413 protein-coding genes, 14 pseudogenes and 2 riboswitches are annotated in these 458407 nt (G+C 57.2%); of the genes and pseudogenes, 227 read left to right on the top strand and 200 right to left on the bottom strand.

The features are described from left to right. The first annotated feature begins 20 nt into the window (after window positions 1–20). Together cynS and ACQZ6D_RS19470 are read left to right on the top strand one after the other, a co-directional pair. On the top strand, window positions 21–491 hold the full coding sequence (gene cynS / locus ACQZ6D_RS19475) for a cyanase (protein ID WP_111800966.1): 471 nt from the start codon (window positions 21–23) through the stop codon (window positions 489–491). A gap of 351 nt (window positions 492–842) precedes the next feature. Beyond that, a complete protein-coding gene (locus tag ACQZ6D_RS19470) occupies window positions 843–1307 on the top strand; it encodes a DUF1348 family protein (RefSeq protein WP_112161839.1) in 465 nt (154 codons plus the stop codon). A 140-nt stretch (window positions 1308–1447) separates the two neighbouring features. On the opposite strand, the gene ACQZ6D_RS19465 is transcribed toward ACQZ6D_RS19470, so the two are convergent. Further along, the gene (locus ACQZ6D_RS19465) at window positions 1448–2446 is read right to left on the bottom strand and encodes a GlxA family transcriptional regulator (protein WP_051376988.1); all 999 of its coding nucleotides are present in this window, start codon (window positions 2444–2446) and stop codon (window positions 1448–1450) included. Between the two features lie 229 nt (window positions 2447–2675). Here ACQZ6D_RS19465 and ACQZ6D_RS19460 point away from each other — a divergent pair, with 229 nt between their 5' ends. Then, complete coding sequence (locus tag ACQZ6D_RS19460; RefSeq protein ID WP_448730222.1) at window positions 2676–3512, top strand: alpha/beta fold hydrolase; 837 nt, start codon at window positions 2676–2678, stop codon at window positions 3510–3512. A gap of 44 nt (window positions 3513–3556) precedes the next feature. After that, on the top strand, window positions 3557–4183 hold the full coding sequence (locus ACQZ6D_RS19455; protein ID WP_448730223.1) for a Dps family protein: 627 nt from the start codon (window positions 3557–3559) through the stop codon (window positions 4181–4183). A gap of 265 nt (window positions 4184–4448) precedes the next feature. On the opposite strand, the gene ACQZ6D_RS19450 is transcribed toward ACQZ6D_RS19455, so the two are convergent. From ACQZ6D_RS19450 to ACQZ6D_RS19430, 5 genes are all read right to left on the bottom strand, one after another. Further along, window positions 4449–5006 (bottom strand): pyridoxamine 5'-phosphate oxidase family protein, encoded by a 558-nt coding sequence (locus ACQZ6D_RS19450; protein WP_448730224.1) that lies wholly within the window; start codon window positions 5004–5006, stop codon window positions 4449–4451. Between the two features lie 358 nt (window positions 5007–5364). Continuing rightward, on the bottom strand, window positions 5365–6999 hold the full coding sequence (locus ACQZ6D_RS19445; RefSeq protein WP_448730225.1) for an acetolactate synthase large subunit: 1635 nt from the start codon (window positions 6997–6999) through the stop codon (window positions 5365–5367). A 63-nt stretch (window positions 7000–7062) separates the two neighbouring features. Continuing rightward, window positions 7063–7548: a GlcG/HbpS family heme-binding protein gene (locus ACQZ6D_RS19440; protein WP_448730226.1), complete on the bottom strand. Its 486-nt coding sequence runs from the start codon at window positions 7546–7548 to the stop codon at window positions 7063–7065. Window positions 7549–7731: 183 nt separating this feature from the next. Then, window positions 7732–8334 (bottom strand): TetR/AcrR family transcriptional regulator, encoded by a 603-nt coding sequence (locus ACQZ6D_RS19435; RefSeq protein ID WP_112361291.1) that lies wholly within the window; start codon window positions 8332–8334, stop codon window positions 7732–7734. A 2-nt stretch (window positions 8335–8336) separates the two neighbouring features. Continuing rightward, complete coding sequence (locus tag ACQZ6D_RS19430; protein ID WP_035201061.1) at window positions 8337–8801, bottom strand: nuclear transport factor 2 family protein; 465 nt, start codon at window positions 8799–8801, stop codon at window positions 8337–8339. Between the two features lie 705 nt (window positions 8802–9506). On the opposite strand from ACQZ6D_RS19430, the gene ACQZ6D_RS19425 reads away from it, so the two are divergent. Next, entirely contained in the window at window positions 9507–9929 is a 423-nt protein-coding gene (locus ACQZ6D_RS19425) for a VOC family protein (RefSeq protein ID WP_035201064.1), read from the top strand. A gap of 288 nt (window positions 9930–10217) precedes the next feature. On the opposite strand, the gene ACQZ6D_RS19420 is transcribed toward ACQZ6D_RS19425, so the two are convergent. Then, on the bottom strand, window positions 10218–11588 hold the full coding sequence (locus ACQZ6D_RS19420; RefSeq protein ID WP_153793632.1) for an aminotransferase-like domain-containing protein: 1371 nt from the start codon (window positions 11586–11588) through the stop codon (window positions 10218–10220). 260 nt (window positions 11589–11848) lie between these two features. On the opposite strand from ACQZ6D_RS19420, the gene ACQZ6D_RS19415 reads away from it, so the two are divergent. From ACQZ6D_RS19415 to ACQZ6D_RS19380, 8 genes are all read left to right on the top strand, one after another. Beyond that, on the top strand, window positions 11849–12331 hold the full coding sequence (locus tag ACQZ6D_RS19415) for an MSMEG_0572/Sll0783 family nitrogen starvation response protein (RefSeq protein ID WP_035201066.1): 483 nt from the start codon (window positions 11849–11851) through the stop codon (window positions 12329–12331). 68 nt (window positions 12332–12399) lie between these two features. Beyond that, window positions 12400–13389, top strand: coding sequence for a Nit6803 family nitrilase (locus ACQZ6D_RS19410; protein ID WP_448730227.1), 990 nt, complete (start codon window positions 12400–12402; stop codon window positions 13387–13389). Beyond that, window positions 13382–14500 carry an MSMEG_0568 family radical SAM protein gene (locus tag ACQZ6D_RS19405; protein ID WP_448730228.1) on the top strand — a complete coding sequence of 373 codons (1119 nt, stop codon included), beginning with the start codon at window positions 13382–13384 and terminating at the stop codon, window positions 14498–14500. Before ACQZ6D_RS19410 ends, ACQZ6D_RS19405 begins: the two co-directional genes overlap by 8 nt. Beyond that, window positions 14497–15036 carry an MSMEG_0567/Sll0786 family nitrogen starvation N-acetyltransferase gene (locus ACQZ6D_RS19400; protein WP_448730229.1) on the top strand — a complete coding sequence of 180 codons (540 nt, stop codon included), beginning with the start codon at window positions 14497–14499 and terminating at the stop codon, window positions 15034–15036. Before ACQZ6D_RS19405 ends, ACQZ6D_RS19400 begins: the two co-directional genes overlap by 4 nt. Beyond that, window positions 15036–16007: a sll0787 family AIR synthase-like protein gene (locus ACQZ6D_RS19395; protein WP_448730230.1), complete on the top strand. Its 972-nt coding sequence runs from the start codon at window positions 15036–15038 to the stop codon at window positions 16005–16007. Before ACQZ6D_RS19400 ends, ACQZ6D_RS19395 begins: the two co-directional genes overlap by 1 nt. Continuing rightward, window positions 16000–16278 carry an MSMEG_0570 family nitrogen starvation response protein gene (locus ACQZ6D_RS19390; protein WP_013637307.1) on the top strand — a complete coding sequence of 93 codons (279 nt, stop codon included), beginning with the start codon at window positions 16000–16002 and terminating at the stop codon, window positions 16276–16278. The genes ACQZ6D_RS19395 and ACQZ6D_RS19390 overlap by 8 nt, the downstream gene beginning before the upstream one ends. An 11-nt stretch (window positions 16279–16289) precedes the next feature. Then, on the top strand, window positions 16290–17546 hold the full coding sequence (locus tag ACQZ6D_RS19385; protein ID WP_448730231.1) for an MSMEG_0569 family flavin-dependent oxidoreductase: 1257 nt from the start codon (window positions 16290–16292) through the stop codon (window positions 17544–17546). Next, window positions 17543–18385, top strand: coding sequence for a Pnap_2097 family protein (locus tag ACQZ6D_RS19380; RefSeq protein WP_236742443.1), 843 nt, complete (start codon window positions 17543–17545; stop codon window positions 18383–18385). Before ACQZ6D_RS19385 ends, ACQZ6D_RS19380 begins: the two co-directional genes overlap by 4 nt. A gap of 137 nt (window positions 18386–18522) precedes the next feature. Here the strand turns inward: ACQZ6D_RS19380 and ACQZ6D_RS19375 are convergent, their stop codons facing one another. From ACQZ6D_RS19375 to ACQZ6D_RS19365, 3 genes are all read right to left on the bottom strand, one after another. Next, window positions 18523–18816: a type II toxin-antitoxin system RelE/ParE family toxin gene (locus ACQZ6D_RS19375; RefSeq protein ID WP_076843641.1), complete on the bottom strand. Its 294-nt coding sequence runs from the start codon at window positions 18814–18816 to the stop codon at window positions 18523–18525. Continuing rightward, window positions 18816–19070, bottom strand: a complete 255-nt coding sequence (locus ACQZ6D_RS19370; RefSeq protein WP_111790995.1) for a type II toxin-antitoxin system ParD family antitoxin — start codon at window positions 19068–19070, stop codon at window positions 18816–18818. The genes ACQZ6D_RS19375 and ACQZ6D_RS19370 overlap by 1 nt, the downstream gene beginning before the upstream one ends. A 195-nt stretch (window positions 19071–19265) precedes the next feature. After that, window positions 19266–20396 (bottom strand): Fic family protein, encoded by a 1131-nt coding sequence (locus tag ACQZ6D_RS19365; protein WP_309582994.1) that lies wholly within the window; start codon window positions 20394–20396, stop codon window positions 19266–19268. Between the two features lie 606 nt (window positions 20397–21002). On the opposite strand from ACQZ6D_RS19365, the pseudogene ACQZ6D_RS19360 reads away from it, so the two are divergent. Together ACQZ6D_RS19360 and ACQZ6D_RS19355 are read left to right on the top strand one after the other, a co-directional pair. Further along, window positions 21003–21297 (top strand): annotated as a pseudogene (locus tag ACQZ6D_RS19360) (type II toxin-antitoxin system RelE/ParE family toxin). Between the two features lie 4 nt (window positions 21298–21301). Then, window positions 21302–21616, top strand: a complete 315-nt coding sequence (locus ACQZ6D_RS19355) for an addiction module antidote protein (RefSeq protein ID WP_448730232.1) — start codon at window positions 21302–21304, stop codon at window positions 21614–21616. Between the two features lie 159 nt (window positions 21617–21775). Here ACQZ6D_RS19355 and ACQZ6D_RS19350 read toward each other — a convergent pair whose 3' ends face one another. Further along, the gene (locus tag ACQZ6D_RS19350; RefSeq protein WP_142851364.1) at window positions 21776–23029 is read right to left on the bottom strand and encodes a type II toxin-antitoxin system HipA family toxin; all 1254 of its coding nucleotides are present in this window, start codon (window positions 23027–23029) and stop codon (window positions 21776–21778) included. Then, window positions 23022–23333, bottom strand: a complete 312-nt coding sequence (locus ACQZ6D_RS19345) for a helix-turn-helix domain-containing protein (RefSeq protein ID WP_112753001.1) — start codon at window positions 23331–23333, stop codon at window positions 23022–23024. Before ACQZ6D_RS19345 ends, ACQZ6D_RS19350 begins: the two co-directional genes overlap by 8 nt. 246 nt (window positions 23334–23579) lie before the next feature. On the opposite strand from ACQZ6D_RS19345, the gene ACQZ6D_RS19340 reads away from it, so the two are divergent. Then, window positions 23580–23804, top strand: a complete 225-nt coding sequence (locus ACQZ6D_RS19340; RefSeq protein ID WP_206665943.1) for an NAD(P)-binding domain-containing protein — start codon at window positions 23580–23582, stop codon at window positions 23802–23804. Between the two features lie 91 nt (window positions 23805–23895). Then, window positions 23896–24225: an NAD(P)-binding domain-containing protein gene (locus ACQZ6D_RS19335; protein ID WP_206665944.1), complete on the top strand. Its 330-nt coding sequence runs from the start codon at window positions 23896–23898 to the stop codon at window positions 24223–24225. 387 nt (window positions 24226–24612) lie between these two features. Here the strand turns inward: ACQZ6D_RS19335 and ACQZ6D_RS19330 are convergent, their stop codons facing one another. The 3 genes from ACQZ6D_RS19330 to ACQZ6D_RS19320 all read right to left on the bottom strand — a co-directional run bounded on the left by ACQZ6D_RS19330 (window position 24613) and on the right by ACQZ6D_RS19320 (window position 26653). Next, window positions 24613–25428, bottom strand: a complete 816-nt coding sequence (locus tag ACQZ6D_RS19330; protein ID WP_025591179.1) for an oxidoreductase — start codon at window positions 25426–25428, stop codon at window positions 24613–24615. A 79-nt stretch (window positions 25429–25507) separates the two neighbouring features. Then, window positions 25508–26287, bottom strand: a complete 780-nt coding sequence (locus ACQZ6D_RS19325) for an SDR family NAD(P)-dependent oxidoreductase (protein ID WP_448730233.1) — start codon at window positions 26285–26287, stop codon at window positions 25508–25510. 69 nt (window positions 26288–26356) lie between these two features. Further along, window positions 26357–26653, bottom strand: coding sequence for a YciI family protein (locus ACQZ6D_RS19320; protein ID WP_153793624.1), 297 nt, complete (start codon window positions 26651–26653; stop codon window positions 26357–26359). A 127-nt stretch (window positions 26654–26780) separates the two neighbouring features. On the opposite strand from ACQZ6D_RS19320, the gene ACQZ6D_RS19315 reads away from it, so the two are divergent. After that, window positions 26781–27212 carry a winged helix-turn-helix transcriptional regulator gene (locus ACQZ6D_RS19315; protein ID WP_025591175.1) on the top strand — a complete coding sequence of 144 codons (432 nt, stop codon included), beginning with the start codon at window positions 26781–26783 and terminating at the stop codon, window positions 27210–27212. Between the two features lie 462 nt (window positions 27213–27674). On the opposite strand, the gene ACQZ6D_RS19310 is transcribed toward ACQZ6D_RS19315, so the two are convergent. Further along, window positions 27675–28574 carry a LysR family transcriptional regulator gene (locus tag ACQZ6D_RS19310; RefSeq protein ID WP_153793623.1) on the bottom strand — a complete coding sequence of 300 codons (900 nt, stop codon included), beginning with the start codon at window positions 28572–28574 and terminating at the stop codon, window positions 27675–27677. A gap of 190 nt (window positions 28575–28764) precedes the next feature. On the opposite strand from ACQZ6D_RS19310, the gene ACQZ6D_RS19305 reads away from it, so the two are divergent. From ACQZ6D_RS19305 to ACQZ6D_RS19295, 3 genes are all read left to right on the top strand, one after another. Beyond that, complete coding sequence (locus ACQZ6D_RS19305) at window positions 28765–30048, top strand: serine hydrolase domain-containing protein (RefSeq protein ID WP_127966511.1); 1284 nt, start codon at window positions 28765–28767, stop codon at window positions 30046–30048. Between the two features lie 33 nt (window positions 30049–30081). Beyond that, window positions 30082–30963: an NmrA family NAD(P)-binding protein gene (locus ACQZ6D_RS19300; protein WP_174041354.1), complete on the top strand. Its 882-nt coding sequence runs from the start codon at window positions 30082–30084 to the stop codon at window positions 30961–30963. A 74-nt stretch (window positions 30964–31037) separates the two neighbouring features. Further along, entirely contained in the window at window positions 31038–31868 is an 831-nt protein-coding gene (locus tag ACQZ6D_RS19295) for an aldo/keto reductase (protein WP_127966512.1), read from the top strand. A 205-nt stretch (window positions 31869–32073) separates the two neighbouring features. Here ACQZ6D_RS19295 and ACQZ6D_RS19290 read toward each other — a convergent pair whose 3' ends face one another. The 8 genes and pseudogenes from ACQZ6D_RS19290 to ACQZ6D_RS19255 all read right to left on the bottom strand — a co-directional run bounded on the left by ACQZ6D_RS19290 (window position 32074) and on the right by ACQZ6D_RS19255 (window position 37154). Then, window positions 32074–32367: a type II toxin-antitoxin system RelE/ParE family toxin gene (locus ACQZ6D_RS19290; protein WP_174041353.1), complete on the bottom strand. Its 294-nt coding sequence runs from the start codon at window positions 32365–32367 to the stop codon at window positions 32074–32076. Further along, a pseudogene (locus tag ACQZ6D_RS19285) lies at window positions 32367–32570 on the bottom strand (ribbon-helix-helix domain-containing protein); the annotation flags it as partial. The pseudogene ACQZ6D_RS19285 and the gene ACQZ6D_RS19290, both read right to left, overlap by 1 nt. Window positions 32571–32616: 46 nt before the next feature. Then, complete coding sequence (locus ACQZ6D_RS19280) at window positions 32617–33006, bottom strand: RidA family protein (protein ID WP_013637179.1); 390 nt, start codon at window positions 33004–33006, stop codon at window positions 32617–32619. Between the two features lie 241 nt (window positions 33007–33247). Beyond that, the gene (locus ACQZ6D_RS19275; protein WP_153793620.1) at window positions 33248–34006 is read right to left on the bottom strand and encodes an alpha/beta fold hydrolase; all 759 of its coding nucleotides are present in this window, start codon (window positions 34004–34006) and stop codon (window positions 33248–33250) included. A 107-nt stretch (window positions 34007–34113) separates the two neighbouring features. Further along, window positions 34114–34848 (bottom strand): L,D-transpeptidase, encoded by a 735-nt coding sequence (locus tag ACQZ6D_RS19270; protein ID WP_153793619.1) that lies wholly within the window; start codon window positions 34846–34848, stop codon window positions 34114–34116. After that, entirely contained in the window at window positions 34845–35375 is a 531-nt protein-coding gene (locus tag ACQZ6D_RS19265) for a VOC family protein (RefSeq protein WP_080850527.1), read from the bottom strand. The genes ACQZ6D_RS19270 and ACQZ6D_RS19265 overlap by 4 nt, the downstream gene beginning before the upstream one ends. Window positions 35376–35440: 65 nt before the next feature. Then, window positions 35441–36289 (bottom strand): alpha/beta fold hydrolase, encoded by an 849-nt coding sequence (locus ACQZ6D_RS19260; protein WP_153793618.1) that lies wholly within the window; start codon window positions 36287–36289, stop codon window positions 35441–35443. Window positions 36290–36329: 40 nt separating this feature from the next. After that, window positions 36330–37154, bottom strand: a complete 825-nt coding sequence (locus ACQZ6D_RS19255) for an oxidoreductase (protein ID WP_448730234.1) — start codon at window positions 37152–37154, stop codon at window positions 36330–36332. A 108-nt stretch (window positions 37155–37262) separates the two neighbouring features. On the opposite strand from ACQZ6D_RS19255, the gene ACQZ6D_RS19250 reads away from it, so the two are divergent. Beyond that, on the top strand, window positions 37263–38123 hold the full coding sequence (locus ACQZ6D_RS19250) for a LysR family transcriptional regulator (protein ID WP_448730235.1): 861 nt from the start codon (window positions 37263–37265) through the stop codon (window positions 38121–38123). A 70-nt stretch (window positions 38124–38193) separates the two neighbouring features. Here the strand turns inward: ACQZ6D_RS19250 and ACQZ6D_RS19245 are convergent, their stop codons facing one another. The 8 genes from ACQZ6D_RS19245 to ACQZ6D_RS19210 form a co-directional block, all read right to left on the bottom strand. Further along, window positions 38194–38505, bottom strand: a complete 312-nt coding sequence (locus ACQZ6D_RS19245; protein ID WP_410118134.1) for a chorismate mutase — start codon at window positions 38503–38505, stop codon at window positions 38194–38196. Between the two features lie 26 nt (window positions 38506–38531). Continuing rightward, a complete protein-coding gene (locus ACQZ6D_RS19240; RefSeq protein ID WP_448730236.1) occupies window positions 38532–39116 on the bottom strand; it encodes a DUF308 domain-containing protein in 585 nt (194 codons plus the stop codon). A gap of 51 nt (window positions 39117–39167) precedes the next feature. Beyond that, complete coding sequence (locus ACQZ6D_RS19235) at window positions 39168–39341, bottom strand: hypothetical protein (protein WP_236772260.1); 174 nt, start codon at window positions 39339–39341, stop codon at window positions 39168–39170. A gap of 189 nt (window positions 39342–39530) precedes the next feature. Beyond that, window positions 39531–40307, bottom strand: a complete 777-nt coding sequence (locus ACQZ6D_RS19230) for a molybdopterin-binding protein (protein WP_013637168.1) — start codon at window positions 40305–40307, stop codon at window positions 39531–39533. Continuing rightward, on the bottom strand, window positions 40304–41158 hold the full coding sequence (locus ACQZ6D_RS19225; protein ID WP_111791015.1) for a cytochrome b/b6 domain-containing protein: 855 nt from the start codon (window positions 41156–41158) through the stop codon (window positions 40304–40306). The genes ACQZ6D_RS19230 and ACQZ6D_RS19225 overlap by 4 nt, the downstream gene beginning before the upstream one ends. Window positions 41159–41266: 108 nt before the next feature. Next, entirely contained in the window at window positions 41267–41893 is a 627-nt protein-coding gene (locus ACQZ6D_RS19220; protein WP_019565595.1) for a hypothetical protein, read from the bottom strand. A 67-nt stretch (window positions 41894–41960) separates the two neighbouring features. Next, complete coding sequence (locus ACQZ6D_RS19215) at window positions 41961–42551, bottom strand: TetR/AcrR family transcriptional regulator (RefSeq protein WP_112154511.1); 591 nt, start codon at window positions 42549–42551, stop codon at window positions 41961–41963. Between the two features lie 55 nt (window positions 42552–42606). Beyond that, window positions 42607–43434 (bottom strand): oxidoreductase, encoded by an 828-nt coding sequence (locus ACQZ6D_RS19210; protein WP_448730237.1) that lies wholly within the window; start codon window positions 43432–43434, stop codon window positions 42607–42609. Between the two features lie 93 nt (window positions 43435–43527). On the opposite strand from ACQZ6D_RS19210, the gene ACQZ6D_RS19205 reads away from it, so the two are divergent. Next, window positions 43528–44439, top strand: coding sequence for an AraC family transcriptional regulator (locus ACQZ6D_RS19205; protein WP_174041345.1), 912 nt, complete (start codon window positions 43528–43530; stop codon window positions 44437–44439). Window positions 44440–44490: 51 nt separating this feature from the next. On the opposite strand, the gene ACQZ6D_RS19200 is transcribed toward ACQZ6D_RS19205, so the two are convergent. The 5 genes from ACQZ6D_RS19200 to ACQZ6D_RS19180 all read right to left on the bottom strand — a co-directional run bounded on the left by ACQZ6D_RS19200 (window position 44491) and on the right by ACQZ6D_RS19180 (window position 48866). Further along, entirely contained in the window at window positions 44491–45180 is a 690-nt protein-coding gene (locus ACQZ6D_RS19200; RefSeq protein ID WP_174046597.1) for an aspartate/glutamate racemase family protein, read from the bottom strand. A 269-nt stretch (window positions 45181–45449) separates the two neighbouring features. Further along, entirely contained in the window at window positions 45450–46205 is a 756-nt protein-coding gene (locus ACQZ6D_RS19195) for an SDR family oxidoreductase (RefSeq protein WP_127966517.1), read from the bottom strand. An 88-nt stretch (window positions 46206–46293) separates the two neighbouring features. Further along, window positions 46294–47712, bottom strand: coding sequence for an MFS transporter (locus ACQZ6D_RS19190; RefSeq protein WP_421612096.1), 1419 nt, complete (start codon window positions 47710–47712; stop codon window positions 46294–46296). Between the two features lie 80 nt (window positions 47713–47792). Next, entirely contained in the window at window positions 47793–48404 is a 612-nt protein-coding gene (locus tag ACQZ6D_RS19185) for a TetR/AcrR family transcriptional regulator (RefSeq protein WP_236775935.1), read from the bottom strand. A gap of 81 nt (window positions 48405–48485) precedes the next feature. Further along, entirely contained in the window at window positions 48486–48866 is a 381-nt protein-coding gene (locus ACQZ6D_RS19180; RefSeq protein WP_003519392.1) for a winged helix-turn-helix transcriptional regulator, read from the bottom strand. A gap of 46 nt (window positions 48867–48912) precedes the next feature. On the opposite strand from ACQZ6D_RS19180, the gene ACQZ6D_RS19175 reads away from it, so the two are divergent. After that, window positions 48913–49722, top strand: coding sequence for an SDR family NAD(P)-dependent oxidoreductase (locus tag ACQZ6D_RS19175; RefSeq protein ID WP_448730238.1), 810 nt, complete (start codon window positions 48913–48915; stop codon window positions 49720–49722). A 45-nt stretch (window positions 49723–49767) separates the two neighbouring features. On the opposite strand, the gene ACQZ6D_RS19170 is transcribed toward ACQZ6D_RS19175, so the two are convergent. Next, the gene (locus tag ACQZ6D_RS19170; RefSeq protein ID WP_448730239.1) at window positions 49768–50769 is read right to left on the bottom strand and encodes an alpha/beta hydrolase; all 1002 of its coding nucleotides are present in this window, start codon (window positions 50767–50769) and stop codon (window positions 49768–49770) included. A 235-nt stretch (window positions 50770–51004) separates the two neighbouring features. On the opposite strand from ACQZ6D_RS19170, the gene ACQZ6D_RS19165 reads away from it, so the two are divergent. Next, window positions 51005–51913 carry a nucleotidyltransferase and HEPN domain-containing protein gene (locus ACQZ6D_RS19165; RefSeq protein ID WP_111791026.1) on the top strand — a complete coding sequence of 303 codons (909 nt, stop codon included), beginning with the start codon at window positions 51005–51007 and terminating at the stop codon, window positions 51911–51913. Between the two features lie 209 nt (window positions 51914–52122). On the opposite strand, the pseudogene ACQZ6D_RS19160 reads toward ACQZ6D_RS19165, so the two are convergent. Next, a pseudogene (locus ACQZ6D_RS19160) lies at window positions 52123–52398 on the bottom strand (hypothetical protein); the annotation flags it as partial. Between the two features lie 196 nt (window positions 52399–52594). On the opposite strand from ACQZ6D_RS19160, the gene ACQZ6D_RS19155 reads away from it, so the two are divergent. From ACQZ6D_RS19155 to ACQZ6D_RS19140, 4 genes are all read left to right on the top strand, one after another. Beyond that, window positions 52595–53371, top strand: coding sequence for an alpha/beta fold hydrolase (locus ACQZ6D_RS19155; RefSeq protein WP_448730240.1), 777 nt, complete (start codon window positions 52595–52597; stop codon window positions 53369–53371). 161 nt (window positions 53372–53532) lie between these two features. Next, the gene (locus ACQZ6D_RS19150; RefSeq protein ID WP_448730241.1) at window positions 53533–54303 is read left to right on the top strand and encodes a GNAT family N-acetyltransferase; all 771 of its coding nucleotides are present in this window, start codon (window positions 53533–53535) and stop codon (window positions 54301–54303) included. A gap of 27 nt (window positions 54304–54330) precedes the next feature. After that, complete coding sequence (locus ACQZ6D_RS19145; protein ID WP_448730242.1) at window positions 54331–55239, top strand: helix-turn-helix domain-containing protein; 909 nt, start codon at window positions 54331–54333, stop codon at window positions 55237–55239. 428 nt (window positions 55240–55667) lie between these two features. Next, window positions 55668–56054, top strand: coding sequence for a hypothetical protein (locus ACQZ6D_RS19140; protein WP_448730243.1), 387 nt, complete (start codon window positions 55668–55670; stop codon window positions 56052–56054). A gap of 61 nt (window positions 56055–56115) precedes the next feature. Here the strand turns inward: ACQZ6D_RS19140 and ACQZ6D_RS19135 are convergent, their stop codons facing one another. The 3 genes from ACQZ6D_RS19135 to ACQZ6D_RS19125 form a co-directional block, all read right to left on the bottom strand. After that, on the bottom strand, window positions 56116–56946 hold the full coding sequence (locus ACQZ6D_RS19135; RefSeq protein ID WP_448730244.1) for an AraC family transcriptional regulator: 831 nt from the start codon (window positions 56944–56946) through the stop codon (window positions 56116–56118). A gap of 93 nt (window positions 56947–57039) precedes the next feature. Next, the gene (locus tag ACQZ6D_RS19130; RefSeq protein ID WP_448730245.1) at window positions 57040–57474 is read right to left on the bottom strand and encodes a RidA family protein; all 435 of its coding nucleotides are present in this window, start codon (window positions 57472–57474) and stop codon (window positions 57040–57042) included. A 15-nt stretch (window positions 57475–57489) separates the two neighbouring features. After that, a complete protein-coding gene (locus ACQZ6D_RS19125) occupies window positions 57490–58950 on the bottom strand; it encodes an FAD-dependent monooxygenase (RefSeq protein ID WP_448730246.1) in 1461 nt (486 codons plus the stop codon). Window positions 58951–59357: 407 nt separating this feature from the next. On the opposite strand from ACQZ6D_RS19125, the pseudogene ACQZ6D_RS19120 reads away from it, so the two are divergent. The 13 genes and pseudogenes from ACQZ6D_RS19120 to ACQZ6D_RS19060 form a co-directional block, all read left to right on the top strand. Continuing rightward, a pseudogene (locus tag ACQZ6D_RS19120) lies at window positions 59358–59516 on the top strand (hypothetical protein); the annotation flags it as partial. Window positions 59517–60342: 826 nt separating this feature from the next. Beyond that, on the top strand, window positions 60343–61596 hold the full coding sequence (locus tag ACQZ6D_RS19115) for an SIR2 family protein (RefSeq protein WP_448730247.1): 1254 nt from the start codon (window positions 60343–60345) through the stop codon (window positions 61594–61596). Then, window positions 61593–63296, top strand: coding sequence for an ATP-binding protein (locus ACQZ6D_RS19110; protein ID WP_413393691.1), 1704 nt, complete (start codon window positions 61593–61595; stop codon window positions 63294–63296). The genes ACQZ6D_RS19115 and ACQZ6D_RS19110 overlap by 4 nt, the downstream gene beginning before the upstream one ends. A gap of 240 nt (window positions 63297–63536) precedes the next feature. Then, the gene (locus tag ACQZ6D_RS19105) at window positions 63537–64457 is read left to right on the top strand and encodes a hypothetical protein (RefSeq protein ID WP_448730248.1); all 921 of its coding nucleotides are present in this window, start codon (window positions 63537–63539) and stop codon (window positions 64455–64457) included. Between the two features lie 292 nt (window positions 64458–64749). Continuing rightward, the gene (locus ACQZ6D_RS19100) at window positions 64750–64935 is read left to right on the top strand and encodes a hypothetical protein (RefSeq protein ID WP_413393687.1); all 186 of its coding nucleotides are present in this window, start codon (window positions 64750–64752) and stop codon (window positions 64933–64935) included. Beyond that, entirely contained in the window at window positions 64932–66965 is a 2034-nt protein-coding gene (locus tag ACQZ6D_RS19095; protein ID WP_448730249.1) for a hypothetical protein, read from the top strand. Before ACQZ6D_RS19100 ends, ACQZ6D_RS19095 begins: the two co-directional genes overlap by 4 nt. 90 nt (window positions 66966–67055) lie before the next feature. After that, window positions 67056–68078: a hypothetical protein gene (locus tag ACQZ6D_RS19090; RefSeq protein ID WP_413393683.1), complete on the top strand. Its 1023-nt coding sequence runs from the start codon at window positions 67056–67058 to the stop codon at window positions 68076–68078. Further along, window positions 68032–68880: a hypothetical protein gene (locus ACQZ6D_RS19085; protein WP_448730250.1), complete on the top strand. Its 849-nt coding sequence runs from the start codon at window positions 68032–68034 to the stop codon at window positions 68878–68880. The genes ACQZ6D_RS19090 and ACQZ6D_RS19085 overlap by 47 nt, the downstream gene beginning before the upstream one ends. A 124-nt stretch (window positions 68881–69004) precedes the next feature. Further along, a complete protein-coding gene (locus tag ACQZ6D_RS19080; RefSeq protein WP_448730251.1) occupies window positions 69005–69556 on the top strand; it encodes a hypothetical protein in 552 nt (183 codons plus the stop codon). Continuing rightward, window positions 69553–69987 carry a protein NO VEIN domain-containing protein gene (locus ACQZ6D_RS19075; RefSeq protein WP_142781915.1) on the top strand — a complete coding sequence of 145 codons (435 nt, stop codon included), beginning with the start codon at window positions 69553–69555 and terminating at the stop codon, window positions 69985–69987. The genes ACQZ6D_RS19080 and ACQZ6D_RS19075 overlap by 4 nt, the downstream gene beginning before the upstream one ends. A gap of 4 nt (window positions 69988–69991) precedes the next feature. After that, window positions 69992–70612, top strand: a complete 621-nt coding sequence (locus tag ACQZ6D_RS19070) for a hypothetical protein (protein WP_142843349.1) — start codon at window positions 69992–69994, stop codon at window positions 70610–70612. A gap of 253 nt (window positions 70613–70865) precedes the next feature. Continuing rightward, entirely contained in the window at window positions 70866–72323 is a 1458-nt protein-coding gene (locus tag ACQZ6D_RS19065; RefSeq protein ID WP_448730252.1) for a Shedu immune nuclease family protein, read from the top strand. A gap of 59 nt (window positions 72324–72382) precedes the next feature. Then, on the top strand, window positions 72383–77245 hold the full coding sequence (locus ACQZ6D_RS19060) for an ATP-binding protein (protein WP_448730253.1): 4863 nt from the start codon (window positions 72383–72385) through the stop codon (window positions 77243–77245). Between the two features lie 614 nt (window positions 77246–77859). Here the strand turns inward: ACQZ6D_RS19060 and ACQZ6D_RS19055 are convergent. Beyond that, window positions 77860–78987, bottom strand: a complete 1128-nt coding sequence (locus ACQZ6D_RS19055) for an RHE_PE00001 family protein (RefSeq protein WP_448730254.1) — start codon at window positions 78985–78987, stop codon at window positions 77860–77862. 190 nt (window positions 78988–79177) lie between these two features. On the opposite strand from ACQZ6D_RS19055, the gene ACQZ6D_RS19050 reads away from it, so the two are divergent. From ACQZ6D_RS19050 to ACQZ6D_RS19040, 3 genes and pseudogenes are all read left to right on the top strand, one after another. Continuing rightward, window positions 79178–80326, top strand: coding sequence for a site-specific integrase (locus ACQZ6D_RS19050; protein ID WP_448730255.1), 1149 nt, complete (start codon window positions 79178–79180; stop codon window positions 80324–80326). A 145-nt stretch (window positions 80327–80471) separates the two neighbouring features. Next, window positions 80472–80717: a type II toxin-antitoxin system Phd/YefM family antitoxin gene (locus ACQZ6D_RS19045; protein WP_112523365.1), complete on the top strand. Its 246-nt coding sequence runs from the start codon at window positions 80472–80474 to the stop codon at window positions 80715–80717. Continuing rightward, window positions 80714–81117: pseudogene (locus tag ACQZ6D_RS19040) on the top strand (PIN domain-containing protein). Before ACQZ6D_RS19045 ends, ACQZ6D_RS19040 begins: the two are co-directional and overlap by 4 nt. A 2309-nt stretch (window positions 81118–83426) precedes the next feature. Here ACQZ6D_RS19040 and ACQZ6D_RS19035 read toward each other — a convergent pair. Together ACQZ6D_RS19035 and ACQZ6D_RS19030 are read right to left on the bottom strand one after the other, a co-directional pair. Beyond that, window positions 83427–84245, bottom strand: coding sequence for a sugar phosphate isomerase/epimerase family protein (locus tag ACQZ6D_RS19035; protein WP_448730256.1), 819 nt, complete (start codon window positions 84243–84245; stop codon window positions 83427–83429). After that, window positions 84242–84976, bottom strand: a complete 735-nt coding sequence (locus ACQZ6D_RS19030; RefSeq protein ID WP_153793484.1) for a GntR family transcriptional regulator — start codon at window positions 84974–84976, stop codon at window positions 84242–84244. The genes ACQZ6D_RS19035 and ACQZ6D_RS19030 overlap by 4 nt, the downstream gene beginning before the upstream one ends. A gap of 248 nt (window positions 84977–85224) precedes the next feature. Here ACQZ6D_RS19030 and ACQZ6D_RS19025 point away from each other — a divergent pair, with 248 nt between their 5' ends. From ACQZ6D_RS19025 to ACQZ6D_RS18995, 7 genes and pseudogenes are all read left to right on the top strand, one after another. After that, window positions 85225–86118 (top strand): intradiol ring-cleavage dioxygenase, encoded by an 894-nt coding sequence (locus ACQZ6D_RS19025; RefSeq protein ID WP_153793485.1) that lies wholly within the window; start codon window positions 85225–85227, stop codon window positions 86116–86118. A gap of 19 nt (window positions 86119–86137) precedes the next feature. Beyond that, window positions 86138–86920 (top strand): 2-oxo-hept-4-ene-1,7-dioate hydratase, encoded by a 783-nt coding sequence (gene hpaH, locus ACQZ6D_RS19020; RefSeq protein ID WP_448730257.1) that lies wholly within the window; start codon window positions 86138–86140, stop codon window positions 86918–86920. A gap of 7 nt (window positions 86921–86927) precedes the next feature. Continuing rightward, window positions 86928–87698, top strand: a complete 771-nt coding sequence (hpaI, locus tag ACQZ6D_RS19015) for a 4-hydroxy-2-oxoheptanedioate aldolase (RefSeq protein ID WP_448730258.1) — start codon at window positions 86928–86930, stop codon at window positions 87696–87698. Between the two features lie 369 nt (window positions 87699–88067). Next, complete coding sequence (locus ACQZ6D_RS19010) at window positions 88068–88208, top strand: hypothetical protein (protein WP_003518781.1); 141 nt, start codon at window positions 88068–88070, stop codon at window positions 88206–88208. A gap of 454 nt (window positions 88209–88662) precedes the next feature. Beyond that, window positions 88663–89529: pseudogene (locus tag ACQZ6D_RS19005) on the top strand (Fic family protein); the annotation flags it as partial. Between the two features lie 58 nt (window positions 89530–89587). Further along, window positions 89588–89878 carry a zinc-binding dehydrogenase gene (locus ACQZ6D_RS19000; protein ID WP_448731733.1) on the top strand — a complete coding sequence of 97 codons (291 nt, stop codon included), beginning with the start codon at window positions 89588–89590 and terminating at the stop codon, window positions 89876–89878. Between the two features lie 31 nt (window positions 89879–89909). Further along, window positions 89910–90200, top strand: coding sequence for a DUF1330 domain-containing protein (locus tag ACQZ6D_RS18995; protein ID WP_448730259.1), 291 nt, complete (start codon window positions 89910–89912; stop codon window positions 90198–90200). 108 nt (window positions 90201–90308) lie between these two features. Here the strand turns inward: ACQZ6D_RS18995 and ACQZ6D_RS18990 are convergent, their stop codons facing one another. The 4 genes and pseudogenes from ACQZ6D_RS18990 to ACQZ6D_RS18975 form a co-directional block, all read right to left on the bottom strand. Further along, window positions 90309–90746 (bottom strand): lipocalin-like domain-containing protein, encoded by a 438-nt coding sequence (locus ACQZ6D_RS18990; RefSeq protein WP_003518772.1) that lies wholly within the window; start codon window positions 90744–90746, stop codon window positions 90309–90311. Between the two features lie 39 nt (window positions 90747–90785). After that, complete coding sequence (locus ACQZ6D_RS18985; protein WP_448730260.1) at window positions 90786–91247, bottom strand: cyclophilin-like fold protein; 462 nt, start codon at window positions 91245–91247, stop codon at window positions 90786–90788. A gap of 10 nt (window positions 91248–91257) precedes the next feature. Beyond that, a complete protein-coding gene (locus ACQZ6D_RS18980; RefSeq protein ID WP_448730261.1) occupies window positions 91258–92004 on the bottom strand; it encodes an SDR family oxidoreductase in 747 nt (248 codons plus the stop codon). A gap of 44 nt (window positions 92005–92048) precedes the next feature. Beyond that, a pseudogene (locus ACQZ6D_RS18975) lies at window positions 92049–92933 on the bottom strand (MFS transporter); the annotation flags it as partial. 94 nt (window positions 92934–93027) lie between these two features. Here ACQZ6D_RS18975 and ACQZ6D_RS18970 point away from each other — a divergent pair. Then, window positions 93028–93930, top strand: a complete 903-nt coding sequence (locus ACQZ6D_RS18970; protein WP_153793489.1) for a LysR family transcriptional regulator — start codon at window positions 93028–93030, stop codon at window positions 93928–93930. 79 nt (window positions 93931–94009) lie between these two features. Here the strand turns inward: ACQZ6D_RS18970 and ACQZ6D_RS18965 are convergent, their stop codons facing one another. Then, on the bottom strand, window positions 94010–94963 hold the full coding sequence (locus ACQZ6D_RS18965) for a LysR family transcriptional regulator (RefSeq protein ID WP_003518762.1): 954 nt from the start codon (window positions 94961–94963) through the stop codon (window positions 94010–94012). 93 nt (window positions 94964–95056) lie between these two features. Between ACQZ6D_RS18965 and ACQZ6D_RS18960 the strand changes: the two genes are divergently transcribed. Further along, window positions 95057–96016, top strand: coding sequence for an MBL fold metallo-hydrolase (locus tag ACQZ6D_RS18960; RefSeq protein ID WP_076845628.1), 960 nt, complete (start codon window positions 95057–95059; stop codon window positions 96014–96016). Window positions 96017–96214: 198 nt separating this feature from the next. Here the strand turns inward: ACQZ6D_RS18960 and ACQZ6D_RS18955 are convergent, their stop codons facing one another. Beyond that, the gene (locus ACQZ6D_RS18955) at window positions 96215–97114 is read right to left on the bottom strand and encodes a LysR family transcriptional regulator (RefSeq protein WP_003518758.1); all 900 of its coding nucleotides are present in this window, start codon (window positions 97112–97114) and stop codon (window positions 96215–96217) included. A gap of 140 nt (window positions 97115–97254) precedes the next feature. On the opposite strand from ACQZ6D_RS18955, the gene ACQZ6D_RS18950 reads away from it, so the two are divergent. From ACQZ6D_RS18950 to budC, 10 genes are all read left to right on the top strand, one after another. Beyond that, window positions 97255–97821: an invasion associated locus B family protein gene (locus ACQZ6D_RS18950; RefSeq protein ID WP_003518756.1), complete on the top strand. Its 567-nt coding sequence runs from the start codon at window positions 97255–97257 to the stop codon at window positions 97819–97821. Beyond that, the gene (locus ACQZ6D_RS18945; protein ID WP_003518754.1) at window positions 97818–98069 is read left to right on the top strand and encodes an Atu4866 domain-containing protein; all 252 of its coding nucleotides are present in this window, start codon (window positions 97818–97820) and stop codon (window positions 98067–98069) included. Before ACQZ6D_RS18950 ends, ACQZ6D_RS18945 begins: the two co-directional genes overlap by 4 nt. Before the next feature lie 406 nt (window positions 98070–98475). Further along, entirely contained in the window at window positions 98476–99396 is a 921-nt protein-coding gene (locus ACQZ6D_RS18940; RefSeq protein WP_112236311.1) for a helix-turn-helix domain-containing protein, read from the top strand. A 184-nt stretch (window positions 99397–99580) separates the two neighbouring features. Next, window positions 99581–100801 carry an adenylate/guanylate cyclase domain-containing protein gene (locus ACQZ6D_RS18935; RefSeq protein ID WP_448730262.1) on the top strand — a complete coding sequence of 407 codons (1221 nt, stop codon included), beginning with the start codon at window positions 99581–99583 and terminating at the stop codon, window positions 100799–100801. 431 nt (window positions 100802–101232) lie between these two features. Next, the gene (locus ACQZ6D_RS18930) at window positions 101233–101982 is read left to right on the top strand and encodes an SDR family oxidoreductase (RefSeq protein WP_003518748.1); all 750 of its coding nucleotides are present in this window, start codon (window positions 101233–101235) and stop codon (window positions 101980–101982) included. 57 nt (window positions 101983–102039) lie between these two features. Next, window positions 102040–102588, top strand: a complete 549-nt coding sequence (locus ACQZ6D_RS18925; protein ID WP_003518746.1) for a flavin reductase family protein — start codon at window positions 102040–102042, stop codon at window positions 102586–102588. Between the two features lie 52 nt (window positions 102589–102640). Then, entirely contained in the window at window positions 102641–102925 is a 285-nt protein-coding gene (locus tag ACQZ6D_RS18920) for a DUF1330 domain-containing protein (protein WP_003518744.1), read from the top strand. 100 nt (window positions 102926–103025) lie between these two features. Further along, on the top strand, window positions 103026–103328 hold the full coding sequence (locus ACQZ6D_RS18915; RefSeq protein ID WP_448730263.1) for a putative quinol monooxygenase: 303 nt from the start codon (window positions 103026–103028) through the stop codon (window positions 103326–103328). Between the two features lie 20 nt (window positions 103329–103348). Beyond that, window positions 103349–104188 carry an oxidoreductase gene (locus ACQZ6D_RS18910; protein ID WP_448730264.1) on the top strand — a complete coding sequence of 280 codons (840 nt, stop codon included), beginning with the start codon at window positions 103349–103351 and terminating at the stop codon, window positions 104186–104188. A 73-nt stretch (window positions 104189–104261) separates the two neighbouring features. After that, entirely contained in the window at window positions 104262–105032 is a 771-nt protein-coding gene (gene budC, locus ACQZ6D_RS18905; RefSeq protein WP_174007342.1) for a meso-2,3-butanediol dehydrogenase, read from the top strand. 55 nt (window positions 105033–105087) lie between these two features. Here budC and ACQZ6D_RS18900 read toward each other — a convergent pair whose 3' ends face one another. Further along, a complete protein-coding gene (locus ACQZ6D_RS18900; protein WP_003518735.1) occupies window positions 105088–105522 on the bottom strand; it encodes a DoxX family protein in 435 nt (144 codons plus the stop codon). A 305-nt stretch (window positions 105523–105827) separates the two neighbouring features. Continuing rightward, window positions 105828–106286: a DUF995 domain-containing protein gene (locus ACQZ6D_RS18895; protein WP_174007345.1), complete on the bottom strand. Its 459-nt coding sequence runs from the start codon at window positions 106284–106286 to the stop codon at window positions 105828–105830. A gap of 128 nt (window positions 106287–106414) precedes the next feature. On the opposite strand from ACQZ6D_RS18895, the gene ACQZ6D_RS18890 reads away from it, so the two are divergent. Continuing rightward, window positions 106415–107530 (top strand): helix-turn-helix transcriptional regulator, encoded by a 1116-nt coding sequence (locus ACQZ6D_RS18890; protein WP_174007347.1) that lies wholly within the window; start codon window positions 106415–106417, stop codon window positions 107528–107530. Window positions 107531–107690: 160 nt separating this feature from the next. Here the strand turns inward: ACQZ6D_RS18890 and ACQZ6D_RS18885 are convergent, their stop codons facing one another. From ACQZ6D_RS18885 to ACQZ6D_RS18860, 6 genes are all read right to left on the bottom strand, one after another. Further along, window positions 107691–108467 carry an SDR family oxidoreductase gene (locus tag ACQZ6D_RS18885; RefSeq protein WP_174007350.1) on the bottom strand — a complete coding sequence of 259 codons (777 nt, stop codon included), beginning with the start codon at window positions 108465–108467 and terminating at the stop codon, window positions 107691–107693. A gap of 11 nt (window positions 108468–108478) precedes the next feature. Next, entirely contained in the window at window positions 108479–108925 is a 447-nt protein-coding gene (locus tag ACQZ6D_RS18880) for an ester cyclase (RefSeq protein WP_174007352.1), read from the bottom strand. A gap of 25 nt (window positions 108926–108950) precedes the next feature. Beyond that, window positions 108951–109724 (bottom strand): SDR family NAD(P)-dependent oxidoreductase, encoded by a 774-nt coding sequence (locus tag ACQZ6D_RS18875; protein WP_003518723.1) that lies wholly within the window; start codon window positions 109722–109724, stop codon window positions 108951–108953. 73 nt (window positions 109725–109797) lie between these two features. Then, window positions 109798–110406 carry an NAD(P)H:quinone oxidoreductase gene (wrbA, locus tag ACQZ6D_RS18870; protein ID WP_448730265.1) on the bottom strand — a complete coding sequence of 203 codons (609 nt, stop codon included), beginning with the start codon at window positions 110404–110406 and terminating at the stop codon, window positions 109798–109800. Window positions 110407–110524: 118 nt separating this feature from the next. After that, a complete protein-coding gene (locus tag ACQZ6D_RS18865; RefSeq protein ID WP_003518719.1) occupies window positions 110525–111121 on the bottom strand; it encodes an NADPH-dependent F420 reductase in 597 nt (198 codons plus the stop codon). Window positions 111122–111143: 22 nt separating this feature from the next. After that, on the bottom strand, window positions 111144–112040 hold the full coding sequence (locus tag ACQZ6D_RS18860) for a pirin family protein (protein WP_003518717.1): 897 nt from the start codon (window positions 112038–112040) through the stop codon (window positions 111144–111146). A gap of 99 nt (window positions 112041–112139) precedes the next feature. Between ACQZ6D_RS18860 and ACQZ6D_RS18855 the strand changes: the two genes are divergently transcribed. Then, on the top strand, window positions 112140–113054 hold the full coding sequence (locus ACQZ6D_RS18855; protein ID WP_003518715.1) for a LysR family transcriptional regulator: 915 nt from the start codon (window positions 112140–112142) through the stop codon (window positions 113052–113054). Window positions 113055–113456: 402 nt separating this feature from the next. Further along, window positions 113457–114314: a DUF6929 family protein gene (locus ACQZ6D_RS18850; RefSeq protein WP_003518713.1), complete on the top strand. Its 858-nt coding sequence runs from the start codon at window positions 113457–113459 to the stop codon at window positions 114312–114314. Between the two features lie 44 nt (window positions 114315–114358). Here the strand turns inward: ACQZ6D_RS18850 and ACQZ6D_RS18845 are convergent, their stop codons facing one another. Then, window positions 114359–114883 carry a DUF6428 family protein gene (locus ACQZ6D_RS18845; protein ID WP_003518710.1) on the bottom strand — a complete coding sequence of 175 codons (525 nt, stop codon included), beginning with the start codon at window positions 114881–114883 and terminating at the stop codon, window positions 114359–114361. A gap of 41 nt (window positions 114884–114924) precedes the next feature. On the opposite strand from ACQZ6D_RS18845, the gene ACQZ6D_RS18840 reads away from it, so the two are divergent. From ACQZ6D_RS18840 to arsN2, 3 genes are read left to right on the top strand one after another with little or no spacing between them, the layout of a single operon-like run. Beyond that, window positions 114925–115278: an ArsR/SmtB family transcription factor gene (locus tag ACQZ6D_RS18840; RefSeq protein WP_003518708.1), complete on the top strand. Its 354-nt coding sequence runs from the start codon at window positions 114925–114927 to the stop codon at window positions 115276–115278. Continuing rightward, the gene (locus ACQZ6D_RS18835; RefSeq protein WP_003518705.1) at window positions 115275–115802 is read left to right on the top strand and encodes an arsenate reductase ArsC; all 528 of its coding nucleotides are present in this window, start codon (window positions 115275–115277) and stop codon (window positions 115800–115802) included. Before ACQZ6D_RS18840 ends, ACQZ6D_RS18835 begins: the two co-directional genes overlap by 4 nt. Beyond that, complete coding sequence (gene arsN2, locus ACQZ6D_RS18830) at window positions 115799–116242, top strand: arsenic resistance N-acetyltransferase ArsN2 (protein ID WP_003518703.1); 444 nt, start codon at window positions 115799–115801, stop codon at window positions 116240–116242. The genes ACQZ6D_RS18835 and arsN2 overlap by 4 nt, the downstream gene beginning before the upstream one ends. Window positions 116243–116576: 334 nt before the next feature. On the opposite strand, the gene fhuB (ACQZ6D_RS18825) is transcribed toward arsN2, so the two are convergent. From fhuB (ACQZ6D_RS18825) to ACQZ6D_RS18800, 6 genes are all read right to left on the bottom strand, one after another. Then, on the bottom strand, window positions 116577–118526 hold the full coding sequence (fhuB, locus tag ACQZ6D_RS18825) for a Fe(3+)-hydroxamate ABC transporter permease FhuB (protein WP_035252876.1): 1950 nt from the start codon (window positions 118524–118526) through the stop codon (window positions 116577–116579). Window positions 118527–118563: 37 nt separating this feature from the next. Further along, window positions 118564–119364, bottom strand: a complete 801-nt coding sequence (locus tag ACQZ6D_RS18820; protein WP_162696359.1) for an ABC transporter substrate-binding protein — start codon at window positions 119362–119364, stop codon at window positions 118564–118566. Between the two features lie 113 nt (window positions 119365–119477). Further along, entirely contained in the window at window positions 119478–121982 is a 2505-nt protein-coding gene (locus tag ACQZ6D_RS18815; protein WP_448730266.1) for a TonB-dependent siderophore receptor, read from the bottom strand. Window positions 121983–122089: 107 nt separating this feature from the next. Further along, window positions 122090–123049, bottom strand: a complete 960-nt coding sequence (locus tag ACQZ6D_RS18810) for a FecR family protein (protein ID WP_448731723.1) — start codon at window positions 123047–123049, stop codon at window positions 122090–122092. Between the two features lie 214 nt (window positions 123050–123263). Beyond that, entirely contained in the window at window positions 123264–123779 is a 516-nt protein-coding gene (locus ACQZ6D_RS18805) for an RNA polymerase sigma factor (RefSeq protein ID WP_003518695.1), read from the bottom strand. A 449-nt stretch (window positions 123780–124228) separates the two neighbouring features. After that, entirely contained in the window at window positions 124229–125158 is a 930-nt protein-coding gene (locus ACQZ6D_RS18800) for a LysR family transcriptional regulator (RefSeq protein WP_003518694.1), read from the bottom strand. A 160-nt stretch (window positions 125159–125318) separates the two neighbouring features. On the opposite strand from ACQZ6D_RS18800, the gene ACQZ6D_RS18795 reads away from it, so the two are divergent. Continuing rightward, entirely contained in the window at window positions 125319–127007 is a 1689-nt protein-coding gene (locus ACQZ6D_RS18795) for a GMC family oxidoreductase (protein ID WP_153793501.1), read from the top strand. Between the two features lie 26 nt (window positions 127008–127033). Then, a complete protein-coding gene (locus ACQZ6D_RS18790; protein WP_174073310.1) occupies window positions 127034–129547 on the top strand; it encodes a CoA transferase in 2514 nt (837 codons plus the stop codon). 640 nt (window positions 129548–130187) lie between these two features. Here the strand turns inward: ACQZ6D_RS18790 and repC are convergent. From repC to ACQZ6D_RS18770, 4 genes are all read right to left on the bottom strand, one after another. Continuing rightward, window positions 130188–131402: a plasmid replication protein RepC gene (gene repC, locus ACQZ6D_RS18785; protein WP_153793502.1), complete on the bottom strand. Its 1215-nt coding sequence runs from the start codon at window positions 131400–131402 to the stop codon at window positions 130188–130190. Between the two features lie 202 nt (window positions 131403–131604). After that, window positions 131605–132630 (bottom strand): plasmid partitioning protein RepB, encoded by a 1026-nt coding sequence (repB, locus tag ACQZ6D_RS18780; RefSeq protein WP_153793503.1) that lies wholly within the window; start codon window positions 132628–132630, stop codon window positions 131605–131607. Further along, window positions 132627–133910 carry a plasmid partitioning protein RepA gene (gene repA / locus ACQZ6D_RS18775; protein ID WP_003518687.1) on the bottom strand — a complete coding sequence of 428 codons (1284 nt, stop codon included), beginning with the start codon at window positions 133908–133910 and terminating at the stop codon, window positions 132627–132629. The genes repB and repA overlap by 4 nt, the downstream gene beginning before the upstream one ends. Before the next feature lie 419 nt (window positions 133911–134329). Then, window positions 134330–135397, bottom strand: a complete 1068-nt coding sequence (locus ACQZ6D_RS18770; protein ID WP_173998034.1) for a LacI family DNA-binding transcriptional regulator — start codon at window positions 135395–135397, stop codon at window positions 134330–134332. Between the two features lie 224 nt (window positions 135398–135621). Between ACQZ6D_RS18770 and ACQZ6D_RS18765 the strand changes: the two genes are divergently transcribed. From ACQZ6D_RS18765 to ACQZ6D_RS18720, 10 genes are all read left to right on the top strand, one after another. Then, window positions 135622–136455 (top strand): ABC transporter substrate-binding protein, encoded by an 834-nt coding sequence (locus ACQZ6D_RS18765; protein WP_065658948.1) that lies wholly within the window; start codon window positions 135622–135624, stop codon window positions 136453–136455. A gap of 60 nt (window positions 136456–136515) precedes the next feature. Continuing rightward, window positions 136516–138024 (top strand): amino acid ABC transporter permease/ATP-binding protein, encoded by a 1509-nt coding sequence (locus ACQZ6D_RS18760; protein ID WP_111800503.1) that lies wholly within the window; start codon window positions 136516–136518, stop codon window positions 138022–138024. Between the two features lie 19 nt (window positions 138025–138043). Next, a complete protein-coding gene (locus tag ACQZ6D_RS18755) occupies window positions 138044–139072 on the top strand; it encodes a Gfo/Idh/MocA family protein (RefSeq protein WP_448730268.1) in 1029 nt (342 codons plus the stop codon). Between the two features lie 22 nt (window positions 139073–139094). Further along, window positions 139095–140225, top strand: coding sequence for an NAD(P)/FAD-dependent oxidoreductase (locus ACQZ6D_RS18750; protein WP_174073312.1), 1131 nt, complete (start codon window positions 139095–139097; stop codon window positions 140223–140225). 205 nt (window positions 140226–140430) lie between these two features. Further along, the gene (locus tag ACQZ6D_RS18745; RefSeq protein ID WP_112361577.1) at window positions 140431–141081 is read left to right on the top strand and encodes a LysE family translocator; all 651 of its coding nucleotides are present in this window, start codon (window positions 140431–140433) and stop codon (window positions 141079–141081) included. Between the two features lie 1206 nt (window positions 141082–142287). Then, window positions 142288–143592 carry a TolC family outer membrane protein gene (locus ACQZ6D_RS18740; protein WP_448730269.1) on the top strand — a complete coding sequence of 435 codons (1305 nt, stop codon included), beginning with the start codon at window positions 142288–142290 and terminating at the stop codon, window positions 143590–143592. A 551-nt stretch (window positions 143593–144143) separates the two neighbouring features. Next, window positions 144144–146891 (top strand): BapA/Bap/LapF family large adhesin, encoded by a 2748-nt coding sequence (locus ACQZ6D_RS18735; RefSeq protein WP_448800658.1) that lies wholly within the window; start codon window positions 144144–144146, stop codon window positions 146889–146891. 58 nt (window positions 146892–146949) lie between these two features. Next, window positions 146950–149202, top strand: a complete 2253-nt coding sequence (locus ACQZ6D_RS18730) for a type I secretion system permease/ATPase (protein ID WP_174073319.1) — start codon at window positions 146950–146952, stop codon at window positions 149200–149202. Then, a complete protein-coding gene (locus ACQZ6D_RS18725) occupies window positions 149203–150405 on the top strand; it encodes an HlyD family efflux transporter periplasmic adaptor subunit (RefSeq protein ID WP_038497353.1) in 1203 nt (400 codons plus the stop codon). It abuts the gene before it with no gap. Window positions 150406–150628: 223 nt separating this feature from the next. Beyond that, window positions 150629–153565, top strand: a complete 2937-nt coding sequence (locus ACQZ6D_RS18720; protein ID WP_448730323.1) for a Mur ligase family protein — start codon at window positions 150629–150631, stop codon at window positions 153563–153565. Between the two features lie 29 nt (window positions 153566–153594). Here the strand turns inward: ACQZ6D_RS18720 and ACQZ6D_RS18715 are convergent, their stop codons facing one another. Next, the gene (locus ACQZ6D_RS18715) at window positions 153595–154641 is read right to left on the bottom strand and encodes an alpha/beta fold hydrolase (RefSeq protein WP_174073323.1); all 1047 of its coding nucleotides are present in this window, start codon (window positions 154639–154641) and stop codon (window positions 153595–153597) included. A gap of 649 nt (window positions 154642–155290) precedes the next feature. Here ACQZ6D_RS18715 and ACQZ6D_RS18710 point away from each other — a divergent pair. From ACQZ6D_RS18710 to ACQZ6D_RS18700, 3 genes are all read left to right on the top strand, one after another. Continuing rightward, on the top strand, window positions 155291–155500 hold the full coding sequence (locus ACQZ6D_RS18710) for a cold-shock protein (protein ID WP_003519318.1): 210 nt from the start codon (window positions 155291–155293) through the stop codon (window positions 155498–155500). A 362-nt stretch (window positions 155501–155862) separates the two neighbouring features. After that, entirely contained in the window at window positions 155863–156243 is a 381-nt protein-coding gene (locus tag ACQZ6D_RS18705; RefSeq protein ID WP_003519316.1) for a DUF6481 family protein, read from the top strand. A gap of 70 nt (window positions 156244–156313) precedes the next feature. Next, window positions 156314–156589, top strand: coding sequence for a hypothetical protein (locus ACQZ6D_RS18700; RefSeq protein ID WP_003519315.1), 276 nt, complete (start codon window positions 156314–156316; stop codon window positions 156587–156589). 514 nt (window positions 156590–157103) lie between these two features. Here ACQZ6D_RS18700 and ACQZ6D_RS18695 read toward each other — a convergent pair. The 3 genes from ACQZ6D_RS18695 to ACQZ6D_RS18685 form a co-directional block, all read right to left on the bottom strand. Then, window positions 157104–157805: a hypothetical protein gene (locus tag ACQZ6D_RS18695; RefSeq protein WP_448730324.1), complete on the bottom strand. Its 702-nt coding sequence runs from the start codon at window positions 157803–157805 to the stop codon at window positions 157104–157106. A gap of 228 nt (window positions 157806–158033) precedes the next feature. Continuing rightward, a complete protein-coding gene (locus ACQZ6D_RS18690; RefSeq protein WP_019567187.1) occupies window positions 158034–158789 on the bottom strand; it encodes an SDR family NAD(P)-dependent oxidoreductase in 756 nt (251 codons plus the stop codon). Between the two features lie 168 nt (window positions 158790–158957). After that, window positions 158958–159899 (bottom strand): LysR family transcriptional regulator, encoded by a 942-nt coding sequence (locus ACQZ6D_RS18685; RefSeq protein ID WP_080802211.1) that lies wholly within the window; start codon window positions 159897–159899, stop codon window positions 158958–158960. Window positions 159900–160535: 636 nt separating this feature from the next. On the opposite strand from ACQZ6D_RS18685, the gene msuE reads away from it, so the two are divergent. From msuE to ACQZ6D_RS18635, 10 genes are all read left to right on the top strand, one after another. Then, the gene (gene msuE, locus ACQZ6D_RS18680; RefSeq protein ID WP_448730325.1) at window positions 160536–161126 is read left to right on the top strand and encodes an FMN reductase; all 591 of its coding nucleotides are present in this window, start codon (window positions 160536–160538) and stop codon (window positions 161124–161126) included. 22 nt (window positions 161127–161148) lie between these two features. Next, the gene (gene sfnG / locus ACQZ6D_RS18675; RefSeq protein ID WP_019567191.1) at window positions 161149–162252 is read left to right on the top strand and encodes a dimethylsulfone monooxygenase SfnG; all 1104 of its coding nucleotides are present in this window, start codon (window positions 161149–161151) and stop codon (window positions 162250–162252) included. A gap of 106 nt (window positions 162253–162358) precedes the next feature. Continuing rightward, entirely contained in the window at window positions 162359–163276 is a 918-nt protein-coding gene (locus ACQZ6D_RS18670; RefSeq protein WP_112524637.1) for an ABC transporter ATP-binding protein, read from the top strand. Continuing rightward, window positions 163276–164172 (top strand): branched-chain amino acid ABC transporter permease, encoded by an 897-nt coding sequence (locus tag ACQZ6D_RS18665; RefSeq protein WP_065662859.1) that lies wholly within the window; start codon window positions 163276–163278, stop codon window positions 164170–164172. The genes ACQZ6D_RS18670 and ACQZ6D_RS18665 overlap by 1 nt, the downstream gene beginning before the upstream one ends. A gap of 1 nt (window position 164173) precedes the next feature. Then, window positions 164174–165214, top strand: coding sequence for a branched-chain amino acid ABC transporter permease (locus tag ACQZ6D_RS18660; protein ID WP_448730326.1), 1041 nt, complete (start codon window positions 164174–164176; stop codon window positions 165212–165214). Window positions 165215–165333: 119 nt separating this feature from the next. Then, a complete protein-coding gene (locus tag ACQZ6D_RS18655; RefSeq protein WP_448730327.1) occupies window positions 165334–166668 on the top strand; it encodes an ABC transporter substrate-binding protein in 1335 nt (444 codons plus the stop codon). Window positions 166669–166739: 71 nt separating this feature from the next. After that, on the top strand, window positions 166740–167516 hold the full coding sequence (locus ACQZ6D_RS18650; RefSeq protein ID WP_448730401.1) for an ABC transporter ATP-binding protein: 777 nt from the start codon (window positions 166740–166742) through the stop codon (window positions 167514–167516). Between the two features lie 26 nt (window positions 167517–167542). Further along, window positions 167543–168790, top strand: a complete 1248-nt coding sequence (locus ACQZ6D_RS18645; RefSeq protein ID WP_025591738.1) for an SfnB family sulfur acquisition oxidoreductase — start codon at window positions 167543–167545, stop codon at window positions 168788–168790. A 270-nt stretch (window positions 168791–169060) separates the two neighbouring features. Beyond that, on the top strand, window positions 169061–170509 hold the full coding sequence (locus ACQZ6D_RS18640) for an FAD/NAD(P)-binding protein (RefSeq protein ID WP_448730328.1): 1449 nt from the start codon (window positions 169061–169063) through the stop codon (window positions 170507–170509). A 188-nt stretch (window positions 170510–170697) separates the two neighbouring features. Further along, entirely contained in the window at window positions 170698–171072 is a 375-nt protein-coding gene (locus ACQZ6D_RS18635) for a VOC family protein (protein ID WP_448730329.1), read from the top strand. A gap of 99 nt (window positions 171073–171171) precedes the next feature. Here the strand turns inward: ACQZ6D_RS18635 and ACQZ6D_RS18630 are convergent, their stop codons facing one another. Beyond that, window positions 171172–172227 (bottom strand): aldo/keto reductase, encoded by a 1056-nt coding sequence (locus ACQZ6D_RS18630; protein WP_448730330.1) that lies wholly within the window; start codon window positions 172225–172227, stop codon window positions 171172–171174. 121 nt (window positions 172228–172348) lie between these two features. On the opposite strand from ACQZ6D_RS18630, the gene ACQZ6D_RS18625 reads away from it, so the two are divergent. The 9 genes from ACQZ6D_RS18625 to ACQZ6D_RS18585 all read left to right on the top strand — a co-directional run bounded on the left by ACQZ6D_RS18625 (window position 172349) and on the right by ACQZ6D_RS18585 (window position 180641). Then, window positions 172349–173254 (top strand): LysR family transcriptional regulator, encoded by a 906-nt coding sequence (locus ACQZ6D_RS18625; RefSeq protein ID WP_448730331.1) that lies wholly within the window; start codon window positions 172349–172351, stop codon window positions 173252–173254. Window positions 173255–173777: 523 nt separating this feature from the next. Continuing rightward, window positions 173778–174437 carry a TetR/AcrR family transcriptional regulator gene (locus ACQZ6D_RS18620; RefSeq protein WP_174066556.1) on the top strand — a complete coding sequence of 220 codons (660 nt, stop codon included), beginning with the start codon at window positions 173778–173780 and terminating at the stop codon, window positions 174435–174437. After that, window positions 174434–175198: an ABC transporter ATP-binding protein gene (locus ACQZ6D_RS18615; protein WP_025591729.1), complete on the top strand. Its 765-nt coding sequence runs from the start codon at window positions 174434–174436 to the stop codon at window positions 175196–175198. Before ACQZ6D_RS18620 ends, ACQZ6D_RS18615 begins: the two co-directional genes overlap by 4 nt. Window positions 175199–175200: 2 nt before the next feature. Then, window positions 175201–175902: an ABC transporter ATP-binding protein gene (locus tag ACQZ6D_RS18610; RefSeq protein WP_003519309.1), complete on the top strand. Its 702-nt coding sequence runs from the start codon at window positions 175201–175203 to the stop codon at window positions 175900–175902. 45 nt (window positions 175903–175947) lie between these two features. Then, the gene (locus ACQZ6D_RS18605) at window positions 175948–177153 is read left to right on the top strand and encodes an ABC transporter substrate-binding protein (RefSeq protein WP_448730332.1); all 1206 of its coding nucleotides are present in this window, start codon (window positions 175948–175950) and stop codon (window positions 177151–177153) included. Between the two features lie 7 nt (window positions 177154–177160). Next, window positions 177161–178024 carry a branched-chain amino acid ABC transporter permease gene (locus ACQZ6D_RS18600; protein ID WP_019567206.1) on the top strand — a complete coding sequence of 288 codons (864 nt, stop codon included), beginning with the start codon at window positions 177161–177163 and terminating at the stop codon, window positions 178022–178024. Continuing rightward, the gene (locus ACQZ6D_RS18595) at window positions 178024–178935 is read left to right on the top strand and encodes a branched-chain amino acid ABC transporter permease (RefSeq protein WP_448730333.1); all 912 of its coding nucleotides are present in this window, start codon (window positions 178024–178026) and stop codon (window positions 178933–178935) included. Before ACQZ6D_RS18600 ends, ACQZ6D_RS18595 begins: the two co-directional genes overlap by 1 nt. Beyond that, complete coding sequence (locus tag ACQZ6D_RS18590; protein ID WP_019567208.1) at window positions 178932–179396, top strand: GAF domain-containing protein; 465 nt, start codon at window positions 178932–178934, stop codon at window positions 179394–179396. Before ACQZ6D_RS18595 ends, ACQZ6D_RS18590 begins: the two co-directional genes overlap by 4 nt. A gap of 21 nt (window positions 179397–179417) precedes the next feature. Further along, entirely contained in the window at window positions 179418–180641 is a 1224-nt protein-coding gene (locus ACQZ6D_RS18585) for an amidohydrolase family protein (protein ID WP_448730334.1), read from the top strand. Window positions 180642–180928: 287 nt separating this feature from the next. Here the strand turns inward: ACQZ6D_RS18585 and ACQZ6D_RS18580 are convergent, their stop codons facing one another. Further along, window positions 180929–181423, bottom strand: a complete 495-nt coding sequence (locus tag ACQZ6D_RS18580; protein ID WP_236762750.1) for a nitroreductase family protein — start codon at window positions 181421–181423, stop codon at window positions 180929–180931. A 193-nt stretch (window positions 181424–181616) separates the two neighbouring features. On the opposite strand from ACQZ6D_RS18580, the gene ACQZ6D_RS18575 reads away from it, so the two are divergent. The 3 genes from ACQZ6D_RS18575 (at window position 181617) to ACQZ6D_RS18565 (ending at window position 186938) form a co-directional block, all read left to right on the top strand. Beyond that, on the top strand, window positions 181617–181934 hold the full coding sequence (locus ACQZ6D_RS18575) for a hypothetical protein (RefSeq protein WP_174004310.1): 318 nt from the start codon (window positions 181617–181619) through the stop codon (window positions 181932–181934). Between the two features lie 239 nt (window positions 181935–182173). Next, window positions 182174–185938: an anti-phage defense-associated sirtuin Dsr1 gene (gene dsr1, locus ACQZ6D_RS18570; RefSeq protein WP_448730335.1), complete on the top strand. Its 3765-nt coding sequence runs from the start codon at window positions 182174–182176 to the stop codon at window positions 185936–185938. A gap of 148 nt (window positions 185939–186086) precedes the next feature. Further along, a complete protein-coding gene (locus ACQZ6D_RS18565; protein WP_174004306.1) occupies window positions 186087–186938 on the top strand; it encodes a hypothetical protein in 852 nt (283 codons plus the stop codon). Between the two features lie 317 nt (window positions 186939–187255). On the opposite strand, the gene ACQZ6D_RS18560 is transcribed toward ACQZ6D_RS18565, so the two are convergent. Beyond that, window positions 187256–187816, bottom strand: a complete 561-nt coding sequence (locus ACQZ6D_RS18560) for a hypothetical protein (RefSeq protein WP_174004304.1) — start codon at window positions 187814–187816, stop codon at window positions 187256–187258. Between the two features lie 359 nt (window positions 187817–188175). Further along, window positions 188176–188406, bottom strand: coding sequence for a hypothetical protein (locus tag ACQZ6D_RS18555; protein ID WP_448730336.1), 231 nt, complete (start codon window positions 188404–188406; stop codon window positions 188176–188178). 121 nt (window positions 188407–188527) lie between these two features. Here ACQZ6D_RS18555 and ACQZ6D_RS18550 point away from each other — a divergent pair, with 121 nt between their 5' ends. The 3 genes from ACQZ6D_RS18550 to ACQZ6D_RS18540 all read left to right on the top strand — a co-directional run bounded on the left by ACQZ6D_RS18550 (window position 188528) and on the right by ACQZ6D_RS18540 (window position 191553). After that, window positions 188528–188827: a hypothetical protein gene (locus ACQZ6D_RS18550; protein ID WP_448730337.1), complete on the top strand. Its 300-nt coding sequence runs from the start codon at window positions 188528–188530 to the stop codon at window positions 188825–188827. 302 nt (window positions 188828–189129) lie between these two features. Further along, window positions 189130–190548, top strand: coding sequence for a DUF2235 domain-containing protein (locus tag ACQZ6D_RS18545; RefSeq protein ID WP_174004300.1), 1419 nt, complete (start codon window positions 189130–189132; stop codon window positions 190546–190548). 315 nt (window positions 190549–190863) lie between these two features. Continuing rightward, window positions 190864–191553, top strand: a complete 690-nt coding sequence (locus tag ACQZ6D_RS18540; protein WP_174004298.1) for an SH3 domain-containing protein — start codon at window positions 190864–190866, stop codon at window positions 191551–191553. A gap of 8 nt (window positions 191554–191561) precedes the next feature. On the opposite strand, the gene ACQZ6D_RS18535 is transcribed toward ACQZ6D_RS18540, so the two are convergent. After that, the gene (locus ACQZ6D_RS18535) at window positions 191562–192389 is read right to left on the bottom strand and encodes a hypothetical protein (protein ID WP_448730338.1); all 828 of its coding nucleotides are present in this window, start codon (window positions 192387–192389) and stop codon (window positions 191562–191564) included. 131 nt (window positions 192390–192520) lie between these two features. After that, a complete protein-coding gene (locus tag ACQZ6D_RS18530) occupies window positions 192521–199450 on the bottom strand; it encodes a hypothetical protein (protein WP_448730339.1) in 6930 nt (2309 codons plus the stop codon). A gap of 901 nt (window positions 199451–200351) precedes the next feature. On the opposite strand from ACQZ6D_RS18530, the gene ACQZ6D_RS18525 reads away from it, so the two are divergent. Both ACQZ6D_RS18525 and ACQZ6D_RS18520 read left to right on the top strand, forming a co-directional pair. Continuing rightward, window positions 200352–200774 (top strand): metallophosphoesterase family protein, encoded by a 423-nt coding sequence (locus tag ACQZ6D_RS18525; RefSeq protein ID WP_174004292.1) that lies wholly within the window; start codon window positions 200352–200354, stop codon window positions 200772–200774. A gap of 419 nt (window positions 200775–201193) precedes the next feature. Continuing rightward, window positions 201194–201666: pseudogene (locus ACQZ6D_RS18520) on the top strand (IS30 family transposase); the annotation flags it as partial. Window positions 201667–201706: 40 nt separating this feature from the next. Here ACQZ6D_RS18520 and ACQZ6D_RS18515 read toward each other — a convergent pair. Both ACQZ6D_RS18515 and ACQZ6D_RS18510 read right to left on the bottom strand, forming a co-directional pair. Then, window positions 201707–202099: a response regulator gene (locus ACQZ6D_RS18515; protein ID WP_019565920.1), complete on the bottom strand. Its 393-nt coding sequence runs from the start codon at window positions 202097–202099 to the stop codon at window positions 201707–201709. Window positions 202100–202169: 70 nt separating this feature from the next. Then, window positions 202170–203222 (bottom strand): sensor histidine kinase, encoded by a 1053-nt coding sequence (locus ACQZ6D_RS18510; RefSeq protein ID WP_112154693.1) that lies wholly within the window; start codon window positions 203220–203222, stop codon window positions 202170–202172. A 341-nt stretch (window positions 203223–203563) separates the two neighbouring features. On the opposite strand from ACQZ6D_RS18510, the gene ACQZ6D_RS18505 reads away from it, so the two are divergent. After that, window positions 203564–204040: a GNAT family N-acetyltransferase gene (locus ACQZ6D_RS18505; protein ID WP_026330884.1), complete on the top strand. Its 477-nt coding sequence runs from the start codon at window positions 203564–203566 to the stop codon at window positions 204038–204040. A gap of 306 nt (window positions 204041–204346) precedes the next feature. On the opposite strand, the gene ACQZ6D_RS18500 is transcribed toward ACQZ6D_RS18505, so the two are convergent. Beyond that, window positions 204347–205246: a LysR family transcriptional regulator gene (locus tag ACQZ6D_RS18500; RefSeq protein ID WP_003516887.1), complete on the bottom strand. Its 900-nt coding sequence runs from the start codon at window positions 205244–205246 to the stop codon at window positions 204347–204349. 154 nt (window positions 205247–205400) lie between these two features. Between ACQZ6D_RS18500 and argH the strand changes: the two genes are divergently transcribed. From argH to ACQZ6D_RS18460, 8 genes are all read left to right on the top strand, one after another. After that, complete coding sequence (gene argH / locus ACQZ6D_RS18495) at window positions 205401–206861, top strand: argininosuccinate lyase (RefSeq protein WP_448730340.1); 1461 nt, start codon at window positions 205401–205403, stop codon at window positions 206859–206861. Next, entirely contained in the window at window positions 206858–207730 is an 873-nt protein-coding gene (locus tag ACQZ6D_RS18490; protein ID WP_003516889.1) for an amino acid ABC transporter permease, read from the top strand. Before argH ends, ACQZ6D_RS18490 begins: the two co-directional genes overlap by 4 nt. 10 nt (window positions 207731–207740) lie before the next feature. Continuing rightward, a complete protein-coding gene (locus ACQZ6D_RS18485; RefSeq protein ID WP_333717642.1) occupies window positions 207741–208511 on the top strand; it encodes an amino acid ABC transporter ATP-binding protein in 771 nt (256 codons plus the stop codon). An 81-nt stretch (window positions 208512–208592) separates the two neighbouring features. After that, window positions 208593–209420, top strand: coding sequence for an ABC transporter substrate-binding protein (locus ACQZ6D_RS18480; protein WP_112154696.1), 828 nt, complete (start codon window positions 208593–208595; stop codon window positions 209418–209420). Window positions 209421–209523: 103 nt separating this feature from the next. After that, entirely contained in the window at window positions 209524–210915 is a 1392-nt protein-coding gene (locus ACQZ6D_RS18475) for an MmgE/PrpD family protein (protein ID WP_112154732.1), read from the top strand. Between the two features lie 11 nt (window positions 210916–210926). Then, window positions 210927–211799, top strand: coding sequence for a polysaccharide deacetylase family protein (locus tag ACQZ6D_RS18470; RefSeq protein ID WP_112154697.1), 873 nt, complete (start codon window positions 210927–210929; stop codon window positions 211797–211799). A 30-nt stretch (window positions 211800–211829) separates the two neighbouring features. After that, entirely contained in the window at window positions 211830–212888 is a 1059-nt protein-coding gene (gene speB / locus ACQZ6D_RS18465; protein ID WP_112154733.1) for an agmatinase, read from the top strand. Between the two features lie 536 nt (window positions 212889–213424). Next, window positions 213425–213670: a hypothetical protein gene (locus ACQZ6D_RS18460; protein WP_003516900.1), complete on the top strand. Its 246-nt coding sequence runs from the start codon at window positions 213425–213427 to the stop codon at window positions 213668–213670. Between the two features lie 303 nt (window positions 213671–213973). Here ACQZ6D_RS18460 and ACQZ6D_RS18455 read toward each other — a convergent pair whose 3' ends face one another. Continuing rightward, window positions 213974–215911, bottom strand: a complete 1938-nt coding sequence (locus ACQZ6D_RS18455; protein WP_112154698.1) for a hybrid sensor histidine kinase/response regulator — start codon at window positions 215909–215911, stop codon at window positions 213974–213976. A gap of 24 nt (window positions 215912–215935) precedes the next feature. Then, on the bottom strand, window positions 215936–216691 hold the full coding sequence (locus ACQZ6D_RS18450) for a helix-turn-helix domain-containing protein (protein WP_051093869.1): 756 nt from the start codon (window positions 216689–216691) through the stop codon (window positions 215936–215938). Between the two features lie 111 nt (window positions 216692–216802). Here ACQZ6D_RS18450 and ACQZ6D_RS18445 point away from each other — a divergent pair, with 111 nt between their 5' ends. After that, window positions 216803–217543 carry a response regulator gene (locus ACQZ6D_RS18445; RefSeq protein WP_019565908.1) on the top strand — a complete coding sequence of 247 codons (741 nt, stop codon included), beginning with the start codon at window positions 216803–216805 and terminating at the stop codon, window positions 217541–217543. Here ACQZ6D_RS18445 and ACQZ6D_RS18440 read toward each other — a convergent pair. Beyond that, the gene (locus ACQZ6D_RS18440) at window positions 217486–217929 is read right to left on the bottom strand and encodes a hypothetical protein (RefSeq protein ID WP_155846271.1); all 444 of its coding nucleotides are present in this window, start codon (window positions 217927–217929) and stop codon (window positions 217486–217488) included. The two genes, ACQZ6D_RS18445 and ACQZ6D_RS18440, sit on opposite strands and share 58 nt — an antisense overlap. Window positions 217930–218212: 283 nt before the next feature. Here ACQZ6D_RS18440 and ACQZ6D_RS18435 point away from each other — a divergent pair, with 283 nt between their 5' ends. The 3 genes from ACQZ6D_RS18435 (at window position 218213) to ACQZ6D_RS18425 (ending at window position 223777) form a co-directional block, all read left to right on the top strand. Beyond that, on the top strand, window positions 218213–219397 hold the full coding sequence (locus tag ACQZ6D_RS18435) for an acetate/propionate family kinase (RefSeq protein ID WP_112154701.1): 1185 nt from the start codon (window positions 218213–218215) through the stop codon (window positions 219395–219397). 47 nt (window positions 219398–219444) lie between these two features. After that, window positions 219445–221832 (top strand): phosphoketolase family protein, encoded by a 2388-nt coding sequence (locus ACQZ6D_RS18430; RefSeq protein WP_112154702.1) that lies wholly within the window; start codon window positions 219445–219447, stop codon window positions 221830–221832. A 172-nt stretch (window positions 221833–222004) separates the two neighbouring features. Further along, window positions 222005–223777 carry a heavy metal translocating P-type ATPase gene (locus ACQZ6D_RS18425; RefSeq protein WP_448730402.1) on the top strand — a complete coding sequence of 591 codons (1773 nt, stop codon included), beginning with the start codon at window positions 222005–222007 and terminating at the stop codon, window positions 223775–223777. A 42-nt stretch (window positions 223778–223819) separates the two neighbouring features. On the opposite strand, the gene ACQZ6D_RS18420 is transcribed toward ACQZ6D_RS18425, so the two are convergent. Continuing rightward, a complete protein-coding gene (locus ACQZ6D_RS18420) occupies window positions 223820–224650 on the bottom strand; it encodes a universal stress protein (protein WP_333717635.1) in 831 nt (276 codons plus the stop codon). A gap of 302 nt (window positions 224651–224952) precedes the next feature. Between ACQZ6D_RS18420 and ACQZ6D_RS18415 the strand changes: the two genes are divergently transcribed. Next, entirely contained in the window at window positions 224953–225480 is a 528-nt protein-coding gene (locus tag ACQZ6D_RS18415) for an Hsp20/alpha crystallin family protein (RefSeq protein WP_112154705.1), read from the top strand. 203 nt (window positions 225481–225683) lie between these two features. Here ACQZ6D_RS18415 and ACQZ6D_RS18410 read toward each other — a convergent pair whose 3' ends face one another. The 5 genes from ACQZ6D_RS18410 to ACQZ6D_RS18390 all read right to left on the bottom strand — a co-directional run bounded on the left by ACQZ6D_RS18410 (window position 225684) and on the right by ACQZ6D_RS18390 (window position 231022). Then, complete coding sequence (locus ACQZ6D_RS18410; protein ID WP_003516916.1) at window positions 225684–225950, bottom strand: GrlR family regulatory protein; 267 nt, start codon at window positions 225948–225950, stop codon at window positions 225684–225686. 280 nt (window positions 225951–226230) lie between these two features. Further along, window positions 226231–227049, bottom strand: a complete 819-nt coding sequence (locus tag ACQZ6D_RS18405; protein ID WP_003516917.1) for a universal stress protein — start codon at window positions 227047–227049, stop codon at window positions 226231–226233. Window positions 227050–227673: 624 nt separating this feature from the next. Beyond that, window positions 227674–227991 carry an ATPase inhibitor subunit zeta gene (locus tag ACQZ6D_RS18400; protein ID WP_019565897.1) on the bottom strand — a complete coding sequence of 106 codons (318 nt, stop codon included), beginning with the start codon at window positions 227989–227991 and terminating at the stop codon, window positions 227674–227676. Window positions 227992–228158: 167 nt separating this feature from the next. Beyond that, window positions 228159–228617 carry a pyridoxamine 5'-phosphate oxidase family protein gene (locus tag ACQZ6D_RS18395; protein ID WP_272870263.1) on the bottom strand — a complete coding sequence of 153 codons (459 nt, stop codon included), beginning with the start codon at window positions 228615–228617 and terminating at the stop codon, window positions 228159–228161. Window positions 228618–229168: 551 nt separating this feature from the next. Then, the gene (locus ACQZ6D_RS18390; RefSeq protein WP_112154706.1) at window positions 229169–231022 is read right to left on the bottom strand and encodes an ABC transporter ATP-binding protein; all 1854 of its coding nucleotides are present in this window, start codon (window positions 231020–231022) and stop codon (window positions 229169–229171) included. A gap of 571 nt (window positions 231023–231593) precedes the next feature. On the opposite strand from ACQZ6D_RS18390, the gene ACQZ6D_RS18385 reads away from it, so the two are divergent. The 3 genes from ACQZ6D_RS18385 to ACQZ6D_RS18375 all read left to right on the top strand — a co-directional run bounded on the left by ACQZ6D_RS18385 (window position 231594) and on the right by ACQZ6D_RS18375 (window position 234035). After that, window positions 231594–232487, top strand: a complete 894-nt coding sequence (locus ACQZ6D_RS18385; protein WP_111796266.1) for an AraC family transcriptional regulator — start codon at window positions 231594–231596, stop codon at window positions 232485–232487. 88 nt (window positions 232488–232575) lie between these two features. Continuing rightward, the gene (locus tag ACQZ6D_RS18380) at window positions 232576–233286 is read left to right on the top strand and encodes a YbhB/YbcL family Raf kinase inhibitor-like protein (protein WP_448731736.1); all 711 of its coding nucleotides are present in this window, start codon (window positions 232576–232578) and stop codon (window positions 233284–233286) included. 29 nt (window positions 233287–233315) lie between these two features. After that, a complete protein-coding gene (locus ACQZ6D_RS18375; protein WP_111796264.1) occupies window positions 233316–234035 on the top strand; it encodes a class I SAM-dependent methyltransferase in 720 nt (239 codons plus the stop codon). Between the two features lie 297 nt (window positions 234036–234332). On the opposite strand, the gene htpG is transcribed toward ACQZ6D_RS18375, so the two are convergent. From htpG to ACQZ6D_RS18360, 3 genes are all read right to left on the bottom strand, one after another. Further along, window positions 234333–236225: a molecular chaperone HtpG gene (gene htpG / locus ACQZ6D_RS18370; protein ID WP_111796286.1), complete on the bottom strand. Its 1893-nt coding sequence runs from the start codon at window positions 236223–236225 to the stop codon at window positions 234333–234335. A 622-nt stretch (window positions 236226–236847) separates the two neighbouring features. Beyond that, window positions 236848–236973, bottom strand: coding sequence for a hypothetical protein (locus ACQZ6D_RS18365; protein WP_272872342.1), 126 nt, complete (start codon window positions 236971–236973; stop codon window positions 236848–236850). Window positions 236974–237037: 64 nt separating this feature from the next. Continuing rightward, on the bottom strand, window positions 237038–239290 hold the full coding sequence (locus ACQZ6D_RS18360) for a TonB-dependent receptor (protein WP_112154709.1): 2253 nt from the start codon (window positions 239288–239290) through the stop codon (window positions 237038–237040). Window positions 239291–239451: 161 nt separating this feature from the next. Here ACQZ6D_RS18360 and rhrA point away from each other — a divergent pair, with 161 nt between their 5' ends. After that, on the top strand, window positions 239452–240411 hold the full coding sequence (gene rhrA / locus ACQZ6D_RS18355; RefSeq protein WP_313595930.1) for a rhizobactin biosynthesis transcriptional regulator RhrA: 960 nt from the start codon (window positions 239452–239454) through the stop codon (window positions 240409–240411). A gap of 54 nt (window positions 240412–240465) precedes the next feature. Here rhrA and ACQZ6D_RS18350 read toward each other — a convergent pair whose 3' ends face one another. Together ACQZ6D_RS18350 and ACQZ6D_RS18345 are read right to left on the bottom strand one after the other, a co-directional pair. Next, window positions 240466–241749: a RhtX/FptX family siderophore transporter gene (locus ACQZ6D_RS18350; protein WP_019565888.1), complete on the bottom strand. Its 1284-nt coding sequence runs from the start codon at window positions 241747–241749 to the stop codon at window positions 240466–240468. 342 nt (window positions 241750–242091) lie between these two features. Next, a complete protein-coding gene (locus ACQZ6D_RS18345) occupies window positions 242092–243030 on the bottom strand; it encodes an AraC family transcriptional regulator (RefSeq protein WP_013637579.1) in 939 nt (312 codons plus the stop codon). Window positions 243031–243165: 135 nt separating this feature from the next. On the opposite strand from ACQZ6D_RS18345, the gene ACQZ6D_RS18340 reads away from it, so the two are divergent. The 16 genes from ACQZ6D_RS18340 to eutC all read left to right on the top strand — a co-directional run bounded on the left by ACQZ6D_RS18340 (window position 243166) and on the right by eutC (window position 261614). Continuing rightward, entirely contained in the window at window positions 243166–244416 is a 1251-nt protein-coding gene (locus ACQZ6D_RS18340; protein WP_013637578.1) for an ABC transporter substrate-binding protein, read from the top strand. 68 nt (window positions 244417–244484) lie between these two features. Next, the gene (locus ACQZ6D_RS18335) at window positions 244485–245348 is read left to right on the top strand and encodes a carbohydrate ABC transporter permease (RefSeq protein ID WP_003516941.1); all 864 of its coding nucleotides are present in this window, start codon (window positions 244485–244487) and stop codon (window positions 245346–245348) included. Further along, window positions 245345–246163: a carbohydrate ABC transporter permease gene (locus tag ACQZ6D_RS18330; RefSeq protein ID WP_003516943.1), complete on the top strand. Its 819-nt coding sequence runs from the start codon at window positions 245345–245347 to the stop codon at window positions 246161–246163. The genes ACQZ6D_RS18335 and ACQZ6D_RS18330 overlap by 4 nt, the downstream gene beginning before the upstream one ends. A 7-nt stretch (window positions 246164–246170) precedes the next feature. Continuing rightward, window positions 246171–247217, top strand: coding sequence for an NAD(P)-dependent alcohol dehydrogenase (locus ACQZ6D_RS18325; RefSeq protein ID WP_003516944.1), 1047 nt, complete (start codon window positions 246171–246173; stop codon window positions 247215–247217). Then, a complete protein-coding gene (locus ACQZ6D_RS18320) occupies window positions 247217–248266 on the top strand; it encodes an ABC transporter ATP-binding protein (protein ID WP_448730342.1) in 1050 nt (349 codons plus the stop codon). The genes ACQZ6D_RS18325 and ACQZ6D_RS18320 overlap by 1 nt, the downstream gene beginning before the upstream one ends. 916 nt (window positions 248267–249182) lie before the next feature. After that, window positions 249183–250766 (top strand): ABC transporter substrate-binding protein, encoded by a 1584-nt coding sequence (locus ACQZ6D_RS18315; protein WP_448730343.1) that lies wholly within the window; start codon window positions 249183–249185, stop codon window positions 250764–250766. 71 nt (window positions 250767–250837) lie between these two features. After that, complete coding sequence (locus ACQZ6D_RS18310; RefSeq protein ID WP_003516948.1) at window positions 250838–251818, top strand: ABC transporter permease; 981 nt, start codon at window positions 250838–250840, stop codon at window positions 251816–251818. Continuing rightward, window positions 251818–252735, top strand: coding sequence for an ABC transporter permease (locus ACQZ6D_RS18305; RefSeq protein ID WP_003516951.1), 918 nt, complete (start codon window positions 251818–251820; stop codon window positions 252733–252735). Before ACQZ6D_RS18310 ends, ACQZ6D_RS18305 begins: the two co-directional genes overlap by 1 nt. Further along, window positions 252735–254570, top strand: a complete 1836-nt coding sequence (locus ACQZ6D_RS18300) for a dipeptide ABC transporter ATP-binding protein (protein ID WP_003516954.1) — start codon at window positions 252735–252737, stop codon at window positions 254568–254570. The genes ACQZ6D_RS18305 and ACQZ6D_RS18300 overlap by 1 nt, the downstream gene beginning before the upstream one ends. Before the next feature lie 58 nt (window positions 254571–254628). Further along, window positions 254629–255390 carry a DeoR/GlpR family DNA-binding transcription regulator gene (locus ACQZ6D_RS18295; protein ID WP_448730344.1) on the top strand — a complete coding sequence of 254 codons (762 nt, stop codon included), beginning with the start codon at window positions 254629–254631 and terminating at the stop codon, window positions 255388–255390. Then, window positions 255383–256672, top strand: a complete 1290-nt coding sequence (locus tag ACQZ6D_RS18290) for a Zn-dependent hydrolase (protein WP_003516956.1) — start codon at window positions 255383–255385, stop codon at window positions 256670–256672. The genes ACQZ6D_RS18295 and ACQZ6D_RS18290 overlap by 8 nt, the downstream gene beginning before the upstream one ends. Then, window positions 256669–257634: a phosphotransferase gene (locus tag ACQZ6D_RS18285; protein ID WP_448730345.1), complete on the top strand. Its 966-nt coding sequence runs from the start codon at window positions 256669–256671 to the stop codon at window positions 257632–257634. Before ACQZ6D_RS18290 ends, ACQZ6D_RS18285 begins: the two co-directional genes overlap by 4 nt. A gap of 47 nt (window positions 257635–257681) precedes the next feature. After that, window positions 257682–258617, top strand: coding sequence for a choline/ethanolamine kinase family protein (locus ACQZ6D_RS18280; RefSeq protein WP_003516958.1), 936 nt, complete (start codon window positions 257682–257684; stop codon window positions 258615–258617). Continuing rightward, window positions 258617–259405, top strand: a complete 789-nt coding sequence (gene hisN / locus ACQZ6D_RS18275; RefSeq protein ID WP_003516959.1) for a histidinol-phosphatase — start codon at window positions 258617–258619, stop codon at window positions 259403–259405. Before ACQZ6D_RS18280 ends, hisN begins: the two co-directional genes overlap by 1 nt. Window positions 259406–259414: 9 nt before the next feature. Next, entirely contained in the window at window positions 259415–260806 is a 1392-nt protein-coding gene (locus ACQZ6D_RS18270) for an ethanolamine ammonia-lyase subunit EutB (protein WP_003516960.1), read from the top strand. Window position 260807: 1 nt separating this feature from the next. Then, window positions 260808–261614, top strand: a complete 807-nt coding sequence (eutC, locus tag ACQZ6D_RS18265) for an ethanolamine ammonia-lyase subunit EutC (RefSeq protein ID WP_003516961.1) — start codon at window positions 260808–260810, stop codon at window positions 261612–261614. Between the two features lie 146 nt (window positions 261615–261760). On the opposite strand, the gene ACQZ6D_RS18260 is transcribed toward eutC, so the two are convergent. Beyond that, window positions 261761–262147, bottom strand: coding sequence for a limonene-1,2-epoxide hydrolase (locus ACQZ6D_RS18260; RefSeq protein ID WP_003516962.1), 387 nt, complete (start codon window positions 262145–262147; stop codon window positions 261761–261763). A 156-nt stretch (window positions 262148–262303) separates the two neighbouring features. On the opposite strand from ACQZ6D_RS18260, the gene ACQZ6D_RS18255 reads away from it, so the two are divergent. Beyond that, on the top strand, window positions 262304–263221 hold the full coding sequence (locus tag ACQZ6D_RS18255) for an AraC family transcriptional regulator (protein ID WP_003516963.1): 918 nt from the start codon (window positions 262304–262306) through the stop codon (window positions 263219–263221). Between the two features lie 698 nt (window positions 263222–263919). Then, window positions 263920–265725, top strand: a complete 1806-nt coding sequence (locus ACQZ6D_RS18250) for an adenylate cyclase (protein WP_035252438.1) — start codon at window positions 263920–263922, stop codon at window positions 265723–265725. Window positions 265726–265899: 174 nt separating this feature from the next. Here the strand turns inward: ACQZ6D_RS18250 and ACQZ6D_RS18245 are convergent, their stop codons facing one another. From ACQZ6D_RS18245 to ACQZ6D_RS18235, 3 genes are read right to left on the bottom strand one after another with little or no spacing between them, the layout of a single operon-like run. Continuing rightward, complete coding sequence (locus ACQZ6D_RS18245; RefSeq protein WP_035252440.1) at window positions 265900–266922, bottom strand: DUF2955 domain-containing protein; 1023 nt, start codon at window positions 266920–266922, stop codon at window positions 265900–265902. After that, window positions 266912–268018: an HlyD family secretion protein gene (locus ACQZ6D_RS18240; protein ID WP_035252442.1), complete on the bottom strand. Its 1107-nt coding sequence runs from the start codon at window positions 268016–268018 to the stop codon at window positions 266912–266914. Before ACQZ6D_RS18240 ends, ACQZ6D_RS18245 begins: the two co-directional genes overlap by 11 nt. A 39-nt stretch (window positions 268019–268057) precedes the next feature. After that, window positions 268058–268342 carry a hypothetical protein gene (locus tag ACQZ6D_RS18235; RefSeq protein WP_035200796.1) on the bottom strand — a complete coding sequence of 95 codons (285 nt, stop codon included), beginning with the start codon at window positions 268340–268342 and terminating at the stop codon, window positions 268058–268060. Between the two features lie 426 nt (window positions 268343–268768). On the opposite strand from ACQZ6D_RS18235, the gene ACQZ6D_RS18230 reads away from it, so the two are divergent. The 14 genes from ACQZ6D_RS18230 to ACQZ6D_RS18165 all read left to right on the top strand — a co-directional run bounded on the left by ACQZ6D_RS18230 (window position 268769) and on the right by ACQZ6D_RS18165 (window position 283358). Further along, window positions 268769–270028 carry an alpha/beta hydrolase gene (locus ACQZ6D_RS18230; protein ID WP_035252505.1) on the top strand — a complete coding sequence of 420 codons (1260 nt, stop codon included), beginning with the start codon at window positions 268769–268771 and terminating at the stop codon, window positions 270026–270028. Window positions 270029–270080: 52 nt separating this feature from the next. Continuing rightward, a complete protein-coding gene (locus ACQZ6D_RS18225) occupies window positions 270081–272246 on the top strand; it encodes a mechanosensitive ion channel family protein (protein ID WP_173995625.1) in 2166 nt (721 codons plus the stop codon). 52 nt (window positions 272247–272298) lie between these two features. Continuing rightward, window positions 272299–272730, top strand: a complete 432-nt coding sequence (locus tag ACQZ6D_RS18220) for a hypothetical protein (protein ID WP_080581022.1) — start codon at window positions 272299–272301, stop codon at window positions 272728–272730. 65 nt (window positions 272731–272795) lie between these two features. Continuing rightward, a complete protein-coding gene (locus ACQZ6D_RS18215) occupies window positions 272796–273443 on the top strand; it encodes a MarC family protein (protein WP_003516981.1) in 648 nt (215 codons plus the stop codon). A 37-nt stretch (window positions 273444–273480) separates the two neighbouring features. Then, window positions 273481–273960: a hypothetical protein gene (locus ACQZ6D_RS18210; RefSeq protein WP_236775382.1), complete on the top strand. Its 480-nt coding sequence runs from the start codon at window positions 273481–273483 to the stop codon at window positions 273958–273960. Window positions 273961–274329: 369 nt separating this feature from the next. Continuing rightward, window positions 274330–275481: a transporter substrate-binding domain-containing protein gene (locus ACQZ6D_RS18205; protein WP_003516985.1), complete on the top strand. Its 1152-nt coding sequence runs from the start codon at window positions 274330–274332 to the stop codon at window positions 275479–275481. 12 nt (window positions 275482–275493) lie between these two features. Continuing rightward, a complete protein-coding gene (locus ACQZ6D_RS18200) occupies window positions 275494–276102 on the top strand; it encodes an ANTAR domain-containing response regulator (RefSeq protein WP_003516987.1) in 609 nt (202 codons plus the stop codon). A gap of 249 nt (window positions 276103–276351) precedes the next feature. Beyond that, window positions 276352–277602 (top strand): transporter substrate-binding domain-containing protein, encoded by a 1251-nt coding sequence (locus tag ACQZ6D_RS18195; protein ID WP_003516989.1) that lies wholly within the window; start codon window positions 276352–276354, stop codon window positions 277600–277602. A 156-nt stretch (window positions 277603–277758) separates the two neighbouring features. Continuing rightward, complete coding sequence (urtB, locus tag ACQZ6D_RS18190; RefSeq protein ID WP_003516990.1) at window positions 277759–278652, top strand: urea ABC transporter permease subunit UrtB; 894 nt, start codon at window positions 277759–277761, stop codon at window positions 278650–278652. A gap of 1 nt (window position 278653) precedes the next feature. Then, window positions 278654–279793: an urea ABC transporter permease subunit UrtC gene (gene urtC, locus ACQZ6D_RS18185; protein WP_003516992.1), complete on the top strand. Its 1140-nt coding sequence runs from the start codon at window positions 278654–278656 to the stop codon at window positions 279791–279793. Window position 279794: 1 nt separating this feature from the next. Then, a complete protein-coding gene (gene urtD / locus ACQZ6D_RS18180) occupies window positions 279795–280544 on the top strand; it encodes an urea ABC transporter ATP-binding protein UrtD (RefSeq protein ID WP_003516994.1) in 750 nt (249 codons plus the stop codon). Beyond that, window positions 280544–281239 carry an urea ABC transporter ATP-binding subunit UrtE gene (urtE, locus tag ACQZ6D_RS18175; RefSeq protein WP_003516996.1) on the top strand — a complete coding sequence of 232 codons (696 nt, stop codon included), beginning with the start codon at window positions 280544–280546 and terminating at the stop codon, window positions 281237–281239. Before urtD ends, urtE begins: the two co-directional genes overlap by 1 nt. A gap of 24 nt (window positions 281240–281263) precedes the next feature. Continuing rightward, window positions 281264–283015 (top strand): nitrilase-related carbon-nitrogen hydrolase, encoded by a 1752-nt coding sequence (locus tag ACQZ6D_RS18170; RefSeq protein WP_333717626.1) that lies wholly within the window; start codon window positions 281264–281266, stop codon window positions 283013–283015. A 112-nt stretch (window positions 283016–283127) separates the two neighbouring features. After that, window positions 283128–283358 carry a hypothetical protein gene (locus ACQZ6D_RS18165; protein ID WP_233283723.1) on the top strand — a complete coding sequence of 77 codons (231 nt, stop codon included), beginning with the start codon at window positions 283128–283130 and terminating at the stop codon, window positions 283356–283358. Window positions 283359–283429: 71 nt separating this feature from the next. Here ACQZ6D_RS18165 and ACQZ6D_RS18160 read toward each other — a convergent pair whose 3' ends face one another. The 8 genes from ACQZ6D_RS18160 to ACQZ6D_RS18125 form a co-directional block, all read right to left on the bottom strand. Then, window positions 283430–285826, bottom strand: a complete 2397-nt coding sequence (locus ACQZ6D_RS18160) for an aldehyde dehydrogenase family protein (protein ID WP_162647859.1) — start codon at window positions 285824–285826, stop codon at window positions 283430–283432. Window positions 285827–285837: 11 nt separating this feature from the next. Continuing rightward, the gene (gene deoC, locus ACQZ6D_RS18155) at window positions 285838–286797 is read right to left on the bottom strand and encodes a deoxyribose-phosphate aldolase (RefSeq protein WP_026330875.1); all 960 of its coding nucleotides are present in this window, start codon (window positions 286795–286797) and stop codon (window positions 285838–285840) included. Window positions 286798–286816: 19 nt separating this feature from the next. Next, a complete protein-coding gene (gene rbsK, locus ACQZ6D_RS18150; protein WP_112236428.1) occupies window positions 286817–287755 on the bottom strand; it encodes a ribokinase in 939 nt (312 codons plus the stop codon). Between the two features lie 25 nt (window positions 287756–287780). Further along, window positions 287781–288863 (bottom strand): aldose 1-epimerase family protein, encoded by a 1083-nt coding sequence (locus ACQZ6D_RS18145; RefSeq protein WP_448730346.1) that lies wholly within the window; start codon window positions 288861–288863, stop codon window positions 287781–287783. Between the two features lie 4 nt (window positions 288864–288867). Then, entirely contained in the window at window positions 288868–289866 is a 999-nt protein-coding gene (locus tag ACQZ6D_RS18140; RefSeq protein ID WP_003517006.1) for an ABC transporter permease, read from the bottom strand. A gap of 14 nt (window positions 289867–289880) precedes the next feature. Further along, window positions 289881–290858, bottom strand: coding sequence for an ABC transporter permease (locus ACQZ6D_RS18135; RefSeq protein ID WP_003517007.1), 978 nt, complete (start codon window positions 290856–290858; stop codon window positions 289881–289883). Between the two features lie 13 nt (window positions 290859–290871). Next, window positions 290872–292371, bottom strand: a complete 1500-nt coding sequence (locus ACQZ6D_RS18130) for a sugar ABC transporter ATP-binding protein (RefSeq protein WP_333717624.1) — start codon at window positions 292369–292371, stop codon at window positions 290872–290874. A gap of 71 nt (window positions 292372–292442) precedes the next feature. Then, entirely contained in the window at window positions 292443–293489 is a 1047-nt protein-coding gene (locus ACQZ6D_RS18125; RefSeq protein WP_003517012.1) for an autoinducer 2 ABC transporter substrate-binding protein, read from the bottom strand. 337 nt (window positions 293490–293826) lie between these two features. Here ACQZ6D_RS18125 and ACQZ6D_RS18120 point away from each other — a divergent pair, with 337 nt between their 5' ends. The 3 genes from ACQZ6D_RS18120 to ACQZ6D_RS18110 all read left to right on the top strand — a co-directional run bounded on the left by ACQZ6D_RS18120 (window position 293827) and on the right by ACQZ6D_RS18110 (window position 295927). Then, a complete protein-coding gene (locus ACQZ6D_RS18120) occupies window positions 293827–294555 on the top strand; it encodes a DeoR/GlpR family DNA-binding transcription regulator (protein WP_333717623.1) in 729 nt (242 codons plus the stop codon). Window positions 294556–294849: 294 nt separating this feature from the next. Then, window positions 294850–295473 carry a hypothetical protein gene (locus ACQZ6D_RS18115; protein WP_448730403.1) on the top strand — a complete coding sequence of 208 codons (624 nt, stop codon included), beginning with the start codon at window positions 294850–294852 and terminating at the stop codon, window positions 295471–295473. A gap of 94 nt (window positions 295474–295567) precedes the next feature. After that, entirely contained in the window at window positions 295568–295927 is a 360-nt protein-coding gene (locus tag ACQZ6D_RS18110; protein WP_244420509.1) for a hypothetical protein, read from the top strand. A 394-nt stretch (window positions 295928–296321) separates the two neighbouring features. On the opposite strand, the gene ACQZ6D_RS18105 is transcribed toward ACQZ6D_RS18110, so the two are convergent. From ACQZ6D_RS18105 to ACQZ6D_RS18095, 3 genes are all read right to left on the bottom strand, one after another. Then, window positions 296322–296945: a pyridoxamine 5'-phosphate oxidase family protein gene (locus ACQZ6D_RS18105; RefSeq protein WP_003517021.1), complete on the bottom strand. Its 624-nt coding sequence runs from the start codon at window positions 296943–296945 to the stop codon at window positions 296322–296324. A gap of 318 nt (window positions 296946–297263) precedes the next feature. Then, on the bottom strand, window positions 297264–298643 hold the full coding sequence (locus tag ACQZ6D_RS18100) for an enoyl ACP reductase FabMG family protein (RefSeq protein WP_112154723.1): 1380 nt from the start codon (window positions 298641–298643) through the stop codon (window positions 297264–297266). A 349-nt stretch (window positions 298644–298992) separates the two neighbouring features. Then, the gene (locus ACQZ6D_RS18095; RefSeq protein WP_333717621.1) at window positions 298993–299892 is read right to left on the bottom strand and encodes a LysR family transcriptional regulator; all 900 of its coding nucleotides are present in this window, start codon (window positions 299890–299892) and stop codon (window positions 298993–298995) included. 98 nt (window positions 299893–299990) lie between these two features. Here ACQZ6D_RS18095 and ACQZ6D_RS18090 point away from each other — a divergent pair, with 98 nt between their 5' ends. From ACQZ6D_RS18090 to ACQZ6D_RS18060, 7 genes are all read left to right on the top strand, one after another. Beyond that, on the top strand, window positions 299991–301406 hold the full coding sequence (locus ACQZ6D_RS18090; protein ID WP_003517028.1) for an aldehyde dehydrogenase family protein: 1416 nt from the start codon (window positions 299991–299993) through the stop codon (window positions 301404–301406). A 195-nt stretch (window positions 301407–301601) separates the two neighbouring features. After that, entirely contained in the window at window positions 301602–302213 is a 612-nt protein-coding gene (locus ACQZ6D_RS18085) for a glutathione S-transferase family protein (RefSeq protein ID WP_333717620.1), read from the top strand. A gap of 54 nt (window positions 302214–302267) precedes the next feature. After that, the gene (locus tag ACQZ6D_RS18080) at window positions 302268–304328 is read left to right on the top strand and encodes a 2Fe-2S iron-sulfur cluster-binding protein (protein ID WP_333717619.1); all 2061 of its coding nucleotides are present in this window, start codon (window positions 302268–302270) and stop codon (window positions 304326–304328) included. A 123-nt stretch (window positions 304329–304451) separates the two neighbouring features. Next, window positions 304452–305000, top strand: a complete 549-nt coding sequence (locus ACQZ6D_RS18075) for a carboxymuconolactone decarboxylase family protein (protein ID WP_003517035.1) — start codon at window positions 304452–304454, stop codon at window positions 304998–305000. A 68-nt stretch (window positions 305001–305068) separates the two neighbouring features. Continuing rightward, window positions 305069–305533 carry a nuclear transport factor 2 family protein gene (locus ACQZ6D_RS18070; RefSeq protein WP_003517037.1) on the top strand — a complete coding sequence of 155 codons (465 nt, stop codon included), beginning with the start codon at window positions 305069–305071 and terminating at the stop codon, window positions 305531–305533. A gap of 61 nt (window positions 305534–305594) precedes the next feature. Beyond that, window positions 305595–305870, top strand: coding sequence for a hypothetical protein (locus tag ACQZ6D_RS18065; RefSeq protein WP_003517039.1), 276 nt, complete (start codon window positions 305595–305597; stop codon window positions 305868–305870). 77 nt (window positions 305871–305947) lie between these two features. Further along, window positions 305948–306838 (top strand): LysR family transcriptional regulator, encoded by an 891-nt coding sequence (locus tag ACQZ6D_RS18060; protein ID WP_003517041.1) that lies wholly within the window; start codon window positions 305948–305950, stop codon window positions 306836–306838. 19 nt (window positions 306839–306857) lie between these two features. Here the strand turns inward: ACQZ6D_RS18060 and ACQZ6D_RS18055 are convergent, their stop codons facing one another. Beyond that, window positions 306858–307844, bottom strand: coding sequence for an NADPH:quinone reductase (locus ACQZ6D_RS18055; RefSeq protein ID WP_013637530.1), 987 nt, complete (start codon window positions 307842–307844; stop codon window positions 306858–306860). A gap of 108 nt (window positions 307845–307952) precedes the next feature. Between ACQZ6D_RS18055 and ACQZ6D_RS18050 the strand changes: the two genes are divergently transcribed. After that, window positions 307953–308282, top strand: coding sequence for a winged helix-turn-helix transcriptional regulator (locus ACQZ6D_RS18050; protein ID WP_448730347.1), 330 nt, complete (start codon window positions 307953–307955; stop codon window positions 308280–308282). A 13-nt stretch (window positions 308283–308295) separates the two neighbouring features. Here ACQZ6D_RS18050 and ACQZ6D_RS18045 read toward each other — a convergent pair whose 3' ends face one another. Next, complete coding sequence (locus ACQZ6D_RS18045) at window positions 308296–309177, bottom strand: LysR family transcriptional regulator (RefSeq protein ID WP_003517049.1); 882 nt, start codon at window positions 309175–309177, stop codon at window positions 308296–308298. A 138-nt stretch (window positions 309178–309315) separates the two neighbouring features. Between ACQZ6D_RS18045 and ACQZ6D_RS18040 the strand changes: the two genes are divergently transcribed. The 4 genes from ACQZ6D_RS18040 to ACQZ6D_RS18025 all read left to right on the top strand — a co-directional run bounded on the left by ACQZ6D_RS18040 (window position 309316) and on the right by ACQZ6D_RS18025 (window position 314866). Then, entirely contained in the window at window positions 309316–309891 is a 576-nt protein-coding gene (locus ACQZ6D_RS18040) for an isochorismatase family protein (RefSeq protein ID WP_003517050.1), read from the top strand. 67 nt (window positions 309892–309958) lie between these two features. Beyond that, a complete protein-coding gene (locus ACQZ6D_RS18035) occupies window positions 309959–310690 on the top strand; it encodes a pirin family protein (RefSeq protein WP_448730348.1) in 732 nt (243 codons plus the stop codon). A gap of 590 nt (window positions 310691–311280) precedes the next feature. Further along, complete coding sequence (locus tag ACQZ6D_RS18030; RefSeq protein ID WP_111801289.1) at window positions 311281–312789, top strand: ATPase domain-containing protein; 1509 nt, start codon at window positions 311281–311283, stop codon at window positions 312787–312789. Then, window positions 312731–314866: an ATP-binding protein gene (locus ACQZ6D_RS18025; RefSeq protein ID WP_448730349.1), complete on the top strand. Its 2136-nt coding sequence runs from the start codon at window positions 312731–312733 to the stop codon at window positions 314864–314866. Before ACQZ6D_RS18030 ends, ACQZ6D_RS18025 begins: the two co-directional genes overlap by 59 nt. Window positions 314867–315199: 333 nt before the next feature. On the opposite strand, the gene ACQZ6D_RS18020 is transcribed toward ACQZ6D_RS18025, so the two are convergent. Then, a complete protein-coding gene (locus ACQZ6D_RS18020) occupies window positions 315200–316456 on the bottom strand; it encodes an MgtC/SapB family protein (protein WP_174038194.1) in 1257 nt (418 codons plus the stop codon). Window positions 316457–316794: 338 nt separating this feature from the next. Beyond that, window positions 316795–317679: a LysR family transcriptional regulator gene (locus ACQZ6D_RS18015; protein ID WP_003517057.1), complete on the bottom strand. Its 885-nt coding sequence runs from the start codon at window positions 317677–317679 to the stop codon at window positions 316795–316797. A 117-nt stretch (window positions 317680–317796) separates the two neighbouring features. Between ACQZ6D_RS18015 and ACQZ6D_RS18010 the strand changes: the two genes are divergently transcribed. The 4 genes from ACQZ6D_RS18010 to ACQZ6D_RS17995 all read left to right on the top strand — a co-directional run bounded on the left by ACQZ6D_RS18010 (window position 317797) and on the right by ACQZ6D_RS17995 (window position 320180). Then, a complete protein-coding gene (locus ACQZ6D_RS18010) occupies window positions 317797–318258 on the top strand; it encodes a VOC family protein (RefSeq protein ID WP_013637024.1) in 462 nt (153 codons plus the stop codon). 62 nt (window positions 318259–318320) lie between these two features. After that, window positions 318321–318986: an SDR family NAD(P)-dependent oxidoreductase gene (locus ACQZ6D_RS18005; protein WP_080802267.1), complete on the top strand. Its 666-nt coding sequence runs from the start codon at window positions 318321–318323 to the stop codon at window positions 318984–318986. Window position 318987: 1 nt separating this feature from the next. Continuing rightward, complete coding sequence (locus ACQZ6D_RS18000) at window positions 318988–319293, top strand: putative quinol monooxygenase (RefSeq protein ID WP_112496823.1); 306 nt, start codon at window positions 318988–318990, stop codon at window positions 319291–319293. A gap of 50 nt (window positions 319294–319343) precedes the next feature. Continuing rightward, a complete protein-coding gene (locus tag ACQZ6D_RS17995; RefSeq protein WP_448730350.1) occupies window positions 319344–320180 on the top strand; it encodes an oxidoreductase in 837 nt (278 codons plus the stop codon). Between the two features lie 41 nt (window positions 320181–320221). Here the strand turns inward: ACQZ6D_RS17995 and ACQZ6D_RS17990 are convergent, their stop codons facing one another. Further along, window positions 320222–320428, bottom strand: coding sequence for a hypothetical protein (locus tag ACQZ6D_RS17990; RefSeq protein ID WP_003517068.1), 207 nt, complete (start codon window positions 320426–320428; stop codon window positions 320222–320224). A 295-nt stretch (window positions 320429–320723) separates the two neighbouring features. On the opposite strand from ACQZ6D_RS17990, the gene ACQZ6D_RS17985 reads away from it, so the two are divergent. The 5 genes from ACQZ6D_RS17985 to ribB all read left to right on the top strand — a co-directional run bounded on the left by ACQZ6D_RS17985 (window position 320724) and on the right by ribB (window position 324310). Continuing rightward, window positions 320724–321128 carry an OsmC family protein gene (locus tag ACQZ6D_RS17985; RefSeq protein ID WP_065687622.1) on the top strand — a complete coding sequence of 135 codons (405 nt, stop codon included), beginning with the start codon at window positions 320724–320726 and terminating at the stop codon, window positions 321126–321128. Further along, on the top strand, window positions 321125–321820 hold the full coding sequence (locus tag ACQZ6D_RS17980; protein ID WP_003517072.1) for a VIT1/CCC1 transporter family protein: 696 nt from the start codon (window positions 321125–321127) through the stop codon (window positions 321818–321820). Before ACQZ6D_RS17985 ends, ACQZ6D_RS17980 begins: the two co-directional genes overlap by 4 nt. Before the next feature lie 89 nt (window positions 321821–321909). Further along, a complete protein-coding gene (locus tag ACQZ6D_RS17975) occupies window positions 321910–322299 on the top strand; it encodes a DUF302 domain-containing protein (RefSeq protein WP_003517074.1) in 390 nt (129 codons plus the stop codon). Between the two features lie 106 nt (window positions 322300–322405). Continuing rightward, window positions 322406–322732 carry a hypothetical protein gene (locus ACQZ6D_RS17970; protein WP_139104335.1) on the top strand — a complete coding sequence of 109 codons (327 nt, stop codon included), beginning with the start codon at window positions 322406–322408 and terminating at the stop codon, window positions 322730–322732. Window positions 322733–323399: 667 nt separating this feature from the next. After that, window positions 323400–323549: riboswitch (FMN riboswitch) on the top strand. 119 nt (window positions 323550–323668) lie between these two features. Continuing rightward, complete coding sequence (ribB, locus tag ACQZ6D_RS17965) at window positions 323669–324310, top strand: 3,4-dihydroxy-2-butanone-4-phosphate synthase (protein WP_013637525.1); 642 nt, start codon at window positions 323669–323671, stop codon at window positions 324308–324310. A gap of 121 nt (window positions 324311–324431) precedes the next feature. Here the strand turns inward: ribB and ACQZ6D_RS17960 are convergent, their stop codons facing one another. From ACQZ6D_RS17960 to ACQZ6D_RS17945, 4 genes are all read right to left on the bottom strand, one after another. Further along, window positions 324432–325220 carry an SDR family oxidoreductase gene (locus tag ACQZ6D_RS17960; RefSeq protein ID WP_003517081.1) on the bottom strand — a complete coding sequence of 263 codons (789 nt, stop codon included), beginning with the start codon at window positions 325218–325220 and terminating at the stop codon, window positions 324432–324434. Window positions 325221–325234: 14 nt separating this feature from the next. Beyond that, window positions 325235–326713, bottom strand: a complete 1479-nt coding sequence (locus ACQZ6D_RS17955) for a sugar ABC transporter ATP-binding protein (protein ID WP_448730351.1) — start codon at window positions 326711–326713, stop codon at window positions 325235–325237. Window positions 326714–326833: 120 nt separating this feature from the next. After that, a complete protein-coding gene (locus ACQZ6D_RS17950; protein WP_003517083.1) occupies window positions 326834–327763 on the bottom strand; it encodes a sugar ABC transporter substrate-binding protein in 930 nt (309 codons plus the stop codon). A 132-nt stretch (window positions 327764–327895) separates the two neighbouring features. Beyond that, complete coding sequence (locus ACQZ6D_RS17945; protein WP_111802428.1) at window positions 327896–328876, bottom strand: ABC transporter permease; 981 nt, start codon at window positions 328874–328876, stop codon at window positions 327896–327898. Window positions 328877–329313: 437 nt separating this feature from the next. Here ACQZ6D_RS17945 and ACQZ6D_RS17940 point away from each other — a divergent pair, with 437 nt between their 5' ends. The 5 genes from ACQZ6D_RS17940 (at window position 329314) to ACQZ6D_RS17920 (ending at window position 334453) form a co-directional block, all read left to right on the top strand. Then, window positions 329314–330123 carry a transketolase gene (locus ACQZ6D_RS17940; protein WP_065662773.1) on the top strand — a complete coding sequence of 270 codons (810 nt, stop codon included), beginning with the start codon at window positions 329314–329316 and terminating at the stop codon, window positions 330121–330123. Next, window positions 330123–331079, top strand: coding sequence for a transketolase family protein (locus ACQZ6D_RS17935; protein WP_448730352.1), 957 nt, complete (start codon window positions 330123–330125; stop codon window positions 331077–331079). Before ACQZ6D_RS17940 ends, ACQZ6D_RS17935 begins: the two co-directional genes overlap by 1 nt. Before the next feature lie 115 nt (window positions 331080–331194). Continuing rightward, entirely contained in the window at window positions 331195–332664 is a 1470-nt protein-coding gene (locus ACQZ6D_RS17930) for an FGGY family carbohydrate kinase (RefSeq protein WP_448730353.1), read from the top strand. A 20-nt stretch (window positions 332665–332684) separates the two neighbouring features. Then, on the top strand, window positions 332685–333644 hold the full coding sequence (locus ACQZ6D_RS17925; protein WP_013637520.1) for a sugar-binding transcriptional regulator: 960 nt from the start codon (window positions 332685–332687) through the stop codon (window positions 333642–333644). A 23-nt stretch (window positions 333645–333667) separates the two neighbouring features. After that, window positions 333668–334453: an SDR family oxidoreductase gene (locus ACQZ6D_RS17920; protein ID WP_448730354.1), complete on the top strand. Its 786-nt coding sequence runs from the start codon at window positions 333668–333670 to the stop codon at window positions 334451–334453. Here the strand turns inward: ACQZ6D_RS17920 and ACQZ6D_RS17915 are convergent. The 3 genes from ACQZ6D_RS17915 to ACQZ6D_RS17905 form a co-directional block, all read right to left on the bottom strand. Beyond that, entirely contained in the window at window positions 334443–334997 is a 555-nt protein-coding gene (locus ACQZ6D_RS17915) for a peroxiredoxin (RefSeq protein ID WP_448730355.1), read from the bottom strand. The genes ACQZ6D_RS17920 and ACQZ6D_RS17915 overlap by 11 nt on opposite strands. A gap of 550 nt (window positions 334998–335547) precedes the next feature. Then, entirely contained in the window at window positions 335548–336054 is a 507-nt protein-coding gene (locus ACQZ6D_RS17910; RefSeq protein WP_112391797.1) for a flavin reductase family protein, read from the bottom strand. A 59-nt stretch (window positions 336055–336113) separates the two neighbouring features. Beyond that, complete coding sequence (locus tag ACQZ6D_RS17905) at window positions 336114–337499, bottom strand: LLM class flavin-dependent oxidoreductase (RefSeq protein ID WP_065662768.1); 1386 nt, start codon at window positions 337497–337499, stop codon at window positions 336114–336116. Between the two features lie 86 nt (window positions 337500–337585). Between ACQZ6D_RS17905 and ACQZ6D_RS17900 the strand changes: the two genes are divergently transcribed. Next, window positions 337586–338683, top strand: coding sequence for a helix-turn-helix domain-containing protein (locus ACQZ6D_RS17900; RefSeq protein WP_272434434.1), 1098 nt, complete (start codon window positions 337586–337588; stop codon window positions 338681–338683). A gap of 351 nt (window positions 338684–339034) precedes the next feature. Here ACQZ6D_RS17900 and ACQZ6D_RS17895 read toward each other — a convergent pair whose 3' ends face one another. From ACQZ6D_RS17895 to ACQZ6D_RS17865, 7 genes and pseudogenes are all read right to left on the bottom strand, one after another. Then, on the bottom strand, window positions 339035–340063 hold the full coding sequence (locus ACQZ6D_RS17895; protein WP_173995371.1) for a methionine synthase: 1029 nt from the start codon (window positions 340061–340063) through the stop codon (window positions 339035–339037). Window positions 340064–340087: 24 nt separating this feature from the next. Next, complete coding sequence (locus ACQZ6D_RS17890; RefSeq protein WP_173995370.1) at window positions 340088–341065, bottom strand: DUF1852 domain-containing protein; 978 nt, start codon at window positions 341063–341065, stop codon at window positions 340088–340090. 103 nt (window positions 341066–341168) lie between these two features. After that, a riboswitch (cobalamin riboswitch) is annotated at window positions 341169–341381 on the bottom strand. A gap of 194 nt (window positions 341382–341575) precedes the next feature. Next, window positions 341576–341718 (bottom strand): annotated as a pseudogene (locus ACQZ6D_RS17885) (Fic family protein); the annotation flags it as partial. 449 nt (window positions 341719–342167) lie between these two features. Beyond that, complete coding sequence (locus tag ACQZ6D_RS17880; protein WP_448730356.1) at window positions 342168–343448, bottom strand: hypothetical protein; 1281 nt, start codon at window positions 343446–343448, stop codon at window positions 342168–342170. A gap of 92 nt (window positions 343449–343540) precedes the next feature. Beyond that, entirely contained in the window at window positions 343541–345508 is a 1968-nt protein-coding gene (locus ACQZ6D_RS17875; protein WP_448730357.1) for a glycosyltransferase family 2 protein, read from the bottom strand. 138 nt (window positions 345509–345646) lie between these two features. Then, a complete protein-coding gene (locus ACQZ6D_RS17870; RefSeq protein ID WP_448730358.1) occupies window positions 345647–347101 on the bottom strand; it encodes an HlyD family secretion protein in 1455 nt (484 codons plus the stop codon). A gap of 57 nt (window positions 347102–347158) precedes the next feature. After that, window positions 347159–347665, bottom strand: coding sequence for a hypothetical protein (locus ACQZ6D_RS17865; protein WP_127966286.1), 507 nt, complete (start codon window positions 347663–347665; stop codon window positions 347159–347161). 49 nt (window positions 347666–347714) lie between these two features. Here ACQZ6D_RS17865 and ACQZ6D_RS17860 point away from each other — a divergent pair, with 49 nt between their 5' ends. The 8 genes from ACQZ6D_RS17860 (at window position 347715) to ACQZ6D_RS17825 (ending at window position 358288) form a co-directional block, all read left to right on the top strand. Next, on the top strand, window positions 347715–348227 hold the full coding sequence (locus tag ACQZ6D_RS17860) for an RNA polymerase sigma factor (protein ID WP_003517117.1): 513 nt from the start codon (window positions 347715–347717) through the stop codon (window positions 348225–348227). Window positions 348228–348259: 32 nt separating this feature from the next. After that, a complete protein-coding gene (locus ACQZ6D_RS17855; RefSeq protein WP_025591610.1) occupies window positions 348260–349201 on the top strand; it encodes a FecR family protein in 942 nt (313 codons plus the stop codon). A gap of 134 nt (window positions 349202–349335) precedes the next feature. After that, entirely contained in the window at window positions 349336–351777 is a 2442-nt protein-coding gene (locus ACQZ6D_RS17850; protein WP_245482007.1) for a TonB-dependent siderophore receptor, read from the top strand. A gap of 67 nt (window positions 351778–351844) precedes the next feature. Continuing rightward, on the top strand, window positions 351845–352669 hold the full coding sequence (locus tag ACQZ6D_RS17845; RefSeq protein ID WP_127966285.1) for an ABC transporter substrate-binding protein: 825 nt from the start codon (window positions 351845–351847) through the stop codon (window positions 352667–352669). Beyond that, window positions 352666–354645 carry a Fe(3+)-hydroxamate ABC transporter permease FhuB gene (fhuB, locus tag ACQZ6D_RS17840; protein WP_448730359.1) on the top strand — a complete coding sequence of 660 codons (1980 nt, stop codon included), beginning with the start codon at window positions 352666–352668 and terminating at the stop codon, window positions 354643–354645. Before ACQZ6D_RS17845 ends, fhuB (ACQZ6D_RS17840) begins: the two co-directional genes overlap by 4 nt. A gap of 15 nt (window positions 354646–354660) precedes the next feature. After that, complete coding sequence (locus ACQZ6D_RS17835) at window positions 354661–355482, top strand: ATP-binding cassette domain-containing protein (protein ID WP_448742095.1); 822 nt, start codon at window positions 354661–354663, stop codon at window positions 355480–355482. Between the two features lie 522 nt (window positions 355483–356004). After that, complete coding sequence (gene ggt / locus ACQZ6D_RS17830; protein ID WP_173995369.1) at window positions 356005–357762, top strand: gamma-glutamyltransferase; 1758 nt, start codon at window positions 356005–356007, stop codon at window positions 357760–357762. A 295-nt stretch (window positions 357763–358057) separates the two neighbouring features. Next, window positions 358058–358288, top strand: a complete 231-nt coding sequence (locus ACQZ6D_RS17825; protein WP_003517125.1) for a BrnA antitoxin family protein — start codon at window positions 358058–358060, stop codon at window positions 358286–358288. A 282-nt stretch (window positions 358289–358570) separates the two neighbouring features. On the opposite strand, the gene ACQZ6D_RS17820 is transcribed toward ACQZ6D_RS17825, so the two are convergent. The 3 genes from ACQZ6D_RS17820 to ACQZ6D_RS17810 form a co-directional block, all read right to left on the bottom strand. Further along, window positions 358571–359470: a sugar phosphate isomerase/epimerase family protein gene (locus ACQZ6D_RS17820; protein ID WP_448730361.1), complete on the bottom strand. Its 900-nt coding sequence runs from the start codon at window positions 359468–359470 to the stop codon at window positions 358571–358573. Between the two features lie 133 nt (window positions 359471–359603). Continuing rightward, a complete protein-coding gene (locus ACQZ6D_RS17815) occupies window positions 359604–360776 on the bottom strand; it encodes a Gfo/Idh/MocA family protein (RefSeq protein ID WP_065687609.1) in 1173 nt (390 codons plus the stop codon). Next, window positions 360773–361720, bottom strand: coding sequence for a sugar phosphate isomerase/epimerase family protein (locus tag ACQZ6D_RS17810; protein ID WP_448730362.1), 948 nt, complete (start codon window positions 361718–361720; stop codon window positions 360773–360775). Before ACQZ6D_RS17810 ends, ACQZ6D_RS17815 begins: the two co-directional genes overlap by 4 nt. 133 nt (window positions 361721–361853) lie before the next feature. On the opposite strand from ACQZ6D_RS17810, the gene ACQZ6D_RS17805 reads away from it, so the two are divergent. After that, the gene (locus ACQZ6D_RS17805) at window positions 361854–362867 is read left to right on the top strand and encodes a LacI family DNA-binding transcriptional regulator (protein WP_035200861.1); all 1014 of its coding nucleotides are present in this window, start codon (window positions 361854–361856) and stop codon (window positions 362865–362867) included. 395 nt (window positions 362868–363262) lie between these two features. On the opposite strand, the gene ACQZ6D_RS17800 is transcribed toward ACQZ6D_RS17805, so the two are convergent. Then, window positions 363263–364279 (bottom strand): NADP-dependent oxidoreductase, encoded by a 1017-nt coding sequence (locus ACQZ6D_RS17800; RefSeq protein WP_448730363.1) that lies wholly within the window; start codon window positions 364277–364279, stop codon window positions 363263–363265. Window positions 364280–364370: 91 nt separating this feature from the next. Here ACQZ6D_RS17800 and ACQZ6D_RS17795 point away from each other — a divergent pair, with 91 nt between their 5' ends. Next, on the top strand, window positions 364371–365273 hold the full coding sequence (locus ACQZ6D_RS17795; RefSeq protein ID WP_127966276.1) for a LysR family transcriptional regulator: 903 nt from the start codon (window positions 364371–364373) through the stop codon (window positions 365271–365273). Window positions 365274–365389: 116 nt separating this feature from the next. Here the strand turns inward: ACQZ6D_RS17795 and ACQZ6D_RS17790 are convergent, their stop codons facing one another. After that, window positions 365390–366256: an aldo/keto reductase family oxidoreductase gene (locus ACQZ6D_RS17790; RefSeq protein ID WP_448730364.1), complete on the bottom strand. Its 867-nt coding sequence runs from the start codon at window positions 366254–366256 to the stop codon at window positions 365390–365392. Between the two features lie 117 nt (window positions 366257–366373). Between ACQZ6D_RS17790 and ACQZ6D_RS17785 the strand changes: the two genes are divergently transcribed. After that, complete coding sequence (locus tag ACQZ6D_RS17785) at window positions 366374–367303, top strand: LysR family transcriptional regulator (RefSeq protein WP_013637462.1); 930 nt, start codon at window positions 366374–366376, stop codon at window positions 367301–367303. 342 nt (window positions 367304–367645) lie between these two features. Here ACQZ6D_RS17785 and ACQZ6D_RS17780 read toward each other — a convergent pair whose 3' ends face one another. Next, window positions 367646–368017 carry a hypothetical protein gene (locus ACQZ6D_RS17780; protein WP_448730365.1) on the bottom strand — a complete coding sequence of 124 codons (372 nt, stop codon included), beginning with the start codon at window positions 368015–368017 and terminating at the stop codon, window positions 367646–367648. 71 nt (window positions 368018–368088) lie between these two features. Here ACQZ6D_RS17780 and ACQZ6D_RS17775 point away from each other — a divergent pair, with 71 nt between their 5' ends. Beyond that, complete coding sequence (locus ACQZ6D_RS17775; protein ID WP_164876651.1) at window positions 368089–368895, top strand: AraC family transcriptional regulator; 807 nt, start codon at window positions 368089–368091, stop codon at window positions 368893–368895. A 457-nt stretch (window positions 368896–369352) separates the two neighbouring features. On the opposite strand, the gene ACQZ6D_RS17770 is transcribed toward ACQZ6D_RS17775, so the two are convergent. From ACQZ6D_RS17770 to ACQZ6D_RS17730, 9 genes are all read right to left on the bottom strand, one after another. Next, the gene (locus ACQZ6D_RS17770) at window positions 369353–370114 is read right to left on the bottom strand and encodes an SDR family NAD(P)-dependent oxidoreductase (RefSeq protein ID WP_448730366.1); all 762 of its coding nucleotides are present in this window, start codon (window positions 370112–370114) and stop codon (window positions 369353–369355) included. Between the two features lie 3 nt (window positions 370115–370117). Then, window positions 370118–371800: an SMP-30/gluconolactonase/LRE family protein gene (locus tag ACQZ6D_RS17765; protein WP_112402642.1), complete on the bottom strand. Its 1683-nt coding sequence runs from the start codon at window positions 371798–371800 to the stop codon at window positions 370118–370120. After that, the gene (locus tag ACQZ6D_RS17760; RefSeq protein ID WP_448730367.1) at window positions 371797–372780 is read right to left on the bottom strand and encodes an NAD-dependent epimerase/dehydratase family protein; all 984 of its coding nucleotides are present in this window, start codon (window positions 372778–372780) and stop codon (window positions 371797–371799) included. Before ACQZ6D_RS17760 ends, ACQZ6D_RS17765 begins: the two co-directional genes overlap by 4 nt. Further along, complete coding sequence (locus tag ACQZ6D_RS17755; protein ID WP_112162132.1) at window positions 372777–373859, bottom strand: ABC transporter ATP-binding protein; 1083 nt, start codon at window positions 373857–373859, stop codon at window positions 372777–372779. The genes ACQZ6D_RS17760 and ACQZ6D_RS17755 overlap by 4 nt, the downstream gene beginning before the upstream one ends. Window positions 373860–373861: 2 nt before the next feature. Next, entirely contained in the window at window positions 373862–374692 is an 831-nt protein-coding gene (locus tag ACQZ6D_RS17750) for a carbohydrate ABC transporter permease (RefSeq protein ID WP_112401559.1), read from the bottom strand. A 10-nt stretch (window positions 374693–374702) separates the two neighbouring features. Then, the gene (locus ACQZ6D_RS17745) at window positions 374703–375629 is read right to left on the bottom strand and encodes a carbohydrate ABC transporter permease (RefSeq protein ID WP_013637453.1); all 927 of its coding nucleotides are present in this window, start codon (window positions 375627–375629) and stop codon (window positions 374703–374705) included. Between the two features lie 67 nt (window positions 375630–375696). Continuing rightward, window positions 375697–376968: an ABC transporter substrate-binding protein gene (locus tag ACQZ6D_RS17740; protein ID WP_113292197.1), complete on the bottom strand. Its 1272-nt coding sequence runs from the start codon at window positions 376966–376968 to the stop codon at window positions 375697–375699. Between the two features lie 24 nt (window positions 376969–376992). Beyond that, on the bottom strand, window positions 376993–378159 hold the full coding sequence (locus ACQZ6D_RS17735) for a mandelate racemase/muconate lactonizing enzyme family protein (protein ID WP_013637451.1): 1167 nt from the start codon (window positions 378157–378159) through the stop codon (window positions 376993–376995). After that, window positions 378156–379064, bottom strand: coding sequence for a dihydrodipicolinate synthase family protein (locus tag ACQZ6D_RS17730; protein WP_035200874.1), 909 nt, complete (start codon window positions 379062–379064; stop codon window positions 378156–378158). Before ACQZ6D_RS17730 ends, ACQZ6D_RS17735 begins: the two co-directional genes overlap by 4 nt. Window positions 379065–379179: 115 nt before the next feature. Between ACQZ6D_RS17730 and ACQZ6D_RS17725 the strand changes: the two genes are divergently transcribed. From ACQZ6D_RS17725 to ACQZ6D_RS17715, 3 genes and pseudogenes are all read left to right on the top strand, one after another. Continuing rightward, complete coding sequence (locus tag ACQZ6D_RS17725; RefSeq protein WP_448730368.1) at window positions 379180–380091, top strand: 2-dehydro-3-deoxygalactonokinase; 912 nt, start codon at window positions 379180–379182, stop codon at window positions 380089–380091. A gap of 66 nt (window positions 380092–380157) precedes the next feature. Next, the gene (locus tag ACQZ6D_RS17720; protein WP_127966267.1) at window positions 380158–380784 is read left to right on the top strand and encodes a GDSL-type esterase/lipase family protein; all 627 of its coding nucleotides are present in this window, start codon (window positions 380158–380160) and stop codon (window positions 380782–380784) included. A gap of 181 nt (window positions 380785–380965) precedes the next feature. Further along, a pseudogene (locus ACQZ6D_RS17715) lies at window positions 380966–381132 on the top strand (IS630 family transposase); the annotation flags it as partial. A 184-nt stretch (window positions 381133–381316) separates the two neighbouring features. On the opposite strand, the gene ACQZ6D_RS17710 reads toward ACQZ6D_RS17715, so the two are convergent. Beyond that, window positions 381317–381736, bottom strand: coding sequence for a DUF4112 domain-containing protein (locus ACQZ6D_RS17710; protein ID WP_013637447.1), 420 nt, complete (start codon window positions 381734–381736; stop codon window positions 381317–381319). Window positions 381737–382170: 434 nt separating this feature from the next. Between ACQZ6D_RS17710 and ACQZ6D_RS17705 the strand changes: the two genes are divergently transcribed. After that, a complete protein-coding gene (locus tag ACQZ6D_RS17705) occupies window positions 382171–384075 on the top strand; it encodes an AI-2E family transporter (RefSeq protein WP_247750020.1) in 1905 nt (634 codons plus the stop codon). Between the two features lie 269 nt (window positions 384076–384344). Here the strand turns inward: ACQZ6D_RS17705 and ACQZ6D_RS17700 are convergent, their stop codons facing one another. Genes ACQZ6D_RS17700 through ACQZ6D_RS17685 form a run of 4 tightly spaced genes read right to left on the bottom strand, consistent with a single transcriptional unit; the run spans window position 384345 to window position 389175 of the window. After that, window positions 384345–385157: an inositol monophosphatase family protein gene (locus ACQZ6D_RS17700; protein ID WP_174073276.1), complete on the bottom strand. Its 813-nt coding sequence runs from the start codon at window positions 385155–385157 to the stop codon at window positions 384345–384347. 1 nt (window position 385158) lies between these two features. After that, window positions 385159–386220 (bottom strand): ABC transporter ATP-binding protein, encoded by a 1062-nt coding sequence (locus ACQZ6D_RS17695; RefSeq protein WP_013637444.1) that lies wholly within the window; start codon window positions 386218–386220, stop codon window positions 385159–385161. Further along, a complete protein-coding gene (locus ACQZ6D_RS17690; RefSeq protein WP_013637443.1) occupies window positions 386213–388219 on the bottom strand; it encodes an ABC transporter permease in 2007 nt (668 codons plus the stop codon). The genes ACQZ6D_RS17695 and ACQZ6D_RS17690 overlap by 8 nt, the downstream gene beginning before the upstream one ends. Continuing rightward, entirely contained in the window at window positions 388216–389175 is a 960-nt protein-coding gene (locus ACQZ6D_RS17685; RefSeq protein ID WP_019565768.1) for an extracellular solute-binding protein, read from the bottom strand. The genes ACQZ6D_RS17690 and ACQZ6D_RS17685 overlap by 4 nt, the downstream gene beginning before the upstream one ends. 212 nt (window positions 389176–389387) lie before the next feature. On the opposite strand from ACQZ6D_RS17685, the gene ACQZ6D_RS17680 reads away from it, so the two are divergent. Genes ACQZ6D_RS17680 through ACQZ6D_RS17670 form a run of 3 tightly spaced genes read left to right on the top strand, consistent with a single transcriptional unit; the run spans window position 389388 to window position 392461 of the window. Next, window positions 389388–390638, top strand: a complete 1251-nt coding sequence (locus tag ACQZ6D_RS17680) for an ROK family protein (RefSeq protein ID WP_149916722.1) — start codon at window positions 389388–389390, stop codon at window positions 390636–390638. 31 nt (window positions 390639–390669) lie between these two features. Next, window positions 390670–391830, top strand: coding sequence for a Gfo/Idh/MocA family protein (locus ACQZ6D_RS17675; protein WP_448730369.1), 1161 nt, complete (start codon window positions 390670–390672; stop codon window positions 391828–391830). Then, on the top strand, window positions 391796–392461 hold the full coding sequence (locus ACQZ6D_RS17670; protein WP_448730370.1) for a GNAT family N-acetyltransferase: 666 nt from the start codon (window positions 391796–391798) through the stop codon (window positions 392459–392461). The genes ACQZ6D_RS17675 and ACQZ6D_RS17670 overlap by 35 nt, the downstream gene beginning before the upstream one ends. A 516-nt stretch (window positions 392462–392977) precedes the next feature. Here the strand turns inward: ACQZ6D_RS17670 and ACQZ6D_RS17665 are convergent. Then, window positions 392978–393185, bottom strand: a pseudogene (locus ACQZ6D_RS17665) (IS110 family transposase); the annotation flags it as partial. A 612-nt stretch (window positions 393186–393797) separates the two neighbouring features. On the opposite strand from ACQZ6D_RS17665, the gene nhaA reads away from it, so the two are divergent. The 3 genes from nhaA (at window position 393798) to mctR (ending at window position 397756) form a co-directional block, all read left to right on the top strand. Then, a complete protein-coding gene (gene nhaA, locus ACQZ6D_RS17660) occupies window positions 393798–395015 on the top strand; it encodes a Na+/H+ antiporter NhaA (RefSeq protein ID WP_448730371.1) in 1218 nt (405 codons plus the stop codon). 714 nt (window positions 395016–395729) lie between these two features. Further along, complete coding sequence (gene mctS / locus ACQZ6D_RS17655; RefSeq protein ID WP_019565761.1) at window positions 395730–397127, top strand: two-component system sensor histidine kinase MctS; 1398 nt, start codon at window positions 395730–395732, stop codon at window positions 397125–397127. Then, on the top strand, window positions 397124–397756 hold the full coding sequence (gene mctR / locus ACQZ6D_RS17650; protein WP_076844322.1) for a two-component system response regulator MctR: 633 nt from the start codon (window positions 397124–397126) through the stop codon (window positions 397754–397756). Before mctS ends, mctR begins: the two co-directional genes overlap by 4 nt. 63 nt (window positions 397757–397819) lie before the next feature. Here the strand turns inward: mctR and ACQZ6D_RS17645 are convergent, their stop codons facing one another. The 12 genes and pseudogenes from ACQZ6D_RS17645 to ACQZ6D_RS17590 all read right to left on the bottom strand — a co-directional run. Continuing rightward, window positions 397820–398932, bottom strand: a complete 1113-nt coding sequence (locus tag ACQZ6D_RS17645) for a TRAP transporter substrate-binding protein (protein ID WP_065703185.1) — start codon at window positions 398930–398932, stop codon at window positions 397820–397822. 60 nt (window positions 398933–398992) lie between these two features. Then, entirely contained in the window at window positions 398993–400498 is a 1506-nt protein-coding gene (locus ACQZ6D_RS17640) for a TRAP transporter large permease (protein WP_448730372.1), read from the bottom strand. Between the two features lie 17 nt (window positions 400499–400515). Beyond that, complete coding sequence (locus ACQZ6D_RS17635; protein ID WP_019565757.1) at window positions 400516–401064, bottom strand: TRAP transporter small permease subunit; 549 nt, start codon at window positions 401062–401064, stop codon at window positions 400516–400518. Window positions 401065–401769: 705 nt separating this feature from the next. Further along, the gene (locus ACQZ6D_RS17630; protein ID WP_051376977.1) at window positions 401770–402654 is read right to left on the bottom strand and encodes an ABC transporter ATP-binding protein; all 885 of its coding nucleotides are present in this window, start codon (window positions 402652–402654) and stop codon (window positions 401770–401772) included. Next, complete coding sequence (locus ACQZ6D_RS17625; protein ID WP_448730373.1) at window positions 402651–403712, bottom strand: FecCD family ABC transporter permease; 1062 nt, start codon at window positions 403710–403712, stop codon at window positions 402651–402653. The genes ACQZ6D_RS17630 and ACQZ6D_RS17625 overlap by 4 nt, the downstream gene beginning before the upstream one ends. After that, on the bottom strand, window positions 403709–404713 hold the full coding sequence (locus tag ACQZ6D_RS17620) for a FecCD family ABC transporter permease (RefSeq protein WP_448730374.1): 1005 nt from the start codon (window positions 404711–404713) through the stop codon (window positions 403709–403711). The genes ACQZ6D_RS17625 and ACQZ6D_RS17620 overlap by 4 nt, the downstream gene beginning before the upstream one ends. A gap of 35 nt (window positions 404714–404748) precedes the next feature. Then, window positions 404749–405294 (bottom strand): siderophore-interacting protein, encoded by a 546-nt coding sequence (locus ACQZ6D_RS17615; protein WP_448731735.1) that lies wholly within the window; start codon window positions 405292–405294, stop codon window positions 404749–404751. A gap of 149 nt (window positions 405295–405443) precedes the next feature. Beyond that, window positions 405444–406451, bottom strand: coding sequence for an iron-siderophore ABC transporter substrate-binding protein (locus ACQZ6D_RS17610; protein ID WP_065703173.1), 1008 nt, complete (start codon window positions 406449–406451; stop codon window positions 405444–405446). 10 nt (window positions 406452–406461) lie between these two features. Then, window positions 406462–408942, bottom strand: coding sequence for a TonB-dependent siderophore receptor (locus tag ACQZ6D_RS17605; protein WP_448730376.1), 2481 nt, complete (start codon window positions 408940–408942; stop codon window positions 406462–406464). Between the two features lie 164 nt (window positions 408943–409106). After that, on the bottom strand, window positions 409107–410060 hold the full coding sequence (locus ACQZ6D_RS17600; RefSeq protein ID WP_448730377.1) for a FecR family protein: 954 nt from the start codon (window positions 410058–410060) through the stop codon (window positions 409107–409109). 122 nt (window positions 410061–410182) lie between these two features. Beyond that, window positions 410183–410695, bottom strand: coding sequence for an RNA polymerase sigma factor (locus ACQZ6D_RS17595; protein ID WP_448730378.1), 513 nt, complete (start codon window positions 410693–410695; stop codon window positions 410183–410185). A 539-nt stretch (window positions 410696–411234) separates the two neighbouring features. Beyond that, a pseudogene (locus ACQZ6D_RS17590) lies at window positions 411235–411711 on the bottom strand (SDR family NAD(P)-dependent oxidoreductase); the annotation flags it as partial. 16 nt (window positions 411712–411727) lie between these two features. On the opposite strand from ACQZ6D_RS17590, the pseudogene ACQZ6D_RS17585 reads away from it, so the two are divergent. Continuing rightward, a pseudogene (locus ACQZ6D_RS17585) lies at window positions 411728–411985 on the top strand (DoxX family protein); the annotation flags it as partial. Window positions 411986–412355: 370 nt separating this feature from the next. On the opposite strand, the gene ACQZ6D_RS17580 reads toward ACQZ6D_RS17585, so the two are convergent. The 9 genes and pseudogenes from ACQZ6D_RS17580 to ACQZ6D_RS17540 all read right to left on the bottom strand — a co-directional run bounded on the left by ACQZ6D_RS17580 (window position 412356) and on the right by ACQZ6D_RS17540 (window position 421946). Next, window positions 412356–412853: a GNAT family N-acetyltransferase gene (locus ACQZ6D_RS17580; protein ID WP_448730379.1), complete on the bottom strand. Its 498-nt coding sequence runs from the start codon at window positions 412851–412853 to the stop codon at window positions 412356–412358. After that, window positions 412850–413146: a type II toxin-antitoxin system TacA family antitoxin gene (locus ACQZ6D_RS17575; RefSeq protein WP_035200890.1), complete on the bottom strand. Its 297-nt coding sequence runs from the start codon at window positions 413144–413146 to the stop codon at window positions 412850–412852. The genes ACQZ6D_RS17580 and ACQZ6D_RS17575 overlap by 4 nt, the downstream gene beginning before the upstream one ends. Window positions 413147–413328: 182 nt before the next feature. Beyond that, window positions 413329–413711 (bottom strand): annotated as a pseudogene (locus ACQZ6D_RS17570) (DDE-type integrase/transposase/recombinase); the annotation flags it as partial. 226 nt (window positions 413712–413937) lie between these two features. Continuing rightward, complete coding sequence (locus ACQZ6D_RS17565; RefSeq protein WP_448730405.1) at window positions 413938–414804, bottom strand: aldose epimerase family protein; 867 nt, start codon at window positions 414802–414804, stop codon at window positions 413938–413940. Then, window positions 414791–415978, bottom strand: coding sequence for a galactarate dehydratase (locus ACQZ6D_RS17560; RefSeq protein WP_448730380.1), 1188 nt, complete (start codon window positions 415976–415978; stop codon window positions 414791–414793). The genes ACQZ6D_RS17565 and ACQZ6D_RS17560 overlap by 14 nt, the downstream gene beginning before the upstream one ends. 44 nt (window positions 415979–416022) lie before the next feature. Then, the gene (locus ACQZ6D_RS17555) at window positions 416023–417747 is read right to left on the bottom strand and encodes an ABC transporter ATP-binding protein (RefSeq protein WP_019565751.1); all 1725 of its coding nucleotides are present in this window, start codon (window positions 417745–417747) and stop codon (window positions 416023–416025) included. A gap of 8 nt (window positions 417748–417755) precedes the next feature. Further along, window positions 417756–418880 carry an ABC transporter permease gene (locus tag ACQZ6D_RS17550; RefSeq protein ID WP_112153467.1) on the bottom strand — a complete coding sequence of 375 codons (1125 nt, stop codon included), beginning with the start codon at window positions 418878–418880 and terminating at the stop codon, window positions 417756–417758. A gap of 9 nt (window positions 418881–418889) precedes the next feature. Beyond that, window positions 418890–419876 carry an ABC transporter permease gene (locus tag ACQZ6D_RS17545; RefSeq protein ID WP_003517191.1) on the bottom strand — a complete coding sequence of 329 codons (987 nt, stop codon included), beginning with the start codon at window positions 419874–419876 and terminating at the stop codon, window positions 418890–418892. Between the two features lie 120 nt (window positions 419877–419996). Then, window positions 419997–421946 (bottom strand): ABC transporter substrate-binding protein, encoded by a 1950-nt coding sequence (locus tag ACQZ6D_RS17540; RefSeq protein WP_448730381.1) that lies wholly within the window; start codon window positions 421944–421946, stop codon window positions 419997–419999. A 298-nt stretch (window positions 421947–422244) separates the two neighbouring features. Between ACQZ6D_RS17540 and ACQZ6D_RS17535 the strand changes: the two genes are divergently transcribed. From ACQZ6D_RS17535 to ACQZ6D_RS17525, 3 genes are read left to right on the top strand one after another with little or no spacing between them, the layout of a single operon-like run. Further along, window positions 422245–422964 (top strand): FadR/GntR family transcriptional regulator, encoded by a 720-nt coding sequence (locus ACQZ6D_RS17535; RefSeq protein WP_003517195.1) that lies wholly within the window; start codon window positions 422245–422247, stop codon window positions 422962–422964. A 55-nt stretch (window positions 422965–423019) separates the two neighbouring features. After that, the gene (locus ACQZ6D_RS17530; protein WP_448730382.1) at window positions 423020–423901 is read left to right on the top strand and encodes an SMP-30/gluconolactonase/LRE family protein; all 882 of its coding nucleotides are present in this window, start codon (window positions 423020–423022) and stop codon (window positions 423899–423901) included. Window positions 423902–423933: 32 nt separating this feature from the next. Beyond that, complete coding sequence (locus ACQZ6D_RS17525) at window positions 423934–424830, top strand: dihydrodipicolinate synthase family protein (RefSeq protein WP_060643033.1); 897 nt, start codon at window positions 423934–423936, stop codon at window positions 424828–424830. 139 nt (window positions 424831–424969) lie between these two features. On the opposite strand, the gene ACQZ6D_RS17520 is transcribed toward ACQZ6D_RS17525, so the two are convergent. Continuing rightward, on the bottom strand, window positions 424970–425389 hold the full coding sequence (locus ACQZ6D_RS17520; RefSeq protein WP_060643034.1) for a type II toxin-antitoxin system VapC family toxin: 420 nt from the start codon (window positions 425387–425389) through the stop codon (window positions 424970–424972). Next, on the bottom strand, window positions 425386–425640 hold the full coding sequence (locus ACQZ6D_RS17515) for a FitA-like ribbon-helix-helix domain-containing protein (protein ID WP_038496682.1): 255 nt from the start codon (window positions 425638–425640) through the stop codon (window positions 425386–425388). The genes ACQZ6D_RS17520 and ACQZ6D_RS17515 overlap by 4 nt, the downstream gene beginning before the upstream one ends. A gap of 383 nt (window positions 425641–426023) precedes the next feature. Between ACQZ6D_RS17515 and ACQZ6D_RS17510 the strand changes: the two genes are divergently transcribed. After that, window positions 426024–426629: a J domain-containing protein gene (locus tag ACQZ6D_RS17510; RefSeq protein WP_035201472.1), complete on the top strand. Its 606-nt coding sequence runs from the start codon at window positions 426024–426026 to the stop codon at window positions 426627–426629. A 536-nt stretch (window positions 426630–427165) separates the two neighbouring features. On the opposite strand, the gene ACQZ6D_RS17505 is transcribed toward ACQZ6D_RS17510, so the two are convergent. Continuing rightward, the gene (locus ACQZ6D_RS17505; protein ID WP_448730383.1) at window positions 427166–428173 is read right to left on the bottom strand and encodes a sensor histidine kinase; all 1008 of its coding nucleotides are present in this window, start codon (window positions 428171–428173) and stop codon (window positions 427166–427168) included. A 156-nt stretch (window positions 428174–428329) separates the two neighbouring features. On the opposite strand from ACQZ6D_RS17505, the gene ACQZ6D_RS17500 reads away from it, so the two are divergent. Next, window positions 428330–431464 (top strand): response regulator, encoded by a 3135-nt coding sequence (locus ACQZ6D_RS17500; protein ID WP_448730406.1) that lies wholly within the window; start codon window positions 428330–428332, stop codon window positions 431462–431464. A 340-nt stretch (window positions 431465–431804) separates the two neighbouring features. Here ACQZ6D_RS17500 and ACQZ6D_RS17495 read toward each other — a convergent pair whose 3' ends face one another. From ACQZ6D_RS17495 to ACQZ6D_RS17470, 6 genes are all read right to left on the bottom strand, one after another. Next, the gene (locus ACQZ6D_RS17495) at window positions 431805–432011 is read right to left on the bottom strand and encodes a hypothetical protein (RefSeq protein ID WP_448730384.1); all 207 of its coding nucleotides are present in this window, start codon (window positions 432009–432011) and stop codon (window positions 431805–431807) included. A gap of 207 nt (window positions 432012–432218) precedes the next feature. Continuing rightward, complete coding sequence (locus ACQZ6D_RS17490) at window positions 432219–432755, bottom strand: NUDIX hydrolase (protein ID WP_448730385.1); 537 nt, start codon at window positions 432753–432755, stop codon at window positions 432219–432221. 497 nt (window positions 432756–433252) lie between these two features. After that, window positions 433253–434125, bottom strand: coding sequence for a hypothetical protein (locus tag ACQZ6D_RS17485; protein ID WP_448730386.1), 873 nt, complete (start codon window positions 434123–434125; stop codon window positions 433253–433255). A 64-nt stretch (window positions 434126–434189) separates the two neighbouring features. Further along, window positions 434190–435539: an NADP-specific glutamate dehydrogenase gene (gene gdhA, locus ACQZ6D_RS17480; RefSeq protein WP_174073271.1), complete on the bottom strand. Its 1350-nt coding sequence runs from the start codon at window positions 435537–435539 to the stop codon at window positions 434190–434192. 154 nt (window positions 435540–435693) lie between these two features. Then, the gene (locus ACQZ6D_RS17475; protein ID WP_448730387.1) at window positions 435694–436530 is read right to left on the bottom strand and encodes a DMT family transporter; all 837 of its coding nucleotides are present in this window, start codon (window positions 436528–436530) and stop codon (window positions 435694–435696) included. A gap of 181 nt (window positions 436531–436711) precedes the next feature. Then, window positions 436712–437137, bottom strand: coding sequence for a GreA/GreB family elongation factor (locus ACQZ6D_RS17470; protein WP_025591482.1), 426 nt, complete (start codon window positions 437135–437137; stop codon window positions 436712–436714). 517 nt (window positions 437138–437654) lie between these two features. On the opposite strand from ACQZ6D_RS17470, the gene rnk reads away from it, so the two are divergent. Further along, window positions 437655–438068, top strand: a complete 414-nt coding sequence (gene rnk, locus ACQZ6D_RS17465) for a nucleoside diphosphate kinase regulator (RefSeq protein ID WP_448730388.1) — start codon at window positions 437655–437657, stop codon at window positions 438066–438068. A gap of 414 nt (window positions 438069–438482) precedes the next feature. Here the strand turns inward: rnk and ACQZ6D_RS17460 are convergent, their stop codons facing one another. Beyond that, the gene (locus ACQZ6D_RS17460) at window positions 438483–439442 is read right to left on the bottom strand and encodes a helix-turn-helix domain-containing protein (protein WP_448730389.1); all 960 of its coding nucleotides are present in this window, start codon (window positions 439440–439442) and stop codon (window positions 438483–438485) included. 485 nt (window positions 439443–439927) lie between these two features. Here ACQZ6D_RS17460 and ACQZ6D_RS17455 point away from each other — a divergent pair, with 485 nt between their 5' ends. Continuing rightward, on the top strand, window positions 439928–440248 hold the full coding sequence (locus tag ACQZ6D_RS17455) for an ArsR/SmtB family transcription factor (protein WP_025591476.1): 321 nt from the start codon (window positions 439928–439930) through the stop codon (window positions 440246–440248). A gap of 342 nt (window positions 440249–440590) precedes the next feature. On the opposite strand, the gene virB11 is transcribed toward ACQZ6D_RS17455, so the two are convergent. Genes virB11 through ACQZ6D_RS17390 form a run of 13 tightly spaced genes read right to left on the bottom strand, consistent with a single transcriptional unit; the run spans window position 440591 to window position 450737 of the window. Continuing rightward, window positions 440591–441601, bottom strand: a complete 1011-nt coding sequence (gene virB11 / locus ACQZ6D_RS17450) for a P-type DNA transfer ATPase VirB11 (RefSeq protein ID WP_080802742.1) — start codon at window positions 441599–441601, stop codon at window positions 440591–440593. Between the two features lie 8 nt (window positions 441602–441609). Further along, complete coding sequence (gene virB10 / locus ACQZ6D_RS17445; protein ID WP_448730390.1) at window positions 441610–442782, bottom strand: type IV secretion system protein VirB10; 1173 nt, start codon at window positions 442780–442782, stop codon at window positions 441610–441612. A gap of 14 nt (window positions 442783–442796) precedes the next feature. Further along, window positions 442797–443651, bottom strand: a complete 855-nt coding sequence (virB9, locus tag ACQZ6D_RS17440; RefSeq protein ID WP_448730391.1) for a P-type conjugative transfer protein VirB9 — start codon at window positions 443649–443651, stop codon at window positions 442797–442799. Further along, the gene (locus tag ACQZ6D_RS17435; protein ID WP_003517248.1) at window positions 443648–444319 is read right to left on the bottom strand and encodes a VirB8 family type IV secretion system protein; all 672 of its coding nucleotides are present in this window, start codon (window positions 444317–444319) and stop codon (window positions 443648–443650) included. Before ACQZ6D_RS17435 ends, virB9 begins: the two co-directional genes overlap by 4 nt. Window positions 444320–444322: 3 nt before the next feature. After that, a complete protein-coding gene (locus tag ACQZ6D_RS17430) occupies window positions 444323–444589 on the bottom strand; it encodes a hypothetical protein (RefSeq protein WP_013637413.1) in 267 nt (88 codons plus the stop codon). A 35-nt stretch (window positions 444590–444624) separates the two neighbouring features. Continuing rightward, entirely contained in the window at window positions 444625–445560 is a 936-nt protein-coding gene (locus tag ACQZ6D_RS17425; protein WP_013637412.1) for a TrbL/VirB6 family protein, read from the bottom strand. Between the two features lie 4 nt (window positions 445561–445564). After that, window positions 445565–445798, bottom strand: coding sequence for an EexN family lipoprotein (locus ACQZ6D_RS17420; protein WP_003517253.1), 234 nt, complete (start codon window positions 445796–445798; stop codon window positions 445565–445567). Then, on the bottom strand, window positions 445795–446493 hold the full coding sequence (gene virB5, locus ACQZ6D_RS17415; RefSeq protein ID WP_448730392.1) for a P-type DNA transfer protein VirB5: 699 nt from the start codon (window positions 446491–446493) through the stop codon (window positions 445795–445797). Before virB5 ends, ACQZ6D_RS17420 begins: the two co-directional genes overlap by 4 nt. Beyond that, a complete protein-coding gene (locus ACQZ6D_RS17410) occupies window positions 446493–448874 on the bottom strand; it encodes a VirB4 family type IV secretion/conjugal transfer ATPase (protein WP_448730393.1) in 2382 nt (793 codons plus the stop codon). Before ACQZ6D_RS17410 ends, virB5 begins: the two co-directional genes overlap by 1 nt. After that, a complete protein-coding gene (locus ACQZ6D_RS17405) occupies window positions 448867–449208 on the bottom strand; it encodes a VirB3 family type IV secretion system protein (protein WP_013637408.1) in 342 nt (113 codons plus the stop codon). The genes ACQZ6D_RS17410 and ACQZ6D_RS17405 overlap by 8 nt, the downstream gene beginning before the upstream one ends. Window positions 449209–449210: 2 nt before the next feature. Continuing rightward, window positions 449211–449510, bottom strand: a complete 300-nt coding sequence (locus ACQZ6D_RS17400) for a TrbC/VirB2 family protein (RefSeq protein WP_065662722.1) — start codon at window positions 449508–449510, stop codon at window positions 449211–449213. Continuing rightward, on the bottom strand, window positions 449507–450196 hold the full coding sequence (locus ACQZ6D_RS17395) for a type IV secretion system protein VirB1 (protein WP_448730394.1): 690 nt from the start codon (window positions 450194–450196) through the stop codon (window positions 449507–449509). The genes ACQZ6D_RS17400 and ACQZ6D_RS17395 overlap by 4 nt, the downstream gene beginning before the upstream one ends. A 1-nt stretch (window position 450197) precedes the next feature. Then, window positions 450198–450737: a hypothetical protein gene (locus ACQZ6D_RS17390; RefSeq protein ID WP_448730395.1), complete on the bottom strand. Its 540-nt coding sequence runs from the start codon at window positions 450735–450737 to the stop codon at window positions 450198–450200. A 93-nt stretch (window positions 450738–450830) separates the two neighbouring features. Between ACQZ6D_RS17390 and ACQZ6D_RS17385 the strand changes: the two genes are divergently transcribed. The 4 genes from ACQZ6D_RS17385 to ACQZ6D_RS17370 all read left to right on the top strand — a co-directional run bounded on the left by ACQZ6D_RS17385 (window position 450831) and on the right by ACQZ6D_RS17370 (window position 453204). Then, the gene (locus tag ACQZ6D_RS17385) at window positions 450831–451193 is read left to right on the top strand and encodes a transcriptional regulator (RefSeq protein ID WP_448730396.1); all 363 of its coding nucleotides are present in this window, start codon (window positions 450831–450833) and stop codon (window positions 451191–451193) included. A gap of 357 nt (window positions 451194–451550) precedes the next feature. Beyond that, a complete protein-coding gene (locus tag ACQZ6D_RS17380; protein ID WP_019565720.1) occupies window positions 451551–451955 on the top strand; it encodes a host attachment family protein in 405 nt (134 codons plus the stop codon). 368 nt (window positions 451956–452323) lie between these two features. Then, complete coding sequence (locus ACQZ6D_RS17375) at window positions 452324–452635, top strand: hypothetical protein (RefSeq protein ID WP_448730397.1); 312 nt, start codon at window positions 452324–452326, stop codon at window positions 452633–452635. Window positions 452636–452814: 179 nt separating this feature from the next. Then, window positions 452815–453204 (top strand): hypothetical protein, encoded by a 390-nt coding sequence (locus tag ACQZ6D_RS17370; RefSeq protein ID WP_448730398.1) that lies wholly within the window; start codon window positions 452815–452817, stop codon window positions 453202–453204. Between the two features lie 174 nt (window positions 453205–453378). Here the strand turns inward: ACQZ6D_RS17370 and ACQZ6D_RS17365 are convergent, their stop codons facing one another. Beyond that, the gene (locus ACQZ6D_RS17365) at window positions 453379–454122 is read right to left on the bottom strand and encodes a class I SAM-dependent methyltransferase (RefSeq protein WP_060642222.1); all 744 of its coding nucleotides are present in this window, start codon (window positions 454120–454122) and stop codon (window positions 453379–453381) included. A gap of 157 nt (window positions 454123–454279) precedes the next feature. Between ACQZ6D_RS17365 and ACQZ6D_RS17360 the strand changes: the two genes are divergently transcribed. Next, the gene (locus ACQZ6D_RS17360) at window positions 454280–455650 is read left to right on the top strand and encodes a transposase (protein ID WP_448730399.1); all 1371 of its coding nucleotides are present in this window, start codon (window positions 454280–454282) and stop codon (window positions 455648–455650) included. A gap of 180 nt (window positions 455651–455830) precedes the next feature. Here ACQZ6D_RS17360 and ACQZ6D_RS17355 read toward each other — a convergent pair whose 3' ends face one another. The 3 genes from ACQZ6D_RS17355 to ACQZ6D_RS17345 all read right to left on the bottom strand — a co-directional run bounded on the left by ACQZ6D_RS17355 (window position 455831) and on the right by ACQZ6D_RS17345 (window position 457701). Continuing rightward, entirely contained in the window at window positions 455831–456577 is a 747-nt protein-coding gene (locus ACQZ6D_RS17355; RefSeq protein WP_448730400.1) for an SDR family oxidoreductase, read from the bottom strand. Between the two features lie 54 nt (window positions 456578–456631). Next, on the bottom strand, window positions 456632–457066 hold the full coding sequence (locus tag ACQZ6D_RS17350; protein WP_010974414.1) for a MarR family winged helix-turn-helix transcriptional regulator: 435 nt from the start codon (window positions 457064–457066) through the stop codon (window positions 456632–456634). A 122-nt stretch (window positions 457067–457188) separates the two neighbouring features. After that, the gene (locus tag ACQZ6D_RS17345) at window positions 457189–457701 is read right to left on the bottom strand and encodes a GNAT family N-acetyltransferase (protein WP_448730407.1); all 513 of its coding nucleotides are present in this window, start codon (window positions 457699–457701) and stop codon (window positions 457189–457191) included. Window positions 457702–458407 lie beyond the last annotated feature (706 nt).

Here is a 458407-nt window from a genome sequence, read left to right as displayed (position 1 = left end):
CAACCAAGGAGATAATACAAATGTTGCAGTCTCAAGCCACGCAGGCCGCTCGCCAAGACCTGACGGACGTCATCCTCGCATCGAAACTCAAGAAGGACCTGAGCTACGCCCAGATCACTGAAGGCACCGGTCTGTCGGAGGCCTTCGTCACCGCAGCCCTGCTCGGCCAGCATCCTCTCCCAGCGGACGCCGCCAAGGCCGTGGGCAAGACGCTCGATCTTGACGACGCCGCCGTTGCCCTGCTTCAGACGGTTCCGATCCGCGGCAGCATCGGGAATGGTTTGCCGACCGATCCGACCATCTACCGCTTCTACGAGATCGTGCAGGTCTATGGGACCACGCTGAAGGCTCTGGTCCATGAGAAATTCGGCGACGGCATTATCAGCGCCATCAACTTCAAGCTGAGCATCGAGAAGGTTGAAGATCCAGAAGGCGGCTCCCGAGCAGTCATTACGCTCGACGGCAAATACCTTCCTACAAAGCCGTTTTGACGATGCTGATAGCCACCGCAACGCCTTGCGCGCTCGGGCTACCTCTTTCCGGTCGCGGGGCCACGCCTCGCACCTGACACGGCCGCAACCACGGGCGCCGCCGTGAATTGCCCCCGGGTTGTGACCCGAGTTGATGTGCAGACAGCTCGGATCCTCTGGGGGCTTGCGGTATCAACCCGCTTGATTGCCTAAGGCACGCATTAGCGCACCCTGTCTGTACCAATCGGTGCAGCCCAATAGATTGATAGGTACATTCGCATGAAACGCCGCACCTTCATCACAGCCCTGCCCGCCGTTGCCCTCGTAGGTTCGGCACTTGCCGAAACCAGTCAAATCACGAAAGCTGCGACAGTGACACGCCCTCCGGTACCGCCCTTCACCCACGAAACCGCCATAGAAAAGGTCCGCCTGGCCGAGGACGGCTGGAACTCGCGGGATGCAGCGAAGGTCGCCTTGGCTTACTCGGTCGACACCCGCTGGCGTAACCGCGTCGAATTCGCTTCCAACCGGCAGGAAGCCCAGGCTTTCCTGGCCCGCAAATGGAATAAGGAACACGAATACCGGCTCATCAAGGAGCTTTGGGCCTTCACCGGCAACCGCATCGCCGTTCGTTATGCCTATGAATATTGCGACGACAGCGGTCAGTGGTTCCGGGCCTATGGCAACGAGAACTGGCTTTTTGCCGCAGACGGTCTGATGTCGCACCGCCACTCTAGCATCAACGAGATGCCGATCGCCGAGGCGGATCGTAAGTTCCATTGGGAGCTGGGCCGCCGTCCAGACGCCCATCCATCGCTGAGCGATCTCGGCCTCTAAATCGCTCTATCAATGACGTTTGACCCCGCCGGCGCAGTCCTCAGCGCTGGCGCGTTCATTTTTAAGATCGGGCGTCATTCCAGCCGGGTTTCGCTTGTCGTGACACTACAGTTTGAAATAGCCCCAGGTCTGGTGCTGCATCAATGTCGCGCATCGCCACGGTAAACATTTGGAGTTGCACCGGTCAATCGGCCGAATATTTTTCGGAATGCTGCGGGATCGGAGTATCCGACCGCCCAGGCAATGCTCTCGATGGAACCATTTGTCGTTTCCAGTAACTGTCGCGCTTTCATGATGCGAACGTTCTGCAGATATTCGGTCAGTTTCAGCCGTGTCGCTCGGAAAAAGCGGCGCTGAAGTGTCCGTTCTGAAAGACGCACGTTCTCCGCCAACTCACCGATCGATTTTTGCAGCTCAGGCGTTGCATGAAACTGGTGCTGAACCTGCAGGACCTCCTTATCGCCATGATCGAAACGGGGAAGAAAAGCCTTGTACTGGCTCTGACTGCGACGCGGCGGATCAACGACAAGAAAGCGTGCCGTCTCAAGCATCACGGCCTGCCCGAGCAGCTTTTCGACAAGGAGCAGACCAAGATCAGCCCAGGCCAGAATTCCGCCAGCGGTGATGACATCGCCATCATCGATGATCATATTATCGGGCGAGACGTCGATATTGGGAAACTGTTCAGCAAGCCTGTCTGCAAAAGCCCAGTGGGTCGTGGCACGTCGGCCGTCGATGAGCCCGGTCTCAGCAAGGACAAACGCCCCGGCACAAATCGAACAGACGGTAACACCGCGCGCATGCTGGGCCGCGAGCCATTGCGAAGCGGGGCTCATGCTCTGCATTTTCTCCGGCATGATGATACTTGGTGGCGCAATAACGTAGCTCAGCACGTGCGGGATTCCAGGGTGTGTATCCCATGTGCACGACACATCGCCGTCCGCCATCTTCCAATAGCTAACGCGGATATTGCGAAGGCTTGTCGGCACCTGCAGATCTGTCGACCAGACGCTCGCGACGCGGAACAGATCGGTCAATCCGTAGACGGCAGCCAATTGGCAGTCTGGGTAGACCAGCAACCCCACTTCAATGAAATCAGTCTCTTCGTGTTTTGCCACTTTTGCCTCGGATAAAGTCATTTCCGCCACGTGTTTCCGCCAGATAATGGCGCTACGTTCTCTTTGTCAAATACGGAATTCGCAAACACAGCGCGACAGGAGAAATACAATGGCATCCGACACAGATCGGTTTTTCGTGTCGAGACGCAGCGTACTAATCGGAAGCATCGCACTTGCCAGCGTGAGCATCCCGGCGCTCGCCTTCTCACAAACCTCTTCAACAAACAGTTCATCACAAGGAGATATCGACATGGGCTTCGTAACAACTAAAGACGGCACTGAAATCTTTTACAAGGACTGGGGCCCGAAGGATGCCCAGCCGATCGTGTTCCATCACGGCTGGCCCCTGTCGTCGGACGATTGGGACACGCAGATGCTGTTCTTCCACGCCAACGGTTACCGGGTCGTCGCTCACGACCGGCGTGGCCACGGTCGGTCTGCCCAGGTTTCCGAAGGGCATGATATGGACCACTATGCCGCCGACGCTTTCGCTGTCGTCGAAGCGCTGGATCTGAAAAATGCCGTGCATATCGGCCATTCCACCGGCGGTGGCGAAGTGGCACGCTATGTGGCGAAGTTTGGTCAGCCGGCCGGTCGTGTCGCCAAGGCGGTTCTCGTCTCGGCCGTCCCACCGCTGATGGTCAAGACCGCCGCCAACCCGGAAGGCCTGCCGATCGAGGTTTTCGACGGCTTCCGTTCAGCGCTTGCCGCCAACCGCGCGCAGTTCTTCCGTGACGTTCCAGCTGGCCCGTTCTACGGCTTCAACCGGGATGGCGCCAAGGTACAGGAAGGCGTGATCCAGAACTGGTGGCGCCAGGGCATGATGGGCGGCGCAAAGGCTCATTATGACGGCATCAAGGCCTTCTCCGAAACCGATCAGACGGAAGACCTGAAGGCGATCACCGTCCCGACGCTCGTCCTGCACGGCGAGGACGACCAGATCGTGCCGATTGCTGATGCCGCCAGGAAGTCGATTAAGCTTCTGAAGAACGGCCAGATCAAGACCTATCCCGGCTTCTCTCACGGTATGCTCACCGTCAACGCCGATGTCCTGAACGCCGATCTGCTGGCCTTTGTCAAGGGCTGACCCCGATACGGCGCGAATGATCCGCGCCGCGGCTGTCTCGGCCAATGAAACCGAAGGGCGGCGCTTTCGCCCCTCTTCGGCGACCGCAACCTGGCGAATCGCGCCGCACGCTCGAGCGATTCGCCAGCTCCGTCATAGTCAATTCATTTTCAGGAAAATCGGTCAAATCGCGTGCTGCCGCTGCGCTGAGAGGTCCGACAGGACTGGACAGCGACGCGGTCAGGGACATCTCCGCCGGCGCGCCCACCGTGCTGGCAGATATGTTCGCGCTCTATATCAAGACCAAGAATTTTCACTGGCATATGTCCGGATCGGATTTCCGCGATTACCATCTGCTGCTCGACGAGCACGGCGACGAACTGTTTGCGATGACCGATCCGCTCGCCGAATGGGTCCGCAAGGTTGGCGGCGACACGTTGCGGTCGATCGGCGACATCTCGCGCAAGCAACAGATCGCGGACAATGATGCCGACTGCGTGCATCCACATGGAATGCTCGCCGAACTGCGCGACGACAATGGCAGCCTTGTCGCAAGCATGCGCTCGCTGCATGACGTCTGCGATGAGTATGGCGACGGCGCGACCGCCAGTCTGATCGAGAACTGGATCGACAAAGCCGAGAAGCGTGTCTGGTTCCTGTTCGAGATTCTGCGCGACACTAACGGCCAATGATTTGACCGAGGGTGCCCTGAATTCCGCTCCCCGCCCCTTGGGATCGCGGCGGCGGCGGAGCAAACCCGCATCTAGCTAATCGCGAATTGGTAATGGCAACGACGCCAACTGCCATCAGGATTTGATGCGAACCCAGCGCGCGCAGGTCGATCGAGCGTCAAGGGAAACGGCGGATGGCCGATTGAAGCCAGACCCAGGTCGTCAGGGCAACCTTGGCGGCAATGGCGATCCCACCCAGCCGGAGCGGAAATTGTTCGCGGCCCGACTAGGCGTCGTCGAACATCCCCGTCGGTAGGCCATCCATGCTGAATGTGTTCTTTTCCCGACGATAGATTTCGATACCATCAGGGCCTTTTGCATCGGTCCATTGGTCAAGGCTTGGCCGCTCGGCCTTGTAGTCGAAAAGAGGGACGCCGAAGCCGCAAGAGGTTTGGACCAGGTCGATGTCCAGCAGAATGACCTGCCGGGCTCCTGAGGGCTCCGAACCGTTGTAGTGAGTGGTCAAGATATTTTCGTATTCGGGGCTGTCGCGGCGGATGGAGCGTCCGCGACCGTAAAGGCGCAAGATCATTGGCGGCCCTTCGACGGCACAAAACATGATCGTCAGCCGACCATCCGCGCGCAAATGCGCGGCGGTTTCGTTTCCACTCCCGGTCCTGTCCAGATAGACCACCGTATTTGCATCGACTACCCGCAGGCAGCCGGTCTCCCGCGGCGACACATTCACCCGGGAATGGCCGGTGGCCGAGGCGGTAAAGAAGATGTGCTGCCGACCGATAAAGTCCTGGAGACGAGCGTCGATGCTCTCGAATTGCTTTGCCACGGCCGATGCGTCCTTTTTGCTAACAAATATAGGAGATAGTCATTTAGTCGGCAGGAGATCATGCCTCCGCCGGTTCATCCAGAGTTCCTCATACAGCTCACAGAAGCGAGAGACCAGAGACGTTCCAAATGAAGGGGCCAACTTCAGGTGCAACATACGGCACCCCTTCGACGCTTACAGTCGTGGGTATATCGATGATGCGGCAGGCCCAGGTCCAAACAGAGCACCCGTCATCACGAAGAACGCGATGAGGGCCGACCGCGGCTATCGCAACCAGAAACACTGCGACGATCTTGCTACCAGTTTGCAGCAATGCTCGCGTCGTTACCGAGCGGGATCGATAGGATCACAGACCATCTCATACCACCGGCAGCCTCTGCGCTAACTCTCGGATCAGAACGCGCTCGTTCTCGGAGTAGTCGATTGGGACTTCGACAAGATGTACGCCGCCGCCCTTGAACGCATTATCCAAGGTCGTTTCCAGATCTTCGATGCGCTCGACGCGTGTGCCCTTTGCACCATAGGCCTCGGCGTATTTCACAAAATCGGGGTTGCCGAAGCTCATCCCGAAGTCGGTGAGCCTGTCGATCGCCTGCTTCCAGCGGATCATACCGTATGCATTGTCCTTGATCAGGAGGATGACAAGGTTGAGCCGCAGACGCACCGCGGTCTCGAGCTCTTGACTGTTCATCATGAAGCCGCCATCCCCACAGACAGCCATGACGCGCCGGGTCGGGTAAAGCATGGAGGCCATCATTGCGGAAGGTAAACCCGCCCCCATCGTCGCCAGGGCATTGTCGAGAAGCAGCGTATTCGCGACATGGGTCCGGTAATTGCGAGCGAACCAGATCTTGTACATGCCGTTGTCGAGCGCAAGGATCCCATCGGCTGGCATAACGGCGCGAACATCGTGGACTATCCGTTGCGGAGTGAAGCGAGCTTCAAGCTCTCGATCGGCAATGCGTGCGAGGACCCCTTGCCTGAGATAGATCAGCGCTTTTGCGTTCGGAAGCCTGCCTTCGAGGCGGTCCGCCAGGAGCTTGAGGGTGGGGCCGATATCCCCGATCACCTCAGCCTGCGGGAAATAGACCTGCTCGACAGTGGCGGGCTGGTAGCCGACATGAACGACCTTGGCTCCGTGGACGTTCATGATGAAGGGAGGCTTCTCGATCGTGTCGTGCCCGATCGTGATGATGAGATCAGCCCGTTCGATGGCCTCGTGGACGTAGTCCCGTTCGGAAAGAGCGGCGGTGCCCAGATAAAGCTCCATACCGCCGGGAACGGTTCCCTTGCCCATCTGTGTCGTAAAATATGGTATCCCTGTGCGGATCACAAAATTTGCAAGATCAGCCGTCGATCGCGGACGCGAGGCTGCCGCACCGAGCATGATCAAGGGCCGTTCTGCAGCGCCGATCATTGCCGCGGCCCGATCTATCGCCTCGCCGCTCGCAACTGGAAGATCGAAAGCGTGTGGAGGAACCATGATGATCTCTCCGCCATCTGCCGCGGCGATATCCTCGGGCAATTCGAGATGAACTGGACCGGGGCGCTCTTCCTGCGCCACCCGAAAGGCCTCACGAACCAGGGTTGGAACCATCCTGGGCGAGATGATCTGACGCGTGAGCTTTGTCAGCGGCTTCATACTAGCGACGACGTCGACGACCTGAAAACGTGCCTGCCGGGAAGACATGACGCCTTTTTGCCCCGTAATGAGGATCAACGGCATCCCACCAAGAAGGGCGTACGCCGCGCCGGTGGATAAGTTCAACGCGCCTGGCCCGAGCGTCGTAATACAGACGCCCGGCTTCCCTGTCAGCCGGCCATAGGTTGCCGCCATAAAGGCCGCCGCTTGCTCATGACGAGTGACGACCAACTGGATCGAGGATTTCCGCAGGGCTTCGACCACGAAAAGATTTTCCTCCCCGGGGATGCCAAAAATTTTTTCTACGCCCTCATTCTCAAGGGCCCTAACGAGCAGTTCAGCGCCAGTCATGGCCAATCTCCAAAACCACCGAGCCTTAGACGCGGCTTCAAGAAACACATTTTTGTGGGGGGCTCACTTGAGGACGCTTTTGACTTCCTCGATTGCGACGTAGGCGCAATCTTCGTCCAAGCCGCCATTCGGCGCGCCCGCAACGCCAAGTGCGCCAATCGTCTCCTCGCCGGCTTTGATAGGAACGCCCCCGGAGACAAAGTAGCCTGAAACATCTGTGAACGCTGCCTCATGCGCGCTGCCGATGAGGTTCTCGACCATCGCGCTTGTGGGGCTGTGCAACGATGCCGAGATGAGTGCCTTCTGCGCAGACGCGTTGATCGTGCGTGGATCGGCTTTCTCATAGCGTATCAGGGCGAGCAGGGCTCCAGATCGATCTGTCACCGCCGCCGACACATTGTAACCGTCTACCGCACACGCCGCGACGGCCATCTCAGCGATTTTGACCGCAAGCCTCGCTCTGAGGCCGGTCTCCTGCTCGGTGTCGTGGGCAAGCACAGAACTGGCGGCAAGCGCGCCTATGGCGGCGGCCAGTATGAAAGTCTTCATGTGAGATCTCTTCAGATATCGGCCGCCGAGCGGCCCCGTTGCGGCAAATTACGTCGCCGGAAAAACCAACTGGGTTATCGCGACGACGATGAATTCGCGAAATGCACTAACTACGCAGCCCGCCGGCTCGCCAAGGCGGCGAGCCCGCAGATGCAATGCCTCAGGTCAGGAAGCAGCGAGAGATCAAAGCGACCCGCTATCCGAAGCATTATCGACGAGCGTCTTTCCATCGGCTGCCAATCGAGCATGGAGTTGATCGATTGCGCGCTGGAAGACGGCGGGATCGTCGAGCGCCCGGGAGAGGACGATCGCGCCCTGGATAGAGAGAACGGCGTCTTCCGAGAGGATGCGCGCCCGCTCAGCGTCGCGGCCCTGCCGGACGAGCGCTGCCTGCAGAGCGTCCACCCAGGCGACGAAGTAACCTCGGATGGCTTGGGCGAATAGGTCTCGGGTGTTGGTAACAGCCAAAGCGCCGACGAGACAGACGCGCCTGCCCGACCTGAAGTATTTCGCGGTTTCATCGAGCATCGCCGTGATCGCGGCATCGGCATCGTCTCCGTCTCGCAGGGGAGAATAGACGGAATTTTCAAACCATTGCTCGATTTCGACGAGCACAGCCTGGACCATTTCCTCCTTCCCATTCGGGAAGAAGTGGTAGAGGCTGCCCTTGCCAAGACCGGTGGCCTTGCCGATCAAGGCAAGGCTCGCTCCTTCGTATCCATGCTCGCGAAAAACTTCGGCCAGGGAGGCGACGGCGTCGGATCTTTCAGCGACCATGCGGGCCATGATCAGAGGCCCAGATCACTGAGGCTAGCGTGGTCGTCCGGACGACGGCCGAGCGGCCAATGGAACAAGCGATCGCCTTCAGCAATCGGCATTTCGTTGATGCATGCGTGCCGGTGCGCCATCAAGCCGTCCTCTGCGAATTCCCAGTTCTCGTTACCATAGGCACGGAACCATTGACCATTATCATCGCGATATTCGTAGGCGTAGCGTACAGCGATGCGGTTGCCGGTGAAAGCCCAGAGCTCCTTGATAAGGCGGTATTCATGCTCCTTGTTCCACTTGCGTGTCAGAAATGCCTGGGCTTCTTCGCGGTTGGTGGCGAATTCAACGCGGTTCCGCCAGCGGGTGTCCAGTGTGTAGGCCAAAGCAACCTTGGCGGCGTCACGGCTGTTCCAGCCGTCTTCGGCCAAACGGACCTTTTCGATAGCAGTTTCGCGGGTGAAAGGGGGGAGAGGAGGACGTGACATGTTGATTTTCCTTTGCAAACCGTCTCTGTGTACTTATTGGTCAACTCTTGACTGATTGGTACAGTAGCTACGGCGATTTTGGGTGTCAACGATTTTTTTGAGGCGTTGCGAATTTTTTACGACGGACGTTTGTGGTCGCGAACCGACGGCGGCGGCGTTAAAGTGGCCAGACTAGTGCTGGCAAAGCGTTCGGCCGCGCGCTGGTATATTTCGGCATATCTCAGCAGCGCCTGGGCATCCGCCACTCAGAGACTACCAGGCGCGGTGGGCGATGGTTTTGGTGGCGAAAGGGGTGAAGACCCAGGAAGATACTGTTCGTGCAACCACCACATTTCTGCGGAAACAGCACCGCGCTCGGACACGAAAGAGTAGACATGGGAAGGTGAATGGCGACTGACCCCGCGTCGCTGCGGATTGTATCCAACCGGATAGCATCGCTCCATGATCTGACGAACCGCATCGCGCTTAAGCGCTTCGCTAGTCGCCGATATGGTCATGGTGCTCTTCGAACAGCTAAATTAGGAGAGAAAGCTTCTATAAATCCAGGTGCTATCCGGATTACTGATCAATGGGCCGAGGGCCCAAACGATGACCCGAGGCCGTGCCGAAGCGTCCAGACCACCACACTGGGAAGCTAAACCCACCCGGTCCGAAGCCCAGGTTCTAAGTACTCATGATAACGCTGCCAGCAAAAGGAGATTTTAGATGGGCGATGTCAGTCCAACGGTAAGCATAACAACCGGCGTAGATCACATCGGGCTAACCGTTATGAACTTGAGCGCTTCCCTCGCTTTCTTCACGAACTGCCTCGGCTGGAGGTTATTCGGCGAAAAGCCCGACTATCCAGCGGCATTCGTTACAGACGGCCACCTCAAAGTGACACTTTGGCAGATCAAAGATCAATCTCACAGCCAAGGTTTCGACCGTCACCAAAATGTCGGGCTTCATCATCTTGCACTGAAAGTGCGGACCCTCGAGGACCTTCATCTGCTCTACGACAAGACCAGAGAGTGGCCCGATGTTCGTATTGAATTTAGTCCAGAAGCTTCTGGCACCGGGCCAAAAATCCACTTCATGATCTACGAACCGGGAGGATGTCGGATGGAGTTTTCTTGGGATCCGCGGTGATCCAGAAATTTCTATGATCGGGTCTCGGCCGATCCGAGAAACCTGGCGACCTAATCTCGGTTGTCAACCAGGCCACGCATCTGGCACCTCGCAACAGCCACGCGGGCAAGCCGGTGCCGTGCGTGGTCGAACGGCTTGGAAGCGGAAGACGTTGCAGGACTCCCGGCATCACACGTTCGGCGGCCGAACGCCATCGCTACAGTTTTGGGACGTGACCATATGACCATTCAGACCGAAACGAACATTTTCCACCAATTGTTTCATATTGAAGGAGGCTGACGTGCACCGTCAGCCCATCCAGCCGGAGCCGGAAAGCGAATTCGCCATAAAAAGCAGCCCTGCGCGCAGTTGTTCGCGATTGATGACGCCGCCGAGGCATACCCGGACATGCTCGTCAGGTGTGCCGAGAACGGTAAATGCGTCCGACGGCATTAAGCCAATATGGCGCCCTGCCATGCGCCCCATCAGTTCCGCCCTGCTCGCCCCCGTTGGCAGCTTCAGCCAAATGTTGAAGGCCTCCGGCTCACCTTTGATGTCCAAGCCAGAAAGAGTATCAACCGCTATCTCGTGACGAACAGCGCTTTCCGCCCGGACAAACCGGCGGATCGCGTCGGCTGTCCCATCCTCGATCCACCGTGTCGCCAGCGCCATGCAAATTGGCGAAGGCATGACGGCGCTGGCTCGCATTGCCTGGGCAAGGGAATAGGCGGCTCTGGAGTTAGGGGAAACTGTATAAGCGAGGCGCAGGCCTGCGCCCAGGCATTTGGCCAGCCCCCCGATATGCCAGGTGAGGTCGGGAGCAAGCGTAGCAAAAGGTACGGGCGCCGTTGCGGGAATGAAGCCGTATGCATCATCCTCTATCAAAGGCAGTCTATGCCGAAGGATAACCTCGGCGATCTCCATGCGCCGCTCGCGCGGGATGGTCAGCGTCGTTGGATTATGGACCGTAGGATTGAGATACAACGCTTTCGGTTGATGTAAATGGATAGCCGCGTCAAGCGCATCGGCCAGAACGCCGGAAGCGTCCATCGCAATTCCGACGAGTTGCAATCCCATACGGGCTGCGATCGCCCGCAAACCGGGATACGTCACCGCCTCGCACAGGATGACATCGCCCGGTCTGGTCATCGTCGAAAGAAGCGCTGTCATCGTCGCGTGCGCTCCCGGGGTGATCGCTATCCGCTCGAGACTTGGCACCATTCCCCTTTTTGACAGCCATGAAGATGCCGCGGCCTTATCCTGCTCTCCGCCGGTCGTCGACTGGTAGCGGAGAAGGGAAATAAGGTTTGCTGAAACAGTCTGCAGCCCTTCCTGCATTCTCGCCACGAGATCCGGGTCCTGCGGCTCGGGAGGCATGTTCATCGACAGATCCTCGTCCCCTGCGCGGCGCGGATCGATACGATGCTCCTCTTTCGGGCGGCCGAGTGCAAAGGTACCTCTTCCGACGTGGCTCTCCACGAGACGTCTGGAATGCGCCTCGGCGTAGGCGCGGCTGACTGTCGTAAAGTCAATCTTGAGACGCTCGGCGAGCCTGCGTTGTGGCGGCAATCGATCACCAGCGGCGATATCTCCTCGTTTTATCGCCAGTTCGATCGCGTCCGCAATCTGAAGATAACGAGGCTTGCCGTCAGGACGAAGTTCAGGGAGCCACTTCAACATTTCACCATACCTCAAATATAGATTGTTTCACATTGTATGGATAACACGACGCGGATTCAAGTGTTGATTTGACAACGAATCCTTGATCATGAATTGAGCATAAAAGCTGATTTTCAAGCTATTATTTGAGCACAACGTATGTCCAATGTGCAGAATTACGTTTCATCAAAGAATTATTGTATGCATAATAAACTGACTATTGATTCATACAATTTCGTTCGTATCGTTTCTGCATCAACCCCGCATAAGGAGATGCAGACATGCCTGAAGTAACGCAGCCGCCGCACAAGGATGGTGACTTCTTTGTCGACTACGAGTCCAAGGTTTTCGAGGACGTTAAGGCCGACCCTGGTGAGAAGGCGCTCGTAACCTTCCACACGATGGCGTTCGAAGGCTCCATCGGGCTTGTGAACATTCTCAACGCCATTCGCCTGCAGCGGAAAGGCTACGAGACTTCGATCCTTCTTTACGGGCCGGGCGTCACACTGGGGATCCAGCGCGGCTTCCCCAAGCTCGGTGATGAAGCCTTTCCCGGTCATCTGAACTTCAACAAGAACCTTGAGCGCTTCATGAAGGAAGGCGGAAAGGTCTATGCGTGTCGTTTCGCTCTGCAGGCCCTTTATGGGCACGGCGAACCGGCTCTGATCCCAGGCATCATCCCGATCCTGCCTCAGGACGTCCTGGACTGCGTGCTTCTGCACAAAAAGGCCAACGCCCTGATCATCGACACATGGACCGTCTGATTTGACCTCAACACCCCGTTCGGCAGCGAACGGGGTGCGCCGTTCCAGGTTATTCAAAGGAGCCAGTCATGCCCAAAACAGTACGTGCCGCAGCAGTCCAGATCGCGCCCGACCTGACGTCACGCGCCGGCACCGTCGAGCGGGTCCTCAATGCAATCGCCGAAGCTGCTGACAAAGGCGCCGAGCTGATCGTATTTCCCGAGACCTTCGTGCCCTGGTATCCCTATTTCAGCTTCGTTCTGCCACCTGTCCGGCAAGGCCCTGAGCATCTTCGGCTTTATGAGGAAGCAGTCACGGTACCATCAGCAGAAACACGGGCCGTCGCGGACGCCGCGCGCAAACGCAGTGCGGTTATCGTCCTTGGCGTCAATGAGCGCGACCACGGCTCGCTCTATAACACTCAGCTGATCTTCGACGCGGATGGCAGCCTGAAACTCAAGCGTCGCAAGATCACGCCGACCTATCACGAACGGATGATCTGGGGCCAAGGCGACGGCGCCGGCTTGAAGGTTGTCGACACTGCCGTCGGTCGCGTGGGTGCCCTGGCATGCTGGGAGCATTACAATCCTCTGGCCCGCTATACTCTGATGGCCCAGCATGAGGAAATTCACGCTTCTCATTTCCCGGGCTCACTGGTCGGCCCGATATTCGGCGAGCAAATCGAAGTCACCATGCGCCACCACGCGTTGGAATCGGGCTGTTTCGTGGTCAATGCCACCGGCTGGCTGAGCGAGGAGCAGATCGCATCTATTCATCCGGACCCCGCCTTGCAAAAGGGGCTTCGCGATGGCTGCATGACCTGCATCATCACGCCGGAAGGACGCCATGTCGTACCGCCGCTGACCTCGGGCGAAGGCATCCTGATCGGCGATCTGGACATGCGGCTCATTACCAAGCGCAAGCGAATGATGGATTCGGTCGGACACTATGCTCGGCCTGAACTGCTGCACCTTGTCCATGACACGACGCCCGCACGCGCACGCGAGCAGGTCGGCCTTTCAGGCGATTTTCCCGATGCGGAGCAAGACAAGCTATTTGAGGAGGTTCAGGATGCGTGAGCTGCCATCGATAGATCCGGAACTCATCAACGACCTCCAGACACGAGGAATGCGTCTCGTCGATCCGCGTGCCGGCCACGAGAGCAGGCGCGGTGGCGCAGGTCCTTCCGACCATAAAGCGGTCAATTTCGGAGACACAACCGTGATGGTGCCGGTACATACCGCACCCGCATTTGACAGTCCCTATCTCGTGGAAGCGCCCGATGCCGAGGGCCGCGCGCGCATCACCAGGGAAGGATCAGAAGTCGCGCGAATTCGATTTCCCAATCGGCCGCGTTTTTACGAACTGATCACGGCAGACGGCATTCCGTACAACAAGATCGCAGTTCTTCATTCGCGCGACGTACTTGCCACGACCATTCTGCAGACCTGCATTCGTTATGAAAGCCGCAAGAAGACCTGTCAGTTCTGTTCGATCGGCCAAAGCCTTGCCGCCGGCCGGACTGTCGCGCACAAAACTCCCGCGCAACTGGCAGAGGTCGCAAAGGCTGCCGTCGAACTCGACGGCGTCAAGCACATGGTGATGACCACTGGCACACCTTCGGGCAAGGACCGCGGTGCTGCCGTTTTGGCAGAGAGTGCGCGCGCGGTTAAGGCCGTCGTCGACCTGCCGATTCAGGTGCAATGCGAGCCTCCGGAAGACGATGTCTGGCATGAGCGAATGAAGAACGCGGGTGCAGACGCATTGGGGATGCACCTTGAAGCGGTGACACCTGAAGTCCGCGATCGGATCATGCCGGGCAAGGCAAGCGTTCCGCTTGAAAAATACTTTTCCAGCTTTGAGGCCGCAGTCAGAGTGTTTGGGCGGGGTCAGGTCTCGACCTACATCCTCGCCGGTCTGGGCGATACGCGCGAAGCGATCCTAGATATGTCCGCGCGATTGGTCGCAATGGGCGTCTACCCATTTGTCGTCCCGTTCGTGCCTATCTCAGGCACACCGCTAGAAAGTCACCCCGCACCGAAATCCGATTTCATGGCCTCCATCCTGGCTCCCCTGTCGCAGATCATCATCGACGGCGGACTTAAGGCCTCGGATATCAAGGCCGGTTGCGGAAAATGCGGTGCGTGCTCGGCGCTCTCAACTTACGAGAAACTGAGGATCCCGGCATGAGCCTCATGGATCACTCCACCTTCATCTGCCCTGAATTCATCATCCGGGCAGCGTCGGAAACCTGGGAACTTCAAGGGGTATCTCGTCTTCGACACCAGGTGTTTGTAGAGGAACAGCGCATCTTCGTCGGCAGTGACCACGACGAAATCGACGCTCGTGCCATCCCCCTTGCGGCAATCGCCACGTTGGCGGCCGAGCCTGCGGACGTCGTGGGCACTGTCAGGATCCATGAGCCCGAACCCGGCATCTGGTGGGGATCGCGGCTCGCGGTCGCCCCTGCATACCGTAGAGTTGGTCGGCTGGGTGCGGAGCTGATCAGGCTTGCGGTAAGCACCGCCAACGGCATCGGATGCCTAGAATTTCACGCCCATGTCCAGCTTCAGAACGTACCTCTTTTTCGCCGGCTGCATTGGGAGCCGCAAGGAGAGATCGACCTGCATGGCGTGCGGCACATGCACATGCTGGCTTCACTCGACCATTATCCCCCGACATGTGACCCGGCCACCGGCTGGTCGACTAGAGCAAGGAGGTCGTGATGGATGTCCATGCATTGGCGGCAGCACTCGCAGCTCACCCGTCTATTCGCAGCAAACTTGACATAGCAGGCACGACGCGGGCGCTCTCATTGTCTGCTGGAGCACCAGGAATGCCCGGCGACGATGCCGCAGCAATCCGAGCCATGGACGGCACCTGGGATCTGCTGGCGGGCGAAGGTTTTATGCCGCAATTCGTGCAGGACGATCCGTGGTTTGCCGGCTGGTGCGGTGTAATGGTGAACCTTTCGGACATCGCAGCGATGGGAGGACGCCCGACCGCACTGCTCGACACCGTGTGGGCTCCGGATACAGCATCCGCCGAGCCCCTGCTTGCCGGCCTTCGCGACGCAGCGATGGCCTACGGCGTGCCGATCGTCGGCGGGCATACCAACCTCCGCAGCAAAGATCTCAATCTTGCCGTTTCCGTCACGGGACGTGCAAAGAGGCTGATTTCCAGCTTTGCGGCCGCCCCTGGAGATGTGCTTATCGCAGCCGTCGATCATCGCGGGCATTACCGGCCGACCTTCGACAACTGGTGCGCGGCCCTTGATGCACCTCATGAACGACTGCGTAGCGACTACGAGATCCTGCCGGAGCTCGCCGAGGCTGGTCTGGTGGATGCCGGAAAAGACATCAGCCAGGGCGGCATTGTCGGCACCGCGCTTATGTTAGCTGAATCCTCCCGCTGCGGATTTGACATCGAGCTTGCTGACATTTCGCTTCCGCGGGGTGTTGCAGTCGACCGCTGGCTGCGCACATTTCCGAGTTTTGGCTTCCTCCTTTCAGTTCGGCGGGAACGTGCAAACGAGGTCTGCTCAGTATTTGGTGCTCGGGACATCAGCGCAGCTGCCATCGGTCACGCAACGGACAGCTCCCGGATCGATCTGACGAGCGGTGGCGCCAGGGCAACGTTCTGGGACTACGCGGCAGCCCCCTATATCGCGCTTGCAAAGGAGATAGCCCATGCCTGAAGTACGCTTTACAATCCGATGGCCTGATGGGACGGAGGAGAGCTGCTACTCGCCCTCGACCGCCATAACGCACCATCTCGAAGCCGGATGCACCTATCCGCTGACTGAATTTGTCGAACGTGCCCGCACCGGGCTGAACGAGGCATCAGACCGCGTCGCGGCGAAATTCGGCTTCGCCTGCTCATCCGCACTCGACCAACTGGCAAAGATCGAAACGACAGCTGCCGCTCAGCCGGCTGACGCCAAGGTCACCTGCCTCTCGATGTCATGAAAGGGTTTGTTATGATCGACGATACTGTACCGCACGTTCCAGTTCTCATCATCGGAGGCGGCCAGGCTGGTCTTTCTGTCAGTTGGTATCTCATGCAGGAAGGGGTCGAGCATGTCGTTCTTGAGCGCCGTCAACGGTTCGAGAGTTGGCGCAACAATCGCTGGGACAGCTTCTGTCTGGTCACACCAAACTGGCAGTGCCGGCTGCCCGGCTGGCACTATAAGGGAGCGGATCCGAATGGCTTCATGCTCAGGCAAGAAATCGTAGACTATCTGGATGGCTTTGCAGAAAGCTTCAGCCCACCGATCCGCGAAGGGGTGGACGTCACGCATGTCTCGCCTCGCGACAGTGGTGGATACTGGATCGAGACTAGCTCTGGCAACTTGACTGCGGACCAGGTTGTGGTTGCGACAGGTGGGTACGACAATCCAATCGTGCCGTCCTACGCAGCAGATCTGGACGCCACTATCCTACAGATGCACTCGCGCGATTACCGGCGTCCGTCGCAATTACCAGATGGCGGAACCTTGATTGTCGGCACAGGGCAATCTGGCGTGCAGATCATGGACGACTTTCATCTGGAAGGTCGTCCAGTGCACCTGGCGGTAGGACCCGCTCCGCGCAGCCCGCGCAAATACCGCGGGCGCGACGCAACCGACTGGCTTTACGATGCCGGCACATATGCCGTCACGATCGATACCCATCCCGATCCCATCAAAGCCTTGACCCAGACCAACCATTACATGTCCGGGCGCGACGGCGGCAAGGAGATCGATCTGCGCAAATACGCCCTGGAGGGCGTTCGGCTATACGGATCGGTCGCAGGTGGCTCCGGCACAACGATGATGTTTCTGCCCGACCTCGAGAAGAACCTTGATGATGCTGACCGGAGCTACCTGGGTATACGCAAGCAGATCGATGCCTGGATCGCCACGCACGCAATTAATGCTCCAGAGGAGCCCCCATTTGAAAAGGTCTGGCGTCCCGTTCAAGAAATCACCGAAGTTGATTTGGCGGAGGCGGGCATAAAATCGATCATCTGGGCGATCGGTTTCCGTCCGGATTATTCGTGGCTGAAGGTCGACTGCCTCGATCAGCGAGGCAAGCCGGTGTTCCGTCGCGGTGTAACCGATGCACCTGGTCTGTATTTTATTGGTCTTGGCTGGCTGAACACATGGGGCTCCGGCCGATTTCTTGGCATCGACGAGGACAGCCGGTATCTCGCCGAACAAATAGTAGCACTCCAAAAGAACAGGCTGGCTGCATGAGCACTGTTCAGCTCGCCAGGCACGAGGGGTCGGAGCTCATCGAACGCCACGTGCTAGGAATGGCGGAAATGGGCTACAGCGGCATTTCGGAGCAATGGCTCAAGCGACGCGCCGGTGATTTGCACTGGCGGCTCATCGCGCTCGCCATGGGACAGCGGGATGCTGTTTTCATTTGCTCAGAGGGCCAGCCACTCTACGCGGCTTTTTGTGCGACCAGCTTGCAGTTCGTAAGACCTCATCTTCCACGATTGGGCGGGGAGATGACACTGGCTGCGGATCTCTACCGCGTCGGCCACGGGCGTCTGGCGTCACTTATCCGCGTCACCGCTGGCGGCGATATTGTAGGCCGCATGATTTTGGTCTCGACCTTTGTGGGACGTTCCGAACCGGAGATTAACCGATCTGTCGTCCGGCGGAGCCCGCGGGCGTTGGCGATGCCGCCCGAGGCGCCCCTCGCGGTTCGTCGCGTTGCCGAGATGGCCTCGGCCGCCACGCGAGACATTCGCAACAACCATTTTAAACTCTCCGGGATGTCACAAACACAGATGGTCCTGCCGTGCCCGGCGACAGACTTCAATGCCGCCAGACTTCTCTATTTCCCGAGCTACAGCGCTTTAGCTGACCGGGGATTGTTCCAAGCAGGAGAGATGCATACCGGGATGATCGCCTCGCGGAATGTAGTTTATCTGGGTAATGTAGAGCCGGGAGAATGGATGGAGATCAACTTCAAGAAGCTGCCTTCAGGGTATGAAGTCTTCCTGAACGGTCAAGACTGTCGACCTTTGGCGTTGATGCGCGTACGTTTCGACCGTGGGAACGACAGCTCTATAACCGCTTAACAACGCGACGCGGTCGACAAGAAATGTCGGCTTCAAATGCTGCTACGGCAACTCATGCGATATCGTCTCGCTTAGTCTAGCTCTTGATGAGATTCGCACTTACGACCAATATGTTATAAATTCGGCGAAGTGGTTGGTTAGAAAGAATCTCCCGCCCAATCTTCATGGCCGTGCCTTATGCGGATGACGAATACGCTCCCGTCTTCAATGATGCGGTACACGACAGGGTGAGCCTTGAAAGGATGGATCCTGACAGGAGGAGAAATCTCATGGCGTTCGCGTGCCATTCTTGGGTTGGTGGCGATAAGTTCGAGCAAGGCAAAAAGCTCATCGTGATATTGTCTGGCGACTAGTGCTCCGAAGATGCGGATGCCTTCTTCTGCAATGAAAATAATATCCTCTTCCGCTTGGACAGATAGGCTAAATGGCATTAAGCGCGTCCGCGGCTCATGTCAGCTCGAGAAGTGGCTAAAGCAAACAACTCTTCCGTTGAACGGCTACCAACTCCGCTTCTGATCCCGTCGTCGACAAATCGCTGCATCTCGGCAATCTTGTCCGTACGCGCTTGGTCTCTGCGGATCAGGTCCCGGACATAATCGCTCGCGTTCGAGTATCGACCAGTCTTGGTCTGTGCTTCAACCCAATCTTTCATGAGGTCTGGGAGAGATACATTCATCGTCGCCATTCAAGTCTCCCTAATGCCTCAACATACTTGCTGATGGCAAAGTTTGTCAAACTAATGATGAGGTCGCAATTACAGCTCTTGATGGGAACCGACCGCTGCACGCTTGATTCGGCTAAGCTGCTATTTGGCGTATCACTAATCCTCCTCTGGACGCTTCTCAGGCAGCAGTGAGGGGTCCGCCAGTACACGAAAAAGTCATACGTCCTCGGGATAGAGACGAGGGAAAAGGGTATCGAGCGCTTGGACTGGAAAGCGCAGCGACACAGGCCCCTTTTCAGTAACTGACGCAAGCAGGCCCTCATCCGTCAGCGCCTTTAGAACGCGCCGCGCCGATCGATCTGGCAGGCCAGTGATACGCGAAGCCTCTCCCCGCTCAAATTCTCCGCGCACAAGGGCTTCCTGAAGTAAGGGCGCGCACTCGTCAGGCAAAGTTTCCTGACGATAGACATAACGCTTGAGGCGTCCCCCTAGTGTTTTGAGGTCAAACAGGCTGTCCATGTATTCGAGCTGATCGAGACACACGCGCAGAAACCAACTGGTGAACAGTTCCAGTCCCTTGAGCGACAGGTTGCCCCGTCCATCGCGGTCGCCCTGACGTGGCTCGTCTGCCCAAGCCATATGCTGCTTATATTCGGCGCGTCCTTCAGGCCCCCCCGCCAAGCCTCGAGCCAAGCCGCGGGAAACTGACCAGAGACCATGAGCTCCCACTCCGGCCGCTTGTGCCATCGCATGACTCATCAAACGGCTAACTCGGCCGTTGCCGTCTGGAAACGGATGGATGTAGTTGAAACGGTGATGCGCGGTCGCCATCGCAAAAAGGCGGGCGCTACGGCTGCTCCCAACTGCCATCATCGCTTCTCCTGGAGCCGGCTGGAAGGCGAACCGCTGATGGAAGTAGGCCATGAAATCGGGCACGCGATCGCTCGCGGGAGGCAAATGTCTGCCGACCTCGACGTCCTGCTCCTCCCCTCGCCGCCATTCGCCGGGCGTCATAACAAAGCTGTGGTGGTTACCGACAATCGTCAGCATCTTTACTGTTGCGCCATCATAAAAGGCGCGGTGAAGATAGCGGATGAATTCTATCGATGCAGGATCAGGCAACATGCCTGCCGCCTCTCGCTCGTCGATCTCCTGCTGAACACGATAGTGGGCGACGGCTTCGATCTTGAGGTCGCGCCGATCGTCCTCGGGCTCAATTCCCTGCAGGGCCTGCTCGATCTCACGTGGCCGGGTGTTGTGGCCTTCGATCAGATTACTATAGTAGGTGTTCATGATCCTGACGGTGCGGGCCAGTTGGGCTGCGGTCAGGATGGAGGGCCCGGCCAAGTCGTTCGGCCCTAGCGACAATCTCAAGCGAAAGGTCCAGCAGTTCGCCGCTGGGATGCTCGATACGCGCCGGTTCGATGCGGGTAGATGCTTCTTAGACAGTCATTTTGGCCGATATCCAGTTTCCTTATATCATTTATATATATGGGATTTTTGTCGATTTACCATCACATTTGGCCGATCTTTTGGCCGATGTTGTCGCGAGTACTATAGCCCCGTCATCAAGACATGACCCACCCAATCACCAAAAAGAACTCGGGCAATGACACTCGGTTAGTCTTCCCTGGCAAATCTTTGCGAACTTCTGGCCTCTCCACTGCGATGTTCATATTAGTTTACCCGCCTTGATGAGATACGAACCGGCGACCCCGTCGCTTGGGTCACTTGTATTTGCATCAATTTGCGCTCGGAGTGCCCGGTCTTAGGCCACGCAAAGCGGGCAAAACGCTATGGACAGCCGCAACAGGAAAAACAGGCCATTCGGATTTGATGAAGATTGGACCCGCGGCAATCATATGGCTGACATTTGTGATAAAAAGATCAAAACATCCAGCCCCCAGAGCGCCACCGCCTTGAGTTTATGTCCCCTATGGGTTACATAAACTCATGTTCACGATTAGGCGCACTCGTGATTATGCGGACTGGATCAAAACGCTAAAAGACTTTCGTGCTCAAGCTCGAATTGCCGACCGCATTGACCGTCTCGCTGCGGGAAATCCTGGGGATGTAGCCAGTCGGCGAAGGCGTGAGCGAACTCCGCATTAATTATGGGCCTGGTTATCGTGTCTATTTTGTCCGGGACGGGTCGGTCGTTTATGTTCTTCTTTGCGGTGGCGACAAGGGTACCCAGGACAAAGACATTCGATTAGCTAAAAAACTAGCACAGCAATTGAAGGAGTAATCGCATGCCACTTGAGACATTTGAGTACGACTCCGCCGAATTCCTTGGGAGTGAGGAAGCGATCGCTGAATATCTTTTAGCTGCTAGCGAAGATGGAGACGCAAACCATATCGCTCGCGCTCTTGGTGTTGTCGCGCGCGCGCGCGGCATGTCGAATCTCTCTCGGAATACCGGACTTACGCGACCTGCTCTCTACCGAGCATTAAGTGGCGATGGCAACCCAGAGTTTGGGACGATTGCGAAGGTAGCTGACGCCCTTGGTTACAGGCTAAATCTTGTTTTGAAATCCAGCAGCGGTTCGAACGCCGCGGCGAAGTGAACGGCACATTCGAACGTTTTCTAAACGCTTTTTGGGCTCGAGACAGACCGAGGTAGCCGATTTCTCATGGTTTAAGCTCTTGAACGGATTCGAACCAGCGACCCTATCGGTTTTGGTGGGCTATGAAACTGCTAACGAGTTACGCAAAAACACCAATTGCTAATTCGCGCAGGTGCCGAGGATCGGCGACATCAGCTTGATGTGGGCATCAATCCGTTCCAACACTCTATCGGGTAGAACAGCTCGTTCAGGCAGAGACCACCAAGACTGGTTGACGCGCTCGACGGTCTCCGTAACAGCCTTCAGCACAGCAGCTTCAGGCAGTCGCGCACGATGCGCGAAGACTTTCCATCGCTGGGCGTTCATTGCCTTGAACGGCCTTTCACCGGCCAGCGACAGTGCCATGGCATCCGACGGAATGTAAGGGACTGTCGAGAGCACATCATAGACTGGGGCGAGTGCCGGCTTGTTGCCCTTCCCATAATAAATCAGCGACCAATTCTTGAGGTGCATGTCGCCATTTCCTGTCAGGACTGCCAAAGCCAGTCGTCGGACGAACTCGATGGCTGCCGCTGAAGAAACGGCGACCCCAATAGCCACAGCGATATCATGATATGAGGCCCCCTCATATTTTCGAGACGGATAGACGCCGAATACCTGTGCGAAATCTTCGATATGGATGCGTTCACCACCGGCAACGCGATCGAAACGTTTGACGAGGAGGACTTTGCCGTCGGACAGTGTCTCAAACTCCTCCGGGATACCCTCGAACTGCGATTGTTCCACGAGCTCGCGTTCCGGCACGTCCATACCAATCGCTTCGGCCAATGCAAGATTTGCAAATTCGTTTTCCGAGACACCGGGAAATGATGTCGATGGAAACTTGGCGATATATGAACCCTGCTCGTCGCCTAAGGGGATCGTCAGACCGCCGCCCTTGCCTGTGTTTTTGATGACGGAGAGTTTCATTTGCACGCCGGCGAGCGAAAACCGGGCCTTCGGTCTCGAGGGTGTCAAACCCTCATTACAAACAACGCTGCCTTCGCTCGGCACAATTCGGACAGCCCCCGGCAGATCGGATCCGAGTGTTGCAAGCAGGTCGAAATCATTTCCTGCTCGCACGCTGCCTGAATGGTGCTTCTCCATCGCCTCGCGCAGTTTATCCTCTGGAAGAAGGTTCGCAAAGAACGATGGCAAAGCCCTTACGACAGGCTTCGGGTCCTTCCGCAAACCCCCATGTGCCGCGCGAAATGACAAACTGAGCACTGGGAAACCACCCGTTTGTCGATAGCTCTCCTCAAAGCTGAACGCGTTGAAGTCTCCCGGCGTCCTCACGATCACGCCGACCTTCAGGTCATTCAGCAGCACGTCCAGTGAGGTGATAGATCTTGGATCAAGAGGCGCATCAGACATTGCCATCACCATCAGGACTGGCGACGAAAGCAGGAAGGTCATCTTCGGCGCCACCTGGCTGCAGTAAAGCTTCGACCGCCGGGACCATCGCTTGAGGGATGAGCATCAGTTCCAGACCAAGCGCACGACCAATGTTGACCAGAGTGGTCGTACGGGCAGCGCTGGCTCCAACCTCAATCTCGCGGTACCGCGGTCGCGAGATACCCGCCATATCCGCAACCTGCTCCTGGGTGAGGCCCAAAGTCTTGCGCGACGTCTTGAGCAGCCGCCCTATGTCCTGAAGAGCCTCCGGATCCGACTTCATATGATACCTTAACGATTCATCTTTCCCATTATGATATGTTTACGTATCTCACTACATCTGCTCATGTCAAACCAAATGCCGCTAATAGGGACCATATGAGACTAAAAGATCTTCTTACAGATCAATTTTGTTCCCTCTACTGAGACAATCTGGGCACCGAAACTGGAAGCACCCCGCAATACACCCTTCTTTAAATGTCCGCTCCTATCCGCCTGGCAACATGCCTGCCGAGCAGGAAGACAAGGCATGAGGATTGGCTTCATCGGGGCCGAGCAAATCAGTAAGGCACTGGCCCGGCTTGCAGTCGCGAACGGACATACCGCGACGCTCAGCAATTCGCGCGGACCAGAACCGCTGCGCGAGGCAGCGGCCGAAATTGGTTGTCAGGCCGCAGTTGTATCCGACGTGCCCTCGTCCAGCGATGTGATGGTTCTCACAGTGCCGTTCGCAGCTTGCACCGCAGTTCCTTGATGGCAAGATCGTCATCGATGCGAACAACTACTACCCGGATAGGGATGGAAGTATCGATGCGCTCGACCGGCGCGAGACGAAAACGTCGCAAATGATCGCAAACCATTTCCAAGCGGCGACGATCATCAAGGCGTTCAACGCCATTCTGGAGAACGACCTCCTCGATCCTGTTGCACTTCCAAACAGAGCTAAGTGTGCCTTGCCGATTGGGGGTGACGATGCCGCCAACAAGGTGATTGTGACCACCCTACAAGCGGAGTTCGGGTTCGATACTGTAGACGTCGGCCCCCTCGCTGATAGCTGGCGTTTTGAGCGGGCCAAGCCCGCTTACTGCATCCCGCTCGATAAGGACGGTGTCATTGCGGCACTCGCTGCGGAGGAACGGGATAAGGAACTCCCAGAGGGGTCGTGGAGGCGTTAGCCCAACAAGGGGCGGCTCAACGAAGGGGCCGCCACTTGAATTCGCGACCTTCGGAGTGAAAATGTTAGGTGCACTCATTGTCCGCTATGGGCGAAATTGGACTTTGCTCGAACTCGTTTCGCTTTAAGTAAGCGCGAAAGCGCTTGACCTCAACCCGCCGATTAGAGAAGCGCCGCATCGCGGAAGGCGGGACCGACTACCCCGGCGAAAACGCTCCATCAACTTCTGCTTATGCGGCTTCGCTCATAGCAACCCGGCCCAGTTCCGCCGATAGCCATGGATCAACCGACAGATCTCGCTGCCCACAACGCCCTCGGATATCCACTATCGTCGCTGAGTTGAAGACGTTTCCATCGTCAGGAGGCGTCTTCCCGAGTGCCACCGTCGTCAGGCAGGCAGCTTCATCTGCTTGCGCAGGCTCTTGTCGAACGCGCTTGCGGGTACGAAGCGTCGCAGGAAATGCAGTTGCCGCGCCGCCTTGGTGGCGGGGTAGCGCAACTTCGGCGACTTTACTGTCGCCGCCTTCACGACGGCTTCCGCGACAAGCTCCGGCGCATCGCCTGCCTTGATGGCACTGTTCCACACGGCTTCCGTTGTCTTGCGGCCCGCATCGTAGACGCTCGTCATGCGGTCGGGCTGTTTCGCGTTGTGGTCAAGCGCCGTGTTCGTAAAGGCAGGCTCGACCAGGAGGACCCTGATACCGAGCGATCTGACTTCGTGATCGAGAGACTCCGAGTAACCCTCGACGGCATGTTTCGTGGCGGTGTAAAGCGCGCTGAACGGACTGGGAATGAAGCCAACCACCGAACTGATGTTTATGATGCGCCCGCTACGCTGCCTGCGCATGATCGGTAGGACCTCGTTAGTCGTCCGGACGATCCCGAAGACGTTGAGATCGAAAATAGCCTGCGCCTGTTCAACGGATGATTCCTCGGCGCCACCGATGAGGGCCCCGCCCGCGTTGTTAACGAAGATGTCGATACGGCCCGTGCGGCTGACGACTTCGGCGACCATTGCAGCCACCGAAGCGCTGTCGGTCACGTCGCATTCAAGCATCGTGATCCCCGCGACCGTCCCCGTCCTCGCCTTCCGACTGGTTCCAAAGACCTGGTAGCCGGCCGACACCAGAGCCTTTGCCGTGGCAAGACCGATCCCGGATGCCGCGCCAGTGACGACGGCGACGCTACGATTGTTCGTGTTCATTTCAATTCCTTTCGTTCGCCCGATACAGGGCGGTGTTGATGGCGCGGGAGTTGCAAGTGGTCCCCGCGAGGTTGAAGTGTCATGAGTTGGAGCGGTATCGCGCGGCGGGTTCGGAGTTGCTAAAGCCTGCGGCCAAGACGCCACGCGCCTGCTCGAAGGCATCCCATGCGGCGACGTCGGGCACGGGCGGGATCGTCACCAGCTCCTTCCGGTCAAACCCGATCAGCGCCGCGTCGACGAGGTCTTCCGCTTCCATCAGGTTCTGGACACGGTTGATGTCGCCTCCTGCCCGCTCGAAGATTTCCGTACGTGTCGCAGCGGGCAGGACAGCCTGGACGTATACGCCCTTGGAAGAGACTTCTGCGGCTAGGCTCTGCGACATTGTCAGCACATAGGACTTGGTGGCGGCATAGATGCCGTGGGAATATTCGGGTAAAAGCGCCAGCACCGAGGCGATGTTGACGATCGACCCGCTGCCCCGCTCCACCATCCCCGCGATTACCGCGGAAGCCAGTAGCGTCGGAGCGACGACGTTGAGACGAAGCAGTGTTTCCATCGCCGCAGGATCGGCCGACGTGAATCCGCCGAGCAATCCTGCCCCGGCGTTGTTGACGAGAATGTCGATAGAAGGCTCTGCCTTCAGGCGTTCGGCGACCGTGCCGAGTTGCGTCAGGTCTGTAAGGTCGGCCGTGATGTTCTCGACGGCGATGCCATATGCCTGGCGAAGTTCGGCGGCCAGCGTTTCGAGGCGATCGGTCGCCCGGGCGACGAGAACGAGGTCGTGTCCCCGAGCGGCTAGCCGTCGTGCGTAGACGGCGCCGATACCGCTGGACGCTCCGGTAATGAGTGCGATGGTCATAGAGGTTCCTTCCGTCGGTCGCGTGACGGCCGATAATTGGTGGCATGAGGATACATGGGGTTTGCGGACTCAGCCGCGATGCTTGATGTGAAGCATGGGATAATGCTCGTAGTGGCCAGCGCCGTTTTGCACGATCGGGTCAAGCGAGGTCAGCGCCTCGATATTTTCGTCGTCTTCAATCTGATAAAGCGAGACGCCGTAACCGCCAGCGGGGTCCATGACAGGCCCGTGCGCCACGATTTTACCTTCCCCGAGAAGCCTGTCGAGATAAGTGCCGTGCTGGCCCATCCAGGTCTTTTCGCCGGTCGTCATCGTGGCGAGGAAATCCGGGCGCGGGGGTATGTATTTGCAGAGATAGAACTTCATCGTCGTCTTCCTGATGGGGATTGGGCACCGGCTGTTTTCGACGGCCAACAGAAATTTACGCTGGAATGTCGAAGGATAAAGGGTTACTATCATTTTAAGAGTAAGTCACTACCAAAATGAGATCCACATGAAAAATCTTTCGGACCAGCCATGCCTCATTGCCCGGAGCCTTGCTCTCGTAGGCGATGCATGGAGCATGCTGATCATGCGCGACGCCCACGCCGGGTCCACGCGGTTCGACGAGTTTCGCAAAAACCTCGGAATTGCGCCGACACCGCTGGCGACACGTTTGGCTGCCATGACGGAAGAAGGACTTCTCGAAAAGCGCCGCTACTCGGAACGCCCACCTCGCGACGAGTATGTCCTCACCGATGCAGGGCGGGACTTTCTCCCGGTCCTTTTCGCGCTCGCGGCGTGGGGCGGAAAGCATCGCGGCGGTGGCGAGTTCACCCGCTTCTTCGATGAAGGCTTGGGCACGGAAATCGAGCCGGTGATGATCGATAGAACCACGGGCGAACCCATCGGGACGCGTCCCATCAAGATAGTGATGCCTGGCTGACGTCGATCTATGGCGATCTTTTCACTTGGTGCTTCCGCATGTCACCGCTTGCTTGAGCGCACGGCGGCCCTCACAAGCACGTCGGTCGAGAGCAGTATCGTGGACACGAGGACTGCGACCGACAGAAGCCCTGCCACTCTCTCCGAATAGCGCACCGTCTCGGTGTCGACCGACGTCGCTGTTGAGTAAAAAAGATGGTCGTCCGGTAAACTGTCGTGCGACAGGATGTGAACCCGTGCACCCGCCGGAAACGGAAATTATTTCCGCGTAGTGGCCATTTCCGGTTCCGATGCCTTGAACGGAATCGAACCGTAAGCACTGTTCGTTGGGAGCAGCATTGCGGCACGATGCCAACTGGTGCGCGGATTTGACCCGTCATCGGGGACTGATCTACTCCCCTTCGGCTCTTACGGCCGGTACGCAACACCAATCATGCGACGCGTGGCAAGAATGCACCCCGCGCTATGTCACCGCGATTCGTTGAACAAAATCCAGAAAAGCCCGCACCTTGGCCGGCGGCATGTGGCGTGACGGATGATAGGCGTAAAGTGGAAACCGCTCGCCCGACCATTCCGTCAGGATCGTCGTGAGCGCCCCGCTCTCAAGCCACTCGTCGAGGCCGATGGCAAAACTCTGGAATATGCCTTGCCCTGCGAGACAGGCCGCGACCGCAGCGGAGGGATCGTCCATGACCAACCGCCCGGCCACCTTGATCTCGATGGCGCCGTTATCCCCCTGGAATTCCCAGGTGAACGGTCGCCCGGTCTGCGGGTCGCGAAAGAGAATACAATCGTGGCGCATCAGGTCGTGGGGCGTGACTGGAACTCCGTGACGTTCGAGATAGCCTGGGGCGGCACAGGTCAGCACCGGTACGTCCAGCAGTTTGCGCGCGATCAGCGAGGATTCGTCCGGCGGGCCAAAACGCACGGCGACATCAGCGCCGCTCATCATCTCTTCGCGGTAGTTGCTGGTCGTCAGATCGAGAGTCAGGGCGGGATAGAGCGCTAGAAACTCACCGATCCTCGGCGCCAGCACCATGCGCGCGAACCAGGGATCGATCGAAACCCTGATCCGCCCGCCGACGAACGCCGCCGAACCGGCTGCTTCGGAGGCCGCCTCCTCCAGCCCGGCCAGCAACGGCATTATCCTGGCATGGAAGCGGGCGCCCTCTTCCGTCAGCGTAACCTTACGCGGGCTGCGGTCGAACAACCTGACGCCGACGCGTTGCTCGAGTCGCGCTACCGCACGACTGACCCCCGATGGCGTGAGGCCGAGAACATCCGCGGCCCGCACGAAATTGCCCGCCTCCATCACCGCCCCGAAAACACCGACCCCGGTCAGCAGCCGCGTGTCGAAACTCATGCACCTCTCCGCCGCAAGGTCGGTCTTCGCCGACCGTCTTCTCATGATGATTGGAAGTCATCTTATCCTTGATTTTAATGCGCGTGAATCATCTTTCTTCATCCCGTAAATAGTTACCTAGCGCCCGGGCGGCGCCAGCGGCATGCCGGAACCGTGGAAATCTCCGGCCTTGCAGAGAAGGACTTCATGCATGAATGCGATCTCACGCAGAAACCTGTTGGCGCGCGGCGGCCTCTTTCTGGCAGCCGGCACCGCCGCTGCAAATACGCCGGCTCATGCGCTGGCAGCCAAACCGCAAGCGCGGTCCGGAAATTTCAAAACGATCGACATGGCGATGGAGCAGGCCGTTCGGGACGGAACAGTGGCAGGGATCGTTGCCTCAGCCGCGGGACCGGACGGCATGATCTACGAAGGGACCTTCGGAAAGGCCAATACAGTGACCGGAGCGACAATGCGCGCCGATACGGTGTTCTGGCTGTTGTCGATGACGAAGGCCTTCACCGCCACGGCCTGCATGCAAATCATCGAGCAGGGTAAGATTGATCCCGAGGACGATGCGGCGAAACATTTGCCGGAACTCGCCAATCCCATGGTGTTGGAGGGTTTCGACGGCGATGGCCAGCCGCGCCTACGCCCGGCCAAGCGGGCCATCAAGGTGCGGCACCTGCTCACCCACACCTCCGGCTATACCTATTCGATCTGGAGCGATGCGCTGACCCGCTATCAGCAGGTTACAGGAATGCCGGACATAGCGACCTGCAAAAACGGTGCTTTCCTGGCACCGCTTGAGTTCGATCCTGGCGATCGCTGGCAATACGGCATCAGCATGGATTGGATCGGAAAGCTGGTGGAGGCGGTCAGCGACCAGTCGCTGGAGGTCTATTTCCGCGAAAACATCTTCGATCCGCTCGGCATGACCGATTCAGGCTTCCTGATCGGCAGCAAGCAGAAGGCCAGGGTCGCCACCTTCCACAACAGGAACGCGGACGGCGGACTGACGCCCGCGCCCTTCGAGATGCCACAACGGCCGGAATTCTTCATGGGCGGCGGCGGCGCCTTCAGCACGCCACGCGACTACATGGCCTTCCTGCGGATGCTGTTGAACGGCGGCTCCCATAAGGGCGTGCGCGTGCTGAAGCCGGAAACGGTCGCGTCGATGATGCGAAACCAAATCGGCGACCTCGACGTGCGCGCCATGACGACGGCCCAACCCGCCTATTCGCAGAGCTTCGACCAGTTTCCCGGTGAACCCCACAAATGGGGATACTCGTTCGACATCAATACGCTGCCCGGTCCGAACGGTCGGTCGGTCGGCAGCATTTCCTGGGCTGGCCTGCTCAACTGCTATTTCTGGCTCGACCCGGCCCGGCAGGTGACCGGCGCCATCTTCACCCAGCTTCTCCCATTCTACGACGAAAAGGTCGTGCAGCTCTACGGCACATTCGAGCGCGGTCTCTACGACGGCCTCGCCTGATCCATTCCCAACCTCAAAACCAGGAGACATATCATGTATGCGATTACAGGAATTACCGGCAAGGTCGGCGGCGCGCTGGCGAGCGCCCTGATCGAAGCCGGAGAACCGGTCCGCGCGGTGCTGCGCGATCCCGCCAAGGCGGAAATCTGGTGCAAGCGCGGTTGCGAAATCGCCTTTGCCGACATGGGCGACGCAACAAAGCTCGCCAATGCGTTCAAGGGCGCCAAGGGCGTCTTCATCCTACCGCCGCCGGACTTCGATCCGGCGCCCGGCTATCCGGAAGCGGCAAAGCAGAATGAGGCGCTGACGACCGCTCTCCTTGCTGCCCGCCCGGAAAGGGTCGTCTGCCTCTCGACCATCGGCGCCGACGCGGAAGTCGACAATCTGTTGAGCCAGCGGACGATGCTGGAAAAAGCCCTCGGCGACCTCGATCTTCACGTCACCTTCCTGCGGCCTGGCTGGTTCATGGAAAATGCGGTCTGGGACGTGGTCGCGGCGCGCGACGAAGGCGTGCTCCACAGCTTCCTCCAGCCTGCCGACAAGACCTTCGCCATGGTGTCGACGCAGGATATCGGCCGGCTTGCTGCAGATCTTATCCGCGAGCAATGGATCGGCAAGCGGGTGGTGGAACTGGAAGGCCCGGCAAGGGTCTCCCCCAACGATCTCGCCAATGCCTTCGCGATAGTGCTCGGGCATCCGGTACGGGTGGAGATCGTCCCGCGGGAACGCTGGGACGGCCTATTCCGTGCCCAGGGTACGCGTCACCCGCAGCCGCGCATGCGTATGCTCGACGGTTTCAACGAAGGCTGGATCGACTTCAAAGCCGCCGGCGGAAACCGTGTCAGGGGCAAGACGTCGCTTGCGCAGGTGATCGAAGCGCTGGTCCGGCAAGCAGCGGCGAGCGAGACCGCGTGAACGCGCCGGGAGAACGGGCGGTGGACGGCTTCTGCCTCTGCCGTCGCGTCCCTCGCAACTCGAAAGGTTTGTTCATGGAAACGATTGAGACTCACGGTGTCGCTATCCCCCGGTTAGGACTGGGGACTTTCAGGATGCCGGGCGATGCCGCCCGACCGGTGATCGAAAGTGCGCTTGAACTCGGCTTTCGCCACATCGATACCGCCGCCATGTACGACAATGAAGCCTCCGTCGGCGCGGCGCTCACGGCCTCCGGCATAAACCGCGCTGACCTCTTCGTCACCACCAAGGTCTGGCACGACAAGCTCTCCCCCGATGCCCTGCGACGGTCCTTCGACACGAGCCTCGGCAAGCTTCGCCTCGACCATATCGATCTCTTCCTCGTGCATTGGCCATCAGCGAAGATGAACATGAGCGCAACGCTCAACGCGATCACCAAACTGAAGGAGGAAGGACTGGCGCGCGCCATCGGCGTCTGCAACTTCAACCTGCCCATGATCCGTTATGCGATCGAGGAAATCGGCGCCCCCATCGCCGTTCATCAAGTGGAATATCATCCGTTCCTGTCGCAGACGCCGATGCTGGATTACCTTCGCCGCAGGGGTATTCCGATGACCGCCTATGCGCCGCTTGCGCAAGGCCGGGCGGCAAAGGATCCCGTTCTCGCTAGGATCGGTGAGAAGCACAGCGCCACCGCAGCCCAGATCGCCATAGCCTGGCTTCTGGATCAGGAAAACGTCATCGCTATCCCCAAAGCCGCTCGCTCCTCCAGCCAGCGAGCCAATCTCGATGCGCTCAACATTCACCTCGACGAGGAGGACCGCGCGGCTATCGCGGCTCTGCCGAAGGACGTACGCTACGTTGATCCACCTTTTGCTCCAGACTGGGAGGCTGCAACGCTCTGAAATGGGGGGGCCTTAATCTCGGGCTACGCTCAGGATACCTCTCGATCTAGCCGAGCAACGTGCGCTGGTTGGAGCCAGGGCTATTGGCAGGAACGACCGAAATGGGGCGCGCATAGCTGCCTAAGCCTTCGCAGCTTGTAATGCTGTCGCCTTGATGAGATTCGCACTTACGACCAATATGTTATAAATTCGGCGAAGTGGTTGGTTAGAAAGAATCTCCCGCCCAATCTTCATGGCCGTGCCGTATGCGGATGACGAATACGCTCCCGTCTTCAATGATGCGGTACACGACAAGGTGAGCCTTGAAAGGATGGATCCTGACAGGAGGAAAAATCTCATGGCGTTCGCGTGCCATTCTTGGGTTGGTGGCAATGAGCTCGAGCAAGGCAAAAAGCTCATCGTGATATTGTCTGGCGACCAGTGCTCCGAAGATGCGGATGCCTTCTTCTGCAATGGAAATAATATCCTCTTCCGCTTGGACAGATAGGCTGAATGGCATTAAGCGCGTCCGCGGCTGATGGCAGCTCGAGAAGTGGCTAAAGCAAACAACTCTTCCGTTGAACGGCTCCCAACTCCGCTTCTGATCCCGTCGTCGACAAATCGCTGCATCTCGGCAATCTTATCCGTACGCGCTTGGTCTCTGCGGATCAGGTCCCGGACATAATCGCTCGCATTCGAGTATCGACCAGTCTTTGCTTGTGCTTATATGCTCAGCGTGGAGGGGTTCGTTCGCGACAAATAGGTTCCATCATCGCTTTACGGCAACACATTTCACCTCAGCGAGGAGCCCCTGGTGCGCGAGCTCAGAGACACCTATCCGGGTCCACGCATAGGTTCCCTTCGGAAACACCTCGTTTTTGACAGTCCGGAACACGTCCATGTGCTTGGACATTTCGACGTGATAGCTTGTCATTTCCACGATGTCATCGAACGTGCATTGAGCGGCTTCGAGGACAATTCGTAAATTGTCCCACATAGCTCTGAATTGCTCTGAAGGATCGCGAATAATATTGAGATCCTTGGTCCGCCCAACTTGGCCGACGACGTAGATTGTGTCTCCGACTTTAACCGCGGGAGCATAGCCGGCTCGGCTGACGATCTCCTGCATCTCGTCGGGTATAATGATCTCTCGATCCATAGTGGTCCTCGCAATCTTTGCTGGTTGCTAGCGGCACTGATACAAGCGTCGCGAAGTTTTAAGCACCGTTGGATGAAAAAGTACAAACGCCAGCGATGTCGGACAGTCCTTGACTTCGCCCGCCGGCACGGCTCTTTCCCGGGCGCCGGTACGTGTCTCAAAAATGCTGCATCACGTCCCGGACGTGACGCAGCTAGCAAGTTGATCGAGACACGCGCCTTTTGCATAATGCATGCCGCCGCTATTTGGCAGCTTTGGCTGCTTCCTCGATAACCTTTGCGACTGCAGCCGCCTGAGAGATGTAGATAGCGTGGCTGCCCTCTACCTCTGTCACCGTTGAACCGGCACGCTTGTACATCCAGCGCTCCAGGTCGGGGTTTATCGTCATATCGTCCTTCGCTACAATTGCGTAGCTGGGCTTCTCGTGCCAAGCTGCGGCCGCAACCGGTGTATCGGTGGCGACGACGGCGACAGGCATTTGCGACCGGGCCATGAACTCGGCTTGATCCTTGGGCAGATCTGCCCCGAAATCCGCAGCGAACTTTGACCGGTCTATAAGAAGGAACCCATCCTTCGACGGCTTAATATCCTTGGTGGGTGACGGCATAGACTGGAGCAATTGTGCTGTGCTTTCACCTTTTTCAGGTTGGAGCGCTGCGACATAAACAAGTGCCTTGACCTTAGGATCATCACCTGCTGCCGTGATGATCGTGCCTCCGTAGCTGTGACCGACGAGAACGACATCTCCGTCCTGCTGATCGACCACGCGCATCGTGGCTGCAATGTCCTGGTCGAGGCTTGTCAGTGGCTGCTGGACAATGCTGACATTGTAGCCGTCGCGGGTCAGGATGTCATAAACGCCGCGCCAGCCCGAACCATCCACGAGCGCGCCATGGACAAGGACGATGTTGCGCGCGTCCGCTAAGGCTGGGGCTGTTACGGCTACGGAAGACAAAAGCGCGGCAACGAGGCAAACGGCCACTTTACTGAAGTTCGACATGGTCGGTAGTTCCTTGAGTTTTGTGCGTGGATTAACTGAGGCTTTGAAATCGCCTGAAGGACATGTCTCTCCTCTATCCAGGGAGAGACGGTGGTGATAGCTTGCGCTTACTGCTTGACGACAATTGGCGCCTTGATCGGCACACGCTCATAGAGGTCGATAATGTCCTGGTTGAGCAGGCGCACACAGCCTGACGAAACGGCCTTGCCAATCGAGCGCCATTGCGGATTGCCGTGCAGACGATAGAGCGTGTCCCGGCCGCCGGCGAAGATGTAGAGCGCTCGCGCACCGAGCGGATTTTTCAGGCCCGGCTCCATGCCACCATTCTCGATCGAATACTTCGCCAGTTCCGGCTGACGCGCGACCATCTCGTTCGGCGGCTTCCAGCGGGGCCATTTCTGACGCCACTTAATGACGCCGTTGCCCTGCCAGGCAAAGCCCTCGCGGCCGATGCCAACACCATAGCGCATCGCGGTCCCACCCGGCTGGACGAGATAGAGGAAGCGGGAGGGGGTGTCGACGACGATGGTGCCGGGCGCCTCGCCAGTTGGGTCGAGGACCTGCTGGCGATAGTAGCGCGAATCAATCTGTTTGTAGGGAACCGCCGGGATCAGAAAGCCGCCATCCTCGATAGGACCGTACATGACAGCCAATTCGGCATCTGTCGGTACAGCTGCGATGTGGACAGGGCCGATCGGATCCGGGAGCGGCGTCGACTGTCGCCCCACCATCCAACCGGTGCCAGCGGTGGAGGCGCACCCCGCCAGAGCGGAGGCCGCAGCCATCGCCGAAAGCGACAGGAGGCTGCGGCGGGATAACGTGGTATCGAAGCTCACGCTCATTTCTCGTCCTGCCACCTGCGCAGATCCGTTTGGTCATGATAGGCCATGCGATCGGGCGTTGTGATAAACTCAATCATCGTGCCCCACGGCGTGCGGCAATAGCAGACCTTGTTTCCGTCCCCTTTTTCGGTTGCGTACGGAATAGCGCGTGGCGCCGTAAGGGGGGTTCCGCCGGCCTTCTCAAAGCGCTCTACCGATGCGTCGATGTCGTCGGTATAGACACCAAAATGCGTAATGCCGAAGTCGCTCGGTGTAACCGGTTGCGCTTGCTTGGGACCGTGCATTTCGAAGAGCTCGATGTCAGGCCCGGTACCGATCTTGACCATCGCCTGCGCACGCACGACCGTTCCGGGGTAAGCACCAGTGGCCCGCTCGAACTCGGGTCCCTGCCTGGCCGGATCCTGCGGCCCGAACGATTGGTAGATCACCTGGCCGCCAAAAGCTTCCACCAGGAACGATTTTGCTGCCTCGATATCGGGCACTGTGATGCCGATGTGATTGACGCCGCGAATTTGAGGTGCAGTCATGACAGTTTTCCTTTCTCGTTGAATCGATGAACGCGATCGGGCTCAATGTGCCCGGATCGCAGAGTTCACTTGGCCTTGAGGAAATCGATGAGAGCAGCGGCCACTTCACCCGGGCGCTCGTCCGCCACATAGTGACTACAGCGGGCAATCGAGCCGCCCGTAACATCTGTGGCGAACTCATTGAGCATCGGGACCATATGAGCACCGAAACGCTGCTCCCCGCCGAGACCTAAAACCGGAATCCGGAGCGGTCGCTTCTTGTATTCCAGCGCGGCCGCATGGTCGGCGGTCAGTGTGCGGTACCATTCCATGCCACCGCGCGTGCGGCCAGGGAGGGCCATTGCTTTCGCGTAGATCTCGATGTCTTCTGGATTGAAGGTGCTGTGATCGTAAAACCGCTCCGCCATGAAGGCCGAAACATAATCATATTCGCGGCCATAAATCAGGCGTTCCGGCAGATCTCGATGAGCATGGAACGCGAAGTGCCAGATCTTTGCCGTCGTCGCCTCCCACTGGCTCCAGCCAGGAAGCGGAACATCGAGGACAGCAAGGTGAGTAACCGAATCTCGATAGATAGCGGCCTGCGGCAATGCGACCATTCCGCCAATGTCATGGCCACACACGGCATAGCGATTATGCCCAAGGGCGAGCATTACTTCGTGCGCGTCGCGCGCCATCGTCGCCTTGTCATAGCCGTCAAGCGGGCAGTCGGAAAAACCCGCACCGCGCAGATCTATCGCCACCACGCTAAAATGTTCGACCAGCAGCGGCATGACGTGGTGCCATTCCCACCAGGTTTCCGGCCAACCGTGAAGCAGGAGGATCGGCGGGCCGGAGCCTCCCGTTACGGCATTGATCTTGATGCCATTGACCGGCACCAGCTGCTGGGCAAACCCTTCCAATGTTGGGATCATAACTCTTTCCCGTCGATGTTGATGTTAAAGAACGATCAGCTCAGGGCTGATCGAAATCGGTCGCGATCGAGATGTCGCGCCAGGTTTCGACATCACGGCGAAACGAAGCCAACTTCCGCTCAGCGATCGAATGCGCTACCGGGCCGAGCGGCAGATGAAGCGGAGCCTCATCCGCATCGACCGCCTTCAGGATCGCTGCAACCGCCTTGTCGGGATCGCCTGCCTGGTTGCCGTTATTGGTTTCGCGATAATGCCTGCGCGAACTTGCGGCGTATTCCGGCATCTCTTTGGCCGCCATCGTGATCGAACGTCCAAGGAAGTCGGTCCGAAATGGCCCAGGCTCGACGATCAGCACTCGGATGCCGAACGGCTTCAGCTCGCCGGAGAGTGCTTCGGAAACCCCTTCAACCGCAAACTTGGCTGCATTGTAATATGCTGCGCCGCCACTGCCCGCGATCCCTGCGCCAGAAGACATGTTGACGATCACTCCGCCCGAACGTCGCAGTGCAGGCAAGGCTGCCCTGGTGGTTTCGATAAGACCGAAAACGTTCACCTCGAACATCGGTCGATATTCTTCGGGCGTGCCCTCCTCGAGCGCCCCAAACAGTCCGTAGCCGGCATTGTTCACCAGCACGTCAAAACCCCCAAATGTCTCGACGGCCTTTGCGACCGCGGTATTGGCCGCCGTCGCATCTGTCACGTCGAGCGGCAAGGTGATCATTCGGCCGTCGAATGGCCGAGCCATTTCTTCGATCGAGTTGACGTTTCGGGCAGTAGCGACAACCTGATCGCCCCGCTGTGCTGCAGCGATCGCGAGCCGTTGTCCAAAGCCGCTCGAGCAGCCTGTGATGAACCAAGTTCTCATGACGTTTCTCCGCTTGTTTTCGAAATTTGACTTGAATCTATATGTTTAGATTTGTACTTGAAGTGACAGTTTTGTATTTTCAATGTTCATTTTTGTAAGGGCTTGGCCGTGGAATGGAGTGACGTAAAAATCTTCCTTGCGGTTGCGCGATCCGGAACGCTCGGCGGCGCTGCACGTGCTATTCACACAAGCCATCCCACCGTAGGCAGACGGCTGCGTGCCCTTGAGGAGGCGATCGGCCACACGCTCTTCCAGCGGACCGCGGACGGTCTCGTGCTGACCGAGGAGGGCCATGGGATCATCGCCCTGGCCGAGCAGATGGAAGAAGGCGCGCTTGCCATGGAGCGCCGGCTCGCCGGGCAGGAGCAAAATCTCAAAGGCAATCTGCGCATCTCATCAGCAGACTGGTTCGGGGCTTATGTCCTGCCTCCCATTTTGGCAGATTTCTCGAAAGCCTACCCCAATGTAGACGTCGAAATCCTGACCGGCACTCGCCTGTTCAACCTCGCCCAAAGGGAGGCCGACGTCGCCTTTCGCATCGTTCCGTTCGGCACTGCAGATGTCATTCAACGGCGGCTCTTCAGGCTCGAATACGACGTCTACATCGCCGAGGAGTCGCCTGACCCTAAATATGGCGACGGGACAGGTTTCCGGCTGATCACCCACGATACTTCGACAGGGCAATTCCCCGACATAGCCTGGCTCACCGAGAGTTTCCCGAACGCGAGACCCGTGCTGCGATCAAACAACCGAAACGTCCAGGCACGAATGTGCAAGCAGGGCGTTGGGATCGCCGTCCTGCCCCGCGTCGTGGGCAATCAGATCCTGGGTATCCGCAGACTGGAACTACCTAAGCCGCCGCCGGCGCGAGACATCTGGATGGGATATCACCGGGACCTGCGACGTCTTCAGCGTCTTCGGGCGTTTATCGCGACCGTCTCGGACCACCTCACAAAAACCGCTGCATGATAAGCCGCCCAAAGAAGATCGATTTTCCACTCCGATCCACGGCTGCGGTAGCACAGGCGCGACAGACAACTTACTTCTTGGCCGCAATCTCCCTATGCCGCTCCACCACAGCACCCACGATCATTGTCATCAGCCGTTCGACAAAGTGCCCACTGAGGCCAACATCACTAGCAATGCTCATCAGTCGATCCAATTGGCGTCGCTCTCGCTCATTATCGATTGCCGGCAACGCCTGCTTAGCCTTCAAGTGGCCGACTTGCTCGGTACAGCGAAAGCGTTCGGCCAGGATATAGAGGAGAGCTGAATCCAGGTTGTCGATGGTCCTCCGATAGGAAGCAAGTTGCCCTGCCGCATCATCTGTCATCATTTGAATATCTTCCAAGCGGTTTCATTGGCGCGAGGTAGCGCTTACGAGATGGGTTGCGTACTGCGGCGCGACAGGGCGATCGACAGCCAAATTGCCGAAACCAGAAAGTAGAATGCCCCGACGGCAGCGTAGCCCGCAACCGTTGAGATAGAAGGTTCCTGCGGCATTTGCGCTTGAAAGATGAAGAGTGCGCCGACCAAAGAGGATTGGCCACCGCTCAAAATCATCGCCCACTGACCTCCACTCGTTCTCCAACGCCGCACGGCAGTTCCAAGCTGCAACAGCCCCGAAAAAATCGCCCATAGACCGAAAGCGCCGAGAACCCAGTTCATGTTCATTGTCAACGCCAGGATCACGGCTATCGTCATAACCGAGCTCGCTGCGACGTTGATCGCTTGGCTCCGGTTGGCGGCAAGACCACCGCTCCTTGCGGCATCGATAACGTTCGCGATTGCATCCCAAGCGGGATAGATGATCAGCAGTGCGGCAGCCACCGCAAAGGAATGCCGTCCGGCAGTCAACGCAGCCGCGACCCACAGCACTGAGAAGGCCGCTCTGGTAAAGTAATACTGCTTGAGCCACTGGTCGTTGCCGCGCGGGGCACGGGAGGTCTGGTTGTTCGACATTGTTTTCTTCCACTTTGTGAACTGTTTGATTGATGGTTCGCGCTAGGGTCGTCAGATGAAGACGACATACTTGCCGAAGAGGGTGTTCTCGTCCCATTCAGTACGGCCGATCCGATGGCCTTCGCCGGAGAGTTTCCCGGCTGACCTCTCGGAACTATCGAGGTCATGCGAGCCGCGTTGAGAGGAAACCTTTGCCCCGCCGCAGTAGGAACCCTTGATGCGCATATTTTCTCGAAGGCATCGCTGATCGCCTCTTGGCGCCTCGCCGCCCATCGGCCGTCAGGATCCGAGAGGATCGAACTGGTTTGGTTGATTTCGACCTGTCGTGAAGGTGCAATTGCTGAAATCGGCATCACTTTCTGGACTTTGCGTCGGCTCATGGATTGTTTTCCTGTGGTTCGCCATTTGTTGGCCTTAGATGCCGGCGTACCATTCGTAGCCGCGATCTTCCCAATAGCCGCCGTTCCCGCCCCACAGGCCGGCGAAGCTGTCGACCAGTTCGATGCGCATGATGTACTTGGCCTGTTTGTACCCCAGTTGCCGCTCGACCCTGAGACGCAAGGGCGCGCCGTGACCGACGCTAAGGTCCTCGCCGTTCATCTCGTAGGCGAGGATGGTTTGCGGATGAACCGCGTCGATGAGATCGATGCTCTCGTAATAGCGGCCGCTTCCGTCGAGCGTCTTTTCGAGCTCGTCGGCACAATGCAGGACGACATATCGCGCCGTCGGCTTGACGCCGGTAAGGCGCAACAGATGGGCGAGCGGAACGCCTCTCCACTTGGCGATGGCGCTCCAGCCTTCGACGCAGTCATGGCGGGTGATCTGGGTGCGGGAAGGAAGCGCCTTCAGATCTATGAGCGAAATCTCTCGAGGCCGATCAACAAGACCGTCGATCTTCAGTCGCCAGTTTGTGAAGTGACCTTCCAACAGTTCCGCATATTCATCGCTGTCGGGAGCACTCGTTCCATTGACACGGAAGGAGGGGGAAATGTCCTTTTCGTCAAACTCGCGCGCCAGTGAATCGCGCCCCTGAAGCAGTCTCTGGGCTTTCATGGTCAGATGCTCAGCTGAGCGAAGGACGTTTGCGACGTCTGCGTTCTGGTCCAAGAGGTCGCAACCCGAGAGAGTAAGGGCGCTGGCCCCGAGCGTGCCGCCGATGAGAAAGCGGCGTCGGGTGAAAAGCTTGCTCATGATTTCTGGCCTTTCTCCTGGATCGCATAGCGTCCGGTGATCATCGAGCGGATGTTGTTCCAAGTCCCGGAAAGGACCACCATTGCCACGTGCACGATGACGAAGATGACAAGCGCCGACGCTGTGATGAAATGGATCGTGCGCGCGGACTGGCGTCCGCCGAAAATATCGACAAGGGACGGCAGAGCGGCATCGACGCCGGGCGACATTGTCAAACCTGTCAGCACCATCAGCGGCAGCAGAACGACAATGACCGCCAGATAGGTGAGCTTTTGAAGCGCGTTGTAGTGTTTGGCCTCCTCCCCTTCCGGAAAGCGGAGCCGAGCGTGGTCGAGGATTTCGCGGCCGAGGTGGCGCGGCGAGATCTCATGGGGCTTTGGCGCGAGATCTTTGCGGAAATGTCCGCTCAGCACGCTGAAGCAGAGATAGACAATGCCGTTGATCACAAACAGCCAGGCGAAGAAGAAATGCCAGCGACGTCCGGCCGCAAGATCCTGGAATGAAGGGATGGTTGCCCAGGAGGGAAAAGCGCGTGAGACTTGTTCGCCGTCAGCCTGAGAAACGCCAAGCACGCCCGTCGTGGGGATCTCCAGCCCGGCAATACGAACGAAACCGCGCGGCTGACCACCGCCATCATCTGAGCCGATTGTCAGGATGGCGGGATCGCCGTTCGCGCCATAATGACCCCAATAAAGCTCCGGGTGGGCATTGAAGATCTGAAGCCCGCTCAAAAGAAGGAAGCCCAGGCAAAGCACGTTCAGCCAGTGCGTAAGCCGAGTCACAACGGAGTGGCGGCGGATAAAGATCGTCCGAGGGTATTGAACATTGTCATTGGAAGCGTCTGCGCTCATCTCAGCGTCTTTCATCTGTGCATTAGCGGCTGCACACCAAGCAGCGTCGATCTGTAGTCACGGGCCGAAGCAGTAAGGCGGCTGCTCCGGCCAGTGACGGCGTGGTCTTCACATGGGTGGAACCACGCCATTCTTGCCGACGACCACCTGATGGGCGATGGGGCCTGTTGCAGTCTTTTCGGCGGTGATGAAGACAACGGCGCCAGGAACGAGATCATCCTTGGTGGCCGCGGCGATGGTCACGACCGGTGTCCCATCCGGAATGGCGATCTTCTTTTCCTTGCCATGATAGGTCACGGTGACAGTCCGGCCATCGACGCCTTTAACGGCATCCGCGACCGTCGCATTGGTCATGCTGCTGTCGGGCTTCAGATCCCAACCGTAGCTCCCCTCGCCTGTGCCTTTCATTGCCGGCGGAAAAATGAGGACCTCAAGCGCACCATCGCCGCCGTCGGCCTTTGGCAATGATGCGATCCCCACAAAATCGCCCGGCTTGATGTCGGTGACCTTTGCGTTGGCAACGCTGGCGACTTTCCAGTCGTTGGCAAGGGCGACGTCGACGGTCTCGCCTTCGCGGGTCTTCACCTTGAGCGTTGACGCCTGGTAGTCGACGATGCTGCCGCGGACATGGATCGGCGCGGCTTTCTTATCTTCGGCAGACGCGGGTGCCGAAAGGACAGTTACAGAAAGGATGCTGGTCAGCCCGAGGGCCAAGGCTGGGAAAGTATTTCTCATTTTTATCTTCCTACTAGTTGGTAGTTTCGATGGACGCGATTGACCCGAGTAGCCTTGCCACGCAGGATTAGTGAGAAACCGTCGGCGTGAGACGATTGAGGGCAGGTTCGAGTATCATTGAGAACACTTCCGGCTTCCCATTGGCTCTCGCCGAAAGCATTGCCCCGTAGACGGTTGCCAGAAATGTTTCGGCTTCGACATGCGGCAGACTGGTAAGGGTCAGTTCGCCCTGCTTGGAACCTCGCTCCATGACCGATGCCAGCCACGAGGAGATGAAGCGAAAAAAGTTCGTCACCTCGGTTGCGACTTCCGTGGGGAGGGATGGCAGTTCACTGGCAAGCATAGCACAGACACAGTAGGGTCTGCTGGCATCCTCAATGCATGCAGCCCAGTGGTTTGCATAAGCCTTGAGGATGTCCAGAGCATTCGGAACCTTCTGCTCAAGGACTGCCACGCTTGCCTGGCCATCCTCCCGATAACGCTTGACCAGCTCACGCACCAGATCGACCTTGCTGGGAAAATGATGATGAATGCTTGCTTTGCGGATACCGACAATCTCCGAGATATCGGCGTAGCTGAAGCCATTGTAGCCGCCGCTTATCAGAAGGTGTCGGGTGGACGCCAGAATGTCGTCCGAGGTGGTCGAAAGATTGCTCATGCAGCCTGTCTACCTTCTAGTAGGCAGATCGTCAACAGCAAATTTTGGGTTTGCGTTAGCCGTCCGTGGAGACAGTCACGCCCTTCCAAGCTCCGATTTCCTGGGTCAGGCGTTCGATCCGCGCCGTTACATGTTTAAGCGCATCGCTGCCAAGGAGAAGTTGCGGCGGGGGATTGTCAGATTCGATGAGGGTCAGCACCGCGTCGGCGAGCTTTTGCGGATTTCCGAGCTGCTTGCCGCTCACGGCCTGACGCGCCTCGCGGATCGGATCAAACAGGGTATCATAGTCAGCAATGGAACGCTCTGTACGGACCATGGAACGGCCTGCCCAGTCCGTCCGAAACGAGCCGGGGCAAAGGGTTGTTACGTGCACACCGAACGGCGCCATTTCCGACCGCATGACCTCTGAAATACCCTGCAACGCGAACTTGCTGCCGCAGTAATAGGCGATGCCGGGCATGGTGATCATGCCGCCCATCGACGTGACGTTGACGATAAAGCCGCTTCGGCGCTCACGGAACCTTGGGAGAAACGCCTTGGCGACTGCAACGGCGCCAAACACGTTCACGTCGAACTGGCGGCGCATCTCCTCGATCGGCGATTCCTCAAGCACACCCTCGTGCCCATATCCGGCGTTGTTGATCAGCACATCGACTGGGCCATGCTCTTCCTCCGCTTGCTGCACCGCGACCGGAATACGATCAAAATCGGTGACGTCGCAAAGGACCGGGTGAAGCGCTGGGAGGTCCTTTAACAACACGTCACGTGATGATTCGGGGCGGATGGTCCCTATGACGGTGTGACCGGCTTCGATTGCGGCAGTGGCGATGGCCAGCCCAAAGCCCGAGTTAGCCCCTGTTATGAAAAACGTTTTGCTCGACATTTCTGAAACTCCTTGATTACCCGTCGATGTGACAGATAATCTGGAGACAACGCGGGTTCGATTGCGAATGCTCTTAGATTTTTGCCAATTCCTATGAACTGTAAAATGCCGCCCTCTACACATGACCAGTCTGCCGCCTTGGCCGGACAACTCGCTCCTCGTCTTGGCTACAACCAGACCGGGCTCGGTAATGTCCGTATCCTACGCACGGAAGCAGTGCTGAATGACATTCCGGTTCTTTATAAGCCGGGCGCCGTGTTCGTATTGCAGGGGAGCAAACACGGAATTCTGGACGGGGAAATCTACCTCTACGACGAGCACCACTATCTTGCCGTTTCGGTGCCCGTTCCCTTTAGGATGACATCTACAGCCAGTGCACGGCGGCCACTGCTCGCGGTCTATTTAGAGTTCGATATGCAGATGGCGGCCGAGATCGCCACGCAGCTCGAAAAACTCGCCGGTCCTGCAAGCGTCAAGCCAAAAGGGCTCTTCTCGAGCAGGATGGACAGCAGTATCGAAGACGTCCTGCTGCGCTTGCTGACGGTGCTCGGCAGTCCGGTTGAAGTCGCCGTCCTTGGAGACTCCATCCTGCGTGAGCTGCATTACCGGGTCATGTCAGGCCCGCAAGGCGGCGCAGTGATCGCCGCCCTGCAGCGGAAAGGGACGTCGGGAAAACTGGTCGAGAGCCTGGCATGGCTGCGCAAAAACTACGGCTCTGAAATCACCGTCGCGGACCTGGCCAGAGGAGTGGGCATGAGCGTTCCTTCCTACCATGTCCATTTCAAGGAGCTGACAGGCTCAAGTCCCATGCAATATGTGAAGGCGATGCGGCTCCATGAAGCGAGACTGATGATCGCCCGCCAGACTGGAACAATTGCAGAGGTGGCGGCGTCAGTGGGCTATGTCAGCCCGGCGCAATTCAGCCGCGACTTCAGACGGCATTTCGGGCGTACCGCATCGGAAGAAGCGAAGTGGGTCCGGCATCACCTGGGCGAACAGGTTTGACCATTGCCCCTCATCGTTCTCACAATCGATCGACCGTCAGAACACAACACGTCATTGTAAAGCAGCTTGAAGGGCGGCTTTGCAATGAATGAGGGTCGTGTCGAAGACGGGAACACCTACGTTATCCTGGTTTAACAGCATACCCACCTCGGTACAGCCAAGGATAAGACAGTCGCAGCCTTTGTCGACCAGACGCTGCGCAATCCGTTCATAGGTCAAGCGGCTCTCCTCGCGAACGATGTCGCGGCACAGCTCTTCATAGATAATGCGATGGGTTTCAGCTCGATCATCAGCTTCAGGGATCGTTGGCGACAGCCCCTGAGCGATGAGGCGGTCGGTGTAGAAGGTCTGCTCCATGGTGAAGGCGGTTGCCATCAAACCCGGTCTCCGGAAACCGCGGTCGAGGATAGCGGTTGCAGTTGCGTCCGCGATGTGCACAAACGGGATCGACACCCCGCCCACGATCTTGTCCGCCACCTTGTGCATGGTGTTTGTCGCCAGGATGAGGAGGTCGGCACCTCCGCGCTGCAGCGCGATAGCATGTTCATTGAGGATGCGGCCCGCCGCTTCCCAATCGGAGGATGCCTGCAATTTTTCGATTTCGTCGAAGTCGACAGACCGTATGAGAAGCTCGGGAGAATGAAGTCCTCCCAGGCTCTCGCGGGTAAGCCTGCAGAGTTCTCGGTAATAAATCTGGGTTGACGTCGCGGACATTCCGCCAAGTATGCCGATGGTCTTCAAATGTTTCTCCATGTTCATACGTTAGGTCTGTTACCGCTCAACGGGCGCTTGAGCAGAAACCAGGCCACCCATATTTGCTACCTTGGTACGATTGCAACTCAGGAAAACCACCACCAACGGAGTGGAGAAATTCCTGGATGATGGCCGCCGCCCGCTTCGCCAAATTTACGCGCACAGTGCAGCGGAGGGAACTCCGCAGCCCATGCGCGCCCAAATTCCGCGTTATCACCTGCAGGACAGAGCAGCGAGGCCCCGCCTCGTATCAATGCTCAGGCACTGATGCCGCCATCGACCAGAATGCCTGAGCCGGTGATGTAGGCTGCACCGGGCCCCGCGAGAAAGGCGACGGCCTCAGCGACTTCTCTGGTTTTACCATATCGAGCAATCGACAGGTTTGGCAGAATGGCGGCTGCAAGCGCGCCATCGGCAGGGTTCATGTCAGTATCAATCGGACCTGGTCGAACCAGATTGACGGTAATTTCCCGAGAGCCCAGCTCACGTGCGAGACCGCGCGTGAAGCTTTCCAGCGCAGACTTGGTCGCGGCATAGACCGCGATCCCCGCGAACGGGACAGCCAGACCCGCATTGCTGCCGGTACTGATGATGCGACCTCCGTTGGGGATGTATTTCAGCGCTGCCTGGGTGATCAGAAAGACGCCGCGAACATTGACGTTCAGCTGAAGATCAATCTCCTCAAGTGGCTGCGTGGAGAAATCACTTGCGAAAAGGACACCGGCATTATTGACGAGAATATCAAGGCCGCCGAGCTCAGCGACAGTTTGTTCGACGGTAGCCATCGCGGCTGCTATGTTCGCGGCATCGGCATGGATGGCGATCGCATTTCGACCCATGGCGCGGATCTTGGCAACGAGAGCTTCCGCTTTCTCGACCGACTTCTCATAGGTGATCGCAACGTCGGCACCATCCTCGGCCAGTTTTAGCGCAATTGCCGCACCGATACCGCGTGCCGCACCGGTGACCAGCGCGCGCTTGCCGGAAAGAGGTAGTGTGGAGATGTTGTTCATGGAGAGTACCTCTGAATGTCTCTGTTTTGCTCTGGAATTTCACGCCGTTTCCGCGCGATCGGCTGATGATGGGCTGCTATGGGGCCGCTCATCGACGCAACGGTTGTGTCGATGTCAGGCTGACGGAAAGCCATCCCGCGACGAGAAGACAAATGGCAATTGCAACGGCTGCAACGCTGTATGCTCGGCCAATGGATTGAACGTCTGTGGCCGACCCCAGGATCGAGAAGAACAATCCGCCAACGATTGCGGCTGCCAACGCACCGCCAATCTGAAACATCGAATTGACCAGACCAGAGGCCAATCCTGACTGCGTCCGGTCCACCCTTTGCACGATGCTCTTCACCAGGTTTGGAAGGGCGATCCCCTGCCCCGCACCGATAAGAAAAAGCGCAGCAAAAAGGAATTGCGGAAGGCCATTCGAAATCAAGGCCGCCGTTCCAAACAACCCTGCAGCTTGCAGCACCATGCCGGCGCCTGCGGAAAATCTTCCGAAGACGCGGAGGATGCGCTCACTTGCAAAAGGACCAAGGACGAAGCCGACGGCCGCAGGAAGGATCGCCAGCCCGGCCTCGAAAGGCGTCAGACCAAGGCCACCCTGCTGATAGACCGAGAATATCAGCCAGAAGGCCGCAAGCGAGTAGAAGAACAATGCAGCCAGTAGCCCGCGCATTAGTCCACGGTTTTGCAGCAGGCTAGGTGCAAGAATCGGATCTCTCCCCGTCGACTCCAGGTGTTTCTCATGCCGCCAGAACAGGAGGAAAAACGGGAGGGACGTTGCAAGCATCAGGATTAGCCAGATCGGCCACCCCTGCTCCCGCCCCTCGATCAGCGGCGCAATCAGCGCAGATAGCGCAATCGCGATCAACAATGCTCCGCCAAGATCCAGTTTGCTTGGGCGCTCAGATCGGGTTTCCCGCAACATGATGAAGGCCGACGGCGCAGCGACCGCGATAACCGGCAGGTTGATGAGGAAGATGGCTCTCCATCCAAGTCCAAGGATATCAAGCGCAATCAACGCACCACCGAGAAACAGACCAACCATCGATGCCACCCCGAATGTCAGGGCATAAAAGCTGAGAGCTTTTGATTTTTCGTGGTCTGGGAAAATCGCATTGATGGAAGCCAAGGCTTGCGGTGCCATGATTGCCGCTGCAAACCCCTGAAGGATACGGCCGGCGACCAACGCGGCTGGAGACCAGGCAAACCCGCATAAGGCAGATGCGGCTGCAAACCCGACCATTCCAGCCAGAAAGACATTTCGTCGACCATAGAGATCTCCAAGCCTGCCCCCAGTGATCAGCATCACAGCATAGGTGGTGGCGTAACCGGAGATAATCAGTTGCATCGTTGACGCAGAGGCCCTGAAATCCTCCCGGATCGAGGGCAGCGCCACATTGACGATGAAGAAGTCGAGCGGTGGCAAAAAGGCGCCGGTCAAAAGGATAACCAGTGCCATCCATCGACGTGGATCGAGTTTGTCATCGGGATTGCTGGTGTCTCTCATAAGTGTCTCCACATCGACCAAAAAATCGATCGACGGTTTGCAATGTTAAGTATTTGGAACTATTTGGTTCCAAATTTGGTTCAGCCAAGTGCCTTCAGTGCCAGTTCGACCATGGCCCTCGTCTCAGCGCGATCCGCTCCTGCCTTGGCGAGGACCCGCATGCCCTGAATCTGACACACGAGGAACCTGGCGAGCGTTCGTTCATCCAGCCCTGGATCGATTTCGCCCAAGGCCTGGGCCCTTATGATCGCCGCCGCATAAAGATCTTGCAACCGTCTGAACAGCCGGGAAATACGTGGTGCGACCTCTTTATCCTCTGGCAGCATTTCGACAGCTGCAAAGACGACAAAGCATCCACGCAGACCTTCCGTTCCCGATGCTTGATCCACTTGTTGAGAAAAAGCGTCTCGAATTGCGGCTTTGGGCGACGGATTGGAATGCAGCGTTTCACCGACCGAGCGAACGGCGTCCTCGATGTAAGCGTCGAGGGCACGCAGATAGACGCCTCGCTTGTCGACGAAAGCCTTATAAAAGCTGCCCCTGGAAAGCTCCATGCCCTCAAGCAGGTCGGGAAGTGATGCATCGTGATATCCACGATCCCAAAATACCTGCATTGCTTTTCGAACTGCTTCATCGAGTTCAAATTCTCGAGGGCGACCAACGGACGCGGATATTTGAGTGCGCTTGACCATGGAGTCAATATGGAACCATTCAGTCCATAATACAAGCGATATTTTCGGAATGTTGCGCCAAGCGTTCGGCACCCAATTTAGTTATAGACGCCGATCGACGGGATAATCCCGAGAGAATTCCCTGACCGCCATCAAAATCGGCATAAGCCCGTGGCCTGCTGAACTCAGCGAGTATTCGACTCGAGGTGGCTGCTCTTGAAAGTCGTGTCGGCTTATGAGGCCGTCATTTTCCAGTTCCCTGAGATGTTGCGTTAGCATCTTCTGGGATATCCCGGGTATGTCTCTCATGAACTGCGATGCCCGCAATGATGGTTCGGCGAACAATCGGAAAAGGATCGGCAGTTTCCAACGTCCTGTGATCATCCGAAGCACCCTACTGACATGAGAGACAGATCCGTCGGCTCCGAGGCATGTCGCCCTGTCCTCGACAGGCACTTTAAAGTGCGTAATTGCCTGTTTCATCAACGAACCTCATATCTGCAGGAGACGATAACACGGATGGAATATCATGGACTTACAACTCCAAAACAAGGTTGCACTGGTCACGGGAAGCAGTAAGGGGATTGGCGAGGGCGTGGCCAGAGGCCTCGCAAAGGAAGGGGCAACCGTTCTTGTCCACGGTCGCGACAGAATGAAAACAGAGGAGGTCGCCCATGATATCATATCCTCTGGAGGTCATGCTTTCGCGGTATTCGGCGATCTGACAGTGCCGGATCAGGTTGATCGTCTGGTTCGTGATTCAAAGGCTGCAGCAGGCTCGATCGACATCCTGTTCAACAATGCCGGCGGATCTGCCCCGGCGGAGGATTGGACCTCGACAAGCTCTGAAACGTGGGCCGCTGTCTATGACAGGAACGTGCTCGCATCTGTGAGGATCATCTCGCTCGTTCTGCCCGCAATGAAAGCGTCGCGGTGGGGTCGGATCATAAACATCTCAAGCCTGGCGGCCCTGATGCCGCCTGCAAGTCGACCGGACTACTCTGCCGCCAAAGCAGCCATGATCGCGATGACGGCGTCGCTCGCAAAAGACGTTGCTGCATACGGCATCACCGCAAACACCGTTTCGCCTGGAACGGTGCATAGCATCAGTTTGGATACCGCATTCCGTAAGAAAGCCATTGAGAGGGGGATGGCCATCGACGCCCCCTGGAATGACATAGAGAGAGAAATCCTGCCAATGTTTGCTCAGGTGCCCCTTGGAAGGGTCGGAACCCTCGAGGAGATTGCGGATGCGATTGCGTTTCTCTCGAGCCCCCGTGCCGGCTATATCACAGGAGCAAACCTCCGACTTGACGGAGGAATGTGGCCAGGGATGTAGCAGGACAACAGAGGGGCGGCGCCAAACCTGTGTGGGTTTCCGGCCTTAGTTCCAGTTTGCCATGACGAACCGGTGGATCTCCGCTTCGAGTTCCTGGTCTTCCGGTGTCCCACCCATGAAGCCACCATGGGGCATGGCTTCAAAGACGTGCAATTCTGTTTCCACGCCAGCTTTTCGCAAGGCTCGATGCATCCTCACCGTGTTCGATAGGAACAGGTCACGCGTGCCGGTCTGCAAAAATGTCGGCGGAAGGCCCGCCAAATCGCCGAAGAGCGGCGATAAATAGGGATTGGAAAGATCAGCACCACGAGCGTAGAGCAGGTTGTTTGATCTGAGCGGGCGCGGCAGAACGAGATCAATTATCTGGTTTGTTTGGAAACTGTCGCCCGATTCGGTGAGGTCAACCTGTGGCGAGAGCAAGACTAATCTGCCGGGCATTGGCATGCCTTCATCTTTCGCCCGCAGCAGCATGGCGGTCGCCAGATTGCCGCCTGCCGATCGACCCAAGATGACCACCTTGTCGGGGGAATGACCAGTCAAGACATGGCGATACGTGGCCAAGCAGTCATCAAGAGCGGCCGGACATGGATGCTCAGGCGGCATCCGGTAATCGACGCCGTAGCATCGAACGACATGCTGGTGCGCCTGGCGACGCGCACTGACGCGGCAGGCCTCACCGCCTCCAAACACCAATGCGCCACCATGCAGGTCGATCAGTGCGCCACGAGCATCAAATTGCCCGTGCGGCGTCGCGACATGGATCGTTGCTTGTTCGACTACGATTGTCTCGACTGTGGACTGCAAACTCCCGGCAAGATCTTTTGCCGCGGCGGCGTAATGCGCATCTACTGCGGCTTTTATATTCATCCAGCCGGAAAAGTCCTCCGGAGAGGGCATTTCATACTGCGCATTGATCGCACTGCCGTCCTTGTCGACCAGGCGCGACAGTGACGCTTGCGCTTCAACGCTAATGGAGTGTGGGGGGTGAATTGTCCGTGAAGGGATGGCTGCGCTGCGTGTGAAATCGCTCATTTCTTGCTCTGTCATTGGTCGAATATCGACATGTCTGTGTTTCGGCATGGAATATTGACGGTTCTGGCGGGGTGGGATGCGGACGAAACTTGGACCACCAGGAGGTAGTTCATGTATTCTTATTCCGACAGACCTCGATCCTAAACCTAAAAATGGCGTCCTAGCCCCTCAACCCCTACAACAATGTGGAGTAGCAATAGCCAGCCGATCACGGTTAGGATATCCGTTCAGAAGAATCGATGGTGAGGCCATGAAATCGGATATCGGACATCTTCCGCAGACGAAGCAGCGCGAACTGGAAAGGGTCGTCCGGATCATCCACGAAGAGTTCGCCGGCATTGTGGAGCGCTCGAAGTCCGAAGCTAAGAAAGACGGGCGGATTTATAAAATCATCCTGTTCGGTTCTTACGCTCGTGGCACCTGGGTGGACGAGCCGCACACGTCTAAAGGCTATCGATCGGATTTCGACATCCTCGTCATCGTCAGCAACAAGGAACTGGCCGAATCCAAATACTGGGACAAGCCCATCGACCGGCTGATGTGGGATAAGGAGATCGAGACACCTGTCGGTCTTATCGCGCATGGCGCCCGCGAGATCAGTAACTTTTTGAATGATGGCCAGGCCTTTTTCGTCGATATCGCTCGCGAGGGTATTGTTCTCTACGAATTCGATGACAGGCCATTGGCTGAGCCAAAGCCGCTCAGCCCTGAAAATGCGCTCAGAGTGGCCGAAGAGCATTTTAGTATCCAGCTTAACAGCGCCAAATTCTTTCGTGAGCTCGCGCTATATTCGATCACCCACAATCAAGCTAATCACGCCGCATTCAATTTCCATCAGGCGGTCGAAACGGCCTACAACTGCTATCTCCTGACACTGACCAACTATTCGCCTGCGTCTCACAACCTTAAATTCCTGCGCGGGCTTTCGGAGGATCGGGATCGCCGCCTTGTCGACATATGGCCGAGGGACCATCAGCGGTTTACCGCATGGTACAACATTCTCAATGAGGCCTACGTCAAAGCGCGCTATTCGAAGCGTTTCGAAATTTCCGAAGAGGCACTCGCCTGGCTTCAGGAGCGAACCGCAGAACTTCACGACCTTATCGAGGCGCTCTGCCGCGAGCACATAAACAAACTGCAGCAGGTAGCGAAGTCCTGACGGCGGTGATGCAACGGCTGCCGGGACCGCTCAACCGCCTGGTTTTGGCCGGTTTCGCTCTTGAAGGGATCTGAACCACCGACCACCTTATTTCTAAGCCAAAGGCCTAGATAGGACATGACCTGAGCTTCAGGTTGAAAAGAGGTTACAGCGCACTTTCTCTCTAATTTCACACACACGAAAACATCATGAATGGTAGCGCGCAGCAATCATGGCCGCGATCCACATTCCCGCTTAGCTGTAGCCGATGTCGCCCAGTACGCGAGTAGCTCTCTGGCGACGGCCGGGGAGGAGGCCGGGTTCTGGCCAGGAATCAGTTCCCGATCGGTCACTATATGTGCCGAGAAAGACACGTCTACCTGACTGAATTGGGCGCCTGCCTAAGTGAGTGCATCCTGCGGATAGAACTTCATCTCGCTGCCACCCAGCCGTCCCTTGGCCATTTCCTCTTCCTGATTACTGAAGACGGTGAATCTGTAGCCTGCATCATCGCCCCGTTACGCAGCCGCCATTCTCCTGCAAACACCCATCGGGGCGACCACTGAATGCGCCGGCCGCACTGCAAGATCGTTCAATAGCGGAACGATTGCCCCTTTTAGCCTTGGCAATGCAAGGAGCATGCGGCGCATCGAAAGTCGGTGCGGCCCGTGGCGCCTGCTAAGTAACAGTTAATAGGAGCACATGATGTCGATGAAATTGGCCATAGCTGCTGCCGTTACCGCGTTAGCGGTCGGCGTTAGCATTGTCCCTACACCAACCCACGCTGCAGAAGGTACGAAGATGAAAACAGTTGTTCTTGTTCATGGGGGCTTCGTGGACGGCTCCGGGTGGGAAGGCGTATACGAAATTCTGAGAAAGGACGGCTATCCTGTCACAATCGTTCAAAACCCGACGATCTCCTTGGACGACGACGTTGCTGTGACCAAGCGTGCCATTGCAGCGGCCCCCAGTGACGTCATTCTTGTCGGCCATTCATATGGTGGCGTGGTGGTATCCGAAGCCGGTACCGACCCTAAAGTCGCGGGCGTGGTATACATAGCAGCCTTCGCGCCTGACGCCGGGGAGTCTGTCTCAAGCTTGATCGCAAATCCGCCCGCAGGCGCACCTGTCCCTCCCATCCTGCCACCTATTGATGGCTTCTTGTTATTGGACAAGTCGAAATTCAAAGACGCATTTGCCGCTGACGTGCGTCCCGACCTGGCGACATTTATGGCGGATTCTCAGGTTCCTTGGGGAATTGCCGCTCTCGAGGGGAAAGTTTCTCAACCCGCTTGGAAGGTCAAACCAAGCTGGTATCTCGTCGCCACTGACGACAAGATGATACCACCACCTGCACAAAGAACGATGGCAGAACGCGCTGGTGCGAAGACCGTTGAGGTGCCTGGCAGTCATGCGGTCTACGTTTCAAATCCGACTGCCGTGGCAAAGCTGATCGAGCAAGCGGCAACCAGTCACTGAATGCTGCTTGAGCATTAAACAGACTCATCCGCCTGATAACGCCCCATCAGGCGGATGATCTTTAAGCGTCCTCATCGCTACTGATGTCTTCGCTACTTTCAACGCTTTGCGCGCCCGCCACACGGCAAGCGAGCGCTATTTAATGTTTTTTGGAGAGGCTCATGCCATTTGACAAGACCGATATAACCCCGACGGAGCTTCAGTCGGCCTTGGCGAACTGCAGGCAATACTGGCTCAACTATGGTTACGAACGGAATGAAGATGAAGGTGTCACGCTCTACCGAAGTGGCGTCCCCCATCCGCAACTGAACGGAGTGATACGTGTTGCAGGGGACGACATTTCGCGAAAGGTCGATTATGCTCGACAGGTTCTGAAGGACCTGCCTTCGGTCTGGTGGCTTGGTCCCGACTCGCACCGCGAAGCCATTCCAACTGTGACCGCTATGGGAGGACTTATTCGTGGCAAGGTTCCTGTGATGGTCGCCAGACCTTCAGACCTCGCCTCAGCCCCCTTGCCTGCCGGCATTTCGATCGAGGTCATTGAGGATGATCGAGAACTGCTCACATGGGTAGAATGCTTTGCCCCGTCGATGGGTGTTTCTGAAGGATCCCTCGCTCAATTGCAAAGAGTAGAAATGGAAAGGCCGGACAAGCAAGGCGAATACACGCGGTTTGCGGCCAAGTTGAACGGGATGATTGTCGGAACCTCTGCGCTATTCGCCTCGCACGGAGTTGCGGGTATTTATGTCTGCACAACGGATGTTGCCTACCGCTGTAACGGTATCGGCGCCGCCCTCACCCACCATGCCGCGCTGGAGGGATGGAAAAAGGGACTGAAACTCGCTAGCCTCCAAGCAAGCAAAATGGGTGAACCGGTCTATCGAAGGCTCGGTTTCAGAACCGTAGCAGAGTATGACCTGGTCATGTTTTGACGTCTTCAGGAGGGCGGCAGGGCTACTATGACACTCAACGTTAAGCTAATTGAGGTTGCAAAAATCCCCATTGGCGTGCAGCCTCGATCACAGATGAAGCTCGCTGTTCGGAGTCTGGCACGATCCAGACTTATTGCTGCCGAAATTACTTATGGATTGAGAGAATCTGAATACAACCCAACTTTCCCGCGGTGGGAGGACGCCTATAGTATAGGGGTCCATCTGCTGGACCAGCAAAGCGAAGTCTTCTTGGATGATCGCCATTATTCTATTCCCACCCACCGAGGACAATGCCAATTTCTCTATGTCGCTGACGTCTCCCATAGCGATTTCATCACGCCCCGACATAGCCAAGAAGTGATAGTGCAGCGTTCGTTCCTAAACGAGATCGCTGATGACCTGCAGGTACCTCACGTCATCGATCTCGCGGCAAGCCGATACCATGTGGTAGACGATCCAATTCTCCGCTGGCTTGCCCTGAGAATCCATCCATTTTTCGATGCGCCTTCATCGATCGATGCCCTATATGCCGACCACTACATGTGGAGCCTGGGCATTTACCTCTGCGCTCGCTATGGCGGCCTTGTTACTCGCCGGCCTGTCACTGGTGGCCTGAGCGCATGGCAAGAGCGACTTGCAAAAGATGTAATTGAGACCTGTTTGGTCGACGGCATTGGGCTCGCAGAGCTTGCCGGCCTATGTGGTCTTCAAACAAGCCAGTTTTCGCATGCGTTTAAGCGGTCGACGGGCTTCGCGCCCTACCAGTGGCTGACAATGCGGCGCGTCGCGCTTGCTCGCCAACTCTTGCGTAACCGTGCAAGCTCGCTTGTGGAGGTCGCTTTAGCTTGTGGATTTGCCGATCAGGCACATCTGACACGGGTGTTTTCAAGGGGTATGGGAATCACCCCGGGGGCGTGGAGGGCCGTTCACTGCTGATTGGCCGATAACTCGAGCCAGCGCGTCGTCATCCTGTCGGCCGACGCGCTGGAGCAGTCGAGGTCCCGGCCCGTTCAGCAAGATTCCAACGACTACAACTGCGCAGCGTGGCCGGGGTTTGGCGCGGCCGACGGGAAAGGAGCTTCCCGAAGCAGCTGGTATTTATTCTCGTTTTTTCGTCAAATGATGAACGCGCTCACCACCACGGCTCCAAAGGGGTAATAGGCCGCCTTTGAATAACTGCATACTGCGCTAGAGCGCAAACAACCTGTCGCGCTGCAGGATCATTCAATCGAGCACTCCGGTCGTCAGATACCAATTGGGCTCCCTCTCAGTGAGCACGCGATTCGAACATACGGTCGCTCGGCACGCCAGGGCAGATGACAAGTTTAACCCGCAACAACCGCTCACCGTAAAGGGGGAAATCCTTGCCTACCATTCCATCAGATGCTCTCAGGAATCTTGTGTCGAACCCGACCGGCAAGAATTCGCCGGCCTCAAAGGGCAGTGCCTCGTCATCCTTTGACGACTTGATGAGCTCGACGCTCGACCAGATGTCGGCGCAGGCTCAAAGCAACTTTTCTCATAATATTATTGAGGGAAACGATACGAACCGGGACGGCTACGTCACGCGGGAAGAGTATACAAAGAACTTGATGGCTGGGCCGACGCCCAAGACATTCAACGAGGCACTCCAGATTTGGAATACGTTCAGCGGCGGTGCAGAGCGCGTGAGCGAGCAGGATTTGAACGGCAATTCCGCCGGAAAAATTGTCGCCAGCGTGGGGGTTATTGACCGCTCCAAGTTTCGCTGAAAAGTCAACACTGGACGTCGCAGCCTCTGTCTGCGACGTCGCTCGCAAAGCGCTTCACGACTTAGCCGGTGAGATAACGCGACCGCAGTTCGGGCGAACTCACCCCAAAGCGACCCTCCCCGAAATACCGCGCCGGACTTGCTCCCGTATGGCGGCGAAACATGGTGATAAAGCTACTCGCACTTTCATAGCCAAGGTCGAGGGCTATAACGGTGACGGCATCGCCGCCGGCCAGCCGCTGGAGCGCGAGGCCCACATGCAGTTGTTGCCGCCATCGACTGAACGACATGCCTGTCTCTCGCTGGAACAGGCGGGTAAGGGTTCGCTTACTAGCCCCTATACGCGCGCCCCATTCCTCGATCGTGAGGCGTGTCGCCGGGTCTGCCAGCATCGCGTCTGTTAGCCTCCGCAGCCGCCGGTCTGCGGGCATTGGCAATCGCAGCGGCTCTAGCGGGGCATCGCGAAGCTCGTCAAGAAGAACCCCGGACAGCCGAGCACGCCTTCCCTCTTCCGCCCCCAGGAGATCAGCATCTGATGTGAAGCAGAGAATGACCTCGCGCAGCAGCGGGCGAATAAACAATATCCCGCAATCCTCGCCGAGAAAGTCTGTAAGGTCGGGCTCTATATAGAGATTGGCCATGACAATCCTGCCACTGGAATGCGCCAGATGAAGCACACCCGCAGGCAGCCAGATGGCGCATTGCGGCGGCACGGTCCAAATTCCGCCGGCGGCTTCAACCGTCAGAGCACCGCAGATCACATAGAGGAGTTGCGCCTTGCGGTGACTGTGAGGTTCGGTTTCGCCAACGGCCGTGAGTTCGATTGTTAGGCCTATGACTGACCTCGAAACGATGTCGGGATCATCGATCTCGGGTGTGATGATGATGCTCATCGGCTCTGTTTCTCCGTGGTCCGCCATGGATTCTAAACAGGGCACGTCGCCTTGCAAGAACATGTCTCTGCTCTGCCGTGCCGGCTCGGATGGTTATACCGAGATACGAAGCGCATCAAAATCCGTAGGCAGAGAAACGATGGCATCGATCTCCACCAACCAGTCTGCATGGCCAAGCCTCTCCACGCCGAGGAAAATACTGGCGCAGACGGGCCAACTCTGCCCAAAGACGGCATGCCCGGCCTCGAATATCGGGGCGACCAGCTCGTCGTGGTGGCGGACGACATGCAGCCCCATCCGCACGACATGTTCCGTGCCGACACTCAGCGCATCAAGCGCGCTCTTCAGATTGCGGAAGCATTGCTCCGCCTGCAGACGATGATCACCTTCACCGACGAGCCGGCCTTCAGCATTGATAGCAACTTGTCCGGCGATGAATGCGAGGGGACCTGCCGGTGCGATGGAGATCTGAGCGTAGAGCGGCGCCGCGGGCGCTGGCATCGAGGCTGGATTGAGGTGCCATAACATAACTGACTACCCTTCTCACGTTAAGGTGCTGAGCGCAGTTTGCGCGACGTAACCGTCCGGCCTTACCAGGAGCGCACCGATGTTCCCGAGAGTGTCCGCATGGTCGGTGGGAATGCCCCTTGCCTCGACAACCGAGCGCGGATGCAGCCAGTCGGGCCTCTCGGCTTTGGTGCCTTCGGAAATGGTCAGATCCAGCCATTGACCCTTCGAGAGGAGGCCGAAAAGGGTGGCATCTGTGCCGTCGGACAGCCTCAATGGCGTGTCGCGGATACGGCCGCCGACCAGAGTCGACCTCCCAGCGCCAAAACCGGGCAGCGGATCGGGGTAATGCACTGCAAAACCCGACACCTGATTGGCAAAGTATGCATTGATCGCCGGCACTTTCAACATGTCATTGAAGACGCCCCGAAGCGCTCTCCCCCGCGCCGAAAAGGCGGTGATAAGGTGACTTTGCGCCATCGTGGTGTCACGAAGATAGATGCCGACCGGCAGGCGTTCGGATTCATATGTGTCGAGCAGTTCCACGGGCGCGGTTCCCTTTGCGACCGCTGCCAGCTTCCAGCCAAGATTCATCGCATCCTGGATGCCGACATTCATGCCCTGCCCGCCAGCGGGCAGATGAATGTGAGCCGCATCGCCTGCCAGGAATATGTTTCCGCGACGGTAGGTTTTTGCCAACCGCGTCTCATTGTCGAAGCGCGACAACCACAACGGGGAATGGCCGCCAAAGTCAGAGCCAAGAATGCGCGCAGTGGCTTGGCGCAATTCTTCGAGTGTCACCGCATCTTGCCGTGTGCGCCCGCGGTCTTCCGCCTCGTTGACGACAATCCGGTAGTGCACCCCGTCCCCAAGAGGCGCCACCAGCACACAACCGTGCTCATTGAATGCCGATATCAGAGGCGTTTCCGGCGGAGACGCCAGAACCACATCGCCCAGGAACCAGACCCCGTTCCCGGAATGGCCCTCGAATTCAATTCCAGTCTCCGAACGAACCAGGCTCCTGGCCCCGTCTGCACCCACGACGTAACGGCCACTGAGTTCAAATGGTCTGTCGTTGGTGCCGAAGACAGTGACGCCATCACTTTCGGAGACGATCCGCTCCGCCATGGCGCCGCGAAGGATCTCGACGCCGAGTTCCAATGCGAACTCTTCTATCAAAGCCTCCGTCGTCTCCTGGGGAATGAACAGCGTGTAAGGGAAACGGCTGTCGAAAATGTCGAAGTCCAGTCGAGTATCGAGAACCGCATAGTGGCCTGACCTGACCGGCTTTCCGACCGCCAGGAATCGCTCCTCTATCCCCCGAAGTGACAGGACTTCCAGCGTCCGACCATGAATGGTCAGGGCTCGCGATTGATTGATCCGCTGCGTGCGTCGCTCGATGACAATGACCCGCAATCCAGCCAGTCTGAGTTCACAGGAGAGCCATAGCCCGACAGGTCCTCCCCCGACAATGATGCAATCGTAGACGTCCTTCATTTTCGGCTCCTTCTCTCCGTGGCGGGGTTGCTCCCGCAGTCACAAACAGTCAGTAGCCGCTTGGCCGATGCGCCGCTCCCGCAGTCATGCCAACAAGTTTGGCAAAAGGGCCATTTTCGAGTTTCGATTTCGGCTGACATTCGATCGGCTGAAAGCCTGGCGGGGAACCCTTATTCTGAGCTGCTCTGGGTTTGCCGGCGGTTTGTTGAGATGACGATCCGATCAGCCACATCGGTAATTCGTAGGTAGGAGCGGCAGCGATTTTCGCGCCGATTGTCGACTTTCCGGATCCGGAAGCACCCATATCTACAAGACTCAAATAATATGCTCCTCCTCGAACTCGGGACCATCGCCTCCCGAAATCCAGTCAGTAGTAAGTCATGCGGAAAGGCTGTACTGCGGCTCCCATGCGCGACGGCCGCGCCGACAGCCTGCAGACGAGTTCGCTGGATCTCGACATGCTGCGTGACCTCAAGCGCGTCAACGCCCACATCGTCTCTGTGGCGCATCCGATCATGGATGAGCGCGGCCTCTTGATCGAAAGCAGGCTTCGCGATGCCAGATGACAAGGCAAACCGATCTGCGCGGCGCGGCGAAGCTGGTGAGCTGGCCCCAGATCGTATCGAGCTCCTGCCGCGCAGAAGCGTAGGCGGAAATACGCTGGTCGATCGTCGCGACAAGATCCTTGCTATCGTTGTCCATGGAGGTCAGCGCCGGCGTGATTGCAGCTGCAATTTCTTCTGCGAAATTCATACACTTGGCGCTCGCCACAAGCGTCTCCAAGTTCGGGTTCACCCAAGCGATTTGCTGATGCATGCGGTCGTAGTTGTCCGTATCTACCTTGCCGGTGAAATCTCAGACGGCGAGTTATCACGTACTGGGTGTGGACCCATACCCGGCAAGTAGGCGTAGCGGGGAATGATCTATTTGGAAGTAACCGACGACGTCCCATAGCCCAAGTCCTTTGCAAAGCCTTGAAACAGCATGCCCTTAAGCCCGATGGACAACCCTCCCTCTGCGTTACCTGGCTTGAGAGCTAAAAGCATGAGCCGCCTTGAATGGAATCGAACCCACGACCTGCGGTCCAGGTCACTGTTCGGCGTATCAACCCCCAAATCTCAGCCGGTACGGTCGCGACGACGCGGTGGACGATTATACTATATGGCAACCGAGCGCATCCGCTCTGAGCATACGCTGTTTCGGCATGACTTTGTTCTCTTAACCTGCGTACCGATCATAGAAAAATATCAACGTCTCTCGACCGGGAAATCCCGCAAAACTATCAGCACATGCTTACACGATGTATTTTGACGTGTAGTCTGCGGCAATGCTCTGATGACGGGATAGCGCGTGTCGTATGGGAGGGGACATTCATTGGGATACTGGGACGTCTTGCTGGCATCTGCCGATAACATGCGCCTGTTCAATCCAGTCAAGGGCTGGGTTCAGTTCGCCGATCAAGTCGACGGCGATGGCAAGACTATCAGCTTCGGCGCGAACCGCGATATTGATCTCGCTTTGAGCGTGGCGATGAACGCCTCGAACCTGATGGTCCTGACCGGGGCCGGCGCATCATTCTGTGCAAAAAATCCCGCACAGGGCGCACCTACTGCGCCCGGCATGAGTGACCTCTGGACCGCCGTCGAAGCCGCCGCCACGAAGGAGACCTTCCAGGAAGTCATCGATCTCATTCCCAAGGCCAAAGCGACCGACACCAACATCGAAAAACTGCTGACTCAATGCAAAATCTACGTCGAGCTCTTCAACAATGAGAGCAGTAAGAAAATTCAGACCTTCATTGAAACCGCCGAAAAGGCGATCTCCAAGCGCGTCAGCTTCGTCAGCAACGATACGGACATCAAGGCGCACGGCGCGATCATCCGCAAGATCGCACGACGCGGTGTCCGTAAACCGCGCGCAAAGTTTTTCACGACCAATTACGATCTGTGCTTTGAATACGCGGCACGGGCGCAGCGTTTCACCATCATTGATGGCTTTTCCCATGCGATGCCGCAAATCTACGATCGCGGCCATTTCTCGCACGACATCGTCCGCCGCGAGAATGCCAAGGAGGGGCCTGATTATATCGAGAACGTCTTCCATCTCTACAAACTACACGGCTCTATCGACTGGAAGCGTCGCGGTGCCGACATTGTGCGGGCAGAGGGTTCTGAGCCGCCGCTACTGATCTTTCCGCGCGACAGCAAATACCAGGAAGCGTTCGAGCCGCCTTATCTCGACATGATGGGCGCGTTTCAAAGCTCGCTGCGCGAACCCGATACCGCCCTCATTGTCTCCGGCTTCGGCTTCAATGATGACCACCTGAGCAAGCCAGTGATGGCCGCGCTGGAGGCCAATATGAGCCTCAAGCTGATCGTGTGTGATGTGGCCTTTCTCAGAGACGATGTCTTGGAGAAAGGCGATCATACGATCGCCGTGGAAAGCCCGGTGCGCGAGCATGTCAGCGGCTATTTCGAAAGGTTCAAACACCTGGCGCGGATTGGCGACCAGCGTATCACGCTGCTCAGCGGCCGCTTTGAGGACTTGGCCCTCGCCATACCCGATCTCGTCGCCCAGACAGAACGCGAACGCCATCTTGACCGTATGCAAGTCGCGCGGGGCTTCGGCGATGGGGTACAGTCGTGATCAAACACAGCCTTGTTGATCCGGATCGCTACGTCGGCACGATTTCTGTCGTGACGGCGTCAACGGTGCAAGTGAACTTGCCTTACGCCACCGCCCGGCCGGAGCGCCGTGCCCTTGCGCGCGGCGCAGTCGGCGACTTCGTGTTCGTGGACTGCGAGCTGGTCAAGCTCCTTGGAAGATTGGTCGAAGTCAAACTACCCGACGCAGAGCGACTGACTGTCGAGCCGACTCTGGGCACGCAGCCCGAACCTCACCCGGTCGGCAGGGTGCAACTGCTGGCCTCGGTAGATCAGCGACAGAACAAACTCATGCGCGGCATCCGCCACCATCCTCGCGTCGGCGATGCTGTCTACCTGGCTGATCCATCCATGTTCGGCGAACTGATGGCAAATTCACTGGTGGCGAGCGGCGCGAGCGCCCTCGACATCGGCACGCTCGATGCGGGCAGCGGCGTGCATTTGCGCCTGCCGCCTGAAAAGCTCTTCGGCCGCCACTGCGGCGTATTCGGCGCGACGGGCGGCGGCAAGAGCTGGACCTTAGCCACCATCCTCCAGCAGATCAAAGCCGCTGGCGGTAAATGTATTCTCTTCGATCCCACCGGTGAATTTGCAGAGATCCCCGCCATATCGGCGCACTATGCCTTCGACAACGAAGAAGCCGGCAGCCAGCAGGTCCATTTCCCCTACCAGTTCATGACGGAAGACGACCTGTTCGCCCTGTTTCGCCCATCGGGACAAAGCCAGGGGCCTAAACTCCGCGAAGCGATCAAGAGTCTGAAGCTTGTCAAGAAAAGTGGGGGACAGCTTGAAGGCGTGGCGATCTATGAAAAGAAGCTGCTCACGAAAAGGCAAAAGGACCGCCGCCCGTTTCTGAAAGCTTTGGAACTTCACAGCGACGTCATTCACAGCCCGCTTTGCCAGTTCGACATCGAAAATCTTCCCGATCAGGTGCAGCAGGAATGCGTTCAGCCGACGAATTGGGACAACCCGAGCCACTGGGGTAACGTCCATGAACAAGCAGTAGGCTACTGCGAAAGCCTGATCGCGCGCATGCGCACGTTGATCCATTCCCCTGAGCTTGAATGCCTATTCGGCAAGGGCGGACAGTCCTTGGTCGCGGTTCTGGAATCGTTTTTCGCCTCAGAAGACCGGGATATACTCCGCATTTCATTTAAAAACGTCCGGTTCGAGCACAACTCGCGCGAAATCCTTATGAATGTCATCGGGCGCTTTCTCTTGGCCCGCGCCCGGCAGAACACCTTTCGCGACAAGCCGATGATCACGCTGCTGGATGAGGCCCATCAATTCCTGGGGCGAACCATTGGCGACGAATATGCCAGCGTGAAACTTGAAGCGTTTGGGCTTATCGCCAAAGAAGGGCGCAAATACGGACTGACCACGATCCTTGCCACACAGCGCCCCCGCGATATTCCGGCCGATGTTCTCAGCCAACTTGGCACACTGGTTGTGCATCGCCTGACCAACGAAGAAGATCGCAGTGCGGTCGAGAAAGCCTGCGGCGATCTTGATCGCAACGCCGCTCTGTTTATCCCGACTCTCGCGCCTGGCGAAGCCATAATCGTCGGGCCAGACCTTCCCGCGCCGGTGCCTGTTTTGATTCACGAGCCCCCGTCGCCGCCCGATTCCAAAGGCCCAAAATACACGTCGTATTGGGCCAGTCGTCAGCCCAGGGCGGACTAAGAGCGATGGGGTGAAAGCATGCTTACAAATCTCAATCACCCAAAGAAGATGCGGAAGACCGCGCTGCTGTCCAGGAAGCGAATCATCTCAACACGCCCAATCGGCCTGGGCGAAATGCCGCAGAGCGAACATTTACCAATGAGATCAAAAAGCAAAGTGATGCTACCTAAGGCCGATAATCTTCCATTGCACGCAACCGTCCTTCATGTAGATTAACTATACTGAATATTGGGGGAAGTCTTGCCGTCAACAACAATTATTTGGAATCCCGACGACTGGGAGATATTTGCGCTTGGCCTCCTGAATTGTCGGCATGGCGTCTTAAACGTTCACAAGGTGCCCGCCAAAGATCAGGGCGACCTTGGTATCGACTATTACTGCAACAAAGATAGCGTCGCATATCAGTGTTACGCGGTAGAAGAGCCGATCGGAGTCGCTGAACGCGCGAAGAAGCAAAAAGATAAGATCACCAGGGATCTGGGTAAGCTCCAAAAAAACAACGTTATTGTATCGAAACTCTTCCTCGGCGCGCCGATAAAGAGATGGGTCTTGCTCAGCCCATTACACGATAGCAAGGACGTCAACATACACTGCGCGAACAAGACGACAGAGCTCCGATCGAAAGCACTGCCTTATCTCGACACTGACTTTGAGGTCCTTATTCATGATCAAGCATTTTTCGGCGCTGACGCCCTAACGCTGAATGCGGCGCAACTATCGTTGATCAAACTCAGCATTCCGAATCCGACAAATCCGCAGATTAGCTCTTGGGAGAAGGAGGAGGGGTCACAAGATTTGCTGTCAACGGCTCGCACGAAGCTCGCGAAGCGTACAACTCCTCAAAAGCTTGAAGATGCGGTTGCGGACGCTACTCGTTATCATCTGCAGGGCGCGGCGCTTATGAGTGCGCTTCGTTCTCAGGCACCAGAGTTACATGACAATCTTGCCACGGTGATTGCAAGCCGGAGGCGCCATTTAGAGTTTGCCGGCCCCACTGCGGTTTCGGCCAGTGGCATCCTGAACGACGAGATTATGAACCTGAAGGAAGCAATCAAGGGTGCGGCGCCAAACCTATCGCCCGAGAACGTCGATCAGCTAGTGTTTGGAACCGTCTCAGAATGGATAATGCGATGCCCATTGGATTTCCCAGATGTCCCGTGAAAGCCCTTTCTTAGACATCCTTAATACATCCAAGTTCACGTTCACCGTCCGCCCAGAGCCTGTCGCCGGCGACTTGCGGATGGCTTGGGGGATGGCGATACTACTCCTAAGTGTATTTTACAGTCGAGGGAAAAAGGCGAGTTTTCAGAAACTCCAATTTCTCGCTCATAATGTGCGACTCGAGGAGGGTCGAGAGGAGGCACTAGGATTGATCGCGGGACGGTATCGACCACTCGACGTATCCGTAAGGGTCGAGCCTTGGCTAAACCGCGCGGTAGCGCTGAGCCATTCGATGGGCCTCGTTAGCGTTAATAAAGGATCGGTGGTTGTTCTGACGGACGAAGGTCGCAAAGCAGCTGAGGCAGTCGCCAAAGATAGCGGCGTGCTTGACGCCGAGAAAGCCTTCCTTTCCGAGGTGGCGCCGAAACTAACTGATGGATTTATGAAAACGGTCTGGCGTCCGGAGAACCTTGTATGACTTTTAAACTGAGACGCCTCAAGCTTCGTGCGCTCACAGAGCGGGGCTGGTACGGAGTTGAACTCGGTTTCACCGACGGGCTAAATGTTCTTTGGGCCGACAACACCATGGGTAAATCAACCTGCCTTCAAGGGATGATTTACGTTCTTGGTTTGGAACGAATGCTGAGCCCTCGCCGAGAGATCCCTCTTCCACACGCGATGACAAGCCATCTTGTGACAGATAGTGGCGAGAGCGTGCGGGTCGTTGAATCTGACGTGATGCTTGAACTGGAAAACTCAGTCGGCACAATAGTGACGGTCCATCGCCCGGTCGTCTCAAAACTCGACGACCGCCTGATAACAGTAAATTTCGGCCCTGGTCTGTCTGAACCTGAAGGCCAGTATCGGACCCAGCAGTTCTTCGTACGAGACCCGGGTGCTGCTCAACGTGAGGACGGTTTTCATCATTTCCTCGAGAATTTTCTTGGCTGGGAGCTTCCCGTCGTTCGAGGCTACGAGAAAGAAGACATCAAGCTCTATCTCGAAACCGTGTTCCCGCTGTTCTGGGTGGAGCAAAAGTCTGGGTGGTCCTCCATCCCCGCAGCCATCCCGACATATTTCCGCATTCGAGAAGTCCACAAACGAGCAGTGGAGTTCATCGCGGGGCTTGAGGCCTATGAGATCGAGCGCAAACGTGAACAGCTAAATCAACGCATCACCGTTCTTACCAGCAGATGGGAAACAAATTGGCATGACCTCAGCCAGCTGCTGAACAGATCTGCGTCACGCATTGAGGCACTTGGTTCGAAGCCAATCGTTGATTTGAATGCGATCGCGAAAGCCTTCGTGTCAGTGGCAACACAAGGTGGCTGGACGCCACTTGATGAGCATCTTCGATCGCTGAAGTCCGGACTCGACACTATTTCCCAAGCCGAAGTGCCGGTCGTGTCCGACAATGTCCCCGCCATAGAAGCCAAACTCGCCGAGGTGATCGCCCACGCGGAGAGCCTCAATGTCCAGCGCCTTTCATTAAACGGCGTGAGGCAGGTAAAATTAGCAGACGTTGACGCCCTGACACGGCGAATCCAGACTCTGCGAGAAGATCTTCAAAAAAACCAGGATGTTCAAAAGCTACAGCGCTTTTCAGGCGTTCAATGGTCACTTAGCCCTGACCGGTGCCCCACCTGCGAACAAGGCTTGCAGGACACTCTACTATCGCAAAATGCGCTAGCATCGATCATGCCAATCGAAGATAATATCTCATACATCAAATCTGAAATTAGAATGTTTGAAGACATACTTCGGCGCGAAGAAGAGGAAAATCGAGAGCGTGAAGGATTACTCTCACAACTAAATCGAGATCTCAGCGAAGCATACACGGCAATAAGAACACTAAGAGCTGATTTAGTAGCGCCGGCGACGAGCGTTTCGGCTTCAGCGATTGAAGAGCGACTTCTGATTGAACGGAAGATTCGAGATTTTTCCGAACTGCGGTCTTTCTTTGACGATGCGGTGAGCAGTTTCAGCGCCCTGTCTGAGCAGTATACGACGCTTCTTCAACAGAGAAGCGCGCTTCCTGACGACGAGCTGTCCGACAGCGATAAGGCAAAGCTCAACCGTCTGTCTGAATTGCTACGTGCACAGGCGCGGCAGTTTGGATTTAAAACCTTTCAACCCGACGATCTTGCTATCTCCCAGGATACGTATCGTCCCGAGGTTGAGGGTTTTGAGATCGGTTTTGAGACATCCGCAAGCGACGCAATAAGATTGAAATGGGCGTATCAGCTTGGGCTGCTCGAACTCGCCGCTTCTTACAGCACGAACCATCCAGGTGTTTTGGTCTTCGACGAACCGCGTCAACAATCATCTTCGAAGGTCAGCTTCGAGCAGCTTTTGCGACGAGCAGCGACATCGAAGGCTCGTGGACAACAAGTGATTTTCTCCACGAGTGAGGATTTGTCGATCCTAGAACCGATAATAGGCGAGATTGACTGCACCAAGATCATTCTTAGAGGGCACGTCCTACAACCAATTTCGACAGGTGATTGACGCGAACCTGCCGTGACGCCAGCAGGAGCCGAAGATGAACAACTTCTCTGTCGAGCTAGGTCGACGAGCGGCAGACGAGATTGACCTAGGATGACAGCTCTCAGCTTTTATGCGGCTCTCCTTGACCAGATGGATCTGGCCCTCGAACATCTCGACAAGGGCGGCGTTCATGATGCCCGGTTTGCGTTGATGCTGACCGACAATGCGGTAGAGCTAGCAATCCATAGGCTCGCTACAGAAAAGCACGCTCACCTCAAGAGCTGGCACCATTTAGAGGAGGCGTACCCCCATAAGCTGGAGTTGGCCGAGGCTGTCGGACAGTCCTTCGACGCGAAGCTAAAGTTTGCACGTATCGAGAAGATGGTCACAGAGGAGCAGGCGCGGACAGTTGCAATAATGCATGAGTTCCGAAACGAGCTGTACCATGTCGGCCTCCAGCACGAAGCCATCCTGCCAGCCATTGCTAATTTCTACTTCTCGGTAGCCTGCGACATTCTGAAAGCGTTTCCCGGGCGTGGTCTTTACTACGGCAATAAGATGGTAATCCCGGAACGCGCGAAGAAGTATTTCAACAGCAGCAGACTCAATCCGGCCGAACTAGGTGACTTCGAGAAGGCGTGCGCAACGCTGAAGGATCGGTGCCATTTTGATAGAGGCAAGACGATCGGTGCGCTCGCGGACCATATGGATCTTATCATCACTGAGAACAATGTTTACCTCGATGTCATCTCAACTGGCGTGTTTCCCAAGGGGAAGGGGATCACGCGAGATCAGGCGACAATCAATTGCCAGACATGGCGGCTGGCCTTCTCGCCTGTGGGTCACAAGTTCGCAAGCGAGAATGGCTTTTCCGGCAGATCTATCCATGACCTTGTTGATTGGCTCGCCGCCAACTACCGCCTGACGATCAAGAAGGATCCCGTTCCAGGATGGAAGCGGCGGGTTCAGCGCTTGCGCTCTAAGGCCAACACACATCTGGCCGTCGCCACCTATGTCGACTTCCTGAGAGACACCTTGCAATTCCGCGAGGATCTCGCGGAGAGTTGCGCAGCCGCCGAGGCTGAGATTGACCGTCAAATTGACGAAATCCGCGCTCGCCGTCGAAAGGATTGATCCTCCTATGTTGAGATTCACGGATCCGCAGGAGCCAACGATCGCTGATCGATGTATCCGCCCACTTTGTTTCGCCGCTCCTGGTGACGAATATTACGGTCTGGATGGGTTCGAGCTCACTCTGCAGGATGGGACGGTCGCTCGCCGTTTTCAGTTCGGTCTTCAGGGCACCGCTGTTCTCTTCCAGTACCGAGGACGACATTTTGCCGTCTTCACGCGCCACCAGATAGCAACAATCTCGGGCGAAACAGTAACGGCTTTCAAGGACCGCATGGACTATCTGGTGGTGCTGATGGACGATGGCACCGACAGCACCAGCATTCCGTTCAAAACATACCTTTTCTCGCCTGAGGCCAACGAGGACGAAAGTGACTATGTGATCGGTATGGTGGAATACGAAATGCTACCAGCATACTCGCGAGAGCAGTTCTTCCCCGTCGAACTTCGCCTCACTGGTCGCGCTGGTGATTTAGCTTTAGCTTCAGGCTTGCCAAGCCATCTCCAGCGAATAGTCATGGAGAACGGCGGTATGCGGATCCATCCAATCTGCAAGTCGGGAGACCTCGCTTCCCGCAATATCTTCGGCGTGCTGCGATATCCTGAGGACGCGCAGCCTTTGGACGGCATGAGTGGTGGAGCTGTCTTTGTCACACGACTAGCGAGTGATGGTCATTCCTTCGAGATCTTCTTGGACGGCATCATCCAGCGGGGCGGAGGCGGCTACGTCCGCTATCTCGGTCTTGAGACCATTCTAAACCGGATAGATGGCCATCTCGCAGAGCGAAATTCGAGGTTCCGATAGAGGAGGCTTATAGGACATCAGGCCTCTGAAAAACCAGTATGTCCGATTTTTAGAGAAGGCGATATATGTTGGCCATGAGCGGAATTCCTAGCATTTTTAGGGACAATTCGCCGTCGGGGGGAACATGGGGACAATCACAGCGAAGATCCTCCGGTCATTTGGGCTGCGCCGCAGCGCCAATGAGGCGGAGGCCGCGGGCCAGGAGCGTGGGCTGCTGGCGGCAGATCGGCGAAAGCCGGAGAACAAACGACCACGCAAAGTTACATACCTGGAGATCATGGACGATCTCGCGACCGGGGACCCGGGAAGTTTCCTCGATCGGAAGATCCAGTCTCTCATGGCCTTCGATATGTGGCCGCCGCAGTCGATGACTGAGACCTTCGACAAGGTTCGAGAGAGCGGTCAGGACAATGCTTGGACGACATCCGTGCCGGGTATATCGAAACTCATCATGGTCTCGTATCCGCAAATCTATCGCACGATTAGCATCCAGTTCGGCCCAGCCCGGGCGACATTTGCTCTCGATGGCGTTCGCTACAGGGTACAGGGAAAGACACCAGCCATGGCGCTCATGGCCGTCCATCTGACGGCGAACCGGATCCGCCACCCGGCCGCCGATGGAACGACCGGACTTGGGCCGCTAGTTGAAGTTCTTGGGGAATGCGAAGAGCGATGACGCTGGAAAAACTGTCATCTCCACAATCCGGTACGCTGGGCGAGCTGCTAACCGTGGCAAAGCTCAACACACTCGGACTGGCCGCCTATATGAGTCCGGAAGGCGCACCTGGTCACGATGTCATCGTTGTCGTCGATGGACAGCCGAAATCGATCGAGGTGAAGACGCGACAGTTTCTGCGGCGGCCTACCGAGATCACGCGTTGGCCTGTAGAGATGAACAAGAAGGGCGACGCAGACTTCTTCATCTTCATCGAACTCGATCTGCGGACGATCGCACCGACATTCTACGTCCTGACGAACGAGCAGGCTCGCGCGGTCCATAGGAACTATGAGGGCGGGGGGAATTGCTATCCGCCAGAGGTTCGAAAGCAGATCCGGCCCAACGACTTCTCTGTGTTGGGGTCAGGTGTCGCGGTTCTCGAAAGCTAGGCGGATGAGCGACACGACACAGAGCCGTAGCCTCCAGATCAGCCCGAAGTACACAGTCGCGTTCTGGCGCGGCCTCGAACTGGATCCCGACAATCCGAAACAGGGGGAATGGCTAAAGGCAGTCGATGTACTGAGGGATCGCATACAGGGCCGCTTCATCAAGCCAGCACAGACCCTGATCGATGTCGATAAAGCTAACAAGCCGCAGACATATGGCTTTGCGATCCTCGCCTTGGATTGCCTCGTTCTCGAGACAATTCAGGGTTTCCGTGAGGGGGTGACCAACCACACACGTCAAAGCGGTCGGCTGTTCAGAGAGTTCCTGAGTAACTGGCAGCCATTTATCGATTGTCTCGGCGCTGGCATGGTGGCGACGAAGAAGGCTGACGAGTTCTATAGCCAAGGGCGATGCGCACTCCATCATAGCGGGGCGACCGAAAAGATGACGGTCGGGGTCAGCGGCCCAATAATGCGCTTCGATAATGGTCAGATCACTGTGAACCGCACACTGTTCCACACAGAGTTGGAAGCGGAGTTTGATCGATATTTGGCAACCTTGGCCGACCCGCACTCTGTAGATCTTCGAAAGAAATTTCTCCTGAAAATGAACACCATATGTGGATGATGATAGCAACGACGGCATCCAGTCGGTTTCACCTGCTAACGCGCTGATTATTTCGTCGCGAGCCTTATGGATCTTCAATTGTTTCAAGATAGGACGCGCCTATCGAACAGGGTGGCTTGCTCTGATCTCAGCAGGCGCAACCACCGTGAAGAGGGACGGCGCGGTTCGCCTGCAAGTGCCACCTTTTCCGTCCGCCCCGATTGCAGGTTGTACTCGTTACACCTATGTTTTCCCAATATTTATAGGATAGCGTATGGCAACCTTCGGCCCCCAGTTCGGTGATGACGACAAAGGTACTCTTTTCCTGCAGAGAAAGGGGCCCGGCTTCGTCGAGGTGTTCTTCACACCATCCGATCGGCGAATCGCGATCGCTGACCTCACCGAAATCAATACGACGCAGGTGCTCATACGCTTCGATGCGGGCAAGCACACAACCACGCTGTTCCCGATCAACACCATGCCGGAATCTGAAGATTTCCTGATGCCGAAATATGATCCTATCGTGTCGATTGAGATCATTGAAGACGAAGATTTCTTTCAGGATTTCAACGAATTTCGTACCATCGAGGATGTTCAGGCTTTCCTCGCCGAGGGCATGCCGAAGGGGTTTGTAAAAGACCCGAATTTCGGTCTCGGCCTCGAGCGCAAGCTTTCGTTTGTCGTGAATGCTATCAGGCAAGTCGAAGGCGTGACAAACCTGCGTGTCACCGACAAGCGCGAGCTGGACGTCGGCGTGACGGATGATGGTACGACATACGAGATCGGCTATACGCTCTTCGACGAGTTACGCCTGAATGCAAACAGGTTCGAGAAGAAGGCACAGGTTTTGACGCGGCGGAAGAAGCTACAGGCTGCGTATACCAATCTCCTGACGCGCCTGGACAGTGAAAAGTTCCCAGTAAGGGTCTTTGACCGCGCCCCCGATGACATCGCCGACGTGATTGGCGACACGATCACGGATACCAAGCTCTCGGATAACGACCGGGCAGCCCTGGTCAATATGGCCTCGGCGTCCGTCCGCACTTCGATGAAGTCGCAGCGCGGCGGCCTGCTGAAGCTGCACGACGAGATTGAACTCGCCTCGCTCGATGAACTGATTGCACGTATCGAGGAGCGGTTCGCTGAACGAACGACCGAACTGCAATGGCAAAAACTCCTCGAGGCCAACCCCTTCATTCTCGATATGGCGTTCAATGTGCCGGTTTTGCTCGTGCAGGGCCAAGCGCATGTGGGAGGCCGGATCCTGAATGGCTCTGGCGAAAAGATTGCCGATTTCCTGCTCACCAACAAGCTGACCGACAGTATAGCGGTGCTCGAGATCAAGACTCCTGGGGCAGAGCTCATCGGCAAAAGGGAATATCGGGGGGGCGTATACACCGCGTCGACAGAGTTAGTTGGCGCCGTGGCGCAGGTGATTGACCAGATCGACAAGTTGCGTAGCGACATCTATCGGCTTCAATCGCAGAACCGCGCGGTCCCGCTCGAAACCTATGGCGTCAGGGGAATGATTCTAGCGGGTATCATCCCCGAAGGTCCACGAAAGCGTGCGTTCGAGCTGTATCGTGCAAGTCTCGCTGGCGTAGCCATCATTACATTCGATGAGCTGCTCTCAAAGCTCAAGTCGCTTCGCGATCTACTTGGCGGAAAGGCCGAGATTGCCCCCAAAACTACACCGAGCCACGCACGCCAATTCGAGGACCTGCTTGGATGACTGCTCGCAAAGCCGCTCGAACGTCAAAGCCTGCTGGTGGACGCGCGACCGAGGGAGGCATGGATTTTCAGGCCGAGGTCGGTACATGGCTCGCCGCGCATATCCTGGCCCGTATTCCGGTCGGCGGACGCTTTGGACTTGCGAACGCGGCACTTCCAGTCAGCCTGCGTTTGGAGACTGGAGAAGGCCTCGATGACATCGAGCTTGGACAGGATGACGATGCCCGGATCGACTTTCAGAGCAAGACCAGCGCTGGCCTGACGCAGGGTGCCGAAAGCCCACTTGGCAAAACCATCGCACAACTTGTCAGGACCATGGTCGAAGCGCGAACAACAGGTGTTGCCGTCGATGTCGAGCGTTATCGGGCCATCCTTGCGGTAAGCACCACCGCGCCCCGTACGCTCGATAAGCTCGAGAAAGGCTGCCGGGCTTTCGATACCGGAGGCACCTGGACAACGGTGAAGTCGCAGCGCAGCCGGGTTGAAGCCGACGCACTGGAACTCTTCGAGACCCACGCACGCGCCGCCTGTGTGGATCTTGTCGTCGACCCTCCGAGCGACGACGAGCTTGTCACGATGGCCCGTCTGTTCAAAGTCGTCCGTTTCTCGATGGACGCGGGCGAAGATAACTGGCGCGAGGCCTCCCGCGTGCTCGGATCACGCGTCTACGGCTCGGAGGCTGCAGGCGACGCGCCCTTGCGAGATCTCAAAACCATTGTCCGGAACCTCATTGGCAGCGGTGCGCCAGCGGATCGCGAAGGGCTGTTGCGAGCACTCCGCGCGCTGCATCACAACGATATAGGTGCTCCCGGCTATGACGCCGATTTCGCTCGCCTCTCCGCCGTTACCGATGCAGAGCTTACCCGGCTGACTGGCCATACGCGCTTGCCGATCGAGGGCGGGATACCAATTCCCCGTCAAAGTGACAGCCCCATGGCGTCAGCCATCGCGACCGGTTCGCTCATTGTGATCGGCGAGCCGGGCGCAGGAAAAACCGGAGCCCTGGTAGCGCTGGCACAAGCACGCCGCGCCGCCGGCGAGAGGGTCATCTTTCTCTCGGTCGATCGCTTCCCAGGCGTTGCCACTGCTGCCGATCTCCAATCCGAGCTTCAGCTCGCTCGACCGCTAGCCGAGGTACTGGCAGCAGCGCCAGGCGCAGGTCGAAAACTGATCATCATCGACGCGCTCGATGCAGCGCGCGGCGGCCCTGCCGAAGCCGTGTTCGCGCAGTTAATTGAAACAATGGCTACAAAGGACAAGTCCTGGACGATCGCGGCGTCTATCCGCACGTTCGATCTCAGAAATGGCCGGCGTTTTCGCGACGCACTCCCCGGGTCCCCGCCCGACCCGGAATACGCCGATCCGACGCTACGAAATGTTCGCCATTTCAACGTGCCGCGCCTGAGCAATCCAGATCTCCGTCAGGCTGGCGCGGACGCGAGCGCACTTGGCACCTTGCTTGATGCGGCACCTGAACGGCTGCGCGATCTCCTACGAAACATCTTCAACCTCTCGCTCGCTGCACAACTGCTTTCTGATGGCGTTGATCCGGACAGTATTCGAACAGTCTCGACCCAATCGGATCTGATCGACGCTTATGAGGATCGACGGCTGCCGGGCACGCCGCTGCATCGCGCCGCTGGCGCGACGGTTGATGTGATGGTTCGCCGCAGCCGCCTCGCGGTCCGAAAGGTGCTCATTGCAAATGATAGTGTCGATGAAGTGATTGCTTCGGGTGTGCTTGCTGAAACGGGGGACCTCGTCAGCTTTTCGCATCACGTTCTCTTCGATCATGTCGCCGGACGGTTCTTTTTGGAATGGGACGATCCCCCGCTCCTGATCGCGCAGCTGAAAGGCGGTAGTGCGATCGCCCTGATGCTCGCGCCAGCTTTGCGTTTTGCCGTCGAGCGGCTTTGGCGTAGCGATAGCGAGGGAAAGCGTGCTGTTTGGCGGCTGATTGCTGACATCTACGCTACCGCCAACGTCAATCCTGTATTGGCGAATGTCGCCTTGCGGACGGCGCTAGAGGGTGTGAACTCGCCGTCTGACATTGCGGGCCTGATTTCGTTGATCCAAGCCCGTGCCGCCGATGGTGCGATGGCGACGCTGTTGTCACGGCTCGCGCGCTTCGTTGGGCTTCTGGTCGATACCTCGGGAGGTGTTGCGCGCCAGACGGCGACTGCGTGGGCAGAGGTCGCTGACACCGCGATCACGACAGGCGTTCGCGAAATGTCCGATCCGACGCGGCTCCTGCTCCAGATATTGTTCGAAAAAGCCGATCTGTCTGATGTGCCGCTTCTCAACCTATTCGGCCGTACTTCGCGAGCTCTCTTGACCCTCGCGTGGACGGCTGAGCCGCCGATGCAACAAACGGCGATAAATGCGATCCGGTTCGTGGGCAAAAGTTTTGCTGCCGAGCCTGCGGCATCCCGGGCGCTGCTGGATCGTATCCTGCGCGATCCACACTTTTCGGCGTACGCCGACAAGGAAGCGAGCTGGCTGACGGAACAGATCTTGCCGATTGCCCGATCAGATACCGACTTCGCCGTCGAAATTTACCGAGTGCTTTACTCGCGCGAAATCAGCGATGACAGTGTCTCGCATTTTGGCGGTCAGCCCAGCCGGATCATGCCGCTTTCTTCAAATCGCAGACAGGACTATCTCCACTGTCGATATCATCTGGGCAAGGACGCGCGGCAGCTGCTTGACCTATCGGCATATGCAGGCACGCGCGCTGCGATCGAGGTGGCATTGGGTGAAATTGATCGTGATCTTCAGATTGGCGATCGACGGCGCCGTGTATTCGTCGCCGGGCGCGAGCCGTTCGATCTCATTGGCAATGATTTTGCGCAACTCGCGTGGGATCAATCTAACGGACGGGGTAGCGGCACGGAGGATAATGTTCTTGGCCATTTTGTCGGCTTTTTGCGAGGTTGCCCGACGGCTGCATTTGTCGAGTGCATCGAGGCAGCCGCAATTGGATATTCAAGTCCTGCCGTGTGGGCGCGGCTGCTAGGCGTCGGGGCGGAGCGGGTCGCTGAGCTCGCAGGAGAGCTGTGGCCATATGCGAGCAATCTTACGATCCTCACCCATCAGGTTACAGTCAGGGACGCCGTTCGCTTTGTGGCCGCCGCCTATCCTCACCGTTCGATCGAGGGCCGCGCGGATTTCGAAGCAGAGGTTCTTCGCCCAGATCTGTTCAGCGACGAATATGAACAGCGTTGGTGGCGACGGGTCTTGAGCCGTTTCGTATCTTCCGTCGATGAGGCGTCGATAGCAACAGATGCGATGCGTGCGTTCCGCGCCGAACTGGCAAACGCGGACGAGCTTGCCGGAAATCCGCCTCTTCGGACTATGACGGTCACCTCAGGGCCTGCGCGCGGAATGATGCGCCAAATCCTCGCCGAAGAAGGCGTCGATGTCGAAGACGGCATGAACGCGCAAATGATCGACCAGTCGGAAGCGCTTGCGGAGAGGGTGAGGCAAACTCCCCCTCAAAGCAACGCGACTGCTTTGTCGGCTTTGTGGCTGGAGACAGAAGCGACCATTTTTCTGTTCGACGCGAACGCCGCTTCCCTCCATGCAAGCGTCGAACAGCCTGTCTGGGGCAATATTAGCAATGCGATCGAAATGATCGCCGGTAGCGAAGCGTATGTCCCCGAAAACGAGGGTATGCCTTCGCTCGCTTTATTGCTTGGCGTTCTGGATCGCCTTTGGGCAAGCCGGTTCCCGGAGCCGAAAGACGGTGAAGACAACGTACGCAGCTATGGCAATTGGGCAGTTCGTGTATATGCGGCCGAGGCCTATGTGCACCTTGCAAATAGGTTCGGAGAGGATCGGCCCGAAATAATCGACATGATTGAAGCGGTTCTGGCGGACCCGGTACCAGTGGTGCGGGTGCAAGCGGCCGAAAACCTGCAGGTACTAAGTCGTGTCGCGCCGCAAAAAATGTGGGAGCTGGCCGAGCGCATCGTGCGCAATGAACCAAATGTCGATGTACTTACCTTCCACGTCGCTCACGTCCTGTCACGTTTGATCTGGAGCGACGTCGACCGCGCGGAAGGGCTGATAGAGATCGTCGAACAGCGCCGGCACAGCTTCGTTCGGAGAGAGAATTCCGGCCGCGATGAACTTTCCGAAGTTCTGGGTGGACTCGTAGCTCAGCTCTGGGCTGGACAGAGCCGAGAGAAAGCGCTGCAGTGGCTAATTGAATGGCTGAAGGATCTGGTCACGAACCAGGACCTGCTAATAGCGTTCATCTCGCCGCTTCGCGAGGCGTTCATCGCGCGCTATAAGTCAGACCAAGACAATGACCAGCCGCTTTCGGATCGCGCGCAGCGTGGGTCAATGCTTATCCTTGAAGTCTGCTCAGCTGCCGCGACAGAAAGCTATGCTGTTTTGATCGCCGACGACAGGGAGGGTGCCGCGCGAGACGCGGCGATTGCCCGATACCGGGCGGCAGAGCAGATCATCCACCATCTCATGAACCAACTCTACTTCGGTTCAGGGGCATATCAGGAGAGCAGCAACCCAAGTCAAGGGCTTGACACCTCTGAGGCCATGAGCAAGTTCCTCGCCGACTATCGCCCGATGCTGGCACTGCTGTCGAAGTCTCACGAGCCGGCAACGCATCATCATCTCATCGAGCTTTACGAATATTTGATCCCTGGTGATCCCGCAGGTGTCTTCAAGGCGCTCCACGGGATCCTTTTGGGCGCCGGCATGCGAGAGGGATATCACCACGAAAGCCTCGCGCTCAAATTGATCGTCGGTATCGTCACGCGCTACCTTGCGGATTATCGTTCCCTTTTTGAAGATGGAGTATGCCGCACCGAACTGCTTGAGATCCTCAAGCTGTTTTCCGACGTCGGCTGGCCCGACGCGATGAAGCTGCTCTACGACTTGCCGGAGCTGTTACGCTGAGGTTGTCAGGGACCGAAATCATATAACAGGAGGGGGACAATAGGGGCAGATATCAGTGACAGCGAACTTCGGCGCGTCTGGAACCAGAAGACAATCCCTGTAGTTCTGAGACGCGGCGGCAAAGGCCAGCGGATACGGGCACGCCTCCCTTACTCCCAGCACAATCGGCTTTGGCTGCAACCCGGGCAAAAGCTGCAGCCTGCCTGGATCGAGCCTCTGCAATGCTGGGAACTGCCAAAAGCTTGGTTCAACGACTTCGTGACACGGGCGCTGGAGAAATACAGGCAGCTTTATGTGATCCAGCCCTATCGCGAGCAGGAGAAATGTTCTCCTTCCTGCATGAATGCCCAGCACCATGAATGCCAATGTTCGTGCATGGGCGCCAACCACGGCGCCAGCAACGATGGGAGTTGGTTTGAAGTCTCGGAAGCGTTCGCGAGCCGCTGGGGAGATCAACATCTGGCTTGCAGACTTATGACCCGCAAACGCGCGGACCCGGTCTAACCACGGTGGAAGGGTCACTTAATTGATGCAGGATTTCTCTGATCGGCGCGCATCCACAAAGCGACGCTATCTGGATCGCGCGGCGGTCCCGATCCAAATAGTGACAGGTGCTACAGGATCCCCCACGCCCGAAACCTCCCCCTCCCCGTCATCTCTCTGAGGCCGAGCTCCAAAACGATCCGCCGCGCTGCCTGCGGTGTCACCTCCAGCGCTTTGGCCACCATCCCGGCCGACACCAATGGTTTGGCCATTACCAGCTCGACCAGCTCCGGCAATATTGAGGACGTCCGCCGTCCCTCCAACTTTCGCTCCATGAGCGTGCGCGCCAGCGTCAGCCGGTCATGCTCTTTCAAACCGATCTCGGCGGCCGCCAAAAGCCCTTGTGCGATGGCGAGCAGCCGGGTTTCCCGATCGCGATGCCGGCGCCGATCGACGGAGACGGTTTTGAGACCAACATTGATCGCCGCGAGATGGGCGCCGGTGGTGATGCCGGCTTCACGAAGGATGGAAGCGCAAAATAGCCGGCCGAGCCAGGGCGCATGCTGCAAGACGGACAGCTCGTTCCAGGCATCGAGGACAACGATCGCCTGCAGCGCTGCCGGCAGATCTTCGGCCTGGCGCCACACGCCGCGCCACTCGTCGAGCCGTCCGTCTTCGTCCCAGTCGAGGTCATAGACGAGAGGGTCTCGTTCGCGGGCATCAGCACGGCCGGGCCGCTTCGCCTGCTCGATTGCCGCTTCCGATCGAGCCAGCAAGGCATCGATGGCTGCGTAGTCGACGCCGGGGAGATTCTCGCCCGCATCCACGTCCCCCTCCCCTTCCGGATCGATGGCGACCGCGGGACGAATAATGCGGGCAGGCTCCACTACCTCAGCGCCGATGTCCGACGTTTGTCGCAAGGTTCGGATACCCTCTGCGGACAAGGCCCAATGAGGTGACTGCCCGGCAATGCGCCGACGGGTGCGCAAAACGTCGCGGGCGATGGTGAGTTCGTGGGTCGGGGTGCGAATATCGCGGGTGGCGTCATGGAGGACGAGGTCTTCGAGATGGACGAGTTCGCCGTCGATCCACAGCGAGGCGCACGCATCGGCGAAGTGGGTGCGCGCAATCCAGCCGGCGCCGACCGGCGAACGGGCGATGCGCTCGTCCAGACGCGTCAGCGCGACACCGGCGTCGAAAGCCGGCCGGATCAAGGCTGTCATGCTGATTTTTGCGAGATCGTAAGCCATTGAAATCATGGTAAATGATTTCTTATACGAACTCTATATGAATATTACGGTTCCCCACATGGTATGATTGTGCATTGGGGTGCTAACCATCGATAAGTACCAATTATCGATGGTAGTTGATTTCGCGGCGCAAATCGAGGAAAATCGGGGCAGATCACGGTGCCAGCGGCCGCCGAAACCCGCGATTCTGGAGCCTATCGTGCCTAAACCTAAGACATCACACACGTCTGTCGAGCGGCGCGCCGAGGAGCTCGATACCATCGCGTCCGTGTTGCCGCTCGAACGCCGCGACGAGCTTGCCGAGCTGTTGACCGATGATGACATCGAAACGCTGCGGCATCTCGTTAATCAGGGCATGGGCGACAATACGCTAAGGGCCCTGACGTCTGATCTTGCCTACCTGGAGGCCTGGGGTCTCGCTGCCACCGGACAATCCCTGCCCTGGCCGGCGCCCGAGGCGTTGCTGCTCAAATTCGTGGCCCATCATCTGTGGGATCCGGAAAAGCGCGCAAGTGAGCCCAACCACGGCATGCCCGATGATGTCGACAAAAATCTAAGGCGTCAGGGTTTCCTGAAATCCGTCGGCCCGCACGCGCCTGACACGGTGCGGCGCCGGCTGGCCAGCTGGTCGACATTGAGTAAGTGGCGCGGCCTTTCGGGTGCCTTCGCCTCCCCTGCTCTTAAGTCAGCCATTCGTCTGGCCGTGCGCGCCGTTCCGCGAACCCGTGCGCGCAAGAGCGCAAAGGCCGTCACTGGCGACGTTCTGGCGAAGCTGCTGGCGACGTGCGAGTCAGACAGCCTGCGCGATCTCCGCGACAAGGCAATCCTGATGGTCGCCTTTGCTTCCGGCGGCCGTCGACGCAGCGAGATCGCCAGGCTACGCGTCGAGCAGCTGACAGTCGAGCCACCGATCGAAGTGAACGACGGCCCTCCCCTCCCCTCACTTGCCATCCATCTTGGTCGAACCAAAACGACGACAGGCGAGCAGGACGATGTCGTCTATCTCACAGGCCGACCTGTCGAGGCGCTGAACGCCTGGCTGGCGGCCGCAAAGATCGAAAAGGGCAGCGTGTTTCGGGGAATTGGGCGATGGGGCACCGTCTCGCGGCGTGCGCTCGATCCGCAGTCGGTCAATGCGATCCTCAAGCAGCGGGCACAGATGGCCGGGTTGGACAGTGGGGAGTTTTCGGCGCACGGGTTACGATCGGGATATTTGACGGAGGCCGCCAATCGCGGAATTCCCCTTCTCGAGGCGATGGAGCAGTCCAGACACCGGTCGATGCAACAGGCTTCCAGCTACTATAACAACGCTACACGGCGAAGCGGGCGTGCGGCACGCATTCTGTAATGGCGCTCATGCGTAGCATCAGACGTCCCGGCTAGTTGGGACTGGTTGCACAGTCAATCGGTCTCGTTGACGACCTAGGCAAGGTCGGAAAGCCTGCTTCTCTAACGTTCTCCACAAGCTGGCATGACCTCCTGTGCCTAAGTCGATGATCGATACGTGCAGAAGCAAGGCAGGCTTCACCAGAGACGATCAAAGAGAGAGCGCCCAGTTGGCGCCTCAGACGATTACCCGTAAAAGAAAACCGAGCGTGGTTGTTGTTTCTGCAGAAGAGTGTCTGAAGAAAACTACTCGCACGGGATCGCTTGCGGAATTTCTGTTGGCATCGCCCCTATGCGGCGCCGAATTGGATAGTGAGATGCAACACGACGAGCGCCGTGGCCTGTCCTTGTGAGACTTCTGCTCGATACGAATGTTCTGTCGGAAGTTACAAAGCCTCGCCCTGATGAAGGGTGTCTGATGTGCCGTCAAGGGCTGGACGTGGATCGAACCTTAATCAGCATCGTCTCTATTGCTGAAATTCGCCGCGGTGTCGCGCCGATGGATAGCGGCTGGCGCCTTGGAGGAACGGCTCACGCATGATCTGCCTCAACGCTAACGAAAACAGGATTATTCCGGTGGCAGGTCATGCCGCCGTCGCCTGGGCCTATCTGATGGCGCTTGCCAAGCGAAATGGTCGCCGGCTCGGCTCGATGGTTGCTACAGCCGTCACTCACCCATTGACCCTTGCGACGCGCAACATCAAGGATTTAGAAGCCTTCGGAATAAAAATCAGTGATCAGTGGGTGGACTGATCTGGCCGTTGCTTTTCGATTGAAAGGGCTGGACTGAACGCTCTCCCACGAAATGCTCAGGAATCACGCCGTAATCTTCTTATTGCTCACTGCACGCCCTTGGTCTGGCTGCATGATGTCATCCATCACGTGATTGAGGACTCGCCGATTGTGAAAGACAAGGACGCCTCGTTCCTTGGGTTGGCCCACGATGTGCGCCGAGCATATGAGCGGCAGCGTCAATTTATTCAGCCGCCTAAACATTTTTGAAGAAATCGGCGTCCGATACGGCGTTCGGATCCTCTGGCCTGTGCTTTGGCTGCAGCATAGGCTGTTGAGGCGATCTCTCGCGTTTCTCGACGATAGAGCTAAGAGCCAAGCTACCACTTATGCGTTGGAGGCCGTCATCGATGATGCATTGCGCGAGGATTTGGTACGCAGGCAGGTATACCATCGATCTATGGCAGCGCCTTAATCCAGCACAGCCTGCAGTATTTGAGATGATCGACCGCCCAAGGGGATATTTTGTTCATGGAAGAAAGCGCAACGGAAGGCCGGCTTGCGCTGCTCATTTCTTGTTTCGATCAGATCTGTGACCGCCTCTACCCAATTCCATTTAAGAACTGCGAAAAACCTGATATCTCCAGGAAAATTCGCCGCCTGGAAAAAATCAGGAGCGGGATCCTACAAACAGTCTCTACCCTCGTGACCGCCCTCCTCCGCCGACAGGCAGAGATCTCTCTGCTGTCCCTCCAGATAGGCAGGCTTTCTGAAGTTCTCCCCATTCCAATTTTAGTAGGCATTTCCGCTGCAGATGCCCCGCTACCAAGGGGAATATTTCGAGAGCACATAACGGGCGCAGCGAGGATTCGATCGCTCTACTGGTTCTGGTAGTCAAATTCCTCACTTGCCATGTGCTTGGGATATTCTGATGAGCTGCCTTGGCTGGCCGATAGGCCTTTCAAACGACACAGACCGTCGAAGGGCGCTGTCCATTTTCAGTCCCTCGGCAATCCGATCGATACGTTCGCTAAACAAGTGTGTTTTTTCGACTGTTCTTTTGCGCCGTCGTGTAGTTGGCGCGAGAGCTGATTGTTGAGCGAACCCAAGTTGCTTTCATGGCGGCAAAGGCTGCATCATCCTGACAAAATGCAGCCTTTTCAAGAGAAGCCAGGAGGCAATCAATGCGGTGTAGACGGCTCCGGAAAAGGCTAGACTTCGTCGGACGTTTTCCTCGGCTAGACCCCGGTGCCCGGACTTTAACAATTTTGCCCGGGTCAAAACTGATTTAATACCCTGCCAGGCTCGTTCCCTGGGGCCATGACGGGCGACAAGGGTTTTCATGCGCCCTTAACCGCAAAGCCGGCTCGAAGCCGCAGCCAGAAGGACTGACCCGACAAGAGGCGACTTTTTGTCCGCTGATATCGGTGGACGGGCAGAATTGATCCGCACGGTACAAGCAGCGAAGGCGTTAGCGCATCATCGATGGTTTTGCGACAGTTGACGTCCCATGCCCAATCGGAAAACCTTGTCAGCTGACAAGGTTTTGGAGACGCGGCTCTGGCTACGGATCAGCTCATCTCTTGAGGAAGCCCAGACACCAGATCATCAGTTGTCGCGACCGCTAAAGTTCGCCCAACTACCAGCGTCAGCGGTTTACGACGCTCGCTATCGAAAACCTTGTCAGCTGACAAGGTTTGCAGTCCTCTATCAACTTCAACGGTCAACAGTCATACCGAGGCCGGGGCACGGGGCAGGGGGCAGGGGGCAGGGGGCAGGGGGCAGGGGGCAGTTGATCTCATGCAAAACCGTCACCGCAACCCAGACGACCTACACCAAGCGACAATATCCAATTGAGCAGGGCAGGGACGTGGGCAACCGGCATTCCTGATGCATTTACATCCGCGCCCGTAAGGTGCCGCAACAGACGGATCTGATTATGCTGTGACAGAATGTGCACTTCAGTGTGAGGATAACCTCTGCTGCTCGATCCCTCGACCCAAGGCCACCAACAGCGCGCGTAGGAACGAAAACTTTGAAATCTGACCGCCGAGGTAAAATGGACATGAATACGGGGAGGGGGCGAACAGACTGCGACCACCATATTCTTCCAGGCCACTAACCTGATTCCGTAATTCGTTTAGCCTCCCGCCCAATGGCCGCCAAGTTCGATTGCCCAAACCCTGAACCAAAACAAAGACTGGTGAACTGTCGTGGCGATCGGACGGCTAGCCATAGGGCGCCTGTGGCGCGCAACAGAAACTTTCGTGCCGCACAGGCCCACTAACGGCGCCGCTGAGCGGGGCAGGGGGAGCCCGACAAAGGCTTCTTTAAAACTGTTCGGCTACGCGCTGAAGAATTTTCCGGGACTTCATATTGAGCGTTGTCAGATGAACCAGCGGATCGATGTCGCCAACCAATGGAACCTCTACCGATATCGTGGCATGGCCAGCAACTTTGTTTAGCAATTGGCTCAATCCCAATATGCCATCACCTGGCGCCAACCGTCCTGCCCTGGCCTCGGTCATCATGTTTTCTGGACGCTTGGGTGCCGGCCCCACTACGTCACAGAGCTGCACATGCCGTACGATATCAGTTTTGATCTCGTCAATGTTTCCGCCATTTCGAAAAAAGTGAATGGCGTCGACCAAGACACCTGCATTGTCTTGGCCGGACGCCGTGACCAGCGCACCAGCCTTGCTGTAGGTGTTGATAGTGCGCCAACCCATGTTCTCAACGTCGACAGCCAGCCCATATCGTCCGGCAAGCTGGCAGAACTCCGTCAAATTGCCGATTAGCCGTTGCAAGTCGCCATCGTCGCCGCATGCGGACAGGCGCTTGGCTCCAATATCGGCGGCGGCGGCAACGATGTGTTCGACGAGGGCAGCGTTAAAATCCGGGCCGATAATGAAAAACTCGATATCAAAAACGTTGATGCCTTCGCTGTCGAGTAGAGTTCGAAACTCCATTGCATCCCTGCTGCCCTGCGGCAGCTCGTAAAAGGGTGCCCCAGGGAAAGCGGGATGCAGCCGAAGTCCTACGGAATTGAAGCCTGCAACTGCAGCATGCCTGACGAACTGCTGGGGCGGCAGTCGGATCGCAGAGAAATGGGCGATGCCGACGGGCGACTCTTTCACCGCATCGGTCATCGCACAACTCCGGTACTAGCCAAATGATCAAGCAGGTTAGCGCCGGTGCGATGGATGTGCTGACGAAGCTTGTCAATCGCGTAATCGCTGTCTCTCGCCACAGCGCCCTGAGCGATTTCACTATGCTCCTGGCTGACATTTCGATCGCCTGAAGTCTGGGTCAGGAATTTTCTGCGATATCGATCATTTAGATTGAGTAGGGTCCTGCAGAAATGCAGGAGAAGCGGCTTTCCGCAGCCCGAAATAAGGGTTAGATGGAAGTCGCGATGCGCCATCTCCCAATATTCGAGAGTTTCCGGCTTGTTCGCATCGCGGTCGGCACGGTTGAGCTTGTGAAGCGCGCGCATGACATTGCTTTCCCACTCCGCGTCACCGAGCCTAATCGACTCTTTCAACGCGAAAACCTCCAACTCCTCGCGAAGACTCGTGATCTCTTCCAGATTTGCCAGTGATACTGGCGCGACCCGGTAGCCGCGATTGTCTTCAAACTCTACCAGCCCGTCGGAAATCAAGCGCGCAAGCCCTTCGCGCAAGGGGCTGAGGCTCACATTGAATGACTGTCGCGCCTTGTCGAGATTGATCTTGCTGCCAGCCTCCAGCCCTCCGGAAATAATTGCTTCGCGCAGCCGGAATGCCAGTTGGCTTCCAATCGTATTCTTGCCGTCATCGGCAAAGTCACCATTTCCAGCTTGCTCGCTGGGTGCGTCGGGTGAGGCACTCTGTCGCTTCATAAAACCTCCCACGCGAATGTCGCGCTTGGTTGATGGGCGATATTATAAACGATTATTCTTGTCAACGAATTTGGAGTTCTCCACCATAGTATGACAGGACAATTGAGCATATCGAGAGAGAAAAGCATCGATATCAGCTATTTATCTCACAATTTTGGAATTTCACAAAATCCTGACGCTGGAGGCGTTGATGAGCGCTTGACAGATAATCGATTATTTACGTATCACTCGAGCGTTGGGAGGTAACGATGGTGATTAAATCTGAAAGGGACTTAACGCCCGCCGTGATTGCGGCCATGGGCCAGACCTCTGATCCAAGGATGCGGGACATCCTGATGGCTCTGGTGAAACATCTCCATGCTTTCGTTCGCGAAGTGAGGCTGACCGAGGTGGAATTCCGGGAAGCGACTGCGGTTCTCAACGAGATCGGCCAAATGCAAACCGATAGTCATAACGAATTTGTCCTCATGTCCGGCTCACTTGGCGTTTCGTCCCTTGTCTGCCTGCTCAATAACGGTGACAAGGGACAAACAGAGACTTCACAGTCGCTTCTTGGACCATTTTGGCGCCTGAATTCTCCAAGAGTTGAAAACGGCGGCACGATCATCCGGTCCTACACGCCCGGTACGCCGCTTTTCGTCCATGCTCGTGTAATCGATCGCGAAGGCAATCCGATATCTGGTGCCGAAGTCGACGTCTGGCACGCATCCCCTGTCGGTCTTTATGAGAACCAGGACCCAGATCAGGCGGAGATGAACTTGCGCGGCAAATTCACGACGGACGGGGAGGGACGTTTCTGGTTCCAGACAGTGAAGATGGTTGGTTATCCCATCCCCGTCGATGGCGTTGTCGGACGCATGCTCAAGGCTCAGGGCCGTCATCCTTATCGACCAGCACATTTGCACGCGCTGATCTTCAAGCGGGGCTACAAGACGCTGATTTCGCAGGTTTTCGATCCGAGCGATCCGAATATCGAATCCGACGTTCAGTTTGGCGTGACTGCGGCACTCACCGGCGATTTCATTCGCCACGACGAACCGCATCCAACCAACGGAGACATTCAGGCGCCGTGGTTCTCGCTCGACTACACTTATGTCATGGAAGCAGGCGAGGCTCTCTTGCCGCGCCCGCCAATCAAATAACGTTATTTGGAGCCGGATAATGATTACCGAGGAACAACGCCTGTCAGCAGCCAGGGCCATCCTGGAGGCCGAAACAACGCGGACTCCCATTGTCCAACCCAGCAAAACTTATCCCGAGCTCGAAATTGAGGATGCGTATCGCATTCAGGCGCTTTGGGCCGAGTTGCGTGTGTCGCGCGGCGCGCGGATTGTCGGTCACAAAATAGGTCTGACGTCTCGCGCCATGCAAATGGCATCCAAGATGACCGAGCCGGATTATGGGGTGATCTTGGATGATGCGCTCTACAATGATGGCGCGCAGATTAATGCGGATTTGTTCATCAAGCCGCGCCTGGAAGTCGAGTTGGCGTTCGTAATGGGTGAAGACCTGGAAGGAGCGGGCACCCGTATCTATAACGTCATGCGCGCGACGGAGTTCATTCTGCCTGCGCTCGAGATCATCGATTACAGAACCGAAGTTCCGCGTGCGATTACCGACACAATCGCCGACAATGCAGCCTTCGGAGCAATCGTGGTGGGTGGGCGGGTGATCCGCCCGTTTGATATCGACATACGCTGGGTCGGAGCAACTCTGTCGAAAAACGGCATTATCGAAGAGTCCGGGGTTTCAGCCGCGATCATGGGTCATCCGGCCGCCGGCGTTGCATGGCTGGTCAACAAACTTCATGCCGTCGGCGGCGGCTTGAAAAAAGGTCAGATCGTCCTTGCGGGCTCATTTACGAGACCGGTCGACATCATAAAGGGCGATGTCATTCAGGCTGATTATGGGCCAGTTGGCTCGATCGGCGTCTCTTTTACGTGAGGTTGAGATGGATCTTCCAGTCAATAAATTTAAAGCAACCCTGCAGGCCGGGCAAAGCCAGATAGGACTTTGGTGCGGGCTTCCAGGGAGCTACGCTGCCGAAATCGTGGCGCCAGCCGGGTTCGATTGGCTGTTGTTTGATACCGAACATTCCCCCAGCGACGTGCTGACCGTGCTGCCACAATTGCAGGCGATCGCCGCTTACGATGTCGCCCCGGTGGTGCGCCCAGCTGTCAACGATCCAGTGCTGATCAAGCGATTCCTGGATATTGGTGTACAATCTCTTCTAATCCCCTTTGTTCAAAATGCAGACGAAGCGAAAGCCGCGGTGGAAGCAACCCGCTATCCACCGAAAGGAATTCGAGGCGTTTCGGCCCTTACGCGTGCCACACGTTTCGGCAGGGTAAAGAATTATACCCAGCAGGCGGAGGGGGAGATTTGTGTTCTCGTTCAAGTCGAAACGCGGGAGGCTATTGCTCATATCGAGGCCATGGCATCGGTCGAAGGGGTGGACGGGATATTTATCGGCCCGGCGGATCTCGCAGCCAGTTTCGGCTATCCGGGACAACCAGGCCACCCGGAAGTGGTCGAGGCGATTGAAAATACGATCGCATTACTCAAACGGCTCGGAAAGCCGGCGGGAATACTCACGCCTGACGAGAAATTCGCGGCACGTTGCATGGAATTGGGAACGCTGTTCACTGCCGTCGGTGTCGATGTCGCATTGCTGGCGCGCGGATCAGAAGCACTGGCGGCTAGGTTCTCGAAACAGTTGTAGACATGCGAGCTTCCGGGCACGTCGTCACCGAACTTGCGCCTATGGGCGTGAACCGATTGGCATGTGAGAGCGATGCGGCCATCCGATCCAAACGCGTGCCAACTCGCATTCGAGGCCGAGACCGGTCCGACCGTATCGGTGTCAACAGTGTTTCCATCCGGCCTGATAGCCAGCATGCACCGGCGCGCGGCGGCGTGTCGCTCCTGATTGAGGAGCCCTGTATCACTTTAGCAGCCGGCACAAGGAGGCGAGGCTGCGTCAAAAAGACCATGCCTGTCGACCTTGTAATTGAGTTCTTAAAGGAGCATTTCGGGTGTGTCCTATGCAAAAGCATAGACAATTCCAAGCAACAGACTGGAAGTACTCGAAATGGCTGACCTGGAATGGGTAGACTTTTTCCCAATAGTTTTCTTGCCGTTCAAAATTATCGTACTGGGCATCGGCATGTACTACGCCATCAAGTGGCATCACGATCAGGCTAAGAAAGATAACGAGGCGAAAGGAAACTGAGCGCCGACAGGTGTCAACTTGCGTCAATCCACATTCGTTTGGAAGCAGAATGGACCTTCTTCAAACCCGCCTCGACGAAACGTAGGGGGCGATTTGCGTAGCAGGAGATCGAGCATAGACCTCGCCTCACGCACCTGGCCCAATAGATTATCCGCAAGCCCTTATCCATGCACTTATTTGACCAGCCCCGCCCGTAACACGGTTGGGGCTGAACTAATTTCTCTCGACCGGGCGTCTCGGACGGTAAAGTCGAGGCACAGTTTGAGAAACGTAGCGGGTAAGCGCGGCTTAAAGCAGTGGCACGCAAGTCGTGAAGCTTACTTGCTCAGCGTTTGCGCGATAAGATCGAGACGCCATCTTCGCACTTATTGAATCGGATAATCCGTCAGCTGCCATCATGGTGGACGAACGGATCGTTTTTGCAGCTCTTCGCTTGAGCGCCCGTTAACAAAATATGTTAGGGCAAGTGGTTAGCTGTCGATCGCTGAACTGGCGAAACACTGATTGGCCAAACTACAGGTGCGACACCGCAAGCCTGGTACCGCTGGAGCAGAAATTCCTGCAATCAGCTGGAGAGGTTATCGGTGCTGTCCGGCATTTCAACGAGGACGACAGCAACCAACTTCGCATTGAGTTGCTGAGCGACGAAGCGGTCAAGACCTCAGAGATTGAGGGGGAATTTCTGGACCGCGTGAGTGTCCAGTCGTCACTCCGCCGACAGTTCGGGCTAAACACTGATGATAGACAGATCCGCCCCCAAGAGCGGGGGATCGCCGAGATGATGGCAGATGTCTATCGAAGTTGGCATGGGCCGCTGCGTCATGAGGGACTGTTCCACTGGCATTCAATGCTGATGGCGGGAAACCAATATATTGAAACGGTTGGGGCTTACCGCACGCATGAAGACGCCATGCAGATCGTGTCAGGTCCATTGGACAAGCCCACCATCCACTTCGAGGCTCCCCCGTCGCGCCGGGTTGCCGCTGAGATGGAGACCTTCATCACATGGTTCAATCAATCAGGGCCAGATGGCCAATGCTCGCTTCAAGCTTTGACGCGTGCCGCAGTAGGCCATCTTTACTTTGAAACCATACATCCGTTTGAGGATGGCAACGGCCGAATTGGACGCGCGCTCGCGGAGAAATCCCTAGCGCAAAACATAGGGCAGCCAAGCCTCATTTCACTCGCCTTCACAATCGAGAAACACCGGAAGGCCTATTACTCAGAGCTTGAGCGGCATCAGCGCACGCTCGATATCACCGACTGGGTCATTTTCTTTTCAGAAACTATCCTGGATGCTCAACGGGCGACGCTTGAGCGCAAAGCACGGTAGACGGTTCTGAGAGCTACCGCTGCGGCATTGATGGCAGGAATGCGCAATCATTGCCCAGTCCGTTCGCTCCATTCGCGAAGGTGGCCAAGTCTCCATCGTGGGCGCGCTCGGCTTCGAAGGTAAAGCGATCGACGTCATGAAGTTGTTCTTCAGCCAGGCGACCTACAAGGTTATCAGTGTCGGCAATCGCAGCGACCTCGAGGAGATGAACCGTGCCGTTGCCGCCCATCAGATCAGTCCGGTGATCGACAACGTCTTTGCGTTCGAGGAAGCCCACTCGGCCTACGAGCGCCTCGCCAGCCAAAATGTCTTCGGCAAGGTCGTCATTCGCAACTGATCGTGGCGCGAACTCTCAAGGAGATTTTAGTATGACCGCCTATGCAATTTTCATTCGGGAACGCAGTCGGAACGCCGCTGAACTGCAGACCTATTCGGAACTGGTGACACCACTGCTCGGTGAATCGGGAGCGACCGTGCTCGCCGGCTACGGTGCTCTCGATCCACTCGAAGGCGCTGCTCCCGAAGGTGTCGTCATGGCCAGCTTCCCGAGCATGGAGGTAGCTCGCGCCTTTTACGACAACCCCGAATACCAGGCGGCCGTGAAGCACAGGTACCTGGGCGCAGACTATCGCTCCTTCATCATCGACGAGATCAGCTAGGCCTGCAAGGTTACGGGACCTCAATATGAATTGCCCGCCCCATCAGGGCGGGCAATTCAGTCGATTAGACACGGTGGTTCTTGAGGAAGGTCTGCAGGGCTCGAGCTTTCAGAAGCGATCGTAGCTGACGCGCCAACCTTCCGCAGCATCGACCGGCGAAATAACCAGCTTGTCGCCTGTGACCTCGAACTTGCGCTCAAGTCTCTGACCGATCAGGTCGCGGACAAGAGAGGACTGCACGGTGATTGCGAATATGTTCTTGGCATCGTCGATCTCAACTGGGCCGTAATAGGCCTCGTATGCTTTCGTGGTGTACGGCGTGTCCGCGGCATTCGCATCGGGATTCATCGCCTGCACCGACAAGGTGCCCCCTTGGGTGAACACGAGCTGGCCTGAATATGGAATGGCCTGAAGATTGCCAGCAGCGCCGACCTCCAGTGCGGTCATGCGCCAGGCGCCGATGACCGGAGACTTTGCATCGCTGGCAAACGCCGGGGAGGTGAACGCCAGCGTCAGTGCTGCAGCCGAGATCTTGAAACGATTCATCGAAATGTCCTTTGTTGGTGGCAGGAGGTAGAGGATCTGTCAAATCCGTTCGATACGAACGGGATACTCGCCGCGTACCAGCAGCGCGTCAAAACTGTTGTCAAAACGGCCGAGACGGATCAGCCCCTCCCAGCGATAGTCCGCATAGAAAAGAGCGAGGTTGCCCCAGGGCTTGAAGTAGCAGAGATCGCCGGGCCTCTCGTTGGTGAAGCGGCCGCTCGCTTCCTCGGTAAGTTTGCGAGGCAGGCGAACGATCTTCTCGTTGCCTCCGAAGTCCTCGATCCTCAGATCGAGCGGAAGCATCAACGCAAGGTCGCGCGCCGAGGGGTTGTCGTAAAGCGTCGCTGTCAGCACCAAGTCATTGAACGTCAACCTGATGCGTACGTCGCTTGGCTCCCGTTTGTTTGGGTCACGTCCTTGCTGTGCAATGGCGCCACGTGGAATTGCCGCGGCAGCCAGCGCGGTGCCCAGAACTTGTCGCCGACTGATCGGACGAAACATGGCAGTTCCGTCAGACCGGCTGCGCGGTGGGCCGGAAGAGGATTTCGTTGATATCGACGTCATCAGGCTCGCTGATGGCGAACGCGACGCTCCGGGCGAATGTACCTGGTCCGATGGCGATCTTGTTGACGAAATCTCTGGTGCCCGTCTGGATATCCTTTTCACTGATATGATCGAGGAGTTCAGTACTGACCGCGCCGGGCGATATGATCGTTGTCCGGATGTTGTAGGGTTTCACCTCCTTCCGCAGCCCCTCGGACAAGGCGCGGACGGCGTGCTTTGTGGCGCAATAGACGGTCGCACTTGGATCGACGACATGTCCGTATACCGAGGACACGTTGATGATGTGTCCGGACTTCTGGGCCTTCATGTGAGGAAGGGCCGCGGCAATGCCGTAGAGCACGCCCTTAATGTTGACGTCGACCATGCGGTCCCATTCGTCGATCTTGAGACGCTCCAGCGGAGCGAGGGGCATGAGGCCGGCGTTGTTCAGCATGACGTCGATGCGACCGAACCGTTCGACAGCGGTATCGACGAGGTTCTTGACTTGATCCCGGTCGGTCACGTCAGTCTCTACAGCGAGTACCTTGCCGCCGTTCTCCATCAACTCCACAGCCAAAGACGCGATACGGTCGATGCGGCGCGCGCCGATGACCACGGTCGCGCCGCGCTCGGCGAGATGGCGTGCCGTGGCCTCGCCAAGACCGCTGCTGGCCCCGGTGATGGCGACGACCTTGTCTTCGATTCCATGTGACATAATGGTCTCCAGTCTTTGAGTGTGAGAAGTCAATTGCGAGGACGGGCGATGACGGCAAGGATAACGGGCATGCCAACAAGAGCGGCACCGAGATGTCGACGCAGCACAAAGCCGTTCGCGAACAAACCAGCCAGTCCGCCCGCACCGAGACCCAGCAGCAAGATGGATAATGTGTTGATATCGAGCCGGGTCACATGTTCCAGAAACGGTCGCAGGTAGATCGATAGCGAATTCATGCCGATGAACGTCGCCGCCGTCGCAGCCATGCCGATCGCAAAGGTGCGATTGCGCAATAATCCGAACATCGCGCCGACGGATACAGTTTTGGCAGATGGCACGTTCGGAAGGACGGCCATTTGCCATACCAGCACCGCGAGGCCGATAGGGACAGTGACGAGGAAGGTGTTGCGCCACCCAATGAGGCTGCCGAGAAAACTGCCCAACGGGGCGGCAGCCACGATCGCCATTGCCGTGCCGCCCTGAAGAAGCGCAATTGCCCGCGGAAGATCGGGCCCTGATGCGAGACGCGCGAGAATGGCGGTCGATAGCGACCAAAAACCGCCGATCGCGATACCAACCATGGCTCGCCCGATCAGGAAGATGAGGTAGCCTGGGGCGAGGGCAACAGTGAGGCTGGAGAGCGTCAGGATGGACGTGTAGAAAAGTACGACCGTTTTCCGGTCCAGTTGGCCGAGAAGCCTGTTTCCGAACAAGCTGGTCACGACCGCAAAGAAGCCCGAGACGGCGATCGCCAATCCTGCCTGACCCTCTGTTATTGACAGGTCCCGCGCAATCGGCGTCAAAAGGCTGACCGGCATGAACTCCAGGCCGACCAATAGGAACGTCAGAAGGGACAGGCAAGTAACGGCGCTCCAGGGCGTTGTCTGCTGCTTGTCATCAAGGCTGTCATCTACGGTCAGTTCGGTCATCTCGTGCTCGCTCTCGTTGCGAGTTTAGGTAACGGTATTGAAGTCGTGCCACTAGGCGGTATAAACCTCATGTCGTGGTGAAAGAGATTCAACAATGCGCCGAGATGAATTTACCGAGATGCGGGCATTCCTTGAGGTGGCGAAAGAACGCAGCTTTACGCGCGCGGCGGTGAAGCTTGGGGTGACGCGCTCCGCGCTCAGTCACACAATCCGGACGCTGGAGGCGCGGCTTGGTGTACGTCTCCTCGCACGCACGACCCGGGATGTTGCACCGACGGCAATCGGCCAACGTTTGATGCAGAGTGTCGAGCATCATTTCGAAGGGATCAGTGCCGAGATCGACGCGCTGAAGGCGCTTGGCGACAAGCCCTCCGGCCATGTCCGGATTGTTTGCCCCGATGATGCCATCGAACTGGTGTTCCGGGATAGGCTGAAGCCGTTCCTGCACGAATACCCTGACATTCAGGTTGAACTGATCGTCGACAATGGCTTCACCAACATCATCGAACGGCAGTTCGACGCGGGCGTGCGGCTGGGCGAGGCAATCGCGCGAGACATGATCGCTGTTCGTATCGGTCCTGATGTCAACTATTCCGTCGTCGGGTCGCCTGAATACTTCGAGCGATATCCGGCGCCGGAAAGCCCACAAGATCTTACCGAGCACAATTGCGTCAACCTGCGTCTTCCCACTTCAGGTGGGCTTTACGCCTGGGAATTTCGGGAAAATGGTCGCGAATTCAGTGTTCGCGTCGATGGTCAACTGGTTTACAGCAACATTAGCTCGGCAATCGATGCTGCCCTCGACGGGATGGGCCTTGCTTACGCGCCGACAGATCTCGTTAAAGGGTATATTGACAAGGGCCAACTGCGGGAGGCAATCAAAGCGTGGCGCCCGACGTTTCAGGGCTATCACCTGTATTACCCCAACAGACGCAATCACTCTCCCGCATTTTCAGCATTCGTTGATGCGTTCAGGTTCCGCTTTGGAGGGGCCTAGCGAAATTCTGAATTAGTAGGCCAGCGGTTCAATTCCCATCAAGGCGAGGACTTCAGACACATGCTGATCGCCACGCCCGTCACGCCCCAATATCCGCGACGTTGCTCCCATTTGTTCTTAGCATCGCTTCACGGATCTGCTGCCGCAACCACGCGCAACCGAGATCGCTGTCCATCTGAAGCGGCCACACCATGGATACGGGTGGAAAAGACAGCGCGAGCGGCACAGGGCTTACATCAAGTCCCAGCAGCGGTCCGTAACGAAGTGCAATGCGTGACGATACGGTTGCAATCACGGCAGATGAACGCGCCGTCGCCAATATCGACATGAAATCCGGAGCCGCCGCCACTACGTCCAGTTCTGCCCCCGCATGCTCCAGAGCATCCTTGACGCAGCCATGCAGACTGTCAGTCTGCGAAATCACGGCGTGCTGTGCCGCCATATAGGCATCAAGGCTTACGGGGCTGGAGAGCTTCACCAGTTGCGGATTGAAACAGCACAATACGCTGGACTGATAAAGCGGCTCGCAATGGTGTCGTGAATCCGGGAGATAGCTGCATCCCACAGACAGGTCGACGACGCCTGAATCCAGCATCGCCTCGATCTCCAGTGCATCGCCGCCGCGAGCCAGAATACGAATGCCCGGTGCGATATCGCGCAACCGAGCGGTCAGGTCAGGCAGCAACAATAGTTCCACCTCGCTGGACAGCCCCAGCCTGAATGTACGTCGCTCGGTGGCCGGATCGAATGCTTCTGCCATCAACACGGCGGCCTGTGCCTGTCGCAGAGCCTGCCGCACCGGGCCGGATAAATTCAGCGCCCGTGCCGTCGGCTTCATCACCTGCCCGACACGGATGAACAGCTCATCCTGAAACAGCGTGCGCAAGGTCGAGATGTTGTGGCTCATGGCAGGCTGCTGAATCTTCAAGCGCTGCGCTGCCCGGGTCACGCTCATCTCCTCCATCATCGCATCGAAGGCGACGAGAAGATTGAGGTCGAAGGAACGAAGATTGAAATGATCGATGACCTGCATGAACTATATCGATTTGATTGCTGACGCGAGCATCCTTAGCTGATGGGCAGGAACTTGCAAGCCGTTCCGCACCACAACGTAAGGAGCAAACCCATGCCATCTCGTCGTTCCATTCTCAAAAGCGCTCTGACTGGCTTAGTCGCAGCGCCCTTTGTCGCGCCATCAATCGTCTTCGCCAAGGCGCCTTTTGCCGCTGTTCAGGCACCGGGTTTCTACCGGCTGAAGATCGGCTCCGTAGAGGTCACAGCCCTGTCGGACGGCACAGTTGCCCTGCCGCTCGCCAAGCTCTACACCAACACTAGCGAAGAACACGCGCAGGGCGCTCTGAATGATGCTTTTCTGCCGGAAATCGTACCAACTTCCGTCAACGCATTCCTGGTCAACACCGGCGAAAGACTGGTGCTGATCGACGCAGGCACCGGTACCTATTTGGGCCCATCGCTCGGCAAGCTCGTGTCCAACATCGAGGCTTCCGGATACAAGGTAGGTGACATTGACGATGTCATCCTCACCCATATTCATACCGATCATTCCGGTGGGTTGATGAGCGAAGGCAAACGCACTTTCCCTAACGCCACATTACGGGTCAATGAGCGGGAGGCGAAATTCTGGCTGAGCCCGGAAAACGCCAAAGCGGCGACCGGCATCGTCAAGCAACATTTTGGCGAGGCAGACCAGTGCGTGACGCCTTACGTGCGAGCTGGAAAATTTGAAACCTTCGGAGATAACCAAGCACCCGTCCCGGGTCTGGGCTCGATTCTTTATGCGGGACATACGCCCGGTCACAGCGCCATCACGCTGGAAAGCGAAGGCCAGAAGATCGTCTTCTGGGGCGACATCACACATGGCGATATCCTGCAGTTCGATGAGCCCGGCATCGCCATAGAATTCGATATCGATCAGAAAGCCGCCGTTGCTGCCCGCGACCTTGCATTCAAACAGGCGGTGGACGGTAAATATCTGGTGGCGGGCGCCCATATTGCGTTTCCCGGGGTCGGCCACGTGCGTACAGATAGCACCAATTATGACTGGCTCCCGGTCAACTATTCCTAGGATTAGGATTGACCGTCCGGTTAAGCGATGGCCTGACGAGGCTCGAAATAGCCTCGTCTTCCGCAGCGCCAAAGGTTGTTCTCTACAAGTCCGACCGGCCCGTATCCACCGTACGTGGTTCAGGTCGAGCGGACGGGAAAGCAGAACCATCTATGGGTGCGAGACACGGCGCACCCAGCCAGTTTTCGCCGCGGAAAGCTAGGGCTGTGTCGATCTATGTGCGCGGACATGCTCTATGAGCGCACGCAGCTTGGGCGCCATATTGCGGCGATTGGGAAAATAAAGGAAGAACCCGGGAAAGGGGGGCAAATAGGCGTTCAACGCCGTGATCAACTCGCCGCGATCGATGTATCGGCGGAACGTCTCCTCCAATGCGAACGTAATACCGCCGCCTGCGAGCGCGGTACGAACCATCAGATGCAGATCGTTGGTGGTGATTTGCGGCTCGACCCCAACGTCGAAAGGTATGCCATCTTCCTCGAACTCCCATCGATACGGCGCAGCACTTGGAGACGGACGCCAGCCGATACAGCGATGATGTACGAGGTCCCGGGGGTGGCGGGGCGTTCCATGAACATCGAAATATCCCGGAGTCGCGACTACCACTTCTCTCTCTTCTTTTGTGAGTGGCACTGCAACCATATCCTGCTCTATCACATCACCTAACCGAACCCCCGCATCGTAGCCGGCTGCTACGATGTCGAAGACGTCGTCGGTCACCGTGACATCGATCGTGACGCCGGGATGTGCTTGCGCGAAGGACGCGATCAGCGGCCCTGACAGAAATTGTTCCGCAATCGACGTAACCGCGATCCGCAGCAAGCCGCTAGGCCTTGCGTCGCCCGCGACATCCTCGAATGCCGATTTCACATCGGCCATTGGCTGAGACAGCTTTTCACGGAAGCGATTGCCCGCCTCTGTCAGCCGCACACTGCGCGTCGTGCGGCTGACAAGCGCGATGCCGCAAATATCCTCGAGCCGTCTGATCGCCTGGCTAACCGCCGAGCGTGTCACGCCAAGGCGATCTGCGGCCGCCCTGAAATTCCCCTCCTCGGCGACGGCCAGAAACATCGGCACCAAGTTTAGATCGATTGTCATTGTCGCATCCTGCTAACCAAAACAGTTAGCGACGAGGGTATACAAGCGACAATCGAATTTGTCTACCTTTTGGCCATAGCCGACCGGTCAAACCGGCAGCTGACAAACAAGCACAACCGATCATCGAAGGAGAGATTCCAATGACAAACAACAAGATCACACTCGCAGCAGCTCTGGCACTTGGGATCTGCGCCGGACCCGTCGCTGCACAGGACAGCTCCTGCCCTCGGGAAGGCGCCGACGCTCCGCTTGCGCTTCATGTCGATTGGATCATGAAGGGTTGGGAACGCCATGAAGGCGACGGCAAATTCGTATTCGCAGAGAAGCTGAACCGGTATTACAACCTGGAAGACACTAAAGGGGTTTTCTACGACAATTTCGCCCCAGGCAGCACACAGCTCTTTGACAACTCGGCGCGCTATGGCGCCAACTGGGAGGAGTTGCAGAACGCTGCCCGATCTGTTCGCCACGGCCTCACCGGCGGTCATGATGCGATCGTCGGCGACACGGTCGCTTCGACGACGCTTGGTTTCGTCGGCCGCATCGATCGTCTCGACGGCAAGGTGATCGCTTTTGATGGGCGCTCGCAGCTAGGGTGGGAATGCACCGCTGGCAAATGGAAAATCCGCCATGAACTGAACTACGCTTGGGTCGTTGAGCCCGAAACCATTCAGTCTTTCCTGGGCAAGACGGAGGCGGCACAATGACGACCGCAACGCCTTTGCACCCTTATGTCGGCATGTGGGAGACCGCAGACCGCCGCATCCGCCACCAGTTGCTCCCGAATGGCCGCTACGACGAGGCGCGTGGCCGACGCGAAAGTGCATATCAAGGACGATACGAGGTGTCCGGGGATCACATCGAGTACTGGGACGATACCGGTTTTACGGCCGACGGCGACTTTGTCGATGATGTCCTGTACCATGCCGGCATGGTTCTCTATCGCAGGACGTAAACGAGACGCGATCACGACGGCACATGTCCATTGCCGGCGTGATGCGTTTTTCGCTCCGTTAGATCATCGCCGCGATCGTAGTCCGCGATGTTTGCTCAAGCGAAACATGTTCGTCGATGAAGCAGTCACGTTCGTCGTTAACGGGGGTTTTTTTGCCTCAAAGTGTCGGATGAGACAATCTTTATATTCCTGTCTGCCGAAACCAAATGCTGCATTGTATCATTGGAGGGGATGGTTGTGTGCGACATGTGAGCCGACAAAAGTCCCGTTGAAGTCTTTGGCAACCTTAAACAGCTAGCCCCGTTTTTAGGGAGGGACCGCATTGGAAACCGTAGAACAATCCCATCAAACCGATATGCGCTCTGCCCCGGCCGTGACTGGAAAACCCACTTATCGAGGGGCACTCATGCCCGAAATGGGAAAGGTTATTGCTAGGCCCGAGCGGACGTCCCCGCTCGGGCTTGAGCAGTATATAGCCGGTCGCACGCTCGTCAGTGGCGATAGTCCCGCGTGGAGCGACATATTCGTGAAGGTCTATTCTCGTCTCAACAAGCAGGAGCCCTTTCTTGTTCCCGCTGTTGCCGAACCCCTGATCGTCTGGGTGATTTCAGGAGAAGCGGTGGTTGAGGAACGTGATCTTGACGGGGACTGGGTCGCCAATACGGTTACGGTAGGTGATTTTTTCCTGACCCGCTCTCCCACACCCTATGAGATGCGCTGGCGCGCGATCGGTGATGCACCTTTCCAGGTAATGCATCTTTATCTTTCCGTACCGCTGTTCGAGCGTGTTGCCTACGATGTGCTGGGTTGCGTGGCTCCACCGGTACTACGCGACGTTTCCGGCGGCAAGGACAAGCAACTGTCTCACCTCCTCGCGCTGGTTCATCAGGAACTGACGGCAGAAGGAATGGGAAGCCAGCTGTTCATCCAGGGCCTTACGCAGAGCCTCGCTGTTCATCTGATCCGGAACTATGCATCTGGTGAAGTTGCCGAGGACAGGCAGAACGCGCTTCCCGGGTTCAAGCTTCGACGTGCGGTCGCGCATCTGGAAGAGCATCTGGCCGAACCGTTCCATCTGGCCCAACTCGCCGAGACAGTGGGCATGAGCGAATTTCATTTCAGCCGCCTGTTCAAGAAAGCCACCGGCCTTTCACCGTCGCGCTACTTCATTCGCCAGCGCGTGGAAAAGGCCCGGCTGCTTCTGCAGGAGACGGATACCAGCATTATCGAAATCGGCATGTCCGTCGGCTATTCCAGCCCTAGCCATTTCGCTCAGGTGTTCCGTCGAGAAACCGGCCTGCCGCCAAGTCACTACCGGCGAGGATAAAGTTCGGCCAGCCCGAGCAAAATCGCGATAGCGTTCGCGGTTCGAATGATCGGATCCGGAAAAGCAAAATACGGGATGAACGACGGCTTTGGTCGATTGGGGCGGCCGAAAGCCAAAGCCCCTTGTTTTCGTTAACTTTAGTGCGCACAGTGAGGCACAACGGCTCGCGAAAGTTTCCAGAGGCATGACTGACGAAGACATAGAGAGGATTTCCGCCTGGGTAGCTCACCAAGGGCTTCGAGGAGCAAGCGAGTCCGTGTTGCTTGGTGGCTTTTGTGCAGCATGTCGCGACGCCGGTTTACCACTTGACCGCAGTCTTGCTCTTATTGACACGCTTCACCCGGTCCACGAGGGGCGCGCCTTTCGATGGGATAGTCAGCAAGTGGTGGAAACAGAATTCGAGTACGGTCCCAGTAGTTCCGGAGACGCGTTGGAAAATTGGAAACGCTCAGCTTTCTATTATCTGTGGGCAGGAGAGGATTCTGAAATCCGACGTCGTATCGGACTAGGCGATCCGGCCGACTTCGCAACGCTGGATGATATGCGTCGTTCTGGTCACACTGACTTCGTTGCCTTTATCCATAGGTTTGAAAAACAGGGAACCATCGGCGAGATGGACTGCTTTTTCTCGCACTTCGCCACACGTGATTCCGCCGGCTTTTCTGATCTCGATCTTCAGAACCTTCGCAAGCTTCTGCCGGTTCTGGCTTTGGCAATCAAAAGCACTGCGCTTGCGCGGATTGCGAGGACGATTGCCGAGGTCTATCTCGGGCACGACGCGGCACGGAAAGTCTTTGAAGGTAAAATCAACCGTGGTTCGGCAGAACGCATAGCCGCAGCCCTGTGGTTCTCGGACCTAGCAAATTATACAAGAATTTCTGCTACAGTAGCGCCTGAAGAGATCATTCCTCTCCTGAATGATTACAGCGACGCGGTGATCTCGGCCGTCCATGAGGCTGGCGGGACGGTGCTGAAATTAATCGGTGATGGCGTCCTGGCAATTTTCAGAGGGGATCGACAAATCGATGCCTGTGACGCCGCGTTGAAAGCCGAAAAGCTTCTTCGCCTGCGGCTTGAAACCCTTAATAGCAGGAGAACATCGGAAGGCCGCCCCACTACGGAAGTCTGTCTCGGACTACACATCGGTGATGTTTTTTACGGGAATATCGGAAGCGAGGATCGACTCGATTTCACCGTGATAGGTCCCGCCGTAAACGAGGTAAGCCGCATCGTCTCGATGTGTCGGTCATTGGATGTAAACCTGCTTACTTCTTCCAACTTTGCAGACTGTATACAGGGGCGTGATCGTCAGCGTCTCTCATGCGTAGGCCGGTTCGCACTCAAGGGCGTAGAAGGCGCGCAAATGCTTTACACGCTTGATAATCCCCATCACGCCGTCGGCTGAAAGAGAGTTTCCGCTCCATTGAGCGCCGTTGGCACGCTGGCATCAGCATTATCAGCTCCGGACGCGTGGCCTCACCTGTAGTGTGTCTCGTCTCCCTAAACATGCCTAAATTTCGGGAAACGGATGATGGGGCTCCCTCCAGATATTTTGATCGGCTCAGCAAACGCAATAGCGCGCGTGGCTGCGGCCACATTCTTGTTTACGTCGAAATCGACGAAGACTTTCAGTTGGTCCAGCTAGCCCGTTGCGAAAATGGCCTGCCGCCCCAGTCACTATCGCCGAGGCTGGTTTTTAACATCTTACGTTTCGAGCAAGATCGCGACAGGTCGAGCAAGAGCCCGTGAGAAGGGCGCCGACGATCGGCTTAAATTTCTCCTTGTCAAAACGAAACGCCCACCGCGGTGGTGGGCTTCAGACAAGGAGTGAAGACAATGACCAACCTCAACGGAAAGATCGCACTGGTCACCGGCGCATCGAGTGGAATTGGCGCTGCGACCGCTGCAAAGCTTGCTGAAGCCGGTGCCAAGGTCGGTATCGCTGCTCGGCGCACCGACAAGCTCGAAGATCTCAAGAAACAGATCGAAGCCAAGGGTGGCGAAGCCCTTGTCATCGAGATGGACGTGGTTGACACGACCTCGATCGATGCGGGCGTGAAGAAGCTGATCGATGCCTATGGTTCGATCGACATCCTCGTCAACAATGCCGGTCTTATGCCGCTTTCCGATATCGATCAGTTCAAGGTTGACGAGTGGCAACGGATGGTGGACGTGAACGTCAAGGGCCTGCTCAACACTACGGCCGCCGTTTTGCCACAGATGATCAAGCAGCATTCGGGCCATGTCTTCAACATGTCCTCAATCGCTGGTCGCAAGGTCTTCAAGGGTCTGTCGGTCTACTGCGCCACGAAACATGCGGTAACGGCTTTCTCGGATGGCCTGCGTATGGAAGTCGGCCAGAAACACGGCATCCGCGTGACCTGCATCCAGCCGGGCGCCGTTGCCACCGAGCTCTACGACCACATCACCGATCCGGGCTACCGCAAGCAGATGGACGAGCTGGCGAGCCAGATGACCTTCCTCCAGGGCGAGGATATCGGCGACACCATCGTCTTCGCCGCCCAAGCCCCGGCTCATGTGGACGTCGCCGAGCTGTTCGTTCTGCCAGTAGAACAGGGTTGGTAACAGACCGGCCCTGAAGGGTCCCTGCCTAGATGCAGGGACCTCTCAAGGGAGACTGTCATGAAGGAATTACCCGCATCTCAAGCATATCGCGTTCTGGAACCTGGCCCGATCGTCATGGTCTCAACGAGCGATAACGGCAAGCCCAATGTGATGACAATGGGCTTCCATATGATGATCCAGCATGACCCGCCGCTGATCGGTTGTGTGATCGGGCCCTGGGATCACAGCTATCAGGCTATCCGAAAAACCGGAGAATGTGTCATCGCTGTGCCCGGTCTCGATCTTGCTGAAACCCTTGTCGACGTCGGCAACTGTTCAGGCGATCGGGTGGATAAATTCCAGAGGTATGGTCTCAAAACGCGACCTGCCAAGGACGTATCAGCCCCGCTCCTCTCAGACTGCCTGGCCAACATAGAATGCCGGGTCGTCGATACCAGGCTCTCGGATCCTTACAACCTCTTCATCCTCGAGGCGACGAGGATATGGATCAACGAGACCCGAAAAGAGCGTCGAATGATGCATCACCGCGGCGACGGCACGTTCACCGTCGACGGCGGCACACTCGATCTTCGAGATCGGATGGTCAAATGGCGCCATCTCCCGTGAGAGGCGCCGGGCCCAAAATACACCAGCAACCCATTACGAAAGGAAGAAAACCATGACTGCTTATCTCGTCGTCGATCTCGACATCCACGACATGAAGTCTATCGAAGATTACAGGTCTAAGGCATTGCCGCTCGTCGCCAAAGCCGGCGGCAAGCTCATCGCAATCGACGAAACACCACTGGAGCTGGAGGGCTGGACCGCCACCAACATGCTTATCATCGAATTTCCGGACAAGGATGCGATCCGCCAGCTCTTCGCATCCCCCGAATACGCGCCCTTGGCTGCACAGCGGCAGGCTGCCGCCGCATCGCGCATCATCGCGATCAACGGCGTCTGAAAAGAGCAGGATCACGACAGCTCCCGCAAAGACGCGGCAAATCTTTTCCAGGCATGCCGTCACTGTGCGGGTGCTGCCCTAACCGAGAAGGAGACCTGAAATGGCTGACCTCACCAATGTGGCCTACTTCACTGCTAAGCCGGGCCGCTCAGGAGATCTAGGTGACGAACTGCTTCAGCTCGTCGCTCCGTCCCGAAACGAGGAAGGCTGCCTCCGTTACGAGATCCACCAGTCCAATGACGTTCCCGACGTGTGGATGGTGCTCGAAGACTGGCGGCACGCCTCCGACTTCAAACTGCATATGAGCACACCTTACGTCGAGGCCTTCATGGCGAAGGTCCCGGACCTGTGCGTCGAAGACGTGGAAATCTGCGGCTACCAGCAACGGTCCCGGCTGGCCTGAAACAGAAAGGAGTATATGAAATGAGCACGCAAAACCCTAAAGTCTGGCTCGTAACCGGATGCTCTACAGGCTTCGGTCGCTACATCGCAGAACACCTGCTGGAAGCCGGTGAAAAGGTCGTGGTGACGGCTCGCAAGACTTACAAAATCGCGGATCTTGAGCAGAAGGGCGATGCCCTGATCCTCCCGCTCGACGTCATCGATCGGGATCAGTGCCAAAAGGTTGTTGACGCTGCAGAAGCGCACTTCGGACGCATCGACGTTCTGATCAATAACGCCGGGATCGGTTTCTTCGGTGCTATTGAAGAAACCGCCGAAGCCGACGCCCGCCGCCTGTTTGATGTCAATTTCTTTGGTGTCGCCAATACGATCCATTCTGTGCTTCCGCATATGCGAGCCCGCCGCGGTGGTACGATCGTCAATCTGACATCAATCGGCGGCCTGGTCGGCTACACAGGCGTGGGCTACTACTGCGCCACCAAATTTGCCGTGGAAGGCCTGTCGGATACGCTCCGAAAAGAAGTCGCCCCACTCGGGATCAACGTCTTGACCGTCGAGCCAAGCGCGTTCCGGACGGAGTGGGCAGGATCGTCGAACGAGGTCTCCGCGTCCATTGAAGATTATGAGGCGACAGCGGGCGAGGCACGTCGTGCTTACCACGCATCGGTCGGAAAGCAGGCCGGTGACCCCGCGCGCGCAGCAAAGGCGATCCGGGAAGCCGTGCTGGCTGACCAGCCTCCGCACCATCTTCCGCTCGGCAATGATGCCGTGGACGCAGCACTGAAGAAGGCTGACGATCTCAAGGCAAACGTCCTCGCCTGGGAAGCTTTGTCTCGTTCCGCCGACTTCCCGACAAACTGAACCAATCCAGACAGACCCAAACACGAAACCAACACTGCCACGGCCTTCGCCACGGAGAATGGAGGAGTGTGTCATGTCGAAGCGATTTGATGGAAAGGTAGCAATCGTGACGGGCGGTGGTTCCGGTATCGGCGCCGCCATTGCCAACCGGCTTCTTGAAGAAGGAGCGTCCGTGATGATCTCCGGCAGGACGGAGAAGCGGTTGTCGGAACGTGCCTCCAAGATGCCGGCCGGCCGCAGTGGCACCTTTGTCGCGAATGTTTCTTCACGGCCGGACTGCGACGCCCTTGTTGCCGCGACCGTGGAGCGCTTCGGCAGGATCGACACTGTCGTCAATGCCGCCGGCATGAATCTCGTCGGCACCATCGAAGAGACGAGCGATCAGGATTGGGACGAGTGCATTGCCTCTGACCTCTCCGGTGTCTTCTACATGAGCCGTGCAGCGGTCCCGCATCTGAAGGAGACCAAGGGTTCGATCGTCAACATCGGCTCCGTCTCATCCCTTGGTGGCGGCTGGAGCCATGCGGCCTATAATGCTGCAAAGGGTGGGGTTGCGAACCTAACCCGCTCAGCCGCCTGTGACCTCGGCAAGTTCGGTGTCAGAGCCAATACAGTGGCGCCCGGACTTACTGTTACGGGGATGGTGGATGCCATCATGGATGACGACGCGCTTCTCGATAAGGCGTGGGACCGGATCCCGTTGCGACGGGCAGGCCAACCTGAAGAGATTGCCTCGGCGGTTGCTTTTCTTGCCAGTGATGAAGCGGCCTGGATCACCGGAATTGTCCCGCCGGTCGATGGGGGCCAGACCTGCACCGATGGCGGCCCGGAATGGGGCAAGTAAAAACACGAGAAGCCCGGACCATCGTCTGGGCTTTTCTTTTGATCGGGTGCTTCGCTTAGCGGCGGGCGTCGAGGCTGAAACGGCCCGCGCCGAACGCCACGACCTGGAGCAGGCCGCCGGCCATTGCGATGTTCTTGAAGAAGTGGATGAACTGGTTCAGGTCGCTGAGGTTGTTGTGGAACGTCAGTGCCGTGGCAACGCTAAACAGGGCAAGGATCAGAGCGACGATGCGAGTCTGGAAACCGAGGATCAGGGCAATGCTGCCCAGGAGCTCAGTCACGACCGCTGCACCGTAGGACAGCGACGGGAAGGGCAGGCCGACCATATTGATATAGCCGATCGTCCCAGCTGGATCAGAGATCTTACTGATACCGGACAGAAGGAAGATTGCCGCCAGCAGGACACGGCCGGTGAGAGGCGTGACGCCGTTGATGAGGGCCGAATGGGAGAGAGTTTCAACGCGCTGGGCGATTGCTTCGGAATAAGACATGGACGTTCTCCTTAAGTTTGGGGCGTAGCCACGGTGGCTGCGTCGTGAGGAGAAATTGCCATCATCCAAGCGAACGAAAAAGCTGGATAATATCGCACTCTATCGTCGAAAAAATCGAACGCTTCCCCGTGTCGCCAACTTATGCCAGAGGAGGTGCACGGCGACCTTTCATAGCCAGTTATCGCGATTTCGGCACGATCCGTGAAGTATCTTACGAGGAACGACGCTCGTAGGTCACGAACGCCTTCTTTACTTCGACGCTCCGGCCTTCACGAGTGCTGATGCACCATAACGCTGCTATAGCTTTATTGTGATGCCACAAGCTTTCGAAATTTGTCAGTTACCTTATCACCCTTTGACAACTTGTTTTTCTCTCCGGTGTAGAAGCCGTTTCGCTTGTCTTTTTCCCCGTTCCAGAACGTCCAGTGTTTATCGCCCTGCTTATACCACGCCCAGCAATCCCGCGCCTTTTTGGAGCCTCCGTCCTTGACGCCCTTCACTGTGAAATCAGCGCAGACCTGATTGTCGCTGACCGACCATTTCCCTTCCCCGACAAAGTTTCCGTTCTTGCCTACAAGAAAGTAAGCCCCGTCCGGTGAAAAGTAAGCATTGCTGCGTGACCAGTTAGATGAAAACCCCGAGTACAGATCCGTGACCTCTTGCGGCGTCAGCTTAACCGCGTCCTTCGGCAGCTTGTCTGCAAAGGACGCACCAAACGAGCTGCATAGAATAGTAATTGTCACAGCGATTTTTCGAATTATCATTTAATTTCCTCCTGTCAGAAATGAGGGAATTGTAGCGATAGCGAAGCAATTCCGAACAGTCCCAATTGGGAGGGGGTTGAGTGGCAAAGACAATCGTTCGTTTTCCTTTTTGATAAACTGGAGACAAGATGTTGCCAAAGGACAGAACTCGGAATGCATCAGAGCAAGTGTCATCAGCTATATTTGTTGCAGCAACAGGCCGCGGTTCTTGGCGGGATGTCTGCTCATCGTTTACAGAGGCCTTCCCGGGATCCTACGCGGCTTTACTCAACCAGGATTTTACCACGCCTGAAGTTAGTTTTGCCGTGGCGGACGGTCTCGACCAAAGGCATCTCGAATCGTTCCTTACGCACTACTCTTACGTCAATCCATGGCGGCGGTTCTGGCAATATGCCAAGAACGGAGCGATCCTCGTCGCAGAAAGAGATGACCCAGCTCGCCGTTATCATGATAGTGAGTTCTATAACGACTGGATGAGGGCAGTCGGGGATTTCGACGCCGCCGTTGGCCTGCGCCTCCAGGCGAGCGACGATCAAGTTATTTACCTGCCAGTCCATTTTTCCGAGAGGCTGTCGGGCGAATATTCGTCAACGCTTGAGTTGGTGATGGAGAGTGCTCGGAGCTCGCTAATCAACGCGATGCAAATTGCTGACTACTTGAAAGAAATAACCAGCAAGACCGCGGCGAGGTCGGCGTTGGTGAGCCGGGAAAGGTCAATTGCTTTCATTATCGATGATCGTATGAGGCTAATTGAAGCCAATCACCTAGCTGTTGCCGCCTTCTCCCATGACTTTCCAGTCGGTTGTCGGCACCATAACGTTTACTTCGCTAGTTCGCCGTTCACGACCGCTTTTGTATACTCCCTCAGAAGCCGACAGGCACAGTTCACTGCCAAGAAGCTGTTGCAAGCTAAAGAGTCGCAATGGATTGTGATGGTAAATCAAATTCCTGCGACGTTTGAAACAGGGCTGATGCCAAGCCGTGATCAATTCCTAGTCCAAATTCACCAATTGACGCCGCATAACGAACACCCAGATGAGGAAATCCTGATCAAGGCCTATGGCCTGACGCTTTCTGAACTGCGTCTATGCAGATCGTTGTCGGCAGGCCTTATGCTGGCAGAGGCGGCCGCGGCTAATCGCATCTCGTATGAAACCAGCCGCCAAAAATTAAAGTCCATCTTTCAAAAAACCGGGCTCTCAAGTCAGGCAGATCTGAAGTCTCTGTTGCGCGTGCTCGTTTAAGCGAGATGACGAACCGCTTCTGTCCTGGACCCGATCTCGGCAGCGCCTCTCGTTCAGAGATAGATGCGTTTTCCGCACACGGTTTAGACGACAAAGATATTCTTCAAACATAGAAAACCCGCGCTTTTAAGGGCGCGGGTCCGACTGGAGGGTCAAGAAATCATATAACGGAGAGCAGCCCTCCATCCACGAGGAGCGCAGTGCCCGACACATAGCTCGACAGGTCCGAGCCAAGGAAGGCGACAGCATCTCCGACTTCTGCCGGTTTGCCAAGCCGGCGAAGCGGCGTCCTCTGGCGAAAGCCCTCGGAGGCCTGTGCGATGCCGGGGCTGGTGCGAAGAAGCTCTGTGTCGATGGTGCCGGGTGCGACTGCATTGACGCGGATACCGTCGGGGCCAAGAGCATCGGCCAATGATTTGGCCATCAGCACAACACCGCCTTTGCTCGTCGAATAAGCAACCGTGATGCCGGCGCCAGAGATCCCGCCCATGCTTGCCATGAGGACAATGCTGCCCTGCTTGTTGAGCGCCTTCATCTGGCGCGCAGCTGCCTGCGCGCCAAACAGCGGGCCATCGAGATTGACAGACATCAGGCGGCGGTAATCGTCTTCCGGAACCTCCGCCCCGTCTGTCTTCAGCGTAATGCCTGCATTTGCGACCATGACATCGACGCCGCCGAGTTCCGCTGCCGCCGCAACGAGGGCGTCGTTGTCAACCTTGCGGCTGACGTCTGCTTTCACGAAAACGGATTTGGCCCCAAGTTTTCTGATCTCGGAGGCAGTCGGTTCACCGCCTTCGCGCGGTGCTTCCACCACGTCCGAGACGATAACTGCTTTGGCGCCATGTTCGGCAGCCCGGATGGCGATTGCACGCCCAATGCCGCTCGATGCGCCGGTTACGATCACGACCTTGCCTTCGAGAATGTTACTGTTGCTCATTGTGGTGATCCTTAATGTTCCGGCACTTTGGGGGCCGAGGAGGGCAGGGCGTCGAGTTGCTGCAGAAGATAATAGAGGTTGGCGACACCCCAGTGTTCTACGATCTGGTCGTTGCGAATGCGCATGGCATCGACAGTTTCGAACTTGATCTGGCGGCCCGTTGGCGCGATCCCAAGAACGACGCCCCGGTGGGTGCCGTGATAGGTCTTGAAAGTCGTCACGATGTCGCCGTCGACCGCTTGCCAGTGAATTTCCGCGCGGAAGTCCGGGAAGGCTTCGCGCAGCGCGTGATAAAGGCGACGCGCTCCTTGCTTATCTGGCGTGCCGCCTGGCTGCGGTGTGTGGTCCAGAAAATCGTCGGCGAAAAGCTCGTCGAAAAGCTCGAAGTTGCCGCCGGACTGCACCTCGAGCGTGTTGCGGCGGACGATTGCTTTCAATGCTTCAGGTTGGTCTGACATGGGATTTTCCTTTCGAGGTTCGCTGTCAGAGTTCAAAACCACCGATGGTCATGCCGCCGTCGACGGTCAGCATGTGTCCGGTGACATAGGAGGCGGCGTCGGAGGCAAGCCAGATTGCCGCGGCCGCGATTTCCTCCGGCTTGCCGCCGCGTTTGGCAGGAATGGCGTTCTGGGCGAGTGCCGCAAAAGCCGGGTTCTGCCGGCTGTTTGCCGCGACCATGGGCGTTTCAGTCCAGCCAGGCGCGATCGCGTTGACGCGGATGCCGTGCGCTGCATTCTCCATCGCGACGACCCGGGTCAGGCCCTGCACCCCGTGCTTGGAAGCAGCATAGGCACTCATGCCTCCCGGTCCCGTCAAAGCGGCGACGGAAGCCGTGTTCACGATAGATCCACCACCATTGCGCTTAATCAGAGGGATCTGGTATTTCATCCCGAGAAAGACGCTCTGCAGATTGACTGCGATGACCTGCTGAAAGTCTTCCAATCGGTAATCTTCAATCCGCTTTGCAGGGCCGGTTATCCCGGCATTGTTGAAGGCTGCGTCGAGCCGACCGGATGCGGCATCGATCTGTTCGATCCATCCGACGAGCTGGAGCTCGCTCGCGACATCGAGCTCGGTTGTGAACGCCCGGCCATCTTCGGCTCGAATGAGCTCTGCCGTTTGGGCGAGACCCTCGGCATCGCGATCAGCCAGATGCACTGTCGCGCCGTCGCGAGCGAGCCCAAGTGCTATTGCCCGACCGATCCCAGAGCCTGCGCCGGTGACCGCGACGACCTTGTTTAAGAAAAGCGAGGACATGACTTCTCCTTGCCAGCCGATCGCAATCGGCTGGTCTGGTTGGAGCTGGATTTTAAGATTGAGTTAGGCGGGTTTAGTTGCGCGCAGCGACAAGAGCGGCCGCAGTGCGGGCGACGATCTCGCCCTGATGCAAGGCACCGGCGAGATCGATCTGCGAAGGCTGGCGCGACCCGTCGCCACCGGCAACTGTCGTTGCCCCATAAGGGGCGCCGCCAACAATTTCTTCACTGCTCATCTGGCCCTGATGGCTATAGGGCAGGCCGACGATGATCATGCCAAAGTGCATGAGGTTGGTGATGATCGAGAACAGGGTGGTTTCCTGACCGCCGTGCTGTGTGCCGGTCGATGCGAACGCAGCGCCCACCTTGCCGTTCAGAGCGCCACGAGCCCACAGGCCACCGGCCTGATCGAGGAACGCCGCCATCTGCGACGACATGCGGCCGAAACGCGTGCCGCTACCGACGATAATCGCATCATAATCCGCCAGTTCGGCGACTGTCGCAATCGGGGCTTCCTGGTTGATTTTGAAATGAGCCTTTTCGGCGATTTCGAGCGGAACAGTTTCCGGGACACGCTTGATTGTTACTTCGGCGCCGGCGCGTCGCGCGCCTTCTGCGATCGAGCCTGCCATCGTCTCGATGTGGCCGTAGGACGAGTAGTAGAGGACGAGTACCTTGGTCATTCGCTTTGCTCCGTTGGGATGGCTGAATTGGATGGAGACAACATCTGCTTTTTCATCATTCAATAGAATCTGTATAATTTGGCGCATTACGTTCGATTTTATCGATCGATTTGGCCTCTCAGTCCTTCAGCAGGTTGAGCGCGACCAGCGCCTGCCCAAAATGTTGAATTGAACCGGAGGCTTTGAAAGTGCCAAGGTCAGACGGCGCAAAGCCCAGACGAGCGATCAGGTCTGCTACCTTCTTGCTGGCCTCTGGAAAATTACCCGACAGAAAGAGAACGCGCTTTCCGCCCGCTTTTACCGGATTGGCAGCCAATACGGCGGCCGGGAGAGTGTTGAACGCTTTCACGAGCTGAGCGCCAGGGAAGAGATCGGAGACGATTTCCGAAGACAGCCGGTCACCAAGGTCACGTGGTTTGAAAGCAGGAAAGTCAATAGCGTTCGTCGCGTCGACGATGGTACGGCCATCCCAAGCTGCATTTTTGCTGGCGACTTCCGGTACAGCGTCATAAGGCACGGCCAGAATAACAACGTCGGATTGAAGAGCCTGATCGAGTTCGACAGCCTTCACCGTGCTGCCGAACTTTTCGGTAAAAGATTGAAGCGAGCCCGGACCGCGTGTGTTGGCGATAACGGCTTCAACTCCTGCAGCGTGGAAGCGCTCAGCAAGTGCCGAGCCGATCGCACCAGAACCGATGATTGCATAGGTCGTCATAGTAGTTCTCCTTGATTGGGTTTCAGTTGAAGTTGTCTGGTAGGGGAGTAAATTCGTCGTCGCCCGGCACGCCGGGAAATTGCCGTTCGCGCCACAGGTTTGCCGCATGGCGAATACGCTCCTGGTCCGTGGCCACGAAATTCCAGCGGATGAACCGCTTTTCAGGAAGCGGCTCGCCTCCGAAGGCGAGAAACCGGGCTGGCTCGTTCGCCTTCACCACGATCTCCGCGCCGGGCTTGAACACGATAAGACAATCCGGGCCGTAGGTTCCGTCCTGCCCGATGATCTCGATCGTACCGCTGACGACGAAGATCGCTCGCTCGATATGCTCACCGTCGATCCTGTAGCGTGCTCCAGCCTGAAGCTGGATTTCTGCAGAAAAGAGGTCAGAGAAGGTACTGGCAGGTGAGCGCCGTCCGTGCAGGGTGCCGGCGAGAAGCTTCATATCGATGCCCTCACCATTGATCGTCGGCAGTTCATGGGCGCCGAGGTGCTGAAAGAGCGGTGCAGTCTCTTCCGATTGTTTGGGAAGAGCGATCCAGCTCTGCAGGCCTGTGAGTTTTCCTCCTTCTTTGCGGATATGGTCGGGCGTCCGCTCAGAATGGACAATGCCAGAGCCCGCGACCATCAGATTGACTTCCCCGGGGCTGATCGACTGGACGTAGCTTTCGCTGTCACGATGCAGCAGCTCACCTTCGAGAAGGTAAGTGAGTGTTGAAAGGCCGATATGTGGGTGAGGGCGGGTATCAATTCCCTCACCAGCACCGAACCGCACGGGTCCGAAACTGTCGAGGAATATGAATGGCCCGACCATTTGGCGCATGGCCGCAGGCAGCGCCCGGCGAACGGAGAAGCCTCCGAGATCACGGGTCGAGGGCAGGATAACCTGCTCGATGTCAGCGTTCGACAAATAGGACATTGTCAGCTCCGGCGGTTGAATTCGATGGATTGAAGGTAGGCCCACTGGACGTTTCGGAAAACTCAGATAATTTCGGCGAAAACGTTCGAGGAATTAGAAATGTCAGACCCCGGCCAACCGACCCTGGATCAGCTCAAAGTGTTCATTACAGTTGTAGAGACAGGCAGCTTCGCGGCTGCTTCCAGGAAGCTCAACCGTGCTACTTCTGTGATCAGCTACACAATCGCCAACCTGGAAGCGCAGTTGGGGGTCACGCTCTTCGATCGGCTTTCGACGAAGAAGCCGCAGCTAACTTTGGAAGGAAGAACGGTCCTTGCCGAGGCCAAGAGCGTGGCCCATGGCATAGACAATCTTCGGGCCAAGGTAAAAAGTATGCTTCGTGGTGTAGAGCCGGAGGTGCACCTGGCACTTGACGTCATGCTACCGGCGGCACGCGTGATGGATGCGCTGAAGGCGTTTCGGAAGGAATTCCCGAGCGTTTCCCTTCGGCTTTATGTCGAAGCTTTGGGTGCCGTCACCCAGATTGTTCTCAACCGTACGGCAGCGATCGGCATCAGTGGCCCCCTCGATGTTGAGATTGCGGGCCTCGAGCGCATCGGTGTGGGCTTTGTCAAACTCATCCCCGTCGCTTCACCGGATCATCCCTTAGCTGGGGGATCTCATCCACCGGGCGCGGCCCGAGGACATATCCAGTTGGTCCTGACCGACAGATCGCCTCTTACCCAAGGACACGAGTTCGCTGTTGTCGGGAACCATACTTGGCGGCTCGCTGACCTTGGCGCCAAGCACATGCTGCTAAAAGAAGGCATTGGTTGGGGCAACATGCCCGAACCTATGGTAAGAGACGATATTGAGGCAGGGCGTCTGGTGCAGCTTGATCTTCCGGACTGCAAGGGCGGTCCTTACCGCCTTCAGGCTGTTTATAGAACGGACACACCTCCAGGACCGGCCGGCCGCTTTCTGATCGACCATTTCCAGAGCCAAGATATTGATGATCCGATAGCGGCTGGTTAGACTTTGGGAAACACGCGAGCGAACAGTTTTGGCGTGTCGATGCACTTACAGATTTCCGCCCGCATCGCCCGGGGACGCAATGTTGCCGTCGACGAGATGGTCGTTTCCGCTTGGCTGTCGTATGTCAACCCGCGACCGCGAGATAATGCGCAAACTTTTCATGGTCGCGACCCGCCGGGCTGCCACAGTGAGGACGGTCCACAGCGCGCAGCGAAACTACCGATGTTGTCAGGCGCTTAGCTGATCCGTCTCATGGGTCGACGGTACGCAACCCTTCAAGGCGTAGACAATTTCGCGTCTCAGCCGGTAGAACCCCGACGTTCACGGTGATAGCAAGGATCGATGATTGTTACGACCGAACTTCGAGAACTCGACGTCTCTCCAGGGAGATGTGACACGCAGTTGTCTTATATCAGCGCCGGAAGCGGTCTGGTCTGCGTCGGGTCACACTTCTATGTCGTCGGGGATGACGAACATCACCTCGGGGTGTTTTCCACGCGTGACAACGGACCGGGTCAACTGGTCCGCCTGTTTTCGGGCGACCTGCCTATCATCAAGGCCGATCGAAAGCGCCAAAAGCCGGACCTGGAGGCGATCGTGTTCATTCCAGCTTTCGAGAGCTTTTCGGATGGCGCTTTACTGGCACTGGGGTCGGCATCGCGTCCAAACCGCGGCCGCGGTGTTCTCCTTGGCCTTGATCCACAAGGTGCGCTGAGCGGTTCACCGGAGCAAATCGATATGGGGCCGCTGCTTGGTCCGCTTCATCAGGCGTTCGCTGATCTCAATATCGAGGGAGCAGCCGTGGTTGGCGATCAGCTGTTGCTATTTCAGCGAGGCAACAAGAAACATATCGAAAACGCGATTATCCACTATCCGCTGCTACCTGTTCTCGAGGTTTTGAGAGGTCCGTATAACGCTGCCATTGCGCCATCCTCCATCACGAGGGTGGATCTTGGTATGATCGAGGGCGTTCCACTCTGCTTCACGGATGCGGCGGCTCTGCCCAGTGGCGACGTTGTGTTTTGTGCCGTGGCGGAAGATACTGCCGACGCATATGTTGACGGCCATTGCGTAGGGGCCGCGGTCGGGATCGCTAACAAAGATGGGCGGTTGCTCTCGCTGCACCAGCTTGAACAGCCATACAAGGTGGAAGGCGTCAGCGCTCAGACGAAGAATGAGACGCTGGAACTGCTTCTCGTTACCGATGCGGACGACGCCGCAATACCGGCAAAGCTCCTGTCGGCATCCTTTCTCCTGTAGCGCTGCGGACCTGTCATTATACGGACGCAAGGTGTGCTGCGACTTTATCCGCAGCAGGTGTTTTGGGCGGCGCTCGCTCCGCAACATGCCTGTGTTGTCTTCCGGGTCTCCTGTTCTAGCCAACGATCGCGCGGTTTGCAGCTTGCCGGACGCGGCGCAAGTTCAACATGCAGTGCGCCATCCCGAAGCCTTGGCATCGATGCGCAGTAGAGCTGCATTGGCCGGGTCCCATCGCTTACCTCAAAGGTCAGTTTCGCTGATCCATCCAGTTGCACATGCTCGGAGACTTTGCGGATGATTGCCGCGAACTTGGCCGCTGGCATATGTGTGCGGTCGCCTTCCTCAATGTCCCACAGCTGCACGAAGATTTCCGACCAGACTTCCGGGTTGGCGCCGCAGTCAAGTGCGGCGAACTGGCCCACTTTCACCTCGGTCACATGGTAGCCGGGTTTCACCGGCCGGCCGTCGTAGGAAAAGACCAGCTGCACATCGCCAGCAGCGTCGATGGTGCCCAGCAGCCGGCCCAGGCTGATGTCCAGTTCCAAAAGGGACTTGTCGATTGCATTCATTTCGGCTACTCACAATTCAATAATTCAAGGATTGTAGAAATATGAAAGAACGTCAAGCCCTCTTCTCATTTGCAGCGCTGTCGCAGGAAACCCGGCTGCATATCGTGCGCATGCTCGTGGTCGCAGGACCTGATGGCATGGCCGCCGGCGCCGTTGCCGAGAAGGCTGAGGTTTCACCATCAAACGTCTCGTTTCACCTGAAAGAGCTGGAGCGCGCTGGTCTGATCAATCAGAAGCGCGAGGCCCGTTCGATGATCTACACCGCCAACTATGACGGCCTCGGTGCCCTGGTCCGCTTCCTGATGGAAGACTGCTGCGCCGGCCATCCCGAAATCTGCGCACCAGCGGCAGAGGTCGCCGCCTGCTGCGCACCAGCCATGGAGAAGCTGCAATGACCGATCGTATTTACAACGTCCTGTTCCTCTGCACCGGGAATTCCGCCCGCTCGATCCTGGCGGAATCCATTCTCAATGGCGAGGGCAGGGGCCGGTTCAAAGCCTATTCCGCCGGTAGTCAACCAAAGGGTGAGGTTCACCCGCTGGCGCTCGATACGCTGCGCGGCCTCGGCTACGAAAGCAGTGGCTTCAGTTCCAAAAGCTGGGACGTCTTTGCCGAACCCGGCGCGCCGCACATGGATTTCATCTTCACGGTCTGCGACAACGCCGCCGGCGAGGCTTGTCCGGTCTGGATCGGCCACCCGATGACCGCCCATTGGGGGGTCGAGGATCCGGCCGCGGTCGAAGGCTCGCTCATCGAAAAGGGCCAAGCGTTCTCCCGGGCCGCCCGGTTCCTCAAGAACCGCATCACCGCGTTTTTGAGCCTGCCCCTTTCGTCGATCGACAAGCTGGCTCTGGAAACCCAGCTGCGCACCATCGGTGCGATGGAAGGTTCAACCAACCGCCGGAGCGATGTCGCGTGAGCTGGCGGCTGGATCTGCAGCCGGTCGCCGGAACCAATGGCGACCTTTTGGCGGCCCTGCAAGCTGCCAGTCTGCCGACCGACGATCTCACGGAAAGCGGACGCAGCTTCTTCCGGCTGAGCGATCACGGCCGCAAGGTAGGTTTCGGCGGTCTTGAGATTTATGGTCAGCACGCCCTCCTGCGCTCGGTGGTCGTGGTTCCGGAACATCGCGGGCGCGGCTACGGCGTAGCCGTAACCAATCTCGTGCTTGACCAAGCGATGGGTCATGGCGTCCGCACCGTCTATCTTCTGACGGACTCGGCGACATCTTTTTTCGAGCACCTCGGGTTCGCCCAGATTGATCGCGCGGCTGCACCCGCCGCCATTCTGCAGACCCGCCAGGCAGCAAGCCTATGTCCGGCATCTGCCACACTGCTTGCCAAGACAATAATAGGGTGAAGTCGATGTCTACGTTTGAACGCTACCTGACCGTCTGGGTGTTCCTGGATCGTTGTCATCACGATGAGCGTCGGCGGGACAGGATTGGTATTTCTCTAGGAGACGTCGAGCCTTGTCCGTCACCGGTGATTTACGCCGCTTGACAGCGAAGCAACCCGTTCGGGCCATTGGCCCCACCTTCCAAATTCGCGAGAAAGTATTGCGCCGCCGCAAAAGAGATGAAGAGTCTACCGCCCGATCGACTTCACGTAGCAGGGCAAAGTCTGACCAGTATGACCGGGTCATCGGTTCAGACTGGTTCAGGGCGAGAGCTCATTCGGTGACACGCCAACCGCTATTGCGATTTGTGCCACATCAGCCAGAAAAAGTAGGGTGTACCGACGAGTGCAGCCAGCGTGCCAGCGGGTATCTCATACGGAAACAGGAGATTTCGGCCAAGCCAGTCAGCTGAAACCATGACGATTGCTCCGAGAATCGCCGAGATAATGAGTTGAGAAAGTATGGTTCTGCCGCCGGTCATCCTGGCGAGATGAGGTGCTATCAAACCGACGAAACTCAAAGGCCCCATGGTCAGTACTGCTGTTCCGGTAAGCAGCGATGCAATGAGCAGCAGCGCTAGGCGACTTGCACCAACATTGACCCCGATCTGGCGCGCCGTCACGTCTCCCAACGGCAATATCTCAAGCCAGCGCAGGGTAAGAGGGAGGATCGCTGTCACGCCAAGGGCGACGCTTGCAAGGGCGAGGATGTCGAAAATCGTGACCGAATAGGTTGAGCCGGCAAGCCATGACAGCAGGCTGGCAACTCGCGGATCAAATCGCACCGTGATGGCTGACAATAGCGCGCCGAACACTGTCGCAAGGGCTACGCCAGTCAGCAACATCCGTTCCGGGGACGCCGATGCATTTCTGGCGAGCGCGAAGCTCAGGGCCAGGGTCAGGAAGGCTCCGCCGCTGGCTGCAGACACTTTCAGCGCATGGCCCGAAGCTGGATCAAACAGAAATAACAAGGCTACTCCCAGACCAGCGCCAGAACTTATCCCGAGAATTTCCGGACTGGCCATCGCGTTTCCGGTGACCCTCTGGATGATAGCGCCCGCCACAGCGAGCATCGCTCCTGCAATTGCGGAGGCAGCGACACGAGGCCAGCGCCATTCAAAAGCGGCATTTCCATCGGAAAAACCCTGCCAGAACCAGCCTTCAAGGCTCTGCGCGGATAAAAGCGACGCCCATATTATAATGACCAGCAGGACGGCCCATAACGCGAATGCGATGCACGGAGCCTTGGTGACGTTGCGCCTTGCAAGGGAGACGCCAGCGTCGCCAAGGCTCGCGCCACGGAGGCGCGGCAGCATCCAGAGCAGGAGGGCGCCGCCGAATATGGCCGTCAAGACACCGGTCGGCAGTTCGTTGTCTGACAGTGGATTGATCTGCGTGATCTGATCGGCGAGCCAGAGAAGAATGCTCCCCAGGAGGGGCGTCGCGACCACCCGTTGCCTGAATGTCCTGGCACCTGCGAGCCGTGCGATTGTCGGCGCCGCTATGCCAACAAACCCGATCACGCCCACCGCAGCGATGGTGACGGAAGCCAGCACGACCGCAAGCAGCAATCCGGTTAACCGAACCGTGACCACCGGTACGCCCAGACTGCGGCCGCCATGCTCTTCCAGTGCAAGCAATTCCAGCGGACGGATCATCAGAACGGCCAGTAAAGCGCATATCAGCAGCACAGGTGCCACGTAGGCTGACGCGTCCCAACCGAGATTGAGCAGCGAGCCGGTATTCCAGAGAAAGACGCTCCGCAGTTCTTCGTGGAAGAACAGCGCCAGCACGGAATTGATCCCGCCACAGAACAGGCCGACGACAAGGCCCGCCAGGATCAGCCGCAGCGGTGAGGCGAGGTTGCGCGATGCCAGCGCAAGCGTCAGGCACATAGCCGCAGCCGCGCCTGCGCATGCAACCGGCACAGGCGGCAGGGCCAACGAAGGAGCGAGCAAGGCCGAAGCTTTCAGGGCGAGTGCCGCTCCCGCCGACACACCGGTTGTCGACGGCTCGGCCAGTGGATTGCGCAGGACTTGCTGGAAAATCAGGCCGGAGAGCGACAAGGATGCGCCGGCCAGCAGGCTTGCGGCTATGCGCGGAAGGGTGATGAAATGCACGATCATCTGGCCAGGAATTTCGAAATCCGGCGCTAGTAGCGCTTGCCACCATGCTGACAGAGGAATGTCCAGCCAAATGTGATAGAGGCTCAGAAGGGCGGCCAAGGCTCCGGGAATACATAACAATGGAAAGGAAAAGATAAAGCGCCGTTTGCGTCGCGTTTCAGTTTGCGGAGAGATGATGTCGTCCCTCCAATGCCTGCGTGAGGAGCCGGGCAATTCTATCCGCTTCGGGAAGTCCGCCGAACAGCCAGCTGCGGGGTAGGACGACGAGTTGCCGGCGTCGAACGAAGCCGAAACTGTTCCAGAGCGGGTTGTTGCTTAACGGGGCAGGCACCGGGCCGAAATGGATGATGATCGTGTCGTCCAGCGCGCCGAGATCTCGCATTGTCACCGGCAGCCAACCCCAGGTGTCGCCGCTCTCCTGTACAGCATTTCTCAGCCCCAGATGCTCTTGGACATCGTGTACGAGGCTGGCAGTACCAAGCGTCCAGAAGTCGCGCGGCGTCGCTGCCCATAGCTCCATCACTCTTTTGCCTTCGAATGGTCTTAGACGGGAGCGGCAGGCATTCATGTGATCTTCGAAGCTGGCCATATAATCTGCCGCGCGCTGCGTGACATCGGCGATCTCCGCGATTTGCAAGAATGATTGCCGTGCACGATCGAGAGGCGCACGTGTGCCGGTATAGATAGATAGCTCCGTCAAGGACGTGATCCGCGCGAGCTGTTCGATATCGGTTGGCCACTCCTGCGAATGAATGATCCGCTGAGGTTGGACCCTAGCCAGAAGCTCAAGGTTTGGTTGGTGCAATGTACCAATGTCGAAAACCGAGGCTGGAAGGCGGGGCTCCTCGACATACTGTTCATAGCGCCAGCGCTCCGCCATGCCGAACGTCTCGACGCCAAGGGCCACAAGCGACTGCGCGTGGGCGAAATCCAGCACGACAAGGGGATGGGAGGGCATTGCTCGCGCAGTGCTCCCTCGAAAGCCGGGCATGAGGCTCAAACCGGTAGTGATACCGGCTTGCAGCACATGTCGGCGTGTCGGTCGAAGGACGGTTGGCCCCACTCTCATGTTTAGAAATCCACAGTCGCCGACAGTTTGAAAGTGCGGGGCGTGCCCGTCGTTGCCCACCCGCCGTCTACCCCGGCCCAGTAGTTTTTGTCGAACACGTTCTCCACCGACGCGCGCAAGACGAGCGGATTGCCAAATGACTTCGTCTTATACTGAGCGCCGATATCGAACCTGGTCCAACCTGACAGTTTCTGGGTGTTAGCCTGATCGATGAATTGGGAACTGGTCGATATCATTCGGCCGGACAGCGTCAGGCCTTCCGCGAACTGCGGATCCCACTCGATGCCCAGATTGGATTGCCAGCGGGGCACGCCGATAGCGGTATTTCCGTCATAGAAGCCATCATCCGTCTTGGTCAGCGTGCCTTGCGTATAGGCAATGCCGCCCAGCAGGCGCAGATTTTCTGTGGCCTCGCCGAAGACGTTGAGCTCGACGCCGCGGTTCCGTTGCTCTCCATTGACGGTGAACACCGAGTTGCCGAAGGCATCGGTGGTGATGCTGCTGCCCGGCTTGGCAATCTGAAAGACACTGGCGGTCGCGGTGAACGTCCCGAAATCATATTTGACCCCGGCTTCGAATTGCTGCGTCAGGATGGGAGGGAAGATCTGGCCCGCGTTCGATGTCCCGGCCCAGGCCGTCGGTCCCTGCTGGAGACCCTCGATATAGTTGGCATAGATGGAAAGGTTGTCTACGGGCTTCACGACCAGGCCGAATGCTGGTGTCAGCGCGTGCCTGTCATATGCCTGAGACGTACTGCCATCCGGATTGAACACATCGACACCGATCTGCTGGTAGCGCACGCCTGCGGTCAACAGCACATGATCATCCAGGAATGATATGGTGTCGGCAAGCGTCACGGCCGGAGCGTTGACGTTCCAGTATCTCGGCGGACTATCGCTGAAACCCGCGGTCGAGGGGCGGGCGACGGTCGGCGCGTTGTATATGTTCGTATCGAATGCCGCGAAGCGGTAATAATTGCTTTGCTGATTGAGCGCCTGAAAAAGATAGGAACCGTTCAGGTTGAACTTGTGGCTGATCGGGCCGGTGTCGAATTCGCCTCTGATCCCGGTCTGAGCAGAGGCTGAATGTCCGTGGATCGGGCTGTAATATGCTGTCGCCGTAGCATTGCCCAAGGCGTCGTTGACGAAGATGTCGGTGGAGAGAGATTCCTGAGAATAGCCCCGGTAGCCAGCGCCGCCATAGATGGTCCATGACGGATTCAGGTCATATTCGAATTTTCCAAGCACATAGGTACTCCTGGTGTTGGAATATTCCCAACCCTGATAGATCTGCTTGCTCAGATCAGTTGCAGCAGGATTGCGTATGTCGGAAGTAAATCCGAAGCCGGCAGCGCCGGTCGGTACATCCGTTTGCTGATCGACATAGCCAGCGTCGAGACTGGCCCTGAAGTCATCGCCACGATAGTCCAGTGCGATGGTGCCGACGCCGAGCTGAGCGGATTGCCCGTCGATTGCAGTATTGCCGCCTCGAAAGATGCCGTTGACCCGGACACCCCATTCCTCGTTTTCGCCGAACCGTCGACCGAAATCGAGGTGGGTTCCGAACTGGCTGTCCGACGCGTAACTTGTCGTAACGCGTGTAACGGGCTCATCGGTGGCCCTTTTCGGGACGACGTTTATCGATCCTCCAAGAGATCCATACTGGGAATATCCGTTGAGAAGGGCATTCGGCCCCTTGAGGATTTCGACGCTTTCCATGGTTTCGACTGGAATGATGCGGTCGGGTGCAATGCCGCCGTAGCCGTCGATCAGGACGCTATATGTGCCAACTGAAAAGCCGCGAATGTAAAAACTGTCACCGACACCTGCGGACGATCCCATGCCACTTGTATAGACCCGGACGGAGGGATCATTGGCCACCACATCGGCGATGGTAACAGCCTGCTGATCCTGGATCGTCTTCGACGTGTAGCTGGCCACATTAAAGGGTGCATCCATGATGCTCGTATTGCCCAACATGCCGAGCTTTGCACCCGATGCGACCTGGCCGCCTGCATAGCTGGGCGGGGCTTCCCAAGAATCGATACCCTCGCCAGCGACGGTAATTGTTTGCAGGACGGTTGAGCCGTCAGTCGTGATCGCGCTGCCGGTCACCGGCGCCGTTACCAGGGCAGCCGTCGATGGGCCGGAGATCCGGGCGCCGACGCCGGTACCGGTCAACATAACTTGCAGTGCTTGGGCTGGTGTCATGGAGCCCTTGACTGACGATGATTGCTTTCCGGCAACCGCTTGTGACGCAAAGCCGACTTCCCAGCCGCTTGCGCGGATGAATGCATTGATCGCCGACGAAAGGGGCTGTGACGGGATATTGAAGCTGACGGATTGCCCGGTGATCTGCTGCTGCGCTTTGGCGACCGTGGGAAGCATGACACTTACACCACCAAGAACACTCGATGTGACAAGCAGGGCTGTCAGATGGCGCCTGCCGCAAAGCGGCCCGTTCCTGCCAGTTTCATCCCTTGCTTTAGCCCGCGCAATCAGCCCCATGGTCGTCCCTCTTAATCCTGATCCAAGGGCCGACACGCATTATGCTTTTTCGGCCCATACACACCTGACAATCGGGCTGGGTAAATCTCACAAAAAAAGTTGATTATTCAATGAAGGATTATTATCCCGCCTGGAAGCCGTGTCACAGTCGCGCCAGCAGCGGTGGCCAGAGAGTGGATGACCCGCTCGGGATTATCGAGGCGGTAGCTACCATTAACCCTCACGCTTGAGAGTCTGGCATTCGCCACCAGTATTGACTGGCCGTAATATCTTTCCACTTCATCCAGAACCTGACCGAACGGTTGGTCCGTGAAGACGAGCCGTCCCTGAAGCCATGCAAGAGAGGTCGAGGTGTCTGACTTCCTGACAACAGACAGATTATTGAAGGAGGCAGTGATGCTTTCCCCCGGTTCGAGCGATGCCATATCTTTGCGGTTCTGGAGAAGCGAAACATCGATATGGCCCCTTTCCAACACCACTGTGTCTTCCGCATTGTCGGTGCGGACTGAAAACGCCGTGCCTTTGACTTCCACTTCCGAGAAACTGGCCGCCACCGTAAACGGCCGGGCTGCGTCATGGACCACATCGAAATATGCTTCGCCCCTAAGAAGGGTCACCGAACGCTTCGCCCCTTGGAAATTCACTGACACAGCCGATGCGGTGTTCAGGATCATCCGTGATCCGTCGGGCAGCGAGACCTCTTCATGCGGACCTGTGGGCGTCGCATAGTCAGCCCGCCAGCGCAGCATGACGTCCGGATATTGCTGAATGCCTATGGCCAGAAGCACCGCCGCCGCTGCCGCCATCGCGATCCTGGGCAACAGTCTTCGCCTTGGTCCGGTTTGGCGAAGATCAATGGCCTCGCGCAAAGCAATTGCGTGTTCGGATCGGGCTGCGATCTCGTTGGCCACCATGTCCATTTCGGGAAGTCCCCATGTGCCGACGGCGAGATCGAAGGCTCGCGAATGCGAAGGATCAGCCCGCAGCCAGTCGTCTAACCTAGCGCGAAGGTTGGCATCGTCGGGCGAGGCTTGCAGCGTGAATAGCCAGTTCAGTGCAGCGTCCATTGCTGGATCCGGATGCACGAATTGCTGCTCTTCATTCTCGCGCCTATGCGTGTCGCGTTCCACTCAGCCCATCCCTATCCGGCAGTCGCCAGATCGGGCCGCCTTATTCCTGAGACACTTCACAAACCGGAATCTCCCAAAAATCCTCTTCGCCGGAGGCGATCTGGCAGCGCTACCCGTTCCCATTGGTAAGCAGCCGGGTAATGAGACGAATTCAGCCACGGTCGATTTTTTCCAGGGCGTCGAGGCAATGGGCATGGGCGAGCTTCAGATCATTGAAAACCGTATTGGGTGACACGCCGAGGTGTTCGGCGATCCGCGGATACGACCATTTCTCAATGCGGCTCAGCATCCAGACAGTCTGTGCACGCTGCGGTAGTTTCGCAATCGCTTCAGTGAGGAGTTCCAGCCGTTGGCGATGAATCAAATCGGCTTCCTGAGACGGCAATGGCGAAGCGATATTCTCGACATCGGTGTCGTACAGGTCGTTGCGTTCCACGCTGCCGCGCATGTCCTGGTGCCGCTTGTGGTTGATAGCGAGGTTGCGGGCCGTTTGATAGAGGAACGCCTCGATGTGCTCGATCGGGCCGTTTTCGATCGCCTTTCTGGCGCGGACATATGTCTCCTGCGCTACATCCTCTGCCGTTTGTGGATCGCGAACGATCCGCATGACGCTCCAGATGAGCGATCTGCGTTTGCTCAGAAAGATGTCGGTCAGCCTTGCAGTCACTTCACTGGCCCGTGAACACGAGCCAACGGCAAGATGTCCGCAACTGCAACCACGTAGCCCGGAGAATACGTCGGCGCATCTATTTTGGATGTCTTGCGGCGGTCGTTTCCCAAAGAAGCGCGTCCATTCGGTTGCGGATTAACAATGCTGACAAAAGATCGAATTTGTATAACAGACGAGATTTTAGATGAAACTGCAAGGAATTAGAACGAATACGCCGTACGGACGCCTAATTCTCACGCTGGAACAGATACTATTAAATCCGGGACATATCCGACAGCCTTCTGCGGCCAGATGGCGCCTCTCTGCGGTGCGATGCCGCTGATCTTCAACCATTTCATTGCAGAAGCTAAATTGTGACTTTGGCGATCGCCGCTTTGGATTTCTCTGTCACCGGAAATGTGGGATGGCGGTTCGATTCCCATCAAGAGCTTCACCGCTAAGTCGGTTTACTGAACCCAAACTCGTTTGACTGCGTCAAATGCAGCGACGATCGACGGATCGCTGATACGCGCTTCCAGGCAGAGGAAACTTAAGGTCGTCGAGAGCTTCACATTATCAGCGATGACCAGTCCATGAGACTGCTGTTCATGCAGGGCAATCGATTCCCGACAAAGGCTCAGCCCTATCCCTGTGCGTGTCATGGCAATCATTGACGCTTCCTGGTCCACCTGGGCGACAATCTGTTGGCGAACGCCAAGATTGGTGAACAGCCGTGCCAGCATCCGGTTATGGACCGATGCGGGTGGCGTGCCGATCCAGGGGAGGGAGGCAAGCTGTAACCAGTTGGCCCCTCGAACAAAGCTGGCGAGCGATGGCGGAGCGACAACGCAATAGGTCAATTGCGCAAGTGCGCGAGAGTGGAAAAGCGACGCGGTACTCCCTCCAGTAACATCGGTCGGCGGGTCATAGTCCCTTGGATCACCAAGATAGAAACCGGCGTCGAGTTCGTTTCGCTTCAGCCTCTCCGGCACATCGCCGCTCATGCCATGACGCAGCGTTGTCTCGATACCTGGCCCGTTTTCGATAAGTGCTTTCAGAAACGCCCCTAATCGTGTGAACTCCGGATCGATGATCGTACCGATCCGCAATTTTCCCCGGACGCCGGTCGATAAACGCCCGGCTGTCTGGCCAAACTCCGTCAGCGCCGCCAGCACTTGCTCGGCCTTTGCCGCCAACAGTGCACCTTCCTGTGTCAACTCCAAACCTGTCGAGGTCCGCCGGAACAGGGTTAGCCCGGTGTCAGCGGCCAAGCGTTTCAACTGAAGCGTCACCGCAGGCTGCGTGACGTGCAGGTGCTCGGCGGCGCGGGTGACGTTCCCTTCTCGCCCCACGGTAACAAACGCTCGCAATGTTCTCAGATCGATACCTTCCAGCATATTAATTTCACTTATAATGCTTGGTTGAATTTGTCATTGGATTTCACGAGCGAATGTTGGCTATGCCTGCATATAAAGCAGGGAGGAAGCATGGCATGCCACTGCAAAGTGTCCAGTCTTATAACTGTGTGGTGTTCCACCGCGATTGGAGGGTAACCCAATGAGGAATGGTGGTTCCGGCAATTTCCACGACGTTTTTGACTACATTATCGTCGGTGGTGGCTCTGCAGGCTGCCTGCTTGCCAATCGCCTCAGTCGTGACCCGTCAAAACGTGTCCTGTTGCTGGAAGCCGGCCGCAAGGACGACTACCCATGGATACATATCCCGGTCGGGTATCTTTATTGTATCGGCAACCCACGCACAGACTGGCTGTACAAAACCGAGCCGGACGCCGGACTGAACGGTCGTTCGCTACGCTATCCTCGCGGTAAGACGCTTGGTGGCTGCTCGTCGATCAACGGCATGATCTATATGCGTGGTCAGGCACGCGATTTTGACGGGTGGGCAACGGCAACCGGCGACGATGCCTGGTCCTGGCAAAATTGCCTGCCCGATTTCAAGGCGCATGAGGACCACTACCGGCTGGACCATGGCGCAGACCCGAAGACTGGTGGCAACAGCAGATTTTCCGACATGCATGGCCATGGCGGCGAATGGCGCATCGAGAAGCAGCGGCTGAAATGGGATATCCTAGAATCCTTTGCAGAAGCCGCGGTGGAAGCGGGCATTCCGCGTTCGGACGATTTCAACAGTGGCGACAATGAAGGCGTCGGCTATTTCGAGGTGAACCAGCGCTCGGGCTGGCGCTGGAACACGTCCAAGGCTTTCCTGCGCCCAGCGAAAAACCGCGCAAACCTGACGATCTGGACGCAATCTCATGTCGAGCGTTTGATCCTTGCGAACGAGGCATCTGGTCGCAAGCGTTGCATCGGTGTTATTGTTGAGCGTCAAGGGCAGCGCGCCGAGGTTGGGGCACGGGGAGAAGTCGTTCTGTCGGCCGGCGCCATCGGCTCACCACAAATCCTGCAATTATCTGGCATCGGTCCAGCGGGATTGCTGAAGCGTTTCGGTATTGAGGTCAAGCACGACCTGCCAGGTGTCGGAGAAAATCTTCAGGACCATCTGCAGATCCGTGCCGTCTTCAAGGTCGGTAATACGAAAACGCTGAATACGCTCGCCAACAGCGTCTTTGGTAAAGCGATGATAGGGCTCGAATATGCGTTGAAACGCAGTGGTCCGATGAGCATGTCGCCCTCGCAGCTGGGCGCCTTTACCCGTTCGGACGAACGCCAGGCCCACGCCAATCTGGAGTATCACGTCCAGCCGCTCAGCCTCGACGCCTTCGGCGAACCGTTGCACACTGTCCCCGCTTTCACAGCCAGCGTTTGCAACCTCAATCCATCGAGCGTGGGCAGCGTTCGTATTCGCTCCAATAAGGCGTCGGACGCGCCGGCGATTGCGCCGAACTATCTCAGCACGGACGAAGACCGCAGGATTGCTGCCGAAAGTCTGCGGCAAGTGCGCAAAATCGTGTCGCAGCCAGCATTGGCGAAATATAGGCCGGAGGAGTGGAAACCGGGCCCGCAGTTCCAAAGCGATGAGGAGCTGGCGCGGCTTGCGGGCGATATTGCCAATACCATCTTCCATCCGGTCGGTACGACGAAAATGGGCGGGGATGACGATCCTATGGCGGTTGTCGATAGTCGCCTCAAAGTTCGCGGAATCGCGGGACTGCGGGTCGTCGATGCGGGCATCATGCCGAAGATCACCAGTGGTAACACCAATGCGCCGACGCTGATGATCGCCGAAAAGGCAGCCGGCTGGATTGTTGCTGACGCACACGCGTAGAAAACTATTGGGGGAGGTTAAAAGAGATGACATTCATCGCACGTTCCACGCTTCCGCTCTCCGGCGTTCGAGTGGTTGATTTCGGGCAATATATTGCCGGCCCGGCAGTGGCCATGATCCTCGGCGATCTGGGTGCTACCGTCGTGCATATCGATCCCCCCAGCGGGCCGCTCTGGGACAATCCCGCCAACGCCATCCTCAACCGCAACAAGCTGATCGTCGCACTCGACCTCAAAACGGAGAAGGGTTTGCTTGAGGCGAAAGCGCTGGTGGCCGAGGCTGATATTGTGATCGAGAACTTCCGCCCTGGTGTGCTTGCCCGGCTCGGGATCGATTTTTCGACTTTGCGTAAATCGCGGCCTGAGCTGATCACCCTGTCTATCCCAGGTTTCGCCTCCGACGATGAACTCCGCCGGGACTGGCGAGCCTTCGAGACAGTGATCGCAGCCTCGTCGGGCGTCTTTACGGATATGGGCTTAAACCGCGTTCTTATGGGTATCAACCCGTCTTTCTCGCCGCTTCCACTCTCTTCCGCATATGGTACGATGCTTGCGGCCTCCGCGACGGTGTTGGCGCTTCAGGCGCGTGAGCGCACCGGCCACGGCGATCATATTGAGGTGCCGCTGGCAAGCGCCGTCATGGAGGGCCTGTCCTACAATTCCATTCTGATTGACGACTATCCGTTGCGTTATAAAACCCAGCGCGAGCGGGAAATCGAGCGCCGGCGCGGCGAGGACCTGCAAATGGACATGTCTTTTGACGACCTCCAGGAGTTTCTCGATCCCTTCTATCGCAGCTATAGGTGCGCCGACGGGCGGATGTTCTACGTGGTCTGCCCCAGCCACAAGAACCATGCCAAACGCTGCCTGCAAGCGCTTGGCATTTACGACGAGCTCGTTGCTGAAGGACTGCGCGAGGAGGAAGACACCTATCTTCCAGTTTCGCAGTGGTCTTCGGACGTTTCGCTCGGTGTCTATCCGCTCCCAAAATTCTGGGCTGACAAAATCGCGGCTCGCATGAAGGATGTTTTCCTGACCAAAACGGCTTCCGAATGGGAACGTGTCTTCGGAGAAGGGCTGTTTCCGGGTGCGCCGCAACGCTGGCTGAAGGAATGGATCGCCGACGATCATGCCAAGGCTGCCGGCCTCATGATCGAAGTGGACGATCCGATCTTCGGCCGCATGACCCAGCCGGGGCCTATGGCCTGGCTGCAGGAGAGCGCCGAATCTATGTTAACGCCAAGCCCGAGACGTTGGGGAACGGGCAAGGAGGCGCTAGCACTGCTCGCCGGCATGGAGCACGCTTCCTTGCCGGTTGTAGCGAATGAGGCCCCCGGCGGCTGGCTGGACGGCGTCAAGGTTCTCGATCTGTGCAATGTGATCGCCGGTCCGCATTCGGTCGCCTATCTTGCCCGCTTCGGTGCGGAGGTCGTCAAGATCGATCCGGCCAAGCCGCTCTATGACTGCTGGAACACCGTGATCTTCGGCATGTCCCACATGCGCGGGAAACAGTCCGTGCTGCTGAACATTGGTTCGCCCGATGGCCGCATCGTGTTCGAAGAACTGGTGCGCTCAGTCGATGTCGTTGTCTGGAACGCCACCGACCGTCAGGTCAAGGCGATGGGGCTCGATGCCGAAAGCCTGAAAGCGCTCAACCCCCAAGCGATCTTCTGCCAGCTCGATTGCTTCGGCGGCGTGCGCACCGGTCCGCGTACCGACTATCTCGGCTATGACGACCTCGTGCAGTCGGCAACCGGCATCATGTTACGGTTCGGCGGCTCCATGGACACGCCGGAGGAACACGCCCATGTCGGTACCATTGACGTAATGTGCGGTTTCGGCGCTGCGCTCGGCATTGCAGCGGCTTTGTATCAGAAATCCAGAACCGGGGTCATCGGCCGTCCGCGGACCTCGCTGTCAGCGCTTACCGGTCTCGCCCAGATACCCTTCTGCTATGACTATGCCAACCGAGGTCCCTTCGATGAGCCTTCCGGTCGCGAGACCAAGGGATATAACGCCCTGTCGCAGCTCTACGAAACGGCGTCGGGGGATCATATTCTCCTCTGTGCTTCGGAAGTTGATTTGCCACGCTTCGGCAGGGCGGAGGGGCTTGAGGCAATTGTCGAGATGGCTGCATCCGATCGCGAGGCCTATCTGGCGAAAGCCTTCATGACGGCACCTGCTGAAACCTGGCAACAGCGCCTGAAAAAAGCCGATATCGGCGTATCTCTCTGCGAGAACATCGAGGAGATCCGCAGCCGCAGCGCCCGCATTGCCGACGGCACGCCGGGGATCGACCGGGGCAGTTATTCATTCTCGGTTTTTCCAGACCATCCGAGCGGGCACACCGTCACTCAGCTCGACCCCTTCGCCATCCGTCCGGCAGTCGGCAAGGTCACGGCTATAACGCCAGCGGAGAAGTACGGCGCCTCCACGCGCGCCGTTCTCCGCGACCTGAACTACACCGATAACGAGATCGATCGGTTGATTGCATCCGGCACGATCAGCGAGAGTTGGAGCGCAGAGTATCTGCCGACTTAGCAGGACACGGCAGCTTCGTGTTCTGAGGAGGATACCGAAGCCGCTCACGGCCCGTCCAAGTGCGCGATGGCATTAACGGGTTAGATATTCAACATGGCACCTTGGGAGGAAGTGCCATGAAAGAACTTTTTGCCTCGACATGACTTATACAAGCACTTTCGAGGCTGCCGGGGTGAAAGTGATCAATCCCTAGTCCATAACCACAATCTTCATCTGGGTACCGTATGATCATACCGCACCGTGATCTGCTTATCGTAGTGCGACCCGACATAGCTTCGCTCATCCTTGTCCACGGGGCTAGTGAGATTGAAATACCAATAGTCGCGTTATTTGACCGTCACAGTCACGAACTACGATTCCAAACGGAAGTCCGCCGCAAGTTAGGCACCCAACGTCCGCCGCATCAGCTCCGTGAACAACGTCCTGTAGCTGATGTCAGTCTCACTCGGCCTTTTAACCTGGCTGCAATCCAACAAGAGTTCAGCTGTCGTTGGGTCGTAAACATTGAGGCGGAAGGAACTGATATGGAAGGCCGGAAAATGTAGGGAAAGCCCCCAAACCTGGATGTGGATTCCTCAAATGCTCCAGTCTCCAGATGGAAACACCGGCGCAACGGGAACCCTCATCCATGACGTCAACGTCACCCCGTTGCCTTCACCGAATGACCGGCCGCCCGCAATAGCGCCATCAGCACCGGCCCCAGCGAAAACTCACCTCGCTTGGCCCGATTGGTTAGGTCTCTGAGATACCCGCCGGCCGAATTGATGTGGCCGCCCCGCTCGAGAATGCAGGCGATCGTCACTGCCGCGTTCTCCGGACCCATCACCTCACAGGCCTCTTGATATGCGGACGGGCTCACCCCGAGCATCGATCTGACCACCACAGCGGCCGTCATGAGTTCTCGCCAGTTTCTGATCTGGCCTTCAGGACCGTAGTTTAAAATCTCGGGGCAGGCGCGCAAGACGAGACCAATCGGAAAAGCCTTAATCGGCACATGTTCGGCCTGCTTATTCTGGCTCGGCTTCGCCTCCTGCTCTTTTTCAGAGCTAGGTTCAAGTTCATTAAGGAGGTTGGTATTTGAATTCTGTATGTGACGCTCATTTTGAGCATCATTGCTGGTCATTTCTGACGAAAAATCATCGGAATTCAACTGGTTGATGATGTTCTGCCGCAAATTATCCATCTCGATGCCCAAATCTCTCAGTTCGTCGAGCGTCGGGTTTCGAGGAATTCGCCTGACAGCGGCCAGATATTGCTCTTCCAGCTCGTCCCAATCGCCTGCAGCTCCCTCTTCGACGGCCGCCGTAATCAGCTTGCGGATATCCCGCCGGCAGATCGTTAGGTTCTCCTTTGCCCTGCGGAACGCGATCCGATCGGCAGCCACCTGCTGGGCAAGGCATGCCAGTTCCTCGGCGCGCATCAGAAGCGGCGATATGTCAAAACCGAAGGCGTGCTCGATCGAGCCTTCACCATCCTTTCGGGCGTAGCGTTTGCCGTTTGCACTATCCTTGCGGATGATCAGTCCTGCATCGACAAGCAGGGCAAGATGACGCCGCAGGGTAGCGCCCGCAATGCCATGCGCACGAATTGACAGCTGGATGTTCGACGGGAAAACGATAAGCTGTGCGTCCTGGCGCAGCTCATTTTCAGGATAGAAACTCAAAAGCGCATCGAGCACTGCAAGGCTGCGATCCTGCAGACCAAGCACCTCTCGCGCCTCCGATGCGTCGCGGAAGACTTTCCATTTGTCTGCCGACTTGCCTTCCTTGATCCTGGTCGTGGCAATCTGCTGCTTCACAAGCGCAAGCGTTACCGACCGCCGCCCAAACGGCGTCGTCACTTGTCCACCTTCCATGTCCCTCGCCTCTTCAAAAAGGCAAAAGAATTACGCTCACCAAAACGGTGCCAAAGACTCTTGACTAGGATTCATGGAAATGCGATTCTCTAGCTCTCACACGACGAGAAGGGCTTCCATGACGGCAACGTTTCGGGGGCCTTTTTCTTTTGCGCGTTTTCCTTACTTAAAATGGTTCCGAAGTCTGTTTCTCGGCTTCAGTTCAAATCTTTGATCTTTCACGCGTGAACCGCTCAACCAGTGACGGCAGCTGCGCTTCGATGAAACGCAGGAATTCTGCTCCGGCCGGTGTATCCGCCGAAATACGGATATCCTTGTTCGTGCGAGAAAAGCTGCCAAGTGGTTCGCCTGCGGCGCCGGCAATCATCTTGCCGGCCTTCGACGGTGCGGCAGGTTTCAGGGCGTTAAAGGCGGCCAGAAACTTTTGATCGGATCCAAGCCGTCTTTGCGTAGCGGCCGAAAGCACCCTGCGCAGTTCATCATGCAGGTCAGGCTGTTCGGAGAAAGCCTTTGCAAACTCCACCCACCTTGGACGACCGACCTTGGCTGCCCGACCAATTGTCTCGACGATATCGAGCGGAAGTGCGCGATAAACCGCTCGCATTCGTGCAAGCTCGGGATCGTCGATAGACAATGCCGCCTTGATATCACGAGGCTTCACATCGGCATCATCCATACGGCGGGCAAACAGGGTGCGCTCGATCCAGGTCAGATCCTGGCGATCGGCATTTTCAATACCCTGCGCAATGACAAGCTCGACGTCGGAAATCTCGACTTCGATCGCCTTGACCGCAATTCCAAGATCGCGCGCTGCCTGGAGCCGGCGATGGCCGTAGATAACCTGATAGCGATCGGGCGATGCTGGTGACTTGCGGACCTGGATCGGAACCTTCTGACCCTCGGACTTTATCGAGTTCCTGAAAGACTCGAAATCCGATGCGTCGTCATCTGGAAGACGATCGGGAAAGGGAGAGGGATCGACCTTTGACGGGTCGAGCTCTCTGATCGCACCACCACCCGATTCAACAAGCGCCTTGAGGCGGTCGCGTTCCGATTTGATGTCGTCGATCGCCCTGTGCGCCGCACCGATCACGCCGGCACCGACACGGGCAGTTGGTGCAGGTTGCTGCGGGGAGACAGGAGCATCGGTCGCCAGCCGGTTTTCAAGTTCCGCCGACAGCAGGCCAAAATTTGCAACGATGGATTTACGCGATGACTTGTTGGTCATGTGCGTCCCCAGCTGGTGTTGATGAGTTTCACGACCGCTTCGTTGACGGCATCAACCGCCTCGCGTGCGCGTTTATGCGTGTCACGGCCAATCTGGCCCATTTCGAGTTCGTAGATCGAGCGCTTTGCAAGTCCTGCTGCCTCGACAGCAGTGCTTTCAATCAGCGTCGGAAGAAGCACATCCGTTCCGAAGAGATGGCGCATCAACGCAACGACCTGAGACTGTGGTGCGTCGTTGGGATCATGGCGGGTAATGAGATAGCGGATGAAATCCTGATCAAGCTGCGCTCCGCTCTCATTGAGCACGCTTATCAGGTCCCCCATCATCAGGAGAAACTGGCTCATGGATGCGACATCGAGCATCGCCGGGTGTACCGTGATAATCATGCTGGTCGCAGCATAAATCGCACTCAGCGTCAGAAACCCGAGAGACGGCGGAGTATCGAGAATGACGACGTCATAGTCCTGATCAACCTCGGCAAGAGCAAGCTTCAACCGTTCGAAGAAGATCGCTCCCGAGCCCGATTTCTGCGCCAGAACCCGCGGCGTTTCATGCTCATATTCCATCACTTCGAGGTTGCCGGGTATCAGATCGATCCCGTCGAAATAGGTCTTGCGGATGATATCGCGGATTGGCCGGCGCTCGGCGTCGTCGTAGCGAAGAGCAGCGTAGATCGTTTCGTTGGCACCAACGTCAAACTCAGGTTGCGCGCCGAACAGTGCAGAAAGTGATGCCTGCGGATCGAGATCAAGAGCAAGGACGCGGTAGCCCTGCAGGGCGAGATAATGCGCAAGATGGACGCAGGTCGTGGTCTTGGCACTGCCGCCCTTAAAGTTGGCGATCGCAACGACCTGGAGATGCTCGCCCTCGCGTCGGCGAGGAGAAAATCTCAGCGCTTCAGAAGGCTTCTGGGCGGCAAAGAGCTCGCGCAATTCATTGATCTGAGCAAGCGTATAGACACGATGGTTATTTTCCAGCCGGCCAGGGATCGGTCCACGGCCTTCGCTCGACATGAGTTTCAGCGTAGAATCGGGTATTGAGGTCAGCTTGGAGACTTCGTTGGTGAGGAACGGCCGCAGGCTTTTCTCCGACTTCGGAGGATACATGCGGGTGCGAAGGTCCTGCAACTGCTGAGACAGAAGACCCGCATGGCGCATGATCTTGGCGCCCGCGTCTTCCTTCTGACCGCTCGTCATTTCTGCGTGTTTTGCTATCGCCATATTTTCCTCTTGGCGGGCATTCGCCGGTTTGCCGACCATCGTCCGCCAAAGGTACAACATGATTCTGTTTCGCCGTCCAGTTATTTACGGTTAACCGGATATTGACGTCCGTGGTTGACAGGGGAATAGAGGCGGCCATTTTATAAATTACAATCAGATACTTATAGAATATTTCGGCCATCCTGACCCTGCGGGGCAACTGCATTTTTGCTCGGCAATCAAGGTCATCAGCGTCGGTCGAAACGAGATTTTCACTGCAAAAAATCTACCCCATGGCGAATCGAACGACATTCGATCTCAAGAGGCAACCACTCGGCCATACTAAAAGGGGCCGGCTGCGAGCCGATCTACCGGTTTTTGTCTGACCGAGGACCAGCGCCGTTTTTACGTTGGCGATAATAGTGACAGCGGATCGATCGGCGAGGGGCCGTCACAAAAGACGGAGGGATCAAAGCAGCTTTTCAACACCGTCTACCGAGTCAAAGTGCTTCCCGCATGGAGGCACGTTCAACGATTTCGGTTTTCAGAACGACCTTGCGGACCGTCTGACCTTTGCCATTTAGCCGGTCGACCAGCAACCTGGCCGCCGTCGCACCGAGATCGTAGACGGGTTGGCGCACGACGGTCACGGGAGGCGTTGTTACAGACGTCCAATCCGCATCATGGAACGATACCAGCGACAGGTCGTCCGGGATGCTAAGCCCCAGTTGACGGTGAACCTTGAACACCTCCAGGCCGATTATACTGTCCGATGCAATGATTGCCGTCGGACGCTGCGCCGACTGGAGCATTTCGGTAACGATGCGATGCGTCTCTTGCTGCGTGACGGCACCGACCCGTACCCAGCTTTCCATGTTGGTCAGACCAGCCTCACTGCACGCACCAAGATACCCTTCGATGCGTCGCCTGACCGAACCGGTACTGATGTCGTCTGCACTGCGGAACCGCTGATCCGGCGTGTCGCAGGCGGTTAAATAGGCGATGCGGCGGTGGCCGAGCGCAATCAGCCGGCGTGTAATATTCTCGGCAGCATGCCGGTCGTCGGCAATAACGGTGTCGACATCGAGCGTGTCGCTTCCACGATCGAGCAACGCGAGCGGCAGCCCCGAGCGAATAACCTCATGCAGATGCTCGACATCGTTTTCCTTGGCCGGCGAGACGATGAGACCGTCGACACGCTTGGCAAGCAGAGTGCGGATGGCCGCTCTTTCCGCAACGACGTCTTCACCCGAGTTAGTGAGGATGACGGTGAAGCCTGCCTGCCGGGCAATATCCGTGATGCCTCGCACGGCAAGGCTAAAAAAGGGGTTTTCAATATCTCCCACCACGACGCCGATGGTGCCTGAACGACCTGTCGTCATGCTGCGAGCAAGCTCATTGGGGCGATAATCGAGGGACTGAGCCGCTGCCAGGACCGCCTCTCTCACCCGGTCGCTGACGGTTCCGTAGCCACCCAGTACGCGTGCAGCCGTTGCCTTTGAGACGCCGGCTTGGCGTGCGACGTCAGCGACTGTCACGGAAGGAGTTTTAGGTGGGATCTTGTCCATAAGCGGTAGCCTTACAAGAGAACTTGACGACTGGCAAATGCGAAGATAACAATTGCCAATATCCAAAGAGACCGGTCTCTTTCTAATTGAGACCGGTCTCAAACATAAAAAGACTTCCGACATGCGAACTGCGTGGGCCGGGTAGGTGACATCATACGCCGACCGGGTGGGACCCGTGCGCCTTGAATTTATCGCAGACAACGACACCAGAGGAGAAGAAAACAATGCAATTTACCCAAGCCTTAACATCCGCCTTCGCAAAAATTCGCTCGACCACGGCCGCGATCACACTCAGTGTCCTTGCAGGCGCGGCGACGCCCGCACTTGCCGACAATCCGCTTGGCCTCATCGATCCCGCCACCATCAGTGTCGGCACGATGGGCGATGCCAAGCCTTATGCCTTCACCACCGCCGACGGCAACTTTACCGGTTTCGACATAGAGTTGTTCCTCAACGTAGCCGAACGTCTTGGGTTCAAGAAGGAACAGGTGGTGTTCACCGGCCAGGAATTCTCGGCCCTGATGCCCTCTGTCGCCAACGGCCGCTTCGATGTTGCGGCCGCTGCGATCGGCACGACTGCCAAGCGCAAGGAGACCATTGATTTCTCTGATGGTTATCTTGCAGGTTTCTTGAGCGTCCTCACTTCGGAGCCAGGCATCACCGATGCAGCGGGTCTCAAAGGCAAGCGTCTCGGTGTGGTGCAGGGTACACTTCAGGAAATCTATGCCGAGAAGAATTTTGCCGGCACCGATCTCGTGAAGTTCCCGGATAACAATTCTGCCGTTTCCGCACTCAACAACGGGACGGTCGATGCACATTTCCTCGATTTCGAGGCTGCAAAGGACTATTCCGCCCGTTATCCGGCGCTAAAAGTCGCAGTCAACATTCCGAGCTTCGACGCGCCCGCCGGCTTCGTCATCCGCAAGGGTAACGATGCATTGCGCGAGGCGCTTAACAAGGGCCTGAAAGAGGCCATGCAGGACGGCACCTGGAAAAAGCTGCACGAAAAATGGTTCCCCGGCACGCCGATGCCGCAGGCATATCTTCCCAAGCAGTGATGCCACCTTCCGGTCCGGCCTTTACCGGTCGGACCGGCCTTTCTTTCAAGGGATATCCTGATGAACTGGCTTGAAAACCTGCGCCGTAGCTTCCTCGACTGGAATGCCATGGCCGAAGTGCTGCCGACCATGATCACCGTTGGTCTCAAGAATACGCTGATCCTGGCTGCGACCTCGACTGTGCTTGGCGTGGCCATCGGCATGATGCTCGCGATCATGGGCATTTCCCGCTCGCCCTGGCTGCGCATTCCCGCTCGTCTTTATACCGATATTTTCCGTGGCCTGCCGGCCATCGTCACAATTCTCCTCATTGGCCAGGGTTTTGCCCGCATTGGCCGCGAGCTCTTCGGTCCATCGCCTTATCCGCTCGGTATTCTGGCACTCAGCCTGATTGCCGGTGCCTATATCGGCGAGATTTTCCGCTCTGGTATCCAGAGCGTCGACCGTGGGCAGATGGAGGCCTGCCGGGCATTGTCGATGAGCTATGGCCAGGGCATGCGCCTTATCGTCGTGCCGCAAGGCGTGCGCCGCGTTCTGCCGGCCCTCGTCAACCAGTTCATCGGCAACGTCAAGGATTCGAGCCTGGTCTATTTCCTCGGGCTTCTGGCCTCAGAGCGTGAGATCTTTCGCGTGGGACAGGACCAGGCGGTGGTGACCGGCAATCTTTCACCGCTCCTGCTGGCAGGCGTATTTTATCTCGTCGTTACCGTGCCGCTTACCCATGTCGTCAATGCGATCGACAATCGTCTGCGGGTTGGCAAGCAGCGCCCCTCCGTCATCACCAGCGGAATGGAGGAAGTCAGTGAACTCGACAGTGCAGCTCGCGCGACTGGCGTCTCGTTCAAGGGCGGCAGCCTTGATGTGCGCCGTCTCGGTATGGCCTATGGCGATCTTGATGTGCTGAGGGGTGTCGATCTTTTAGTCAAGCCAGGCAGCGTCACCTGCATCATCGGCCCGTCCGGATCCGGAAAATCGACTTTGCTGCGTGGGCTCAACCGTCTGGTCGAGCCGAAGAGCGGCGATATTCTTATCGATGGCGAGAGCATTCTCGCAATGAAGCCGGAAACGCTGCGCCGCCGGGTCGGCATGGTATTCCAGCATTTCAACCTCTTTCCCGACCACACGGCGCTGGAAAACGTCATGCTGTCGCTTACGAAGATCAAGGGCCTGCCCGCAGCCGAGGCCGAGCGCATCGCCAAGGCAAGGCTTGCCGATGTCGGCCTTGCGAGCCGCCAGCACCACCGTCCGGGCGGTCTTTCCGGCGGGCAGCAGCAGCGCGTTGCCATTGCCCGTGCGCTTGCCATGGAACCGGAGGTTATCCTCTTCGACGAGGTGACGAGTGCGCTCGATCCGGAATTGGTCAAGGGCGTGCTCAACCTCATGGCCGAGCTCGGCACGCGTGGCATGACCATGGTCGTCGTTACGCACGAAATGGGATTTGCCCGCCGGGTGGCCGATCAGGTCGTCTTCATGGACGAGGGGCGCGTCGTTGAAGCCGGCACGCCAGAGGCAATATTCGACAACCCGCAAAGCCCGCGTCTCCAGCGCTTCCTTGCGGAAGTGCTCTGAGCGCCGGGAGGAGAAACCAATGACACAAACGATACGATGGGGTGTGCTCGGTTGCGCAGGCATTGCTGCCAAGGCGGTCATTCCCGCCATCCAGTCCAGCCGCCTGGGGCGCGTTGCGGCAGTCGCCTCGCGCGATGCCGCGAAGGCGAAGGAGATGGCGGCCCGCTTCGGCATCGCCAAGTCCTATGGCAGCTACGAGGAACTGCTTGCCGATCCGGAAATAGACGCAATCTACAACCCTTTGCCCAATCATCTGCACGTGCCACTGACGATAAAGGCACTGGCGCAGGGCAAACCCGTACTCTGCGAGAAACCGATCGCGCTTGATGCCGAGCAGGCGAGGGACCTGGCAGCGGCACAAAAGGCGGCGGGCCTGCCGGTCGCGGAAGCCTTCATGGTGCGCCACCATCCGCAATGGAAAAAGGCGCGCGCGTTGATTGCCGAGGGGCGCCTCGGCGAGGTGAGGGCCATCCAGACGATCTTTTCCTATTATCTCGACGACCCCGGGAATGTACGCAACCAGGCTGATATTGGCGGCGGCGGTCTGTTCGACGTTGGTTGTTACGCCATCAACACGGCGCGGCTCCTGTTCGACGCGGAACCGGTACGGGCGATCGCCCTCATGGAGCGCGATCCCGTCTTCGGCACGGACCGGCTGACGAGCGGGCTGCTGGCGTTTCCAGAGGGAAGGCAGCTTGCCTTCACCTGTTCCACACAACTCTCCCTCACGCAGAAGGTCACGGTGCTTGGAACGCGCGGGCGTCTGGAAATCCCCATTCCCTTCAATGCACCGGCTGATGAGCCGACCATCCTTGTCTTTGATGATGGTCGCGATCTTGCCGGCGGCGGCCGCGAGGAGATCGCGATCGGGCCTGTCGACCAGTATCGCGAACAGGCCGATGCATTCGCCGAGGCTGTCCTCTCCGGCGGACCACTCGAGACGGGGCTTGGCGACGCAATCGCGAATATGACGGCGATTGACGCGCTGTTCCGCTCCGCAGCCAGCGGTCGCTGGGAGATCCCCGATGCCTTACCCCCATCCGTATGACAATTGATTGAAAGCCAATTCCATGACCGACAACACCATCTCTTCGGCCATCATCATCGGCGCCGGTATCTTCGGCGTTTCCACTGGCGTACAGCTTGCGCGGCGCGGCATTAAGGTGACGATCCTCAATGACGGGCCGCCGGCCAATGGTGCCTCCGGCCGCTCGCTGTCCTGGCTGAACTCGGCACGCATGCGCTCTGAGCCCTATCATCGGCTGCGCATGGCCAGCATCGACCGGTATCGCACACTCGCGGCGCAGAATCCCGGCGCAGAATGGCTTCGCTTTGATGGCGGGTTGACCTGGGACGCGGATGACGAGCGCAACGAGATCGACGCGGCCTATCGCCACGAAGTTTCGCTTGCCTATGATGCGCAGCGCCTTTCAGCAGCCGAAGTCGCCCGCGTTGTGCCCGGTGTCGACGCCGGCGCAATCACTCCACAGGGCGCAATCTACAATCCCGGCGAAGGCTGGGTCGATTTGCCGACGCTGATTGGTGTGCTGCTTGAGGAGTTTTTCGCACTCGGTGGCGTTCTGGTAACGGACCAAGGTGCTGCACGGGTCGTGATCGAGGGTGGTCGTGTCGTTGGCGCGCAAACTGCAAATGCTGTTCTCCATCGAGCGGACGCCGTCGTGCTTGCCACCGGTCCGGCCGTCCCGAAGATGGCTGCGGAAAGCGGACAGACCATTGCCGACGGGACACCGATCGCCCTTCTGGTGCAGACGAGGCCGCTCGCCCATCCCCTGCGCGCTGTTCTCAATACACCGCGCGTCGCCGTTCGCCCGGCGCCGGGCCGCACATTCTCACTGGATGCCGACTGGGCGGCCGATGAGGGTGTGACAGTGCGCGCAGACGGCAGCTATGATATCGACGACAGCGTGGTTTCAGAGCTTTTGGTTGAGGCTGCGCGGGTGATGGAAGGCAATCCGAAACTCGAGGTGGCTTCCATCGGCGTTGGTGGCAAACCGATCCCCGGCGATGGCGAGCCGGTGATTGGAGCCATCAAGAGTATTTCCGGTTACTACGTGGCCTTCAGCCACAGCGGTGCTACACTCGGCCTCATCGTGGGCGAGCTGCTCGCGTTCGAGGTTGCGACAGGCACCGAACATCCCATGCTCGCAACCTTCCGACCTGGCCGCCTCTCCCTGAATTGAGCAATGTCAGGCAGATATCGCCAAAATGAGCCGGCCGCAGCGGCCGGTTTTTCTACGATACTGAGACTGAGACGTCCGTTCCGATGCCTGACATCTGGATGCCGTTCTTGTCGACTCGAACATCAAAGGCAAAAAAGAGGATGACCTCGTGTCTGAGGCCGCCGCATGCTATTGGTAGCGCAATAAAAAACGGGCCAAAATAACTATGGATTTGGCAATTCCCAGCGCAACAAATCTCAGCCTGTTCGTCAGCGCGACGCTGGTGCTGCTTCTTGTGCCGGGACCGGCAGTTCTTTACATCTTCGCGCGCTCGGTCGAGCAGGGTCGCTCTGCGGGGCTCGTTTCAATCCTTGGCATCCATACGGCCACGCTTGTGCATGTCGCCGCCGCCGCTGTCGGGTTGTCGGCGCTCCTGGCATCATCGGCGCTCGCCTTCAGCGTCGTAAAGTATGCCGGCGCGGCCTATCTGATCTGGCTTGGCCTCAAAAAGCTTTTTGGCCCCTCGGATATTCCCGGCGTCGAGGGCGATTTACCCGCACGGAGCCGCATGCGCCTCTTTCGTGAGGGCTTTATCGTTAATCTCCTCAATCCGAAGACCGCACTATTCTTTCTGGCTTTCTTGCCACAGTTCGTTGAGGTCAATCGCGGCCATGTGGCTATGCAGATCGCTTTTCTCGGGCTTGTTTACACAGCGATCGGCGTTCTGACGGACAGCTCTTACGCACTTGCCGCCGGCACGGCCGGCAAGTGGCTGAAGCGCAGTCCCGCGTACCTGAAGGCTGAACGCTGGGTCAGTGGTTTCGTGTATATCGGTCTTGGCTTGACGGCCGCTTTTGCTGGCAATCAGAAGAAATAGACCATCCTGCGAGTCCATGTCGAACTGCGACCGTCAGTGCACTTCACGCTATCTGTGGCGCGCTTAGGTATATTTCCGTTCATGGCAATTTTGGACCTCGTCGTGGGAACAAGTTTTGCGACTTTAAGGAGGTTTTGCTACGGCTGCGGATGGAATCTATCACACGCTCCGTTGGGCCTTCTAATCGAAGGCGATCAAGTCACAGGATGAGTTTGAGTTAGGCAAATAGAATCTCTGCTTTTTTCCTGTGACGCCTCAACGTAACATAAGATTCAGTTTGACGATACCGCGTGCCATTGCGCGAGCACCCTCGAGGATGCAGCTTCGTAACTTGCGTGCCGGGGCGTTCAGACGGCATGGTCGCAAGAAATCGCCCCAATACTTTGCGGACAACCCGCCATCCAATTTCAACGTGGGGGACCCAGAGGACGCTCTCTGCAGACCGACACGAGGCCAACATAGCCTAGAAACTAGCGTTACTCCCACACTCGATGACCTATCATGCGAACGCACGCAAATCGAATGCCAGTACAAAGCGGTCGAGACCACGATCGCTCTCCGCCCTCGAAATTGGTCCAACTGATCAATCCTGACTTCAGGATGGGAAATCATGCTGGCAAAATCGGACTCATCGGTATCAGGTCAGGGTCGCAGATTGGATCGCTGTGTCGTGATGCGCCTTCATGTAGCTTCACATCCGTAGCGGGCTACGACGTCGGTCAAACCGGTAATTGCATCAACAACCTATCTTGCGACGCCAAATATTAGTAGCGCGCACCTGCATGTGCAATTGGAATAAACATTAAATTTAGTCGCAGGTTTGCATCACTATTGCGCCCCCCAAAGCAGATGATCAGGTAACAGCAGCATAGAGAACTGGTTGAACAATCGCCCCTGGATCATGCCTTAAGCGATATACATGGTTATTATTCACTTGACCTGATTAACCAATCGTTAACCATGTTTGCCTAGTTCTGTCTCCAAAGCCGGTTTTATATCGGTAAATCAAAGCCATGGTCTCGTTCCTCGTACTGGCAGGTTGCTCATTCTTCCCGTCAGAAGGTGGAACGTTAAATGCGATTTAGTTGGCTTCCAGCGTTTGTTTGCGTCATCGCCGCGGGTATATTGACAACTGGCTGTGCAAATCGCTCCAGCGCCAACATCCGACAAGCGGGCCCCGGGAATCCTGAAGCCTCCGGGAAAGACATGCACTTTGGTAACGCGGATCTTCCGGGCGTGATCGGGACGATATCGGAACCCGTCAGGCCGGCGAAACGCGAACGAACCGAACACAAGGGCCCCTTGTCAATCGAAACTGCTGTGAGAAAGGCAGTCGATTGGCATCCCGCTGTCACGGAAACCATAGGTCGGCTTCGTCAGCAGACCGAGTCGGTCAATGAAGCTCGTGCCGGTTATCTTCCCAATATGAGTTGGGGACTCGACTCTTCCTATAGCACCAATAGATCGGATCGCTACAGTCCAGATTTGAACTTCAATGTCTCGCAGATGCTTTATGATTTCGGTAAAGTGGACAACCGGGTCAAAATCGCCACTGCGGGAATTGCGGGCCGGAAGTCGCAGGTTATGATGGCTGTGGACGATCTGGCGCGCGAAACGGCGTATTCAGTGATCGAAATACAGCGCAATCGCTCATTGGGAAGTGTTGCGCGTGACCAGATAAAGGATGTGAAAGCGATCTTGGACCTGGTGAAGTCGCGCACCGACAAGGGCGCAAGCACGCGTTCAGATCTGCTGCAAGCCGAAGCGCGTGTTCAGGCCGCCGAAGCCACATTGTTGGAGATCGAGGGGCAATTATCGCGCTGGGAAGCGATCCTCGCGAATTTAAGCGGTATCGACGGACCCGTCGATGTATCGGACACACTGCCGGCATGGCTGTCTAAGTCCTGCAGTTCCACAAATCCGGACTGGTCGCGCGTGCCGGCAGTCATGCAGGCAGCGGCAGATCGCGAAGCGGCGGCCGCGCAGATTGCTCTTGCGAAAGCCGAAGGGTTGCCGACACTGTCGCTCGACGCTGGAATTGGTGTCGACGTGACGGAACTCAGCTCATTTGATCCCGACTACAGTGTCGGGCTAAAGGTTACGGGCAGCCTCTACAATGGCGGTGCGACGAGCGCTAGACGCAACATGGCCGTCCAGGCGCTTGGAGCATCACAGGCTGCAGAAGCGCGCGCGTTGGTTGATATCTTGAGGAACCTGACGGAAGCCAGTAGTCAGATTTCAAGTAAAGAAAGTCTGCGCCGCTCGCTCTCGACGCGTCAGTCAACGATGCGACAGACGCGTGATCTCTATCGAACACAATATGTTGAACTCGGCACGCGAACACTGCTTGATCTGCTCAACGCCGACCAGGAACTCCATGCCGCCAGGTTCGATATCAGCAACATCAAGTATGACCTGCACAGGTTGAACATCGACTGCACGTTCAATAGTGGACGAATGCGGGAAGCCTTCTCGCTGGAAGGCCAAACCGTCCAGGGCATTTCCCTTTAGCGGACGGTAGCAACGGCCGGCCCTTAAGCAACATATATTTGATTTTAATCAATTTTTTAAACGCAAAGTTTCTCTCCTGGTTCGCGCCTAGGCTTGATTAAACAGTATCACGGGGAAGGTCGGATCGCCGCAAGATACGACCATAACGGGTGTTGACCAAAAATAGAATTGGTCTCACACGTGATTGCCGACCGATGATAATGCAAGCCATCCCGAAGAGAAATCGACCATGACTTCGCACTGTTGCCACCCTCATATATAAGAGGGGAAAACATATATTAGATCTCGGAATTACCGTTACAAAAGAATTTCCTAATGCTCTTCCCGGTTGTTTTTTTCTTGCAGAGTCCATTTTTTATGCAATTATGAGGGTGGGAGAGGCGATCGGAAGACTATTTCCGACGTTTAGATAAACCGATCCGTTGATTTTGGGGCTGCTTGCTTCTCAGCGGTCGTCGCTTGCGAAAATCCAGTTTCTTACATGTTGCCTGATGTCACGGGCGGCAGGAATTTCTGTCGCCGATGTTACCGCGTTGCAGGAGGAAAGTTTCATGGTTGCGATCGTTACCGACAAGGCCGCCGGTGGTTCTCAGACCGTGTCGCTCGATAAACTTGATATCGAAAAACCGAGCATCGTGCGGATTCGCGCGGATAAAAATGAGGTCTCCGACTTCGTGCGCGACGGTGACGATCTCCTTCTTCGGATGCGTTCCGGCGAGACCATCCGCATCGGGCACTTTTTCCGCGAGATGGATGGTGAGCACAGCGAGCTGGTGCTGGAGGATGAAAATGGCAACCTCTGGCTGGGTGAGCATAGCGACGGCTTGGCTGACTTTCGTTTTTCACAAATAGAGGGCGTAGATCAACTGGTTGGCGCCGCTACAAGTGACGGCTCCGTCCTCGGTCTTGTCGCTCTGGGCCTGCTGGCTGGCGGGGGAGCCCTCGCTCTTGGAGGATCGTCCAGCGATGACGGTGATGCTGACGCTGACGCGGATGCGGATGCGGATGCTGACGCGGATGCGGATGCCGATGCTGACGCCGACGCGGATGCGGATGCCGACGCTGACGCCGATGCGGATGCGGATGCGGATGCCGACGCGGATGCGGATGCGGATGCGGATGCGGATGCCGACGCGGATGCAGATGCGGACGCCGACGCGGACGCAGATGCCGATGCGGACGCGGATGCGGATGCCGACGCGGATGCGGATGCGGATGCGGATGCCGACGCTGACGCCGATGCGGATGCCGACGCGGATGCCGATGCGGATGCTGATGCCGATGCGGATGCCGACGCGGACGCAGATGCCGATGCGGACGCCGACGCGGATGCGGATGCGGATGCCGACGCGGATGCGGATGCGGATGCGGATGCCGACGCGGACGCAGATGCCGATGCGGACGCCGATGCGGATGCGGATGCGGATGCTGACGCAGATCTCGAGCCCACGGACGACGTGGCCTCAGCTGAAGTGAATCTCTTGCCGACAGTGACGGAAAATGTTCCGCTTGGAAGCGACACCTACCTCGCTGTCGTCAGCCTTGCAGGTCTCGATCTTCAGCTATTTGCAGATACAGTCGAATTTGACGTGGAGACCGGTCACAAACAGGATCTCAATTTCGATTTCAGTGGAATACTCGGGGCTGGCGTTCTCGGCGACTATAGTCTTGTCGTGCAAAAGTGGGACGCCGCAACGCAGCAATGGACAAGCATTGACGGTGGAGGACCTGCCACGATCCTATCACTGTCACTTTTTGGCGGAACAAGCGGCACCGTACCGGGACTTGATCCGGGAGAGTACCGCGCATTCATGGGATTTACGGGCCTGCTCGGCGTAGGAGTTGGTGGCACATTAACCCTTGATGGCACCGACTATAATTTTACTGAAGTTGGAGGTTATGAAGCTGTCGAGGTGAGCGGCAACGTCATCGATAATGATGACGTACCGGCCGGAACAACAGTTCAAAGCGTCGACAGCCAGACTGTTGATCAGGATGGGACTACTGTACAAGGCGATTTCGGCGAGCTTCTGATCCTAGCCGATGGCACCTATACCTACACGCCGTTCGCGAATGGAGCGGGAATCGGCAAGGTCGACAGGTTCGAATACACGGTAGTGGATGCAGACGGCAATATTGGCGCTGCCACCCTTTATGTCCAGATTGGCAGCGACAATGTGACTATGACCTGGAGTGACACCGACCCGAGCCTTCCAGCGACGTTCGAATTTGCCGCGACGGGCGATAGCGCAAACGCTTCGGTCGTTTGGGACAATGTCACGGACGACAATTTCTATACCACCACCGGTTCCACATTGCTCTCAGGGGGCCTGGGGCAGACGAGCACCTATATCAGCAGCAGCTTCGTCATTACTGATAGTATGGAGGTCTCTGGCAGCATTAGCGTTTCCGTCTTGCTTGCTGCGCTGTCGAATGGGGCGCTCCATCTCGAACGAGAAACGACACCAGGCAGCTGGCAGCAGGTGGCAACCGATTCCTTCAATATCATTGTTGGAGGTCTCGGCACCGTGGCATCGATCGACCTCTCTGAACTTGATCTGGCTGCCGGCACGTACCGTGTCCGCTCCACTTTGAGTGGCACGTTGGTAAACGTCTCGGCGACCATAACGACTGATATCGATGTGACATATACGGACCAATATGAAGTCGGGACTGCGACCGGTGATAGCGGCAACCTGCTTGCCAATGACGATCTGGGCTCCACTTTCACGAAGTTCCAAATATTTGACGGAACGAGCTTCGTTGATGTGACGGATGCCAGAACGATCGATGGCGAATATGGTACACTGACCATCAATGCGGATGGCAGCTACAGCTACGCGCTGAACCCGGATCTCGCGCATTTCAATACGCCGCAAACCGACACGTTTGAATATCAGCTGATCCATCCTTCAGGAGTGGCTGAGCAATCCTCGCTGGTCGTGACCGTGGATCCCGCCGGCGCGGGCGTGCCGGATCAGGCCATGATGTTCGTAGCCGAAGACATATCCGGTCTTGATACCATCGACGTTACGGCAAGCGACGACCCGCCCGCATCAAATTCGGACAATGACGACCGGCTCTCTCAACTGATTGAGGACGATACGGAGGAACTGACGGTACCGCTCGATGATCTGGCTGCCCTCAGCGAACCTGAGGACGGTGACGCCGATCTGAGTTCAACAGAAGAGCGGACGGATATATTCGAGATGCCCGAGCCGGTGGAACTGCCTGTCGATCCATTCGGGCACCTGGTGGCCGAGGATGAACTGAACCCCACGCACTCGACTGTAGTCTGAACGATCCAAGGCCGGCATGGGGGCATCAATGCCCTCATGTCGTCACAAAGGAATATCCATGCCCCTTTCCGACATGACGACGGAACAATGGCCTGATCCTAATGCTGCCGGCACTGATTTTGCGAGCTGGAGCGAGGCCCTCCAATATGTGGCACGTCATTATGGTGTGCCGTTCTCGCCCGGCGGGGCACAACAACTCGCCGAAGGACTTCAGGCGATCGAGACATATGATTGGCTTGCGCGCCTGGCAAGCAAAATGGGCCTGCAGATAAAACAGGCAGCCCCGACACCGCGCCTACTCAGCAGCTGGCGATTACCGGTTATCGTAAAGCTCAAGGACGGTGCCGTGGGCGTCGTAACGGGTCTTTCTGCGAGGAAGGACGCGTCCATCGTGCTGAGCGGAGAAGGCAGCGTTGCAACGGTCTTGCCGCTAGACGTTCTGCTGTCGCAGACCGAATTCATCATTCTGGCGCGGCCGCAACGCGGAACCGTCGATGAGCGGGTCGACGGTTACATTGCCCCTTACCGGGAACATTGGTTCCGTTCGATCGCATTTCGCGACTTCGGCTCCTATGGTCATGTCATGCTGGCATCACTTGTTGCCAACATTCTGGCGCTGGCCGGCGTGATGTTCTCAATGCAGGTTTATGACCGGGTGGTGCCGGCCAAGTCCTTCAACACGCTTTATGTCTTGTTCATCGGTGTGCTGATGGCCGTGTTCTTCGACTTTATCATGCGCCGTCTGCGCACCCGCATCATCGATATCATCGGCAAGCGCACAGACATGCGAATCTCCGATCTCGTTTTCGGTCATGCGCTACGGGTAAAGAACCAGGAACGGCCTACCTCAACTGGCACATTCATTGCCCAGTTGCGCGACCTGGAACAGGTGCGCGAACTTTTGACCTCCACCACAGTGTCAGCAATTGCCGACCTTCCATTCTTCATCCTGTTCCTCTTCATCTTCTGGCTGATTGGCGGGCCGATTGTGATCATCCCGGTTGCGGCACTGTTGCTTCTAGTCTTACCGGGCCTGTTGGCACAGCGCAGGCTGCGTGCTGCCGCCAATGAGGCAATGCGGGAATCTTCACTGCGCAATGCCATGCTTGTCGAAGCCGTTCAGGGCATAGAGGACATCAAAACACTACAGGCTGAGGATCACTTTCAGCAGCGCTGGAACCATTACAATGCCGTGTCTGCTGACGGACAGCTTCGCCTGCGCGCCATTACCAATGGTCTTGCCGCGTGGAGCCATACAGTGCAAACTGGAACATTCGCCGCCGTGGTCTTCGTCGGCGCGCCGATTGTCATGGAAGGCAACATGACCACGGGCTCCCTCGTTGCCTGCTCCATTTTAGGCTCCCGCATGATGGCGCCCATGGCGCAACTGACACAAATCCTCGGTCGATTTCAGCAGGCTAAAGTCGGGTTGAAAAGCATCGATGCCATTCTGCGCATGCCTTCGGATCATCCCGACAACGAGACACGAGTAAGTGTCTCCACCCTGCGCGGCGCCTACAGGATCAAGGGTGCTGCTTTTCACTACGGTAAGGGTACAGGCCGGCCGGCGCTTGCCATCGGTGACCTGACAATTGCCGCTGGTGAAAAAGTTGCCGTTCTGGGCAAAAACGGCGCGGGCAAATCGACCCTTCTCCTTGCTATGGCGGGCATGGTTGAACCGGCAGCCGGTGAATTGCTGATCGATGACCTTGCACTTTCACAGATCGACCCTTCCGATGTCCGTCGCAATGTAGGGCTGTTGACGCAGGATATGCGCCTGTTTCACGGCACGATCCGTGAAAACGTCACCCTAGGCGCATTGCACGCACCCGAACCATTGCTTCTTGAGGCACTTTCGATGACGGGAGCGGATGATTTCGTGCGAAAGTTCCCGCGTGGTCTCGACCACCCGATCCTTGAAGGTGGAAGAGGCCTCTCAGGCGGACAGAAGCAGGCATTGCTATTGGCACGCCTTCTCATTCGTGACCCATCCGTCGTCCTGCTTGATGAGCCCACCGCAGCAATGGATGAAGCGACCGAGCGTGAGTTCATAAAACGCTTGCGATCCTGGAGTGCGGAGCGAACGGTCGTCGTCGCAACGCACCGCATGCGCGTTCTTGAACTTGTTCAGCGCATCGTCGTTGTAGAGAGCGGGCAAATTGTTCTCGATGGTAGCAAGGAGGAGGTTCTCAACACCCTACGTGGTGTCAAAAAAACTGTGGCGCCGAACGGCGTGCGCCGAAAAATGTCGGAAGCGAAGCCCGCAGCGGCGGCCAACAGCTTTCCATTCAAGACGACACAGGAGGTGTAAATGGCGGCATTCAGCGAACGCGATTTCTCCAGGCGCGGCGGTTGGGCATTCGGCGACGATGACGGTCGAAACCTCACCCGGTCCACACGCGTCGTGCAACTTTTCGTCACTCTTCTGGTGGCTATGCTCGTCTGGGCCTATTTCGCAACGCTCGATGAGGTCTCAACCGGCGATGGCCGTGTCATCCCCACCAGCCGCGAACAGGTCATACAATCACTGGAGGGGGGTATTGTCGCAACGCTTCATGTGCGCGAGGACCAGGTGGTCGAGCCCGGCCAGATTCTCGCGCAGCTTGATCCCACAAGAAGCGAATCCGATGTTGAGGAAAGTGCCGCAAAATATCGTGCCACGCTCGCTGCCGCGGCGCGGCTTGAAGCTGAAGTCAATGGCACGCCACTGACTTTCCCCGCGGCGCTGAACGCTTATCCTGGACTGACTGGATCGGAGACTGAACTTTACACGGCGCGACGGCACGCGCTGGAGGAGTCGCTGCGCTGGATCGAGGAATCCCTTTCGCTTGTCGCAAGTGAACTGAAACTCAACGAAGAACTGAGGTCCATCGGGGCGGCCAGCAATGTCGAGGTCATCCGGCTACGAAGGCAGATCGTTGAACTCGAACTCAAGAAGGTCGAGATCAAGTCTGAATATCTCGTGAAGGCGCGCGAGGAACTGACGAAGGCGAATGCGGAGGTGAATTCGCTCTCCCCGGTGGTGACTGGCCGGGCGGATAGTCTTGCTCGCCTGACACACCGTTCACCGGTACGCGGCATCGTCAAGAACATAGAGGTGTCGACAATCGGCGGTGTTGTCCCGCCCAACGGCAAGCTCATGGACATCATCCCGCTGGGTGATGAGCTTCTCATCGAGGCACGCATATCGCCACGCGACATCGCCTATATCCATCCGGGCCAGCGCGCGAGCGTCAAGATCAGCGCTTACGACTACGCCGTCTATGGCAGTCTCGACGGCAAAGTCACGACAATTTCGCCCGACACGATACAGGATGAAGTCGACCGGGAGATTTACTACTATCGCGTATTCATCAAGACCGAGAAGGACGCGCTGGTCAACGCCGCCGGTCGTGAGTTTCCGATAGTGCCGGGCATGGTCGCGAACGTCGATATTCATACGGGTGAAAAGACCGTACTGGAATATCTCGTCAAGCCTTTCAACAAGGCCCGGGAGGCATTGCGTGAACGTTGAGGCAAGAGTGGACCTGGCAAGGAAACCACGGGACATAAAACAGCGGCTTTCGAGTATTCGGACCTTTCTGCGCGGCCGGGTCCGCCCACTGGCACAGCCGCTGCCATCCGTGACGTTGTTCTTTTCGGTATCCGATGGTGACAAGCGCGCCCGTGTCATTAATGCGTCAGGGCCATCGCTTGAGTCGGCATGGCAGCAGGGAGTAACCAGTCTGTTCGCCGCCATGGCCTCCGAAAACATTGAGGGGCGTTGGCTCCGTGTCGATTGGGTAGAGATTGCCGAACAGACGACATGGCCTCAGCTGCGCGCACTGCTCGGCAAAGTGAAGCGTAACTATTTTCGCTTTGGCATCGCGCTGGATCCGGCATTCCGCCATGCCTTCACGGAACAGGAGCTGAACGCAAATGCGATGCTCTATGGCGGCAACACCATCACCAATGCCGTGCTGAACGAGAAGAATTTCAGCATTTATGCTCGCGCTCGCTATGAAGATCTGCCAGCTCTCAGCTTTTTGCAAGACAAAGCGATCTTTCTCTTTTCGACAAAAGGTGTCTTCTGCGATGAAGCCGATAGGCTCCACGCAATTGAGGGAATGGGCATTGAAGCCGGACGCCGGACAATCGACAGGCTGGACGGCGGGGTGGTACTGTCACTTATTCGTGACTCCTCTAGGTATCTTGCACGACAGGTCGAAGCAGACGGATTCTTTGTCTACGGTTACCATGCCTGTTTCGACCGACGCATAGAGGCCTATAACGCCTTGCGGCACGCGAGCACGACCTATGCCATGATCGAGGCCTGGGAAGTCACCCATGACGCGCAGCTGAAAAATGCAATCGAACGCGCGCTCGTCGCTCTCGAGGCCAGGCTGATCAAGCCCACCGTCCTTCCCGATGGCACGCAAGCTGCGTTCCTCGTTGAGGCCGACGGTGAAATCAAGCTTGGCGGCAACGCCGTTGCGCTACTCGCCCTGACGAAATACATGGCCGCCACCGGTAAAACAGAATGGAGGGGACTTGCAGACCAGCTCGCTCTCGGCATCCGCCACATGCAGAATCCGCAGACCGGCGCCTTCGTGCATGTCCTTCATTTTCCCGGTCTTGCCATCAAACAGAAATATCGCACCATCTATTACGAAGGCGAGGCAGCCTTCGGTCTCATACGACTCTACGACCTGACCGGCGATGAGAGGTGGCTAGAAACCGTTGAGCGGGCATTCAATCACTTCATCGCCCGCGATCACTGGAAACATCACGATCACTGGCTCGGCTATTGCGTCAATGAACTGACGCGTCACAGGCCCGAGGAGCGCTACTTCCGTTTTGCCATCCGCAACATCGCTGACTATCTCGATTTCGTGGAGAACCGGATCACCACCTTCCCGACATTGCTCGAATTGATGATGGCCGCACGCCAGACGCTGTCGCGGATTGCTGCCGAACCCAAATTGCACGGCCTACTGAGTGACATCGATTTGGTGCATTTCGAAAGGGCGCTTGAGAAACGCGCCCGCCATCTGCTTAACGGCCATTTCTGGCCGGAAATGGCGATGTATTATCGCAAGCCCGACCGTATCGCCGGCTCATTCTTCATCCGTCACCATGCGTTCCGGGTGCGGATAGACGATGTCGAGCACTACCTTTCCGGCCTCGTTGCTTATCGCAGCTATCTTAGAGAGCGGGCAGCTTTCCGCGAACTTGTACGCCAACATGCCGCATCTGACAGGCTCCGTGTCGCCAGATTATCGAAGTCAAAGGTCATTCCTGGTGGCAGGCAGTGGAATGCGGCGCATATCGCTGCCGCGACGGGCGGCACCTGGGTTCGTCAACCGCCCCACGGCTGGACTGCAAAGGGTCTTTGCACCTACGCACCTGCGATGCAACCTGCAGACATGGTCGTCTTGCGTGGCAATGAGGACGCAACAGGCGTGCCGGTGAATGTACTGATCAATCGGGCAAAACCGGCAGGTTTCATGACAACAGAACCGGATCTTGCCAGTGGCCAGCAGGGGCCGGTGCTGAAGGTTGCGGACAATATGCAAGCCGTTCTGGCGATGGGCGACTATGCGCGCAGCCGGATGACTGGCAGTGTGTTGGCCGTGACCGGTAGTGCCGGTAAGACGACAGTTGTCGCCATGCTTGCCCACGCGCTTTCGGCTTGGGGCAATGTCGCCAAAAGCAACCATAATGCGAACCTGCCCGCCGGCGTGGCGTGGAACCTTGCTTCCATCCCGTGGGAGACTCCACATGTGGTGCTGGAACTCGCCATCGGCAAAATGGCCATAAGTGCCCGTATGGCGCGTCCGAAAGTCGCTATTTTTACCAATGTTCTACCTGCCCACCTAGGCGAAAAAAGCACGGTTACCGACATCGCACGGACCAAAAGCGCAATATTTCTGGGCATGGAGCCGGGCGACACGGCTGTCCTCAACCGCGATATGCTTGAATGGGACACGGTGCATGATGCGGCTTCTCGGCGAAAGCTTGACATTGTCACCTACGGCACCTCGGAGGAATGCATGTGCCAGCTGCTGCGCTATGACGCGGCAAGCCGGCACGCTCATGCGCGGATCAGGAACCGGGAGGTCAGCTTCTTGATCGGCGCGGCCGGATCTCACATGGCGCTGAATGGCCTGGCCGTTCTCGCAGCGATCTCCGTACTCGGTCACCCACTCGAACCAGCGATCGCCCAACTGGAAAGTTTCGCGGCTCTGCCGGGACGCGGTGAAGAAATTCACCTCTTGCTTGACGGACGCCGGCTCACCGTGATCGATGATGCCTATAACGCCAATCCGGGTTCGATGCGCGCTGCTCTGGCCCGCCTGGGTGATCACATAGGTGGGCGGCGGATTGCTGTTTTGGGAGAGATGGCGGAACTTGGCCCCGGCGGGGCCGCCTACCATACCGAGCTCGCAGCCTTTATAGAGGACCGGTCGATCGATGAGGTGTATGCTACGGGTGACCTTTATAGCGACTTCTGGAAAGCGCTTTCGCCGTCCTCGCGTGGTCTCTATGCCGAATCTCGTCAGGCACTGAAGGAAATTCTTCGTGAGCGTCTGGTAGACGGGGACACTGTTCTTTTCAAGGGCTCGCACAGCACAGGAATGCACGAACTGGTAGAATGGTTGAAGAATAACGCCGACCGCAGCACCCTCACATAGGCCAGTTTGCACGCGGCCAAAGCGAACCGCTATTTGAATTGTTCAAGTTCCATTTCATGCACGGCACGACGGATTTCGACCGGGGACTTGCCTTGAGCGATCAGGGCAGCAGCGAGGCGACCGTGATATGCCAGAATATGGCGTTGGCGGTCCGTCGCCTGAACGTAGACGTGGTGTGGCTCAAAGCCTGCGGCGCGCAGGCGCCTGACATAAAAGAGCTGACTGAAAAATGGTACGGTACGATCTTCCGGATCGGACAGAATATAGATCTCTGGCCGATGATCGGCCGGAATACGGTCGATTTCATCAACGGGATCGTAAAATTCTGATGAATTGTAAAGCAGTTTGCCAGGAACCCGCCGCCGCCGCTCCCAGAAGGCGGATACCTGCTTTACCGAAACCAGACCGGAGGTGATAACGGCGGCCGAGATGTCCCTGCGCCGGTTCAAGAGGGCGGCAACAATCTGTCCGCCTGCGGAATGACCCGCAAGGATGAAAGTTGATACCTTATGCCTTTCTCTGATCAGGTCGAGCGCGCGATCCATCAGCGCAATTTCGCGCAGATGGCGACGTTTGTTATGGTCGCCAGAAGAACCATATATGCCCGGGCGGGCAATGAAGATTGCGGGATAGCCGGCTTGTAGCGCCCAATCCGCCATTTCTGCTGCTATCGTGGCAGGTGACTGGCGCAGATAGGAATCTGATATGAAACGCACGCCTTTGGAATTGCGCAACATCACGTCGCCACCGAAATAAACCAGGGCCGTCTGATTTTGGCCATCTACCAGCGCCTGCGGATAATACCGAATGCAATCGCCCTTGCCGTCGACTTCGATCCACAGACCGTGAGGGACGGCGGAGCATGATCTTGCCGATGCGTAAGACCCGTTCAGAGCCTCAAAGGGGCTGAAGTTCTCGTCGTTCTTGAAAATGGTCAGTTCACGCGGCTTGGGGAGTTCGAAAGGACCAAGTCTTGGTGCATCGGCCAGCGCGGATTGCGATGCCCCGGGAATAGCGAGCGCGAGCAAAACCCAACGCGCGATCCACCAGGAAAGCCTGGGCTCTTGCCTGTTCATGGTTTCACTCCGTACGTCGTCGCGTTCGTATTATTAGGAACAGTCACCAATGTTAGAGCTCCGCCAGCAATCCTTGCATCATTTTGCCAAAAACATGCCGATACGTCACCTCCTTGATTACCGCGCACGCCGAGGCGCGATCAACGATCTGGATCGAGACAAGCTACCCTGCTTCATCTTCACAATGCTCACCATCGCGTGATGTCGATCGCGGCCCAGCAAAAGAAATTCCAACCGCACGAAGCGCCGTAAAATGCCATGCCTACTCGACCCAGCTTGGAGCGCGGATTCCGTGGAAGTCGGCGTGTGGATGACATTGATTGCCGACGCCATTTGAGGTTGCGCAGCCTAACGTTCTTCTCGAGGTGGGATAAGCTGTCTATAAATCCGGAGTAATTCGAAGCACCAGCCTCATGCAACGCTCAGGAAGTACAACCCTAAGGCGAATACACAAAATATGAAAACTAATCGTTGACGCGACGATTTCGGTACATTATACATAAATCATCGATCTTTTGCTTGCCGAGCTTTGTCTACCGCGCGATTGGCACCGCGCTTTAAGCGAACTTCCATTTCAAAAATAGTCGGTTTCCTCGCTGCGCAGCATCAGCTTCGCGGTCCTACACTCTATGCTTTGAAAGGGTTCAACATGACCACTGGCACAGTAAAATGGTTTAATTCCACCAAAGGCTTCGGCTTCATCCAGCCCGACAATGGCGGCGCTGATGCGTTCGTTCATATCTCCGCTGTCGAGCGCGCCGGAATGCGCGAGCTCGTTGAAGGCCAGAAGATCGGCTTCGAACTCGAGCGCGACAACAAGTCGGGCAAGATGTCTGCTACCAATCTGCAGGCCGCATAAATCAAGATTTGCTTCCCTTTGACCACGGATGTACTGGCACTGTCGGAAGCTGCTTCATTAAGGTCAGGCGTTTTGCCTGGCCTTTTTCGTTTCGGTTTCAAGCCGAACCAATTGAGATTGCAAGAGCAGAAAAACAAAGTGGATCCGGCTCGCAGACGACGATCTGCCTCACCGGCATCCAGATGTAATTTTCTGTCAAAAGCAACCTTGCGGTAGTGTCGGAATACGGCGCTCACGCCCCGTAGACCGAATGGCTGCCAGCGGCACGTCTCGCCAAGAAGGCAGGGCACTGCTCCATCAATCCGGTCATAAAACGCGCCAAAAACGCGATGATCTCTCTTCCACTCATTATCAGGATATCCATGAAGAACGCCCGAAACAATGACGTCGCCGACCGTCGCGCCGCATCTACCGAAGCCAAAGCTGCTCTGCTCAATGCGTACCGCGCGGCAAAGACCGCTTTAGAACCTTCCAGGCTGGCAAGACAGGCAGAACGAGCAGCCATTGCCACAGCTCGAGAAGAGCGACGTCTTCAACGCGAGCGCACGAAGCTTGAGGAACAGCAACGTATCGAGACCGACGCTTTGGAGCGCCAGGCAGCGATTGAGGCGGTCGCAGTCGCAGAAATCGAAGCGCGGGAGAGTGCCGAAAAGGCACGTATAGCCCGGGTCATTGAAGATGAGACGATGCGAAAGGCTGAACGCGACCGGCGCTACGCTAACCGCAAGGCAAGACAAGCCTAACCTTGCCCTTGCACGCCGACCCCACAACATGACGGCGTCATGCTGGTGACACTCTAACGAAAGCAGCCCCATGGCACCGGATAATAACGAGCTCCAGGCAATCAACACGTCGTGGCAAATCGCTATCCAGGAAATCCTGCGCATGGTCATTCGCGACATGTACCATGACGGTGGAGAAGCGAATTTCAAGGCCCATATAAAACGTATTGAAGAAGCTGCGGTCGACAGCATCCACTCCGATCTTCGACTTCGAGGAACCGACGAGTGGACTGAAGTGCTTGTAAAGGAACGGGCGAGCAACTTCGTGACGACATTGCTGACGTCCTTCACTTACGACCGTGCCTGACCCCGGACATCGGTTTCAATGAGGAACCGAGCCGATTTCCAAGGAGAAGTGCGCCACCTCCGAGTACGATTTTCTGATCAGGGTTTAGTTGAGGGATTGGCTTTTTCTCCTTTCTCTGTGCCATGGTGGCCGAGCTGGCCTTAAAGCTGGAACTGACGTGCCCGGTATTCCACATCAGTGGATCGAGCTCTCGGCTCCGTGAGAGCTAACAGTTTATTCAATCACGGTCTTTTCGATCATTTTGCCCATGCGAATCTGAGCGCGACTGGTGGCCGGCCCTCGCAACTCGCCGCACTATCAGCGAGCATTGAGGCAACGCAGCGAGCCACTTTCCTCGACCAGCAGACCAAGTGGAAAGACGTTGGCGTCGATTGACGCGTAAACGACCTGTTCAAGGCTGTCTGGCGGGGCGCGTGGACAAATCGCTGACAGCACACGGACCTACCGGGTGTTTTAAAAGCAATAATTGTCCCACGGTCGCGGCATGACGGTTATCTGCTAACCGCATTAGCCGCTATGCGACTAAGAACGCGGTTACTTCATCGGCCAAGCCAGCGAGAAAAGTGTGTCGATCTGGATGAGGTTCCGGGACATTTGGTGGCAATTCGTCCATGTATGTGAAATGGCCGGCATCGGGATCAACTTGGAGCGCCACAGATGCCTGGGCGGCTAGTGCATCCATGAGAAAACGAGACTGGGCCGGGGGCGTGATTGTGTCCTTGGCTCCCACCCAGATTTTCATCGGCATCTTGATACGGTCAACCGCACCTGGTCGGCGGAAGAAGTCCGTTGGCGGAGCCAAGACTGCCAGTCGCTCGAGGCGTGGCGTAGAGCCTGTAATCAGTTGCTGCCCATCAAGGGTTTCTCCCTCGGCACCTTGAAGGGCGAGCATGGCCGTCGCTCCAATGGAATGCCCGATACCCACGATGGGGAGATTGCTGGAGGTGCAATCGTCTATAGATGCTTCGAGCCTGCGGATGCGCATGTCCAACTCGGCCTTGGTCGGGGCGATTGAGGTCAGCATTTCAAAGTGTGGTGCGATGACCGTGTAATTCCCGTTCGCCAAGGTCTGCAGCAAATGACGGTGGCGTGACGGATTACCGCCACGACCGACTGCGAACAAAGCAATCCACTTTGGGTTCTTGGCCTCAACCCGAGTAATGGTAAAAGATTCCAACTCATTGGATACGATGTCGATATTGGATTCAATTTCCATATTTTCTCTCAATCATCAGAATAAGTTTATCATCGTCTTCCGCGATAAACGAAGCCAACGTATCTCATTCATTGAAGTCCTGACCAGTCAGCGATTCAACGTTGCTTTTTGGAGGCCGTTTGAACCAGAGCGACTTCATCGAAACAGATTGGTGCATTCTGATGGGTCTGTGAACGCTGGTGCCCCAGGAGAAAAAAGAGCGGGCGCGGCCCGCTCCCGTCCAAGGATTTAGACCTGGGCTTGGCCACCATCGGCAAACAGTTCGGCGCCGTTTACGAAGCTCGCATCGTCGGAGGCGAGGAAGAGGGTCGCCTTGGCGATTTCGTCGGGCTCACCGACGCGACCGAGCGGAATACGGGAAGCTAGGTAGTCGATCAGACCCTGCTGCTGCTCCTTGTCATCACCAGCAAGCTCCACAAGTCCGGGCGTGCGCGTTGCTCCGGGGGAAACGACGTTCACGCGTATGCCAGTGCCCTTGAGATCGAGAGCCCAAGAGCGGGCGAGGTTGCGGACGGCCGCTTTGGAGGCTGAGTAGACCGAGAATGCGGCCGTGCCTTCTGTGCCGGCGGTCGAACCCGTTAGAACGATCGACGAACCCTGACCCATCAGTGGCAGAGCCTTTTGAACAGTAAAGATGACCGCCTTCACATTGCGGGCGAACGTGTTGTCAACCTGCTCTTCGGTGATTTCGCCGAGGGGAAGCATGCTGCCGCCGCCGGCGTTGACGACCAGGACATCAAGGCGTCCCTGTTGCGACTTCACCTGGGCGAAGACGTCGTCGAGTTCGTCGTTCTTTGCCGAGTCCGCCTGTATGCCGACGGCGCCGTGGCCGATCGCTGCGACGGCCTTATCCAGAGCGTCCTTGCGGCGACCTGTAATGTAAACCCGGGCTCCTTCGGTTGCGAAAAGCCTGGCGGTCGACAGGCCAATGCCGCTCGTTGCACCGGTCACGATTGCAATCTTATTTGCTAGTCTCTTGGTCATTTTATTCTCCTAAGGCTGGGCGCGCGAAAGGGTCAGTCCGAATTCGCGGCCTGTTGACGGTCTAAAGCTATGCGGGAGGTGGCGCCGGCCTTGGGCCTGTCGTCGCCGTCCGATGTGCAGAACGTAATTCCTCAGCCCTGCAGGGAGAAGCCAGTTCGTATGGAGACATTATCCATCTGTATGGACAGTATCCATCGCCGCGCCGCGCCTTGCGTCGACGCCTTCAAACACTTTCGCCGCCCAGTCCGAGAATGCCCGCAGCCGCGGGTTTGAAAATCTGTCAGCGGGATAGACCAGGTGCAAAACATGGTTTTCAGGCTTCCAGTCAGGAAGCAGTTCGATCAGCAAACCCTTGTCGATATTAGGTCTTGCCAGGAATCCGAAACTTTGGCCGATACCCAACCCGGCTAGCAACGCATTCAAATGCGCCGTGCTTTCGTTGAGGGAAATGCCGCTTGACATCGGCATATACTCGGTCTGCTCGTTGCCGCGCTGGAAGCGCAGCGGGAACCGTTTACCGGATGACGCCGAAAAATAGCTGACGACACGATGCGCCTGAATGTCGTCTGGATGCATCGGCAGTTCTTTTCCGGCGAGATAAACTGGCGCTGCGCAGAGCACATAGTCGAGTTCGCATAGCTTCCTCGCCCTGAGGGATGAATCGCCAAGTGAACCACCACGAATGACGCAATCGATCCCTTCGCCAATAAGGTCGACAGATCGATCACTGACGCCGAGAAGCAGGTCTATCTGCGGATACTGGCGCTGGAAGTCCCAAAGGGACGGGATGAGGATCCGGTTCGCCAGGACAGAACCAATATCAATCCGAAGCCTTCCTTTGGGCGCGCTGCGGGCGCCAGCGACGGTGCCGTCCATGTCGTCCAGATCTGCAAGCAGGCGAAGGGCGCGCTGGTGATAGGCAATACCTTCCGTGGTCATTGTCACCGACCGGGTGGTCCGCTCAACGAGTTTTGTCCCGAGATGTGCTTCAAGATCCTGCACGAGCTTGCTAACTGACGACCGTGGGAGATTCATTGTGTCCGCAGCCTTGGTAAAAGATCCGGCTTCGGCGACGCGAACGAATGTTCGTATGGCGAGTATCTGGTCCATGCAACGCCCTGCAGATTAGGTCTACGATAACCGACTATATCGGAACCGCGACCAAGACCATTTAATTTCTTGCTCTCAATCGGTCGCGTGCCTCCAACAAGACCTCGAATGCTGATTGTCGCTAAAACGCAGTCGACGCCATACATGCCGGAGGTTTGGCTTCTCTGTGCAGAGAGATCCGGTAAATGGTCCGTTTTCCGCCGGTTTATGGCGGCGACCCGCAAAATGCCATGCCGGAAAGACCGCACGCAGTCGATGACACCTATCCTTCGCACATGCGCTGACTTGGGCGCTACCGAAGTGTGCATTTTATCGACGTAGATCGCTCGTCAGTCATTCATCAATCGATGCGGGGCGGTTCGATGGCTGGCATGCCATTAATACAGTGAAATGAGCCACACCCTCATATTCAATTCTGGTGAGGGAGAACGCGACTGTTTTTGTATGTCGGTCACGACAAACGAGCGACGTGGCGCCTAAACGCTTCGCTGCTCACTGGCACTGCCTGCTTAGTCCTTTGCGTCAGAGGGCGAATGCACAAGATTGGTTTCCTCAAAATGCCCTCACTTTGGAATTTGCATCTTTGATTATCTATGAAAACTATAGAAATTAAAGGTAACAAGAGTGAGGCGAACAATGAACGTACTTGGAATAAGCGGCAGCGTTAAACAACCGTCACGCACGGCACGCATTGTCTCGGACATCCTGAAGTCGATCGAGAGACGGGCAAGCGTCTCTGTGGACACGGTCGATCTGGCTGTGGCGGCACCGATCCTGTTCAGGGCTCTTCGCGCAGATCAACTGGATGAGGCCGGCCGCAGGATTATTGATGCTGTGGAAGGTGCCGACGTACTTGTCGTCGGTTCGCCTGTCTACCGCGCATCCTACACCGGCGCGTTAAAGCATCTCTTCGATCTCGTCGATTTCCGTGCGCTTCAAGGCAAGCGTGTGATCCTTGCGGCAACGGGCGGTACAGCACTGCATGGCCTCATGCTGGAGCATCAGTTCAGGCCGCTGTTCGGCTTCTTTGGCGCCGTTACAGTGCCAACAACGGTCTACGCCGTCGAGGCGGATTTCACCGGATACACGCTCTCGAACCCCGTGGTTGAGGCGCGCGTCGAGCGTGCCGTTGCCGAATTGATCGATCTACTGCCAGCCAGAAACCTTGTCGCCGACGATCACCGTTCGGCCCTTCGTCTCGTTTCACACGACGCGGTCGCGAACTGACATCAGAAAAGAGGAGATTTCCATGACTGAACACCACGCCGAGCCCGTGAAATTTGCCTATTGGGTGCCGAATGTGTCCGGCGGCCTCGTCATCTCGAACATCGAGCAGCGCACCAGCTGGACAATTGACTACAACCGCAAGCTCGCGCAGATCGCCGAAGCGAGCGGCTTCGATTACGCGCTGAGCCAGATCCGCTTCACCGCCGGCTACGGTGCCGAATTCCAACATGAATCCGTGTCGTTCAGTCACGCCCTGCTGGAATCGACGACGACGCTGAAGGTCATCGCCGCCATTCTGCCTGGTCCGTGGAACCCCGCGCTTGCCGCCAAACAGATTGCCACGATCAATCACCTCACCAACGGTCGCGTTGCCGTTAACATCGTCAGCGGCTGGTTCCGCGGCGAGTTTCACGCCATCGGCGAGCCTTGGCTCGATCACGACGAACGCTACCGCCGTTCGGAAGAATTCATCCGGGCTCTGCGCGGCATCTGGACGGAAGACAATTTCACCTTCCGCGGCGATTTCTACCGCTTCAACAACTACTCCCTCAAGCCGAAGCCGATTGATCCGCAGCCGGAAATCTTCCAGGGCGGTTCGTCGCGTGCGGCTCGCGATATGGCGGCCCGCGTATCCGACTGGTACTTCACCAACGGCAACACGCCGGAGGAAATCGCCAAGCAGGTGAATGACATTCGCGTCAAGGCCAAAGAAAACAACCATGCGGTCAAAGTCGGCGTGAATGCCTTCGCCATCGTGCGCGAGACCGAGGAAGAGGCGAGAGCCGTGCTTGCCGAGATCATCGAAAAGGCCAATCCGGAAGCGGTCAATGCCTTCGGCCATGAGGTAAAAAATGCCGGCAAGTCTTCTCCCGAAGGCGAGGGCAACTGGGCGAAGTCGAGCTTCGAAGACCTCGTTCAGTATAATGACGGCTTCCGCTCAAACCTGATCGGCACGCCGCGGCAGGTTGCCGAACGCGTGGTGAACCTCAAACGCGCCGGGGCTGACCTTATCCTGCTGGGCTTCCTGCATTTTCAGGAAGAAGTCGAGTATTTCGGCAAGCATGTCATCCCGCTCGTGCGCGAACTGGAACAGGCGGAAATCAGCGCAGCAATCGCTGCGGAGTAATGTCGCAAATCGGACGGCAGCGGCCTTCGGCCGCCGCCTGGACCACGGGCGGGACCGCCTTCGTGATTGGAAACCTGTGCCCATTGGGCGGAGCATGGACTGAACGATGTCAGCATCGAGTTTTCTGGTTGCAAGTCTTGGCGCGGAGGTGGCGATCCCAACGGACATTCGCCAACACATTGCCTTGCCCAGCGAGCATGCCGGGCAAGAACGCCACGCGCTGGACGCCGCCAAAGAACTCGTGCTGGAGCTTCGCGGTATTGACCTCTCCTTTGGAGGCGTCGTCGCTCTGGAGAATATCGACCTGGCCGTGCGGCAGGGCGAAATCCTGGGTATTATCGGGCCCAACGGCGCCGGCAAGAGTTCGCTGATCAATGTTATCTCAGGCGTCTACCGCCCGGATCGTGGCCATGTAGCGATTAATGGCAAAGCCTATCGTCCAGTGCCGACTGAGAAGCTCGCCAGTCTCGGCGTGGCGCGGACGTTCCAGAACCTCGCCTTGTTCAAGGGTCTCAGTGTTCTCGATAATGTCGCCACGGGGCGGGCTTACGCCGAGCGGGCAAATTTCCTGAGCCAGATAGCCGGTCTGCCGAGCGCTCGTCGCGAGCAGGCCGATGCCCGCGAGCGGGCAGGGCGGATCATCGATTTTCTGCATCTGACGCCCCATGTTGACCGGCTTGCCGGCACGCTGCCCTATGGATTGCAGAAGCGGGTGGAACTGGCGCGTGCGCTTGCCGCCGAGCCACGCATTCTGCTGCTTGACGAGCCCATGGCTGGCATGACGGCGACGGAGAAGAACGAACTTGCCGATTATGTGCGTCTCGCGCGTGACGAATATGCGGTCACCGTCGTTCTGATCGAGCATGACATTGGCGTGGTGATGGGTCTTTCCGACCGCATCGCGGTGCTCGACTACGGGCGCAAGATCGCCGATGGCACACCTGCGGAAATTGCCAGCGATCAACGTGTCATCGATGCCTATCTCGGCGCTGCGCCGGAAAACGAAGACGGGGAGGGTATCTGATGGCTGCGTTTGATTGGTTGTTCTTTACCGAGGTCCTGGTCGGCGGGTTGCTCTCCGGGGTCATGTATTCCCTCGTCGCCATCGGGTTCGTGCTGATCTACAAGACATCGGGTGTCCTAAACTTTTCGCAGGGCGCGCTTCTCCTGTTCGCGGCGCTGACCTTTGTCAGCCTTGTCGAGCGTGGCGTGCCTTTTGTGGCTGCCTTTGCCATTACCTTTGCCATCATGGTCGTCATCGGTGTTGCGATCGAGCGTACGGTGCTTCGGCCGCTCACCAACAAGCCACCGATCACGCTGTTCATGGCGACGCTTGGCCTCTCCTACATCATCGAGGGAGCGGCCCAACTCCTCTGGGGTACGCAGGTTCATGGGCTTGATCTCGGTATCGAGGACATTCCCTTTGATGTTGGTGGCGTTTTCATCAGCCAGTTCGACATCTTTGCCGCAGTCGTCGCGGCTGGCATGGTGGCGGCTCTCTCGGCCTTCTTCCGCTACACCCGCATCGGCCTCGGCTTCCGCGCCGTCGCGGATGACCAGTTCGCGGCGCTTGCCGTCGGTCTCAAGCTGCCCTGGATATGGGCGAGCGTTTGGGCGGCGGCAGGCCTCGTTGCCCTGGTCGCCGGGCTGCTCTGGGGTGCGCGGCTCGGGGTGCAGTTCTCGCTGTCGCTGGTAGTGCTGAAGGCTCTGCCGGTGCTCGTTCTCGGCGGCTTCGATTCCATTCTAGGCGCGATCATCGGTGGTCTGATTGTCGGCGCGTCGGAAAAGCTCGCCGAGGTCTATATCGGTGAGTACTTCGGCGGCGGCATCGAGGGGTGGTTCGCCTATGTCGTGGCCCTTGCCTTCCTGCTGATCCGCCCGTCCGGGCTCTTCGGTCAAAAGCTTGTGGAAAGGGTCTAATATGTCCGCCGTTACAGCCGATCTTTCATCGTCGTTCTCCCTGCCGCGCCATGCCGGCACGGTGGCATTGCTCGCCGTTGCTTATCTCGTCGTGCCGTTCGTCGGCACCAGTTACCTCTTCGAGGCAATCCTGCTGCCGTTTCTTGCGCTCAGCCTTGCCGGGGTTGGTCTCAACCTTTTGACTGGCTATGCGGGTCAGGTCTCGCTTGGTTCGGCCGCATTCATGGCCGTCGGTGCCTTCGCGGCATACAATTTCAATCTGCGTATCGATGCGCTGCCGCTTATTGTTTCGATTGTACTTGCCGGTCTTTCCGCCGCAGCTATCGGCATAGTTTTTGGCCTGCCGAGCCTGCGACTGCGCGGTTTCTACCTCGCCGTTTCGACTCTTGCGGCGCAGTTCTTCGTGCAATGGGCGTTAACGAAATTCAGCTGGTTCTCGAACGAATCCGCATCCGGCGTGATCGATGCGCCAGCGCTATCGCTGGCCGGGATTTCTTTCGAAGGGCCGATCGGGCGTTATCTCTTCGCGCTGACCATTGTCGCCGTCCTCACGTTCCTCGCCTACCGCCTGGTATCGTCGCAGACCGGCCGCAACTTCATTGCCGTGCGCGACAACGAGACCGCCGCACGCATCATCGGCATTCCGGTGCTGCGCACCAAGCTGCTCGCCTTTGCAATCTCGTCCTTCATCGTCGGGGTTGCCGGGGTAATCTGGGCTTTTGCCTATCTTCGCACGGTGGAGCCGGCCGGTTTCAATCTCGACCGCTCGTTCCAAATACTCTTCATCGTCATAATCGGCGGGCTTGCCTCGATCCGGGGTGCCTTCTTCGGCGCGGCTTTGATCGTCGTCTTTCCGCTCGTCCTCTCACGGCTTGGCTCTTTGCTATTGGGCGATGTCTTTAATTCCGGAGTGCTCGATATGACGCAGCGCATCGTTCTCGGCGCCTTGATCATTCTGTTTCTGATCCTGGAACCTGACGGCCTCGTATCATTGTGGGATCGCTTGAAGTTACGCATTACGGCTGCCGTCAGGCGGGCGTGAACCCCTCGAAGCCGGCCCTGACAGGCAAAGGCTTCCAACAAGAAAAGCTTATCAGCAATGAATTCCTGAAACCAACACGGATGGCCGAGCGCCAGCCGACAGACGGAGTGTGTCCAGATATGACCTTCTACACGAAAATCAAAGCAGCAGCCTTTGCTGCCGGCATCAGCCTCGCCGCCATCGCCTCCCCGGCCATGGCCGATGAACAGTACTTCCCCCTGCAAAGCTACCGCGTCGGGCCTTATGCAGCCGGCGGCACGGGTTTTTTCGGCGGATTCATCGATTATCTCAATCTCGTCAACATCAGGGACGGCGGTATCAACGGCGTCAAGCTGACATGGTCCGAAGCCGAAACCCAGTACGAAGTTGAGCGAGGGGTCGAAGCTTATGAACGCCTGAAGAGCAATCCCGGCGTTGCGGCCTGGAACCCGCTGTCGGTCGGCATAGCCTATGCCATGATCGACCGCATCACCCAAGACAAGGTACCGCTCATTACCATCAACCACGGCCGCACGGATTCGACTGACGGCCGTGTTTTTCCCTATGTCTTCCCGCTGCTGCTCAATCCCTACAGCGAAACCTCCGGCATCGTGAACTACATTGCATCCAAGGAAGGCGGGGTTGGAGGACTGAAGGGCAAGAAGATCGTCGTGCTCTACCACGGCTCTCCCTATGGCAAGGAAACGATCCCGATCTATGACCTGCTGGCCAAGAAGTATGGCTTCGACCTCCAGCAGATCGAAGTCCCGCATCCGGGCAACGAGCAGCAGTCGCAGTGGCTGACGATCCGCCGTGCCAAGCCGGATTATGTCGTGCTGCGCGGCTGGGGCGTCATGAACCCGGTGGCGTTGAAGACGGCGGCGAAGACCGGTTTCCCGGTGGATCGCATCATCGGCAATGTCTGGTCCAACTCGGAAGAGGACGTTATTCCCGCCGGCGACGCTGCCAAAGGCTATACCGCCATCACCACCCAGGCATCCGGTGCCGAATATCCGGTGGTCAAGGAAATCGTGAAAACCGTCTATGACGCCGGCAAGGGCAACCTTGATGACAAGAGCCGCATCGGCTCCGTCTATCACAATCTCGGTATCGTCAACGGTATTCTTAATGTCGAGGCGGTGCGGATCGCCCAGGAGAAATTCGGCAAGCGCACCCTGACCGGCGACGAAGTTCGCTGGGGCTTCGAGCATCTGCAGCTTGATCCAGCCCGTGTCGAGGCATTGGGCGCCAAGGATCTCTTCCACTCGATCAATGTCACTTGGGATAACCATGAGGGTAACGGCTACGTGACGTTCCAGCAGTGGGACGGCAAGAAGTGGAACGTGGTTTCCGATTGGATCGCACCGGACTGGGCCCTGCTGCGCCCGATCATCGAGAAGTCGTCCGAGGCCTATGCGGCTGAAAAGGGCATCAAGCTTCGCACGTCGGAAGATGCGAATTCCGTGACGAACTGATGTTCGCGTGGTCGGGCAAGGGTCTCCCCGTGTCCGGCCACAACATCCCGAAAAGCGCCAAGGAGATCGTGATGACCGAGGGGAACAGGCTGCTTGCCGTGGAGGGGCTCCACGCAACCTACAATCATGCCATCACCGCATTGCATGGGGTCACTTTTTCGCTCGGACGGGGGGAGATCCTTGCCGTTCTCGGTGCGAACGGCGCTGGCAAGACGACGACGCTGAAGGCGGTTTCCAACCTCCTTCCGGCCGAACGGGGGCAGGTGCTCGCCGGTCATGCTCTGTTTGACGGTCGTGATGTCACGCGCGAAACCCCGGCAAGCCTTGTCCGTCTCGGTCTCGTGCAGGTGCTCGAAGGTCGCCATTGCTTCAAGACACTGACGGTCGAGGAAAACCTGGTCTCCGGCGGCCTTGGCCGATCCGCCACGCGCACTGAAATCGCGACCGACCTTGAAAAAATTTACACGCATTTCCCAAGACTTAAGGAAAAGCGCCGGGTGCTTTCCGGCCTCACTTCGGGCGGCGAGCAGCAGATGACGGCCATCGGCCGGGCACTGATGTCGCGGCCGCGGCTGCTTGTCCTCGACGAACCGTCAATGGGGCTGGCGCCTCTCATCGTGCAGGATATTTTCCGCACGCTGAAGCGCCTTAATCGCGAAGAAGGTCTTTCGATCCTGGTCGCTGAACAAAACTCGGCAGTCGCGCTGACCTATGCCGACCGGGCCATCGTTCTGGAAAACGGCGTGAGCGTGCTGTCAGGCACGGCCGCCGAACTCAAGGCGCGCGATGACGTGAAAGCCTTCTATCTGGGCCAGAAGCCAGCCGCGCTCGTCACGCATATTCACTGAAAATCAAAGGAAAGAGGAGACATGGCATGACCATTTCCAACGTGAAGACGAAAGATGCGGCTCAAGGCGTTCCCGCCGTGCCGCGGCCGAGTGAGCCGGCACACATCATCAAGAGCGATGCCGAAGCAATCGAAGTCGCGAAGAAACTCGCCGCCGAAATTGCCCCCGGCGCAGCCATTCGCGATCGCGATCGCATCTGGCCGGTAAAGGAACTCGATGCCTTCTCGCAAAGCGGGCTCTGGTCGATCAACGTGCCGAAGAAGTTCGGCGGTCCTGAAGTCTCCTATGCGACGCTCGCCAAGGTGATCGAGATCGTCTCCGCAGCCGATTCCTCGATTGGCCAGATCGCGCAGAACCATCTCGGCGTCGTTGCCGCGATCCGGACGGTGTCTGATGAGGCTCAGCAGACGCTGCTTTTCGCAGAAGTGCTGCGCGGCACACGCTTCGGCAATGCCTTCTCCGAATTCGGTTCCAAGCGGGCGGCGGACTTCGAAACGAAGTTCGTCGATGCGGGCGACCATGTGATCGTCAACGGCCAGAAATTCTACTCCTCCGGCGCACTTCTCGCCCATCTCGTGCCCATCGTTGCGCTCGATGATGAAGGCCGCGCCTGGTATGCAATTGCCGAGCGGGATGCACCCGGATTGACCGTCATCGACGACTGGTCATCCTTCGGGCAGCGCACGACGCTGTCCGGTACGGTGATCCTGAACAATGTCAAAGTGCCGAAAACCCATCTGGTTCCCGGCTACAAGGGTTATGCGGAACCCACCGCGGATGGTGCGATTTTCCAGATTATCCAGGTCGCGGTGGATACGGGTATAGCGCAGGCGGCAATCGATGAAACCATCTCCTTCGTGCGCACCAAGAGCCGCGCATGGGTGGATAGCGGCGTAGATCATGCCTGGGATGACCCCTACACGATCCAGGCTGTCGGCGATCTGACGCTGCGACTGCATGCGGCCCAGGCGCTGCTTGAAAAAGCCGGTTATGCCATCGATCGCGCCATCCAGAGCCCGAATGCTGACACGGTCGCCGAAGCACAGATCGTGACGGCCGAGGCGAAAATTCTCTCGACAGAGATTGCCATTACGGCGACCAACAAGCTGTTCGAACTTGCAGGCACCCGCTCCACGCTTGCAGAGCATCACCTCGATCGCCATTGGCGCAATGCCCGTACCCACACGCTGCACGATCCGGTCCGGTGGAAATATTCCATCCTCGGCAAGTACTTCCTCAATGGCGAGAAGCCGCCACTTCACGCCTGGAGCTGAGTAAACTCTGGAGCCCGGGGCGCGCAAGGCGCCCCGGTTGGCAATTGATCTTGCTACATCCGCCAGCAGTAATGAGATATAGTGACGTGATGAGACGGTGCCCCTCAAGCGCGTTTCCAATCAAGCGCCCCGTAACGAGGAGCTTTGCTGGAAACTTCGGGAACATAGAATAGTGGTGACGATGAGCCTTATGCGCAGGAAGCGGAAAACGCTTTTTAGGGCCTTCCAATCGTGCAGGGCACAGATCTCCTTGGGGAGAACGTAGAGGCAATGAACTCTCTTGTTCCCATAGCTTCTGCCCGCCTGACCGTGGCAGTTGTCGGCGGTGGCTTCACCGGCGCGGCAATGGCAATGCATCTGGTAGCGGGTATCGGATATCCGACTGATACATCCGTTGTCGTCATCGAACCTCGATCGGAGTTGGGCCGCGGCTTGGCCTATAGCGCAACCGATCCGGCGCATCGGGTCAACGTTCCCGCTGCAAGAATGACGTTGTTTCCGGATATTCCCGATGATTTCGAGCGTTATGTTGGCGGTATTCCGACCCGAGACGATGCCGAGCTCATAGGACACGATGGCTTGCCTTATCCCAAGCGGTCTGTCTTCGGCGAATACGTCTCGGCACGGATTCAACCGTTTTTGGATGACGGCCGTATCAGACAGTGGCGGACCAAAGCGATCTCGGTGTCACAAAAAGGAAACCGCTATGAGATTGCGGGGGCTGACGGTACAGCGCTCATTGCGGATATAGTCGTGCTGGCCGTCAGCCATCCACCACCTTCTTTGCCTCGGGTGCTTCAGCCCTTCAAAGATGATCCCAAGCTGATTGCGGATGTCACCGTGACCGATGCGATCGACGCCGTCGAGACTGGAGATCGTGTTCTCATCGTCGGAAATGGCTTGACCTCCGCCGATGTGGTTGCCTCGCTCAAGAGACGGGGCCATGTCGGCCAGATAACGTCTTTCTCTCGCAGGGGCTTGCGGTCTCGCGGCCATGGCCCCGTCGGGCAGGAGCCTTTCGGCGATTTCCTGTCTGAACCGTTCACCTCTGCAAGCAAGTTGCTCCATAAGGTTCGCCAAACGCTGCGAGAAGCAGAGGAACGGGGAATGACGTGGCATAGCGTCGTGGATGCGCTGAGGGCGCAGGGGAGGGACATATGGGGAAATCTGCCTGTCATTGAGAGACGGCGCGTTGCCCGACACTTGCGGCCGGTCTGGGATGTGCATCGCTTTCGCATCGCGCCGCAAGTCGAGGCTGCTGTGGAGCAGGCGATCGCGAGCGGCCAAATGGATGTCCGGGCTGCCTCGCTTTCTTCCGTGACACGGATAGACGCCGGCTACAGGGTGACGTTGCGACCCCAGCGCGCCAAGTCTCTCGAAACGCTTGATGTCGATGCGATCGTCGTCACCACGGGCCCGGCGCATGGCGGCATTCTTCAAAGCCAAGCCATGCTTCGAGAACTTGAGCAGGCGGGCCTGTTGCAACCCTGCCCGACCGGGCTTGGCATCTTGGTTGATGCCAAGTCTAATCCCGTATCGGCTTCAGGCGAGAGCACGACTTCACTCTTTATTGCCGGGCCGCTTGCACGCGGCACTTTCGGAGAACTGATGGGGCTGCCGCAGGTTACAGAGCATGCAATCTTCGTCGCGCAGCGTATTCGCGACCTGATCGATGAATGTGGGATTTCGCATCGCACGGGCCAGACGGTGGAAGGCTGACGGCCCGCTGTTTCTTGAATACATTTCCTCCACTCTTTTGAGAAAGCCTTGGGACGATAATTCCATCAAATTCGCCATGCTTTGCGAGGCCCTCAGGACGGTGTACGGTGAAAGCATACAAACGAGCTCCTGGCTCTGGGGGAGCTCGCCCCCTGCTGCCAGCGCGCTGCCTTACGGGAGATGAGACCATGTTCACGCACATCATGATCGGAAGTAATGATCTGGAGCGGTCAAGAAACTTCTACGACGCCACGTTCGCTGCATTGGGCGGCAGGCCCGGCGAGATGGATGCGAGAGGCAGACTGATTTATGTCCACGAAGGCGGACGGCTGATGATCACGAAACCGATCGACGGCAAGGCGGCGACCGTTGCCAATGGCGGGACAATCGGAATCGCCGCCCTGAGCCGCGAGCATGTTCTGGCGTGGCACGACGCCGGTGTTATGCACGGCGGCACATCGATCGAGAGCCCGCCGAATGAGCGCGCGAACGGGGCCTTCGTCGCTTATGTTCGTGATCCGGACGGACATAAACTGAGCGCACGGTCTCAGCCGACAAAGTAACGCAGCGCCAATAGCGCTGGTATTCTCACCGCTGTTGTGGGTTGGTCTTTCTGCATAACTTTTGCAGCCGTATCCACCACATTAATCGCAACATTACGCTCAACATTCACGCATCTTGGAACCTACCATCGGCGGATTAAGACGGGCAAAGCCTTCCTGACGATGATAGGGGAAATGCGGATATGGCGGCGTCAAGACGCTCGCATTGTCCAGGAGAACAATCTGATCATCGGTGAGATGCCAACCGACCGCTCCGAGGTTCTGCCGGAGCTGCTCTTCGTTTCGCGCTCCCATGATAATGGAAGACACCGTGGGCCGGCCTGTAAGCCAGTTGAGCGCCACCTGCGCAACTGTTTTGTCGAGTTGTCTTGCAACGTCTTCAAGGGCATCAACGACGCGGTAGAGATGCTCCTCATCGACCGGAGGACCAAAGCTTGCGGTTTCGTGAAGACGACTGCTCTCCGGCAGGGGAGCGCCGCGCCTAATCTTTCCCGTGAGCCGCCCCCAGCCAAGCGGACTCCAGACTAGTGCTCCAAGGCCTTGATCCATACCCAGTGGCATCAGATCCCACTCATAGTCTCGGCCGAGAAGGGAATAGTAAACCTGATTGGCAATGTAGCGAGGCCATCCGTACGCGTCGGCAACCGCCAGCGACTTCATGATTTCCCATCCCGAAAAGTTCGAAATGCCGACGTAGCGGACCTTTCCCGCCCGAACGAGCGTATCAAGCGTCGACAAGACTTCTTCGACGGGTGTCCGGGCGTCGTAGGCATGAAGTTGCAGAATGTCTATATAGTCCGTCCGAAGCCGGCGTAGTGCGTCTTCGACCGATCTGATCAAGCGAAACCTGGAGGAACCCGCATCGTTCGGCCCTTCTCCCATAGGCAGGCTGGTCTTCGTCGATATCAGCACGGTCTCGCGACGACCTTCCAGCGCTGCACCCAGCACCTCCTCCGATGCACCGTTCGAGTAGACATCTGCGGTATCGAACAGATTAACGCCTGCTTCAACGCAGATATCGATAAGTCGCCTTGCCTCGGAGACATCGGTCGTGCCCCAAGCACTGAAAAGGGGACCTGCCCCTCCAAACGTGCCTGCACCAAAGCTCAGGACCGAGACTTTGAGGCCTGATCGGCCAAGAGAACGATATTCCATCTGGTCTTCCTTTCTTGAGAAATGGAAGCGACTTGCGCCACCTGATGGGGAAGAGATAGGAGATCCGGCTTTCGTGATATAGATTGCGGGCGGGAACAACATTTGTGAAATCAGGGACCAGATGGCTCGAGCGGAAGTCAATCGATCTGGAGAAATGGAAGTCTTCGTGCAGGTTGTCGAGCGTGGTGGCTTCTCGTCAGCTGCTCGCTGCGTCGGAATGACACCGTCGGCGGTGAGCAAACTGGTCGCGAGACTGGAGGCGCGGCTGGGTACCCGTCTCATCAATCGCTCGACGCGCGTGTTCAAGTTGACTTCGGAAGGCTGCGTCTTTTTCGAGCGCGCCACGCGTATCCTGGCAGACATCGAAGATGCCGAGCGGATCGCCAGTGCGGGTGAGGTGCCCAGTGGCCGCCTCCGCCTGAGCACCAGCGCCTCCTATGCCACCCATGTCCTCGCCGGCATACTCCCGGAATTCCTGGAGCGATATTCTGCGATTACCGTCGATATCGTGCAAAGCGACCTTGTCGTCGATCTGCTTGAGGAGCGAATGGACGTTGCGGTTCGAGCAGGCCCGCTTAAAAGTTCGAGCCTCATCGCGCGTAGGCTTGGCGATACTGCAATGACAATCGTCGCTGCTCCCTCCTATGTCGACCGGCGTGGCCTGCCCCGGACTATCGAGGAACTTGAAAAGCATGACAGGCTGGGCCTTGGTTACACCCGCTCGATGGATGGCTGGCCGTTAATATCGGCAGGCGCGACGATTTTTGCCCCAGTCGTCGCCCGTGTCCAGGCCAATGACGGCGAGGCGCTGCGACAGCTGGTACTCGCTGGAAATGGAATTGCCCGTCTCGCCAACTTCACGATACGCGATGATTTGAAGGCCGGCCGGCTGGTGCCGTTGCTCGACGAGTATAATCCTGGGGAACGGGAGGAGTTTCATGCCATTCATATCGGGCAGGGTGGTCCGCTGCCTTCAAGAGTGCGAGCTCTTCTCGATTTCCTGGCCAAGCAAGGCAAAGTTACATAGCAGAGAAAACCGCCAATCGGGGAGGATACCCTCGCCCGAACTCGAGTCGACGTCTCGCGTTACGTTTCAAGCACCGGCATGTTTGTCCCGCGCCATTGAGCTAAAATGAACTTGATCTGCTCGTAGAGCGCAAAAAATCAGATCTAAAGCGCGTCAAATCCAAAGGAAAAATCCTGGCCGTCCCGCTCCCTTATGCGGCAAAAGCCGAAGGTCTTTTCATGTAAACGAGCAGTCGTGACAAGACATAACTCCTTGCGATCCTGCGTGAAATAGAAGGCCTCGTCCCTGCCAACGAGGCAGTCTGTATTGCGGTGTCAAAACGGACTGACGCTGACGCTACGCGGATTTCAGCCCCACCAGGACCCGACGATCTGTCGCCAATTCCCAATGCCTCCAAATAAGAAATCGCGCACTTTAAAACAGGCTTGATTGTTTGTAAGTTTAGTGCAGATTTGAGTTGTGCCCGGAATGCGGCAGCAAAAACAAATGCACAAAAAGTAGTCGGAACGACACGAGGGAACTGATGGTAACTGGGAAGGAGCTGCAGCAGCCGGCTCGGCGTAAACGCACACAAAGTGAGCGGTCTGAGGATACGCGCAAGGCCATTTTCGATGCGACGATTAATCTCCTGTACAAAACGGGTTTCAACAAGACGTCCACTCCCGAAATTGCCCGCAGGGCAGGTGTGTCTCGCGGCGCGCTGACCCATCATTTTAGCAGCAAGGAAGACCTTGTCATCGGCGCTGTGGCCGATGACCTGACCAGCGTCAATCGGCGGCTGGCAGACTTTGCTGACGCGTTCGGGTCCGGTAGCGGCTCGACCGACGAGATCGTCGATTATCTCTGGAAGACGATGTTCGACCGACTGTTCTATGTCACGCTCGAATACCTTCCGGAAGCGCGCCACAATACCGGTTTTCGCAACGGACTCATTCCGGTCGTGCAGGAGTTCCATGACAGGCTGGACGATATCTGGACGGCGCTTGCGACTTATCGCAACGTCGATCCGGCCAGCGTACGCATCGTTATGAACGCAACCATGTGCCTGATCCGGGGCATGATTGCCCAGACGGTGCTGCGACCGGCAGACCCGACCTATTACGAAAACCTTCTGACGTTCTGGAAACAACAGGTGAGGGCTTATTTTGCAACGCTTGCCGATGATGCGGAGCGCCAGACATGAAGCCTCTTCTTCAGGTAAAAAATCTCGAGCGCGCTTTTTACGGAGTGCGGGTTCTGAACGGCGTCGACATCGAGGTGATCGACGGGTCGATTACCGGGCTGATCGGGCCGAATGGCGCCGGGAAATCGACGTTTTTTAATTGCATTTCCGGTCTCTACATGCCTGACAGCGGCTCCGTGACCTTTGCGGGCGTCGACATAACCCGCCTCAGCCCGCAGGAAAGAGTATCGACGGGCCTGGTGCGCACTTTTCAGCTTGCCCGTGGTTTTCCCAAACTCAGCGTTTTCCAGCACCTGATGCTTTATGGTCAGGATCATCCGGGCGAAGGCCTGTTTGCCAGCATCACCGGCAGCGCGGCCGGCAAGCGGCGCGAGGAGCAGCTTGCCGAGGAAGCCATCTCGATTGCCCGCCGGTTGCGCCTCACCCACGTTCTGGACAATCCGGTCACTGCCCTTTCGGGCGGGCAGAAAAAACTGGTGGAAATAGGCCGTGCGCTGATGGCGAAGCCGCGGCTCGTGCTGCTTGACGAGCCGATGGCGGGCGTCAACCCGACGTTGACGGCGGAGATTGCCGATCACTTGCGCAGCCTCAATGCCGAGGGTGTCACAATCTGCCTCATCGAACATGACATGAAGCTGATTGGCAGCCTTTGCGACCCGGTCATCGTCATGGCGGAAGGGCGCAAATTGACCGAGGGCAGTTTCGATACCGTCGTCGCCGACGAGCGGGTTCAGGAAGCATATCTGGGCGGAAGGCATTGACGATGTTGAAGGCAGAAGGCCTGGTGGCCGGTTACGGGGCCGCCGAGGAAATTCTCAAAGGCGCATCGGTCGAGGTGCATGCGGGCGAGATCGTTACAATCATCGGCCCCAACGGCGCGGGGAAATCAACCCTGCTAAAGGCGATCGCCGGGCTGGTTCCGCTGAAAGGCGGCAGCGTGGTGATGAATGGTGCGGATTTGACCAGAAAAGATGCGTTGGGCAGATCGAAAGCCGGCCTCGCCTTTGTGATGCAGGAAAAAAACGTTTTTGGTACGATGTCGGTAGCGGAAAATCTCGAGATCGCCAGCTTCGGTAATCCTTCCGGCATGTCGCAAAGGCGCGAGAGCGTCTATGGTCGTTATCCCATCCTTGCTGACAAGCGCAAAGCGCTTGCGCGTACACTGTCCGGTGGCCAGCGGCAATTGCTGGCAATGGGAATGGGCCTGATGACCGAGCCGAAGCTTTTGCTGCTGGACGAGCCGACGGCCGGGCTTTCCCCGAAGGCGGCTGAAGAGCTGTTTCAGGCTATCATCGAACTGAACCAGTCCGGGCTGCCCGTGCTGATGGTCGAGCAGCACGCTCTTGAGGCGCTCGAAATATCCACACGCGGCTACGTCATCGTCACCGGTCGCAACGCCGCCACCGGCGGCGGCCCGGAACTCGCCGCCGACCCCGAAATCCGTCGCCTGTTTCTGGGTGGCTGACATCGAATTGCCTGACATTCATTATTAAAAAAAAGGGAACAACGCATGAGCAGCTTTAAAATCAATCGTCGTGGTTTCATGGGCAGCGTCGCTGGTCTGGCCGCAACCGGCCTGTTGCCGCAGGGCGTTCTGGCGCAGACAGGCCCGATCCGGCTTGGCGCGCTGACGCCGTTGACCGGTTCCGGCGGTCCATACGGCCCGGTCATGGTCAAGGCCATCCAGGCTGTTGCCGCCGAGGTCAACAATGCAGGCGGTGTGCTCGGTCGTCAGATCGAAATCATTTCCGAAGACGACCAGACCAACCCCGAGGCGGGGGTGCGCGCCGCCCGCAAACTGGTGGATGTCGACAAGGTTTCGGCGATCCTCGGCACATGGGCATCCTCCGTCACCACAGCCGTTGCGCCGATCTGCTGGGAATCCGGTACATTGCTTGCCACCGTATCGGGTGCCGACGCCATCACCGCGCTGCCGCACCAGGGTTACATCATCCGCACCCAGCCGACGACCATTCTTCAGGGCCGCAAATTCGGCGAATTCGCCGTCGAACAGGGCGTGAAGAAGCTATTCTTCTTCTCGCCACAGACGCCGTTTGCCGAAAGCCAGTTTACCAACATAACCGCCGCCGTGACAGCAGCGGGCGGTGAAACCAAATCGATGATCTATGACGACAAGAAGCCCTCCTATCGCAGTGAGGTCGACGAGATGCTCGTCTATGAGCCTGACGTCATCGTGCTTGGCGGTTACGCAGCCGATACGACCGTTCTGCTGAAGGACATCTACCGCTCCGGCTACGAAGGCAAAAAAATCGCCTTCGCCTATTCGGTGAACCAGAAGCTGATCGACAGTGTCCCGGCGGAAATAGTGGAAGGCATCTACACAATTGCGCCTTCACCCGCGCAGTCGTCCACCGCTTACAAGCGGCTTGTGTCGCTGATCGGCGTCGAAAATCCCGATCCCTACACAACGCAGGTCTATGACCAGACCAATCTCGTCATCATGGCGATGGCTAAGGCTGGTGCAGCGGACGGAAAATCCATTCGCGACGCCATCCGTTCGGTCTCCCAGGGCAAGGACGGCGAAATCGTGGATAACGCGCTCGATGGCCTAAAGCTGATCGCCGCCGGCAAGGCCGTCAATTACGAGGGCGCCTCCGGCCCCTGTGACTTTACCGACACCGGCGACATTTCCGACAGCCAGTTCCGCTACGAACAGGTGGAAGACGGCAAGCTCAAGCTGCTGAAAATCGCGTGAGGCATTGATGACAACCCTCGCTCAGGCGATACTCAACGGGATGATGACGGGAATGCTCATCGCTATTCCCGCCCTTGGCCTCACGGCGATCTTTGCCGTGCTGCGTTATGTCAACTTTGCCATAGGGGCCTACGCCACGGTTGGCGCTTTTGCAGCCTGGTATGTCAATACCAGGCTGGGGCTAGGTGTGTTCCCATCGGCGCTCGTCGCCTTCGTGGCGGGCGGGATCGTCGGTCTCGTGGCAGAGCAGACGGCGCTCGCAAGGCTTCGGCCATCGGGCGCACTGGCCGTGGCCATCGCCTCAATTGCCGTCAATCTCATTCTCGAAAATGTCATCCGCTTCATTTTCGGCAATGATCTTCAGGGCTTCGATCTGCCTGTCGCACGCGACTGGCGTTTTTCCGGCCTGCGCCTCGGCCCGCAGCAGCTGCAGACGGCGGCGATCGCCATTGCCATCATGGCGGCGGTGTTTCTCTTCCTGCGGTTCACACGCTTCGGCAAAGCCATGCGGGCAGTGGCAGATAATCCCGATCTCGGCAGATTGCTGGGCATGGATCCCTCGCGCATCGCCATGATCACCGTTGCTCTCGGTGCAGGGCTGGCGGGCGTTGGCGGTGTGCTGCTCGGCCTCGATACGGCCATCGATCCGATGACCGGCTCGCGCCTGCTCTTGTCCATCTTCGCCGCCGCCGTGCTGGGCGGGCTCGGCTCGATCCCCGGCGCCGTCGTCGGCGCGGTGATGATCGGCATCGGCGAGGAACTGGCCGTTCTCGTGCTGCCCGCCACCTATCGTTCCGCCGTCGGTTTCGCGACAATCCTGCTTATCCTGTCGCTGCGGCCTGCGGGAATACTGGGTGAAAGGAACACCTGATGCTGTCGTATCTGCTTTTCACGCTCACGCTCGGCGGCATTTACGGTCTGCTGGCGCTCAGCCTCAATCTCATCTGGGGTGGCGTGGGCATGGTCAATCTGGGGCTTGCCGGCTTTTTCGCCGTGGGTGCCTATGTTTCGGCACTGGTGGCGATAGCGGGGGTTCCGCTACCGCTGGCAATGCTGCTCGCCTGCGTCATCGGCGCGCTGGCAGGCGTCATCGCCACCTTTGCAACCATTCGCCTGCGCGGCGACTACCTCGCCATCGTCACGCTCGGCTTTGCGGAAGTGGTGCGCATGGTCGCGCTGAACGAACGCTGGCTTACCCGCGGTTCCGACGGCATTTCCGGCATTCCGGCACCCTTCCGGGCCGAACTCGGCATAGACGGTTTCAACCTGTTCTATCTTGCGCTCGTCAGCGTCATCGTTCTCATCGTCTTCCTCGCCATGCGACGCATCGATGGATCGCCCTTCGGGCGTGTTCTCAAAGCTATTCGCGAGGACCAGGAACTGGCGACATTCGCGGGCAAATATGTTACCCGCTTCAAGATCCAGACCTTCGCGCTTTCCGCGGCGATCGCCGGACTTGCGGGCGCACTCTACGGACATTTCCAGACTTATATCTCGCCCGACCACTTCCAGCCGCTGATTACCATTTACATCTTTCTGGCTGTCACCGCAGGCGGTGTCGGCCGGCCGCTCGGCGCGCTGGCCGGCGCTTACCTCGTCGTATTCTTCCTTGAGGCGACACGCTTCCTTGGAGAAATCTTTCCCGGCCTCCAGCCTGGACAAGTCGCCGCGGTGCGCGAAATTCTCGTCGGACTGGCGCTTCTGGGCGTGCTGCATCTTCGCCCGCAGGGTCTTTTGCCCGAACGTATCGCCCCCGCACCCAAAACGGAGACATCACCTTGACCAATCTTCTCGCGGCTCTTTCAAGCCCCGGACAGCCGCAAACGCTGTATAGGGCGCTGGAAAAACACCTCTCGGAAACCATCGGCTTTGGCCTCTTCACTCTCCTCTACCGGGACGGTCAGGAGGTCGCCCGTGTTTATTCGACCAACGAAGAGGCTTACCCCGTCTTCGGCCGCAAACAGATGGGGCCAACGCCTTGGGGTGAAAAGGTAATAGATCGCCAAGAGGCATTTCTGGGTCCCGACAGAGAAGCCATCATCTGGGCCTTTTACGATCACGACCTGATTTTCAGCCTCGGACTTGGCGCGGTCATCAATATTCCCGTCGTTTACGATGGCGAGACAATCGGCACCATGAACCTGCTCGACAAAAGCGGCGCTTACACGCAGGAGCATCTGCGCCAGGCGCAGGCCGTGGCGCCGCTTCTCATCCCCGCCTATCTGGAAGCGCGTCGTCGCTGATACTTTCCCAGGAATGAACCTATGACTGCTATTATTTTCGAAAATGCCCGCATCGTCGATGGCACCGCCGACCGCCCGTCCGAACCCGTTCAGGTTCTAGTTGAGGGCGGTTCCATCCGCGAGGTGGAAAAGAACATTGCCTCTGCCTCGGCGCAGCGCATCGACCTTTCAGGCAAGACGCTGATGCCAGGCCTGATCGATGCTCACGTTCACGTCGTTGCCTCAACCGCCGATCTCGGCCAGAATGGTATGCTGCCAGATGCGCTGGTGACGGTGCGCGCCTTCAAAATCATGGGCGAGATGCTGGCGCGAGGGTTTACTACCGTTCGCGATGTTGGCGGTGCAACCTCCGGTCTCGTGGCCGCAACCCTTGAGGCCGCGTGGCCCACACCACGCCTGAACATTTCCGGCAAGGCGCTGGCCCAGACGGGCGGCCACTGTGATTATCGCGGTCCCTATAATGACGACCAGACGCGCACACGCGGCTTTGCGCTCGGTGCGTTGGGCCGCATCTGTGACGGCGTGCCGGACGTGCGAAAAGCGGCGCGCGAAGAACTGAAGAGCGGCGCGAACTTCATCAAGATCATGGCCAATGGCGGCGTATCTTCGCCCACGGATCCCATTCATTTCCTCGGTTTTTCCCGTGAAGAAATCCTTGCCGTCGTTGAGGAAGCTGAAAATGCCGGAACCTATGTTTCGGCCCATCTTTATACTGACCAGGCCATTCGCCGCGCAGTGGAATGCGGTGTTCACTCGCTCGAACATTGCAACCTCATCGGCAGCGAAACGGCAAAATTCGCCGCCGAAAAAGGTGCTTTCGCCGTCCCGACGCTTGTTACCTATGACAAATTGTCCAGCGAAGGCGCCGCCATGGGGCTGCCTGCCGCCTCCATCGCAAAGGTAGATGACGTGCGTCTGGCAGGCATGGAATCGCTGACCATCATGCGTGAGGCCGGGCTGCAAATGGCCTATGGCAGCGATCTGCTTGGCGGCATGCATGTTTATCAGTCGGAAGAATTCGTTATTCGCGGGCGTGTCCTGCCAGCAGTAGAGGTTATCGCATCGGCAACGCATATCGCAGCCCGTCTGTTGCGCATGGAAGGCAGAATCGGCGCAGTTTCGCCGGGGGCTTATGCCGACCTGATTGTGGTCGACGGCAACCCTCTCGAGGATCTCACATTGCTGACCCATCAGGGCGCATATATGCCAATGATCATGAAGGCTGGTGTCTTCATCAAGCGCTGATTGCCTGTTGCCGACTTCAGCTGACATTCTGTACGCCCGACCAAGGCCGGGCGTCTAACAGTCCGGGGTCTTGCGCGCCCGATAAGCCGCGAGGGCTTCGCGTCATTCTGCCGGGCGCTTGCGAGCTCGGCTCGCGATTGCCGCTACGAAATGCGCACTGGCTTCGTCGTCCAGAACCATAACCGCACCTAAGACACGCGCAAAAATCGGCAGGCCGCGTCTTCGACCGCGACGGCTAACAAGGGATCGTGGGGGCGACACCCAGTCGGAAGCAATCTCGTCGAACATTATTTGATGCCGAACCCCAGGCGACGCAATGTCTGGCTCAGTTCCGCGCGACCCTTCAGGGCATCGGTGTCCTTGACGCGCTGGGCAATGGGCGCTGTCCAGCCGTTTTGTGGCAGGCCCTGTTTTTCCTGAAACGTCTTAAGCACCGCGTCATAGGAATCGAGATCATCCCGTGCGGCCTCCGAATAGGTTTCATGAAACAGGATGGAAGATTGTGGCAGGCGCGGTTTGACGTCAGTCTTCACGTTCGGGTCGGGATAGCCTACGGTAAGGCCAAAGACAGCAACCGTCTCGGCGGGCAGGTTCAGTTCGCGGGATACGTCTTCCGGTCTGTTGCGAATACCGCCAACGTAGCAGGAACCAAGACCGAGTGAATCGATAGCGGCAACAGCGTTCTGCGCAGCCAGTGCCGCATCGATGGCACCGATTAGGAAGCTTTCCAGATAATCCAGCCCTTCTGCGTTGTTGCCATGGTTTGAAGCGACCGTTCTCAAAGGCCTTCTGACGACGACAGATGCAGTAAATTGGTTGGAGGGGAATTGTGGTCTGGCGACCGTGCAATCGTATCTTCCTGGCAACAGTCCGACCGTTCAGCAGTTCGTAGCGTTCGTCCATGAATACTATGGGCATCATCATGCGCTACTAAGAAACGCTGTCGTTAAGGTGGTCGTTGGACAGCATTGCTTCGTGCACGCAGGCATCAGGCCGGGTGTTCCCCTCGACGTGCAGAATTCGTTTGATCTGCGATGGATACGCAATGAATTTCTCGATCACACCGGTCAATTTGAAAAGATCATCGTACATGGTCACACACCGACCGAGACTGATCTACCGGAAATTTACCCCAACCGGATCGCGGTCGACACGGGTGCATATGGAACCGGCAGGCTGACGGCGGTGGTCATCGAGACAGACGAAGCGCCGCGCTTTATCTGCGCGACCGAAAGATCGGCAGGTTACATTGATGTCGCGCAAGCGATTCCGTTGTCCATGCAGTTTAGATAAATGAACGGCGGCCGTCGATAACCAGACAAACGTTCCCAGGCGTTCCGCCATAAGCCCCTCTTCTGACTGAACCCGCCGCAGTCATATTCGTGCATACTAGAGCTTCGATTGGCGGGATTGTTCTGTAAGCGCGGCCACAACGTGAAAAGCTCAACCTCAATTAGCCTGCGCAAATCTTACAACAAGTGGCAGCCCTAAATAGCTGTGAAAAATGTTAATACATCATGGATGGCGCTTGAGTGTTACTGTGTTACTTTAAAAAAATCGGCCATTATCCAGGAGAATATCAGGTGCAGTTCATAGCAAGTGGCCCGAATATTCCGGAAGAACTTCTCCAATCACACGAAGATGGTCAGGTCGTCTTCTTTTGCGGAGCGGGGATATCATATCCAGCCGATCTGCCGGGTTTTGGTGGGCTTGTGGATCGACTATACGTCGAATTGGGCGAGGTTCCATCTTCCGTTGAACAGTCTGCGCTGACTAACAAATCCTTCGACACGGCGATTGGTCTTTTAGAAAGCCGCCTGGTGGGACACCGTCAGCGCGTTCGAACTGCCATCGCTCAAATTTTGACGCCCAATCTTGCAAAGCGAAATGCGCTAGCGACCCACGAGGCGCTACTATCCTTGAGTAAAACTGGTGATGATCGCATCAGGCTCATCACGACAAACTTTGACCGCCTCTTCATTGAGGCGATGAAGCAATTGAAAGTTGAGTATCCATCATATTGCGCTCCGCTTCTTCCTGTGCCCAAGAAACAGAAGTGGGATGGTCTCGTTTATCTCCATGGCCTTCTGACGGAACCTCCAACTGCCAGCGACCTGGAGCGTTTGGTTGTTTCCAGTGGTGATTTCGGTCTGGCTTATTTGACCGAGCGCTGGGCTTCGCGGTTCGTAAGTGAGCTGTTTCGTGGCTACACTTTATGTTTTGTCGGATACAGTATCGATGATCCTGTGCTCCGTTATATGATGGACGCACTAGCCGCTGACCGTCTGCTCGGAGAAAAATCACCTGACGCTTATGCGTTCGGTGGGCATGCTCGGGGCAAGGAAGCCGACGTCGCCGACGAATGGATAGCCAAAAACGTTCGGCCAATTCTGTACAACAGTAGCAACGAACATTCATTGCTTCATCGGACACTGAGAGCTTGGGCTGATAGCTACCGAGACGGGGTGCGAGGCAAGGAAGGAATTATTTCTAGACATGGGCGTTCGCGGCCACAAGGCAGCACACGGCAGGACAATTTTGTCGGACGGATGCTTTGGGCTCTTAGTGATAGGACGGGTCTGCCCGCAAAAGCATTCGCTGATCTTACACCGGCAGCTCCGTTCGAATGGCTGGAGGAGTTCGAGAAAGCCACGTTCAATCATAGGGACTTGGTGCGGTTCCAGGTCGCGCCTACAGTCGAGGAAGACAAAAAGCTAAGGTTCAGCCTGATTGAACGCCCTTCACCATATAATCGAGCGCCTTGGATGCGGCTTGTACGTCGGCGCGGGTTCTGGGACAGCTCCGACGATGTGATGCGGAATATAGCTCGCTGGTTCGCCAAGCACGCAGATGACCCGCGATCTCTGATATGGCTTTCGAAGCAAGGCGGCGCGATCTCAGATCATCTCCGGTATCTTATCGGAGAAGCATTAGAAAATGGCGTGGTCACATCTCCAAGCATGAAGGCCTACTGGAAAGTGGCGCTTGCGGGAAGGCTCTACCAGCCAAACGATCCTTCCGACCTCTACGCTTGGAGCGAGGAACTGAAAAGGGAGGGGCGACTTACCCCACTTCTCCGCTCAAGGTTGAGGGAACACCTGACCATCCTTTTGAAAATCTCGGAAGGGTACGGGCCATCCGACGAGGAGGACGGCGTTCAGGGCGACGGCAGCATAGACTGGGAGCTTATTTTTCCCGGAGCCCACACCGCATATGCCTTGCGCGATTTGTTCAAGAGTCAGGCTTGGAAAGCCGCGCTGCCATTGCTCCTTACTGATGCGACAAACCTGCTGCTCGACGCGATGGATATAGCCGTTTTGGTGGATGGCGGGAAAGGGGAGAGAGACCGAACCCATTTCCAGCACCCTTCTATCGCGGAACACCCGCAAAACCGAGCCTTCAGAGACTGGACGGCGCTTATTGATTTTGTGCGTGACGCGTGGCTTGCCAACGTTGCGAACTTTCCCGCCCGCGCTGTTCGAGAGTTTGATCGATGGGGCGAGTTCGAACACGTCATATTCCGACGACTACGATTTTTCGCGTTGGCAACCCATCTCGACCTATTCGGACCGCAGCAGGCTGTTGACGCTCTACTTGCCGATAACGGAAGGTGGCTCTGGTCGATAGAAACTCAACGAGAGGCACTGCAGCTCGTTGCTGCAATTGCTCCTGTTCTTGACCAACAGCAAGCCGATTATTTCAGCGCATCCGTTCTCAATCACCCCCAGCAGCCGTGGGATCAGGGCGATGAGGATCGGAGGGAACGGCGAAATGACCGGGAAACTTGGCGGATACTGGCCTTGTATCAGCAGTCGGGAGGGCGAATTAATGCCCAGACGCAAGCAAGACTCGAATCAATTCGGGGAAGATACCCCCAGTGGGAAGAGGTCCGTGATAGGGATCAGTTCCCGGTCTATATGGAAGCTGGAAACTTTGAGCAGGCCTTTGAAGCAGCGCCAGCAAGTCGTAGAGAGCTGAAAGAATGGCTCAAAAATCATCGTGAAGCTGCCGATTTTCACGATAGCGATGACTTCTTGGAGCGATGCCGCCGAGACTTTCCAAGAACGTCACTCGCCCTTTTAGAGCTTGCACACGGAGGTGATTGGGTCACGGCGCGTTGGCGACAGGCATTGCAAGCTTGGTCGAGCGATGACCTTGCGGCTCGTTCGTGGCGATGCGTAGGCCCTAGAATTGTCGATGCCCCGGACAATGTCCTGTCAGACATTAATCGGGGTCTTAGCAACTGGCTTCAGGCCTGCGGGAAATTCGCGGCCATGCATCGCACTGCGTTCCTACGGTTGGCCGGACGTCTTCTCGACCATAATAGGGATATTCAGGAAGCCCCTGGCGCTTCGCCTCTTCTGGATGCTTTGAATAATCCCATCGGCGAGTTGACTGAAGGCCTGATCAAACTCTGGTATTCCCAGGACTTGGATGATGGGCAGGGACTCGACGAAGATATTGCGCCTTTGTTGACGACACTGTGCAATGTGGGAATTGCGGCGTTCGCAAATGGGCGGCTGTTCCTATGTTCAAATGCCATTTCGCTCTATCGAGTGGATGAGGAGTGGACGAAGGAGAACTTGCTGCCGCTCTTCGACTGGAATTCGTCTGAGTACGAAGCGAAAATCGCCTGGTCAGGCTTCCTTTGGTCTCCCAGGCTATTTTGGCCACTGATGCGAAGACTGAAGAATGAGTTCTTAGAGACGGCCAAACACTATGGTGAGCTTGGGGAGCTTTCGGATCAGTATGCGGGGCTGCTCACTTTCTCAGCTCTCGACTCCGTGGAAGGTTTCCTGAAATCCGAGTTTTCTCTCGCGACTAGCAGACTTCCTGAAGCCGGGCTTGCTCAAGCACTGCAGACCGTGACCGATGGCCTGGACAGTTCGGGTGGAAAAATCGAGGAGTATTGGGAAAACCGCGCTAAGCCCTATTTTAGGTATGTCTGGCCTAAGTCGCAGGCCCTGTTGACACCAGGGATTGCTGCAGCTTTTGCTCGGTTGGTTGTCTCAACGGGCGACAAGTTTCCTGAAGCACTGGAAACTCTCAAGGACTGGCTTCAAAGAACGGAACAAGCAGATTACGCGCTTCATCTCCTCAATGAAAATGGTCTCGCTACACGCTTCCCTGCTGAAGCGCTAAAGTTTCTTGACCTGGTCGTCAGCCGAGAAGTCATTTGGTCACTCGGCTCCCTCGATAAATGCCTCAAGAAAATACGAGCTGCGATGCCGGACCTTGAACGTGATCCTCGGTTCGTTGCCTTAAGCCAATTGCTGCAACAACATGGACGAGCCTGACAAGTAAGCGGGAATGCCAAGCTGCGGATTGTTCGATGATTAATTGCGCCTCGTTGTTTTAATAATATTGGTGCTCCTCTAGGAAGTATAAGGAACTACATGACTATGCCAAATGGTCGACATTTAAATTTTTTGTAAAGGAAAAAGGGTGACCGCAGAATATAGAGAGCGGGTTGTGGCGTTCGTAGATATCTTGGGGTTTAGCGCCTTGGTCCGCGAGGCGGACCGCAATCCGGAATTGCGCCAAAGAATTGCTCATGCTCTCCGCCAAGTCAGCGTGCTCCGGGGTCCCATGGAGGGTGATAGCAGCTTCCGGGCTCAAAATTTTTCGGACTGCATTATCCTGACCGCAGACAAGACAGCTAGCGGCTTATGGCGACTGTTGTTTGCCATCCACGAACTGACTTGGTATTTACTTGATATTGGTGTTCTGGTTCGCGGCGGTGTGACAATAGGGCAGGCCCACCACGACGAAGAGATCGTGTATGGCGTCGGTGTTCTGAGCGCGTACGAACTCGAAAGTAAAGTCGCCGACTTCCCACGGGTCATTTTGGACGACAGCGTCGTTCGAGCTTGCGACGAGTTCGCTGCAATCGATGAGATCGCCGAAGTATATCGAAAAGCTAGAATCGCTCGTGCTTCAGACGGCCTTCACTACCTAGATTTCTTTCTTGAAGTCTCGCTCTTCAATCGGGCCGATCCACAAAATCTTGCCGTGCGCTCGCACCATTTGTACGTCGATGGGATAAAAATCCGTGACCAGCTTCAGACGATGCTGGACAAGTCGACTTCGAACCCCAAAGTCAACAGGAAGATCAAATGGATCGCGGAGGTTTGGAACGAGCGCGTTGCGCGGCCGCGCGGCGACAATCAAGAGCCACTTATTGGCCGGATCAAGATAACTCCGGAGTCTCGCCTAAATCGAATACGCCGAGTCTGTAGAAATGTAGTTGGGGCCGTCTTATCGAGGTTGACCGCTTACTTCCCTTATCGTCGGTAGGGACTGGCTACGATACTGCAGTAGGAACCATTGCCTCCGCTGAATCCGCTGCAAAGACCGGGGACGCCTCTAAAGTTGGCCAAGCTTTATCTGTGCATTGGGGTCAGCCGGAGAATGGGCCTCTGATGTTGCGAAGGAAATCTAGGTCGGTCGATACAACATGGCCCATGTTGCGGATCGTGGGGACGGTCCTTTAGGCCTGGAAAAGCCGGAAGCTATGAAAACGGAAAGGTTGTCGCTTTAGGGTGCAAGGGATTTGCGCCTGAAACCTCCTCTCTCTGATCGCCGCTTGTTTGGACACGCGTCCATTTCTCGCTTTACCGTTTCCCTTTGCGGGCTAGATGCAGCTGGGCATCCTTCTCAAGCTTCCTTTCCCAACTTTTCAGCCCGAGGGCATCGGCATCGGGCAGACCGCCCATTATCTTAAGGACTGCAGCCGTTACCTGACGGCCAAAAAGCTTCGTGCAGCGGAGCGGGTCTCCCCGGTCGTCACGGAAATCGACTCCCAGTATGAGGAGCGTGGAGACAGCCTCGTCGTCAGCGCTGTATTCTGTGACAAATTGATCCTCGTATTCTTTCGCACCGACCTGAATACTGCACCATTCCGCCGTTCCCTCGATCAGGTTCTCGAAGTTTGAGGGATACTTGAAGCGAGTGTCGTCTCTGGTTATGCCAAAGAGGTTGCTGGAAAGTCGATCAAAATATTCCTCAAGCTCAGGGACTACTTCGCCGTTCCTGGGCGGGTTCAATAATAGCTTGCTTTCAAATTCCGCTATACCACGGAGTTTTCGTATCACTAGGATATAGGCACCCCTCTGGGCAATCAGAGCATCGAGTTCCGACATTCTGCGCTTCCACTCTGCGTAGCTGCTGGCCATTTATGATTTCTCCAGGAAACGGTATGATTATACACGGGAAGCGATACACCTCGAACCGAGCACTACTCACGTCCACAGCAAACTTCCGACATCATCCGCGAATTGCAAATGCAGTCTGCTCGCTAGCCAGTGAGTGTGAACGCCCTCTTGGGAGCATACCAATCCTTGGCGATCACCGCGTGAAGACGATATTTTAGTTGCGGGCGATCAGGATTCATCGACGCCACGACTTTGTAAAACTCAGAGCAACAGACGGTGAGGAGAAGGAAGAAAAATTCCCAGACATGATGCACGAGTGGTGGAAGTGGTAATCCGTGGACCTTTGCATCAATCCCAGGCGCTGCCACCGTTGGTGGTCTTCAATCATAACGCCAATGGTCGTAGTACCGCACGGCGGTATCTTGAGCGGTCCGCAGCGCTGCGGGATTCTGCCAGACTGTCAGGCCAACAATAATAAGAGCCGCCACTAGGGCTAAGCTGATTAATCTACGCACGACGAACATCATCAGCCAGCTCGCGATGACCACGCCGACGCCCATCACCAGCATGGAATAGAAGTCTTCAGGGATACAGGTCTCAAGGGTTTCCATACGTGCTTATAGAGGGAGTGTTTTGGCCGAAGAAAGGCGGTTCGGTGCAAATCACTGAACGTAGGCTCAGGCTGAGCGCAATGATCATATTGCGGCTCGGTGAGCGTCCGGTGAACTGTTTTTGCTGATCGGGAAAATCAGGCGATGTTCTGGCATTAGAACCAGCATTAGTGCTGACATTAATACCAGAGCAAAGAGGTTTCATGGCCCGTATGGAGATCATGTCCGGCTGGTTTACGTCAGCGATGGCACTGAAGATGGCACGAAGGGTCTGACCGAGAACGGCATCAAAGAACTTCAAAGCCTACTTGCCGACATCAGGACGTGGGACGGCGGTATCCGCGAGTTCCTCATCGACACACAGTGCGATCCTGAAATAATCGACCGCATCATGGCCGATGAGATGAAGCGCGGCCTTTAGATTCCATCTCTCGAAACCCGAAAAATGCTTTCGCCGGACGCTCACGCGGCTCGGGTGATGACAAACTAAATTTCTCTGCGGCGCATTAGCTAGAATCCTGTTGTTGATGCTCGCGCTTTCGCCGTCAGCTTGTCACGTCGGCCTTCCTGACAATGACTGTTAATAGGTGAACCACCGCATGCTAATACATGTGGCTTAGGATTACCTAAAATAGCTGGGGATAGTTTTTTGTTTCGGCAAAATAATACTTATATAGTGACTGAAATTCTTCAAAATGATTTGAATTCATTGGGGCGATTTACATGCCGAAGAATATTCTCATATTTTCAGACGGTACGGGACAAGCTGGCGGCCTCCTTCCGGACGAGCGCCGTAGCAACGTTTATAAGTTGTTTCGCGCAACCAGATGCGGTCCCGAGTCTGCCATTAATCCCGACGACCAAGTTGCTTTCTACGACGCGGGGTTGGGATCAGCTTCAGACGGCGTTGACATTAAAATCGGACCAATTCGGAAAATTTATAATGTTCTCTCACAAGCTACTGGCCTTGGGATAACCAAGAATATTGTCGACTGTTACACGGCCATTCTACAGTCCTGGGAGCCTGGGGACAGGATATTTTTGTTTGGGTTCAGCCGTGGTGCCTACACCGCACGATGCGTTGGTGGCGTGTTAGGTCTATGCGGTGTTCCAACCACTATGGAGGATGGTATCACTCCATTTTACCGCGATCCAAAAACTGCCCGTCAGGTTGCGAACGAAGCGGTAAAGACCATCTATCAACATGGTGCCGGTAAGGGCAATAAGTTGCTGGATACCCAGCGGAAAGAACTGGCTGTTCGCTTTCGGGAGAAATATCGATCTGCTGATGAAAACGATCAGGCCAACACTGTACCGTACTTCGTCGGAGTATGGGATACCGTGGGCGCATTGGGAATTAATGCCGTCCAGCAGATGCTTATTATCCTCGCGGCCGCAATTGGAATTGCAGCAGTAGCTACAGCAGTATGGGCACTCATGCCTTGGGAGATTGGGCTAAGTATTTGGCTCATCTCCAGCGTGGTTTTCACAGGGGCCGTCATAGGAGCGTGGTACTTGGCGACCCACTTGAAATGGGCGCGAGGACTGAGCGATCCATGGTGGAAAACTGTCCACCTGACGGGCTGGCGGATGAAATTCTACGACACTTTTCTCAATCCAAGGGTCGAGCATGCAAAACATGCGCTTTCAATAGACGAGAATCGAGCAAAATTTGCTCGTGTACCGTGGACCTATCAATCTTCAAATGCTGCGAACAAAGAAGATGGTTGGTTCGAACAGGTTTGGTTCGCAGGCGTGCACTCTGATATCGGCGGTAGCTATCTCGAAACGGAATCTCGTCTGTCAGACATAGCGCTCTCGTGGATGGTGAATAGAGCGGCAAATGTTCCACATCCCATTGTTACCGATGAAAGATGGCTCCATCTTTATCCGTCCAGCGCGGGCGTCCAGCATGACGAGATCAAATCTGGATGGCTGCCGTGGAAGGCGTGCGTCCGCGCAGTTCCTACGGATGCACCAATACATCCGAGCGTCATTGACCGAATTAAACTGGATGGCGTTGTCCACTACGATGAAACAAAGGCATATCGGCCCGCAGGGTTACGCGATCATGTCGCTGTGAAGCAATATTACTCAGGTGGGGTGCCGATAGAGCAGGGTGGTACCGTAGCAAAGATATGAGATCGGTTCGGGGACGCTCTCACGTCACAAGAATGCTGTATGCCCGGTTTGCCTTTGGACGGCTCGATAACGTTGGAGACTTCATATAAGTCGCAGACCCAACCAGCAGGTTTGGCCGATTGAACATGCGATGAGTTTGTGTCACGACACTGAGGTGGACGACGAACACAGGATGAGAGGAAACTCTTACAATTCGGCTGATTACTCAACTAGGTTGAAGAAGTTTTTACCAGTAACTGCGGGAAACTCTTTCCGCCTGCATCTCAGACTTGTATGTTCTTTCCGTCTGCGCCAAAGTCCTGATGGGGGACTGGGATGCGGAAACGGTACTGGATCATTGGGGTAATTCTCATCTACGCTGCAGTCAATCAGATGGGCAGCAAGTCTAATGTGAATCAGGACGGTGTCACCACGCGTCCTACTGTGCCATCCCAGTCGGGCAACGTAGAGCCGTCCAAACCAGTTCCCAGCTCTCGCGAACCGCAGCCCAATCCGCCAAGCCTGCGAAAATTGGAGCGAGAGAAATCTGCTCAAGATTTTCCAATCCGTTTTGTTACCGGCAATCGTGTAGCCTTCCGTGCAGCCCCGTCCAAGAATGGGAACATCATTGATCGCCTGGATAGTGGGCGGAGAGTTCTTTTGATTGATCAGTTTGGTGAGTGGTCTCATATTCGAGACGAACTCACCCAACGCGAAGGCTGGATGTCTTCAAGGCTTCTCGGTGACAAACAAAAAACGGATGAAGACAAACCTTCCGATAAAGTGTCGAAGACAAAAGAACGGGAAAAATCGATCCCCACGATTCCCGATTCTGTGATCATCCAGCGCATTATTGCTGAATCACTAGCAAGTTATCCCAGTTCGTGTGCCTGTCCTTACAACACAGACCGGGGAGGGCGGCGCTGTGGCAAGCGAAGCGCCTATTCGAAACCGGGTGGTTATTCGCCAGTGTGTTTTCCTCAAGACGTAACGAGCACCATGATAGAAGCGTTTCGGCGACAATAGTTTTCAGGCTATTTCCATTTAGCCGCCCACTCTCTCAGTGCAGCTTTCGCCTTTTCAGGCCATTCTTTGACGGGCGGGCTAACAACAATTTTCTTACCGGACGGCTTCCAGGCGAGGAAAACCTGCTTTTCCTGGATCGAGGCGACGAGCAATGCCTCCTCTTCGTTGCATAAGTGCCGGGTACATGCTGAACCTACGAAATAATCACCGCTGAAAGAACCCGAGCCAACTCCCATAATGATGTCTGAATAGGTTTCCTTTTCCGGACCTAAGAGCCTATTGATTTGCGCCGCAACTTCGGCGAACTCCAAAATATCTCTAGGGTGAGTAATCGTCTTCTCACGAAGCTCTGCCCAGCCTTTAGATACGTTGGCAACGAAAGCCTGTTCTTCAGGTTTTGAGAAGCCGCTTATTGGTGTCCACACCCACGTTTCACCCGGCGAATTTGGCAATGCTGTTGTGGAGAACGATAACTTGTCGGCCGAGACTTGCATTTTCACCGGGCGGCAGCTGTCCACTGGGCCATCGACTTTTGGATTTGCGTTTGTCGGGAATGATATGACGAAAGGAGACGAGTCACACGCGTTCCCACCAGCAGACGATGATCCAACAATCGCCGGTGTTCCTGAAATCAGCTGAATGTCTTCGATGCTGAGAATCTCGTTTTTAAGAACTTCACGACCATCGATGGTCAGGACCTGTTCAAAATCACGTTTGAGAATGGTCACGTGATGCCCGAACATTTTCATTTCGAAGGTAGCGGCTCCGGCGACGCTGATCTGGGCCGCAACTAGGAACGTGACAGTCAAAACAAACAAACGAACGAGCTTTCCCAAGCTTGCCTCCAAATAATTCCCTGTCGCTCTTTATGCAATCATCGAGTGAAGAATACAATCATCTGGAACGGCGAGTGTACCGAAGCATAAGATCGGTACAACACTGTCGAAATCTCCATTAGCGCGTAAATTCAGGCGAAACGGAAATCGTCAGCTCCGAGTTGAGCCCATGCTACGTTCTGGATCAGAATGGAATTTTCTGCATCGTAAGAAATTTTCGTGTCCGCGCCGACTTGGCTCGTCTTGGCGACAAGGTCCTGCCAGTTTGCAAACAAACCATACTCAAACTCGATGATGTCCTTGCCTTTGGTAAAGTCCTGGATCGTATCGTGACCAAAACCCAAATTGAAAATAAACGTGTCGCTACCAGCGCCGCCATTGAGCACGTCGTTCCCGTCGGACCCATTAAGGACGTCATTTCCGTCCTGCCCGCTTAGGAAGTCGTTCCCCGCACCGCCAATGAGAAAATCATTCCCCTGTCCGGCGTAAATCGTATCGTTGCCAGTACCGCCCAGCAAAATATCGTCAAGCAATCCACCGATTATGATGTCATTACCAGCACCGCCGTCGATATATCCTGCGGCATTTGGATTTCCGGTAATCGTGTCGTTCCCACTATTAGATATTAACGCCTCGAAGTTTCCAGTAGCGAGCGATATATTCACATCGCCTGTGGAAGTCACGATGCCAGTGTCATAGCCGGACCCGCCGTCGATGGCTTGGGGTAGCGATGTTCCGCCGGATTTTCCATAGCTCGCAGCGTCGAAATAAATTGTGTCGTCACCTGCGCCTCCATGAAGGATATCGCTTTCTCCTGCCCGCCCATCAATAATGTCATTACCGTTGCCTCCGATGAGGTAATCGACGGCTTGCCTCATATTCGACCCGACAAGCGAGACGGAGCGATCACCGAGTGCCGTTACCCAATTGCCAGCAACGCCGCTGCTAACGCGTTGCCCGCCATCGAAGCCAACATAGCCGTCAGTTTCAAGCATCAGGGCAGGGGAACCGCGGACGTAAGTTCGAGCATCGTTCACCGAAATCGCATCATAGGTACCCCAAGGGCCGATAGCAGGAATGGGTCCGTTCAGGAAAACATGAGTTGTAACAGTATAAACCCAGATTTCATCCCAAGTCCCGAATATCATCACCGGTATCTTGTTAGCGTCGAGATACGTCTTTTGCGTCTTATCCGCTGCGACGTAACTGAAGCTATACCTATTATCAAGGCGAACGTCTTCCTGGTGGCGTGAATCTATACTACGATTACCCGAGATGTCAGCCTGCGTCCGCAGAACACGGTTGTCGGTGCCGTTAATTGAAACCTCTGTATTAATCCCGGCGATGACGATATTAGACATGCCGTTTATCGTCGCAGAGCCACCTTTAGCGAGTAATACAGTGCTATTATTCGACCATATTTTATTCGCCTGACCACTTATTGATATAGTCGAGTTGCTAAGGCTTGGGCTTGCATAGTCGTATTGCGAACCATCTCCATTGAACAACGTAAGCGCGTGGAAAAGCTGGTTTGACAAAGCAACGGAGTTGTTGTCGCCGTCTATTTTAATTTGTATTCCATTTTCGCTACTATTTAACGTGAATTTAGATTCTCCGTTAGCGCTTAGCCAAGAAAATTCTTCAAACAGCTGAGCGATGTCCTCGCCGAATCCAAATGATTCTTTAGTGGTTGAACCGTCGGCCAAAACAGACGAGAACTCGCTGGTAAAACCGTCGGGCTTCGACTCATATCGAATAGTATTAGATGAAATAACTTCTGCTGTATTCAAGTATTTAAAAGTATCTAAGCCTCTGGATTTTCCATCCTTACCCAGCGTGGTCGTTATTGAAGATAGCGGTTGATTGAATTGCATATCGACATAGTTGATTTTGCCCGTCGTAGAGCCATCAATGGAGATTATATGCGTTTCCACATTACTCAGGCCGTCTGGTGAACTATTGTTCGTCGTAATTTTTGTTACGTTCCCGTCGGCCCTCACATTTTTCTGCCAACTTTGTAGAAGGGAACCGTCACTCAGGAATGTCTGATATATTGTCTTGGAAGCACCGCTGACGTCATGGGTGGTGGTCTCGACATGGTCAAAATATCCCAGTCCTGCAGAATCACGCTGCAAGACAGATGATCTTCCATCGGCGGACGTCGTAGTGATTGTCTTTTCCCGGACAGAACCGTCACTGTTGGTTTCTACAAGTGTCCTGACAACACTTCCATCCGCTCGGACAACTGAGACGTCGCGCTGAATGCGATCAGTAACGCCGTCTCCATTGATATCCATATAGTCGGTAATGGTTTGGCCACCCCTGCTGGTGACCGATGTTTGGCGGTCTGTTAGAATCCCCAGGTGGTTGAAATTTTCGACCGTGACGGTCTTTGTTCCATCAACCGCAATTCTGGTTTCGGCAGTCTGGCTGACCGTATTCGTCAGCAAATTATGGTGCATCACCTCCACTACGCGCCCATCGGCGCTCGTGTGCGTGATGGTCTTGAAACTCAGGTCTTCACGAATTTCCAGTTTGGAACCATCAGCGTTTTCGAGCGCGTATGTTTTTCCCTGAGCATTTGTTGTCGCGTTCGAATTAACTGTTGCGGTTGTTTTCGTAAGACCATCCGCGCTGGTAGAAACTACTGTATCAAACCAGGGGTTATCTTTGATTGTCTGAGTAATGCTGCCGTCACTGTTAAAGACAGTTACGTCAGTTGCACTCTCCTCGAATGTGCCGTCACCATCCTTGTCCCACCGCTTGGCAATAGACAGACCGTCATCGCTTTTCGACTCTTCATATCGAGCTTCAAGTGAACCGTCCGACTTGAAGTACGAAGTCACCTCGGTGCGTGTTCCATCGGCACCAACGGTCAGTGTTTCGGTTTTGCTCTGATCGAAAATTCCGTCGCCGTTATTGTCCCAATTATACGTTGTTGTCGCGGTATCGACGCTCGTCGTCACAACGGTCCGGTCCGCGAGTGCACCACTCGCTGTGAAATTGCTGACAGTCTGTGTCCGACTACCATTGGAATTCAGTACAGTCACGTCGCTTTGTGTTTGATCGGCCGAACCGTTCCCGTCTGTATCCCACTGTTTGGTTATTGAGAGGCCGTCGTCACTTGTCGTGGTGATGAGGCGGCGCTCAAGGCCTCCGCCTGCGTTGAAATCAGACATGGTCACCACGGTGTTTCCGGCTGCATCGAGAACGGATGTCTCTATCTGATCAATGTGGCCGTCGCCATTTTTATCAGTGGTGACAGTCGTTGTCCGCTCGTCCGGACTGACCTTTGTGACAACCCGTTCCTGCAAGACACCAAGACCGTCGAGAACCGAAACCGTCTCGGTGCTTTCGCCACTGGCGCTCAAAACCGATGTTTTCGTTTGGGTGAGGTCAAAGCCGCCGGTTCCATTTGTGTCCCATTGTGTTGTCTCCACTTGGGCATCTACCGACGTCGTAACCACGACCTTTTCACGGAGGCTGCCATCACCATTGAAGCTGGAGCGCGTTTCGGTCTGACTACCATCCTGGTTGGAAACAACTGATAGAGTTTCGGTCAGGTCAATAGTTCCATCACCGTCCGTGTCCCGCTCAAGTGTCATTGAGCGACCATCGGAACCCGTGGTGTTGACGGCCTTATCTCGCAAGCTACCGTCACTGTTGTAGTCTCTCACCGTTGTTACGACATCGCCGTTGGCTGCGGTGTGAGTCACGCTTCGCTGATCTGTAATTGTATCGCCATCAAGATCGTACACGACGGTCTCATTGCCATTGGCACTGGTGGTTTTGACGGTCTTTTCCTTCAAAGAGCCGTTACGATGAAACTCCGTGATGGTATGCGTCTGGCTGCCGTCAGCATTGTAGACTGTGACTTCAGTCCAAGTGTTGTCGATCCTTCCCGCTCCCGTTTTATCAACGGTGGCGGTCTGCGAGAGTTCGTTGCCATTGGTGGTCGTGACGCTCTGTTGCTTGACCGTGCCGTCGCCATTCCAGTGCGTTATCGTCTGGGTCTTGCCACCGTCATTTTTCAGAACAGTTGTGTCGGTAATTTTTTCATCAACAACACCATCGCCGTTGCGATCATATTCCACGACACGAACGAGCCCATTTCCGTTGACAGTCGTGACCAATCGGGAACTTGTCGAGCCATTCGGGTGGAATTCAGTTACGGTGGTCGTTTTACCGCCATCGCCATTCAGGACGACACTTGTGGTCTGTTTTTGTTCGTAAACGCCGTCTCCATTAGCGTCCCTCTGAACAACGGTATTCAGATTATCATCTGAGCGCGTGGTGATCGTACGGTCTTTTAGTGACCCGTCAGGATTATAACCGGACACGGTTTCAATAAAGCTGCCGTCGCTCGCGGTCACTCGCTCGATCTGGCGATCAAGGTGGCCATCGCCGTTTGCATCAAATCGGGATATTGAACCCAACCGGTCAGCACTGAGCGTCGAAATAACCGTCGCGCGCACGGAGCCATCAGCATGATATTCGATCAGAGTCTGTGTTTGACTGCCGTCAGGGTTAAGGACGGTAGTCTCGTTCGTCGAGCGACTGATTGTCCCGGAACCGGCGTTGTGCCATTGGGTATTTTTCTCTAGCCCGTCTGCACCAGCCGTAACGATCATTTTGTCGAGCAAAACGCCAGAGGCGCTGTATTGGCTCGTCGTGACTGTGGAACTCCCATCGGAATTCGTGGCCGTCTGGCGTATTTGCGTCCGATCCGTCGTTCCGGCAGAATTACCAGCATAAAGAATCGTCGTTGTCAGACCATCTGCGCTCGTGATGGTCGTTGTTCTGCTTTGGAGCGAGCCGTCAGGATTGAATAGGCTAGCCACGTTCTGCGATTCCCCGGTCGCCAGAACAGAAACCGATTCCACGAAGTCCGGGTCGCCATCTCCATCGGTGTCGAAAGTATCCGATCTCGTTTTGCCATCGGCGCTCCAGTTTGAAATCGATGTGGCCCGAAGGCTGGCATCGGCATTCGATTCCACAATTGTTTTCGTTCGCCCACCGTCTGCGTTCACCACGGTGATTTCTTCCGTGACGAGATCGAAAACGCCGTTTCCGTCAAAATCAGCTTTGACGGTCTTGCTCAAGCCGTCCGCGCTCAAAGTAGTGACAAGACCACTGCGCAACGACCCATCGCCATTGAAATTATTTTGGGTTGTTATCGAGCTTCCATCAGCTGCGACAACTATTCCAGAATTCTGCCTGCTCTCTACGACGCCATTCCCGTCCTTGTCTGTCAGTATTTCTTTCGAGCGGCCGTCAGCACTTGTCGTCGTCACCACACGTTGGGTGACGGTTCCATTACTTGATTGGGTGAGGACTTCTTCCGTCCCGCTTCCACTACCGTTGACGGTGACAGAGCGATTTTCGATGACGTCGAAAATGCCATCCCCGTTCAAATCGGATTTTACGCTCGAAGCGGTTCCGATGGCATTTGAGAAGACGGAAATGGCCTCCTTTTCGGAGCCGTTCTGGTTGAGATATTTTATCGTGGTGGTGGTGCTGTTGTCTGAACCGATAATACGTGTCTCAACCTGATCTGTGGTGCCGTTACCATCCAGATCGCGCGTAATCGTTATGTTTTTCTTGTCGGCGCTTGTCGACGTAATCTCCCTACTCAGCAAGTGCCCACTTGGCGAGTAGTTGGAAATCGTTTGCGTGCGATCTCCAGCGCTGTTTATCGTCGTGACCTCTGTTTGGCGGGTATCGAGAACGCCATCCCCACCAATGTCATACTCTAAGGATTTTGTGAGCCCATCAGCGCTCGTGACCAGTGTCGACTTGTAAGCAACACTCCCGTCGGGATGGAAGGCGGACGTTAAAATCGATGTCGAACCGTCGGGGTTGACGACAGTCTCCCTGTCGACGATGTAGCCCTGCCCATCATAAACAAACTGGACATCGGCCATAGTACCGGTCGTACCGTCGGTCCGGGTGTATCCTCCCTGACCCAGCACGACTGAACCATCTCCCAAAACCGTGCGATTATTGTCGGTCGACAGGTCAATGGACGCGATGCCGAGTTGGTCAAGGGTCTGGAGTTGCTGCGTGCCGTCGGGATTCGAAACAAGTATCTTGAACTCGGACCAGCGTGCGTCGCCCGCATCAAGCTTGCCGTTTCTATTCGTATCGAAGACGTTGGCCAGCGCCTCGGTGTTTGATTTTGCCGTTGGGTCCCAGGACGTAAAGATAAAGGCTTCCGGGGAATTCACGTCTCCGGACCCCTGTTGGTCAAGCACCAGCACGCCGTTGCCGCTTCCTGCCCAGGCGGTTTTATGCTGTAGCGCGTCCCCCTCCATATTCAGATACGTATTCGACGAACCAACCGCGGTTATATTAATGCCGCTGCCTGTCAGATCGAGAACGACAGGGTCAAACCAGGATTCCACCACATGCACTTGCCCCGCAGCGGGCGGCTCGGCATCGATGATGATCGGCTCTAAAACAGTTGTGTTTTCGTCAGAATATCCCTCTTGAGATGAGGAAGCAGGCTTCGGTTCCGAGTCACCACTTTCATCGTCCCACATTGATTTAATCGACTGGAAAAAGTCTCCAACAGAGTATCGTCCAGCGGCGTCCGTAACGGCACTTCGCAAATCTGAGGCAAAGTTTGCCGTAAACTCATAAAGATCATCAGACGCGTTCGGGTAGTGCTGATTGACGGTATCGTAGAGAGCTTCAGCTGCCGCAGAACCGACATATCCGGCCACGACAACGGCGGCGACCCCTGTGAGCGTCGGGGCTGCTATAATGCCCACAACGGCGCTGGCAAATAGCCCGCCGGCAATATTCGCCGCACCGCTTAGATCGCGATCGGTGGCTCCCGTCGCAACGGAAACAACTACATCTTCAATAGCTCTGAAAGAAAGCGCCAGCTTTCCAGCCGCCGTGCCTTTAATGCCTCCCTTCAGGGCATTGTCTAACAACCCACTGGATATCCCTACATAGGCAGAGTAGCCGCTGGCTACCGCGTCTGGGGCACTGTGAAATGGCTTGGTGAGATTATCAAATGTTCGTCGTGTAAAATCATCAAAAAAAGTTGCCATATCACCACCCCCTACTTAGAAAAATCCATATCTGTGACGAAGAATTACAAACGCACCAAATCCTGTGATGAGGAACAGTGCTACGTTGAAGAGAAGAAAAGAAAAATATTTGAACGGTTTCTCTGCAGCTCTATATGAGCCGATCCCGGTTTTTATTTCCCCGGAAAAAGTGGATTTCACTAAGTAAGGCACGTAATAAAAGAAACAAAAATACAAACAGGCAGATAATAAAGCGTCCAAAAAAAATCGTTCGCTTAGGAGATATTCCTTGATAGTCAAGAACACTTTGTCCTCCTAGTGATATATTATCGCCGACACTACTATCATCAGTAACCAGCAGAACCTCTGACCCGCCCGTCCCAGTATTATTTCAACCAACTGAGAACGGGGCACCAAAAATCTTAAACCCGGTTTTCGTACAGGTTTCAATAGAAAGTTGTATTTTTTACTCATGTTTGTGATGTCGGCATCGTCCGCAAATCGGTTACGGCTACATTTCATAGGGGCTTTGCTATTTACGGATATATGCCCTTGTTTTCGCTTCACCCTGCTCGTGATGATTGACCGGCTACCACGGGAGGTTCCAAGGTCCAAAGTTGACGGCGTTGATCTGAGTATCCTCCAGCTTCTGACGATAGATGCGACGCAGAAGGAAGTCGGTGTCAGATTGGAATTATCGCCTCGAACAATCGAGCACCGGATCGACCGAAGCAGGGTTGGGGCGAAAAGCCTACAACACATGTCGTTCTCTGGATCGCGAGTAGGCTGAAGTATATCTGCTGAGATAAAGATCAGGCGGTTCGTTAGTTCTTTTCAACGGTGATAACGTTGCCTTGATCATGTCACTTGTACGACATAACGATCTTATTGCGGAGATTGGGGACGTACCCTGAGCGCGTTCATGAACGGCTTATATACCGACAATCTGATCACATATTGGCTGACGCAGATGGGTGGCATGGCGACGATTGACAGCTATCTGCCGAACCGGCCAGGCAAACTGGATGATATCCAAGATGCCCTTGTTGAGCAGTTCAGTCATCACCAGGAACTGCTGAACGGGGCAGCCGATAAAATCATCAACGACAACCTTTGCTTCGTCCAGGCTGGTATTCGGCCTGGGGTTCCACTTGACCAACAAGACCCCCGTGACCTGAGATGGATCAGAGAAGGTTTTCTGGACCACGATTTGCCGTTTGAACGACTGGTCGTACACGGTCACACGCCAACTGAAAACAGCTTTCCAGATGTCTTAGGTAGGCGTTGTCGATGGCTGGGGTTCGTCACCGTCGAGGTTCGTCTGTATCCGACCAACCCAAAATGACATTGCTTCTACGCAACTGTTTGAGTTGGGCCACGCCAGGCTCCGTTTTGGGCCAAAAGCCCGCTGTTTGGGCCATACCTGGTTCCGTTTTTACAAAAGAACATCGCCTTTTCGATAAATCAAGTTCCATAATATATGTTATGCGATTATCGTATGTAGCGGGGTACATTCTATTTTGAAGTGCGACTTACGAATGATGCCAATGGGTTGTCACTCGTAAGGAAAGCGCAATGGACCGTACCTACTCGCATATTGATCTGGATGAACGACGCAAGATCACCCGCTGTACTGGCAATCAGCGCCCGGTATGTTCAGAGGCTGATTGGTCGTATTGAGGCTACCGGCGCTGCCTCGATCAGACACAAGGCAATTGGTCGCCCGTCGAACAGTAAAATCGCGACCGGCGTCCGTGATTACGCCGCCCCGACGCGGTTGCCGATCGCAAGCAGTTCGGGCATTGGGAATGCGACCTGATCCAGTTCCGAAAGAAGTTTGGGAAAGCCAATGTGACATCACTCGTTGAACGTGCCAGCCGCTTTGCGATCTTTCTGCGCAACAACGATCGGCAGTCTCGACCGGTCATGAACGGCCTTGTGCAAGCACTTCAGGCCCTGCCCCACCTCGCCCGTCGTTACATCACGTTCAACCGTGGTACGAAGTTTACCGACTGGCCTTACCTCCAGGCGAGCATAGGACCCAAACCTGATTCTGCGATCCACAATCGCCATGGCATAAAGGCACGGTCGAAAATTCCAACAGACGAGCCCGTAAATGGCTTTCGAGAGAGGTCGATCCGCTCTCCGTCAGCGATGCCGACGTTATCGATATCTGCAATCGGCTGAAGACCACACCACGCAAGCGCTTGGGATTCCTACCTGGAACCCGCACTTGATGGGACGCGGACCGCACGGCCAGATGTCGGTCGCCGAAACTCAACCGGCATCGTTGGCCGGCGGCACTTGCGAAAGCAGGCGGGCCATTGCGTCCGTGATTGAATGATCATCATAAGGCTTTGAAAAGAAACGGCTGCCCACCGGTAGACTGCTCTCCTCAAGGATTGCCGCGCCGGATGCGACTATCAGTTTCACAGGTGGCCATCGATCCCTGATATAGTGGGACAACTTGATACCGTCCATTGTCCCGGGCATCTGAACGTCGGTAAACACCAGATCGATGTCATTTCTCGACTCAAGGATGCGAATTGCCTCGTCGGCATTGCAAGCTTCCAAAGCTTCGTAGCCTGCGGCAAGAACCAGATCGGCTGCCCCCATTCGAATGATCGTGTTGTCTTCGACAATCAGGACGACCGCTTTACCATTTTTCATCGCTCACTCTGTGAATAGGAGTTGGAAGCTTCGACAGCTTCGGTAATGTCGCGCGTCTGAACCCTCGGGCTTATACGGCTGCTGACAGATCAATTCGTGAACCCGCATTTTCCCGGTGCCGTATTGTGACGACCGTGCCCGGATCGGCATCGCTTAGAAGGATTTCGCCCGTCAAATTCTTAACGAGCGCCTCCACTATGCCTGTTCCCAGTCCGGCCTTAGGTGCGCCACTTCCCGCCGGCATGCCGATGCCGTTATCGGAAATGGTCAGGGTCCAGTCTTTGTCTGAGGCACGATAGTCAATAAGGATCAGGCCGGTTCGCTCATCGGGAAAGGCGTGTTTAAGGGCGTTGATGACCAATTCCGTGACGATAAGGCCCAAGCTCACGGAAACGTCCGCCTCAACCGCGCTGTCATCTACGATCACCTGTATCGAAAGCCTATCAGGATCGGCGATCATAGACGCTCCGAGGCTTTGGCAAAGCTGGGTCAGATAGGCGCGGACTTGTACATCGCCGCTTTGGGCTGTGGCAAGCTGCCTTTGCACCGATGCGATCGACATGACCCGCAGATGGGCGTTGTGGAGATGCCCTCGTACCTCCTCCGACTGTACCCGACGCGCGCTCTGCATCAAAACACTTGCTATGATCTGGAGACTATTGGCGACCCTGTGCTGCACCTCCTGCAGCAGGATCGCTTTGTCGCGAACCAGATCGTCCTTCAATCGTGCCTCGGCGCGCGCCTCGGTGACGTCGGTTACGGACAACAGAAGGCGGATATGATCGATGTCGCCGTCATCAAGCGTCCGGGCATTGACCACCAGTTGGCGCGTCGCGTGATCTGGCCGCCTGAGTTCGATCTCGTAGGCTTCAATCTTGGCGCTTCCGGAAACCGTTGCTCGAAGCAGCGACGTGAGCTTGGGCATCGCCCATTCACCGTCTCCAATATCCCGGAGGGTTCTGCCTGAAATTGTAACAGGATCTATCGCGAACGTCCTGCAAAATGACGCGCTCGCTGCAATGACCGTCAGGTCATCGGTCAGGAAGAGCAAAGGTTCGTTGGAATATAACACGAGGGCAAGTGTGCTTGCCGCTTCGAAATGCACTGAAGGGATGTTCGGCATGGAGAGGCCCTCAAGGGCCGGAGACTCGCGAAGCAAGTCATGACTCGGCAAAACAGCCGAGAGGCCGCAAAGGCCAAATCGACAAACCAATTATAGCATGACTGATGGGCAATCCCGTCATACTAAATATGGCAACACAAATGATTTTGTCCTCAATGAAATGCCTCATGCTCTTTTCCGGACGAGGTTGAGTGATCCGGCCCGATAGGGAACGGTTTCGCATAGGTCTTCCTGCCGTCTTGAAAAGCTTAACTAGAGCGCTTGCAACGGTTTGATCGCTCGAATTCCGATGAATGCGCACCTGGTCCTCAATGATCGACAAACGAGATTTTCAAGGAACGATGATGACATACACTATCCAAATGCTGGATCATCACCCCGACTTGCTGCGGAGCGCTGCAGATTTGATGCAGGAAATGCAGGCTTATTATAAAGTGCCCTGCCCATCCTGCGATGAAGTTCTCCAAGGGTTGGTGGAAAGACCGGACGCTGCTGAAATCATTGTCGCGATCGACCAGGGGTGCGTGGTCGGATTTGCTGCATTCAGCGCCATCTATCCTGGCCCATACCTGCAACCAGGCCTCTTCCTCAAAGAGCTTTATGTCCGCAGCGCCTATCGTGGGCGCGGCATCGGGCGGGAACTCATTGCGCAGCTTGCACAGCTGGCACTGGAGCGCCGGCTGTCAAGAATAGACTGGACCGCAGATGCAAATGATCAGCACCTGCTGGGCTTCTATGACAACATTGGCGGAGAGCGAAAACCGGACAAGATTTTTTATCGGCTCGATGGTGATGCCCTGAAGCGTATCGCCTCCTGAGGTGGCGATGATCCCGAAAAGGTCAGGGCCTATAAACTAGGCGAAAGTCCCGAATGACCGTATCTATCCTACTGCGCAAGATCGGAGGTTGGCCCAAACAGACGCCTGAAGCCGTCCCGACCCGAGTTTGGTCCTCCGTATGAAACCTTCCAGAAGATTCTTGGAATACCTGGACGCCAGATGAGCTGCACGCTCGCCTTGGATACTGGAAATCAGAGTGGTATGTCGTGGGTGGCACACGCCTTTTTTAGCGCCATCTGCATCGCCGCCACAGTCATCTTCTGGCTCGGCAAACGAGTCCTGAGCCTAATCTTTCGTTAGACCGGCCTCTTCGTACAGCCATTGTTCAAAAAGACGCATCGATTGGCTTGTGGGAATGTTGCCCGGCTTGGTGAACCAGTATCCATGGTCACTCCGGAAGCCAAACCCGCCGGGGTTGACAAGGCGGCCGGCAACAAGTTCATCGGCAATGAGGCCATGCGGGATAAGCGCCATCCCCTGCCCTGCCAGTGCCGCGCGGATAACCATTGTATAATAGCCGAAACGCATCGTGTGGCGAACCTCCAGCCCGTGCAATCCATTCGCCTGCACGAAGAATGGCCAATGGAACGGGGTCTGTGGATGCTCCAGCATGACACCGCGCGCCGCGGCTTCGATGGTCCCGGGATTGCCAAGCTTTTCCCAGTAGGATGCGGCGCTGACCAGGCGAATGTCATTGCCGAAAAGATATGTACCGTCCTCATCTGGAGCTGGACTCACTAGGAAGCGCACGCTTCCATCTGGAATCTCGGTCTGTGTTTTTGACACGAAGGTCGTAAACTGCACTTCGATTTCAGGATGGGCCTCAGTAAATTGAACAAAGCGCGGTAAGAGCCAGCGGTCGCCGAAGATCGGCGGCACCTGAAGACGAAGAACACGCGGCCCTGGTTTGAGGCGAGCGACCTTTAGAGCCGCATCTTCCATTGCCTTGATCGCGGTGCGGGCATGCTCGATGTAAATGGCGCCCAACTCGGTTGGAACCATGCCGTTCGGCGTGCGCTGGAAAGCCGGACCACCGATGAGTTCTTCCAATCCGATCAATTGCTTGCTGACTGCGCTTTGCGAGAGCGCGAGTGGCTCTGCGGCCGCACTTGTCGAGCCGCGTTCGGCCACGGCCAGCAGAACCTGTAGCGCCGTCATGGAGGGAAATTGCTTGCGGCCAGACATACGCGCACCTCGCCCTTTCAGTCGATTTCAGACTAATCCTCTGCGCTAAATCTGACTAGTCGTTTTTGTCATAGGCAAGCGAATTAACTTCGCTTGCCTTAATTCCTGGCAAATAGGAGCATTGCCTCAATATTAAACAAAAAAGGGAACTATCATGTCCGAGCCGACCCAGCTCTGGGGTGGACGCTTTAAGTCCGGCCCCTCGGAAGCACTTGCCAATCTTTCCCGCTCGCACCCCTCTTACTTCCGGCTTTACCGCGAGGACCTTGCCGGTTCGCGTGCCCATGCATCCGAATTGAAGCGCGCAGGCGTGCTGGATGAGGCAGAGTTCGCCACGATCCGTGAAACGCTCGACCATATCGAGACCGATGTTGCAACAGGGAGCGAAAAACCTATCGCTGCCGATGAAGACATTCACACCTTCCTCGAACGCCTGCTGATGCAGCGTCTCGGCGTGCTGGGGGGCAAGCTGCGCGCCGGGCGCTCGCGCAACGACCAGACCTCCAACAATACCCGCCTGTATCTTCGCCGCATGGCGCGGGAGCTGTCCCGCGGCATTGTCGAAATCGAACTGGCGCTGGTCTCGCAGGCCGCACGGCACACGGAAACGGTGATGCCCGGTTTTACGCATCTGCAGCCTGCCCAACCCGTCGTGCTCGGCCATCATCTCATGGCGCATGCACAGAGCCTGCTTCGCGACCTGGAGCGCTTCGAGGATTTCGACCGGCGTTTCGACCGTTCGCCGCTGGGTGCCGCCGCACTGGCTGGTTCGGGCATCGCCTGCCGCCCCGATCTGTCGGCGATCGAGCTTGGTTATACTGCAGCCTGTGAGAATTCCATCGACGCGGTTTCAGCACGCGATCATGTGGCCGAATTCCTGTTCATCTGCTCGCTGGTGGCCATCAGCCTGTCACGCCTTGCGGAGGAAATCTGCATCTGGAGTTCCAAGCAGTTCAGCTGGGCCAGGCTGCATGATTCCTACTCAACCGGCTCCTCCATCATGCCGCAGAAAAAGAACCCGGATATCGCCGAACTGACCCGCGGCATGAGCGGCACGCTCATCGGCAACATCGCCGGTTTCCTGGCAACAATGAAGGCAATGCCGCTTGCCTACAATCGTGACCTCGCAGAAGACAAGCGCGCACTCTTTGAAAGCATCGACATTCTCGAACTCATCCTGCCTGCTTTCGCAGGCATGGTAGAAACGATGGAATTCGATGTGGTCAAGCTGCGCGACGAAGCGCCCAAGGGATTTACCCTGGCAACAGAGGTTGCGGACTGGCTTGTGTCGCAAAACGTTCCGTTCGCGCAGGCGCATGACATCACCGGCGCTGTGGTCCGCTATTGCGAAGAGCAAGGCCACGACCTTGGCAGTCTGAGCGAGGAAGACCTGCCCAGAATCGACGCGCGCCTCGCACCCGCTGTCCTCAAGGCGATCACATTGGAAGGCGCGCTTGCCAGCCGCACCGGCTTTGGGTCGACAGCGCCGGTCAGGGTCCGCGAGCAGATCGAACGCTTCACCGTTGCGCTGGAAGCAAGAAAGACATTCGCTGCCAGCACGCTGAATATTTCCGGCCACGATGCGGCCTCAAGACGCGAACGAGGTGCACGATGAGCATGTCCGACACCCATCCCGCACCCCACGACCAGAAATACGAGATCGCCCACCTGACGCTCGTTCCCAAACGCCATACAGGGCGCATGGTCGCGGCAGCACTCGTTCTTCTTGCTCTCGCAGCGCTTGTCCGTGCCTTTAGTGTTGGCCAGATCGAGTGGAGCTATGTTCGTGACTTCATCTTTGCACCGGCGATCCTGCAGGGGCTGCAGAGCACGCTGATCATGACCGTGGCCGCCATGACGCTCGGCATCGTGCTTGGTGTGATTATCGCCCTGATGCGCGTATCGGGAAATCCGGTACTCTCCTCAATCGCAGTTGGCTATGTCTGGATCTTCCGGGGCGCGCCAGCGCTGCTGCAACTGATGATCTGGTTCAACCTAGCGCTGATTTTCCCGACCATGGGTATTCCGGGCCTGTTCGAGGTCCGCACGGTTGACATCATGACACCGTTCGTTGCGGCCATGCTGGGCCTTGGTATCTCCCAAGGCGCCTATACGTCCGAAGTTGTGCGCAGCGGCCTCCTGTCTGTGGATAGCGGACAATATGAAGCAGCCCGCTCCATCGGCATGACTCAGATGATGATGTTGCGCCGCATCGTGCTTCCGCAGGCCATGCGCGTCATGGTTCCGCCGATAGGAAACGAGGTGATCGGCATGGTCAAGCTTACCTCGCTTGCAAGCGTCATCCAGTATTCGGAAATCCTGCACAATGCGCAGATCATCTACTTCGCCAACACCCGGGTGCTGGAATTGTTGCTGGTTGCCAGCTTCTGGTATCTCGCCGTCGTCTCCGTCCTGTCGGTGATCCAGCACTATATCGAGCAGTATTTCGGCCGCGGCAGCAAAGCCGTCAGCGCATCGATGTGAGGGGGATGAGATGAGCAAGGAAATCGTTGTAAAGGCCGTTGACGTCACCAAGCTTTATGGGACTTTCACGGCGCTTGACAAGGTCAGTCTGGAAATCGCCAAGGGAGAGGTCTGCTGCGTCATCGGCCCTTCCGGGTCGGGAAAGAGCACCTTTCTGCGTTGCATCAATCAGCTCGAAAAAATGAACGCCGGCGCAATCTGGGTCAATGATGAACTGGTCGGCTATCGCCGCGAAGGCAACAACCTGCACGAAATAAGCGATGTGGAAATGTCACGGCAGCGCCGCCGCGTCGGAATGGTATTCCAGCGCTTCAACCTGTTTCCGCACAAAACCGCGCTGGAAAACGTCATGGAAGGTCCGGTCCAGGTTCTGCGTGAGCCGGTAGCCGATGTCCGCAAGCGCGCACAAGATCTGCTCGTCCGCGTGGGATTGGGCGACAAGGCCGGACATTATCCCTCGCAATTGTCCGGCGGTCAGCAGCAGCGCGTGGCAATTGCCCGCGCGATGTGCATGCGCCCCGAACTGATCCTGTTCGACGAACCGACGTCCGCGCTTGACCCGGAACTCGTCTCGGAAGTCCTGGATGTGATGAAGGATCTCGCCGCAAGCGGCATGACCATGATCGTGGTGACGCACGAACTTGGCTTTGCCCGCAACGTTGCAAACACCGTCGCTTTCATGGAGGCGGGCAAAATGGTCGAGGTCGGTCCTGCTTCTGAAGTTCTCGGTACGCCGAAAAGCCCTCGTACGACGGAGTTTATCAGGGCTGTTCACAGCTGAAATCGATCGGGCCCGTCAGTCAGGCAGGCCCGCGCTACACGCCTAAGCCAACCCAGTCAGCTTATAAAAAGGGGAATTCACATGAAAACAGCTCTTATCACCGTCGCCGTCCTAGTCGCCTCTACGGTGGTGCATGCCGAAGGCTTGCCGGACCGCATCAAGTCTGCGGGCAAGGTTGTCGTCGCAAACCAGCCCAACTATCCGCCGATGGAATACAAGGACCCGGCGACCAACACGCTGGTGGGGATCGATATCGATCTTGGCGTGGCGCTTGCCAAGCAGCTTGGCACCACAGTCGAATGGGCTGATATCGGCTTCGAACAGATGATCTCGTCACTCCAGACAGGCCGCGTTGACCTCATTCACAGCGGCATGAGCGATCTTCCGAAGCGTCGCGATACGCTCGACTTCGTCGATTACATGAAATCCGGTGCTCAGTTCTACACCTCAGCGGCGCGCAAGGAGGAGTTCAAGACCCCGGCCGACTTCTGCGGCAAGACCGTGGGCATGAGCCGCCGGACGTCCTTCCCGGATGAAACTGCAAAATGGAGCGTGGCAAATTGCGAGGCCAAGGGGCTTGCCGCCATCAAGGTGGTCGGCACGGAGGGCTCGGCGGATGCGCGCGCTCAGCTGAAGCAGGGCCGCCTGGATGGTGCGGTTCAGGGCTCGGAAACCCTGCCCTACCTGCTGACACTGGAAAAGGACACCTATGCCATCGTCGGCGAGCCCATCACCACCGTTTACCAGGGTATCGCTTTCTCCAAGAAGGACACTGCATTGCGCGATGCCTATGCAGGCGCCCTCAAGGCGCTCATGATCTCAGGCGAGTACAAGGCGATCTTCGCAAAGCACGGACTGGAAGGCACGTTGCTGGACGGCATCTACATCAACGGTGAATCTGCCAAATAAACGGCAGAACGTCGGTTACAAATTCACCCGGTCGCGTTCGTTTCGCGGCCGGAAGTTCTCCCGTGTTGATCTTGCGGGCCTTCCCTTGTTCCAGAGTTTCACTATGACCCGTCCTGTCGCCAACACGCCAATTGACAAGCTCGCGCAATTCGTCTCAGCGCTTGACCACGATGCCATCCCCGCCAGTGTGGTTGCAAAGGTGAAGGTTCACATCGCCGACACCCTGGCGGCCGCCATCGCCGGTGCCCGCTCTGGCGAATTTGCAATCACGCACCAGGCGATGCACCCGAAGGGCGCGACGCGACTTTGGGGGACAGGCCTATCCGGCTCGCCGCGAGATGCAGCGCTGATAAATGGTGTCGCGGCCCATGCCTTCGAACTGGATGATGCGGGCGGCTGCGATCATTCGGGCGCGGTGATCATGCCCGCCGTCTTTTCGGCACTGCATGAGGTGGCTCGGCCCGTGGACGGCAAGCGGATGATCGCCGCCGTTGTCGCCGGCTATGATGCGGGACGCCGCATCCTTGAAGCGACCGGCGGCTATGATGCCCACAATGGACTTGGTTGGCATTCCACCGGTACCTGTGGCACCGTTGCTGCTGCTGCCGCCGTCTCAAACCTGCTCGGACTCGATGCGTCGGCTACTCGAGACGCTATGACCCTGGCGACAAGTTTCTCCTCTGGTCTTTGGGCCTTTATTCATGACGGTTCGCAGGCAAAGAAGCTGCATGCCGGTCGGGCGGCGGAAGGCGGCCTGGTCGCAGCCTTGCTCGCCGCCAAAGGCTTTGCTGGACCCTCACGGGTGTTTGATGAGGTATGGGGTGGCTTCTTCACCTCGTTCAACAGGTCTGCCTGCGAGCCTGACCTCTTGTCGGAAGGGCTCGGCGATGTCTGGAAGATCAACCGGGCGGTGCTAAAACCCTACGCGTCCTGCCGAGGCGCGCATTCCGCCGTCGATGCGCTCGACGACCTACTCGCCGAAACCGATCGCGCGCCCGAAGTGATCGCCCGGATCGGCCTTCGCATGAGCGGCATGCTGGCGAATATGTGTGGCGCAAAGGTCGCGGGTGCCATGGCGCCGACCCAGATGAGCCTGCCTTACGCGCTTGCCGCCCGATGCGCCTTCGGCACTGCGGGCCTTCAGGCCTATACTGAGGAGCGACGCAAGCATCTGGAGGTGCAGGCGATGATGGACCGCATCGACATTTACGTTGATCCATCGATGGATGCCATGGCAGAGCCTGTGGTGACACTGACCTTCCGTGATGGCCTTGTTGTCGAGCGGATGGTACCGCGCGCCACCGGCTCTGCCGAGCGACCAATGCCCGCTTCCGCCGTTGCAGCGAAATTCCGAGAACTGACTGCCATGAGCCTGCCCAAAGACCGAGTGGAGCCTCTCTGGCAGATGCTCGGCAAGCTTGAGCAGATAAACGATTGTACGGAGATCGAGGCACAGATGTCCGGGCATGCCGAAACACGTCCCACCTTCCGCTGAAAGGCAGGTCCATGACCTTCGATATGACACCACGTCCCCTCAACCCGGCTGCGAAGGCACCGGAAATGACTTGGCCGAACGGCGCAAGGAGCGCGCTGTTCATCGGTTTTGATGTCGATGCCGAGACCGCCTGGATCGGCAATAATCCATCCAATGTCGATCGCATGGTCACCACCTCGCATGGTGGTTATGATGCCCGCGTCGGCATAGCCCGGATCCTTGGACTGATGGACGAGCTTGGTCTGAAGGCCACTTTCTTCACACCCGGCTGGACAGCGCTTGCGCATCGGGCCGAATGCGAGGCCATGGTGGCAGCCGGCCACGAGATCGGTCATCACGGATATCTGCACACGCTGCCCGATCGCACCAGGCTCGATGACGCCATGGAGGAAATCGACCGCGGCTTCGAGGCATTGCAGTCGGCGCTCGGGGTTCGTCCTGTCGGCTACCGCGCCCCATCTGGCGAAAATTTTCCCGAGCTCCTTGCCTACCTGAAAAAGTCAGGCATCCGCTATTCCAGTTCCTTCCGGGACGACATTTTGCCCTACCGTCACGCGGCAAGCGGTGGCGTTCCAGGCCCGGTCGAAATCCCTGTCAACTATGCGTTCGACGACTGGAATTTCGGCATGACCAGTCGAACCAGTCCGCGCGCGATCTTCGGGCGCGACACGATCCTGCCGCTCTGGATTGACGAGTTCGAGGCAACCCATGCCTGGGGCGGGGTGACCACGCTCGTTCTTCATCCGCAAGTATCCGGCCGACCGATGCGCTGGCACCTGCTGCGCGACTTTCTGAAGCATGTGATTGCCAAAGGCGATGTGTGGATCGCGACCGGCCGCGAAATCACCCACCATTTCGAGGCCCAGGAAGCGGCCCGTCTGTAAATTCCACTGATCAAAAAAGGATATATGCCCATGGCTTTCGATGAAGATGCACTCATGCGCCTGCGCGCGCGTTATGGCGAAGGCCACGGCGGAACCATTCACGATCCCGAGTTCCGCGCCGTAGCCGACCGTATTTTTTCGGCAAGCGGTACACGCGCCGCGCCCTATAGCGGCATACCAACGTTGCTCGACGCCGCCTATCGGGCGATCGATCCCGTTCAGCCCGATGTTGATGATCTCGACGTCGCCTTGATCGGGGTACCGATGGACCTTGGCGTCACCAATCGGCCGGGTTCGCGCTTTGGGCCACGCGCCTTGCGATCAATCGAACGGGTCGGGCCTTACAATCATGTCCTCAAAACCGCGCCACTGTTCGAGATGAAGGTGGCTGATATCGGTGATGTGCCGTTTCGCAGCCGCTACCGACTTGAGATGAGCCATGAGGATATCGAGGCTTATTTCACAAGGGTCGTACAGGCAGGCGTCATCCCGCTCTCGGTTGGCGGCGACCATTCGATCACTCATCCGATCCTGAAGGCCGTCGGCCGGGACCGTCCCGTTGGCATGATTCACATTGATGCGCATTGCGACACCGGCGGTGCCTATGATCTTACCAAATTCCACCACGGCGGCCCATTCCGCAACGCGGTTCTCGACGGCGTGCTCGATCCCACCCGCGTGGTGCAGATCGGCATTCGCGGTGCGGCGGATTATCTCTGGGAATTTTCCTACGAGAGCGGCATGACCGTGATCCATGCTGAAGATCTTGGCAGGATGGGCATTGACGCCATCATCGAAAAGGCGCGCGCAGTGGTTGGCGATGGCCCGACCTATTTGTCCTTCGATATCGATAGCCTCGATCCGGCCTTCGCGCCGGGCACTGGGACGCCAGAAATCGGGGGGCTCACCAGCCGGCAGGCGCTCGACATACTTCACGGACTGAAGGGCGTGAATTTCGTTGGTGGCGATGTCGTTGAGGTCGCTCCACAATATGACACAACCACCAATACCGCCCATATCGGCGCCCAAATGCTCTTTGAGATCCTTAGTTTGATCCGCCTCAGCCCGGCGATTGCCTCAGGCAAATGAAACTGCACCTAGGCGGTCTGCCAACCAACGCCTGAGAAAGCTTAAACGCCTTGAACCGTCGACCTGGACATTATCGGAGCCACAACGCGACACGAGGAGCAAGCCGCAGGACAAGATATTCCCGTGTGTATCACTGGGAATAGCTAGGAGCGTACGGTGGCCAGCTCACAGACGCGAAGTTCAAAAATACAGAGCCCGCTCGCGCGAGCGCGGGCTCTCCCGTTTCGACGTAGGTGGCCAGGATGCAGATAGTGACCTCATCAGGCTGCTAGCATGACGCGTGGCGGAAAATAGCTTTAATCGGCCAGACGTGGCGGTGAATAGATCGCATCCTCGTAATTTCGTGAGGGGTGGATGCCAAATACCTGCGCGACATCCTCGATGCAGAAGAGGCGGAACCCAATGGGCGGAGACGGTTTGCGAATGAGAGCCATACCACATGCTCTTCTCTCATGTCAGCCATTGATCCGCATCAATGTGTTCCTTTGATCAATTTCACTACTTTAGAAACATCTTGAAAAATGGGATAGCTTTTTATGTCCAGAGCCTTCGACAAGCTCATCAAAAAGCTCGAAAAGCTAGAGGCACAAATGAGTATTGTGTGCGATCTGGAGATCCCTTCAGAAGCTCGACAGAAAATATTAAGTGACCTGCTCGAGCAGCACCGCTTGATTGGAAATGAGCTCATGGAAAATGGCTTTCGAGAAAAGCTGGACGGTAGCGAAGAACTTACTGCACGGATCTTTGGCAACGGCTCAGCCCTATCCAAGGGTGATCAGTGACCCTTACCGAAGCCGCACCGCCGGTGCTCTGCGCATCCCCGCTGGTCGGAATGACGTCTACGGCCGTCAAGGTTGTGCACTCGATTTCGCTGCCATTACTGCCAATGTGCTTCGGCGCCTGGCTCTCGCTTGCGACTGGACCCGTCCGCTTCTGGGCTACCTTGCTGCTGGCCACGGCTGGTACGAGCATATAGGGTGGTTTGCCAATCTTGCCGATTTCTTGCCTTGATCAGACCAATACGCGCCGCACCGTCCAACCTTGGAAACGAATGAAGCGGCTTAACGCTTCGGTCCCCCGCCTTTTCAGAACCGATCCTCATCCTGCTCCAGGAGTTCGCGCAGGCTCACTGCCAGTTCGCGGGCAGTGTAGGGTTTTTTAAGCCAGCTTCCCTTCGCGGCCAAATGTCGCCCGGCAATGGCCGGCTCCGCATAACCCGACGTAAACAAGACCTTGATGTCCGGCCGCAAAGCACGGGCAAGTTCCGCAAGCTCGTCGCCCGCCATGCCACCTGGCATCACGATGTCTGAAAAAAGAAGTGCAATATCGGAATGATGCTCAAGCAGCTCGAGCGCCTCAACACCGTTGGCCGCTTCCACAACGCTGTAGCCCAGAGCGGCGAGCCTCATGACCGCGACGCGTCGGACGCGAGCATCGTCCTCCACAACGAGAATCCTCTCTCTGTCCCCGGATTCAATTGTGGCTGGGAAGTCCGTGATATCGTTCTCCGGCGGATTGGCGGTATCCAGAGCTGCTGGAAGAAAGATCCGGACAGTCGTCCCCTGCCCCGCCTCGCTGTAAATCTGAACGTTGCCACCCGACTGTTTGGCGAAGCCATAAACCATGCTCAATCCCAAACCTGTGCCGGCTCCAACTTCCTTGGTGGTAAAAAAAGGTTCGAATGCCTTCTGTTTAACCTCCGGCGTCATACCCGCTCCCGTATCTGTGACGGATATCTGCACGTAGTTGCCAGGTTTTATACTTGGGTACATCTCTGCATAGTCTATATCAATTTTGACGCGCGCAACCTCTAATATCAGCATTCCACCCTTTGGCATGGCATCGCGCGCATTGATAGCGAGGTTTAAAAGAGCGCTCTGCAGCTGCGAACTGTCCACCAGAGCCTCGGTCTCTGAACCCGCTATAATCGTTTTGAATTCGATCGCCTCACCAAGTGTTCTCCGCATCAAATCGGAAAACGCGCCTATGAGTTCGGCAATGTCAGACTGTCGCGGGTTGAGCGGCTGCCGACGGCCAAAGGCCAGAAGCTGGCTCGTCAGTCTTGCACCGTCTTCAGCAGCACCCTGCGCTTCCCGAAGGAAATGCCGGATAGTTTTGTCGGTGAGCCTGCTTTCAGCCATTTCGAGGTTACCGCTTATGACGGTGAGAAGGTTGTTAAAGTCATGTGCCAGGCCGCCCGTCAGTTGACCGACCGCTTCCATTTTTTGCGCCTGGCGCAATTCCTCCTCGATTTTCTGTCGGCTGGTCAGATCGCGTATAAAGCCCGTAAAAATACGATCGCCGTTGGCGATTGCCTCCCCCACTGAAAGCTCCATGGGAAAACGTGAGCCATCCTTTCTTTGTCCGGTCACTACACGTCCATAGCCGATGACGCGTCTTTCCCCGGTCGACAAATAGCGTGCGATATATCCGTCATGCGCTGCCCGGTCAGGGTCCGGCATCAGCATCCTGACATTGTGGCCGACAACCTCATTTGTATCATAGCCGAAGAGCCGCTCAGCCGCAGCGCTGAAGGACGAAATGATACCTCCTTCGTCGATGACAACCATCGCGTCGGGAACAGTTTCCAAAATGGAAAGAAGGTGCGCCTCGCGCCGGGCCAGTTCGTCCTGCATTCTTTTCAAATCCGTCACATCATTGTTGGTCTGCACAATGACCGGTGGCTGCTCGCCACCAAACTCTACGAATACCCATCTCGTCGCGATCAGGAGCTTGTGACCGTCCTTATGGTAATGAACGACTTCGCCACTCCATGATCCCTGGTGGGAAACGCGTTGCCGCAGTTCAGGCAGCGGCAAAGGGAACTGGGTGGAAAGAAGATCGTGGACGATCTTTCCAATCGCCTCCATTCTATTCCATCCGTAAAGATGCTCGCAGCCTGTGGTCCAGCCCGTGATCTTTCCGTCCATTCCATGAACTACGATGCTGGCACCATCCAGCAGGGTGATAACGGACTGAAGCTGCAGCTTTCCTCCCTCTTCCGGTCGCAAAATTTCAGGCATCGTTATCTCGTTGAGCGACGCTTGCTAGTGGCGGTGCCGTCCACCATGAACGACCAGTTTCTGCCGCACGTCGGAATAATCATCACCGTCACCGGCTAATTGTGCAAGGAGAAGCGGCTTGTCGATCATGATTGTTTGACGCGCGCCAGCATTTTCAATCCGAAGGACGCCCCTGTTGATAAGCTTCGTGAAGGTGCGTGAAACGGTTTCGATCGTAAGCCCGAGATAATCGGCAACATCCTGACGACACATGGGGAGTTCGATCGTTTTTTCCCACTCTCCCCGCCGCGCTTTACGTTCCAGAAACGTCATAAGAAACGTGCACAGTCTTTCTTCAGCACTTTTGCATGACAGCAGCACCATCTGTTGTTGGGCGACAGCCATTTCGTCTGAAACCAGCGCAAACATTTCCAGTCGCAGGATTTGATTGTTGCCGACGGCTTTTTCGAAATGCCTGCAGGTAACCCTGCGCAGCGTTGCAGAGGACACTGCTTCCGCGCTGTAGATGTAACGGTTTCGGATAGATATGCCGAGAATATTGCCGGCAAAGAGAAAACCGGTGATGATACGGCGACCATCTGCTATAATTTTGAATATTCGCAATACGCCGTCCGTGACTTCGAACACATGTTCGGCTTCGTCCCCTTCAATGAATAGCGACCGTCCGGCCGCCAGATGCTCTACAGGCTGATTGCGAAAAATATCCCGCAGGCAATGCACCTCATCTGCTGGTGTCAAAATCTGACGGGTAAGAGTGCGATATTCGCCTGTACTGTACATGATGACCTCCATCTCTTTGCGATGGAGTTAAACCAAGTAAAATAACTGGTTGATGCCGCAAGGATGACAAACAGTGTTAATCTGTGACAAATTGTAACGCGAGATCAGAGCATGGCACAGAAGAACGGCCATTTGCTTGTTGTCGATGATGATGCGCGGGTGCGCCAACTGCTTACGCGTTTTTTCGACGGAGAAGGATATCACGTCAGCGCAGCGGCTGACGGTGTCCAGATGAGGGCACATCTGAAACACAACGAAATCGATGCTATCCTCCTTGACCTCAATCTCCCGGGTGCTCAGGATGGTCTTGATCTCGCTCGAGAAGTCCGGCTGAATTCGGATGTGCCAATCATCATGCTCTCCGGCCGAGACGACGTGGTGGACCGCATCGTCGGTATTGAGATCGGCGCTGACGACTATATTGCCAAACCGTTCCATCTTCGCGAAGTGCATGCGAGGCTGAAGTCAATCCTGCGGCGCCGTCTGCCGCGCGGTTCGCCGCGCCGCAATGAAATTTTTTACTTCGATGGCTGGACGCTTGACGTGCCCTGCCGAAATCTCCTGTCGCGGGAAGGAACACAAATTGACCTGACGACAGGTGAATTTGACATGCTTGTCACCTTTGCCAAGAATCCTGGGCGTGTTCTGACCCGCGATTTTCTGTTGGAGGAGACGCGAGCACGCCGTCGGGAAGCATTCGACCGGTCCATCGACGCGCAGGTCGCGCGTCTGCGCCGGAAAATAGAAACAAACAGTAAGCATCCAAGCATCATCAAGTCTGTTCGCGGCGTCGGTTACGTCTTTTCCGCGTCGATGGAAGAGGCACCCTCATCGGCAGTACGAAGATCATAAATCAAGCCGTCACCCGAACCTGGTCGTTTGGATGGGTCGCTGACGAGCGACCAGCCTTTAGGTCCGGCAGGCCAGAAATGAATGCGCTGACATTTCAGCTCTCTGGCTTTTTCCTTGACCTCATCAAACAGCAGCCGCGAAACACCTTGTTCGTCAAACAGGCTGAAGGAAGCAAAGACCGGAACCTCCATTTGTGGGGATTGCCGGCGATCGGTGACAAATACAAAGCAGACGCCGCGTATCACTCCCGCCCTGTCGGTTACAGTGAGCCAATTGCGCCGTTTCTGATCAGTGTCGGTTTCAGCCTGCCATTCCTGAAACGAAACCGACGAGAAGAGATGCTGGATAACGGCATAAGCGCGAGCGACGTTGGAAAGGGTGAGCAAACCGACCTCGTAGTCTCCTGGCATTTCTGATCTCCCAAGTAATCGTTCGGATCTTCCGGTACCGGGGATTTTTCACATTGATGGTGATCAACAGCCTTCGACGCATGCATGCATTTACTGGAACAACCACTTGGCGGAACCACCGTGGATTGCGCTATGTCAAGGCAAAGTGTGTGCGATCACCGATAGATTGGAATGGCTGAAGGATAACCGAGGAAGGCGCCTCGCCATTTTGACAATGCAATGGCTGGCAGAGCTGGCGATATGCCCACGGAGAGTCCGCATGAATGACCCCCTCCTTCTTACCTTCAATACCGGCTCCTCAACAGTGAAGATCGGTATTTTCAAACTGGAGCAGCAAACACCGAAACGTATCGGCAAGGCAGTGGTTGATATTTCCGATCGACCATTGACGCTCGATCTGGCGAAAGGACCGGCGCGTCTTAATCTACCCTTGAAAACCGGCGCTGATGACGATCTTGCCGCGCTGATGAAGGAGGTGTTTTGCACGCTGGCAGCCCACTTCGATCTCGACAATGTGGTGGCCGCCGGTCACCGTATCGTGCACGGCGGCAACCTTTTCGACGGTCCGGCCCGGATCAACGATCAAACCATGGAACGGATGCGATCACTCGTGGACATGGCGCCGCTGCATCAGCCGCAGGCGTTGCGACTGGTTCGGGCAGTGACGCACCTGCGACCGAAACTCTTGCAGACGGCCTCCTTCGACACGACTTTTCATTCAACGCAGACCGACCTTGTACGACGCTTCGCCATTCCCCGCGCCTTTCACGACCAGGGCATAAAGCGCTACGGCTTTCACGGGCTTTCCTTCCGTTACGTGGCGCGAGCTCTGACCGAAAGGGCGCCCGAGATCGCCGACGGAAAGGTAATAATCGCCCATCTCGGGAGCGGCGCAAGTCTTTGCGCCATCGAGCGCGGCAAAAGCTGTGATACGAGTATGGGCTTTTCCACCCTCGACGGCATTCCCATGGCGAAGCGTCCCGGTGCAATCGATCCAGGGGTGCTGCTTCATTTAATTGGGCCGCTGGGGAAAACGCGAGCAGAACTCGAAGATATACTTTACCACAGGTCCGGTCTTCTCGGCGTTTCGGGCCTTAGCGGCGACACCCGTGAGCTTCTCAAGGACAATAGTAGGCAAGCTCGCGAAGCGATCGAGCTTTTCATACTCAGGGTCGCCGGCGAGATCGGTCGTCTGACTTCAACACTTGGCGGGCTGAACGGGCTGGTCTTCACCGCCGGCATTGGCGAGAACCAGCCGGATATCCGCGCCGGGATCGCAAGCCGGCTGCTCTGGCTGGGCGCCGAGCTTGACGAGCACGCCAATCGGCGCAACGCGCTGGCGATCAGCACTCAGGCAAGCCGCATTGCCATCCATGTCATCCCCACAGACGAAGAGCAGATGATTGCCGAGGAGTGCCTCTCCATTTTCTCACCGGGCGGATGACGTCCTCCGCACGTCGCAAACTGAACTGAATTTCAAGGAGCAGTACCATGCAGCCCGAAAATGTTTCGATGACAACTTGCGAGATCACCTCTCAGGAACTCGCGCTTGTGGATCGCTACTGGCGCGCCGCCAATTACCTCTCAATCGGCCAGATATACCTGCTCGACAATCCGCTTCTGCGCGAACCGCTGCGGGCAGAGCACATCAAGCCGCGCCTGCTCGGCCACTGGGGCACGACGCCTGGTCTAAATTTCATTTACACCCATCTCAACCGTGTCATCCGCAACCGCGATCTCGATATGATCTATGTCTGCGGTCCCGGTCATGGGGGCCCTGGCATGGTGGCAAGCACCTATCTCGAAGGAAGCTACAGCGAAATCTACCCGCAGATTTCCGAGGACGCTGCGGGCATGAGGAAACTTTTCAGGCAGTTCTCGTTTCCAGGCGGCATACCAAGCCATGCCGCTCCGGAAACACCCGGCTCCATTCACGAGGGCGGCGAGCTCGGTTATGCTCTGGTGCATGCCTATGGCGCCGCCTTTGACAATCCGGAGCTGATCGTCACCTGTGTTGTGGGTGATGGAGAGGCCGAGACCGGAGCGCTCGCGGCAAGCTGGCATTCCAGCAAATTCCTGAACCCCTCGCGCGACGGGGCGGTGCTGCCCATTCTGCATCTTAACGGCTACAAGATCGCCAGTCCAACCCTGCTCGCCCGCATGAGCGATACGGAACTCGACCATCTCTTCCGGGGTTACGGCTATGAGCCATTCTTTGTCGAAGGACATGAACCGGAAAAGATGCACCGGCAAATGGCGGCCGCTCTCGATCAGGCCATCGACCGCATCCGCGCCATTCAGGCTGATGCCCGTGGCGGGGGAATGGATGGCCTGCCGCGCTGGCCGATGATCTTATTGCGCAGTCCCAAGGGCTGGACAGGACCCAAGGAAGTAGACGGCAAGAAGGTCGAAGACTTCTGGCGTGCCCATCAGGTGCCGGTCGCCAATTGCCGCGAGAATGAAGGCCACCGCAGGATCCTCGAAGATTGGATGCGCAGTTACCATCCCGATGATCTTTTCGACGCGAACGGCCGGCTGAAAGAGGAGCTGCGCGCCCTTTCTCCGGTGGGCACACGGCGCATGGGTGCCAATCCGCATGCAAATGGTGGCATTTTGCGCAAGGAGCTTCGCGTACCGGATATCCGCGATTATGCGATCCCGGTGGAAAAACGTGGCGCGCTTATGATCCAGACGACAGAAATCCTCGGCAGATATCTGCGCGATATTCTCAAGCTTAACCGTACTGACGCCAACTTCCGCATCTTCGGACCGGATGAAACGGAATCGAACCGCCTCGGAGCGGTCTTCGACGCCACAAGCCGGGTCTGGATGCAGGAAATCAAGCCTTACGATGTCCACCTGTCACGCGACGGACGGGTGATGGAGGTGCTTTCCGAACATCTGTGCCAGGGCTGGCTGGAAGGTTATCTCCTCACCGGCCGGCATGGCTTCTTTTCCTGTTACGAAGCCTTTATCCACATTGTCGATTCAATGTTCAACCAGCATGCCAAGTGGCTGAAGGTCGCTCGTGAACTGCCTTGGCGCAAGCCGGTCTCCTCTCTAAACTATCTGCTCACCTCGCATGTCTGGCGGCAGGACCACAATGGCTTTTCCCATCAGGACCCTGGCTTCATCGACCTCGTCGCCAACAAGAAAGCCGATATCGTCCGCATCTATTTGCCGCCGGACGCCAACACCCTGCTCTGGGTCGGCGACCATTGTCTGAGGACATGGAACCGCATCAACGTCATCGTAGCCGGCAAGCAACCGGAACCACAATGGCTGACCATGGATGAGGCGGTGAAGCATTGCGAGGCCGGTATCGGCATATGGGACTGGGCTGGCAATGAGGATGGCGTCATAGCACCCGACGTCGTGATGGCCTGCGCCGGCGACGTGCCGACGATGGAAACGCTGGCCGCCGTGACCCTGCTACGACAGGCGATACCCGAACTGAAGATCCGCGTCGTCAATGTCGTTGACCTGATGACGCTTCAATCGCAGGAACAACACCCGCACGGGCTGTCGGATGAGGAATTTGACCGCCTTTTCACCACAGATCGGCCGGTCATCTTCGCCTATCACGGCTATCCATATCTGATCCATCGGCTCACGTACAAGCGTACCAACCACCAAAATATCCATGTCCGCGGTTTCATCGAAGAGGGGACAACCACGACGCCCTTCGATATGACGGTTCTGAACGAACTCGACCGGTTCCACCTCGCCCTTTCGGCAATCGATCGTGTGCCAGGCCTCAGGAATAAGGCTGCAGGCGTTGTGGGAATGCTCGAGGCAAAACTTGCGGAACATACACGTTACGTCCGGGAATATGGCGAAGACATGCCAGAAATCCGCAACTGGACCTGGCAAGGGTGAGGTTGCGGGCAAGACAACGCCGCCCGCGCGACAGTCGGTATCATAGACAATTCCGTGACATCCATCGTGGAGGGCCATAATGCGCAATCACTCCCTTGCCGATATATTGAAGCGACTACGTCCAGCGCTAGTCGTCACCTCGCTCGGGGGACTTGCAACTGCCCTCATCGGGATGCTTGGTGGTTTCAATGTTGTCTACGATACCGCGCTGATAGCTACGACCATTCTTGTGATCCTTGCGCTTACGGGACAGATTTTCGTCAGCCTTCGGCGAAAGGAATTCGGACTCGATACGATCGCGCTGTTATCAATGAGCTCGGCATTGATTTTCGGCGAACATCTGGCTGCCGCCGTCGTCGCCCTGATGTATTCCGGCGGTCAATATCTGGAAAGCATCGCCGAAGGTCGCGCGCGACGAGACATGACAGCGCTTCTGCAGCGGGCACCCCGATTGGCAACGCGGCGCCGGGGCGAAAATCTGGAAGAAACCACCATCGAGGCGGTCGAAACCGGCGATCGGCTTGTGGTGCGAAGGGGCGACATTGTGCCTGCTGACGGTGCGCTTGCAGAAGACGCCGTTCTGGACGAGGCGGCACTCACCGGCGAAGCCTTACCCGTCAACAGAAAACGCGGACAGCCTGTCATGAGCGGGTCTGCCAATGCTGGCAACCTCTTCGAAATGATTGTCACCAAACCGGCAAGCGAGAGCACCTACGCTGGAATCATCCGGCTGGTCGAGGCTGCTCACAACAGCAAGGCACATATGTCGCGTCTGGCCGACCGCTACGCCCTTGCCTTTCTCCTGACGACGCTTTCGATAGCGGGACTTGCATGGCTGCTGAGTGGTGATCCGGTCCGTGCGGTCGCCGTGCTCGTCGTCGCAACCCCCTGCCCTCTCATCCTGGCCGTTCCTATGGCGTGGACTGCAGGTATGTCGCGTGCAGCGAGTGCTGGGCTCATCGTAAAAGGGGCCGATATTCTTGAAAAGCTCGGGCAAGTAAGAACACTCGTTCTCGACAAGACCGGAACTCTTACCGACGGTCAGCCCCATCTTGCAGTCATCAATGCATTGGCGGATGAAAATCATCTGCTCCGGCTGATTGCCTCTCTCGACCAGGGCTCCAACCATGTGGCCGCGCGCGCCGTGGTTGCGGCCGCCCTTGACCGCGGCCTTGCTTTGACGCCGCCCACGCACGTCTCGGAAAAACCGGGCGAAGGGATTTCAGGAACGATAGGAGGCACGCAAGTTGCCATAGGTGGTCTGAACTATATAGCTTCGAAGGTAGCCGACGTGCCAACTCTCGGGCAGGCAGAAGTGATGACCGCCGCGATTGCTGTTGATGGAAAATTTGCCGGCACACTGCTTTTTAGCGACGCGCTTCGCGAGGGTGCTGGAGAAGCCCTGGCCGAACTGAAACGGCTCGGGCTTAACCGCATCATTCTAGCGACCGGCGATCGCGCCGATGTGGCGCGCCGCATTGCCGAGGGATTACCCCTCGATGAAATCAGGGCCGAACTTACGCCACTGCAAAAGATCGAACTGGTGCAAAAGGAAGTCCGTCAAGCGCCTACCATGATGGTTGGCGACGGGGTGAACGACGCGCCGGCACTTGCTGCGGCGGATATCGGACTGGCCATGGGCCTGCATGGATCGGCAGCAGCAGTTGAAGCAGCGGATGCGGTTCTGCTTGCCGAACGGCTGGAACGCATCGGCGACGGCGTACGAATCGCAAGAGACTGCCGGCGGATAGCGATGCAGAGCGTCGTGGCCGGAATCGGGCTATCCGTAGCCGCCATGACCGTTGCATCGTTCGGGTATCTCAGACCAGTCGAGGGCGCAATTGTCCAGGAAGTGATTGACGTCGCGGTCGTCCTTAATGCGTTGCGCGCCCTTCGAATAAGAAGATGGTTAATCCGAGCAAAGGCGCCCATAGTCGCGGTATAGTATTACACGCAAGCGTAATTCTCTCCGGCAGATCCGATAGCGCTATCGGGCGAAAAAGACCGGCAACTGGCATTCGTCCAATATCGATGCCGTGACGCCCCCGAAAATCCGCTCCCGCAGTCGCGAATGGCCATAGGCCCCCATGACGATAATGTCGCTACCGATCTCCCGTGCGCGCTGCTGGATAACGGCTTCGGTACTTCTTTCAGCACTCGCCAGTTGTTCGACGATGGTCTTAACGTTGTGGCGAGAAAGAAAGGTAGCGATATCTGCACCCGGTTCTCCGCCATTGAAGAGATAGGACCCGTCCGGGTCAACCAGAACGATATGAACCGCATCCGCACGCACCAGCATAGGCAAAGCCTCCTTGGCCGCGCGTGCTGCCTCGGGCCGGGAATTCCAGGCCAGCAGCACTCTTTTGGGCTTCAGGCTTGTTCTGCCTTGAGTTGCCATAAACATCAGCGGGCTGCGAGCATCGAATATCGTTGCAGCCATTACCGTTTTACGAAGGTCGATATCTTTACGTATACCATTACCGGCGACGACGATATCGGCACACATGGCCCGCATGCAGAGATTGTTTTCAATGATAAAACGGTCTTCATAAAGTTGATCTACGTCGTAGGTGACGCCATTTATGTTGCAAAGGTTCTCCGCCTCCTTCCTGATTTTCATCAGTTCATCAATTTCGTTTTGCCGCTCCTCTAGCCAGACCGTCGTAACGGGATAGTCGGCGGTAATGGGCGAGAGCGCCGCGCCGAGGACGAGAATGGAGAGATGGCTGTCTAGTTCGCGAGCAAGGTCGATCGCCTGACTGATATCTGCCGCGGCATCATGTGCACCGATGACAGCAAGTATGGTTTTCACGGACATGGACATGGCTCCTTCCTATTGATGATCAATTCGATGAGTAGAGTGTGCATAAAGGATTGCAGACCCGCGATGATCTTCGTCAATCGCAATGGAGAAACTCCAAATCCCGTACCGATCATTGCAAGGTGCCCTGCCGACGCGATCAACGGCTTGAACTCGGTGAAGAGTGGCATTGATCCTGTCAATGCGGGCCTGATTGCGCGGTGTTTAATCGGGATACTCAATGAAGTGCGGTACGCGGTTGAAATGACGTCAAGTTGCCGTTTCAAGCGTCATCTTTCTTCAATTACAGGAGAAATATCATGACTTTGGCCCAAACCAAACTTCCGGTGAGCTCCAATGAAACGCCGGTCAAATCGATGGGAAATTTCTGGTCCCCGATTGATACCCTTCGCTCCGAGATCGATCGGCTTTTTGACGGCTTCGCTCCCTCATCGTGGCATGCACCTGATCACTCCTCTTTCGGCGGCACCTCTTCCGGCCTGAATGGATGGAGCACCTCACTGGCGGTCGATCTGGTCGAGAAAGATGATACCTACGAGGTTATTGCTGAATGCCCCGGCCTTGATGCGAAAAACATAGAGGTCGAGCTTTCAAACGGTCTTCTGACTATCCGGGGTGAAAAGCGGGAGGAAAAAGAAGACAAACAAAAAGAATATCATGTTTCCGAACGCCGTTACGGCTCCTTCCAGCGCAGCTTCTCCTTGCCGGTTAACGTCGATGCCGACAAGGTAGCGGCCACGTTCGAAAACGGCCTCCTCAAGGCGAGGCTTCCAAAAAGCGCTGAAGCAAAGAAGAACCAGAGGAAGATCGAGATCAAGGCAGCTTGACCTTCGATTTGATCGGGGCGGTGAAAAGTGTAAGCGGTATTGGCCATCCCGCTCTAACTCTATTAGTGGGGCACGACCGATAAATTCAGAATGAGGAATCCTGAAACCGTAATGCACCATCGCATCAGCGCAGGCTTCCGATGAGCGCTCTTTGCATCACAACTACCCGAAGAATAGTGATACGCTCCCCTTTTTCTCAATCTCTAATCTTCGAAAAAGCGATCAATCCGAAAGCCATTGAAAATGGCAATCGAAAATAACCCCTCAAGATATACTCTGCCATTCGCTCCCAAGACATAGGTCATCCCGGGAACCATGGTGCGCGTCTTGACTTTGACATCCGCGACAAGCTTGCTGTCTTCAGTATGGTAATTGCCGACGTAATAGGAGCCTTGTTCCCCTCCAAGTAGTTTCCCGTCTCTCAGGACGACTACTCCACCGCCTTCGCCAACTGAGACAGTGAATTTCACGCTTTATAGCCCGTTTTTCATGCCTCGCTCTCCATTTACACTAAAGGTTGATAATGGATGCGCGCAAAAGTCTAGCAGGGCTCTACAGGAAATCCTATAAAGCCCGAAGCAACGTGCTCACCGTCCAAGCGATCAAGCCGGGATAGTCGGCGAAGTTTTACATGGAAGCCCGGCCCGGCCCTTGAAAAACGAAAGCATTCATCATTCTTCTCCTCTTGATCAAAAGTCGCGCGAGGCGGTTATCTTCACGCAAAGGCACCCAGCCTCCTCTTTCAAGTTATTATTTCGCCAGAAGGAGCGGTCGCCTGGTCTTTTCGATCATAGTGCGCGTGACGCCGCCGAAAATACGTTCGCGCAGCCGGGAGTGGCCGTATGCGCCCATGACGATGAGACTTGACTGCAAGCGCTCCGCATAGGTTTCGATCGTCTCGGCTATCGTCCGGCCTTCGCTCTTTATGCTTTCAATCGAAGCATTAATCTGCTGATGAGATAGATACGATCGCAATCCTGGCGCCAGCTCCCGATCGTCGTCAGGATCGACGACAATGATCTCGACAGACCGCGCCCTTTTCAAAAAGGGAACGCTCGCCCTAACGGCCGCAGCTGTTTCCGGCGCATCAGACCAGGCAATCAGAACGGAGTTCTTGTCCCAAGAAAGGCTGCGCAAGGGATCGACCAAAATCGGTACACCGGCGTGAAAAAGAGCTCCGTCAAGGATGGCATCACGCACGCCAGGATCGTTTAGAATATCCGGGCCGATCGCAACAGCGTCGGCGAATTGCGCTCGATACCCGACAACATTGTCCAGATTGAATATTTCGGTATAGGCTTCCTCAATATCAAACGAAGAAATCTTGCCTTTCAGATAATTTTCGAGAGCAAATACTTGCCGTGCCAGCCTGTCTTGGTCGGCCTGCCGCTCGTCTAACCACGCTGCTGACACGCTCTCCATATGGGCACCGACGGGTGGTGGTGAAGCAATGCCGATCAACAGCACGGAAAGATGGCTTTCCATCGCATCGGCCAAATTGAAATCCATGTTTGACTCGGGCGAGGCAGGCTCACCTGTCGTGATCTGCAATAGCGTAGCGAAGCTCATTTTGTTCCTCCTGAACTTTCACTTCAGGATGAAGCAGTTGCGGTAAGATAGCCTTGATCCTCGTCAATGGGCCATTCGATGAAATTCCGGTGGGAAAGGGTAACCTGTGAGCGACACCGCTAGCCAGCACGCGAAAATTCTGCCGTGCGCGCAGTCCTGCGGTGCAGGTGTGGCCTAGTGCAAGTCACCCCGTACATTTTGGAAACGGTGCGACATGGAAAAGAAGCGCCGAAGCGCACACGGGTTAAAAAGTCACGCAATCATTCGCGACAAAATAAACGCCTGACGCCGCCAAAGCTGGACTTCCTGCAGCCTAAAACCCTGTTCAGGCATCGACGTATCACTACAGCATTACCTGCCGATCGGATACACCACGCAAGGCTTGCACTCGATCGACAGCCGCTTCTTTTTTATCTTTCCATTTGATCTCATGCCTGAGATTATCCAGCCCTTCTCGACGTGGACTTCCGCCGCATTGTGAGAAATATCTGTGTTCCAGTTGATCGTGATGAACTTAAGCTTGGCAGGCTCATCATCAGCCGTCAGCTTCGCACTGACCCTCGTTTCGGCAAAGGCCGCTAAGTATCAGCGGTCGCTGTCTCAATATGGAATGGTCTAGTTCGTCTATTGGTTCACTGAGCCTTCAACGTCCCTTACCGCATCGGCAAAGCATTTTTGCATTTTGTGCCGTATCAAATTACGTGTATCCGAAAGCCCGAGGATCGCCAGATCGCTTTCCAGTTTTTTCAAGACACCCTCGTCGCCCCGTGCAAAATCAGCTTCAATAATGTCCTCAAGACAACGCGCAATATCGCGACCGAGCAGCGTGGCCACCCAACTCGCCAGCATTTTGTCACGCCTGGCGCGAATTCTGAACGGTTTCTCAGCCATCAGGACATATTGCCTCTCTGCAGCTCTCTCGCGTTCATCGTAGATCGTCATGGTACGCTTCTCCCCAAATCGCGGCCTTCGGGATCACCCGGATCTGGCCGATTGCGTAGAAAGTGCGGCAGAAATCTCGACCCGTCGGCGCCCAAAGCAACAAACGCCCCATGTACACGCCGACAAAACTGCTGCGGACAGGTCAGTGCACAAGAGTCCAGCGTCGCCTATTGCGACAAAACACGCTCCGGCTGGCCCTCTCTCGCCTCTCTACCACTCAAAGTCACGATATCCAGTGCAAAAAAGACGTGTGGAGAGGTCCCTCGACGAGGTTCAGATCGAGGTTTCAGGGCGCCGGGTTCCCACCAGTCAAAGTGTTCCGCAAGCAGCTCCCAAGCATGTAAGCGTTCCCGAACGGGAGGGTCTTCGTCTGGCAACTCCCGAAAAGAGGAGTCGATTATGACGCTCGCCCATTGATGCGCACCTTCCGGAGTGTCGATCTGCAAACAGGCACGCGGGTTTGACCGAAGGAATTCAAGTTTCTTTCCCGGCATTGTAAACGCGTAAAGGCTGTTTCCCGAATATGCGTAATATATTGGAACAACATAAGGGATATTATCCCTCGCGCACGCCATTCGCGCCAGCCTCTGGACTGCGATGACGGCGAGACACTCGTTGTGCGTCATTTCTCGGACCAGCATCGCTTACCTCCCGTACTCATAAATGGAGCTTGCATCTGGAGATGTACAAACGTCGCTCCGCCACGCGGGAAATCCCGCGTCCGAAGTACTTTTTCCGTTTCTACATTTTCATCTCGGTGCAGCGTATCCATTAGTAAATAGAAATATCAGCCATCCGCCATTGACCTTTATCAATCGCAGAACCTTATGACGACGCAGAGCCCGTAAATCAGCACGGAACATTGACCCCTTTTTCTATCCGAGTTTCGCCTCCTGTGGGCGATGAGGTTTGATCGCCGAGCGCTGGACGGGTTCCATAGTTGTGCCAGGTGCGTGCTGGCCACCCCAATCCAGCAGGATCAATTTGCGATATCGATTTGAGTTGTCCTTTGGCCACGATTGACCGGAGGAAGAACGCGCCACGCTCAGGTTAAACAGGGAGCCGAGTCTGCTGCCCTTTGGAGAAGCAACACTATTCACCGTGAAGCAGACCATCTGTTCAGCAAACAATTCCGAAATGCGTCGCGAATAACTGGGGTTTTATCGCAAACGCGGGTTCAGTTGATGTCGTCAGGAATAAATCCACCCGTCTGACGCTGCCACAGCCGCGCGAAAAGACCATTGGTTTCAATTAACTCCCCCGGCGGGCCTTCCTCTATTATGCGGCCGTTTTCGAGCACGACGATGCGGTCCATGCTGGAGATGGTCGATAGGCGGTGGGCAATGGCGATAACCGTCTTGCCTTGCATCACAAGATCAAGTTTCTCCTGAATCGCGGCTTCGGATTCACTGTCGAGGGCCGAAGTTGCTTCATCGAGGATCAGGATCGGAGCGTTTTTCAGGAGAACGCGGGCGATCGCGACACGCTGGCGTTGGCCGCCGGACAGTTTGATGCCGCGGTCACCGACGTAGGCGTCGTAGCCCTTGCGGCCATCGCTATCGGAGAGTTCTGTTATGAAGGTGTCGGCAGCAGCCATTCTGGCGACATCTTCCACCTCCTGCGCGCTCGCCTCCGGTCGCCCATAGCGGATATTATCGCCGACCGAACGATGCAGCAGCGACACATCCTGGGCTATAACGCCAATCACGCGGCGCAGACTTGATTGGGTGACCGAGCGAATATCCTTGTCGTCGATCAGGATCGCGCCGTCCTGGATATCGTAGAAGCGCAGCAGGAGATTGGCGAGTGTGGTCTTGCCAGCCCCCGATAGCCCGACGAGTCCAACCTTTTCACCGGGACGGATCGTCAGCGAGAGATCATCGATAACCGGCTTGCCAGTCTTGTAGGCGAAACGGACGTTCTCGAAACGGATTTCGCCATGGCGAATGGTAAGATCCGCTGCGTCTGGACGATCGGTGATGCTGGGCGGTGTCGTCATGACGGGCATGGCGTCCTTGATCGTACCGACTGCCTGGAAGATCTGTTGGCCCATCTGTAGGAACGTGAAGGTGTGAGCAGACAGCCGGCTGAGGACGTAAACGGCAGCCGTGAATTCGCCGATCGTGACGAAACCATCGACAAGCCCGGTAAATCCGATCGAGAGTATCGCCAGCCAGTGCATCATGTTGAGGGCAACGACAATGACCTCCGAGGTGCGGTAGATCCGCTGTTCACTTTGTTGGGCATTGATGGCCTTGGCAATAATGCCGCGGATAGCGCCCGCCTCGCTGTCTTCGGCGGCAAACTGCTTCACCATCTGCATATTGCCGTAGAGATCGGTGATCGCGCCAGAAATCAGGCTGCGCCGCTTGGCAGAACGGCGCGAGCGCTCGGTAAAAACAGGTGCCAGCCTGACAGCGAGCAGAACGTTAAGCGTGATCCAGACGATGGTCGGCAAGGCGAGCTGCCAGGAGAGAGCGCTCAAGAGAATGACCGACCCAGCCATTTGCATCACGAAGCGCGGGATGGACTGGAAGGCCGATATGATCTGCTGCTGCACGGCCGAGGCCACCTGCTGGAGACGTGAGGCGACCTGACCGGCATAGAGATCATGGAAAAAGGCCAGATCCTGCCGCTCCACCGCCTTGTGGCCCTGCCACTGAATGGCGGCAGGCATACCAATGCCAAGCGTATGCGAGTTCAGCGTGTTGACGAAAAAGGAGCCAATCGGGATTGCGGGAAAGAGCATCAGGCCAAGCAAGGTGAGAAGCAACCATTCATTGTGCAGGAAGGCGCTTGCGCCCTGTTGCGTCACGCCATCAACGATGACCGATAGTCCCCAAATAATCGCCAGATTCATGGCCTCGATTGCCATTGTGGAAAGGGCGAGCACGAGCAGGATGCCGCGGAACATCCGGATGAAGTGCAGGAGAACAGCCACCGGGCCCTTCGCGGGCAAAGGCTGATAGGGGATATCGAGGGGTTGGATCAGCGTTTCAAAGGGTCGATAGATCGTATCGGAAATCGACATCAGGGCTCGAACTCCAATTGAGGAAAGATCAGAGGGTCTCGGCATATTTTAGCATTTCTGCGACGGCATCAATTGTGACCTCGTTCCCTAAGCCGACGCCCGGCACGAGCCAACGCCACGAATCCAACACATCTCGGCCAGCAACTCCATCATTTCGAAACATAAGTGACCGCTTTGGGATGCACCTCTGCCGGAACGAATGGGCAAACCGACGGTCCAAAACGGAAGTTATTTTCGCCTTGGGGCGGGACCGGCCTGTCTGATTTATGGCGGCGAGAGTGAAATAGCTGCCGTCAAACGCGGTGAACACTTTGACTGCTTCTGAACGTAATTCCAACCGTTCAGGCGTCCAGCACTCTGCGTTCAGGCGCGCGATGAGAACCTCTACGACCAAGATAACGGCGCTTTGCCGGCTTGCAATATCCGACCATCTCAGACGTTGTAGCCCTCCAAAAGATCGCCAATGGCAGACAGTACCTTTCCGTTTTCAGCGCCCTTCGGCGGCGTATCGACAGCGACTTGATTTCAACATAGCAATGACGCCTGATCCAATTTCGAGATAGCTTGTTCAATGCGTGACAGCGACAAAACACTACGGCGGCGTCTCGTTGATGCCCTTCGCCCGCTGGCCGAGCGCGACACGCGCTTTATGCTCGAAAACGAAGATCCACCGTTCATCTCGGCCTTCGTCGCCCGTCACAGGGAAACCATTTCCGAGCTCAGCATGCCCGCAGCCGGCCTCGTCATCGTCATCGAAGGCCGCAAAGAAGTGCTGTGGGGCGCGGAACGCAAAATCTACCACGCCGGCGACGCCTTCGTGCTGCCGGCCGGTGCGGAGGTTGATGTTGTCAATGAACCAGATGCCGACACTGGCGTCTATCGCGCCCTCTTCGTCCGCTTCTCTCGCACCCTGGTCATTGAGGCGGCACGCCTTTGGCCGCAACTCACCAAGCGCGACATACCCCTCGGCTCGCCCATCACGATCAGTCCAACGCTCTGCTCGGCAATCATCCATAGTGGCGAGGCGCTGGCGGGTGCGCTCGACCTTTCCCGGCGCGTCGTAGATCACCGTGTTCTCGAGGTTCTGCTTATCCTGGCCGAACAGGGTGCGCTGCCATTGATGCCCAAATATGTCGACCGCTCAGTCACAGAGGCAGTGCGCCTCCTGATCCGCCACCGGCTCGATCACGCGTGGTCAACCGCCGCGGTCGCCGCTTCCCTGTCGATGTCAGAGGCCACCCTGCGGCGGCGACTACGGGACGAAAACCACTCACTACGCGCGCTGCTGCTCACCGAAAGAATGCATGCCGCTTACCTCATACTCTCGGATCGGGATGCCGATGTCGCCGACGCAATAGCCGCTACCGGCTACGCATCGCGTTCACACTTCTCGCGGCACTTCCAGGATGCCTTCGGACAGGCTCCTTCGACCGTTCGCAGGGCACGTAAAAAACCATTAGCCTGACCGCTTCAGGCTCATTGCTGATCAGATCGGGCCCACCCGCATTGGCATCGTTCCCTATGCTCGACTGAAATCAACCAGGCGAGACGAGATGAACAGGAATAAAAGAAGCATATGCGCTGCCATTGTGGCCGCCACATTTTCGGCGACAGCGCCCATGGCCGCGGACTCCACGCTGTCCGTAAAGATCGAAGGGCTTGACGGTTCTGGCCGGTTTTCAAATTCCGCCGCCTTCTGCCCGCCCGGAAAAGGGGCGAAGGACGTGAGCCCGGGGGTCTCATGGTCGGCAGGCCCAGAGGGCACCAGATCTTATGTGTTACTGATGACCGATCCGGACGTACCACTCGATTTTAGCCTCATCAATAAACCTGGCACCACGATTCCAGACGACGCGCCGCGGATCAACGTTTTCCACTGGGTTTTGGCCGATATTCCCGCCGGCATCATATCCATCGGCGAAGGTACGGAAAGCGATGGTCTCGTGCTGGGCGGCAAGCCGGTCGGATTGACACCACACGGACTGCGCGGCGCCAATGTCTATACGAGTTTTCTGGCCAAAACTGATGGCATGGCAGGCACCTATGGTGGTTACGACGGCCCCTGCCCGCCCATAAACGATCAGCGCGTTCACCGCTACATCCTTGAAGTGGCCGCGCTCGACGTTGCGACACTGGGCCTTGCCGGGCCGTTCACTGGCGAAGACGTGGAAAAAGCCATGGCTGGCCACATCCTTGCAAGCGGCGAGGCGACAGCGACATATTCATTGAACCCGAGCCTGATCCACGCCGCCACGGCGAAGTAGATTACAATCCCGAAAGGTTCAGACACACCATGTCACCAATAAATGTTTCGTCCTTACCCGTCTTCAATCGGGATGCATCCGGCTACGACGCCCTTCGGCGCGGCCTTATTCCCTGTTTCGATACGTTTTACGGGACAGCACTCGACTTGATCGACGACTGGCGGGACGCCGAGAAACTGCGTGTACTCGATCTTGGCGCTGGCACTGGCCTTTTCACGGCAATGCTGCTGGCCCGCCACCCCGATGCCCAGATCCACCTCGTCGATGCCTCCGAAAAGATGCTCGAGCAGGCCCGGCAACGCTTCGATGGCAATCCGGCCATTACCTATGCCGTGGCCGACATGTCAGATACCGAACTCGGCGGTCCGTGGGATCTCATCATCTCAGCGCTGGCGATCCATCATCTGGAAGACGCCGCGAAAAAGCATCTCTTCGGTGAAATTCGGAGCGCCTTGTCGGAGGGTGGTCTGTTCGTCAACGCCGAGCAGGTCCTCGGCCATGATTGCGAGGTAGAGGCCCGTTACGCCCGTATCTGGCTGCAACAGGTCAGGAGGCTGGGCGTACCCGAAGAGGAAATCACCAAAGCGCTCGAGCGGATGTCCCACGATCGTTGCTCCCCTATAGAGAACCAGTTGCAATGGATGCACGATACGGGATTTTCCGAGGTGGACTGCAGCTTCAAAGCATGGCGTTTCGCGGTGCTCAGTGGTCGGCGTCAGGGCGAGCCGCAAGCCACTACGAGCTTTTGAGATAGCAGCAAGACCTGGCATCAGCGGTTTATGAGATCTGCAGGGGTTCTATAACGGGCCCTTGGCAGTTTACAGTTCCAATGATGACTTATGGTGGGTTCTGCAGTGCAGTTGCATCTTCCAGAGGGTAAAGCGGCACTGAAGGGGCTGTGCCGGGCGCAATTGGCGCTGTCATGATGCATCATCTGAGAAAACGCAGTCACACTCATTGATAACCTGCGCACCATCGGCAACCACCAATCGTCCTCTTCGGCCGAGTGTTGGCAAGGCAGGCAAAGGCCGCCTTGCCAAGGCTTGTCACTTACCGGATCTCATCGCAAGGGCAAATAACCTGGCCTGCCGATCGGCGAACGCGCGCGGGTTGGCTGGTTTGTCCCCGTCAAGGATGCGGGCTTCGTCAAGCAAAAGCCACGCAGCATCCTCGCGAAACGCCTGATCGTCCATTGAAGCAATGTTTTTCACAAGTTCGCTATGCCCATTGATCTCCAAGATCGGCTTCGACGTTGTTTGCAACCGCCCGGCGCCTTTCAGGAGTTTTTCGAGTTGGCGGTCGGGGCCATAATCCGACGCCACAAGGCAGACCGCACTTTCGGTCAACCGATCAGAAATACGCACGTCAGCGACCTCCTCACCAAGGGCGCTTCGCGCGAAATCGATGAAGGCTCCAACCTCGGGAGAAGCTTGCCGGCCAGCCTCATCAGCGTCCCCCTCCCCGGCAACAGTGTTCAGATCGGCAAGACCTTGGGTGACAGATTTAAATGGCTTGCCTTCAAAATCTGGCACATTGGTCGGCCAAAAGTTATCGACGCCATCTGTAAGCAGGAGGACTTCGATCCCTTTGGCCCGGAAACCCTCAAGGTGCGGCGACGATTTCAGCTGATCCAAAGTGGAGCCGCTAATATAATAGATCGCCGATTGTCCTTCCCTCATCGTGGCCAGGTAGTCAGCCAGGCTGCGTGTCGCCTCGCCCGATACGGTGCTGCGGAAGCGTGCCAGCTTCAGCAACTGTGAGCGCCGTTCGAAGTCCTCGTAGATGCCTTCCTTGAGAATAGCCCCGAACATATCCCAGAACTTGGCAAACGTCTCGCCGTCGTGCTCGGCCATCTTCTCCAGCGCGGAAAGGATCCGGCTCGTCACGCCCTTTTTGATGGCCGCGAGGACCGGACTTTCCTGGATCATCTCGCGGGAGATGTTGAGCGGCAGATCCGAAGTATCAACGATGCCACGGACGAAGCGCAGATAGCGCGGTAGCAGTTCGGCATCATCGGTTATGAAAACGCGCTTCACATAGAGCTTCATCCGACCATGTCGGTCCGGATCAAACACATCGAATGGCTGAGAACCGGGTATGAAGGCAAGAGTCGTATATTCGTGTCGGCCCTCAGCGCGGAAATGGACGTTACTCAGCGGCTCGTCGTACTGGCCTGAAACGCTCCGATAGAAATCGACATAATCCTGCTTGGATATTTCATTCTTCTGCTTGATCCATAGCGCTGCACCATCGGATACCTGTGAGGGCTCGGCACCCTCCTTCTCGACCAGACGGATAGGTACGGGGACGTGGCCGGACTGGTTTCGAATGATCTCCTCCACCGTCCATTTGCTCGTATATTTCTTTGCATCTTCCAAGAGATGTAACACGACGCGAGTACCGCGTGTCGGTGCTTGTCCCGGATCGACCGCAACAATGTCATAGCTTCCTTTGCCGTCGGATGACCATTTCCAGGCCTCGTCCTTGCCGGCGCGGCGCGAGATTACTTCGACCCGGTGAGCGACCATGAACGATGAATAGAAGCCGACGCCGAACTGGCCGATCAGTTGCGCTTTCTCTCCAGCTTTGGCCGCCTCAAGCCGATCCATGAATGCTTTTGTCCCCGAGCGCGCGATCGTACCGAGCGCGTCGATCATCTCGTCGCGGTCCATGCCAATGCCGCTGTCTTCGACAACGAGTGTCTGCGCCTCTTCATTGAGCGTCACGAGAATTCCAGGCTGGATCCCATCGGCCGAGAGTTGCGGCTTGGAAATCGACTCATACCGCAGCTTTTCGCAGGCATCCGCCGCGTTCGAGATCAATTCGCGCAGGAATACATCTTTGTCCGAGTAGACCGAATGCACCATCATGTGCAGAAGTCGGCTGACATCGGCTTCGAATACGTGTTGCTCGGGCTGGCGCTCTTGTACGGTCGTCATTGATACCTCCATTGCACATAAATCGCCGGTCAAATGGTTTTTCCAGAGTCATATTTCAAGCGCTATCTAGCGCTTGCGCCAGCGTTCCTGGATCGTCTTTCGACTAGATTGTTTCCGATTTTCTGTTTCCGTGAGCCTTTGAGATTGCGCCAACAACCTCCTCGCAAATAGTGCTGCGAAAAAGATGACATTCTGTAGCTTTTACCGGTAAGTCAGCAGAGATATAATCGTTACCTACCGAAACTCCGGCGCAATGATGACTGGACACTCACGCGGTCCATAAATCCCCCCCTCAACTTCTGAGGTCTTGCCCGCTTCATCGCCCAGCAACTCGATACAACGTTGTTTGCTGTTGTCCTCGTTGAAATGGCGAACAGCACCGACAACCTCGCCGTCCCGGAGAACGGGCGTCTGCCCCATCCTGTCGGTCCACATTGCAGATGGGGTAAAGTTGGGCCGCAAATTCGTTTTTAAGCCCTGCCCGGCCATTGTCCGACAGGGTCAGAAATCGAAGCGCGGGAGATGTGCATGACAGACATTCAAACACGGCGGCTTCCAGACACTCGATGCCTGACGCATCGCCGACATGTCACCAACCTCGATCTTTCCACCACTGTGAGCCTTAGAAATATCGAAACTGCCGCTTCTCCTTCAGCGCCCGCGCCCAGAACGCGCGCGCCCTCCCGATAAGCCCGACTGTTTCGCAGCCATGGAGATTGAAGGCACCATAGCCGGTCGGACCGGTCATTGCGCTGACCTGGCGGCATGTGGCGGGAGTAAATATCCCCGCCACATGCCGCCCTGATGATCCATCAGAAAACTTTCGTCAATGAAACGGCGAACGTGCGTCCGCGTCCCTTGTAGTCGAACACGGCTTCATTGGCCAAAGCCCCATAAAGCGCGTTGGCGCGCGCGCCCCATATGGTTGTGTAATCCTTGTCGAACAAGTTCATCACGCCGAAGCGAAGCGTTGTGTCCTGCGCTTCGAAGCGATAGGCACCGGTTAGATCGAACAGGGTGTAACCATCAATCTTCCGGCTGTCGTCGTCGCTGAGATTGAAGGCATGCTGCCCGGCCAGCTTGATGTTGAAGTTATCTTTCGTCCAGCCAATATAACTGCCGAGCTTGGAAACACTGGCGGTACCGATGCTTTCCTTCTCCCAGTTACCGTCAGACTTGATTTCCGACTTCACCCAGTGACCGGATGCGCCAACATCAAACCCGTAATCCAGTGTCGCGCTGGCGCTGGCCTCCAGACCATAGACACGTCGCTCACGATCAACGACATCAACAGCCAGGGTCGTGCGGTTCAACTCGATGGATCGGTTGGAGAGCGAGTAATATGCCGCGGTCTGGAAGCTGAAGCTATCGTCATTGAAACGATAACCGACTTCAAAAGAGTTGGTCTTGATCGCCTGGAGTGCGGAGTTGGCAACATTGACGCTGTCCAGGAGGACGTAACGGCCCCCGACAAGCCTATAGCTACCGATCCCGTAGTATTTTGCCGGGTCAGGAAGCTCGAAACCCTGGCCGAAATTGGCATAGATTTGCTGCGCATCGGTCAGCTCATAGGTCGCGCCGGCGTTAAACAGAGCCGCATCGTAGCTGACTTCCCCGCCGGGAATGGGATCCACAGAGGAGCCGACCCGGTTGAGAACGGCGACCTGCTGTGCCGCGCCGGCGAAGCTCGATACGTCGGTGGTGACATATTGATAACGCACACCACCATTGACCGTCAGCCGGTCCGTCGCCTCATAAGATCCCTGGATGAAACCGGCCAGGGTCGAGACATCGATGTCGGGATAAAGCCCGGTAATGCCGCGTGTCCTGAAGTCCATCGCACCGGTCGTCGCCACTGTCAGGAAATCGAAGACGTTCTGTTTGGAACTCAGCGAATCCCGGTCGGCGTCGATGCCATATGTCACCTTAAGCCCGTCCAGCGGCTCCGAGATCATCGCTGCCTTCAGGCTATAGTAATCGGTATCCTGCGAGCTGCCACCGAAATAGACGAAGGGCGAGAAAATCGCACTACCGGGAAACGGGTGGAACCGGATTTCTTCCCGCCGGAAACTGCCCTGCAGAAGCAGTGCCTGCCCCAGGAAATCATTGTCGGTGTAAGTCGCGTTTACCATGGTACGGCGCGTGCGGGGGTCGAAATCCGATCGGTATCCGTCCCGCGTTTCAACCAGGTTGGAATTGCGGATCCCGGCAAGGCCTGCGCCAAGATAAAGCCCGAACGGCGAATCCTGGGCGCTGTCATAAAACTGGCCGGACACCTCAAGGCGCCTGTCGTCATCGATCTGCAAACCGACAGTACCCATGAAATCGATGCGCTTGTTGAATGCTGTGGAAGTCTGGGTAATATCCGGGGTGAGCATCGTGCCGGAGCCATCGTAAAAGGCTCCCGTCTGGTTGCCGGCAATGGAGAAACGTGCATCCCAGTTTTCGCTGTTATAGGTCACGGCACCTGCCCCGTTGCGGTCAAGGTCACGGGTACGGCCAAAGCCACTGCCAAGGCCCGCCGTCACTTCACCGCGCAAACCGTCCGGCGCATCTTTACCCTTCTTCGTGATGATGTTGATGACACCACCTGTGGCATTGCCGCCGTAGATTGCCGTCGCGCCAGACAGAACCTCGACACGCTCGACATTGAAGGGATCGATTGAATCGAACTGGCGGCTCAGGGACCGCGCCGAGTTCATCGAAACGCCGTCGATGAGAATGAGGGCCGTGCGTCCCCGCAGGTTCTGGCCATAGGCTGTGCGCGCACCTTCGCTGGCGGGGTCGAAACTTGGAACTCTCTCAGCAAGAATCTGCTGAAGCGACTTGCCTGAACGGGCTTCGGCCTCGATGGCCTGTGCTTCGACGACATAAATCGTTCGCGCCGTCCGCGAGATTTGCTGGGGTATGCGGTTGCCACTTACAACGATCGGCTCCAGCACCGTAGAACCATTGTCTGATTGCGCGTTCTGAGACGTATCCTGCGCCTGAACGGCGTTGTTGCCGCCCCCGATTGCGACGACGATAGCCACAAGACTAACGCCGACATTCCACTTTCCGATCATGTCGCCCCCAATGCGCAAAAAATATCTTCCAAGTCGTCCCTCGGAAAATACAAGACTGTTTTGATCATGTTTTATGCGCTATGAAGCCGCCGGGCTTGGATGGGAACGAACCCGATTTGGATAGATGCGAACATCAACAGCAAAGACAGGTTTTATTTTTCATGGAAGTTGTCCGCCCCCTGAAACTTGGAACCCTCTCGCTACCTGATCCAGAAAGCAGACTGGTCTGCCGCACAATCCTTCTGGACATGTTGGGAGAAGCAACAATCACCGTTGAAGACGGTGATCTGGCGGGTGTCACCGGCCTTGTCTGGAAACACGAAAACCTTTCTCTCGCAACCGTTTACCTGCCCAAAACACCCTTGCGGCTGACAGCTCATGGGATCGGCAGGCCCGATATCGCGATGTTGCGTGCAACTGACGGAACCTTGATTGTCCATCATCGCAAGCACACTTTCGAACTGGAACCCCGTGATGTCATCATCCTTCCCACGGATATGGCATCGGAAATTATTTTGCCGGAAGGCGGGCGCCTCGACTGCGCCCATCTTCCCCATGCCGCCCTCACCCTTGCACGAAAGTCGATCGACCGGATCTTGTTGCGGCCCTTTTCAGCAGAATGCCTGCCATTGCAGTTGTTGACCCACTATGCAGGATATCTTCTTCAACAGGACCATCAGGACAAAGAGCATGCCACCATGATGGTGGCGCACTTCTACTCCCTGCTTCCCGTTCTCGCCCGATATGGGAACGAGGTTCCGCCTTCGGCAGTTCCGCAAAACCGCATTGAAGCGATCAAGGCGATGGTTGAGGAAAATCTTGCCGACGGTGCGTTTTCGATAGCTGATGTGGCACGCACCGAAGGCATCACACCGCGCGCGATCCAGAAACTTTTCAGTCGGACAGGCACGACCTTTTCGCGCTACGTGCTGGAGCGGCGGCTGGTGCTCGCCAAGAGCCTGATTCTTGCCGAGAACACCGCAACTCCGATCAGCCAGATCGTCTACAGCGTCGGTTTCAACGACCTGTCATATTTCAATCGCACCTTCCGCAGTCGCTACGGAATACGCCCGACAGACCTGCGCCGCATGACGGCGCCTGACGAGGCAAAAAACCTGTGAGGAATTAAGCAGTCTCGTGACACCGCTGGAAAGCGTCACTCCGGCCGCTTGTCATCATCGCCGTAGCGACGCGCCTGAACCGCGTCCGATCCTTCCAAGGAACCAGACGGAAAGTCCCATTCCGACAAGCGAAAGAACTGTTGCCGTCGAAAACAGCGCGGAATAACCCATCCGGTCGGCAACAAGGCCGGCTGCGGATGCACCAACCATGTAGACGACCAGTTCGGCACAGGTGAGAATGGTAAAATCCGTTCCTGGCTGATCGTCCGAAGAGTTCTTCATGAAGAATGAATAGATGGCTACCAGCTCCATGTAGCGGATCAGCGTCTGGAATGCCGAGGCCGACATCGCCACCCACATGCCGGGCCAGACGCCGGACGCATTCAGCGTGAAGGCGAGGAAACACAAGCTTCTGAGGCCACCCAGCAGGATAAGCGTTGTCGTCAGGCCAACCTTGCGGATAATGGAAGCAGCGATACCCACGCCGATCAGGCCCGCAGTTGCCGCCGCTCCGCCAGAGAGGTAACCGATCCAGTCAGCCGGGACCTTGCTGTCAACCAGATAGGTGCCTTCCATCCCGCGCACGAGACCTTCGCTCGCCCGGTATGTCAGCGCAAATCCGAGGATCAGCCAGGCACTCGGACGGCGGAAGAAACCAGCAAGGCTTGCGCGCTTTTTTTCTTTGCCAACCGTGGGCGCTTCCGGCTGCATCGCCAGGGCTGCAAGAAGGGGCAGCAACGACAGCGCGGCTACCAGCAGTATCATCGTGCGCCATCCAGCGACATGAAACACCACCAGTGCCGCCGTCCCGCCAACGATTACGCCCAGCGCTACGGCACCCGCCTGCACGGCATTACCCAGCGAGCGCGTCTTGTCGGTCAGGCATCTTACGGCGTAGCCGTCGGTTGCAATATCCTGGATTGAGGAGACAAGCGTGATCGATATGCAGATTGCAAAAAGGACCGTGGCATCGCTCGGATCCACCAGCGTCATGGAAGCGATACCGGCGCTGACGAGAAGCTGGGTCGGCACAACCCAGCCGCGGCGATGGCCAAGCTTGGGTAACGGAGACCATCGATCCACCAACGGTGCGACCGCAAATTTCAGGATGAGCGGCAGCATCAGCAACGAAAACAGCCCGATAGACGTGCGCGATGCCCCACTCTCGCGCATGATCGGCGGCAGGGCCACCAAAAGCAGATACGTCGGTATCCCCTGAGCGAGGTAAAGACCGCCCAGCACATACATCAACCGCCGCTCGAACGTCGAAGTCGAAGTCGAAACGGTGTCGCCAGGAATCGCGTCGTCGATTTGGGCCATTGCAAGAACCGAATTCATGAGCCCGGAACACCACAGACCCAGGTAAGGTTTTCAGCGCTTCAAACGCCGGTCTGTCCCGGAGCGTAAACAGGAGTATTTTTTAATCGTCTTTATCTCACCGGCAAGCAAATGCTTGGATATGGGCGAACCCGAATAGGACAATTGCGAACAGCCGCCCGATGCGACAGAGCTGAAGCAACAAATGCAGCGGCCGACTGCCACCCCCCTCGCAAGACTGGTTCAGGGATATGGAGATGCCAGTTTTGTTGTGAGCGAAGAGGCCGACATATCGAAGCGGCGGTGATACGACAAAAACCGATTGCAGCCCGAGGGATCGATGATATCTCGGCGCGACCACCATTAAATGGACTTAACCGGCACTCCTCCAATGACAGACTTGGCTCTTATGCGCGCGGCCTTTCGGTAGGCCCGGGGCGTGAGTCCCATCTCCATCCGGAAATAGCGATTGAAGTTCGACAGGTTGTTGAAGCCCGCCTCGAAACAGATATCGGTGATCGATATTTCGGTCTCCGCGAGAAGGGTTCTTGCTCGCCAGACGCGGACGGATCGGCTGTAGTCAGAAAAGTTCATGCCGGTTAGGCGCCGAAAGGCACGCGAGAAGGCGGACGGCTCGAAACCAACCATCGCAGCCACTTCATGCATCTGCGCACCAGGATCCGATTGCAGGATCTGGATTGCCTGGTCGATCCGGCGGTGCCTGCGGTCCGACACCTGGTTATAGACCGCTATGAAGTGTTCGCTGGCGAGCAACCTCTTTTCGGTGGCCGCTTCGATTGCCTCCAGTATCTCTAAAAACAGCCCGAGCCCACCACGGTGTCCCACCGCGTGAAGCTCGAGAATCTTCGCTCCAATCAAGAGCGCGTCGGCGCCCAGAACCTCGATCCCCCGTTGGGCCAGAGGCTTCAGCCGGTGGAGCACTTCAAACTCAGGGCATACTGCGCGAATACCGATCAGGGCATCCGCGTCGAATTGCAGGACCATGTCTCGGCCTGGCAAAGCCGGTGCACCGGGTGTGATCCAGTTGTGCGGCAGATTTGTCCCGGTGAGCACCAGATGCCCAGGCCGAAACGGGCCGATATAGTCCCCCACATAAGCAAATCCTGAAGCGTCAGGGATGAAGTGAATCTCCCATTCGGGATGATAGTTCCAGATGCAGATCGGATTGGGATAGTCGTCCCTCCGGATCAGATAGGAAGCGCCTCCGGGTAAGACGATCTGCTCGCGCGTGGCGGTGAAAGTCTCAGAGACTGTTTGAGGAAAGTCTGATGCAATAGGCATTCAATTGCTCATGTTACAGCGCACAAATGTCAATATAATACCAGTTCTGTGACGGAGGCAAACTAGTACGCGCCCGTCGCTTGCGTAAATGTGGGCTGGTCGATGGCAAGGGAGTTGCCATTCAGGGAGGACATCATGACACTCAACGCTCTCCGCGCCGGTTGCGCGGTTATCGCCATATTTGCAGCATCCAGCGCTTTTGCCGCCGCACAATGCACCAGCGACGTGCGTGTCCTGGCGCAGCCGCGCGACGGACTGACCCTTCTCGAAAAATATGTCGATGAGTTCGAAGAGCTCTCCGGCGCAGGCTTCGAGATCAGTTATCTCAACGAGAACGATCGCCGCGCGAAGTCGCAGGCCGACGCCTCGACGGTCGGAAGCTTCAACGTGTATTATGTTGATGAAGCCAATCTGGCGCTTTTTGCCTCGTCTGGCTGGATCGTCCCGCTTGATGGCTTTTATCCATCCGAATACGACTACAAAGACTTTGACGCCGGTATGCGCGCAGCTGCGACCTATGACGGCAAAGAATGGTTTGCACCGGTGCAGGGTGGCGGCGACCTGATGGTCTACCGTACCGACCTCCTGGAAAAGGCAGGCATCGCGCCGCCGAAGACCTGGGACGAATATTTCGCAGCCGTGCAGAAGCTGCATGATCCGGCCAACGGCGTCTACGGCACTGCGCTTCGCGGACAGCGCGGTTCAGGCGCCAACGTCTGGCGCTGGATGCCGTTCTTCAAAGCAAACGGCGGCGAGTGGTTCAAGGACGGCAAGCCGGCCTTCAATTCGGATGCCGCGGTAAAGGCGACAGAGACCTATCTCGAGCTCTTCAAATATTCGGCGCCGGGCACTCAGACCGGCTCTTGGGACGAGTCCACCGGCGCCTTCCGCTCCGGCAAGGTGGCGATCATCATCGAATCCGCACCCCTTGGCGGCATGTCCGTCGACAAGGCACAGAGCCAGGTTGCAGACAAGGTTGCGTTCTCCGTTCCGCCGTCGCCGCTGCCGGGGGCCGGTTACGCCCATGGTTTTGCAATCGCGTCCAAGGCCAACAAGACAGATGAGGAAAAGGCCTGCGCTGGTCTCTTTGTTGCCTGGGCAACATCCAAGGAACAGGAAGCCCGCCGCCTCGCCGCCGGCCAGCCGGGCGAGTTGACGCGCACAAGCACCTATCAGAGCCCGGAATACGCCAAGACCTTTGGCCAGAACCTTGCCGACGCCATGGCGGCGACCGGTCAAAAGACCACAGTCACCTTCTGGCAGGATCCGCGCTGGCAGGAATTGGGCAACCAGTGGGGCATCATGCTGGAAGAGCTGATCACCGGTAGCCGCACTGACATCAAGGCGACGCTGAACGACCTAGAAGCCTTCGCAGCCAAACTCTGACGCCTCCCAAGCCGTCTGACGGGCGCGTCTGATGACGCGCCCCCCTTTTCCCAATCCGAGGATCTGCCATGCGCCGAGGCCGCTCGCTGCCTTACGTCTTTCTTGGGCCCAGTTTGGGTATCCTGATCATTCTGGCGCTCGTGCCGACGATCTACGCTATCAATATATCCCTGCAGAACCGGACCCTTTCGGCACCCGATGCAGACTATGTCTGGTTAGCCAATTATCTGGCGCTGTTTTCGGATGCCCGTTTCCTGAACGCGCTCTGGGTATCTTTCAAGTGGGAGGTTATCAGCGTCTCGTTGACCATGGTGACGGGGGTTGCGCTCGGGATTGCCATGTTCGAGGCAGCGAGCCCCCGTATGCGCAACGTCCTCTGCGTGCTCTTCATCATTCCCGTTCTCCTGCCACGCGTGTGCGCCGCTTTTGTGTGGAAGTTCGCCTTTCATCCGCTCTACGGCGCGCTGACCTGGCCGGTCAGGGAGCTCACCGGCATCACGCCCGACATTCTGTCGACGCCGCTCGGCGCCCTCCTTGCTGTTGCTTTCGTCGATGTCTGGCAATGGGGCTTGTTCTTTTCAGTGATCATCTTGAAGCTTCTCGAATCCCTGCCGCCTCAGCCGCTGGAAGCCGCACGCATAGATCGGGCGACCCGCTTCGAAATCCATCGTTTCGTGACCCTGCCGATGCTGAAAGCACCCTTGATCAGTCTGCTGCTGGTCAAGGCGATCGAGAGTCTTCGCTCCTTCGACCTCGTTTACGTCATGACGCGCGGCGGTCCCGGCATCTCAACCGAGACGCTTGACATGTATGCCTATTCCCAAGGCTTCATAGAAGCCGGCAAGATCTCCTATGCGTCCTCCATGGCCGTCATCATGATGGTCCTGACCATCGTCACCTTTACCTTTACCTGGAAGAGGCTGAACCGATGAAGATATCCACCTTTCTGCTCAGGCTTTTGTTGGTTCTTGCCGCTGCACTTGTCGTGCTGCCACTCCTATGGACCCTGCTAAACGCCTTCAAGACCAATGCCGATCTGCTGGTGTCAACGCCAAAGCTTATCTTCCAGCCTGTCTTCGACAATATGAGTTATGTGCTCAATCGCCGCTCGGTGGCGCGCGCACTTACCAATTCGTTGATCATCTGCTCGAGTGCGGTCGTGCTTGGCGCCGTACTCGGTGTACCGGCGGCCTATGTGATCGCCCGGTTCAAGAACAGGATCACGGCGGAGGCGCAGTTCTTCGTTCTGTCGCTGCGCTTTCTGCCGCCCGTCGCGATCGCTATTCCCATGCTGGTCATCTGGCTCGGTCTTGATCTCTATGACACCCGGCTGTCGCTGATCGTGACCTATCTCATTGTGACAGCCTCGATCACCATCTGGCTTTCCGTGCCGGCTTTCGAGCGTGTCAGCCTTCACGTTGAAGAAGCTGCCCGGGTGGATGGGCTTGGCCCATATGCGACCTTCTTCCGCATCGCCCTGCCGATTGCCCGTTTCCAGGTCTTCGGCGCCATTGCCTTCTCCTTCGTCCTTGTCTGGAACGAGTTCCTGCTTGCCATGATGCTCACGACCTCGAAGGCAAAGACCCTGCCGATCATCGCGTCCGAGATGTCACAGCTCGGCATGAATGTGCCCTGGGGAATTCTGAACGCCGCCGTCGTCCTGTTGTCGCTGCCACCGCTGATCCTGCTCGGAGTGCTTGCCGGTGGCCTCAACGCCGCATTTTCCAAGAAAACTGACCAAGGTTGACTGACCCATGAAAGCACTTGTCCTCGAACATGTCGGCGAACTTTCCCTGCGCGATATCGAAATTCCTCAAGAGTTGGGGCCGGATGACGTTCGCATTCGTATCCATACTGTTGGCGTCTGCGGCAGCGACGTGCACTATTACACCCATGGTCGCATCGGTGACTTCGTCGTGAACGCGCCCATGGTTCTCGGCCACGAGGCGGCTGGAACCGTCACCGAGACCGGCGCCAATGTCACCCATCTGAAGCCCGGCGACCGCGTCTGCATGGAACCGGGCATCCCCGATCCGAAATCGCGTGCGTCGCGGCTCGGCCTCTACAATGTTGATCCTGCGGTGACATTCTGGGCAACGCCGCCAGTGCACGGCGTCTTGTGCCCGGAGACAGTCCATCCGGCAAGTTTCACCTACAAGCTGCCTGACAATGTCTCCTTCGCCGAAGGCGCGATGGTTGAACCATTTGCCGTGGGCATGCAGGCGGCGGCGCGGGCGAAGATCACGCCCGGCGATACGGCGGTTGTTACAGGCTGCGGAACCATCGGCATCATGGTGGCACTGGCCGCCCTTGCCGGCGGCTGCTCGCGAGTGCTGATCTCGGACATTTCCGCAACAAAGCTTAAACTGGCCGAAAGTTATGGCGGCATCACTGGTATCAACCTCAAGGAGGTGGATCTCATTGAGACCGTCAACGAGGCGACAGAAGGCTGGGGAGCCGATATCGTCTTTGAATGCTCCGGCGCACCGGCCGCGGTCCGTGATCTCTTCAAGGTCGTGCGCCCGGGCGGAACAGTCGTTATCGTCGGTCTGCCGCCCGAACCCGTCGCGGTAGACCTTGCGGCGGCCTGCTTCCGCGAATGCCGTATTGAAACGGTTTTCCGCTACGCCAACGTGTTTGACCGTGCACTGGCGCTGATCGCCGCAGGCAAGGTCGACCTGAAGCCATTGGTTTCCGGCACCTATGCCTTTGATCAATCGATCAAGGCCTTCGAAAGGGCGGCCGAAGGCCGGCCAGAGGACGTAAAGCTGCAGATCGTCGTGGACGGGGAGACGAAGTGATGGCCACTGTTGAGTGCCGGGGGATCAGGAAAGTCTATGGTTCGCTTGAGGTCATGCGGGATTTTGACCTGAAGATCGACAACCACGAATTCGTCGTCTTTCTCGGCCCGTCAGGCTGCGGAAAATCCACCATGCTGCGGATGATTGCCGGGCTTGAAGAGATTTCAGGCGGGGATCTGCTCATCGGTGGCGAGCGGATGAACGATCGCGATCCGGGTGACCGGGGCATCGCGATGGTGTTCCAGAACTACGCGCTTTACCCCCATATGAGCGTGCGGGACAATATCACTTTCGGTCTCGAGAGGGCCGGAATAGGAAAAGCCGCGATCGATCAGCGCCTGGCGCCTGTGGTCGACGCGCTCGGTCTTGGCGTCTATCTTGCGCGCAAGCCGACGGAACTGTCCGGCGGACAGCAGCAGCGTGTGGCCATCGCCCGCGCCATGATCAAGACCCCGGAGGTCTTCCTGTTTGACGAACCGCTTTCAAACCTTGATGCCAAGCTGCGCGGCAGCCTGCGGGTCGAGATCGCGCGCCTCCACCGCGACCTGAAAACGACAAGCATATATGTCACTCACGACCAACTCGAAGCCATGACGCTTGCCGACCGTATTGTCCTGATGAAGGACGGCCGTATTGAGCAGATGGGCACGCCCGAAGAAATTTATCAGGCGCCTCGGACAGTGTTTGCTGCCGGCTTCATAGGCACACCGAACATGAATTTTCTTCAGTTGCAGATGACGCGGGAGTGGCTGGGCGACAATCTTGTCAGGTTTACAGCTCCGGCAGGCCTCCGTTCCGGTGAGGTTACCGTTGGAATTCGGCCCGGATCATTTCGCATAAACCAGGATGCTCAAGCCTTTCGCGGCACCGTCGAGCGGAACGAGTTCCACGGTGAGACACGTCTGATCTGCCTGAAAAACGACCGCCACGAGATCAATATTTCTGTTCCAGCAGACATAAGACCCGCCATCGGCGAGGTGCTTGGTGTTGAAGTGGCATCGTCCGACCTACACGTGTTTGATCCCGGCACGGGACTGAGGTTGATTTAACCCACTCAGGTGGGACCTTCAATCACGTCGCGCAGGGCAACTGGACGCCTGCAATCTAACTGGCTTCCGGCAGGTGGCCGGTGATCTGAGCCGCAAAACGACCTTCGATCCTGGTAGGGTCGGTTACCCTGAAGAGACGGGCAACGCCAGGCATTCTCGGACGAGCAGTTCATCGGGATATTGAAAGAGCAGGATAGCGGCTGATATCAGCCGTAAACACGCAATATGCAGGCTGCTATTTATGACCGAACCGTTGCCATACCGAGCGGCCTTACCAGTGAGGTCGGCAAGCATGGCCTAAACCTCTCGGGCGGTGAAAGACAGCCAATTGCCATGGCAAGAACCTTCTTCTGGTCCTGCTCTTATTTTCCTTACTGAGGCCAGGCCAGCGTGAAACGACGGAATCGACAGCCCCCGCCGGCGACGTCACTATAACCGCGATCACCCATCGTAGAGCATTAATCACTATGAAGGATGAAGTGATCAACTGAGGCGGCAGAGAGATGAGACCGCAGCAAAAATGCGGGCGGGCATGCACGAAATGGATCGGCGGATGTACTGCCCGCTGTTGATGTATTCACGCCATCAAAAGAGCAAACGAAATATTCAGTTGAACTCTCGTGAGAGTTTTAATCCGGCGGCGCTTGCAATCATCGTCGCTGTCCGTTTCGGACACAATTTGACAACGGATCAGCATCCCCCGATTCAACGGCAGAAATGACCCCGTAATTTTAGCGATCCGGCTGGTCGCTTAAATCTTTCTCATTCGACCAATAAATGGTCAGATCCCACAAATTGCATCAAACCGAAAGCGCGATTCTCGCAGGAAATCGAGATTGGCACGCTGTTTGCTTGTGACTGATTTGACCGTTTTGACTGATTTGACGGTTTATTCAAAATAGAAAAGGGGAACTCGATGGGTTCAGAATTCAGTCGTCGTCGCTTCCTGCAAGGATCCGCGGGCGCAGCCGTCGTCGCTGGCTACATGCAGATCAATCCTGACTTCTTCATCTCGCCGGCCTTCGCACAGGCCGGCAAGAGCATGACGTTCCTGTCGGCCGAAAACATCACCGGCAACTGGGACCCGACCGCTCATACGACACTTTCTCAGAAGAATATCGAAGGTTTCGTCATGGGCTTTCTTACCCGCACGCCGATGAAACTCGACGATCCCGGCGCGGTCGTCTACGAACTGGCCACCGACATCAAGCTGCTTGACCCGCACCGGCTACAGATCAAGCTGCGCGAAGGCATCGTCTTCCATGATGGCAAGCCGTTCAAGGCGGAAGACGTCAAGGCAACCTTCGAATACGGCTCCAGGGCAGATCGTCCGGCGCAGTGGTATCCCGGCCCGACCGAGACGCTGACGATCGAAACACCTGACGATTACACCGTCATCGTCGACACATCCAAGGGCGGCTATCCGGCCCATCTCTTCATCTTTCTTGCATCCTTCCTGCCGATCATGTCGGCCAAGGATGTCGCCGGCGGCCCCGGCGGCCCGCTCTCCCAGCGGCTCAACGGCACCGGTCCTTTCAAATTCGTCGAACAGCGCGGCAACGACACCGTGATGCAAGCCTATGACGGCTACTTCAAGGGCAAGCCAGCCATTCCCGGCATCAACTTCACCTTCACCGGCGACTCCACCACCCGTATGTTGTCGCTGATGAACGGCCAGGCTTCGATCGTTGAACGTCTGGAGCCTGAACAGGTTGACACGATCAAGGACAATCCGGCGATTTTCATCAACAAGGTCGTTTCGGTCGAGAACAAGTATCTGTGGTTCCGCTGCTCGAAACCGCCTTTCGACGATCCGCGTATCCGTCTTGCCGCCTGCCATTCGATCGATCGCGACATGATCATGGAACTGATGGGCTCGGCCGGCCATGCCTCGTCTAATTTCGTCTCGCCGGTCAAATTCGGCTATGTCGATCTGGCGAACTACCCGAAATTCGACCCCGAGAAGGCCCAGGCCCTGCTCGCCGAAGCCGGTTTCCCAAACGGCAAGGGCCTGCCGCCACTTGAATACATCACGTCCGTCGGCTTCTATCCGAAGACCAAGGAATATGGCGAGATGCTGACCGCCATGCTGCAGGAGCAGGGATTTAACGTCAGCCTGACCGTGCTTGAACCTGCGGCCTGGAACGAGCAACTGTACCATCGCCCCGGCGGCGGCCCGGGCCATATGGTCGATTGCGGCTGGTCGACAGCGTCTCCGGAACCGGATCTGGTCCTGCGCACCCATTTCCATTCCACCTCGCACCGCATCTGCGGCATCGAGGACAAGGAGATCGATGCCAGCCTCGACAAGGAACGTTCGGCACCGACGCTGGAAGAGCGCAAGAAGATCCTTCAGGAAGAGACCATGCCTCTCATCACCGCCAAGATGCCGGCACTCTCGCTGTTCACATCCGTGATGATCCACGCAATGCAGAAGGACTTTGAGGGCATGTACATCTATCCCGACGGGTCGATCGACGCGGCCAAACCTGCTGCCTGACCGTGATCAGCCACACGCCGCGATCAGGCGGCGTGTGGACTTGCCCGTGACTTTTCGAGCGGAGTGACTGAATGTTTGCCGTGAACTTCCTGATGCGACGCCTCATGCAGGGCGCCATCATCATATTCCTTGTGTCCTTGCTGATCTTTACCCTCTTGCGGGTGGTGCCGGGTGACCCGGTACGCCTTATGGCGGGCGGCATGGCGCCCGAAGCACTGATCGAAAAGATCGCAACCGACATGGGCCTTCGCGATCCCATACTGGTGCAATTCGGTCGCTACATGGGCGGTGTGGTTCGTGGCGATCTTGGCCAGTCCTTCGTGCGCCCGGCAAACGGCGCCTCGACCGGTGGCGCGACATTCAACGACTCAACTCGCGGCGAACGAGCAAAGGTCTTCGACCTGATTTTCGATGCACTTCCAATGACGCTTCAACTGGCGGCCGTGACACTGGTGATTGCACTGATCTTCTCGGCAATCATCGGCATTGCGGGCGGGCTTTCGATCGGCAGATGGCCAGACAAGCTTGCCTTCTACATTTCATCGATATTCATCTCGCTGCCGAATTTCTGGCTCGGCATCGTTCTGGCATTGCTTTTCTCGGTGAAGCTCGGATGGCTTCCTGCCATTGGCTATCAGGGTTTTGCCTACACAATCCTGCCGGCAATCGTGCTGGCGGTCGAATTGTCTCCGGTGCTGATCCGCACGCTGGTCAGTTCCGTATCCAGCCAGATGATGGAGCCCTATGTGGCAGTCGGACGCGTACGTGGCCTGAGCCGTTCGCGGATCATCTCCAACCATGCCCTGCGCAACGCCTCGGTGCCGCTTCTCAACCTGCTCGGTGTGCAATTCTCCAGCCTGCTCGGCGGGGTCATCATCGTCGAATATATCTTCGATTATCCCGGGCTCGGCCTTCTGACCATCAACGCCGTGCTGCAGCGCGACTTTCCGTTGATCCAGGGTATCGCGATCGTCACGAGCGCCATTTTTGTACTGATCAACATTGTCGTCGATCTCGTCGCAACAACCATCGATCCGAGGCTTGAATACTGATGTCCATCACATCCGCACTCGACACCCCGATCATTTCTAAAATGGCAAGCCGCTCGATTGCGCGCCGCATATTCGATCGCGCCGCATCGACGCCAGGTTTTCGCATTGGCCTTGCGATCTTCCTGCTGCTTGCGATTGCCGCTGCACTTTATCCGGAAATCAGTGGCGTCGACCCGACCAAGATGGATGTGAAGGCCCGCCTTCTGCCGCCACTTTTCTTCGGCGACAACTGGAGCTGGGGCCACCCGCTTGGCACCGATCAGATTGGCCGCGACATGCTGGTGAGGTCGCTTGTCGGCCTGCGTTACTCCTTCCTGATCGGGATTGCATCGGTTGCAGTGACACTCATCATCGGCTGTGCCCTCGGCACGATCGCCGGTTACTTCGGCGGTCGTATCGACATGCTGATCATGCGTCTGACCGATGCGCAGCTGTCTATCCCGATGATCATTCTGGCGATCGCCGTTCTTGGCGTGTCGCGCCCGACAATTCCGGCCATCGTCCTGGTGCTTGGTCTCTCAAGCTGGCCGGTCTATGCGCGCATCATGCGCAGCATTGTGATGACGGAAAGGCAGCGGGAATATGTGCGCGCTGCCAAACTTGGGGGCTCGACCGATTTCCGCATTATCGTCAGCCTGCTTCTGCCGCTGCTCCTGCCGCCGGTGATCTTCACCTCGGTGCTTGATGTAGCGCGCATGATGATCTTTGAATCGACACTCGGCTTCCTCGGTCTGGGTGTCCAGCCGCCGACCCCGACCTTCGGCAATATTATTGCCGATGGCCGAAAGTATCTTCTGAACGCCTGGTGGATCGCAACCATGCCCGGCATTTTCCTCGGCCTCACTTTAACCAGCATCAATCTCATAGGCGCTTCGCTGGAACGGGCCCGCAACACCATTCACGGAGGGTCCGAGTGATGATCAAGCCGCTTCTTGAGCTGCAAAACCTCACCGTTAATGCCGGTCGCTCGGACAAGGCGAAGATTATTCTGGACAATATCTCCTTCAGCCTCGCGCCGCGAGAGATCGTCGGTGTGGTCGGGGCCAGCGGAGCCGGCAAGACGGTGCTGTCCAAGGCAGTCGTCAACTGGCTGGAACCGCCGCTTTCCGTGCGTTCCGGCAGCGTCCTCTTCGAAGGCAAGGATATTTACGGCATCTCCGAGAACGAGATGCGTACCCTGCGCCGCCGGGTCGCCTATGTCGGCGCCAATCCGATGGGTGCACTCGATCCGACACTGCCGGTCGGCGTCCAGATCGTCGAGAAGCTGCGTGCGGTCGTTCCAGGAACCTCGCGGAAAGAGGCGGAAAAGCGCACGATCGAGCTTCTGGAGGCCGTCCGCATTCCCTCGGCCCGCAGCCGTTTCAGCGACTACCCTTCGCAGTTTTCCGGCGGCATGATGCAGCGCGCACTGATCGTTGATGCGTTGGTGACGAACCCGGCGCTGCTGATTGCAGATAACGTCACCCAGCCGCTCGACGTTACCGTCGCAGCCCAGGTCATCCGTCTGCTGAAGGAACTGACAGATGGTTTCAATACCGCTGTGCTGTTCGTCTCCTCCTCCCTTCCCGTTGCCCGCGAAGCCTGCAACCGGATTTTGGTGATGGAGAAAGGTCGCATCGTCGAGGAACAGGAAACCGAAAGGCTGATCGCCGCCCCTGCATATGCCTATACGAAGGAGCTTGTCGAACAGACGCCGAAGATCTGGATCGAAAAGACCGAGATGCCGCGTCTCAACGACAAACGCGACGTTGTCTTGAGCCTGCGCGATGCCTCACAGGTCTACAGGGTAAAGAAGAAGACCGGCTTCGGTGGCTTCAACCATGTGCGTGCGGTTCGCAACGTCACCTTCGATGTCCGGCGCGGCGACAGTTTCGCGATCGTCGGTGAATCCGGTTGTGGCAAGTCGACGCTGATGCGGCTTCTAAGCAGGCTGGAACTGCCGAGCTCCGGCCAGGTTCTGTGCGGTGCCGACGATATCGCCATGCTCGGTGGCAAAGACCTTCTGACCTTCCGCAAGAAGCTGCAAATGGTACTTCAGGATCCGTTCGGTTCCCTGCCGCCACGCACATCGGTCGGGAAGATGCTGGAGGGCCCGCTTCGCACGCACGGATGGAAGGACAGTGCCAAAATTCGTGAGCGGGTGCTCAAGGTCATGGGCGAAGTCGGCCTCTCCGCCGATCTCTACGAGGAATTGCCGATCGGCCTGAGTGCCGGCCAGCGCCAGCGCATCAACGTTGCCCGTGCGCTGGTTCTGGAGCCTGAAATACTGATCATGGACGAAACGCTTTCTGCCCTGGACCAGACAGAACAGTTCAAGCTTCTCGATCTTTTCCAGAAGCTGCAGAAGGAATACGACCTCACTTACATCTTCATCTCGCACGACCTTGCGATGGTCCGCAAGGTCTGCAACCGTGTGGCGGTAATGTATCTCGGCGAGGTCTTCGAACTGGCTGATAACGAGCGGTTGTTCTTCGATCCCGGACATCCGTACACAATGGCGTTGCTCAGCGCGATGCCGACACTTGAAGAACGCCGCTACAAGGCGGAAGACTGCCTTCTTGAAGGTGAACCGCCAAGCCCGATCGATATTCCTCCAGGTTGCAGCTTCAAGTCGCGCTGTCCGCGTGCGATGGAGAGATGCGGCAGCCTGCAGCCCGCGCTTACCGCGCGTGGCAGCCAGGATTTCGCCGCCTGTCATCTCATCCAGCCATTGGCTCTCGATGACGCAACCCGTCAAATGGCTTTAGCCTGACCATGGTTGCGGCGCCACAGACGGGGCCGCAACGATCACTAGAATCCAGGGTGCATTCATGAGTTTCACCGAACATCGCCTCAAGCTTATCCTCGACATGCTGAAGCAAACCCAGCGCGTCAATGTGAGGGAGCTTGCCGATTATCTGCAGGTCAGCCAGGAGTCGATCCGGCGCGACCTCAAGGAACTTGAGATGCGCGGTTATGCCCGCCGCGTCTATGGCGGCGCGATCCTTGACCAGCAGGAAAGCGATCAGCCGTTTACCGACCGACTGCGTGTCAGCTCACGCGAGAAAGCCAAGATCGGCGAGGCCGCAGCGTCGCTGGTCGAGGACGGCATGAAGGTGTTCATCGATACCGGCACCACAACGATTGCCTGCCTGAAACATATCGAGACGCGCAGGGACTTGACCGTTGTCAGCAATTCGCTGGCGGTCGCAGCCCACTTCTTCAATCTGCCGCAGGCAAGTGTGCGCGTTCTTGGCGGTCGCATGCGCCCAGATTATCAGGCGACATACGGCCATGAGACCGTGGCCGCGCTGAAGGAGCATTTCTTCGATCTCGCGATCATCGCCATCAGCGCCATTCACGCCGAACGCGGGTTCATGGATTTCGGCGAGGACGAGGCGATCCTGCGCCGCGTCGCCAAGGCCCAGGCAAAACGTTCGATCATTGTTGCCGACAGTTCCAAGTTTGGTCGCCTCGGCTCCATCCACACATTCGGCCTCAGCGAAATCGACGCGGTGGTGACCAGCGGCGTCATCGCGCGGGAATTTTCAGATCAATTCAATCAATCCAAAGTGGAAATCATACATGCCTGACGTCTCCTCCTCCCCTGTCCCGATCAATGCCGAGCGGCTCCAGATGCTGATGGAGACCCTCTCCACTTTTGGCGGCGGCCCCGATGGCTCGATGACCCGCCTGACGCTTTCCAGGGAAGACGGAATGGCGCGCGACTGGCTGGGGCACTGGTTTGCCGAAAACGGCTTCGAGCAGGCCGTGGACTCGATCGGCAACCAGTTCGGCAAGATGACCTTGGCGGGCGCAAATGCGCCCGTCGTCATGGTCGGCTCCCATATCGACAGCCAGCCGAACGGCGGCCGGTTCGACGGAGCGCTTGGCGTCGTAGCCGCCTGCGAGGCGGTTTTGTCCGTCAGCGAACGTCTCAAGGCGGAAGGCAGGTTGTCCGCCTGCAACTTCCAGATCGTCAACTGGACCAATGAGGAAGGCGCCCGTTTCCAGCCGAGCCTGCTCGGCAGCAGCGTGTTTACCGGCGCAATTGACCTGGAATGGGCGCTGGAACGGGCCGACGGCGACGGCATTACGGTGCGCCAGTCGCTGGACGAGATCGGTTATGCTGGCAAGGAAAAGGTGGAAATTCCCGACGCATTGATCGAGCTGCATATAGAAGGTGACACGACGCTCAGCCGCGCCGGGGAGCGGTTCGGTATCTTCACGCGGTTCTGGGGCGCGACAAAATATCGCCTCGCCTTCCATGGACGCCAGGCACATACCGGCGCAACCCCGATGGCAGATCGCAAGGATGCGCTGCTTGCTGCTGCCTATCTGATCGCCGATCTCAAGCAGATATCGACCGAACACGGGCTGGACCTGCATACGTCGGTTGGCCGCCTGGAAGTCTTCCCCAATTCACCCAATGTCGTGCCGGCCGAAGCCGTGCTGTTCATCGAGCTGCGGTCGGGATCGCCAGACGTTCTGACGGAGGCGGAACGCAAGATGAAGATCAAGATCGAGGAAGCGGCGATGAAAGCCGGCGTCACCTCGGAGGTCCGCTCCATCGACCGCCGCAAGGCGGGAAGGTTCGCACCGGGCCTGGTGACGCTTGCGCAAAGTGCTGCGGCGCATCTCGGCCAGAGCGCCCGTCACCTCGATACGATCGGCGGCCATGATGCCGTTGCCGTCTCCGATGTCTGCCCGGCGGTGGTTCTGGCGGTTCAGAGCCGTGACGGCGTCATCCACCACCCGACCGAGTATACCTCGCCTGAAGACCAGGCCCTTGGCACGCAGATAGTGGCGGACATGCTTTACAAGATCGCCTGCGAAGGTTTGAAAGTTGTCGAACTCAGCGAGGCTGCCGAATGAAGAGATCGGGCTCTCCTCAATCACCGATGGAAGCCCGCGCGGAGAAGGCGCTTTCAGTCTTTTCCGCAGTGATTGGCGACACCCCTTCCTATGCGCCGGCGACGGCAGCTGTCGCATCGCCGTCCTATCATGCCGTCGAATCCTGCGGTTTCGTGGTCGCGCCGACAGACGGGGAGGCACGTTATTTCCTGCGTCTCGGTGCCGATGAGGTAACCGATCTCGTGGATGCCGAGACCGCACATGCTGCGGCACAACGTTTTCACAGCCTTGGTCTTTCGCCAGAGCCGATTGGTTACGATGCCGGGACGGCCAGCATGCTGTTTGCCCGACTTGGCGACGGCTGGCGAGCGGCAAGGATCGACGATCTGATGCAGCCGAAAACTGTTGCCCGCCTGATCGAGATGCAGACGACGATCGCAGGGAGTGTTTCCACTGGCCGAACATGGTCAGTCTTCGACGGCATCGATCAGCTCTGGGCGATCGTGAGTGCCGATGCCACCAGCCTGCCCGGCGATGTCGAATGGATGCTCTCCTGGATGACGCCGATCCGCGAGGCAGTTTCAGCGGCCGGCATGGACCTGAAACCGGCCCATGGTGATCCGCAGGCTTCGAATGTCATGCTGGGCCCAGACGGGAAAATGCAGCTCGTGGACTTCGACATGGCCGCCGACATCGACCCCTACTACCAGCTCGGCGTTCAGATGAACGAACTCTACCAGTTCGAAAGCCAGATGAGGCCCTTGCTGGAAATGCACGATGGAGGTTTCAGCGAAAGAAACTTCAACCGCTGCCGTGTCTATGCGGCGGCAGACGACCTCTACTGGGCGTTGCGCAGCCTCGTACTGGAGCTTCGTTCGCCTCCGCGGGGTGTCGAATTCCTGAAATATGCCTGCTGGCGGTTCCTGCGTTGCCGAATGCTGCTCGGCCAGCCGGATTTCGAGGCCAGGCTGAGAGCGCTCTAGGCATACGAGAACGATAACGGGCTAGAAACAATACCGGGAACAAGCCTATGAATGAACTGGGAATGGCACGATCCGATGCCGAACGGGCAGTTGAGGCTGCAATCATCCAGGTACCACCTTGGGAAGGACGGAGGCTGCGCTACAGTCCGGTTTCCGGCGGAATAAGCAACACCAATTTCCGCATCGAGGTCGAAGGCGAAGAGCGTGGGTATTTTCTAAAGATTCCCGGCCGCGGCACCGAGATGTTCATCGATCGCAAGGCCGCCGCTGCCGCCAGCAAGCAGGCGGAAGTGATCGGAATCGGCCCGAAGACATTCGACTATCTCGATCACCTCGACATCGAAATCGCCGAGTTCATCGACGGTCGCCGCGCCTCGACACATAGGGATTTTGCAGACCCGGCGATCCGCAACGAAGCGGTGCGCGTCTATCGGCAGTTTCACGATGCCCCTGCCCTGCCCCTGACAAAAACCGTCTTCGACATGATCGAGGAACATTTCGACCAAGTGCGCCAGCTTGACGGCCACTGGCCGCTCGACCACGACTGGCTCTTGCGCAACTACAGACAGGCGCGCGCCGCGCTTGAGGCATCCGGGCTCGATCTGGTTCCCTGTTTCAACGACCCGATGCCGGGCAATTTCCTGATCGGTGAAGACAAGTCGATCAAGCTGATCGATTTCGAATATGCGTCGAACAATGAGAGGCTCTACGATCTCGCGATCTGGAGTGGCGAGATGTTCTATTCCGAGGCGACCGACTGCGAGATAATCGAGGAGTATTTCGGTCGTTACGACAAGGCGCATCACGCTCGCTTCATCGTCCACAAGGCACTCGCCGACATCAAGTGGAGCACCTGGGCGATGGTACAAAACCGGATATCGACCCTCGATTTCGACTTTTACAAGTACGGAATCTGGAAGCATATGCGCGCCCGCTCGATTATCCACGATCCCCGTTGGCCCCTGTTCCTGAAAGCCCTTTGATGCCCGTCACCGATATCAGCCCGCAAGAAGCTGCGACCTATATCACCTTCGCCGCGGAACTTGCCGACGCCGCGCGTCCGCTGGCGCTCTCCTATTTCCGGACCCCGCTCGACGTTATCTCAAAACTCGACGATAGCCCGGTGACAATCGCCGACCGGGCGATCGAAAAACATCTCCGCGAGATGATCGAGGCGCGCTTTCCCGATCACGGCATCCATGGTGAGGAGTTCGGCGTAAAGGAAGGTAACGCCTTTACATGGGTGCTGGACCCGATCGACGGCACCAAGAGCTTCATCACCGGTTTCCCGCTGTTTGGTACGCTTGTCTCACTGACATTTCAGGAAAAGCCATTCTGTGGTCTGATCGATATTCCAGCCACCGGCGAACGCTGGCAGGGCCGGCCGGGAGAGACACTCTTTGCTGGCAAGCCGGCCCACGCCAGCGGCTGCGAAAACCTCTCCAGCGCCCGTTTTTATACGACTTCGCCGGACATGTTCGTGGACAGCGAAGCTGAAAGCTTCGAGCGTCTCTCCCGCAAAGCCAGGCTGCGGCGTTTCGGTGGAGACTGCTACATCTATGGTCTGATCGCTTCCGGCCATTGCGACATCGCTCTCGAGACGGGACTTCAACCTTACGACTACATGGCTCTCGTGCCCGTTGTGACGGGTGCCGGCGGATGCATTACGGACTGGCGGGGCAATGCGCTTTCGATCCATTCCGACGGACGGGTTCTGGCGTCGGCCACCCCGAGACTTCATGACGAAGCCCTGGCCCTCCTCAACCGGTGACGTGAACAAATGCCCTATACGACGACAATCGAGCAGACTGTCTTCCGCTTTGATGATCTGAAAATGCTGCTGGCGAAAGCAACCCCGGAGCGCTCCGGCGACCAGCTGGCCGGCATTGCGGCGCAAGGCCCGGTCGAGCGCTTGGCAGCCCAGATGGCGCTGGCCGATCTCCCCTTGAAGGCATTTCTCGGCGAGGAGCTCATTTCGTCGGAGGCTGACGAGGTTTCCCGACTGATCGCGCAACGGCACGATCCGGCAGCCTTTTCCGCAGTTTCCTCGCTTACTGTCGGTGAATTGCGCGAATGGCTGCTCAAGCCCGAGACGTCGCATGAGCGGCTGGAGGCGGTGACCTTTGGACTGACGCCGGAAATGGTCGCGGCCGTGTCGAAGATCATGCGCCTGCAGGACATGATAGCTGTTTCTGCCAAGCGACGTGTCGTGACGCGATTCCGAAACACGATCGGGCTCGCCGGGCGGCTTTCCACCCGCAACCAGCCCAACCACCCGACCGATGACAGCCGCGGCATCATAGCGTCTGCCATCGACGGGCTGCTGATGGGGTCGGGAGATGCCGTGATTGGCGTCAATCCCGCGACCGATACGACGGATGACTATATCCGCATCGTTTCCTTGCTCGACGAATTGCGGGAAAAGCTTGCGATCCCGACACAGACCTGTTGCCTTGGCCATGTAACGACGGCGATCCAGGCAATCGAACGGGGTGCGCCGGTCGATCTCGTCTTCCAGTCGGTGGCGGGATCGGAAAAGGCCAATCGCGGCTTCGGCATCGATCTGGCGCTTCTGAAGGAGGCACATGAGGCGGGGCGGTCGCTTGGTCGTGGCATGCCGGGCGCAAACGTCATGTATTTCGAGACTGGGCAGGGCGCGGCGCTTTCGGCCGATGCGCATTTCGGCGTCGACCAGCAGACGATGGAGGCACGTGCCTATGCCGTGGCGCGCGAGTTCGATCCACTGCTCGTCAATACGGTCGTCGGTTTCATCGGGCCGGAATACTTGTTCAACGGCAAGCAGATCATCCGTGCCGGCATCGAGGATCATTTCTGCGGCAAGCTCCTTGGCCTGCCGATGGGCGTCGACGTCTGCTACACCAACCATGCCGATGCTGATCAGGAAGATATGGATACGCTGTTGACGCTCCTCTGCGCAGCCAATGTCAATTTCGTCATCACCGTTCCCGGCGCCGACGATATCATGCTGAACTACCAGTCGCTATCGCATCACGATGCCGTCTATTGCCGCGAGACGCTGAAACGGCCACCCGCACCAGAGTTCGAGAAATGGCTTTTCGAAATCGGCCTGACCGATCCAGATGGCGCGCTGGTCGGCGAGCCTGTCGCGCTTTCCAATTATGTCCGCAACAGCGCATTGATCGGAGCCTGACATGGAAGAGGTGAGAGAACCCACTGCTGCCGGAAAAAACCTCACTATCAAGGATATGACCGATGCGCGTGTTTCGCTCGGCCGTCATGGCGCGGGTCTTCCGACACGCGCTCAACTTGCCTTCCTCCTCGACCACGCGCGGGCACGCGAAGCGGTCTGGACGAGCGTCGACCGGCCCTCGCTGGCAGACAGGCTCGATCGTCTCGGCCTTCCGGCTGTCAATGTCGATAGCATGGCAAGTGACCGAAGCACCTATGTGCGGCGGCCGGATCTTGGCCGGCGGCTTGCGGCGGAATCCGAAAAACGGCTGAAACATGAGAGAACGATCAATGGCTATGATGTCGCAATTATCGTCGCGGATGGCCTGTCGTCCCACGCGATCGATCTCAATGCCGTGCCGTTGATCGAGGCGCTTGTTCCGAAGCTCGCTATCCTGAACCTGACCGCTGCACCAATTGTGCTGGCGAGCCAGGCGCGCGTCGCGCTCGGCGATCCTGCCGGTGAGGCATTAGGTGCAAAACTGACGATCGTGCTTGTCGGCGAACGTCCGGGACTTTCAGCTGCCGACAGCCTCGGTGCTTACATCACTTACGGTCCCAAGTCGGGAAACCTGGATTCCAGCCGAAATTGTGTCTCCAATATCAGGGATGGTGGTCTGCCGGTCTGCGAAGCTGCCGAGATCATTGCGACGCTGACCAGGGATATGATGAGGACCCGCGTCAGTGGCGTGGCGCTCAAGGCTGCCATGGTGGAGTTTCTCGAAAGACATGACAATTCGCTTCCAGCTAAAGACCTACTGACAATTTGAAGTCTTCGCGGTGCGAAGCCTTCGGGACGTGGCCCATCTGCTTTGGAAGGATTGCGGCCTGTCGTCGAAAGTCCAGTCGACTGCCTTGTGTTGAGTGCGGAGACAATAGTCCCTGCACTCAACATCATCGTTCGCAAGCTGCCGTGCTAGCCGGCAGAGAACTTCTGGACGGCGGTTACGTCGAAATAGTCCCGCCATTCGACAATCTTGTCGCCTTCGAGCTCGAAAATTCCCATGATCATCACGCGCCCGATTTCACTGCCGTCGGCGCGCTCGAACCGGTCAAGCCTTTCGGTGAGAACGCGGGATCCATCGGCGGCAATCGCGAGCATATCGATATGGACTGTCGATATTCCCAGCGATTTCTCCAGTCCGTCGATCATCGCAATGGCCTCGTCGGCGCCCGTCGTGACTGACACGCCTTCATTGACCCAGCGCGTGGCGGGTGTGAACCAGCGGCGCACGGCTGGCCTTCCGCCGTCTTCAACGAACGTGGCGCAAAAAGCCGAAACGGTTTCGATTGGGGTGGGCATGGCAGTTTCTCCTGGGCCATCAGAAGCCCCGTTGGCCTCTGTCTTGCCGCGATAGTAGGAGTTCGACCCCAATGCCACGATGCCGAAACTTCCGGCACTCTTGCCTGATCTTCCGGAATACTTGATAGAACTGGGCAATCGACTTAGGGTGACTCCATGAGCGAACTCGACAAAATACGCGCCATCGCCATGCGCCATGCTGGCCGTCCCAGTCTTAAATTGCCGCGACTGTTTGCGTATACTCTCGACCATACGACCGAGGTCGATCCGCTGATCTACGATCCTGCGGCGTCCCTGGTGATCCAGGGTACGCAGCGCATGTTTATCGGCGACAAGATGTTTGAATACGGACCCGGCCAAAGCATGATCGTCGCAGCCGAGATTGCCGCCTTGGGCCAAGTTTGCGAAGCGTCGCCAGACAGACCGTTTGTCGCAATCGGTTTATATCTGGACCCGCCTATGCTGTCCGACCTCGTCCTTGAGATGGCGGCGATGCCGGAGTTGCCGATGGAATCGGGATACGGCGTCAGCACCGCGAGTGCGTCGCTTCTCGGTGCTTGGGGGAGATTGGTAGAACTGCTCGATCGCCCATCCGAAATCCCGGTCATGGCTCAGTCTCTGGAGCATGAGCTGATGTTTCGGCTGCTGATGGGGCCGCATGGCGGCCTGCTGCGTCAGATTGCCGGGGCTGACTCGCGTCTGATGCACATCCGAAAGGCAATGGCCTGGATACGCGACCACTACGCCGAACGTCTCGATTTCAAGGCGGTCGCGGCACTTGCCGGCATGAGTGTATCCGTCTTTTACGATCGCTTCAAAGCCGTCGCCGCCGTCAGCCCGCTTCAGTATCAGAAATATATCCGGCTCCACGAGGCCCGCCGACGCATGATCGCGAACCAGGCAGGTGCAGCCGAAGTTGCGTTCGCCGTCGGCTATGAGAGCGCCTCGCAGTTCAGCCGTGAGTACAAGCGCCTCTTCGGAGCGCCCCCGGGTCAAGACACCAAGCGAGCAAAGGCTGGCCTGGGGGGTATCAATCCGCCAAAAGCACCCGGTGCGCGGCCAGAGGTTGCTTGAACCGCTGACCGTAGTCCTGACTGACCGCTGCGACGACACTCGCTCGTAGAGTCAAAGCCTCGCGCCATCGCGTGACGCGCGGGAGACCCTGAGATATCGTCTGCGTTATGGCTGGGTCGATGAAACCGAAGTACCGGAAAAGAGGCGCGAACACCGCATCGACCATCTCGAAGATCGCGATGCCAGCGGCATGAGCCGCGCAAGCCTGCATCGCCATTTTCTGGCGATAACAGCGTTCAGTCCTAGTCAGTACCACAAGCATCTCAGATTGCAGGAGGCCCGACTAGCAGCCGGCCATAGCGCCTCGCAATTCACGACTGGAATGCAGGCGCTTTGCCCAGTTGCCAGAGTCAACTCTGTTACAGTCGAAACTACGGCGTTGCCGTCCACGGAAAGCGGACGTATCAGTCGGCATAGATGATGGAAATGTAGCACCACCGGGAACATGCTGTTGGGACGCCAAGAACATGGCAACCAGCTCGCTCTCGATCTTAAATGCCTGATCGGGTGCAATCGTCGGGCACCGCAACTAACGAAACGTTTGCTCAAGGCGTTAGCCTTATGTGCATATAAAGACAAAAACAGCGGGCTTTCACAGGCGACGGCTCGATGGAACAATGGACGAGCCCATATCTCGGGTGTAAGCTCACAACACACTACACGCATGCGATGAATCTCGAGGGGGACGGGAGGCGGCTATGCAGACGACGGTGTCCACGGCTTCAACTGCAGCACGAGACCCTCCGGGAATAGAGGAAGTCCGGTCGCAACTCGAACGCATCGTCGCGAGCGCGGAGTTTCCCGGCTTGGGGCGAAGTGCCGCATTTCTGCGATATGTTGTCGAGGAAGCCATCGCCGGGCGGGCCGCCCGCATCAAGGGTTACTCCATCGCAATTGAGGTATTCGGCCGCAATGAAAGCTTCACGCAGGACGATCCGGTCGTGCGGATCGAGGCCGCGCGTCTAAGGCGTTCGCTAGAACGTTATTATCTGGTGGAAGGTCACAAGGACCCGGTCAGGATCGACATACCGAAGGGCGGATATGCCCCGGTGTTCTCATTGAATACTGCGGTCGTTTCCAAGAAGGTCGATAATGGGTCCGTTCCGGCATCACAGCTATCGCCGATGGTCCGATGGTGGAGCGTGAGGCGGCTTTCACTTACTTGCCTTGCCCTGCTTACGGCTGCGTCTGCCTATCAATTCTCAAGTCACTCAAGATTGGCGCCAACAGAAGAGTTAGCCGAAAGCACGGCTCCCGACAGACCCGCCCTAATTGTGGCTCCTTTCGCCAATTTGGGCGATGGACCAAACGCCCAGTTATACAGCCTCGGGCTTACGGAGGAGCTTCTGACTGCCCTGCCCCGCTTCAAGGAGATCAAGGTCTTTGGTCGCGAGACGTCCAAAGCGCTGCCGTCGGACGTCGATGTATCCAAAGTTAGGGAAGAGCTTGGGGCCCGTTATCTTCTGACCGGGGGTGTGCGAACTGCTGGAAACAGCCTGCGCGTGACAGCCCGTCTTCTGGACACCGACGATGGCGAAATAGTCTGGTCCCGGGATTATGACAACGATCTCGGATCGAAAGACCTGTTTTCCATACAGGCGGACGTGGCCAGAAGAGTCGCCACCGCCATTGCGCAGCCATATGGTGTGATGGCACAGGCCGACACCGCAAATCCTCCACCGCAGGATCTTGGTGCATACGAATGCAGCCTGCGCTTTTACGCATATCGTAGCGAGCTCAGCCCCGAAGAGCATGCACACGTTCGCGAATGCCTGGAAACATCCGTTGCGCGGTATCCGACCTTTTCCACTGCCTGGGCGATGCTATCAATCATCTATCTCGATGAAGACCGCTTCAAATTCAATAGGGGCCAAGGTCCAGAAACACCATTGCAGCGGGCGCTTCGCGCGGCGCGGCGGTCGACCCAGCTTGATGCGAGCAACACGCGAGGGCTTCAGGCATTGATGATGGCCCTGTTTTTCAACCGGGAGCTTACCGAGGCGATGCGAGTAGGCGAATTGGCCCTCGCTACCAACCCCAACGACACCGAGTTGATGGGCGAGTTCGGCACCAGACTAGCCCTTGGCGGCCAGTGGCAACGGGGAGCCAACCTGCTTGATCAGGCTATCGCACTCAATCCAGGCGGCAGCGGCTATTATAACGGCACACGCGCTCTTGCAGCCTACATGCTCCACGACAATTCAACCGCCGTCCGCGAGATCACCAAGGCTGATATGCAAAAATTTCCGCTGTTTCATGCGGTTGCGGCGGTCATATACGCAGATGCCGGAATGATGGATCAAGCCCGGCACGAGGCAGAGATTTTCGTTCGAATGCGCCCGGACTTCCTGCCAAACGTCGTTGAAGAACTGGCGATGCGGAACGTACAGCCAGGTGATCGTGACCGACTGGTAGAGGGACTTCGCAAAGCCGGAATGCTGCCTCCCAAGGTTAAAGAACCCGCTGCGATAACCATCAGTGCTTCGGATTTGCAGCCGCGCTAGCGCAGAGGCTTAATACGCTGAAAATCGAAATGCCGCCCGCTGCGACGTACCAAACGGGCAGGTAGGAAAGGTGACGCCAATATCTCTTTCCTTCAGGCCTTTTTCGAACGCCCACATCTTACGCGGATACTTCCAGATCCACGCACCGCTGTAGAAATCAGACGAGCTGCGTTTTCATGGGTTTATCCTTCTCAGGTGCGGCCTTCTGGGCCACAGAATGGTGGCGAGCAACAGAGTGTAGGTCAAAGCTAACGCGATATAGACAATGCGGGTGGCGAAGCTTTCCGCAGCACTGCCAGGCAGGGGCGACACACCGAGCCCGAACAGGATAAGGAAAATCGTCAGTGCACCGGCAAACATCGGCGCCTCCCTGGTACGAGCTGCTGCCCGACCTCCCAGAAACAGGGCAACGACAAGGACAATCAGAAAGATCGAGAACAGGTTGGGGCGAAGCGTGAGGATCGCATAAGCTAAAGATGCGAGGACGCCGCCGAATAGATTGACCATTATAAGCCCAACAGCTGCCCGCGTGCTTGCGGAGACGTCGAGCTGGCCGAGTAAGGATGCAACGGTGATCGGAATGACCGCCGCGGCCGTCAGATTGTCGCTCGTCAGGCAGATCACGACAGATGCCAGCAGGATCAGCGTATTGGCCAATGCTCTCAGCAGAGCCGGCGGCTGGTCGAAGGATGGCGCGGCACTTCCGTCCAGAACTACCGGTTCGGGAAAGATCGCATGGGCGAGCCACATCAAAAGCGTGCCCGACAACACGCCACCAACAAGAATCGAGAGGATGGAATTGGCCAACTCATCGTTCAAAATACCGAGCAGCGGAACGATGATCGCGACCACCAACACCAGAAAGACCGCAGGCCCGCCCTTTCCCGACGCCTGTAAGGCAAAACACAGGAAATAGGTTAGCCCCAGAAGCAGGAGAAAGGGAACAGGACGATTGCCGAGGCTGCTGGTCAAGATCATCATCGCCATTCCCGCGACCAGAATGACGAGCGCCGCGCCAAGTGTCTTGGCAAGCGGCATCGGTCGAGAGCTTCCCAGCAGAAATTGCGCGGCGAAAAGCGGCCCGAGGAACGGAACAAAGGCCCCCCAATACACCGCCAGCACAAAGCCGATCGAAACCGCAAGAGCGACCCGCAATCCTTTTCGTTTCTGCTGGGCGGCGGTGCTGTCAGTTGACATAGGTGAGCACCGACATGATACGGATCCAGAGTGATCCCCAAGCATTGGTGACCGGATTGTTACCGGTATAGATGATGACGGTCGCCTGCGAACCGTAGCGCACGCCGCCCTTGGGTCTTTGAGCTTCATCGATATTGAGACGGACCGGAAACCGCTGCGCTTCCTTGACCCAGCCGCTGTCACTGCGCATGGTTGGCAACCCGGTGCTCGGATCCGTGCTCCCTTGCGAGACACCGAAGCCGACGCTTTCTACCGTGGCAGGGAACAGTCGGCCTGGAAGGGCATCAAAAAGGATTTCCGCCCTGTTGCCGACGACGACATTTTCGAGGCTGTTCTCCTTGAACGCGGCATTGATCCAGATGGTGCCCACATCGATAAAGGTCATGGCCGGTTGGCCGGCTGGCAAGACCTTGCCACTGGTGAGCTGAAGGTTTGTCACGACCCCGGACGAAGGCGCCCGCACTGTGGTATGCATCAGGTCCAGCCTGGCCTTCTCCAATCCCGCAAGAGCTGCGCGCAGTTGCGGATTGTCGTTTCCGGAAGGGCCGAGCTGCTCGCGGGCCTTGGTGAGATCAGCCTGCGCACCGGAAACCGAGGCCTCTGCCTGATCGAAGGCAGATTTGGCGGCGTCGAAACGGGCTTTTGAAAACACGCCGTTTTTGAGGAGTTCGGAGGCCCTGGCATATTGGTCGCGAAGGTTGTCCCTGTCGGCACGGATCTGGACAAGCTTTGCTTGGGCGGCATCCACCGCAGCGGTCGATGCGCCGATTGACTGGCCGACACTGGCCAGACCGGCCTCCGCCTCGTTCACGGCGAGTTGGTAGCGCTGGGGATCAATTCGGAACAGGATCTGGTCGGCCTCCACCCGCGTATTGTCGTTAACGCCCACTTCCACGACGCGACCTGTGACTTCAGGCGCTATACCAACGACATACGCCTGGACCTGCGCTTGAGATGTGGATGGTGTCCGCCGCTCCATGAAGATTGACAGCACGAACAGGACCAGCGCCAGACAAACGACAGCGAAAGCGATCCTCCGCAGGGGATTGCGGGGTGGCGGGGTAGTTACAGGCTCGTGTGATATCTCGGAAGCCACGATCTCGTTCCTTCGAAGTTAACTGCCCATCCGGCGGAATTACACCGGGCGCGGACCAGGTGAGCGATGAAGAGAGACAACGGTGGCTCGGGCGAGAGCATCTTCAATCTCTCTGCCAAGGGCCGCCAACAATTCCCTGTATTCGGCCACACGGTCATCTCGGACTGGATCGGAAGAAGCCGCCTCCCATCTTGCCAACTCCGTCTGGGCTTCGGCAAAATCCTGGCAGATTTCACAGAATATGACGTCCCGCGACGCAAGCTCGTTGATGGCCTGAACTCTTGTGGGAAACCGCAGCCTGACCGCAGCCACACCTTCATCCATTGTCCTCTCCCACCGTCACAGCGTCACGGCGACGCCGAATGTCTCGATGGCATATTCTTTGATGAAGCGCGGCTCGTGCAGTATGTTACCGTAATATACGCTGGTGCGGTCAGCTTACCGGGGTCGGATTGCAGCACCGTCAAGGCCTCGCATGTTTTACCACGCTAGCGAGCGGGCGAGAAAGACGACGGTTACGGGGCCGCGTGTGATTGTCTCTGGCAACTTCCACACTTTCACGCATTCAGATGACGGCATCGTCCGCCGGATGCCCGTAACATACCCGATGTTACGGGAAAACAGCCCGTCATTCGCATAGGTTTTTTGTGCGCCGACGTGGCGAGGACAAAGCTGTGACAAATGGCGGCGGGCGATCTGGTGAACGGCAACGATACAAGGGACCTCCGTAACGGACGCTTTCCATATCGAATGGGAAGGCTCCCTTTTTGTGTGATGTTCGCAGCTCTCGTTGGTTGCGGCGGCCACGCGAAAAACGTTCTTGTCCCTGTTGCCGATAGCGCCCCCACATCCACCAAGGTGGACATGCTGATCACAACAACGCGTAGTCGCTCCGCGAACAAAGGCGAGATGTTTACGGGTGAACGCGCAAGGGATGCGGCCTTCGCGGAGATCACCGTGTCCATCCCTCCGGGAAATGTCCGCAAGATTGGTAATGTTGCCTGGCCGAAAAGGATTCCTCCCAATCCAGCCACTGATTTTGCGACGTTAAAGGCACAGGAAATCAGCCGCGACGATGCCCGGAAATGGCTGAGCGCTTCCGTCAGAAAGAGCCGTGACGGCAGCGTGCTGGTCTTCATTCACGGCTTCAACAATCGATTTGAAGACTCGGTCTATCGCTTTGCCCAAATCGTCCAGGATTCCGGCGTAGCGAGCGCTCCCGTACTGGTCACCTGGCCGTCGCGCGGAAGCCTACTTGCGTACGGCTACGACCGCGAGAGCACCAACTATACGCGCAATGCCCTGGAGTTGCTTTTTCAATATCTGGCCAGGGATAAGCAGGTGAAGGAAGTTTCGATCCTTGCTCATTCCATGGGTAACTGGCTGGCGCTCGAGGCGCTTCGTCAAATGGCCATTCGCAATGGAAGCCTTCCGGCCAAGTTCAAGAATGTGATGCTCGCATCTCCCGACGTCGACGTCGACGTCTTCCGGCAACAGATCGCCGACATGGGCAAAAAGCATCCGAAATTCACTTTATTTGTCTCCCGGGATGATCGGGCATTGGCCGTGTCCCGCCGAGTGTGGGGCAACGTCGCGAGGCTTGGCGCTATCGACCCTGAGCAGCCTCCCTACAAGAGTGAATTGGCCGAAAGCCAGATCTCGGTAATCGACCTCACCATGATCAAAGCCGGGGACAGCCTCAACCACGGGAAGTTCGCGGAGTCGCCAGAGATCGTCCGGCTGATTGGAGCCCGGATTTCTGATGGACAGACTTTGACGGACAGCAAGATTGGCCTTGGAGATACGATCCTTGCAGCAACAACCGGCACGGCAGCGGCAGTGGGCAGTACCGCAGGGCTGATCCTTGCCGCTCCGGTTGCCGTCGTCGATGCCAACACCAGAGACAATTATGCCGGGGGCGTTCAGTCCCTTCTTGGTTCAGGTGGCACGACACGGAAATCATCGCACTGCAACACACCGAACACTTCGACTGAAGCATGTCATCGCTAGCGGGTCGAGCGTCCTTCGGAAGGGCGCCGAGGTACCACAACAGGGACAGACAATGGTAATGCGCCTGAAATTTTTGCTGATGAAAATATCTCGCACGTCTATTGCGGCGATGCTCATCCTTTTCGTTGGCATCTCAGCCGTAGCAGCGCAAATGCCTGACGCGCCCGCTCCGGCGGAACAACCACCCAATGTCCAGCACTTCATCACCCTAATGTCGGATCCCGATGTTCAGAAATGGTTGCAGCACGTTGCTCGTGGAGCGAATCCTGAAGCGCCGCCTTCGACCAGCGCAGAGGCGGGTCCCTCGTTTGCCGCATCGACAATGCGTTTCCGCGCCCATGCCGCCGCAATGGTCGACGCTGCACATTCTTTTCCGTCCGAAGCAATGCGTGGCGCCGCTTTACTTGAGCAGGACATCAAGACGATTGGCGGGACCCGGCCCATCGTGCTGGTGGTCGCGTTTGTTGTCGCAGGACTTGCCGCTCAATGGGCATTTTGGTGGATCAGTGCTGGCTGGCGGTCATGGATGGCGGAAGCCTCGTTCACGACCGTTTGGCACAGGATTATTGCCATAACCGCCCGGCTGCTCTGGGCGGCTTTTTACGTGCTGTCGTTCGGGCTGGGCAGCATCGGTTTCTTCCTGCTTTTTGAGTGGCCACCGATCGTTAGGGAAATCGTCGTCGGCTTCCTGTTCGCTGTCGTCATTTACCGCCTCGCCAGCGCAGTACTGGATGTGTTTTTGGCGCCACGCTCGAACGAGAAAGGCCATTTCCGCGTGGTTCCGATCTCTGACGAGACGGCAGGTCACTGGGCAAAACGACTGAGCTATCTCGTGGGTTGGTACGCCTTTGGCTGGGTGACCATTCGGCTTCTCGGTACGCTTGGCCTATCGATCCCGGCGCGGCAGCTCGCGGCCTACTTCCTGGGTTTCATTCTTCTCGGCATTGCTATCGAGGCCATATGGCGACGCCCGCCTCATTCCTCCACGTTACAGGGCAGCCGGATTGGATTGAATGGTCGCAACTGGCTTTGGACTGCCTATTTAACCGGTATCTGGTTGCTCTGGGTGGCGGGCGCGACGACGCTTTTCTGGATTATGGTCGTCTGCGCCGCATTGCCAGGCGCGATCGTTCTTACCAAAGCATCTATAAACAACATTCTGCGCCGCTCCGGCGCTGAAGAGGATGGTCATAAACGTGTCACAGTGGTTTCGGTTGTCGTCGAGCGTGGGATAAGGGCAGCCCTGATCGTTGCAGCCATCCTCTTCCTCGCCGATGTCATGGACGTTCGACTGACCGAGATGACGATGCAGGATTCACCCGCGCTACGGCTCTTACGTGGAGTGCTAAGCGCCGGCATCATTCTCCTCGTCGTCGATCTGGCATGGAATGTCGTTAAAGTGCTGATCGATCGGAAAATGGGAGACACGGAAGCCGCGCTTGAGATTGGAAGCGAGCGGGAGCGGCGGCGTACCCGTTTGAGAACTCTTCTACCGATCCTGCGCAACTTCGTCATGATCCTTTTTGCAGCGATTGCGATCATGATGGCCCTGTCTTCACTCGGAATCGAGATCGGACCATTGATCGCCGGTGCTGGCGTCGTAGGCGTCGCCATTGGCTTTGGTGCGCAGACCGTCGTCAAGGACATCATCAGCGGCATGTTCTATCTACTCGACGATGCATTCCGGATTGGTGAATACATTCAGAGCGGCAGTTACAAAGGAACCGTCGAGGCGTTCAGTCTCCGCTCGGTCAAGCTTAGGCACCACAGGGGCCCGATATTCATCGTCCCATTCAGTGAACTGGGTGCCGTCCAGAACATGAGCCGCGACTGGTCAGTGGTCAAATTCCTGCTGTCCGTGTCCTACGAATCCGACGTCGCCCAGGTCAAGGCAATCACCAAAGCCGTGGGCAAAGCCCTGTACGATGACCCCGAATTCCAGCCGTTCATTATTGAGAACCTCAAAATGAAAGGCGTCGAAGAGATCACAGACATTGGAATAAAATTGAGCTTTGGGATGACGTTGAAACCTACCCAACTGCAATCGGCCATCCGTCGCAGAGCTTATGCAATGCTGCGGGAAGCATTCAACGCCCAAGGCATCAAGATCGCCGTTCCGACCGTGCAAGTCGCAGGCGGAAAGGAAGAGGGTCTTGCTGCCGCTGCCCAACAGGCGCTGGCAAAACACAACGCCGTGACCGTGCCCGGGCCAGCTTGATCACGAAGTGAACCAGGCGAAACGCCATCAAAGATCACAAGGAGGATATGAAATGAAAACCTCAAAAATCGTATCACACCTAATCAGCCTGATCGCCGTGCTGATGCTGATCAGCATACCGGTTCTTTTACCCTCGACCGCTGAAGCCCGTCGTGGGGCTGCAGCCTGCGGCCCCCGAGGCTGCGGTGTGGCGGCGTGCGGACCGCGCGGTTGCGCTGCTGCCGGACGTCGTCATGCACCCGCATATCGCCCTGCCCATCGGCCTGCGGCCCCGGCCTACCGGCCAGCGCGGCGCGGCGTTGTCGTTGTTGCTCCCCGCCGCTACTGGCGGCCGGGCGCCGCGATAGCTGCAGGCGCAGCCATTGGCGTCGTCACCGGTGCAGCAGCTGTCGCACTGGCTGGTACACCGCCGCAGCCCGGCCAGTGCTGGTATTACACGTCTCCGGCCAAAACGACCGGCTTCTGGGACGTTTGCCCGCACTGAAACTGCTTGGCTGGGACAATCATGCTGCTCGCGCACGCGCAGATCATCAACGAAGGGGATCTTCCATGGACTTCAACACCATCGACGCCACGCTTGTCGGAAAGCTTCTTCTTTTGCTTTTGATTGGCATGGGTCCAAAAATTGCCCTCGTGCCGTTTCTTGAGAAAACCCATAGTTTCGACACCGCGACCAAAGTGCGCATCGGCCGCCAGATGGTACTGACAGCACTCGTCACAGCACTGATCCTCTTTGCGACCGGCGCGCTTCTGATGCGACTTCTCCACATAACCGGCGGCGCCGTCGCTGTGGCAGGTGGCATCATCCTTGCGCTCATAGCGATCAAGATGGCATCCGGACCGACGGAAAAGCCGCATGACGAGCTTGCCGATCCGATCGATCCGGACAAACTCGCAGTGTTCCCGCTTGCGGTTCCCTATTTGCTCAACCCCGTCGGCATAACCGTCATAATCCTGGCGTCTGGCGAAGTTGTCTCAGTCGCCAGCGCGGTAGTTGTCGCTGTTCTGATCCTGATTGTCGCTGCTTTCGACTATGTCGTTTTTACCAATACCGACAAGCTGTCCAAACACATGAAGCCAGCGAGCATGGTCGTCTCAGAGGTCGTGTTCGGGATTTTGCTGACCGCTGTCGCAGTCCAGCTGATTGTCAGTGGGCTAGGGCGTCTAGGGATCATTGCGCCGGCGGTGGGCCATTGACCCATAGGGCGCAGCCTCTCCAGGCGGCTCGAAGGGAATGCGCATGATGACTGATCGAAGGAAAAATGCTCTCGCTTACGGATCACTCATCGTGCTCCAGTCCCTGGCGGTCGCATTCCTGCTCCGGGTTATCTTCCCGATCTTTTACGCCGTCGTCACCCATCTTGGCGAACGCCAACAAGTGCCCGTGTCGACATTGCTCACAATCCTTGCGGTTGCGCTGCTTTTACAGGCAAGCTACTGGGCAAGAATGCGTTGGGTCGAGGTCCGCGCACCGTTCCACTCCATATTCGTATCTCACCTCTTATCGTTTGCCGCACGCCTGGCCTTCCTGTTCGGAGGCGTCTTGTTCTCAACGATCTTCTTTCGACACTTGCCGGAATCCAACACGCTGCCTCCGCTTGGTCACACGGTTCTGCAGGGGGCTTTGATCCTGTTGGTACTGTTCAGTTTTTTTTGCTACTCCGTCGAACTTGAACGCCTTGCGAAGGCGATCGAAGATCCAGCTGAGACATAAATTGCCTCCGGTTACAGCTCAGCAATGTGGTGTTGGCCGCCGCTGTCGAAGCCGACTTGGCGGTGGAACCGATGTCCATATCGCGTTCCATCCAGGCTACCGAATAGCGCCGCGCGGATGAAGGGTAGTTACACATCGCTCGGTGGAGCAAAGAGGGTGTGTGCGTATTCTCGATACTCAGGCGAACACGCGGAAGAATTTTGATCCCATGATTTTAGATTTGCGAGTGTTTTCAGCTCTCCTCTATGTTGCCACGGGACACGGAAACTGACATCATCGTTTTGCAGGCTTCAACGGGCCGCTGATATTCCATGAGCAGGGTAGCTCTCGACCGGAAACGGGCGGGAGCTTTTTTATTTTTTGGTGGGGATGATGCATTCAGAAAGCTGGCGGGTCGGTGTGTTGTTCTCTGAGACGGGTGTGACCGGAGCCGTCGAAAAAACCCAGAGGTTCGCGACCTTGCTGGCGATCGACGAAATCAATGCGGCTGGCGGCGTCCTCGGCCGGATGATTGAGCCTGTCGCCTATGACCCTAAATCGACGCCCAATCTATATAAGGAACTTGCGGTCAAGCTTTGCGACGAGGATCGGGTCCGGGTCGTTTTCGGTTGCCATATGTCTAGCACCCGCAAAGCCGTACTGCCCGTCATCGAAGCTCGAGATGCCCTGCTATTCTATCCGACACTGTATGAGGGGTTTGAATACTCTCGGCACTGCATCTACACCGGGGCCGCACCCAACCAAAACTCCGTGCAGCTGGTCGACTTCCTCACCAAGCATTATGGAAAGCGGGTTTTCCTTGTGGGTTCGAACTACGTCTACCCTTACGAATCCAACCGGACGATCAGCGATCTCTTTCTTCAGCTGGGCGGTCAGGTGCTGGACGAAATATATGTTCCTCTCAACTTAAAGCCCGAAGATGTCGCCAAAATCATCCGGCATATTCGCGCGGCACGGCCGGATGTCATCTATTCGACAATCGTCGGCGACGGTATCATTCCGTTCTACACGGCGTTCAAAGAGGCGGGTTTTGATTCAGCGACGATGCCAATCGCCAGTCAGTCGACAAGCGAGGCCGACGTGATCCGGATGCGGCCGGAAGTGGCCGAGGGGCATATCACCGCGGCCCCGTTTTTCGCCTCCCTGGATACGCCTCGCGCGCGTGCCTTCGTCTTGGCTTATCAACAGCGATACGGCCAGCAGATGCTGCCTACCGCGCCGGCCGAAGCGGCCTATTTCCAGGTCTATCTCTATGCGGGAGCTTTGCAGCGGGCCGGTGGCGACGGGCTGGAGCAGCTTCTTCCAGCCCTTTACGAGGTCGAGTACGACGCTCCGCAGGGCGCTGTGAAGATAGACCGGCTGACGAACCACACCCATCTGTGGCCAAGGGTTGCAAAGGTAAATTCGCAAGGCAGCTATGACATCGTCCATGACCCGTCGCTGCGCGTGGCGCCAGATCCGTTCATGCGAGAATATCGCCCGGACCTGACGCAGCCGTTCCCACATCGTGTTCAGGTCTGAGAAGGAGCGACGATGTCTTTCGCCCTTCTTAGAGATTTGCGGGACCTCAAGGTTCTGGTGATTCATCCCCGGACATCCGAAGGAGAGTTTCTCGTCGATCACCTGCGCCGTATCGGTTGTACGGTCAGTTGCCTCTGGCCGGTCCCTGCCGAGTTGCCACACGGCACGGATGTCGTCTTTCTTGCCATGGAAGACGAGGCGCGACCGGAAATCGAACGCCTGCTGAAGTGCCTCCCCAATCCCGCTCCGACCATGCTCGCCATCGTCGGTTACGAAAATCCCTCCACATTGCAGATCGTTCTGGAAAGCGGCGCGCTTGCCATTGTCGAGAGACCGATCAAACCGTTCGGCCTGCTGACAAATCTCGCCATAGCGCGCAGTCTCTGGCTTGAGCGCCAAAGGCTCGTCAAGGAAGCCCGTAAATATAAGCGCAAGGTCTTGGGAGACCAGAAGCTTGCCCGGGCAAAGGCCATTCTTATGGCCAATCGCGGCACGAGCGAGAATGAGGCGTATCGTGAAATGCGCGAGCAAGCGATGGCTCGGCGCGTCCCAATCGATGAAATCGCCAATTCGATTATCAACGCCGAACAGCTCTTGCGCCCTTCCCAAAAACATGATTAGTTTTTGACGTGTTCCAGATGAACACCTCCGGCACATCCCTTCGTTTCGCGAAGCCATGTGCCGCTGTTGCACGCGGCGCAGCCGTGATGCGATGATGGCAAGGGTGCCCGCAGGCTGTGAAAAGCCTCGCGGGTTTTTTGTTATCTGCTGACAGTGAAGTCGGCCTTCCAGTATTTTTTCGGCATGAAAGCCTCGCCGTAGAGCCGGGCAGTGCCGTCGCGTGCGCCAATCAAAAAAAGGGGAACCAAGATGGTGTTCAACAGACGTGACTTTCTGAAAACCGCAGCCACAGCTTCCGCCGCACTCGCCTTGCCGGCGCTGGGCGGCCGGGCATTTGCAGCCGATGCTATCAAGGTCGGTGCGCTCTACTCCCAGACGGGCGGGCTTTCTGTCGCCGAGAAGCTTCTCGCCAACGGTGTCATGATGGCCGTGGCCGAAATCAACGCAGCCGGCGGCGTTCTTGGCCGCCAAGTGGAAGTCGTCGTCGAAGACGGCGCTTCCGATCCGAAGACCTTCAGCGAAAAAGCATCGAAACTGATCCTCAAGGACAAGATTTCCACCATCTTCGGCTGCCACACCTCTGCCAGCCGCAAGGCCGTGCTGCCGATCTTCGAACGGCGCGGCGCGATGCTGTTCTACCAGACGCACTATGAGGGCTTTGAGTGCTCGCGCAACGTCGTCTATTCCGGCGCCGTTCCAAACCAGCAGCTCTCCAACTACATTCCCTGGATTGTCGAGAAACTGGGCAAGAAGAAGTTCTTCATCGTTGGCTCCAACTATGTCTATCCGCGCGAGATGGCCAAGGTTTCCAAGAAACTGATCGAGGCGGCGGGCGCAGAATGGGTGGCGGACGAATATCTGGAACTTGGACACTCGGAATGGGCTGTCATGGTCAGCAAGATCAAGGAATCGGGCGCCGACGTGGTTCTTTCCAACGTGGTTGGCGACTCGATCATCGCCTTCTACCGCGAGTTCAAGAACCAGGGCCTCTCGCAGGAGGTTATCCCGATCTGCGCGACAGTGACCTCCGAAATCGAGATCGCCGCCATGGGCGCCGAATATGCGGCGGGCAGCTACACATCATTTCCATATTTTATGTCGATCGAAACGCCGGCCAACAAGAGCTTCATCGAACGCTTCAGGACCTTCGTCAACGATCCGAAGGCAGTGACATACCATTCGCTCGAGGCCGCCTATTTCCAGGTATTCCTGTGGAAGCAGGCAGTGGAGAAATCCGGCGATCTGTCCGCCGATGCTATCCGGGCCGGCATTCGTGGCCAAACCTATGACGCGCCCGGCGGCAAGGTGACCACCGACCCCGACAACCTGCATTGCTGGCTGACGCCGCGTATCGGCCAATGGCAGCCGGATGGACAAAGCAAGGTCGTCAACGCCTACCCGGCACCGATCAAGCCGCTGCCCTATTCGGCCTATGGCGAGACGGAAAGCAATCTTTTCTGCACCAGCAACGGTCTCGACGCAGCAAAGCTCAAGGGCTGACCCCTCTTTCCGCGTCCTCCCGCCAGCCATGCCTGGCGGGACCATGTCTCGGCGAGGCGGATCTGCGTTTTTTCCTCTGCTCGGTGCCAACCCGATTTCGGGACAGGCAAGGAGCAGGACAAAGTCTGGTCCGCCCTTCTCACGAACGGTGGCGTTATGCTCGACATTCTCTTTATCGGCCTCAGTCTCGGCTCAATCCTTCTTCTGGTGGCACTCGGTCTTGCCATCACCTACGGCGCCATGGGCGTCATCAACATGGCCCACGGCGAAATGGTCATGATCGGTGCCTACGTCGCCGTCCTCTCGGGCATCTGGCTGAAAACAGGCCTTCTGTTCGCAATTCCCCTGGCTTTTGTCGTGACCGCCCTGCTCGGCCTGGTGATCGAGCGGGTGGTGGTGCGCAGGCTTTACGGCCGCCTGCTCGACACGCTTCTTGCCACCTGGGGCATTGCCATCCTTTTGCAGCAGGCCGTAAGGCTCGAATTCGGCCTCAGCTTTTTCGGCATTCATATCGAGGGCCTGGGAGCCGGACTGCAAAACGTCGCCGTGCCTTCGTATCTGCAGGGCACCTTCAGGTTCGCCGGCGCCGACATCAACGCGTATCGCACCTTCATCATCGCGGTGACGGCCTCGTTGACGCTGGCGACATGGTTCATTCTCTACCGAACGACAGCGGGCATGCAGGTGCGCGCCATCATCCGTAATCCAAAAATGGCTGCCGCTTGCGGCATCGATGTGAAACGCATCAATGCCCTGACTTTCGCCTTCGGTTCCGGCCTTGCGGGCGTCGCCGGCGTAATGATGTCCGGCTTCAAGACCGTTTTCCCCGACATGGGCACGACGATGGTCGTTGACGGTTTCATGGTCGTGGTAACGGGCGGGGTCGGCAGCCTTTTCGGCACGGCCCTGTCGTCAGGGCTTCTGGGCGAAATCAATGCGCTGGTGGCGATTGGAACGAACGACATTCTGGCGCGCGCCGTCGTCTTCGGGGTCGTCATCCTCGTCATTCTCGTCAAGCCCAGCGGGCTATTCTCGTTCAAGGGGCGCTAACATGAGCATCGAACGAAAATTCCAGATCGCCGCCTATGTGCTTTTCATCGTGGTGATTTTTGCAGCGCCGGTTTTCGGTGACGAATTCTGGCTGAACCGCATTTCGAAATATCTGGTCTACGGCATGCTCGGTGTCGCCATTGCGCTCACATGGGGATATGCCGGCATTCTCAATCTCGGCCAGGGGCTGTTTTTTGGCCTGGGCGCCTACATGCTCGCCATGTCGCTGAAACTGTCGAGCCTGACCAGTCTGCAACAGGGCTCCGACAGGCCGGTTCCGGATTTCATGCTGTGGAATGCCGAGCCCGGCGCGCCGACGGAACTTTGCTGTATCAACAAGGGCTCCTTCCTCTGGCTTCCGTTTCAGAGCCAGTCCGTGGGTCTCGTGCTTGGCATCGTGCTTCCCGTCTTGATTGCCGGGGCACTCGGCATGCTGGTTTTCCGCAAGCGCATTTCCGGTGTCTTTGTCTCGATCATCACCCTGGCGCTTGTTCTGCTTGTGCGTCTCGTCATGGTCGATGCGCAACCGGTGACGAACGGCTTCAACGGCCTGACCGATCTTGGCTGGCTGACGATCGGCGGCATCGAATTCGACCCATACAGCCGGGCAACCTATTATCTGTGCGCCGCATGCCTGTCCCTGACGCTCATCGGCGCGCGCCTCATCGTGGAGACCCGCGCGGGTATGATCCTACAGGCGATCCGCGACGATCAGCTTCGCGCCCGCTATCTTGGCTTCGACGTCTCGCTTTATCAGGTATTCTTCTTTGTCATTTCTGCAGGCATCGCCGGCGTTGCCGGCATGCTCTATGTGGTCGTCGCGGAGTTCGCCTCGCCGACCTTCATGGACCTGTCTTTCTCGGTGACGATGGTCGTCTGGGCTGCCGTCGGCGGCCGTTCCTCCCTGCTCGGCGCCTGCATCGGCGCGATCCTGATCAACATGATCGAGGCCGAGGTCAGCGAGACCGAAGCCCTGGTCGAGGCCTGGAAAGCGATCATCGGCCTCATCTTCGTCCTTGTCGTCCTGTTCATGCCGCGGGGCCTTGGCGGCGTCGCGCACGATGTGCTGCGGCAGTTTATCCGCCGTGTCAAACCAGGCCCGGCATCCTCATCGTTACAGCAACAGAGCGAGGCATTGTGATATGAGTGCAATCGCATTGACCATCGACGGTCTCAGCGTCGATTTTGGCGGATTCAGAGCCGTCAATAATGTCAGCATTACCGTTCGCGATGGCGAGTTGCGTGTGTTGCTCGGCGCAAATGGCGCCGGAAAGACAACTTTGATGGACCTGGTCAGCGGCAAGACCCGCAGCACAAAAGGCAGGGTCTTCGTCTACGACACAGACATCACCAACTGGCCGGAACACAAGATCGCCCGCGCCGGGATCGGTCGAAAATTCCAGATCCCCAGCATTTTTCGCGATCTCACCGTGCGGCAGAATCTGGAGGTGGCCAATTGCCGCAATCCATCGGTGTTTGCCAATCTCCGGTTTGGATTTTCGCGCGCCGAAGCCAAACGCGTCGATGAGGTACTCGCCCTCACCGGCCTCGAAGCGGAGGAGAATGTGACTGCGGCTTATCTCAGTCATGGCCAGACGCAATGGCTGGAACTGGGCATGCTCATCGTCCAGGATCCCAAGGTTGTTCTGCTGGACGAGCCGACGGCGGGCATGACCCAGGCCGAAACCCGCAAGACGGCCCAGATCATCAAAAATCTCAAAGGCCGCCACACCATCCTCGTCGTCGAGCACGACATGGGGTTCGTCCGTGAAATCGCCGAACGCATCACCGTTCTGCATCTGGGAGAGGTTCTCGCCGAAGGAAGCGTCGAGGATATCGAGAGCAATCCGAAGGTCCGCGAGGCCTATCTCGGTTCGAAAGGAATATCCTGATGCTGACATTGAAAAACGTACACAGCTATTACGGCCGCAGCCATATCCTGCACGGCGTCACGCTTGATATCCCGGCGGGAAAGGTAACCAGCATTCTTGGCCGCAACGGTACCGGCAAGACGACCCTGTTGAAAACCCTGATGGCGCTGACCGACCGTATGACGGGCGAGATGCATCTGCAGGGGAAAGACATAGGCTCATCTTCGACGCATATGAGGGCACGGGCCGGGATCGCCTACGTCCCCCAGGGCCGGGAGATCATTCCCGATTTCACCATCCGCGAGAACATCCTGATGGGCGCCTTTGCGCGCACCGATCGCAAACGCGAAATTCCGGCACTGGTGCCGGAGCTTTTTCCATACCTGATGGCCAACCTCGATCGGCCCGGCGGTGTGCTTTCGGGCGGCCAGCAACAGCAGCTCGCCATCGCCCGCGCACTGGCCGCGGATCCGAAGGTACTGCTTCTCGATGAACCCAATGAAGGCATCCAGCCCTCGATCGTCGAGGAGATTGAAAAGATCATCATCCGGCTCAATCGCGAGATCGGCATGACGATCATCCTCGTCGAGCAGAACGTTGCATTTGCGCGGCATGCCTCTCACCACTTCGCCATGCTGGAGAAGGGAGGTGTGGTCGCGGCCGGCGCCATCGACGCGCTCTCCGACGCGCTGGTTCATAGGCATATGGCTGTTTGAAAAGACGCATCCTTTCATAAGACAATGGGAACAATCATGACACCGACACAGAGCTACACCGCCGCCGCTATCCAGTTCGAACCGACCATTTTCGAAAAGGCGCGCAATATCAGCCGGCTGAGCGCCCTTTGCGAGGAAGCGGCGCAGGCCGGCGCCCGCCTGATCGTCACCCCCGAAATGGGGACGACAGGCTATTGCTGGTTCGACAGGGCCGAAGTGAAGCCCTTCGTCGAGGCGATCCCCGGACCGACCACCGATGTTTTCCAGGCGATTGCCCGCAAACACCGCTGCTACATCGTCGTGGGCATGCCGGAAGTCGATCCGGCGAGCGATCTCTATTACAATACGGCAGTTCTGATCGGTCCGGATGGCATCGTTGGTCGGCACCGCAAGTCGCATCCGTATATCGCCGAGCCAAAATGGGCCGCCAATGGCGACATCGTGCACGAGGTCTTCGAAACGGAGATCGGACGTATTTCAATGCTGGTGTGCATGGATCTGCACTTCTTCGAGACGGCGCGGCTAGAGGCTCTGGCCGGTGCCGACATCATATGCCACATCTCCAACTGGCTGCAGGAGCGCGCGCCCGCTCCCTACTGGATCAACCGCGCCTTCGAAAATGCCTGCTACGTCATCGAAAGTAATCGGTGGGGTCTGGAAAGAACCGTGCAGTTTTCCGGGGGAAGTTGCCTGATCGAGCCCGACGGAACGGTTGCCGCATCCATCGACACAGGCGACGGAATTGCCTATGGCAAGGTCGATCTTGCCCGTGCCCGTCGCCGCGAGGTCTTAAGCGAACCGGTCTTCAAGACGCGCCGGCCCGAGCTCTACATGAACATGATGACCAACAGTTTCACCTGGAACCCTGGCGATTACTTCCGCCTCTATGGCTATCAGCCAATCCCGCGCGGACGCAGATCGCGTGCAGCCGTTGCCCAGTTCGCGCCAACCTCGGTCATTGCAGACAATATTGCCCACATAACAAGGCTCGCAAACGAGGCTAAGGCGACAACGGCGCCGGACATTCTCGTGTTCCCGGAACTGTCGCTGACCGGACTTGAGGCCCCGCAAACGCGGGCGGAGCCACTGTCTGGTCCCACCGTATCCGCCTTCGTTCGTCTGGCCATGAAGCTCGGCTTTTATATCGTCGCCGGATTTGCCGAAGCGGACGAAGACAGGATCTATAACAGCGTGGTCCTTGCAGGGCCGGAGGGGCTGGTGGGCAGCTATCGCAAGACGCATCTGGGCGTCGCCGACAGTTGGGCAACGGCCGGCGACGAATGGAAAATATACGACCTTGCCATCGGCCGGGTGGGCCTGGCGATTGGCCACGACGCGCTTTATCCGGAAGCCATCCGTTCGCTTTCACTCATGGGATGCGATCTTGTTGCCTGCCCTTCGGCGGTCGCCGGCACCTTCACCGGCAGCCATGGCGGTACGAAAATCCCGCACAACTATCCGATCCCAAAGGGCGCCGATCCCTACCACTGGCATGCGCTTCGCGTTCGCGGCGGCGAAAACAACGTCTATTTCGCCTTCGCCAATGTGCTGGACCAGGAAAAGGGTTATTTGGGCAAGAGTGCGGTATTCGGGCCGGATTCCTTTGCTTTTCCACGTCAGGAATCGGCGATCCTGGATGAGGAGGGGATTGCCGCTGCGGCTGTCGATACCACCAATCTCGACACGCCATATCCGACGAACATCGTCCGGCGAAAAGACCTTGTCGTCATGCGTCAGCCGCATCACTATCAGCCTCTCGTCAAATGGCATCAGTAAAGGTCGGCACAATGTTGACATTCACGTTCACGCCCGTCCCGCAGATAATTGCGGGACGGGCTGCAGCGCAAGGCTTTCAAAGCTCAAGTCCAAGCTCGGAGCGCGTGTCCTGGTGATTTCCGACGGTGGGGTCGTCAAGGCGGGACTTGATCAGCCGCCCCTCGCCAGCCTCGTTCAGACTGGCGCTGGAACATCAATTTTCACTGGCGTCATCGCCGATCCGCCGGAAACCGGCAAGTGGCTGCAGCGCAGTCCCTCGTTCCGCTCGAAACCCAGAAGTTGCGCCAATGACGTTCCCAGGTTGACCAACAGGGCAAAGATGCGGTTGCAGCAATTAGTATAACTCAAAAAACCTACGGAGACCGTTGGCCTCCGTAAGCCATTTTGTCAGTTGTCGCCCGTGCACAATGCCGGTCAGGCTCCGTATGGCACCCAAATGTTCTTCACCTGGATCGCCCTGCGCAGATAATCACGACCCTGCGCTTCGGTGCGATTTAGCCAATCGGGCTGACGGCCATTATTGACCCAGGTGGCCTTCAGGTTGCCTGCAGAAGCACGCTCGACCATCGTGCTTCCCTCTGTCGAGCCGAAATACCAGACAGCCGCAACGTCATCATGCTCGGCGAGTGTCTTTGCAAGCAGATCGCTTTCGCCGGTCACAATGTTGATGACCCCGCCGGGCATATCCGACGTGTCCAGCACCTGGTAGAAATCACCGGCGATCAATGGATGGCGAGACGACGGGACCACCACAACGCGATTGCCCATGGCGATTGCAGGCAGCACCAGCGACACCAGCGACAGGAGGGGTGCCTCATCGGGGCAAACGATCCCGACGATGCCCCAGGGCTCGTTCATGGCAAGCGTGACGTGACGTGACTTGGTGGAGTGCACGGCGCCATCGAACTTGTCTGCCTGGGCGGCATAATAGGAAATACGGCGCAGAGATGCGTCGACTTCGTCCTTCGCCTTCTTTTCGCTGACACCGGTGCTATCGATGATGCGGGCGACAAATTCGTCACGCCGTGCATCGAGGTTCTCTGCAAGATAATAGAGCACTTGAGCACGGTTATGGGCGGTTGCGGAACTCCAGCTGCCTGCCTTGGACGCTGCTTCCACAGCATTGCGGATGTCCTTGCGGCTGCCTATTCCGGCCATTCCAATCACGGCGTTGCCCTTGCCGGTCACCGAATAACTGTAGCCACCGTCGGGGCGGGCTTGCTTGCCGCCGATATAGTTCTTCATGGTTCGATCAAGGCCATCGATCGCCATCTTGCTGTCAGCGTTCGGCAATGCAGATGGCGTGAAGGCTTCAGCGGGCTTTGTCACCGGCAGGCTCTTTTCCCAGTCTGCCGCCAGATATTCGTAAAGCCCCTCGCGCGCACCTTCGCGACCGAAGCCACTTTCGCGGTAGCCGCCAAAACCTGCACCGGCATCGAGCATGTTGGTGCAGTTGATCCAGACCACGCCTGCCTTGACGCGGGCGGCCAGATCAAGCGCTACATTGATGTTTTCCGACCAGATGGAGGCGGCGAGGCCGTAACGGGTGTTGTTGGCCAGCGAAACAGCTTCATCCGGCGTGCGGAAGGTGGTCGCCGCGGCGATCGGGCCAAAGATTTCCACCTGGCAAACCGTCGATGCCTGATCGACTTCGGTGAAGAAGCCGGGAGCGACGTAATTGCCGGTGGTCGGCAACGGGTTGGAACTCTGCCAGAGTTCACCGCCCTCTTCCACGCCCTTGCGTACCAGATCCGTAATGCGTTTCACCTGCGTGGCCGAAACAATCGCGCCGACATCGGTCGACTTGTCGAGCGGATCGCCGACCCGCAGGGTTTCCAACCGCTTTTTCAGCCGTGCATAAAATTTATCGGCAATACCTTCCTGCACCAGCAGGCGGGAACCGGCGCAGCAGACTTCGCCCTGATTGAACCAGATCGCGTCAACAACACCTTCAACCGCCGCATCGAGATCCGCATCCTCGAAAACGATGAATGGTGACTTGCCGCCCAGTTCCAGCGACAGCTTTTTGCCCGAACCAGCAATCTGCTCGCGAATAACGCGACCGACCTTAGTGGAGCCGGTGAAGGCAACCTTGTCGATGCCGTCATGGCCGCAGATTGCAGCGCCTGTCGAGCCATCGCCCTGCACGATGTTGACGACACCGGCGGGAAGGCCGACCTCGTGGCAGATTTCCGCAAAGGCGACAGCGGTCAGCGGTGTCAGGTCTGCAGGCTTAAGTACCACGGTATTGCCGGCAGCAAGCGCCGGCGCAATTTTCCAGGCCAACATCAGCAGAGGGAAATTCCACGGGATCACCTGACCGCAAACACCGACCGGCGAGAAACCACGGAACTCGTCTTCCACCATTTCGGCCCATCCGGCGTGATGGTAAAAATGGCGGGCGACGAGTGGGATGTCGATATCGCGGGTTTCGCGAACCGGCTTACCGTTGTCCATCGTTTCCAGAACGGACAGGAAGCGCTCGCGCTTCTGTACATGTCGGGCAATGGCATAGAGGTAACGAGCGCGCTCGTGACCCGACAGCTTCGACCATTTTGCGAAGGCCGTGCGGGCGGCCTTGACCGCCTGATCGACGTCTTCCTCATTGCCGCGAATGATTTCCGCCAGCTTATCCCCGTTCGCGGGGTTTGACACGGAAATGGTCTCGCGGCCCTCCGGAGAAACGAACCGGCCGTTGATATAATGTCCAAACGAGCGTCCATGCGCGTCGAGCCACTGTTTCACATCACCATTGGCTTCGGGGGAAGGTCCATACTCCATGGTTTCCAAAATTTCCTTGATGGGTCGCATTTTTTCAGTCCTTATGCAGCAGCGTGATGGTGAGCGCTGGAATAGCGACCGGTTACGAAATGTTCGAGCTGCCGCTCGATATCGCCAAGCATCGAGCTGGCGCCGATGCGGAACAGGTCCGGTTCCAACCAGCGATTGCCCAGCTCCTCCTTCATCAGCGTCAGCCACGACAACGCGTCCTTCGCTGTCTTTAAGCCGCCTGCAGGCTTGAAGCCGACCATCTGGCCAGTCAGTTCGCCGTAGTCGCGCAGCGCACGCACCATGGTGAGACTGACCGGCAGAGTGGCGTTGACCTCCTCTTTGCCGGTCGAGGTTTTGATGAAGTCCGACCCCGCCTGCATCGCCACCATCGAGGCGCGATAGACATTGGTCAGCGTATTGAGATCACCCGTCGCCAGGATAGCCTTCATATGGGCGTCGCCACAGGCTTCACGCATCGCGGCGATCTCGTCATAAAGTGCGGTCCAGTTCTGCGTCAGAACGAACTCGCGAGTAATAACGATATCGATCTCCTTAGCGCCCTGCTCGACGGCATAGCGGATTTCTGCCAGCCGCTGCGGTAGCGGAGTGAGGCCGGAGGGAAAGCCCGTCGCCACCGATGCGACCGGAATAGTCGTGCCTTCCAGTGCCTTGATGGCATGGGGCACCATGGTCGGATAGACGCAGACGGCACCGGTTGTGATACCGGCGTCAGCAAGACCGAGTGCCTCAAGAATATCGTCCCGAACCGGACGTCGCGCTTTCGCACACAGTCGGCGCACACGACCGGGCGTGTCGTCGCCGGACAGCGTTGTCAGATCGATGCAGGTAATCGCCTTGATCTGCCAGGCAACCTGATATTCCTTCTTGACCGAGCGCCGGGTGGTGATTGTTGCTGCCCGCCGTTCGGAGGCACTGCGATTGACCGATACATCTTCAAACCATTCCGGTTTGAGAGCCGTGCCGTTGTTTCTGGGGAATGCTTCGCTCATTTTCTGTCCATTCTTCTGGTCAGGCTGCGGCATTGGCATGTTCGCGGCAGAATGCCTCGAACTCTTCGATGCTGGCATAGGCCTTCTGTGTTCCGGGACGGGTGATGGAATGCGCCGCATAGAGAGATGCCTTCTTCAGTGAAGACACGACCTCTCCCGTTTCGGCATAAAAGCGGGCAAAGGAGCCAATAAAGGCGTCGCCAGCGCCGGTGGTGTCTTTCGGCGTTACCTTGACGGGCTCGATATTGACGATCTCATCTGACGTAATTACGCGCGCGCCACGTCCGCCCAGCGTCACGATGACGGTACGGATACCGCGTGCGATCAGGGAACGGGCGGCAGTGATGATTGCTTCGTCGGTCTCGGTCGGCAAGCCGGACAGTAATGCCAGCTCGCTCTCGTTCGGAACGAGGAACGTTACCTGGCGAATACGCTCCGGATCGAGATTGGCAGCGGCGGGCGCAGGATTGAGGATCGTCTCGATACCGTTTTGGGCCGCAAGTTCGATGGTGTGATAGACTGTCTCAACCGGCACTTCCATCTGCATGAGGATCAGACCGCACTGTTTCAGATCGGCGGCCGCCTTGTCGACCTCTGCCGGCAGAAGATCGGCATTGGCGCCCTTGACGATGAGGATCGAATTCTCGCCCGACTGCTCGACGAAAATCGGCGCGACGCCACTGGACTTGCCGGCAACCTTCACCACGTGACGCGTATCCACGCCGAAGCTCTCGAGATTGCGAATGGTATTGTCGCCGAAGACATCGTCACCGACCCGGGTGACCATCATGACATCAGCGCCAAGACGCGCCGCAGCCACCGCCTGATTGGCGCCCTTGCCGCCGCAACCCATTTCGAAGGCGGGAGCTTCGAGCGTCTCGCCCGGTCCGGGCATACGGTTCACATAGGTGATAAGGTCGACCATGTTGGAGCCTACGACCCCGATTTTCTTGCTCATGCCGAAATTCCCTGGATATCCTGTTTCAAAGGGCGCTGATCCTGGCGCCGAACTGATCGGCGGCAGCGCAATCGAGATAGCCGAGCCGTACCGGAAACGCCCTGCGTTCGCCCGGTGCCAGGCTCTGCACGTTGTTCTTGGCCTTCTCCGCCAGATAGCCCTCCGGCTCGCAGGTAGACGGCAGGGCAAATGCGGCAACTTGCGAATCCCCATTGACCAGGATCCAGCGCACCGTCTTCGGGAAGGCCGCAAGCGGATAGGAGATGGCAAAGCCATCGCCCTCACGCCGCTGCATCATCAGATGCGTAAGCCCCTCGCCGTCCGTCGGCAGGCCGTTAATGTAAAACACCTGTTCGGGGTCGTAACGTTGCGGCTCGTTAAGCACTTCCATGGCTGAAGGCTGCTTTGCCAGCGTCTCCAGCAGGGAAAGATAATCGGGGTTTGGCGTCACATGGCCGGGCACGGCCGTGCGCACCTTCACCTGCTCCGGCGTATACGGCACGGGCTGAACGATGCGTGCACCCTCGGCATAAGCAAAGTTCACATGGCACATATACATGAGGTCCATGGGCGCTGATGACAGGTTCTGGATATCCATGACCATGTCAAAAAGCGTGTCTTCAGCGTGCAAAGTCACGCTGGGGCGGGCGAGATAATTGGCGCCGAAGCCCATGACATATTCAACTTCGCCTGTTACCCGAACATAGGCGCCGCGCGCGTCGTGGCCGACGACAAAACCGGCCTTGTCCATGGCGGCACAGGGCATTTCACCATGCAGGGGGTGATTGTCCTGCGGCGACGGGCAGCCGTTGCGCAGCATGCCGCTGTGGAATGCAAAACACCCATAGGTCTCGACGATTGAACCGGCCGGCCGCGGCATTGAAAAGCGGCTTCCCATGGTCAGGTCGACGCCGTTGAACGCCACGCTCCAGATCATCTGACCCATGAAGGGCAAGATGACGATCCGGCCGTGGCGATTGTCTAACTGTAGCGCCTCGATGCCGGTAGGATACCGGAAGGCGGTGATCTGCAACCCGCCCGTTGCCGCCAGAAGATGCGGGACGTCTGTAAAGTCCTGCCTGCGGAGATGAAATTCCGTCGCCTGCATGAGATCACCTGCCGGGGTTGCGCCACGCATTGATGGCGATGACGAGAATGAGGAATGCCCCCCAGATGAAGTCGATAAGGTGGTTGGAGAACCGCATCATCTGGAAGCCGGAGGAAAGCAGCATGAGGGCGATCAGCGCGATGGCGATGCCAAGAACCCGCCCCTTCCCGCCTGCGGGATTGGTGCCGCCAAGTACCGCGATCAGCACCGCCTGCAACAGATAGGACGCACCGTAGTCGGATTTCGCTGCGTTGGTTCGGCCGGACAGAATGATCCCCGCCAGTGACGCCAGAACGCCGGTCAGCATGTAGGAATACAGCATCATGCGATCTTTGCGGATACCGGCAAACACCGCTGCCCGCGGATTGGTCCCGATCAGCATCAGGTTGATGCCAAGCGTCGAGCGCGTCAGCAGGATAGCCACGATAATGCACACGGCGACGAACAGCAGGAACGGAGTCGCGATGCCGAAGATTTTACCGTTACCGATCCAGTTCCATGCATCGGGAAAACCGACGATTGCCGGCCCGCCGGTCATCACCAGTGCCAGTCCCATCAAGACCTGGCCTGTGCCAAGCGTCGCAAGGATCGGCGTAATGCGCAGTTTCGCGACCAGCAGGCCGTTGACCAAACCGGCCAGCAAGCCGACTGCCATGGCGAGCAGGATGCCAAGACCGGTGTAGAACACCATGCCCGACGTAGAGGACTGCCCTGCCTGAACCATGGTGGAATGGAAATAGACGCCGGCGATGATACCCGCCAGATTGGCAATCCCCACCACGGAAAGATCGATGCCGCCGGTCAGCATGGCAATCATCATGGCGATGGAGAGGATCCCCAGTTCGGGCATGATATAACTGATGGACTCGAAGTTGTAATAATTCAGGAACTTGCCGGGGTTCATCCAGGTCATCAGCGCGAAGACGATGACGGTGATCACAAGGAGCTGAAGGATGTTGTTGTCGTTGCCGAGAAGCCGGCGCATATCGAACGAATTTTTCATGATGCGCTCTCCCGTTACGCTATGCTTTTGCGATCGCGCCATGCGGTGATGGCGGTGGCGACGATGATGATCAGGCCGACAACGACGCGCTGCCAGGTGGTGTCCACCTTCATGATGATCAGTGAGTTTTTGACCATCACCAGCATGAACACGCCCATCAAGGTGCCGAGAACCGTGCCGCGTCCTCCAAAGATCGATGCCCCGCCCAGAACCACGGCCGCTATCACGTCGAGTTCGAGACCGACAAAGTCACGCGGGTTGGCAAGCCAGATCATCGATGAGTGCAGCAGCCCTGAGAAACCTGCCAGCGCACCGGCAACGCAGTAGACAAAGAAGATCGTCGCGCCCGTATTGAAGCCAACGCGTTTTGCCGCTTCGGGCGAGCCGCCATAGGCATAAACACTGCGCCCGATCATGGTGTAGGTGAGGACGAGGTGGATAACCAATGCCAGACCCATATAGACCACAAACATCGCGGTCAGGCCGAAAGTCGATCCCGTGGCCGACGTCAGCGAGATGACGTCGGTTTTGCCGAACCCGATCAGTTCCTTTGGCATCTTGTTGATGTTGACGATGCTGGTGCCGACGAGGCCGAGAACCAGACCGCGCACGATCGATCCGGTTCCAAGCGTCACGATCAGCGGGATCATCCTAAAACGGTGGATAATGAACCCGTTGAACGCACCAAGAGCCAGCCCAATCAGCGTTGCCGCAACGAAGGGAACGAGCACGCCGTCATAACCGAGATAGACCATGGCGCGCACAGTCAGATACATCGCTGCAATGGCGAAGGCCGTGAACGAAACATCAATACCGCCGGAAATCATTACCAGCAGGACGCCGAGCGCCATAATGCCGATCACGACATTGGAACGCAGCAGCCCGAAAATGTTGTCCAGCGACCAGAATGCCGGGTTGATAGTACCAATAATGACCATGGCCGCCAGCAAGACGCCCGCGATAATAAACTCTGTGCTTCTGAAGAATTTCATGTTTTGCGGCCCCTCAATTCAGCGTCTTGAGCCGGTCATTAACGGCGTCTTCGGTCATGCCTTCTCCGGACAATTCGTCAACGAAACGGCCGCGGTGCATAACCACCACGCGATTGCAGTTCTGCACCAGTTCCGGGACATCGTCGGAAATCATCAGCACGGACAGGCCTTCCATTTCGGCCAGTTTGCGGATGATGTTATGAATCTGTGCTTTGGAACCAACATCGACACCGACGGTCGGGCCGTTCAGGATCAGCACTTTGGCGCCCGTCAGCAGCCAGCGGGCCAGAACCACGCGCTGTGCGTTGCCGCCGGACAGATGGTTGACCGGCGTGTGCGGTCCCGGCGCCACGATCTGCATGGCCGAGAACATATCGCGGGTCGTTTCGTCGGCCTTTTTACGATTGATGAAAAGACCGCGGACAAATTTCTCAATCGACGTGACAATGATATTGCGCTCGATCGATTGTGTCAGGAATAGCCCCTCGGTCAGGCGGTCCTCCGGAACATAGGCGACACCGCAGGCAATACCTTCCTGAACGGTCCTCGGGTGAACCTCGCGGCCTGCAAGGCGCACTGAACCTGTAAAGTCAGGGCGCATGCCAAACAGCGCCAGTGCAAGTTCGGTACGACCCGAACCGATCAAGCCCGAAATACCGACGATTTCGCCCGGCCTCAGCGTCAGGTCGGCATTTTCCACCGAACCCGGAACCGAGAGATTGCGCACTTCCAGCACCGGCATGTCGGCGCCCTCCCGAGGAGCCCACTGGTAGCTGTGGGCGGTCAGTTCCTGCCCCGTCATCGCGCGTGTGATTGCCGGCTCGTCGAATTCGGCAATCGGTCCTTCGGCAACCTTCTTGCCGTTGCGGAAAACGGTCAGGCGCTCGCTGATTTCGAGCATCTCGCGCATCTTGTGGCTGACAAAGAGAACGGCAATGCCCTGCGCCTGAATATCGCGCACGATCTTGAACAGGGCATCGACCTCGTGGCGCGTTAGCGCCGTCGTCGGCTCATCCATGATGATCAGGCGCGCATCGGCCATGAGAGCGCGGGCGATCGCCACGATCTGCTTGCCCGACGTGGGCAGGCTTTCGACATCCGCATCAAGATCGATGCTCACGCCGAGGCGGTCCAACGCCTTTTGAGCCAGCTGACGAACCTGTCGCCAGTCGACCGTCTTGCGGCCTTCCATCAAGAATGTATTGATCGCCAGGTTTTCGGCGACCGTCAGGTTACCGAACAGCGAAAAATCCTGATAGATCACCTGAATACCGTGGTGAACGGATTTTACCGGATCGAGTTTGCCAACAGGCTTCCCGTCGATCAGAATCTCGCCGTCCTCGGGCGTGTAAACCCCGGACATGATTTTGATGACGGTGGATTTACCGGAACCGTTTTCACCGGCAAGGCAATGGATTTCTCCCGGGCGAATGCTCAGCGACACGTCGTCGAGCGCCTTCACGCCGCCAAACCGCTTGCCGATATGGCGCAGCTCGATCAGATTTTCAGTCATAATGGCCTCGTGCAAGGCTGGAAAACACGGGGTGTAAGGAGAGAGGGTTGCCCCTCCCCCCGTGGTGCGGATCAGAAGTCGTACTTGTCCATGTTTTCTTTGGTCACGCCGACCCAACCTGCGCCATAGAGCAGATGTGGCTTGGAGGCGTCAGGAACCAGCAGGCTTTCGTAACCGGGCAGGCCCATATTCAGGCCGGCCTTGATCTGCTCGTTCTTCTTCTCGAGAACCGCGACAGCCAGCATGTTCATGGCATAACCGGCAACGGCCGGATCCCAGAACTGAATGTACTGGATGTTATCGTTCTTGATGTATTCGCCGGCAACGGAAACCAGGCCCGTGCCCGAGAAGAAGACCTTGCCCGACAGACCGCCTTCGGCGATCAGGCGACCCGCGCCTGCCGATGTCGGCATCGGCGCGCCGAGAATACCGGTGATATCAGGATAGGCGGTCATCGCTTCCTTGAGTTTGGTGTAGTCGGTATTGGCGTCGTCATAGGTTTCAAGCCGCTCGGTCGCCTGCGACATTTCCGGGAAGTTGGCCTTCTGGTACTCGACGGCGCCATCGATCCATTCCATCTGCGACTTGGACGTCAGACTGCCAACGGTGGCGACATATTTGCCCTTGCCGCCCATGGATTTGCCGAGCTCCTTCATCAGGTTCGCGCCATAGGCCTTGTTGTCGAAGGCTTCGATGTCGAAATCGACGTTCTGGATATTGGAAGCCTCATGGCTGATGACGACAATGCCGCGATCGCGGGCTTTCTTGAGCACCGGTTCCACCGCTTCCACCGAGAACGGCACGATGGCGATGGCGTCAACGCCCTGCGCGATGAGATTTTCAACAATCTGTACCTGGGCGGCGGCATCAGCCTGACTTGGGCCAACCATCCAGACATCGTTTCCGGTATCGCCCTTGAACTGCTCGACGCCATCGCGCATGCGGTCAAACCACGCGATGCCATCCACCTTCACGACGGTCGCAATGGTGTATTTCTTGCCACTCGCCGCGGTGATCAATTCCTTGTTGACCTTCGATGTATCGACGGCGCTCTGCGCAAAGACAGCCGACGCCGATAGCGTGGCAGCAAGCGCGATGGTTGCGAAAATCTTGTTCACGGATAACTCCTCCCTTTGAAACTGCACTGTGCCGGACCTATTCCAGTCGCAGCACCCGACAATGGTCGATCCCTAACGCCGGTATCCGCTCCTCACGCGTCCGACGCCTCCTCATTCTCCCGGAAAAGGCTTCCCACGCCCCGGTAGATGGACCACGATGTGACCCAGAAACCTGTTGTCTTCCTCTCCCGATAATGCGAACTATTATGATACAATCCGATCATTATGTTTCGATCGTTTCATGTTTGTTGTTCTTCTGTCAAGCGTAGAGAGGGCGATTGCAAGGAAACTAACACCGAAATATGAAGCGCAGGGACAAACCGAAAGCGGAGATAAGGTGAGCAGAATAAGTGCACACAATGCCAGGTTGGACGCACTGGCCGGACTGGTTCAGGAAACGGGTGTCCTGAGGCTGCGGGACGCAGCGTCCCGGCTTGGCGTATCCGAAATTACCATTCGCCGCGACATTGCCGCCGACGGTCAGCGGCTTAGCTGTCTTGGCGGCTACATTATTCCGGTTCAGGATGGAGCCATCAGCAGCGACTATGTGCTCGAGCAGGAGAAGGACAGCCATGCAACTGCCAAGGCGCGCGCCTGCACGCAGGCGGCAGCTCTAATCGAACCATATGACACTGTATTCATCGATTGCGGAACGACGATGCCGCATCTGGCGCGGCAAATTCCGGCAAACGCCCATGTCACGGTCATCTGCTATTCCCTCAATGTTGCAGAGGAACTGGCGAGCAGAACCGATGTCCGCCTGATCATGCTCGGGGGCGTCTATCATCCGGAAGCGGCTTCGTTTTCGGGTGATGAGGGTATCGAGGTGCTGAAGCGCATCAATATCAACAAGGCATTCTTGTCTGCCGGTGGCGTGGACGAACAGCATGGCGTCACCTGCTCACATTTTCATGAAGTGCCGATCAAGCAGATGGTTATGCAACGCTCGGTTCAAAAGCATCTGGTGGTGGACAACAGCAAATTCAGAAAGGTGCGAGCCGCACGCTACGCTGCCATAGGCGACTTCAACTCAGTTATTGCAGATCAGCCTTCACCCTGGGCTTGAGACAAACCGACAACGAGGGCTCCCAAATAAGCCTCGGCAGAGAGAGCTCAGCGATATCTTTCGCCCCACCAGGGCGAACATCACCGCAGTCCGGCTAGAAAGCCGGCAGAACGCCCCTGCTACTACACCATTCCTGCGTATCTTGATGGAAGATTTCAGCAATACGAAGGGAGAAGAAAGATCGGCTGATGTTCATCAGACTTGTCTTTCATGCCTCGTAGCAAGTTGGCCGAGTGAACTAGTGCCATCAATTAGCTGTTTGACTTGAACGCGCTCAAACACCATCTGTGCGACATGCCGAAGCATGAAAAACATCACATCGAACTGATCAGAACATGGACCCTGCCGGCTACCGTGACAATGGGGTCGGCCGTTCGCGCCAAAGGCGTCCTTCAAGAAATACAGGCAAGGCTGCCCGCTCATGCAAAAAAGTTGATCTCGCTCGAAGGAGTCGACCTCACCCTGGCGATGACGGCCAGTGAAAAGACCGCGTTCAATGCAGCAGCGACCATCGTCACAAAAGTGGTGACGGAGGCCGCTGCACTGCCGGTAATCCCGCGCGAAATCGAGGACATCCTGACTATCAAGACGAGCGAGCGGCATCGTTGGCTTGCCGACGGTCGCCTGCCGAGCGCGGGGACGCGAACGGTCAGACTGAACGGCCGCGCCCGTCAGATCACGTTCCATGTCTTTGACCCCAAGGTGATCGAAGACCTTCTCGACCGTGGCGTTGTCGACGAATGGCGGGTGGAGGATGCAGAGGCGAAAGCCGAAAAGAGGCGGCGCGCGGCATATCAGGCGAAGCTGACGCGGTCGCTCAAGAAGAAGGTTGCGAAGCGACCAACGACGTCTCCCGATGATCCGGCCTCGAAGCTCGGCGGCTGGGAGGAGTTCGACGTGGACGGACTGCTTCGTTAAGCACTTATGCCAACACTCTTGGTATCACGCGCGATCACAGCACTTGGCCTGACATTTCATCGACAGGGTCAATGTTGCAGCGGTGATCTTTGCCGTGAAAGAACATTCGTCGGCAGGTTCAACGCCGGAGCATTTTAAGTTCATCGGTTTAGAAACAGGAATGTTGGGTTATACGACGGCCTACGCTGTAAACTATGCCGCTCTGCGGATCGGCATTGAAAACCACGTATCTTCGCTGCGGGCAGACCAGGTCAAAGGAGGTTTTATGGCATTCAAGGATATCTGTCTTGCGTTGGACGTTGTCTTTGGTCACGACTGTGCGGTTTCGATCAAGGCTTTGGTTGCATCGGAAGCCGTTTCGCGTCGCCATCGCTCTTGCGGCTTCCAGGCTGACACCTACTGCATCCAGCTTGCTCACGTCGCGATCATGCACAAAATCAGGTACCTTGGTTAGTCCGCATCCGCTGATACTCAAGCACGCAGCCACTATCACTGAAAAACGGAACATTTTCTCTCACTTTTTGTGCTTGCCTGATGGCTTGCTCCGATACGCATTGGCACAAGCCTCAAAGCAGCGGCTCGGCCAACATTCTTGGCCGTTCTTCCACAATTACCGCAATCGACACAAGGCGGTGGGAAGCGTTGTCACGGCCTCACCGCAAACTCGACGCCCGAAAGCTGACAATTATTTCCGGTAGACCGTGAGTACCCCATGAGGCTGATCACTGCAGGTGTTGCGCGCGCTCAAAGAAGCGGCCAAGAACGCGCCTGCCAGATATCCTGACAGACGGCAAGCAGGACTTTCTCCACCGCGCTGAACGGGGGACATGGTGGTCTTAGAACTTCATTCATGTTTGAAGTCCTCCCAACTGTGCTCGCAAGGCTGCGTTTTCGGTTTCTAATTGCAGCAGTTTTTCACGAAGAGGAGCGACTGCCTGTTCAACCTGCTGTTGGGTGTAGCGCGGAGTAATATGCTGGGGACAGTTCCAGTCGTACGCTTCAAGCCGAAGCCTGAAAATCCCCTCCGCACGGCCTTTATATGTGGGGTCGGATACCAGATCGTTGAGCGTCGGGTCGGCATCAAGTGTCAGCCGATCTACATGGACATAGATTTTGAGCCTCGCTCTTCGCGCGTAATCCATCAGAAAAAGACAGGCCCTGTCGTTGGCAGCCAGATTGCCGGTGCTGATGTACTGTCGGTTGCCGCGATAATCGGCAAAGGCCAGAGTTCGTTGATCAACGACTTTGAGAAAACCGGCATTGCCTCCACGATGTTGAACGTAGGGCCAGCCCGTTTCAGAGACCGATGCCATATAGAAGCTGTCACGTGCGGCGATGAAAGCGATCTCGTCTTCTGTGAGGGTATCGGAGGGACGGCTATCATTACCCAACCAGATCTGGTCCACGCCCATGGCAGACTGAGCGGCTCTGACGCTTGGCGTCACGGCGACTTCAAGGAAATGATATGGCATGTCTCAATCCCCTGTTAACGCAGGCTCGCACCGCTGTCTCCCGGTGTGAGCCTGAGTTGTCTTATAGCAAGCCCGATTTTTTTGCGATGCTATATCCTTCAGATCTGGCGTAGACGTTAGTCCTGCCAGCCCTAGCCTGCAACTTGCCAACGCATCTCGCCGCGATCAGCGACGATCCGACCAAGGCCCGAGAGAGACGATCAACATAAAGCTCGGCATCGGGGTAGTTGTTTCTTACCACCAGGGACCAGTCCACCCATGTGGTTCTGGATCGTTCATGGCTAAAGCACCCGGTCTCCAGGCCAGGCTGGGAAGCCTTCACGCCATCTCAGGCTGCGCGGATCCCATTCCCGGCGCGATAAGCGGCGCGGAAGACTTTGAATGCGGGTGGGAAGCATTAAGTCGCCGAGCCACAATGTCATGGTTGAGCCACAGAACTGGACCGGAGGGTTCGGAAGATTCACCGAAGATTAGCTGCCCTGTTGCCGTCACAACGAGACTGCTCAACAGATCGCTGATCATCACCTTGCTATCCCGATGCATCTGGGTGATTTCGTTGGACGTGCCGATGGTGAGATCAGCCTGCGCCTGGCTGTTTGCCATGGGCCATGCCGAAAAGTCATAGAACGGACGCATGACATCGCTGGCCTGCATGGCGGCGATCTTGCCGAAGACGTCTTCCATAGTTAGGCCATCTACCAGCAGCTGCTGGCAGGCCTGCCACTGGTCATCTGCCCATTGGCCGCCGTTTTCTTTCTTCAACGCAAGCAGCAGCGGTATCAGGGGCAGCTCGATACCGGTGAACACGTCGGACGAATTGGTCCGGATTTCGGGGCAATTATAAACTGTTGCCTTGATCCCTTTAGCCCAGGCTTCCTCTGCAATGCCTTCGAGCCGCATCTTCGCGTAACCCTGGGTGTAATTGGTGTAGGTCTGCCAACGATAACTTCCGTCGATGAGGACCGCCGATCCGTGATAACCATAGGCCGTATATCGCACTTGACCGCCTGAAGCTTCAACGCGCTCGCGGATCGCCGCACTGAAATCGATGAGATGGCGAAAGGTGTTTGCGGAGACGTCGTCAAAATTCTGCAGGATGAGTTTTCCCATGTCACTGTCGAGCAGGGTCTGCGAGGACATGTGGCGGGTTCCGGTTCCCTTGTAGATCCGATTGGCGATGACCAGGAACACCTTCGCCTTCGGGATGCCGCCTGCCATTGTGTGGGCGAAGAAAACATTGCGGCCATCGGCGATCATACCATCGAGAACGGTCATGACTTTCGAAAGCGATTCCGTAAAACGCGCATTGGCAATGTCGCGGCATTGCCTGACATAGTCCCAGTCGAGCTTGTCGTGCTCCCAGCTCTCAAGTGTCATTTTTGCCAGGAGATCGGTGGGAGTCGGCCCGTCTGCGGGCGCATCGCGATCGAAACCCGCCATAAGAGGTATGTTGATGATCCTGCCGCCCAGCTGGGCCTCCGCCGAAGACAGTTCATCGGCGTCGAGCGGCCGCAGCGTGTTGTTCTCGTCACGCCGCCCGACGGTGATTCCCACAATCTCCATTCCAGCCCGTCTCGCTTCGTCGAGCAAGCCGGTGGCGTATCCGCGGCCGAACAGTTCGCCGAAGAGTACGAAAACGTCGCCTTTACGGAAGACCGTGTTTTCAGAAAGGCGATTCAATGCAACCGGATTTTCCATGCTGTCAACTCTTTAAAGTTTGTCATCGAACACTGGCTCGTACAAGTTTTGCAAAGACATGACCGCATTGGCACGGAATGGGAACTCATTTTCGGTGACCGTTCATTTCAAAACGTGAAGTCGGTCTCTGTTCGCCCTACAATACAGGGGATGCCGAGGCCGGGGGATCGGCGCGCCGATACCAAAAAGAGCTCGCTGGAAACATCGCGCCTCTCCAGTGGCGCACCACGCCGAATCTTGTCGCGTCGAAGACTGTTCAGACTGCCTTCTCGCAAGTTTGCAAGAAGACCGGTATCGACAAAATATGCACCAACGACCAGGCTTACGACGAAGATAGGCATCCTCGTTATCAATTGTCGCCAGTCGAACGCTCTCGGATCAGCTCGATGAAGGCACGCAGTTTGGCTGGCATGTGTCGCCGTTGCGAGAAATAAAGGCTAAGTCCCGGATATTCGGGAGACCAGTCTTCCAAAACAGGAATGAGATCGCCTGAGGCAATATGGGGCGCAAGTGCATGTTCACCCAGATAGGCGAGCCCAAATCCGGCAAGAGCGGCCTCCAGAATAAGGTCAGACCCATCAAATGTCAGATGGCCGCTGACATCGATCAAGTGTGTTTCCCCGTGCTTCTCAAACTCCCAGCGATAGAGTCTCCCGCTTGTCATGCGCATCTGGATACAGACGTGCCGGGCGAGATCGGCTGGGACGACAAGCTTTGAACGGCCGTCGAAGTAGTGCGGCGAGCCGACGACGAAAGACCGCATTTTCGGAATGATCGGTACGGCCACCATGTCGGGCGAGATAGCCTCGGCGAGACGAATGCCCGCATCGAAACCTTTGCCGATCACATCCACGAGCGCATTTTCGGTCACGATCTCGATGTCGACATCCGGGTATCGACGGCTGTACTCGAGGATGAGCGGCTGCAACAGAATGCGCGCCGCGCCCGGCGCCATATTCAGCCGGAGTCTCCCGGAGGGCCGATCTGAATGTTCACCGACATTTTCGATCGCCTTCTCGAGCGTCTGCAGGGCAGGTGCGATTTCAGATAGGAATTGCTCACCGGCTGCAGACAAGGACACGCTACGCGTGGTGCGGTTGAAAAGCCTGACGGCAAGGCGCTCCTCAAGTGCGGCGATCGCATGGCTCAAAGCCGATGACGACATACCGAGTTCGCGCGCGGCAGCCCGGAATCCACCGTGACGCGCGACGCCGGCAACCGCTTCAAGCTCGATCAGGCTTGCCCTCATTGCGCAATCCAGTTCATCAGGCTGTCCGATTTTGTCCTACTACACGCAACACTTACCGCATGCCATTTTTGCTGTGAAGCCATCACAGGAGAAGAAACATGCACATCATCGATCGGATCTATATCAACGGGGCGTTTGTCACGCCGCACGGCGATCAATGGGCGCCGCTTTTCAATCCGGCAACCGAGGACCAGATCGGCAGCGTGCGGCTCGCAGATGAGCGGGACGCCGACCGCGCAGTTGCTGCCGCCAAACGCGCTTTCCCAGCCTTTTCGAATACGACCAGAAAAGAGCGGATCGACATGCTGAACCGGCTGCATGCCGCGGTGTCCGCCCGAACCGACGATCTGGCGTCCGCCATGCGTGAAGAATACGGTGCGCCATCGGGCTTCATCGGCTTTTCAGCGTCACGCGCAGGTAGCGTCTTTCTCGACATGGCAAGAACGCTGAAGGACTACGAGTTCCAACGCCGCATGGGCAGCGCCGATGTCGAGATGCGACCGTCGGGTGTTGCCGTGGCGATCACGCCCTGGAACAGCAATTACAGTTTTATCTGCGGCAAGCTCTCCGCCGCCATTGCAGCCGGAGCAACGATGGTGATCAAACCTTCGGAGATGAGCGCCCTACAGACGCAGGTGATCACTGAATGTCTGCACGCGGCCGGTCTTCCCGATGGCATTTTCAATATCGTCACCGGGTATGGAGGCGTCGTTGGTGCGGCACTGACGGCTCACCGCGACGTGTCCAAGATCACCTTCACCGGTTCCACTGCCACAGGTCGCGGCATTGTTCAGGCGGCCGCGGCCACTATGAAGCGCGTCACAATGGAACTTGGCGGCAAAAGCCCCAGCATCATTCTGGACGATGCCGATCTTGAGGTCGCCATCCCGCAGGTGCTGGTGGCAGGGTTCCGCAACAGCGGTCAGGCCTGCATTGCCGGAACCCGCATTCTTGCTCCAGAAAGCAGGTTCGGTGAAATCGAGGAACGGCTAAGCCACACCATCAAAGACTTCAGGTCGGGAGAACCGGCCGACGAACAGGTTCAGGTTGGTCCGATGGTCAGCCAGAAGCAGTGGGATCGCGTGCAAAGCTATATTCGCCTGGGACAGGAGGAAGGCGCCAGACTGCTGGCAGGCGGCGAAGGTCGTCCGGAAGGGCTGCAGCGCGGCTGGTTCGTCAAGCCCACCATCTTTACCGGCGTCCGCAACGACATGCGCATCGCGCGCGAGGAGATATTCGGCCCCGTGCTATCGCTGATCTCCTACCGCGACGAGGAAGACGCCATCACGATCGCGAACGACACCGATTACGGCCTGCAGGCGCACGTCTTTTCTTCCGACGTCGCGCGGGCAAAACGCGTCGCAAACCAGATCGAGGCAGGCCGCGTGTTCATCAACGATGCGCCGCATGACCCAATGGTACCATTCGGCGGATTCAAGCAATCCGGCTTCGGGCGGGAATTCGGCGTCTTTGGGCTCGAGGCCTTTCTCGAACCCCGTGCCGTACTGTCGTGACATTTAAAGGCCACGCAACTTTTTAGCTGCGTGGCCTGATGCCACATACCGTCGAGCGAACCCTGTTGGGCGGCCATTGTTGCACCTGGCGTAATGATGAAGTGTGAAGCGCGATCGTTCTCATCACCACGTAATAATAGCAATCTGCAGGTGCGGATCGGGAATTGACCCGAACGATACTCGCAGGAGCGCACAATGAAACTCTATCATCATCCTTTGTCGGGCCACTCGCATCGGGCCCGTCTGTTCCTTTCACTGATCAACCTGCCGCATGAGCTGGTTGAGGTGGACCTCATGTCCGGCGCGCACAAGACGCCCGATTTCCTCAAGATGAACCCGTTTGGCCAGGTTCCGGTTCTCGACGACGACGGCGAATACGTATCGGATTCTAACGCGATCCTGGTCTACCTTGCCAAGAAAGCCGGACGCACGGACTGGCTGCCCGATGACCTGAAGAGCGCCGCAGCGGTCCAACGCTGGCTGTCGGTAGCTGCCGGCGAGATCGCTTATGGTCCGGCGGCGGCCCGCCTGATCACCGTCTTTGGTGCCAAGTTCAATCCGGACGAAGTCATTGGTCGCGCCCATGCGGTCCTTGGAAAACTCGAAACTCAGCTTTCCGACCGAGAATGGCTGGTTGGCGAACGCCCGACGATCGCTGACGTCGCAATCTACAGCTACGTGGCCCGCGCCCCTGAAGGCAACGTGGATCTCTCCACTTATCCTGCGGTCAACAGGCTGCTTCGTCGTATCGAAGCGCTTCCGGGCTTCGTGGACTTTATCGGGACTCCGGTTGGCCTTGCCGCCTGATCCGCATTCGGGTGCGCGCCGAAGCGTGCCCGATCCCTTCTTAGGAGAGCTGACATGACCGACACTTTGACAAAACTGCCGACATGGCACGAAGGCGAGAAGTTCATCCAGGAAAAAGTCGGTGTCGCCGAGCGTATGGAGGTCGTCGGCCAGCGGGTCGTTCGCGATTTCATGCCGGATCAGCATCGGGACTTCTATGCCCAGCTCCCGTTCATCGTCCTTGGCAGTGTGGATGGCCACGATGACGCATGGGCCACTTTTGTCGAGGGCCGACCCGGCTTCATGTCCTCTCCTACGCCGACCACGCTCGATATCCGCTCTACCTTGGAGCCAAGCGACCCCGCCAGCGAAGGAATGGCGGACGGCAAACCGATCGGCCTGCTCGGCATCGAGATGCACACGCGTCGCCGCAATCGCATGAACGGCTTTGTCTCCACCGCAGCGAACGGTTATCGGATCGATGTGGATCAGAGCTTCGGCAACTGCCCGCGCTACATACAATTGCGGGATTTCCAATTCGAGAGGGCACCCGGCCAACCAAGCCAGAACCAGCGTGAAGACCTGTCCGAGCTTGACGACCTTGCTCGCTCCACGATCAAGACTGCGGACGCGTTCTTCGTTGCCTCCTATGTCGACCGCGAAGACAGGCGCCAGGTTGACGTTTCGCATCGCGGCGGGAATGCCGGCTTCGTCCGCGTTGGCGATGATGACGTTCTCACAATTCCCGATTTCGACGGAAACCTTTTCTTCTCGACACTGGGGAATATTCTGCTGAACAAGAAAGCAGGTCTGCTCTTCGTAGACTTCGCGACGGGCGATGTGCTGCAGATGACAGGCGAAGCCGACGTCATCCTGGAATCACCCGAGATTGCGGCCTTCCAGGGCGCGGAACGGCTCTGGACGTTCAGGCCAACCCGGATCGTCCGGAGACCGAATGCACTCGCACTCCGCTGGGCATTCCAGAAGGATGGATGGTCGCCGAATTCTCTGATGACCGGGAACTGGGCGCAGGCAGCAGACCGGATGCGTGCCACCGGACTTTCAGACACATGGCGGTCGATGACGGTCACCAGGATCGTCGAGGAAAGCACGACGATCCGCTCGATCCATCTCCAGCCAAGCGACGGCGCGGGGTTGCTGCCGCATGCTGCCGGGCAGCACCTCCCGATCCGGCTGGTGCTGCCGGGAAGCGAGCGGCCTGTTGTCAGGACCTACACCCTGTCTGTCGCACCGTCCGATGGCATCTACCGCATCAGTGTCAAACGCGATGGGCTCGTGTCGCAGTTTCTGCACGACAGCATCTCCGTTGGCGACGTGATTGAGGCGCGGCCCCCCGCAGGGGAGTTCGGTGTTGACGCCCGTGCCACACGCCCTGCAGTGCTCCTTGCCGGTGGTGTCGGCATCACGCCGCTGCTCGCCATGCTCCGTCATGTCGTCTACGAGGGAATTCGCAAACAGCGAATCCGGCCGATCACGTTGTTCCACGCTGCCCGCACGAAAGCCGAGCGACCTTTCGACAAGGAGATCGCCGAACTCGTGGCTGCGGCCAAGGGCGTGGTCCGGTTAGTGCGAGTTCTCAGCGACATCGGCGATGCCACAGAGGGCTCCGACTACGATACTGCCGGCCGTATCGACATGGCTATGCTCACCAAGCATCTGCCGTTCAACGACTACGACTTCTATCTGTGTGGTCCGCCGCAGTTTACGCAGGCGCTCTATGACGGTTTACGCGGCTACAACATCGCAGACGATCGTATCCACGCGGAAGCGTTCGGGCCCTCGTCGCTGGTTCGGTCTGTAGGCGCCAAAGATGCCAGGGCCACCCCTTTGCGTGCGCTGCCGTCCGACAAGCCGGTGCCTGTCATATTCACGAACTCGCTGAAGGAGGCCCGCTGGGCACCCGGCTCCGGAACGCTGCTGGAACTTGCAGAAGCACGCGGTCTTCAGCCCGAGTTCAGTTGCCGTGAAGGCAATTGCGGTACGTGCAAAGCAAAACTCGTCAAAGGCGCTGTGACGTACCTGAAGGAGCCGACAGCGAAGGTTGACGATGACGAGATCCTCCTTTGCTGTGCCGTTCCAGCGAGCCAGGAAGGCGGCATCCAGATCGCCGTCTAAACCAACATTACTACGCCTGACGCAACAGTCCCTTCCTGCTTTTCGACGTTCAACAACAACCGGTTACCAATCATCTTGAGGATCAGAGAGCGACGTCTCTCAAAACCATTAAAGGAGAATACCATGTCACGCATTCCTACCCCCGCCACGATTGAGGAGGCGCCCGAAGCCTCACGGCCGATCCTGGAGACCATCCAGAAGCAGATCGGCTCGGTGCCGAATATCTTCCGCCTCGTCTCCAACAGCCCAGCGGCCCTCAGCGGCCTCGCCTCGTTGCAGGGTGCGCTCGGCAAGGGCAAGCTTGCACCCGCCACTCGGGAAAGGATCGCCCTGGCTATGGCCGAAGCCAACGGTTGTGACTACTGCCTTTCGGCGCACACCTTCACCGGAGCGAAGTTCGCCAAGCTCGATGAAGCGGAGATCGCTTCGAACCGCCGCGGAACATCGAACGACGCCAAGGCTGCGGCAGCCGTCGAATTCGCCCGCGCCCTGACGACCGCGCGTGGCTCGGTGGCACCAGGGGAAATCGTAAAAGTTCGGGACGCCGGCTACAGCGACGCGGAAATCGTCGAGATCATTGCGCATGTCGCGCTCAATACCTTTACAAACTACGTCAACGAAGCCCTCGATACCGAGATCGATTTCCCGCGTATCGATCGTCTTGCGGCATGACATTCAGGACGGGGTGACACGAGAGCCGTCATCCTTCCCTCCCCCTTACGAAACCTGGAGCCATCACAATGTCCCGTCCCCCGCTTCCCCCTTTCACTGAACAGAGCGCCATCGAAAAGGTCCGCCTTGCGGAAGATGGCTGGAACAGCCGCGATCCTGCCAGGGTAGCGCTCGCCTACACGGTGGATACTCGCTGGCGCAACCGTGCCGAATTCGTAACGAGCCGCGATGAAGCCGAGGCCTTTCTGGGCCGCAAGTGGAACAGGGAACTCGACTACCGCCTGATCAAGGAACTCTGGGCATTCACGGGCAACAGGATCGCGGTGCGCTACGCCTACGAATATCATGATGACAGCGGCCAGTGGTTCCGGGCCTACGGGAACGAGAATTGGGAGTTTGCCGAAGACGGCCTGATGCGGGCGCGTCACGCCAGCATCAACGAACACCCGATCGCTGAAGCCGACCGCAGGTTTCACTGGCCGCTCGGCCGAAGACCTGACGACCATCCCGGTCTCAGCGACTTCGGCTTTTGAGCCGGGCGTCGGTCCGTTGGCCTCGTCAATGCCGTCGTTCAAACTCAACGAGCGAGTTCGAGTGTCCGTTGAACTCGCTCTTACCGCATCGAGCGGCGACCTGTCGCGGAAGCGCAAGCAGGAAGACGATAGCCGTGCGCTTGGGCTGACGGGTGCGGAAATCGATCTGGCACGCCGTGGCCTGAGCTTCGATCTGAAAATAGCGCGGGCCATAGCGTTTGCGCTCGCGGTCAATGAGCACACACGTGCACGTGCAAGCGCCGCTGGCCTTTGTGAGCGAAGCTGCGTCGAAATCGAGCACCTTGCTGCTGCCAACCGACAGGTCGCTGGCAGCTAATCCATGCCGCGGACGGCTTGCGGTCTTGTCGTCCAGGATTCTACTATGGACACCGTATCGAGGGCATGGGGGACCGGATGGATCGTTGGCAGGCAATGCGGATTTTCGTGAAAGTAGCGGAGACCGAAAGTTTCGCAGATACCGCCCGCCAGATGCACATGAGTGCTCCTGCCGTCACACGGTCTGTTGCAGCCCTGGAAGATATCATCGGAGCACGCCTGTTCGTGCGAACGACCCGTTCGGTAAAAATGACCGAGGCGGGTGCCCGGTATTTCGAGGACTGCCGCAAGATTTTGTCAGACATTGCTGAAGCAGAGGCGGCAGCGGGAGGCTCCTACGCTACACCGACAGGCACCCTGTCCGTAACTGCTTCGGTCATGTTCGGGCAGATGTATGTGCTGCCCGTCGTGACGGGCTTTCTGGACGCATTTCCAACCATGAAGGCGCGAACCCTGTTTATCGACCGGCCTGTCAATATTGTCGATGAAGGCATCGATGTCGCTGTCCGCATTGGTCACCTCCCCGACTCCGGCCTCTCCGCCATAAAGGTCGGGAGCGTCAGGCGTGTCGTGTGTGGTTCACCGGCATACTTTGACCGACATGGCATTCCGACAACGCCATCCGACCTCAGGGATCATCGCATCGCGGCGTCCACCAGCGCCTGGGCCTCCCCTGAATGGCGCTTTTCCGACGATTTCCGCGTGACGATAGACGCTGCTCTTCAGTGCAACACCAACGAAGCGGCCATAACCTCCGCACGCGAGGGCTGGGGACTGACGCGCGTGCTGAACTACCAGATAGGCCCTGACCTTATGGCGGGCGACCTTCAGATCGTGCTCAGCGAGTTTGAAGAGCCGCCCCTGCCTATCCACATCATGCATCCAGAGGGTCGGAATGCACCCGCAAAGGTGCGGGCTTTCGTTGACATGGCAGTTGCCCGCCTGCGTGAGAACCGTCTCCTGAACTGATCCGGGCGCAGCGGGCAGATCAAAAACCAATCAGAATCTTGCCAATGGCCTTGCCGCTTTCCTGCAGTTCATGGGCCTCGGCAATCTGATCAAGCCCGAGCGTTACGGCGATCTTGGGAACGTAGGCTCCCGAAGCCGCGCAGGCCGAGACTTCCTCGACAGCATCGCGCATCGCTGTTTCCGGCATCGTATAGACGTAGACGAAACGGAAAGAAAAGCCACCAACGAGCGCCGGAAAGAACGGGATCGAGAGCCTGGCTTGCGGCGATCCCGTGGAGTAAGCCGACACGCCCCCGTCACGCGCAAGGCAGGCGATTGCCGTATCGATGTTGGCGGAGATGTCCACGTCGACGATACGGTCGACGCCGTGACCATCGGTCGCCGACCTTATTTTCACAGCAACATCACCGGCATGCCTGTTGACGACGAGATCGGCTCCGGCTGCGCGGGCAACGTCTGCCTGTTCGTCGCGGCTCACCGTTGCCGCCACCCACGCCCCTGCCCACTTTGCAAGAAGAATGGCGGCGTTACCGACCGCACCGGCGCCACCGTGCACGAGAACCCGCTTACCTCGCAGGTTTGTATCGGCAAACAGGCATCGATGCGCCGTCATCGCGGGGACGCCGAACGACGCACCGACCCCGAAGGGGACGTTGTCGGCCAGCCTGACTGCCTGCCTCGACGGCACCACGACGAATTCCGCAGCCGTCCCGAACGCCCTCCCCGTCTGGGCCATGTAGACCCACACCCGCTCGCCTATACGTTCCTGCGACACGCCGGGGCCGACACTGTCGATGACGCCCGACCCGTCCTGATGCGGAACGATTCTGGGAAATGGCATGGCCTTACCGCCGAAGCCGACACGCGTCTTGATGTCCGAAGGATTGATGCCCGAGACCACGATCCTGACCCGGACTTCCCCCGCCCCGGGCTGGGGATCGGGAAGCTCTCCAACGGTCAATACTTCTCTCGCAGTTCCTTGCCGTTCGTAGAACGCAGCTCGCATAACACACCTCTCCTAAATGTGGCTTCCATCTGGGCGTGACACAGGCAAACTTGCAAGTAGGCAACAGTTTTGCCTATAGGAATAAAAAGTACACTAATGGAGAACTGAATGGCTGTTGGCCCAAAATGCCCGGTAGAAGTTACCGTCGATGTCACGGGCGGCAAGTGGAAGCCGATGATCATCTATCGTCTACTCGACGGTCCGTACCGGTTTGGAGAGCTGCGCCGCCTGGTCGGCGATCCGAGCCAGCGCTCGCTCACGATGCAGCTCCGCGAACTCGAGGCCGACGGGATCGTGAGCCGCGAGGTCTTCGCCGAGGTCCCTCCGCGCGTCGAATATTCCCTCACCGAATTCGGAAAAACGCTGCCCCCCGTGCTGATGGCGATGCGCGACTGGGGAGTTTCCTTCCAAGGTCGCTGTCAATCCACGAAGGCATGACCGGTCGTCCGCGTCAGGGACCGGGCTTTGCCGCGAAGCGCTGCACGAAGAAGTCGATTAGCACTCTGACCTTCCGGGACACGTGCGATCCTGGCGGACGCACGATGTAAACGCCGATCTCCGGCAGGCCGTAGTCCGACATAATCGGCACAAGGGTCCCTGCGGCAACATAGCTTTCCGCGATCACAACCGGCAGTGCAGCGATGCCCAGTCCGGCTGCCGTCCCTTCGGCAATGCCAAGGGCACTATCCGCCTTGAACCTTCCCTGCGCATTGATGACGATGGTTCGGCTGCCATCGGACACCTTCCAGCTCTCGGTGCCCTGCAGGATCGCCTGATGGTCAAGCAGATCGGAAGGCTTTCGCGGGACGCCATGCTTCCGGAGGTATTCGGGGTTGGCAAACAATCCAGCCGCGAATGCACCGATCTTCCTCGCCGTCAGGTTCGAGTCCTGCAGATAACCGGCACGTATCCCGCAATCAAAGCCTTCCGCCACCAGATCGACGTAACGGTCGCTGTAGTGCGCATGGAGCTGCAAGAGCGGATGCTGGCGGGCCAGTTCGGCGAGCGCTGGCGCAAAATGCCGCGGACCGAAGGATGACGGAACGGCGACGCGCAGCCGTCCCCGAAGCTCCCCGGTCGGCGCAATCTCCTCGCGCGCAACCTCCATTTCCAGGCACATGCGCGCGGCATGCTCGCGAAACGACGCTCCAGCCTCCGTCAGCGATGCACCTCGTGTGGTCCGGGCGAGGAGCTGGACGCCCAGCTCGCTCTCTAGACGAACGAGGCGACGGCTGACGATGGATTTCGGCAATCCGAGACGTCGCGCCGCAACCGTGATCCCGCCGCCATCGGCGACCTCAACGAAAGTCTGCATATCTTCGAAGCTGACCATTATTGCGTTCCATTTTCCGTTCCACAGAGTGGCTCATCCTAGAGCTACCGTGCCGTCTATCGCAACGCTAAATTCCACTCATCGAGCGGACCTAAATCCAACCCGACAGCCGCCGACAACGCAAAAAGGAATACGACAATGCATAAGGACGTCTTTACTCCCGAGAATTCCGCCATGCTGCTGATCGACCATCAGATCGGCACGATGGCCTGGACCCACTCCCACGACATCAACCTAGTCAAGCAGAACGCACTCAAGCTCGCCCGGATCGCCAAAGCCGCCAACATCCCGACCATCCTGACGTCCAGCATGGAAGAACAAATCCAGGGGCCGCTGATTCCGGAACTCAAGGAAATCCTGCCCGAGGCGTTCGAAGCCCGCATCAAGCGCCCGGGTATCGTCAACGCCATGCACCACGACGGCTTCAACCAGGCCGTCAAGGCGATCGGCCGCAACAAGCTGTTCGTCGCAGGCGTGACCACGGAAATCTGCGTCACCTTTCCGGTCCTCCAGATGCTTGACGAAGGTTACGAGGTGCAGGTCTCGGCGGACGCATCCGCCTCTTACACCAAATACGGCGACGATATCGCCCTGAGGCGCATGGAAAAGGCAGGCGCAATTATCACCACTGTCGACCAGATCATCTCGGAACTCGCCGTCGACTGGACGAGCCCGCTCGGCCAGAAGCTCGTCGGTATCCTGAACTACCACTGACAGCGCAAGTCGCTGCGTTCGGCGCGGGCGATTGTCGCCCGCGCCCGAGATCGAAGGAAACAGTCCAATGACCATCACCAAAATCCCTGCAGGACGTATGCACGGCAATATAGGCCAGGGCTTCGGCGGGCTGTCACTGACAACCGACGACAGCGGGATCGGTCCCATCGGCAGGATTGACCGCGCCCAGGTTCAGCCGGGTCATCTCATAGGCATGCATCCGCACAAGGACGACGAAATACTGACCTACATGCGCGGCGGCGAGATGCTGCACCGAGACACCGTCGGAAACGAGAAAAAGCTCGACAAGACACGTTTCATGATGATGAACGCCGGCCATCACTTCCAGCATGAAGAGCTTATGCTTGGGGAAACACCCGTCCGGGCCCTACAGATTTTCCTGCGTCCTAACGCTCAAAATCTTGAGCCAATGGTGCAGTTTCATGATTTCGTCGATGAATTCAGTGACGATAGCTGGAGACTGATTGCAGGGCCACGAAAAGCGCCATTGACGGTAAGATCCGATGTCTGGGTCTTTGACGTGCGCCTCAGCGCAGGCACGACGCTGAGATTGCCAACCCCTGATAACTCCGGGTTGGCTTGCCTGCTCTTTGTCTTCAAGGGGAAAATTCGATTTGGAAACGAGACGGTCTCCGACGGAGAGAGCGTGTTCGTGACCTCGTTCGAACAACATCCAACGGCATTGACCGAGACCGATATCGTCTTGTTCTCGTTCGATACTGACGTCCAGGTATATCGTGGCGGCATGTTCAGCGGCAACCAGAAACGGGGCCGCTGAAGTCGTTCTTCGAGCGGCGCAAACGTGAACCAGGGGCTTTCTCGCGCCAAGTCTCTTCCAACGTTTCGGTGTCACCCACCGATGGTGTTTTTATGCATAGCAAAGGGCACCACTAGGTCGGCACCATCGCCAGCGCCTTCCGTGGCCACCCTCGATGAACGGAAGAGCAGTTCTGGCTAATCGTCGCTACCATCCCAATCTTCATAGCGATCGCTGGTGCGGATCACGAAGACCGTGGCGTCCGAGTGGACACAAAGCGCGTGCCATTGAAAACACGCAACTGAGGAGGGTTTGCTTCAGTGCTTAAGGTTGATCCAGTCTTCGGAAGAAGAACCTTCTTCCCCCGGGGACGCAATCGAGATCATGCTGTTTGTGACCTGACCTCCGCAGATTACTCCCGAAAGAGCCACGCGTACCCGGCGAAGTCAGCTTCCGGCCTGTGCAAATTACGGTGCCAACCGTCGCCAAACGCTGCGCGCTGCGGCGCTGAGGCGGGCGCCATTGGCAGTCCGGGCTCAGACACTCCCGCCGCTACGCCCTTGATTCTCCTGAGGTCGCGCCCTAGATGTTTTAGAAAGTCCGGAGGAAACATGCATCAGGTTTTAAGTCAAAAAGCAGAAACTGGCGTCAAGGGACTGGATGATGTTCTTTCCGGTGGCTTTACGCGCAGGCATGTCTTTTTACTTGAGGGCTCTCCAGGGACGGGCAAAACAACGATTGCTTTGCAGTTCCTTATTGAAGGAGAAATACGCGGCGAGCGCTGCCTTTACATCAGCCTGTCGGAAACGGACGAAGAATTGCGCGATTGCGCCAGATCGCATGGCATGGAGATTGGTAGCGGGATCGAGATATTTGAACTCGTCCCCCCGGAAAGCCTTCTCGACGCCGAGCAACAGCAAAGCCTGCTCTACTCCTCAGATCTCGAGTTGGGTGAAACGACAAAACTGATTTTCCAAGCCTTTGAGCGGATCAAACCCCAGCGCGTCGTAATTGATAGCCTCTCTGAAATTCGCCTTCTAGCGCAGAGTTCGTTGCGATACCGCAGACAAATCCTCGCATTGAAACACTTCTTCGCTCGCTCCGATGCAACGGTGCTGCTGCTTGATGACATGACGTCGGAAAATTTTGACAAGACGGTCCATAGCGTGGTCCACGGTGTCATTCATCTCGAACAGCTTGCTCCCGATTACGGCTCCGAGCGGCGTCGGTTGAGAGTGATCAAGTATCGCGGTCAGTCGTTTCGCGGCGGCTATCATGATTTCACTATCAAGACTGGCGGCGTTGCGGTTTTTCCGCGCCTGCGCGCGATTGAGCACAGAACCGAATTCGAACGAACGACCCTCTCGAGCGGTCTTTCCGAATTCGACGGCCTTCTCGGTGGGGGCGTGGAGCGTGGATCAAGCACTCTCCTCATCGGCCCTGCTGGAACCGGAAAGAGCTTGTTTGCTCTGCAGTTCGTCAACGCCGCAGTCGAGCGTGGGGAAAAGGCTGCGGTCTTCATTTTCGATGAGGAACTTGGTCTCCTTTACGCACGCACCAGATCAATGGGTATCGACTTGGAGAAGCTGCAGGCAGATGGGCACATCCACATCGAGCAACTCGATGCCGCCGAACTATCACCGGGGGAATTTGCACAGCGTGTGCGCGACCGGGTATCAACTTTCGATGCCAAGACAGTGGTGATCGACAGCATCAATGGCTACCAAGCTTCTATGCCGGAAGAGAATGCTCTCATCTTGCACATGCACGAACTGCTACAGTACCTCAACAGGCAGGGAGCCAATACATTCCTGACGGTCGCCCAGCATGGCCTCGTCGGGGACATGAAATCGCCCGTCGATGTCACTTATCTGGCAGATAGCGTCATCCTTCTGAGATATTTCGAGGCGCTCGGAAAAGTGCGTCGCGCCGTATCAGTGATCAAGAAGCGCACAGGCCCTCACGAAGACACGATCCGTGAGTTCAGAATATCCGGCAACGGACTGACCCTCGGAGAACCACTTTCCGACTTCCAGGGCATCCTTCGCGGCGTTCCAAACTTTGTCGGCGATCAACACCCGCTTCTTCCTCTCAACGGGGAGGGTAGCAAGAATTCCTAACGGCGACACACGCGCACTTGTCTATGCTCCGATCGGCCGCGATGCGCAAATTGCAGCGTCACTCCTGAAGGAAGCTGGTGTATCTTCCACCACCGTGGCTGACATTGCGTCGTTTGTCGCAGGTCTGGGGGACAACATCGCCTTCGCTGTGGTGACCGAGGAGGCATTTCGTTCAGCGGACCTGAAAGGGATTTTTGCTTGGATCGCAGCGCAGCCCAGTTGGTCTGATTTGCCATTCATGATCCTGACAAACCGCGGCGGAGGACCTGAACGCAACCCGACTGCGGCGAGGCTCTCTGAGGTTCTGGGAAATGTGAGCTTTGTCGAGCGACCTTTTCATGCGACGACTTTCATAAGTGTTGCCCGGTCGGCCATGCGCGGTCGCCGGCGGCAGTTCGATGCCCGGGCCCGAATGGAAGCACTCGATGAAGGCGAGCGTCGCCTCCAGACGGCCCTTGCCGCCGGCCGGCTTGGCGCGTGGGAGCTCGATCTTGCAACCAATGAACTGACCACTTCGGCAACATGTCGATTAATTTTTGGCCGCGGTCCCGACGAAGAGTTTTCCTATGCGGACCTCTTAGCATCGGTCCATCCTGATGACTTCGAGCGCATGCAGTTGGCTGTTCGAGCAACGATCGAAACGGGCGCCGACTACGCGATAGAATACCGAACGGTCTGGAATGACGGGTCTACCCACTGGGTGGAGATCCGTGCCCAGCTCTACAGGGACCGCACTGGCAAGGCCATCAAGCTTGTTGGCGTATCGGCCGACATAACCTCACGTCTGAAAGCGGAAGAGCATCAACGGCAGTTGAATGAGGTTCTGGAAGAGCGCGTCGCGGAGCGAACGCGTGAACTGGAAGAAGCATATGCTACTGTCATGGAAGAGGTAAGCCAACGAGAACGAGCTGAGCAACACTTGCGCCAGTCCCAGAAGATGGAAGCGATCGGCCAACTCACCGGCGGCGTGGCGCACGATTTCAACAACCTCCTGATGGCCGTCCTCGGTAATCTTGAGTTGCTGCGAAAGTGCGTTGGCAATGACGCAAGGGCAATCCGCCTCATCGAGGGTGCCCAACAGGGCGCAAAACGTGGCGCTTCCCTCACCCAACGGCTTCTCGCTTTCTCGCGCAGGCAGGACCTACGCATTGACCCGGTCGATATGCGAGCGCTGGTTACCGGAATGGAAGACCTTCTGAAAAGGTCCGTCGGCTCGACCGTGGTGATCAAAACTGACGTGCCAGATCACCTTCCTCTGGTCTCGGCCGACGCCAACCAGGTCGAGCTCGCGCTCCTCAATCTCGTTGTCAATGCCCGTGATGCCATGCCTGACGGAGGCGAGATCGTTATCGGGCTGGACCATGTCCATCAGAACGTCCAGGCCGGTGAGCTTGCGGCAGGCAATTACGTCGCCCTCTCGGTCGTCGACCAGGGCCACGGAATGGATCGTGACACACTGCAAAAGGCTATCGAGCCGTTTTTTTCGACCAAGGAACTTGGAAAAGGCACCGGACTTGGTCTTTCCATGATCCATGGCCTGGCGTCCCAGTTGAAAGGCGACCTCAAGCTGACAAGCGAACTGGGTAAGGGCACAAGGGCGGAACTGTGGATCCCAATCTCGACATCCGAAATCACAAATGACTCCGCAGCGATTGAGGTCTCGGCTGGCCCGACCGCGAGCGCATCAGGACCGAAACGAATACTGCTGGTGGATGACGACCCTCTCATAGCGATGAGCTCAGCCGATATGCTGATGGACCTCGGTCACGATGTCGTTGAAGCGCATTCGGGGAAAGAGGCACTGGAACAGCTGGGAGACGGAACCGGCTTTGACCTCCTGATCACCGACTATTCAATGCCTGGTATGACCGGCGGAGATCTGGCAATTGCAGTGCGCCATATTGTCCCAAAGCTTCCGATACTCATCGCCTCGGGCTATGCAGAACTGCCGCCTGGAGTTGATCTTGACGTTTCCCGGCTCGGCAAGCCTTATACGCAGGATCAGCTTGAGCGGGAGCTTCATAAGCTGTTCAACGATCCAATCCTGACAGGCCACGTTGTCAGGAATGGACAGTAATATGAGGATGGTGGCGCAAGCGGTTTAACTTACCGACCAAATATCGGTGAGAATGCGTTTAACGGGCTTCGGTCATGAGCACACAAGCGTGAAGTAGACCGAGCCTACGTATTCCATACTGGCTGGCGGTTATGTTCTGCCGCGAAAGAAGCGGAACACATGTCCGCACCAAACTCAGAAGTCATATCAGAAGAATTCTCTTGTGCACCCGGAGGCTTCCACAAATCTCCTCAAGCACAGGCTTGGACTATCCAGGACCAGTCATCTTTCTAACACCCGGCAATGAATCAGTGTCCCTTCCTATGACTGACTCAACATCCCTAGTTTGCAGGATCACGAGAAATCGGTGGCAAAGAAGACGGCCGCGCCAATTCCCGCTGCAAGCAACGTCGCTCCGGAAAGGGGAAGCCAAAATCGACTGGGTCCGGCGACCATTGCCAGTGAAAGGCGTCCAGCCCCGTTTGCGACTATTGCCATGAGGATAGCCTCTCCTACCTGACCTGTCGAAATGATAGCACCATCGAGGCGAATTGCACTCAGCACGGCAACATCGACATCGAACACGCCAGACAGAGCAGAACTCGCAAGAACACTGACTGACCCAAATCGCTCGACCAAGGCCGCGCTGAGCGTTGAAACAACCGCGAAACCTGCAGCAAATATCAGCAACTGCATAAGGTCAAAAGGATTGCGGGGGAGCGAGCTCTCGTCGGCCTTCTGCGCGTGCCCGAACGAAAGCAATAGCAAACCGCACAGGCCAAATGCCAACGCTGCAGCAATCGCCGATGGCGCAATTATCTTTAGCAAATCAGGTTTCAGCAGAGCGACTACGATGCAGACACGGATAATCGAGACCATTGCTGCAAGCGAAGCCCCGCCCGCCAGTGGAAAGGCATTCATTACACCATGTGCGCTTTTCGCCAAGGCGACGGTGACCGATGTCGATGAGATAATGCCGCCCGACAGTCCAGTGATAAGGGTACCCTTCGTCGGTCCAAGCATGCGGACAGCAATGTAGCCGAGATAGGACAGTGCGGCCGTCAGGACGGTGAACAGCCAAACCTCGTGAGGATTTAATCCACCCCACGGATCAATGGTCCGGTTCGGCAGCAGCGGCAGTACGATTGTGGTCATCCCAGCCAGGAGGACCGCCGACCTGACTTCAGGCCATGTCAACCGCTTCAGCAGAGAATGGAGGATTTCCCTGCTGGCCAGAAGCCCTGCCAAAGCTGCTCCACCAGCGGCGGCCACTTTGTAATCACCGACAACAGCGAGTGCACCCAATGCGAAGACACACAGCGCCGCAATTACGACCGTGACGCTGAAATCTTCGTCCTGACTCGCCTTCCAAAACTGGAACCAGCCGACTAATGCACCCAACACTGAAAATCCAATAACAAGCATCCAGGGAGCCCCAGACAGTTGGGAGAGAGCTGCGATCACAGCGCCGAGCAGTCCCGTGATTGAGAACGTTCTTATGCCGGCAACACGCTTGCCTTCCAGTTCGTCGCGTTCACGCCAGCCCCGTTCCAACCCGACCAGCAGCCCTATGGCGATAGCGACGCCAAACCTAAGCATCAGCTCTGTCATGTCATCACCTGTCCGGTCATCTGTGTGGCAGCCAACTGAAAGCCTCGCAGCTACCCCAACCTTAAACACAGATGCCAGTTTCCTGCATGACTTTCTCGCGTTGCTCTTGCATCACGTAAAGCCATTGGGCACCCAAGAAACCTTGTCCCTCATGAACGCTGGTACCCGTCTTGATCGCAAGCGTGCCATCAGCGAAAAACCTGTCAATGTCGAGCGAAGCTTCCTCAGAATTGCCGAATTAACATTCCCCACTTCACGAGTGGCCAGCAATCTCGCCTTAGTTCGCTCGACGAGGTTTAGCGCCTTCATAGAAATCGAACCGTCGGGCGGCTGTCCTTTCACACACGCAGCGCATCGATGACGGCGCGCAGGCCGGCCGACAGGTATTTCCGCGTCGGGTAGTAGAGATAGAGCCAGTCCTCGGGCGCACTCCAGGATGCCAGGCATTCGACCAGGCTGCCGCTCTGGACATAGGAACGCGCGCGCTCTTCCCAGACGTAAGCCAGCCCCACGCCCGAAAGTGCCGCCTCGACCATCAGTTCATGGTCATCGAGCGACAGAGATCCGGTCGGCTCGAATTCGATGATCTTGCCAGCGCGGCTGAACTCCCAAGGGTAGGGTTTGCCGCTTGGATAAATATTGCGGATGCAGACATGGCCACGCAGATCATCCGGGGTTTTAGGAAGCGGATAACGTTCGAAATAGCTTGTTGAGCCCACGACGGCAAACCGAAGCCGCGGTTTGATCTTCACAGCAGTCATGCCATCGCGCAGACTTTCTCCAAGACGGATGCCGGCATCGAACCCCTCCTCCACAATGTCGACAAGCCGGTCGGTAGCGACGATTTCCAGCTGAAGCCCGGGATTTTCTGCAATCAGAGGACCGATGACTGACCGGAATACGAACGGTGCGACCGAATTGGGCGCATTGATGCGAACCTTGCCAAAAGGCGTATCGCGAAACTGGTTGAGGGCATCGAGCGCCGAGCCGATCTCGCCGAAGGCGGGCGACAGTTGCGCAAGCAACATTGCCCCGGCATCAGTCAGCGACACGCTGCGGGTCGTTCGATTGAGCAGACGAATGCCGACGCGTGCCTCGAGATTACCCACCGCATGGCTGATCGCCGAGGCCGTCACCCCGCGCTCTTCACCGGCACGGCGAAAGTTGCGGTGACGGGCGACCGCATCGAAGGCCGCGAGTTCAGAGAGATCCGTACTGCGCATTGTCAAATCTCACTCATCATTGAGAGGAAGATTATCTCTCTAATCCTGATCGTTGAAAAGGTCCAGATTTCTCCTCGCAAACCGGCGCTTGTGCCGGACCACACAGGAGATAGGACAATGGCCGACTTCATTCCTCCCGCCCACAACACTGCATCACCCTTTGCCGACATGCGCGGTCATCACGTTGCCGTCCGCACGCCGGACCTCGAAACCGCAAAGCGCTGGTATGTCGAGAAACTCGACTTCCGTGTCGTTGCCGAATGGGACTACGCCGACGAACAATTGGCCTATCTCGCACCCGCGACTGACGACCATTTCTATGTGGAAATCCTGGGTGGCGGCGATCCGGCGCCGGCGGAGGTCCGCCCTTATACCGATCTCGGCGATAGCCTCAAATATGCCGGCTACCACCATTTCTGCCTGAATGTCGCAAGCGTCGACGCCACTGTCGAGGAATTGCGGGCGCGCGGCGTCACCATCGTGACCGAGCCGTTCGAGCTTTTGGCAATCAGCCGCCGCCTCGCCTTCTTCTGCGATCCCTTCGGAAATCTGATCGAGCTGGCGGAAGTCCTGCCGTGACCCTTTCTCACCCGGCTGGCCGTCACGGCATCGCGATGGCCAGCACATCAGGAGAATATCCCATGACGAACTCCATCATGATTATCGGCGCCGGCCCCGGCATCGGGCAGGCCGTTGCGGAGAAATTCGGGCGGGAAGGCTGGCATGTCGTGCTCACCGCTCGCAATGCCGATCGTCTCACCGGTCTGTCCAGAACCCTTTCCGGGCAAGGTCTCCACGTCTCGACTTTGCAAGCTGATGCGACCGACCCGGTCGCACTGCGCAAGGCGGTCGCCGAGGGCGACCGCCTGTCCGGCGGGCTGACGGCGGTCCTTTTCAATGCCGCGTTCGTGCGTGAACAGGATCTGTTCAGCATGCGCGACGATGAGGTCACGGACGACCTCGCCACCAATGTCGCTGCCGGCCTTCACACGATCCGGGCATCCGTTGAGTTGTTCGGTGCCCGCGGCGGTACGATCCTGGTCACAGGTGGCGGCCTCGCCGTCTCACCCCATGCCGGCTATGCCAGTCTCGGCCTTGGCAAGGCGGCCCTTAGAAATGTCGTCGAAGGTCTGGCCGGCCCTCTCGCCGAACGCGGCATCCGCATCGCGGTGGCGACAATCGCCACACTCGTCGGCCCCGGATCGACAGAGGCGAGAGAGGCAGCCGACATAATCTGGACGCTGGCAACGGACCCGACCGCAGGGTGGGAAGCCGTTTACCCCGCAGACGCCTTCAAGGGAGACTGACATGACCGAAACACTGACTTTGATTGCCAGGCTGACGGCCAAGCCGGACTGTGCCGCGACGCTTGGCGAAGCGTTGCAGGCTCTGGTCTCACCGACCCGCGCCGAGGGGGGATCGATCGACTATCACCTGCACCGCGACAACCATGATCCCAGCGTCTGGATTCTCTATGAGAACTGGCGATCGCGCGCTGATCTCGATGCGCATTTTGAGCAGCCCTACACCAAAGCCGTCATGGCGCGCTTTCCGGAGCTGCTGGCCCGCGACATGGAATTGACATTCTGCACCATGACATCGCCGCGCCCTTGAGCCCCCGGCCCAACGCTTTCCCCATCAATCCAGCATCAAGGAACACCCTCATGAAAATCTGGTTCATCACAGGCGCCTCGCGCGGCTTCGGAGCCCTCGTGACCACACGCGCTCTTGCCCAGGGAGACGCCGTCGTCGCCACCGCCCGTAATCCGAAGGCGATCACAGAGCGGTTCGGCGAACACCCCAACCTGCTTCCGGTGGCCCTCGACGTGACCGACGACAAACAGGCGAGCGCAGCCGTGAAGGCAGCGATCGAGCACTTCGGCCGCATCGATATCCTGCTCAACAATGCTGGGTTCGGATTGATGGGTGCCGTCGAAGAAGCAACCGTGGCTGAGGTCGAGGCTGTATACCGCACCAACGTCTTTGGTCTCCTCAACGTGACCCGCGCCGTCCTGCCCTTTATGCGCCGGGCCCGTTCCGGCCGCATCCTGAATATCTCGTCGATCGGCGGCTATCGCGGCGCAGCAGGTTTCGGGGTTTACTCCTCGACCAAATTCGCCGTCGAGGGGCTGAGCGAAGCCCTGCATGACGAACTGGCGCCGCTTGGCATCCATGTCACCATCATCGAGCCGGGTTATTTCCGCACGGATTTCCTCGACAGTTCGTCCTTGTCGGTGAGCGGCAATATCATTGGCGACTACGAAGCGACCGCTGGCAAGGTCCGCACGATTGCGGCCGGACTCAGCCACAACCAGCCGGGCAACCCTCAAAAACTGGCAGAGGTCCTGATCGCCTTCGCTGACGCCCCCAATCCGCCGGTCCGCCTCCCGCTCGGTAGTGATACCGTCGCAGCGATCGAAAAGAAGCATGCACAGGACAACGCCATTCTCTCCGAATGGCGCACCGTCTCGGTCTCGACCGACTTCCCCGTTGACTCATAACGACGTGGGTCTGATTAATTTCATCCGATGGGAGGTCGCTTTCAGGCCTCCCATTGAAAGGATACGAACCGTCTGAGCGCGAGCGCCGTCGTCGCGACGCTGAACAGCATCATCGCGCGTACGATAATAATGATCACACGGGTAGGCCTGGCGCAACATGCAAACCTCCAGCCGGTGTTGGGTCGGGTCAGCAGGTGGACGGGCACGCCGATTGTCGCCACCGGGATCGGCATGATGCTGATCCTCATCTTCTCAACCGCCATACCGCCGTAGGGGCCGGCGAACTGACCTCGTGAGACACACTGGCTCCGTTTGCAACTGTAAATTTGGTGCTGATCTGCATCAAGTGGCTAGAGCTTGTCTCGCCTGCCGAGGTCTTAGTCTGCCCCAACTGCATATCCTATGCTGTCCTTGCAGCGAGCCTCATGATCTTGGTGGTGGACGGTCTTTCCTTGTCTTGACGTCGATCAAGTCCCGCATGAGGTCAGATGATACGGTGTCTCTCGTGTTCCTTCAAGAGGGTCACATGAGGGAGGACTTGCGATGCTTGAATACAGAATCTTGGCACGGCGGATTGATCCCAGCGAGAGCGTGGCGCGCACAGAGAATGCAGATATCAGGCTTGCAACCGGACTGACCGGCCCGGTCGACGCCTTCAATCCGGCCGAACTGTTGCTGGCGTCGATTGCAGCCTGCATGATCAAGGGGATCGAGCGCGTCCTGCCCCTCCTCGATTTCTCTCTCGATGGTGTCGAAGTGATGCTTCATGCCGTCCGGCAGGATGATCTGCCGCGTATCGTCTCCATCGACTACGAACTCTTGGTCGATACCGAGGAGAGCGAACAGCGGCTCGAACTCCTGCACAAGAACGTCCGCAAATACGGTACGATCTCCAACACCATCGCTCTCGCAGCTCGCCTTGATGGCGTCATCCGGAGGGCCTTATGAGGAGCCTTCACAGCGAAACGCATCTCGTTTCCCGGATAGGATGGCTGCGAGCGGCCGTTCTCGGCGCCAATGACGGCATCGTGTCGACCGCAAGCCTGATCGTCGGGGTGGCAGCCTCTGCGGCGGGGAGTTCCGAGATTCTGATCGCCGGCATCGCAGGACTTGTGGCAGGAGCCATGTCGATGGCGGCGGGCGAATATGTCTCGGTAAGCTCCCAGGCGGACACCGAGCAGGCCGATCTCAACCGCGAACGACTGGAGCTTGAGAGCCAACCCAATCTGGAGCGAGAAGAATTGGCGCAACTTTATGCCAGACGCGGTGTCGATATCGATCTGGCCAGAAGGGTGGCCGAGCAGTTGATGCAGAAGGATGCGCTTGAGGCGCATGCCCGCGAAGAACTCGGCATCTCCGAGATCACCACTGCGAGACCGATCGTGGCTGCCCTGACATCGGCGCTGACCTTTGCTGTCGGTGCCACGATGCCGCTCGCAATGGTGTGGCTGGCGCCGGCAGACCAACTTGTCTGGCTCGTCTCGGCTGCTTCGCTGTTGTTTCTCGCGCTGCTTGGAGCCATCGGCGCCATGGCTGGCGGGGCAGACGTGATGAAAGCCACAATCCGGGTCACCTTCTGGGGTGCCTTTGCCATGGCGCTGACGGCAGGCATTGGCGCGCTGGTGGGCACCGCCGTCTAGGAGGTGCGCGACCCTCAGAGGATATACTCCGGTGTGGGTCCAACACCGGCAACAAGATCGGCATGCGCCGGTCGCCAGGGAGTGAGATCATGGCCTATACACTCGATAAGACAATCAAAGGCATGCCATTTGACGCTGTGGTCGCAGCCACGAGGGAGGCCCTGTCGACCAAAGGATTCGGTGTGCTAACCGAAATCGATGTGCGAGCGACAATGAAGAAGAAGCTCGACGTCGATGTAGCTGACTATCTCATTCTCGGCGCCTGCAATCCGATGATGGCGCTTGAGGCGATGAAGATGGAGCCCAGGGTCGGCGACATGCTGCCCTGCAATGTGATCGTGCGATCGCTGGAGGAAGGGACCATCATGGTCAGCGCCATCGATCCCGTCGCCTCGATGCAAGCGATCGACAATCCCCACCTCAAGACGGTCGCTGGCCAGGTGAGGTGTCTGCTGCAAGACGCCGTCGCCGCGATCTGAGGCATTGGTTCCCCTGCACTGTCGCAGGCTGCCTGAGCGGGTCTTGATTGCGCCCGGCTTGTGGCGGTGTCTCCGATTTCGCGCTCAGGTCTCCAGGGCACGCCAGATGTTGCGGATGATTGCACAGCGTGGCTTGTCTTCTGCCGCCAAACGCAGCTCGGCCTGGAGGTCCTGGCTCGTTTTGTGTGAGACAAATGACCAGTCCCCAAACGATCCGAACGATCACCAGCGCAACAACGAGGTCAGGGTAGAATCCCAAATGGCCAAAAGCTGTTTCGATCGCGTTTGCAAAAAAATGGCCGGCGGTCGTCACGACTATCCCCCAGACCAAAGCACTGACCAGATTGATAGTGAAAAAACCAAAGGGGGACACACCGGAAAGACGGGTGATGACAGCACTTACCATCCGAAAGCCGAATATGAAACGGAATGAAAAGATGAGAGCGTCAGGGTGAGCGACCAAAAGTGCCTTCACTTGCTCGGCGTGAGGCGCATGCATTGCTCGGTTCCCGAATGGAAACGATTGGCGTAACGACCAGCATAAAACAGGGTCTCGTAACCTATCCACGAACCGCAACTGCAGCGGCCGCAACTTCCTAATAAGGCATCATGCCTTGACATTGCACTTGATAAGGACGCTGCGCTCATTTGGGAAAAGCTAATGGCGCAAGGAAAGGCAGTGGGCAGCCCGCGAAGCGGGTTGGACACAATCGTGGCTGCCATTGCTCAATCCAATAGCTGCTTGTTCACCAATAATGAGCGAGATTTTTACATGATCGAAATCATCAATCCTCGTCGAGGAAAGGCACGCTGAAAGACTTGGGAGATCTAGTGCCTCGAGTTCGCTTCCTCAGAACAGCTCAACTCATTGAACAGCCTTCCTTTTGGATCGACCGCGACGCAGCCTACCAAATGCTTCTCGTCGCCGAACTTGCAATTGCGCTACCCATAACCGCCACCGTCCGGTCTCTTACCCCAGACAATTCTTATTCCGAAATGAAATACCCGGTCTCGAATATAATCGGGATATCCGTTTCGCGCGCGCGGAGCCTGGCAAAATATTGCCGCTTGCTTCCTCCCCATTTGATAACTTATGTTGGCAATGTTCTCAGGGCGGGGTGTAATTCCCCACCGGCGGTATCGGGATATTCCCGGAGCCCGCGAGCGCTTCCGGTCTCCAAAGCCGGAAGGTCAGCAGATCCGGTGAGAGGCCGGAGCCGACGGTATAGTCCGGATGGAAGAGGACAAGGCAAAAGACGCCCGCATGCAGCGGGCTTCGCATTGCATTGTTCGCCCAAGGGATATTTGGCGCTTCTTGAAGCGCGAAAATGCCGCAAAACGGCATAACCCTTGAAAGGCTTGAAAGAAAATGACCATTGCTAAAATTGAAGACGCAATCGAAGCCATATCCCGTGGCGAGATGGTAATTGTCGTTGACGACGAAGACCGCGAAAACGAAGGCGATATCATCGCCGCGTCCGACAGCATAACCCCGCAGCAGATCGCATTCATGATGAACCATGCGCGCGGGCTGATCTGCGTCGCCATGCCGGGAGAGCGCCTCGACGCGCTCGACATTCCGCTGATGGTGTCGCGCAATACCGAATCCCTCAAGACAGCCTTCACCGTCTCCGTGGACTATATTCCCGGCACCACGACAGGCATTTCCGCTGCCGACCGGGCAAAGACCGTGCGTGCGCTGGTATCGGAAGGCTCGCGTCCCGAAGACTTCGCCCGCCCCGGCCATATCTTCCCGCTACGCGCCAACCCTGCAGGCGTGCTCGGCCGCACCGGCCACACGGAAGCCGCCGTCGATCTGTGCCGCCTGGCAGGCAAGTACCCCTGCGGCACCATCTGCGAAGTCGCCAATGACGACGGCACCATGGCCCGCCTGCCCCAGCTCGAAATCTTCGCCGAACGCCACGGTCTGCTCGTCGTGACGATCAAGGACCTCGTTGCCTATCTGAAGGGCGAGGTTGTCGAGGAAGTGGCGCAGAAGCAGGTTGCCTAGTCTTCACGCGCCTGTGCGGTGAATAAAAAACGCCCGGCGAAAGCCGGGCGTAAAATCAAAAGACAGACCACCTTACCTCTTGCACGTGGTCATCAATTCGGGCGGCGCTGCCGCGCAAACCCTACCAGCAGCAGAACCCGCCATCTACCAAAAGGTCCACGCCCGTCACGAAGCTCGCCGCATCTGACAGCAGGAAGATCGCCGGGCCGACCATTTCATCGACGCCCGCCATGCGCTGCATCGGGGTCTGCTCTTCGAACAGTTTCGTCTGGTGCACCATTTCCGGCCGCGTGTTCATCGGCGTCGCGGTGTAACCCGGCGAGATGGTGTTGACGCGGATGCCGCGCCCCACCCATTCCATCGCCATGGATTTGGACATGTGGATGACGCCAGCCTTCGATGCATTGTAGTGGCACTGCATCAGGCCGCGATTGACGATGACGCCGGACATGGAGGCAATGTTGACGATTGCGCCGCGACCGTTCTTCAGCATGGCATTGGCTTGCGCCTGGCAGGAGAGAAACACACCCTTCAGGTTGATGTCCATCATCGTCTGGAACTGGCTTTCCTCCATTTCCTCGGCAGGATTGGCGTTGGCGATGCCGGCGGCATTAACGGCAAGCGAGAGAGCACCGAGTTCGGCCTGCGTGCGTGCTACCGCTTCGCTCAGCGCCTGCTTGCTGGTAACATCGGCGGCGATTTGGATCGACTTGCGACCAGCCCTGGCAATGAAATCGGCCGTCTGCGCCAGGCCGTCATCGGTGCGGCGGTCAAGCAGCGCGACATCGGCACCGGACTGGGCAAGCCCCATGGCGATCCGCTGGCCGATGCCGGAACCGGCACCGGTGACGAACGCCACCTGGCCGGAAAGATCGAAAAGTTTCGGCGCGTTGAGCGTGATGGTGGACATCTCTATTTCCTTCTTCAGATGGTTGCCAGTTCCATGACCGAGACGTCGTTGGCCTCGTCGCGATTGAGGATTCCGGCCTGTTTTCCCTGTGCAAGAACGAGGATACGGTTTGAAACGCCCAGCACCTCTTCGAGATCGGAACTGACGACGATGACGGCAACGCCGCTTTTGGCCAGACCGACGATAATATCGTAAATGCCAGCCCGCGCGCCGACATCGATGCCGCGCGTCGGCTCGTCCAGCACAACCACGCGCGGGTTACGTGCAAGCCATTTGGCGATGACGACCTTCTGCTGGTTGCCGCCGGAGAGATCCGAGGCAGGCTGTTCGCTGCGGCCCTTCACGCCGAATTTGGCAATTGCCTCCTTCGTAAAAGCACGCTTGATGCTAGGCGTTATCCAGCCGGTGCCGACACGGTCGAGATTGGCGTAGATCAGGTTCTCACCGATCTCATGCCCGACAACCAGCCCCTGAAGCTTGCGGTCTTCCGGCACCATGACGATGCCCTTCGCAATCGCATCCGCCGGGCTTTTCAGCGTCAGCACCTGTCCATCGAGCAAAACCTCGCCCGCACTGGTCGGATCGGCACCGGAAATGGCACGCACCAGTTCGGTGCGCCCCGCGCCGATCAGCCCGGCAATTCCAAGAATTTCGCCTGCACGGACGCCGAAACTGATGTCGCGGAAAGAATTGCCCGTGCCAGTCAGCCCCTTGACCTCCAGCACCGTTTTTTCCTGCGGTTCGGGCAGCGCCGGGAACAGGCGTTCCAGCGACCGGCCGACCATGCTTTCGACGATGGTGCGCACAGGTGTCGCGCTGTCTTCAAATTCATGCACCCGCTCACCGTCGCGCAGCACGACGATGCGGTCGGTGATCTGCCTGATCTCTTCCATGCGGTGGGAAATATAGATGATGCCCACGCCCTCTGCGCGCAGCTTGCGAACCTGCTCGAACAGGGCCTGGGTTTCCGCACCGCCAAGGGCCGCCGTCGGCTCGTCGAGGATCAGGAGCTTGGCATCGAGCGCCAGCGCCTTGGCGATTTCGATCAGCTGCTGGTTCGCGGTCGAAAGGCCCGCCACCTTGCGGGTTGCGGGAATATGTAGATTGAGACGCGCCAGCTGCTGCTGCGCCCTTCGCACCATTTCGGCGCGGTCGACGATGCCGTTCTTCATCGGCCAGCGGCCGATAAAGACGTTTTCGGCGATGGAAAGCTCCGGCAGAAGCTTCAGCTCCTGATGGATGAGTACAATGCCCTTGTCTATCGCCTCACGCGGCGAAGCGGGCGTATAGGGCTGGCCAAGCCAGGTCATCTTTCCTTCTGACGGCTCGCGGGAACCGGCGATGATGCCTGACAGGGTGGACTTGCCCGCCCCGTTTTCACCCAGCAACGCCACGACTTCACCCGGATAGACGTCGAGATCGACGCTTTTCAGAACCTCGAGCGGGCCGTAACGTTTGCTGATGCCACGGAGCGAAAGAACCGGCTCGCGCATGACGGGACCTCCTGGGAAACACGCGTGGCAGCGATGCGCCACGGCTTAGCGTCCGAATTGCCTGAAAACGAACAGATGACGCCCCCGCGCATCCGGCTGGAGTGCGCGGGGGCGGATGCATCAGGGGTGGTTGGCAATGAAGCCGTCGACGTTTTCCTTCGTCGTCAGCGTCGCCTCAGAGAGTTGCACGGCCGGAACCTTCTCGCCGCCGACGATCTTGACGGCCATCTCCACAGCCGTGCGGCCCATCTTCTGGGTCTGCTGCGTCGCTGTCACGTCAAAGACGCCGTTCTTCAGCGCCTCAAGCGCTGCCGTGTCGCCATCGAAGCCGCCAACGACGATCTTCTGCGAGGGATTGGCGACCTTGATCGCCTGTGCCGCGCCGAGCGCCAGACCGTCTGCCTGGGCAAAGACGATGGAAACGTCCGGATTGGCCTGCAGCATGTTCTGCATGATCTGGAAGCCTTCATCCTGGCTCCACATGTTGGACCACTGTTCGGCCACGATCTTCACGCCGGAATTGGCCTTGACCGATTCCATGCAGCCCTTGGTGCGGTCGACTTCCGGTGTCGTGCCCTTCTGGCCATGAATGATGACCATCTTGCCCGAGCCGCCTGCCTGCTTGATGATGTAGTCGCAGACCGACTTGGCGGAAGCGACGGAATCGGTGGCGAGGAAGGTATCGCCCGGTGCGCCGTCGGCATTGCGGTCGATGTTGATGACGGGCACACCGGCCGCCTTGGCAAGCTTGACCGGAACAGTCGCCGCAGCGGCACCAGCCGGAATATAGATCAGCGCGTCGATGTTCTGCGTCAGGAGATCCTGGATCTGGTTGACCTGCGTCGGACCGTCGCCCTTGGCATCGACGGTGACAACGGTGATGCCGCGCGTCTTGGCTTCGGCTTCGACGGCCTGCTTGATCTGGTTGAAGAAGTTCGCCTGAAGATTGGCAACGGCAAGGCCGATCTTCTTGACTTCGGCGGCGTTGGCCGAACCGAGCGACAGGGCGAGAAGGGCGGCGGATGTCAGCAGAATGCGTGAAAATTTCATGATTATTCCTCCATTTGTTGATTTTTGACCTTCGGGCAGATCAAACCTCCTCCCCTTCGGCCGCTTTTCACGCCTCCCATACCGGGAGGGTCGTCTATTGCGCGGACGGCTCATCGCCCTCCGCAGGCAAATTCAGCTTCTGCGCCGGCGCAATGTTTCAGCGCCCACGGCCAGCACGATAACCACACCGATGATGACCTGTTGCAGAAAGGGAGAAACATTGAGCAGGTTGAGGCCGTTGCGCAGCACACCGATGATGAGCACGCCGATCAGCGTTCCGCCGATGCCGCCGGCACCGCCCGAAAGCGAGGTCCCGCCGATGACGACAGCCGCAATCGTATCCAGCTCGTAGCCAAAACCGCTGGAGGGCTGCACCGAGTCGAGACGGGCTGCAAGAACGATACCCGCAAGACCGGCAAGAACCGCACAGGCAACATAGACGCAGATCGTCACCAGGGCGACGTTGATGCCGGCAAGTCGCGCCACTTCCGGGTTGCCGCCAACCGCATAGACGGTGCGGCCTTCGGAGCGGAAGCGCAGGAAAAGAAACGATACCAGAACAACGACCAGCATCAGCAGCACGGTCGCCGTCAGCACGCCGAAATGGCGGTCGATGGCCAGCATCATGAACCAGTCAGGAAAACCGACGATCTGCTGACCGTCCGTGATCATATTGGCAAGGCCGCGCGCCACCGACATCATTGCAAGCGTCGCGATGAAGGCCGGAACCCGGAAGGCGGTGACGAGAACGCCGACGACAAGGCCGCAGGCTGCGGATGCGATGAGCGCCAGCATGATGGCCATGCCCATGGGCATGCCCGCGACATTGGCTGTCCAGCCCATGATCATCATAGACAGCGCCAGCACCGAACCGACGGACAGATCGATGCCGCCGAGCAGAATGACGAAGGTCATGCCAACGGCCATGATGCCGAGCACGGTGATCTGGTCGAGGATGTTGAGACCGTTTCGAAGCGACAGAAAATTTTCGCTGGTGAAGGTCAGGAAGACACACAGCAGCAGCAGGCCCAAAAGAGGTCCGGTCGCACCGCTTAGCCAGGCAAGCGGGCTTCTGTTGTGCGTAACCCCCTCATTGCGTTCAAGCACGGACATGGCTCCTCCAAGTGGCTATCTTGCATTTTTTAAACCGATTAGAATAATTATTCATACTCGGTGAAACATGCATAAGCCAGTTGAGAGAAACTTGTCAATAGGCTTGGAGGGCGGGACGGGCCTTGCGGGTGATGGGATGGCTTCATACCTGCGCCTCTCATCCCGTTCCGGTGCGCATCGCGGGAATCCAGCGCAAGCGCGCCTACGTGGCAAGGAGAGCCCTTTCAGCCAAAGGACTTAGGCTGAGCAGGTTCCTTTTACGGACCGAGGAATGAGGCGGGGAGGCGCGCTTCATCATTGGTGAAAATGAAGCGGCAGAAATAATCGGCACGGATTGAAACAGGACAATTCACAATTCCGGCTTGACAGAAACGCCACGTCTGCAATTATATAAATAGCTGTATAAATATTCACACGCATGTTTTGAAGAGGATCCCATGCAGCCCACAGAGCTAGAGCGCATTGCGCGCCAGATTCGCCTTCGCGACGTCCAGGCTGTTTTCGAAGCGGGTGCCGGCCATATCGGCGGAGAAATGTCGGCGATCGACATCATGACCGCCCTTTATTTCCGCGTATTGCGCATCTGGCCGGACGAGCCGAAGAACCCTGCCCGCGACCGTTTCGTGCTGTCGAAAGGCCACACCGCCTGCGCGCTTTATGTGACGCTCGCCAAACGTGGCTTTATCCCGGAAGAGGAAATCTCGACCTTCCTGCAACCCAATTCCCGCCTCAATGGCCACCCCAACTGTAACAAGGTACCGGGGGTCGAGACCAATACCGGCCCGCTTGGCCACGGGCTTCCAGTTGCCGTCGGAATGGCCAAGGCGGCCAAGCTTTCGGGAGCGGATTACCATACCTATGTCATGACCGGTGATGGCGAGATGCAGGAGGGCTCCAACTGGGAAGCCATCATGTCCGCCGCGCAGTTCGAGCTTAACAATCTGACGCTTATCATCGACCATAACCGTTTCCAGCAGGGTGCTGCGATCTCGGAAACCAACGACGTCGCGCCGCTTCGCCCGAAGCTTGAAGCATTCGGCTGGGAGGTGAGCGAAATCAACGGCAACGCGATGGAAGAGATCGTCCCGGCGCTCGAACATCGCGGCAAGCGCCCGCATTGCATCGTTGCGCACACCAATAAGGGTCACGGCATTTCATTCATGCAGGACCGCGTCGACTGGCACCACAAGGTTCCAAGCAAGGAACAATACGAAATTGCCGTCAAAGAACTTTCGGAGGCATTGTAATGAACGCGCCCGTAACCGCCGCCAAACTCTATGATTGCCGCGACGCCTTCGCCGAAACGCTGGAAGCGCTGGCCGCTGCAAACGACAGGGTCGTGGCCGTATGCAACGATTCAGTCGGCTCCTCGAAGCTCGGCGGCTTCAAGTCGAAATTCCCCGAGCGCCTCGTCAATGTCGGCATTGCCGAACAGAACATGGTGGGCGTCGGCGCCGGCCTTGCCAATGGCGGCCAGCTTCCCTTCGTCTGCGGCGCATCTTGTTTTCTGACCGGTCGCGCGCTGGAACAGATCAAGGCAGACCTCGCCTATTCCAACGCCAATGTGAAGCTCATCGGCATCTCCTCGGGCATGGCCTATGGCGAACTGGGTCCGACGCATCACTCGATCGAGGATTTCGCCTGGACCCGCGTTCTGCCGAACCTGCCGGTGATTGCCCCGTGCGACCGCATCGAAACGGCCGCCGCCGTCAAATGGGCTGCGGACTATGCCGGCCCCTGCTTCCTTCGCCTGTCGCGCGTCGGCGTGCCCGACCTTCTGCCTGACGGCCACGTCTTTGAACTCGGCCGCGCCAACCTGCTGCGCGAAGGCTCCGACATAACGCTGATCGCCAATGGCACGCTCACACACCGCATCGTCAAGGCCGCCGATATTCTGGCCGGCCGTGGCATCAATGCGCGTGTGCTTAACATGGCGACCGTGCGCCCGATCGACGAGGCGGCCATCATTGCCGCAGCGAAGGAAACCGGCGCAATCCTGACGGCTGAAGAACATTCGATCTTCGGCGGTCTCGGCTCTGCCATCGCCGAAGTTGTTGTCGATCATGCCCCCGTGCCGATGAAGCGCCTCGGCGTTCCGGGCGTCTTTGCCCATACCGGCTCGGCAGAATGGCTGCTCGATGAGTTTGGCATGGCACCCGCGGCCATCGCGGAGGCTGCAGCTGCGCTGCTCAAGAGAAAGTAAGTCTCCTCCCAGGGTCGTCGCGTGTCTTCGGATGCGCGGCGACACCCTTTGCAATATCGTCGTTTAATCACCGCAAGGCTGAAACGAAAAAACTGCCGACGAAAGAACTCAAGTGATGCGCGCCATTCTGTCCATCGATCAGGGCACCACCAATTCCAAGGCCATTCTCGTTTCTGAAACAGGAGAATTGCTGGCGCGCGGTTCATCGCCGGTCGGCATCACCTATCCGCAGCCCGGCTGGGTGGAGCAGGATCCGAACCGTATCTGGGCCTCGGTGCGCGAAGCGATTTCCGCCTGCCTGTCTTCGGCGCCCTCTGCCGTCAGCATTGAAGCCATCGCCATTTCCAACCAGCGCGAATCGGTGACGATCTGGGACGGCGAAACAGGCGAGCCGCTTGGCCCGGTCTTGAGCTGGCAATGCCGTCGCACCGCGCAGGAATGCACCGATCTCATCAGCAAGGGCCATTCCGAACGTGTCATGGCGCTGACCGGCCTGCCTATTGACCCGATGTTTCCCGGCGCCAAGATGCGCTGGCTGTTGGAGCGTGCGCCGAAGGGCCGCAGCCTTCGCCTCGGCACCATCGATAGCTGGCTGATCCACTGCCTGACCGGCGGCAAGGTGCATGCCTGCGACGCCTCCAACGCGGCCCGAAGCCAGGTGCTCGATCTCAACCGGCAGGTGTGGAGCGAAGAGCTTTGTGACCTTTTTGGCATCGACATCAGCGCCCTGCCCGACCCGCGCGACAGCAGCGGCGACTTCGGCGTGACATCAGGTGTTCCCGGCATCGCGGACGGAACGCCTATTCTGGCTGCCGTCGGCGACAGCCACGCCGCCCTCTTCGGCCACGGCGCCTTCAATCCCGGTGACGGCAAGGTGACGTTCGGCACCGGCTCATCGGTGATGACGACCCTGCCGCATTTCATCGCGCCAGAGCGCGGCATCACGACGACAGTTGCCTGGAGGCTTCACGGCAAGCCGACTTTCGCGTTCGAGGGCAATATTCTTGTGTCTGCCGCCTCCCTGCCGTGGATGACGGACATTCTCGGCCTGCCAGATGTCGCATCTCTTGTGGAGCTTGCCGCGACCGCTGAACCAGATGGCCCCGGTTTCGTCCCGGCCTTTGTCGGCCTTGGCGCGCCCTATTGGGATTCCAATTGCCGCGCGCTATTTTCGCAGATCAATTTCAGCACAAGTCGCGCGCAGATGGCCCGCGCCGTTACCGATTCCATCGCCTTTCAGGTTTATGACGTCTTCTCGACCATGAGCGCGCAGTCGCCCTCCGGCTTCGGACAGCTGTTCGTGGATGGGGGACCGAGCCAGAACCGTTTCCTCATGCAATGCGTCGCCGACATGCTGGACCACCCCGTCATCCAGCGTGACGCGCCGGAAGCCTCCGCGCTTGGCGCGGCCTATCTTGCCGGCCTCGCCCTCGGTCTATGGAGCGATCTCGACGCCATCGCCGCGCTCAACAGTCACGGCAACGCCATCGCGCCTTCGTCCGGTGACGGCAGGCAACGGCTTGCCGTCTGGCGCGACGCGATTGCGCGCTCGACGTTACCTGTGACGTCGGGTAAGGGTGAATAAAAATTCACCCTGGAGGGCTTATGGGCAGGATCAACGAACTTCGGATGATATCCCGCGTGGCGCAGATGTATTTTAGCGAGCACAGGCGGCAGGCGGAGATTGCCGAACATCTCAATCTTTCGCAGGCCACCGTCTCGCGCATGCTGAAGCGTGCCGAAACGGAAGGTATCGTGCGCACCAGCATCATTCCGCCGCCCGGTACCTATAGCGATCTTGAAGCACAGCTTCGCGAACGCTTCGATCTGCCGGAAGCCATTGTCGTCGATTGCAGCGAGGATCGCGACGGCGCGATCATGGCCCGCATCGGCGAGGCTGCCGCGCATTTTCTCGAGGTGACGCTGTCGCAAAACGAGATCATCGGCGTTTCCAGCTGGAGCCAGACGATCTTCAAGATGGTGGAAAACATCCATCCGCTGAAGGGCGCCAAAGCGCGTTACATCGTCCAGACGCTGGGCGGCATGGGCGATCCTTCCGTGCAGACGCACGCGACCCAGATCACCACCCGGCTGGCGCGGCTGACGGAGGCCGAACCGAAATTGCTGCCGGTCCCCGGCGTCGCCACCTCTCGAGAGGCGAAGCTTTTAATGCTGGCCGATCCCTTCGTGCGCGAAACCATCGATCTTTTCGGTTCGATCACGCTCGCCATCGTCGGTGTCGGTGCCGTCGAGCCATCGGAGCTTCTTGCACGTTCCGGCAATATCTTTTCCGCCAAGGAGCTTGCCGATCTCGCACAGGCGGGCGCCGTGGGCGATATTTCGCTCAGGTTCTTCGACAAGGACGGCAAGCCCGTCAAGACACCGCTCGATGACCGGGTCATAGGCCTTCCGCTGGAGAACCTCTCCAATGTCGACCGCGTCATTGCACTCGCCGGCGGCTCGAAAAAAACCGAGGCGATCGCCGGTGCGCTCAGAACCGGCGTGATCGATGTCCTTGTCACCGACAAATTCACCGCCGAACGACTGGTCGGCACAGAAACATAGCCGTTATCCCATAAGGAGGAGACATGAGGCGCTTTGAAGGTCAATCCGTATTCGTGACTGGAGGCAACAAGGGCATCGGTTACGGCATCGCCCGCCGTTTTGCCGAGGAAGGCGCGAAAGTCGCCATCGCCTCTGTCGACAAGGACACCAATGACGCCGCCAAAAAGCTGGCGGACGAAACCGGCTCAGTCACCTATGGCGTGATCCTCGATGTGCGGGATGCGGCGGCGGTGCGCGAGGCCTATGGCGCAGCCGAAGAGGCAATCGGTCCCCTTTCCATCTCGGTCCAGAACGCCGGCGTCATCACCATCTCCAAGATCGAGGAGCTGACGCAGGAACAGTGGGATTTCAACCTCGATGTCAACACCAAGGGCGCGTTCCTGTGCTGCCAGGAGGCGATCCGCCGCTTCCGCGCAAGTGGCACCAAGGGCCGCCTGGTTAACACCGCCTCCGGCCAGGCCCGTCAGGGATTTATTTATACCCCCCACTACGCCGCTTCAAAATTCGGCGTCGTCGGCCTCACGCAAAGTCTGGCAAAGGAACTGGCGCCCGAAGGCATCACCGTCAACGCCATTTGCCCCGGCATCATCCACACCGAAATGTGGGATTATAACGACCGAGTCTGGGGCCAGATGCTCGGTGACTACAAGCCCGGCGAACTCATGGCCGAATGGGTGCGCAACATTCCAATGCGCCGCGCAGGAACACCAGCCGAAGTGGCAGCCTTGGTGGCGTTTCTCGCCTCCGAGGATGCGGCCTACATCACCGGCCAGACAATTAATGTCGATGGCGGGCTGATCATGTCGTAGCACTCAACCAATCGATGACGGCATCTGCGTTCTTCTCTGGCGGATGGACCGGGTAAAAGACATGCTTGATAACGCCCGTTTCGATAACCAGCGTGAGCCTCTTGAGCAGTGTCAGGCCTCCAGCCTGGAAAGTTGGAAGGCGAAGGGCTGACACCAGAAGGAGTGAATGATCGGAAAGCAGAGGAAACGGCAGGTGAAGCCGCTCTGCTGCCTCTCGCTGATACTCCGTGGTCTGCGTAGAAAGGCCAAACAGACGCGTTGCTCCCAATGCCTTCAGTTCAGCGAAATGATCACGAAAGGCACAGGACTGTGGTGTACATCCCCTCGCGCCGGGTATTGCGTCCCATCCGTCAATCGCCTTTCCTCCGGGCGGGCTTGTCCGGGGGTAAGCATAGACCACGGTTAACCCCGGCTCACGCAGATCGACGGTCGTGCCATCCGTCGCAGCCAAACCAATGCCAGGCAACTCCATCCCGGGTAAATGCCTGGCTGCTCCGTCGTCACGTGGGGTAACTAATTGCTCATCCCCGCCGGGTTCAATCATTGCCACCTCGTCGCTCTTCCTGTCTGTCGACGTTGCGAAGTTAGCCGATTTTCATACTACCGCAATGTCTTGTGCGCAGGTGCAAAGCTGCCGTAGCGATACGCGTCTTCAGCCTTGATGGAATACGAACGCCACGCCTTCATTCGATTTGGCAAAGTCACCGATTGCCAAGTCTCTGGCCAATAGAAATGGCGGCAGCCGATAAAACGGAAACTAATTTTCCCGCTGAACCTTGCCTGTGTCGATACCGAATCCGCACTCTCGCAATGCCTGAACGACTTGAACAGAACCGAACCATTGATCGTACTACTGTAGAGCTATCGCCTTCAAAGCTATCATCTACGCCAGCAGGGTGCCTGCCAGTCGAACGACGAATATAATCGTCCGCTGGAGGTTCAGATCGACCACGCTGATATTGCCGAAGGGGCAATGTGTGGCAAAGCGCACGGTAAGCTTGCAATCGCACGGATGATGCCGGTCAGGATGAGAGATCTCCGTGCGATTGGGAAGACACAGGCCAACTGCCAATCAATACATGCTTTGTGCGGCGCTATGCAAATTGCAGCAGCGTGGTCATATTGCGATCGAAATACAGGAGAGGAGAGCGACCCTTGTTGCCCTTCGCGAAATGAACGTTACACACAAAAATCGTGTGCGTTCCCGATTGAAGCACCTCGTGAACTGAACAGCTGAAATGCGCGCATGCGCCTTCGAGCAAGGGCTGCCCCAGTTCGTCCGATGTCCATTCTCCCAGTTCGAAGCGCTTCTCTGGCGGCACTTTTCCACCAAATGCCGCAGCGATTTCACTATGCTCGTTCGAAAGGAGGTTTAGGCTTAGCCGCCCATTGTCTAGAATGGCCGCGTGCGCCGATGCCTTGGTATTCACGCAGACCAGTAGCCTTGGCGGCTCCTGGCAGACCGAGCAAGCTGCGGTGACGGTCAGGCCTGCACGTCCTGCGCTGCCGTCTGTTGTCACAACCTGCACCGCAGCTGCCATCATCGCCATGGCATCTTTGAAACTCAGTGCATCCGCTCGCGTTAGAGTATTTACCAACATTTTTTCATCCATGGATTAGGGACAAACGAGGACCCGGACAAAGCCGGGTCCGTGATGCCTTACTCGGCAGCGTCGAGGGACTGCCCGCTAAATGCGCTTCGATAGGAAGCGCCAGGATGATTTTCAGGGAGAAGCGATCCCCGCCCGAAAAGCTTTTCGCGGAGCGTTCCTTCCGCATATTCGCTTTGCGCAAGCCCGCGTTGTTGAAGTACCGGCGTGACGTGATCGATAAAATCGACGAACGTATCAGGGTGAAGTTGGCATATCATGTTAATGCCATCGACACCGGCATCCTGCCACTGCTCCAATTCATCCGCGATGGATTCGGGAGTTCCCACGATACGGCAATTGTAGGAGAGCGCGTTTGCCAGATCCTTGACAGTAGCCTTCTCGCCCTCGGGCTTGCCCATCTCAATCATACGGGCATAACCCTGCAATCCATCCAGACCCGACTCGTCAATCGGCTTGTCAGGCTCCATGTGTGAAAGATCGACTCCCATGTCGCGGCTGACATGTGCGGCCAGACCCTCATAGCTGACCCATTCGTCAATTTCCCTCGCCTTGCGTTCTGCTTCCTCCATCGTGCTGCCGACAACGAAGGACAGTCCCTGGATGAACTTGAGATCGTCAGGGCCCCGACCTGCCTGGCTGGCCACTTGCTTGGTGCCGGCGATGCCGATACGGGCTCCGTTCACATTTGGATAGAGCACGAATGTCCCTTCGGCATGCTGCGCCGCAAACTTGCTTCCGCGCTTCGAGGCGCCTGCCTGATATAACATCGGCGTGCGCTGTGGCGAGGGGCTGACTAGATGCGGCCCCTGCACCCTGTAGCGCTCACCCTGATGGTTGATGCGGTGCACCTTGGTGTGGTCGCTGAAGACGCCGCTTTCGCGGTCCGCAATCATTGCATCTGCGTCCCAGGAGCCCTCCCAGAGCTTATAAAGCACGTCCATATATTCATCCGCCCAGTCATAGCGCTGATCGTGGGGAACGATCTTGTCGAAACCGAAATTCCGTGCTGCGTTGTCGGTCACGCTCGTGACGATGTTCCAGCCGATGCGGCCGCCGCTGATGTGATCGAGGGTCGATGCCTTCTTGGCAAACGCAAATGGGTGTTCGGAAAGAAGAGAACTCGTAAAGACAAGCCCCAGATCCGTCGTCACGCCCGCCAAAGCAGCGCAGAGAGTAAAGGTGTCGTTGCAAGGCATGTGAAGGCCTTGCTGGAAGTATGCATCCCACTTCCCGTCATAGGCGGGATCGATGCCCAGGATATCGGCAAAGAAGATGGCGTCGAATCTACCCTGCTCCAGCTTCTTGACGAGGTTGGCCCATGTTGCGAAATCGTTGAAATTGGCCAGCTCATTTTTCGGATGCCGCCACGTCCCGTGGTAGATGTGCGAAGGGACGTTCATGGTAAAGCAATTGAATATCAGACGCTTGCGCATAGCTTCTCCTGTTTGTTGTCTTTGTTCCCGGAAACAAGCCTATGCCGCAACGCAACATGCGTCTTGGCTCACAGTGAACAGTTTCTGTGCGCAAAGTGACACTGGCCATAAAGGCATTCATCATCTTCATGCCCGAAGACTGCGGAATGACCCCGGTTCGGGTCGATCGTGCCAGCAGACGAAGATTGCTTGGCATGTTTTTTGCGTCATCATTGCGAAAATGGTCGCTGACGGAGGCGCTGGAAATGACTGTCTGGAACGCAACCGAATTGCCGCAGAAGGACCGTTTCCCTTTCTGGAAAGAGGTGCTCTGCCAGGAATACGTCGCTTTGAACTCGACAACAGAAGGCCATGCCCCGTTTTTCGGCCACGTTCGTGCCAAGCTGCTAAACTCGATCAACGTCACGACAATTTCGTCGAGCAGGCAAAAAATTCATCGCCGCAGGCAGGAAATCAGCCGAATGCCCGAACAGGTGTACTTCCTCAATCTACAAGTGGAAGGTCACTGCCGGATGATGCAGAACGGCAGGGAAGCGCTCTTGCAGCACGGTGATTTCTCGATCGTCGATTCGACCGAGCCATATATCAACGATTACTGCAGCGACAGTTGGACCCAGCATTCGTTCCGCATTCCCAAGGCAATTCTGCAGCCTCTTCTGAAGCAACCCGACAGACTGATGGCCACTAAAATAAGCAGCAGTGATCCACTCGCGGGTCTTGCGACCGACTATCTGTCATCGATTGCGATGAATGCCGAGCATCTCGACGCCGTCGCGTCCTTATCCATCACCAACCATCTGGTGGAATTGGTTGCGCTGGTTCTCGGCGTATCCGATCGCGAGCGAGACCGAGCGAGGGGGACATTGCGCAATCAGCTCGCTTTTTCCCTGATCAACTACATCACTTCGCATGCGGCAGACCCGGCACTGACACCGGCGAAGGCAGCCGAACATTTCCGCATTTCGGTTCGCTATGTTCACCGACTGCTGGAAGACAGCGGCGAGACATTCAGCCAGTTTTTACTTCGGCAAAGGTTGCAAAAATGCGCGGACGATCTGCGTACCAAAAGTGGCAGCTCTATTGGAGAGATTGCTTTCCGATGGGGATTCAATGACCTCTCGCATTTCAGCCGATCGTTTCGGAACCAGTTCGGTGTCGCGCCACGCGAATATCGAGTGCAGTAGTGCAAAGCAAGCAGCACCCGTTTGACGTAGACGGGTTCGTGGACGGTGGATAGCGACGGACTTACATGGCAAGCGACTTGTCTTAACCCTCGACAGGATCAAAACCATCAAATCCTCAGTTGAGTTGTAATGAATGTGTAAATTTTCTAATCTGGCGACGACCTGCTCTTCGGAATTGCCGGCTTGAACAGGCCGTCTTGGCAGCTTTGCGCCAAGAGGCGGACATCCGTCGAAGCCTTCAGGATGATCCGCGCCGTGACCTTATAGCCATTCGTAAGTCTCCCAGCGTTTGTCGCGATGGGCGCGGTGGCGGCGAACGGCTGCCATCCGCAGGTTCAGACTATCAAAAAACTAAACAGTGAGCTCTCTTCGGACGATCTCAGCTCCTGCGCTCAAGGAATTCAGCTTGTCTCTTGCCACACGACGAGACAGGGGGGCCATGCCGCAATTGGTGCAGGGGCAAAGTTTATCTGCGTCGACAAACTTAAGCGCCTTGCGCAGCGTTGCAGCGACTTCCTCCGGGGTTTCGATGGTATTGCTTGCCACATCGATGGCCCCGACCATGACTTTCTTACCTCGAACAAGTTCCAGAAGATCCATTGGGACATGAGAATTGTGGCATTCGAGGGAGATCATACCGATGCCGGATTTCTGCAGCTTGGGGAGAGTTTCCTCATACTGCCGCCATTCTGACCCGAGTGTCTTTTTCCAATCCGTATTGGCCTTTATGCCGTAACCGTAGCAGATATGGACGGCGGTCTCGCACTTCAGCCCTTCAATTGCCTTGTCCAAAGTGGCAACACCCCAGTCATTCACATCGTCAAAGAAAACGTTGAAGGCAGGTTCGTCGAACTGGATGATATCGACGCCGGCAGCCTCCAATTCCTTTGCTTCCTCGTTGAGTATCCCGGCAAATTCCCAGGCAAGCTTTTCACGGCTCTTATAATGGCCGTCAAAGAGAGTATCGATCATCGTCATCGGACCCGGCAACGCCCATTTGATGGGTTGTTTGGTCTGCTGGCGCAAAAACTTGGCGTCTTCGACGAACACGGACTTCTGGCGAGACACGGCGCCGACGACTGTCGGGACACTCGCATCGTAGCGATCGCGAATTCTGACTGTCTCGCGTTTTGCAAAATCGACCCCGTCGAGGTGGTCGATGAAAGTCGTGACGAAATGTTGGCGTGTTTGCTCGCCATCACTGACGATGTCGATGCCGGCCTGTCGCTGATCGTCCAGTGAAAGGCGCAGGGCATCTCTCTTGCCTTCCAGTAATTCCTCGCCCTCCAGCTTCCAGGGCGACCACAGTTTTTCGGGCTGCGCAAGCCAGGAGGGTTTCGGCAGGCTGCCAGCAGTCGATGTGGGGAGAAGTTTCTTCACGGTGGGACCTCTTCTAAGTGATGCTCAGGCGGGGCGGTGAGCAAACAATTGCTCAAGGACGGCGCGGTATGGCTTAATGAAGTGTTTTTCGGTGAACTTACCCTGATCCACCGCCAAGCGATTTCGTTCGTCGCGATCGTAAATGACCCGGGTCAGCGAATAGTCCTGGTGCTTCAGGTTGGGCTGGTAAAATGTCCCGGCTGCTGCGTTCGCATTGTAGATTTCGGGGCGATAAATTCTCTGAAACGTTTCCATCGTGCTGATGACGCCGATTAGCTCAATATTGGAGTAGTCGCCCAGCAAGTCCCCAACAAAGTAGAACGCCAACGGCGCAACGCTGCCTGCAGGCATGAAGTAGCGAACCTGCAATCCCATTTTCCCGAAATACTGGTCGGTGGACGAGAACCCATTCTGCCGGTATTCGACGCCCATGACGGGGTGATGATTTTCGGTCCGGTAATAGGTCTTGCTGGTCGAGGCGCTGATGCAAATGACCGGCGGCTTGCGAAAGTACGAGCGGTAGGCATCCGACCGCAGAAAAGACTTGAACAGGTTTCCATGCAGGTCGCCGAAGTCGGCCGGAATGCTGAGGGCAGGAACGCTCTTGTTATGCTCCGGCAGCACAATGCTGAAGTCGTAGTCTCGCACATAGGAGGAGAAGTTATTCCCCACAATGCCGTCGATACGTTCACTGGTTTTGTGATCGATGATCGTCGTCTTCAGTATCTCGATGAGGGGAAATTTTTCACCTGCGACATCGAAGCTCATGTCGACCGAAATGATCTCCAACTCGACCGAGTATCGGTCCGATTTGGGATTATCCCAGTGCGCGAGGGCGTTGAAGCGGCTGTCGATCATGCGCATGACATTGCGCAGGTTTTCCTGCCGCTTTTCGCCCCTGGCCAGATTGGCGAAATTGGTGGTGATGCGCGTATTTTCTGAAGGACGATAGTCCTCATCGAAGGGTACGCTCGTGATCGTAAAAATGCAGGTCTGAGACATGTTGTGCCCCTATAAAGTTGGGGGCATGGGTCTGCGGACGCATAGCAAGACAGGCCGCGACAATGCAGCCTTTGCTACGGCACACTGGGACACCCCGCCCGTGGACGTTACTTCACCAAAGGCAGGTCTCCTGGCTCACGGATCATCACTTCCGTCCGTCTTCCCGGGGTAAACCAGTGACATATTGGACTTCAGCTCGCCGCTTACAGTTGCGGGGGCAGCGTCGGCTTTTCCGCATGACACGGAGCACCGACTTCCCTCTTAGCCCCGGCACGTTGCGTGCAACGACTGGGGAACCTTAGGCGTGACGACCATATTGTAAGCCACGTCATCGGTCAACATCATATAACGATATCTTTATGTCCTTAAGTCTACGTTTCCATTGTCGGTTCCGACCGAGTAGGTTGCATTCGGCGTTGTCAGGCGATTCTCACATACGCGGACCTGACCGTGGCAAACGTCTCGCTCCACGCAGTTGAAAGGATCAGACCACACCACGAATAGTTCCTAGCGCGGGAGCAGCCTGGTGATACCGTCTAGGCGCCCAGAGCGCGTTCCGCCAGACTTAGTCGCTCCAGAAGAGCCAGTACGTCGATCGACGGTTCAGGAGGCAATTGGGGCAGCTAGAAGGCGCGCATGATTTCGCCTGCCACAGGCGTTTCATTGAAGCGGCCTCGCCGGAGGTTGGGATGCTATCCGAACATGCCCTACTGTGCCGGCGCAGCGCTAATAAAGGAATCGGCGTTTGAATTAAATAGCGAATGAGCGAAGGCAAGCACCCTTAAATTGCGGGCCGATAACATCACGGACGCGTATCCGCATCAGCACCGCCGAATTTGTGCTCGGGCCTTCGAACGGCCCCATGTCGTTGAAGGTGCACAGGAAGTTCCGATCCGCACCCGGCATCTGACAGGTCTGGCAGTGGGCGGTATTCGGCTTCGTTAATCGTACCGTCAGGCTTGAATCACTGGAACTGCTAGTCGGCAGTCAACGTTGCGGTTTTACGCTTTTCGCCGCTTTGAGCAGCGTCATGCGTCCCCGTTTCCAATCTCCGGCGCAACGGCCTGGAGCAATATCCTCCTGCTGCCGCCGAGACGGACAGTTATCCCTCACAAAGACGAATACAACCGCTTTTTCGAAGAAAAGGGTTCCAGCCTTTCGCTGCAAGGATTGCCCAGGCAGTGGCGCCAACATGCGGCAACCTGAAATATTTGAAGTCGGCAAATGTCGAGGTCGGCCCGATCATCAGCCCGGTCGTCAGTTCGTCCCCGACTGTCGCGTAGATCAGGTTATCGGGAGATATTTGTGCGGCGATGGTGGCAAGCAGTGCCTCGGCCCGCTCGGCATCGCCGACCTGCTGAAATGTCAGCGCGGCCTGGGCCGTACCTTCCAGCCACACACCATCCCGATCGTCGTTAAAATCAAAACCTCCCGCAACCGCATAATGCCGATCAACCCAATGCAGAACACGCCCACTGCGGCCCCGAAACTCCGGCACGGCGAGAATGGGCCAGAGCTCGGAATCTATTCCGGACTGGCTCGAGTTGGGTGTGTCGCTTCCGGGTAGGCTGCCGACGTAAAACCGTCCCTGCTGCTCATTCCACATCGCATCAAGAAATTTGCGTGTTTTGTCCCGCATCGCCTGCCAGGCGCGCGCGCCCTCAATTTCGGCGAGCCAACCCGCAACGGCATACACATCGAGATTATGTTCCGTCGATTTCCACTCGAGTTTGGCCGGTGCAGGCTCATGACCGAATGTGCCACCTGTGTAGCCGATATCGCGGACGCCCGCCGTATGCGCATCGATCCAGCGCATGAGTTTGGTCGCTGCCTGCACATAGGACGGATTGCTTAATCGTTCACTGGCAGTGAGAAGCGCAAGTGCCGCCCAGGCCAGGTTGCCCGTTGCGCTGCCGACCTGATAGTCATCCTCGACCCACGTCTTGCTGGCCTCACTCCAAAAACCGGGCAAAAGCATAGCATCGTTTTCGTTCGCAACGGGGCCGGAACGGTAGGCGTTGCGCAGGCGGCCATCGCTGTAATAGCGATCATTGTTGACGGCGAGCAGCAGCGCATCGGCAACCCTTTTTGCCTCGGTATCGTTGCCACAGGAAAAAAGGGCAATCGTCGCCAGGGCATTGTCATAGGTGAAACCCGCATTTGAAAGAGCGGGATCAAGCGCTTTGCCACCCGGTGCAGGCTCAAAGCTCCGAAATACGAAGGGGGTGGTGGATCTGTCCATCTTCCCAACGAGACCCGCGCACAAGCTAACAGCAAGGCGGTCGCGAACTGATCCGGAACCGGTGCGCCCATCGCCACCAGCGACCACTCCTGTTGTGAAGCAGGTCATGAGAACTGTCGCGATGATCGATTTGACAGACATGAGTTTTCCGTTTTGTGGGCGCTTTTCCAAACAAGCCCGCCTCGAGCTTGCGGTTTACGTCGAGCACGGTCCCGGTTTTGGCGCGAATTGTCTTAGCTGAAGGCCCTTGCGAGTAACATCTGCATGGATTTCAACAGGTCGCCCTGTTCCGCGACATTTTCGGGCGCATTGCGGAAAAGCAGCCTCAAGATTGCACGATGCTGGTCGGCAGTGGGGGTGAGAGTGAATTTGCCGGGCGTTTGCGACACCTTCGTTGCATCGATCTGCACCCAGCCCACATCGGGCACGTACAGGGACTCTGCCTCGGCGTAAGACCGGTTGAAATCCGCCAGGGTCGCGGTTTCGGTCGAAAGCGCCACGATCCGTACCGCCTTCACCTCGCTTGCGCACTGCAAACGGCCTTCGAGATCCACGCCGATCGGCTCTTCCTTGTCGACACGTGGTAATTCAATGCAGCAGATGAGGCTGGTGAAGGCAATCACCATAGCGACCGCCGACCAGATGAGGTTGAGACAATCTCGCGCCGAAAATTCTACAGGGGCGTCCCATGCGTAAACGGCGAGCAGAACTGAAACCGCGGAGGTGACGGTGACGATTGCGAAAAATAGCGCTGTAGGCCCATGAATGCGCACCTGTGACCGGTCACCACCTTTCTCCGTGACTTTAAAGGGACGTCCGAAGGGTTTGCGCATAGCCTGAAACAAGGTGATGGTGATGGGAACAGCGGTCAGCGCATGCGTCACTTCGGTGAACAGCGGTAGGGTGCGTTTTCCCGATATCCAGGTGGAGTAGGCCCAAAACAAAGCCAGTGACGACAGTCCAAATTTCATGAACATCAGCTCGTCGGCCTGGAGGGCGGAAACGCCTGTCAGCCAGTAGATCGATGGTGCCAGCAACAGGCAGAGAATGAAAGGCTTCGACAGCCAGCAAAACAGCCCGTGCAGATAATGCAGCCTTTGTGTCAGCGTGAACTTGCCACGCCACAATGGTCCCGTCCGCAGAAGGCCGATCTGAATGGTGCCCAGGCACCACCGCGTGCGTTGCGTGATATATTCTGGCAGGCCCTCAGCCGATAGACCGACACTGAGTTTTTCGTTGAGCCAGCGTGTGACGTAACCTCGCTCCATCAGGCGGTAGGTCAGCAGCATATCTTCGGAAAGTGCATCATGCGGAAACCCGCCGAGCTCGTTGACCGCCGCACGCCGCACGACAAAACTCGTCCCGACGCAGAAAGCGCAACCGACCGCGTCCTTGGCCGGCTGGAATACATCAAAGAATACACGTTGATCATCGACGAAGGAATTGCGGATGCCGAGGTTGTGCTGGATTGGGTCGCAATTAAAGTAAAATTGCGGTGTCTGCACAACCGCTACCTTGGGATCGGCGAAAAGACCGGTTACGCGACGAAGGAAGTTGGCCTGTGGCGCGAAGTCCGCATCCAGAACCATGATGAAATCGGAAACCTGTGGCAGCGCATTGGTGTGTTCAAGTGCATTGTTCAGATTTCCCGCCTTGGCATGTCTATTGTCCGGGCGCGTCACATAATTGACGCCGACCGTCTCGCAATAGTCCCGCACTTCCGGCCTGCGCGTGTCGTCGCAGACAAAAACACGAAGCTGCGGATATTGCATGGCCTGGGCCGCGATAACCGACTTCTCAAGGACATTCAAAGGTTCGTTGTAGGTGCAGATAAAGACGTCGACGAGTGGCGCATCGGAATTATTTGCAATCGCGGCTTCCCCTCTATCAGCCAGAAAAGACCAGTCCGTCCGCCTCGTCAGGATCAGGATCGAGCCGATGGCGTAAAGAACGGAGATCAGCTCGAAGGTGAAATAAATGTAATTCCAGGCAGTCTCCAGAGAAAGCTCGAAGGGTGGCAGCGTATCGGTGGCGCGCCAAAATATGTAAAGGCCAAGAGACAGCAGCATAATCGCACTGAAGGCCAACCGGTCCAGGACCCTGCGCGGGTCGGCCAGTATGGTAAACAGGATCGCGCAAAGGGCGATGACAAGATTGACGTAGAGTGCCGACTGAACATCGCCATCAGGGCTGAAATACATCGACTTATCCTCATGGTTGGTCAGGCGCGCGGCACGCCGCGCGTGAATGAGGTTGCTTCGAGTGTCTTAAACAGGTGGTGGGTCGCCCTGCGGGTTTGCATCGCACTCCCGCAGGGGCCCGTCCAATCCATGCGGGTGTCAGGATTGGGTGCGCGGTGCCTTTCCGGTGGCATCCGTATTGCCGAAAGGGTGCTGGGTGATGATATCGGGCTGATGTGCCCGGCCAGGCACGTCCGGCCGCTGTTGGGGCCACTCGATACCAGTGTGTGCGGATAGCGTATCACGCGACTTTTCGATCAGTGCCCATGCGGCCTGCCTGACATCCGGCAATTCGCTGACGGAGGTCTTTGCAAACTGGAACAGGCTGGCTGATGCTTCATGCACATAATTCCGGGTTTTGCCGAGCCACTCGCGCGGCAGGCTCACACTCACCCACGTGCCGACCGAACAGGCGCCGTTCTCGGTCAATTTTTCCTGTGCCCTGCTGTCCATGCGAATATAGGCGTAGAGCTCTCGCCGCTCTGTTGGTGGAAAGGGCACGGCATAATCGAGGTCGACACGTTCGGTAGTACGTGGCACCAAGCGCTCCACCACCCCATCGGATTCTTCCGCCCAGGCATCGGAACTCACCTTCACCCGAGAACCGACGGAAAGCGCCTGTGCCTGACGCTCTGAAAAAATCGCCACGACGAAAGCGTTGCGGCAGTCAAGCGCCTCCGCCAGCGTGTCGCCTGCAACCACTTCACGGCCGGTCGCAGCCACGGGCTTGTAGAGCGTTGTGCCCGGTGGAATGGAAAGATCGGCGCGGGTCAGCCTTTCAATACGTGCGCTCTCCGCCGATGCCAGCGTTTCGAGCTCGCTTTTGCGCGTCTGCATGGTGGTCATCTGCATCCGGATCTGCAGCAGATCTGCGGACCGTGTGCGAATTTCCTGCTGAAGATTTTGCAGCGATTGCAAATCGGAGCCGATATAGATGCCTTGGCGCGCGAAGTTCATTTCCTTGGTGAGTTTGTCAACGGCGACTCTGGCAGCCTGCAGCTTTGTATCTTCAAGTTGTATTGTGTCCGCTATATCCTCTCCGATTCCAGAATACATCCCCTTCGCCATCAGCTTCTGTTTTCGCGTGGCTTCCGCTTTTGCAATTCGGGTCGAATAGGTCACCATCTGCAAGGCTGCATTGGCTGCCTGTAGGTCAGACTCGGTTCTTTGCAGTAACGCCGCCTGCTGACTGGCAAGATCCCTGTTCAAATCGTCGATGCGGCTGGCATAGTCGCCAATAATTCCGTTCTTCTGGCGAAGTTCATTATCGAGTGCTGCCAATTGCACCTTCAGGCCGATGAGCGTGGTATTGTCGACCTTGTCGTTTTCAATAGCAGCCTTACCGTTCTTGTCGGATATCTTTACCACACCGCTGATCGGTGTCGTCAGCGGAATGACTGGTGCATTGATGAGGGCGCGGTTCGTCTGGGATGTGAAGACCGGCGGAAACACGGAAGATGAAAACACCGTGGCGACAACGCCAAGGACAGTATAGGAGGCCAGCTTCACCGACGCACTTTGGCGCACTTCTTTGTCTCTATTGCGGAACAGCATGATATCAACTCCTGTTTTGTTGAACAGCCTTTCCTCCCGCAGTATTAAAATAGTTCACTAAGTTTTTTTGCGACGCAACATCGTTAAGATTGCATTAATAAATTTTTCGATATCGCCTAAATCATAGGCATCTGCCAGCGTTGAAATCGCAAAAACTCGTCCACGAAAAACTACAGAGCTAAATTTCAATCGTTTCGTATCAGCTGTGCCTTTTAAATGGCATCTGGTTATTACGCGGGCTCTCACCCCGCCGCGCAAGATGCAACCTATAGAAGCATCCGCTTGCCAAGGCACCGGCACGAGTCTGGTTTCCCATATCCAACTTTCGATAGGCCGGCGTCCACAGGTCAGTATTCGCGGTAGCCAAAAAGGGGTCGGAACAAGATCTGGTCCTGGCAACACGCCAAGCTGTAACATTCGGCATGGCGTCGGTTCCGCCTTCGCCGGGTACGGAGAAGGCTCTGCGAAGAGCAGATTGCTGCTGGGCATCACAAGCATCAATGGCGAGCCGATCAAATCAGCTGCAATACGCAAGCGCTTGGCGGCGTAAAAACTTGATTGCAAATTTCATCTTATCTTGATTTGATCCCGAGCCAATGGTAGCAGCGTTTTCATGGAAAGCGCAAAACACCCTGAAATCCTCGAGACCTTTATGGGCGTACGCTCTCGTCTGATGCGTGTCATCTACCGTCGGGTCCATTGCCCGGCGACAACTGCCGATCTCCTTCAGGATACTTTTCTTCGCTTTTGGGAACGGCCGGGCCTGTTACGTGACGTTGTCGACCTGGCAGCCTATTTCATGATTACCGGCCGCAATCTTGCGCTTGATCACGAACGCCGCCGCAAGATCGCCCCCTTTGTCGACGGGATCGAAGGCCTTGAATCCATTCGTGATCCCGCACCATCTGCGGAAGCAGCTACCATCAGCCGTCAGGAACTGCTTCGCGTTCAGGCCGCACTGGAACACATGCCTGCCCGCGCCCAGCAGGTTTTTATCCTCGCTCGTATTGACGGCCTGACATATGTCGAGATTGGCGAACGACTGGGAATATCGCCCAAAACGGTCTTTGGTCACATGGTCGTGGCGCTTGAGCGGTTGCGTGCAGAGGTCAACTACGAGCGCTAAAAGTCGCATGGCGGCTAAGAATGAGGCGGCGGATGCAGGATTTTTCCCTTCAGGAGCACTGTCCTGACAATGATCCAGAGATATCACGCCGTGCAGCCGAATGGTTCGCGCTGCTTCTCGATGACAGCGCGACACCACTCGACCGTGCCAATTTCAGGGTTTGGCTCGAACAAAGCCCGGCCCATGCAGGAGCCTATGCCGAACTGGAACGTTTGTGGCTTGGAGCCTCGGCCCTGCCAGAGGTATCAAGCCCTGCATCTGTCAGACGGCGAAAAATCCTGAAATCCGGCGGTGCACTTGCTATCCTGACCGCCGCCGGGCTTGGGACGCACGCATATTTAAGGCAGCAAACAGATTACCGGACAGGCGTCGGAGAGACCGCGCGCTTTTCCTTGCCCGACGGATCGGTTGCCGAACTGTCGACGGCGAGCGCCATATCGTTAAATTTCACGGCGGGCCAGCGACACGTCATTTTACAACAAGGCGAAGCGTTTTTCACCGTCGCGCGGGACGCTGCTCGACCGTTCTCTGTTGATTGTAAGGACCTCAGAGCTTTAGCGCTTGGCACTCAGTTTTCCGTTGGGATGCATGAGGAAGGTATCGTCGTCGCGGTTGCAGAACACACGGTAAAGGTCTCATCGTTGAGCCAAGAGCGGATCGTCCAGGAGGGGCAGTCCGTGCTTTTCGCCAATGACAAACTGTCGGTGCCATCACAGACGGATATTGAGACGAGACTCTCGTGGCGAAGCGGAAGGCTCGTTTTCATCTCGGCTCCGTTCGAGGATGTCGTTGCTGCCCTGTCAAAATGGCGCTACGGCAAGATGATTGTCATGGACAGAGCCCTGGCCCGCCGGCCGATCAGCATCATCGTGGACGTGCGCAGGGCCGGTCGGATACTGGAAAGTCTGGAGCACGGCCTGCCTATCCGTATTGCGAGCTACTCGCCTTTGCTGACGTTGATCTATCCGCAATAAAAAATAAGAAAATCGACCGAGGTTTTTTCCAAGCTGAAACGTCCCCTGTTCAGAAGCCCGAAAATGCTCGGGTATTGGTCCGTTTGCAGGGGGCAAAACGAGTGACACATAAAAACCAAGCCGGCGGCTTTCGCATGAGACTGTACCGTATAATGTTGTTGGCGGCCTGCGCCAGTTTCACCACCGTCGTCTTGTCAACAGGAGCAGTTGCTCAGACCGCCAAGAGCTACGAATTTGCGATCTCCGGTCAGCCCCTGTCGGCTGCGCTGGTGCGCTTCTCATCGGTGACCGGTATCGATGTCGCTTTTGACGGTCCTCTGCCGGCAAACCTGCGCAGCGTCGGTACAGCCGGAAATCTCTCGGCTGAGGGCGCGCTCAGACGTCTTCTCGCGGGCACAGGCCTGACCTTCCGATTTACGACCGCAAATACGGTCCTTTTGATCAACCCGCAAAACTCCTCGTCAAGCGCCAGTGCGGTTGGCGCGACAATCCTTGAGCCCATCGTTGTGCAGGGAGAGAACGCTCGTGGGCCTGTAGAGGGGTTTGTCGCCACACAGAGCGCCACAGCGACGAAGACGGGCACCTCACTCAAAGACACTCCACAGGCCGTCAATGTTGTAACGAAAGACCAGATTGCTGCTCAAGGTTCGACCACGCTGACCCAGGCTCTTCGCTATACGCCAGGCGTCATCAGCCAATATGGCGACGATTCCCGATATGACTGGTTTACGATACGTGGATTTCGACCAAGTCGATATCTGGATGGCCTGCGCCTACCGTTTGGATCGCGCGGCTATGCCCAGCCACGTGTCGAACCGTTCAGCCTCGAGCGCGCCGAAGTCCTGAAGGGTCCAGCATCGGTCCTCTATGGCCAGGGCGATCCCGGCGGTCTGATCAACATGGTATCAAAACGGCCGAGCGCAACTGCTCTCAATGAAGTGGAGATGCAGTTCGGCACCGATAAGCGTATACAGACAGCGTTCGATCTCGGCGGTGGCGCTGGTGACGATGACAGCTTCCTCTACCGCATCGTCGGCGTCGGCCGGTTGACCGATACCCAGTATGACTATGTGCGCGAGAAGAAGGGATATATTGCGCCTTCATTCACTTTCAAGCCGGATGAGGGAACATCACTGACGGTTTACGGTAGCTATCAGCACATCGACTCTCCCGGCGGCGGCGGAGCGCCGGCGCTTCCCGCGAACGGCACACTCTATACCCGCATGTATCCGGAATTGCCCCGCAGTGCATTCCCAGGCGAACCGGGTTACGACCACTACAAGAGCGACCAGGCATCTGTCGGTTACGAGTTCGAACACGAAGTCGATGACACCTGGACCATCAGACAGAACCTTCGCTACTCCTATATCGGAACAGATACTCAGCGCGTTCAGCCCTATTGCCCGGCAGCCTGCAATCCCACGGCCTTCTACCGATATGCCTGGGCGTTTCCCGAAAGTGCCCGCGCCGTCACCGTCGACAATCAAGCGATCGGAAATTTCCAAACGGGGGACGTCGCTCATACCGCATTGTTCGGCCTCGACTATTCCTACGAAAGCAGCCGCTACGAAGAGTCCGCGCTTTCCCCGATTTTCACTCCCTTCAATGGACTTGACCCCGTCTACGGCGCAACGGCGATCACGCGCCCGCCGATCGCAACACGGATCGATCAGGACCGCAGCCAGATCGGGCTCTACGCTCAGGATCAGATGGAGTGGAACAATTTCGTGTTCTCGCTCGGTGGCCGCTACGACTGGGCAAATACAGATACGAGGACCCGGACGAGCGTCGCTGACAATCAGGTCGATCAGAGAGACGGCAAGTTTACCTGGAGGACCGGCCTCGTCTATAATTTTGACAACGGTTTGTCGCCATACGCCGGCTACTCAACCTCCTTCAATCCGGCCAGCGGCACCGACCGTTTGGGTAACGCCTTCGAGCCTACTACCGGTGAACAGTTCGAGGTTGGGGTCAAGTACCAGCCCAACGGTAGCAACAGCTTCGTCACCCTTTCTGCCTATCACCTCACGCAGGACAATGTCCTGTCGCCAGATACGACCCCCGGATTCACGAACTACAGTGTGCAGACGGGCCAAGTCAGGATGCGCGGTGTCGAACTTGAGGGCAAGGCGGAAATCACAGACGCGTTCTCTGTCTTGGCATCTTATGCATACACCGACAGCGAGATCACCAGAGCCAATCCAAATGCTGCCGGTATCAGCAACGAGGGCAATCGCTTTGCCTTTGTCCCACGCCAGCAGGCATCGCTTTGGCTGGACTACACACTGCAGACATCGACCATCTGGGATGGTCTGAGCTTTGGCGGTGGCGCCCGTTACACCGGTCAGACTTTTGGCGACAATGCCAACAAATTCGACATCCCCTCATACACCGTATTTGATGCTGCCGTTCGCTACGATTTCGGCAAGGCAGACCCGAAGCTGGAAGGTTTGAAGGCGTCGCTGAATGTCAGCAACATATTCGACCGCAAGTATGTCTCGACCTGCATTGCTGCAACGGGATGCTATTGGGGCGAGGGTCGCACCGTCTACGCTACTCTCAAGTATAGCTGGTAGGATTGTGTCTGACGCTCGTTACCCAAATCGTGATTACAGGCTGACGCGGCGGCAATTCACCGCCGGGTTGGCTTCCGTTTTCCTGCCAGCAGTGGCAACAGCAAGCACGGAAACGCATCGGCTCGCCGTGTTGGACTGGGGCTGGGCAGAAAGCCTTCTCGCTCTGGACTACAAGCCATTTGCTGTTGCCGAAGCCCCTCTTTACGGTGACCGCGTTGTAACACCTGCACTTTCGACAGACACGATCGACCTTGGCCTGAGATCATGGCCGAACGTTGAACTGCTAAGAGCGTTGAAACCCGAGCTGATCGTGTCTCAGGCCGGATATGGTATCTCTGCTGAACGTCTCGGCGCGATTGCTCCCACCCTTGCGCTACCGCTTTACGGCCCCGCCCGGCAACCATTGCTTGCCGCAGAACACGCCCTCAAGGAGATTGCACGTCGCATTGGCAGGGAAGAGCGTGCGGCAGATTATTTGGAACTATCCTACGCGAGACTGGACGCGATAGCTCACAACGCAAAAGACTACGACGGGCGCGCCCTTTTGATCATCAAGTTTACGGATGACAGGCTTATCGATATCTACGGCGCAGGTGGCTTGTTCGATGATGTCCTGAAACGGATCGGCATTGCCAACGCATGGGATGGCAAGACCAATAACTGGGGCTTCGCAACGGCGGGATTGGAGGCGATCGCGCGCTATCCTGAAGCAAGACTGGTCATCATCGAGCCGGGTCCACCGGGCCTTTTTTTGCAAAGCGCACTATGGAATGCCTTGCCGGCCGTACGGAATGGTCGTGTATCGATGATTCCACCCACATGGGTATTTGGCGCGTTTCCATCAGCAATGCGGTTTGCCGAAGTCCTGCGGCAGAGTCTCGGCATCGCATGAGAAACCGTTTCATCACCCCACCGCGCCTCGCCTTTACCATCACACTGGCAGCAATCGCGCTCCACGCCTTTGCCGTTGGTCACTATGTGGCGATCTCCGACATTCCAGAGGCTCTATGGCAGCCGGATCCAGCTTCGTTCGGCCAGATCTATGTCTATTTCTCGATTGTCCCACGGTTCCTCGTCGCTCTTCTGGCTGGTGGTGCGCTTGCTTTCACGGGTGTAATATTCCAGCAGCTCCTGAAAAACCCTCTGGCAGAACCCTCGACGCTCGGGATACTTTCTGGCGCTCAGTTGGCGATCACCCTTCTTTCCCTTTCTGCAGTTGCAGTTACGGCAGGCGAGCGCGAGATAGCCGGGCTTGTGGGCGGCCTCGTCGCCGTAACACTCGTTGCGGGACTGGGAAAAGCTTCAAACTTCGCACCGATGACACTCCTTCTCTGCGGGATGGTGATCAGCTTTTCCGCCGGCTCGGCCTCCGTCATACTAGCCTTGTTTCACCACGAATATCTGCGCGGGGTGTTCATCTGGGGAAGTGGTTCACTCATCCAGAATGACTATTCCAACGCGACCGCATTGGCCTTGCGCATGATCGTGCTGATACCGCTGCTGTTGCTGTTCTTTCGACCGCTTTCAGTTATCGGTCTTGATGAAAGCCGTGCCCGCAGCCTCGGGCTGTCCCCGGGCGGGTTGCGCGCGGTGGTACTGTTTATCGCAACCGTACTGTCGGCTGTTGTTGTAGCCCGCGTCGGCGTCATCGCGTTCGTCGGCCTTGCAGCCACCAACCTCGCCCGAATAGTTGGCGCTCGAACGCTCCGCCAACGACTGCTGTGGGGAGGACTGCTTGGTGCCGGCCTCCTGCTGCTCGCTGACAGTCTCGTGCTTGCTGGAGCGCCCGTCGTCGGTGAGGTGCCAACGGGTACCGCCACCGCAATCATCGGCGCCATAGTGATGTTGGTGCTCATCAAACATGTACCCCATTCCATTGACCAGCTTAACAGCAATGCCCTGAACCAAAGAGAGAACCCTCTGGCAGGCTGCTTTTTGCTGCCAGGTTCTCTTGCCATTGCTGCCGTTATCGCATTGTTCTCGCTGACCGAGAGCTTCATAGCTGGCGGGGTGGAAACATCCGTGTTGTTTGCCGGTCGATGGCCAAGGGTCCTGACCTCGGCAAGTGCTGGCGCAATGCTGGCCATTGCGGGTTCCCTCACACAAACGATCACGCGTAATCCCATAGCGAGCCCGGAAGGGCTCGGCATCAGCGCCGGAGCCGGACTGGGGATTATCGCAGCTTTCTTCGCCGGAGGAATGGCGTCGCCTATTTTGCCGCTTGCCGGCGGCATAACCGGTGCAGTCGCCGCGTTTGCGATCATTCTGCTTGTGGCAAAAGGGAAAAGCTATGCGCCTGGACCTGTTCTTCTGTCTGGCATAGCCATCAGTGCGCTCGCGACTGCGATAATTTCGCTCATTGTTGCCAGTGGCGATCCGCGCGCAAGTTACATTCTGGCGTGGACCATGGGTCCTACCTTTCGTGCGACCAGCTTCGTCGCGAGCATCGCTGCAGCGTTGGTTTTGATTGGGCTGGCCATCTCGCCACTCTTGCGCCGCCCGCTAGAGGTCTTGGCGCTTGGGGACAGCACTGCACGCTCTCTTGGACTCAATCCGGCGCGATCCCGCCTCGTGCTTTTGCTGTTCATTGCTGTCCTGACGGGAGCTGCGACCGTGATTGTTGGCCCGTTAAGCTTCGTCGGCATGATGGCACCGCACATCGCCCGAGCGGCCGGGGCACGCGGCCAAATCCTGACGCTTCTCACGGCGAGCGCGGTCGGCGCAACGCTGATGATCTCAGCCGACTGGTTGGGACGGGCTGCCGACTTTCCCTATGAGATTCCCGCAGGCGTCATCGCCGCCTTTATCGGGGGGCCATACTTTCTGTGGGTGATCCGCTCGCGGGGCAGACAAAGCCCCAGGTTCTAAAATGAGGTAACAGCCTTGGTTCAGATATCCGAAGACAGCAGAACGAGAACCATCTCGAGGATACCCCTTTTTGAGTTGGAGCGGGCCAGTTTCTCCGTCGGAACTCGGGTTTTGCTCGACCCACTGACAATAAGTTTGCCAGCACGGCGAATTATCGGCCTGATCGGGCACAATGGCTCTGGCAAGTCGACATTGATCAAGCTCCTGGCCCGCCAAAATCCACTCAGTGGTGGCAAGATTTCCTTTGATGGAAAAGACTTGCATGAATGGGGCAGCAGGCCGTTCGCTCGTAAGGTGGCTTATTTGCCCCAGCAGGCGCCCGATACTGCAGGTATGCTTGTCAGCGAGCTAGTCGCGCTCGGACGATATCCATGGCACGGCGCTCTTGGCCGGTTTGGCCCCGAGGACAAGACGAGGGTGGAGGAAGCGATGAGGCTGACAGACGTGGCGCGTTATCGCGCCCGCTTCATCGACACGCTTTCAGGTGGGGAGCGACAGAGGGTCTGGCTCGCGATGCTCGTTGCGCAAAACCCCGATTGTCTCCTCCTTGATGAGCCGACCTCGGCCCTTGATATCGCCCACCAGATCGACATCCTCACGCTTGTTCGCCGGCTCGTTGACGAGCGTGGACTTGGGGCCATCGTCGTGCTCCACGACGTGAACATGGCGGCTCGCTTTTGTGACGAAATCCTGGCACTTCATTGCGGAAAACTCATTGCACGTGGAGGACCAGAGGACATCGTGGCCCCGGATCGACTGCAAGCAATCTACGAGACCCGAATGGGTGTTATGCGCCATCCTGATAGCGGTCTACCGCTAGCATATCCACGCAGTTGAAAGGATCAGAACCGGCGACGCCGTTATTAAGGCAGATGCGTGGAGACAACAGCGCCTGCATTTACTGCCCTTGCGTTACGTCCTATGTCATTAGCTCCAGCTCGTGGCCTGGATGAACACCAAACTGCCCATCTATACTGTCGGAAAAATAATACGAGCCTGCCTTCCGGTTTCATAAAGAAGGCAGAGAAGTCCGCCGCCATATACCAACTCGAAAGGCTTGTCGGATGGGAAATGAGCAGATTTCCATTTTCCAACGATAGGTCGACCCTTCGACATGATGGACATGCGGCGAGACAGCCACCATAGTGCCGAAAAAGAGCGGCGCGCCAGACAGACGCTCAATAGCGGTGCGTGCCAACGGACGGGGCTGAAATACCGGTGAAGGCCGAAGCTTTGCAGCAGTGAAGGAAGAGTTCTAAAAGTGGCCGTGCCGTGATCGATAAAGGTTCGGCCTGCCTGCTGGCTCAGTTGAATGCCCTGCTACATTAACGAGTTGTACGTCGCTGGAGGATTTGGCTGATGAAAATGAAATTTCTCGGTGAGGCATTTTTCGCCTTGATGCTTTCCACCGCAGTCGCCTCCGCGCAGCAGGCGTCCGACACGGTGGCGCCCGAAAAAGCGACCGATATTGCGACTGCCAAACGCATCGAGGCAAAGAGCTTCATGGTAGCGGCGGCCAATCCGCTGGCGACTGAGGCAGGGCGTGATGTGATAGCCAGGGGCGGCAACGCCATCGATGCAATGGTGGCGGTGCAGGCCATGCTCGGCCTCGTTGAACCGCAGAGTTCCGGTCTCGGTGGGGGCGCCTTCCTCGTCTATTACGACGCAAAAAGCGGCAAGTTGACCACGTTTGACGGCCGCGAGACGGCGCCGATGGAAGCCACACCGAAGCTATTCCTGGATGACAAAGGTCAACCGCTAAAATTCATGGACGGAGTGGTCGGCGGCCGCTCTGTTGGCACGCCGGGAACGGTGCGACTTCTGGAGGAAGCCCACAAACGCTATGGAAAGGCCGAATGGGCAAGCCTGCTGAAGCCGGCGGAAACGCTGGCTACAGAGGGCTTTAAGGTGTCACCGCGTCTTGCCTCCCTGATCGCGTCCGAGGGAGACCGGTTGAAGAAATATACAGAACCCCGGTCTTATTTCTTTGACACCTCCGGGGCCGCCCTGCGGGCCGGCGTTCCTTTGAAGAACCCGGCCTATGCCGAGACGCTTGCGGCGCTCGCCAAAGGCGGCGCCGATGCCTTTTACAAAGGGCGAATTGCCGAGGCGATCGTCAAGTCTGTGCGCGAGGCGACCGACAATCCCGGAGTGCTGTCGCTGGCCGATCTTTCCAACTATCGGGTCGTCGAGCGCGAGCCGGTCTGCTTTGCCTATCGTGCTCTTGACGTTTGCGGCATGGGGCCGCCGTCGTCGGGCGGAATCGCCATCGGCCAGATGCTCGGTCTGGTGGAAAATTTTGATCTCAAGGCGCTTGGGCCAAAAAATGTCGACAGTTGGCGCATTATCGGCGACGCCCAGCGTCTCGCCTTCGCCGACCGCGAGCGTTACGTCGCTGACACCGATTTCCTGCCGCTGCCGATCAAGGGCCTGTTGGACAAGACCTATTTGGGCGAGAGGGCAAAGCTGCTCGACGGCGATAAGGCGTTGACCAACGATGCCGTCAAGGCCGGCGAGCCGGAATGGGACCACGCGCTTCTTTTCGGCCGGGATGCGGCGATCGAGTTGCCCTCCACAAGCCATTTTGTCATCGTCGACAAGGACGGCAACGTGGTCTCGATGACGACAACGATCGAAAGTGGCTTCGGCTCGCGTCTGATGACGAACGGCTTCCTGCTCAATAATGAGTTGACGGACTTTTCCTTCAAGACCCATGATGGCGGTCTGCCGATCGCCAACCGCGTTGAGCCAGGCAAACGACCGCGCTCCTCCATGGCCCCGACGATCGTGATGAAGGGTGGCAAACCGCTGCTCGCCATCGGTTCGCCGGGCGGCAGCCAGATCATCGGCTATGTAGCGCAGGCGCTGATCGCCTATATCGATTGGGGCATGCCTGTAGAGGCGATCGTCTCCCAGCCGCATCTCATCAACCGCTTCGGCACCTACGACATCGAGGCCGGTACAAGCGCGGAGGGTCTTGCAGGGCCACTGAAGGCGCTGGGTTACGAGGTGAAACCGGGCGAGATGAATTCCGGTTTGCATGCCATCGAGATAACCGCCGAAGGTTTGATCGGCAGCGCGGATCCACGACGCGAGGGAGTGGCGGCAGGGGAGTGAAACGCTGCGCCAGCGGAAAGGGCATGAGAATAGGTCAACACGAAGGGTGTGTATCTCGCCAAGGGGCGCTAACACCTTGACAAGAACCTGCGGCCTCCGAATGCAAGTGTGGATAACGGTGCACGATCTCTTCCAGATTGCGCGGGGGAGGCTGACGGTTTATCGGCAGCAATTACGTTCTTCCGGCTAACCACTACACGTGGGTTGCGACCACCGCTGTGTTTGACATACAGCCTGCAAACAGAAACTGACAGGCTGCGCTGTTCGAGCGCACGACACAAGAGGATATATGACAATGGCAACACCCCGACGACCGTCCAATCCGAAAGACGCAGCCGAGGCGCTGTTCAAACCGGCAAAGAAGGTCGCAGCGCCAGCCGTTGAACGGCCTGCAATTCCTAACACCAAAGAGCTTGTATCATTGAAAATCGACAGCGATGTGCTCGCGCATTTTCAAGCCGACGGTCCGGGCTGGCAAGAGCGCATCAACGATACCTTGCGAGCCGCAATGAATGGGTCCAATTAAGCTCTTGAAGGGTCCCGACCACGTACTTCGTCATTAGCTGCCGCTTCTCGGCCTCGCGGCTCGTTGGGCAAGCGTGGCGCAATCATGCGCCATTCACAGTCAGCCCGGACCTCTGTCGAAACGAGAAGGCCTTCTCCGCGTTGAAGGCGCTCGTACCAGAGGTGGCCCAGTGAAAGATCCCGCGACTGTGGGATAGCATCGAAAGGCCAGTTGATCTGGTCGAGCCACAAAAGCCTGGTCATATCGCAGGGCCTTTTCGACCACTCCGCGATTGCGGAGGAGTTATTTTGGCCAGTACTTGTTCACATACATCTGTGTCTCACGAAGCATGAAACGGGCACTGTCTTCGGCTCGGTCCTCCCAAGCGAAAACGCAATTTGAAAGGACACCGTCGAATTTCATGTCGGCAAGAGTTGAGAAGAATACTTCCCAGTTGATCTCACCTTGGCCGAAGTCGGTGTGTTGATGGACGCGCACCTTCGCTCCAGGCGGATTTACAATGTAGCGCAGTTGCGAAGACTTGTTATGGTCATAGGTGTCTGCGAGGCGCACATGTGCAAGAAGCCCCTCGGTCGCTCGCAGGTTAGCAACCATGTCGGGACCGTAGAAGAAGGTATGGGGCGCGATGAACGATGCCTTTACGGCCTTTGAATTGATCGTCTTGATGATATCGATGGCAGGGGCGATTTCCTCAATCCAGTCCTCTGGATGCGCTTCGAGCGAGAGGATCAGCCCTTCGCGCTCCAGAATTGGCACGAGGATATCCATCGCACGGAAAAACTGCCCCTCACACGTCTCCGGACGATGCAACCCACTGCGGTCATTCCGGCTTCGATCCGGGGATCCCCCTCGCCCGAACTCCGAGACCAACATCGGGCATTCCATCTCTGCCGCAATTTCGATGGCACGCTTCCAGTTCTCTATCGCCGTTTCCCACTCGTCTTGGTATGGGCTGGCCCAGCGGTACATTGGCTGCAGCGTTGCCAGGCCCACCCCATGGTCCTTGAGGGCCTTCTTGAAGCTCTTTACCCTCTCGGGATAAACCTTCGGACGCGTCCACCAGGAGAGAAAGTCCGGACGGGGTGAGAGCTCAACATAGTCGTATCCCAGCTCGGCGGTCTTTCGGCAAATTTCCTCCAGAGATAAATGACGGATCATGTGCGGATCGAGTGCGTGTTTCATCAAAACCTCCTGATAATATAAATTCGCCCCTTCACGGGAGCGTCGATGCGGACAAGCATCGCTTGCTGGACCACGTCGCGTGGGTGGCAATCATTTATGGAGCTGCGCCAATGGTGCTGCTCCCTCCATCGCGCTACCGATAATCGACCCAGACCCCGCCGAGATCGGCGGAACGAACGCAGTTCTCAACCCAGCGAACGCCCTCAACCCCTGCCGCAATCCCCGGAAACCGGAGGCTCGCAAGGCGTTCGCCATCGTTTTCGTTGCGCGCCTCCATAGCGATAGCAAAGCGGTCGTAGAGGTTAGCCCAGGCCTCGAAGAGACCCTCCGGATGGCCTGCACCGATACGATCGTCGGCAAGTGCCTTTGCGTGCAGGTAGCCCATGCCACGCTCAAGAATGCGTACCGGCTCGCCCTGAACCTCAAATCGTAGCTGGTTTGGCTGCTCGTCCCACCATTCGATCGAAGCCTTTGATCCGACGACGCGCACCTTTTGTCCGTGCATGGAACCCGCATTGATGGCGCTCGACCAGACGGTGCCAAACGCGCCATTGTCATATTCCATCAGGGTCATGGCGTTGTCTTCGAGCGGTGCACGCGTCTTGACGAAGCTCTGCCGGGTGCACAGAAGCCGTTTGATACGGAGGTCGGGCAGGATGACCTCGGAAATATAAAGCGGATGTGTACCGATATCGCCGAGCACATAACTTGGGCCTGCGAATTTCGGATCGACGCGCCAGCGGGTCGCCGGGTTTTGAAGCTCGACAGCCTCGTTGTGAAACCCGTGGGCGAATTGCAGGTTGACCAGACGAATTTCCCCGAGCTCGCCGGCAGCAACGAGCTCGCGGGCATGCTCGATGACTTGGTGGCCGCTATAGCCGTAGGTCACTCCAACAATACGGCCGCGCTCTGCGGCGATACGCTGAAGATCCTCGGCCTCGGCCACCGTGAAGCACAGCGGCTTTTCACACACAACGTGCAGCCCGCTTTCCAGTGCAGCCTTGGTGATCTCGTAGTGGGTATTGTTGGGCGTTGCGATCGATACTGCCTCGATCCCATCCGGACGCTTTGCCTCCTCTGCGAAAAGCGCACGCCAGTCGGCGTAGCATCGCGAGGGCTCGAGCCCCAGTTCAACACCGAAGGCGCGGCCGCGATCGGCATCGAGGTCGAAGGCGCCAGCGACCAGATCGAAGTAGCGGTCACGCAGGGCGGCGCTGCGGTGAATATAGCCGATCTGACTGCCGCGGCCACCACCCACCATAGCCCAGCGAAGAGGTCGTTTTGTCTGACGCGTTCCGTAAATCATGAGGTTTCTGTCCCGGATTGTTGGAAGCCAGCCGACTTGAGATAGTCACGGCTGAGTTTTACGTCGGCGAGGCTACCGCCCGCGTTGCGCGGATCACGCTCCTGCTCAACGGTGATAAAGCCTTCATAACCAAGCTCATCAAGAAGGGCGCGAATGGCGGGATAGTCGATACAGCCCCTGCCGATGGGACACATGACGCCCTGCGCGCAGGCTTCAAAGAAGCGAATGTGCTCACCCATCACGCGGCCGAAGACGGCCCTGTCGATGTCCTTGAAGTGGATATAGTCGAGACGATCGGCGTATTTGCGCAGGGTTTGGACAGGGTCCATGCCGGCATACCAGGTATGGCCAGTGTCGAGGCAGAAACCGGCAACCTCTTGGGGTATGTCAATGGCGAGACGGGCAATCTCGTCCTCGAATTCGATGTAACCGCCGGCATGCGGATGAATGGTGGCGCGAACGCCATATTTCTCGCGGGCAAGAGCGGATATCGCCCTGATATTATCCATCATGCCGTTCCATGCCGCGTCATCGAGCCGGGGTGCCCTGTCGGAATGACCCGCCGCATAATCGCGTTCGTCGTGTCCCCAATCCATGACGGTCAGATAAGGTGCGGGAAATCGCTGGCCCGGCGTCTTCGGCGGCGTCGGCAGACGGGTGATCAGCGCGCAAATCTCGTCCGTCTGGCGCAGCAGGCTATCGCGGTTTTCCTCAGCGACAAGATCATTGAAGATCGTTCCGGCGACGATATAGAGCCCTCGACTTGTCAGAGCCTGAGAGACCATGTCGATGTTCAGCGGAACATAACCATAGGGGCCAAGCTCCACTCCCCCATATCCGGCCGCCTTGACTTCATCGAATACCATTTCCCACGGCGGTAGGTTTGGATTGCGCACGTCATCGACGCCCCAGCAGCACGGTGCTGTGGTGACTGTTATACCCATAATATTCTGGTCCTTCCCTGGTGTCGCTCACTTGGTGGGCGACCCTCCCTGACGCAGAGATTTAGCTGGAGATCTCCGATTTACAAAGTTGGAATTTGATGGGATTCAATCAGAATGCCCGGCGGAGAGGTAAATGACTGCACGCAAGATAAGCATTTCGGATGTTGCAAAGGCAGCCGGGGTCTCGACCGCGACGGTGGATCGGGTTCTCAACAACCGTGGCGGCGTGCGTACCGACAAAGAAGACCGCGTTTTGGCCACTGCACGGGCGCTCGGTATTGACCGGGCCCTAGATCGTACCCCTTCACGCGCGCTACGCGTCGCGGTCCTTATCCAACCGCCAGTCAACCCGTTTCACGCGTCTTTGCGCGAGGGTATCGATCTTGCATCGCGAATGTACGCAACACTGAACGTGCAATTCTTCGTCCATCACATCGATCCACGAAAGCCGGCGGCGATCGCCGCAGCCGTCCGCGATTGTCGCTCCTATGATGGCCTCGTCATCACCAGCCCTGACGATATCAGGGTTCGAGAAGCCGTAGCATTCCTGTCGCGCAATGTCCCGGTGGTTACTCTGGCGACCGACCTCACAGATTGCGGGCGTGCCGCCTATGTGGGGCCGAACGACAGGCAGGCCGGTCGGGTGGCTGGCGACCTGATGGGCCTTTTCCTCGGACGGCAAGGCGGCCGCGTCGTCGTGGTTGCCGGCTCACGCGATATCACTGGCCATCGCGAACGGGAAGCCGGGTTTCGCGACATCATGACCGAGCGTTATCCTGAATGCAGTCTGGCCGTGGTTCTGGAGACCGGAGAAAATCAAGAGGAAGCTGGCCGTGTCGTAGAGATTGCATTTCGGGATGACCCGGGATTACGAGGCATATATCATCTGTCCGCGGGTGCTTTGCCGATTGTCAGTGCCCTGCAACGCCTTGGCCGAACCGACAATACGGTGGTCATCACCCACGAACTCACGCCCAATCGACGGATGCTGCTAAAATCCAGAAAGATCAACGCGGTTATCGACCAGAGACCCCTTTTGGAAGCACGCCTGGCAGTTGAGACCATCGCAAAGCTCCTCGGTAGAATGCCTGGAGAAGCGGTCTCTATCTCAACGGACATCCAGATCTTTCTCGCAGAGAATGCCTAGCGTGGTGTATCAGATTTTCCTTGTTAAAGCTGGGTATAAGCAGAGCCGCACCGCCTTTGCCGACGACCCCTTGATAGGATCAGAAGAGGCGATCCGTTGTTGCAATTCAGGATTTGATTGAGCTTGAGCCATCAAACCGTTCGCCAATGACCGTTTGAAACTATGTTGATGACTAATTGAAAGTGAAGACGTGACCATTTGAAATCAACGTAGCGACTTCCATAAAGTGCTGTAAGCGCAAGGACAACGACCAGATACGAAAACGCCAACAACAAAGACGCCTGGTCGCCAGACTGGCGTTCTTGCAGCGATTGGCCGGTCGATTCGACCGCAAAACCCTTGGGCAGCGAGTTTGCGAGCTTCGGCGACCGGGGCCTTGACTGGTCAAGTGGTGATCAGGCGGCAACCAGCACGATCTTGCCCTGGATGCTACTTTCTGAAGCACGACGATGCGCTGTCGATGCCTCGGCCAGCGGATAGGTGCTGTCGATCACCACCCGTATGGAGCGATCATCGAGCAGACGACCGGCCTCTGCCAATTGCGCACCGTTCGAACGCACCTGTGTCGTTGAGACGGTGATCTTTCGCCGGGCGGCTTCGTCATGGCCTAGAAAACCCAGGGGGTTGACGAGAAACAGGGCGCCGTCCGGCTTAATGCTGGAGAGAAAGCGTTCCATATTCGCGCCGCCGACGGCGTCAAGCACCAGATCAGCATCCCTCACCACTGCTTCGGCAGCCGTCTTCGTATAGTCGATGAAAATATCGGCACCGAGATCATAGAGAAGCGCCTCGTTTTTGCCGGAAGCAACGGCAATCACCTTCGCGCCTTGCCACTTCGCGATCTGGACTGCAAGATGGCCAACGCCGCCGCCGGCGCCGTTCACCAGCACGATCTTGCCGTCGAGCGGAACCGGGGCATGCTGGAAGGTCTGGAATGGGTTCGGCAAATCATGTCCCAAATCGACCAGAAATTGCCAAGCGGTCAAAAGCGACATGGGCGCACCGGCAGCCTGGATGTGGTCGATCCCAGCGGGCTTCAACGCCAACTCCGATACCGGAACGCGAACATATTCGGCATAGGCGCTGCTTCCCGTCATGAGGTTTTGCGGGAAGCGGACCATCGCATAGACCTCGTCGTTGACCTTGAACTGCGACACGTTTTCACCAACGGCCGCAACCGTGCCGGAAACGTCCGTGCCAAGGATAAGCGGAAAGCTTGGGCTGGGCTGCCATTGCGGCGGGAGAGCCCGATAACCATCGCGCAGATAGAGATCCGGCGGGTTGAGGCTGGCGGCATGGACGCGAACAAGCACGTCGTCCGCCGAGATTTCCGGCCGGGGCGCATCTTCATAACGAAGAACATCGGGCCCACCGAATTCGTGCAATCGCACAGCTTTCATCATTGCAGTCATCACGGCCTCGCTTGAATATTCGTTTTGATGACTGAAGATACGATCATTCCCTTCGCTTGATAATCATCAGATAATTCGCTTTAATAATGCCATGAAGGAACAAATCGGAATTGATAGACTGACTGGGTTGATCGCATTCGCTCGGGCCGGCTCGCTCGGAAGCTACACCGCCGCCGCCCGCTCCTTGTCCATCTCACCCTCGGCGGTCAGCAAAAGCATTCAGCGGCTGGAAAAGCAGCTCGGCGTTTCGCTTTTTGCGCGTACGACACGTTCCCTGGCCCTGACGACCGAGGGGCGCGATCTTCATGAGCGTGCGCTCAGGCTGCTGCGCGACGCCGAAGATATAGAGCAGGCGGCAAAAGCAGCGCGCACCGAGCCCGCTGGCACTTTACGGATTGCAGCATCGTTGCCTATCGGCCTGCACGTAATAGCGCCGATGCTTCCTCAGTTTCGCAGGCTCCATTCGAGGGTCAATATAGATCTACGTTTGAGCGATCACATGGTTGATCTTATCGAAGGCGGCTACGATGTAGCGGTCCGCATTGGTGATGTGGCAGATTCGCGCCTGCTTTCGCGCCGCCTTCTGCCACATCGGCTATGCTGTTATGCCTCGCCCGAATATCTGGCCGGGCGCAGCCCGCCGACCAGTCCAGACCAATTGGAAGAGCACGAGACTGTCAACCTGCGCTACCAGAGTAGCGGCCAGCTGTTCCGCTGGCCTTTCCACGTAGGGGACAGGGAGGTGGAGATTGTGCCCACCTCTAGCATTATCGTTGACGCGAGCGAAGCCGTGCTTGCGACGATCGCAGCAGGTGCCGGAATCGGAATGGCAACCAATTTCATGGCCAGCACTTGGGTGAGGCGTGGAGCGCTTATTCCGGTTCTGGCCGATTATGCGGTGGAACGGCACAACATCACGGCGCTGTGGCCCGAGAGCCGGCGGTCAAACCCGGCCGTCCGCGCTTTCCTCGACACCTTAGTGAAGTTGTCCTGACAATGGCAGCGAATGTCTGCTTCTGGGGCGACGCTGACTAGGCAGCATTTGCCAAAAGCGGGCGTGAGGACAGATGACAACCCGTCGACAAATTCCCCAGATTTCTACAAGCGGCATTAAGCAGCCACCTTATCCAGCTCCAACAGTGCCTCCGAGGGGAGCTCTATCCTGGCCGCGGCGAGGTTTTCTCGCAGATGTCCCCGTGACGATGTGCCCGGGATCAGGAGAATGTTCGGCGATCGCTGGAGAAGCCAGGCAAGCGCAACCTGAATCGGCGTGGCGTTGAGCCGGGCGGCCACGTCAGACAGGGTAGAGGATTGCAGCGGCGAGAAGCCGCCAAGAGGAAAGAACGGCACATAGGCAACTCCTCGGGAGGCGAGTGTGTCGATTAAGGTTTCGTCCTGCCGATGCGCAAGATTGTACTGGTTCTGCACGCAAGCGATGTCGGTGATCTTTCCGGCGTCCTCGATTTGCTTCGCCGTGACGTTAGACAGTCCGATATGCCGGATCAGTCCCTGTTGCTTTAAACCCGCCAGAACTTCAAGAGGCTCGTCCAATGAGCCTTCCGCGGGGCCGTGCACGTCGAACATAGCGCGCAGATTGACCACATCGAGTACATCCACTCCGAGATTGCGGAGGTTGTCATGAACGGCCTGTGTCAGCTCCTCGCGCGCGAACGCAGGATACCACGAAGCGTCCGCGCCCCTGCCTGCGCCGACCTTGGTGACGATCACAAGATCGTTGTCATAGGGATGCAAAGCTTCGCGGATTATCTCGTTTGTAACATGCGGGCCATAGAAATCGCTGGTGTCGATGTGGTTGACGCCGCTTTCCACCGCCTCGCGCAGGACGGCTATGGCCTCCGCACGATCGCTCGGAGGCCCGAAAACGCCCTTGCCTGCAAGCTGCATCGCGCCATAGCCCAGCCGGCGCACCGTATGATCGCCAAGCGTGAAGGTTCCTGAAGTTGCAATAGTGCTCATGGTCCATCTCCTTGTGTTCCTCCAAAATAGACAGGCGGCATATACGCTACAAGAAGCTATAATCCGGACAGGTTGTCCGTGAAGACGGACAATTGTTTTTTATGTTTGGAGAGCAGGGTGTCGGATTTAACGGATCTGAATGCGTTTTTACTGGTGGCTAGATCCAAAGGTTTTCGGCAGGCCGCGCGCGAAAGTGGAGTCAGCTCCTCGGCGTTGAGCGATGCGGTGAAGCGTCTCGAAGAAGACCTTGGGGTAAGACTATTCAATCGCACAACCCGCAGCGTGCTCCTGACGGATGCAGGACGTCTCTTGCTAGAGCGCACCGGACCCGCATTCGCAGAGGTGGCATCGGCACTCGACGAGGTGAAAAGCAGCCGCGGCCGCACCTCGGGGGATCTCAGACTCAATGTTCCGATGAGTGCTGCGAGGCTGGTTCTGCCCCCGATCGTGCCGCCGTTCCTAAAGGCCTATCCGGAAATAAGGCTGGAAATCGTGACCGATGAGAATTTCGTCGACATCATAAAGAGCGGCTGCGACGCAGGCATCCGTTATGACGAACGGCTCGAGCAGGATATGGTGGCTTTGCCGATCGGACCGCGCCAGCAGCGCTACGCCCTTGCCGCATCGCCGGGTTACCTTGCAAGAAGAGGCAAACCGCAACATCCACAAGACCTGCTTTCGCATGATTGTATTTTAGGCCGGTTTTCGGGGCGCGCGCTTCCCTCCTGGGAATTCGAACGCGATGGGGAAGAAATCGCGATAAATCCTAAAGGTAGCCTCGTTGTTCAGTTCGGCGGCGGCACCGATCTTGGTATCGACGCAGCCATTGCCGGTTCTGGCATCATTTATATTTTTGAAGACTGGCTAAGGCCACACTTCGATAGAGGAGATCTGGTACCGGTGATGGAAGAATGGTGGCTGCGGTTTTCCGGCCCGTTCCTCTATTATTCCGGACGGCGGCTTGTGCCCGCGCCTTTACGCGCATTTATCGATTTCGTGAGACAATCGCACAAAGATGCAGCGAAATCCTTGCAGCCCGGCCCGTGAATTCAAAGTCCTTAGCTCTGTTTCTTGCCGCCGGCATTGGTCGATCCATCGTGCATATCGCCATAACACGCATCATGCATTGGACTAGATCGACTATTCAGACATGGGCCCGTCTTGCAGTAATCCAGTCCGTTAATCAGATATCGGATACAACAGATGCGGCGGAGACGCTTTGGCTTGCCCTCGTATTGACGGTAGAGGATGGGCCTGAAATGCGGGTTACGTGAGCCATCTGCCATGTGAGGCGATTCAAGCAGTTCCAGCGCATCGGCCGCGCCATGGCCGCAAGGAATGTTTTCAGCGAAAAGATGACGTTCCCGCTGGTGACAACTGGCCGGTAACTCACACCTCATCCCCCGGCAGTGTGGCCTTGCGCTCGATGCCCTTTTCATCAGTGGTAACATTGTCTGCGAGGCCGTAGGTCGCTGGCGACACATAGAAAAAGAATGGAGCAGCGAGGCAGGCGCGCAGATAGGCTTCGGCAGCGTCATCGCGCACAACAGTCGACATGGCCGGAGGCTGGCGGGCAAGCAACGCTCGGGCTTTCGAAAAAAGAACCCCTGTAATCCTTTTCAGAACAGCGGCATGATCCGGCCTTGTCCCCATCAGGGATGGGGGCAGGATGCAGAACCTGCGAGGTCCTTTCGAGGTCAGACGAATTTCGGTCCGGACGATATCCGACCACCAGCGGTCGTTGTGTTTTTGAAGTGCCATGATCACCCTCCAGCTTCTTGCGAGATGACCCTATCGACAAACTGATCGGACGAATTTAGATATTCCCTCTAATGATCACTAAATACCTCCAGCCACCACTATCCCTGTCCGGTGCCCTCGCCGACCCTGATGTCGAAAGCTCTTCATCGCGCGTTCGCGCTGTGAGGATCGACGTGTCTCAGAATGAACGCGAGGCTCCCGAACACCAGCACCGTAAGGGCCAGCTTGTCATGCCGCTGCTGGGAGGCGTGACTTGTCGCGTCCCAAGCGGCATGTGGATGGTTCCGCCTCATTGTGGCGTCTGGGTTCCAGGTGGCATGCTTCACAGCAATGTGGCCACCGCCAACGCACGTTTGTTCTTCCTGTTCATCGAGCCGGGGGCTGCCGATCTGCCGAACCGGTGCTGCACGCTTTCCCTGTCTCCGCTCGTCAGGGAACTGATCATCGAGATGGCCGACCAATCGGCTGCCGCGACTGCTGACTTAGAGCTCATGGAAACGCTGCTTCTGTCGGCATTGTCGCGGATGCCGGTCGAGCATCTTCACCTCCCGCTGACGGACGAGCCCCGGCTTGCACGCATTGCATCCGAGCTGGCAGACGATCCATCCAATCGCAGTACGATGGCGCAATGGGCAAAACGAGTGGCGATGAGTGAGAATTCGCTCGCCCGTCTCGTTCAAAGCGAAACGGGCCTTACCTTCGGCCGCTGGCGACAACAATTGCAGGTGATTGTCGCAATCCGAAGCCTTGCAGCGGGGGCAACGGTGCAGCAGGTTTCGGGGGATCTTGGATATCAATCCGTCTCTGCATTCATAACCATGTTCAAGAAAGCGCTTGGCACATCGCCTGCCCGATATCTGGGAAACTTCGACCGCTGAACGTTAGAAGGTACAGCGACACCTGAAAGGAAATCGGCCGGCTGGCGGAGCTTCCTCCCAATGGACACTCTCCCACCGCAATGGTTTTTACGACCCGCCTCCCACGTGCCGCCATGCGCGCATTTCTCGATTACATGAGAAGCTATAACGGTCAAACGAAGGGCGCGCTAGAACGCCTCGACATTGTCGATCAGCTAATAGACCAGCGACTGGACCGCTGCGCTTCTTGCCCACGCCACATGCGGCGTCAGGATGAAGTTCGGCAAATCAAGCAGACGCATGAGTGGATGATAGTATGCGGCAGCTCCGTGATGACAACGTCGAAGCCAGGCCCGCACAATCGCCACATTATCGGCGCTGGTTTTTCGAATGACGACCTCTCCAGACGATCACCGCAAAAGTTGCTGGGCCAACACCTGCGTTCGGGACATTTTGCATTTTTTCAATATCCACCCGCTCAATAACCTCCGGTGAGAAAAATCGTTTCGCCCGTCATGAAACTACATGCCTCCGACGCCAGAAAGACAGCTGCCCCCACCATCTCTTCCGGTCGCCCGGCCCGCCCCATCCAGTTCAATGCGCTTACATATTCATTCCAGCCCTCCGGGTCCTCGACGCGGCGATGAGCGTTGCGGTCCGTATCGATGAGGCCGGGAGCGAGAGTATTGAGCAACACGTTGTCGCGGGCATAATCTCTAGCCTGACTTTGAATTAAATTGTGCTGTGCGGCCTTCGTCGCCGCATAGGCGGTAACGACGCTTTTGGGCCTTAGCTGATTGACTGATCCTATGGAGACGATCCTGCCCCATTTCCGAGCCGACATTCGCGGCAGTGCCGTCTGCAGCATGTCGACCGTCGAGCCCAGATTGACCGCCAGTTGAAAGGCCAGATCACCTGGCGTCAGCGCCGATAGAGTGGCATTGATCTGGGCACTGGCGTTGATAACAAGGATATCGAGTGGTGCGATCGCCTCTGCTCGCTCGATAAGATCCCGACCAGCCCCGACTTCGGAGAGATCGCCTGCCAGATGAGCCGCCGTTCCCCCGTGCGTAACAATCCGCTCATGTACAGCCGCTGTGGCGCCCGGCTTGACGCCATGCAGGATGACATGGGCACCTGCCCCAGCCAGCCCTTCGGCAATCGCCGCTCCTATCCCACGGCTTGAACCGGTAACGAGCGCCACGCGGCCCTTCAGGCCAAAGATGGTGTCAAGGTTCATCCTTTATCCTTCGAACAATGAGACATGCGCACCGGAAACTCCCGGGCGGCAGGAAAACAGTCCACCTGACAGAGGCGCGTCGGCGAGTGTCGAGGCCGGCAGGCGGGTGCGGGCGCTGGTGATGAACAGCGTCGACAGATCCGGCCCACCAAAGGCGATGCTGGTGGGACGGGGCACCGGCATCTCAATTACCTGGTCGAGCTTCCCGTTCGGAAGATAACGGCGCACGGACCAGCCATCCCAGATCGCACACCAGACCCCTCCTTCCGCGTCCACCGCAAGACCGTCCGGCCGGCCGTCAGCGACGGGAATGCGTGCGAATTCGCGGCATCCCGACAGCGTTCCGGTCGCGGGATCGCAATCATAGGCGTGGATGAGGCCAGGTACCGTGTCAACAAAGTAGAAGGTTTTCCCATCCGCGCTCCAGCCGAGGCCGTTGGAGACAATGATGCCGCCTTCCTTGCGTTCGAATGCGCCATCGGTGCTGATACGATAAAGCGCACCCGTGGGCTTGGAGGCGTCAATCCTCATCGATCCCACCCATATCGCACCGTCAGGCCCGCATTTGGCATCATTCAAGCGGTTGTCGACGATGCCTGCCTCCGGGCTGACGAAGGGTGTGAGGCGACCTGATGCAAAATCCAGCCATTCGATCCCGTCCTGAGACGCCACCAGCAGACGCCCACCGCGAACCGGAATGACCGCGCTGACCAACTTCCCGGTCTCGCAGGTTTCGTTCCGGCCACTCGCTGGATCAAACCGGTGGACAGCGGGATGCAGAATATCGACCCAGTAGAGCGTATTTTCGCCATCGTGCCACACTGGACTCTCGCCAAGCTGTGCGCCCCATGGCAAGACGCAACTCAGCTCGGCACTCGGACGGCCGGTGACAGACCTGGGTCTGGGCCTGGAACTAATGGCGACAGCCCCAGCCGCACCCGTGATACGGCGGGCGGCAGCAATTAATTCGCGCCCGGCTGGATGGATATTGGAGGAACTGAGCCGCGATGATGGGCCAAGCGCAACAAGCACGCCGATCGGCGTATTGTCGCGACCCATGACAGGCGCGGCTGCCGAATTTACACCTGCCAAGTGCTCCTCATAAGAAATCGAATAACCACGTGCCCGGGTCAACGTCAGGTCGGCCTGGAGCGCATCGAGCGTGGTGATGGTTTTCGGGGTCTGCACATCCAGCGTCAGACGGTCCAAGAGGGCACGGCCGACGGCGGGGTCCTGAAAGGCGAGCAGTGCCTTGCCGGGTGCCGTGCAATGCAGGGGGACGCGGCGCCCTACCTCGACGCGCACAGAAAGGCCATTCGGCGAACGTTCGGCCAGATATTGCGTCATCGTGCCGTCAAGCCGGCACAGCGCAACCGTTTCCCCCAGTTCGGCCGCCAGCCGCTCGAGTTCCGGGGTCGCCGCCGAGACAAGATCGAAACTCTCCCAGACCCTATGGGACATTTCCAGAAAACGCTGGCCCAGAACATAAGTGCCCCGGGCCGCATCCTGACGGACGAGACCATAGGCGATAAGGGTGCGCAGGATGCGTGCAAAGGTCGGCTTCGGCAGGCCGGAGGCGCGCAACAACTCGGCAAAACGTAGCGGTTCCGGCGCGTCGGCAACCATATCGAGCAGGGTTAGCCCTTTGGCCAGCGCCGCCGTGCCGCCCGGCGTCTCGGGCTTCATCGCCTCTGCTCCTTCGCGCGTCGCTCCAGCCTTGCGGCCGCCGCTTCGTCCAGCATCCGGTCCATCGTCCATTCTGCTTCAAACCCCAAAGTGTTTCTGATCCGCTCGTTGGACGTATGGTAATAAACGCCGTCGCCGGGAAAATCGACTGTCACGATGGGAAGGCCGGTCAGCGCCGCAATCTTCGGCAGAAGCACGGCGAAATCGGCCGGTTCATCGGAACCGAGATTGAAGGTGCCACCCGCCGCCTCGGGGTGATCGAGAGCGAGCAGAATTCCCGCCACCATGTCTCGCGTATCGGTGATGTGCATACGGAATGGACGGCCGTTTTTGTTGCGCGACAGAATGTGCGACGGCTCACCGATATCGCGGGACTGGAGCAATTCGGCGATGACGGTGTTTCCGAAATTCTGCTGCTGGCGGATGCGCGGCCGCAGGAAAAACCGGGGACCGGAAAAGAAACTCTCTTCGTCCAGCAGTTCCGCCGCATCCTGCGTATGCGAAAACCGCAGGATCACCGTTTCCATGGTGCCGCTTCGCTGGTGAAAGCGCACCAGCTCTTCGCCCAAAAGCTTGGTCAGGCCATAGAGCGAATTGGGGCAAAGCGGATGATCCTCGGTGACCGGCAGGAATTCCGGTCGGTTTTCCGGATAGACCTCGCCTGAGGAAGCGAACACGAAACGCCGCAGGCCAGCCGCTGAAGCGGCATCCAGAAGCCGGCGCGTACCCTCGACATTGACAGCGAACATACGATCGCGATCCGCCGGAGCCCAGGACATGAAGGCTCCCAGATGCAGCACGGCGCTCACGCCCTTCATAGCTTCGGACAGTGCCTGCGCATCCTCCAGCGACCCGACGACTTCCTCGCCGCCGGTTCCCGATGGCCTGAGATCAAAACCGCGAACGGTGCGGCCCTGTGCGCGCAAGGCGGCGACAGCGGCACGACCGACACGGCCCGTCGATCCGGTGACGAGGATCATAGCCGTTCTCCGGTCTTTGCATCGAAGAGATAAAGCTTGGCCGGATCGAAACCGAGCCGGAGTGCCTCGTTGCCAGGAAGATTGCCGGTATGCGAGACGCGCGCGATCAGACCCTTGGACTTGCCCTCCTCGCCATCGGCCACCCTTGCGCCTTCCGCGTCGAAATAGACGTATTTTTCCGATCCGAGGCTTTCCACCAGCGTCGGGTGAACATCGAAGGCGACCGGCGCATCGCCGAGAACGAGATGTTCCGGCCGCAGACCGACGATCACGCTGCCTTGGCGATCAGCCGCGCCCGGCACGGAAACATGTTGCCCAAACAGGGTAACAGTGCCGTCATGCAGTTGCGCATTGAGGAAGTTCATGCCCGGCGAGCCGATGAAACCGGCAACGAAAAGATTGGCCGGGTTGTTGAACAGTTCGTCCGGTGCGGCAATCTGCTGGATGATGCCGCCCTGCATGATCACAACCCGGTCCGCCATGGTCATGGCTTCGACCTGGTCATGCGTCACGTAGACGGTAGTGACCCCGATGCGTTTATGCAAAGCGCCGATTTCGGCACGCATATGGACACGCAGCTTGGCATCGAGGTTGGACAGCGGCTCGTCCATGAGGAAGGCTTGCGGCTGGCGCACGATCGCTCGTCCCAGAGCGACGCGCTGTCGCTGACCGCCTGACAGATCCTTGGGCTTGCGATCCAGATAGGGCGTCACTTCCAGAATGCGCGCCGCATCGTCGACCCGGCGGTCAATCTCATGCCTGTCCGTGCCGCGCATCTTCAGCCCGAAGCCGATGTTCTGGCGAACCGTCAGATGCGGATAGAGCGCATAATTCTGAAACACCATGGCTATATCGCGGTCCCCGGGCGCCAGATCCGTGACTTCATTGTCGCCGATGAAGATCTGCCCTTCGCTTGCCGGTTCGAGACCAGCAAGGATTTTCAACATCGTCGACTTGCCGCAACCGGAAGGTCCGACAAGCACCACGAACTCGCCGTTCTCGATCTCAAGCGAAAAGGGCCTGAGCACGTTGAGCGCGCCATAGGACTTGCTGACGTTGCGAATGGAAATATTGGCCATGCTTATTTCTCCGCGCCAGCGGTCAAACCGCCGACCAAATAACGTTCAAGGAACAGATAGATTGCGATGATCGGCAGCGCGATGAACACCGATGCGGCGGAGATGTCGTTCCAATAGGTGACATATTCGCCCTGCATCGTGGTGATGCCGAGATTGGCGGTCCAGTTGTCCGGCGAGTTAACCAGAAAGGTGCGCGCATAGGCGTAATCGGCCCAGCTGAGCACAAAGGCGTAAAGCGCGGTGGCGGCAAGCCCCGGTGTTGCGATGGGAAGCACGACACGCACCATGGCGCCGATCGGCGAGCAGCCGTCGACCATGGCAGCCTGTTCCAGTTCCTTCGGGATCGTGTCGAAATAACCCTTCAGCATCCAGGTTGCGAAGGGAATGATCATGGTCGAATGTGCAAGCACAAGGGTCCATAGGCTGCCGATCAGACCGAAGCTCGAAAAGATCGAAAATAGCGGGATAACGAGTAGCGTGGCGGGCAACATCTTGGCTGTGAGAACGAACATTCCCATGGTAGCGCCGCCCCGCATCGAATAGCGGGACAGGGCGTAACCGGCGCTGACCGAAACCAGCATCGACAGCACAACCGAGCCGACAGCGGCAAGCATCGAATTCCACAGCCACAGAAGGATCGGCTTTGCCGCCCAGACACGGGCAAAAATATCCCATTGCGGATCGTCCGGCCAGAAAGTCGGTGGCAGGCGGTAGAGTTCGTCGGTGGTGGAAAGGGCGGTAACCAGCAGCCAGTAGACCGGGAACAGGATCATCACCAGCGTAAAGATCACCGTCGCGTAGAGGGCAAGGCTCTGGGCAAAGCTACGTTTCATCAAAGCCTCCTCAGTAGATTGATTTCGAGCGCCGGCCGAGCATCAGCAGGCTGGCAATGATGCAGATCACCAGCGTCAGCACGCCGACGGCGGCGGCGCGACCGAAGTTGTGATACTGGAAGGCCTGGTCGTAGGTCATGATCGACAGCGTCTGGGTTGAACGCAGCGGGCCGCCGCCGGTCAGAACCTTGATGATGGAAAAGTCGCGGAACACCCAAAGCAGGGTCAGCACCAGCGTGACCCCGAGAACCGGCATCAGCAACGGCATGGTGATCCAGCGGAAACGCTGCCAGACGCTGGCGCCATCCACCTTGGCGGCGGCGTAATAATCGGTGGGAATGGACTGCAGACCGGCCAGACACATGATCGACACGAAAGGAAAGCCCTTCCACACCATGGTGATGGCAACGGCCCAGAAGGCGGCCGTGGAACTGCTGACCCAGGGGATCATCTGGTCGGTGAAACCGAGCTTGATCGCCAGCCAACCGAACAGGCCGAAGGAGGTGTCGAACATCCACGCAAAGATGACGACCGCGATGATTTCCGGCACCGCCCAGGGCAGCGCCATTCCCAGCCGCGCGACGGTGCGGCCCTTGAAGCGATTATTGGCCAGAAGCGCCGTGCTGAGACCAACGGCGACGCTGCCGGCGGTTACGACGATAACCAGCTTTAGCGTCACCCAACAGGCCAGCCAGAATTCCGGCGAGGAGAACAACCATGTGTAATTGCTCAGCGAAAACGGCCGGCTGGCACCGCCAAGCCGTGGTATCTTGACCTGCTGGAACGACAGGTCGATGGCCAAAACGAGCGGCCAGACGATGATGGCGGCAACCATCAGGACTGCGGGCGCAATCAGAATATAGCCGAGGAGATGTTGCCGGCTGGGGCGCGCAAGATCGAAGAACTTGCGACGCCCAGCCCGAACGGGTTCGGTCATGGATGGTCCTCCTGCCGGATGCGGATGATGGCCATGGCCCTTCCCGGGCCATGGCAGGACAACGGGATCAACCCTTGATGGCTTCGGCCTTTGCCTGCATGGTTTTCGCCACCGCCGCCGGATCGAGATCCTGAATGATCATCCGCTGGCTTTCTTCCATCACCATCTTGCTGAACTCGTTGTAGAAGAGCTCAAGTCCGGTCGGAATGCGGTCGATCCCCGCCTCGGACGCGGCCTTCATCGTCTCGATCAGCACCGGAAAATGCGGGATGGTCTTTTCAACACCCGAGACGTCGGCCTTCGGGCTTGGCGGGGTGTTGCCTCCAAGGGTGGCATAGCTGCGCTGGAATTCCGGCGACATCGTCAGCTTGATGAAATCCCAGACCAATGCCTTCTGGTCGTCGGGAATATCGGCCGGCATGGCGAGTACATTGGACGAGCCGCCAAGCGGCGGATGAAGCGGCGGTGCGGCGTAAATGATGTCAGTCTTGGCCGAACCTTTTTCGGTGGTGCCGTAAAGCCAGGGGCCGTCCAGCCGCATGGCCATCTTGCCATCGGCAAACAGCTTGCGCACGTCGCTGGCGCTCATGTCGACCGGGCTGATCCCGCTCTTCATCACGGTTTTCCAGCGTGAAAGACCCTCCACCATCTGCGGCGTATCGATGGTGATATTGCCGTCCTTGTCGGTCCAGTAGGCGCCAGCGTCGAGGATGTAGTTCAGCATCTCCGTCAGATATTGACCCGGACCGCCTTTCGTTTCATGGCCTGTGCCGAACTGGTCGATAATGCCGTCGCCGTTCAGATCCTTTGTCGTCGCTTTTGCCGCGGCCAGAAACTCGTCATAGGTCTTCGGAACCGTGACGCCCGCTTCTTCGAGAAGCTTCTTGTTGTAGGCCATCACGAAACCGAAATAGTTGGTCATGATGCAGACGGTTTCGCCATTCCATTCGCATTTCTGCTGGCCGGCCCAGCCGGTCATGTCGATGCCGTCCTTCTTCAGCCACGGGTCGAGCGGCTCGAGCCAGCCGCTATCGGCAAACATTTGAAATTCGAAGGACGCCAGATGCACGATCTGCGGCGGCTGGTTGGCCGCAAAAAGCGTCGTCATCGTGTCGGCATAGGAGCTGCGCTCGGCCTTGGTGAATTCGATTTTCACGCCCGGATGCTGTTTTTCGAAGGCGGCAATGGCCGAATGCCACCATTCGCCTGTGCCGGCATCGTCCGTCTGCCAGGAAATGAATTTCAGAACGGTATCGGCCCTGGCCGGGGCAAGGTTGCCCATTGTCATCAAAACGGCGGTCGCGGTGCCGAGCGCCAATCGGCTTATTGTCTTGTTCATGGCTTCCTCCTCCAAAAAACCAGTTCAGATACGTTCAATCAGACCGAGTGCCGCCTCCGACGGCCTTACCCCAAGTCCGGGTCCGGACGGCAAGTGATACCTGCCCTCCCGGCAATCCATGTCGCCTTCCAGCAGGTGACGGTTCGGCTCGAAGATCGAATGCTGGAATTCGTGACCTTTGAGCGTTGGCAATGTCGACGACGCCTGCAGGCTGGCGGCAAGAAATATGCCGGCGCCAACGGTGGCGTGTGGGATGACATCGATGCCATGCTCGGAAGCAAGAGCACCGATACGGATGAAATTGGTGATACCCTTATGGCCCATTTCCGGCTGGACGATCGCAATGCGGCAGCGCTCGACGCGGGCGCGCATATCCCAATGGGTGCGCCATTCCTCACCAACTGCAATCGGCACTTCGGTATTCTTCGAAACCTTCTCCAGACCGGCAATGTCCTCCGTCCAGACCGGAGCCTCTGCGAACCACGGGTCGAAGGGCTGCATTTCGGCAATCAGTTCCAGCGCCCGCTCCGGCGTCTGGTTCCAGTGCATGTCGGCGGCGATCTTTGCATCGGGTCCAAGCACCTTCCGGAGATTCGCCATTTCGGCCGCCGGGCCATCGTCTGCCACCGGCGTTGCGAACTTGAAGGCGTTGAAACCGCGGTCCTGCCAGTATTTCGCCAATTCCCCGCGGGCCTTGAGCGTCTTTTCAGGCAGGCCTGAAACATAGGCCGGAAACGTATCCACGCCGCCGCCGAGCAGGTCGCGAACGGACTTGCCGGCTTCCTGTCCGGCAATATCCCATAGCGCAATATCGAGCGCGGCGAGCGCATCCACGTAGAAGCCGCCGGTATAACCGCGCACCCGCATCATGTCGTAAAGGTCGTCATAGATCGCCGAAGGGTTCGAAGCATCGCGGCCGATCACGAAACCGGCGAGAAGATCGTTGATGAGAGCGGCGACCGCGCCGGGGGCGACGATACCGTAGGTCTCACCCCAGCCCACGACGCCAGCCTCGGTCGTCATGCGCACCAGCACGCTGCGGTCGAAGGTCGGGTAGACCGTGCGATTTCCCTTGCGCACGATATAGCCGTTGGGATTGACCACCTCACCTTCACGCAAGGCGCCGAGATAAGGCACTTTGCGCGGCTGGGTCAGGGTGAAGACTTCGACGCTTGCGATGGGGCTGTTCATGCGGCCTCCACGGCAACGAGGCCTAGTTCGACCAGATTGGCGTCGATATCGGCAATGGCCGCCGCATCAAGCTCGGGTGTCGGCGCACGCACACCGACGCCTTCGATCACGCCGCGGCGGGCCAGCACATATTTGGTCAGCCGCATGCGATAGACCGCCTGCAGCACCAGAAGAGGCAGGGTGCGCACATAAATCCGACGAGCCTCCTCCTGCCGCCCCGCAACGAGCGCCCGGTCGATGGCCACATGTTCCTCGGCGATCTCCAGCGCCGGCATGGCTGCGGTAGCACCTCGGGCATATTCGTCGAGAATGTAACGCGCGCCGCCCCCGCCGATGACGCCCTTCAGTGTCGAAGGCGCATGGGCGACGATGTGGCTGATAGCCGGGCCGGCAGGAAGCGTCTCTTCCTTGACATAGGTCACCTGCGGCAACGCCCGCACGATCTCCACGATCGCCTGCGGCGAAAGGTCGGAGCCGCGCGGCGCGGGCGCGTTCTGCAGAATGATTTCAACTTCGGGCAGCGCCTCGACGATCCTGCCGAGGAATTCGATCAGCGCCGGCGCATCCGTGCCGACCGACTTGGGCACCTGCACCATCAGGTGGCGGATGCCAAGCGCCGATGCCGCCCGCCCGTGCTCAACCACATCACGCCAGTCGGCCGCACTTGCCCCGGCCACGACCGGCACCCGCCCGGCCACCACATCCACGACAATTTTCAGCAACGCCGCACGCTCGGCGGCATTCAAAGTCTCCACCTCGCTGGCGAAACCGGGAAACACGACACCATCGACGCCCTTGTCGAGCGCAAAGATCACCAGTCGCTTCATACCCGCCTCGTCAATGCCGCCATCAGCCAGAAACGGCGTAGGCAGAACAGGCAAAATCCCTTTAAGGCCAGCCACCATCATTATCCTCCCGATTAAGTATCATATTTTGATACCTTGAATTCACTAATTGACACTATATAGACTTGCGACCTATGACAAGCCCCAAGATGAAATGAACGAGGAGGTTCAAGACATGGCAGCAGCGGCGACATCGATCATCGTTGATTGGGGAACGACATCATTGAGGGCGGCGCTCGTTGATGAAGGCGGCGAAGAACTCGATCATCTTGAAACCGCCGACGGTATTTCGAGCCTTGGCAAGGGTGAGCACGAGGCGGCGCTGATGGATGCACTCGCACCCTGGTTCTCAAGCCATGGGGCCTTGCCCGTCGCCGCACTCGGAATGATCACCAGCCGCAACGGCTGGGTCGAGGTCGCTTATGTGCCGTGCCCGGCCGGCCCGGCGGAACTTGCCGCCGGCACGGTGCGCAGTTCGCTGCCGAACGGGTCCGATCTCGTCTTCCTGCCCGGTCTGACCGACCCCGCCCGCCAGCCCTTCCCGGACGTGATGCGCGGCGAAGAAACCCAGATCGTCGGTCACGGCCTTGGCGACGATGCCACCCTCATCATCCCTGGAACACACAGCAAATGGGCGCGGGTGGCGGCGGGAAGGATCGATGGCTTCCAGACATTCGTCACCGGTGAAATCTTCAACCTGCTTATCAATCACTCCTTCATCGCGCGCGGTTCCACGCAGCCGCCGGTCGATGATCAGGAGGCCTATCGCTGGGGTCTGACTGAGGCAAAACGATCCGCCGCCATGCTGTCGCTGCTGTTTTCGGCGCGAACCGGCGGGCTTGCGGGCCGGCTCTCGCCGGATCAGTTGCGATCCTATGTGCGAGGACTGGTCATCGGGCAGGAGTTTCGGCAAGCCCGCGAGGCCGGATGGTATGCGGAAGGAGACGAGGCAGCTATCGTCGGCAATGACGGGCTGAACGATCTCTATCTGGTTGCCGCAGATGTGTTCGGGCTCAAGACATCCATGGGTGCGGATGACGCCCTCACAAAAGGCGCTCTGACTGTCCTGCAGCAAGCGCTTTTATAACCCTTGCCGATCGCCGGTTGCCGAAATGGCGGCATCCGGCTTTCAAGACAATCTCTAGGACCAATCATGTACGACTTCCCAGCCAATATCGGCACCAGCCGTCACGAAAACGATATCATTGCCGTTCTGGCCCGCATTCAGCGCATCGGCCTTCCAGACAATCCGATCGCCTTTTATGGCTCATCCTCGTTTCGAATCTGGAGCTCCGTCACCGAGGATCTCGGCTCGCTGGATATCGTCAATCTGGGATTTGGCGGCGGCACTTACCTCTCTGCCAGCCACTACCTCGACCGGCTCCTGGTTCCCTTGAAGCCAGGTAGAGTGGTGCTTTATTTCGGCGAAAACGATATTGCCAGCGACGGCCTCAAGGCGCAGACGACGCTTGCGCACCTGCAGGATTTGCGCGATCGCATCTCTCGAGCGCTACCGCAGGCGGACGTCTTTGTTCTGGCGATCAAGCCCAGTCCGGCGCGCTGGATATACCGCCATGAATTCGATCTTTTCAACCAGACGGCGCGCGACTGGTGCAACGGCCGCGAACACACGACATGGCTTGATCCGAACGCCGGTCTCATTGGTGAAAATGGCCTGCCGATGTTCCGTTATTATTTACCCGATCTGGTTCACCTGAATGCGGCAGGCTACGCGGTCTGGTCGGAAGCACTTAGAAAAAAGTTAGGTCTGTTGAACTGAGACAAGGGGTATCTTTATCGTTAGCTCTTGAAAGGAGCCGAACTGTCCCCAGCAGTGTTCACAGGCTGATTTCCATTGGATTTATAGATCACGTCCGTTGAACGCGGAATCGCGTTTAGGCCCCCCTTACTGGCGGAATTCTAATTCCATCGCTCCGACTGGTGATTTAGTCGCGGGCAACATGGCCCGAGCTTTCAACGATGATCTGCGTAGCCGCGTTCTAGCTGCGTCACGGGATGGCATATCGACGCGCTCAGCAGCGTCCAGATTTGGGATTGGTGTTTTGACAGCCATCGCGTGGATTGCGAGCGCGCAGGAAAGCCGGCTGACCCGGCGAAACAGGGACGACTCCGTCCGCCGAGGCGGCCTCTATCCGGCACTGAAGGATCTTAGTTGAGCCTACCCGCCCTAAGGCGACAGCCAACAATGTGCACAGGCTGAAAGACGCAGTCTCGACCACCGACGAGGAAACGGTACACCTCGACTGCGATTCCAGAACCGCCGCCAGGATTTTTCGGGCCATCGTCGAGGCTTATTTGCGCTTCCGCCGCAAGTCGTCGCCATGGATGCCAAAGTGCTGGATGATCATATCGACATTACGGCGGTGCGATTTGAAATAAATATCAAACAGATCACCGAAGACAGGAACACTGCCCACAAGAGCATCCATGGCGATGTTGCCAACCATTCGCGCAAGCTTTTCCTGCGGCACACCAAGGCGGCGCGCTTCATTGACGATATAGAGGCCGACAATCGCGCCCGCACCATCACCAATCAGTGGCAGCAAACCCATGATGGAATCTGCACCAAAACGGATTCCCGTGCCAGGAATGCGGATCGCTGTGTCCATCATACGAGCGATGCCCGACAGCCGCCGCAGACGGCGGAGCCGCTCAGCACCATCCACGAAGTCGTCCGATGTGCCGTGGGCGTTCCACGTTCTCGCTGTCATACAATCGTGCTCCATAAAAGAGATATGCCTCAGCCTAATATGAATGGGGATGTGGAGAGTTGCGTTCAAGAGCGTTGCGCAAGCTATCTCCATCCATTGAAACCGAACCAGTTACGCTCAATCGCCTCGATCCTGCCTATGTGACAGCACCAATCGCCCTTCATCGCTCAGGCCCTACACCCCTTTTTCGATTCCGATAGGCCACAGTAATTTTTAAGAAATATTTTCCCTTACATTGGCGCTACTACAGGACTGCTAGGTCGAGAGAAAGATGTGAGGCACGCCCTTGCATCTTTAACGTCTTTCGCGAGTTAAAGCTGATCTTCATAAAGCAGATGCGGACATGGCACATATTTTTTGAGTTCATCGGTGCATCTAAAGGCGGACTGCTGATGGACACTGGCGCTTTAACAACAAACGACATCGGAAAACTTATGGCCGTTTCTCATCAAGGTCCGCTGGCTAACACCAGGCTTTCTGGACGAACGATTCTCATTCTGATTGGCGTCGCGGTCATCCTGCACGTGGGTCAGGAAATCTTCGTGCCATTAGCCTTGGCTCTCCTCCTGACATTCACTCTGGCACCTATTGTCTCTTTTCTCCGAAAACACTCTGTGCCCAAGATTGCCGCCGTTATTTTGGCGGTCGCCTCAGCCTTCATGGCAATTGCGCTGTTCAGTTTCGTCGTCGCCACGCAGGTGACAAATCTTGCCGAAAACATCCCGACATATCAGCGCAATATCGTCACCAAGGTTCAGGCGCTCAGCCAAGCCGGATCAGGCAATGGTGTGCTCGAACATCTGAGCAAGGTTGTCGAGCGTGTCGGCGCCGAGTTGCAGACACGCGCCGTCGAAAGTCAGGACGAGCAGTCGACCGCACCAACCATGCGAGAGCCGATGCCCGTTGAAATCGTCACGCGATCCCATCCGGTCGAGACACTTGGCAATTTCATTCTTCCGCTTATCAGCCCGTTTGCAACGGCAGGTTTGGTCATCGTTCTTGTGATTTTCATGTTGATCGAGCGCGAGGACCTTCGCGACAGGTTCATCAGGCTGGTTGGACTTGGTGACCTGCATCGCACGACGGCAGCGCTGCAGGACGCTGGAAAACGGGTTGGGAAATACCTTCTGATGCAATTGGTGGTAAATGCCCTTTACGCCTTTCCCATCACCATTGGGCTTTGGGTGCTTGGCATTCCGAACGCGATCCTGTGGGGTCTGCTGACGCTGGTTCTGCGTTTCGTGCCCTATATTGGTCCCGTTATCGGAATGGTATTGCCGCTGTTCCTCGCCCTTGCAATCTCTCCCGGCTGGTCGTTGGTCGCGTGGGTCGCGGCACTTTTCATTATCACCGAACTGATCAGCAATAACGTCGTTGAACCTTGGCTCTATGGTAGCCACACCGGCCTGTCTCCGATGGCGATCATTATCTCCGCAATCTTCTGGTCCTGGCTTTGGGGACCGCTGGGGTTAATGCTGTCGACACCTCTCACGGTGTGTCTGGTCGTTCTTGGCAGATATGTCCCCGAGTTCAGTTTTCTGGACGTTTTGCTCGGAAATGAACCAGTCCTCCAACCGCAGGAAAAGCTTTACCAGCGGCTGCTCTCCGGCGACCCCAACGAAGCGACTGACAACGCCGAAGAGTTTCTCGAAGAGGAATATCTCATCGACTACTACGAAAAAGTTGGTCTTCCTGCCTTGATCCTGGGCGAAGCGGACCGCCAGCGCGGCGTGATGACAGAGGCTCAGATCGCGCTTCTTGCCTCCAGCGCCCATGCCCTCATTGAAAATCTTGCAGAGATTGCGAGCGAAGAGGAAAACGAGGGAATGTCGGAAGACGAACAGACTTCAGCGCCAGAGACCAAAGAAACAATCGCGCTACCGGACGGTAAAGGCAGATCCATTCTATCCCTGGGAGGCCGAGGGGCCATGGACGATGCAGCGTCTGCGATGTTATCGCAAGTTCTCTTGGTTCAGGGTGCGCAGATCAGACAAGCAGACTATACAGTGATTGAAGGGCGAGATTTGAAGGCTCTGGTGGCTGACGATATCGACACCGTTGTCGTTACGTTTCTCAATGAGAACTCGAAATCGCACGCGCGACAGATCGTGCGTCGTTTGAAGCGTGTAAGACCTTCTCTTCGTGTCGGCATATTGTTGCCGATGGGAGAGGGCGGGCGCGAAGCGCCAATCGACCCTCAAGACATAAGCGCCGACTTCGTTGCCTCTTCGCTGACGCAGGCCGTCTTGTCGGCCCTGAGCGACACCGGCCCTGTGGCCTTGAAAAGCCCCGTGAGAAAAGTGGCGCGCCAGCGCCGGGTGCAGCCGGTGGCTGCCTGAACGCAGCCACGAGAAGTCTGTCGATGTTACCAAGGGGCACGCATCTCGTCTCCTGGATCATAACGCATAGGACCACCCGAAAGCTTCAGCCCCTGGACTTGCGCACGCTCATCACCGCACAAACCTGCATTCTGGAAAAAGCACGATGCATCGATACAAAGATTGAAAACGTTCTGGACGCGTCTCTAGGTATCTACTGCGAACTAAGAGCAGTCAGGTCTAAAGCTTGACAGTTGCGACATCAAAAGCGCCTGCGGTTGTGAGACCTTTCAGCTTGGAGTCTCCCCTTGCTGAAACTTGGATTTGAGCCACTGATGTATGGATGACGTTCCCGCCAACAGTGAACCGCCGTCCTTTACAACACCGCCATTGAGGGAGGTAACAAGCGCTCCGGCTTCCTGGGCAATAATCTTTCCAGCCGCGTAGTCGTAATGGCTGAGGCCGTCTTCGAAATAGCCATTTAGCCTGCCCGCGCCAACATATGCGAGATCAAGTGCGGCCGAGCCGAGTCTGCGGATGCCTGCTGTCTCGTTGGTGATGGCATCCAGGGCCCGGAAGAAACTACTGCGGTCCATCGACTTCAACTGTCCGTGGATCGGCATAGATAGAGATATGATGGATTCTTCCGGCTTTTTCTCTTCCAATCGTGTCAGTTCCTTACCGTTCATCCGGGCACCCTGCCCTCGAACTGCCGTGAACATCTCGTCCCGCAATGGGTCAAGGACGACGCCCAGTATTTCGCCATCGTCGTCGCAAAGAGCGATGCTGACAGCAAAATAGGGAATGCCCCAGATGAAGTTGCTGGTTCCGTCGAGCGGGTCTACCACCCAGCGGCGTCGTGCGTCTGGCTTGCGCGTACCGGTTTCTTCACCCACGAAACCGTAGCGATCACCTGCCCTTGCCAGAACTGCGGCAATAGCCTCCTCGGCAGCAAGATCGGCCTTGGACGCATAATCACCCAAAGCTTTTCGTTGAACACTATCGCGGGACATGGCGCCGAAATGCGTCTTCAGTTCAGCGCCTCCGGCAAGTGCGGCGGACAAAGCAAGCTGCATCAGTTCGTCAAGCGACCGGTCCGCCATCTCATACTCCCGAGGGTAGAAAAGTTATCGTCTCGAAATCCACACCGACGCGCGAGTCGAGATCGAGTGCGCGTCGTGTTTCCACCGAGATGGTCGCACCGTTCTCCAGTCGAAGGCTTTGCGTCCAGGCCTTGCCCATGAAGCGGCGATCTTTCACCGTTGCATTGACGAGAGCGCTGCCGTTTTCGCGGGTCATTACCTGTTCGGGACGCACGACAAGTGTGCCTTTACCGCAGTGGCCGCTTCCTGTGATAGGAAGTCGCGATCCGTCAGCCATCTGGAAGCCGGCCTCATCAAATTCGCCCTCCAGAAAGTTTGCGCTGCCGACGAACTCGGCAACGAAGCGGTTCGCCGGTCGCGAATAAATTGTTTCGGGATCTGCAAGCTGCTGCACGATTCCATTCTGCATCACGGCGATCCGGTCCGACATTTCGAGGGCTTCTTCCTGATCATGCGTCACATAGATTGCTGTGAGACCGAGTCTCTTCTGCAGACTGCGCAGTTCATGGCGAAGAGCCACGCGAAGACGCGCATCAAGGTTGGACATGGGCTCGTCCATGAGAAGCAGCGGCGGGTTGATGACGAGTGCACGCGCCAGCGCGATGCGCTGCTGCATACCCCCACTCATTTCTGCGGGATAGCGTTTCTCGACGCCGTGAAGCTCGACCTGGGCCAGTGCGGCCCGAACCCTTTCAGCAACTTCGTTCTTCGGAACCTTACGCAGTTTGAGCCCGTAAGCGACATTGTCAAACACGGTCTGGTTTGGCCATAGCGCATAGTTCTGGAAGACGAAGCCGATATTTCTGTCCCAGGCGGCGAGCGAGGTCACGTTCTGCCCGTTGAACAGGATTTTTCCGCCATCGATTGGGTGGAAGCCTGCAATGGCGCGCAAAAGTGTCGTCTTGCCGCAACCGGACGGCCCTAGCAGCGTGAAGAATTCGCCGGGCCTGATCGTGAGGCTGATGTCTTTCAGAACTGCATGATTGCCAAAGGTCTTGGAGACGGCGTCGATGACGACCTCGCAGCCTTGGGTTGGAGTTTTGGAAGATGAGGTTTCAACCACCGGAATTTCCTCGAATTTGGCCGTAGCGGACAATGAAATAGAGAGGGATGTAAATGATCAGCATCAGCAGGATGGTCTGTGCCGCGGAGACACCGAAATCGGCATCGACCAGCGTGTTTTCGAAGATCACGGCTGTCATCGGCTTCCACGGCGGACGATAGAGAACGATGGTAGACGACAGCTCCGTGACGATGTGAAGGAAGGTGAGCGTTGCACCGGTTACCGCACCCGCCAGAACCAGAGGTGCCGTTATGGTGAAGAACACCCTGAATGGACGCGCTCCAAGACTGATTGCGGCCTCTTCGAGAGCCGGGTGAACGCGCCTCAGGGCGGCCTCCGACGCCTTCACCGTAAACGGCAGGTTTCGAATGAGATAGGCAAGGAGAAGGATGAACCAGGTGCCGGTCAGTTGCAGCGGCGCCTTGTTGAACATCATGATGAGACCGATACCGAGCACCGTGCCAGGAATGACATAGGGCATCATGACGGTGAGGCTGAGAACGGGCGCGATAATCCGGTAGCGCTTGCGTATAATCACATATGCAATCCCCAACCCGATTGTTGTTGCCGCCAGCGTTCCGGCAATACCAAGCGACAAAGTCACCCAAGCCGGCCCCATGCCGGTGCGCCACATAGTGGCGTAGTTTTCCAGCGTAAAGTTCGCCCTGGGTAGGCCGACCCGCCATTCCATGAAGCTGGAAACCAGCACCGTCAGGTGGGGCATGAATGCCATGAGAAGGGCAATGATGACCGCGCCAAGCACTGTGACATGAGCAAGAGGCGATAGCGGCTTGCGTTCCAGCGCCCGCGACGACACCACGGCAAAACCGCGTCGCGCCAAATAGATTTGCTGCGCCATGAGGAACAGGCTCGAGATGGTGATGAGCACAATCGATCCTGTGGCCGCAAGCGCCGGATTGCGTCCTGCCTCACTCAGGAAGGACGTATAGATCAGAACCGGCAGTGCGTTGACATCGAGGCCAATAATGCGCGGCGTTCCGAAGTCAGACAGGGCTGCCATCGTTGCCAGATAGAGACCGGTGATGATGCCGGGAAGTGCCAGCGGAATTTCGACCGTCATGCGCACACGAGGCGGCTTGGCACCAAGGCTTTCCGCTGCCTCGATATGGCCAGCGTCCAAACTCTGAAACGAGCTGTGACTGAGCAAAAAGATGATTGGAAAGACCAGCCAGGTGATGACCCAAATGACGCCATGCAAGCCGACAATCGAGACATCGAGGCCGAGATAGTTGGTCAGAACGCCGTTTCGTCCCAGGAGCAAGCGCCAGGCGTACGCCCCCAGAAATGGTGGAGATACGGACGCCATAGTGACAAGAAAGACGATAGCAGTGCTTCCCGCGACCCGGTAACGTGCGATAAGATAAGCCAGCGATACGCCGATCAAAGCGGCAAGTCCGGTGGACGTCAACGCGATCAGCAGGCTGTTTACCGTGGCGGAAAGGGTTTCCGAGCGTGTAAAGAAGTCGGTATAGTGGACAGCAGAGAGCGACAGCGATTTGTTTTCGAAGGTGATGTAGGCGTTCGCGGCATGTGAGAGCAGGACGGCGTTGAGCGACTGCGCGTTGATATCTAAAGGCGCTGGTGAAGTTGTCGCGAATAGCCCCCGGGGCGCCTGCTGCGAAAGCGTGAACCGAGCCGAGCCCAGATCGAGTTCAAGTAAACCTGCCTCGTCCTTACCAACCGAAATCGGCTGTTGCGAAGAGAGGCGCAGCGTTCGGTCATCCTGGACGTCTACAGTCAGACTGTCAGTCGAACTCAACGTTATCGCAACGCCGTCAGAAAGTTTAGCAACGCTGTATCGGGCGGTCATTTCCGGGACGAATTGCAAGCCGTCTTTATTATGCAGAAGAGTAAAACGGCCGCCCTCCTCCAGGAGGGAGGCGGCCATGAGGCGAACCTGCGGGACAACAATCGTCAGGCCGCAGAGCACGAGCGCGACGATTGAAAATATCAGCCAATTGTCGCGCAGCACCTTCATTTTCCGCGAAGCTCCTGAAAGCGAGCCACGACCACAGGGCGCGGATCGACAGCGGATACGATCGTGAGCGTAGCCATGTCAGGCAGAGCGGCGGGAGGCGTTACATCCTTGCGTGCCGAGCGTCGAACGGTGGCGTCGCGCACGATTTCATGCGCCGTCTTGCTGCCGAGGAAATCGATGAAGCTCTTGGCGTCTTCGATGTGCTGCGCGCCCTTGACTATGGCTTGCGCATCGATCTGGCCGGTAACCGCATCGGTCGGATAGACGATTTCGATCGGCAGACCTTGAGCCTTCCACTTGGCACCCAGATCCTCGTTAATCCAGCCAACTGCTGCTTCACCGTCGCGTACGGCGTTGAAGGCGTCATCTGAACCGGGAGCAATGCGCGCACCCTTGGCCATTTGACCGACGAAATCCCAACCGAAATTGCCAGCAAGAGCGGAAAGAATGACATAGCCGGTGCCGGATTTTGCAGGGTCTGGAATAATCAGGCCACCGTTCTTTGCGAAGTCCTGTGAGACGAGATCTTTCTGCGTCTTGGGTATGGAGCCGGCCTCGACGCGTTTGGTGCTGACGACCAGCGGCTGCAGCAGCACCGTGAACGGATGCCAGATGTGATTGGGATCGGTCGTCACCATGTCGGCGTCGGACTTGCTTTCGAACGATTGGAAGAGCGATGCATTTTCTTCGAAGGTCTGCGTCGGTCCGCCCCACATGACGTCTGCCGAGGAATTGCCACCTTCTGCACGCAGGCGCTCAATCAGCTCGCCAGTACCGCCGCGCACGACAGTCACCTTCACATCCGGATTTTCCTTGGCAAAAGCATCGAGGATGGGAGCAGATGTCGCCTCCCCATGAGCGGTGTAGACCACCAGTTCTCCGGCATTCGCAACACTGATGATCGACGCCGACGCCAACGCGCCCGCTATGATACGCCGCAAGGTCCATTTCAGCATGACTATGTTCCCTTTTTAAAGTCACTGAGAAGAAGGCGACCCTATTAATCCATTTACCAGATTAAAAATCAAGCCGCCTTTTCTGCGGAATTACGGTCCTTGCGTTACAGTATTATGACTGAAGGCTAAGATTATCTGCATTGCGAACTGCTTGACGCCCATAGGCTGGGCTGATAAATTCCATTTAATTTATTAAATAGGAATTGGCCCCGATGAGCTTGATGGGCAGCAATCACACATATTCCGGCCGCTACAACCGTCGCCTCGTTTTCGATCTGATCCGATCTGGCAATGGCATAAGCCGGCGTGACCTTGTTGATGTGACAGGCTTGAAGCCGCAGACCATGTCCAATATCTGCAAGGACCTCATAGACCGTTCAGTGGTTGTGGAAACCATCCAACAAGAGGGCGCGCGCGGTGCGCCGCAAAAGAAGATGTGGGTCAGAGCCGAGGCCGGTTGCTGCCTCGGTATTCACGTGGATCGCGACGGGCTTCTGGGCATCGTCTGCGATCTGGCGGGGCGGGAGTTGGGTCGCGAAACCGCATCCGCATCGCTCGAAGATCCATCCGACACCATCCGTGCCATCGCCGATATGACACAGCGTCTGCGGTCGGTTACCGTGGATCGTCCCGCCTGGGGCATCGGCATCGCGATGCCCACGTTGCAGGAGGCGGAATTCGAACATCCCGTCGGCCCGCCGGGTTGGGATGCGTGGAGCCGTATGCCAGTGGCGGAAGCCATCGAAGATGCGTGTGGCCTCCCCACCATCATCGAGAATGACGCCACAGCCGCAGCAGTTGCCGAACTGAGGGTGGGAAGTGCGGGAGGACTGAGCCACTACGTCCATATTTTCGTCGGGCACGGACTTGGGGCAGGCATTATCAATGACAGCATGCCGCTCCAGGGATTTTGGAACAATGCCGGAGAAATCGGTCTCCTGACATGGCCGGCGGAACTTGCCAATCCAGATGCGGGGAAACAGACACCGTTTTCGATCGACGAGCTTGCAGCGATGCTGTCGTGCGAAAGCAAGGAGATTGCGCGGCCTGGGGCATTGGAGAAACTTTACGCTCAACGCGACAGTATTCTGATGCGATGGCTCGATCTCAATTCGAAGCGTCTGCGGTTGCTGGTGTCGCTGCTTGAAAACATCATGGACCCGCAGACCATCGTGGTTGGAGGGCACTTTCCACCAGCGCTCATCAATTCCCTGATCGACCGGGCCTATCCCCTTTTGCCGTCAGTCAGCGCCCGAAGCCACCGCGAAATTCCCCGGCTGTGTGCTGGCGCTCTAGGGCCGGAGGCCGCCGCGATCGGCGCTGCCATGCTACCTTTGATTGCTCATGGCAGCCCAGACTTCAGGCGCCTCTCATCCATGCGCGGACGCAGCCAGACGATTGATTTCGAAAGACGCTTCGATCGGGTCGCAGGCGCGCCAACGGATGACGACACGTCATCCTGATTTACATAACTCTTGCCGACAGGACTAAAACATGAAAATCGCAATTGCCGGGCTCGGCTTTCGGCTTGCCAATGTCATTGCCTCCTTCCGCAAGGCCTGCCCTGAACTGGAAATTGTCGGCTTGATGGACCCGCAGCCTGCTGGCCTTCCAGCCATTCAGTCCGCAGGCATGGCGGCGCCGCAACGTTTCGAAACCATCGAGGCTATGCTGACGCAGACGAAGCCGGATCTTCTTATGGTCGGCTCGCCCAATCTTTTCCATCTGGAACATATCACCGCCGGATTGCGCGCAGGCGTGCGGGTTTTCACGGAGAAACCGGTGGTGATCGACGAAAACCAGACGATGACGATGGCGCGTTTGCTTGCCGAATATGGCGATGAAAGCGTTCTGGTGGGGCTCGTTCTGCGGTACTCTGACCTTTATCGGGATCTGCGCGCAGCCCAGACGCAAGGTCAAATCGGCGCCATCACATCGATTGAGGCATCCGAGCATATCGCACCCTACCACGGAGCGTTCTTCATGCGGGACTGGCGACGGCATACGCGCTATGCCGGGCCGTTTATCTTGGAGAAATGCTGCCACGATCTCGACCTCTATGGCAGCGTTGTTGGGCAGCGGGCGATGGCCGTTGCCAGCTTCGGCGGCCGAAAGTCGTTTATCGCGGAAAACAAACCGGATCAGTTCTCCGCGTTTCAACAGCGGGAATTCTATAAAAAGCCGAGCGGCTGGCTAGAGGGTGGCGCGGTGTTTGAGAGTGACGGCGATATTATCGACTATCAGACCGCGATTATCGAATATAATGGCGGGGCGACGATGACGTTTCATACCAATCTCAACGTTCCAGATCAGTTCCGCCGCTTCTGCGTGATCGGTAGCAAGGGAATGGCCGAAGGCGATTTCATCCGCAATCGCTTCGAGGTGCACTCTGCAATAACAGGCGAAAAGCTAGTCGAGCGGCGTTACGAGGGGCACGAAAGCGATCACTATGGCGCAGATGATCAGATGGCCTCGGATATCTACAGGCATCTGACCGAGGCCTCTCCGCTGCCCGTCAATATCGTCTCAGCCTTGGAAGCGGGGCTCGTGGCAATCAAGATTGATGAGGCACGCCGGGTCCGGCGCACCATCGAGCTTGCTGAAACCTGGCAGCGCTTCGATGACGCGCTTCGCACCCCGCATGTGGCTGCCTGAGGCCACGATTATGACCATGCCAGAGTCTCTATCCTCCGTAATCATCCGCAACGCCCGACCGTCCGATGAGACGGCGATCCTCGACATATGTGTGCGCACTTCAGATCGAGGCAAAGACGGATCACAATACTACTCTGACCCGAGACTTCCCGGACTCTTATGGGCGCTGCCCTATGTCCGCTTCTGCGCAGAAACTGCATTCGTGCTGACGAAGGATGACGTCGTCATGGGCTACTGTGTCGCCGCAACCGATACGATTGCCTATGAAAATTGGCTCAAGGCCGTATGGTGGCCGTCCTTGCAGGAAGAGCTCCGCGATTTCGAAACGCGGACAGTAGAGGATGAGAACGTTCTTTCCTATATTCGAAGTGCAAGAAAGACCCCGGCTGAGGTCACGCGGCCCTACCCCGCCCATCTGCATATCAATCTTCTGCCTGAGATCCAAAATGGCGGCCATGGGTCGTCGCTACTGCGACATCAACTGGATTCTTTAACGAGGTCTGACGTAAGAGGCGTCCATCTAGGCGTTAATCAGTATAACGAAAAGGTCGTAGCATTTTACGCCAAATTCGGCTTTGTGGAAATTGACCGGACACCATCGATCGTGATGGCGAAGCGACTGATTGAATAAAATGCTTAAAGCGCGTCGCGATTTCTAACGTCGCTCTTCAAGCTGCAGCGCCTTTTGCTTTCACTTGTCGAAGCCCGAGGATAACCAAAACTTTTTCAGAAAAGACTTTCATGACGAAGCTGGCTTTTATAGTCCACTCCGTTTTGCGACAAAGTGTCTTTTCGCCTTGAAGGCAGTCGAGCCGTCAAACTCGCTATTCAAAAATCGGCCAGTTGATAGGATACGAACGCCGCTCATCCTGGCATCAACGGTGTATTAAAGTTAGAGGACTGAACTGATGGGGTTGTCTAATCGCAGCTGGGGCGTCAAGATTGAATTTGTCTGAAGATCGCTGCCGGGTGCATGGTAGTCTTCGCGGTCGACATCAGTCGCCGCATGATGTTGCCACGCAGCACGAGCCTTCGATGTGGACGACGCATTCAGCTGCGAAAGCGATGCAACCCCATCAACGGAATGGCACGGCTCACGTCCCGGCAGGGCCGCTTCAAGCGCTCAGTTATTGAGCGCTATCAGGTACTATTTGGTCATGCCCGCAGTCGGATTGAAGAACTCTCCGGTTTTCAGCATGGTGACAGCTAGCTTCCGCGCGACAGCCACGGCAGCTCTTTTAAAAGCTGATCCCCTCTCGCAGTTGAAGCCCCCGTGTTCGCAATGAACTCTGTTTGGAACTGCGCGTGAGAACGACCGAAGCCGCTTCGTATAATAGCCCGCGCAAATGGCGGTCTCTGAACCGCACCGGGTTTGCCGAAGGCTCCAACTTCTGAGAAAGTGGAGCCTCTGGCAAATCCGGCGCGGTTCACAGGAGGTCGGTTCCGAGTTTTTGAGAGCTGTCGTTCTGGCACATCTTCTCTCGTCTCGCTGCATAAGTGGATACAGGGGCCGACTCATCAATCGGAAGGCTCACGATCAACAGTCAGATCTGACAAGCTCTGCCGAAATATTGGATGGGAATAGATGGGGAAATGGAATTTCTAAAGACGGCGACTGTCCGGATCACGCCCGAAATCCTGTCTCTAGTCGCTGAAATTGACGAATTCAAAGGTGCTCGGCGTGCGGTCGGCCAGATCGCGCCTGAGCGGTTGTCCAGCTTGAGACACGGCGTCGATGCCACCCAACACCACACAACTTGGCAATTCCGTTGAAAAGCCCGAATGACAATCAGTGAGCCGTAAGATCGCGCAAACGATGCGGTTTTTTGATTACGGCCTCGGTTTTTGTGGAAACCTTATCAGAGGTTTAGTATAAAGCTGGCCTACAGCGCGTGCTGCGTGCGCTGCGGGTTCCCCCGAAATCCACGGAGACTAAGATCAACTTCCAGCTAAGGGAGCGTGAACCTGTGTCTTCGACATCAAATCCAGGTCGCATTAATTCCACACTTCGCAAGTTTCTCGACAATGAGGCCTCAGGTGGCCTTGTTCTTATGGCCGTCGCGCTTTTGGCGATCATCACGGCCAACTCACCTTTGGCTGAGGATTACTTCCATATCTTGTACGTCTACATCGGGCCTCTCAACCTCCAGCACTGGATCAACGACGCCCTGATGGCTGTGTTTTTCCTGATGGTTGGACTCGAGATCAAACGTGAAATGCTGGACGGCCAACTCTCCACCTGGAGCCGCAGGGTCCTGCCCGGTGCTGCCGCTGCAGGCGGCATGCTGTTTCCGGCGCTCTTCTATGTTCTTTTAAACCGCGACAACCCGGCAGGACTTCAGGGATGGGCGATCCCAACCGCGACCGACATTGCATTCGCTCTCGGTGTCCTCTCACTGTTCGGATCACGTGTTCCGGCGTCGCTGAAGATTTTCCTTGCGGCGCTTGCTATCATTGACGACCTCGGAGCGGTCATCGTTATTGCTCTGTTCTACACGGCAGATCTGAACCTTACTGCTCTCATTGGCGCTGCTCTCGTTTGGGGTAATCTCTTCATTTTCAACAAGATGAAGGTGAAGGTACTGTGGCCGTATCTGGTGGTGGGAGCTGTACTTTGGGTGCTCGTCTTTGCCTCAGGCGTTCATGCGACGCTTGCTGGCGTCATGCTGGCATTGACGATCCCTTTGAAGCTTACCCCTGGCACGCCAGAAGCAACGCCAGAAGAATCCCCACTCCATCGCCTTGAGCATGCGCTGCACAAGCCTGTTGCGTTCATCATCGTGCCGATCTTCGGCTTCGCTAATGCTGGCGTTTCGCTCTCCGGCCTTAGCTTGTCGGTATTCAGCGAGCCGCTGACAATGGGAGTTGCAGGTGGTCTCGTGCTCGGCAAGCTAGTCGGAGTACTTGGCGTCGTCACATTACTGGTCAAGCTTGGGCTTGCACAACTTCCTGCGCAGGCGAGCTGGGGTCAGATTACGGGCACTGCTCTTTTGTGCGGTATTGGCTTCACGATGTCTTTGTTTATTGGCTTGCTCGCCTTCAACGATCCCTCTGTTCAGGATCACGTGAAGATCGGCATCCTGATGGGATCACTTGTCTCAGGTGTCGCTGGGGCGATTATTCTCACTCTATCGAGCAGGCGTCAACCGGCTGAAAACCAGCTGAGTTGCGAGACAATCAAGTGACGGCTTAACGGAAATATTACCTGCGTCTCGGGCCTCTGACCCGAAAAGGGTCAAGCCGGCATTGAGCGCCGAGATCGAATTTCGCGCCTCAACTGCTTACGGCAAACTGAAGCGTACCTCCTGCAAAGGCTTGCAGGAGGCGCCGGACAATGCCGGTTTTTGCAGGCTGAATTAGCGATAAGGTCCGAGCAGGCTTAACAAGCTTTATTTGGTCGCAACGGCGCAAGCGCTTGTCTGGCGTGCTGCCTGTTTCGTGGACACTGGAATTAAGGTGTTTCTAACGGAGTTGGAGCCCACGAATACAATGAAAAAATTCAGTCGCGGCACCCGCCCGGAAAGGCGATCATGATGCGTCCAGGACCGGCAACAGTCGGGCAAGGACAGTCCGATCAAGCGCGGCCAAGATCGTCGCTTCCGGCCGTTTGGCAGGCAGATCTCGAACAACCTGTTGCCTTCACGCAGCGGCGGTGACGCCATCTCGAAAGCTGCCACAGGCGGTGGCCGGTTGACCCGGAACCACCTGAAATATCTGATAGGTCAATATATCGGCTCATTTCGATGATTGTGACCTTACATCAGAGTTGACAATAGGCTGACGTCCTTCACGTGCCCAGTGCTATGCTCTATCCCTGCAATCACCTCCGACATGCTCGACTTGCCGCGCGAACTATTGTTAGGTGATGGTGCGTCAGAGCGAATGTGTCGGAGGGCCGCATGAGACTCAGAAACCAGATCCTTGCGCTGGCCATAGGGCCTCTAGTGCTTGCGATCATCATCATCACGGCACTCATAACATGGCAGTCAATGACGCTGGCGCGCACGAGTATCGACGCGTTTGAACGAAACATGCTTGCTGCTAAGGAGGCGGAACTCCTCAACCTCACCAATCTTGCCCTATCTGCTATCCGCTCCGTTTATGACAAGGCCGGGCCTGGTGACGACGCAGCAAAGGAAGAGGTCAAGCGCATTCTGATGGACCTTGACTACGGCACGGACGGCTATTTTTTCGTCTATGATTATGACGGGTTGAACGTCGTTCATCCGCGGCAAAATTTCCGTCCGGGTAATAATTGGCTGGATCTTTATGATCCTGATGGCAATCGGGTTATCTACGACCTGATCCTTAAGGCAAAAGAAGGCGGGGGGCTTGTTCAGTACAAGTGGGAGAAACCGTCGACCCGGAAAACGGCCGACAAGCTGTCCTTTGCGGCCGGTCTCGACAAGTGGCGCTGGATGATCGGGACAGGAGTTTATCTGGATGACGTTTTTGCAGCGACCGCGGCGGCCAAGGAAGAATTGCGCCATTCCATCACCTGGAATTTTCTGATCGTTGCGCTGTTTGCAGTTCCTGCCGTGCTGTTGGTGTTTGCCACCTGCATGCTGCTCAATCTGCGCCAGCAGAGGATGGCGGATGGTCGGCTCAAGGAATTGATGCAGCGGGTGATTGATACACAGGAGGAGGAGCGCCTGCGCATTGCCCGGGAATTGCATGACGGCATCTCTCAAAATCTTGTCGGTGTGCGTTTCGCAATCGATCTTGCACGGCGCAAGGTGACGCCGGACAATGTCGGTGCTGTAGAGGCTATCGGCAAAGGGGCCGCCGCACTGACCGAGGCGATCAAGGAGGTCCGTCGTATTTCACACGACCTGCGCCCACGTGTTCTCGATGACCTGGGATTGACCGCGGCTTTAGAAGCACTGATTTCAAGCTTTTCCGAACGCACCGGTATCGCGGCAACGCTGGAATCGGTGGCCTTCAAGCACATGCTAGTTCCGGAAGCCCGTGTCGCCCTTTATCGTGTCGCGCAGGAGGCGCTGACCAATATTGAGCGTCATTCGAATGCGACGCGGGTCACCATCAGGTTCTCCAGCCGGGATGAACGCGTGCAGATGATCGTCAGCGACAATGGCCGCGGATTTCCGGCCACCCGCGAAGAGAGCGAAATGGCGACCGACAAGGGGCTTGGCTTGCGAAACATGCAGGAACGCATGACCCATTTCGGGGGCAGGCTTGATGTGGAAAGCTCTGCCAAGGGAACGGTTCTGCGAGCGGTCCTGCCCATGACGGCTATGAAGGACCGCGGCCACCGTGTGCAGGAGGCTGCGGAATGAACGTTCATCCTATCCGGGTTCTTCTTGTCGACAACCATCCTCTCATCCTCGACGGGTTGAAGGCGGTGCTCGAAACGTACGAGCACATCACTGTCGTTGGAACCGCAGTGTCTGCCGTGGCGGGTATTGACGCGGCTGTGGCCACGCAACCCCATGTGGTGCTGATGGACATCAACATGCCCCAGATCAATGGCATCGATGCACTCGAACTGTTCAAGGAGAAACAGCTTTCAGCGCGGGTGCTGATGCTGTCGATGCATGATAGCCGGGAATATATTTCGACCTCGGTGATGTATGGTGCCGCCGGCTATATCCTGAAAGATGTGGCTACCGAGGAAATAGTGGTAGCCATCGGCACCGTTGCGGCGGGTGGCACCTATTTCTCGTCAGGAGTCCGGGACGTGCTGATGGAGAGCGCCACTGGCAGGTTGAAGGAACTTACCACCCGCGAGCAGGACGTTCTGCTACTAATTGCAAGGGGAAAAAGCAACCGCGACGCCGCTGTGGCGCTGGATATCGCCGAGAGCACGATGGAAACCCATCGCAAGAACATCAAGCGGAAACTGGATATTGCGACGACCGCCGGTCTTATTCGCTATGCGATAGACCACGGGCTCATCAAGGAATAGCGCGATGGGATCGAGGCCCCGCGAATGTTGTCACCCGGGAGCCTCGACATCAGTTATGCCAGCTTATTTGCCGGCAGTCTGCATCGCATAGCCATAGCTGTCATAGGTATATTCGGCGACGCGGAACCATTCATAGCTCTCGTCGCGGAATTTCTTCCAGCCGGGATATATTTTGGCCCATGCGGGATGTTTCTGCGTATACTCGTCATAGAGTTCGAAGGTTGCCTTATAGGCGGCGTCGAGCACGTCCCGGGGTAACGGGCGAAGCTGCGTGCCCTTTGAAACGAGCGAGCGGATCGCATCCTTGTTCTTGACGTCGTAGAGAGCCTGCATGTTGATGTTGGCCGCCTTGCAGGCGGTGTCAAGCGCTGCCTTGTATTCGTCAGGCAGGGCCGCATATTGATCCTTGTTGACGAAGAAGTGAATCGTCAGACCACCCTCCCAGAACGCTGGATAATAATAATAGGGCGCGATCTGGTAGAAACCGAGCTTTTCGTCGTCATAAGGGCCGACCCACTCCGCAGCATCGATGGTACCACGTTCCAGTGCTGGATAAATGTCGCCGCCCGGAAGCTGCTGTGGAACGGCGCCAAGCCTCGCAAGCACCTGCCCGGCGACCCCGGCAATTCGCATCTTGAGGCCCTTGATATCCTCAATGCTTTTTATCTCCTTGCGATACCAGCCCCCCATCTGGGCGCCCGTCGCACCACCAGGAATACCGATGACGCCGTAGTCGGACAGGAATTCATTATAGGCCTCGTTGCCGCCGCCATGGTAAAGCCATGCGTTCTGCTGACGGGCATTCAGACCGAAGGGGATGGTCGAGCCGATGGCGAATGTCGGATCCTTGCCTGTGAAATAATATCCGCAGGTATGGGAAATTTCCACCGTGTTGGCCTTTACGGCATCGATGGCCTGTGCGCCGGGAACAATCTCTCCGGCCTGAAAGACCTGGATGTCGAACTTGCCACCCGTCATGGCCCTCAAGGCATTCGCCATGACAACGGCACCGCCGTAAATCGTGTCGAGATTGTTCGGAAAACCTGACGTCAAACGCCAGCGAACGGTCGGTGACGATTGGGCTATTGCCGGTGTTGCTAGTGTCGAAGCAGCCGCTGCCGCTCCCGCAAGCACACCGCCCGACAAGAATTGTCTGCGGCCTGGATTATCCTTCATAGTTTTACCTCCTGTTGAATACGGGTGGCGTGGTCGGGCGCTTGCCTGCCCGATCAATCGTCACGGTGTGCTTGGCTTGCCGAAGCTCGGTGCCGTGTTGCCGGGCGCGAGGAACGGGTTGGCGAAAGGATCGGCGTCCGTTCCCGCGCCGGGCATGGGTACGTTGATATGAACGGCAGAAGGATCGGCCACCTTGGCGCCCGACTTGTAGTGCATCACGATGCCGGGGAACGCGATGATGATGATGACCATGGCGAGCTGGATGAAAAGATAGGGAATGGCGCCGAGATAGATCTGGCTCGATGTGATTGGCTGGATCGTCTGCCCGGTGATGCGATCCTTGTAGGCCCTTGTCGGCGCGACGGACCGCAAAAAGAACAGCGAAAAACCGAAGGGCGGATGCATGAAAGAGGTCTGCATATTGACCGCCAGCATGACGCCGAACCAGATCAGATCTATGCCAAGCGCATCCGCGACCGGAGCCAGAAGCGGGATGATAATGAAGGCCAGCTCGAAATAATCAAGAAAGAAGGCCAAAAAGAAAACCAGCAGATTTGCGACGATCAGAAATCCGATCTCGCCGCCCGGAACCGAAGTCATTAGATGCTCGACCCAGACATGGCCGTTCACGCCATAGAAAGTCAGGGAGAAGACGCGCGCGCCGAGCAAGATGAGCAGGACGAAGGACGACAGTTTTGCCGTCGCGTATAGCGACTGCTGAATGAGGCCCAAATTGAGCTTGCGATTGGCGAGCGCAAGGGCGAGTGCGCCAACCGCTCCCATGGCGCCACCTTCCGTGGGCGTGGCGATGCCGAGGAAGATCGTACCAAGCACGAGGAATATCAGGACGAGCGGCGGCACCAGCGAGGTGATCACCTTCAAAAGCAATTTGCTACCCCGCAGGGTGCGTGCCTCCAAAGGCAGTGCAGGCACTTTTCCCGGGCTGATGATCGAGGTCACGATGATGTAGAGCGTGTAGGCACCAACGAGCAAGAGACCCGGAACGAGGGCGCCTTTGTACATGTCCCCTACCGAGCGACCGAGCTGGTCCGCCAGCACGATCAACACGAGGCTTGGCGGTATGATCTGCGCCAGCGTGCCGGAAGCTGCGATTGTGCCGGCGGCGATTTTACGGTCGTAACCGTAACGCAACATGATCGGAAGAGAGATGAGGCCCATCGAAATGACCGATGCGGCGACAACGCCGGTGGTGGCCGCCAGAATAGCGCCAACGAAAATCACCGCAAAGGCAATGCCGCCACGTACTGGTCCAAACAGCTGGCCGATCGTATCCAAAAGGTCTTCCGCCATGCCGCTCTTTTCAAGGATCAGGCCCATGAAAGTGAAGAAGGGGATGGCGAGCAACGTCTCGTTGGACATCTGACCGAATATGCGATCGGGAATGGCCTGAAACAGGGTTGCCGGTAGCAGGCCGAGTTCGATGCCGATGAAACCGAAGAAAAAGCCGACAAAAGCCAGAGCAAAGGCCACCGGATAACCCAGCAGGAGCACGATGATGAGCGCCGCGAACATGATCGGGGCGAGATTTTCCGCAAGGAATGCCATTGTTATTTTTCCTTCGATCAGAGCATTGCCGCTTCGGCGTCCGCCGCTGCAACCGGATCAGGAATATCGCCGCGCAGGATAGCGACGCGCTTGATGAGTTCTGACACTCCCTGCAAGGAGAGCAGGCTGAAGCCGATCGGTATCAGTGCCCAGACCGGCCATTGGATTAGGCCGCCCGTATTATTTGATACTTCACCGGAGGCGAACTTCTGCAGGAACACCGGCCAGGAGAGGTAGACCGTGATGAGGCAGAAAGGCAGGAGGAAGAAGATCGTCCCGAGAATGTCGACCCACAGTTGCCCTTTGCGCGGAAGATTTCCGTAGACTAGGTCAACCTTCACATGCTCGTTGTTAAGAAGCGTGTAGGCGGCAGCAATGAGGAACACCGCAGAGAACAAATACCACTGTGATTCAAGCCAGGCGTTTGAGCTCATAGAAAACGCCTTGCGCATGATCGCGTTGATGGCGCTAATGAAAATAGCCGCTAGAAGCAGCCAGGAAATTGCTTTGCCAATTGCTGAATTGGCAGCATCAATGGCGCGCGAAACGGCCAGTAGAAGTTTCATGATATCCTCCCCGGACGCGGCCGCGTACTCCTCAATACACATGCTGCCGCTATCGTTCGGGCAAGATATCAATGGCGGCTTCTCGCTCAAGGGCTGTCGTCTGTTAACTTCTTCAGGCATACCGAGAACTGGGTATGCAGGTTCAAACAGAGCAAAAATACAGTGGCATTCCGTGAAGAAACACCGTGTCCAGGCCTGTAGCTTTAATTGCACTCGAGGCAGCCCTGCTGGGGAATCTTCACCTTCAGCCATGTCGAGTGGAATCTGCGATGTCACTTGATTGGGTCCCCGCATCGGGCAATTTTAGGCCGCTTGGAGATGACTCTGTTGATGAACGACCGGCCCGGGATCAGTGACCTGTGTAAGAAGTACGTCGGGGCCGTATTTCCAAATGCCAAATCCAAGATAACTTTGTGCCTCAACAAGAGGGCGTCGATGGCATACCCGAGGCGGCTCGAACTCTAGCGCAGGTCTGAGCAGGCCTTGAGAGTATCACCTTCCTGCATGTTTTCGGCAAAAAGGTCCGTCCAGACGTTCTGAGGCGCTGTATTCTCAAATGCGTCTGAACCCAATCTCAAGCTTACATAGATTGGCCTGCTGCCGGTTTCGTGGACACAGAATTAAGGTGTTTCCAATGAAACTGGATCGCGTGAATGCAACGAAGAAAGTTCAGCTGCGAGTAAAAGCTTGAGACGCTTCAGCAAGTCAGTCACGAGGTAACTCCTTCCCTGCGCCAACAGATGTGTCGGCAGGCGCGACCTGTGCGGTTTTCGCCGTATCGAGCCTTTGCCGAGCTTTCGGAACGATCAGCGGCGTTCCGGACACCGGATCGGAAATGATGACGGCCGGCAGGCCGAAGACGTCTTCCACGAGTTTCTCGGTGACGATGGCGGACGGCTTTCCTTCGGCTACGATAGCGCCGTCCTTCATGGCGATCAGGTGCGAGGCGTATCGGCAGGCATGGTTGAGATCGTGCAGCACGGCGACGACGGTGCGACCGTGTCGGTTGAGATCGGCCAGCAGGTCGAGCAATTCGATCTGGTGGGCGATGTCGAGGAAGGTGGTCGGTTCGTCCAAAAGCAGGATCGGTGTTTCCTGCGCCAGTAGCATGGCAACCCAGATGCGCTGGCGCTGGCCGCCGGAAAGCTCATCCACCAGACGATCCGACAGGTCCGTGACGCGAGTTGCTTCCATCGCCTTGACGACGGCTTCCTCGTCGGCCTTCGACCATTGCCGGAAGAATGACTGGTGCGGGTAGCGGCCGCGCGCCACAAGATCGGCGACGGTGATGCCTCCCGGCGTAACAGACGATTGCGGCAAGAGGCCGAGACACCGAGCCACTTCCTTGACGGCAAGATCAGTGATGCTTCGTCCATCGAGAATGATCTGACCGACAGAAGGCGCGAGCAGCCGTGACAATGCCCTGAGCAGCGTGGACTTACCGCACGCGTTCGGCCCGACGATGACGGTGAGGGAGCCATCGGGAATGGCAACCGACAGATTCCGCGAAATCGTTCGCTCGTCATAGCGAAGCGTGACAGCGTCGGCACGCAGTCTGTCAGAAGTGGTATGGATGTTGGTAGAGGTCATTTGCGGCCCTCGCGAATGAGAAGCCAGACAAAGTAAAGGCCGCCGACGCTCACCGTCATCACACCGACAGGAAGCTGGACGCCGAAAGCGTGCTGTGCTGCGAAGTCGGCGGCCAGCAGCAAAAGCCCGCCCGTCAATGCGGACGGGATTAGTGCGACACCGGCGGAGCGCGTCAGACGCCGCGCGATCTGTGGTGCTGCAAGCGCAATGAAGGCGATCGGACCGGATGCGGCCGTGACGATTGCCGTCAGCGCCACCCCGAGCACCGTCAGTAAAAGCCGCGTCCTGTTTACATTGACGCCGGATGCTCTCGCCGCATCGTCACCCATCTCGAGCTGACGCATCGGCCGGAAAAGGAAGAGTGTCATTGGCACCACGATGCACAGCACGACGACGACCGGCAGAAGCTGTTCGAGGCCGAGACCGTTGAGCGAACCCGCTCCCCATATGGCGGCGCTCATCGCCACCTGAAGCTCGGCTTGGCGAATCATCCATGTATTGAAGGAACCGAGCATGGCCGCCACGCCGATACCGACAATGATCAGCCGGAAGCCCTGCCCACAGCGCAACCACGAGAGAATGTAGACGGCCGTGGCGGTGACAATGCCGCCGATCAGCGCACCGGCCGCCGTCTCGTAGTAGCCGCCGGAAAGAAGAAGGATGACGACCAGTGCACCTGTATAGGAGCCGGCGGAGAAGCCGATGATGTCGGGCGAGCCGAGGGGATTGCGGGTGAGGCTCTGGAAGATCGCGCCGCTCATTCCCAGAGCTCCTCCTAGCAAGAAAGCGAGCGCCACACGGGGCAGACGCCATTCCACCACGATTATCCGCACCATGTCGTCGCCCTGGCCCGCGAGCGCACCAAGCACTTCAGACAAGGTGACGGGATATTTACCGACCAGAAGCGATGCCACTGCGATAAAGGCAGCCAGCGTTAGCAGCAGCGTGGCTACAATTAGTACACGGGCATGAATGAGGAACGACAATCGGCCCGAGAGCAGCCGAACCGCGACCAAGGTGCGGCCAAAATCGATCTGCGAAGAAGAGTGAAGCGTCATAACCCGCTCGCCTTCTTTCTGCGTACAAGCAGGATCAGTACCGGAGCACCGATGAAGGCGGTAACGATGCCAGCCTCGAGTTCTCCCGGATAAAGGATCAAACGCCCTGCAACGTCTGCAGCCAGCAGGAGCAGCGGTGCGTAGATCATCGTCGTAGGAATGATCCAGCGCTGGTCTGGGCCGGTAAACCAGCGCACCACATGCGGCACCATCAGACCGACGAAACCGACAGGACCACAAGCAGCCGTGCCCGCACCGGCAAGCAGCGTCACGGCGATAACCGTCATTGTCCTGGCACTAAGAATATTGGCGCCGAGCGAACGCGCCAGATCGTCGCCGAGCGCCACGGCGTTCAGTGGCCGGGCGGCAGTCAATGCAATCAAAAGCCCAGCGCCGATAAACGGGGCAACTGTCGTGACAATTTCCATATCCCTTCCCGCAATCGAGCCTATCGACCAGAAACGCATGGAATCGAAGGCTTGCGGATCGAGCAGTGTGATAGCGGAACCGATACCGCCGAGAACGGCGGACAGTGCGACGCCGGCAAGAACCATTCTTACCGGCGTCGCGCCATCCGAGTCGACCGCGCCAAGCGCATAAACCGCGAGCGTGACCGTGATAGCCCCCAGAAATGCAAACCAGAGATAGGAGTCTATGGAATAGAGGCCGAGCATACCGACCGCGAGTGTCACGAAGAAGGCGGTACCGGCATTGACGCCCAGTAAACCCGGGTCAGCCAGAGGGTTGCGCGTTGCCGCCTGGATCAGTGCACCAGATACACCAAAAGCCGCACCGCAAAGCAGACCAAGCAAGGTTCTCGGAAGGCGGTAATCATGCACTATGATGTGCTCCGCAAGGTGGGTGTCATAGGTGAACAGAGCTTCCAAAACCGTCAAAATGGCGATTGGCCGTGCTCCGATCGAAAGGCTGATCAGCGTCATGGCACCCAAAAGGACAAGACCGGCCACCAGACCGAACAGCCGTGGCATAATCCCGGCCAAGCCGCATTTTTCTTGATGGGTAGGGACAACGGTACTCATGCACGTGACTGCCCTTGTACCCAATAACCAACCGCCGTAATCCGGGACTTGTCGATGCCACATATATCGCGAAAATGTCGACGGCATTCCGCAACTGCTTTCGCTTCGCCTGCGATCCACACGTAGCCAGTATTCTCTGGAAAGGTCGCCGTTCGGGCGATTTCGACAAGCTCGGTTGCATTGCGGGTTTTGCCGAATGATTCATGCCAGAAAACCGCGACATTTCCCCCAGCCGGAAGTTCGACGCGGTCCTCAACGGTGGGAATTTCGACATGCGCAATAACAGTGCGATCGTGTGGCAACTCTTCCACGATCCGACTTATCGCCGGCAGGGCAGTGTAGTCACCGATTAGGAGAATTGCACCTTGACAAGGCGGATCAAAGCGCGAACGAGGCAGGTAGATTTCTATTGCATCGCCAACACAGGCCCGTTGAGCCCATTCAGTGGCGATACCGACGTCATGCTTGACAAAATCGACCGTGAGGCAGCGATTGTCCATGTCCCATCGCCGTACGGTGAAATAACGACCCGCAGTCGTCATGTCCGGCTTTGTGAATGACAACCAGATAAATTCGTCGGGTGCATCTGTGCTGCAAAAATGCGCTAGATCCTCTCCACCAAGCACTATACGCACCATTGACGGGGTAAGGCACACTCGCGACAAAACAGTCGCCCGCATTGACGCTGTACTCAACGGTCTATCCCCACGCTGTGTTTTGAAGTGCCCTCGAGACGACTTGCGAACTTCGGAAATCCATAGGGTATGGACAGAACACTTGGATTGCAGGCGACCCACACCGCCAGTGGATCGTCGAGCGGAACATATCTACCATTCACGACCGGAGAAAACCGCTTGAACAGCGAATTCCCCTCCAGTTCCAGCCGCGCGCCCGGCGGGAACCATAAGATCAAGAGATCTGTCTCTATGGTATCCAGCAACTCCAGACTGATGCTGGCGACGATCTTCCGTCTTGTCGAAGACGCGAAGGACAAGGCACTCGGCGCAATCCGTAAGCCGAGTTCCAATAGTGATGCGACCCGGCCGTCGGGCGGGAGGTAGACGTCGATGGCGTTGCTCGCCGGGAAGTAGTTGCCAAAGACGAACGTCCTGTCGCGGATATGTGGATGAACCTTGGCAAGATCCCGCAGTTGGACTTTGGTCGCTGAAATCAGGTCGCTTGCTTGTCCGCATAGCCCAATTGCGGCGCCTGTGAGTTCCGTTATTTCCTTCCAGTCCGCCTGCAAGGGGCCGGATCGATAGGCGACCGTTGGAGCAATTTGCTGGAGGCGGTGCCAAGCCTGGGCATTAAGGTTCGTCCGAATTGCAAGAATGAGGTCGGGCTTGAGCAGGGCGAGTGCCTCGTAGTCGATCAGGCCCTGGTTCAGAAGCGTGGGCTTGGCATCACCGATTTTATTTGCGACCCACGGCAGGATTCCATTTGGAAACTGGCCGTAGCTCGGCATTGCAATCGGCGTGACGCCGAGAGCCAACAAGGCATCTTCGCCGCCCCAACCCAATGTGACAATGCGCCTAGGCGGTTCGGGGATGATCGTTGTGCCAAATGCATGCGAAACGGATACAGGAAAATGCCTGTCGAACGACGTAGCCGAAGCAGACCATCCGAACGAAACGGTCGCTCCCAGAGCCGCCATAAGGAAATTCCGCCGCTCAAGCACGGCGTCCTTCTTTTCTTTCACGATCAGGACCTCAGAACGTTGCTTTAAGGCTGAGCGTGATAGTCCGGGGGTCGCCATACATGCTGCCCCAACCCGGGGCTCCCACCGTCTGATAGTACCGCGTGTCGAAGAGGTTATCAACGCTCAGAGCCGCCTGGACGTTTTCGTTGAACTTGTAGCCGACCCGGGCACCAACAACGGCAAAGGGTTCCTGGGTAACCCTGGTGGTTCCAACTGTTCGGCTTGTCTCCGACTGGAAGCGGACACCGGCTCCGACTGTCAAACCTTCTAACTGTTCCGTAAAACTGTAGTCACCCCAGATCTTGATCAGATGGTCAGGCGTAATTGTCCTGTTGAAAGCGAAGTCTTCTTCACCCGCGATCAGCGTCTTGTGTGTGTAGGTGTAGGATGCAGCCACCTGCAAGTTGGAGAACAACTCCCCGCTTAATTCGAGTTCAACACCTTCGCTTCGGACTTTTCCTCCCGCAGTGTAGCATTCGCCGGTTGGGGAAGAGGCACAGGGATAATTCTCATCATCGAAAACGGCACGGTTCTTTGTCGTACTGCGGAAAAGCGAAACCGACGTGTTCACCCGCCCGTCAAGCACATTGCCCTTGATCCCGATTTCGTAATTGTTGCCAAGGATTGGCTCGAGCGTCTGTCCCGAAACATCGACGTTCGTCTGCGGCTGGAAAATATCCGTGTAGCTCGCATACACCGACCAGTTGTTGTCGAGATCGTATACAATGCCGGCATAAGGGGTGAAAACACCTTTCTCCTGATAGGAAGAAGACGGTATACCAGGCTCGTGACTAACCGACCGGTGTTTGTACCAACTCAAGCGGCCGCCCAGAATAACGGTCAGCGGATCCGTCAGGCTTAGCCGGGTCATGCCGTAGAGTGCCTGCTGCTCGATCGTGTTTCGTGTGTTGCCGCCATTAATGCGATTGGCGGTGATGAAGCTGTCATCAACTTCGGGAATAGAAACGGGAGCAAAGACGTTCTGGGCAATTCCCAGTGGTGCGACGGCGAAATCGTTATCGCTAACCAGTCTGTTGATGCTGCCCCCCAGAATGACGTCGTGGGTACGGCCGAACAGATCCAGTGTTCCATCGAGATAGCTGTCGAAAGCTACGTTCGATGTTTCCATGTCAAAAAGGCTACCCATCATAGAAGAGCCGGCAAGGGTTGTCGGGTTGATGGCGCCAACGGAGTACTCGTATTTCACGTCATGCTGCTCGCGCCAGTAATCGACGGAGGTTTTCCACTTCCAATTCTCATTGATGTCATGCGTGACGTCTGCAAACAGCGATACCTGATCGGTGTCCCAGTAGTTCCAGCTCTGGCCAAGGCAGGTATCGCGAGAAAGTCCGAGATCGGACCCATCACTATAGTGCGGCAGTCCCGTGAAGCAGGGGCTCGACGTCCGGTGTTTATAGCTGCCCCCGAATGCCATGGTCGTATTATCTGTTATGTCGGCCTCAACGATCCCGTAAAGAAAAACGTTACGGCTTTTCGCGGTATCGGTGAAGTAGTCGCGGTCATTGAATGAACCTACAATGCGGCCGCGCAATGATCCTGCCTCATTTAGGGGACCGGTCGCATCGACTTCGGTTCGATAGTTCTGGAACGAACCGATATCCTGGGAAACCGAAAGCTGGCGCCTGTCGAGCGGCCGTTTCCTGACCATGTTGACCGTCGCACCGGGATTTCCGACGCCTTGGAGCAACCCGGCTGCACCACGCAAAACCTCAACGCGATCGAACGCTGCCATGTCTTCGCTGAAACTGTTCGCCTGCGCGTAATAAGTGCTGCGGGCAACGCCATCATATTGCATCGTGTCAACGGCCGAACCACGTGAATAGACATATCTCGACCCCATCGGGCTATCGTAGAGCGAAATGCCCGGGGCCTCTTCGAGCGCATCATCGATCGTCTCGACATTCCGATCGTCCATCTGCTTACGTGTGACCACTGAGACGGCTTGGGGGATACGGCGTATTTCCTGCTCGCCCTTGCCGATTGTGGCGTTTGCAGCCGTGTAAGAGCCAGCTCCCTCTGTGGTCGCACCGTGGCTTTGAACCGTAATGGTTTCGAGCACTGTCGAGTCATCCACCGCGGCGCCAGCGTTCGCCGTCGTTGAGGGACTGACTATGGTTACGGTATTGGCGGCGGTGAAGCGGTAGGACAGTCCCGTGCCTGCTAGAAGCCTGCCGAGTGCCTCATCACGGCTGAGACTTCCCGAGACACCAGACGATGTTTTGCCGCGCACCAGACTGGCCGGATAAAGAACCTGAAGGTTGGAGCGGTCCCCGAAGCGGGAAATCGCGGTTCCGAGCGGGCCTGACGGGACGGAATAACTGATAGTAGCGGATGCCTGCTGCGCCGCTGCGGGCCGAACAATGGTAACATCCATCAAGGAAATCACCGTTGACGCCAGAAGTGCCAAACCCAACCCGCCGATCCGGCTGTTTGCATTGCCGGATGACCTGTCCCCAAACTGCTTCACCATAGCCCCTGTCAAACTCCTGTCCTTGCGTATTTCACGAGTGCAAACGCACCCGTCCGATGCAAAGACGGATTTCGAGGTACACCACCTCACTCCCAAAGTGGAAAATAATCGTCAAGTTTTGATAAAGGGTCGAAATGAGATGAAAACTCAGCCCGCCCTTTTATTCACGCAGGATGCAGAACAACCAGCCAGGGAGACAGCTGGAAGGTTCGAACCGGCAAAGTCGTCCGGATCGCTTCAAGCACGCCATCAGGATTGCTGATGTCAAAAATGCCGCTCACGCGCATATTCAGCAGACGACTTTCAGTAACCTGGATAGTGCCCGAACGATAACGGTTCACGTCGGCAAGAACCTGTCGCAGCGGACGATCCTCAAAAATCAGCTTGCCGCGCCGCCATGCAGTTTCCGATTCCACATCGACGGGTTGAACCTTGCCAAGCCGTTCATCGTCATAGGTGACATATTCCCCGGCATTGACGACGGTATCGAAGTGATCCGGTCCTATGACGGAAACAGCACTCTCTTCGACGGATACGGTCACGGTGCCGGACCATTCGTGAATGACGAAGCGCGTTCCCAAGGCAGTAGTACTGCCATTGGCAACCAGAACGGTGAAGGGGCGTCTGGCATCCTTGGCAACATCAAAAAAGGCACGGCCGCGAAGAAGGCGTACAGTACGGACCGCATCGGTATAAGCCAGTGAGATCGCGCTGTCCGCATCCAGTTCGACCGTTGTTCCGTCGGCAAGGGTTTCACTGCGCAGTTCACCCGTTCCGGTAAAATGATCGCTCGTCAGAAAATCCGGCGGACCTGCGACCAAGACAACGGCGCCTGCGGCGACAGCGGCAGCACCTCCGGCTAGAAAGGCACGGCGAGAGGCCAGTGGGCGACGGGGTGTTTGTCGAACCGCGCTCTTGCGTGGATCGGGAATCCGGTCAAGATCGGACCAGATGCCACCAAGCTTGGCATATTCAGTAAGGTTCAGAGGATCGGAGGCCATCCATGCGACGTGATCGGCCCGTTCCGATTCGGTTGCATCGCCCGAATTTAGGCGCACAAACCAAGCCAGCGCCTCATCGCGCGATTTTTTTCTTCTATCGTTGTTCGTTGTTGCCATAGTGGCCACCGGCTGTTTCCTTGCGCAAGCTGAGCCAACGTTTTCCGAACCAGATATCCAAAATATAGACGAATCTGACCGGACAGCACCTCACCCATGCCGCGCATATTTCTTCGAAACTTCTAGTCAATGAGATTGCCAAGCCGGTCCCGTAAGTGCGCAAGCGCCTTCATAACCAACTTTTCGACGGCACTTTTTGTTATCTTCAAGTCGCGGGCGATTTCGGCATGGCTCAATCCATCAAACTTGTGCATCAGGAAAACCTGTCGTTGTCGCGGGGTCAATTCTGAAATGGCCTGTTCAAGGCTGCCGAGACGCTGGCGGTAATCCACGACCCTTTCCGGCGACGGTCTATCATCGGCGCAATCAGGAAGCTCTACAGAAGATAAATATCGCTCAAGCGAACGCCGGCCGCGAATGTGATCCGTTGCCTGATTATCGGCCATGCGAAAAAGATAGGATCGCGGGTTCTTGATGTCAGTTTCGACGGGAATGCTCTGAAGTCGCAGGAACGTATCCTGCAACACATCGTCAGCATCCACATCGCGACCAAGGCGACGAGAGAGATGCCTCAACAGTTCTCCATAGCTGGCTGCGAAGCTCTCAAGTATATTTTTCTTCTTGTCTCCGACCATTTTTTTAGAACCGTTCGACAATTCTCGACATGGATATTTGAGCAGTGCCCTCTAGGGTCGAGTTGTCTCCATCATGCAGTACGACAGTGAAGCCTGGTAAAGGCCTCACTTTCTCCTTTAGCAAAACTTTCCATAAAAAATCCAGTTATATGGCGAGGTGGAATTCGGTTTGAAAGTTCCTCGTCCCCTTGCACTTCCCGACTGAGCCTTGGTCCGATAGCAACCCGCTCGCCCGGAGCTTTGAGGAATTCGTCATAACGCTCGCCACCCTTGGCGCGCCCGGCGGCCTGAGCTGAGTCCGGAAGAGAAGTGGTCGAGGCCAGCCAGAAGCGGACAAACAACGCGATGGCAGTTTCGGCAATCAGCGAATCCGAGTGCCCACGCCGTTCGGTAAAATCCGCGAGGCGGCGCGAGCAAGATGTGTGCGTGAATGCGCTTGGGATGGTCCAAAGTCTGTAAACACCTTTTCCCGTTTTCGAGGGAGCCGGGAATGGTCGAGTGCCTTGGGGAGAGCAAAGCAGCCCCTTGGACTTGGCCGGTCAGGCTGCTGTGTTCTGGCCGGGAGGAACGGCAAGTGCAACCGCGTCAGCGCCGGCGGGAAAGCGGAACTAGCCGCTGGGGCATCATGCACGACTTCCCAGATTGCATCGGCGACGTCCGTTTCCCTTGTTGTCAGCGCAGGGTTTGCAAATGCCTCGAAAACCGGTCTTGCGAAATCGGCATAGGCCGCAGGGATCACGCCCCCGAACCGAACTGTTTTGCCCGAAGCTTTTCGTCGGTGCGTAGCCAAGCTCAACGACCTTTGCGCGTAGTTCAAAGTACGCCAGTTGATACGCCAGCAAGCCGGTGAAGCCTTCGATGACTTGCTTGCTTGCCATGTAGGCGGCCGCCAACGGCATCGCTGCCAGCGTCACCCTGGATGTGACGTTGACGATGATGCCCGAACGACGCTCGCGCATTTGGGGAATGACAGCCTGCACCATGGCCATAACGCCCAATGTGTTCGTCTCGAAAAGGCAGTCAGATCTCATACCCATGCCGCAGGTGATGGCGACGGCTTCAGGGATTGCCGAACTCGTTCTTCCTGTCTTGCTGGTGTTTGGCCTTTTCACACGTTATTCCGCGCTTGGCCTGCTGGTCATGACGGCAGTGATCCAGCTGACAGTTCCAGACGGCTGGGCCAATTTTCATCTTCCCTGGGCCGCCATGGCACTGACCCTTGTCGTGTACGGGGGTGGCAGGATTGCGATTGACTACTTCGTCAAACTGCGTCGAGATTCACTCATTTGAGGGTAATGACTGTTACTGAGCGGCTTCGCCAATCGCCACCAGCGAAGGTTGCACAACATCTCTCACTCGCTGTCTATCACTTTGAACGGTAAGAAGTTCGCTCGGAGTGGGGGCTGGCCATGATAGAAACGAGGGTAGTCTGGGCAACACTACGTATCGATATTGAATCGGTCCAATCCAGTCTATTATGGAACTTAGAGCATTCTCGATAACAGCATGCGGTCGACGCTGTGATTGGTTCGATGTCGCACGCTGTTGATGGGGGTACGAACCCACCGCACGTCATTTGTTGTCAGACTTTTTCGAGCAGTTCCATTGGCTTAGAAACACAGTGGAATGGACTCAATCGAAAATTATTGGTGAATTTCGTTTAGGTATTCAGCGCATTGTCGAGGTCGTGCAATCCAACCATCAGCATCATGGGATCGGACGGAGAAGACAGGAAGCCGACGGCTTCGTAGAAGGCTCGTGCGTCATCAGAAATCGCATGGACCAGCACGCCGCGGATCCCGAGCACTTCAGCGGCATTCAGCAGGCGCAAACCCGCGTCGCGCACCAATGCCCTGCCGATACCACGCCCTTGACAGGATTGATCAATGGCGAGGCGGCCAAGCACTGCAACTGGGATTGGATCAGGCATATTGCGCCGAAAGCTGCCAGGCACTTCCGGCGGTTTCACGGAGCCAGAGGCCAGGGCGTAGTACGCGATGACGCGGCTCTCGTCGCACACGACAAAGGTCCGCGACGCGCCGCCTGCTTGATTGGCCCGGGCACGGCGCCGAAGCCAGTCGTCCAGTTCAGGTACTCCAGAATTGAATTCGGCCAGTTCGTGATGATCGGCCAGGGGGACTGGTGCGCTGAGAGTCACGCCTCATCCCAGGGCGCTTTGGTCGACATCGTGCGCTTTAGACGCTCATTGGGCTGTGCAGGCGCATCGAGACGGGCAAGATATTCGGCATAAATTTCGGGGCTTACCGTGACGATTGTACGGTCGAGCAGCACCTCCTCCGCACGGCGCTCGGAAGCTTCCAACATGAAGTCTGTGCGCGTTTTGCCGAGCAACTCCGCGGCGCGATCGATCAAGTTGCGAGTAGCAGGTTTGATGCGCATATTCAGCTGCACACTTGCGTCCGGGCTCTTGCCCGTGTGTGAGGTCGGCATGGGAAACTCCTATCCAAGCGCATTTATATAGCGTAACGACATTATCTTTACAAGCGGCGTAAAGATAATGTCGTTACATTCGCCTGCGGACGAGCGCACGACAGACGCCGGCTTGAAGCATAACCTCATGGGATGTTGTCACGTTAAGTTACCTAGGCCGAGAAAGGTAGCGGCTCGAATTTTCAAGCGATGCAGGCAGCAATTTTCGATGCATCGAACGCTTCCAGGCGGTAGCGAATTGTTTGTGCGGCGCGGCGGCGGGCGGAAACAGAAAAGCGATGTGGGTAGCGCAGTGCATAGAAACGAACTGTTGCAATGCTCCTGGCGATTGGCGGCCCTGCAGGGTTCGTTCTCGGTTGGAAACGGCAGATGGCTGTTCTCGGCCCGATTGTTGAAGCTCTTGTGCGACCAATTGTTAAGGCCGGCAGCCACGTCCGCCTTTGCCGCGCTCGTAGGAGCGCAGACAGCGCTTCATCAAAGACACGAGTAGCCGCTTGGCCTACCTTTTTTCACGCCGCTTTTGTAAAATTTCTTCGAGAACGACGCCATCCTGATCGACTGCGCGTCCAATTCAAAACGTAGGCAACGGCAAGCCGGTTAGCGTGACAACACCTCTTGACGGGCTCGAAGGCCACTAGGCGCTGCAGGAGGCATACGCCGCCGCTCGGAAGACGTTGATCGCCAGCGGATATCCTTGAGATAGGAACGCATAACCTTACTGATTGTGCAGGATTCAAGACAGGCGGAGCGCCCGGAATAGCCGTTATGTGCGTAAGGCACCTACGCCCCTGTCAACTTTCAATAGAAAGCCTAATGCACCCAGACAGTCGTTGACCGGGCGAGATCGTCTCGACGCCGCGGCCATTTCGCTCTGGTTCCGGTAAGCCAAGCGCTCCGGCGACCATGGAAACGGGTTCAAGACAAAGATAGCGGTCCATACGGTGGGCAGCGAGATTGCTAAAAACAGGATCGGCCTCGAGCAACAGTGAAAAACTGTCAAAACCGATGCGCGCATATGACCAGTCGGTGAAGTGCAAGGTGTATCCCGTTGTAGCAGGAATGGTAGGTTTCGAGCGGGGCACCGCTTGCTGGCCGGTTGGCACGTTCTGTACATCGAGGGGATATTGCAGTTTGGCATCGGTGCTGGCGTCGCAGCCCAATTCTGCCGAAAAATAGGGATGCCAGCCAAGCGAAACCGGCACAGGCCGGTTTTCCAGATTGGTTATCGACAATTCCACCGTCAAACGGTTGCTTTCAAGCATAAAAGATTGTTCAGCGCGGAAGGAAAATGGCCACTCAGCATCCGCCTTATAGTCAAGCACCAGCGTGCACTGATCGACCGCCAAGCTGGAAATATCCCACGATCGTCGGTGAGCAGGTCCATGCATGGCATCAGGCGAAAGGGCGGGATGTGGAAGAAGGTCGTGCCGGATATCCGCGTGAACGAATGAGCTGCCATATACCCTGTTGTGGTAAGGAATGAGCGGATAGGCACCTGCCCTCGGCCAGTTCAACGGGTCAAAAGACTCCCCCGCTGTCGGCACCAGGATATCGCCGTGATCCTCGTGGTGCAGATGCGTCATCCTTCCACCCCAGGAAGGGTGGAGGCGGGCCGAAAGCTGCCTGAAGGCAATCGTAACCGTTTCAGGCAAAAGCATATGAGCCATCAAGCCGTTTCGGCACGCGTCGCTGCCAGTGAACATAGCCATCTTCCTGCATGGCCTTTTCATCCATCTCGACTCCCCAACCCGGTCGGTCCGGCCTCAGTTCCAGGTATCCATCCTTTGGCAAATAAGGGTCGACAACATAGCGCGTTTCATCCTCGCGTTTTTCGAGGTCGGTGCCGCCATAAACATAGCACTGCCCTTTCGGCAGCCTGTATTCAAGAATACGGAAATTCTGTTGGGCGGCGGAGAAATGCACGTTGACGGCGGTGGCGAGCGGCCCCATCGGGTTGTGCGGTGCGATGCTGACGAAATGCGCCTCTGCAAGCGTGGCGATGCGGCGCATTTCCGAAATACCACCGACAACGCAGATGTCGGGTTGAATGATATCGGCGCCCCGGACTTGCAGAAGACGGAGGAAGTCATTGCGGTTGTAAAGACTTTCACCCGTTGCCAGCGTGCAGTTCAGCCCCTGCTTCAGGTCTCCCCACATCTCGATATTTTCCGGACGCAACGGCTCTTCGAAAAATAGCGGATCGTAAGGGGCAAGCGCATTACCCAGTTGACGAGCGGCAGCAGGCTCGAAAATCTTGGCATGCGCGTCGAAGGCAATATCGTAGTCGGGCCGCACGGTTTCGCGAAGCGAGCGGAAATATTCGGCTGAACTGCGCACCACCTCACCCCAGCGATGGGCGTGAATATCGACGCGCCATGGGCTTAGCTTGAAGGCTGTGAACCCCCAGTCTTCGTTGAGACGATCGAATTCTTCCCTTGCCGCCGGCGCATCCGGTGCCGTGTAGACGCCGGCGTAAACCTTGATACGATCACGCACTTCACCGCCCAAAAGCTTGTAGACAGGCACCCCCGCCGCCTTGGCGGCAAGGTCCCAGAGGCAATGGTCAAGGGCTGAGATTGCCGAAAGACCAAGTGCTCCGGGCGGAAAGCGGTTTTGTTGGAGGAGAAGATTGTAGAGATACTCGACCCGAGTCGGATCCTGCCCGGCAAGGAAGCCGTAGAGGTAATCCAGAACCGGGGGCAATGCGAGATCGGGGCCGTGATTGTAGCATTCGCCCCAGCCGGTCAAACCGTCATCGGTATCGAGAGCGACGATAACGCGGGGGCGGTCCTTGTCGCGGGTAACGAATACCCGCATGCGATCGATTTTCATGCTTTGGTCTTCCTCTTGAATTGCGAGAAGCAACAGCCGCGCTGTTATCTGGCAGCAGCTCCGTTCTTGATCTCGGGCGGCTCGACGTAGCGGAACCTTCTCGTGCGGTCGCGGTCGCGCGGATCCGGGCGCGGAATGGCCGACAGAAGTGCCTGCGTATAAGGGTGATCCGGCGCGTTGCAGACTTTTTCGGCGTCTCCCACCTCAACAAGCTTGCCGCGATACATCACTCCGACGCGGTCGCACATGTATCTGATGACGCCGATGTCATGGCTGATGAAAATGTAAGCCAGGCCAAGTTCGTCCTGCAGCCGCATGAGCAGGTCCAGCACCTGGAAACGCACCGAAACATCGAGCGCCGATGTCGCCTCATCCGCAACGATGATGCGCGGCCGGAGCGTGATGGCGCGGGCGATACCGATGCGTTGGCGCTGGCCGCCGGAAAAGGCGTGTGGGTAACGCTCACGCCCGGCCGGGTCCAGACCCACCTGCTCCATCAGGGCGCAGACGCGCTCATCCAGTTCCTTGCCTTTCGCAATGCCGTTGACCAGCAGCGGCTCGCCGATGACCTGTGCCACCGTCATGCGCGGATTGAGCGAACCGAACGGATCCTGAAAAACCATGCGCAACTCACGCCGCGCCGCTTTCAGCTCCGCACCTTCGATTTTGGCAAGATCGACCACCGTGCCATCCGCCCGGCGATAGCGCATCTCGCCCCCGGTCGGATCGTAGAGGCGCATGATCGAGCGGCCCATGGTGGTCTTGCCGGAGCCGCTTTCGCCGACGATGCCGAGCGTTTCGCCCGGAAGCAGCTTGATCGACACGCCATCCAGCGCCTTCATCTCACCGAAGTGCATCGAGAGGTCGTTTACTTCCAGGATAGGCGCCGCGGCAAGATCGAGCGGCGGGCGGGCCAGCCGGATTTCCGCCTTCTGCTCCAGCTTCAGAACCGAGCCGATCAGCATACGCGTATAGGGGTCTTGCGGATTGTGGAATATTTCATCGACAGTGCCATATTCCTTGGCGACGCCGTGATGCATGACCAGCACGTCATCGGCAATCTGCGCCACCACGCCCATGTCGTGGGTGATGAACAGCACCGCCATGCCATGCGCCTTTTGCAGCCGCGATATCAGGTCGAGGATTTCGGCCTGCGTCGTGACGTCCAGCGCGGTTGTCGGTTCGTCGGCGATCAACAGTTGCGGTTTGCAGGCCAGCGCCATGGCGATCATGGCGCGCTGGCGCATGCCGCCGGAATATTGGAAGGCATAACGATCCAGCGCCTTTTCGGGGTTGGGAATTTCCACCTGTCGCAGCAGCTCGATGGCTTCCGCCCGGGCCTGCGCCTTGCTCATCTTCAAGTGCAGCCGCAGAACTTCGGTGATCTGATCACCGACGGTATGCACCGGCGACAGCGACGACATCGGCTCTTGAAAAATCATCGCGATGTCTGCGCCGCGCACCGAGCGGATGGCCCGGCTGCGCGGATCGAGCTTTGCGAGATCCAGCGACGTGCCGTCGGCACGGTTGAGGATGATCGACCCGGAAGCGATGTAACCGGGGCTGTCGATGATCTGCAGGATCGAGCGGGCGGTGACGGATTTGCCGGAACCGCTTTCGCCCACAACGCAGAGCGTCTTGCCGGGATCGATGGAAAAAGACAGATCGTTTACCGCGCGAAAAATGCCGTTTCGCACGGGAAATTCGGTGACCAGATTGCGGACGTCAAGCAGCGGTCGGTCTGGCTTCATGGAGAGAATATCGCTCATCCGGGGCCTCACTTGTTATAGGGGTCGGCTGCGTCACGCAGACCGTCACCGAGCAGATTGAGCGCCATGACGGCAACGACAACAGCTACGCCGGGCAGGAACAGCCACGGCGCGGTTGCGATCGAGCGAATATTCTGCGCCTCGCGAAGCAGCACGCCCCAAGAAATGGTCGGCGGCTGGAGGCCAAGACCGAGGAAGGACAGCGAGGTTTCCGCAAGGATCATCGCCGGAACGGCAAGCGTGACCGAGGCGATGATGTGGCTCGAAAAACTCGGCAGCATATGGCGGAAAATGATGCGCCCTTCCGGCACGCCATCCAGCCGGGCCGCCGCCACGAACTCTTCCGTCCTCAGTGACAGGAACCTGCCGCGCACGACGCGGGCAAGCTGCGCCCAGCCGGTCAAGGACAGGATGATGGTGATCATCATATATTGCAGCGTTGCCGGCCAACCCTGCGGCAGGGCAGCGGCAAGCGCCAGCCAGATGGGAATGGTCGGCAGCGACAAAACGAAGTCGATGACGCGCTGCATGACAAAATCGATGCGGCCGCCGTAATAACCGGAGATACCGCCCAGAACGACACCGAGAAGCAGCGAGAAAAACACGCCGACGAGACCGATGGACAGCGAAATTTGCGAGCCCTGTACTACCCGGCTGAAAACATCACGGCCAAGGCGATCCGCGCCGAAAAGGAAGAGCGGTCGGGTCTTGTCGGTCGAGGCCAGCAGATGGATATCCGTGGTGAACAGGCCGAGCACCGAATATTCGTAGCCGCGACCGAATAGCTGGATCGGGATTTTCTTGGCCGTATCTTCGACGAACACAGCCGCCAGCGTTTCGGGATCACGCGTCAGCTTCAGCGGATAATAGTGCAGACCAAGCGAGAGGCCGTCCGTCGTATCGATGAAATGCACACGTTGCGGCGGATGGAAGGTGGCGCGCGCATTCTGCAGAACCGGATCGTTGATGGCGAAGAAACCTGGCAAAAGCGCGACGATATACATTGCGATGGTGACGAACAGGGCGGCCATGGCCAGCCTGTGGCGCTTGAACGCCCACCAGATCAGTTGCCATTGCGAGGCGACGGCAGCGCGGTCCGGCCGGGTATTGGTGGTGATGGCGATATCGCTCATGGCGCCCTCCTATTCGAGACGGATGCGCGGATCGACCAGCGCAAGAAGGATGTCGCTGATGAGTGATCCGATCAACGTCAATCCGCAGATCAAAAGCACAAAGGCGCCGGCGAGATACATGTCCTGCGCCATCAGCGACTGTAAAAGCAGCGGCGCGGCCGTCGGCAGATTGAGCACGATAGCAACCACAACCGAGCCTGAAATAAGATTGGGCAACAGCCATGCAATCGTGGAAATGAATGGGTTGAGCGCAATTCTCAAAGGATATTTCGTCAGCAGCCGGAACTCGGACAATCCCTTTGCGCGCGCGGTGGTCACGTAGGGTTTGGGTAATTCGTCCAGCATGTTTGCGCGCATGACGCGGATGAGGCTTGCCGTGGAGGACACCGCGAGGATCGCAACTGGTAGCCAGATGTGGGCCATCAGATCCATCATCTTGGCGATGCTCCACGAGGCAGTCTCGTACTCCGCCGAAAACAGCCCTCCGACATCGGCCCCAAATTCCACCGCCGCGACATACATCAGCACCAGCGCCAGAAGGAATGACGGTATGGACAGGCCGAAAAAGGAGAAGGCGGTAAAAAGATAATCACCGATCGAATATTTGCGCACGGCGGAGAAGACGCCGATCGGAAGTGCGATGGCCCAGGTTGCGAGAAGGCTTGCTATGGCCAGAACCAGCGTCAGCGCCATGCGCTCCCAGATGAGGCCGGAAACGGGCTGCTGCCATTCGAACGAGATGCCAAAATCGCCGCGACTGATGATGCCCCATATCCATTTGAGATATTGCACGATCATCGGGTCATCGAGGCCGAAGCGCTCTCGCAGTTGCGCCGCCGTATTGTGGTCTATGACTTCGTTGGACGCAGCAAGCGTGGCGATGTAAGTCGTCACATAGTCACCGGGTGGCAGCTGGATCAGTACAAAGGCAAGAAAACTGACGGCGAACAGGGACGGTATCATCCACAGCAGGCGTTTTACGATAAATAGCAGCATGACGTTCTCGCAATCACGTTTTACCACACGCGCCGCCATCCACTACGAGACGGCTTGCGGGTGGTCGAAGCAACCTGAGAGGCGCCGCCGCATTGATGAAGCGGCGCCCATGTGGCGGTGTCAGCTTGTGAAGGTGAACTGTTGCGGCAACGCCGGGCCGGGGTTGGGCCATGACCAGCTGTCGGGTTCTTTCTCCGGCACGTTGCGAAGGTTGTTGCGGATGATACCGAAACCACCAACGGCAAGGCAAAGACCGATCGTCTCGAACTCGTCGGCCGCGATATCGAAGATTTCCTTCATCTTCTCGCCTCGCTTGACAAGGTCGGCCGTCGAACGCGCTTCATCGAACAGTTTGAAGCGCTTCTTCTGGCTTTCCGGCGGCTCTTCCCCCTTCTGCCCGTTGGATGTGTACCAAAGCGCCCACGGAATGGCGTAGCGCGACCCCTGCGGGTGGAACGCGAAGAAGTCACGCGGGTCGAGCATCGGATCGAGACCGCCCGGACCCGGCCAGACCGCCGCATCATGGGCGTTATCATCGCCGCGTGTGTAGTACAGCGCGCGTTCGATGGTGTTGACCTTGATATCGACGCCGATTTGCGCCCACTGCGCCTTCACCAGTTCCAGCGCATCGACCAGATCGGGATAGAGTGTCGGGATCACATCGATCGAGAAGAAAATCGGCTGGCCGTCGGGCCGGAGCCGCATGCCGTTGCCGTTCTTCTTGTCGTAGCCGGCCTTGTCGAGAAGATCGTTCGCCTTGGCGACATCGTATTCGGTGTTCTGACGCGCCAGCTTTTCGTGATACCAGGGATGTGTCGGGCGCGGCCCGGCCTGATAGCCCTCGCTCTGGCCGAAATAGACGATGTCGATGATTTCCTGGCGGTTGAGCGCGATGGACAGCGCCTGACGGAACGACTTGTCGCCGAACATCTTGCGCATCTCAGGGTCTTTGTGGGTGATGTTGAGGTAGATCTGGCACTGCTGCGCAGCCGATGGCACCAGCGTCAACAGACGATAATCGCCCTTTTTCATGTTCTGCGACAGCGTCGGCTTGTTGGCGAGAACGCTGATATGGCGTTCCTGAATGTCGATCTTGCCGGAGATGACGTTCAGCATCAGCGATTCGACATCCTGCGAAATGCCGAAATTGACTTCGTTGATATAGGGAAGCTGGTTGCCTTCCGTATCGACCTGCCAGAAGTAAGGATTGCGTGTCATGACCACACGGGTCGCGCCGCCGGAATAGGGTTCCTTGACCACCCACGGGTCGAGCGTCGGCTTGTCGACATTCGACCAGCGCGACGGAATTTCGATGTCGCCGCACTTGGCGCGGAACAGTTCCGTCCAGCTGGACACGCCAGCCGCCTTGACGTCGGCATCGAGCGCCGTGTTGTATTTCGGCAGGAACTTGCTGCAATAATGCTTGGCAAACAGCGTCGGATGCTGGCCGAGCGGCGTGGCGAGGTTTTCCAGATAGAGCGCGTTTGGCGCTGCGAATTTGAACCTGACCGTGAAATCATCGACTTTCTCGACATCGACCGCCTTACCGGCGACGAAGAGCTGCGCCGGGGTAGCGCTGTAAAGCTCCTTGTTCTTGATGCAGTCCTCGATGGCGAACACCACGTCATCTGCGGTAAAGGGATGTCCATCAGACCATTTCGCGCCCTGCAACAGATAGAAGGTGAACTGGGAGGCGTCGTCATTGACCTCCCATTTCTCGGCAAGGTTGGGCAGAACTTCGGTAAAGTCCATGTTCCAGCGCACCAGCCCCTGGTTGCCGACCATGCGCAGGATGCCGTTATGGTCCGACGAACCGCGCAGGCCGCGGCGCAATGTGCCGCCATAGGTGCCGATCTTTTCATGCGGCGTCACCACCATCGGGTTTTTTGGCAGACGTTCCGCCAACGGCGGCAGTTTGCCGTCTTTTACCAAGGCTGCCAGCTCCGGCGCTTCCTTGCCGGCAGCAGCCAGGGCCGAGCTCCCGATGACGGACACGGCGGCGACGCCGCCAAGCCCAGCCATAAAGGTTCGGCGCGTCACGCCCAGTGAAAATTTATCGCCATCGCGCATCGACTATCCTCCCAAAAAATCACCGGCAGCGACACAGCTTTCACCGAACCGCAACAGCCTCCCGGCCAGCCAGCACACCGATCCTCCACCGGCAGGCAGACCATATGGGCGTTTTCAGATGATTACAAGTATTGACAGATTTTTACATATTTTTTATTCGTAGACCGGTTTTCACGATCAGGTTTGAGGAAAGAACCGGCACGACAGTAACCACGTTCACGAAAACCCCGGTATTTCTGTTGCGATTGAAATGCAGGAAACCCATTAACTTCAGCGATTTGCAACGGAAGGGCTGCTGATGGACAATCAAACCGCATCCGCCGCCGCTCGAGGCGAGACTCGCTTGAGCGACATCATCTACGAAAAGATCATCGGAATGATTTCTGATGGGCGTTTTCCCGTGAACGAGCGGTTGCCGTCGGAGCAAAATCTGGCTTCCCTGTTCGGGGCTTCCCGGCCTGTGGTGCGCGAAGCGCTGGAGCGGCTGCGCAACGACGGGCTTATCGTTTCGCAGAAAGGTTCCGGCTCCTATGTGCGCCAGCAGCCGGATTCATCCGTGTTGCAGCAGGTTCCTGTCGGCTCGCTTGCCGATGTGCAGCGTTTCTTCGAGTTCCGGTCCGGCCTTGAGTCTGCAGCCGCCGAACTTGCAGCGCGCAGTTGGCAGGCTGCCGACAAAGCCCGCATCGAACAGGCCATTACCGCGCTGGAACAGTGTCTTGCGCGCAACGATCTTGGTGCGGAGGAGGACTTTGCCCTGCACGAAGCCATTGCGAAAGCGAGCCATAACCAGTTCCACATCACCGTGCGGATCTGGTTCAAGCCGCATTTCGCGATCGGCCAGTCGGTGACACGCAGCCTCAGCCTCAAGCGCACGCCGCAACATGTGCGCGAGGTACAGAACGAACATACGGCAATCGTGGAAGCGATTTTTGCGCGCCAGGAACAGGCCGCGCATGACGCAATGAAAGATCACATCCTAAAGGCCCGTGCCCGCATGTTTCAGGGCGTCGGCAGCTAGAACCGTTTTTCCACATTTCAAAAGGCGAGCCATACAGGGCAAGGGAAAATAATCAGTGATCCAGCCACGCATCATAGAGCCGAAACTCCGCTCTCTCATCGACACGCCGTTGAAGGTCGGCGAATCACCGGCATGGGATGAGCGTACCGGGAATCTGTGGTTCGTCGACATTCTCGCCCCCGCCATTTTCTGCCTGCATCCGGGCGGCAAACTCGACAGATACGAAATGCCCGCCCAGGTGGGATGCCTCGGTCTTTGCGACAATGGCCTTGTTGTGGTGGGCCTCAAGACGGGCGTGCACCTTCTAGACCCCGTAAACGGCGCGCTCGAACTGCTGTGCGATCCGGACGAAGGACGAGCAGACAGCCGTCTCAACGACGGCAAGGTCGGCCCCGATGGCCATTTCTGGGTGGGAACCCGCGACGAGGCTGCCGTGCAGACAGGAAATGCCCGCCTCTATCGTATCGCGCCAGATGGCGGCGTCGAGCTTGTCATCAATGGCGATATGTTCACATCGAACGGGCTTGCCTGGAATCTGGACGGAACGCGCATGTATCATTCCGATAGCAGCGGTCTGATGTATCAGGCGTTCGATTTCGATGTCGCGACGGGCAGGCTCGGTCCAGCCGAACGCCTGCACGATTTCGCACCCGACGAAGGCAGGCCTGATGGCGCGGCGACCGATTGCGAAGGCTGTTACTGGAGCGCCGGCGTTCAGGCCGGGCGTCTCAACCGCTTTTCGCCGGAGGGCGAACTGTTTGAGATATACAGGTTGCCGTTCAAAGGGCCGACCATGCCATGTTTCGGCGGCCCGGGCCTCAAAACGATCTATCTCACGAGTCTTGTGACCGAAACGAACGGAACAACCACCCCAGGTACGCTTGTTGCGTTTGATGTGCCTGTCGCGGGCGTAGCCGTTCACAAATTTTCTATCTGAAGATGCCCTTTGATTTTTAAGGAAACCAGTTGATGACGACATTCGATTTCCGCCAGGCTCTGCACGGTATTTCCGGCGTCCCCGTTACGGCTTACGAGACAGACGGGGAAGTCGATATAGCTGTCACCATCGAAGCCTATGCCCGTGTAGCAAAGGCGGGCATCCACAATATCGTTGCTGCGGGCAATACCGGCGAGTTTTACGCGTTGACGCCCGCTGAAATTTTCAAGGTCTACGAAGCTGCGATTGAAGGGGTGAACGGGCAAGCCCCCGTTACTGCAGCGATTGGACGCTCACAGCGGGAGGCCCTGTCCATGGCGCGTCGGGCCAGGGAGATGGGCGCGTCTGCGGTCATGTCCCACCAGCCGGTTGACCCGTTCGCAGCGCCGCAATCACAGATCGACTATTTTATCGGCCTGGCTGAAGGCAGCGAATTGCCTCTCGTAGCCTATGTCCGCGCCGACGGGTTCTCGGTCAATGACATGGTCAGACTATCGAGCCATTCGAATGTCGCAGGCATAAAGTTCGCGACGACGGATATTATGCTTCTGTCGCGTGCGATCGCCGCTTCCGATCCTGACGGCTCACTTTACGTGTGTGGACTGGCAGAAAGCTGGGCTCCCGCCTTCTGCGCCGTCGGAGCCCGCGGTTTCACATCCGGTCTCGTCAATGTCGCACCGCAATTTTCCCTGCAAGTTCATGATGCACTGACGGCCGGCGATTTCTCGACCGCACGTAAGATCGTTGAAAAGATCGAGTTGTTCGAACGGCTGCGGACACGATACCGGAACGGCGCCAATGTGACTGTGGTAAAGGAAGCGATGCAGATACAGGGCCTTGCGGTTGGCCCAGTTCGAGCACCAGGACTCGCCCGTCTGGACGACGAGGATCGTGCAACACTTGAAGTCCTGCTTGCCAGCTGGCAATGACAAAAGCCTCATTCCCAACTGTGGAGACACACTACGATGCCGATGATGGCACCCAACCCATCTGTGGAATTATGCGCCTAACCGGCTCGGTTGCGATGAACAAACAATGCCTTGCGTCACGCCCAGACGAACATTGTGGTTATCTGGACCAGGGGTTGATCACTTTCACCCCGGCAGCCTCGAAAGGGCTTGTATCGCGAGTTGAGATCGTGAGGCCATTTGCTGCCGCTGTGGCGGCAATGTAGCCATCGGCCGTGCCGATTGCTTTCCCAGACGCTCGAGCGCGTGCCATCAGTTCAGAGTAGAACTGAGAAGTAGTCAGATCGAAGGACAGGATGCGGCCGGAAAAGTGTGGCAGCACCTCGCCCTCGAGACGGTCGCGGAGGATAGTTTGCCGTCTGCCTGAAGGCATAGCAGCAATTCCGAAGCGAAGTTCCGTAATCGTTATTGCGGAGATGAACAGCGTTTCGACAGCTTGGGCGTCCAACCAGGCAATCACCGCCTCGTCCGGAACCGGTTTCCAAGGTTCGGATATGACGTTGGTGTCAAGCAAGATCATTCGAAGGTCATCGGCTTAGCAGGTGTCTTGTCGCGACTTTTCTGAAGAGCTTCAACGTCGCTGTTGGAAAGCTCGGCGTCGCGACCAATGGCCGCTAGCAACGACCCGAGCTGAATACGTTCCGGAGGACGAACAGCCGCTTCAATAATGTCACGAATCTCGGCCTCCGTGCTCCGGCCATGATGAGCCGCTCGCACCCTCAGAGCGCGATGTGTTTCTTCAGAAAGGTTACGAATGGTGACTGCCGGCATTGATATCATCCTTGGAAAAATGATCTCTTTGATATCAAAATACCAAGAATGATGCTAAAATTCAAGAGTATTGAGTTTCAGCAGGATTTGACCCGTTTTTCCATTTCGCGGCCGACAATCCGTCGAGAATACCGCAACCACGAGCTATCGTCTTCTCGGGAAGATCTATGCACGCCTTGCGAGAATGATTGTCGAGCGGGCGGGGTTTTCAGCGAGACATGAGCATGACCCGAAATTTTCCATACTGGCCATTTCCAAATGGCCAATTTCCAAGAAAACAGTGCTTCCCCCGGTGAGGCTGGCTATCGCGCATGCTGTCCGTGTGATCGAGATTGGACGTGTCTGATGTTGCCCTAGGGGTCTTCCGCGTCCATATAGTTCTAATGACGCATGATTCGAAAATATTCGTAGGTCTTCGATCCGCTCGCAAACGCTCGCCATCGCCCAGCCAAGCCACAGGCCCAAAATGCCAATGGGACGGGTGTGAAAAGAGCGGTACTCACCGCGCGCCGGTGGGATCGGGTGCAGAAGGTCTTTACCTCTTATTCTGCCTTGAGCATGTGACTGACTACAACAAGGGTTATAGTTTTACGACACCACCCTCCAATGCCGACGTCGCCCGTTACCAAAAAGAAGCGACGACGGGTGCGCGCCCGACCTGGGGAAAGAGGGTGAGCGCGGCGACTGAAACTCCGTTACCGTCTTCAGTTCGTTCAGGCTCGGCAAAAACGCTAAATGCTCGCAAAGCCGATCGGCAAGGGCAAACCCGGATCGGCGCCCAACAGAGAAAGCTCAAGGTACTGGAAGCCAAAGCTTTCGAAACACTCGGCCTTTCTTCCCAGGCGACATCCCAAGAAATCAAGAGCCGCTATAAGGAGAGGCTCAAAATGCACCATCCCGACGCCAATGACGGAGACCGCAATTCTGAGGATGCACTTCGAAGCTCAATCGAAGCGTATCGAATCCTTAAATTGAACGGTTTTTGCTAAAGCCTGTTTGAAAAGGGGCCTAAGATCTCTGCCTTCAAGGGACCCGAGCCACTGACCCGCTCCAACGCATAGATGAGATGATCACTCGGACCTCAATCCAAGCCAAAATTTCTTAAATGCATTCAAGGAGCGTCTCCGTCATTCGCCCAGGAGCTGCGAGCAGACACGTGCTCCGTTGCACGACATCGCTCTGGGTAGTGGGTCGTCGGCATGGTTTGTGTTTGTCGCTATTCGACCGCAAAAGCGAAGACACCGAGATAGGCGATTGGACAAACTCTGCCTTGAGGAGAATGGCCGTCATCACCACTTAAATGGCCGAAAGACACAGGGATACCGATGTCCATGTTGTCACTACGCAACCGTGCGACACTCTGATTGCCCATATTCAGTCCCGCAGAACGGTGAGGCTCCATCAGTTTTGGTGGAGCGCGCGTCGATGCTTCCCCGCAAGGGCGCCCAGCCTGTCGGTGGTCGGGACTTCGGCTTTTGTCTCGGCACGCCGGGTGCTTGAGGGCCAACTCTCGGTCCCCGATCATTTATCCAGAAAGATGGCTTTCTTTCATCCTTAGCGTTACAACGACGCCGCCCTCTCCCCAGTTATAGTCGATTGATCCACCGAGTTGTCCAGAGACTGTCCTGTGCAACATCTTACTGCCGTAACCGTCTGACGATCTGGGCGACTGGGCAGGGTCGCCTCCGTGTTCGCTCCAGACGATCTCGACCTCGTCTTCGATTACAGAACCGGATATGTCGAGCAATCCCGCATTATTCGACAAGGCACCATATTTGAGCGAATTCGTTGCCAACTCGTGTATCACGAGTGCCAGGCTGGTTGCGGCCTTTTCTCCTAATCCCATCCGCGGCACAGCAACGCGGATGCGACCTGCAAAAGCTCCGACGTCGTCGTAAGGGGCAAGCAGCACAGCAAAGAGGTCACCGAGCAATGCCGATCTCCCCTGGCCATCGGGGAGCGGGCGCACCAGTTCGTGGGCCCTGCCGAGGGCCGCCAGTCGCTCAGTCAACTGCTTTGCCATTTCCTCTTTTGTCTCGGTCGTCCGCGAGGTGATATTTGTTAATCCAGAGGCCAGAGCCAGAATATTCTTGACGCGATGGCTCATCTCGCCGGCAAGGAGTTCATGCCCTTCCTCCGCCTGCTTGCGGCCCGTGACGTCAAGAAAGATGCCTGTCATTTTTTCGGTTGCAGCGTCTCCCTCGTTGCCCTGGCCCCGAGCGGAAATCCAACGAACGTCGGAGGCGTTCGTGAGAATGCGGAAATCAATTTCAAACGGGCCGTCGATGGCGCGGGTTGCGACGAACGCCGCCCTGACGCGGTCTCGGTCGGCGGGATGCACCTTGGCGGAAAGATGCTCGAAAGTGAGGTCTACCTCGCCGCAAATGTCCCAGAGTTCGTAAGCCTTGGCATCCATCACAAACGTGTCGTCATCAACGATCCAGGCCCAGAGCGCGACCCCGGCCGACTGGATAGCACGCCTGAGCTCGGCTGTACTCCATTCAGGTTGTGATGTGCCTTTGCTCAATTTCAAATTTCTCCCACCCCATACAAAAGCTGGTATCGATCTAGAACTAGCTGGCCAGCGAAGCGTTATCAATGTTCTACGTAGGATGTGCTTTATTGGGATGGAAGTGGAATGGCATTAATTTCGGACCGGTATCGGGACATATTTGTTGGCGATGGAGAGATGGCGCAGATGATGCGGCGCCATGATTGGACGGATAGTACACTTGGTTGTCCGGACGAGTGGCCCGAAGCGCTGAAGGTCGCAATTCGGCTGTTGCTCACCTCAAAATTTGAAATGTGGCTTGGCTGGGGTCCAGACATCGCCTTTTTCTATAACGATGCCTATAGGCCGACCTTGGGAAATAAGCACCCCAACGCACTTGCTGTGCCGACAAAGATATTATGGTCTGAAATCTGGAATGATATCAAAGGGCGCTTGGAAACCGTTTATTCAAGCGGAGAGGCAACCTGGGACCGCGCGCTGCTCTTGCTTCTCGAACGCGACGGGTATCCGGAAGAAACGTACCATACCTTCTCTTACAGTCCGCTGATCGGAGACAGTGGCAAGGTCGAGGGCGTCTTCTGCGCGGTCACGGAAGAAACCGAGCGGGTCATCAGTGAACGCCGCCTGGCAACTATGCGCACCCTGGCGTCTGGCCTTGCCGTGGCCGACACCGAGGTCGAAGTCTTCAACGCTTCACGCAAAGCGCTTAACGACAACCCTCAGGATCTTCCCTTCTGCGCACTTTACGTTTTTGACGAGAACGGCAATGCGATGCGCCGGTGGGTTTGCGGCACAGCTGAAGACGACACTTTATTGCCGGTAACAATGAACCGTGGTGTGGGCATCTGGAACCTTGAACGCGCCTGGCAAGAACAGGCCATGGATCTGATAAAGTTGTCGGCCACAAACGTCATTCCGTCGGGGCCCTGGCAAAGAGCGCCATCTCAGGCTGCGGTCATTCCCTTGGTCGGACAAGCCAGCGACCAAGCCAAGGGGGTAATGATCACCGGGCTCAATCCGCATCGGGCGGTCAGCGACGATTATCTGGATTTCCTTAAATTGATTGCCGGCCAGATCACCTCGCGCTTGGCGAGCGCCGAAGCGTTCGAAACAGAACGTCGACGGGCAGCGGCGCTTGCGGAGGCTGCTGAGATCCGGGAAAAAGCAGCGTTGGCACTCGAGCAGCTCAATCGTCAACTCTCCTCAGAAGTGGAACTTCGGACCGCGGAGCGAGATCGGATGCGCGCCCTGTTCCAGCAAGCCCCAAGTTTCATGTGCATCCTCAGCGGGCCTGAACACACGTTCGAGCTGGTCAACGATGCCTATAATCAACTTGTCGGGCATCGCGAGCTCCTTGGCCTCAGTGTCAGAGAGGCGCTGCCCGAGATTGCCGGGCAAGGTTTCTTCGAATTGCTCGACGGTGTTTTTCGATCGGGCACGCCGTATATAGGTCGTTATGTGCCTGTTTTCCTGGAACGGGATGGCAAGGAGCAGCCGGATCAGCGCTTCGTACATCTGATCTACCAGCCAATTTTTGATCTTAACGGATCAGTGACCGGGATTTTCGTTGATGGCTTCGATGTCACGGACCAGAAGCGTGCTGAGGATCAGCTTCAGAGCCTTAACCACACCCTTGAGGAAAAAGTCGAGCAGCGCACTATTGAACTGAGAACTGCGCTTCTGAAGCTAGAGAAAGAAACTGTCGAGCGCGAAACCGCGCAGATCGCGTTGAGGCAGGCGCAAAAGATGGAAGCGCTGGGTAACCTCACAGGCGGCGTGGCGCACGACTTCAACAATCTTCTCCAGGTCGTGAGCGGCAACTTGCAGCTTCTCTCCAAAGATATCGACGGCAACAGGCGGGCAGAACAACGCCTGCATAATGCCTTGGCCGGCGTTGCCCGCGGCGCAAAGCTGGCATCGCAGCTTTTGGCCTTCGGCCGCCGTCAGCCGCTCGAGCCCAAAGTCGTCAATGTTCGAAAACTCATCCAGAATATGGACGATATGCTGCGCCGGGCACTGGGCGAAGAGATAGAACTCGAAACCGTTGTCTCCGGCGGGTTATGGAATACGCTGATCGATCCGAGTCAGTTGGAGAACGCCATACTGAACCTGGCAATCAATTCGAGGGACGCGATGGAAGGCCGCGGACGATTGACAATCGAGACCGGAAATGCGGTTCTCGACGACAATTACGCCCGTTCGCACGACGATGTCCGTCCCGGACAATATGTACTCGTTGCAGTGACCGATACGGGGTCAGGAATATCGCCGGATATCATCGAACATGTCCTGGAACCGTTCTTCAGCACGAAAACGGACGGGAAGGGAAGCGGCCTCGGTTTGTCGATGGTTTACGGCTTTCTTAAGCAGTCCGGCGGCCACCTCAAAATCTACAGCGAGGTCGGGCATGGGACGACCATGAAACTCTATATGCCGCGCACGGTGCAGGTCGAAGACAGCCTGAGTGATCCAGAGGCCATTGCGGTGACGGGTGGCACTGAAACTGTTCTCGTGGTGGAAGACGATGACGGCGTTAGGGAAACATCGGTGGCGCTGCTGACGGACCTTGGTTACCGCGTCCTCCAAGCAAGAGACGCACAGTCCGCATTCGCCGTCGTCAGCAGTGGCGTTCAGATCGACCTGCTGTTCACGGACGTCGTGATGCCGGGCCCGATGCGCAGCACAGATCTTGCGAGGAAGGCCAAGGCTCAGTTCCCTGGCATGGCCGTGTTATTTACCTCAGGCTACACCGAAAATTCGATCGTCCACGGCGGCCGGTTGGACGCTGGTGTCGAGTTGCTATCCAAACCCTACACGCGTGAGGCACTGGCCCGCAAAGTCCGCCACGTCCTGAACAACGCGCAGCAACACAGGATTGCCTTGCAACGGATGGAGCGCCAGGAGCCCGCGCCTGCACCCGAGCAGGAGCCGCTTGATAGCCGCCCAACGGTGTCTGCAAAACCGCATGTCCTTATCGTTGAGGATGAGCCGCTTATCCTGATGTCGACGGTCGACATGGTAGAGGAGCTTGGTCACACGGTGCACGAGGCTAACTCAGCGGAAGATGCCCTCAGCGTCCTTGAGACCAACAGGATCGACATGTTGCTGACAGATGTCGGTCTGCCCGGCATGTCCGGGATCGAACTTGCAAGGCACGTAAGGGAACGCTGGCCAAACGTGCGGATCGTTTTCGCAAGCGGTGACGACAACGCCAAGACAGCCTCGGGCATTTCCGATGCGCAGCAATTATCCAAGCCTTTCAGTATCGATGGGCTGCGACAGGTGTTGGGTAAGGCCGATCGGACCTTGTGACCGCAATTTGGCTGGCATGGCTCGCGCACGGGTATAACCACGTTTGCCATCGCGCTGTTTGGCGATGGCAGCCTGCCACTTGCGCAAGGTTGAGTATCCAGTCCCACCTGCGCTGTTGACCGCCGGGTCATCACGATTGTGGGACTGGATCTGTGGAGATACCTCGATGCCCCTGGGCGAGCGAGGCCACGGCACTCTTCGCCGGTTAATGCGCCTTTCGGTTCTTATCCAAAGTCGACGCCCGCGCGGCGTAAGGCATAGCTCGACCGACAAGAACCGCGCGGCAAAGAACACCACCAGCTCGATCCGGATCAGCCGTACGCCGCGGGGCACGAGATCACTAGAGGCTGACGCCCTCCAGTTTCGCGATCAGCGTGTTGCGATCCTCAACCGATTTCAATCGCACCGTTAGAGCTTCGCTCTTAACCGGTACCTGGGGCGGCAGAGAGACGGCAATGCCGGGAATATTTTCGGCAGCCCACCGCCTGAAACGAGGCAACTTGTTGGGGCCGCTGATAGGAAGGGTGTGCATATATCTGAAAGTCATGACTGCTTCTTTCCGAATGCGGGCAATGCCATGGCACAGGCGGCCAGATTTGCTCCGCAGTTTTCGTGTCGGGTTGCGAGAAACCTGACGCCAATGTCGCGGTCGCAACTATTGGCGCCAGGCAATCAGCGTCCGGCACTAACCCTTCGGATAGGAAAGACGTAACGCATGGTGAGCGCGAAACCCGTTAGCTCCATCGTCGGCATGTCAGACACCAGAACCTTGCCGCTCGCTCAACCCCAGGATCAGGCGGCCAGAGTGACGGCGGGCATGCCAGCACCCCGGCTCTGCATCGAGCTTCCGTACAAAATCGGCAAGCGCGATATCACCCAGCCTGTCCGCCGCCGCTTGTGGAGAAAACCATCGTCTTTTTCGGTGCGCTTTTTCGCGCCAGTGGGTCAAAGTGCCACGCACGTTCATACCAAATATCGCGACACAGCAGACAAGCTGAGGCCCATCGTTGAGGGTCTCGATATATCTGTGCGTCATTACCGGAGCCGGGGACATGTCGCCAATAATTCCTGCCACCTTGAACGCATGTTGCGAGGCCATGACGAGGGGCGGACATGCTTTAACGAGCGGGCCATTGGGCACGATCCAGCGCTCGCGCTCACGGTCCGTGACAAGCAGCACCTTGCGCTCGCCGTCGCGCCCGATCCGCCAGGGAAGTACTCCGACCTGCTGCAACTGACCTCTGTCATCAGGTGACGAGACGATCCGGCTTGCTGTCGTAGCGCGTGTCATTGTCCTGCGGTCTCCGCAAGCCAGCGAAAGGGCAGCCGGAACTCGTTGCGCTTGCAGCTATGAGGCTTGCGTGCGGCTCTCAGTGGAACAGAGGTTTCACACCAAGGGCACCGGGCCGCGGCACCCGGCAGTTGACGGTTGCAGGCAGGACAGACTGGAAGGGGGCGAGGGTGGGACATTAAAACGCTCCATGGCTACGTCGCGCGAGCGACGCATACCAACCGCACTTTCAATTGCGTGGTTCCCGGAGCGGCTGGGTCTATGGCGGCGTTAAAGGTTCAGTGCTGCCAGCTCCGGGTTAGGGAATGTGCCTGATCAGTAAGCCTGAAAAATAGGGATTTCATGGTCGTTTTCATGATGCTTATCTGGGCAAGGATCGCGTTGACGGCAAGGTGACCTTTTGCCGCACGATAGGAATGATGTCGGACCATTCGCGCCAAATCGTACGTGAACGAACCTCGTGACATCCACTCAGCGGCAAGAAGCTCTGCGTCACTTTATGGCCTTACTGTCAGACCCAGAGCTTTTCGCTTGAACGCGCGGACGACGATCGAGACATTGATGGAGGTTTTGCAGACGTAGCTGTTATCGAACACAAGACCTGACCGGTCATTGCACCGCACTGACGATTCGAGCGCCTGCTCAGCTAGGTTGCGCCCCCACTCGTTGTGGAAGAACGTGCTTCCATCGGTAAAGCCAAGCCCGGTGCTCTGGTATGTCGGTCGAGCTTGCAGCGATCTTAAGGCGGCAAGATAAGCGGCATCATTGTCCGACCTGCGTCCAGCGATCAACGCTTTTCCCAGAGATTTCCGATCGATGCTGGGACGCCTCCAAATAATGAAGCGGTTCTCAACCAGATCAATGTACTCATCGAGACCAGCAACGGGGATCGAGTGGACGGCGACAGGTTGATAGAACATGAATGGATCGCTCTCTTCGGCGGCCGCATTTGCCCGGAAACACATAACCGCTTCGAGCGATGCCACTATCTCCGGCCAGGCTTTAAGGACGGAGGACATCACCTGAGGGGCGACTCCAGCCTTCCGCCAGAGTGCATGTATTAAAGCAAGAGCAATCCACCGTGGCTCGCCTGTCGTCTCGTTAGCCGCGTTAGCAATCGGTGCAAGGCAGGCCTCGTCCTCACATAGGATAGCGGCTACGTCAGCCAGAGTAGCATGATCAAGACCAAAATTGGTCTTGGCAAGCAGGGCAGGAAACAAGGTGGTAACCTCTGAAAAACGCGTTCTTCTCAACAAAGAGAACAAAGACCAGTGGAGCGACTGAATTGGCGAACGACCCGATCGCACGCGTGCGATCGGGTGACGCTCCTGCTTTGAGGCGCAGCGGCTCCGGTCTGGCTTGAGGTCCAATAATCATCACCGATGCGTTCCTCCCGGACAGCAGGAGTCGAGCTGGGCCGCCGCTCGTGATCGCCTAGATGACCCCTAACGCGTCCATAGCTTCCGCGACCCGAACAAATCCGGCGATGTTTGCACCAAGGACGTAATCGCCCGGCGCGCCATATTCCTCGGCGGTTTCCGCGCAGACATCATGGATCGCACTCATGATGTCTGCGAGGCGCGCCTCCGTTTGCTCAAACGTCCAGCTGTCACGGGAAGCGTTCTGTTGCATTTCCAAAGCAGACGTGGCGACCCCTCCTGCATTAGCGGCCTTGCCAGGCGCGAACATGACGCCCGCCGCCTGAAACAACCTTACAGCCTCGGGAGTCGACGGCATATTTGCACCTTCTCCCACCGCGATGACGTTGTTTCTGACGAGCGTCCTTGCGTCTTTACCAGTCAGTTCGTTCTGCGTTGCACAGGGCATAGCCACGTCACAGGGGACATCCCAGATTGATCCTCCCTCGACAAAGCAAGCATCCGACCCCTTGAGCTTCACGTATTCCGAGATGCGTCCTCGGCGGACCTCCTTGATCTCCTTGACCAGGGCGAAATCAATCCCGTTTTCATCAACGACATAACCGTTTGAATCTGAGCAAGCGACAATCTTCCCGCCGAACTCGCTTACTTTTTCCATTGTATAAATTGCAACGTTGCCCGAACCAGAAACCGACACACGCTTTTCAGAAAAGTCCATTCCCTTGGAGGCCAGCATCCTGCGCACAAAGTAGCTCGCCCCATAACCTGTCGCTTCTTTGCGAGCGCGCGAACCGCCATAGAACAGGGCTTTCCCGGTCAGGACTCCCGCCTCAAATCGATTGGTCAGCCTCTTGTACTGGCCAAACATATAGCCAATCTCACGACCGCCGACACCGATGTCGCCAGCGGGAACATCAGTGTATTCGCCAATATGTCTATGAAGCTCAGTCATGAACGACTGACAAAAGCGCATAATTTCGCCATCAGATCGTCCGCGCGGATTGAAGTCGGATCCGCCCTTCCCTCCCCCGATGGGCATACCGGTCAAGGCGTTCTTGAACGTCTGTTCGAATCCGAGGAACTTGATGATACCGACGTTGACCGAGGGATGAAACCGAATGCCGCCCTTATAGGGACCCAAAGCAGAGTTGAACTGCACGCGGAATCCGCGATTGATTTGGACCTGACCGTTGTCATCCACCCAAGGTACACGAAAGATGATCTGCCTCTCCGGTTCACAAATCCGCTCGATGAGGGCGTTTTCCGCATAACGCGGATGTTTAGCAATGACTCTTCCAAGGCTCTCCAGGACTTCGCGCACGGCCTGGTGGAACTCGAACTCTCCTGCGTTTCGGCGCAAGACTTCGTTGAGAATGGGTTCGAGTTTTTCGTCGACGTGAACCATCAAATACTCCGTTTTTTTAATAGCTTAAGGAAGATCGGCATGGGCAAGGCAGCTTGATCACTGCCGGCGAGGGTGACTGTCTTGGCTCGTCAGACATCGGGGTTCTTTGACCTCACTCGCTCGGACATCATCGCCTGGAAGTTCGACAGCAGGATTATGCATCGCCGATGACGACCCAGGCGTCTACGCCTTCTCCGTAAGCGTAGAACCCGACGACCGCAGCCATGGGTACACGCAAAAAGTCGATGGGCATGATGACAGATGCATCGAGGCGCTTAAGCGCCTGTGCCTGGCAGTAATGCGCACTCAAGGCACCAACGCCGGCAACCATCATCCACGGAATATCGGACAGGCTGACGTCCCTCCAGTCCGTCAACGCGGCCAGCAGTCCCAGCGGCAGTTGAATGAGGATCATCCAGACCACGATGATTGCTGGTGAGCATTCTTTCGTGAGCTGCTTGACGAGAATTAAGGAAAGCCCATAGCCCGCGGCCGCCAGCAGCACTAAACCAGCAGCCGGATCAACGACGCCGAATCCTGGACGCACTATCACCAGAACACCGATGAAACCGCCAAGGGTTGCGAGAAGCCGCGGCCCGGTTAGCTGCTCCTTGAGAAAAAGCCAGGCGAAAAATGCGACCCAGATCGGCATCGTAAATTCGAGTGCAAAGACCGAGGCCAGTGGGAGAGCGACCACGCCAATGGTCCAGAAATACTGGGCGGTGAAGTGAACGACGTTTCGGGCGAGATGCCTTGGAAACAGTTTCTTCTGACGGATCTGCGGCAGGAGTGACCGTCCCACCAGCAAAATTACGCCGAGACCGACGAGAGCCCGGAAAAACAGCACCTGTCTGATCGACAAGGTCGATGCGAGCTCGCGAGAACCGACAGCCATGCTTATGAAGGACGCCATGCTCAGCACCATCCAGCCAAGTCCCTGCGCCAAACCTGCCCGCCCCCGCATTCCAGTAAAATGTGTGTTTTTTTCCATGATTGCTCCGGACAGCTTGTGCTGCCGCGATAAGGGAAGCCTTGGTCCACTTTTGTTGGCCAAACATCTGAAGCACCATACGAAACAGATGTTGTTGGTGCATTCAAAGGGCGGAGGAACGTGCGCAAGCAAGCGCAGACATCCGGTCCTGCAGACCTTTCTTGCGTCGATATCATCGCGTTCAGAGGTGGCTGAGCGCTTCCGCGGCTGCTCGTCGTAAACCGGCACGGCCGACCCGGACGACAGTCAATTGATGTCTGTGTCCATCGCGAGAATTCCACTCCCCGCTCTGCCCGGGCTTAAGGCCCAAGAGCGCCACGCCAACAGGCGTCAATACAGACAAGCGGCCCGCGTCTGCCAGCACTTCATTCGGGAGAACAAGGGTAACCTGGCGTTGCTGCCCCTCTACATCATACGAGACAGTTGATCCTAGGCAGACCGTGTCGAGCGAGACCTGTTCGTCTGCCAAGACCCAGGAGTTTTCCAGCTTCTCACTCAAGTCGGGGCCGACGTCGAAATCATTGGTCAGGGCCACGAGCGTCAGGCGGCTAAGTGTGTGAAAGTCTGTTGCCCCGATTATGGGCATGGTTTGGCTGAGTGAAGACATGTTTATTGTGACCTGCGCAACAACCCTGTCGCTAGAGGAAGGGCGTTGACTTGTTTGAAGAGAGACTTGCCGCAGATGGTAAGGCGAACGTGTTGACGTAGCCACTCTGGATCCGGCAGGCGACAGTGGCCGGACCCGGTTACGATCCTGCGATGGGGCAGACCCTGAAAGCGCTCACTGCGCGTCTTTTGCTCTCGTTCAACATCAACCTAGCATTTATGGAAGGTGCCATGAAGTCAAGGGCACTTGCCGAGATCAAAAGCACCGGGCAGCGTCTCACGGCGCTTCTTGACTTCCCCCTCAGGCATGCCATGATTAGGGCACCATGTTGAAAATTGGCAATTTCCATAGATTTCGCCTCTGCCGAGAGTATCCCGTCGAAGGATACTAGCCCGGGACGTAGACTGCTGTCGCGCGTCTGAACCCGGGCTTTGATCCTGCGGGATTGCGCGACCTCACCCTCCACAAGCAGTCTTTTTAAAACGCAGCTATTCGGCCGCGGTACGAGGCATATGAAATGAACACCACCGATTACACAAAGCCGTCCATCATCGTCCGGCAGACTGACCACGCTCGTCTGACCGCCCTTGCACTCGCGGCACCGGGGCGCGACCTCGACGATGCCGAGAAGTTGCTTATCGAACTTGAGCGTGCTGATGTCGTAGAGGATGACCAGTTCCCCGCAGACGCAGTGGCGGTCGGATCGACGGTATCCTACCTGACGGAAGGCGGAGCCAGAAGGACGGTAACTCTTTGTTACCCCGGCCTCGCCGACATCGAACGCTCAATGGTCAGCGTGCTTACCCCGATTGGAGCTGCTCTTCTTGGTCTTTCTCCCGGACAGCAGATCGAGTGGAAGGGCCGTGACGGGCATTCACACAAGTTGACCGTCCTTGAGGTGTTGGCCGACTTAACGGTCAACGCCTCTTAAGACCCTCATTCCGGATGATACGAGAACCCGTTTACAAATTGACGGCGACCGTCCGCATCCACCGATTGACGAGGTCACAATTCAAACGTCGCGAGTAATCGCGACTATTGCGATCCCAATCGATGCCAGAGAGCTTCATCTTCCACTCGCTTGGTTGGCCATCTGTCCCTGAATGAGCCGGCAAGCTTCGATCCATGCATACCGCCTTGCGTTTCAACGTGAAATGAACATCACCTGAATATCTGAATGAGCTACTAGAAGCGCAATCGTTTCGGCACCCATCACCTCTTTCTCGAAGTTGTTCGAGGAGCAGGTGGCGGCTCAGATGGTTATGCTTGACTGATGTCACACATCCTGCAACGCCATTGCCACGCCGAAAAACGAGGCGGATAAATGCCATGGACGATCCAGCGCCTAAAGTTCGCCCTTCCGGTGTTGAGATGGGCTGACCCCAAATGCTTTTTTGAAGCTCTGGGTGAAGGCACTTTGGGTTGCAAATCCCCACGCCTGAGAAATCTCCTTTACGGACCGATCCTTATTCCGATCGATCTCGTGGCGAGCTTTTTGAAGGCGCAGAGCAAGCTGATACTCACTTATTGTTTGTCCCACGCAGTTCAAAAAGGAATATTGCAAAGAACGAACACTGACCCCGCTCAGGCCCGCCAAGAGTTCAGGAGAGCTTCTAGCCGCTGGGTGCGCATGGATATAATCAATCGCTCGACGGACTTGTCGTGGAGCAATGACGGGCACAGGCGCCTCAAGTTTTTGCGTGTAGTTGTTCGGATAGTTTAGAAGAAAACTGTCAACGATCAGATTACCCATACTCGGAGACTGCTTATTTAATGACCTGGCAATTCCTTGTAACGGTGAACCGTTCAGCATTTGAACAAGAGCCGGAAGCCCTTCGAGTTTGCCATGATCCAGAGCGCGTTTGCTAAATTCGATCGGCTGAACCACAGGCCGATCGAGCAATATCGACATGCGTCTTGATAATAGAGCGTCTGAGATAACGACTGTTGAATGTTCGCTACCATCAAGGACATCCACGCTATCGGCGTGCCGGTAGCCAATGACCTGATTAGCCGCAATCGATAGCCTTTCACCCCGGAAGTCATATTCGGTCGCTCCCTTGCTCGCGAAATTAAACAGAACAGCGTCGAACATCGCAATGGGAGTAACGCGATACGAGCCTATCGTCGCCGACCATTCGAAGAATACTTCATCGATTACGGCCAGTTGACCGGTGACCCCGTAGTTGTCGTGTGAGCCCAGTGGCATGACAGCGACGGGAGCATACGCCTCACTCAGATACTCTTCGACTTCCCCAATATCTCTCGACGAGATCTTGAGCTTTTTGTACAGACCGTCCGACATTTCCCGCACATCCCAACACAGGTTGACGTGATAAAAAGCGCATTAGGTACCAACTCAAATCACCTGAAATGGCATCATATGTCCCTATAATAACCAACGGTGCGGCATCATTTAGATCTGGGAATCAACCGAGGGTATTGCTCCATTTCGGTCGTAATCAGTCATGCTTGCAATCAGCCTCTGCGTTGCGGAAGACGTTCTCAATGTCTAGTGAACGGTTCAGAGGACATTTGTCCGGCACGCTGGCAATAGTCGCAAAAAAATTGCACCTCAGAAACACACCTGCACTTTACAGGTGGCTCATCGGCTTCACGCGCCTTTTGAGAGTGAGAGTTTTCGACTATTCTTAATTATAAACATTGGCGCCTTACCGGTCGCGGCTCTAAACCTCTAAAAAAGGTTCACGTCGAATGGCTTAGCCAAGGATTATGGCCTAAACGTCCGCGACATAAAGTGGTTTGGATACGGATTTGATACAGAGATGTCTGGATGAGCAATCAATTATTTCGGCCTCCAAGCTTTTAGCGGCGATGGAAAACCCGAAAAGGCTCGCAATACTGCGGATTCTCGTTGACGCCGAAATTCCGGTTGGTGAGCTGGCACACCGGGTTGGCCTCAGCCAATCAGCCTTGTCGCAACACCTCGCCAAGCTGCGCAATGCAAACGTCGTACAAACCCGCCGTGAAGCGCAGGTGATCTACTATTTCAGCCATTCCGATGCCGTGCGGCGTATTTTAGCTACTTTGGAAGCGATTTTCCGCGAGCAGCCGCCTGTGTCTCCGGCTGCTGCGCCAAGCGGGCGATAAATTCGCCCCGGCGCATGAAGCTGGTAACGTTATGGATGGCTTCACTGGATTGGACTGGCTGGCCAGTCAAGATTCCTCGCCGCTTTAGACTGTTTTCTTGATGTATTGTAAGCGGTTGTCCGACCGCATATTGTCCGCTGTCGCCTGATCTGTGATCGACACTCCATGGATGAGTGACAACGAGGATCTTGCAGGCATACGTCAGAGTTGCCTTAAGGTGTACTACGCTTATCGACTTACACGGTTACCGTGCTGCTTTCGGCGCTCTTTACGGAGACACACCCAACAAGAAACATCAGGACCACAATCCGCACCTCGGAACTCCGTGAGTCGCTCAGTTTGCTATTCCGTGGCTCTACACTCACTCCTGAAATACACCTCAGACAGCCGAAAGTTTCCTTTGTGTCGCCTGCACTGAGCAACGATATCGATACTCGCCTTCAAAAAAGCCACGATGTCGGCCCGGTCCAGGCCTGCGCCGCCCTGCGACTCCTTAACGAGCAGGACCAGTTGCTCAAAAGCCAATTCGGCCGAGTTCGCATGGACCGTGGTTATTGAGCCAGGATGGCCCGAATTCACGTTCCGGATATAATAAAAGGCCGTCCCATCGCGAAGCTCCTGAAGCAGAATCCTATCCGGCCGCATACGAAGACAGGATTCGAGAAGCTCTTTCGGTCCGGCACGCGAAAGCCCCTGCCCTCCTTTCGAGTAGAACAAGCGCACGTGGTTCGGTTGTGAGATAACGAGCTCGGGAGTGTCCTCGATTGAAATGACCCTCTCGTTTTCGGGAATATGCTTGATCAATGCTTTGGAAAGTGTCGTTTTCGCCGAACCTGTGGCGCCAGAAATGATGATGTTTTTTCGAGCGATGACGGCCTGCCGCAGGAAATCCTTAAAACGGCCGGCACGATATGTTTCACACAGTTCCTCATCCTGCGCGGAGGAGGAGGTACTGGTCGCTGCGCACGCTGTCTGGAAAAATCCCTTTTCCTCCAGATCATCAAGACTGAAGTCGACCGAGGAAGGCTTGCGGATTGTCATGCTGACAGTGTCATTGATGGTCGCCGGGGGGATGACGATCTGGATTCGTTCGTTCCCGGGTAGCGTCGCCGACAATATTGGACGCGTCTCATCAATCGACTGATGCGAAAAACTTGCGACTGCCCGGGCGAGACGCATGAGCTTTTCGAAGGTCAGTTCCGGCATTTCATAGGTCCGCCACCCACCAGGACCTTCCGTCAACACCTGCCCGGGCCGATTGACGATCACCTCTAGGAGAGACTTGTCCTGAAGGAATGTCGAAAACGGTTTCATCAGCTCGCTGACGACAGCCGAGTCCTGCCTCTCTGCCATTTCGCGCCCTATTTCGTTAGGAGCGTCGATCGTGGCGCGAAATCCCCCAGGACTGCACGATCGAAAACGCGGTTTCTGGGTTCGGTCACCCTAAGACCGTAGATTCCGGAAAAGTCGAGATCGCGAGCGACAAAGATCGAAACCGGTTCACCTTGGTGCTTATTGAGTGTCGGCGGGATATTGATGGACTGCTCGACCGCGATGGCGGCCGCCTGTTGACTGGCACCCGTTGTTTTTTGCGCGTCGACATCGCTGTCCTGCAGCCGACTGCTTGCATAGTTCGTCGCGTCCCCGACAATGGAAAGCAGAAGAGCGCTGCCGAACCGCTCCCACCAATGGGTGTCGACATGGCCGTCGACACCGGCACGACCAAGTGCGTCGGTTGCTGGTGATGCGAGAGTGACGATAACGCCCTTCGGCGTTTTCGCGCGATTCCAGAGAATGAACAGGCGCTTTTGCCCGCGTTGAAGCCCTCCACGATATTCGCCGACAACCTGCGTGCCCTTTTCCATCAAGACCACCCTGCCATTGTCAGAGAGAACATCGCGGTTGATCACACATGTGGTAAATCCCGGCTGGTCGGATGCTAACGCGGTTTCAAGAACGCAGGGAATGGTCGTTCCCATCGCGACGATGAAATTGCGGTTTCCGAGTGTACCGGCCCTTGAGCCTTCAAGCCGCGTTGGCCGCAGCAGGCCATCGAAACGATGCTCCTCATTGTTTTGCTGGTTCTGAACAGACATATTGTTGTCGAGCGGCACGAAATTGCTGTTGTCGGAAGGATAAGAGCTGTCGCTTTCCCTCAGCTCTTTCCGATTCCTCTGCCCTCCACTGAAGGCCATCACGGGCGCGCGGCGGGCGGAATCGAGCAGCTTATCCTGCTCTTCAATGACCGGTTCGACGACAGGCGTTGGCAATTTTACTTCAGGGAGCGCCTGGTCCGGTTCAACTTTCTCTTTTGCGGCCTCGAAGGGGGTCGTCTGACGAATAATGATCCGTTCGGGCTGAAGATTTTCATCCCTTCCCTTCTTTCCCGTCGTCGACCAAAGCGCGAAGCTGACAAACGCGATGATCGCAATGGCAACAGCGCCGCGTTTCAAGAGAGGGCTGTTGTCGATCTGACGACTGGTGACGGTTTCGGCACGCTCTCCGGGGATGCGATCCTCGTCTTCCTGAGCCATGACTGTTCCCTTCCCTATCGCCCGGTAACGTCGCGCTTCACGACGCGCTCCACCGAAGGAGACGTTGTGTTGGTGTCAGGATTGATACCGACGCGGTCGTAGGCTTCGTTGTAGACGCAGAGCACATCCTTGCCCCGACGCAAGATGAACTTGCGGCTGATCGCGTGCACCATCACCAGATCTCCATCGACCGACTTCGGAACAAGGCTTTCGGAGCCGTCGGAGTTCTCCATATAGATCGCGGGCATTTCCTGGTTACCCACAAAGGCGAACGTTGTAATCTTGCCGTTGTCGTAGACGCTTTGCGGCTCCAGTGCCTGCGATCCCTGAGAAGAATAGCGCCAGTTTCGAGGGCCATAGGCTTCGTGAAGCGCCAGCACATTGTAGGCGTCCTTCGACTGGGCCGCGAGAGCCCTCGACGCTGCCTGCTGGCGGCGAAGCTCGGCGTCATCGCCTGGATACCTGTACTTCACGTAGAAGTAGGTGTTTTGGCCAGCCTCTACGGAGCCATCGCGCGCCGTCAGTTCCATCTGGTAGCTGCGGGTCGAGCCATCCCTGCGCGTCGTAACCACGGAAATATTCGTCACCGGCTGGCTCTCGCGTGGCTTCAGGAACAGGATGTTGCCGGCCGGCGCAACTTCCCAGGCGACGCTATTGCCGAGCGCGACATGGGCGATTTCCTCGTCCGCCGCGAACTCGACCTGTACGGATGACCGCAGAGTGCCGACCACCCGCGTGATGTTGTAGGGTTGGTAGTTCACGAACCGGACACGACTGTCTTGCGAGGCACCTCGGGGTATCTCAAGCGCAAACGCCGGCGACATCGAAAGGGTCACGATGAGTGCAGGAATTCGAGGGATGCGCGTCATCTCACCTCCTCCGGATCAGCGCGATACTCGCTGACGACGAAACCGAGCGGGTTTACGAGCCGGTCCGTCGAGGACATCGGAGCGTTCGCGTACGAATAGGTGATTGACGCAACCCAATGGGTCGTTCGTACTTCCTCCCCACGCGTGATGGTTCGCATGTAGCGTACGGAAACGACATTCTGATTGATGAGGGAGATTGAAGCGATATCGATCCTTGCTGTAGCCCCGCGACCATAAGTATTCTGGGGCGATTGCGGGTTGCTGCCACGGTAGAGGGCCGCGAAACGCGTTTGCTCCGCTTGCGTCGACAAGAGGGCGATGGTGCGGAAATTTTCCTGTGCTTCACTCCAGACGTAACCCTCGCGGGCCCGGACATATTTTGCAGCGAAATATTTCGTCACCGCCTCATCGTAGGTGCCAGCCGTCGATGTCAGCGCTGACACGACGTCGACAATGCCGGTCGAATTGTCGACGCGCACCACAAAGGGTTCAACCGTCTTGAGGGGTGTGAGACACGCGACCGCGAAGACGGCTACAGCGGCGACAATGCCTGAAACTATGGCGATCGACCAGGCAATCCTGTTCGATCGCTCGACCTGGATCATCCGGTCCTGGTCGAAACGACGTGCTTTGTCGAAGTAGCTCTTGAGATTATCTGTCGTCACCATGTTTCATCCCTCACAGCGGCGATAGGAACCGTCGATGTCCAGATGCGCAAAAGCGGAAGTCTCGCTGGCCTCTTTAACGAAAGGTGTGAGGGACGTGGACGAACTCGTGTTGGATTGCTGCTGTTTCAGCTTGCTGCCGCCCTCCCAGTCCCACATCGAGCGGTTCAATGGGCGGCGCGAATAGCCGTCGCAGTTCGGCAATGGGTAGGTCATCGAAGCGCAGCCGACAAGCGTGGCTGAAAAGATGATCAACAGGGCAGGCTTAATCATTCAGCAGGCCTTTATCTAATGTTCTGGACTGGGTGTCATACGCCGGCATTTCTTGATCCGAAGGCGCGGCGGGCAAACCGAGCACCGCGACCGATCATCCGGCCGGTGTGGGAGGCTGCTCTGGCCAGCATGCCTTCATGCGCATCGCGTGCGGTCGTGTAACCATAGACCAGCGAGGCGCCGCCAGACGCCAGCGCCGATGCAATGCCAGGTAGCTGGTAGAATATGTACAGGGCAGCTATCCCGATGGCACAAAAAGCAATAGGGCGCATAAGGACGTCGCTGTAGCTGTCGATTGCGGTGAAGCTCGAGTCCAGGCAGGAGATCAAAAGCGAACCGACGGCAACGACAAGGACCTGAAGGATCACGAAGTTTGCGAGCTGCCCGATCCAGGACTCGGTAAAACGGCGCGTCGATTGAAACATGGCAAGCGCAATGAAAATCGGCCCGATCGCCAGGACGATCGCCAGCGCCAACCGTGCATAAAGGGAAACAACATAACCGATCCCCGCCACCAGAAAGCTGACGCCGATCACCATGATGCCGCCCACACCTGTGACGATGTCAATCGGCCAGGAAGCCCTGGTCCAGATATCGGTCGCAGAGGCCTGGCCCTTGTCGAGCAGACTGTCAAAGGTGCTGGCACTCGGCGCCGTACCTGCATTCAGCGCCTGAGCGATCTCGCGCGGCAAAACATCGAAAAAGATGTTTGTGACATAGGTCTGGTATTCGCCCGCGTTCTTCACCAGCATCACTATGATCGCGAGCTTCATCGCGCGGAAGGCGAAGTCAAGGATAGGTTCCTGGACCGAGCCCCGAAGGATGAGATAGCCGTAGAGGACGACGTAAAGGGTCACTGCCACCGTCAACGGACCAGCGACCCATTCTGCTATGTTCGACGTCCCATCCGAGACGAAAGTCTCCAACGGCCGCTTGAACTGACCGTCGATAAACTCAAACACCTGGTACATTTGGTCAGCCTCCCAATGCCTTGCGCATGTTCTGGAGCCGGAGCTTAACCTCGGCCGCTTCCGCGTTCTGGCAATTGGGCGTCTGGCGCAATGCACCCGGGTTGTTGCGGCACTCGGTAATCGTACGGGACAGCAATTCGGTGTCGGCGACGAACTCGTCCACCGTATGAGTTCGCTCCGCCTCTTGCGAACAAGCCGACAAGAGCACCAGGGAAAGGACGATGAGGGTGCACTTCACTGCAGCGCCGCCTTCATATTGTCCATCCGTTGGCGCCAGTCCTCCGCCTTGCGCTGTTCGTCGACCTGGTTCTGCGCCTGCTGCACCATCCTCAGCCCCTCCATCCGCAGGACGTCGGTCTGAAGAAATGCCTGTTCGGCCTGCAGCCGAGCCTGCAGGTCGGCAATCTCTTTGGCGTCGCCAGCTGTGGAAATCTTTCCCCGCAGCTGATCAATCCCTTCGATGCGCTTGGTCGCGGCATCGTAGATTTGCTCACCAAGGCTCATTTGCCCGGCATTCTTGTTCTGAAGTCGGGACAATTCCTGAGCGTAGAAATCATCGGCGTCAGTGCGGTAGGTCGAGTTACCTTCCAGAAACCTTGAGGCGGAATCACCGAACACGCCGGTGCCGTTGCCTTTGAGCAATCCCTCGATGGCAGCGAAGTCGGAGGGAAGCGCCTTGCGGATCGCCGGATCGTTGAGAACCTCGGCGACATCCGCCATATCGGTCAGCTTGTTGAGCGAGCCATAAAGCTGCCGAGCCTGGCCGATCTGCTCATTGAGCGCGTCGAGTTGCGACTTGAGCTGCGCGATGCTCTCGATCTGCTTGGCAATCGCAGCCTGATCGTTGACAGGAATCCCCTGCCCTGACGCGCCTTCAGCAGCAAGCATGAGCACCGCGCTGAGCAGTACGCCATGAAGTCGATAGGAAGTCATCAGCTAGCACTCCTTCGCTGTTGGAAAATGGGAAGCCAGTTCTCGACGTCGTCTCCAACCTCCGCGCGGATCGCGTCGAGAAGTTCGACATTGGCGGTCCGGCCGGAGAGGATGGCGAGCTCGTCATCGAAGCCGTTGAGATCGAGCTCGGCAACGACGCTGTTGTGTCCTTGCTTCAACACGAACCTCCGGCTTTCAACGGAAAGCTCGCGCGCTATCAATTCGTATTCGCGCTCGGTGAGCTTGAATCCATCGACATAGTCGGCATGGTTGCCGCGCGAGTTGGGCAGGAAGATCTGTGTCGGGCATTGCTCGATGATCGTGTGCGCGATTGGCGAGTTCAGCGCGTCGCGTGGGCTTTGCGTGGCAAACAGCATCAACCCATTTTGTTTGCGGATGGTCTTCAGCTTGTTTTGCGCAAGATCGCGGAACCCCTCGTCCTGTAGCGCCTTCCAGAATTCGTCGATGACGATGATGATCCGGCGGCCATCGATCATCTGCTCGACGCGATGGAAGAGATAGGCCATCAGCGGTGTGCGAATTTCCTCGTTGTCGAGGAAGTCGGTCATGTCGTAGCCGATGAACTTCCCTGATCCGCCGAAATCCCCAAATCCGATATCTTCGATGACATTGTCGAAGACCCAGCCGAGCGGCCCTCCCTCCTCCCACCGGCGGAGCCTCGCCGCGATACCTTCTGGATCCGTATTGTTGAGGAAAGCCCGCAGCGCCCCTATTGTCCGTCGCTCAGCGGGCAGGTCGGCAAGGCCGTCGATCGCGCCGGAGATGTCGCGAAGTTCGGTGACAGTCAGTTCCCGCGCCCCTGAACCCACAAGCTTGCCGATCCAGCGCGCCAGGAACACCTTGTTCTCCGGCGTCAGGTTGAGGGCCTTTAAGGGAGCGCAGCGGGTGGGGACCCCGTTCTTCAGCGGCAGGTAGGTGCCTCCGGCGGCGCGAACATAAAGGTCCGCGCCGCGATCCTTGTCGAAGAACACCACGTGCGGGTCGTGTTTCTCGAGCTGTGACAGCATGAAATTGACAATCACGGTTTTGCCCGCTCCCGACGGACCGCACATGAAGGTGTTGCCCAGATCGCCATAATGGAGATTGAAGTAGTAGGGCGAGGCTGAAGCGGTCTTGAGCAGGGCAACGGCGGGTCCCCACTCATTGCCGTCCTTCTGTCCGATCGGATAGGAATGGAACGGTGACAATGCTGCGAAATTCTTCGAGCTGATCGCGCCTGAGCGCGCGCGGTAACGAAAATTGCCCGGAAGTTGCGCCCACCATGCCGCTTCGAGACCAAGATCCTCGCGCGCAACGACAGCCCCGCCATTGGTCAGGCTGGCGCGAACCTTTGCCAGATTGTCGGTTAATTCCTTTAACGTGGTCGCAAAGACGGAGAGTGTCAGGTGATGCTCGCCGATCACGAAGCGGTTGGACTCCAGGTCGTCCATCGCATCGTCAAGTTCATCGATTTGCGAAGCCGCCTTGTCGCCGCTGCTCACCAACTGGTTTTGCTTACGCCCCATGATGACGCGAGCGTCCGCCTTCGACACAAAGCAGAACGACTGTGAGAGAATGAGCTCAAACGGACTGTTTAGAACTCCGTCCAGCATGCCTGTCCTGGTGCGGGCTGGATATTCCTTGAAGCTCAGCATGCCGGCAAAGCGGCTTTCTGCCTCATGCCGGATCTCGATCGTCTCCCGACCTATGATTACGCGATCAGAGTAAATTGCCGAGGCGACGCGACCTTCGGTAAGCGGCACACGCTCACGCCTCCCGCCGACGAGCTGGTGCAGCACCTCGCTCGGTTCAGAGAAGAGCATGCCTTCCTGTTCGTAAAGAGAAAGGACCCGTGGCTCAAAGCGCCTCAAGCCCGCCACTACGTTGACGACTTTGTCCTTAAGCTGTTTCAGAGCCTCTTCATCCAGCTCCATATCGAGTCGTTTTGACCGTCGAAGGTACGACAGCAGCTTCCCCGCCTTGTCTGCAGGGCCACGCGCTGGCGACCAAAGGACGGTCAGATAGAGATCGTTGCGGAAAAGGTGCTCGCGCGCCATGCGTTCCCGGTATTTCTCGTTGAGCGCGGCGGAGAATGGCGTTGCGAACGTTCCGCCCGGATAGTCGCTATCCCTGCGCCGAATGAGATGGGTCCAGATCGCGAGCCGCTCATCGGCAATATTTCGATAGAGCGTGTTGAGGTCGCGATGGAGCGCGTTGATGTCGAGCAGATCAGCAGTTTCGAACGATACGCCTGCGAGCGCGACCATGACCATGAGTGTCCGGGACTCGAGCGCGATTGTCGCCTCGTCGATGTGCCGCACGTAGGGGATAAAAGCCTCTGGCGTGAGTTCGCGTGATCTAAGGGTGGCGATGTCAGGCAATTCCAATATCCCTTTCGTCGAAGCGGCGTGTCAGTCTCAGAGGGGAAAGCGTTGCCCCGCCCCAATAGGCACCGTTGCGCGAACGGCCGCGTGTCTCGACCCAGGCGAGCAGGATGCGGAACATGTTGTGATCGTGCTTGACGAGCGCTTTGAAGATGAGATGGAAAACGATGCCGACGAACGCGTAGGCGATAGATCCGGCGACGATGTAGAGGATCGTCGTGACCATGATGTTGAAGCCCATCGCCTCCATCGTGACACCGGCAATCATCGCGGGACGCGTACACGCGATGAAGAGTGTGTCTTCTTCGAGAACCGTTTGTCCGCCCACCATCCTTAGGCTCCGACGATGGTGTTGACGAGTTCGGTGGCACCAAAGATGCCGCCAATTCCGATGATCCAGAAGCCCGCTCGCCTCAGGTCCATGTAACCAAACATCCAGGCGATGCAGATGACGATGACCGCAATCACGGCGAGAAGCTTAGCAATGTTTCCCGTCAACATGTCGACGATGTTCTGCAGGACGGTTTCGATGCCGGCGGCTTGCGCGAAGGCGGGCTCAACCATCGTCGCTATAATGGCGACAGCCATGACGGACGAAGCGACGACGGGTCTGATCCGAGAACTAATTATCATTCACTCTGCTCCAATTCCAATTGATTGTCTTGAAACACCAGGACGGATGAACGGCTTCGGGTCTTGAAGACGTCCCACGCGGACGACGCCGAGATCGCGTGTGCTTCCCCCGGAGTGTTTTCCGCCACCACTTCGGCAACGACGTCTGCTTGGGAAGAATTCGCCGACACGTTTGTCTGCAACCCTTTTCCCGTGTCGCCGATTGTAAATCGAGCCACTGTCGGTCCGAGCCGTTCGATTTCGCGGCGAACCTGATCGCCATAGTTGACCACGCCCCCGACCGACGGATCGTCACGTCCATAGCAGGATTGCAGCACCTGCTCGGCCCTGGGACTGTCAGCACCCACCTTCACCGAGAGGCAGCAATAGCCGTCGAATGGCGTCGCTGGAGCGTTCAGGTTAAGGCAACGAGCGAAAGCGGCTGTTATCGAGAGGTTCAATCTCCGCAGTTCTTCCGGCCCGACCCCGTCGGGACCAATGTGTATGTCATGGCATGTTGCCTCCGAGGGTGCGGCGACTTCGATTACATCGGCCTTGGTCGCAGGTTGCCGCCCGAGCGGTGCACGGCTGTTGATCCTGATGGTGAACAGAGCGAACCGGCTTTCGGGGCTGACCACACCCGCAAGCGCCTCCGATGCAACGAAGGGTGCGCAGGTCTGCGCAATATCTGAGAAGACAACGGGCATGTCAGAACCACACCCTCTGCGTGCCGACACCCTCAATCGTCACATCGACGTATCGAGGTTTCTCGCGGACCAGAGGTCGCGCCACGGTATTGGCCAGGCATTGGTATCGCCCGTCTACCCTTTGCCACCTCGGTGAGGTGACAGAGCCTTTGTTCGGATCGCCACCGTCTCGATCTCGCTGGCAAAAGTCATCGCTCACGGCTTGCAGTGACGTTGAAATGCACGTCGCGTCACGTCCCCTGGGACCGTAGCCAGCAGATAAGCGGTAGCCGGCGTTGCAGTAATATGGTTCGTAAAGAGGGCGAGAGGTCTGAAAACCCACGCCCGCGCAAGTTGGAAACGAACGCCCTTTTGCCAACCACCTCCAAAGCTTCTCGACAGGCGGCCTGCATTCGCCATACTGGGTCGGACCGCCGGGATTGGATAAGCACAGGATAACCTGGCACCCCCATTCGTCGGCACGAGCGCTTCGCTCCGAAATGGTATAGAGTGAAACGAACCCTGACGTTGCGATGATCATTCGAAAGAAAAGGCTCTTCATGCCCCCTACCCTCCGTCTTCCTAAATGTCCGCCTCAACTGAACGGCGACTCGTCTCAATTATTTGACTATGCAAATAATAGATAGTTAAAACGATGGCAAGCAATTTAAGTGAAAGATGGCAGTGTCAGGCCTTGTCCGTATTTGCGGTGCGTGAAATCCTGGAGAAGCCGATCGACGGTGAATCGGCGCAGTCGCGCATCAAACAGATCGGCATGATGAATATTCTCTATCTGATGCACCAGGCGCATCAGAAGTTAACACTCTCAAATGTGATTGAGATTACCGGAATGACGCGTGGTGGGGTGATCGAAACCATTGAACTCTTGGTCCGGCGGGGCATCCTTACGGAAACGCTGGGAAGAAACTCAATGGGACGAGGAACGGCTCGACAGTTTGAGTTTTCCCCGCAGGTTTTTGCCGCGCTTGGCGGTGCCGCGGCGACCGGAAATGCGTGATTTTACCAAGTATGTTTTATACAGTATTAAATGTGGACGCCGTTTTAGATTAGAGGGTCGGCATGTGCCGTACCGCTCACCAGCATTGTCGCGGAAGATTTTCGCTGCCGACGCATACTGCCGAGCTCGTTCCAAGGGTATGTGCCTAGTACAGCAGCCTCGACTGACCCTCTGCCACAGCGATGGCGCGAGGCAGGCCATCAAGCATTTGGCTGGGGCGACTGATCACGGCGATACGCCAATCCTGTAGTTTTGTCGGGCCGGCTGCGGAACGGATGGTCTGTAGCGGGGTTATTTTCTGACAGAAACAAGCAGGGTCGGTCATCTGGGCTCGAGCTGCTCACCAAGGAGATCATCATGAACCTTCCGCAGAACACGGTCGTTGCCGTTGCCGATGGCGAAAAGCTTAGCCTTTTTCGGAACGACGGAGATGCGGCGACTGTCAATCTGACAGCGTTGCCAGATCCGGCGATCGACAGCTCGAAGATCTCTTCCGGCGCCCGACATTCCAGTAGCTCGGCTAATCCCGACGATAGTCAGCAAGATGAAGACGGGTTTGGCGCAGGTGTTACGGATATGCTGAACAAGCAGGTGCTTGAGGGCAAGATCAAAAGTCTGGTGATTATCGCGGCACCGCGCACATTGGGTGAGATGCGCAAGGGCTACCATAAGTCGTTGTCGGACGTTCTCATTGGAGAGCTGGATAAAGATCTGACTGGCCATTCTGTGCAGGATATCGAGAAAGCACTCGCTGTCGCTTAAATCCTGCATCTAAACGGCGTGATCGGCCCCGCCATCCCGGCGGGGTTTTTGCCTGGCGCTCGTTGGGAATGTAGAGAATCGGCAACAATGTAGTGTTGCCAGATTTTGCTAGACTGTTCCTGACAGGAACGTCGCCACAACTTTTTACTTACGTCTTATTTCAGGAGATGGCGGGACTGATCTGAATAGCCGGTACGGAGGCGCAAAGCTGAAGTCACTCCCGAAGTTGGCCCAAAGAGGAAAAGCAAGTGGCATGCACTCCGACCGTGAGGGCGACGAGACCACAACTGCGCAAACGCGTCTGAGCGAGGGAACAAACCGGACGAAATATCCGTTCCTCGTCATAATTGTTCATTTGGAGGCGTGTCATGAAACTCAAGCTGGCTGTAAGCGTGATTCTGGGCGTTACCTTCATGGCAGCAGTCGCGGAAGCACGTACTCAATGGCATCTTTACGGTACGGTTCCGGTGACGGGTGACTACGTGCGTGAGATCGCCTATCGGTCAGCACTCGACAGATGCAGTTTTGAATCTTACCCATCATACCACCCCGTCGGTATTTATGGAGGTGCATATGGCTCTCCCGAAATGCGCAGATGCATGTACCGTATGGGTTTCATCTTGGAAAATGGTGAGCCTCTCGCATACCCCGTGAGGAAGGCGAAGTACCTGTTAAGGTAACAAGACGCCAAAATATGTAAGATCGAAGCGTCTGACAGTCACCGTTTCAATCACGATGAACTTGGTACGTTTACGGCCCCGGTTCCTCATCAAAGAGGAGCCATTTTGGTTTGCCGAGTGAATCGCGTATTGAAATCCAGCTTCCGAATATCGACTTTCAGGATAACCTGGAGGTCGAAATGATCTACATTGTCATCGCGTTATGCGCGCTCGTAACAGCATTCTTTGCTTGCCGGTATTATGCCGCCAAGATTCTGCTTGTCGAACACAATATCGACAAAGCTATCGCACGGAAATTTGAGTCGAGTGGGAAGGCTATTGAGCTCGCGAAACTTCGAGAAGAAAACGCAGTGATGCGAAACCTTTTGCTCGACCTTCTGGAAAACGAAGTGGCTTTTCCGGTGCAGCAGGCAACGGTATCAGTCGACGACTTATTCAGGATGAAAGCAACCAAGATCCAAAGGTATCGCGAGATACTGGCCGAATCCCGGCACGTCTTGCAGCAGCGTGAGGCCAGTCGCGTTTCCGGGCTCTCCACCTCACTTAAGAGTACCGAGCGCAGGATGTGAGATTCAACACACACTCAGCGAAAAATAGCAAGAAACCGAGCAACGGGGATGACGGAAAAGCCGACGGCGACCCTTCTTGCGGCAGAGCGTCTCCTGTCGGCCGATACTGTTGAAAAACTCTTTCGATGATCTAGCCGGGCGAATGTTGCGGCAGTTTCGCCATCCGGGGCCCGCTCATCGTCGTCTTGCAATCGTAATGATCTCGGGGCTCTTCTCCGTAAAAGGTCCTGACTGGAAGTCGCCGTACCGCTGCTCTATGGCAAACCCATGCTTAGCCAGGAGCGCCGCAAGCTCGTCCGCGTGATGGAAGCGCAAGGTACTTTCACTGCTCAAAGGCAGGCTTGGATGGTCGCCGGAGAAGTCGTGCCTGAAGGATATCGTGCGTCCGTCGAACTCTGACGTGACGGTCGTGACGATCTTCACCAAGCTATGATCGTTCAAATAGACCAAGGCAGGACGCTCAGGTGTCCATTGTTGCCACGGGCGAGTTAAGGGATTTCGACTCTCAAAAGCAAAAAGTCCACCGTCAGCCAGGCTGTCTCGTATGTCTGAGAGGAATTGACCCACAGCCTTATCGGCATTGATGGCTTGGAAGGCATGGCCAGTCATGACAGCCAGCTCGAACTTGCTGTTCCATTCAGGCTGGGGAAGCGTGCCTAGTACCCAATCGATATTCGGTAAAGCCCGAGCACGAGATAGGACTCCTACGCCTGGGTCGATCCCACACAGGTCGCCGAGGTGCCCAGCCTCTCTGGCCTCGTGTAGAAGTGAGCCTGTTCCACATCCTATATCAAGCACTGAACCTGCGTTCATGATGATGGGAAGGTAGAAGTCGAAATCGTCGCGAGTTGAGCGTGGATGCCAAGCATCATATATCTCTGACAGAAAGAGGTCGTTATAAAAGCGGTCACTACTCAAGCGGGCCTCCGAATGTCAGATTAACTGGTGTAACATACGCACCGGACCAGCCTTCACAACGATCCAGTTCAACCGCCACTCTATTTGTCGGACCAGGCGTTGTCGGCACCCGGACGCCGTGATTCAATCGTTGCATTGATTTGCGGAGGATTGAGTCATGATGGGATGCCAGACAGCTCCAGCGCAGCTTTTCTACGACTTCTGCCTTGATGATCACGTTCCGGCAGACCACCTGCTGCGCGGGATTGACCACCATCTCGAACTCGACAGTGTCCGGGCACAATTGAAACCTTTCTACAGCGCCACCGGTCGCCCCTCCATTGATCCCGAGCTCATGATGCGAATGCTGATCATCGGCTATTCCATGGGTATCCGCTCGGAACGCCGACTGTGCGAGGAGGTCCATCTTAATCTCGCCTATCGCTGGTTCTGCCGCCTTGGTCTGGACGGAAAGGTCCCGGATCATTCCAGCTTCTCGAAGAACCGCCACGGCCGGTTCCGGCAAAGCGATATCCTGCGGCACATGTTCGAGACGGTAGTGGAACGCTGCCTCGCTCAAGGGTTGGTTCGCGCGGAAGGATTTGCAGTCGATGCCAGCCTTATTGCTGCGGATGCCAACAAGCAGCGTTCGGTCCCAGGAGCTGAGTGGGAAGCAAAGGAAGACGCTGGCCGCTCGGTCCAGGAGTATCTGGCTGTTCTCGATGATGCCGCTTTCGGTGCTGCGTCGCCCATTACACCGAAGTTCATCTCCCCGTCTGATCCGGCCGCCCAATGGACCGGTGCTCACAAAGGCCATGCCTTCTTCGCCTACGCCACCAATTACCTGATCGACAACGATCATGGTGTCATTGTCGATGTGGAGGCGACGCGTGCGATCCGCCAGGCAGAAGTCGGAGCATCCAGCACAATGCTCGAAAGGACCGAGAACCGCTTCGGCTTGAAGCCGGACTATCTGGCTGCTGACAGCGCTTACGGTTCCGCCGACAACTTGGCATGGCTGGTCAAGGACAAGAAAATTGCGCCGCACATTCCGGCCTTTGATAAGTCGAAGAGGACGGATGGCACCTTCTCCCGCTCGGACTTCTCATGGGAAGGCGAAAATGACCGCTACATCTGCCCGGCAGGTAAGGAGTTGAAGCAGTTCCATCGAACCTATGCGACGCCTCGATCAGGGATCACGGCGGCGGGCACACGGCTTTACCGCGCCAGCAAGAAAGATTGTGATCGCTGCGAACTGAAGTCTCGCTGCTGCCCGAGTATGCCGATGCGCAAAGTGCCGCGCGATCTCAACGAAGATGCCCGTGATGTCGCCCGAGCGATTGCTACGACACCTGACTACGTGCAGTCACGGCATCGCCGAAAAAAGGTCGAGATGCTTTTTGCACACCTCAAGCGCATCCTGTGGATGGCGCGATTGAGACTTCGAGGACCGTGCGGCGCACGCGATGAATTCCTGCTTGCAGCAACCGCACAAAACCTCGGGAGGCTGGCCAAACTCAGGCCACCACACATCGCCATTGCCGCCTGAGGGCGGCGTTAATCGACACCTCGCGCTGTGACGCGAGGCGTTATCGCATATCTGCTCCGTCTGAAGACCTGAAAGGGCGGATGAGCCGCCAATCCAGCGAGTTTTTCAACGAAATCCGCCCGAAGGAGACATTGAGATGCGGAACCGGTCGGCCCGCATCCCATAATCGCTGAATGCGTCTCACCAACTCTTTTGCACAAGTTCGCCTGATGGAGCGCAAGCGTAGAACCCTGCTGTCGGTCCATATGCGTGCGTCGTTGCTAGAGCGAATGCGGGGCGTGCGCCATCTTCAGGTGAGTGCCCCGGTCCGTTGCCTGTCATATCAGTCGATGTCAGGCCGGGGTCTACCGCATTCACTTTGATCCCTTCCCGATCAAGCTCCTTCGCAAGCTTGACGGTCAACATGTTCAGTGCAGTCTTTGAGGCGCAGTATCCGCCAAAACCGACCGTCCATGTTTCGCTCCGCATGTCCAAGGCATCCGTCAACGAACTGAGGCCGCTGCTCATCATTACGATCCGGGCCGCCTTCGATTTGCGCAACAACGGCAAGAAGGCTTGAGTGACGCGCATCACCCCGAAAACGTTGGTGTTGAACATTTGCTGAATCTCGTCAATTGACTCCTCGGCGAGAGAGGGAGGCGAACCAAACATGAGCCCGGCGTTGTTGACCAAAACGTCGAGATGCCCCACTTCACTCTCGATAGTTTTGGCGGCACTGGACGCGCTCGCCTCGTCCGTAACATCGAGTTGCACTGCACGGGTGTCAATCCCGTTTTCTCTCAGTTCGAAAGCTGCCATCTCACCCCGTGAGATATCTCGGCACCCCAGCCAGACCGTGTGTCCGGCTGCGCCCAGCTGCCGTGCGATGGCGAGGCCAATACCCTTGTTTGCTCCTGTGACGAGTGCAGTGGGCGATGTGTGGGTCATGATGACGTCCCTGATCATTTCGGTGTCAGAGACATACTACGAAATTCGTAATATTCAACCTTCGTATTTTGCGATCTGTTGGGTAATCCTCAGAAATTCGGTTTGGTCAACGGTATCAAGCGCCCGCAGCATCGCTTTGCAGGAGGCTCGATATCCATCGATATAGCCTGCGACCACTTGCTGCCCCTTGTCCGTGATCGTCAGAGCCACCGACCTGCGGTTTGCCTCAGGCCGCTGCCGTTCAATCATCTCCCGACGGACCAGCCGGTCGGCCGAAGACGACATTGTCGTCAGCGCGACCTGAAGATGCCGGGCTACATCCCCCAGATTACACTCGGGATGCTCATCAATGAAAAGAAGCGCCTGAATGTCGAGGGGGTTAAGCGAGTTTTGCATAACGGCCGCTGCCTCCGCGACCTTGAAACGACGGGTAAAGCGCTCAAAGGCGGTAGCGAGTTTTTCGATTTGTTCGGGCGTAGGTTCTGTCATTCCTGGTATTAAGCATTTCTGCTCGGAGGACGTAAGCCATATACCTTAGAACAGGCATTCCTTGAATTTATGCGATGACCCCAATTGGCGCGAAGCGGAAGACCGCAGTTGGCCCGTAGTGGTCATTGAGCTTGGCTAATATACAGGTATCGATTTACGATGCGCCCGCTGCTCTGGAGCCGTTTTTGGTAGACCTCCATTCGGTCATGGACTTTTTCCGCGACTTTCTGCGACGGTATATTTTCGGGGCTTATTATGCTGACCACCCTGCCCAGGCCAAGGGTGTTCAGCGCATGGCCCCGACAAGCTGTCGCAGCCTCAGCAGCAAAGCCGTTCCCCCAGAAGCCACGCCACAGATGATACCCAATTTCCGGTTCGGTGCCTTCAGGGGTCTCTTGGAGAGTAATCCCACAGTCGCCGATGACCTGTCCACAAGAAGGGTCAACTACTGCCCAAAGGCCGAAGCCGTGCTTGAGGTAGCTGTCGAATGAAAGCTCCTGAAACCAAGTCCGGATTTCCGATGACGACTTGGTGCTTGGATAGAATTTCATGCATACATGGTCGGCGTAAATCTTGCTCAACGCGTCTAGGTCTTGTTTCTCGACTTCCCTAAGAAGCAGTCGCTTAGTCCTCATAATAGTTGACACGCAAACCTCTCATCTCGCCCGTCGGACACTCTGCTAAACGGTTGACTCTCGTGCCATTGCCCCTTGACCTCAACTCTAGTTGAGGTTGTACGAATTTCAAGGCGGTCGCGGCCCATCGAACGCGACCACGTCGAAGGAGGGCGTCTTGGTCACATATTTTCGCTACTCGAAACCCAAATATTCCGTCAGAACACGCCTGGTTGGAGCCGTATTGTTGCAGTTAGTTGGCCCCGGATTGTTAGCGTTCATCTTTTGCCATCTGGACACGCTTACGGCGAAGCCAACGATAACTCTCGGTCAGTTTTTGCCATGCTTGGTTGGGGGCGTCGCTGGGTTTCATTCTGTGGCTTTTCGTCGGCCAGCAACAGACGGCCAGCTTAGCCTTGTCGCAACATCGTTCTTGGCATTTGGAACCTTTTATTGGCTGGCGTCCTATTCATTGCCTGATCTTTTGCTAGCAAGATTGATATCGGGATTTGGACTGGGCGTGGTTGTTGCAAGAGCCTTCCGGCGCGGCTTTCTTGAAAATCCGGTAGTTCCCCGCGTCCGATAGATTCCCGACCGCACTTGGTGCTTTGCATTAGGGCAGTTCCCCGCCCGAAGCGGACATCAGGTCAGCTTGCATTCCTATCTTTCAGCCAAAGCCCGAATTCCTGAACGACTGCGACAACTTTACCCAGACGGCGTCCTTCTT

It is taken from the genome of Agrobacterium sp. 22-3639C2, from assembly GCF_053522105.1.
The sequence above is the reverse complement of the archived record's forward strand: the minus strand, read 5'-3'. Positions and strand labels throughout refer to the sequence as shown.

What these genes read in the sequence shown, in the direction of transcription:
- ACQZ6D_RS17820 (WP_448730361.1), bottom strand. Translation starts at nt 359,470, where the DNA reads ATGAAACACGCACTCGATCCGCACATGATCCGTCATTTATCTCTGGAG.
- ACQZ6D_RS18810 (WP_448731723.1), bottom strand. Translation starts at nt 123,049, where the DNA reads ATGGACGCTGCACTGAACTGGCTATTCACGCTGCAAGCCTCGCCCGAC.
- ACQZ6D_RS18075 (WP_003517035.1), top strand. Translation starts at nt 304,452, where the DNA reads ATGTCACGCATTCCTACCCCCGCCACGATTGAGGAGGCGCCCGAAGCC.
- budC (WP_174007342.1), top strand. Translation starts at nt 104,262, where the DNA reads ATGTCGAAGCGATTTGATGGAAAGGTAGCAATCGTGACGGGCGGTGGT.
- ACQZ6D_RS18040 (WP_003517050.1), top strand. Translation starts at nt 309,316, where the DNA reads ATGCATAAGGACGTCTTTACTCCCGAGAATTCCGCCATGCTGCTGATC.
- ACQZ6D_RS17760 (WP_448730367.1), bottom strand. Translation starts at nt 372,780, where the DNA reads ATGATCCTCGTCACCGGATCGACGGGCCGTGTCGGTCGTGCCGCTGTC.
- ACQZ6D_RS17750 (WP_112401559.1), bottom strand. Translation starts at nt 374,692, where the DNA reads ATGAAACGTAGCTTTGCCCAGAGCCTTGCCCTCTACGCGACGGTGATC.
- ACQZ6D_RS18745 (WP_112361577.1), top strand. Translation starts at nt 140,431, where the DNA reads ATGGATTTGGCAATTCCCAGCGCAACAAATCTCAGCCTGTTCGTCAGC.
- ACQZ6D_RS17970 (WP_139104335.1), top strand. Translation starts at nt 322,406, where the DNA reads ATGTTGCGGATGATTGCACAGCGTGGCTTGTCTTCTGCCGCCAAACGC.
- ACQZ6D_RS18600 (WP_019567206.1), top strand. Translation starts at nt 177,161, where the DNA reads ATGACAACCCTCGCTCAGGCGATACTCAACGGGATGATGACGGGAATG.
- ACQZ6D_RS18945 (WP_003518754.1), top strand. Translation starts at nt 97,818, where the DNA reads ATGACGACCGCAACGCCTTTGCACCCTTATGTCGGCATGTGGGAGACC.
- ACQZ6D_RS18415 (WP_112154705.1), top strand. Translation starts at nt 224,953, where the DNA reads ATGACTTTGGCCCAAACCAAACTTCCGGTGAGCTCCAATGAAACGCCG.
- ACQZ6D_RS19070 (WP_142843349.1), top strand. Translation starts at nt 69,992, where the DNA reads ATGAGCGACACGACACAGAGCCGTAGCCTCCAGATCAGCCCGAAGTAC.
- ACQZ6D_RS18835 (WP_003518705.1), top strand. Translation starts at nt 115,275, where the DNA reads ATGACCGATCGTATTTACAACGTCCTGTTCCTCTGCACCGGGAATTCC.
- virB5 (WP_448730392.1), bottom strand. Translation starts at nt 446,493, where the DNA reads ATGACTTCCTATCGACTTCATGGCGTACTGCTCAGCGCGGTGCTCATG.
- ACQZ6D_RS18445 (WP_019565908.1), top strand. Translation starts at nt 216,803, where the DNA reads ATGGCACAGAAGAACGGCCATTTGCTTGTTGTCGATGATGATGCGCGG.
- ACQZ6D_RS17795 (WP_127966276.1), top strand. Translation starts at nt 364,371, where the DNA reads ATGAAGGAACAAATCGGAATTGATAGACTGACTGGGTTGATCGCATTC.
- eutC (WP_003516961.1), top strand. Translation starts at nt 260,808, where the DNA reads ATGGAAGAGGTGAGAGAACCCACTGCTGCCGGAAAAAACCTCACTATC.
- ACQZ6D_RS17990 (WP_003517068.1), bottom strand. Translation starts at nt 320,428, where the DNA reads ATGAGGATCAGCATCATGCCGATCCCGGTGGCGACAATCGGCGTGCCC.
- ACQZ6D_RS18750 (WP_174073312.1), top strand. Translation starts at nt 139,095, where the DNA reads ATGACCGACAACACCATCTCTTCGGCCATCATCATCGGCGCCGGTATC.
- ACQZ6D_RS19155 (WP_448730240.1), top strand. Translation starts at nt 52,595, where the DNA reads ATGATGTCGATGAAATTGGCCATAGCTGCTGCCGTTACCGCGTTAGCG.
- ACQZ6D_RS18210 (WP_236775382.1), top strand. Translation starts at nt 273,481, where the DNA reads ATGCGCATGATGACTGATCGAAGGAAAAATGCTCTCGCTTACGGATCA.
- ACQZ6D_RS17880 (WP_448730356.1), bottom strand. Translation starts at nt 343,448, where the DNA reads ATGTCTGTCAAATCGATCATCGCGACAGTTCTCATGACCTGCTTCACA.
- ACQZ6D_RS17685 (WP_019565768.1), bottom strand. Translation starts at nt 389,175, where the DNA reads ATGCTGAAATGGACCTTGCGGCGTATCATAGCGGGCGCGTTGGCGTCG.
- ACQZ6D_RS18365 (WP_272872342.1), bottom strand. Translation starts at nt 236,973, where the DNA reads ATGACCGGTCCGACCGGCTATGGTGCCTTCAATCTCCATGGCTGCGAA.
- ACQZ6D_RS17600 (WP_448730377.1), bottom strand. Translation starts at nt 410,060, where the DNA reads ATGGCAACAACGAACAACGATAGAAGAAAAAAATCGCGCGATGAGGCG.
- ACQZ6D_RS18930 (WP_003518748.1), top strand. Translation starts at nt 101,233, where the DNA reads ATGACCAACCTCAACGGAAAGATCGCACTGGTCACCGGCGCATCGAGT.
- ACQZ6D_RS18460 (WP_003516900.1), top strand. Translation starts at nt 213,425, where the DNA reads ATGTCCAGAGCCTTCGACAAGCTCATCAAAAAGCTCGAAAAGCTAGAG.
- ACQZ6D_RS17370 (WP_448730398.1), top strand. Translation starts at nt 452,815, where the DNA reads ATGATCTACATTGTCATCGCGTTATGCGCGCTCGTAACAGCATTCTTT.
- ACQZ6D_RS18740 (WP_448730269.1), top strand. Translation starts at nt 142,288, where the DNA reads ATGCACTTTGGTAACGCGGATCTTCCGGGCGTGATCGGGACGATATCG.
- ACQZ6D_RS17690 (WP_013637443.1), bottom strand. Translation starts at nt 388,219, where the DNA reads ATGAAGGTGCTGCGCGACAATTGGCTGATATTTTCAATCGTCGCGCTC.
- ACQZ6D_RS19420 (WP_153793632.1), bottom strand. Translation starts at nt 11,588, where the DNA reads ATGTTGAAGTGGCTCCCTGAACTTCGTCCTGACGGCAAGCCTCGTTAT.
- ACQZ6D_RS17400 (WP_065662722.1), bottom strand. Translation starts at nt 449,510, where the DNA reads ATGATAATTAGTTCTCGGATCAGACCCGTCGTCGCTTCGTCCGTCATG.
- ACQZ6D_RS19320 (WP_153793624.1), bottom strand. Translation starts at nt 26,653, where the DNA reads ATGAAGTTCTATCTCTGCAAATACATACCCCCGCGCCCGGATTTCCTC.
- rhrA (WP_313595930.1), top strand. Translation starts at nt 239,452, where the DNA reads ATGGAAGTTGTCCGCCCCCTGAAACTTGGAACCCTCTCGCTACCTGAT.
- ACQZ6D_RS17855 (WP_025591610.1), top strand. Translation starts at nt 348,260, where the DNA reads ATGCAGGATTTTTCCCTTCAGGAGCACTGTCCTGACAATGATCCAGAG.
- ACQZ6D_RS18630 (WP_448730330.1), bottom strand. Translation starts at nt 172,227, where the DNA reads ATGGAATATCGTTCTCTTGGCCGATCAGGCCTCAAAGTCTCGGTCCTG.
- ACQZ6D_RS18235 (WP_035200796.1), bottom strand. Translation starts at nt 268,342, where the DNA reads ATGGATGAAGGTGTGGCTGCGGTCAGGCTGCGGTTTCCCACAAGAGTT.
- ACQZ6D_RS18030 (WP_111801289.1), top strand. Translation starts at nt 311,281, where the DNA reads ATGCATCAGGTTTTAAGTCAAAAAGCAGAAACTGGCGTCAAGGGACTG.
- ACQZ6D_RS19315 (WP_025591175.1), top strand. Translation starts at nt 26,781, where the DNA reads ATGAAAAATCTTTCGGACCAGCCATGCCTCATTGCCCGGAGCCTTGCT.
- ACQZ6D_RS17815 (WP_065687609.1), bottom strand. Translation starts at nt 360,776, where the DNA reads ATGATTTACGGAACGCGTCAGACAAAACGACCTCTTCGCTGGGCTATG.
- ACQZ6D_RS18230 (WP_035252505.1), top strand. Translation starts at nt 268,769, where the DNA reads ATGGGAAGGCTCCCTTTTTGTGTGATGTTCGCAGCTCTCGTTGGTTGC.
- ACQZ6D_RS18310 (WP_003516948.1), top strand. Translation starts at nt 250,838, where the DNA reads ATGTTTGCCGTGAACTTCCTGATGCGACGCCTCATGCAGGGCGCCATC.
- ACQZ6D_RS17710 (WP_013637447.1), bottom strand. Translation starts at nt 381,736, where the DNA reads ATGACAGCGAGAACGTGGAACGCCCACGGCACATCGGACGACTTCGTG.
- ACQZ6D_RS17825 (WP_003517125.1), top strand. Translation starts at nt 358,058, where the DNA reads ATGGCAACACCCCGACGACCGTCCAATCCGAAAGACGCAGCCGAGGCG.
- ACQZ6D_RS19415 (WP_035201066.1), top strand. Translation starts at nt 11,849, where the DNA reads ATGCCTGAAGTAACGCAGCCGCCGCACAAGGATGGTGACTTCTTTGTC.
- ACQZ6D_RS18340 (WP_013637578.1), top strand. Translation starts at nt 243,166, where the DNA reads ATGACACTCAACGCTCTCCGCGCCGGTTGCGCGGTTATCGCCATATTT.
- ACQZ6D_RS19260 (WP_153793618.1), bottom strand. Translation starts at nt 36,289, where the DNA reads ATGATCCCAACATTGGAAGGGTTTGCCCAGCAGCTGGTGCCGGTCAAT.
- ACQZ6D_RS18890 (WP_174007347.1), top strand. Translation starts at nt 106,415, where the DNA reads ATGTTGCCAAAGGACAGAACTCGGAATGCATCAGAGCAAGTGTCATCA.
- urtE (WP_003516996.1), top strand. Translation starts at nt 280,544, where the DNA reads ATGCTGACATTGAAAAACGTACACAGCTATTACGGCCGCAGCCATATC.
- ACQZ6D_RS17925 (WP_013637520.1), top strand. Translation starts at nt 332,685, where the DNA reads ATGGGCAGGATCAACGAACTTCGGATGATATCCCGCGTGGCGCAGATG.
- ACQZ6D_RS18475 (WP_112154732.1), top strand. Translation starts at nt 209,524, where the DNA reads ATGACCCGTCCTGTCGCCAACACGCCAATTGACAAGCTCGCGCAATTC.
- ACQZ6D_RS17765 (WP_112402642.1), bottom strand. Translation starts at nt 371,800, where the DNA reads ATGAAGCCCGAGACGCCGGGCGGCACGGCGGCGCTGGCCAAAGGGCTA.
- ACQZ6D_RS19130 (WP_448730245.1), bottom strand. Translation starts at nt 57,474, where the DNA reads ATGTTATGGCACCTCAATCCAGCCTCGATGCCAGCGCCCGCGGCGCCG.
- ACQZ6D_RS18920 (WP_003518744.1), top strand. Translation starts at nt 102,641, where the DNA reads ATGACTGCTTATCTCGTCGTCGATCTCGACATCCACGACATGAAGTCT.
- ACQZ6D_RS17955 (WP_448730351.1), bottom strand. Translation starts at nt 326,713, where the DNA reads ATGCGCGAGCCGGTTCTTTCGCTCCGTGGCATCAGCAAACGTTACGGC.
- ACQZ6D_RS18135 (WP_003517007.1), bottom strand. Translation starts at nt 290,858, where the DNA reads ATGAAATTCTTCAGAAGCACAGAGTTTATTATCGCGGGCGTCTTGCTG.
- ACQZ6D_RS18435 (WP_112154701.1), top strand. Translation starts at nt 218,213, where the DNA reads ATGAATGACCCCCTCCTTCTTACCTTCAATACCGGCTCCTCAACAGTG.
- ACQZ6D_RS18735 (WP_448800658.1), top strand. Translation starts at nt 144,144, where the DNA reads ATGGTTGCGATCGTTACCGACAAGGCCGCCGGTGGTTCTCAGACCGTG.
- ACQZ6D_RS17700 (WP_174073276.1), bottom strand. Translation starts at nt 385,157, where the DNA reads ATGGCGGACCGGTCGCTTGACGAACTGATGCAGCTTGCTTTGTCCGCC.
- ACQZ6D_RS18485 (WP_333717642.1), top strand. Translation starts at nt 207,741, where the DNA reads ATGAGCAAGGAAATCGTTGTAAAGGCCGTTGACGTCACCAAGCTTTAT.
- ACQZ6D_RS18425 (WP_448730402.1), top strand. Translation starts at nt 222,005, where the DNA reads ATGCTTGGTGGTTTCAATGTTGTCTACGATACCGCGCTGATAGCTACG.
- ACQZ6D_RS17430 (WP_013637413.1), bottom strand. Translation starts at nt 444,589, where the DNA reads ATGATTAAGCCTGCCCTGTTGATCATCTTTTCAGCCACGCTTGTCGGC.
- ACQZ6D_RS18595 (WP_448730333.1), top strand. Translation starts at nt 178,024, where the DNA reads ATGCTGTCGTATCTGCTTTTCACGCTCACGCTCGGCGGCATTTACGGT.
- hpaH (WP_448730257.1), top strand. Translation starts at nt 86,138, where the DNA reads ATGATTACCGAGGAACAACGCCTGTCAGCAGCCAGGGCCATCCTGGAG.
- ACQZ6D_RS18490 (WP_003516889.1), top strand. Translation starts at nt 206,858, where the DNA reads ATGAGCATGTCCGACACCCATCCCGCACCCCACGACCAGAAATACGAG.
- ACQZ6D_RS18635 (WP_448730329.1), top strand. Translation starts at nt 170,698, where the DNA reads ATGTTCACGCACATCATGATCGGAAGTAATGATCTGGAGCGGTCAAGA.
- ACQZ6D_RS17575 (WP_035200890.1), bottom strand. Translation starts at nt 413,146, where the DNA reads ATGCCGACCTCACACACGGGCAAGAGCCCGGACGCAAGTGTGCAGCTG.
- ACQZ6D_RS17920 (WP_448730354.1), top strand. Translation starts at nt 333,668, where the DNA reads ATGAGGCGCTTTGAAGGTCAATCCGTATTCGTGACTGGAGGCAACAAG.
- ACQZ6D_RS17875 (WP_448730357.1), bottom strand. Translation starts at nt 345,508, where the DNA reads ATGTATTTCAGCCCTGATGGCGATGTTCAGTCGGCACTCTACGTCAAT.
- ACQZ6D_RS18280 (WP_003516958.1), top strand. Translation starts at nt 257,682, where the DNA reads ATGAATGAACTGGGAATGGCACGATCCGATGCCGAACGGGCAGTTGAG.
- ACQZ6D_RS19255 (WP_448730234.1), bottom strand. Translation starts at nt 37,154, where the DNA reads ATGAGAACTTGGTTCATCACAGGCTGCTCGAGCGGCTTTGGACAACGG.
- ACQZ6D_RS19230 (WP_013637168.1), bottom strand. Translation starts at nt 40,307, where the DNA reads ATGAGCAAGCTTTTCACCCGACGCCGCTTTCTCATCGGCGGCACGCTC.
- urtB (WP_003516990.1), top strand. Translation starts at nt 277,759, where the DNA reads ATGCTCGACATTCTCTTTATCGGCCTCAGTCTCGGCTCAATCCTTCTT.
- ACQZ6D_RS18395 (WP_272870263.1), bottom strand. Translation starts at nt 228,617, where the DNA reads ATGACGCACAACGAGTGTCTCGCCGTCATCGCAGTCCAGAGGCTGGCG.
- ACQZ6D_RS18315 (WP_448730343.1), top strand. Translation starts at nt 249,183, where the DNA reads ATGGGTTCAGAATTCAGTCGTCGTCGCTTCCTGCAAGGATCCGCGGGC.
- ACQZ6D_RS18390 (WP_112154706.1), bottom strand. Translation starts at nt 231,022, where the DNA reads ATGTCGATTTCCGATACGATCTATCGACCCTTTGAAACGCTGATCCAA.
- ACQZ6D_RS18640 (WP_448730328.1), top strand. Translation starts at nt 169,061, where the DNA reads ATGAACTCTCTTGTTCCCATAGCTTCTGCCCGCCTGACCGTGGCAGTT.
- ACQZ6D_RS19180 (WP_003519392.1), bottom strand. Translation starts at nt 48,866, where the DNA reads ATGAAACAGGCAATTACGCACTTTAAAGTGCCTGTCGAGGACAGGGCG.
- ACQZ6D_RS19090 (WP_413393683.1), top strand. Translation starts at nt 67,056, where the DNA reads ATGACAGCTCTCAGCTTTTATGCGGCTCTCCTTGACCAGATGGATCTG.
- ACQZ6D_RS18250 (WP_035252438.1), top strand. Translation starts at nt 263,920, where the DNA reads ATGCAGACGACGGTGTCCACGGCTTCAACTGCAGCACGAGACCCTCCG.
- ACQZ6D_RS18095 (WP_333717621.1), bottom strand. Translation starts at nt 299,892, where the DNA reads ATGAGGGCAAGCCTGATCGAGCTTGAAGCGGTTGCCGGCGTCGCGCGT.
- ACQZ6D_RS19300 (WP_174041354.1), top strand. Translation starts at nt 30,082, where the DNA reads ATGTATGCGATTACAGGAATTACCGGCAAGGTCGGCGGCGCGCTGGCG.
- ACQZ6D_RS17635 (WP_019565757.1), bottom strand. Translation starts at nt 401,064, where the DNA reads ATGAAACTTCTACTGGCCGTTTCGCGCGCCATTGATGCTGCCAATTCA.
- ACQZ6D_RS18860 (WP_003518717.1), bottom strand. Translation starts at nt 112,040, where the DNA reads ATGTCCTATTTGTCGAACGCTGACATCGAGCAGGTTATCCTGCCCTCG.
- ACQZ6D_RS18215 (WP_003516981.1), top strand. Translation starts at nt 272,796, where the DNA reads ATGGACTTCAACACCATCGACGCCACGCTTGTCGGAAAGCTTCTTCTT.
- ACQZ6D_RS19370 (WP_111790995.1), bottom strand. Translation starts at nt 19,070, where the DNA reads ATGGCGACGATGAATGTATCTCTCCCAGACCTCATGAAAGATTGGGTT.
- ACQZ6D_RS18660 (WP_448730326.1), top strand. Translation starts at nt 164,174, where the DNA reads ATGTCCGCCGTTACAGCCGATCTTTCATCGTCGTTCTCCCTGCCGCGC.
- ACQZ6D_RS18820 (WP_162696359.1), bottom strand. Translation starts at nt 119,364, where the DNA reads ATGCCCTCCCATCCCCTTGTCGTGCTGGATTTCGCCCACGCGCAGTCG.
- sfnG (WP_019567191.1), top strand. Translation starts at nt 161,149, where the DNA reads ATGACTGAACACCACGCCGAGCCCGTGAAATTTGCCTATTGGGTGCCG.
- ACQZ6D_RS17520 (WP_060643034.1), bottom strand. Translation starts at nt 425,389, where the DNA reads ATGATCTTGCTTGACACCAACGTCATATCCGAACCTTGGAAACCGGTT.
- ACQZ6D_RS18115 (WP_448730403.1), top strand. Translation starts at nt 294,850, where the DNA reads ATGCCGAAGCATGAAAAACATCACATCGAACTGATCAGAACATGGACC.
- ACQZ6D_RS19215 (WP_112154511.1), bottom strand. Translation starts at nt 42,551, where the DNA reads ATGAGCAATCTTTCGACCACCTCGGACGACATTCTGGCGTCCACCCGA.
- argH (WP_448730340.1), top strand. Translation starts at nt 205,401, where the DNA reads ATGTCCGAGCCGACCCAGCTCTGGGGTGGACGCTTTAAGTCCGGCCCC.
- ACQZ6D_RS19325 (WP_448730233.1), bottom strand. Translation starts at nt 26,287, where the DNA reads ATGACCATCGCACTCATTACCGGAGCGTCCAGCGGTATCGGCGCCGTC.
- ACQZ6D_RS17385 (WP_448730396.1), top strand. Translation starts at nt 450,831, where the DNA reads ATGGCAAGCAATTTAAGTGAAAGATGGCAGTGTCAGGCCTTGTCCGTA.
- ACQZ6D_RS19270 (WP_153793619.1), bottom strand. Translation starts at nt 34,848, where the DNA reads ATGAGCGTGAGCTTCGATACCACGTTATCCCGCCGCAGCCTCCTGTCG.
- ACQZ6D_RS18160 (WP_162647859.1), bottom strand. Translation starts at nt 285,826, where the DNA reads ATGCGACCCATCAAGGAAATTTTGGAAACCATGGAGTATGGACCTTCC.
- urtC (WP_003516992.1), top strand. Translation starts at nt 278,654, where the DNA reads ATGAGCATCGAACGAAAATTCCAGATCGCCGCCTATGTGCTTTTCATC.
- htpG (WP_111796286.1), bottom strand. Translation starts at nt 236,225, where the DNA reads ATGACGACCGTACAAGAGCGCCAGCCCGAGCAACACGTATTCGAAGCC.
- ACQZ6D_RS19055 (WP_448730254.1), bottom strand. Translation starts at nt 78,987, where the DNA reads ATGATTTCAATGGCTTACGATCTCGCAAAAATCAGCATGACAGCCTTG.
- ACQZ6D_RS19335 (WP_206665944.1), top strand. Translation starts at nt 23,896, where the DNA reads ATGATCGCAAACCATTTCCAAGCGGCGACGATCATCAAGGCGTTCAAC.
- ACQZ6D_RS19210 (WP_448730237.1), bottom strand. Translation starts at nt 43,434, where the DNA reads ATGTCGAGCAAAACGTTTTTCATAACAGGGGCTAACTCGGGCTTTGGG.
- ACQZ6D_RS17670 (WP_448730370.1), top strand. Translation starts at nt 391,796, where the DNA reads ATGACGCGCTTCGCACCCCGCATGTGGCTGCCTGAGGCCACGATTATG.
- ACQZ6D_RS18765 (WP_065658948.1), top strand. Translation starts at nt 135,622, where the DNA reads ATGCAATTTACCCAAGCCTTAACATCCGCCTTCGCAAAAATTCGCTCG.
- ACQZ6D_RS17645 (WP_065703185.1), bottom strand. Translation starts at nt 398,932, where the DNA reads ATGAAGGATAATCCAGGCCGCAGACAATTCTTGTCGGGCGGTGTGCTT.
- ACQZ6D_RS19265 (WP_080850527.1), bottom strand. Translation starts at nt 35,375, where the DNA reads ATGACTGCACCTCAAATTCGCGGCGTCAATCACATCGGCATCACAGTG.
- ACQZ6D_RS18655 (WP_448730327.1), top strand. Translation starts at nt 165,334, where the DNA reads ATGACCTTCTACACGAAAATCAAAGCAGCAGCCTTTGCTGCCGGCATC.
- ACQZ6D_RS17550 (WP_112153467.1), bottom strand. Translation starts at nt 418,880, where the DNA reads ATGAGCGATATCGCCATCACCACCAATACCCGGCCGGACCGCGCTGCC.
- ACQZ6D_RS18325 (WP_003516944.1), top strand. Translation starts at nt 246,171, where the DNA reads ATGAAAGCACTTGTCCTCGAACATGTCGGCGAACTTTCCCTGCGCGAT.
- ACQZ6D_RS17680 (WP_149916722.1), top strand. Translation starts at nt 389,388, where the DNA reads ATGAGCTTGATGGGCAGCAATCACACATATTCCGGCCGCTACAACCGT.
- ACQZ6D_RS19100 (WP_413393687.1), top strand. Translation starts at nt 64,750, where the DNA reads ATGGGCCTCGTTAGCGTTAATAAAGGATCGGTGGTTGTTCTGACGGAC.
- ACQZ6D_RS18955 (WP_003518758.1), bottom strand. Translation starts at nt 97,114, where the DNA reads ATGACAATCGATCTAAACTTGGTGCCGATGTTTCTGGCCGTCGCCGAG.
- ACQZ6D_RS18705 (WP_003519316.1), top strand. Translation starts at nt 155,863, where the DNA reads ATGAAGAACGCCCGAAACAATGACGTCGCCGACCGTCGCGCCGCATCT.
- ACQZ6D_RS19375 (WP_076843641.1), bottom strand. Translation starts at nt 18,816, where the DNA reads ATGCCATTTAGCCTATCTGTCCAAGCGGAAGAGGATATTATTTTCATT.
- rnk (WP_448730388.1), top strand. Translation starts at nt 437,655, where the DNA reads ATGAACACCACCGATTACACAAAGCCGTCCATCATCGTCCGGCAGACT.
- ACQZ6D_RS19355 (WP_448730232.1), top strand. Translation starts at nt 21,302, where the DNA reads ATGCCACTTGAGACATTTGAGTACGACTCCGCCGAATTCCTTGGGAGT.
- ACQZ6D_RS19425 (WP_035201064.1), top strand. Translation starts at nt 9,507, where the DNA reads ATGGGCGATGTCAGTCCAACGGTAAGCATAACAACCGGCGTAGATCAC.
- ACQZ6D_RS19175 (WP_448730238.1), top strand. Translation starts at nt 48,913, where the DNA reads ATGGACTTACAACTCCAAAACAAGGTTGCACTGGTCACGGGAAGCAGT.
- ACQZ6D_RS17975 (WP_003517074.1), top strand. Translation starts at nt 321,910, where the DNA reads ATGGCCTATACACTCGATAAGACAATCAAAGGCATGCCATTTGACGCT.
- ACQZ6D_RS19430 (WP_035201061.1), bottom strand. Translation starts at nt 8,801, where the DNA reads ATGTCACGTCCTCCTCTCCCCCCTTTCACCCGCGAAACTGCTATCGAA.
- ACQZ6D_RS17940 (WP_065662773.1), top strand. Translation starts at nt 329,314, where the DNA reads ATGCAGCCCACAGAGCTAGAGCGCATTGCGCGCCAGATTCGCCTTCGC.
- ACQZ6D_RS18360 (WP_112154709.1), bottom strand. Translation starts at nt 239,290, where the DNA reads ATGATCGGAAAGTGGAATGTCGGCGTTAGTCTTGTGGCTATCGTCGTC.
- ACQZ6D_RS17725 (WP_448730368.1), top strand. Translation starts at nt 379,180, where the DNA reads ATGGCAGCAGCGGCGACATCGATCATCGTTGATTGGGGAACGACATCA.
- ACQZ6D_RS18710 (WP_003519318.1), top strand. Translation starts at nt 155,291, where the DNA reads ATGACCACTGGCACAGTAAAATGGTTTAATTCCACCAAAGGCTTCGGC.
- ACQZ6D_RS17850 (WP_245482007.1), top strand. Translation starts at nt 349,336, where the DNA reads ATGAGACTGTACCGTATAATGTTGTTGGCGGCCTGCGCCAGTTTCACC.
- ACQZ6D_RS18875 (WP_003518723.1), bottom strand. Translation starts at nt 109,724, where the DNA reads ATGTCCTCGCTTTTCTTAAACAAGGTCGTCGCGGTCACCGGCGCAGGC.
- ACQZ6D_RS18245 (WP_035252440.1), bottom strand. Translation starts at nt 266,922, where the DNA reads ATGTCAACTGACAGCACCGCCGCCCAGCAGAAACGAAAAGGATTGCGG.
- gdhA (WP_174073271.1), bottom strand. Translation starts at nt 435,539, where the DNA reads ATGGTTCACGTCGACGAAAAACTCGAACCCATTCTCAACGAAGTCTTG.
- ACQZ6D_RS18255 (WP_003516963.1), top strand. Translation starts at nt 262,304, where the DNA reads ATGAGCGAACTCGACAAAATACGCGCCATCGCCATGCGCCATGCTGGC.
- ACQZ6D_RS19225 (WP_111791015.1), bottom strand. Translation starts at nt 41,158, where the DNA reads ATGAGCGCAGACGCTTCCAATGACAATGTTCAATACCCTCGGACGATC.
- ACQZ6D_RS19280 (WP_013637179.1), bottom strand. Translation starts at nt 33,006, where the DNA reads ATGGATCGAGAGATCATTATACCCGACGAGATGCAGGAGATCGTCAGC.
- ACQZ6D_RS17810 (WP_448730362.1), bottom strand. Translation starts at nt 361,720, where the DNA reads ATGGGTATAACAGTCACCACAGCACCGTGCTGCTGGGGCGTCGATGAC.
- ACQZ6D_RS17545 (WP_003517191.1), bottom strand. Translation starts at nt 419,876, where the DNA reads ATGCTGCTATTTATCGTAAAACGCCTGCTGTGGATGATACCGTCCCTG.
- cynS (WP_111800966.1), top strand. Translation starts at nt 21, where the DNA reads ATGTTGCAGTCTCAAGCCACGCAGGCCGCTCGCCAAGACCTGACGGAC.
- ACQZ6D_RS18035 (WP_448730348.1), top strand. Translation starts at nt 309,959, where the DNA reads ATGACCATCACCAAAATCCCTGCAGGACGTATGCACGGCAATATAGGC.
- ACQZ6D_RS17780 (WP_448730365.1), bottom strand. Translation starts at nt 368,017, where the DNA reads ATGGCACTTCAAAAACACAACGACCGCTGGTGGTCGGATATCGTCCGG.
- ACQZ6D_RS18755 (WP_448730268.1), top strand. Translation starts at nt 138,044, where the DNA reads ATGACACAAACGATACGATGGGGTGTGCTCGGTTGCGCAGGCATTGCT.
- ACQZ6D_RS17425 (WP_013637412.1), bottom strand. Translation starts at nt 445,560, where the DNA reads ATGTACCAGGTGTTTGAGTTTATCGACGGTCAGTTCAAGCGGCCGTTG.
- ACQZ6D_RS18050 (WP_448730347.1), top strand. Translation starts at nt 307,953, where the DNA reads ATGGCTGTTGGCCCAAAATGCCCGGTAGAAGTTACCGTCGATGTCACG.
- ACQZ6D_RS18140 (WP_003517006.1), bottom strand. Translation starts at nt 289,866, where the DNA reads ATGAAAAATTCGTTCGATATGCGCCGGCTTCTCGGCAACGACAACAAC.
- ACQZ6D_RS18200 (WP_003516987.1), top strand. Translation starts at nt 275,494, where the DNA reads ATGTCTTTCGCCCTTCTTAGAGATTTGCGGGACCTCAAGGTTCTGGTG.
- msuE (WP_448730325.1), top strand. Translation starts at nt 160,536, where the DNA reads ATGAACGTACTTGGAATAAGCGGCAGCGTTAAACAACCGTCACGCACG.
- ACQZ6D_RS17435 (WP_003517248.1), bottom strand. Translation starts at nt 444,319, where the DNA reads ATGGTGACGACAGATAATCTCAAGAGCTACTTCGACAAAGCACGTCGT.
- ACQZ6D_RS17460 (WP_448730389.1), bottom strand. Translation starts at nt 439,442, where the DNA reads ATGTCGGACGGTCTGTACAAAAAGCTCAAGATCTCGTCGAGAGATATT.
- ACQZ6D_RS17995 (WP_448730350.1), top strand. Translation starts at nt 319,344, where the DNA reads ATGAAAATCTGGTTCATCACAGGCGCCTCGCGCGGCTTCGGAGCCCTC.
- ACQZ6D_RS19125 (WP_448730246.1), bottom strand. Translation starts at nt 58,950, where the DNA reads ATGAAGGACGTCTACGATTGCATCATTGTCGGGGGAGGACCTGTCGGG.
- ACQZ6D_RS19340 (WP_206665943.1), top strand. Translation starts at nt 23,580, where the DNA reads ATGAGGATTGGCTTCATCGGGGCCGAGCAAATCAGTAAGGCACTGGCC.
- repB (WP_153793503.1), bottom strand. Translation starts at nt 132,630, where the DNA reads ATGACCAACAAGTCATCGCGTAAATCCATCGTTGCAAATTTTGGCCTG.
- ACQZ6D_RS17720 (WP_127966267.1), top strand. Translation starts at nt 380,158, where the DNA reads ATGTACGACTTCCCAGCCAATATCGGCACCAGCCGTCACGAAAACGAT.
- ACQZ6D_RS19295 (WP_127966512.1), top strand. Translation starts at nt 31,038, where the DNA reads ATGGAAACGATTGAGACTCACGGTGTCGCTATCCCCCGGTTAGGACTG.
- ACQZ6D_RS18840 (WP_003518708.1), top strand. Translation starts at nt 114,925, where the DNA reads ATGAAAGAACGTCAAGCCCTCTTCTCATTTGCAGCGCTGTCGCAGGAA.
- ACQZ6D_RS18670 (WP_112524637.1), top strand. Translation starts at nt 162,359, where the DNA reads ATGTCAGCATCGAGTTTTCTGGTTGCAAGTCTTGGCGCGGAGGTGGCG.
- ACQZ6D_RS18925 (WP_003518746.1), top strand. Translation starts at nt 102,040, where the DNA reads ATGAAGGAATTACCCGCATCTCAAGCATATCGCGTTCTGGAACCTGGC.
- ACQZ6D_RS18225 (WP_173995625.1), top strand. Translation starts at nt 270,081, where the DNA reads ATGGTAATGCGCCTGAAATTTTTGCTGATGAAAATATCTCGCACGTCT.
- ACQZ6D_RS17805 (WP_035200861.1), top strand. Translation starts at nt 361,854, where the DNA reads ATGACTGCACGCAAGATAAGCATTTCGGATGTTGCAAAGGCAGCCGGG.
- ACQZ6D_RS19345 (WP_112753001.1), bottom strand. Translation starts at nt 23,333, where the DNA reads ATGAAGTCGGATCCGGAGGCTCTTCAGGACATAGGGCGGCTGCTCAAG.
- ACQZ6D_RS18145 (WP_448730346.1), bottom strand. Translation starts at nt 288,863, where the DNA reads ATGCAGGCGACGGAATTTCATCTCCGCAGGCAGGACTTTACAGACGTC.
- ACQZ6D_RS17375 (WP_448730397.1), top strand. Translation starts at nt 452,324, where the DNA reads ATGAAACTCAAGCTGGCTGTAAGCGTGATTCTGGGCGTTACCTTCATG.
- ACQZ6D_RS18845 (WP_003518710.1), bottom strand. Translation starts at nt 114,883, where the DNA reads ATGAATGCAATCGACAAGTCCCTTTTGGAACTGGACATCAGCCTGGGC.
- ACQZ6D_RS17535 (WP_003517195.1), top strand. Translation starts at nt 422,245, where the DNA reads ATGGACAATCAAACCGCATCCGCCGCCGCTCGAGGCGAGACTCGCTTG.
- ACQZ6D_RS18700 (WP_003519315.1), top strand. Translation starts at nt 156,314, where the DNA reads ATGGCACCGGATAATAACGAGCTCCAGGCAATCAACACGTCGTGGCAA.
- ACQZ6D_RS18090 (WP_003517028.1), top strand. Translation starts at nt 299,991, where the DNA reads ATGCACATCATCGATCGGATCTATATCAACGGGGCGTTTGTCACGCCG.
- mctS (WP_019565761.1), top strand. Translation starts at nt 395,730, where the DNA reads ATGAGACTCAGAAACCAGATCCTTGCGCTGGCCATAGGGCCTCTAGTG.
- ACQZ6D_RS18085 (WP_333717620.1), top strand. Translation starts at nt 301,602, where the DNA reads ATGAAACTCTATCATCATCCTTTGTCGGGCCACTCGCATCGGGCCCGT.
- ACQZ6D_RS18020 (WP_174038194.1), bottom strand. Translation starts at nt 316,456, where the DNA reads ATGACAGAGCTGATGCTTAGGTTTGGCGTCGCTATCGCCATAGGGCTG.
- ACQZ6D_RS19035 (WP_448730256.1), bottom strand. Translation starts at nt 84,245, where the DNA reads ATGACCGATGCGGTGAAAGAGTCGCCCGTCGGCATCGCCCATTTCTCT.
- ACQZ6D_RS17730 (WP_035200874.1), bottom strand. Translation starts at nt 379,064, where the DNA reads ATGGTGGCTGGCCTTAAAGGGATTTTGCCTGTTCTGCCTACGCCGTTT.
- ACQZ6D_RS18045 (WP_003517049.1), bottom strand. Translation starts at nt 309,177, where the DNA reads ATGGTCAGCTTCGAAGATATGCAGACTTTCGTTGAGGTCGCCGATGGC.
- ACQZ6D_RS17605 (WP_448730376.1), bottom strand. Translation starts at nt 408,942, where the DNA reads ATGGTGAAGCAGTTTGGGGACAGGTCATCCGGCAATGCAAACAGCCGG.
- ACQZ6D_RS17525 (WP_060643033.1), top strand. Translation starts at nt 423,934, where the DNA reads ATGACGACATTCGATTTCCGCCAGGCTCTGCACGGTATTTCCGGCGTC.
- ACQZ6D_RS17735 (WP_013637451.1), bottom strand. Translation starts at nt 378,159, where the DNA reads ATGAACAGCCCCATCGCAAGCGTCGAAGTCTTCACCCTGACCCAGCCG.
- ACQZ6D_RS19145 (WP_448730242.1), top strand. Translation starts at nt 54,331, where the DNA reads ATGACACTCAACGTTAAGCTAATTGAGGTTGCAAAAATCCCCATTGGC.
- rbsK (WP_112236428.1), bottom strand. Translation starts at nt 287,755, where the DNA reads ATGAGCAAGAAAATCGGGGTCGTAGGCTCCAACATGGTCGACCTTATC.
- ACQZ6D_RS17640 (WP_448730372.1), bottom strand. Translation starts at nt 400,498, where the DNA reads ATGGCATTCCTTGCGGAAAATCTCGCCCCGATCATGTTCGCGGCGCTC.
- ACQZ6D_RS17905 (WP_065662768.1), bottom strand. Translation starts at nt 337,499, where the DNA reads ATGCGCAAGCGTCTGATATTCAATTGCTTTACCATGAACGTCCCTTCG.
- ACQZ6D_RS18910 (WP_448730264.1), top strand. Translation starts at nt 103,349, where the DNA reads ATGAGCACGCAAAACCCTAAAGTCTGGCTCGTAACCGGATGCTCTACA.
- ACQZ6D_RS17540 (WP_448730381.1), bottom strand. Translation starts at nt 421,946, where the DNA reads ATGCGCGATGGCGATAAATTTTCACTGGGCGTGACGCGCCGAACCTTT.
- ACQZ6D_RS17390 (WP_448730395.1), bottom strand. Translation starts at nt 450,737, where the DNA reads ATGAAGAGCCTTTTCTTTCGAATGATCATCGCAACGTCAGGGTTCGTT.
- virB9 (WP_448730391.1), bottom strand. Translation starts at nt 443,651, where the DNA reads ATGACGCGCATCCCTCGAATTCCTGCACTCATCGTGACCCTTTCGATG.
- ACQZ6D_RS19330 (WP_025591179.1), bottom strand. Translation starts at nt 25,428, where the DNA reads ATGAACACGAACAATCGTAGCGTCGCCGTCGTCACTGGCGCGGCATCC.
- ACQZ6D_RS17470 (WP_025591482.1), bottom strand. Translation starts at nt 437,137, where the DNA reads ATGTCTTCACTCAGCCAAACCATGCCCATAATCGGGGCAACAGACTTT.
- ACQZ6D_RS18995 (WP_448730259.1), top strand. Translation starts at nt 89,910, where the DNA reads ATGACCGCCTATGCAATTTTCATTCGGGAACGCAGTCGGAACGCCGCT.
- ACQZ6D_RS19310 (WP_153793623.1), bottom strand. Translation starts at nt 28,574, where the DNA reads ATGAGTTTCGACACGCGGCTGCTGACCGGGGTCGGTGTTTTCGGGGCG.
- ACQZ6D_RS19240 (WP_448730236.1), bottom strand. Translation starts at nt 39,116, where the DNA reads ATGTCGAACAACCAGACCTCCCGTGCCCCGCGCGGCAACGACCAGTGG.
- ACQZ6D_RS17560 (WP_448730380.1), bottom strand. Translation starts at nt 415,978, where the DNA reads ATGAAAATCGATCGCATGCGGGTATTCGTTACCCGCGACAAGGACCGC.
- ACQZ6D_RS18615 (WP_025591729.1), top strand. Translation starts at nt 174,434, where the DNA reads ATGAAGCCTCTTCTTCAGGTAAAAAATCTCGAGCGCGCTTTTTACGGA.
- ACQZ6D_RS17595 (WP_448730378.1), bottom strand. Translation starts at nt 410,695, where the DNA reads ATGGTCGGAGACAAGAAGAAAAATATACTTGAGAGCTTCGCAGCCAGC.
- ACQZ6D_RS19220 (WP_019565595.1), bottom strand. Translation starts at nt 41,893, where the DNA reads ATGAGAAATACTTTCCCAGCCTTGGCCCTCGGGCTGACCAGCATCCTT.
- fhuB (WP_448730359.1), top strand. Translation starts at nt 352,666, where the DNA reads ATGAGAAACCGTTTCATCACCCCACCGCGCCTCGCCTTTACCATCACA.
- ACQZ6D_RS18965 (WP_003518762.1), bottom strand. Translation starts at nt 94,963, where the DNA reads ATGCAGGTCATCGATCATTTCAATCTTCGTTCCTTCGACCTCAATCTT.
- ACQZ6D_RS19440 (WP_448730226.1), bottom strand. Translation starts at nt 7,548, where the DNA reads ATGAAGACTTTCATACTGGCCGCCGCCATAGGCGCGCTTGCCGCCAGT.
- ACQZ6D_RS19465 (WP_051376988.1), bottom strand. Translation starts at nt 2,446, where the DNA reads ATGACTTTATCCGAGGCAAAAGTGGCAAAACACGAAGAGACTGATTTC.
- ACQZ6D_RS17350 (WP_010974414.1), bottom strand. Translation starts at nt 457,066, where the DNA reads ATGACAGAACCTACGCCCGAACAAATCGAAAAACTCGCTACCGCCTTT.
- ACQZ6D_RS18800 (WP_003518694.1), bottom strand. Translation starts at nt 125,158, where the DNA reads ATGCTGGAAGGTATCGATCTGAGAACATTGCGAGCGTTTGTTACCGTG.
- ACQZ6D_RS19350 (WP_142851364.1), bottom strand. Translation starts at nt 23,029, where the DNA reads ATGTCTGATGCGCCTCTTGATCCAAGATCTATCACCTCACTGGACGTG.
- ACQZ6D_RS19400 (WP_448730229.1), top strand. Translation starts at nt 14,497, where the DNA reads ATGAGCCTCATGGATCACTCCACCTTCATCTGCCCTGAATTCATCATC.
- ACQZ6D_RS19205 (WP_174041345.1), top strand. Translation starts at nt 43,528, where the DNA reads ATGAACTGTAAAATGCCGCCCTCTACACATGACCAGTCTGCCGCCTTG.
- ACQZ6D_RS18815 (WP_448730266.1), bottom strand. Translation starts at nt 121,982, where the DNA reads ATGGGGCTGATTGCGCGGGCTAAAGCAAGGGATGAAACTGGCAGGAAC.
- ACQZ6D_RS18470 (WP_112154697.1), top strand. Translation starts at nt 210,927, where the DNA reads ATGACCTTCGATATGACACCACGTCCCCTCAACCCGGCTGCGAAGGCA.
- ACQZ6D_RS18060 (WP_003517041.1), top strand. Translation starts at nt 305,948, where the DNA reads ATGGATCGTTGGCAGGCAATGCGGATTTTCGTGAAAGTAGCGGAGACC.
- ACQZ6D_RS18970 (WP_153793489.1), top strand. Translation starts at nt 93,028, where the DNA reads ATGCGCCGAGATGAATTTACCGAGATGCGGGCATTCCTTGAGGTGGCG.
- ACQZ6D_RS19165 (WP_111791026.1), top strand. Translation starts at nt 51,005, where the DNA reads ATGAAATCGGATATCGGACATCTTCCGCAGACGAAGCAGCGCGAACTG.
- ACQZ6D_RS17500 (WP_448730406.1), top strand. Translation starts at nt 428,330, where the DNA reads ATGGCGCAGATGATGCGGCGCCATGATTGGACGGATAGTACACTTGGT.
- ACQZ6D_RS19410 (WP_448730227.1), top strand. Translation starts at nt 12,400, where the DNA reads ATGCCCAAAACAGTACGTGCCGCAGCAGTCCAGATCGCGCCCGACCTG.
- repA (WP_003518687.1), bottom strand. Translation starts at nt 133,910, where the DNA reads ATGTTGTACCTTTGGCGGACGATGGTCGGCAAACCGGCGAATGCCCGC.
- ACQZ6D_RS19395 (WP_448730230.1), top strand. Translation starts at nt 15,036, where the DNA reads ATGGATGTCCATGCATTGGCGGCAGCACTCGCAGCTCACCCGTCTATT.
- hisN (WP_003516959.1), top strand. Translation starts at nt 258,617, where the DNA reads ATGCCCGTCACCGATATCAGCCCGCAAGAAGCTGCGACCTATATCACC.
- ACQZ6D_RS18980 (WP_448730261.1), bottom strand. Translation starts at nt 92,004, where the DNA reads ATGTCACATGGAATCGAAGACAAGGTCGTCGCCATCACCGGGGCCAGC.
- ACQZ6D_RS18510 (WP_112154693.1), bottom strand. Translation starts at nt 203,222, where the DNA reads ATGCCGAACATCCCTTCAGTGCATTTCGAAGCGGCAAGCACACTTGCC.
- ACQZ6D_RS18080 (WP_333717619.1), top strand. Translation starts at nt 302,268, where the DNA reads ATGACCGACACTTTGACAAAACTGCCGACATGGCACGAAGGCGAGAAG.
- ACQZ6D_RS19030 (WP_153793484.1), bottom strand. Translation starts at nt 84,976, where the DNA reads ATGAAGCGACAGAGTGCCTCACCCGACGCACCCAGCGAGCAAGCTGGA.
- ACQZ6D_RS17800 (WP_448730363.1), bottom strand. Translation starts at nt 364,279, where the DNA reads ATGACTGCAATGATGAAAGCTGTGCGATTGCACGAATTCGGTGGGCCC.
- ACQZ6D_RS17860 (WP_003517117.1), top strand. Translation starts at nt 347,715, where the DNA reads ATGGAAAGCGCAAAACACCCTGAAATCCTCGAGACCTTTATGGGCGTA.
- ACQZ6D_RS18990 (WP_003518772.1), bottom strand. Translation starts at nt 90,746, where the DNA reads ATGAATCGTTTCAAGATCTCGGCTGCAGCACTGACGCTGGCGTTCACC.
- ACQZ6D_RS17515 (WP_038496682.1), bottom strand. Translation starts at nt 425,640, where the DNA reads ATGCCGGCAGTCACCATTCGTAACCTTTCTGAAGAAACACATCGCGCT.
- ACQZ6D_RS18015 (WP_003517057.1), bottom strand. Translation starts at nt 317,679, where the DNA reads ATGCGCAGTACGGATCTCTCTGAACTCGCGGCCTTCGATGCGGTCGCC.
- mctR (WP_076844322.1), top strand. Translation starts at nt 397,124, where the DNA reads ATGAACGTTCATCCTATCCGGGTTCTTCTTGTCGACAACCATCCTCTC.
- ACQZ6D_RS17985 (WP_065687622.1), top strand. Translation starts at nt 320,724, where the DNA reads ATGCTTGAATACAGAATCTTGGCACGGCGGATTGATCCCAGCGAGAGC.
- ACQZ6D_RS17910 (WP_112391797.1), bottom strand. Translation starts at nt 336,054, where the DNA reads ATGTTGGTAAATACTCTAACGCGAGCGGATGCACTGAGTTTCAAAGAT.
- ACQZ6D_RS19065 (WP_448730252.1), top strand. Translation starts at nt 70,866, where the DNA reads ATGGCAACCTTCGGCCCCCAGTTCGGTGATGACGACAAAGGTACTCTT.
- ACQZ6D_RS17615 (WP_448731735.1), bottom strand. Translation starts at nt 405,294, where the DNA reads ATGACGACTGCGGGTCGTTATTTCACCGTACGGCGATGGGACATGGAC.
- ACQZ6D_RS18555 (WP_448730336.1), bottom strand. Translation starts at nt 188,406, where the DNA reads ATGGAAACCCTTGAGACCTGTATCCCTGAAGACTTCTATTCCATGCTG.
- ACQZ6D_RS19445 (WP_448730225.1), bottom strand. Translation starts at nt 6,999, where the DNA reads ATGACTGGCGCTGAACTGCTCGTTAGGGCCCTTGAGAATGAGGGCGTA.
- ACQZ6D_RS17380 (WP_019565720.1), top strand. Translation starts at nt 451,551, where the DNA reads ATGAACCTTCCGCAGAACACGGTCGTTGCCGTTGCCGATGGCGAAAAG.
- wrbA (WP_448730265.1), bottom strand. Translation starts at nt 110,406, where the DNA reads ATGACCAAGGTACTCGTCCTCTACTACTCGTCCTACGGCCACATCGAG.
- ACQZ6D_RS18985 (WP_448730260.1), bottom strand. Translation starts at nt 91,247, where the DNA reads ATGTTTCGTCCGATCAGTCGGCGACAAGTTCTGGGCACCGCGCTGGCT.
- ACQZ6D_RS18420 (WP_333717635.1), bottom strand. Translation starts at nt 224,650, where the DNA reads ATGTCCGTGAAAACCATACTTGCTGTCATCGGTGCACATGATGCCGCG.
- ACQZ6D_RS18105 (WP_003517021.1), bottom strand. Translation starts at nt 296,945, where the DNA reads ATGCCATATCATTTCCTTGAAGTCGCCGTGACGCCAAGCGTCAGAGCC.
- ACQZ6D_RS18055 (WP_013637530.1), bottom strand. Translation starts at nt 307,844, where the DNA reads ATGCGAGCTGCGTTCTACGAACGGCAAGGAACTGCGAGAGAAGTATTG.
- ACQZ6D_RS17475 (WP_448730387.1), bottom strand. Translation starts at nt 436,530, where the DNA reads ATGGAAAAAAACACACATTTTACTGGAATGCGGGGGCGGGCAGGTTTG.
- ACQZ6D_RS17755 (WP_112162132.1), bottom strand. Translation starts at nt 373,859, where the DNA reads ATGGCCAATATTTCCATTCGCAACGTCAGCAAGTCCTATGGCGCGCTC.
- ACQZ6D_RS17870 (WP_448730358.1), bottom strand. Translation starts at nt 347,101, where the DNA reads ATGCTGTTCCGCAATAGAGACAAAGAAGTGCGCCAAAGTGCGTCGGTG.
- repC (WP_153793502.1), bottom strand. Translation starts at nt 131,402, where the DNA reads ATGGAAGGTGGACAAGTGACGACGCCGTTTGGGCGGCGGTCGGTAACG.
- ACQZ6D_RS17355 (WP_448730400.1), bottom strand. Translation starts at nt 456,577, where the DNA reads ATGACCCACACATCGCCCACTGCACTCGTCACAGGAGCAAACAAGGGT.
- ACQZ6D_RS18335 (WP_003516941.1), top strand. Translation starts at nt 244,485, where the DNA reads ATGCGCCGAGGCCGCTCGCTGCCTTACGTCTTTCTTGGGCCCAGTTTG.
- ACQZ6D_RS17775 (WP_164876651.1), top strand. Translation starts at nt 368,089, where the DNA reads ATGATCACTAAATACCTCCAGCCACCACTATCCCTGTCCGGTGCCCTC.
- ACQZ6D_RS18405 (WP_003516917.1), bottom strand. Translation starts at nt 227,049, where the DNA reads ATGAGCTTCGCTACGCTATTGCAGATCACGACAGGTGAGCCTGCCTCG.
- ACQZ6D_RS17945 (WP_111802428.1), bottom strand. Translation starts at nt 328,876, where the DNA reads ATGTCCGTGCTTGAACGCAATGAGGGGGTTACGCACAACAGAAGCCCG.
- ACQZ6D_RS17770 (WP_448730366.1), bottom strand. Translation starts at nt 370,114, where the DNA reads ATGAACCTTGACACCATCTTTGGCCTGAAGGGCCGCGTGGCGCTCGTT.
- ACQZ6D_RS17950 (WP_003517083.1), bottom strand. Translation starts at nt 327,763, where the DNA reads ATGAAATTTTCACGCATTCTGCTGACATCCGCCGCCCTTCTCGCCCTG.
- ACQZ6D_RS19460 (WP_448730222.1), top strand. Translation starts at nt 2,676, where the DNA reads ATGGGCTTCGTAACAACTAAAGACGGCACTGAAATCTTTTACAAGGAC.
- ACQZ6D_RS18455 (WP_112154698.1), bottom strand. Translation starts at nt 215,911, where the DNA reads ATGCCTGAAATTTTGCGACCGGAAGAGGGAGGAAAGCTGCAGCTTCAG.
- ACQZ6D_RS19075 (WP_142781915.1), top strand. Translation starts at nt 69,553, where the DNA reads ATGACGCTGGAAAAACTGTCATCTCCACAATCCGGTACGCTGGGCGAG.
- ACQZ6D_RS19405 (WP_448730228.1), top strand. Translation starts at nt 13,382, where the DNA reads ATGCGTGAGCTGCCATCGATAGATCCGGAACTCATCAACGACCTCCAG.
- ACQZ6D_RS18195 (WP_003516989.1), top strand. Translation starts at nt 276,352, where the DNA reads ATGGTGTTCAACAGACGTGACTTTCTGAAAACCGCAGCCACAGCTTCC.
- ACQZ6D_RS18260 (WP_003516962.1), bottom strand. Translation starts at nt 262,147, where the DNA reads ATGCCCACCCCAATCGAAACCGTTTCGGCTTTTTGCGCCACGTTCGTT.
- ACQZ6D_RS19135 (WP_448730244.1), bottom strand. Translation starts at nt 56,946, where the DNA reads ATGAGCATCATCATCACACCCGAGATCGATGATCCCGACATCGTTTCG.
- urtD (WP_003516994.1), top strand. Translation starts at nt 279,795, where the DNA reads ATGAGTGCAATCGCATTGACCATCGACGGTCTCAGCGTCGATTTTGGC.
- ACQZ6D_RS17960 (WP_003517081.1), bottom strand. Translation starts at nt 325,220, where the DNA reads ATGTCCACCATCACGCTCAACGCGCCGAAACTTTTCGATCTTTCCGGC.
- ACQZ6D_RS17345 (WP_448730407.1), bottom strand. Translation starts at nt 457,701, where the DNA reads ATGAGGACTAAGCGACTGCTTCTTAGGGAAGTCGAGAAACAAGACCTA.
- ACQZ6D_RS19045 (WP_112523365.1), top strand. Translation starts at nt 80,472, where the DNA reads ATGATCGATACGTGCAGAAGCAAGGCAGGCTTCACCAGAGACGATCAA.
- hpaI (WP_448730258.1), top strand. Translation starts at nt 86,928, where the DNA reads ATGGATCTTCCAGTCAATAAATTTAAAGCAACCCTGCAGGCCGGGCAA.
- ACQZ6D_RS18730 (WP_174073319.1), top strand. Translation starts at nt 146,950, where the DNA reads ATGCCCCTTTCCGACATGACGACGGAACAATGGCCTGATCCTAATGCT.
- ACQZ6D_RS18170 (WP_333717626.1), top strand. Translation starts at nt 281,264, where the DNA reads ATGGGAACAATCATGACACCGACACAGAGCTACACCGCCGCCGCTATC.
- ACQZ6D_RS18940 (WP_112236311.1), top strand. Translation starts at nt 98,476, where the DNA reads ATGCCCGAAATGGGAAAGGTTATTGCTAGGCCCGAGCGGACGTCCCCG.
- ACQZ6D_RS19025 (WP_153793485.1), top strand. Translation starts at nt 85,225, where the DNA reads ATGGTGATTAAATCTGAAAGGGACTTAACGCCCGCCGTGATTGCGGCC.
- ACQZ6D_RS18100 (WP_112154723.1), bottom strand. Translation starts at nt 298,643, where the DNA reads ATGGAAAATCCGGTTGCATTGAATCGCCTTTCTGAAAACACGGTCTTC.
- ACQZ6D_RS18885 (WP_174007350.1), bottom strand. Translation starts at nt 108,467, where the DNA reads ATGAGCAACAGTAACATTCTCGAAGGCAAGGTCGTGATCGTAACCGGC.
- ACQZ6D_RS18515 (WP_019565920.1), bottom strand. Translation starts at nt 202,099, where the DNA reads ATGAAAAATGGTAAAGCGGTCGTCCTGATTGTCGAAGACAACACGATC.
- ACQZ6D_RS17630 (WP_051376977.1), bottom strand. Translation starts at nt 402,654, where the DNA reads ATGACCTCTACCAACATCCATACCACTTCTGACAGACTGCGTGCCGAC.
- ACQZ6D_RS18880 (WP_174007352.1), bottom strand. Translation starts at nt 108,925, where the DNA reads ATGTCAGACCAACCTGAAGCATTGAAAGCAATCGTCCGCCGCAACACG.
- ACQZ6D_RS17490 (WP_448730385.1), bottom strand. Translation starts at nt 432,755, where the DNA reads ATGACACGCGCTACGACAGCAAGCCGGATCGTCTCGTCACCTGATGAC.
- ACQZ6D_RS17890 (WP_173995370.1), bottom strand. Translation starts at nt 341,065, where the DNA reads ATGTCTCAGACCTGCATTTTTACGATCACGAGCGTACCCTTCGATGAG.
- ACQZ6D_RS18950 (WP_003518756.1), top strand. Translation starts at nt 97,255, where the DNA reads ATGACAAACAACAAGATCACACTCGCAGCAGCTCTGGCACTTGGGATC.
- ACQZ6D_RS17405 (WP_013637408.1), bottom strand. Translation starts at nt 449,208, where the DNA reads ATGGTGGGCGGACAAACGGTTCTCGAAGAAGACACACTCTTCATCGCG.
- ACQZ6D_RS17980 (WP_003517072.1), top strand. Translation starts at nt 321,125, where the DNA reads ATGAGGAGCCTTCACAGCGAAACGCATCTCGTTTCCCGGATAGGATGG.
- ACQZ6D_RS17745 (WP_013637453.1), bottom strand. Translation starts at nt 375,629, where the DNA reads ATGACCGAACCCGTTCGGGCTGGGCGTCGCAAGTTCTTCGATCTTGCG.
- ACQZ6D_RS19010 (WP_003518781.1), top strand. Translation starts at nt 88,068, where the DNA reads ATGGCTGACCTGGAATGGGTAGACTTTTTCCCAATAGTTTTCTTGCCG.
- ACQZ6D_RS18530 (WP_448730339.1), bottom strand. Translation starts at nt 199,450, where the DNA reads ATGGCAACTTTTTTTGATGATTTTACACGACGAACATTTGATAATCTC.
- ACQZ6D_RS18505 (WP_026330884.1), top strand. Translation starts at nt 203,564, where the DNA reads ATGATGACATACACTATCCAAATGCTGGATCATCACCCCGACTTGCTG.
- ACQZ6D_RS19095 (WP_448730249.1), top strand. Translation starts at nt 64,932, where the DNA reads ATGACTTTTAAACTGAGACGCCTCAAGCTTCGTGCGCTCACAGAGCGG.
- ACQZ6D_RS18935 (WP_448730262.1), top strand. Translation starts at nt 99,581, where the DNA reads ATGACTGACGAAGACATAGAGAGGATTTCCGCCTGGGTAGCTCACCAA.
- ACQZ6D_RS19185 (WP_236775935.1), bottom strand. Translation starts at nt 48,404, where the DNA reads ATGGTCAAGCGCACTCAAATATCCGCGTCCGTTGGTCGCCCTCGAGAA.
- ACQZ6D_RS18070 (WP_003517037.1), top strand. Translation starts at nt 305,069, where the DNA reads ATGTCCCGTCCCCCGCTTCCCCCTTTCACTGAACAGAGCGCCATCGAA.
- ACQZ6D_RS18545 (WP_174004300.1), top strand. Translation starts at nt 189,130, where the DNA reads ATGCCGAAGAATATTCTCATATTTTCAGACGGTACGGGACAAGCTGGC.
- ACQZ6D_RS18790 (WP_174073310.1), top strand. Translation starts at nt 127,034, where the DNA reads ATGACATTCATCGCACGTTCCACGCTTCCGCTCTCCGGCGTTCGAGTG.
- ACQZ6D_RS18000 (WP_112496823.1), top strand. Translation starts at nt 318,988, where the DNA reads ATGACCGAAACACTGACTTTGATTGCCAGGCTGACGGCCAAGCCGGAC.
- ACQZ6D_RS17360 (WP_448730399.1), top strand. Translation starts at nt 454,280, where the DNA reads ATGATGGGATGCCAGACAGCTCCAGCGCAGCTTTTCTACGACTTCTGC.
- ACQZ6D_RS18350 (WP_019565888.1), bottom strand. Translation starts at nt 241,749, where the DNA reads ATGAATTCGGTTCTTGCAATGGCCCAAATCGACGACGCGATTCCTGGC.
- ACQZ6D_RS18625 (WP_448730331.1), top strand. Translation starts at nt 172,349, where the DNA reads ATGGCTCGAGCGGAAGTCAATCGATCTGGAGAAATGGAAGTCTTCGTG.
- ACQZ6D_RS17555 (WP_019565751.1), bottom strand. Translation starts at nt 417,747, where the DNA reads ATGAGCGATATTCTCTCCATGAAGCCAGACCGACCGCTGCTTGACGTC.
- ACQZ6D_RS19235 (WP_236772260.1), bottom strand. Translation starts at nt 39,341, where the DNA reads ATGCGCATCAAGGGTTCCTACTGCGGCGGGGCAAAGGTTTCCTCTCAA.
- ACQZ6D_RS18205 (WP_003516985.1), top strand. Translation starts at nt 274,330, where the DNA reads ATGATGCATTCAGAAAGCTGGCGGGTCGGTGTGTTGTTCTCTGAGACG.
- ACQZ6D_RS19150 (WP_448730241.1), top strand. Translation starts at nt 53,533, where the DNA reads ATGCCATTTGACAAGACCGATATAACCCCGACGGAGCTTCAGTCGGCC.
- ACQZ6D_RS18305 (WP_003516951.1), top strand. Translation starts at nt 251,818, where the DNA reads ATGTCCATCACATCCGCACTCGACACCCCGATCATTTCTAAAATGGCA.
- ACQZ6D_RS18270 (WP_003516960.1), top strand. Translation starts at nt 259,415, where the DNA reads ATGCCCTATACGACGACAATCGAGCAGACTGTCTTCCGCTTTGATGAT.
- ACQZ6D_RS18725 (WP_038497353.1), top strand. Translation starts at nt 149,203, where the DNA reads ATGGCGGCATTCAGCGAACGCGATTTCTCCAGGCGCGGCGGTTGGGCA.
- ACQZ6D_RS18220 (WP_080581022.1), top strand. Translation starts at nt 272,299, where the DNA reads ATGAAAACCTCAAAAATCGTATCACACCTAATCAGCCTGATCGCCGTG.
- ACQZ6D_RS19080 (WP_448730251.1), top strand. Translation starts at nt 69,005, where the DNA reads ATGGGGACAATCACAGCGAAGATCCTCCGGTCATTTGGGCTGCGCCGC.
- ACQZ6D_RS18295 (WP_448730344.1), top strand. Translation starts at nt 254,629, where the DNA reads ATGAGTTTCACCGAACATCGCCTCAAGCTTATCCTCGACATGCTGAAG.
- ACQZ6D_RS18385 (WP_111796266.1), top strand. Translation starts at nt 231,594, where the DNA reads ATGCGTGACAGCGACAAAACACTACGGCGGCGTCTCGTTGATGCCCTT.
- ACQZ6D_RS17790 (WP_448730364.1), bottom strand. Translation starts at nt 366,256, where the DNA reads ATGAGCACTATTGCAACTTCAGGAACCTTCACGCTTGGCGATCATACG.
- ACQZ6D_RS17930 (WP_448730353.1), top strand. Translation starts at nt 331,195, where the DNA reads ATGCGCGCCATTCTGTCCATCGATCAGGGCACCACCAATTCCAAGGCC.
- ACQZ6D_RS18320 (WP_448730342.1), top strand. Translation starts at nt 247,217, where the DNA reads ATGGCCACTGTTGAGTGCCGGGGGATCAGGAAAGTCTATGGTTCGCTT.
- ACQZ6D_RS17675 (WP_448730369.1), top strand. Translation starts at nt 390,670, where the DNA reads ATGAAAATCGCAATTGCCGGGCTCGGCTTTCGGCTTGCCAATGTCATT.
- ACQZ6D_RS18760 (WP_111800503.1), top strand. Translation starts at nt 136,516, where the DNA reads ATGAACTGGCTTGAAAACCTGCGCCGTAGCTTCCTCGACTGGAATGCC.
- ACQZ6D_RS18900 (WP_003518735.1), bottom strand. Translation starts at nt 105,522, where the DNA reads ATGTCTTATTCCGAAGCAATCGCCCAGCGCGTTGAAACTCTCTCCCAT.
- ACQZ6D_RS19290 (WP_174041353.1), bottom strand. Translation starts at nt 32,367, where the DNA reads ATGCCATTCAGCCTATCTGTCCAAGCGGAAGAGGATATTATTTCCATT.
- virB10 (WP_448730390.1), bottom strand. Translation starts at nt 442,782, where the DNA reads ATGGCTCAGGAAGACGAGGATCGCATCCCCGGAGAGCGTGCCGAAACC.
- ACQZ6D_RS18895 (WP_174007345.1), bottom strand. Translation starts at nt 106,286, where the DNA reads ATGATAATTCGAAAAATCGCTGTGACAATTACTATTCTATGCAGCTCG.
- ACQZ6D_RS18130 (WP_333717624.1), bottom strand. Translation starts at nt 292,371, where the DNA reads ATGACTGAAAATCTGATCGAGCTGCGCCATATCGGCAAGCGGTTTGGC.
- ACQZ6D_RS19435 (WP_112361291.1), bottom strand. Translation starts at nt 8,334, where the DNA reads ATGGCCCGCATGGTCGCTGAAAGATCCGACGCCGTCGCCTCCCTGGCC.
- ribB (WP_013637525.1), top strand. Translation starts at nt 323,669, where the DNA reads ATGACCATTGCTAAAATTGAAGACGCAATCGAAGCCATATCCCGTGGC.
- ACQZ6D_RS17510 (WP_035201472.1), top strand. Translation starts at nt 426,024, where the DNA reads ATGACGCATGATTCGAAAATATTCGTAGGTCTTCGATCCGCTCGCAAA.
- ACQZ6D_RS18795 (WP_153793501.1), top strand. Translation starts at nt 125,319, where the DNA reads ATGAGGAATGGTGGTTCCGGCAATTTCCACGACGTTTTTGACTACATT.
- ACQZ6D_RS18500 (WP_003516887.1), bottom strand. Translation starts at nt 205,246, where the DNA reads ATGTCTGGCCGCAAGCAATTTCCCTCCATGACGGCGCTACAGGTTCTG.
- ACQZ6D_RS18865 (WP_003518719.1), bottom strand. Translation starts at nt 111,121, where the DNA reads ATGACGACCTATGCAATCATCGGTTCTGGTGCGATCGGCTCGGCACTT.
- ACQZ6D_RS18855 (WP_003518715.1), top strand. Translation starts at nt 112,140, where the DNA reads ATGTCAGACCCCGGCCAACCGACCCTGGATCAGCTCAAAGTGTTCATT.
- ACQZ6D_RS19170 (WP_448730239.1), bottom strand. Translation starts at nt 50,769, where the DNA reads ATGACAGAGCAAGAAATGAGCGATTTCACACGCAGCGCAGCCATCCCT.
- ACQZ6D_RS18300 (WP_003516954.1), top strand. Translation starts at nt 252,735, where the DNA reads ATGATCAAGCCGCTTCTTGAGCTGCAAAACCTCACCGTTAATGCCGGT.
- ACQZ6D_RS19390 (WP_013637307.1), top strand. Translation starts at nt 16,000, where the DNA reads ATGCCTGAAGTACGCTTTACAATCCGATGGCCTGATGGGACGGAGGAG.
- ACQZ6D_RS18375 (WP_111796264.1), top strand. Translation starts at nt 233,316, where the DNA reads ATGTCACCAATAAATGTTTCGTCCTTACCCGTCTTCAATCGGGATGCA.
- ACQZ6D_RS18715 (WP_174073323.1), bottom strand. Translation starts at nt 154,641, where the DNA reads ATGAACAGGCAAGAGCCCAGGCTTTCCTGGTGGATCGCGCGTTGGGTT.
- ACQZ6D_RS18915 (WP_448730263.1), top strand. Translation starts at nt 103,026, where the DNA reads ATGGCTGACCTCACCAATGTGGCCTACTTCACTGCTAAGCCGGGCCGC.
- ACQZ6D_RS18285 (WP_448730345.1), top strand. Translation starts at nt 256,669, where the DNA reads ATGAAGAGATCGGGCTCTCCTCAATCACCGATGGAAGCCCGCGCGGAG.
- ACQZ6D_RS19195 (WP_127966517.1), bottom strand. Translation starts at nt 46,205, where the DNA reads ATGAACAACATCTCCACACTACCTCTTTCCGGCAAGCGCGCGCTGGTC.
- ACQZ6D_RS18430 (WP_112154702.1), top strand. Translation starts at nt 219,445, where the DNA reads ATGCAGCCCGAAAATGTTTCGATGACAACTTGCGAGATCACCTCTCAG.
- ACQZ6D_RS17915 (WP_448730355.1), bottom strand. Translation starts at nt 334,997, where the DNA reads ATGATTGAACCCGGCGGGGATGAGCAATTAGTTACCCCACGTGACGAC.
- ggt (WP_173995369.1), top strand. Translation starts at nt 356,005, where the DNA reads ATGAAAATGAAATTTCTCGGTGAGGCATTTTTCGCCTTGATGCTTTCC.
- ACQZ6D_RS18540 (WP_174004298.1), top strand. Translation starts at nt 190,864, where the DNA reads ATGCGGAAACGGTACTGGATCATTGGGGTAATTCTCATCTACGCTGCA.
- ACQZ6D_RS19305 (WP_127966511.1), top strand. Translation starts at nt 28,765, where the DNA reads ATGAATGCGATCTCACGCAGAAACCTGTTGGCGCGCGGCGGCCTCTTT.
- ACQZ6D_RS17565 (WP_448730405.1), bottom strand. Translation starts at nt 414,804, where the DNA reads ATGCTTTTGCCTGAAACGGTTACGATTGCCTTCAGGCAGCTTTCGGCC.
- ACQZ6D_RS18960 (WP_076845628.1), top strand. Translation starts at nt 95,057, where the DNA reads ATGCCATCTCGTCGTTCCATTCTCAAAAGCGCTCTGACTGGCTTAGTC.
- ACQZ6D_RS18330 (WP_003516943.1), top strand. Translation starts at nt 245,345, where the DNA reads ATGAAGATATCCACCTTTCTGCTCAGGCTTTTGTTGGTTCTTGCCGCT.
- ACQZ6D_RS18685 (WP_080802211.1), bottom strand. Translation starts at nt 159,899, where the DNA reads ATGGACCAGATACTCGCCATACGAACATTCGTTCGCGTCGCCGAAGCC.
- ACQZ6D_RS18720 (WP_448730323.1), top strand. Translation starts at nt 150,629, where the DNA reads ATGGCCTCCGAAAACATTGAGGGGCGTTGGCTCCGTGTCGATTGGGTA.
- ACQZ6D_RS17395 (WP_448730394.1), bottom strand. Translation starts at nt 450,196, where the DNA reads ATGCCCGTTGTCTTCTCAGATATTGCGCAGACCTGCGCACCCTTCGTT.
- ACQZ6D_RS17740 (WP_113292197.1), bottom strand. Translation starts at nt 376,968, where the DNA reads ATGAACAAGACAATAAGCCGATTGGCGCTCGGCACCGCGACCGCCGTT.
- ACQZ6D_RS17495 (WP_448730384.1), bottom strand. Translation starts at nt 432,011, where the DNA reads ATGACTTTCAGATATATGCACACCCTTCCTATCAGCGGCCCCAACAAG.
- ACQZ6D_RS18695 (WP_448730324.1), bottom strand. Translation starts at nt 157,805, where the DNA reads ATGGAAATTGAATCCAATATCGACATCGTATCCAATGAGTTGGAATCT.
- ACQZ6D_RS18610 (WP_003519309.1), top strand. Translation starts at nt 175,201, where the DNA reads ATGTTGAAGGCAGAAGGCCTGGTGGCCGGTTACGGGGCCGCCGAGGAA.
- ACQZ6D_RS18005 (WP_080802267.1), top strand. Translation starts at nt 318,321, where the DNA reads ATGACGAACTCCATCATGATTATCGGCGCCGGCCCCGGCATCGGGCAG.
- ACQZ6D_RS18010 (WP_013637024.1), top strand. Translation starts at nt 317,797, where the DNA reads ATGGCCGACTTCATTCCTCCCGCCCACAACACTGCATCACCCTTTGCC.
- ACQZ6D_RS19060 (WP_448730253.1), top strand. Translation starts at nt 72,383, where the DNA reads ATGGATTTTCAGGCCGAGGTCGGTACATGGCTCGCCGCGCATATCCTG.
- ACQZ6D_RS18560 (WP_174004304.1), bottom strand. Translation starts at nt 187,816, where the DNA reads ATGGCCAGCAGCTACGCAGAGTGGAAGCGCAGAATGTCGGAACTCGAT.
- ACQZ6D_RS19275 (WP_153793620.1), bottom strand. Translation starts at nt 34,006, where the DNA reads ATGTCGAACTTCAGTAAAGTGGCCGTTTGCCTCGTTGCCGCGCTTTTG.
- ACQZ6D_RS18345 (WP_013637579.1), bottom strand. Translation starts at nt 243,030, where the DNA reads ATGCCTATTGCATCAGACTTTCCTCAAACAGTCTCTGAGACTTTCACC.
- deoC (WP_026330875.1), bottom strand. Translation starts at nt 286,797, where the DNA reads ATGAGCGAAGCATTCCCCAGAAACAACGGCACGGCTCTCAAACCGGAA.
- ACQZ6D_RS18665 (WP_065662859.1), top strand. Translation starts at nt 163,276, where the DNA reads ATGGCTGCGTTTGATTGGTTGTTCTTTACCGAGGTCCTGGTCGGCGGG.
- ACQZ6D_RS19455 (WP_448730223.1), top strand. Translation starts at nt 3,557, where the DNA reads ATGAAACCGAAGGGCGGCGCTTTCGCCCCTCTTCGGCGACCGCAACCT.
- speB (WP_112154733.1), top strand. Translation starts at nt 211,830, where the DNA reads ATGGCTTTCGATGAAGATGCACTCATGCGCCTGCGCGCGCGTTATGGC.
- ACQZ6D_RS18450 (WP_051093869.1), bottom strand. Translation starts at nt 216,691, where the DNA reads ATGTACAGTACAGGCGAATATCGCACTCTTACCCGTCAGATTTTGACA.
- ACQZ6D_RS18620 (WP_174066556.1), top strand. Translation starts at nt 173,778, where the DNA reads ATGGTAACTGGGAAGGAGCTGCAGCAGCCGGCTCGGCGTAAACGCACA.
- ACQZ6D_RS18650 (WP_448730401.1), top strand. Translation starts at nt 166,740, where the DNA reads ATGACCGAGGGGAACAGGCTGCTTGCCGTGGAGGGGCTCCACGCAACC.
- ACQZ6D_RS18690 (WP_019567187.1), bottom strand. Translation starts at nt 158,789, where the DNA reads ATGACCAAGAGACTAGCAAATAAGATTGCAATCGTGACCGGTGCAACG.
- ACQZ6D_RS18400 (WP_019565897.1), bottom strand. Translation starts at nt 227,991, where the DNA reads ATGACGATCTACGATGAACGCGAGAGAGCTGCAGAGAGGCAATATGTC.
- ACQZ6D_RS18290 (WP_003516956.1), top strand. Translation starts at nt 255,383, where the DNA reads ATGCCTGACGTCTCCTCCTCCCCTGTCCCGATCAATGCCGAGCGGCTC.
- ACQZ6D_RS18605 (WP_448730332.1), top strand. Translation starts at nt 175,948, where the DNA reads ATGAGCAGCTTTAAAATCAATCGTCGTGGTTTCATGGGCAGCGTCGCT.
- ACQZ6D_RS19380 (WP_236742443.1), top strand. Translation starts at nt 17,543, where the DNA reads ATGAGCACTGTTCAGCTCGCCAGGCACGAGGGGTCGGAGCTCATCGAA.
- ACQZ6D_RS17625 (WP_448730373.1), bottom strand. Translation starts at nt 403,712, where the DNA reads ATGACGCTTCACTCTTCTTCGCAGATCGATTTTGGCCGCACCTTGGTC.
- ACQZ6D_RS18380 (WP_448731736.1), top strand. Translation starts at nt 232,576, where the DNA reads ATGAACAGGAATAAAAGAAGCATATGCGCTGCCATTGTGGCCGCCACA.
- ACQZ6D_RS17705 (WP_247750020.1), top strand. Translation starts at nt 382,171, where the DNA reads ATGGCCGTTTCTCATCAAGGTCCGCTGGCTAACACCAGGCTTTCTGGA.
- ACQZ6D_RS17935 (WP_448730352.1), top strand. Translation starts at nt 330,123, where the DNA reads ATGAACGCGCCCGTAACCGCCGCCAAACTCTATGATTGCCGCGACGCC.
- ACQZ6D_RS18480 (WP_112154696.1), top strand. Translation starts at nt 208,593, where the DNA reads ATGAAAACAGCTCTTATCACCGTCGCCGTCCTAGTCGCCTCTACGGTG.
- ACQZ6D_RS18770 (WP_173998034.1), bottom strand. Translation starts at nt 135,397, where the DNA reads ATGGACAAGATCCCACCTAAAACTCCTTCCGTGACAGTCGCTGACGTC.
- ACQZ6D_RS19190 (WP_421612096.1), bottom strand. Translation starts at nt 47,712, where the DNA reads ATGAGAGACACCAGCAATCCCGATGACAAACTCGATCCACGTCGATGG.
- ACQZ6D_RS19385 (WP_448730231.1), top strand. Translation starts at nt 16,290, where the DNA reads ATGATCGACGATACTGTACCGCACGTTCCAGTTCTCATCATCGGAGGC.
- ACQZ6D_RS18585 (WP_448730334.1), top strand. Translation starts at nt 179,418, where the DNA reads ATGACTGCTATTATTTTCGAAAATGCCCGCATCGTCGATGGCACCGCC.
- virB11 (WP_080802742.1), bottom strand. Translation starts at nt 441,601, where the DNA reads ATGGCAGAGAGGCAGGACTCGGCTGTCGTCAGCGAGCTGATGAAACCG.
- ACQZ6D_RS18525 (WP_174004292.1), top strand. Translation starts at nt 200,352, where the DNA reads ATGAACGGCTTATATACCGACAATCTGATCACATATTGGCTGACGCAG.
- ACQZ6D_RS18645 (WP_025591738.1), top strand. Translation starts at nt 167,543, where the DNA reads ATGACCATTTCCAACGTGAAGACGAAAGATGCGGCTCAAGGCGTTCCC.